The organism is Streptomyces sp. 2P-4 (assembly GCF_030167965.1).
GTDB lineage: Bacteria > Actinomycetota > Actinomycetes > Streptomycetales > Streptomycetaceae > Streptomyces > Streptomyces globosus_A.
In genome coordinates this window covers 3,823,023-4,277,199 of the sequence record NZ_CP095011.1, presented here as the reverse complement: position 1 = coordinate 4,277,199, position 454,177 = coordinate 3,823,023, and the positions used below count along the sequence as shown (strand labels likewise).

Sequence of the window (454,177 nt, the reverse complement as noted above, 5' to 3'; positions counted from 1 at the left end):
AACCGGTACTTCTCGTCCTGCTTCTCCGTCCCCGCCTCCCCGGAGGGCAGGTACAGGCTCGCGACGGTCACCCCCGGCAGGTCGGCCTCCAGGTAGCGCCCCGACGCGTCGAACTCGGTGCTGCCGAAGCCGACCTGCACCCGCTCCGGCTCCCGCCGCGTGTACAGCGCGACCCCGGCCCGCCCCTTCGCGGCGGCCGGCGCGAAGACGGTGTGCCAGCCCTCGGGCCTGCGGACCTCCAGCGGGATCTGCTCCTCCTCCGCGCGGACCTCCTGGAGGCACACGACGTCGGCGTCGGACCCGGCCAGCCACGGGGAGAACCCCTTCTTGGCGGCGGCGCGGATCCCATTCACGTTCACGGAGGTCACGGTGAGCATCCCAGCACCATAGCCCGACCGTTCCGTACGATGTCCGGATGTCTCACGGGATAGAGATCCGCACCGTGCCGTACGACCACCCGGACGCGGTGAAACTCAACGACGAGGTCCAGCTCGAGTACCAGGAGCGCTACCAGGGCGAGGGCGACGCCACGCACCTGGACCCGGCGATGTTCGCCCCGCCGAACGGCCTGTACCTCCTGGCGTACGACGCCTCGGGCACCCCGGTCGCCAGCGGCGGCTGGCGCCGCCAGGACGAGAACGCGGAGGGCTACTCGGACGGCGACGCCGAGCTGAAGCGCATGTACGTCGTCCCGAGCGCCCGCGGCCTCGGCCTGGCCCGCCGCCTCCTGGCGGAGCTGGAGGCCGACGCCCGCGCCGCCGGCCGCGTCCGCATGGTGCTGGAGACCGGCGACAAGCAGCCCGAGGCCATCGCCCTCTACCTCTCGGAGGGCTACACGATGACGGCCAAGTTCGGCTACTACCGGGAGTACGACTCCAGCCGCTGCATGGCCAAGCCCCTCTCCTGACGCCCGCCTCCCCCGGTCCCGCCCGGCCGTCGCCGGGCGGCCGGGGTCACCCCGTCCGGAGCCGCAGGCGGAAGTCCGGGCAGACGTCCGGGTCCGGGTCGTCGTAGACGAAGGTGCGCTTCGCGTCGATGCCGATGGAGAGCCTGTCGAGGGTGTCGCCCCGCATGATGCCCTCCGGCTCGCTGAAGTCCATGAGGAGCGTGGTCCGGTCCCGGCCGTGGCCCGCCGGGTCCACCACCCAGGTACCGGACCCGCTGAAGGTCTTGCCGAGGTGGGCGTGGAAGGAGCTGCCGCCCGTCGGCCAGTTCTCCACGGTGAAGCTGCCCCCGTGGGCCGTCCCCGGGGTGAGGGCAAGTGTCAGACGGACGCCCTTCGCCTCCAGCTCACCGTCGAACGTCCCCGCCAGCTGCGCCGCGCCCGCGGTGTCCGCGGCCTCCGGGACGCACCGCTCGAACGCGTCGGAGCCGCAGCCGGTGAGCAGCCCGGCCAGGGCGGCGAGCACCGCCACGCCCCCCGCCGCCCGCACCCTGCGCCGGTACATCGGTCACTTCCCTTCCGCGGGGACGCGCTCGGTCCACGTGATCTTCTGGTCGATCGTGGAGAACACGCCGTCCTCCCGGTTGAAGTTCTCCAGCCAGTCGTAGTAGCCGACGTAGTGCAGGAACGATTCGTTGCTGGTCGAGTTGTTCAGCGTGTACTCGACGACGAGCGAGCCGTCGGGGTCCTGGCCCTTGACGCTGTAGTCGAGGGAGTACGAGCCCATGAACGCCTCGCCGAGGTGGTCCTCGTCGGCGGTGGCGATCGCCGGGATGTCCGTGCCGACCAGCTTGCGGAGCGCCCCGAGCTTGCCGTCCTTGGAGATCGAGTAGCTGACGGTGCCCTCCTGCTGCCCGTTCTCCTGCCACTTGGAGAGGGTGTCGGCGCGCAGCCGCTCCATGCTCACGCTGTCCTTAATGAGCTCGGTCATCGTGTCGCCGTCGTGGTACTCGCGGTTGCGCGGCCCGCTGCCGGAGACCCAGTCCCAGCCCAGCGAGTACGCGCCCTCGCCCTTGCGCACCGGGTACGGGTCCTTGCCCTGCATCGCCAGGTTGAGGGCGTTGTAGTCGGCCTCGGAGATCCGGTTCGTGGTGTCGATGCTGCTGTGCCCGGGGTTCGGGTTGAACCACTGGCCCAGGCCGATGTCCGACATCAGCGCGAACGCCATGTTCCGGTCGGCGGCGATGCCCCGCCGGACGATGTCGTTGATCTCCCGCTGGGCGGCCTCGATGGCCTTCGCCTCCGGCGAGTCCTTCGCGATCTCCTTGCACCGGCCGTTGAACACGGTGGTCGCGGCGACCCCGCTCGCCTGGATGAACACGCCCTTCTCCTGCGCCCGCCGCACGGCGTCCTGCAGGTCCTTCTTGACCGCCTTGAACTCGCCGAGCGCGTCCTCGATGACACCGATCGCCGCCTTGGCGACCTTCGTCGCGGAGTCGACCTGCCGCTCGATGTCGTCGATCATCCGCCAGGCGTACGGGGCCGCAGCGCCCTCCCAGTAACCCTTGTCGCGCAGCGGCTTCAGCATCTCGTCCCGGACGCGCCGCGGCAGCTTGGCCAGCGCCTCGTGCGTGGTGCGCCACTGGGTGAGGAGGGTCTCCAGCGGCGCCAGGTCGGTCTCCAGGATCTCCTGGTAGAAGGTGGTGGACATCAGAGCCCCTGGAGCTTGGACGGGCGCCGGACACCGGTGAACGACTGGTCGATCCCCGCGTCGGTCGTCTTGTAGCCGCGGGCGCCGATGCGCAGGCTCTCGGAGATGTGCGCGAGCCACCCGGCGACCGTGCCGGCCTGCTTCTCCCACTGCAGGTGCGCGGCGCGCAGGCTCTTCCCGGACTCCCACCCGTTCATGGCCCTCGCGGCCTTCCGCGCGGGCTCCTCCAGCGCGGCCGCCGGCTTGGTGAAGGCGGTGTGGATCTCGTCGGCACTCCCGGCGGCCTTGGTGAGCACGGCGGGCTCGATGACGAGCTCCTGCCCGGACGCCCCGGGCCCCTGGGGCGGCAGCAGCCCCGGCGGCTGGAGCAGCCCCGGCGGCTGGAGCAGCCCCGGCGGCTGCCCACCGTTGGGCGGCACCAGCAACGGCGGAGCCGGCGTCAGCGTCCGCGGGGTCAGCGGATCCCGGAAGCTCCCGGGCTCCGGAGCCACGAAAACGGAAGCCCCCCACTGGGACTTGTGCCGTTCCAGCTCGTCCGGCGACAGCGGAAGCCGCTCGGGCTCCGGCAACGTGTCATCGGCCATGTACGCAACTCCCCCTATGCGAACGCAAGCACGCGAACATCAAAGCAAGCCCACCCTAGCCCAGCCCGCAAACCCGCCACCCCCACCCCTCAACCCATTAGCAAACACTGGCCCGTTGAGGACGCACTGCACGGAACCCCTCGCAACGAGTGAGCATTCGGGGGCCGCAGGCGCCCGAATGAACCTCGGCGATCCGGAAGACGTGCGACAGTCCGCCGCCACAAGACCCAAGGCCGCCGCAGCACGCGCAGGGGAGCGCCGCCGGCTGCAGCAACGTGGCCGGGAAGGGGCGGTTGTCTGAGTGCAGGTGAGTGAGCCTGCCCCGGCCGCGTACGGATGAGAGGGCACTGTCGCCGGCGCCCTGAAAGGCTGGGCCGAAAGCCCCCGGACCTGAAGCGGCGACCGGGTTGCGGCCGGCCGACGAACGGTCGGCGCCGGCCGACGTACGGGAGGTGCTGCTGTGTCGGCTGCGGAGAGGCGATCCACCATCGCGCTCCTCCCGATCGTCTCTGGGCTCTCCCTCGCCTTTACGGTCACGGCCGTGGACCCGCTGATCCTCAGCCTGAACATGCCGCAGATCAGCCGGGCCCTCGACGTGCCGCCCGACGCCGTCGGGTTCCTGGGCGGCGCGGCGACGCTGGTCGTGGCAGCCGCCGTGCTCGCCGTGGGCAGCCTCGGGGACGCCTTCGGGCTCAAGCGGCTGCTGATGCTGGGGCTGGTCGGCGACATCGCCGTCAACCTGCTCTCCGCGCTCTCCCCCGGCTACGTGTTCCTGCTGGTGATGCGCCTCCTCGACGGCTTGGCTCTGGCCGCGATGCTGGGAGTGTCGCTGGCCCTGCTCAAGGCGTCGGTCCCGGCGGAGAGACGGCCGGCGGCCATCGGCATCTTCATGGCCATCGAGATGGTGCTGTGCGGAGTGACCCCCGCGGCCGGGGGCTGGCTGGTGGAGGCACTCGGCTGGCGGTGGCTGTTCCTGGTCGCCCCGCTCCTGTCGCTGGTGGCTCTCGGGCTGACGGCCCGCTACGTCACCGAGCCCCCCGTCCTGCAGCGCCGGGGAGTCGACGTCGTCGGCGTCAGCCTGGTCGGCCTCGCCCTGCTGACCCTCGTCCACGGCATCGCCGAGGCCGAGAACGGGATCATCCGGATCGAGGCCTGGCTGCCGTTGGTGATCAGTGCGATCGCCGGCGTGCTGTTCGTGTTCCACGAGCGCCGGACACCCGAACCGGTCCTGGAGCTGTCGCTGTTCCGGAGCGGCGCGTTCACCGTTGCTGCGCTGTCCAGTCTGACGCTGAACTTCGCCGTCGCGGGGTTCAGTTTCGTCCTGGGGCAGTTCGGCAGTGTGATCCTGTCGCTGCCCCCGCGCACGATCGGCCTGCTGTTTCTGCCCGGTACCCTGCTGATCGCAGGCGCTGTCATCCTCGCCGGGCGCCTGATCGAGAAGTACGCCCCCCGGCCGGTCCTCATCACCGGCCTGCTGTTGCTGGTCGCGAGCGGGCTGCTGATGGCGGCCACCGCCGAGACCACGATGGCGTTGTGGATCCTCGTACTGGCCACCTGGCTCGCCAACCTCGGCTCGCTGGTGGCCTCCGCCTCGGTGGCCGAGACCATCCTCTCGCACGCCCCGTCCGGAAAGTCCGGCGCCGTGGCCTCCGTTCAGCCGGCGTTCGGCATGACCGGCTACGCGCTCGGCCCCGCCGTCTACCTCCTGCTGCTCAACGTCTTCTTCCAACGGCAGTGGCTCAACGACGCCGATGCGCGCGGTATGTCGGCGACCCAGGCCGAGCAGGCCGTGGACGCGACCCGAAGCGCCATGGCGCGCAGTCCGGGCACCGCCGGATACGACCCGAACCTGCTCCGGCAGTCCGGACTGGACCTCGGGCTGGACCTCACCAACGGCCTGAGGCTGACCATGCTGGTCACGAGCCTCCTGCCGCTCGCCCTGGCCGTGGCGGCGTACGTGCTCATGCCCCGCCGGAGCCGGACTGCACCGCAGGACCCACCGGAGTGACGGATCGAACGGCTTCCTGCCCCGGCAGGGTTCCGAACGGGAACCGGCAGGCGCCCGGCAGGTCCCGCTGGGACTCCGACGCCATCGCCGGGGTGGTCGCTCCGGACTGCACTCTCGTCGACAAGGGCAGCGGGAGGAAGCTGGAGGGCCGGGAGGGGTTCACCTGGCTCGCCAGAGCCCTGTTCGACGCGATGCCCGACGCCACGTTCACCCTCGACCGCCTCACGTCCCAGGGGGACACGGTGGTAGTCGAGTACACGGGCAGCGGGACACAGACCGGCGACCTGGTCCTGCACGCGGGCACCGTGCCCGCCACCGGCCGTCACGTCACGCTGCACGCGTGCGACATCTACGAGCTCAAGGACGGCAAGATCCAGGAGGGCCGGGCCTACCTGGACACCGGCGCAATCATGAACCAGCTCGGCCTGACGGAGCAGTTGCGGGCCTGACCGCGAGAAGCGCCCCGGTGGCCGCGGTGAAAGCACCGCCCGAGGCCCCGCCCGCGTTCGGACACCGCCTCGCGCAAGCTCTGCAAACGCAGAGATCCCGCCCAGCTTCTCGGCTGAACGGGATCTCGTGACGTTTCTTGAGAGCTACTCAAGAACTGCCGTTTGTGGACCTGTGGGGATTTGAACCCCAGACCCCCTCGATGCGAACGAGGTGCGCTACCAGACTGCGCCACAGGCCCTTGCGACGTGTGAAACATTAGCATCCCCGCGTCGCAGCACCAAAATCCGTTCCCGGGGGCGGTGCTGCGGGTGTCATTCGTTGGCGGCGCGGGGGCGGTCGTCGCTTTCGTACTGGTCGAACAGGGGGGTGCGGCCGCGGGGGCGCGGGGGCTGCGGGGCAGCTGCCTCGGGCTTGGCCGCGGCCGGCTGGGCGCGCAGGCGCGGGTCTGTCGGCTCGGCGGTGCTGGAGCGGGTGGCGCTCCAGCCGTCGGGGGCGGCGGGGCCGGTGGCCCGGGGGGCGACGGGGGCCGTCACGTACGTGGGCAGGGGCACGGGGACGGGCTCCCAGCTCTCGCCGCGGGCCGGCCCGCGCTCCCGCTCGCGCTGCTGGTCCACCCACTCGGCGTGGTCGGTCTGCTCGACGAGCGCGCGGCGGCCCGCCTCCTGCGGGGAGACGGGCGGTGCGGGTTCGGGGTCGGCGCCGGGGGGCTCCTCGGGCTCGCGGCGGCGCTGGCGGCTCTCGCGCAGGTGGCGGGCCGCGGCTTCGGCGCGCCGCCGGTCCATCGTGAACTCGTAGCGCCGGCGCTCCTGGGTGCGCAGGTACGCGATGTACGCGCTGAGCAGGATCGCAGGCCCGGCCGGCGCCCAGAGGTAGGCGACGCCGCCGACGGCGGCGACGATCGCGCCGAGGGTGAAGACGAGGAAGAGCAGCGCGGTGGTGCGGCGGCGGCGGGCGAGCACCTGGAGGCGCTGTTCGCGCCGGTGCCGCTCGGCCACGGCCGACCGCGGCTCGGACCTGGTCGGGGGCACGCCGACGGACCGGGCGTCGGCGTCCACGGAATTCACCGTTTCCGTCGCGGCGTCCGGATCCGCGTGGTACTGGGGCTCCGCCTCCTGGGTACCGCGTTCACGCAGCCCCTTGGCGTAACGGCGCTCCATTCCCGCCCGGCCGGAAAGCAGCCGAATGGCAGTGGAGAAGCGTTCCGTCGGACGGGCCTCGTTCAGCTCGTCCTGCCTCCGGAGCCACATGGGCACCAAGTAGGCGGCCCAGGCCCCCACGATGACTGCGTAGATGAGGCCGCTGCTGCTCACACCCCACACGGTAGAGGGACGCGGGCGGGCGGATCCGCCAATTGGACCGGTGTGTCGCACGAACTGGCTGATATCACCGACTTTTTTTGTGACTCTTCGGATCAGGATATGGGCGAATCGGTTCCGCGCGGCGATTAATTCGAACGGATATTCGGATTATGGCGTCGGCTCGCGACCTGCTTTATGGCGCCGCCGGACCCGCTCCCGTCGCTCCCGTCCCCGTTCCCGTTCCCGTCCCGTTCCGCTGCCCCCGCGTGCGGTGCCAGCGGGCGAGGAGGCCCTCCGGGATCTCCTCCGCCGTGAGCGCGTACACCAGGTGGTCGCGCCATGCGCCGTCGATGTGCAGGTAGCGGGGCCGCAGCCCCTCCTCCCGGAAGCCGAGCTTCTCTACCACGCGCCGGCTCGGCCCGTTCTCGGGGCGGATGCACACCTCGATGCGGTGCAGGCCGACCTTGCGGAAGCAGTGGTCCACCGCCAGCGCGACCGCCGTGGGCATGACGCCCCGCCCGGCGACTTCGCGGTCCACCCAGTAGCCGACGTGGCCGGCGCACATGGAGCCCCAGGTGATCCCGGCGACCGTCAGCTGCCCGACGAGCCGGCCCTCGTACTCGACGACGAACGGCAGCATCCGCCCCGCGTTCGCCTCGGCCCGCAGGTGGCGGACCATCTGCCGGTACGTGGGCCGCTCGACGACCGGCCCCCACGGCGCGGGCGGCGGGATCGTCGCCTCCCAGGGCCGCAGCCATTCGCGGTTGCGCCGGTTGACCTCGCGCCAGGCGCTGTGGTCGCGCTGCCGTATCGGCCGCAGCGTGACGGCACCGTCGGCCAGCACCACCGGCCAGGTGGGGCCGTTCAGCTCGGGCTCCCCGTCGGCCCCTCCGGCCCCGCCGGCCGGGGATGGTCGCCGCCGCGGAGCTGGTCCACTGCGTGCGGCAGGATCCGGGCGAGGACGGCGAGGCCGTCGCGCACGCCGCCCGTCGAGCCCGGCAGGTTCACGATCAGGGTGCGGCCGGCGACGCCCGCCAGTCCGCGCGAGAGGGCCGCGGCCGGCACCTTGGCCAGGCCCTCGGCGCGGATCGCCTGCGGGATGCCCGGCACCTCGTAGTCCAGCACGCGGGCGGTGGCGTCCGGCGTGCGGTCGGTGGGCGAGATGCCGGTGCCGCCGGTGGTGAGGATGACGTCGTACCCGGCGGCGACCCCCTCGCGCAGCGCCTGCTCGACGGGGTCCCCGTCGGGGACGACGCGCGGGCCGTCGACGGCGAAGCCGAGCGCCTGCAGCCCCTCGGCCAGCAGCGGCCCGCCCTTGTCCGCGTACACGCCCGCGGAGGCGCGGTTGGAGGCCGTCACGACGAGCCCCCGCGGGGCCGCGGCCGGCGGGGCCGGCACGGAGCCTCCGCCAGCGCCCCCGCCGCGGGTGTCGCTGTCGCTGTGGCTGTGGCTGTAGGCGTCGCCGCCGCGCGGGGCGTTCACGCGCGCCTCCAGTCGCCCGACTTTCCGCCCGTCTTCTCCTCGACCCGGACGTCGGTGATGACGGCGCCCTTGTCGACCGCCTTGACCATGTCGACGACGGTCAGCCCGGCGACCGCGACGGCCGTCAGCGCTTCCATCTCGACACCCGTCCGGTCCGCCGTCTTCACCGTCGCGAGGATCTCCACGGCGTCGTCGGCGACGGACAGCTCGACCTTCACACCCGAGACGGCCAGCGGGTGGCAGAGCGGGATGAGGTCGGGCGTCTTCTTCGCCCCCATGATCCCGGCGATCCGCGCGGTGGCGAGGGCGTCGCCCTTCGGTACGCCCTCGCCCCGCAGCAGCCCGACCACCTGCGGGGAGACGAGGACGCGCCCGCTGGCGCGCGCCGTCCGCGTGGTGACGTCCTTCTCCGAGACGTCCACCATCCGGGCTGCTCCGGCCTCGTCGATGTGCGTCAGCCTGTCCTGCGTGTTCATGGGTCCGTGCCGCTCCCGCTCCCGGGCCCCGAGGGGGCCTGTGTGGTGCAACACGCTACCCGCACCCGCCGCCGCCCGGCGGCCCCGGGGCGCGGGTGCAGGGCCCGCGGGCGTCAGCCGAGCAGGACCACGTCGAGCTCGGCGCCCGGCTCCACGGAGGTGACGTCCTCCGGTACGACGATCAGCGCGTCGGCGTGTGCCAGCGCGGCGATCAGGTGCGACCCGGAGCCGCCGACCGGGCTGACGGTGCCGGCCTCGGGGCGGTGGGCGCCGCGCAGGAACTGGCGCCTTCCGGCCGGGGAGGTGAGGGCCTTGTCGGCCTCCAGCCGGGCCCGCACCACGGGCCGGCCGACGTCGGGGAGGCCCATCAGGGTGCGGATCGCGGGCCGGACGAACAGCTCGAAGGAGACGTACGAGGACACGGGGTTGCCGGGGAGGGCGAGCAGCGGGGTGTGGTCGGGGCCGATGGTGCCGAAGCCCTGCGGCTTGCCCGGCTGCATGGCGATCTTCCGGAAGTCCATGCGCCCGGCGTCGGGCCCGCCGTCGGCCGCGCCGGCCGAGGACAGCGCCTCCTTGACGACGTCGTACGCGCCGACGCTGACGCCTCCGGTGGTGACCAGCAGGTCGGCGCGGACCAGCTGGTCCTCGATGGCCGCCTTCAGGGTCTCGGCGTCGTCGGCGACGGCGCCGACGCGGTAGGCGATGGCGCCGGCGTCCCGGGCGGCGGCGGCCAGCGCGAAGCTGTTGGAGTCGTAGATCGATCCGGAGGTCAGCGCCTCGCCCGGCTGGACGAGTTCGCTGCCGGTGGACATGACGACCACGCGGGGCCGCGGCCGCACCCGTACGGTGCCCCGCCCGATGGCGGCCAGGAGGGCGATCTGCGGCGGCCCGAGGACGGTGCCCGCGGCCAGGGCGAGGTCGCCGGCGCGGACGTCGCTGCCGCGCGCGCGGACGTGCGCCCGCGCCTGCGCCGGCCGGTGCACCCGCACCTCGCCGCCGGCGCCCTCGGGGGCGGCGCTCGCCGGGGCCATCCCGGCGGCGGCCCCGGCGCCCGTACCGCCGTCGGTCCACTCGACGGGGACGACGGCCTCCGCGCCGGGCGGCAGCGGGGCGCCGGTCATGATCCGGGCGGCCTGGCCGGGGCCGACGGCGGGCAGCTCGCCGCTGCCGGCCGCGACGTCCCCGATGACGGTGAGCACCGCGGGGAACTCCTCGCTGGCGCCCTGCACGTCGGCGGTGCGGACCGCGTACCCGTCCATCGAGCTGTTGTCGAAGGGCGGGAGCGCGACGGGCACGGTGACGTCCTCGACGAGGACGCAGCCCTGTGCGTCGAGCAGTTGGAGCTCGATCGGCTCCAGCGGCCGGACGGCCGCGAGGATGTCAGCGAGGTGCTCGTCCACCGACCACAGCCGGCTGCTGCCGGTGTCCTGCTGCGACGCGTCAGGGCTGCTCAAGGTGCTACATCTCCTCCGTGACGTAACGGTGAAGCCAGGTGCGGAACTCGGGGCCCAGGTCCTCGCGCTCGCACGCGAGGCGGACGATGGCCCGCAGGTAGTCGCCGCGGTCCCCGGTGTCGTAGCGGCGGCCCCGGAAGACCACGCCGTGCACCGGGCCGCCGACGGTCTCGTCGGCGGCCAGCTTCTGCAGGCCGTCGGTGAGCTGGATCTCCCCGCCGCGGCCCGGCTCGGTCTCCCGCAGTATGTCGAAGATCGCGGGGTTGAGGACATAGCGCCCGATGACGGCGTAGTTGCTGGGCGCCTCGGCCGGGTCCGGCTTCTCGACGAGGCCGGTGACGCGGACGACGTCCGCCTCGTCGGTCGGCTCGACGGCCGCGCAGCCGTACAGGTGGACGCTGGCCGGGTCGACCTCCATGAGGGCGACGACGGTGCCGCCGGTGCGCGCGTGGACCTCGGCCATCCGGCGCAGCAGCGGGTCGCGGGGGTCGATCAGGTCGTCGCCGAGGAGGACGGCGAAGGGCTCGTTCCCTACGTGCGGCTCGGCGCACAGGACGGCGTGGCCGAGGCCGCGGGGGTCGCCCTGGCGGACGTAGTGCATCGTCGCCAGGTCGCTGGACTCCTGCACCTTCTTGAGGCGGTCGTCGTCGCCCTTGGCGGTGAGGGCGGACTCCAGCTCGTAGTTGCGGTCGAAGTGGTCTTCGAGTGCGCGCTTGTTACGTCCCGTGATCATGAGTACGTCGTCCAGGCCGGCCGAGACGGCTTCCTCGACGACGTACTGGATGGCCGGCTTGTCCACGACCGGGAGCATTTCCTTGGGCGTCGCCTTCGTCGCCGGAAGGAAGCGGGTGCCGAGGCCCGCGGCAGGGATGACTGCCTTTTTGATCACGGGGTGCAACTGAGTCATGGGCAGAACCATAGTGGGTGATGCCGTGGCCCCAGCTTGGATTCCAGCAAAAACGTCACGGTCTGAGCCGATTTGAAAGGATAACTGAGACCGCTGTGGTAGAGAACCCGCCGAACGCGTCGAACCCGTCCGAAAAGGCGCTGCTGCGCCGCGGCCTCCTGGCCGCCCGCCGCGCCCTGCCCGCCGAGGCCCTGGCCGGCGCGGCGCGCGCGCTGTCCCGCTCCGCCCTCGCCCTGCCCGAACTGGCCGGCGCCCGCACCGTCGCGGCCTACGTCTCGGTCGGCAGCGAGCCGGGCACCCGGGACCTCCTGGACGCGCTGCGCGCGGCGGGGAAGCGGGTGCTGCTGCCCGTCCTGCTGCCGGACAACGACCTGGACTGGGCCCCGTACGAGGGCCCCGGCTCCCTCGCCGAGAGCGTCCGGCCGGGGTTCATGGCGCTGCTGGAGCCGGTCGGCCCGCGGCTCGGCCCGGAGGCGGTCACCGGCGCCGACGCGGTGCTGCTGCCGGGCCTTGCGGTGGACCGCCGCGGCATGCGCCTCGGGCGCGGCGGGGGCTCGTACGACCGGGTGCTGGCGCGGCTGGAGCGGGCGGGGGCGCATCCGGCGCTGGTGGTGCTCCTCTACGACGACGAGGTGGTCGCGCGGCTCCCGGAGGAACCGCACGACCACCCCGTCCAGGCGGTGGCCACCCCCTCGGGGGTGGTCAGGTTCACGGCTTCAGCGTGAGGGTCTCCACGGTCGCCCGGTCCACGGCCTCCTTGCCGAAGGGCCAGTCGAGAAGCTCGCCCTTGGCCCAGAGGGTCGTCTGGTCCGTGTAGTTGCCGTGGTAGGCGTGGCCCGAGGCGCCGGTGAGGTTGATCCAGCGGGACTTGTCCAGGTCGTGGAGGTTCACGACCATGCGCATCGACGGGACCCAGGTGACCCCGTACCCGCCGGAGGCGTTCCAGCCGGTCGCGTTGACGGTGGCCTCGCCGCCGCCGAGGTTCCAGGGGCCGCGGTTGAGGAGCCACTGCATGAAGCCCGGGCCCTCGGTGCCGATCGTCTGGTTCTTCAGGGTCAGCTGGTGCAGGCGGCCCCAGCTCCAGGTGGACTGGTCCTTGCCGAGCTTGGCGGTCAGCTCCCAGCGGGCGTCGACCATGGCGCGGGCGAAGAGCTGGTCGCGGGTGGTCGCCGCAGGCTTGTTGCGGACGGCCGGGGAGTGCCACCAGGTCGACTTCTCGTCCTTGACGAGGCGGCGGACCACCTCGAACCAGCGGTCGCCGCCGTCGGGCTGCGCCGAGTCGGCGTCTCGGGTTCCGCATTCGCGGACCACCTCGGCGAGGTCGTCGGCGGGGCCGCTGCTGGTGTCGTGGACGTTCAGGCAGCTGCCCTCGATGCGGAGCTCCTTCGGCATCTTGTCGGCGAAGGCCAGCCTGAGGATGTTGCGCCAGACGGCGTTGAAGTAGGCCGCGGCCGCCGAGTCGGGCTCCTGCGTGTAGTTCCAGCCGTCCAGGAGCTTCTGCGCGGAGCGGACGTCCGGGTCGTTGATCTCGATCTTCGACAGCATCGGGGTCAGCAGCGCGGCGATCTCGCTGCCGTTGTCCATCTGCATGGCCCGCATGTCGTCGGTGGAGATCTTGCCGCTGTCCTTGGTCTTCGCCTCGATGAGGTCGTTGATCCGCTGGCTGCGGGCGCCGTAGCCCCAGTCGGACGTCAGGGTGTACGGGTACTTGCCGGCGCCGGTGCCGCTCTCGACGACGGCCTGGTTGGCGGTGACGATGTAGCCGCGGGCCGGGTTGAAGTCGTAGGGCATCTCGTCCTGCGGGATGTAGCCCCCGCTGCCGTCCTTGCCGTCCTTGCCGTCCTTGCCGTCCTTCCAGGCGTACTTGGAGTCCCAGCCGGGGGCGGGGGTGCGGCCGTCGTGGGCGCCGCGGATCGGGATGCGGCCCGGGGCCTGGTAGCCGATGTTGCCCTCGCGGCCCTTGCTGTCGGCGTAGATGAGGTTCTGGGAGGGCACCTCGAAGTCGCGGGCGGCCTCGCGGAAGGACGCGAAGTCCGTGGCGCGGTTGAGCTTGAAGACGGCGTCCATCGACTTGCCCGGGTCCAGCGCGGTCCAGCGCAGGGCGACGGCGTAGCCGTTGCCGCGGTCGGGGGCGGCGCCGGCGACGGGGGCGCGGGCGCCGACGGTGTCGAGCTCGTCGCTGCGGTCGGAGATCAGCGGTCCGTTGTTGGTGGTGCGGACGGTGATCTTCTTGCTCTTCGCGCCCGCGATCCTGATCTCCTCCTCGCGGGTCTCGAAGGGGATGACCTTGTTGTCGTAGACGTAGCCCTCGGGCTTGACCTGCTCCAGGTAGAGGTCGGTGACGTCGGCGCCCAGGTTCGTCATGCCCCAGGCGATGTCCTTGTTGTGGCCGATCACCACGCCCGGCATACCGGAGAAGGTGTAGCCGGAGACGTCGTACTGGCACTTCGCCGAGACGGCGCGGCAGTGCAGGCCCATCTGGTACCAGACGGACGGCAGCTGCGGGGAGAGGTGCGGGTCGTTGGCGAGGAGCGGCTTGCCGGTGGTCGTGTACTTGCCGGAGACGACCCAGGAGTTCGAGCCGATGCCGCTGCCGTTCGGGCCGAGGATCGCCGGGATCTCGTCCAGGGTCTTCGACAGCGCGGTCAGGCGGGTGCGCAGGCCGGCGCTCGCGCCCGGGGCGCCGGCGGTCTCGGCGAAGCCGTCCGCGGCCGGGGCCGGGCGGGTGGAGACGGGGGAGGCGGGCAGCGTCTGCGAGCGGGAGCCGCCGCCGGTGCCGGTGCCGCCGGAGCCCGAGCCGCTGCCGGAGCCGCCCGCGGAACCGGAGCCCGAGCCCGAGCCGCCCTGCGGGTTGTACTTGCCGCCCTCGATGCGGCCGCCCTCGACGATCGCCTTGTTCCGGTCGAAGGGGTAGGGCGGGTAGAGCTCCTCGATCTGCTGCGGGGTGAGCTTGTTCGCCAGCAGCGCGCGGTCGATCTCGTCCTGCATGTTGGCGCGCAGGTCCCAGGCCATGGCCTTCAGCCAGGCCACCGAGTCGACGGGCGTCCACTGCTCGGGCTGGTAGTCGTCGCTGAGCTTGAGGGCGGCGTGCTCGACGGAGAGGTCCTTGCCGGACTTGCCCTTGAGGTAGGCGTTGACGCCGTCGGCGTAGGCCTGGAGGTACTTCTTCGTGTCGTTCGAGAGCTTGGTGTTGTACTCGGCCTCCGCGACGCGGCGCCAGCCGAGGGTGCGCAGGAACGCGTCCGTCTCGACCTGGCCGGGGCCGAACATCTCGGAGAGGCGGCCGGAGGTCATGTGGCGGCGGACGTCCATCTCCCAGAAGCGGTCCTGGGCGTGGACGAAGCCCTGCGCGCGGAAGAGGTCGTCGTCGTTGTCGGCGTAGAGCTGCGGGATCCCGTGGGCGTCGCGCTTGACCTCGACGGTCCCGGTGAGGCCGGGCACGGAGAGGGTGCCGCTCGTCTGCGGGAAGGAGGCGCGGATGGTGTCCGCGCTCCAGTACGTCCCGTACCCGAAGCCCGCGAGGAGCCCCAGGACCAGAACGAGCACGATCAGACGGGCGCGTCGTCCCTTCTTCTTGGCGGAAGGGGCGGTTTCGTTGGCGGGCATCGCTGTCCTTCGAGGGGCAGGGTGGTCCTGGGAATGCTGAGAGCAACCATAGGCGCAGGACCGGGTTCGTTGATCCGGCAGGGGTCGACGTCCTCAGGACAGGCCCGAACAGGCGTTTCACAATGTGGGTATCGCGTAAAGGATGTGTCAAAGATTAGATAAGGTAACGAACTACATCACCGCCGGTCGCCCGGAGGAGCGATCCGCCAGGCGCGTTGAGGGAGGGCCGCCCGCTGACCGTCCACACGCTCAATGCACTCCTGCTCGCCTGCTCGCTCGTCCTGCTCGTCGCCGTGGCGGCGGTGCGCCTCTCCTCGCGCAGCGGCCTTCCCAGCCTGCTCGTCTACCTCGGCATCGGCATCGCGATGGGGCAGGACGGCATAGGCAACATCGCCTTCGACAACGCCGAGCTGACCCAGGTCATCGGGTACGCGGCCCTCGTCGTGATCCTCGCCGAGGGCGGTCTCGGCACGAAGTGGACGCAGATCAGACCGGCCCTGCCCGCGGCGGCCGTGCTGTCGACGCTGGGCGTCGCGGTGAGCGTCGGCGTGACGGCCGCGGGCGCGCACTACCTGGTGGGGCTGGAGTGGCGGCAGGCCCTGCTGATCGGCGCGGTGGTCTCCTCGACCGACGCGGCGGCCGTCTTCTCGGTGCTGCGGAAGGTGCCGCTCCCCTCCCGGATCACGGGCGTGCTGGAAGCGGAGTCCGGTTTCAACGACGCGCCCGTCGTCATCCTGGTCGTCGCCCTGTCGGCGGCGGAGCCCGTCCACTCCTGGTACGTCCTGGTCGGCGAGATCGCGCTGGAGCTGGCCATCGGCGCGGCGATCGGCCTCGCCGTCGGCTTCCTGGGGGCCTACGGGCTGCGGCACGTGGCGCTGCCCGCCTCGGGCCTGTACCCGATCGCCGTGATGGCGATCGCGGTGTCCGCGTACGCGGCCGGGGCGATGGCGCACGGCTCCGGCTTCCTCGCCGTGTACCTGGCCTCCGTGGTGCTGGGGAACGCGAAGCTGCCGCACTGGCCGGCCACGCGCGGGTTCGCGGACGGGCTCGGCTGGATCGCCCAGATCGGCATGTTCGTCCTGCTGGGTCTGCTGGTCACGCCGCACGAGCTGGCCGGGGACTTCTGGCCGGCGGTGGTCATCGGCCTGGTGCTGACGATGGTGGCGCGGCCGCTGTCGGTGTTCGCCGGCCTGCTGCCGTTCGGGCTGCCCTGGCAGGAGAAGGCGCTGATGTCGTGGGCGGGCCTGCGCGGCGCCGTCCCCATCATCCTGGCGACGATCCCCATGGTGACGGGCATCGAGGGCAGCGACCGCGTCTTCAACATCGTCTTCGTGCTGGTCGTCGTCTACACGCTGGTCCAGGGGCCGACGCTGCCCTGGGCGGCGCGCAAGCTGAACCTCGGGGCCGGTGACGAGACGGCCACCGACCTGGGCATCGAGTCCGCCCCGCTGGAGAAGCTCCGCGGGCACCTGCTGTCCTTCTCCATCCCGGCGGCCTCGCGGATGCACGGCGTCGAGGTGAGCGAGCTGCGGCTGCCGCCGGGTGCCTCGGTGACGCTGGTGGTCCGGAACTCCGAGAGCTTCGTGCCGCTGCCGTCGACGGTGCTGCGGAGGGGGGACGAGCTGCTGGTGGTGGCCACGGACCCGGTACGGGACGCGGCGGAGGCGCGGCTGCGGGCGGTCACCCGGGGCGGCAAGCTGGCCGGGTGGCTGGGGACGGGGAACGGAACCGGCCACGGTCCCGGGCGCCGCGCGGACCACGGGCTCCGGCACAGGCGCCGCCCCGGCGGGTGACCGTCCGCGGGCTCGGGGCGCCTCGTTTCGCGGGGGTCCGGAGGCCCGTACGGCTTTGAACGGCGCTCAAATTCGGCCATTTTCGATGGATTATGCAGGGCTTTGCCCTTGTTCCATGGTCCACGGAGGATGGAGTTCCACTTAATCGCAGGCAAAGGCACGGCTTGTCAGCGGAATCACAGGGCGTGATAGCGGAGCTGCCTGTACCCTAAAGGCACACCACATCGAACCAACTCTGCCTGATGCAGAGCTGGCGCGACCGCAAAGCGGCCGTGGCTGCCCCCGCAGTGGGCGCCCAGGTATCACTCGGTTCTGCGCAAGAGGACAGCTCTCGGGGCTCCTACGTACGGGTGCGGCCGCTCACCAGCGAAACACCTCCGCAGACCGGGAGCTCTACCAGGCAGCGGAAAGGCCAGGCCGTGACATCCGCGGTCACGACCGACACGTCCGCCCGACCCGGTTACGGACAGCTGCTGCGCACTCCCGGGGCCCTCGGCTTCGTACTCCCGGGGTTCGCCGCCCGCCTCCCCTTCGGCATGCTGACGATCAGCATCCTGCTCCTGGTGCAGCACACCACAGGCTCGTACGCGAGCGCCGGCATCGTCTCCGCCGTCACCGGCATCTCGATGGCGCTGTTCGCCCCGGTCATGGGCTCCCTCACCGACCGCCACGGCCAGAGCGCCGTGCTCGTCCCCGGCGTCCTCGCGCACGCCGCCGCCGTCGGCGGGCTCGTCGCCCTCGCGCTGGCGGACGCCCCGCTGTGGGCGCTGGCGGCGGCCGCCGTCCCGACCGGCGCCTCCGTGCCGCAGGTCGGCCCCATGGTGCGGGCCCGCTGGGCCGCCCGCCTGGAGGGCTCGCCGCTGCTGCCGACCGCCGCCGCGTTCGAGTCCGTCACCGACGAGTTCACCTTCGTGGTCGGCCCCGTCCTCGCCACCGCCCTGTGCACCGGCGTCCACCCGGCCGCCGGCCTGGCCACCGAGGCCGTGCTCACCCTCGTCGGCGGCCTCGTCTTCGCCGCCCGCCGCGCCTCCCAGCCCCGCGCGCACGCCCACCACGAGGGTGCCGCCGTCCGCCGCGGCTCCGCGCTGGCCCACCCCGGCCTGCGCGTCCTGATCGCCGCCTTCCTCGGCATCGGCGCCGTCTTCGGCGGCATGCAGGTGTCGCTCGCCGCCTTCTCCAACGAGATCGGCAACCCGGGCGCGAACGGCGTGCTCTACGGCGTCTTCGCCGCCGGCAACATGATCGCGGGCATCGCCTGCGGCGCCATCGCCTGGAAGATCGGCCCGCGCCGCCGCCTGCTGCTCGGATACGCCGGCCTGACCGCGGCCGCGTCGGTGCTGTGGACCGCGGACTCCGCGCTCCTGCTCGGCGGGCTCGGCCTCCTCGTCGGCCTGTGCATCGCCCCGGCCCTGATCACCGGCTACACCATGGTCGAGGCGCTGGTCCCGGCGAACGCCCGGACCGAGGCCTTCACCTGGCTCACCGGCGCCGTCGCGTTCGGCCAGGCCGTGGCCGTGATCGTGGCCGGCAACCTGACGGACTCGCACGGCTCCGCGTACGGCTTCCTCGTCCCGATGGCCGGCACCGTCCTGGCCTTCGCCACCCTGGTCGCCCTGCGCGCCCGGCTGGCGCCCAAGGCCCCGAGCCGCGTCGTCGGCGCCTCCGCGGCCCGCACGGACACCTCCGAAGGGCGTGGCGTCGGTCACCGCACGCCGGTGACGGTGGACTGATCGGACGGAATGCGTCACCATGGAGCATCGTTAGCACTCATCGAGTCAGAGTGCCAGGAGGAAATTCGTGCCGACCTACCAGTACCAGTGCACCGACTGCGGTGAGGGCCTTGAGGCCGTGCAGAAGTTCACCGACGACGCACTGACCGAGTGCCCGAGCTGCCAGGGACGCCTGAAGAAGGTGTTCTCCGCGGTCGGCATCGTCTTCAAGGGATCCGGTTTCTACCGCAACGACAGCCGCGGCGCCTCGTCGAGCAGCACCCCGGCCTCCACGCCGAAGCCGGCCGCCGCCGCTCCGGCCGCGTCGTCGAGCAGCAGCTCCACCTCGGCCGCCTGATCCCGCTCCATGCCTTGCGAGGCCCCGCCGCCCTTCCGGCCGGCGGGGCCTTCCGCATGCCCCGTTAGGGTGATCGCATGACTGACGCAGAGATCGGTGTCATCGGCGGATCCGGCTTCTACTCCTTCCTGGAGGACGTGACCGAGGTCCAGGTGGACACCCCGTACGGGGCCCCGAGCGACTCCCTCTTCCTCGGCGAGCTGGCCGGGCGGAAGATCGCCTTCCTGCCCCGCCACGGCCGGGGCCACAAGGTTCCGCCGCACCGCATCAACTACCGCGCCAACCTGTGGGCGCTGCGCGCGGCCGGCGTGCGCCAGGTGCTCGGCCCCTGCGCGGTCGGCGGGCTGCGCGCCGAGTACGGCCCGGGGACGCTGCTGGTCCCCGACCAGCTGGTCGACCGTACGAAGTCGCGCGCGCAGACCTTCTTCGATGGCGAGCCCCTCCCCGACGGCTCCGTCCCCAACGTCGTGCACACCACCTTCGCCGACCCCTACTGCCCGGCCGGCCGCGCGGCGGCCCTGGCCTCGGCGCGCGGCCGCGGGTGGGAGCCGGTCGACGGCGGCACGATGGTCGTGGTCGAGGGGCCGCGGTTCTCGACGCGCGCCGAATCGCAGTGGCACGCGGCGATGGGCTGGTCGGTGGTGGGCATGACGGGCCACCCGGAGGCGGTCCTCGCCCGCGAGCTGGGGCTCTGCTACACGTCGATGGCGCTGGTCACGGACCTGGACGCGGGCGCGGAGACCGGCGAGGGCGTCTCGCACACCGAGGTGCTCCGGGTCTTCGGCGAGAACGTCGGCCGGCTGCGCGAGGTCCTCTTCGACGCGGTGGCGGCGCTGCCGGCGACGGAGAGCCGGGACTGCCTGTGCACGCACGCGCACGACGGCTGGGACCTGGGGATCGAGCTGCCGTAGCCGGCGCGCGCACGGCGGCTGCCCGCGTACGGGGCTGCGTGCCTACGGGGCCGCGTGCGTACGGGGGCCGCGTACGCGGCGGGAGGGCCACCCGGGAGGGCGAGGCGGTTGTCCACAACCCCGGGGCCGTCCACAGGTCCGAGCGGGGCCGGCCGGGGAGGCGGATCGTGGGGGTGTCCGGACGCCGGGTCCGGACCGCGAACCCGACCTCCTGGTGGTGGCAGCCATGTCCTCCGACACCCTCGACAGCCTCGACACCCGCCTCTCCCCCTGCCCGCCTGCTCTCTCCTCCTGCCCGCCCGCGCGGCGCGTGCCCGCCTTCGCGCCGCTGCGGGTCGGCCCCGGCCGCTGGCGGCTGCGCCTGGTCCCGCGCATGCGGCGGCGCACCGCCTCCGGGGCGCTGGCCGCGGCCGCGGCCGTGCTCGCGGTGGCGGGCGGCGGCCAGGCCGCCCAGGCCTCGCGCGGCGCACCACCGCCGGCGGCGGGGCCCCCTCCCGCGGCCGTGCGGACGGTGTCGGCGCCGGTGCGCATCGCGGACGCGGCGACCGTACGGCTGCTGCGCCCGGGCGACCGGGTGGACGTCGTCGCGGCCGAGCGCTCGGGGCCGCCGCGGGTGGTCGCGGCGGGAGCCCGGGTGGACCGGGTTCCCGCCCCCGCCGAGGAGACCGGGGCGGGCGGGGACGGCGGGGCGCTGGTGGTGCTGTCGGTGCCCCGGGAGACCGCGCGGGAGCTGGTGGGGGCGGCGGCCACGGCCCGGCTGGCGGTGGCGCTGTGCTGAGGCGGCGGGGCGCCGCGAATCGGACTGGAGTGCCGTCGGTCCACCGCGGACGGGCGCCCGATTGGACACGGCCGTGCCCGACTGCCGTAGCTTTCGGAACCGTTGGCTCCATGTACGGCGGATTCGAGGAAGGGCTCAGTCGTGAGCAAGAACAAGGAAAGCATCCTGGCGGGCTTCAAGGCCTTCCTGATGCGGGGCAACGTGGTCGACCTGGCCGTCGCGGTGGTCATCGGCGCGGCGTTCACCAACATCGTGAACTCGGTGGTGAAGGGCATCATCAGCCCGCTGGTCGGCGCGATCGGCACCAAGAGCCTGGACGTGTACTCCTCCTGCCTGAAGGGCCCCTGCGGGGTCGACGAGAAGGGCGAGGCGATCGGCGTCAACATCCTGTGGGGCTCGGTGCTGAACGCCACCCTGACCTTCCTGATCACGGCGGCCGTCGTCTACTTCCTGATGGTGCTGCCGATGGCCAAGTACCTGGCCAGGGTGGAGGAGCGCCGCAAGGCCCGCGAGGGCGTGCAGGAGACCATCGAGGTCACCGAGCTGGAGGTGCTGAAGGAGATCCGCAACGAGCTGGTCGCCCAGCGCGCCCTCAACGGCGGCGGCTCCGGCACCCCCGGTTCGCGCCTCTAGGCGGTCCGGCCTGTCACAGGTGGTGGGGCGGCTTCTCGTCGAGGAAGCGGGCCAGGTCGGCCGCGCTCCCCGCGGCGGGCGGCCGCTCCCCCCAGCCGCGGTCGGTGTCGTCCGAGGACTGCTGGTCCAGCGGGTCGTCGAAGACCAGCCGCGGCTTCGGCTTCTTCGGCGCCGGCTCGGCCGCGGGCTCGGGGCGGCGGTCTCCGGAGGCGGGGGCGGTGCTCATGCCTCCAGGGTACGGCCGGTCCCGGGCGCCCTCCGCGCCCCCGGCGCACGCCCGCCCGGGGCACGCGGGCGCGCACGGCCGCGCGCCTCGCCTGCCGCCGCTGCCTCGGCTGGTGTCCTGGCGGCATGGCGTACGCAACCATGACCGCCCGCGACCGGGAGGAAGGGCACCGGTCCGCGACGGCGCTGGAGCTGTTCTTCGACCTGTGCTTCGTCGTGGCGGTGGCCCAGGCCGGCCGGCAACTGGTCCATGCCCTCGCCGAAGACCACGTGGCCCAGGGCGTGACCGGCTACCTGTTCGTCTTCTTCGGCATCTGGTGGGCCTGGATGAACTTCACCTGGTTCGCCTCCGCCTACGACGTCGACGACGTGCCGTACCGGGTCGCGACCCTCGTGCAGATCTCCGGCGTGCTCATCTACTCGGCGGGCATCCCGCGCGCGTTCAACGACAACGACTGGACCGTCGCCGTCCTCGGCTACGTGGTGATGCGCCTGGCACTGACCGTGCAGTGGCTGCGGGCCGCGGCCGGGGAGAGCGGGCCGGCCCGCCGCTGCGCGCTCACCTACGCCGCCGGGCTCGTCGTCTGCCAGATCGGCTGGGTGGGACTGCTCGCGGCTCCCGAGTCGGCCCGCCGGTGGCTGTTCCTGGTGCTGGTGGCGGCCGAGCTGCTCGTCCCGGTGATCGCCGAGCGGAAGCACCAGACGCCCTGGCACCCGCACCACATCGCCGAGCGGTACGGCCTGTTCACCATCATCGTCCTGGGCGAGACCATCGCGGCGAGCACGGTCGCCGTCCAGTCCGCGCTCGACGAGCACGAGGCGCTGGACCTGCTGCTGCCCATCGCGGCCGGCGGCCTGCTGCTGGTGTTCTCGGCCTGGTGGATCTACTTCGCCGTCCCGGCGCACGACCGGCTGCGCACCAACCGCGAGGCGATCCCGTGGGGCTACGGGCACTATGTGGTCTTCGCTTCGGCGGCGGCGATCGGTGCGGGCATCGAGGTGGCCGTCGAGCACGCCGTCGGCAAGGCGCACCTGTCGCAGACGGCGGCCAACCTCGCGGTGACCGTTCCGGCGGCGCTGTTCCTCGCGTTCGTGTGGCTGCTGCACGCACGGCACTTCAAGCACGGCGCGGCCCGGCAGCTCACCCTGCCCGTGGCGGCGCTGGCCGTCCTCGCCTGCGCGTGGACCGGCGCATACGCGGTGCTGTGGGCCGGGCTGGTCGCGGCGGCGACGGTCGCGGTCGGCGTGACCTCGGCCCGGTCGGAGCGTTCTGGTGCGTGAGGAGCGCGCGCGGCGACGGCCGCCGGGGGTGCGCCTGCGACAGGAAGAAGGCGCGATGGAAGTCCCGGTTCAGCGGCACGCGGAGGCCGGCCCGGCGGTGGCGGAGTGCGGGGAGCTCGCCGACCCCGCGTTCTGGCGGCAGCCGCCCCGGGCGCGGCTCGACGCCTTCGCCCGGCTGCGGGCCCTCGGCTCTCCCGTGTACGTGCCCGAGGGCCGGGGCCGCGGGCACTGGGCGCTGCTGCGGCACGCGGACGTGCAGGAGGCGAGCCGGCTGCCGAAGGTCTTCGCGAGCGCCCCCGGGGTCACCACGCCCGAGCCGGCGCGGTGGGTGCGGGCCCTGTTCGGCGACTCGATGGTGAACCTCGACGGCGCGGACCACGCCCGGCTGCGCAAGGTGGTCCAGCGGGCGTTCACGCCGCGGCTGCTGGCGGCGGCCGAGGCGGACATCCACGCGGTAGCCGCCCGGATCGTGGACGACGTCCTGGCGGAGCGGCCCGACGAGTTCGTCTCGGCGGTGTCCTCCCGGCTGCCGCTGGAGGTCATCTGCAACATGATGGGCATTCCGGAGCGGTACCGGCCGGAGATCGCCGACCGCGTCAACCACGCCTCGGAGAACATCGGCGTGGAGCGGGGCCTGGCCTCCCGGCTGCGGATGCCGGGGCGGGGGCTGCGGGCGCTGGCCCGCATGCAGCGGATGGTCGCGGCGATCGGGCGGGAGCGCCGCCGCAACCCCGGGGACGACCTGATCTCCGCGCTGGTCTGCGCGAACGTCGACGGGCAGGCGCTCGGCGCCCGCCAACTGGGCGCCTTCTTCTCGCTGCTGATGGTCGCCGGGGTGGAGACGACGCGCAATGCGATCACGCACGGGCTGAGCCTGCTGACCGACCACCCCGGCCAGCGGGACCTCCTGCTGGGGGACTTCGAGGCGTACGCGGACGGCGCCGTCGACGAGATGATCCGGCACTCGACGCCGATCATCCAGTTCCGCCGGACGGTCGTCGCCGAGCACGAGCTGGGCGGGCGCCTGTTCCGGCCGGGCGAGAAGGCGGTGCTGTACTACGCCTCCGCCAACCGGGACGAGGCGGTCTTCCCCGACCCGGACGCCTTCGACATCACCCGCTCGCCCAACCCGCACCTCGGTTTCGGCGGCGGCGGACCGCACTTCTGCCTGGGCGCGCACCTGGCCCGGGTGGAGATGAAGGCCCTGTTCCGGGAGTTGCTGACCCGACCGGTCGGGCTGCGCGCCGTGGGCCTGCCGGACCTCGCGGGGTCGAACTTCGACAACCGGGTCCGCTCGCTGCGCTTCGCCTTCGACGCCCCCGGCGGCGCCTGACACGGCGGCCGCGGCCGCGGGCGGCCGCCGGGCCGTGCGCCGCCGCCGGGCCGCACGTGCGGGCGGGCGGCTACTGGAGGCGGCGTACCGACAGGACGCAGTGGGCGCTGCTGGTGAGGACCGCCTCGTCGCCCGCGAACGCCTTGAGGGCGTCGGGGTCGACGGGGCGGCCGGGCACGGCCTCGGGCCAGGCACGGGTGGCGAACAGGAAGTAGACCTGGCCGTTCTCGTTGGCGGCGGCGACCCACTCGTCGGGGGCGGTGCAGGTGGCGTTCAGGCCCGGCATGGTCAGGGCCACCTGGTTGTCGGCGAGCACCACCTGCACCGGGAAGGCAGCCGGGTTGTGGGTGCCGTCCTCGACGACGTCGCCGATGCGCAGGCCCATCTCCCCGAGGAGCGCGCGGGCGGCCTCCTCGCCCGCCTCGCGGCCCTGCGGCCCGTCGCCGAGCGCGTAGGCGAGGAGGTAGGGGACGTCGTGTCCTTCGGAGGGGTCGCCGATCCATGCGAGGACCGAAAGGGTGCCGAGCAGGGTCCGGTCGGTTGCCGCTTGTGTGGAAGTCATGCGCCGCACCCTAGTGGCCCTTCCGAAGGGCTCCGACGGCCTTTCACCCGGGCGGGCTATACGGCCCAGAATCCCTCTCCGGAATTCGCCTGGACGTTCGCGTCGTGGTATTCGATCCGTACGATGCGGGCGTTCTTCGGAATTTCGAACACGACCCATCCCTCGACCCGTTCGCCGACCGCGAGGGAATCGAACACGAGGGGTTTGCCGGTGGTGAGTTCACCGGTCCGCACGACCGGGTGGCGCTGCCCGGCGCTGTCGTGCGCCCACATCCCGCCGAGCGCCCCGTACGAGGCCCCGCCGATGTTGGCGAACGACATCGAGGCGGCCACCCAGCGCTTGCCGGCGGGCGGGGAGTAGTTCTTGTCGACGCTGACGGCCGGGTCGACGTACGCGTTCAGCACGGCCTGCAGGTGCCGGCCCACCTGCCGGCCGTGGACCTGTACGGCGTCCCCGACGTGCACTTCCTTCACGGCGCCGCGGACGGGGCCGGACCCGGCGCCGTCGTCGCCCGGCGCGCCGTCGTCGACCGGGGCGGCGGGCACCGCGGCGGGCGCGGACGCGGCGCGGTCGGGCGCCGGTGAGCAGGCCGTGCCGCCGAGCAGCAGGAGCGGCAGGAGGGCTGCGGCGGCGAGGGCGGGGGCGGAGGCGGACTGGCGCATGCGCGATCCCTTCGGGGACCTTCGGGGACGTATTCCGGCCAGTCTCACGCCCCCGAGCGGGGAATTGCACACACCGACACGGATGTACGGGACGAGTTGTCCCGCCGTCTGCCACCACAATGCGTTGCGGCGGAATACCGCCAGGAAAGAACGACCCGGAGGAACCATGTCCATTCGCTCGACCCGCATCCCCCTGACCGTCCTGGCGGCGCTGGCAGCGGCAACCGCTTTCGCGGCGCCCGCCGGCGCGACCGTGTACGAGCAGGAGATTTCCGTCCACCCCTACGCGCAGCTCGCCGCGGACGGCACGATCACCCTTTCCGGGTCCTACAGGTGCAACGCGGCATCACCCTCGGGGGCGATGCAGATCTCCGCGACGGTCGTGCAGGAGGGCACCCGCCTGACCACCACCGCCGAGGAGTCCCCGGTCTGCGACGGCACCGAGCGCGCGTGGCGCGGCACGGCCGGCACCCCGGAGGGCCTGGGCCTCCCCGGCGGGATCCACGAGGGCGAGGCCCTCTTCGAGGCGCGGCTCCAGGAGATCGGCTTCTCCGGCGCGGGCCTGCTGCCCTCGTCGGTCGACGCGGTCGCCGTGGACAGCCGCTCCGGCCACGTCGGCGGCTGATGCCGCGGGCAAAGGTTTCGCCGGAGCGCCCGCCGGTAGCCGCCGCTACCGGCAGGCGGGCGCCATGCCGGTCATCGACATGAATGCCACGGACCGGCAGCCGGCGTCCCCCGCCGGGCTCCCGGCGGCCCCGGCGCGCTCCGCGACCTCCGGTACGACGGCCCCGAGCAGGAGCAGCGCCAGCAGCCCGCCGGCCGCGCGCCGCGCGCTCAGGCGGCGCCGCACGGCGGCCTCCGGTTCACGCATGCCGCGTCGTACGTCCTCGGTCTCATGAACCGCATCATCACCCCGCGCACCACATGCCACAACTCCGTGTGACGGCACGACCACCGTCCGCCGTGTCCTCATCCGGCGCCGTGCAGGCTGACGGGCGCGTCGAACTCGCACCACACCGCCTTGCCGTCGCCCCTCGACTCCACGCCCCAGTGCGTGGCCAGCGCGTCCACCAGCAGCAGGCCCCGCCCGGTCGTCGCGGCCTCCCCCGGGGTCCGCCGCCGCGGCCACACGCTGGAACGGTCCTTCACCCACAGCCGGATCCGCCGCACCGGCTCGGGCAGCACCTCCATCGTCAGCACCGCTCCGCCGTCCGTGTGCAGCAGGGCGTTGACCAGCAGCTCGCCGGCCGCCAGCTCCACGTCGTCCGCGAGGTCGGGCATGCCCCAGTCGCGCAGCGCCTGCCGCAGCGCGTACCGGGCCTCCGACAGGCCCTCCGGATCCGCCTGGTGGACGTACTGGTGGATCCGCGGCGCCCGGTGCGTGCCCGGGTCCGGGGCCCGGCGCAGCACCAGCAGTGCCACGTCGTCGCCGGAGCCCCAGCGCTCCCACAGCCGGTCCGAGAGGTGGTCGGCGAGCGCCCCCGCCTCCTGCGGGCCGCTGCGGACGGCGTGCGCGAGCGCCTCCATCCCCTGGGTGATGGTCGTGCCCGGTTCCTCCACCAGCCCGTCCGTGCACAGCACGAGCGTCTCCCCCGGCACCAGGTCCAGCCGCGTCTCGGGGAACTCCTCCTGCTCGAACGCCGAGGCCAGGCCGAGCGGCAGCCCGCCGCGCACCTTCGGCCAGCCGGTGCGCCCGTCCGTGTGCCGGATGAGCGGCCCCAGGTGCCCGGCGCGCACGGCCCGCACGCCGCCGGTCTCCAGGTCGACCTGCGCGTACATGCACGTCGCGAACCGCTCGGTGTCCAGTTCGGCGAGGAAGCGGGAGGCCCGCGCCAGCACCGTCGAGGGCGGGTGCCCCTCGCCCGCGTACGCCCGCAGCGCGATCCGCAGCTGGCCCATGATGGCCGCGGCGTGCGTGTCGTGGCCCTGCACGTCCCCGACGACGAGGCCGACGCGGTCCCGGGGCAGCGCGATCACGTCGTACCAGTCCCCGCCCACCTCGCGCCCGCTCCACGCCGAGTGGTAGCGCACCGCGATCTCCCCGCCGTGGATCTCCGGGATGCGGCGCGGCAGCATCGAGGCCTGCAGCCCCGTCGCGAACTCGCGCTCCTGGTCGAACAGCAGCGCCCGCTGGAGGGACTGCGCGACGATGCCGGCGAGGCCCAGGCACAGGTTCTGCTCCTCCGGGCTGAAGTCGGTGCGCCGCCGGTAGAACAGCACGAGCCCGCCGATCGCCTTGGCCTGCGCGATCAGCGGCAGGTAGGCGGCGCCCTCGTAGCGGATCCGGCCCAGGTAGTCGGCCAGCAGCGGGAACTCCCCGGCCAGCTCCGCCAGCGAGGTGACGAACCTGGCCTGGCCGGTCAGGACGGTCCGGGAGAGCGGCAGTGAGCCGTCCAGCCGGGTGAACCTGCGCTCGGCGAGGATCTCCAGGGACTCCCCGCTCAGCGCGATGACCTTCATCGCGTCGTTCTCGACGAGGCTCAGGGCCAGCCCGTCCGCGCCGAGCCGCTCCAGCGCGCCCGCGCCGGTCAGCGCCGCCGTGACGTCGTCGACGGTCACCGCCCGGGACAGCGCCTCCGTGGTCCGCTGCACGATCGTGGCCTGCCGGGCCCGCGCCGACTCCAGCTTCCGCAGCACGGTGGCGTGCGCGAGCTCCGCGGTCGCGTCGCGGACGATGCCCGCGATCCGGCGGGGCGTCCCGCCGTCGTCCCGCAGGATGCGGCCCTGGGTGTGGGTCCACTGGTCGACGCCGTCGCGGCGGCGCACCGTGAAGTACGAGCCGTACGTCTCGGCGCCCCCGTCCAGCGCGGCGCGCACCGCCTCCGCCAGCCGGTTCCCGTCGTCCGGGGGGATGCGCAGGCCGAGGCCCTCCGGGGTCCCGTCGAACTCGTCGGGATCCAGGTCGAAGACCACGAGCCCGGCCCCGTCCAGGGCCAGCGCCCCGGCGTCCAGGTCCCACTCGAAGCTGCCCATGCGGTTCAGCGCGAGGCGCTCCCCGGGGCCCGTCACCGCGCCGCCGCGGTTCCGTCCGGATCCGTCGTGCTCCGCCGCTGCCAATGGACACACACCACCTAACGGCCTGGCCAGCACGGCTGGGAGATCAGCCGCTCCCACTCCTCGTCAGGATGCCCCGGAAGGGTGCGCCCGGCCTCCCGCCAGCGCTCCAGGAGCGAAAGGTAGATCGTCGGTCGGTCGGGGGCGGCGGGCGCCGGAGGCCCGTACGGGCCGGGGTGGTACGGGCCGGGGCCGGCCGCGGCGGGCCGCTCCGCCCGGCTTGCGGGGATCCGTACCCAGCCCCGGCCCTGTGCTCGCTGCTCCGCAGTCATCGCGGACCCCTCTCACCTCACCGCAGAGACGTCTTCGGACGACCCCCGGCCCGCCCGGGCGGGGCGGGGGGCCCGGAGGGGGCCCGCCGGCCGGCTGCGGGCGCCGAGCCGCTTTCGGACTCCCCCGACCAGTCTCCCCGCAGTGAACCCCGCACCGTGCACGAATCGCATGGAAGGGCCGAATGAGGGAGCCGTCAGCAGCCCCGCGAAGAAGAGCCCCGGCCACGAGGACTCGAAACCGGATGTCAGCTCCGGTGTGCGGCCCGCCCCGACGGTGTCCAGCGCGTCCCGCAGCCGGGCGTCCAACAGGTCCAGCCGCGCCAGGTCGGGCGCGAAGCCGGTGGCCGCGATCACGTGCGCGACGTCCAGGACGACGGACTCGCCGGCCGCGGTCGTCAGCCCGAGCCGGGTCCGGTCCCCCACGGCCACCGCACGGTGCAGCCGGTGCCCCAGCAGCACCGGCACGCTCCGCTCGAAGCGGTCCCGCAGCCACCACGCCCCGGCGGGCCCGAGCGCGGTGGCGGCGATCCGCTCGCGGTGCGCGGCGGGCAGCCGGCGCACCGCCCACGGAAGCTCGGCCCACGCCCAGGTGCGCCAGCCGCTGCCGAGGCCGCTGTGCGGGCGGCGCAGGGCCTGCAGGGCGGGCCGCTCCAGCGGCGGCGGGACGGTGTTCCAGCCGATCCCGGAGCGCCGGGCGACGAGGCAGGGGCGGGCCCCGCTCTCGGCGAGCAGGGCCGCCGTCTCCAGCGCGGCCTGCCCGGCGCCGATCACCGCGACCTCCCGGCCGGCGAACCGCGCCAGGTCGCGGTGGCCGGTGCTGTGCGAGCAGTGGCCTGGCGGCAGGGCGCGCAGCGCCTGCGGTTGGCGTACGAAGGGCATGACACCGACGGCCAGCGCGACCGTCCGGGCGAGCAGCTGCGTGCCCTCGGCGGTCCGGATGCGGAAGCCGTCGCCCTGCGGCGTGACCTCGGTGACGGTGACCTCCTCCACCTCCGGCACCGCCTGCCCCGCGAACCACAGGCCGTACTCGCTGAACGCGCCGATCGGCAGTGGGCGGCCGTGCTCCGCCGCGACGCCGCGGCCCGCGCAGAACTCGGCGAGGGTGTGCCGGCCTCCGGGTGCGGACAGGTTGGAGGCCCACGGCTCGGACTTCAGGAACATGCCCTCGGGCATGTGGTCCCGCCAGGAGGCCATGGGGCGCCCCAGCACCCGCACGCCGATCCCGGCCGCCACCGCGTGCGCGGCGATCGACAGGCCGTACGGACCGGCGCCGACCACGACGAGATCGTCCATCCGCGTCACCGTTCTCCCTCCAGTCTCATGGGTCTCCCGCTGTCCGCTGCGGCGGTACGGGGCCCGGAGCCATGTGCGCCGTCACTTCCCGGCGCCCCTCCGGTCAAACACCGACACGCCGCGTGTCGCCCGCAGGGGGCACGGCGCGCCGGCTCCCGCCCTCACCGCGCCACCAGTTCGTCCGGCTCGGCGTCGGCCGCGCCCGGCGGGGCCGCGGCCGGGCCGGCCGGCGGGGGGACGGCGGGCGGCGGGGGCGATCCGGCCGGCGGGGTCAGGCCGCGGTCGCGCTGGCGGGGGGCGCGGACCACGGCCCGCGCCGTGCGCCGCCCGTGCGCCGGTACGCGCCGCAGGGCGCGCGCGCCCTTGTCCGCGCCCCGGCCGAGGAACGCGGCGAGCATCGCGAGGAACGGCGTCGGGTCGTCGGCGGCGAACCACGCCGCCTCCACCCGCCGCGGCCCCCGGCCCCGCGCCGGCGCACCGCCGCGGCCGCCCGGGGCTCCCCCGCCGCCCGGGGCTCCCGGGCCTCCCTGTCGTCCCTGGGCTGCTGCCGGGACTCCCGCGCCGACGCCGGTGGCGCCCCCGGTGCCGTCCCTGCCGCCGCGCCGCGGCCCGCGCGGCGGCAGCCTCCGGCCGCGTACCGCCGACAGCAGCGCGTAGTTCTCCGCGAGGAAAAGCCGCCCCGGCCCCCCGGACTGCGCCGGCACCCGCTGCCCCGTCAGGTCGAGGTACATCGCCTGGACGACGTCCAGCCCGGCCCCGTCCGTGAAGAGCCGGAACTGCGCGCCCGGCCGGGGGTTGAAGTCCACGAGCCGGAAGCAGCCCTCCTCGTCCCGCCGGAAGTCCAGGTCCAGGATTCCCTGGTAGCCGAGCCGCTCGGCGAGCCGCAGCCCCGCCTCCTCCACCGCCGGGTCCGGCAGCCAGCGCCCCACCGCCGTCAGGCCGGTCCGCACCGGCCACGACAGCTCCTTGCGGCCCGACCCGGCGAGCAGCGGACGCCCGCCGCTGCCGAACGCCCCGTGGAAGAACCAGTCCGTGTCCGTCCCGGCCGGCAGGAACCGCTGGAGCAGCAGCCGGCTCCCCGCCTCGCCGGTCCGCTCGTACAGCCGGCGCGCCTCCGCGGCGGTGTGGACGAGGGTGGTGCTGCGCAGCCCGCTGCCCGCCGGGAGCAGCCAGGGGCGGCTCCATTTGGCGACCGCGGGCAGGCCCAGCCGCCAGGCGGCCTCCGCGGCCTCGGCCCCGCTCTCCGGGAGCACGGTCTCCGGGTGCGGGACGTCCCAGCGGGCGCACAGCGCGGCCAGTTCGGCCTTGTCCGCGACCCGGGCGGGCAGCCCGTCGGGCTGGTTCGGGACGCGGAACCGGCCGTCGAGGCCGGCGCCGATCCGGGCGACGGCGATCGCGCTCAGGTCGTCCATGGCGACGAGGACCGCGGGCCGGCCGATCCGCTCCGACACCCGGGCGAGGCACTCCTCCAGCCCGTCCGGGGCCTCCGGGTCCAACCCACCGGAAGGCCCCGGATGCACGGCACGCAGGTACCGCGAGCGCCCCACGGGTCCTCCCCCGGCCTCGACGACGGCATGGACCTCCACGCCCTTGCGCCCGAGGGATCTGACGGCGCCGAGGGTTCCGTGGTGGAACGGGTTCCGGTCGAGTCTGAGCACAACAGCGGGCACGTGGGCGGCGAACTCGTACATGGAAAGGGTGTCTTTCACCTAGTCGGACCAAGCAGGATCGATGCGCAACTGCGAATGGCCTACGCGGCGGTCACCGGACAGGCCGTTCGTCGGATGTGATGCCTAACGTCTTGGACAAGCACACCGATTCGGGAATGCCCGGGAGATGCCATGCCCAGACCTCGTCGCCGCCTGGCGAACACCTGCGTCGGGACGGTCACGGCCGGTCTCCTCGCCACCGGGGCCACCCTCGCGATCCCGGAGGACGAGGAGCTCCCCGGGTCGTCCCCCGACATCGCCGTGGGCGCCTACCTGGACTTCGGGCCCCCCGGCGTCGAGCGGATCCCGTACCTGTCGCGCTGGCTCGGCGGCAGGGAGATCCGGGTCGGGCACACGTATCTGCCGGGGGACCGCTGGGCCGGCATCGAGGGGAACGTCAGCTTCCTCGACGACTGGGCGCGCTGGCGCCTGGCCCGGCCCGACCGGCTGTTCGTCCTCAACGTGCCCATGCAGGAGCGCAACGAGGGCCGGGTGCCCGACCACGAGGTGGCCCGGCTCATCCGCGCCGGCGCCGCCGGCGACTTCGACGGGCACTTCCGCAGGCTGGCGCAGCGCCTCGTCGACCTCGGCGTCCCGGACACCGTCATCGTGCTGGGCTGGGAGATGAACGGCGTCACCTACACCCACCGCTGCTCTCCCGACCCGCAGAACTGGAAGGCGTACTGGCGGCGCATCGTCAGCACCATGCGGTCCGTGCCCGGCCAGCGCTTCAAGTTCGACTTCGCCCCCAACCGCGGCTCCGACGCGATCGGCTGGACGACCTGCTACCCGGGTGACGACGTCGTCGACATCATCGGCATGGACTCCTACGACCAGGGCCCGGGCCGCACCTTCGACGACCAGATCACCCAGCCGTACGGGCTCCAGCACCACGTCGACTTCGCGAAGGCGCACGGCAAGCCGATCTCGTACCCGGAGTGGGGCCTGTTCCGCCGCGGCGACAACCCGGAGTACGTACGGCGCATGCTGCGCTGGATCGAGCAGCACAAGCCGATGTACCACACCATCACCGACTACTGCCCGCACGGCGTGTGGCAGTGCAAGCAGAACCCGCGGTCGGCGAAGGAGTTCCGCAGGGCGCTCACCCCGCAGGTGCCGCCCCCGGTCGTGCCGACGCCCGTGGTGCCCACCCCCGTGGTCCCGACTCCGGTCGTGCCCACGCCGGTGGTACCGACGCCGGTCGTGCCGACGCCGGTGGTGCCGACGCCCTCCATCCCGGTCCCGTCCGTGCCGACGCCCTCCGTGTCCGTGCCGGCCGTCCCCGTCCCCACCGTGTCCCCGCCCGTCGTGCCGGAGCCGTCGCCGCAGGTGCCGACGCCCCAGCCCGTGCCCTCCCCCGAGGCCACGCGGCCGACGCCGGCACCCTCCGACCCCGCACCGGCCGAGCCGAGCCCCGACGCCCCGGTGACGCCCACGCCCGTACGGCCGAGCCCGGTCGCGCCGAGCCCGGCGGCACCCACCACGGTCGCCCCGAGCCCCGTCGCCCCGAGCCCCGTCGCGCCGAGCCCGACCGCACCGGCACCGCAGCCGCAGCCGCAGCCCCCGGCGCCCGTCAACACCACGCAGTGGTGCGTGCCGCTGGGCTTCGGCGACTGGCTCTCGAAGCTGGTCGGCAAGCAGTCGGTCTGCGTCTCGATCGACTGGGGCTCGGACTCCGGCTTCTGGCCCTGGTAGAGCCGTCATCGCACCCGCAGTTCGCCCAGCCGCGCCCGCCAGTCCCTGGCGGCCGGCAGCGCCTCCCGCAGTGCGCCGACCGCCCGCTCGCGCCCCGTCACCTGCGACTCGTGCAGCCGCAGCAGGGGCGCGAGTGCCGTACGCGCCATCAGGAACCGCTGGTTGACGACCGTCTCGGGCCTCCAGTGGTTCTTGTACGGCTCGCTGCCGCGCAGGAAGGACACCACCTGCCGGCCCTCCGCCAGCGCGCGGCCGGCCTCGTAGCGCAGCAGCAGCGTCGCCACGTCCACCTTCCGGGCCCGCAGGTCCGGGTCGGCCCCGTACAGGTAGCCGCCGCTGAACGACCCGGACAGCAGGGTCACGTTCGCCGCGACGACCCTCCCCTCCAGCCGGAACTCCGTCAGCCGGCCCTCGCCCGTCCGCACCATCCGCCGCGTCGCCCGCGTCAGGTGCTCGGCGAAACGGGGCCGCAGGTGCTCGGGGGTGACGCCGCGGCCGCGCCACTGCTTCTCGTGGAGCCGCAGCAGGGTGCGCACCGCGCGCGGCACCTCGTACTCGGTGACCTCGCGCTCCTCGATCCCGGCAGCGTCGGTCTTGCGCAGCTTGGCCCGCACCCGCTGGCCCCCGGAGGCCGGCATCCGCTTGACCAGCTCGTCGAACGGCAGGGCGGGCAGCTCCATGCAGGTGGAGTCGGCGAGCCGGCTGCGGGCGCCCGGCCACTGCGCGAACACCGCCTCGGCGGCCGCCCCGGGGCGCACCTCCCGCAGGTCGACCACGGCGCCGCGCGCCGCCTCGTGCAGGCCGCGGGCCAGCGCCGGGACGACCCGGTCGGCATGCTCGTCGGCGACCAGCACGTCGGAGTGGTCGGTGATGCCGCCGCCGAGGGGCACCAGCAGCGGCAGCGGCCGGTGCACCAGCATCAGCGCGGCCGCGCCGACCAGCTCCCCGCCGCGGCGCACCAGCACCACGCGCAGCCGGCCTTCCCGCCCGTACGACAGCCACCAGGAGTGCAGCCAGGCGTGGCTCTGGAACGGCGTCGCGGTCCGGCAGGAGCGGAAGAGCTCGTTCCATGGCTCTTCCAGGGCGGCGAACTGGCGGGGGTCGCGGCACAGGGCCACCGACAGGGCACCGGAGCCCGTCGTCATCGCACGGACTCCTTCTCCTTGGGTTCCGCCGCGTGCTCACCCTGGGCGGGCACCTGCACCAGCTCCTCCGCGACGGCCGCCGACTCCGGCTCCCCCGCGGAAACGGGCAGCTGCTCCTCCTCGGGGCGGCGGCGGGCCGGCCGGGCGAGCAGCCACAGCCCGCCGAGCAGGCCGCCCGCGCACAGGCCGACGGCGCCGCTGACCGGCGCGGACGGCGAGGCCGGGTCGGTGGGCGCGACGGCCTGGTTGAACAGCAGCAGCTGCACGCCGGTGTTCTTCGCCGCCTGGTTGCTGCTCAGCGTCAGGGCGTCGGCGACCGCGTTGGCGATGTCGGCGGACTCGGCGGCGCTGGCCGAGGTGCCCGTGATCGCGATCATCGGGGATTCGGGGGAGGTCTCCGCCCGCACGTGGGTGCGCAGTTCGCGGGCGCTGATGCCGGCGCGGGGCTGCGCGTACGCGAGCGTCGAGCTGCTGGTGGCGATACGGGCATACGCCTGCGCGAAGCCCAGCGCCGTGGCCGGCTCGGTGGTGTCGTCGGGGACGGCGACGACGTAGCTGGTGGCGGCGTACTCGGGCGCCTTGAGCACTCCGTACGCGCCGCCCGCGGCCAGCCCGAGCAGGGCGGCGGCAGGCAGCGGCCACCAGGCGGGCGGCGACAGGAGCCTGGCCCGGCGGCGTCGGGCGGCGGGCTTCTTCTGGTCGGCGGTGTCGGCCATGTGCGTGCTCACTTCCTGGAGGAGGGGGTGAAAGGAGGTACTGCGGGCCCCGGGGGTGCGGGCCCGTGCAGAGGGTGCGGGTCAGCCGTTGCCGGGGCGGGCGGGCCCGCCGCCCGGCCGCGGCGGGCCCGTGTCGGGGCCGGGCCGGGGTCCCGGGGCAGAGCCGGAGCCGGGCCGCGGGCCGTTGCCGGGGCGGCCCGCCGCCCGCGCCGCGAGGGCGTGCGGCGGCTGCCCGGCCACGGCGGGCCGCGCCGGGGCCGGCACCGCGTCCGCTGCCGCACCCGGGCCGGGCTCCGGACCGGCGGCAGCCCGGGGCGGCGTACGGAGCGGTGCGGCGCCGGCGCCGTGCAGGGCGAGGCGGTAGACGTCCAGCAGGCGTTCGGCGCTGCGCGCCACGTCGTAGTGCCGGACCACCGGCGGCACGGGCAGCCGGTTCGCCCCCGCCTCCATGTGCCCGCGCAGCGCGGCGAGGAGCTCCTCGCCGCCGGTGCCGATCCGCCGCGCGCCCGGCGCCTGCACGGCCGGCAGGTCGTCGACGGCCGGGCAGGTGACGTGCAGGACGGGCAGCCCGGCCGCGAGGGCCTCGACGACCGCCAGCCCGAACGCCTCCTCGCGGGAGGCGGAGACGAACACGTCCATCGCGGCCAGCAGTTGCGGGACGCCGGGCGCCCGCCCGCCGCCGTCCTCGCCCAGCGGGTCCCGCTCGCCGACCAGGTGGATCCGGTGCTGTGCGCCCAGTTCCGCGGCCAGCGCGCGCAGCGCCCCGCGCTCGGGGCCGTCGCCGGCGAGGAGCAGGTGGGCGCCGGGCAGCGCGGCGACGGCCCGGACGAGGGCGTCGAACCGCTTGCCCGGCACCAGCCGGCCCACCCCGCCGACGACGAAGGCCCGTTCGGGCAGCCCGGTCCGGGCCCGGGTGGCGCGGCGCACCCCCGCGTCGAAGCGGAACCGGGCGGCCTCGATGCCGTTGGGGACGACGTGCACCCGCCCGGCCGGCACCCCCCAGGCGGCCAGCCGCGCCGCCACCGTGTCGGAAACGGCGACGGTCGCCGAGCCGAGCCGCTCGCCCGCCAGGTACAGCCGGCGGACCCCGGCCGACAGCGGCCGGCCCTCGATCTCGCCGTCGCCGAGGGAGTGCTCGGTCGCGACGACGGCGCCGACCCCGGCGAGCCGGGCGGCGATCCGCCCGTAGAGGCAGGCCCGGTACAGGTGGGTGTGGACGAGGTCGTACCCGCCGCGCCGGAGGAACCGGACGAGGCGGGGCAGCGCCCCGAGGTCCCGGTTGCCCCGCATGCCGAGGTGCACGACGCGGACGCCGTCGGCGCGCAGCCCGTCGGCGACCGGACCCGGGTTGGTCAGCGTCAGCACGTCGCAGCGCATCGGCAGGTGCCGCAGCAGCAGCCGCAGCTGCTGCTCGGCGCCGCCGACCCCGAGCCCGGTGATGACGTGCAGGACGCGCAGCCCGGACGGGTCCCAGGGCTCCGGGGCGGCGCCGGCCGGGCCCGCCGGGCCCTGCGGGTGCTGCGGGTCCTTCGGGTCGGTCATCGGCGCACCGCCCGTGCCAGCTCGCGCACACCGTGCCGCAGCTGCTTGATGCGCAGCCGCCCGCTGCCGTCGGCCTGGCTGACGTGCGTGCGCGGCAGGGCGTACGGGCCGGCGAGCCGGCCGGGCTCGATGGCGCAGGCGTACGCGTACCCGGCGTCCCGCACGGCGTCCGCGACCCGGGTGTCGACGTGCCCGTACGGGTAGCAGAACCCCTCGGGCAGCGTGCCGGTGATCTCGCGCAGCAGGTCGCGGCTGCCCCGCAGCTCCTGCTGGAGGACGTCGTCGGGGGCGGCGGTGAGGTCCTGGTGGAGCAGCCCGTGCGAGCCGATCTCCTGGCCCTCGGCGGCCGCCTCGCGGATCCCCTCGGCGGTCAGGAGCGCTCTGCGCGGCCCCAGCGGGTCCCAGTGGTTGTCCACGCCGAGCCGGCCGGGCAGCACGAACAGGGTGGAGGTGCAGTCGTACCGGCGCAGCAGCGGCAGCGCCCGGGTGACGTAGTCGCCGTAGCCGTCGTCGAAGGTGAGGCCGACGAGCCCGGCGCCCCGGCCCTCGGCGCGGGCGCGCAGCAGCTCCCGGACGGACACCCCGCGCAGGCCGCGCGAGTGCAGCCACTGCAGCTGGGCCTCCAGGGTCCGCGGGGTGACGGTGATGCCGTACGGGTCCTCGGCCGGGTCGGTGAACTCGGTGACGGAGTGGTACATCAGGACCCACGGCGAGGCGGCGCTCCGGCGGGCGGATGCCATCGCGGCGGCCGGTGCCGTGTCGGTGTCAGCGGGCATTGCGGAACCTCTGGGTCATCTGGGCGAGCTGGGCGGACAGGGCGGTGACCTCAAGCGCGCGTATGGCCGTGCCGGTGGCCCCGAACATGAGGGGGACGAGCAGGCAGCCGAGGGCGGCGCTGAGCAGCGGGTCGGGGATCATCGGCCCGGCGATCCAGCCGGTGGCGCAGGCGGCGGCGCAGGCCACGCCGAGCCGGGCGATGCTGAGGGCGACCCTGCGGACGTGGATGGCGATGATCCGCGGGCCGATGCCGGCGAGGAGCAGCACGGCGGTGGCGGTGATGCCTGCGGCGTTCGCCGCGGCCAGCCCGCCGGTCCCCCACCAGCGGACGGCGGCCGCGCCGGCGCCGATGTTGACGGCGAGCCCGGCGGCCATGGCGAGCGCCGGGAACCAGGTGGGGCGGGAGGTGGAGAAGAAGGGGCGGCTCAGCGCGCCGACGAGGCAGTGGCCGAGCAGCCCGAGGGCGTAGACCCGCATGACGGAGGCCGTGGCCAGGGTGTCCTCGTGGGTGAACGCGCCGCGCTCGAAGAGGACCTGGATGATCTGCGGGGCGTATCCGATGACGAGGGCGGTGCCGGTGAGGACGGCGAGGGAGGCCAGCGCCAGGTCCTGCTCGACGCGGCGGCGGGCCTTCTCGCGCTCGCCGCCGGCCATGGCCTGGGCGACGACGGGGAAGGTGACCGTGCAGATCATCAGGGAGAGCACCATCGGCATCTGCGCGACCTTCTGCGCGTAGTTCAGGTGTGAGATGGCGCCGGGCGGGAGGGAGGCGGCGAGGAAGCGCTCGACGAGCACCTGGGACTGCCGGAAGACGGCGAAGCAGATGACGGGGGCGATCAGGCCGAGGGCGAGCAGGGTGGGCCGGTCCCGGTCCCGCCGGATGCGGGCGGCGCCCCGGACGCGGGGCGGGCCGAAGCCGACGCGCCGGACGAAGGCGGGCAGCTGCACCAGGACCATCAGCAGCCCGCCGGCCGCGACGCCGGCGGCCGCCGCCCGCACGCCCCACAGGTGGTGCAGGGCGATCATCGTGCCGATGATGCCGACGTTGTACGAGACGTAGATCGCGGCCGGCGGCACGAAGGTGCGGTGGGCGCGCAGGGCGGCGCTGAAGTAGCCGGCGATGCCGAAGGTGAGCACGGTCAGCGAGGTCAGCCGGGTGCACTCGACGGCCAGTTGCGGGTCGGGCAGGCCGGGGGCGAGGACGGAGACGACGAGCGGCGCGGCGAACACCAGCAGGGCGGCGGCCGCGGCGAGGAGCACCAGCAGCCGCGGCAGGGTCGCCCCGACCAGCAGGCGTACGGGGTCCTGGGCCCGGGCCTCCTTGCGGGTGAGGCCGGCCCGGTCGGCGGACCGGCGGGCCAGGGCGTGGCTGAAGGCGGGCACCATCAGCAGCGCCATGGCGTCCTCGATCAGCAGCGTCGAGGACATCTCCGGCACGGTCCAGGCGATGAGGAAGGCGTCGCTGTCGGGTCCGGCGCCGAAGAGGTGCGCGATGGTCTGGTCGCGGACGAGCCCGAACACCGCCCCGGCGGCGGTGAGTCCGGCGGTGACGGCGGCGGCCTTGGCGAGGAACCGGCCGAGCGGGGCCGGCCCGCCGCCCGCGGGGGCGCCGCCTCCGGTGCCGCCCTTGCGGGCGGCCGGGCCGGGCTCCGCGGGGCGCGGCGGACGGCCCGCAGCCGCGGCGACGCCGGTCGTCGCCGCGGCCGCGGGCCGCCGCCAGGGAGTCGTGTCCGTCACCGGCCGGCCGCACCCGCCACGCGGCAGGGCCCGGCCGGCCGGCCGGCGGCGGCCCGGGGAGGCAGCGCCCACCACGCCGCCAGACCGATGACCACGCCGGTCAGGACGGTGGACGGGCCGCCGATGTCCGCGTACAGGAAGTCGGTGAGCTGCCAGAAGAGCAGCCCGATCGCGATGAGCCCGCAGTCGCGGACCCCGCCCCCGGCGGCGTACCGGCGGGCGCCGGCGACGAGCAGCGCCAGCCAGCCGCCGGCGAGCGCGACAAGCCCGACGAGGCCCTGCTCGCTCAGCACCAGCAGGTACATGTTGTGCGGGGACAGCAGCGGCTGGCGGACGTAGCCCTGGCCGGCGCCGGCGGTGTCGCTGCCGGAGGACAGGCCGAGGGAGGCGTGCCCGTCCCGGTGCGCGGGGAAGCCCTTGAGCCCGACGCCCAGCGCGGGCCGCTCCTGCCACATCGACCCGGCCGCGGCCCACATGGTGTAGCGGTCGGTCACCGACTGGTCGGGGGCACTGGAGACCTGCGTGATGGAGGTCAGCCGCTCGGCGACCATCTCCGACCCGACGCCGAGGCCGCCCACCAGCACCACGCCGGCCGCGGCCAGCGCCGCCAGCACCTTGGCGGCCCGCCGGATCCCCGCCATCGCCATGACGAGGACCGCCGCGCCTGCCGTGGCGATCCACGCGCCGCGGCTGAAGGACAGCACCAGCGGCAGGACGAGCACGAGCGCCGCCGCGGCCGACAGCCGCCGCACCCGCCGCGGCAGGGCCGGCGACAGCGCCGCGGCCGTCGCCACGACCAGCCCGTACGCCACCACGGTGGCCATGCCCATCACGTCGCCCGGCCCGAAGGTCCCCACGGCGCGGATGTCCTCGCCCTGATACGAGGCCCCGGTGCGGGTGGCGTACTGGACGACCCCGACGGCGCCCTGCACCAGCGCCAGCACCACGAAGCACCCGGCGGCCAGCCGGAACTCGAAGGCGTCCCGCACGAGCAGCACCACCGCCGCCGGGACCAGCACGAACACCTGGAGGTAGCGCACGAAGCCCGGCAGCGCGGCGTACGGATCCCCGGCGGTGGCGGTCGCGACGGCCAGGGCGAGCGCCGGTACCCCCAGCACCAGCACCGCGAGCGGGCTCAGCGGGCGGACCCGCCCGCGCAGCGCCTGCACCGCGCACACGGCGACCAGCAGCAGCGAGGCCGCGTCCGCCGGCCCGACCTTCCCGGAGGTGCTCGCGTCGCCCGCCGGGACCGGCGCGAGGAGCATCAGGACGGTCGCGGCGAGCGGCAGCAGCGGCCAGTGCCGCCGCAGCAGCCCCGGCAGCCGCGGGGCCTCGGGCAGGGCGCCGGCGGCGCCCGTCGTCACGGCGAGACTCATGGTCAGCTGCCCCCCAGCCGGAAGCGGAAGAAGGAGGCCGCGGTCCGGGCGAGGATCCACAGGTCCTGCCACAGCGACCAGGTGTCGATGTAGTGGTTGTCGAAGCGGGCCCGGTCCTCGATGGACGTGTCCCCGCGCAGCCCGTTGATCTGCGCGAGCCCCGTGATGCCGACGGGCATCCGGTGCCGCGCCTCGTAGCCCGGGTGGACCGCGGCGAACTTCGCGACGAAGAACGGCCGCTCCGGGCGCGGCCCGACCAGGCTCATGTCGCCGCGCACGACGTTCCACAGCTGCGGCAGCTCGTCCAGCGAGGACTTCCGCAGCAGCGAGCCGACCAGGCTCATCCGGTGGTCGCCGGCGACGGTCCACCGGGTGGCCGACTCGTGCTCGTCGGCCCGCAGGGTGCGGAACTTCAGCAGGGTGAACGGGCGCCCGTACAGGCCGACGCGCTCCTGCCGGAAGATCACCCCGGGCCCGTCGGAGATCCGTACGGCCAGCGCGCACAGCCCCATCACCGGGGCGGCGGCGACGAGCGCGACGGCGGCGAGGACCGCGTCGATGAACCGCTTCACCCGCCGCTCCGCCTGCCGTGCGGGGCGCGGCAGCAGCGGCTGGACGGCGTACCCCCACAGCTGGTCGGCGGGCTGGGCGACCCGCATGCCGGTGACCTTGGCGGTGCCGGCCGGGTCGGCGAGCCACAGCCGGCAGCCGTGGTCGTGGAAGAGCCGGACGAGGGCGGCGGTGCGCTCGTCGGACTCCGGCGGGCGGGTGAACACCGCGTGCCGGACGGAGTTCTGGATGACCGCGCGCCGGATGTCCTCGTGCGTGGCGAGGACCGGCGTCACCCCGTCGCCGTCGGCGCCCGCCCCGGTGTCCGCGAGCCCGACCGGCCGCAGCCCGTACTCGGGGCGCCCGTGCAGGGCGGCCGCGACCGCGCTCGCCCCGGCACCCGGGCCGACGATGAGCGCGGACGCGGGCCGGCGGCGGGCGGTGCGGCGGCGCAGCCCGTTGGCGATCCCCCGCCCCGCGCACGTCAGCACCAGGTGCAGGCACACCGCGCCCAGCAGCGCCGACCAGCCCAGCGCCCGCCGCGGGTCGGCGGCCGCGACAGCCGCGGCGGCCCCGCACCACAGGACGGCGGCCCGCCCGGCCAGCGCGGGCAGTTCGAGCAGCGCGGACGGCGCGAGCCGCGGCCGGTACAGCCCGCCCTGCGCGTGCAGCAGCGCGGCCAGCACGGCGACCGGACCGGCCGCGGCGGCCGGCAGCCCCAGCCCGGGGGCGGCGGCCGCGGCCCCGGCCGCCGCCAGCACGTCGGCGGCGACGAGCGCGGCCGCCCCGTCGCGCGGGTGGGCGCGCCGCGGCCGGACCAGCGGGCGGGCCTGCTCCGTCCCGGGCCGGCGCGGGGGGTGGATGGCGGCCGCTGCCGCCCGTCGGACGGCGGCGGTGCCGGCTCCGCCGCCGGCGCGCCCCGTGCCGCCCTGTCCGGTGTGCCGGGCTGGTGCGCTGTCCATGGTCATCGGCTGATGCGCTCCTGGTTCGAGGGCCGGGGCCTGCCCAGCAGTTCGTGGTACAGACCCGTGACCGCGTCCGTGGTCCGCCGCACGTCGAATTCGGTCCGGGCGTGCTGCTGGGCCTGCTCGCCGAGTTCGGCGAGCAGCCGCGGCTCGGAAAGGAGCCGGCCCAGGGCCTTGGCCAGGGCCGTCGGATCCTCCGGCGGCACCAGGCAGAGCCGTCCCTGGCCGGGCGGCAGGCTCTCCCGGGCACCGCTGACGTCGGAGACAAGGACCGGACGGCCGCATGCCATGGCTTCCAGCGGGGCGAGCGCCATGCCTTCCCACCGCGACGGCAGTACAACGAGATCGGCGGCCCGAAGCCACGGTCGGATGTCGGCGGTGCCGCCCGCGAAGAGCACGCCGGGCGGGGCCGACCGGCGCAGCCGTTCGGTGTCGGGGCCGTCCCCGACGAGTGCCAGGCGCGCCTCGGGGACGTTGCCGAGCACCTCCCGCCAGGCGCGGAGCAGGACGTCCTGGCCCTTCTGGCGGCAGAGCCGGCCGACGCATACGGCGAGCGGCCCGTCGCCCACGAACGCGGAGGGCAGCGGGAGTTCGGTGCGGGCGGCGGCCCTGTCGCGGGCCCGGTCGGGGTCGCGGGGGCGGAAGTGGCCGACGTCGACGCCGTTGCGGACGACCGACCAGCGGGCCGCGATGCCCTCGGCCTCGCCGACCCGGCGCTCGGCCTCGCTGACGCAGAGCACCCGGTCGGCCCAACGGGCCCCGAACCGCTCCCAGCGCAGGGCGAGCGCGGCGGTGGTCCCGGCGACGGCGTCGAAGGACCAGGCGTGCGGCTGGAAGACGGTGGGGATCCGGCCGCGGACGGCGAGGCGTCCGGCGAGTCCGGCCTTGGCGCTGTGGGCGTGCAGGACGTCGGGGCGGGCACGGCGGACGGCCCTGCGGGCGCCGAGGACCTCGGCGGCCAGGCCGGGCCCGGGGTTGCGGCCCGCCCGCCAGGCGAGGACGTCGGCCCCGGCGTCGCGGGCCTCGTCGGCGAGGCGGCCGCCGCGCGGGCAGCCGACGACGGGCCGCAGGCCCGCGGCGGCCTGGGCGCGCACGAGGTCGACGACCACCCGGGCGACACCGCCGTCGACGGGCTGCACGAGGTGCAGGACGGTCAGCGGGGAGGGGGAGGACTGTGGATGCTGCTGTGTGGCCACGCGGAGCGGTTCCTTGCGCTCAGCGGCGCGCGTCTGTCTGGACGAAGAGCACGCCGAGGAATTGACCCTGGTTCTCGCCCGTGAAAGTGAAGTTCAGACTGCGGGCGCCACCGGACAGGGCGGGACTCAGGTCGAACACGTCCGCGTCATATCCGAGAGTGTTCTGGTGTTCGGGCTGTCGCACGAACGCAGTGCGCCCGAATTCCGTGATCGTGGAATTCGAGACGTCGTTGAATGGGTTTTCGCCGTCACTGACACTGACCCGGCGCCCGCTGTCGGCGGTCACGGTGAGTGAGTCCCCGAGGGTGCCGCGGTCCCCGTCGTACGCGACCACCCCGGCCTTGCCGCGGGAGCCCGCCGGCGCGCCCAGGCCCTCGATCCGCACCGTCTGCCCGCCGGCCTCGCCGGCTCCGGCGGCGACCTGCTCGAAGCCGTCCCACAGCGAGATCCTGCGCAGCGGCTCCTGCGGGTGCTCGTAGGCGACGACGAGCGTCCAGCCGCCCCAGGCGCCCACCGGTGAGTGGCCCATGGCGATGTTGAGCTGGGCGACCGTCCACATGCCGGCGCCGCCCTTGCGCACCAGCGGCGTGACGTCGGCGGAGGCCTGGTAGGCGTCGCTGCCGGCGTCCGTGCGGTGCCCGACCACCGTGTCGGCGAGCACCTCCTTGTACGCGCCGCCCGGCTCGGCGACCAGCACGCGGCCGTTGTCCTCCGGCGGCTTCTGCTCGCCGACGCGCAGGTTCCCGCCCCAGTACAGGCGGGCGTAGGAGACCCGGGCGCCCCGGGGGACCTTCAGTTCGGCCCGGGTGGAGTTGTAGGTGTCGGGGTCCTTGTCGACCTCGCTGTAGAACATCTCGAAGTCGCCGTTCACCCCCGCCGCGCCCTTGGACACCTCGGTGCACGGCTCGGCCCCGGGCGCCTCCTGGCGGCGGCAGGCGATGGAGGAGTTCGAGGCCCGGACCAGCCCGCCGTGCTGCACGGCCTGGTAACGCTGCGTGAACGGAATCCGGGGGGCCTCCCCGGGACCCGGGGGCGCTTCGGCGGCCAGGGCGGGGACGTTGGCCGAAAGTGCGAGGCAGGACAGCAGGCCGAGCGCGCCGAGGATTCTGCGGGAGGAACCCATGACCCTGTCTCCATTTTCGATCAGGACGACAAAACAGGAGTGCACTTTGTCAGAAATCCGGCCCGGAATCACGTCCAACTCGCGCGTACGGCCTTTTGGGCGATAACACGCACCCTCGCAGGCGGCGAGTCGTTATCCGGGGGACCGGCGTTCGGCCGAAAGGAAATGGCGGAGTCCGGCCGGAGCACCCGTGGCGCCGCCTCAGACGCCGCCACGCGCCGGGCGGAGCCCCTCCGCCCCCTCGGAGCCCGCACCGGCCCGTCCGCACACCCGAGCGTCAACCGCGCCGCCCGAAACGGCGGCATCCGGGTGAAGCCACGCAACCCTCGCCGACGCCGGGCCGTTGATCCGGATGCTCCAGTACCGGGCAATCCTGCAAAAAAGGGACGACAATGATCAAGAAGATGATGGCCACGGCGGCGGCAGCAGCCTCGGTCGTGGGCATCGGCGCCGCCATGGCGCCGCAGGCGATGGCCATCGGGAACGACAACGGGGTCAACACCGTCAACGGCAACGGCGCCTCGCAGATCTACGGCAACCAGGCCACCTACGGCAACATGAGCCCGCAGATGGCGCTGATCCAGGGCTCGTTCAACAAGCCCTGCATCGCCCTGCCCGCGAAGGTCAACGCCCAGTCGATCGCCGCCCTGCTCAACATCGGCGTCCAGGACATCCCGATCCTGTCCAACCCGATGAACCAGCAGTGCGTCGAGAACTCCACCCAGGCCAAGGGCGACGAGCCGCTCTCCCACATCCTGGACAACATCCCGATCCTCTCCGGGAACGTCTCCGCCGGCAGCTGACCGCTCCCGGCGCAGCGAGGCCGCCGCACCTTCCCGGTCGCGGCGGCCTCGCCGCGTCCGGACCCGGCCGGGGAAAGGCCGGCGCGGCCCGAATCCGCCCGCAATTCACCCCCGGCCGCTTCCGGGGAAATCCTCGGAAACCGGACGGAAAAACAAGGGTTTCCTTACCCCCGCCCGCTCGTTGTTGTTTCTGCAGGGGACGAGCCCCTGCGGGAAAGGATCGAATTCAGATGACGTACAAGAAGGCAGTGGTGCTGGCCGCCGGCGCTCTCATGGCCGCCGGTGCCGCCTCGCCCGCCATGGCCGACTCGGCTGCCGAGGGGCAGGCCATCGGCTCCCCCGGTGTCGCCTCGGGCAACCTCGCCCAGGTCCCGGTCCACGTCCCGATCAACCTGTGCGGCAACACCGTGAACATCATCGCGGCGCTGAACCCGGTGTTCGGCAACACCTGCGTCAACGACTGACGTAGCGTCAGCGCCCCGCAGGGGCGGACTCCTCGGGGTGGCCTCGGAGTGCACGGCGGTGCACTCCGGGGCCACCTTCGATTCAGCACCGGCCCCGCGCCGGTAGAACAGGGAAGGACCCATGCGACAGGTACTGAGCCGACAGGTACTGGGCAAGGGAATGCTCACGGCCGCGGCCGCATCGAGCCTGCTGTCGATCGCGACGGGCGCGGCCTCCGCGCACCCGGGGGCGGTGGCGGAAGCCGCGCACTCCCCGGGCGTGCTGTCCGGCAACAGCGTCTCGGTACCGATCACCCTCTCGCCGAACGTGTGCGGCAACAGCGTGGACGGCGGCGCGGCACTGAACCCGGCCTTCGGCAACACCTGCGTCAACTCGACCGGTTCGGACGCCCACCACGCGCACCGGGACTACGACCGCTACCTGAGCCCGGAGCACGCCGAGGCCTTCGAGCGCTACCTCCAGGAGCGCGAGGGACGCCACGCCCGGCCCGGCGGGCCGCGCGACGGGCAGGCGCCGGCCGGTGAGGGCCGCCACCGGGCGCCGAAGCACGCGGCACCGGAACAGGCCGCGCCCGCGCCCGCCCCGCCGAAGCACACGGCGCCGAAGCACGCGGCTCCCCGGGCCGAGGAGGTCCGGCACGGCGGCGGGCCCGAGGAGGAGTGCGACGACCACCCGCAGGGCCGGCCCGCGCCGGCCCCCCTCCCGCACCCGGCGCCCCCGGCACCGCCCATGCCGCAGCCGGAGCCGGAGCCCGAGCCGAAGCCGCTGCCGCAGCCCGAGCCGGGGCCGGTCGGGGAGCAGCCGGCGCCGCTCCCGATGCCCGAGCCCGAGCCCGAGCCGAAGCCGCTGCCGGAGCCCGTCCCCGAGGTGCCGCCCGTCGCGGAGGCCCCCGAGCCGCTGCCCGCCCCGCTGCCTGCGCCCGCCCCCGCACCGCAGCCGCTGCCCGCACCCGAGCCGCCCGCCGAGCCGCCCGCCGGTGAGACCCCGCACCCGCTCCCGGCTCCGGTCGCCGAGGAGGTCCCCGAGGCGGCGCCGCCGCGCGGCAGCATGCCGGTGACCCTGCCGGCGCCCGCTCCCGCCCCGGAGTCCGGCACCCCGGCCGGGCCCCCGCCGGCCGCCCCCGCGCCCGTCCCCGCGCCCGTCCCCGGCGCGTGGGCACCCGGCTCCCCGGCCCCGGCGGCGCCCGTCCCGGCGCCCGCCGCCGCCACCGCGGTACTCGCCGAGACCGGCGCCGGCCAGGCGGGTGCCGCGGCGATCCTCGCCTCGGCGCTCGTCCTCGGCGGCGCCATCCTGTACCGCAGGTCCCGTATCGCCTGATCCGCCGCCCACCGGTTTTCTGCGGCAAACCGCGGCCGGAGAATCCCCTGCCGGATTCTCCGGCCGTCGCCGTGCGCTCGTACGCGTTTCCGCGGCGGCGGGGAATCGTTGTGCAGGGCAAAGCGGTGCGACGGTCACCGCTGGAAAAGGATTTCGAAAATGAAGCTCACGAAGGTCGCCGCGGTCCTCGCCGGCTCCGTTGCCGCCCTCGGCGCGTCCACGGGTGCGTTCGCCGCCGAGAACCCGGCCGCGATGCCCCCCATGAGCCTGACGGGCGGCGCCACCGAGGCCTTCGACGCGCTCGCCCCCGTCACCGAACAGCTCCCGACGACCGTGGGCAACGGCATCGCCGAGCAGGGAGAGAACGTGGACAAGGTGGTGGGGACGGCCCAGCAGCTCAACAAGATCCGCAACAACGCCCCGGGCGAGCTCCTCGGCCTGGCCAACCAGGCCACCCAGGCCTCCCCGCTGCTCGGCGGCGTCCAGCTCAACGGCGGCGCGTCCTGACCTCCCGCCCCCGCAACGCACCGTGGGCGCCACCGGCGAGGCCGGTGGCGCCCACGGGCGCATGTCCTGCTGGCGTCGGCGTCAGGCGTTGACGCAGGTGTTGCCGAACGCCGGGTTCAGCAGGGCGATGATGTTCACGGTGTTGCCGCAGACGTTCACCGGAACGTGGACCGGGACCTGAACGAGGTTGCCCGAGAGCACGCCCGGCGAGCCCACGGCCGCACCCTCGGCCGTCGAGTCGGCGAGGGCGGTACCGGTGGCACCCGCCGCGGCGAGACCGGCGGAGGCCAGGACCAGGGCGGCCTTCTTGGCAGAGTTCATGGGAGCTGCACCTTCTGTTTCGACGTTCTGCCCCGACCGGGGCTCACACCGAGAGAAACGGTCCAGCCTCCCAGACGGACACGGCCCCGCGCACGGTCTGACCTGTTCAGCCCAATCGCTCGCAACCGCGCACGGTTTCCGGCCGCCCGTCCGGCCCCCGGGGCCCCGCCCGAGGGCCGCTCAGGCCCGCTTGGGGACGGCGGGCAGCACCTCCGGCACCTCGGGCACCTCGGGCACCTCGGTCTCGGGTACCTCAGGAACCTCCGGGACCTCCGGGACCTCAGGGACCTCCGGCAGCTCGGGGATCTCCGGGATCTCCGGGATCTCCGGCACCGAGCCCACCGGTGGGAGCTCCGGCAGGCCGGGGATGGCCGGCAGGCCCGGCAGGCTCGGCAGGCTCGGCAGCGACGGAAGCTGGATGGGCGGCAGCTGCACCCCCGGCAGCAGGCCCTGGAGGGACGCCAGGAGCCCGTCGAGGGTCTGCGTGAGCCCGGCCAGGAGGTCGTCGACCGGGCCGGCGGCCGCTGCCCGGCGCTCCTCGGCCTGCTGCCTGGCCGTCGCGACCCGCTCGCGGAGGTCCGCGGCCGTGCCGCCGTCGGCGGCGCCCGCGGGTGCGGCCGCGCCGGTGAGTATGACGGCCGCGAGGGCCGACGGGACGAGGACGCGTGCACGGAGGCGGGACGGCTTCGAGCGCATGGGGGTTCCTTCGGTGGGGACACAAAACGGACGGAAGCGATCCGCTTCGCTACCCACCGTGAGAAGTCCTTGCACGGAACGCAACCGGAACCCTCACTTGGACGCAATTCCTGCTGGCTGCGTACGGCCTTCGCGCAGGCGTCCGGAACCGACTCACCCGGGCCGGGGAAAAGTCCCGCGGCAGCAGGCCGTTTGAGTGAAGGCGCGGAACCAAGCCGGGCCGGGGCCAGTTGACCAGGGCGCTCCACTAGCGGGCACTCGTGCGACAAAAGGACCAATGATGCTCAAGAAGATCATGACTGCCGCCGCGGTCACCGCCGCCGCCGTCGGTGCGGGCGCTGCCGTTGCCGCTCCGGCCATGGCCATCGGCAACGACAACGGGGTCAACACCGTCAACGGCAACGGCTCCCAGCAGATCTACGGCAACCAGAAGACCGCCGGCGACATGAGCCCGCAGCTCAGCCTGGTCCAGGGCACCCTCAACAAGCCCTGCGTCGGCCTGCCGGTCAAGGTCAACGCCCAGTCGATCCTCGCGCTCGTCAACGTCGGCGTCCAGGACATCAACGTCCTGTCCAACCCGATGAACCAGCAGTGCGTCGAGAACTCGACCCAGGCCAAGGGCGACGAGCCGCTCTCCCACATCCTGAGCAACATCCCGGTCCTGTCCGGCAACGCCTCCGTCGGCAGCTGACCTGGCTCACCCGCCACCCGGGCCCTGCCCGTGGAGACGTGACGAGGCCACGTGACGAGGCCCCGGCGGCATCCGGCCGCCGGGGCCTCCGCATGCCCCGGGCCGCCCGTCAGCCCGTCCAGAAGTCCCACCACCGGGTCAGGACGAGCATGCCGATGATCCCGATGTGCAGGGCCGGGGGCGCCCAGGCGAACTCGGCGAAGAAGCCGCGGACGGGGCCGGGGGCGGGCAGCGCGCCGGTGCGGACGGTGTGCGCGGTCACCGCCCAGAACATCAGCAGCGTCGCGACCCAGGTCAGGCAGCACCACAGGCACAGCGCGTTGATCTCGTACAGGGACTGGACCATCAGCCAGGTGCAGAAGCCGACGCCGAACGCGCAGCCGGCGTTCAATCCCAGCCAGAACCAGGTGCGGTAGCGCGCGCCGGCCAGCAGGCCCGCCCCCGCGCACACCACGGCCCCGAACGCGACCAGTCCCAGCATCGGGTTGGGGAAGCCGAAGACCGCCGCCTGGTCGCTCTGCATGACGCTGCCGCAGGAGACCACCGGGTTGAGGCTGCACGCCGGCTTGAAGTCCGGGTCCTCCAGCAGCAGGAACTTGTCGAGGGTGATCACCCAGGAGGCCAGCACCCCGGCGGCGCCGGTGAGGACGAGCAGCCAGGCCAACGCCCGGGGGGCCGGGGACGGTTCGCCTTGCCGACGGGTGGCGGGCCGCGCCTGCTGGCGGGGGACGCCCACTGTTTTCGTTGCCATACGGCCCATGGTCCCCCGCTTCATGACAGACCGGGGCGAACCCTGTACATTTCGAGGCAAGTTGACCTGAAAAGGTGGCGGGAACCCCCGGCGCTTCCCGGACGTTTTACCGAACCCCGGACGTGATGCCAGAACCAGGGGCTACGTTGTGCTCCCGCGAAGTCACTAACTGCGACGGCCTGGAGAACCCACCTTGAGCGATCCGTACGAGACAACCGAGGCGCACCTCGAGCGACTCCTGGGCCGCGCCCTCAACTCCTATGACCTGCCCGACCGGTTGGTCGAGCGCCTCGGGTCGGCGCTCGCCCACAGTTCTTCGCTCCACACCACCGCCCACAGTCCTGCGGCGGGGCGGTGGCGGGAGATCCACCGGCACACCTACCTGCTGCCCGACGGTACGTCGGCCTCGCTGTGGGAACTGGTCCACCGGCATGAGCACGACCGGGAGCTGCGGCACGAGGTGTTCGCCAGCCGGGAGGAGACCAGGCTCGCCGCGGCGCGGCTGTTCGGCGAGGCCGCCGCGCAGCCGGTGTTCGACCCGGCGCTGGAGGGCGTGTTCGCCGCGGTGGAGGAGGAGGGCGACGCGGAGGCGGCGGCCCTCGGCGCTCTGTTCGGCCCGCCGACGGCGGATCAGCGGCACCGGGAGTACGCGGTGGACCAGTCCGCCGACCATGCACGGCGGGTGCTGCGGCGGGCCGAGAACCCGGACCGGCCCGGGCCCGAGGCGGCGGAGCTGCTGCGCTCGGCGTACGCCCACCGGATCACGCAGGCGTTCGGCACCCGGCAGTGCCTCGCGGACGGCCGGGACGCCGGCTTCCGGCTGTACGAGCACGCGTTCCTGCTGCTCGACGGGAGCGAGGTCAGCCTGTGGGAGGTCGAGCACACGGCGACGCCGGACGGGCGCCACATGTGCGAGGTGTACGCGACGGAGGCGGCCGCCCGCGGGGCGATGGAGGTCCGCGCCCACGGCTGACGGCGGCCGCTCCCCCGGGGCTGCGGGTCCCTGCGGGAAGCGGGAACGGGCATGTCCGCTCGGGAACGGACATGCCCGTCACAGGGGGGCCGGCAGCCGGGTCAGGCCGCCGGGACCTTCTCCGCAGTGCCCGCAGCCCCGACCGCGGCCTGTTCGCCGCCTTCGCCCTCCTGTGCGGGGAGCGACCTGCGGGGCAGCGTGAACATCACCGCGAAGATCAGGGCGAGGACGGCCGCGATCCACCACAGGGCGCCGCGGAAGGCCTCGACGTACGGGGCGCCGAAGGCGTTGTCGTCGTCGATCAGCCCGAAGAAGACGACCGAGGTGAGGCCGAGGCCGAGGGCGTTGCCCATCTGGCCGGTGGTGTTGACCAGGCCCGAGGCGGAGCCGGCGTGCTCGCGCGGGACCTCGGAGAGCACGGTGTCGGTGAGCGGGGCGACGATCAGGCCCATGCCGGCGCCCATGACGACCAGCGGCGCCGCCATCTGCCAGGAGGTGATGGCCATGCCGTAGTGCTCGGACTCCCAGATGTAGAGCAGGATGCCCGCGGCCATGGTGAGCGCGCCCGCCTGGAGGACCTTGCGGCCGAAGCGGGGCACGAGCTTCTGCACGGAGAGGCCCGCGGCCACGGAGACGGCGATGGAGAACGGGATGCCGGTGGTGCCGGCGCGCAGGGCGCTCCAGCCGAGGCCGACCTGCATGTACAGCGTCCAGACCAGGAAGAAGATGCCGGTCGCCAGGCCGAAGGTGAGCTGGACGGCGATACCGCCCGCGAAGCTGCGGATCTTGAACAGGGAGAGCTCGACCAGCGGTGAGCCGTCCTTGCGGATCTTGTGCTTCTCGTAGGCGACGAAGGCGAGGAAGACGAACGGCGCCGCGATCATGGACACGAAGCCCCACAGCGGCCAGTCGTTCTCCCGGCCGTGGGTGAGCGGGAAGATCAGCATGACCAGGCCGAGGGTGGCCAGGACGACGCCGACGAGGTCGAGGCGCAGGGCCCGCGGGGCCTTGGACTCGGTGATGAACGCCCGGCCGAGGAGCACTCCGGCGATGCCGACGGGCAGGTTGATCAGGAAGATCGGGCGCCATTCGAGGCCGAAGAGGTTCCACTGGGTCAGCAGGGCGCCGAGCATCGGGCCGGAGACGGCGCCGAGGCCGACGATGGCGCCGAACATGCCGAAGACCTTGCCGCGCTCGTGCGGCGGGAAGGTGACGTGGATGATCGCCAGCACCTGCGGGACCATCAGCGAGGCCATGGCGCCCTGGAGGATGCGGGCGGCGACCAGCACGTCGGGGGTGGGGGCGATGCCGCAGAGCAGCGAGGCGGCGGTGAAGCCGGCGATGCCGACGAGGAAGAGCCGCTTGCGGCCGTAGATGTCGCCGAGACGGCCGCCGGTGATCAGGCCCGCGGCGAAGGCGAGGGCGTAGCCGGCGGTGATCCACTGGATGGCGCTCGTGGAGGCGCCGAAGTCGCCGCGCATGGAAGGTATCGCGATGTTGACGATCGTGACGTCGACCAGGTCCATGAAGGCGGCGATCATCACGATGGCGAGCGCCAGCCAGCGGCGGCGGTCGGCGGCGGGGGCGGCGGAGTCGGCGCCGGTGTCGGAAAGGTCGGGAAGGTCGGTGTTCCGCTTCTCTCGTGCGGGCCCGTCGTCGGTTCCGGGCGATGTCGTGGTCGTCTCGGTCATGGGAAGAACCTAGACGGGATGTAGGTCCGTTCGTGTCCTATTTCGCTGGCAGGCTGGTTGCCATGACCGACACTCCGGCACGACTGCTGACCCTGCTGTCCCTGCTGCAGACCCCGCGCGAGTGGCCCGGCAGCGAACTGGCCGGCCGACTTCGGGTGAGTACGCGCACCATCCGCCGCGACATCGACCGGCTGCGGGAGCTCGGCTACCCCGTGGAGGCGACGCTCGGCGCCGAGGGCGGCTACCGGCTGGTGGCGGGCGCGGCGATGCCGCCGCTGCTGCTGGACGACGAGGAGGCCGTCGCCATCGCCGTGGGGCTTCGGGCGGGGGCCGGGCACGCGATCGAGGGGGTGGAGGAGGCGTCCGTACGGGCGCTCGCCAAGCTGGAGCAGGTCCTGCCGGGGCGGCTGCGGCACCGGGTGGGGGCGCTGCAGTCCGCGACGATCGCCGTGACCCGCGGGGACGGCGCCACCGTGGACCCGCGGACGCTGACGGCGATGGCGGCCGCGGTGGCCGGGCCGGAGCGGCTGCGGTTCGCCTACCGGGACCGGGACGGCGCGCACACGAAGCGGCTGGTGGAGCCGTACCGGCTGGTGAGCACGGGCAGCCGCTGGTATCTGGTGGCGTACGACCTGGAGCGGGACGACTGGCGGACCTTCCGGGTGGACCGGGTCGCCGACCCGTTCCCGACGGGGGCCCGCTTCACGCCGCGCGAGCTGCCGATGGACGCCGTGGACTTCGTACGGCGGGGGCTGCGGGGGCGGGAGACGTACGAGGTGGAGGTCTCCTTCGGGGTGCCGGCGCAGGAGCTGCCGCAGTGGCTTCAGACGCACGCCGAGGTCTCCCCTGAGCCCGGGGACGCCGGGCGCTGCCGGGCGCGGTTCGAGAGCGGGGACGCCGCGGAGTGGGTCGCGGCGCGGCTGGCCCTGACGGGACTGCCCTTCACGGTGCACGGGCCGGCCTCCCTCGCGGCGGCCGCCCGCGGCCTCGCCGACCGGCTGGCGGCGGGGGCGGGGACTGGGGCGGGGACTGGGGCGGGGACGGGTCAGGAGCGGCGCGGGACCACCAGGCCGGACGCGTAGGCGAAGACGACGAGCAGCCGGGGTACGGCCCGGACAGCCCCGATCCCGGCTGCACGTCGGCCGGCCGGCCCTGGCCCGCGCGGCTTCCCGGTCGGGCGCAGGGTGCGGCGCCGCCCCCGGCGGGCCGGGGGCGGGGGTGCGGCGCGGCGGGGGCGTCAGGCCACGGCGTCGAAGCCGGTGTCGTGGGCCATGCGCTTCAGCTCCAGGAGGGCGTGCTTCTCGATCTGGCGGATTCGCTCGCGGGTCAGGCCGTGCTGCTTGCCGACCTCCGTCAGGGTCCGCTCGCGGCCGTCGTCTATGCCGTACCGCATCTTGATGATCGACGCCGTGCGCTGGTCGAGCTTGCCCAGCAGGTCCTCCAGCTCCTCGCTGCGCAGCAGGGAGAGGACGGACTGCTCGGGGGAGATGGCGGAGGTGTCCTCCAGGAGGTCGCCGAACTGGGTCTCGCCCTCGTCGTCCACGGACATGTTCAGGCTGACCGGGTCCCGGGCCCAGTCCAGGACGTCGCCGACGCGCTTCTCGGTCGTGTCCAGCTCGGCGGCGATCTCCGCGTGCTCCGGGTCGCGCCCGTTCTCCCGGTTGAACTCCCGCTGGACGCGGCGGATCCGGCCGAGCTCCTCGACGAGGTGGACGGGCAGGCGGATGGTGCGGGACTGGTCGGCGATGGAGCGGGTGATGGCCTGGCGGATCCACCACGTCGCGTACGTGGAGAACTTGAAGCCCTTGGTGTAGTCGAACTTCTCCACGGCGCGCACCAAGCCGGCGTTGCCCTCCTGGATCAGGTCGAGGAGGGGCAGGCCGCTGCGCGGGTAGCGGCGTGCGACGGCGACGACGAGGCGCAGGTTGGAGCGGATGAAGACCTCCTTGGCGCGCTCGCCCTCGGCGACGAGGGCCTCCAGCTCCTCGCGGGAGGGGCCGGCGCCCTTGCGCTCCACGCCGCCTTCGAGGATCTCCCGCGCGTACACGCCGGCCTCGATGATCTGCGAGAGCTCCACTTCCTTGGCCGCGTCGAGCAGCGGGGTGCGCGCGATCTCGTCCAGGTACATGCCGACCAGGTCGCGGTCGGCGATCTCCCCGCCCGCTGCGCGGGCACTGCCCGTGGACTCGTTGCGGGCGACGGCGCGGGTTGCCATGCGTGCTCCCTTGCAAAGTGTTAGGTCGCGGTGCGGCTGCTGGAACGCGGCTGCGCGTCCCCGGACACTCTCCCGAGTGCCCGCTTCCGATGGAAACAACGACTGGAATCGGGACAGAATTCCCACGCCGGTCGATGTTTTTCGCGATCTTGCAGTATCCTGCCCCGCCGCCCTGCCCAGAGCAGGCTCGGCGGCGTTTCCGGACCGCGAAGAGATGCAGGTCAGAGCGGGGGCGGGGACCGTCGGGGCGGCGCTGCACCGGGTCGTTGCCCCCGCTCCTGGAGACGCCGTCCGGGCCCGTCCGGTTGCCCCGCGCCCGCCGAACGCCCGGGGCGGCAGCCGACCGGGCTCAGCCGAACTGGACGGAGCGCTTCGACAGGCCCATCCAGAAGCCGTCCACCGTGTCCGAGCGGCGGCCGAGGTCGCCGGCGGCGTCCGCGGCACCGAGGGTGACGAAGAGGGGCGCGAAGTGCTCCGTGCGCGGGTGGGCCAGGCGGCCGGCCGGAGCCTTGGCCTCGAAGTCGAGCAGGGCGTCGACGTCGCCTGCGTCGAGGGCCTCCCGGCCCCATGCGTCGAACTCCGCCGACCAGGCGGGGACGCCGGGCCCGGTGTGCCGGAGCGCGGCCAGGTTGTGGGTGAAGAAGCCGCTGCCGACGATCAGGACGCCCTCGTCGCGCAGCGGGGCGAGCCGGCGGCCGATCTCCATCAGCCGCCCGGGGTCCAGGGTCGGCATGGAGGCCTGGAGGACCGGTATGTCGGCGTCGGGGTACATCTCGACGAGGGGGACGTACGCGCCGTGGTCGAGGCCGCGGTCCGGGGCGTCCTGGACCGGCATGCCGGGGGCGTGCAGCAGCGCCCGTACGGACGCGGCGAGATCCGGGGCGCCGGGGGCCCCGTAGCGGACCCGGTAGTAGTGCTCGGGGAAGCCCCAGAAGTCGTACACGAGCGGGACGGTCTCGGTGGCGCCGAGCGCCAGCGGGGCCTCCTCCCAGTGGGCGGAGACCACGAGGACGGCGCGCGGGCGCGGCAGGGCGGCGGACCAGGCGGCCAGCTCGGCCGGCCAGAGCGGGTCGTCGGCCAGGGGCGGGGCGCCGTGGCTGAGGTACAGGGCCGGCATGCGGGCGGGGGCCGGGTCCTGGGCCGGGGCGGCGGCGGGGTGCGGGGTGGCGGTCACGGCGGTGCTCCTCGTTCGCGGGCGCGGGGCCGGGGACAAGGACAAGGCTGGACAGGACGAACCCCGCGTCGTTCAAATTTGAACAACGCGGGGCCGTCGGTCATTCCCGGGGCACCCAGGCGCCCGTCAGTGGGCGATCACCGGAACCTTGACCTCCGCCGTGTCGGCGCCGCGGCCGGAACCGGAGGCGACCGGGCCGCCGGCGCCGGGACGACCGGTGTTGATCAGCGCCAGTGCCACGGCCGCGCTCGCGGCGAGGATGCCCACCGCCCACCAGATGGCGGCCGCGTAGCCCTCCACCATGGCCTGCGCCTGGACCAGCCCGGCCGCGGCCCCGGCCGCGGCGGCCTCGCCCGCATGGTCCACGAGGTACGCGGTCGTCGCCGACGCGGCGATGGTGTTCAGCAGGGCGGTGCCGATCGCGCCGCCCACCTGCTGCGAGGTGTTGACCATGGCGGAGGCGACACCCGCGTCGGCCGCGGCCACACCGTGCGTGGACAGCGACATCGCCGGCATGAACGCGGTGCCCATGCCCAGGCCCAGCAGCAGCTGCGCCGGCAGGATCAGCCCGGTGTACGAGGAGTCGACCTCCAGCTGTGTCAGCAGCAGCATGCCGGTCGCGGCGACGAGGAAGCCGGGGCCCATCAGCAGCCGCGGCGGGACGCGGTTCATCAGGCGGGCGCCGATCTGCGTGGAGCCCGTGATCATGCCGGCGATCATCGGCAGGAACGCGAAGCCGGTCTTCACCGGCGAGTACCCCTTCACGACCTGCAGGTAGTAGGTGAGGAAGAGGAACAGCCCGAACATCGCGATGACGGCCAGGCCCAGCGAGAGGTAGACGCCGCCGCGGTTGCGCTCCAGCAGGACGCGCAGCGGCAGCAGCGGGGACTTCACCCGCGACTCGACCAGGACGAACGCGCCGAGCAGCACCACCGACGCCGCGAACATGCGGATCGTCCACGCGTCCGACCAGCCGGCCGACTCGGCGCGCGTGAACCCGTACACGAGCACGACCAGGCCGAGCGTGGACAGCAGGACACCCGGCAGGTCCAGCGGGGCCCGGTTGCGGCCGCCGACGGGTTCCCGCACGACGAGCCAGGCGCCCACGGCCGCGACGACGGCGAACGGGATGTTCACGAAGAACGTCCAGCGCCAGTCCAGGTACTCGGTGAGGAACCCGCCGAGGATCAGGCCGACCGCGCCGCCGCCGCCCGCGATCGCGCCGTAGATGCCGAACGCCTTGGCCCGCTCGGCGCCGTCGGTGAACATCACGGCGAGCAGCGAGAGCGCGGCCGGGGCGAGCAGCGCGCCGAAGGCGCCCTGGAGGGCGCGGGCGCCGAGCATCATCGCCTCGCCGGTGGCGGCGCCGCCGAGCGCGGAGGCCAGGGCGAAGCCGATCAGTCCGACGACGAAGGCGTTGCGGCGGCCCCACTTGTCGGCGATGCGGCCGCCGAAGAGCAGCAGTCCGCCGAAGGCGAGCGCGTAGGCGGTGATGACCCACTGGCGGTTGCCGTCGGAGATGCCGAGGTCGGCCTGGGCGGAGGGCAGCGCGATGTTCACGATCGTCGCGTCGAGGACGACCATCAGCTGCGCCAGCGCGATGAAGACGAGCGCCTTCCAGCGGTTGGGATCGGGGGCCGCCGCCCCGAGCGGATCGGCGGTGTCGGCTGTTTTCGGCATGGGGGTACCCACTTCGGTGTACGGAATGGCGGAAATGATGAAACAAGCGGCTTTTGTGACGCTAGCGGGCCGGGGCCTGCTGCGTCACTCGGTTTTCTGCCTGAGGTCCTCGAACGTCGCGGGTGCGCCGGGGAGTTCGGAGGCCCCCGGGGCGCGCAGCCCGTCGAGGAAGATCTGGAGGTGGCGGTGGACGAAGGCGTCCACGCTGACGCAGGAGGCGTCCGGCAGGGGGCGGCTGAGCTGGGACAGCGCGACCATCAGGTCGCCGGGGCCGACGTCGCCGCGGACGAGGCCCGCACGCCGCCCGGCATCCATCAGGGACGCGACGGCCTCGGTCAACATGCCGTTGGCGGCGAGGAGTTCGGGGTGCTCGCGGTCGAAGCCGCTGCCGAGCATGGCGCACAGGGCGCCGATCCGCTCGTCGGCGGCGGTGTGCGTGAAGCGGCACAGCGCGGCGAACGCGTCGGGCTCCTCGGCGAGCGCGTTGCGCACCTCGGCCGTGACCCGGCCCATCACGAACAGCACGACGTGGTGGACGAGTTCGGCCCGGTCGGGGAAGTGCCGGTAGAGGGTGGCGTTGCCGACGCCCGCCCGGCGGGCGACCTCGTCGAACGGGGCCCCCGAGCCCAGCTCCACGAACACCTCCCGCGCCGCGGTGAGGATCCGCTCCCGGTTGCGCACGGCATCCGCGCGCGGACGGGGAGCGCGCGCGGGCGCGTCGGCGGAGACGGCGGTGCGCTGCATCAGGGGCCTTCCTCGAACGGCTCCGCCCGCCCGCGGGGGGCGGCGTACGAACACCTGGGCACCGGCACCCGCGAACCGGGAGAACCGAAACGGGGACCGGATCCCCGTTTGGGGGACACGAGTGCAAACGGGGATCCACTCCCCGGTTATTTCACCCTCCCGTGTGAGCCGCACCACACGGCTGTTCCCGTTCGGCCGCACCCGGCGCGCGGGCCCGGCGCGCCCGGCGGAGGGTGAGCGCACGGAGTGCAGCACGGGCCCGGCCGGCTGCCGCGGAGCGGAAGGCGATCCCCATGGCGCAGACCCGCCACCGGATACGCAGACCCCACCGCGCCGGCGCCTACATCGGCCTGACCGCCCTCGCCCTCGGCATCACCGCGACCGCCAGCAGCGGGATCTCCGGCCGCCACCACTCGGCGTCCGGGCCGACGGCGGCGACCGCGGAGTCGGCTCTGGCCCCGTGCCGGATCAGCGGCGCGCCGGGCGTCCAGATGTCGGAGGGGCTGCCGACGCCGCCCGGGTACTCCCGCTCGACCGGCGAGGTCCGCGCCCTCAACCTGATGATCGACTTCCCGGACGCCAAGGGCGAGGGCACGGCGCTGGACCGGATGGCGGAGTTCTTCCCGCAGACCTCCGACTGGTTCCGCACCAGCTCCTACGGCCGGCTCACCTACCGCCCCGAGGCGCCGGTGAAGAGCTGGCTGAGGATGCCGATGCCGTTCGCCGCGTACGGGATCGGGCGCGGGTCCCCGTACGAGCCCGGGTACCGGCAGCTCGTCGAGCACATCGTGAGCGCGGCCGACCCGGAGGTGGACTTCAGCCGGTACGACCTGGTGAACATCCTGGTCACGCCGAACGCGGGCCCGTCGGCGCTCGACACGGTGCTGTCGGTGACGTTCTCCGGCAACGGGGACGCGCCGGTCGCGGACGGCGTGCCGCTGGCGAACACGTCGTTCGTCTACAGCCGGCAGGACGACGGCTCCGGCACCTACCGGGAGACCGGCTACCGGGTCCTGCCGCACGAGAACGGGCACGTCTTCGGCCTGCCCGACCTGTACACGGCCGACGGCGGCGGCGCGGTCGGGCACTGGGACATCATGAGCGAGGACTGGGGCTCCAACAACGACCTGCTGGGCTGGCACAAGTGGAAGCTCGGCTGGCTGGACGGCTCGCAGATCAGCTGCGCGTCGAAGCCCGGCACGAGCGACCACGTGCTGACGCCGCTGGCGGTCGGGGGAGGCGTGAAGCTGGCCTTCGTCCCGCTGTCGGCGACCACGGGGTACGCGGTGGAGGTCCGCACGCAGGCGGGCAACGACGAGACGGTGTGCAAGCCGGGCGTACTGGTCTACAAGGTCGACTCGGAGGTGGACACGGGGCGGGGCCCGGTCACGGTGGTCGACAGCGCGGTCGGCAGCGGCGGCTGCACACGCCGGCCGAACGTCCACGGGGAGCTGTCGGACGCCCCGTACCGGCCGGGCGAGACGTTCACGGACGAGGAGGAGGGCATCAGCATCTCGGTGGTCGGCGAACTGCGCGACGGCAGCTTCCAGGTCCGCATCGCGCGGCCGTGACCCCGGGCGGGGGCTGCCGCCGGGACCCGGTAGTCTGATCTTGACTGTTTGAACAAGTTCAAGAACTACTGGGGGGCCGGTGCACCGTCACCGCATCATGATCTCCGCCGCGGCCGCCGCGGCAGCCGTAGGCCTCGTACCGGCCACGGTGCAGGCGGCGGAGCCGACGCCGCCGGCTGCGGCCACGGGGAAGGCCGGGGCCGCAGAGAAGGCCGGGGCCGCAGGTAAGGCCGACGCGGCACGGGCCGAGCTGCGCAAGTCGCCGTTCTTCAGCCCGGCCGAGCGCTCCGTCGCCGCCAAGGGGCAGTCCGGCGGCAAGGCGTCGGCGCAGGGGGGCGCGAACGCGGCGGCGGGCGACCCGTACCTGTCCGTGGAGATGGGCGCGAGCCACACCACGGCGCGGGGGATCATGCTCACCGCGTACGTAATGATCATCAGCGACCTGCCGACCGGGGCCCTCGTGAACGTCGACTGGGGCGACGGCAACAAGGAGACGGAGGTCGTCCTCTCCGACGCCGCCTACCCCTTCCTCCACCTGAACCACACGTACGCGGAAGTCGGCGCCCACAAGGTCACCCTCACCGCGGAGGACATCCGCAGCGGCCTGAAGACGACGAACACCCTCGACGTCGTCGTGGCCGGCTCCGAGTTCACCCCGCACGCCCCGACCCGCCTGCTGGACACCCGCGACGGCACCGGCGCGGCGGGCGCCCGGCCCGTCCCCGCGTACGGGACGACCCGCGTGAAGGTCGCCGGCACCCGAGGCATCCCGGCCGGCGTGTCCGCCGTGGCGCTCAACCTCACGGCCACCAACACCAGGGCCGCCGGGCACGTCAGCGCGTACGCCGCGGGCACCGACCGCCCGGCCACGTCGAACCTCAACTTCGCGGCGGGGCAGACCGTCCCGAACCTGGCGGTCGTCCCGGTGAGCGAGGACGGCCACATCGAACTGTCCAACCACAGCGACGGCACCACGGACCTGCTCGCGGACGTCACCGGCTACTTCACCCGCTCCGCGGCAGCCGGCTACACCTCGCTCGCCCCGACGCGCCTCGTCGACACCCGCGAGGGGCTGGGCGCGGCACGGGGCCCGGCCGCCGGCCAGTCGACGTTCGCCGTGCAGATCGCGGGCGCGGGCGGCGTCCCGCCGAAGGGCGTCACGGCGGTGGCCCTGAACGTCACGGTGACCGACCCGCGGGAGGCGGGCCACCTGACGCTCTTCCCGAGCGGGCAGCAGGCGCCGGTCACGTCGAACCTCAACTTCACGGCCGGGCAGACCGTCGCCAACTCGGTGATCGTCCCGGTCGGCCCCGACGGCCGGATCGAGATCCGCAACGGCTCCTGGGGCGGGGCCGACGTGATCGTGGACGTCGTCGGCCACTACAGCGCCGAGGGCAAGGCCGCCTACCTGCCGGTCACGCCGACCCGCCTGCACGACTCCCGCGAGTGGTGGCAGGTCAAGTCCTTCGACTTCCTGCACCAGCGGATCCCGGCGGGCAAGTCGGCACCGGAGGCGGCCGTGGTGAACGCGACGGTGACCAACACCACCGGCAGCGGCCACCTTTCGATCGCCCCGGACCCGAACACCCAGCTGCAGTACGACCAGGGCACGGCGACCACCCCGCAGCCCCCGCAGTCCTCGAACCTGAACTGGACGAAGGGCGCGACGGTCTCGAACCTCGCCCAGACGGGCACGGGCCCCGACGGCATCGTCGACTTCTGGAACCGCAGCTGGGAGCCGGTCGACCTGGTCGTCGACCTCTTCGGCATCTACGACAGGCGATGACCCCCGGGGTCCGCGAACGCGCCGGCCAGGAGATATCCGGCACGTTCGCGGGCCCCGACCAAGATCTCCCGGTACGCACCGCACCCCACCCGCTACACTTGCGCCGGTGGCCAGGTCCTCACGGACCGCGTCCACGAGCACGCCTTCGTAGCTCAGGGGATAGAGCACCGCTCTCCTAAAGCGGGTGTCGCAGGTTCGAATCCTGCCGGGGGCACAACGCGTTACCGCTCTGACCTGGGATTACTCCCCCAGGGAGGGCTCCTGCTCGGCCTCGGACTCCTCGTCCGGGGCCGTTTGCGTGAGCGGAGGACGGCATCCCACGCGTATCCGGCATCTCAGGAGGACCACGCCGCGAGGAGTTCCGCCGGGCCGTACGCAGCGTCGAGCCCCGCGCAGTCGGTCCCGCTGCGCGAGACAGCGATGACAGGCACGGGAGCATCCGTGAGCGCGGCACGGTGTCGGTGCAGCGCCGCGAGATCGTGCCGGTCGAACGGGGAGTTCTCCAGCCACTTCACCGAGCCGACGAACAACAGCTCCTTGGCGATAGGCGCGCGGTCCGCTCCCACGATGTCGATCTCCACATCGTTGGTGCGGGTCCAGTAACCGCCGATGGCGGGGGCAGCCGGGAGGTTCGCATCGGGAAGCAGCCGTGCCAGCGCGTCGCGCACCAGAGGTTCAATGGCCCTGCCACGCCAGCTGGTCCAGTTTTCACGGATGCGCTGCAGCGTCAGGTCACCCCGGCCCCGCTCGATCTCCTCCATCGCCGGACCCAGGAGCTTCAGCCAGAAGCGGAGGTAGGGATCCGCGACCCGGTAGCGGCGATCCTTCGAAGGCCGCGTGGACACGGGAAGCTCTGCCGCGATCACCCGCTTGTCCGCGAGAATCCCCAGCGACCGCTGTAGCGGGGTCGCCCCGATCCCGCCGGCGGCGCGGGCAATGTTGGAGAACGTCCGCTCACCGCTGCCGATCGCCGAGAGGACGGTGCGTGCCTGGACCTGCTGGGGGAACTCCGCTGCAAGTGAGCGCTCCGCCGACACCAGCAAGGCCGAGACCGGATCACTGAGCGCCGCCTGCAGGAACTCCCACATCCCGGCGCCGTGCGTCCACTCCGCACAGATCAGAGGCAGTCCACCGGTGATCAAGGCCGCATCGAAGGCCGAGGCAGGATCGAGGCCGAGCATCTCGCCCACCTCCGCCGGGTTGAGCGGACCCAGAACCATCTCCCGTCCACGCTGATGGAACGGGCGTCCATAGCTGTTCAGCGCCTCCATCATCGACAGGTCGGAACCGATGAGAACCAGCAGAACCGGCTTCTTCTCCAGCACTCGGTCCCAGGCCCGCTGGAGCATGCCTTCGAAGGCGCCTTCCGCATCCATCAGATAGGGCACCTCGTCCATGACCACCACGCTCGCCCGGTCGTGCGGAAGGGCCGCCGCCAGCACGTCGAAGGCCGCATCCCAACTCGCCGGGCGGGCCGCGGACAGCAGATTCGCCAGCGGAAGGCTGGACACGTGCGCATCCTGGCTGAACCGCTCCAGGTCAGCCCCCGGCGACGCCCCCGTGGCGGCATAGAAGAGGAACGGCGCACCGGACCTCTCGGCGAACCGCTCCACCAACCGCGACTTGCCCACCCGGCGGCGCCCTCGAAGCATCACGCACCGCCCCGGCCGCTCCCCACCGACCCCGGCGGCCACCTTGCCCAGCTCGCGATCCAGCGTCTCGAGCTCGTGCCGCCTGCCCACGAAATCTGCCATGCCGCACCTCCCCAGCATCACCGATGCCAAAGTTACTAACACTGCAGTTAGCAACATTAGTGTTAGTTGCAGGCTCTTCGGGGAGATACCGCGCGGTGCCGATCACGCCGAACGGCGGCCGTCGTGCACGTGCGCCCCCCTGGGGGCGGGCACGAGGAAGCCCTTCCGGGCCCCGGGGGCGGGGCCGGAAGGGTCAGGGGTGGGCGGCGGCTAGCTCAGGCCCCTTGTGCGTTCGCCTATGCGGTCGCCTACCGGGGCGCCTGCGCGCTTCAGGTCCGCCTTCGTGTGTGCGCCGCCCTTGACCTTGCTGCGTACGGGGCCGGCAAAGCCGTGGCCCTTGGAGGGGGGCGGTCCGGGCGGCTCCTGGCCCTTCGCGGCGCGCCGGAGGTCCTGGTTCTGCTCTTTGCTCATCCCGTCGTCAACTCCTCGGGAAGCACCCAATCGGACTATTGGGATCGTATGCACATATGGCGCGGTGTGCACCTTCCGGGGGCGTCAGCGGGTGGTCGGCTCCGCCGGGCCCGCGGGGTCGGGGACGAGGTCCGCCGGGCAGGGCGTGCCCCGGGGCAGCTGGTACTTCGCCGCGATCCGGTACTCCCCCGGCGCCGGGGCCAGGAGCTCCGTCCACACGTCGCCCGCGGCGTCCGCCTCGGCCTTGAACAGGCAGCCGGCCGTGTTCGCGTACCCCTGCGGCGGCGGCACCGGGCGCCCCTCGGCGTCGACGAGCCCGAGCCACGGCGAGTGCGGGATCCGGACCAGGACCCGTCCGGGGGCCTTCACGTCGACCACCAGCCGGTCCGCGCCCGCCCGGACCACCGAGGCCGGCCCGGACACCAGTTCCGTCGGCCGGGCGACGCGGAAGAGCTGCCAGTTCGCGTCGCCCCACACCCGCTCCAGGTACGGCAGCCCACCGGCGACGAGCCGGGCCTCCGCCTCGCCGCCCGAGTCGGGTTTGTCCGCCGGCAGCACCACGTAGTGGACGGCCCACCGCTCCAGCCACTCCCGGTAGCTGTCCGCGGTCAGCGTGTCGTCGTAGAAGAGCGGGTTGCGCTCCAGGTCCGCCTGCCGGTTCCAGCCGCGCGCGAGGTTCACGTACGCCGGGAACGCCGACGACTCCCGGTGGCTGCTCGCCGGCACCACCTCGACGCGCCCCCGGTCCGCGCCCGCCTTCTGCAGCTGGTCGACCAGCGGGGCGAGCTCCCGGTTCCAGGCGGCCACGGGGGTGGTGCGCACGATGTCGGTGACGCTGTTCACGGTGATCCACACGGTCACCCCGGTGAACGCCGCCACCAGCGCCCGCCGGCGGCGCGTGCCCGCGGCCGCGTACGGGACGGCCGCCAGGAGGACGGCCCCGCCGAAGAGCATGGCGAGGCGGGTGACGTTCGAGCCGACCTGCGAGTCGATCGCCCAGGTCAGGAAGACGCCGAGGACGTACACCGCCGCGGCGGCCCGGACCGTCTTCCACCGCTTCGGTACGAGGAGGGCGACGGCCAGCCCCGTGGCGAACGGCAGCCACGCCGAGCCGATCTTCATGGGCTGCGTCCCGGAGAAGGGGAACAGCCAGGCCGACAGCCCGACGACCGCCACCGGGGCCAGGCCGAGGGCGTACGCGCCCGGCCGCCGGCGGCTCAGGAACAGCGCGGCCGCGACGACCCCGAGGAAGAGGCCCGCGACGGGGCTGGAGGCGGTCGCGAGCCCGGCCAGCGGCGCCGCGACCGCGGCCTTCGCCCAGCGGCGGCGGGCCCAGCGGCGGGGCCAGCAGAAGACGGCCGCGACGGCGCCCAGCGCGAACATCGCACCCAGCCCGAAGGTGACCCGCCCGGACAGGGCGTTGCAGAAGAGGCCGTACACCCCGGCGAGGGCCGGCCACAGCGGCTCGCGCACGGCGCCGCGGCAGCGGGTCAGGATCAGCGCGAGCAGTCCGGCGGAGACGGTGCCGGCGACCATCATCGTCGTCCGCACACCAATCATGTACATGACGTACGGCGACACGACGCTGTACGAGACGGGGTGCATGCCCCCGTACCACGCCAGGTTGTACGCCGAGTCCGGATGGCGGCCCACGAACTCGGCCCATGCGTCCTGCGCGGCGAGGTCGCCGCCGCTGTTGGCGAAGGCGTAGAACCAGACGACGTGGAGCAGGGCCGCCACCGCCGTGGACACCGCCACCGGGTGCCACCGGGCCGCGGCGAGCGCGCGGGCGGCAGGCCCCCCGCCGGCGGCACCGCCCCGGGCACCACCCGCCGTACGCGCCGGCCCGGCGGCGGCCGGCGCGGGCGCGCCCCGGCCCTCGGTCTGCTCCTGCTCAGCGGTGGTCACTGGTCGCTCACTGCCCTACTCCCCAGCCCTGGGGTCCACTCCGACGCGTCCCGGCCGCCCGTCCCGGCTACTGGACGCACACCGGCGCCCCGGGGTTGCCCCCGAGGCGCCGGTCCATGGTCTCCGGTGCGGCCGCGGTCAGCCGATCCGGGTCAGCTTGCTGCCGATTCCCGGCGCAGCCAGGTCGTTCTTCAGGATCACGGGAACCTTCACCTGGCTGGCCCCCTCGCCGACGGTCAGCACGCCGACCTCGGTGCCCGCCGTCGCGGTCTGCGGCAGCTTGGAGTCGCCGTGCGACAGCCTGATGTCGACGGTCAGCGACGGCCAGCCGACCGCCTCGACGTCGGCACCGGCCACGACCGGGGTGCGGCCGCCGAGCCCGTCGTCCACGTACCCGACGACGTCGCCCTTCTTCACCACGGCGGCGTTGGTCAGTGACTTCTGCGTGGCCAGCATGATGTTCTTGCTCGCCGCGATCGCCGTGCCGAGGATCGGCACGCCGTGCTGCCCGAGGACCGCGCCGACGATCAGCTGGCGGGTCTTGCCGACCTGCTTCTCCGCGGCGAAGAGCAGGTTGCCGCCCGCCTTGCTGGTGGAGCCGGTCTTGATGCCGAGCGAGCCGTTGTACGGCACGAGGTCGTTCCAGTTGCGCCAGACCTTGCCCGACGGGTCCTGCCAGTTCGGCAGCTTGGTGATGGCGACGAGTTCCGGCATCTCGACGACCTTCAGACCCAGCTTGACCTGGTCCTCGGCGGTGCTGACCGTCGTGGCGTCCAGACCCGAGGGGTCCGTGTACGTCGTGTTGGTCATGCCGAGTTCCCTGGCGGTGTCGTTCATCTTCTTGACGAACGCCTCCTGGTCGCCGCCGGTGTCCCAGCGGGCGAGCAGCCGCGCGACGTTGTTCGCCGACGGGATCATGATCGCGGCGAGGGCGTCGTACTGCGAGATCTTGTCGCCCTCCTTCAGCGTGTTGACCGTCGACTCGCCCTCGGCGTCCTTCTTGCCGTCCTCGACGGCCGTCCTGTCGACATCGATCATCGGACCCTGCTCCCCCTTCTTCAGGGGGTGGTTCTTCAGGATCACGTACGCCGTCATCGTCTTGGCGACGCTGCCGATGGCGATCGGCTTCTGCTCGCCGAAGGTGCCGACGGTGCCGAGGCCCGAGGCCGCCATGAACGCCTGGCCCTCCTTGGGCCAGGGCAGCGCGGGAGCGGCGCCCTCGAAGGTGTACGACTTCTTCGCCGTCATCGTGAGCTTCGGCTCGGGCAGCGGGCGGACCAACTGCACGACCGACAGGATGACGGCGAGGAGCACGACGAGCGGCGCGTAGATCTTGACCCGGCGCACGAAGGTGCGCATCGGGGTCGGCGGCGGGGGCGGGTTGTTCGTGAGGTCCGCGAGCATGTCGAGCGGCGGCTTCGGCGGCAGCGGCTGCTGCGTCGTCCGCTCGGTCCGGTCGGAGGCGGCCGACGCCGGCGCCGACGCCGACGCGGCGGCAGCGGCAGCCGGCACGGCGGCCTTCGGCGCGGCGGCCTTCGGCGGCGGTACGGGGCCCCGCGCGGGCGCGGCCGGCTTCGCCGGGCCGTCGTCGGTCCGCAGCGGCACGAACGTGCTCGCCTTCTCCCCGCCGACCGACTTCGGCGGTACGGGGCGCTCGGCGACGGGCTTGTCGGCCGCAGGGGCAGCCGGTGCGGCCGGGGGCTTGACGGCGCGGAAGACGGCGGTGCGCTCGCTGTCCTCCGGCTCCTCGTCGGCGGGCCTCGCCGCGGCCGGAGCAGAGGCAGAACCAGCAGCAGAAGCAGAAGCAGAAGCGGAAGCGGAAGCGGAACCGGACGTCTTGCCGGCCTCGGCGGCCGGCGGCTTCACCGCGCGGAAGACGGCGGTGCGCTCGCTGTCCTCGGACTCCCCGGCGGGCTTCGCCGCGGCCGCCCCACGCCCCGCGGCCCCGGCGGCGGCCGCGGCGGCACCACCCGCCCGACCGGAACCGGAATCGAGGCGCGGCGCGCGGAACACCGCGGTGCGCTCGCTGTCGTCGTCCCCGGAGGCGGCGGGAGCCTTGTCAGCGGGCTTCGCGCCAGCGGCGGAGGCGGAGGCGGAACCAGAACCGGAATCGAATGTGGGGGCCCGGAAGACAGCCGTGCGCTCACTGTCGTCGGCACCGCCCGCGGGCTCCGCGGCCTTCTCGGCGCCGCCCGCGGCGGCAGCGTCAGCGGCGGGCTTCCCGGCGGGACGCGCCCCGGACCCGGCGGCTTCTCGCTCCCGCGTCGAACCGGAATCAAACACCGGGGCCCGGAAGACGGCGGTGCGCCCACTGCCGCCGCTGTCGCCGGACTCCGGGGCGGACGTGCCAACGGCCTTCTCGGAAGCCTTCTCGGAAGCCTTCGCGGCGGCCTTGCCGGGGGCTTCCGACGGGTTCGTCGCAGCGGGAGCGGCCGCGGACGCGCCCGCACCGCCCGACCCATCCGACTCGCCAGCCTCCCCGGAATCGCCGCCGGCGGCACCCGCTTCCTCGGCCTCGGCGTCCCCCTCGGACGCTGCGGATTCCGCCCGTCCGGACGAACCGGCCCGAGACGCACCGGCGTCCCCCACGGCCTCGCCCTCGGGCTCGGGGTCCTCCGCCGACTCCGCCTCCGCGGCCTCCCGCTCCCGTACGGAACCGGACGCCGCCCCCGCCGCGTCCTCGGAGTCGCGGGGACGGAACACGGACAACCTGGGATCCCGTTCCGCAGCGGACTTCGCCGCCCCCGGCACTGCTTCATCAACCGACTTGTCGGGGGACTCGCCCGCCACCAGTTCCTCCTCGTTCGCCACCGCGTCGCGTCCGGCTGTCCGAATGTCTAACAGTGTCCCGTCTCGGGGGCATCGCCCTCGCCCTAGACGAGAACGACATAGCTGCCGGTTCCCCTACAAAGCGACCAGGCACTCTCGACAGATGAATGTGAGAGGGGTCACCCTGTCACTCATCCACGCGGGGAGGCATGGATGGGCAGGAGCCGCAGAACAATTCCGGAGGAGCTTCTGCTGCTCGCTTTGGACCCGGCCACGGGTACCACGGCGCAGCCGCAGTCGCTCGACCTCGGCCTGGCCGGGGCACAGCTAGTGGAGCTGGCTCTGGCAGGACGGATAGCCCCTGACGGGGATCGTATCGCCGTGGTGATGCCACGGCCGACAGGAGATCCGACGCTGGACTCCGCACTGGAACTGCTGCGCAGGCGCGGCAGTCCGGTACGGGCCGTCCACTGGATCGGCGGGCCCCGGCTGGGGCTGCGCCAGATCTACCTCGCGCATCTGGAGCGCTGCGGCATGGTGCATGCCGTCGCGGGCCAGATGTGCGGAGTGCTGCCGACGACGCGCTACCAGGCGACGGACACGGCGATCAGCCGGGAGATCCGCGCCCGGCTCGACAGTGCGATCCGCACCGGCGTACCACCGGACCCGCGGACCGCGGCGCTCGCCGCGCTGGCCCACGCGGTCGGCCTCGGCAAGCACCTGTACCCCGGCAACGAGGGGCGGTCGTCCAGGTCCCGGCTGCGGGACCTGATCCGGCACGACCCGATGGGCGGACTCGTGGCGCACGCCGTGATGGACGTCCAGAACGGAGCGGCGGCGCAGCCGCGCCGCGAGCGGGCGTCCGCAGCGCAGGCCGCGCGTCCCACGGCGAACGCTGTTCCGATGCAGCCGCGCCGTGCGGGTGCGATGGCCCGCGTCGCCGCCCACTGAGCGGCCACTGAGCGGCCGCTGAAGGCTGCTGAACGGCCGCGGGACGACCGTGGAACGGCCACTCGGCCACCACTGCTCCACCCCTGCACCAGGCACCACACCGGCACCACCACGCACCGCGGCATCACCTGAACCACCGCAAACACGCAGATCCACCGCACCACCACACCGCACCATCGCACCGCCATCGCACCGCCACCGCACCGCCAGCACCCCGACCGGCCCCTGACGGCCCGGTCCGGGAGCCGCCCAGTGCGTCGGGGCGGCGGGGCCGGGTCCGCCCGGCCTCCGCCGCCCCGCACGCCTGTCTTTCCGTGCAGTTCTCCGGCGCAGCCCTGCCCTTCGGTGGCAGTCTGCTCCCCATCAGGCACGCAGAGAGACAGATCCAGAAGAAGGCGGAGGTGCCGTTCACGTGGCGTCCAATGTCAATCCCACCGTCCGACGCCGCCGACTGGGCATGGAGTTGCGCAAGCTCCGCGAGGACAAGGGCATGACGGCCGAACAGGTCGCCGAGCGCCTCCTCGTCTCCCAGTCCAAAATCAGCAGGCTGGAGAACGGCCGCCGTTCCATCAGCCAGCGCGACGTCCGCGACCTGTGCGACGTGTACGAGGTCGAGGACCGCCGGCTCGTCGAGTCGCTCATGCAGATGGCCAAGGACTCGCGCCAGCAGGGCTGGTGGCACGCCTTCGGGGACATCCCGTACAGCGTCTACATCGGCCTGGAGACCGATGCGGCGAGCCTGCGCACGTACGAGCCGCAGATGGTGCCGGGCCTGCTGCAGACCCCGGAGTACGCGCACGCCCTGATCCGCGGGGCCGTGCCGGAGACCTCGCCGGCCGACGTCGAGAAGCGCGTGCAGGTGCGCATGCACCGGCAGAAGCGCCTGTCGGAGACGGACAACAACAACCCCGAGGTGGGGCCGCTGCGGCTGTGGGCCGTCATCGACGAGGCGGCGCTGCGCCGGCGCGTGGGCGACGCGCAGCTGATGGCGAGGCAGTTGGAGTTCCTGATAGAGCAGTCGGAACAGCCGCACATCACCGTGCAGGTGATGCCGTTCGGGATGGGCGCGCACCCGGGGATGACCGGGCAGTACGCGATCCTCGAGTTCCCGGACGCGACGGATTCGACGGTCGTCTACATCGAGGGCGTGACGAGCGACCTGTACCTGGAGAAGGCGAACGACGTCCAGATGTACAGCGTCATGTACGAGCACCTGCGCGCACAGGCGCTGAACGTCGAGCAGACCCGCGAGTTCATCGCCGACATCATCGATGACTTCGGAGGAAATAACAGGTAAAAGCGGGACAAGCAGGGCAGACGGCAGGTAGGGCCGGTCACCGTACACCGTCACCTCCCGGCCACAGAAGGCCTGAATGGAATATGCCACTCGGTCGGGTGAATGACCTCTTCGCCCTCCGGAAGGTGCCGGTAGCGTCGATCACGTCGGCCAGGGGAACCCACCCACCTGGCACTACTCGCTGAACCGGAGAGAATCATGGCTATTCGTCAGGGCGCCACGGACAACTGGACCAAGTCCTCCTACTCCGGCGGGAACGGCGCCTGCGTCGAGGTCAAGTCCCCCGTCATGGAGGCCATCGCGGTCCGCGACTCGAAGGTGCAGGACGGCCCCTCGCTCACCTTCGCGCCGGGCTCCTGGACCTCTTTCGTCACCGGCGTCACCGAGGGCGCGCTCGGCCGCCTCGCCTAAACGTTACGGCGGCCACGCCTGGCCGCCTCCACCCCCACCCCACCACCCCCACCCCTGACCACCACGACGAGACCGGAGCACCGGAACCCGGCGAACGCCGGATCCGACCGCCAGGCCCCGGAACAACCGCACAGCACAGCGACAGAAGCCCTCTCGACCGGTCCGCCGTCTTGGCCGAGGGGGCTCCGTCATGTTCCGGGTCAGGCGGGGCGGTTGCAGCCGGCGCGACGCCAGGCCCGGCGAAACCGGCGGCCGTTCACTCCTCGAACGCATGGGTGCTACCTACATGTACCGCTCCTAGGATGTGCGCACCCGAACCGACCCCCGCGAGGAGCCGCCGCCATGACCGCCACCGCCTCCGCCTCCGCCTCCACCTCCGCCGTCCAGCCGCCGCCGTTCGCCGCCCGCGCCACCGCCGTCGGCGGCTCACCGGTCCGGGAGATCCTCGCCCTCACCGAGCGCCCCGGCGTCGTCTCGTTCGCCGGCGGTCTGCCCGCGCCCGAACTCTTCGACACGGACGGGCTGCGCGCCGCGTACGACGCCGCGTTCGCGACCTCCGCCGCGCGGGCCCTCCAGTACTCCACCACCGAAGGCGCGCCGGAACTGCGCCGGGCCGTCGCCGCACGGGCGACCGCCCGCGGCCTCGCCACCACCGCCGACGACATCCTCGTCACCACCGGGTCGCAGCAGGCGCTGACCCTCATCACCGCCACCCTCGTCGAGCCGGGCGACACCGTCCTCGTCGAGAACCCCACCTACCTCGCCGCCCTCCAGGCCTTCGGCCTGGCCGGCGCCCGCGTCATACCTGTGCCCTGCGACGAGCAGGGCATCCTGCCGGACGCCCTGGAGGAGATCGTCCGCCGGGAGCGCCCGAAGCTCCTGTACTGCGTCCCCACCTTCCAGAACCCCACCGGCCGCACGCTGCCGGCCGCACGCCGGGCCGCGGTCGCCCAGGTCGCGGCCCGCCTGGGCCTGTGGCTGGTCGAGGACGACCCGTACGGCGACCTCCGCTTCGAGGGCGACGACGTGCCGTGGCTCGCCGCGCACCCGGGCGCGGAGGACCGCACGGCGCTGCTGGGGAGCTTCTCGAAGATCATGGCGCCGGGGCTCCGCCTCGGCTGGCTCCGCGCCCCGGCCGCCCTGCGGCGGGCGGCGGTCGTCGCGAAGCAGGCGGCCGACCTGCACACCTCGACGGTGGACCAGCTGGCGGCCGCCCACTACCTTTCCGCCGCCGACCTCGACGCCCACATAGCCGCCGTCCGCGACGCCTACCGCATCCGCCGCGACGCCCTCCTGGCCGGCCTGGGCGAAGCGCTCCCGGAGGGCTCGGAGTGGAACCGCCCGGAGGGCGGCATGTTCGTGTGGGCCCGCCTGCCGGAGGGCCACGACGCGACCGCGCTGTTGAAGCGCGCGGTGGCGAAGGACGTCGCCTTCGTCCCGGGGGAACCGTTCTACACGGGCACTCCGGATCCGCGGACGCTGCGGCTGTCGTTCACGACGCACACGGCGGAGGAGATCGCGGTGGGTCTGGAGCGGCTGAGGGCAGCGGTGGGCTGAGCGGAGGAGGTGGGCGGGAGCCGATGGGTCCGCGTCGGGTGTGTGACTGGGGGTGTCCCCGGCAGTTGATGGTGTCCGGGGCGGCCCGGTCCCTCAAGGGCGCGCCCGTTGGGCGCGTCGCTGCGCGATGGCCCTTCGGGCCACCCTTGACCGACCGACCCGCCCCGGAGGCATTTTTTCTGCCGGGACGCCCCCAGGGGAACGGCCAGGGGGAGGGCGAGGCGTCAGGGGTCATCAGAGAGCCTCCTCTCCCGCCCCGCAGGCCCCCCTTTCACCACCGGCATCAGCCGCCCCGTCGACCGGAGCCGGGTGGGCTGTGACGTAGCGAAACGACGCCCAGAGCATCATCTGGACACAGGAGCGCGGCAGATCGCTACGCGGGCGTCCTCGGCTCGGCGGCTGGCCGCCGTCAGAGGCCGGGGCGGCGCGGCAGATCGCTACGTGGGCGCCGTCGGCTCGGCGGCTGGCCGCCGGATCGCAGGGGGCGGAGAGGGTGGAAGGGGCCTCCTGCCGCCAGACGCCGGTATACGAGGAGGGGGAGCGAGCCGGTGCGCTTCGCCGCCCCGGACGGCGGCCGGACGCCCAGGGGAGAGAAGCGCCCAGCGAGGTGGGGCGCTTCGCAGCCCCAGGCGGCAGCCGGACGCCGTGCAGACGGAGGCGTGTAGCGATCTGTCGCGTCCGCCCGCCCCAGACGACGGACAGACGCCGAAGAGAGGGAAGCACGTAGCGATTTGGGGCGCTCCTGTCTGCGGATGATGCTCTGGGCGCCGTTTCCTGCGGTCAGAGCCCACCCGGCTCCCGCTGGCGGGTCTGCTGATGCCGGTGGGGTGAAAGGGGCCCCGGGGCGGGAGGGCAGCGGCTCTGATCCGGCCGGTAGGTGATGGTCCCTCCAGGCCGTTCCCCTGGGGGCTTCCCGGCAGCTTGTTGGCATTCCGGGGCGGGCCGTCCTGTCAAGGGTGGCCCGCCAGGGCCATCGCGCAGCGACGCGACCAACGGGAGCGCCCTTTACAGGGCGGCCCGCTCCGGAAGGACAATGGGCTGCCGGGACACCCCCAGCACCAACCGACCCCGAGTCGTCGGCTCCCGACCATCCGGCTCCCGCCGACGCCTTCCAGGCCCCGCCTCCCCCTCGTCACGTCGCGACGCCGTCCGCATAGCGGGGGAGGCCGTTGGTGGGGATGGTCCAATCAGCGATCGTGACGTCCTCGCCGTACACGTAGTCCTTGCGCGTCGCGTACCTGGGGCCGGCTGGGGTGGTGTGGATGTCACTCATCACCGCGCCTGTGCCGGTACGCGGGTCGAAGACCGCGTACACGGGGATGCCGAGCAGGGCGTAGTCGCGCATCTTGCCGATCCAGTCGTTGTCCGGATTGGAACGGGAAACGACCTCGATCGCGGCGATCACCGTGCGCGGGTCAAAGGAACCTTCGCCCTGCATGTCTTCGAATGCGATCACCATGACGTCCGGGTGTCGCATGATGCCCTCGGGCTCGTCCTCCACGTCAGGTGTTCCCACGTGCGCCCACAGGCCGTCCGGCATCGTCTTCTCCAGGCGACGGCTGACCAGCCCTGCCGTCACCTCGTGCGGCCGTCCAGGGGCCGTCATGTCGTGGACGATTCCTTCCTTGGTGATCTCGAGTTTGCCGGGAACCACGTCCTCGATCCGGTCGATACCGTCACGCATGGCGCGGTAGAGGGCGTTGCCGTTCCGGGAGGCGTCAGGCGCGATGGTCATGGTGGCTCCTCGTCCGTGGCCGTGGGCCCGAGTCATCACCTTCATGCTAGGCAGCTCCTTCTGCGCGCACCCCGCAGCCGCTTCGTGCACCGCCCGCGGCTCGTCCATCCGCGCGCCTGCAGTCGCCGCATCTGCCCGGGGTCGGGGAGCGGAAGACGCGGCCGCAGCCGTCGCAGTCCTGGAAGGGGTCCGGGCGGGGACCCCGGCCCCGCAGGCCGGGCCGGGGGCCGGCCTGGGGCGGGAGGAGTTCGCGGAGGCGGTGGGCGATCACCGAGGGTGGGTGACGCAGGTCCGGTGGCAGGCCGGTGGAGAGCGCCAGGGAGATCGCCTCGGGTGGGGCGCCGCGCTCCAGCCAGCGGACGGTGCCGGGGGTGAGGCGGTGCACGTCGCGTTCGGAGAGGAGCAGGCGGGGGTCGGCCCGGTGGAGGCCCGTGAGGATCTCGTGTGCTGTCGCCACATGCTCTGGGGGGAGGGCCGGCGTCGGCGTCGGCGTTGCCACTGTGGCCGTCTGGTGGGCTGGGCGCTGTGCCGCCCCTGGAGTGGGCCGGGGCTCGGCCGCCTCGGGGGCGGACCGGGCTGCGGTGGGGGGTTCGGGGGCCGGCTGTGGGGGTGGGGGAACCTCGGGTTCGTCCGGGCGCGGCGGTGGTGCGGGGGACTCGGCCGCGGGCGGCGGCGTATCCGCCGATTCCGCCGCGGGTGGTCGCCGTGTCGGGGGTTCCGCGGCTGGCGGTTGTGGGTCCAGGGCGTCGGCCGTGGGCGCCAACGGCGCCGGTGGTCGTGGCGGCCGGGGTGCCTCCCGGGGCTCGGGGGACGGCACGAGTCGCGGCCTGAGGCGGGACGACGCGGTGCGGGTGGGCGGGCCGGAGGGCGTCCCGTGGGGGCGGTTGTACGAGATGGTGCGGGTGACGACGCGGCCCGACGGGAGGCGTTCGCGTACGCGGGCCAGGTAGCCCTGGGCCTCCAGCTCGCGCAGTGCGCGGCCGATGCGGTGCTCGCTGTCGGGGAAGCGTTCCGCGAGGGTGCGGATGGCCACCCGTGTCCCGGCGGGGAGCGACTGGATGTGCACGGCGAGGCCGATCGCGAGGAGCGACAGGTGGCGGTGTTGGGCGAGGTGGTTGCCGACGACCGTGAAGTGGCTGTCGTGTCGCACGTTGACGTGCGTTACGCCTGATCGGGGGGTGTCGGCGGGAACGCCGGGTGCTGGGCGCGCGGGCGCGCTACGCTGCTGCCAGTCCATTTGGGAAGGTCTGTGCTTCCTGGTTGGGTCAGGCCCCCGGCGCGGATCGCTAGTCCTGCCGGGGGCCGACGCATGTCTGCGGTTGTTTCGGCGCGAGCATATGCCCGGCAACCGGCGCCAAATCCGCCCAGTTGGCACAGTTCACCCGCGCGAGCGACAGCGGGTCGGGACAGGTCAAAGAGGTGGGTGGGTAGGTGGGTTAGCTTTCCCCGGTTCCTTTACTGGCCTCGTGCGCCGCCGTCTCACGGAGGGCCGTCCCGCGGCCCACCGGGCCGTGGATTCCCGGTGCCGGTGGGCAGTAGGGCGACACCTCGGCGAAGACCGTCTTCCACGGGGGCGGACCGGTGATGACGCCCCAACGGTCGGCCAGCTCGCCGACGACCGCCAGCCCGCGTCCTCCGGCCGCCGGGTCCGGCAGGCGGTCGTACCGGGTGTCCGTCACCTCGATGCGGACGGTGCCGGTGGGATGGATGGCGAGGACGAGGCGGAAGTCCCGTCCGGGGACGCGGCCGGGAGTGACGGCGTTGGCGAGCAGCTCGGCGAGGATGCGCTCGGGCCGCTCCAGCGGCACGCCCCAAGCGCGTAGCTGCTCGACAGCGAGCAGCCGCCCGAGGCGGGCGCCGCGCGGGCTGGCGGAGAGCTGGAGGACGCACGCCGGGGGCACGGATGGTCCGGGGTGAGGGAGTTGTGGAATCACATCACTCAGCGTGGCGATGTGTGTCTACGCTGAGAAGCGGCGACGCCCCTGCGTACTGCGGCTGTCCGGACGCTGTCCGGACCTGTCCTGTCTGTCCGAGACGCACCTGCGGGTACCGGGCGTTGAGCATGTCGGGCACGGGCACGTCGGAAGTGGGTGCGCATGAGCGTGGACGGCGACGGAACGGAAGAGCCGGGCTGGGAGGTCGACCCGGAGGACGAACAGGGCGCGGCGGTCGTCGCGGCCGTCGGTCGGCAGCTGAAGGTGTGGAGAGAGACCGCCGGTCTGCGGGCCTCTGATCTCGCGGCCCGCATGGGGTACGGGGAGGACCTGGTCCGCAAGGTCGAGGCGGGGCGCCGCATCCCGCGCCCCGAGTACCTCGACCGTGCGGATGAGGTGCTGGGGGCTGAGGGCCGCATCGCGGCCATGAAGAAGGATGTCGAGCCTGCCCGCTACCCCAAGCGGATCCGCGATCTGGCCATGTTGGAATCACGTGCGGTTGAGCTGCTGTCGTACGGGAACCACAACATTCACGGCTTGCTACAGACCGAGGAATACGCGCGGGCACTATTCGAGATGGCCAGCCCGGCCGAATCGGAGGCGCAGATAGAGCGTGGCGTGGCAGCACGGATGGCGCGGCGTTCGATCTTCGATCGTGACCCCGCACCCGCACTGAGCTTCGTCGTAGAAGAGGTGGCACTCATGCGGCCATTGGGTGGACCAACGGTTCGACGGCGACAGCTCGAACACCTGCTGGAGGTTCTCCAGTTGCGCAACGTGACGTTTCAGGTGATGCCGACCGCGTGCGAGGAGCACGCGGGAATGGCAGGGCTCATCCAGGTGCTCAAGTTCGGTGACGGGACTGCCGTCGGTCGGGCGGAGGGCACCTTTCACGGGCGGCCAGTGGCCGATCCGAAGCAGCTCCGGATTCTGGAATCGAGGTATGGCATGATCCGGGCCCAGGCTCTCACGCCCCGGGAGTCGCGGTCCTTCATCGAGCAACTGCTGGGAGCAGCATGAACCGCAACTTCGAACTGGTTTGGTTTAAGAGCAGCTACAGCGACAGCAGCGACATCAACGACTGCGTGGAAGTCGCCTGGGTAAAGAGCAGCTACAGCAGCTCCAGCGATATCAACGACTGCGTCGAGGTCGGCTGGGCCAAGAGCAGCCACAGCAGCGGCTCCGAAGGCGACTCCTGCGTCGAGGTCGCCAGTACCCCCGCAGCCGTCCTCGTCCGCGATTCCAAGGACACCGCCGTCCCACACCTGAGCTTCTCCCCCGCCGCCTGGGCCGGATTCGTCGCAGGGGCGCGGCAGGCGTAGCCGGTCAGAGGGAAGCCGGGCCCGGTGTCGTGCGGGCCCGGCGCGGGCGGCCGGAAGGCGTCAGACCCGGTCCGCGGCGATCAGGACGTACTGGAAGGAGCCGTCCCTGTAGGAGTTGATGAACGCCTCTTCGATGCCCGTGACCAGCGACGACGTGGCGCGCAGCTCCCAGTACGGGAGGGTCGCCGGGGTGAGGTCGATGACGGCCTGGGGGACGAGGCGGTTGTCTGCCATGGCGCGCATGTACTCGCGGCGGGAGTGGATGTTGCACTCGAAGTGGGCGTTGATCTGCGAGACCCACTTCGACGGCTGCCCGTAGCGGGGGTTCCAGCAGCCGGTGATGGTGACGTAGCGGCCGCCCACGGCGAGGATGCGGGAGTGCTCGGCCATGAGGTCGTGGAGGTCGACGTACATGCTGGACTCGTTGTTCCAGGAGGCGGCGGCCTGCCCGGTCTCGAACGGCATGTCGAGCATGTTGCAGACGCGGGAGCGGACGAAGTCCGCGATGCCGAGTTCCGCGGCGCGGTTGTTGCCGAAGTCGGCCTGCTTGGCGGAGAGGGTGACGCCCTCGACCTTGCAGCCGAACCGCTGGTGGGCCATGACCATGGAGCCGCCGCGGCCGCAGCCGGCGTCGACGAGGAGGTCGTCGCGGCCGATGGTGCCGAGGTTGTCGAGGAGGACGTCGGTCTGGGCGGATTCCAGGCGGTGGAGTTCGGCGATGAGCTTCTTCTCGTACGCGCTGTCGGCGGGGTCGCCGAGGGCGTCGTGGTCGATGTCGCCGATGCCGTAGTGGTGGTGGTAGAGGCCGTCGACATCGCCGAGGCGCAGGTTCACCGGCCGGGCCTCTTCGTTCCAGTAGCGGGCGATGTCGCCCTGGTACGGGGTGGCCGGGGCGGGGATGAACGTGGCGGGGGTGGTGAGTTCGATGCTGGACACGGGTGAATCCATTCCTCTTACCAGAAGTCGGGCAGGCTGTAGCGGTACGTGTTGGTCATGTGCCAGTAGTGGTTGCCGTCGACCCACGTGGCGACTCCCTTGAGGAAGCGCAGGACGCGCGGGTCGGGGCAGGAGGCGGCGAGTTCGGCCGCGGCGGCCTCGAAGGCGTACATGAGGTCGTTGTGGACCTCGACGGCCTTGAGGTAGGCCTCCTTGGCGGAGAGGCCTTCGCGTTCGGCAATCACCACCGGCAGGTTCAGGTGCATGCCGGGGCTGTCGAGTTCCTTGGTGTACGAGTACAGGTCGTTGGCGATGGTGGTGGCGTTGCCCGCGAGGGCGATGACGCGCTGCATGGCGGGCAGGGCGTGCAGGTCCGCGGGGAGTTCGTAGCCGCCGACGGTGTCGGTGATGGTGGGGCAGGGGCGGAAGTTGTTGAACTGCCGCATCGCCAGGTACTCGGCCACCTGCGGGACGTAGTCGGTCTGCGCCCAGGCGGCCTCGGCGAGGTAGCCCATGTGCAGGCGGGCCATGTCGTGCCGGTAGCGGTCGGCCTGGGAGGGGGTGGCGACCTGGAGGAAGTACTCCATCGCGGACCGGTACGAGCGGCGCGGCGCGTCCGAGAGGAGCGTTTCCGCCCAGGCCGGGGCGTACTCGCCGGTGGTGTGGAGCGGGTCGAGGGCGGTGTGGGCGAGGAGGAGCCGGCCGCCGAGGCCGACAGGCGAGCCGCCGTGGTCCTCGCAGTAGCAGTCGTCGACGACGTTCTCGGCGACCATGAGGCGGGTGGCGACCATGAGGTGGTCGAGGGTGGGGGCGTCCGGGTGGCAGGCGACCATGTAGCGGCCGACGGAGAAGCCGTCGAACTGGTCCTCCCACTCGGGCGGGTACGCCTCGACCTCGTCGACCGCCCACCGCTTGATGCGGCGGCTGACCTCGGCCACGCGGACCGGGTCCGGTTCGGGGACGGGGTGGTGGTAGAGGCCGGGGATGGGCCGGCCCTCGGCGGCCGCAGCCGCCGGCGGCTGCGGCGGCTCCGGCAGGGCCGGCGGGGCGGGCAGGGCCGACAGGTCCGCCGACAGGTCCGCCGACAGCTCCGGGCGGCGGGCCCAGTGCAGGCTCGCCGTGCCGAGGCCGCTGGGGCCGGCCATGATCCGCTCCAGGGCCTCGCCGTGCCCGCGCTCCGGGATCGGCGGAGCCGCCGGGGCGGGCAGGTCGGCGGGCGCGGCCTGCGGGGTCTCCGGGGCCGGGGGGCGCGGCCGGAAGGGCAGTCCGGGGACAGCGGGCAGCCGGGGCCGGGCCGCGGCGGCGGGCAGGCTCGACTGCATGGGGGAGGGCCCAGGCTCGGGCATCCGTTCCTCCTCGGTGGGATGGGTGGGCCGGCCCGGATCCCGGGCGCGCCGGGACGGCCCGGGGCGGTTCGGGCGGTGGCCTGGCCCCCTAGTCGCGCCTGCGGGCGATCTGGACGTTCTCCAGCACGCCGAGCGCGTCCGGCACGAGGACCGCGGCGGAGTAGTACGCCGTCACCAGGTACGAGATGATCGACTTCTCGTCGATGCCCATGAAGCGGACCGACAGGCCCGGCTCGTACTCCTCCGGCAGCCCCGTCTGGCGCAGGCCGATGACGCCCTGGTTCTCCTCGCCGGTGCGCATGGCGATGATGGAGCTGGTGTTCTCCCTGCTGATCGGGATCTTGTTGCACGGCAGGATCGGGACGCCGCGCCAGGCCGGGACGCTCTGCCCGCCGACATCGACGTGGTCCGGGTAGAGCCCGCGGGCGTTGAACTCGCGGCCGATCGCCGCGATGGTCCGCGGGTGGGCGAGGAACAGGCGGGTGCCGCGGCGGCGGCACAGCAGCTCGTCCAGGTCGTCGGGGGTGGGCGGCCCGGAGTGGGTCTGGATGCGCTGCTTGAACGCCGCGTTGTGGAGGAGGCCGAACTCGCGGTTGTTGACCAGCTCGTGCTCCTGCCGCTCGCGCAGCGCCTCGATGGTCAGCCGGAGCTGCTCCTCCGTCTGGTTCATCGGCTCGTTGTAGAGGTCCGCGACGCGCGTGTGGACGCGCAGGACGGTCTGCGCGATGGAGAGCTCGTACTCGCGCGGCCGCAGCTCGTAGTCGACGAAGGTGCCGGGGAGTTCGGGCTCGCCGGTGTGGCCGGCGGACATCGCGATCTCGGCTTCGCCGTGCCGGTTCTGGCGCTGCTGCGGGAGCGAGCTGAAGCGCGTGATGTGGTCCTGGAGCGCCGGGGAGGCGGCGAGGACGGCGTCGAAGTCGGCGCGGGAGAGGGTGAGGAGGGTGCCGGCGGTCTCGGCGGTGGCGGTGTAGTCCCAGGTGCCCTGGCCGTCGAGGAGGGCGTGCTCGCCGAAGCGGTCGCCGTCGCCGAGGACCGCGAGGTCGACGGTGTCGCCGTACTTGCCGACGGACGTGTGGCCGACGCGGCCGTGGGCGATGAGGTGGATGTGCTGGGCGGGGGCGCCGCGCTCGACGATGACCTCGCCGGGCCGGAAGTCGCGCTGGACGCAGCGGGAGGCCAGCTCGCGCAGGGCGTCCTCGTCGTCGAATCCGCGCAGCATGGCGAGTTCGCCGAGCTCGCGGGGGATGACGCGGACACTCGCGCCGTCCTGCACGAACTCGATGACGCCGTCGCCGACGGCATACGTGAGCCGCCGGTTCACACGGTAGGTGCCGCCCTTGGTCTCCACCCAGGGGAGCATCCGCAGCAGCCAGCGGGAGGTGATCTCCTGCATCTGCGGGGCGGACTTGGTCGTGGTGGCGAGGTTGCGGGCAGCCGCCGTGGCAAGGCTGGACTGCCGGGGCGGCGCCGGCTGCGTCTCGGGGCTGCTGTCAACGGTCATCGGACAAGCTCTCCTTCGCGAGGGGCGGCAACCGGGCGTGCCCACACGTCACCGGTGAAAGAGGGAGGAAGGGGGTGAATATCCGGGAATCCGGCCAGATCCCGGGGAACAGTAACGGCCTGACTGCCGGTTGGAGCCCTCCGGAGGCATGCCTGTCCCCCGATGCGGTGATCTTGACCGTAAGGATGTTTGGCGAATGCACGACATCCGGACGGGACGCGGCCGGATCGCAGCGGTACGGCCTCCGGCCTCCGCGCCGCGGGCGAGAGCCGGCCCATCCCCGCTGGTCAAGCGCGGCGAGCCGATGCGGATGGGCGGCAGGGAGCCCGCCCGCCCCCCGGCTACCGGACCGTATGCTCACCGCATGACCCCTCCGAGTGACGCCCCGACCCAGAACGCGATGCGGCGCGCCCTGCGGCGCGCCCGCGACGGTGTCGCCCTGGACACGGCCGAGGCCGCCGTCCTCCTCCGGGCCCGCGGCGCCGACCTCGACGACCTCGCCGCGTCCGCCGCCCGCGTCCGCGACGCCGGCCTCGCCGCCGCCGGCCGGCCCGGTGTCATCACGTACTCGAAGAGCGTGTTCCTCCCCCTCACCCGCCTCTGCCGCGACAAGTGCCACTACTGCACCTTCGCGACCGTCCCCGGGAAGCTGCGCCGCGCCGGCCAGGGGATGTTCATGTCACCGGACGAGGTCCTCGACATCGCCCGCCGCGGCGCCTCACTCGGCTGCAAGGAAGCCCTCATCACCCTCGGCGACAAGCCCGAGGACCGCTGGCCCGAGGCCCGCGAGTGGTTGGAGGCCCACGGCTACGACGACACCGTCTCCTACGTCCGCGCCATCTCCATCCGCATCCTCGAAGAGACCGGCCTGCTCCCCCACCTCAACCCCGGCGTCCTCACCTGGGCGGACTTCCAGCGGCTCAAGCCCGTCGCCCCCTCCATGGGCATGATGCTGGAGACCACCGCGACGCGCCTGTGGTCCGAGCCCGGCGGCCCCCACCACGGCTCCCCCGACAAGGAGCCCGCCGTCCGCCTCCGCGTCCTCGAGGACGCCGGACGCTCCTCCGTCCCCTTCACCTCCGGCCTCCTCATCGGCATCGGGGAGACGTACGAGGAGCGCGCCGAGTCGCTGTTCGCGCTGCGCCGCACCGCCCGCGCGTACCACGGCATCCAGGAGCTGATCATCCAGAACTTCCGCGCCAAGCCGGACACGGCGATGCGCGGCATGCCCGACGCCGAACTCGACGACCTCGTCGCCACCATCGCCGTCGCCCGCCACATCATGGGCCCCTCGGCCTGCCTCCAGGCCCCGCCCAACCTCGTCGACGGCGAGTACGCCCGCCTGATCGGCGCCGGCATCGACGACTGGGGCGGCGTCTCCCCGCTGACCATCGACCACGTCAACCCCGAACGGCCCTGGCCGCAGATCGACCGGCTCGCCGAACAGTCCGCCGCCGCCGGCTTCGAGCTCCGCGAACGGCTCTGCGTTTACCCGGAGTTCGTCCAGCGCGGCGAACCCTGGCTGGACCCGCGGCTGCTGCCCCACGTCCGGGCCCTCGCCGACCCGGCGACCGGCCTCGCCCGGCCCGACGCCGAGGTCACCGGCCGGCCCTGGCAGGAACCCGAGGACGCCTTCACCGCCTCCGGCCGCACCGACCTGCACACCGCCGTCGACACCGAAGGCCGCACCGGCGACCGCCGCCAGGACTTCGACCACGTCTACGGCGACTGGGACGCCCTCCGCGAAGCCGCCGCCCCCGGCATGGCCCCCGAACACATCGACACCGACGTCCGCGCCGCCCTCTCCCAGGCCGCCGACGCCCCCGAACGCCTCACCGACGCCCAGGCCCTCGCCCTGCTCCACGCGGACGGGCCCGCGCTGGACGCCCTCTGCCGGATCGCCGACCAGCTGCGGCGTGACGTCGTCGGCGACGACGTCACCTACATCGTCACCAGGAACATCAACTTCACCAACGTCTGCTACACCGGCTGCCGCTTCTGCGCCTTCGCGCAGCGCCGCACCGACGCCGACGCCTACACCCTCTCCCTCGACCAGGTCGCCGACCGGGCCGCCCAGGCCTGGGACGTCGGCGCCGTCGAGGTGTGCATGCAGGGCGGCATCCACCCCGACCTGCCCGGCACCGCCTACTTCGACATCGCCCGCGCCGTCAAACAGCGCGTCCCCGGCATGCACGTCCACGCCTTCTCCCCCATGGAGATCGTCAACGGCGCCACCCGCACCGGCATGTCCGTACGCGACTGGCTCACCGCCGCCAAGGAAGCCGGCCTCGACTCCATCCCCGGCACCGCCGCCGAGATCCTCGACGACGAAGTCCGCTGGGTCCTCACCAAGGGCAAACTGCCGGCCGCCGACTGGATCGACGTCGTCACCACCGCCCACGAGCTGGGCATACGCTCCTCCTCCACCATGATGTACGGGCACGTCGACCAGCCCCGGCACTGGCTCGGCCACCTGCGCACCCTCGCCCGCATCCAGCAGCAGACCGGCGGCTTCACCGAGTTCGTCACCCTCCCCTTCATCCACACCAACGCCCCCGTCTACCTCGCGGGCATCGCCCGGCCCGGCCCGACCGTCCGCGACAACCGCGCCGTCACCGCCATGGCCCGCCTGCTGCTCCACCCGCACATCACCAACATCCAGACCAGCTGGGTCAAGCTCGGCGCCGACGGCGCGGCCGAAATGCTCCGCTCCGGCGCCAACGACCTCGGCGGCACCCTCATGGAGGAGACCATCTCCCGCATGGCCGGATCGAGCTACGGCTCCTACCGCTCCGTCCGCGACCTCACCGCCATCGCCGAAGCCGCCGGCCGCCCCGCCACACCCCGCACCACCCTGTACGGCAAGGTCCCGGAGGAGCGGCAGCGCACAGCCCAGGCCTCCGACGGCCACCTGCCGCGACTGCTCCCCGTCCTGGACTGAGCCCGGCCCCGGCCGGACCGACACGCGCACTTTCGGCCGTTCTCCGCGCACATACGGGCCGCCTGACCGCCGTGCCCCGAAACGGGCCGGTCCCGGCGGTTACAGTGCGCGCCAGAGCCCGCGGGGGGCGGGCTCGCAGGCTGGGGGACGCACCATGGACACCGCAACGACCACCGACACGGCACCGGCACCGGCACCGGCACCGGCACCGGCAGCAGCCCTGGCCGCGACCCCGGCCGCGGAGGCCGCTCCGACCGCGCAGACACACCCGGCCACTGCCGGACAGTCCGCCGCAGCCGCCCGGCCGACCGCGGACACCGCCCCCGACGCCATCCCCGAGGCCGCCCCGGACACTGACACCCCCGGCGCCCGCACCCCCCTCACCATCGGCGCGTGGGGCCGCACCGAGCAGCAGGACTTCCGCAGCCGCGTCCGCGGCACCCTCCTCGGCTCCGCGATCGGCGACGCCCTCGGCGCCCCCGTCGCCGGCCTCTCCCTCGACGGCATCGGCAACACCCACGGCGTCGAAGGCCTCACCGAACCCGCGCCCGCCCACGGCCGCCGCGGCACCGTCACCGCCTCCACGCAGCTCACCCTCTTCACCGTCGACGGCCTCATCCGCGCCCACGTCCGCCGCGACACCGGCGCCTGGCACCCGCCCACCGACATCCACCGCGCCTACCTCCGGTGGGCCGCCACCCAGAACGACTGGGGCCCCGACGAACGCCGCACCGACAACGGCTGGCTCGGCCAACAGGAGTGGCTGTACGCCCGCCGCGGCCCCGACCGCGCCTGCATGACCGGCTTCGCCGACACCATCCTCGGCACCCTCGACCAGCCGAAGAACCCCACCGCCCGCGACGCCGCCGCCACCACCCGGTCCGCCCCCTTCGGCCTCCTCGTCGGCTGGGAACCCGCCCTCGTCCTCCAACTCGCCATCGAATGCGCCGTCCAAAGCCACGGCCATCCGACCGCCTACCTGTCCGCCGGCGCGTTCGCCGTCATCGTGCACGCCCTCACCCGCGGCGACACCCTCGACAGCGCCGTCCACCGCGCCCTCGCCCTCCTCGCCGACCGCCCCGGCCACCAGCCCGTCACCGACGCCCTCCGGCGCGCCCTCACCGCCGCCACCGAACCGGCCGCGCCCAGCCCCCGCGCCGTCGAATCCCTCTCCCCCGGCGACGGCCGCGACGCCGAGGACACCCTCGCCGTCGCCGTCTACTGCGCCCTCACGGCAGAGGACGTACGCCACGGGCTGCGCCTCGCCGTCAACCACGGCGGCGACTCCTCCGCCACCGGCGCCCTCTGCGGAGCCCTCCTCGGAGCCCTCCACGGCGAGACCGCCCTGCCGGCCCCCTGGCTCACCGACCTCGAAGGGCGCGCCACGCTGCTGGAACTCGCCGACGACTTCGCGCTGGAGATGACCCAGGGGCCCGCCCTGCACGGCCCGGCCGCCTCCGCGCCCGGCTGGCTGGCGCGGTACCCGCGGGGCTGACCGCCACCGGGCTGACACCCTCTCAACAATCCGGCGGGCAGGCCGTAGCGTGATCCGCACCCGTCCCGGGAGCCGAGCCGCGGACAGCCACGGAGGTGCCCTCGCCCATGCGGATCGCCACGACCATCTTCCTCACCGACCGGACCGTCACGCCTGTCCGCCTCGCCCACAGCCTGGAGGAGCGCGGCTTCCACGCCCTCTACCTGCCCGAGCACACCCACATCCCGGTCTCCCGCGACACCGAGGCGCCGATGGGCGGCGAACTCCCCGACGAGTACGGGCGCACCCTCGACCCCTTCGTCGCCCTCGCGCAGGCCGCCGCCGTCACCCGCCGCCTCCGCGTCGGCACCGGCATCACCCTGGTCGCCCAGCACGACCCGATCGTCCTCGCCAAGCAGGTCGCCACCCTCGACCACCTCTCCGGCGGCCGCCTCACCTTCGGCGTCGGCTACGGCTGGAACGTCGAGGAGGCCGCCGACCACGGCGTCGACTGGCGCACCCGCCGCGAACGCGTCCACGACCACCTCGCCCTCATGCGCACCCTCTGGGCCCCCGAACCCGCCGCCCACACCGGCCCGTACGCTTCTGTCAGCGCCAGCGCCGCCCACCCCAAGCCGGCCCAGACACCCCGCGAACTCACCCCGGGCCGACCCCTCCACGGCCCCCGCACCCTGCTCGGCGGGGCGGCGGGCCCGAAGCTCTTCGCGGCGATCGCCGCCCACGCCGACGGCTGGCTCCCCATCGGCGGAGGCGGCCTCACCGAATCCCTGCCGACACTGCGCCGAGTGTGGGAAGCCGAGGGGCGCGACCCCAAGGCCCTGCAGGTGGTCCCGTACGCGGTCCGCCCGAACCCGGGCAAGCTGGCGCACTACGCGGAACTCGGCATCGAGGAGGTCGTCCTGCAACTCCCGCCGGGGAGGGAGTCGGAGGTGCTGCGGACGTTGGACGAGTACGCGCAGTATCTGTGACGGGGTGGGGATGGGGCGGGAGCCGATAGGCCGGGTCGGAGGCGCGGCGGCGGGACGCGGGTGGGCGGGAGCCGCCCCGCCGTCGCGGTCCGGCCCCGATTCGGCGGCTCCTGTCCTCACCCGCGCCCAGCCCCGCGCCCCGCCGCCCCGGGTCGGGGCGCGGCCCTGTACTCCCCCGCCGTCGCTACTTGACTGCCGGCCCCTGCGGCAGCGTCTGCAGTGCCCCGCCCGCGCCTGCCAGTGAGGCGCTCGTGGACTTGGTGGCCGAGTCCGCCGCCGCGCCTGTCACCGCAAGGGCCGTCTTCGTGTCCTGTACGGCCTGGCCCGGGTGGTCGACGATGTCGCCGACGCGCTTCGCGAGGGGGGCGGCCGCCTGGAGGCTCGTACCGTCGGCGTGGGCGGCGCCGGCCGCCAGGCCGAGGGCGCCCGTCGAGAGGGCGAGGGCCGTGAGGCCGCGCTTCACGGCGTTCTTGGCGTGCTTGGCGTTCTGCGTGTTCTTGGCGCTCATGCCGCGTACAACGACCTGCCGGGCCCGGGGGTCACCCCCCGGGCCCGGCAGGGCCGTTGCGCGTGGGCCCGGTCAGTCTTCGACGACCAGGGCCGGCGTCGACTTGGTGAGGACCTCGCCGCGGAAGAAGGCGGGGCTGCGGCGTTCGGTGACGAGCATGACGCCCAGGCCGAGGACGAGGAGGCCGACGCCGATGACGAAGACGCTGCCGACGCCGAGGACGGTGGATCCCGATCCGTACGCCGGGTCCCACATGTCGACGAGGGTCTTGAGGAAGACGGCGGCCAGCAGGATCCCGCCCAGGAGGGGGAAGACGCCCTTGAAGAAGAGGTCGCGGGCGCTGCGCCGCAGTTCGGCGCGGAAGTACCAGGCGCAGGCGAAGGCGGTCAGCGAGTAGTAGAAGCAGATCATCAGGCCGAGCGCGAAGATCGTGTCGGTGAGGACGTTCTCGCTGACGAGGGTCATGACGGTGTAGAAGGCGCCGGTCGCGACGCCCGCCATGACGGTGGCGCGGCCCGGGGTCTTGAACTTCGGGTGGACCTTCGCGTACGCGGGCGGCAGCGCCTCGTACGCGGACATCGCGAGGACGGTGCGCGCCACCGGGATGAACGTGGTCTGGAGCGAGGCGGCGGCGGAGGCCAGGACCGCGATGAAGAGGAGGATGCCGAGGGCGGGGCCCATGACGGGGCCGGCGAGGGCGGCGAAGACGTTGTCGGAGGTCTCCGGGTTGGCGAGGCCGAGGCCCTTGTCGCCGGAGCCGACGGCCATCTGGGCGGCGATGCCGGTGGCCAGGTAGGAGCCGACCAGGACGACCATCGCGATGAGTGAGGCGCGGCCCGGGGTCTTGGCGGAGCCGGTGGTCTCCTCGTTGGTGGCGAGGCAGGCGTCCCAGCCCCAGTACATGAAGATCGAGAGGGAGAGGCCGGCGGTGAAGGCCGCCATGGACTCGACCGCGAAGGGGTTCATCCACTCCCAGGAGAAGTCGAGCCCGGTGTCGAAGCTGCCGGCGGACGCCTTCTGGAGGGCCATGGCGACGAAGACGGCGAGGACGACGAGTTGCAGGCCGACCAGGGTGTACTGGACGCCCTTGGTGGCGGTCATGCCGCGGTAGCTGATGGCGGTGGCGACGGCTATGAGGGTGAGGCAGGTGGCGATGTGGACGAGCTTGTTGTCGTCGAGGGCCGCGATCGAGGGGCTGCCGGTGATCTCGCCGGCCAGCAGCCAGAAGTAGGAGGTCGCCACTCCGGCCAGGTTGGACAGCACGATGATCGTGGCGATGACGAGGCCCCAGCCGCACATCCAGCCGATGCGCGGGCCGAAGGCCTTGACGGTCCAGGTGAAGGAGGTGCCGCAGTCGGGTACGGCCTTGTTGAGCTCGCGGTAGGCGAAGGCCACGAGGAGCATCGGGAGGAAGCCGGCCAGGAAGACGGCCGGCATCTGGACGCCGACCTCGCCGGCCGTCGAGCCGAGGGTGGAGGTCAGGCAGTAGACGGGGGCGACGGTGGAGACGCCGATGACGGCGCTGCCCACCAGTCCCACGGACCCCTTGCCGAGGCCCTTGCCGCGTACGTCGGTGACGTCGCGTGCCGTGTCTTCGGCCGCGGGCCGAACGTCCAGCTGAGTCATGCCAATGGACGTTAGAGCCTGCGGTTTCCACATCCGGAAGCCGAAAGTCCGGAATCTCCGAGTCCAATTGACCTTGGAATCCAGAGAGAGGGAAGGGGGCTGGGAAGCTTTGAAAGGCCTTCGCCCGGGCGTTACCCCCGGTTCACAGGACCCAGTCCGGCGGTTTCGGTATGCGGAAACCGTAGCCATGTCCGTTTTGCCGGATTGGAAATTTTCCCGCACCAGTTTTCCGCCCGCCCTGCGCCCCTCACCCCGCCCAGACGATCGCCTGCACCTCGCTGTACGCGTGCAGCGCGTACGAGCCCACGTCCCGCCCCACCCCCGAGCGCTTGAACCCGCCGAACGGCGCCTCCATGTTCCGCCCGACCGTGTTCACCCCCACCCCGCCCGCCCGCAGCCGCCGCGCCACGCGGAACGCGCGCGCCGCGTCCCGCGACCACACGTAGCTCAGCAGCCCGTAGTCGCTGTCGTTCGCCAGCGCCACCGCCTCGTCCTCGCCCCCGTCGAACGGCACCACCGACACGACCGGCCCGAAGACCTCCTCCCGGACCACCCGCATGTCCGCCGTGCAGTCCGCGAGCAGCGTCGGCGCCACGTAGAAGCCCCGGCCCCGGCTGCCGCCCGTACCGCCCCCGCCCGGGCCGACCGCCGGCCGCTGCCCGCCGTGCACGAGCCGGGCGCCCTCCTTGCGACCCAGCTCCACGTACGCCTCCACCCGGTCCCGGTGCGCGGCCGAGATCACCGGGCCGACGACCGTGCCCCGCTCCGCCGGGTGCCCGATCCGCAGGTGCGCCGCATACCCGGCCAGCTTCCCGACCAGCTCCCCGTACACCGACCGGTGCACGATGACCCGGGTCGGCGCGGTGCAGATCTGGCCGCTGTAGAAGGAGAACGTGGTGCCGATGCCGGCGACGGCCGCGTCCAGGTCGGCGTCGTCGAAGACGACCGCCGCCCCCTTGCCGCCGAGCTCCATCAGCTGCCGCTTCATCGTGCGGCCGCAGACCTCCGCGATGCGCTGCCCGACCGCGGTGGAACCGGTGAACGACACCATGTCGACGTGCCCGGACGCCACCAGGGCCTCCCCGACGGCCGCCGACTGCCCGCCGACGACGTTGACGACGCCCGCCGGGACCCCGGCCTCGGCGAGCGCCTCCGCCATCCGGAACACCGACAGCGGGTCCTGCGGCGCCGGCTTGACGACCACCGTGTTCCCCATGGCCAGCGCGGGCGCGACCTTGCCCGCCGGGTTGGCCCACGGGTTGTTGTACGAGGTGATGCAGGCGACCACACCGACCGGCTGCCGCACCTCCAGCGCCCCCAGGACCGCGGACCGCCCCATCGGCCCGGCCGCCGTGACCTGCGGCGGCAGCCCGCGCTCCACCGGTTCCAGGGCGCCCCGCGCGTACCGCCGGAACCGGGCGGCCCCCACACCCACCTGCATCGCGCGGGCCACCGCCGTCGGCGCGCCGCTCTCCGCCCGGGCCAGCTCCGACCACGGCTCGGACTCCCGCCGGATCACGTCGGCGGCCCGGTCCAGGATCCGCGCCCGCTCCTGCGGATCCGTCCGCGACCAGCCCTCGAACGCCGCGGCCGCCGCCGCGGCCGCCTCCTCCACCTGCGCCGGGGATGCCTCCGGGGCCAGGCCGACCACCGACTCGTCCGCCGGGTCGACGACCTCGTAGTGGCCGCCCGCCGGCTCGACCCACTCCCCGCCGATGAACAGCCGCCGGGCGCCGTCGCCGCGCTGCGCGCCGCTCACCGGGTCGCCACCGTCTCCGTGTCGCGGCCCGAGCGCAGCACCCGGCCCGGGACGGCGCCCGTCACCTCGTCGTCGCGGACCGTCTCCACACCGTTGACCCGCACCGAGACGATCCCCACGGCGCGCGCGTCGAGCCGCGGGCTGCCGCCGGGCAGGTCGTGGACGAGCGTCGCCGGGCCGGCGTCGATCCGCTCCGCGTCGAACAGCACCAGGTCCGCGTACGCGCCCTCCTCGATCCGGCCGCGCCCGCGCAGCCCGAACAGCCGGGCAGGGTCGTCGGACAGCATCCGCACCGCCTGCTCCAGCGGCACCAGGCGGCGTCCGCGCAGGCAGTCCCCGAGGAAGCGCGTCGTGTACGGGGCCCCGCACATGCGGTCCAGGTGCGCGCCGGCGTCGGAGCCGCCGAGCATGACGTCCTCGTGCTGCCAGGTCTGCGCGCGCAGCGCCCAGCTCGCCGGGTCGTTGTCGGTGGGCATCGGCCACAGCACCGTGCGCAGGTCGTCGTGGGAGCAGATCTCCACGAGGCAGGCGAAGGGGTCCCGGCCGCGTTCGGCGGCGACGTCGCGGACGACGCGGCCGGTGAGGCCCTCGTTCTCCTTGCTGTAGGTGTCGCCGATGACGTACCGCCCGAAGTCGGCGAGGCGGCGGAACACGCCCGCCTCGGGGCTGTCGGCGCGGCGCAGCATCTCCGCCCGGACGGCGGGGTCGCGCAGTTCGGCGATCCGCTCGGGGACGGGCAGGCCGAGGACGGCGCCCCAGCCGGGGATCAGGTTCAGTGCGCAGAACGAGCCCAGCGACATGTTCATGGGCGTGAGGATCGGCATGGTGAGGGCGACGATCCGCCCGCCGGCCCTGCGGGCGCGCTCGGAGGCGGCCAGCTGGCGGGGCACCCGGTCGGGGACGGCGGCGTCGATGGTGAGGACGTTCCAGTTCAGGGGCCGGCCGGCGGCGGCGCTCATGGCGACGAGCAGGTCGATCTCGGCGTCCGTGAAGCGGTCGAGGCAGCCGGCGACGATCGCCTCCAGCTGGGTGCCCTCGTGGTCGCCGACGGCGCGGGCGAGGGCGATCAGCTCGTCGGGGCGGGCGTGCCGGGAGGCGACGGGGGCGCCGTCGCCGTCGGAGTGGGTGGCGGACTGGGTCGTGGACAGGCCCCACGCGCCGGCGTCCATGGCCTCGTGGAGGAGGGCGGTCATCCGGTCGAGCTGGGCGGCGGTGGGCTGCCCGCCGACGGCGTCGGCGCCCATGACGTGGCGGCGCAGCGCGCAGTGGCCGACCATGAAGCCGGCGTTGACGGCGATGCGGCCCTCCAGGGCGTCGAGGTACTCGCCGAAGGTGGACCAGGTCCAGTCGACGCCGTCCTCCAGGGCCTGCAGGGACATGCCCTCGACCTTGCTCATCATGCGGCGCGTGTAGTCGGCGTCCTCGGGGCGGCCGGGGTGCAGCGGGGCGAGGGTGAAGCCGCAGTTCCCCCCGGCGACGGTGGTCACGCCGTGGTTCATGGAGGGCGTGGCGTACGGGTCCCAGAACAGCTGGGCGTCGTAGTGGGTGTGCGGGTCGACGAAGCCGGGGCACAGGACGAGGCCGGAGGCGTCCTCGGCGGTGCGGGCCGGCTCGGTGACGGTGCCGGGGGCCGCGACGGCGGCGATCAGGCCGCCGCGTATGCCGACGTCGGCGGTGCGGGCGGGGGCGCCGGTTCCGTCGACGACGGTCGCGCCCCTGATGAGGTGGTCGAGCATGTCGGTGACGTCCCTTCTCGGGCCTTCTCGGGCCTTCAGGCGCCTTCTCGGGCGTTCTCGCGCCTTCTCGGGCGTTCTCGCGCCTTCTCGGGCGTTCTCGCGCCCTCTCGGGTCGGCCGGCCGGAGCGGGAGGCAGGCCGCTGCTCCGCCCGCTCCGGCCGGGCATCGGGGCCCGGGGCTGTTCTCGCCGGGCCCCTGCCGGGGCGGCGGTCCGGGAAACCGCCGGCCCGGATCCTCAGGCGGCCTGCCGGAAGCGGGTGGTGCGGTGCACCGGGTCGGTGTCGATCTGCGGGATGACGTGCTCGCCGATCAGCTTGATCGTCGTCATGGTGTCCTCGTACGACACGCCCGTCGGCAGGCCGAAGGACAGCTGGTCGGCGCCGGCCTGCTCCCACCGCCGGCACTGCGCGAGGACCTCGGAGGGGTCGCCGCAGATCAGCAGCTCCTCGGCGATGAGGAGCTCGATGATCTCGGCGTTGTACTCCGGGAGGATCTCGGGCCACTGCGGGATCGCCTCGGGGCGCGGGAAGGTGTCGTGGTAGCGGAAGACGAGGGACTGGAAGCGGTTCATGTGCGCGTTGACGGCGATCTCGACGGCCTTGTCGTGGGTCTCGGCGCAGATCGCGGTCGAGGTGACCATGACGTTGTCGTTGACGAACGCGCCGATGGCCTCCGCCTCGCGGATCGCCGTCTTGTACTGGTCCAGCACCCACTCCATGTCGGAGACCTTCTGCACGCTGAAGCCGAGGACGCCGAGGCCCTTGCGGGCGGCCATCGCGTAGGAGGAGGGGGAGCCGGCGGCGTACCACATGGCCGGGTGGGCCTTGCCGTACGGCTTGGGGAAGACCTTGCGCGGGGGCAGCGACCAGTGCTTGCCCTGGAACCCCTCGTACTCCTCCTGGAGGAACATCTTGGGGAACTCCGCGATGGTCTCCTCCCAGATCTCCTTCGTGTGGTTCATGTCCGTGATGCCGGGCAGGAAGCCGAGGATCTCGTGGCTTCCGGCGCCGCGGCCGGTGCCGAACTCGAAGCGGCCCCGGGAGAGGTGGTCGAGCATGGTGACCTTCTCGGCCACCTTGACCGGGTGGTTGACCTGGGCGAGCGGGTTGAAGATGCCGGATCCGAGGTGGATGCGCTCGGTGGCGTGGGCGAGGTAGGCGAGGAAGACCTCGTTCGCCGACAGGTGGGAGTACTCCTCCAGGAAGTGGTGCTCGGAGGCCCAGGCGTACTTGAAGCCGGACTTGTCGGCCTGGATGACGTACTCGGTCTCCTCGACCAGTGCCCTGTGCTCCGCCGCGGGGTCGACCTCGGAACGCGCCTGGGGCACGTATCCCTGCACGAAGAGCCCGAATTCCAAGGGGGTTCACCGTCCTCATGTTTCTGACGCCTCGTCAGATCGGATGGGGTCGACTGTTCCACCGGGCGCGGGGGAGCGTCAATACTGACGGAGTGTCAGAATGTCGGGGGCCCCGGGTCACCCGTTCAGGAGCGGCCCCACCTCCGCCCCGAACGCCTCGATCTGGTCCACCAGCTCCGCCCGCCCCCGACTGCGGAACCGCACCTGGACCTGGTCCACGCCGATCGCCCCGTACTCCCGCAGCGACTCCGCCAGCGCCTCCGGCTTCCCCGACAGCGTCCGCCGGCCCACCCCCCACGCCGGCTCCCCCACGTACAGCGCCTCCGTGATCGCCCCGACCGTGAACGGGCCCGCCGCCCCCGCCGCCTCCCGCAACCCCCTGATCCGCGCGATCTGCGCCGGAAGCCGGTCCCGCGGATCACCCTGCGGCAGCCAGCCGTCCCCCCGCAGCGCCGCCCGCCGCACCGCCGCCGGCGACGAACCCCCCACCCACACCGGCACCCGCTCCTGCACCGGCCGCGGCAACTGCGCCAGATCCCGGAACGCGAACCGCTCCCCCTCGAACACCGGGTACTCCTCCGGGCCCAGTGCGGCACGCAGCGCGTCCACGCACTCGTCGAGCAGCGCCCCGCGCCCGGCGAAGTCGGCACCGACCGCCTCGAACTCCTCCCGCACGTGACCGGCGCCGACCCCCAGCACCAGGCGGCCGCCCGACAGGCGGTCCACCGTCGCATACTGCTTCGCCGCGGCCAGCGGATGCCGCAGCCCCACCACTGCGACATGGCTCAGCAGCCGCACCCGCTCCGTGATCCCGGCGAGGAACGCCAGCACCGCCACCGGGTCGTACCAGACCGCGCCCATCGCACCGGCGAGGCGGCGCGGTATCGCCACGTGGTCGCAGGTCGCGACGTACGCGAACCCCGCCCGGTCCGCCGCCCGCGCCGCCTCGGCCAGGTCCTCGGCGCCGGCCGAGGCCTCCCACGGCTCGGCGTACAGGGGGCTCTGCGACTGGACGGGCAGCTGCAACCCGTACACCAGCCGGCCCTCCGGAAACACGCGCACCGAACCCGCCATGCCACACCTCGCCTTCGTCCACGGCCCGCCGCCGTGCGGGCGACGGGGGACATCGTGGTAGCTGACGGGGCGTCAGACAAGGGGTGGGGGCTCGCGGGCAGGGCAGGCAGGGCAGGGCGGGGCAGGGCGGGGCAGGGCTCCGGACAGGGCAGGGCGGCGAAGGGGTCAGAATCCCCGGGGGCCCATGGCGATCACCGGCTTCGCCGCCGGGTCCAGGACGGTCAGGAGCCGCGCCATGGCCTCCTTCGAGATGCCGACACAGCCCTGGGAGGGGCCGTCGTGGTCCACGTGCAGCCAGATGTTCCCGCCCTTGGCCGCGCCTTCCGGTTTCACCGGGTCGAGGGGCGACGTCCCCCGCCGACGGTTGAAGTCGATCGCGATGACGTAGTCGAAGGACCCCTCCAGCGACTCGCCCTCCACGCCGTGCCCCGACGCCACGAAGGCCCGGCTGCGGTCGTACGGCAACCGCGTGCCCGGCGGCTTCGGCAGCAGACCACCCGCATCGCTCAGCGAGAACACCCCTTCGGGGGACGTCAGATCACCGTACCGGCGGTCCGCGGACCACCCCTTCGCGCCGTTCCGCGCGGGCCAGCTCTCCGCGAGCACCCAGTCGGCACCGGCGGCGGGCCGGGTGTAGAGCGCCGCTGTGGCGTGCGAGGAGTCCCGGCCGTGGCCCGTCACCAGGACCAGCTGCCGCGACTCGGCCGGGATCCGCGCCACCGTCCGCTCGCTCACCCCGGACAGCCCTTGCAGGGGGTCCCGTTCCCGCGCCCGCACGACGCGGCCCTCCTGCGCGGCGGGGGGCCGGTCGTCGGATCTGTACGCCCGCGCCTCGGTGGCCCCGGAAACGCCGTCGACGGCATGAACCCAGGCCGCAGTGCAGGCCAGAAGACCGAGGGCAGCACCGGCACCGGCGCGCTTGACCGTACGGGACCGCAGGGAGCCGGCCCGGAGACGCTTGCTCATTCCCCCGACCGTACACAGAACGCACCCGGGAGGTGACACGGCGTGGACGGCGCGGCGGGGAGAGGAAGGGGGAGTAGGCGGACGGGAGTGGCGGATGGGGTGGGGGTGGGGGCGGGGGTTGATGGATCGGGGTCGGGAGATGGACGGCGGGAGTGGGGTTCGGCGGGAGCCGATCGGTCGGGGTCGGTAGTGGTACTGGGGGTGTCCCGGGCAGTTGATGGTGTCCGGGGCGGGCCGGTCCCTCAAGGGCGCGCCCGTTGGGCGCGTCGCTGCGCGATGGCCCTTCGGGCCACCCTTGACCGACCGACCCGCCCCGGAGGCATTTTTTCTGCCGGGACGCCCCCAGGGGAACGGCCAGGGGGTACCTGGACCATTCAGGGCCATCAGAGCCGCCGCCCTCCCGCCCCGCGGGCCGCGTCCCGTCCCACCGGCATCAGCAGACCTGTCGGCGGGAGCCCGGGTGGGCTGTGACGTGGGGAAACGATGTCCAGGGCGTCATCCGGAGACAGGAGCGCGTCGGATCGCTACGTGGGCGCCCTCGGCTCAGCGTCCGACGGCCGTCAGGGGCCGGGCAGCGCTGCAGATCGCTACAGGGGCGCCGTCGGCTCAGCGACTGATCGCAGGATTGCAGGGGGCGGGGGCGGAAGGGGCCTTCTGCCGCCAGACGCCGGTATACGAGGAGGGGGGAGCGGGCAGGTGGCGCTTCGCCGCCCCCGACGGCCTTCAGCCGCCACAGGATGAGCAGCACGGAGCGAGCCGGTGCGCTTCGCCGCCCCGGACGGCAGCCGGACGCCGACGTGAGAGGAGCGCGCAGCGAGGTGGGGCGCTTCGCGGCCCCAAGTGGCGGCCGGACGCCGTGCAGACGGAGGCGTATAGCGATCTGTCGCGCCGCCCCGGCCCCTGACGGCCGTCGGCCGCTGAGCCGAGAGCGCCCACGTAGCGATCCGGGGCGCTTCTGTCTGCGGATGATGCTCTGGACGTCGTTTCACGACGTCACGGCCTTCCCGAGCTCCCGTCGACGGGACGGCTGATGCCTGTGGGTGGGATGCGGCCGCCGGGGCGGGAGGGGAGGGTCTCTGATGGCCCCTTGCGGCTCGTGGTCCTCCAGGCCGTCCCTCCCCCTGGGGGCTTCCCGGCAGCTCTTTGTCTTTCCGGTGCGGGTCGGTTTGTCAAGGGTGGCCGCAAGGCCATCGCGCAGCGACGCGACCAACGGGAGCGCCCTTGACAAGCCGGTCCGCGCCGGAACGACAATGGGCAGCCGGGACGCCCCCAGAACGCCACCGTCCCCGAGTCGCCGGCTCCCGTCTTCCGCCGGCCCGCCGTCGCCTCTCCGACGCCGAGCCCCTCCCTCCCGGACTTCCCCCCTCCTCCGACGCTTCCGTCGCCCTCGGCCCCTCTTCCCCTCCTCCGCCCCCGTCGTACGCTGGGATGATGAGAACTCCCAGGCACGCAGCGCGCATTGTCGTTTTGGATCCCGAGGGGGCCGTGTTCCTGTTTCGGGAGAACAACGTCGAGGTCGGGATCCACTGGCTGCCGCCCGGTGGGGGCATCGATCCGGGGGAGACTCCCGAGCAGTGTGTGCGGCGGGAGTTGCGGGAGGAGACCGGGTGGACCGATCTCCGGCCTCAGCGGCTGCTGTGCACCTGGGAGCACGACTTCACCCACCAGGGCGTCCGCGTCCGCCAGTACGAGCACATCTACGTCACCTCCGGGCCGCGGCGGGAGCCCGTGCCGGAGGATCCGCGGGCCCACTGGCGGTGGTTGTCGCCCGATGCGCTGGCCGGGCTCGGGGAGCCGTCGTGGCCGCCGCGGCTGGCGGAGCTGCTGGCCCGCGGGGCGGTCGAGCCGGTGCACCTGGGGCTGGTGGGCTGAGCCCTCGCCCTGCGGGGCCGGGCGGGCGCGGGCGCGCCGCGGCCGGCGCGCCCCGGCTCCGTCAGCTGCCCGTCGCCGTTGCCCTGGCGTACAGGGTCGCCGCGTAGTCACCGAGGACGGTGCTCGTGGAGACGTCGTCCGTGTCGCCGCCCGTGAGGATGCCGATGATGCGGCCGTCGCGGGCGATCCAGGCGCTGCCGCTCGTGCCGCTCGGGAATCCCGCGCAGTCGAAGCGCTGGCGGGTCGGGGTTTCGCGTACGGCGGCGGCGGTGCAGGTGTGGGGGGCCTTGCGGTCGGCCGGGTAGCCGGTGACGGTGACCTGTTCGCCGGCGCGGCCCGTGGTGTCGAGGGGCGCGCCGCCGGTGACGTCCTCGATGTTGCGGCCGGAGGCGTCGGGGGCGAGGCGTACGAAGGCGAGGTCGTAGTCGTCGTCGGCGCCCCCGTCCCAGCGGGGGTCTTCGAAGACCTCCTCGATCTTCCAGGTGCCGTACGGGGTGGTGCCGCCCGCGTACGCGGGTGCGAAGACGGCGCCCTGGCCGGTGGGCTTGCCGGCGAGGAGGCAGTGGCCGGCGGTGACGATGAGGTTCCTGCCGGGGCTCTGCACGACGGTGGCGGTGCAGAAGTGGCGGCCCTGCACAGCGCCCTCGAACAGGGCTCCGGTGAAGGCGGCCGGGGTACCGGGGGCGGGGGTGCCGGGGGCCGCGAGCTGCGGTTGCTTCGCGGATTGCGGGAGCGAAGTCGGGCTGGGGGTGGGCTCGGCGGCGGGGGCGGCTGCGATGCGCGGTGCGGGGCTGCCGCCCGGGTCGGGGACGACCTTCGTCATGGCCGCTGACGCGCCGATTGCCGCTATGGCGCACAACACGCCGGTCACCAGGTTCCGCTTGTCCACCGCTGCCCACCCCTTCAGCTTTGCTCTGGCGAAGCATGCCTGGGGGTGGGGGCCTGTCGCAAGGGGCTGCCCGGCCATGCCGGGGCCGGGGCGGGCGGTGCGGGTTCAGGCGCCCGGCCAGAGGCCTTCGGGGGTGAGGCCGAGGAGGTCGATGGCGTTGCCGCGGACGATGCGTTCGACGGTGTCGGGGGCGAGGTGGCCCATCTGGGCCTCGCCGACTTCGCGGGACTTGGGCCAGGTGGAGTCGGAGTGCGGGTAGTCGGTCTCGTACAGGACGTTGCCGACGCCGATGGCGTCGAGGTTGCGCAGTCCGAAGGCGTCGTCGAAGAAGCAGCCGTGGACGTGCTCGGCGAAGAGTTCGGACGGCGGGCGCAGCACCTTGTCGGCGACGCCGCCCCAGCCGCGGTTCTCCTGCCAGACGGTGTCGGCGCGTTCCAGGATGTACGGGATCCAGCCGATCTGGCCTTCGGCGTACATGATCCGCAGGTTCGGGAAGCGTTCGAACTTGCCGCTCATCAGCCAGTCGACCATGGAGAAGCAGCAGTTGGCGTAGGTGATGGTGGAGCCGACGGCGGGCGGGGCGTCGGCGGAGGTGGAGGGCATGCGGGAGGAGGAGCCGATGTGCATGGCGATGACGGTGCCGGTCTCGTTGCACGCGTCGAGGAAGGGGTCCCAGGCGTCGGTGTGGATGGAGGGCAGGCCGAGGTGCGGGGGTATCTCGGAGAAGGCGACGGCGCGGACGCCGCGGGCGGCGTTGCGGCGGACCTCGGCGGCGGCGAGGGCGGCGTCCCACAGGGGGACGAGGGTGAGGGGGATGAGCCGGCCGCGGGCGTCGGGGCCGCACCACTCCTCCACCATCCAGTCGTTGTAGGCGCGGACGCAGAGGAGGCCGAGGTCGCGGTCGCGGGCCTCGGTGAAGGTCTGGCCGCAGAAGCGCGGGAAGGTGGGGAAGCACAGTGCGGACTGGACGTGGTTGGCGTCCATGTCGGCGAGGCGTTCGGGGACGGAGTGGGAGCCGGGGCGCATCTGCCCGTAGGTGATGACCTCCAGGCGGATCTCGTCGCGGTCGAAGCCGACGGCGGTGTCGAGGCGGGTGAGGGGGCGGTGGAGGTCCTCGTAGACCCACCAGTCGCCGAGGGGTCCGTCGTCGCCGGGTGCGCCCATGACCGGGGCGAACCTCCCGCCGAGGAAGGTCATTTCCTTCAGGGGGGCGCGGACGATGCGGGGGCCGGTGTCGCGGTACCGGGACGGGAGCCGGTCCTGCCAGACGCGAGGGGGTTCGACCGTGTGGTCGTCCACCGAAATGATCCTCGGGAAGGTCTCCATGGGGCCCACGGTAGCGCTGATCTGACGCACCGTCAGCTACTTGGGGGGTGATCGGCCCGACACGGGCTGACGGGTACGTCCGAGACAGGGCAGACTGACCCTTACACCGACGGAAGGCAGGGGAGGACGACCGATGGACGGCATACCGGCCATCCCGCAGCAGCGGAACCACCCCGAGGCAGCCCGGCGCACCCCCGGGGCCGCCCGGACCGCCCCCGGGCCGAAAGCCGCCGCGCCCGCCCCAAAGGCGTGCCCCGCCGCGCCCGAACCCGCGCCGCCCGCACCCGCGGCGCCGGACGCCGCGTCGCCCGCCGCACCGCCCGCGGGCGCGGGGGCCGGCGCCGGGTCGCGCTTCGCCGTCCTCGGTCCGATCCGCGCCTGGCGCGACGGCACGGCCCTCCCCTCCGGCACCCCGCAGCAGCGCGCCCTCCTCGCGGTCCTCCTGCTCCGCGACGGCCGCACCGCCACCGCCCGCGAGCTGATCGACGCGATCTGGGGCGACGACCCGCCCCAGCAGGCCCTCGCCACCATCCGCACCTACGCCTCCCGCCTGCGCAAGATCCTCGAACCGGGCACCCTCGTCACCGAGTCCGGCGGCTACGCCGTCCACACCCCGCCCGGCACCCTCGACCTCGCCCTCGCGCGCGGCCTCGCCGCCGACGCCGAGCGGGCCCGCACCGCCGGCGACCGCGACCACGCCCGCACCCTGCTCTCCCGCGCCCTCGACCTGTGGGACGGCGAACCCCTCGCCGGCGTCCCCGGCCCGCACGCCGAGACCGAGCGCACCCGCCTCGCGGAATGGCAGCTCCAACTGCTGGAGGCCCGCCTCGACCTCGACCTGGAGGTCGGCCACCACGCCGAGGCCGTCTCCGAGCTCACCGCCCTCACCGCCGCCCACCCCCTGCGGGAGCGCCTGCGCGAGCTGCTGATGCTCGCCCTCTACCGCAGCGGCCGCCAGGCCGAGGCCCTCGCCGTCTACGCCGACACCCGCCGGCTCCTCGCCGACGAACTCGGCGTCGACCCCCGCCCCGAGCTGTCCGCACTCCAGCAGCGCATCCTGCGCGCCGACGCCGAACTCGCCCGCGCCGAGGCGCCGCCGGCCGCCGCGGCCCCCGTCCACGTACGGCCCGCGCAGCTGCCCGCCACCGTCCCCGACTTCACCGGGCGCACCACCTTCGTCTCCGAGCTCCGCGAGATCCTCTCCGCCGCCGACGGGCAGGTCATGGCCGTCTCCGCGCTCGCCGGGATCGGCGGCGTCGGCAAGACCACCCTCGCCGTGCACGTCGCGCACGCCGCCCGCCCGCACTTCCCCGACGGGCAGCTGTACGTCGACCTCCAGGGCACCGAGCCCCGCCCGGCCGAGCCCGTCGCCGTCCTCGGCTCGTTCCTGCGGGCGCTGGGCACCCCCGACACCGCCATCCCGGACACCGCGGACGAGCGGGCCGCGCTCTACCGCTCCGCCCTCGACGGCCGCCGCGTGCTCGTCCTCCTCGACAACGCCCGCGACGCGGCCCAGGTCCGCCCGCTGCTGCCGGGCACCGCGGGCTGCGCCGCCCTCGTCACCAGCCGGGTCCGCATGGCGGGCCTCGCCGGCGCCCACCTCGTCGACCTGGACGTGATGAGCCCCGAGGAGGCCCTCCAGCTGTTCACCCGGATCGTCGGCGCGGAGCGGGTCGGCGCCGAGCGGCAGGCCGCCCTCGACGTCGTCGGCGCCTGCGGCTTCCTGCCGCTCGCGATCCGGATCGCCGCCTCCCGCCTCGCCGCGCGCCGCACCTGGACGGTGTCCGTGCTCGCCGCGAAGCTCGCCGACGAGCGCCGCCGCCTCGACGAGCTCCAGGCCGGCGACCTCGCCGTCAAGGCCACCTTCGAGCTCGGCTACGGGCAGCTGGAGCCCGCCCAGCAGCGCGCCTTCCGCCTCCTCGGCCTCGCCGACGGCCCCGACATCTCCCTCGCCGCGGCCGCCGCCGCCCTCGACCTGCCCGAACACGACACCGAGGACCTGCTGGAGGCTTTAGTCGACTGCTCCCTGCTGGAGTCGGCGGCGCCCGGCCGCTACCGCTTCCACGACCTCGTACGCCTCTACGCGCGTGCCTGCGCCGAGCGCGACGAGCCGGACCCCGCCGAGCGGGACGCCGCCCTGGACCGGCTGCTGGACTTCTATCTGGCGACCGCCTCCGCCGTGTACGCCGTCGAACGGCCCGGCGACCGGCTTCCCGCCCACCTCGCCGCCACCGCCCACCCCGGCCTCGCCTTCACCGAGCCGCGCGCAGCCCTGGACTGGCTGTACGCCGAAGCCGACCCGCTGCTGGCCTGCGTACGCCAGTCCGCCCTGCGCACCACCGGCCGCGCCGACGTCCTGCGCCGGGCCGTCGACCTGCTGTGGGCGGCCAAGGACCTCACCGAGTCCGGCGCCAACTCCAAGCAGTACGAGTCCGCCGCGGTCGCCCTGCGCGACGCGGCGCGCGCCGCGAAGGACCCGCACGCCGAGGGCCGCGCCCGCACCGCGCTGACCAACGTCCACCTGGTCGCCGGCCGGTTCGCGGAGGCCGACGACGAGGCCCGGCAGGCGATGGTCCTGGCCCGCGAGGCCGGCGACCCCCTGCCCAGCTGCTGGGCGCCGAACGACCGCGGCATCATCGCCCTCTACCAGGGCCGCCACGCCGACGGCGAGCGGTACCTGCTGGAGGCCATCGACAACTTCCGGGCCGACGCCAACCACATCGGCGAGGCCAGCGCCCTGTGCAACCTGTCCCGCATCCACGTCGAGCTGGGCCGCCTCGCCAGCGCCATCGACCTCGCCGAGCAGGGCATCGCCATATACGACCGGATGGGCCTGACCCTGCGCCTGGCCAACGGCCGGTACGCCCTCGGCATCGCCCTCACCCAGGCCGGCCGGCTCTCCGAGGCGCTGACGCAGCTCACCGAGGCGCTCGCCCTGTTCCACGACAACCGCCAGCCGCTGTGGGAGGGCGTCACGCACTTCCGGCTCGCGGAGGCGCACCTGGCGGCGCGCCGGCCGACGCTGGCCGCCGCCCACGCCGAGCAGGCCATCGCGCTGCGCGGGATCGGCGGCGAATGGCGCCGGGCGACGGTCCTGACGGTGCTGGGCAGGGCCCTGCACGGGCTGGGGCAGCGGGACCGGGCCCGGGCCTGCTGGCGGGACGCCGAGGCCGTGTTCGCGGGGCTCGGGTCGCCGGAACTCGCCGAGGTGCGGGCCCTTCTGTCGTCGGAGATCGCTGCCTGACCGCCCGGCTCGGGCCGCGGCCCGGGGCGCCGTACGGAGGCATTCATCGTTCGTTTATCGCCGTCCGACACGATGGATGCATCGACTCACCGCGTCGGGGGGCGCGGGAGTCCTGTTGGACCGCCCGTTCGGCGGTCCGCGGGGGAATCGCCGAACGGGCCCAGCAATCCATCAGGAGATCCGATGACGACGAACGAGAACGTCCTGCCGAACGAGAGTGACATCATCCCGCTCGACAACCACGCGTCGGGCATCGGGATCAAGCCCGTCGAGGGGACCGCCGCGACGGACACCGACATCACGCCGATGGACAACCACGCTTCCGGCATCGCCATCAAGCCGGTCGACAAGCCGGCTGCGGACGAGGACATCGTGACGCTGGACAACCACGCGTCCAGCCCTCGCCCGTAGGCCGCACGGCGTCCCACGGGGGATACGGGGGGCGCACACGGGCCGCGGGAGCCGACGGGGGACGTCGGGCTCCCCCGGCCCAGGGGGGGACGGGGGAGCAAGGCCTCGCGGGGACCACGGGGGACACGGGGTCCCCGCGGGGAGCACGACACGGGGGAGCACGACACGGGGGAGCACGACACGGGGGAGCACGACACGGGGGAGCACGACACGGGGGAGCACGACACGGGGGGAGCACCGCCGCACCACGTACGACCGCACCACCGCACGGCCGGCCCGTCCGGCCGGTGACGGCGGCCGCGGTGGCCCGGAGGAGCCACCGCGGCCGCCGCACGTGCGCGTACCACCGCCGGGCCTGTTTAGGGTGGGGGCGTGTTCACCTCACAGGGTCCGAGCCTGCGCGAGCTCGCCGTCCAGGCCTTCTCCTCGGTCGAGCGGGGCTACGACCTCCTCGCGCCCAAGTTCGACCACACCCCCTTCCGCACCCCGGACCGCCTCCTCGACACCGTCGAGGAGGCCCTCGCGGCGTCGGAGGGGTCCTTCGGGGACGGCCTCGACGTCTGCTGCGGCACCGGGGCGGCGCTCGGCATGCTGACGCGGCTCTGCCGGGGCCGGGTCACCGGCGTCGACCTCAGCGCGGGCATGCTCGCCGAGGCGGAGCGCGCCCACGGCGCCGCCGACCGCGTCGACCTCGTGCGCGCAGACGCCCGCGCCCTGCCGGCCGGGCTGGCCGGCGGCTACGACCTGGCCGTCAGTTTCGGCGCGTTCGGGCACTTCCTGCCCGCCGAACGGCCCGCCCTGTTCTCCGGCGTGTACGGGGCGCTGCGCCCCGGCGGTGTGTTCGCGTTCCCGATCGGGGCGCCGCTGCCGCCGTCCTCGCCGCTGTGGTGGGCGGTGGCCGGCTTCGACGCGGTGATGCGGGTGCGGAACGCGGTGTGGCGGCCCCCGTTCGTCATGTACTACCGGACGTTCCCGTGGGGCGGGGTGCGCCGGGACCTGGCGGCCGCCGGGTTCGCGGTGGAGACGCTGCCGCTGGAGCACTTCGGCCGGCGCCCGGACGGCAGCCCCCGCTGGCGCCTGGTCCTGGCCCGCAGGCCGGGCGGGGCGCAGAGCTAGTGCTTGCCGCCCCGCCGGCTCAGGCGCCGGGGCGGGCGGTGCGCAGGGCGCGTTTGAGGACCTTGCCGCTTGCGTTGCGCGGGAGTTCGGCGAGGAACTCCACGGTTCGCGGCACCTTGTAGTTGGCCATCTCGCGGCGCGACCAGGCGATCAGGTCGTCGGCGGTGAGCGTCGAGCCGGGCCTGCGGACCGCGTACGCCTTGCCGACCTCGCCGAGGCGCGCGTCGGGGACGCCGACGACGGCGACGTCCGCGATGTCGGGGTGGAGGGCGAGGAGCTGCTCGATCTCGGCGGGGTAGGCGTTGAAGCCGCCGACGATGAACATGTCCTTGATGCGGTCGGTGATGCGCAGGTTCCCGGCGTCGTCCAGGACGCCGACGTCTCCGGTGCGCAGCCAGCCGTCGGGGGTGAGGGCGCGGGCGGTCTCCTCCGGGTCCTCGAAGTAGCCCTGCATGACCTGGTGGCCGCGGACGAGGACCTCGCCGGGCCGGCCGGCGGGCAGGGGGCGGCCGTCGGGGCCGGCGATGCGGACCTCGGTGCCGGGGACGGCGCGCCCGGAGGTGTTGGCGACGACGTCGTCGGGGTCGCCGCGGCGGCACATGGTGACGATGCCGGCGGCCTCGGAGAGCCCGTAGGCGGTGAGGACGGTGGCGATGCGGAGTTCGCCGCGGAGCCGTTCGACGAGGCGGAGGGGGACGACGGCGGCGCCGGTGACGACGAGGCGCAGCGCGGACAGGTCGTGCCGGTCGCGGTGGGGGTGGTCGAGGAGGGACTGGTGGAGGGTGGGCGGGCCGGGGAGGACGGAGATGCGTTCGGCGGCGATGTTGGCGAGGACGGTCCCGGTGTCGGAGACGGGCTGGGGGACCATCGTGGCGCCGCGCATGAGGCAGGCGAGGATGCCGGCCTTGTAGCCGAAGGTGTGGAAGAACGGGTTGACGATCAGGTAGCGGTCGCCGGCGCGGAGTCCGGCGAGCTCGCTCCACAGCTCGTAGCAGCGCAGGGACTGGGCGTGGGTGGTGACGGCGCCCTTCGGGCTTCCGGTGGTGCCGGAGGTGAAGACGATGTCGGAGGGGGCGTCGGGGCGGATGGCGTCGGCGCGGCGGCGGACCTCGGCGGCGGGGACGGTGTCGCCGGAGGCGAGGAAGTCCTTCCAGGTGCGGAAGTCCTGCGGGGCGTCGTCGGCGAGGACGACGACCTGTTCGAGGTGCGGGAGCCCGGGCAGGGGGCCGCGGGCGGGGGCCGCCGCCGGCGGGCAGGCGGGGCCGGGGCGGTCGGCGGGGTCGGGGCGGTCGGCGGCGGCGCGGCGCAGGGAGGCCACGTAGGAGGTGCCGAGGAAGGTGCCGGTGACGAAGAGGAGCCTGGCCCGGCTGCGGTCGAGGACGTACGCGGCCTCGGCGCCCTTGAACCGGGTGTTCAGGGGGACGAGGACAGCGCCCGCGCAGACGGCGCCGAGGGCGCAGGTGATCCAGTCGGGGGTGTTGGGCGCCCAGACGGCGACGCGGTCGCCGGGGCGGATCCCGGCGGCGATGGCGGCGGCCGCGGCGCGCTCGACGCGCTCGCCGAGGGCCCGGTAGGTGAGGCGGGTACGGCCGTCGGCGACGGCCTCGCGGTCGGCGTGGCGGGCGGCGGCGTCGCGGACGAGCCCGGCGATGGTGCCCCAGCGGAGGTCGCCGCGGACGCCTTCGTCGGCGGGGGCGTCGGCGGGCCGGGGCCCGGGGGCGGGCGTACCGCCGCCCCGCGCCGCAGCCCCGTACGCCGTGCTGCCGTGCGTGTGCCCGCGGTCGGTGCTGCCTGCGCGCCGGTCCATCGTCCGCCTCCCCGCCACACCCATAGCTGACTGTTCGTCAGATTAGCTGTACCCTTCGCGGCTGTCAGCACTGGCGACGTCCCCCGGAGGCGGCGATGGCGGCAACCCTCAAGGACGCTACGGCGATCGTCGGCATCGGCCAGACGCCCTTCGCCAGACGCCTCCCCCAGTCCGAGAAGGAGCTGGCCTGCCGGGCGATCCTCGCCGCCCTCGACGACGCGGGCATCGCGCCCGGCGAGGTCGACGCGTTCGCCTCCTACACCATGGAGGAGACCGACGAGGTCGAGGTCGCCAAGGCCATCGGCGCCGGCGACGCCACCTTCTTCTCCAGGGTCGGCTACGGCGGCGGCGGCTCCTGCGCCACCATCGGCCACCTCGCCGCCGCCATCGCCACCGGCCAGGCGAGCGTCGGTGTGGCCTGGCGTTCCCGCAAGCGCGGCTCCGGCCCCCGCCCCTGGACCAACACGGCCGTGCAGCTCCCCACGCCCGGCCAGTGGACGCGCCCCTTCGGGCTGCTGCGCCCCGCCGACGAGATCGCCATGCTGGCCCGCCGCTACATGCACGAGTACGGCGCCACCCGCGACCACCTCTTCAACGTGGCCATGGCCTGCCGCAACCGGGCCAACGAGAACCCCGCCGCGATCATGTACGAGCGGCCGCTGACCCGCGAGATGTACATGACCTCCCGCATGGTCAGCGAGCCGCTGTGCCTCTTCGACAACTGCCTGGAGACCGACGGCGCCCTCGCCTGCGTCGTCGTCTCCGCCGCCCGCGCCCGCGACTGCCGCCACCGGCCCGTCCACGTCCACGCCGCCGCGCAGGGCCTGCCCTCCCAGCACCACGGCATGGTCAACTACTGGAACGACGACCCCCTGTCCGGCCCCGCCTGGACGGCCGCCCGCCACCTGTGGAAACGGGCCGACTTCGGCCCGCAGGACGTCGACACCGCCCAGATCTACGACGCCTTCACCCCGCTCGTCCCCCTCTCCCTGGAGGGCTACGGCTTCTGCGGGCGCGGCGAGGGCGGCGCCTTCACCGAGGGCGGCGCCCTGGAGACGGGCGGCCGGCTCCCGATCAACACGGGCGGCGGCGGCCTGTCGGAGGCGTACGTGCACGGCTTCAACCTGATCACCGAGGGCGTCAAGCAGCTCCGCGGCACCTCCACCGCCCAGGTGCCGGACGCCCGGACCTGCCTGGTGACCGCGGGCGAGGGCGTCCCCACGTCCGCGATCCTGCTGCGCGCCTGACGGCCGGGCGACCGGCCCACGAGAGGAGCGAGACCGCCATGACCGCCACCCCGACCGCCCCCACCCCCGCGGACGCCCTGCTCGCGCCCGTCCCCGACGAGGACGGCGCCCCGTTCTGGGAGTACGCCGCCCGCGGCGAGCTCCGCGTGCAGGCCTGCACCGCCTGCGGCCGGCTGCGCTTCCCGCCGCGCCCCTGCTGCCCGCACTGCCGCTCCTTCGACTCCCACTGGCAGCCCGTCGACGGCCGCGGGCGGATCTGGTCGTACGTGCGCCCGCACCCGCCGCTGCTGCCCGCGTACGCCGCCCACGCCCCCTACACCGTCGTCCTCGTCGAGCTCGCCGACGCACCCGGCATCCGGCTCGTGGGCAACCTCGTCGCCTCGGCGGACGCCCCGCTCGGCTCGGCCGACCCGGCCGCCGTGCGCATCGGCGCCCGGGTCCGGGCCGTCTTCGCCGACTGCGGCGGCGTCACCGTGCCGCGCTGGGTGCCGGAGAAGCCGTGACACTGCGGGTGGAGCGGGACGCGGCCGCCGGGGTCGCCGTCGTCACCCTGGACCGGCCGCACCGGCACAACGCGATCGACCTCGCGACCGCCGCCGCCCTGGGCGCGCTGTGGCGGGAGCTCCGCCGCGACGACGGGGTGCGGGCGGTGGTGCTGACGGGGGCGGGCAGCACCGCGTTCTGCACGGGCCTCGACCGCGGCGCCGACATCCCCCAGCCGGGATCGCCGTACTCGCTGGACGACCCGCTGCTCGCGGTCGGCCCGAAGGCGTGCGACCTGTGGAAGCCGGTCGTCGCCGCCGTCAACGGCATGGCCTGCGGCGGGGCGTTCTACCTGCTGGGCGAGTCGGAGTTCCTGATCGCGGCGGACACGGCGGAGTTCTTCGACCCGCACACCTCCTACGGGATGGTCAGCGCGTACGAGGCCGTGTACATGGCGCAGCGGATGCCGTTCGGGGAGGCCGCCCGGCTGGCGCTGATGGGGACGGCGGAGCGGCTGTCGGCGCGGCGGGCGTACGAGATCGGGCTGGTGTCGGAGCTGGCCGCGCCCGCGGAGCTGCGGGCGGCGGCGCTGCGAACGGCGCGGACGCTGGCGTCGTTCCCGCCGGAGGCCGTGCAGGGCACCGTACGGGCCCTGTGGTCGGCGAAACAGGCCGTGCTGCAGCAGGCGCTGGCACAGGCCCCCGCGCTGATCGCGCTGGGCAACCTGCCGCCGGAGCGGCAGGCCGCCCTGTTCGCGGGGCGGCGGACGGCGCCGGAGCCGCGGGTGCGGTGACGCATACCGGCCGGTCGGCGGCCGGCGAAAAGCCGCAGCCCGGACGGCATCTGGCAAGCCGTCCGCCCGCCCCGCACCCTCCCCGCGCAGGTGTGCCGGAGCTCGGGCGCCTGACCGTCCTCTTCCCGGAGCTGGACTGCTTGGCCGGTTCACACTTGCCATGCATATGATCAGCGCCAGCCAACGGGGAGAGCAGACATGGCAGATGAACTTCATCCCGAGCAGCAGGTGGGCATGCGGCTGAACGGCGAGGGGCCACTGGCCCCCGGCGTCACCGCACCACCGCCACCGCTGCTGCAGCAGCCGCAGCCCGGCACGGCCCGTCCGCCGCTGCTGGCAACGGGCACGAACCCGCCGCCGCCCCTGCTGCAGGCGCCCGGAGGGCAGGACTTCGCCTCGACCCCGGCCGAGAAGAAGGCCGCCGCGAACACGATCGAGACCGAGCTCCAGCCGAACACGAAGAAAGCCGCGAACGACGCCGACGAATCGACCGCCGCCGCCCAGAAGGGCTTCGACGGCTGGGAGACCGCCGCCGGCCTGAAGAAGGTCGCGGAGACCTGGGACCAGCAGGTGAAGAACCTGATCGCCCGGCTCGAAGCGGAGAAGGGCGCCCTTCGCGGCGCTTCGGGCCTTTTCACCCGCAACGACATCGGACTTCGCAACGACTTCCTGGCCGGCAAGTCGGGTCTGAACGGTCTTTAGGGGAGCTGAGCTGTGGCACTGAACTACCACGAGGTCATGAGCACCGACTTCGGGCTGCTCGGCACCGCCGCCGGCAAGTGGCAGTCGATGGCGGGCGAGCTGAAGAAGATCGAGAGTCGCTACGGCGAAACCGTCCAGAAGATCACCACGACGGACGGCTGGGCCGGGCGCAGCGCCGTGAGCGCCGAGAAGGGCTTCGCGGCGACCCGCTACGAGTACGCGGCGGCGCAGGTGCAGGCGAAGGCGATCGCGGGCCTGCTGCGGGACGCCCAGGAGAAGTTCACCGACCTGAAGAACAAGCTCGTGAGCGCCCGCGACGACGCGATAGCCGCCGGCATGACCGTCTCCGAGCAGGGGCACGTCGCCTTCGACTGGGCGAAGCTCACCCCGGGCGAGCGCAGCGCCTACCACCACGACCCCGACGGCCAGAAGGCCGTCGACGAGGCCGTCGGCAAGTGGCAGAAGCACATCGACGACCGGGTGAAGGCCGTCACCGAGCTCGACCACAACGTCAAGGCCGTCCTCGAAACCGCCGTCACCGACAGCAACAAGGACGCTCTCGGCAAGGGCGCCGACATGTCCCTCGCCGGCTTCAACGCCGGCGCCACCGGCGACCTCGACCAGGCCCTGAAGGACGAGAAGGCCGCGCGGGACCGGGCTGCCAAGGAGGCGGAGGCAGCCAAGGACGGGCCGAAGTCCGAAGGCGGTCTCAAGATCACCGGCCCGCACGCGGGCACCACGGTCACCGGTCAGAAGTACGGCAAGGAGGGGTCGGCGAAGGCGTACGCCGACCTCTTCAAGATGACCGCGGAGGGCAAGTACCAGAACGGGGACTTCGCGCTCTCCGGCATCGACGACATCACCGTGGGGGCCAGGGCCAGCGCGAACTACGGCTTCACCCACGAGGGCCTCGCGGGCAAGGCCGAGACGTCCGCGGGCGTCAGGACCCTGCTTGAGGGACGCGCCGACTACAGCCACTGGGGCGGCGCCTACGGGCGCACGGAGGGGTTCGCCGGCGGGGAGGCCGCGCTCAGCGGCTCGGTAGGCTGGGAAGGCGTCAACGCCGGTGCCAAGGCCTTCGCCGGCGCCAAGGAAAGCGTCGCCGGAGGCGGCGAGCTCGCCGGCATCGGCGCCGGCGCCACGGCCGAGGGCTGGGCCGGTGCGGGCGCGGAGGCCAAGGTGACCCTCGGCAAGGGCGACGACGGCAAGTGGCACGTCGGCGGCAAGGTGGGGGTCGCCCTCGGCATCGGCGGCTCGGTGGGCGCCGAGTTCACCGTCGACACGGACAAGTTCAAAAAGTCCGCCGGCGACGCCGCCGACTGGGTGGGCGACACGGCCGGCGACATCAAGGACGGCTTCGTCGGAATGTTCGACTGATGCCCTGTCCCGCAGACGGAAGGAGGGCGTGAGACCACATGCCCACGACACTGCCGATTCCCATCCAGTTCGTCCTGCCGGAGGGCTGGCGGCCCGCCCCTCCGGACGAGGTCGGCGCCCCGGACGCGGCGTTCGTCGCCCTGCACCCGGAACCCGACGGCGGATTCACCGCCAACATCACCATCGACGGCGACTTCTGGTCCGCCGAGGAGGAGACCCTCGCCGACATCGCCGACGGTTCGGTGGAACGGCTCCGCCGGTCCCTCGGGGCCGTCCAGGTCGCCGGCCGCCGCCCCCTCGGCTCCGACGACTCCCCCGGCCTCGCGCAGAGGCTGACGCTCACCGCCGTGGTGGGCGGCGTGCAGCGCGAGCTCGTCCAGTCCCAGGTCTACCTCGCCATGCAGGACGTGGCCGACCCGCGCAAGCGCGTGGTGATCCGGCTCATCCTGACCGTCACCGCGGCCCAGGAGGACGCCGTGGGCGCGGACTTCCAGGAGTTCCTGCGCTCGGTCGCACCGGACCCCGGGACTCCCGGCACGGACGCCGGGGGCGGGGCGTAGCCGTGGGCTTCAAGGACAGGCTGACCGGTACCCGGCACCCCGACGGCGGCGTCCCGCCCGAGCCGGCCGCGGAGGTCCGGGCAGCGCTGCTCGCGCTGGGCGGGCAGGGCGCGCCCTACACGGTGCGCACCGCCCTTCCCGGGGAGGCCGCCGACCTGGTGGCGGAGTGGCGGGTGCGGGAGCCCGCCTGGCACGGCTTCTTCCTGCGCCACCAGCTGGAGCGGCAGGTGCAGATCCGGATGCGGATCGACCCGGACGGGCACGAGGTGCGGAGCACCGACCGGCAGTGGGAGGTCTCGTGGGTCGGCGGCACGCCGCGGCTGACCGCGTCGGGCGAGTACTCCCGGGGCCAGGTGACGACGGTGTCGAAGCAGTGGACCATCGGCCGCGGCAAGGGGGGCCGTACGGAGGCCGCGGAGACGTTCCGCTTCGCCACGTCGGACCTGAAGGAGCCGCTGCAGAAGGTGGTCCTCGGCGCGGGCTGGACCTGGCGCGGAGTGCTGTTCGGCCGGCTGTGACGCGCCGGCGGCGACACGCCGGCGGTGACGGTCACGACACGGCGGAGGCCCCGCCCCGCGACGGGGTGGGGCCTCCGGCCGTACCGCACCGGGCACGGGCCCGGGAGGGAAACGGAAGGGATCAGGCCTCGACGGTGCCCGAGGCCGCGACCTCGACCTTGGCGCGGGTGGCGCCGGACGGGGTGCCCAGCTTCTCGATCTGGTCGACGATGTCCTTGCCCTCGACGACCTCGCCGAAGACGACGTGCTTGCCGTCGAGCCACGGGGTGACGACGGTGGTGATGAAGAACTGCGAGCCGTTGGTGTTGCGGCCGGCGTTCGCCATCGACAGCAGGTACGGGCGGTCGTGCTTCAGGTCGAAGTTCTCGTCCGCGAACTTCTCGCCGTAGATGCTCTTGCCGCCGGTGCCGTTCTGGCGGGTGAAGTCGCCGCCCTGCAGCATGAACTGCGGGATGACGCGGTGGAACGGCGAGCCCGCGTAGCCGAAGCCGTGCTCGCCCGTCGCGAGCTCGCGGAAGTTCTTCGCGGTCTTCGGGACGACCTCGTCGAACAGGTTGAAGACGATGCGGCCGGCGGGCTGGCCGTCGATGGTGATGTCGAAGTAGACGTTGCTCATGGGGTCCATCCTGTCACTCCCGGTACCGTGCGCGACTCGGCGGGGCCGGAACACGGCCCCGCCCGCCCTCACCCGGCCGTACGGGTGCCCGTCCCCTTCGCCGCGTCCAGGGCGTACACGCAGCGGTCCTTGCTGCACGCGTACACCACGCCGCCCTCGGCGACCGGGGGGCCGGCGATCTCCCCGCCGGTGGCCAGCTTCCAGCGGAGCTGGCCGCCCGCCGCGTCCAGGGTGTACAGGCAGTGGTCCGCCGACCCGAAGTGGACGCGGCCGTCCGCGACGGCCGGAGGGCCCGTGATCTCGCCGCCCGCCGCGAACCGCCACTTCGGGGTACCGGTGACCGCGTCGAGCGTGTACAGGGCGCTGCCCGCGCCGAGGTGGACGTTGCCGCCGGCCACGAGGACCGGGTCCGCGGAGGTCCGCGGCTCGGTGGCGATCCGCCAGCGGTCCTTGCCGGTGGCCGCGTCGAGGGCGTACACGGTGCCCAGGTAGTCGGCCAGGTACACGCCGCCGCCGGTGACGGCCGCGCCGGGCGCGAACGCGGGCGGCGCGAGGAACACGGCCGGCGCCTCGAAGTGCCAGCGGACCCGGCCGGAGGCCCGGTCCACGGACAGCACGCGGGTGCCGGCGCTGATGTACACGTTGCCGTCCGGGGCCGGGGTGACGCGTACGGGGACGTTCCCGCAGGCCGCGGCGTCGCCGACCGGGTACGACCAGGACTCCCGGCCGGAGCGGGCGTCCAGGGCGCGCAGCCGGGCGTCCTGCCACACGTAGACGGTGCCGTCGTGGAGGACGGGTGCCGCCTCGGGCGTCTCGAAGTCGCTCTGCGCGCCGGTCAGCTCCCACAGCTTCTGGCCGTTCGAGGCCTCCCAGCCCTGGACGCCGCCGCCCCGGGTGGCGGTGACGACGGTGCCCCGGTCGGCGCGCAGCGCGTACACCCAGGCGTCGGCGGACAGCCGCCACCGCTCGGAGCCGTCGGAGGCGTCGAGGGCGTACAGGGAGGGGCCGTCGGAGGCGTGGATGCGGCCGTCGGAGACGGCCATGGCCCAGGCGACGTCGCGGGTCTTGAACTGGCGGCGGCCGGTGGCCACGTCCAGCGCGTGGACCTCGAAGGAGGTCACGTACAGCAGGTCGCCGGCGACGGTGGGGGTGCCCCACACCTCGTTCGACATGCGGAACCGCCAGGGCCGCCAGCGGCCGCTGTCGGGCGCGGGGCCCGGGTTGGGGACGGCGGGGGCGGCGGTGGCGGGGGCGGCCGCGGAGGCGCCCGCGGGCGCTGCGGCGGAGCCGGCCGCGCCGGGCGGGCGGATCCAGCCGGTCGCCGCGTCGGCGGCACCTGCCTGCGCGGCGGGCGAGGCCGCCGACGCGAACGGGCCGGGCCCGATCGGCACGGGCGACCCGCCGAGGCGGACCGGTTCCCCGGACAGCGCGGGCGCGGCCGCGGGGCGCGGCGGGTGGTGGGGCCGCTGCGGGATCGGCTGGCCGGTCCGCGGGTCCACCCACGGGTCGGCGGCGCCGCGGGGCTCGCGGCGGTTCGCGGGGGCGTCGCCGCCGCGGGGGGCCGGCGTGACGGGGAGGGCGGAGGTGCGCTGGCCGGCCCGGCGGGACTCGATGAGGGCGACGGCCCGGGCGGGCAGCCACGCGGAGGCGGTGCCGCTGTCGTCGCCGCCGCCGAAGAGGTGCGGGGCGAGCTGGGCCTGCAGGTCGGCGGGGGTGGGGCGCTGGGAGGCCTCCATCTGCATGCAGGACTCGATCAGCGGCCGCAGCTCTTCGGGCAGCCCCTCCAGGTTGGGCTCGTCGCGCAGCAGCATGAACACCGTCTCCACCGGGTTCGCCCCGTGGTAGGGCGGGTGCCCCGTCGCGGCGAAGACGAGGGTGGAGCCGAGGGAGAACACGTCGCTGGCGCCCTTGACGCTGCGGGAGTCCTTCGCCTGCTCGGGCGACATGTAGGCGGGGGTGCCGACGGCGACGTTCGTCATGGTCAGGCGGGTGTTGGACACGCCGCTCGCGATACCGAAGTCGATCACGCGGGGGCCGTCCTCGACGACGAGCACGTTCGACGGCTTCAGGTCGCGGTGGACGAGGCCCGCCCCGTGGATCGACTGGAGGGCCTCGGCGATGCCGGCGGCCAGCCACCGCACGGCCTGCGCGGGCATCGGCCCGCACTCGTTGACGATCTCCTCCAGGGAGGGCGCCGGCACGTACGCGGTCGCCAGCCACGGCACGGCGGCCCGCGGATCGGCGTCGACCACGGCCGCGGTGTAGAAGCCGGAGACGGCGCGGGCCGCCTCCACCTCCCGGGTGAAGCGCACCCGGAAGAGCTGGTCCTCGGCCAGCTCGGTGCGCACCGTCTTGATCGCCACGCGGCGTCCGGACGCCGACCGGGCGAGATAGACCAGCCCCATGCCGCCGGCGCCGAGACGTCCCAGCACCTCGAAGGGGCCGATCCGTCTCGGGTCGTGCTGCGTCAGCTGCTCCACCACTCGCCTCCCACACCTCCCCGTACGGGCCTGGCCTGGCCCGTTCACACCTGCACGCACGCCGGCACGGCGGTCGGCCCCGTGCAGCGTCTCACTCCGGGCGCCGCCGGTGGTCGTGCAACCCCGATTCTGTCAGGCCCGCGCCCAGGCCGTGTCGCCACAGTCGGTGCGGGGTGGGTGCGGGTCGTGCGGGAGGGGGTTATGCGGGGGGTTGTGCGGGCGGCCGGCCGGGGTTCTCGGAGAGCAGGGCGAAGACGGCCCCCTGGTTGTCCGCGACGACGGCGATCCGCCCGTACGGGGTGTCGAAGGGCTCGGCGGTGACCCGGCCGCCGAGCCGTCTGACGGTCTCGACGGACCGGTCGCAGTCGGGGACGGCGAAGTAGGCGAGGAAGTGCGCCGGCATGATCTCCGGGAAGGCGTCGGTGATCAGGCTGCGGCCCAGGACGGCCGTCTCGGCGCCGGGCGGGCTGCCGGGCGGCGACCACAGGCGGTACTCGACGCCGGAGCCGTCGTCGTCCTGGTCCTCGGGGACGTAGCCGAAGACGTTCGCGTAGAAGACGTCGACGGCGTCGCGGGCGCGGGTGTACAGCTCGGCCCAGCAGTACGTGAAGGGCTCGCCGTGCGCCTCGAAGCCGTCGTGGGTGCCGGGCTGCCACAGGCCGAAGACGGCGCCGCCGGGGTCGGCGGCCAGGGCTGCGGTGCCGTACGGGCCGACGGGCTGGGGGTCCATGACCATCTGGCCGCCGTGGGCGCGGATGCGGGCGGCGCAGGCGTAGGCGTCGGCGGTGGCGAGGTAGATGCCCCAGACGGTGGGCATGCGGCCGTCGGGCTTGGGGGCGAGCGCGGCGACGTTGCGGCCCTGGCTGTAGGCCTGCGTGTAGCCGCCGTACTCGCGGGATCCGGAGCTGAAGGTCCAGCCGAAGAGCTCGCCGTAGAAGCGCTTGCCCGCCTCGACGTCCGGAAGCGAGGCATCCACCCAGCAGGGGGTGCCTTCCGCGAATGCGGCCATGGCCCGTTTCCTTCCGTTGTGCGGGGGTGTGTACCCTCCGTACGCTCCCACGCTCCCGCTCAGCTGCCGGCGGTGCGGTGTCCTCTCGGGCCATGGTCCGCCCGAAGTCTTGTCCACAGCCTGTTGACAAGACTAATCGGGTGGTAAAGGGAGGAAGCGGTCGGGTCGGCGGGCGGGCCGCGGGGCGGGCGGCGCGGGGGCCGCGGGCGGGCGGCGCGGGGGCCGCGGGCGGCCGAAATCCGTCGCCCGGAGTGCCCCGGAGGGGCTTTCCCCCAGGCCGGGCGGCCGGTAACCCCATTTGCAGGCGGCCGAATCGCGCTCGGACACCCCCTCGGTAAGCTGACGGCATGACAGGACAAGTACGCACCGTCGACGGCCGCGTTGCCGGCCGGCGCGGTCAGGCGACGCGGCAGAAGCTGCTCGACTGCCTCGGCGAGATGCTCAGCTCCTCGCCGTACCGCGATGTCAAGGTGATCGATGTCGCGCGCAAGGCCGGCACCTCCCCCGCGACCTTCTACCAGTACTTCCCGGACGTCGAGGGCGCCGTCCTGGAGATCGCCGACCACATGGCCGCCGAAGGCGCCCAGTTGACCTCGCTCGTCGAGGGCCGCACCTGGGTCGGCAAGGCCGGCTGGCAGGCCGCTGAGGAGCTCGTCGACGGGTTCCTGGACTTCTGGCGGCGCAACGACGCGATCCTGCGCGTCGTCGACCTCGGCGCGGCCGAGGGCGACAAGCGCTTCTACAAGATCCGCATGAAGATCCTGAACTCCGTCACCAACTCCCTCACGGAGTCGGTGAAGGAACTCCAGGCCAAGGGCCGGGTCGACAAGGACGTCAACCCGGCGGCGATGGCCGGCTCCCTGGTCGCCATGCTGGCGGCCGTCGCCTCGCACCAGAAGGGCTTCCAGACCTGGGGCGTCAAGCAGGCCGAGCTCAAGCCGAACCTCGCCCTCCTCGTCCACCTGGGCATCACCGGCAAGAAGCCGACGAAGTAGCGGCGGGCCGCCCAGCCGGCCCGCCGGACCAACCGGTCAGCGGCGCTCCAGGCGGAACAGCCGGATCTCCCGCTCGATGCGCGCCTGGTACGTCGCGTACGGCGGCCAGAACCGCAGCACGGCCCGCCACACCTCGGCGCGCTCCGCGCCCCGCAGCAGCCGCGCCCGTACCGCGATGTCCCGGCCCTTCCAACTCACGTACGCATCAGGGTTCTTCAGCAGGTTCGCGGTCCACGCCGGATGCCCGGGGCGGCCGAAGTTCGAGCCGATCAGGATCCAGCCGGCGCCGGACTCCAGCGGCATGCACGCGAGGGGCGTGGCGCGGGGCCGGCCCGTCCGCGCGCCCGTCGAGGTGAGGATCACCCCGGGCAGCATGCGGGCGCTGAGGATCACCCTGCCGCCCGTCAGCCGGTGGACCGCCTTGTCCAGGGCGGGGATGACGTGCGGGGCGATCCTGGCGAAGAGCCTCGTCGAGGAGGCCTTCTGCATGAGCGTGGTACCGAGCGCCATCAGACGGCCGCCCTTCCGGTGGGGGTGGGGGTGGGGTCGGGGGTGGCGGGAACGGGGTCGGAGCCGGGGCCGGGTGCGAAGAGGCCCGCCTGCCGGGCCGCGTGCGCCCGCAGCAGGTGCACCGGCCCGAACAGCAGCTCGTCCGCCGCGGCCCGCTTGAAGTACAGGTGCGCGTCGTGCTCCCAGGTGAAGCCGATCCCGCCGTGCAGCTGGATCGCCTCCCCCGCCGCGAGCCGCAGCGCCTCCAGCGCCTGCGCGAGGGCCAGGCCGCCCTGCGCCGGGTCCCACGCGGCGTAGCAGACCGCCGAGCGGGCCGCCTGGAGCTGCACGTACAGGTCCGCGAGCCGGTGCTTGACCGCCTGGAACGAGCCGATCGGCCGCCCGAACTGCTCGCGGGTCCGGACGTACTCCACCGTCCGCTCCAGCGCCCGCCCGGCCGCCCCGGCCGCCTCCGCGGCGAGCACGGCCGCCGCGGTACGCCCGACGGCGGCCAGCGCACCGCAGACCGCGGCGGGTGCGCCGAACGGGTCGCCGTCGCCGAGCCACTCCGCCTCGACGTCCCGCAGCTGCACCAGGGCCTGCGGGCGGGTCTCGTCCAGGGCCGTCTGCCGCACCCGTACGAGGCCCTCGGCGTTCGCCCGCACCACGAACAGCAGGACCCGGCTCCGCGCGAAGCCCCCCGCGTGCGCCGGCACCAGCAGCAGGTCCGCGCTGTGCCCGTCGAGGACCTGCGCGGCCTCCCCGTACAGCCGCCAGGCCCCGTCCGGCGCCCGGCGCGCCTGCACCCCGCCCGCCCGGCCGCCGCCCGCCCACTCCCCCGCCGCGGCGTCCCCGGTCAGCCCGAGCGCCGCCGACAGCGCCGGGCCCGGCACCGCCAGCGCGGCCGCCAGACCGCCGCCGGCCAGCGGCGGCAGCAGCGCCGCGCGCTGCCCCGCACTGCCGAGTGCCGCGACCAGCGGCGCGGCCAGCACGGCGGTGGCCAGCAGCGGCGACGGCAGCAGCGCCCGCCCCGTCTCCTCGCAGGCCAGCACCAGGTCCGCGGGGGCGCAGCCCACGCCCCCGTACTCCTCGGGCACGGCCAGGCCGGGCAGGCCGATCTCCCGCGACAGCTGCTCCCACAGCTCCCGGTCGTAGCCGGCGGCGGTGCGGACGGCGGCCTTGACCCGGTCGGGGCCGCAGCGCCTGCCGAGGACCTCCCGCAGGGTGCGGCGGATCCCCTCCTGCTCCGCGGTGAAGGCGGCATCCATCATCGGGCTCCTCCCCGTAACTGACGGGCCGTCATGTTAGGGGCGGGGGCGCGACATGCCCAGAGCGGGGAGCGCGCGGACCGCGTCGACCGTCCACCGGGACGGGGCTCTGGATCTGACGAGCCGTCAGCTGTACGTTCGTGCCATGCCTGGACCAGGACCTGGACGCCTCTCCGGACCCGCACCCGACGCCGCCCGCCGCCGCCGCGTCGCGATCGTCGGCGCGGCCCTCTCCGACTGCGGCCGCGTCGACGGCCCCACCCCGTACGCCCTCCACGCCCAGGCCGCCCGGCGCGCCCTCGCCGACTCCGGCCTGGACCGCTCCGTCATCGACGGCTTCGCCTCCGCCGGCCTCGGCACCCTCGCCCCGGTCGAGGTCGCCGAGTACCTGGGGCTGCGCCCCGCCTGGACCGACTCCACCTCGGTCGGCGGGGCCACCTGGGAGGTCATGGCCGCGCACGCCGCGGACGCCATAGCCGCCGGCCACGCCAACGCCGTCCTGCTCGCGTACGGCTCCACGGCCCGCGCCGACATCAAGGCCTGCCGCCGCACCGCGAACCTCTCCTTCGGCGCGCGCGGGCCCCTCCAGTTCGAGGCGCCGTACGGGCACACGCTGATCGCGAAGTACGCGATGGCGGCCCGCCGCCACATGCACGAGTACGGCACCACCCTCGAACAGCTCGCCTCGATCGCCGTGCAGGCCCGCGCGAACGCCGCCGACAACCCGGACGCCATGTTCCGCGACCCGATCAGCATCGACGACGTCCTGTCCGGCGAGATGATCGCCGACCCGTTCACGAAGCTGCACTGCTGCATCCGCTCCGACGGCGGCTGCGCGATCCTGCTCGCCGCCGAGGACTACGTCCCCGACACGGCCAAACGCCCCGTCTGGATCCTGGGAGCGGGCACCGCCGTCTCCCACACCACCATGTCGGAGTGGGAGGACTTCACGGTCTCCCCCGCCGCGGCCTCCGGCCGCCTGGCCTTCCGGCGCGCCGGCCTGACCCCGTCCGACGTCGACATCGCCGAGCTGTACGACGCCTTCACGTACATGACGCTGGTCACCCTCGAGGACCTCGGCTTCTGCCCGAAGGGCGAGGGCGGCGCCTTCGCCGCGAAGGGACGCCTCCTGCGCGACGGCGACCTCCCGGTCAACACCGACGGCGGCGGCCTCTCGGCCTGCCACCCGGGGATGCGGGGCCTGTTCCTCCTGGTCGAGGCGGTCCGCCAGCTCCGCGGCGAGGCCGGCCCGGCCCAGACGCTCCGTCGCGACGGCAGCCCGCCGGAGGTGGCGGTGGCCTCCGGCACGGGCGGGTGGTTCTGCAGCGCGGGGACGGTGGTGCTGGGGCGGGGGTAGGGGGCCGGGGCTGAGGGCGGGGCGGGGGAGGGCTGGGGGCGGGATGCCGTCGGCATCTCCTGCCCCCCACTGCCGCCCGCTTCTCACTCGGCTCGCCCCGCCCCGCCCCTACCCTGTCCCCCATGCCTCGCGAGACCGACGCCCCCAGCCCCGCCCCCGCCCCCTCCCCCTTCCACGCCGCCCTGCGCGCCCTCCGCGTCTGGGACACCGAGCTGCCCCGCTTCGATGCCGCCGCGGCACCCGCGGAGCCCGGCGTGCTGTTTCGGGAGTGGTTCGTGCATGCCGTGCAGGCGGGGCAGGTCGAGCCGCACACCATGAGCCTGGCCACCGCCGATGCCCAGGGGCGGCCCGATGCGCGGATCGTGATGCTGCACGACGCCGACTCCCGGGGCTGGCATTTCGGCTCGCACTCGACCAGCGCCAAGGGCCGTCAGCTCGCCGCGCGGCCCGATGCGGCGCTCGTCTTCTACTGGTCCGCCGTCGCCCGGCAGGTGCGCGTGCGCGGGCGGGTCGCCGCCCTCGGCCCGGAGGTGGGCCGGGCAGACCTCGCGGTCCGCTCGCGGGGCGCGCTCGCCGCTGCGCTGACGGGGCGGCAGTCCGAGGTGCTCGGGTCCGCGGACGAGCTGGAGGCCGCGTCGGCCGCGGCCTGGGAGCGGGCCGCCGCCGAGCCGGATGCGGTCGCGCCGACCTGGACGGCGTACGTCCTGGAGCCCGTCGAGGTGGAGTTCTTCCAGGGCGACGCCGCCCGCCGGCACGTACGCCTGCGCTACCGCCGCGACGCCCCCGGCCCGGACGCCTGGACCCGGGAGCTGCTCTGGCCGTGAGGCCGCAGGAACCCGGGCCCGTCAGCGCGGGCGGAAGACCGGCACCCACACGCCCGGGGCGGTCTCCCGGAAGGCGACGCTGAGCGGCATCCCGACACGGAGGGCGGCCGGGGCGCAGTCGACGACCCGCGTCATCATGCGCGGTCCTTCCGCGAGGTCGACGACGGCGGCCGTGTACGGCACCTGCCGCCCGAAGGGCGGCAGGTCGTTGCGGTGGACGACCGACCAGGTGTAGAGCGTGGCGCTGCCGTCGGCGGCCTCCCACGCCACCCGGTCCTCCCCCGCCCAGCAGAACGGGCAGAACTCCCGCGGGTAGTGGTGGGCGCGCCCGCACTCGGAGCAGCGGCGCAGCAGGAGCCGGCCCTCGGCGGCGGCGTCCCAGTAGGGGCGGGTGAAGTCGTCGGGTTCCGGCAGGTCGTGGCGCGGCCCGCCGCCTGCGCCCCCGGCGTGCGGCGTCACAGGAACCACCCCAGGGCGGCGTCCACCGACCACGTCTGCCAGGCCATCGCCGCGAGCGCGACGGCGGCGACGAGCGCCATCATCGAATTCTGCCCCTGCTCCGCCCAGTCGTGGATCATCAGGACCAGGTAGAGCAGGTTCAGCAGCAGGCTGCCCGCGAGGGCGATCGGGGTCAGGAAGCCGAGGACCAGTCCCAGGCCGAGGGCGAGTTCGGCGTGGACGACGACGTACGCCATGAGGCGCGCCCTGGGTTGGACGACCGCGGCGAAGCCGCGCTGCACGAACGGCCAGCGGTGCTTCGCGGCGATGTCGGCGGCCCAGGCGATGCCGGTGCCGCGCTCGAGCCAGCCCTTCCTGTCCTTGTGCCGCCAGCTTTCGAGCCACCACAGGCCGAGGCCGATCCGGAGCACGGCCAGCCACTCGACACCGCCGAGCCACATCGTCTGCATCGGCACCTCCGTGTGCCCAGCCACTGATCTGACGGTACGTCAGTTCAGCGGATCGGCGGCGATCCCGCAAGGCCGTGACCGATCCGCAACCGATTCCCTCCTCGTCCGAGACCCATCAACCCTGTGTGTCGATACGCTCACACTTCATGCCCGGAGTCCCCACAGCCCCAGACATGTCCACCGAGCCCCGCCCCGTCTACGTCATAGGCGCCGGCCCCGGCGGCCTGGCCGCGGCCACCGCACTGCGGGCCCGCGGGGTGCGCGCCGTGGTCGTGGAGAAGGCGGACGAGGTCGGAGCCTCCTGGCGCGGCCACTACGACCGCCTGCACCTGCACACCACGCGCCGCCTGTCCGCGCTGCCCGGGCTGGCCATGCCGCGCCGCTTCGGCCGGTGGGTGTCCCGGGACGACGTCGTGCGCTACCTGGAGAAGTACGCCGATTTCCACGAGTTGGAGATCGTCACGGGCGTCGAGGTCACCCGCATCGAACGCGCGGCCCCGGAAGCCGCCGGGCCGGATCCCGCCGCGGCCGGCGGCAAGCCGGCGCGACGGCGGCGGGTCCGCCGCAGCCGGGCCGCGGCCGCGGCGGACCCGGGCTGGCTGCTGCACGCGACCGGCGGGCGGGTGCTGGCCGCACGCGCCGTGGTGGTGGCGACCGGCTTCAACCACACGCCCGCGCTGCCCGACTGGCCGGGCCGGGAGGCGTACGGGGCCCGGCTGCTGCACGCCCGCGACTACCGCAACCCGGGCCCGTACGCCGGCCAGGACGTGCTGGTGGTCGGCGCGGGCAACACCGGCGCCGAGATAGCCGTCGACCTCGCCGAGGGCGGCGCGGCGCGGGTCCGGCTGGCCGTGCGGACCGCCCCGCACATCGTGCGCCGCTCCACCGCCGGGTGGCCGGCGCAGCGCACCGGGATCCTGGTGCGGCGGCTGCCCGTGGGGGTGGTGGACCGGCTGGGCCGGGCGGTGGCCCGGGTGTCCGTCCCGGACCTGTCGGCGTACGGGCTCCCCCGCCCGTCGACCGGCCTGTACAGCAGGGTCCGGGAGGGGGCGATCCCGGTGCAGGACGTCGGGCTGATCGACGCGGTGCGCGCGGGCCGGGTGGAGCCGGTGGCGGCGGTGGCCTCGTTCGACGGCGGGGAGGTCGTCCTCTCGGACGGCTCGCGCATCGCGCCCGACGCGGTGGTGGCGGCGACCGGCTACCGGCGCGGCCTGGAGGGCCTGGTCGGCCACCTGGGCGTGCTGGACGGCCGCGGCCGCCCCCTCGCGCACGGCCCGCGCACCCTGCGGCAGGCGCCCGGCCTGCACTTCACCGGCTACACCAACCCGATCAGCGGCATGTTCCGCGAAATGGCCCTGGACGCCGACCGCATAGCGGCGGCCCTCTCCCGCCACCTGGGCATCCGCCCGCCGGGCAAGGGCCGACGCGAGGACGCGGGACTGCCCGGCACCGGCCTCCCCCCGGTGGACCCGCTGGCCTGACCCCGGCGGGCGCCGGGCAGGCCCTGCACCTGCCCGGCGCCCGCCCGCGGCGGCAGCACACATCCCCTGCGGGCGCCGCCCGCCGCCGTGGAGCTCGGCCGAATCGCGGCCTGGACCGGTCGCTCGCCGTCTGGGAGCGTTCCACACACCACCTCCACCACCTTTCGCGCGCAGCAGTGTTCCTGACGGCCCGTCAGTTCAGTAGTCTGAAACTGATTACTCGTCAGTTACCGGGTCCCTTCGAGCAGGAGCGGGCGAAGCGATGCTTGGATCTACTCACGGCACCCTCACCACCGACCTCCGTGCGCGCGTCGAGGCCTGCGGGGAGACCCCCCGGGCGGCCGTCCACTGCACCGCCCCCGCGTCCGCCGGGGACGCCGTCCCCCTCGATGTCAGCGGGCGGCCGCTGCACTCCGACGCGCCGGATCTGGACCGCCTCTTCCGGCCCGAATCGGTCGCGGTGGTCGGCGCCTCCGACACCGACGGCCGCCCGGCCGCCGGGATCACCCGCCGGCTCATCGCCTGGGCCGAGCGCGTCGGCGCCCGCATCCACCCCGTCCACCCGGCCCGCTCCGCCGTCTACGGGCTCCCCTGCCATCCGGCCGTCGGCGCGCTGCCCGAGCAGGTGGACCTCGCCGTGCTGCTCGTCGCCGACCCGCTGCCCGTCATCGAGGAGCTGGCCGAGGCCAAGGTGAAGTTCGCCGTCGCCTTCGCCTCCGGCTTCGCCGAGACCGGCGCCGAGGGCGCCGCCGCGCAGGACGCGCTCGCCGCCGCGGTGCGCCGCTCCGGCCTGCGCCTGCTGGGGCCCAACACCAACCTCAACGCCTTCGAGGAGTTCCGCGACGACCTGGAAGGCCCCGCCATCGCGCTCATCACCCAGTCCGGGCACCAGGGCCGCCCCGTGTACGCCCTCCAGGAGCTCGGCATCCGGCTGTCGCACTGGGCGCCCACCGGCAACGAGGCCGACCTGGAAACCGCCGACTTCCTCTCCTACTTCGCCGAGCGCCCCGAGGTCGGCGCCATCGCCGCCTACGTGGAGGGCCTCAAGGACGGCCGCTCCTTCCTGCTGGCCGCCGACCGGGCCGCCCGCAACAAGGTCCCCGTCGTCGCCGTCAAGGTGGGGCGCACCGAGACCGGCGCCCGGACGGCCGCCTCGCACACCGGGAAGCTCACCGGCGCGGACGACGTCGTCGACGCCGTCATGCGCCAGTTCGGCGTCATCCGCGTCGACGGCCTCGACGAACTCCAGGACACCGCCGCCCTCCTCGCCCGGGCCAAGCCGCCCACCGCCGACGGCGTCGCCGTCTACTCCATATCCGGCGGCACCGGCGCCCACTTCGCCGACCTGGCCGCCGCGGCCGGACTGCACCTGCCGACCCTCCCGCAGGCCCGGCAGGACGAGCTGCACCAGTGGATACCGGCGTACCTGAGCACCGCCAACCCGATCGACAACGGCGGCCACCCCGTCGGCGACGAGCGCGGCCGGAAGATCATCGACGCGATCCTCGCCGACCCGTCCGTCGGCGTGCTCGTCTGCCCGATCACCGGGCCGTTCCCGCCGCTGAGCGACCGCCTCGTCCGCGACCTCGTCGACGCCGCCGAGCACACCGACAAGCCCGTCTGCGTCGTGTGGGGCTCGCCCGTCGGCACCGAGGACGCCTACCGCACCACCCTCCTCGGCTCCTCCCGCGTCGCCACCTTCCGCACCTTCGGCAACTGCATCACCGCCGTGCGCGCCTACCTCGGCCACCACCGCTTCACCGCCCGCTACCGCTCCCCGTTCGCCGACGCCCCCCGCACCCCCTCCCCCTCGTACCGAAAGGCGCAGGCGCTGATGCGGCCCGGCGAGCAGCTCAGCGAGCACGCCGCCAAGCAGCTGCTGCGGGCGTACGGCATCCGCGTGCCGCGCGAGCAGCTCGTGACGAGCGCGGCGGCCGCCGTGCGGGCGGCCGGGCTGGTCGGCTACCCGGTCGTCATGAAGGCGTCGGGCCCGCAGCTCGCGCACAAGACGGAGCTGGGCCTGGTGAAGATCGGGCTGACCTCGGCGAGCCAGGTCCGGGACGCCTACCGGGAGCTCACGGACATCGCCCGCTACGAGGACGCCCCGCTCGACGGTGTCCTCGTCTGCCAGATGGTGCAGCGCGGCGTCGAGATGGTCGTCGGCGTCACCCGGGACGCCCTGTTCGGGCCGACGGTCACGGTCGGGCTGGGCGGGGTCCTCGTCGAGGTGCTGCACGACGCGGCGGTACGGGTGCCGCCGTTCGGCGAGGACCAGGCGCGCGCCATGCTCGCCGAGCTGCGCGGACGGGCCCTGCTCGACGGGGTCCGCGGGGCGCCGCCCGCCGACACCGACGCGCTCGTCGAGGTCGTGCTGCGGGTGCAGCGGATGGCGATGGAGCTGGACGGGGCCTTGTCGGAGCTGGACATCAACCCGCTGATGGTGCTCCCGCGCGGGCAGGGCGCGGTGGCTCTGGACGCGCTGGCCGTGTGCCGGTGACCGCCGCCGGGCCCGCCGGGCGCCCCCTCGACGAGCAGGTGCTGCACCGCATCGAGAACGGTGTCTCCTGGATCACCCTCAACCGCCCCGAGGCGATGAACGCCGTCACGTGGGAGCAGCGCGAGCGCCTCATCGGGCTGCTCGACGCCGCCTCCGCCGACCCCGCCGTGCGGGCCGTCGTCCTCACCGCCGCCGGCCGCGGGTTCTGCGCGGGCGCCGATCTGCGGGCGGGACCGCGTACGGGCGGCGGGGGCGGGCAGCGGGTCGCCGGCGACGTGGCGCGGATGATCCGGCAGGGGGCGCAGCGGCTGGTCACCGCGGTGCTCGACTGCGAGAAGCCGGTGGTCGCCGCCGTGGGCGGGACGGCGGCGGGGATCGGGGCGCACCTGGCGTTCGCGTGCGACCTGGTGGTCGCGGCCGAGTCGGCCCGCTTCGTGGAGGTGTTCGTACGCCGCGGCCTGGTCCCCGACGGCGGGGGCGCGTACCTGCTGCCGCGGCTGGTGGGGCCGCAGCGGGCCAAGGAGCTGATGTTCTTCGGGGACGCCGTCCCGGCCGCCGACGCGGCGCGGCTCGGGCTGGTCAACCGGGTCGTGCCCGACGGCGAGTTGGAGCGGTGCGCGCGGGAGTGGGCCGAGCGCCTCGCGCAGGGGCCGACGCGGGCCATCGCCCTGGCGAAGCAGCTGGTGAACGCCTCCCTGGACGGGGACCGGGCGGCGGCCCTGGCCGCGGAGGCCGCCGCGCAGGAGATCAACATGGCGACGGCCGACGCGGCCGAGGGCGTGGCGGGCTTCGTGGAGCGCCGTACGCCTAAGTTCCTCGGCCGCTGAGCGGGCGGGGCCGCGGCTGGGGGGGCCGCCCGCTACATCCGCGGGTCGGGCCTGAGCAGGGCGAACACCGCTCCGAAGGGGTCCGCCAGCCAGGCGATCCGGCCGACGTCGGGGACGTCCACCGGCGGCATGAGGGTGCTCCCGCCGGCGCGGTCGGCCGCCGCGGTGGTGGCGTCGGCGTCCGCGACGTGGAAGTAGGGCACCCAGCGGGGCCGCTCGCCGCCCCGGTCGCCGCCGGCGGCGTCGCCCATGGGGGCGACACCGCCGAAGGACGCCTGCTCCTGGTCGCCCTCGCGGACGCTGAGCACCCGGTACGTCATCCCGGGCGTCTGCATCTCCTGGCTGCGCCAGCCGAAGACGCCGCCGTAGAAGTCGAGGGCGGCGAGCGGGTCGGGCACGTGCAGCTCGGCCCACAGCAGGCTGTTCTCGGCGGACGCCACCTCCAGGCCGCCGGACTTGCCGGGCTGCCAGAGGGCGAACTCGGCGCCCTGCGGGTCAGTGGCCTGCGCGAGCCAGCCCTCGCCCATCACGTCCGTCGGCTCCATGCGGATGCGGCCGCCGCCGTCGCGGATCGCGCGGACGGTGTCCTGGATGTCCTCGGCCATGAAGTGGACCATCCAGGCGGAGGACGCGCCCTCCTCGGTCAGCGGGCCGAGGGCCGCGACGTTCCTGCCGCCGATGCGGAAGAACCCGTAGCCGCCGCCCTCCGCGGGGCCCGGCTCGTGGTCCCAGCCGAAGACGCGGTTGTAGAACGCGCCGGCCGCGGCGGTGTCGGGGCTCCCGAGGTCGAGCCAGTTCGGTGAGCCATGGGTGAAGTCGGTTCCGAGCACGGTTCCTCCTGCGGGTGCGGCGCGGTTCGCGGACGGGTCGGGAAGGGGTCGGGAACGGGCCGTCGGGGCGGGTGGCCGGGACAGGTCCGGGGCCACCTTGCCGAGCGGCCGCGGCGCGCCCGGCCCGCCGGGCGGGCCTGCCGGCCCGGTTCACCCGTACGGCGGACCCAGCGCGGGCGGGCCGGGTCCGGGGCCCGGGCGGCGCAGGGCATCCCGGTGCGCGCCCCTTCCTATCTGATGGCCCGTCAGCTTCAATCGTCGTGTGATGGGACACGCAGGGATGGCGGCCGCCGCCGTCCGGTACCTCAGGTCCGCGGGCTCCGCCTCCGCCGCGCGCGAGCCGTCCGCGCTGCCCCGGGCCGACCTGCGGGCCGTCGGCGCGGACGAGCGCGCGCCCGTCGGAGCCGCCGGGTTCCGGGCCGTCCTCGGGCACTTCGCCAGCGGCGTGACCGTCGTGACCGCCCCGGCCGACGAGGACGGCACTCCCGCCGGGTTCGCCTGCCAGTCCTTCGCCTCGCTCTCCCTCGACCCGCCGCTGGTCGCCTTCATGGTGGCGCGGACGTCGGCGACCTGGCCGCGGATCGCCCGCGCCGGGGTGTTCTGCGTCAACGTCCTCGGCGAGCGGCAGGACGGGCTGTGCCGGCAGTTCGCGGTCAGCGGCGGCGACAAGTTCGCAGGCGTGGCGCACACGCCCGCGCCCGCGACCGGCTCGCCGCTCCTCGCCGGCGTCCCCGCCTGGATCGACTGCCGCGTCCACGCCGTGCACACCGGCGGCGACCACCTGATCGTCGTCGGCCGGGTCGAGGCGCTCGGCGCGCCCGGCGGGGACGGCCCGCTGCTGTTCCACCGGGGCCGCTTCGGCCGCTTCACCGCGTGACGCCGCGCACAGCGCTGCCCCGGCCCGCCGCTCCCGGGTCGGGGCGGCGGGCCGGGGCAGCGGTCGAGGCGGGCCGGGGCGCGGCGGGGCCCCGCGTCAGAACGTGAGGACGGCGCGTGCCACGCGCCCGTGCCGGGCGTCGTCCGCGGCCTTGGCGAAGTCCTCCACCGGGTAGGCCGCGCTCACCAGCTCGTCCAGGAGCAACCGGCCCTGCCGGTAGAGGTCGGCGTAGAGGGCGATGTCGCGCTGCGGGCGGGAGGACCCGTACCGGCAGCCCATGATCGTCTTGTCGAGGTACATCGACGACACGCGGAAGGACGCCTCCGCGCCGGCCGGCGGCACCCCGAGCAGGACGGCCTGCCCGTGCCGGTCCAGCAGGTCGACGGCCTGCCGGATCAGGCGGACGTCGCCGACGCACTCGAAGGCGTGGTCCGCGCCGGTCGGCAGGATCTCCCGTACGGCGGCTTCGGCGCCGCCGGCGGAGGCGTCGACGAAGTGGGTGGCGCCGAAGAGCCGGGCCGCCGCCTCCTTCGCCGGGTTCGCGTCGACGGCGACCGCGGTCCGCGCCCCGGCGAGCCGGGCGCCCTGGAGCACGTTGAGCCCGATCCCGCCGGCGCCGATGACGACGACCGTCTCGCCGTGCCCGACGCGCGCCCGGTTGAGGACGGCCCCGACCCCCGTCAGGACGCCGCACCCGATCAGCGCCGCCGACGTCAGGGGCACGTCCTGCGGGATCCGCACCGCCTGCACCGCCCGCACCACCGTGCGTTCGGCGAAGGCGGAGTTCGACGCGAACTGGTGGAGCGGCTCCCCGGCCCGGCTGAACGGCCGCCCCGGCATCCCGATCGCCTTGCGGCACATCGTCGGCCGGCCCCGGTCGCAGTCCGCGCAGGCCCCGCAGTTGGCGAGGGTGGACAGGGCGACGTGGTCCCCAGGCGCCACATGCGTCACACCGGCCCCTACGGCCTCGACGATGCCGGCGCCCTCGTGCCCCAGCACCACCGGCCGCGGGAAGGGAATCGTCCCGTCGACGACCGACAGGTCGCTGTGGCACAGTCCGGCCGCGGCCACCGCGACGAGCACCTCCCCCGGTCCGGGACCGCGGACCTCCAGGTCGTCGACGACCCGGACCTCCCTGCCGTCGAACACGACACCCCTCATGCGTTCACCGTGCCTCTCCGGGCAGGCCGAGCACCCGCTCGGCGATGATGTTCCGCTGGATCTCGTCCGAGCCTCCGTAGATCGTGTCGGCCCGGCTGAACAGGAACAGCCGCTGGTCCTCCCCGAGCCCCTGCTCGTACGGGAGCCCGGGCGCCCACGGCACCGTCCCGGCCGCGGCCGCGGCACCGCGGACCGCCACCGCCAGCTCCCCGAGCCGCCGGTGCCAGCCGCCCCACAGGAGCTTCGCGACACTGGGCGCGCCCGGATCGGCGGGGGCGCGTCCGGAGGCGGATGCGGATGCGGATGCGGCCAGGGTGCGCAGGGCGTGCCAGCGCATCGTGCGCAGCTCGGCCCACTGGCGTACGAGCCGGTCGTGCAGGACGGGATCGGCGCCCCCGCCGTCCGCGGGGCCGGCGGGGCCGGTGCGGGCGGCGTACGCGGCGAGGACGCGGTCGAGTTCGGCGGCGAAGCCGATCTGCTGGACCAGGGTGGACACGCCGCGTTCGAGGGCGAGGAGGCCGGTGGCGACGGCCCAGCCGTTGCCCTCGCCCCCGACGGCCGCCGCGGCGACGGCCCCGTCGAACCAGACCTCGTTGAACTCGGCGGTCCCCGACATCTGCCGGATCGGCCGCACCTCGACGCGGCCGGGCTGGTCCATCCGCACGAGGAGGAACGACAGGCCGCGGCGGCGCCGCGAGGCCGGGTCGGTGCGGGCGAGGACGAAGCACCAGTCGGCGTCCCGCGCAAGGGAGGTCCAGGTCTTCTGGCCGGTGACCCGCCACAGCCCGTCGGCGGGGTCGCGGACGGCCGAGGTCCGCACCCCGGCGAGGTCGGAGCCGGCGCCGGGCTCGCTGTAGCCCTGGCACCACAGCTCCTCGCCGCGGGCGATGCCGGGCAGGAAGCGGTCCTGCTGCTCGCGGGTGCCGTGCGCGACGAGGGTGGGGGCGAGGAGGTTCTCGCCGATGTGGCCGACCCGGGCGGGCGCCCGGTGGGCGGCGTACTCCTCGGCCCACACGACCTGCCCGGTGAGCGAGAGCCGCTGCTGCCCGTACCTCCCGGCGGGCAGGGCCCAGCCCTGGCCGATCCAGCCGCCGCGGCCCAGCTCGCGCTCCCAGGCGCGGCGCGCCGCCACCTCCTCGTGCTCGCTGCCGGGCCCGCCGAGGCCGGCGGCGCGGGCGTACGGGCCCACCAGGTGCCCGATGAGCCAGGCGCGGGCGCGGGCGCGCAGGGCGTCGTCGGCGGCGCCGAAGGCGAAGTCCACGTCCGGGCCTCCTCTACGGGCGGGCGTTGGGGCGTTCCTTGGCGGCCGCCGCCCTGGCCATGGCGTCGAGCCGGTCGAGCATCGGCATGGGGTCGGTGCCGACGGTCCCGGGGAGGAAGTCGGCGATGCGCTGCGGGGTCCAGGGGCCGTCGGCGTAGCCGGCGCGCAGTTCGCGGGGCTGCGCCCAGACGGCGATCTTGGGGCCGGCGACGGTGTACACCTGGCCGGTGATGCGCTCCCCGCCGGCGGCGACGGCCTTGTCGCTGAGGAGGTAGGTGACGAGCGCGGCGACGTCCTCGGGCTCGCCGATCTCCTTGAGCTCCATGGGGACGTTCGCGGACATGCGGGTGCGGGCGACGGGGGCGACGGCGTTGGCGGTGATGCCGTACTTGTGCAGGCCGAGTGCGGCGGACCGGACGAGGGAGATGATGCCGCCCTTGGCGGCGCTGTAGTTGGCCTGGGCGACGGAGCCCTGGTGGTTGCCGCTGGTGAAGCCGATGAGGGTGCCGCAGCCCTGCCGGCGCATGACGGCGGAGGCGGCGCGGAAGACGGTGAAGGTGCCCTTGAGGTGGGTGGCGATGACCGGGTCCCACTCCTCCTCGGACATGTTGAAGAGCATTCGCTCGCGGAGGATCCCGGCGACGCAGACGGCGCCGTCGATGCGGCCGTAGCGGGCGAGGGCGGTGTCGACGAGGCGGCGGCCGCCGTCCATGGTGGAGATGTCGTCGGTCACGGCGACGGCGTCGCCGCCCGCTGACTGGATCTCCTTGACGACCGCTTCGGCGACTTCGCCGGTCGGGTCGCCGCCGGCGATGCCGACGCCGTGGTCGCCGACGACGACCTTGGCGCCCTCGGCGGCCGCGGAGAGGGCGACGGCGCGGCCGATGCCGCGCCCGGCGCCGGTGACGGCCACGACCTTGCCTGCCAAGAAGTTCCCCACGCCGGACCCCTTCCCGCGGTTTCTGACGGACCGTTAGATTTTATGGGCAGCCGGACACGGGTGCACAAGCCCCCGTGCCCCTCCGCCGCGAGGAGCTGATGAGGACCATGGCCCTGCCCGCCGAGTTCCACGGGATCGCCAAGCGCGTCAACAACTGGGGCCGCTGGGGCGCCGACGACGAGAGGGGCACGCTGAACCTGATCACGGACGAGGTCGTACGCGCGGCTGCCGCCGAGATCCGCACCGGCCGGCGCATCCCGCTCGCCCTCCCGCTGAAGGAGGACGGCGTCCAGGCGGGCCTCATCCCCGGCCGGATCAACCCGCTGCACACGATGGTGCAGATCAACCAGGAGCTCTTCGGGCCCGGCGGCGTGGCGTGCAGCGACGACACCGTGACGATGGGCCTCCAGGCCGGCACCCACTGGGACGCCCTCACCCACGTCTCGCACTCCGGCCGCATCTACAACGGCCGCCCCGCCGACACCATCACCGCGCACGGGCGGGCGCAGTTCAGCGGCATCGACAAGGCCGGCCCGATCGTCTCCCGCGGCATCCTGCTGGACGTGGCGCGCGCCAAGGGCGTGGACCGCCTGCCGGGCGGGCACGCGGTGACCCCGGAGGACCTGGCGGAGGCGGAGGCGCTCACCGGCACGACGGTCCGCCCCGGCGACATCGTCCTCGTCCGCACCGGCCAGATCGCCCTCTGCCTGGCCGGCGACCGCCACGGCTACGCCTTCCCCTCCCCGGGCCTGTCGATCCGCACCCCGGAGTGGTTCCACGCCCGCGACGTGGCGGCCGTCGCCAACGACACCCTGACCTTCGAGGTCTTCCCCCCGGAGACCGAGGACCTCTGGCTCCCGGTCCACGCCCTGCACCTGGTGGAGATGGGCATGCACCAGGGCCAGAACTGGAACCTGGAGGAACTGTCCACAGCCTGTGCAGAAGCACGCCGGTACACCTTCCTCCTCACCGCGGCCCCCGAGCCGTTCGCGGGCGCGGTGGGCTCCCCGGTCGCCCCGGTCGCGATCCTGTGACCGGGGCCGCCCGCTGCGGCCCGGCCACGGCCGGTGAACCGCCGGCCGCGACAGCGGCGGACTCGGACCGGGTCACATCCCCTCTCAGGGCCGGCAATCCCGCGATTCCAGGTGGAGACCGTCGGCCCCGCCAGGGGAGCGTCAACCCGCCTTGGGAGCGAGCTTTGCGATCTGCTGGTAGGAGACGTGCAGCATGGCACCCGCATCCCTCACGGTGACCGTCTTGGTAAGTTCGACCGCCGCTGCAACCAAGGCCTTGCGCGCCCTCGCGGCGGCTCAGTGCGCCTCCTCCCTGGCCCTCTCCGCTTCAACGATCAAGGACGCCATGGTCGGGTCGGCCGGGCGCATCGCAAGCTCGAACGAGTCCTCGTCGATGTCGAGCAGGACGGCAACGGCTTCCCTGGCCATCCGCTCGGCCTCTGCCCACGTGCGGCCCTGGGTGGCGCCGCCGTACCCCTTCGGCAGGTTGTCAAACGAAACGGACCACCACTTTCCGTCATGACGCGCGGTCGCGCGGTACACGGTCATTCCTCTCCTTTCCTGACCGCCTCTGGAGTGGAACAAGGGGTCGGAACCGACGGGGTCGATACCAGTGACCCCACCGGTCATCGATCACACCCCTTCCGCCGCCCGAATATCGCTCGAGCTGTCCCTTCAGCGATCTCGTTGTGCCGCGGGACGATCAGGCGAGCGCCCTTGAGGTCGTAGACCTCGTGACTTCCACCTTGTCTCACCAACACAAGATCACTCCCCTTCTCCGCAGCGATTGCGCGGAGTGTTCGGAGGAGATCCCTCTTCTTCACACAGCGAGATAGACAAATTGTGTCTACTCATGGAGACATAGTTCAGGACGGGCTTCGCATCAGGCGCGTCCTGCCCGTGCGGCACCGCGCCCTGACCGGCGACGCCCCGTGTCTCCGCCCGCGGGATGCATCCCGTGGGCCGACGGCCGCGTCCCGCGCGGTCGTTAGGGTCGGGGCATGGAGACCTCAACAGCGGGTGGCGGCGGGGGGCGGGCCGCGCGGTCGGCGTGGCGGACCGCCGCCCTGTGGGGCGGCGCCGGGCTCGCCACGCTCGTCCTGGGCAACCTCGTGCTGCGCGTCCCCCTCGGGGTCGGCGACCGCATCGCCGAGCCCGCCGCGATGCTCGCCGCCGCCTCCGTGCTCACCGCCACGCTGCTCGTGCGGCGGGCGCCGCTCGCGACGCTGGTGCTCACGCTCGGCTTCGGCGTCGCCGTCGTCTTCCTCTACTACAGTCCCGGCGTCGCCACCGTCCCCGTGCTCGCCGCCGCCGGGGCGCTCGGGCGGGTCGCTGTGGTCCGGAGCCGACGGGCCGCGCTCGCCGCGGTCGGGGCCACCGTCCTCGTCCTGATCCTGGTGCAGCTCGCACGGCCCGTCGAAGGCGGGCCCGCCCTCGTGCTCGTCCAGGGGCAACTGCCGGTCGTCGTCCTCGCCTGGCTGGTCGGGGACTCCGTCCGCCGCAGCCGCGAGGCCGCCGCGCAGGCGCACGCGGCCGCCACCGAGCAGGCGCTCACCGACGAACGGCTGCGCATAGCCCGCGAGCTGCACGACATGGTCGCCCACAGCATCGGCATCATCGCCATCCAGGCCGGCGTCGGCAGCCGCGTCATCGACACCCGGCCCGACCAGGCCCGCGACGCCCTCCAGGCCATCGAGGCGACCAGCCGGGACACCCTTTCGAGCCTGCGCCGCACCCTCGTCGCGCTGCGCCGCGGCGGGCCCGCCCCACTCGCGCCCGCGCCCGGCCTCGACGGGCTGGAGCGGCTCGCCGCCGCCACCGCCGGCGACACCGGACTCCGTATCGACGTCGCCGTGTCGGGGCGGCGGCGGCCGCTGCCGCAGGACGTCGAGCTCGCCGCCTACCGGATCGTCCAGGAGGCGCTCACCAACACCGTCCGGCACGCCCGCGCCCGCCACTGCCGTGTCGGTGTCGCGTACGAGGACGGGGCGCTCGCCCTCGACATCACCGACGACGGCCGCAGCAGCCCCGCGCAGGAAGGCGGCAGCGGCTTCGGCATCACCGGCATGCGCGAGCGGGCCGCCCTCCTCGGCGGCAGCCTCGACGCCGGCCCGCTGCCCGCCGGCGGGTTCCGGGTCGCCGCCGTGCTCCCGCTGCCCGCCACCGCTGTCCCTGCCGCCACCGCCCCCGCCGCCGCCCCCGCTGCCGAGGAGGCCCGATGAGCTCCGGCACCGTACGCGTCCTCCTCGCCGACGACCAGCCGCTCGTCCGGTCCGGGCTGCGGGTCCTCATGGCCGGCACCGCCGACCTGGAGGTCGTCGGCGAGGCCGCCGACGGCGCGGAGGCCGTCCGGCTCGCCGCCGAGCTCGCCCCCGACGTCGTCGTCATGGACATCCGCATGCCGGAGATGGACGGCATCGAGGCCACCCGCCGCATCACCGCGGCCCCCGGCGGCACCCGCGTCCTCATCCTGACGACGTTCGACGAGGACGACCACGTCCACGGCGCGCTGCGCGCAGGCGCGAGCGGGTTCGCCGTGAAGGACATGGCGCTGGACGACCTGTTGGCCGCCGTGCGGGTCGTCGCGGCGGGGGACGCGCTGCTCGCACCCGGTGTGACGCGCCGCCTGATCGCGGACTTCGTCGCCGGACCGGCGCCGGCGGCCGCGCGCGTGGCCGCCGTCACCGAGCGGGAGCAGGAGGTCCTGACGCTGGTCGGCCGCGGACTGTCGAACGCGGAGATCGCGCAGGAGCTGTTCATCTCCGTGGCGACGGCGAAGTCGCACGTCGCCCGGCTGCTGACGAAGCTCGGTGCCCGCGACCGGGTCCAGCTGGTGATCGAGGCCTACGACCGGGGGCTGGTCGCACCGCCCCGGTGACGGCGGTCCCCGTGACAGCGGCGCGGCCCCGGGCAGCCGGCGGCGAGCAGCCGCGCACGCCCCGAACCCGGCGCGGCAGCCGCCACCCCGCGACCCGCACTCGTCAAGGCTGTCCTTGGCGTCCCCTCGCGACGAATCGCTCAGGACAAGGGTTTATCAACAGTTGACGTACCGTCAACACCTCGTTAGAGGTACACGCGCGGTTCCCGGATCGACCCGAAAGGTTCGCGGGACCGCTCCGGGCGGCCGTCCGGAGCGCTGTCGGCCGGTCCGGCGGCGGCCCGGTCGACCTCGCACCAGATCCGCTTCCCGGCGCCCTCCCGCTGCCAGCCCCAGCGGTCGGCCAGTCCGTCGACGAGCTCCAGCCCGCGGCCCCCGGTGTCCCCGGCGCCGGCCTGCCGCCGGGACGGGGCCCGGCCGCTGGCGTCGGCGACCTCGACGCGCACCGCCGGCTCGCCGAGGAGCATGCGCAGGACGGCCGGGCAGCCGGTGTGCACGACGGCGTTGGTGACCAGCTCGGAGATCAGCAGGATCAGCGTCTCCGCGAGCGGCTCGTCGTCCCCTATCCCGCATCCCGCGAGCCGGGAACGGGCCCATCGTCGGGCCCGGCCGACCTCGGCCGGGTCCGGTCCTACCTCCAGCTGCACCTGAAGCACCTGCACCGCTCACACCATCCGAACCGGCGGACACTTCGCCTCGCGACAGGACGGGATCACCGACTGTGACCCCCTTGTCGAGCAGCATGGTTGACATACAGTCACCACAACAAGCGCTTCGGGCATATTCCAGCGCGAAGGAGTAGGCATGGTGCATACTGTGCGACGCTCACGCCGCGCTACCGCTCGCATTCCCGGGAGCGTACCGGAGCAGTACCCGCGGGCCGGGCCGTCCAGGCCCCCGCGTAGGACACAAACCGATATCAACTCTCCGTAATCAGACATGCGTCCCGCGTCGTCGCGCCCGTGCCCGGCCCGCGGGCCTGGTTCGTCACAGGCTGCCATCTCGGGCGTACGAGGCCCCCTCCCGCCCCCGCTCCTGCGCGTCGGCGAGGAGTTCCGCGGCCAGGGCCTCCTCCGCGGCGGCCGCCGTACGCCACTGCTCGGCCCGCACCCAGGCCCGCTTCAGGTGCAGGTGGACGTCGGCCTCCCAGGTGAAGCCCATCCCGCCGTGCACCTGGAGGCAGTCCCGGGCGTTCGCGGCGGCGGCCCGGTCGGCCAGCAGCTTCGCGCCGGCGATCTCCGCCGCCACCGCGGCCCCGAAGCCCGCCGCGCCCGCCGCCCCGGCCGCGCCCGCCCGGTCCGCCGCGTCCGCGCAGACCGCCGCCGCGTACACGGCCGTACGGGCCACCTCGGCCCGCACCAGCATGCCCGAGCAGAGGTGCTGCACCGCCTGGAAGGCCCCGATGGGCCGCCCGAACTGCTCCCGCTGCGCCGCGTACCGCACGGCCAGCTCGACGGTGCGCAGGGCGCTGCCGAGCTGGAGGGCGGCCGTCAGCAGGGCGCCCTCGTCGCGCAGGCGGGCGTCGGGGCCGGGGCCCGGCGGGGGGACGCGGTGGAGGGGGGTCAGCGGGTCCGCGGACGGCACGGGGCGGGCGGCGGGCAGCAGCGCGGCGGGAGCCTCGGTGCAGCCGCCGGCGCCTAGGACCGCGTCCGCCTCGGCGAGGTGGGCGACGAGCCGGCCGGGCGGGCCCGCGGCTGCGGCGGGGCGGTCGCCGAGGTCGAAGGCCGTGACGACGGCCGTGCCGTCGGCGGCGCCCTCGACACGGCCGGCGGCCAGGTGCGTGGCGACGAGCGGGCCGGGCAGCAGGGCCCGCCCGGCCTCCTCGAAGACGAGGACGGCCTCGGCGAGCCCGAGCCCCACCCCGCCGTCCGCCTCGGGCAGCCGCAGCGCGAAGAAGCCCGCGCCGCCCAGCTCCCGCCACAGTCCGCGGTCCACGCCCCCGGCTCCCCCGGCCTCCGCCCGGTCCACCGCCGCCCGCAGGGCCTCGCGCCCGAAGCGCCGCGACAGCAGGGCCCGTACGCCCGCCCGGAGGTCCTCCTGCTCCTGCGTCGGCTGGAAGTCCACGCTCACCGGCCCTTCGGGAGGCCGAGGATCCGCTCGGCGACGATGGTGTGCTGGATCTGCGAGGTGCCCGCGGCGATCGTGTAGGACAGCGAGGACAGGCGCTCGCGCACCCACTCCTCCTCCAGCGCGAGGGCGTCGGCGCCGAGGACCTCCGCGGCGGCGTCGTACAGCTCCTGCCGGGCCTGCGAGTAGGCCAGCTTGAAGACGGAGCCGCCGGCGCCGGGTACTCCGCCGGTGCGCTCGGCGGCGGAGACGTTCCACTGGGTGAGCCGCCACAGCGCCGCGAACTCCGCGGCGAGCCGGCCGAGGCGCCGCCGCAGCACGGCGTCGTCCCAGCGGCCGTTCGCGCGCGCGGCCCGCGCGAGGGCGCCCAGGGTGCGGCGGCAGGCGACGACCTCGCCGGCGAAGGCGGTGCCCCGCTCGAAGGAGAGGGTGGTCATGGTGACGCGCCAGCCGTCGTCCTCGGCGCCGACGCGGTACGCGACGGGGACGCGCACCCCGTCGAGGAACACCTCGGCGAACTCCGCGGACCCGGCCAGGGTCCGCAGCGGCCGGACCGTCACGCCCGGCGCGTCCATCGGCATGGCGAGCCAGGTGAGGCCGCGGTGCCGGGGCGCGTCGGGGCCGGTGCGGACGAGCAGCTCGCACCAGTCGGCGATCTCCGCGTGCGAGGTCCAGACCTTCGAGCCGGTGACCACGTACGCGTCGCCGTCGCGGACGGCGCGGGTGCGCAGGGAGGCCAGGTCGGAGCCGGCGCCGGGCTCGCTGAAGCCCTGGCACCACACCTCCTCGCCGCGCAGGACGGGCGGCAGCCAGCGGGCCCGCTGCGCGGGCGTGCCCTCGGCGGCGATGGTGGGGCCGGCGTGCAGGAGGCCGACGAAGTTCGCGCCGACGTACGGGGCGCCGGCCCGCTCGGCCTCCTCCAGGAAGGCCAGGTGCCGGGCCGGGCCCGCGCCGCGGCCGCCCGCGTCCGCGGGCCAGTGCAGGCCGGCGTAGCCGGCGTCGTACAGCCGGCGCTGCCAGCCGAGGTCGTACGCGCGCCGGCCGGGCCAGTCGTCGGGCGACGGCCGGGGCGGCAGCTCGGGCAGGGTCTTGGCCAGCCACGCGCGCAGCCCGGCCCGGAACTCCCGCTCCTCCTCCGTTTCGGCGAGGTCCACGGCGCCGCCCGCCTCAGACCAGGTCCAGGCCGAGCATGCGGATGGCGTTGCCGCGCATCAGCTTGTGGACGGTCTCGTCGTCGAGGCCCGCGACGTGGTCGAGGGCGACCTCCTTCGTGTGCGGGAAGGTGGAGTCGACGTGCGGGTAGTCGGTCTCGAAGGTGGCGTTGTCGCGGCCGACGGTGTCGATCGAGGCGACGCCGTGCTTGTCGCGGAAGAAGCAGCAGAAGACCTGCCGGTAGTAGTAGGTGGAGGGCGGCTCGGGGATCAGGTCGCGGACGCCGCCCCAGGCGCGGTGCTCGCGCCACACGTCGTCGGCGCGCTCCAGGGCGTACGGGATCCAGCCCATCTGGCCCTCGCTGTAGGCGAGCTTGAGCTGCGGGAACCTCACGAGGACGCCGCTGAAGAGGAAGTCCGTCATCGAGGCCATCGCGTTGTTGAAGCTGAGGGCGGCCTGGACGGCGGGCGGCGAGTCGGGGGAGGCCGCGGGCATCTGGGAGGAGGACCCGATGTGCATGTTGACGACCGTGCCGGTCTCCTGGCAGACCGCGAAGAAGGGGTCCCAGTAACCGGAGTGGATGGAGGGCAGGCCGAGGTGGGTGGGGATCTCGGAGAACGTGACGGCGCGCACCCCGCGCGCGGCGTTGCGGCGGACCTCGGCGACGGCGAGGCCGATGTCCCACAGCGGGATCAGGCACAGGGGGATCAGCCGGCCGCCGCTGTCGCCGCACCACTCCTCGACCATCCAGTCGTTGTAGGCGCGCACGCAGGCGAGGGCGACCTCCTTGTCGCGGGCCTCGGCGAAGGTCTGGCCGCAGAAGCGGGGGAAGGTGGGGAAGCAGAGGGACGCCTCGACGTGGTTGAGGTCCATGTCCTCCAGGCGCGCCTTGGGGTCCCAGCAGCCGCGGCGCATCTCCTCGCGGGTGATGCCCTCCAGGGTCATGTCGTCGCGGTCGAAGCCGACGGCGGCGATGTTCCGCTTGTACGGGAACCGCAGGTCCTCGTAGATCCACCAGTCGGCCGGGGGGCCGTCGGGGTCCATCGAGACGACGTACCTGCCGCCGCGGTACTCCAGCTCGCCGATGCCGGCGGTGAGCGGCTTCGGGCCGCGGTCGCGGTACTTGGCCGGCAGCCAGACGTCGAAGAGGTGGGCGGGCTCGATGACGTGGTCGTCGACGCTGATGATGCGGGGCAGTTCCATGGTGTCCCCCTCGCCGCGGGCCGGGCGGGCCGGGCCCGGGCGGGCAGCCGGAACGACCGGATCTGATGGAGCGTCAGAAAAGAACCGGCTCCACGCTAGCCCCGCACCCCTGGACCGGCAAGCGCCCGCGCCCTACGCTCTGCGCGAGATCTGACGGAGCGTCAGCAATGGGAGGTGGCCCGCCATGCCGGAAACGCCGCACAGCAGGACCGGACCGGACCCGGCCCCGCCCGCCGCCCCGGACACCCCGCACGCCCTCGGCGCCTCCCCCACCCTGTGGGCCCTCGTCGCCCGGCGCGCCGCCCTCACCCCCGACCGGCCCGCCCTGATCCAGGCCGCACCCGACCCGGCCGGCGACCGGACGCTGACCTTCGGCGCCCTCCGCGACCGCGCCGAGCGGGTCGCCGCCGGCCTGTACGGCAGGGGGGTCCGGCCGGCCACGGTCGTCGCCTGGCAGCTGCCCACCCGCATCGAGACCGTCCTGCTCTCCCTCGCCCTCGCCCGCCTCGGCGCCGTCCAGTCCCCCGTGATCCCCCTCTACCGGGAGCGCGAGACCGGCTTCGCCCTGCGCGCGTCGCAGGCCGAGTTCTTCGCCGTGCCCGGTGTCTGGCGCGGCTTCGACCACACCGCGATGGCCGCCCGGCTCGGCGCCCGCGGCGTCTTCCGCGTCCACGCCCCCGCCGACCTGCCCGACGGGGACCCCGCCGTGCTGCCCCCGCCGCCCGCCGACGGCACCGGCGTGCGCTGGATCTACTGGACCTCCGGCACCACCTCCGACCCCAAGGGCGTCCTGCACACCGACCGCTCCCTGCTCGCCGGCGGGTCCTGCCTCGCCCACGCCCTGCGCCCGGCCCCCGGCGACACCGGCTCCATCGCCTTCCCGTACGCCCACATCGGCGGGCCCGACTACCTCGTGATGCTGCTCCTGTACGGGTTCCCCGCCGTCCTCTTCGAGACGTTCGCGCTGCCGGACGCCCTGGACGGCTACCGGCGGCACGGCGTCACCATCGCCGGCGGCTCCACCGCCTTCTACACGATGTTCCTCGCCGAGCAGCGCAAGCGGCCCGGCGGGAAGCTGGTCCCCACCCTCCGCCTGATGGCCGGCGGCGGCGCCCCGAAACCGCCCGAGGTCCACCACGCGGTCGTCCGCGAACTGGGCTGCCGGCTGGCCCACGGCTACGGCATGACCGAAGTCCCCATGATCACGATGGGCTGCCCCGACGACAGCGAGGACGACCTCGCCCACACCGAGGGCCGCCCGCCCGCCGGCATGGAGATCCGCATCACCGGCCCCGCCGGCGACCCGCTCCCGGCCGGCGCCGAGGGCGAGGTGCGGCTGCGCGGCGAAGCCGTCTGCCGCGGCTACCTGGACCCGGCCGCGACCGCCGAGGCCTTCGACGCCGAGGGGTTCCTGCGCACCGGCGACCTGGGCCGGCTGACCCCGTCCGGCCACCTCGTCCTCACCGGCCGCAGCAAGGACGTCATCATCCGCAAGGGCGAGAACATCTCCGCGAAGGAGGTCGAGGAGCTCCTGCACGGCCTCCCCGGCGTCGGTGACGCCGCCGTCATCGGCCTGCCCGACCCCGAGCGCGGCGAGCGGGTCTGCGCCGTCGTCGAGCAGGCCCCCGGCGCCGCCCCGCTCACCCTGGACCGGGTCACGGCCCACCTGCGCGCCGCGGGCCTCGCCCCGCACAAACTGCCCGAGCAGCTGGAGCTCCTCGACGCCCTGCCCCGCAGCGAAGCCCTGCGCAAGGTCCTGAAGTACAAGCTCCGCGAGCGGTTCACCCGGCCCTGAACCGCACGCTGCGGTCGCCGCCGAAGCAGCAGGTTCCTACGATGGGGTGAGTCAGCTCGGGGACCCGGCACACCTCCAGGACAGGGGTGATCCGCCATGGGCCGCCGCCACCGGGCCGTCCCCGCCGTCGCCGCCGCCTCCCTGCTGCTCGCCGCGCTCTGCACGGGCCAGGCACCCGCCGCGGCACTCCCCGGGCGCGTGGACATCGACCCCGCCACCGCCGAGCGCCTCGACGAGGCCATCACCGAGACGATGCGCAAGGCCGGCATCCCGGGCGTCTCCGTCGGCCTGTGGACCGACGGCGGCGGCTCGTACGAGCGGGCCTTCGGCACCGCCGACACCGCGACCGGCACCCCGATGAAGACCGACCTGCACACCCGTATCGGCAGCATCACCAAGACGTTCACCGTCACCGCCGTGCTCCGGCTCGCCGACGACGGCAAGGTCAGCCTGGACGAGCCGATCGGCCGGTACGTGGACGGCGTACCCGGCGGCGACCGCATCACCGTCCGGCAGCTCGCCGACATGCGCAGCGGCCTCTACAACTACACCGAGGACCAGGGCTTCCTGGACGCCATGAAGCAGAACCCGGACCGCGCCTGGAGCCCGCAGGAACTCCTCGACACCGCGTTCAAGCACCCCGCGCAGTTCGCGCCCGGCGCCCGCTGGGAGTACAGCAACACCAACACCGTGCTGCTGGGGCTGCTCGTCGAGAAGGTCGGCGGACTGCCGCTCAGGGACCACATCCGGGAGGAGGTCCTGGAGCCGGCCGGGCTGGACAACACCGCACTCCCGGTCGGTGCAGAGATCCCGGAGCCGTACGTGCACGGCTACACGGACTTCGCGCCGGGCGGGAAGACCACCGACGCGAGCGGCTGGAACCCGAGCTGGGCGTGGGCCGCCGGCGCCATGACGTCCACCCTGGACGACCTGCGCACCTGGGCCCCCGTCATGGCCTCCGGCCGCCTGCCCGACGGCGGCCGGCTCCTGGAGCCGGGCACCCAGGCCCAGCGGGTGCGGATGCTGCCGACGGGACACCAGGGCGTCCGGTACGGGCTGGGCATCGCCGAGTTCGACGGATGGATCGGGCACAACGGCGAACTGCCCGGCTACGAGACCATCGCCGTCCGGCTCCCGCAGGAGCGCACCACCTTCGTCGTCATCGTCAATTCCGACATCGACAAGAAGGAGGGCAGCCTGAGCACCCTCATCGGCAACGCCGTGACCGAGATCGTCACGCCGGAGAACGTCTGGGAGCTGCCGGCGGCGGCACAGCCCAAGGGGCCGGCCGGGCCTTCCGAGGCACCCGCGACGGGCAGGCCGGAGACCGGGAGCACCGCCCCCGGCACCGGCACCGCGCCGTCCCCGGCCGGGAGCTGACGGCGCGGCCGCCCGCACGGCCCGCCGCCCGCGCGGGCCGGCTCCGGTCCGGCTTCCGTCAGAGCGCGTCGGGCGCCTCGACGCCGCAGTACGCCGCGAACGCCGCCAGGACGTCGTCCTCCGCGATGAGGCCGTCCCCGTCCGTGTCGAGGCCCGCCGCCACCTGCCCGGCGAGCTCCGCCGGCGTGCCGAGCACGTGCAGCACGCGCGCCGCCGCCTCCGGGGGCGTCCCCGCGCCGTCCCCGCCGGCCGCGGCGAGCACCGCGTGGAGGAACGGGCGGGCGATCTCCGCGAAGCGGTGCGGGTTGTCCCGCAGCCGCTTCGCCGCGCCGGTGACGAACTCCTCGCGGGTCACCCGCTGGTCGCCGTCGACGTCGGCGATGCCGGCCATGCCCTGCCAGAAGGCCTCGGCGCCCGCGAAGACGGCCTGGCCCTTCTCCGACCGTGCCGTCGTGCCGAATTCGGCCAGGACCGCCCGGGCGGCCGCGCTGAAGTCCTCGCGGTCGATGTATCCGTTGCCGTCCTGGTCGAAGGCGGCGAATCGGGCGGCGATCTTGCGCTCGTACTCTGCGCTGTCCATAGCGGCGTTCCGCCTTCACATGTGCGGTGGGGTGCAGTTCAAGACAAGGCGAGAGCGTAAGCCCTCGATGGCCCGCACGTTAAGCCGAGGTGCCCCGCAGGTGGCCGCATCGAACCCGCGCACGAGGAGCGCGGCGGGGCGCGCACCCGCGGTCGCGTGTGCCGCCGCCCGGTGCGCCGTCGCCGCCGTCCCCCGAAGGCCCGTCAGCGTGCTAGCACGGCGCCGCACTTACGGGGCGGCTTCCGCCAAAAGATTCGCGCGCGGGCCCGTGGCCAGTACATTCGTGGGGTCGACACACGGCTGGGGGCAGCACAATGCCGAAGGACGTACCACCGCGCTGGGACCGCCGCATGCAGCAGCGCCTCGCCCGCGGCGAGGCCGCCGCACTCGGAGAGCTGTACGACCGGTTCGCGTCCCTCGTGCACGGCCTGGCGCACCGGGTCCTCGGCGACGAGGGCGGCGCCGACCGCGTCACCCGCGAGGTGTTCGGCTACATCTGGCAGCACCCGGAGGCCTACGACCCCCGGCAGGGCTCCATGCGCTCCTGGGTGGCCCGGATCGCCCAGGGGCGGGCAGTGGACCGGCTCCGCCAGGCCGAGCGGGGCCGCGGCTCCCGCGAGGAGCTGGAGGAGAAGGTCCGCAGCGCCAACGCCGCCGCCCGCGCCGACTACATCGTCACGTCCATGCCCGCGCCGCTGCGGGCCGCGCTGGAACTCGCGTACTTCCAGCGCCGCGACTACCGGCAGGCCGCCGCGGACCTCCGGATCAGCGAGGACGAGGCCCGGCGCCGGCTCCGCCTCGGCCTGCAGCTGCTGTCGACCGCCAACGCCCTCCCGCAGGAGGACACCGCACCGCCCGGATACGGCCCGCCCGGATATGGAACCCCCCGATGAACGGTCCCGACGACGGACGCGACGGCCCCGGCGGCCCGGGCGGCCCCGGCGGCCGCCGCCCCGGCCCCGAAGAACAGCAGGTGGGCGGGGCGCCCCGGATACCGGGCCCGCGCGGCGCGGCCGGCACCCTCGACCCCGCGCACGCGCCGCCCCCGCAGGACCCGCCCCCGGCGCCGGACGGCGCGCCCCCGACGGCGGCGGAGTCCCCGGCACCGGGCGGGCGGGCCCCCGAGCCCCGCTCGCACACCGTGCTGAAGTCCCTGCTCGGCGCGTGGGCGCTCGCCGCGTGCTCCGCCGAGGAGACGCAGGCCGTGGAGGAGCACCTCACCGAGTGCGCGCCCTGCGCGGAGGAGGCGCTGCGGCTGCGCGACGCGGTCGGCCTGCTGCACCGCGAGGAGAGTCTGGACCTCAAGCCGATGCTGCGGTCGCGCGTCCTGGAGGAGTGCCTGGGCAAGCGGCCCGCCCGCATCCCCGTCCCGGCGTGGGCGGGCCCGTACGACACCGAGACCGCGCGGCTCGACGCGCTGCTGCGGGACTTCGGCGACGGCGAGTGGGAGACCCCGGTCCGGCTGAAGTGGTTCGAAGAGGAGCGGCGGCGCACCCGCCGCACGACGGTCGCCGGGGTCATCGGCCACCTGATGACCGTGGACGGGCTCGTCGCGGCGGCCCTCGGGCTCGACGACCCGCTCGGCGGCGGGGCGCCGCAGCAGGGCGGAGCGACCGCCCGCACCGAGCACTACTGGAGCTCCGCCGGGCAGCCGCCGACCCGGCACGTCCGCAAGCCGTGGCGGGAGCAGGGGCACGCCCTCCTGCGGACCGTCTCGTTCGCGGGCCGGGGCGCGGCCGGGCTGACCGTGGACTACGGGCCGTTCGCCCTGCCGCTCGGCGACGCCTTCCTGGAGCGCGCCTTCGAGTGCTGGGTGCACGCCTGGGACATCGCGGAGGCGGTGGACTACCCGTACGACGCGCCGTCGGGACCGGACCTGAACCGGATGATCGACCTGGCGGCGCGGCTCCTGCCGAGCGCGCTGGCGCACCGGCGGCGGACAGGCCTCGCCGCCCCGGCGCGCCGGCTCGCCGAGGCGGGCGCGCCGGGCCGGACCCTGCGCCTGGAGATCGAGGGCTCGGGCGGCGGCAGCTGGGACATCGCGCTGGACTCCCCGGCGGCCGCACCGTCGCCGGAGCACACGGTGGCGCGGATCGCGCTGGACGGGGCCGAGTTCTGCCAGCTGGCCGCCGGGCACATCTCCCCGGAGGAGGCGGCCGTGGGGCAGGACGGCGACCGCGAGGCGATCCGCGACGTGCTGTTCGCCGCCGCCTCGCTGAGCCGCCTCTGACCGGGCGGCCCGGGCGGCCGGGCCCGGCAGTGGCCCGGCAGCGGCCCGGCGGCGGCTCCGGTGCCGGTGCCGGTCCTAGGCGAAGACGACCGTGCGGCTGCCGTTCAGCAGGACGCGGTGCTCGCTGTGCCACTTCACGGCCCGGGCCAGGGCCTGGCACTCCACGTCGCGGCCGACCGCCACGAGCTGGTCCGGGGTGACCTCGTGGCCGACGCGCTCGACCTCCTGCTCGATGATCGGGCCCTCGTCGAGGTCGGCCGTGACGTAGTGGGCGGTCGCGCCGATCAGCTTCACGCCCCGGGCGTGCGCCTGGTGGTACGGCTTCGCTCCCTTGAAGCTCGGCAGGAAGGAGTGGTGGATGTTGATGATCCGGCCGCTCAGCTCCCGGCACAGGGTGTCCGAGAGGACCTGCATGTAGCGGGCGAGGACGACGAGTTCGACGTTCTCGGCACGGACGATGTCCAGGAGCTTCTGCTCGGCCGCCGCCTTCGTCTCCTTCGTCACCGGGATGTGGTGGAAGGGGATGTCGTACGAGGCGACGAGCTCGGCGAAGTCGGTGTGGTTCGAGACCACGGCGGCGATCTCCACCGGCAGGGCGCCGATCCGGGTGCGGAACAGCAGGTCGTTCAGGCAGTGCCCGAACTTCGAGACCATCAGGACGATCCGCATCCGCTCGTCGGAGCGGTGGATCTGCCAGTCCATGCGGAAGGAGTCGCCGATCGCGGCGAAGCTGGCCCGCAGCTTCTCCACCGAGACGGGCGGCTCGGCCGAGAAGTGGACCCGCATGAAGAACAGGCCGGTGTCGTGGTCGCCGAACTGGCGGCTGTCCTCGATGTTGCACCCGGTCATGAACAGGTAGCTGGACACGGCGTGCACGATGCCCTGCTTGTCGGGGCAGGACAGGGTCAGTACGTACTGCTGGGGGGCCTCGGTGTGCGGGTCGTCGCTCATGACCCCACAGCTTTTCACACGCCGCGGGTCAGGATCCTCAGCAGTTCCAGCGACCGCGGCGCCGCATCCGGGTCGTCGCCGTCCGACCGCGCCATCCGTACGTGCGCCTCGCGGGCGGCGCGCACGGCCTCGGGCCAGTCCGGGTGGTCCAGGTAGGCGGAGACGGGGGCGTCGGGGCCGACCTGGTGCAGGATGCGGAGCACGCGCAGGACCGCCGCGTCGACGAGGGCCGCCTCGTGGGCGTCGCGGAAGATCGTGCCGACGTACCTGTCGGCGGACCAGCTGTCGAGCCAGGTGTCCTCGACGAGCCGGTACACGGCGTCGGTGACGTCCCCGTATCCCTCGACTCCGGCGAGCCAGGTCTCCTTCTGGAAGACCGGGTCGGAGATCATGTGCAGCGCCGAGCGCACGTTGCTGCGCCAGCGCCACCACGGCATGTCGTTCAGGGGCATGCCGCCCATGGTGGAGGAGCGGCCGCCGCGTTTGGAAGTGTTCTTCGAACCTTGGGCGAATGTCACGCTTTCGATCGTACGTTCCCCTCTGATGCGATCTTGAGGCACCTGCGGTGGGGGCGCGGGGCGCGTACACCCCCTGGCTTTCACCCGGCCGTCACCGTCCGTTGCACCACTCTCACTCCCGCGTTCCCCCCGGGCCGGAATGGTGCATGAACATGACCGATCGGCGACGCGCGACCCCCATCCACCGCACCGTGCTCGCATCGGCGCTGGCCGCATGCCTGGCCGCCGGATGCGGCGTGATCCCGTCGGGCTCCGGGCCCGCCGGGGACACCATCACCGTCATGACCTTCGCCCCGCAGGACACCGCCGCCACCAACATGCCCGGCATGGTCGGCATGGCCAAGGCGTACGAGCGCTGGACCAACGCCAGGGGCGGCATCAACGGCCGCCGGCTGCGCGTGATCACCTGCAACGAGAAGAACACCCCGAGCGGCGCCGCGGACTGCGCCCGCAAGGCCGTCGCGGAGAACGCGGTGGCCGTCGTCGGCTCCTACAGCCAGCACGGGCGCGCCTTCATGGCCCCCCTCGAATCCGAGGGCATCCCCTTCATCGGCGGCTACGGCGTCACCTCCGAGGAGTTCCAGAGCCCGCTGTCCTTCCCCGTCAACGGCGGCCAGCCCGTCCTCCTCGCGGGCGCCGGCCACCAGCTGGGCCGGGTCTGCGAGCAGGTGTCCCTGGTGCGGCCCGACACCCTCGCCGGCGACTCCATGCCGGTCCTCCTCGACGCCGGCCTGAAGGCCGACCCGGCCGGCAAGGCGGGCGGCGCCGAGGACATCCGGGCGGCCGAGGACACCGCCGACTTCGTCCCGCAGGCCCGCCAGGCCCTGGACGGCGCGGCGGGCAAGGACCCGTCCGGCAAGGAGCGCGGCTGCGTCACCGCCGTGCTCGGCCAGCGCACCGAGACCTTCTTCGACGCCTTCCGCCGCGCCGGCGACCCGCGCCGCAGCCCGCAGATCGCCTCCGTCCTCGGCAGCGTCAGCCAGGCGCTGATCGACCGCACCGGCGGCCGCGACAGCCCCTTCGAGGGGGCCCTCGTCACCGGCTGGTACCCCGTCTCGACGGACCCGCTGTGGGAGCCGATGCGCCGGGTGGCCTCCGAGCACGCCTTCGGTGACCACGCCGTCGACCCCGACGACAGCGGCACGCAGACCGCCTGGATCGCGTACACCGTGCTGAGCGAGGTCCTGAAGCGGCAGGAGCCCGGCGAGGAGGTCACCGCGCGGAAGATCGCCCGGACCCTGAAGCAGGCGGAACCCGTGCACACCGGGGGCCTGACGCCCGACCTGAGCTGGCGGCGCGAGGACATGCGCGCCATCGCCGCCTACCCCCGCATGGTGAACGGGCAGGTCACCTTCCAGGTCGTCCGCTCCGGGCGGCTCGTCGCCCAGCCGGGCGAGGAGGCGCGGGACATGACCGGGGCCCTGGAGCAGGCCCCGAGCCCGGCCTGACCTGGCCTGGCATGCGCGGGACGGCCGGGGGCGGGCCCCACCGCCCCCGGCCGGGCGTCACAGCTGCGACTTGTCGCGCTTCGGGAGGCTGTACTTGGCCGCGATCGGGTTCCACAGGGCCGCCGCCGACTCCTTCGCGCGGGTCGCCTCCCCGCTCGCCTTGTTGCCGTCGGCGGCGTCGTCCGTGTTCCGGGCGTGGCCGTCCTTGCAGCCCTTCTTCTTGTCGTCGGCGACGTCCTCCGCCCAGGCGGCGTAGCTGTTGTCGGCCTTTGCCGACGCCTTCCACGCCTTGGTGAGGGACGCCGACAGCCGCTGGTGGTTCGGCAGCTTGTCCAGCTGGAGCTCCTGGAGGCGCGTGACGAGCTCCTCGCGCTGGCGGGCGGCGCTGCGCAGGTCGTCGGCGGCCGTGCCGAGGTTGCGGCAGCCCTTGATGTCGTCGACCGCCTTGATGACCGAGTCCCGGCTGTCGGCGCTGTCCGCGAGCACCTTGTCCAACTGGACCGCCTGGGAGCGGGCCGGGTCCACGGGCGCCTCGACGGCCGCCGCGGCCGAACCCGTGGGGGACGGCGCCGCCGCGGCCGCGGCCGGGTCGTTGTTCTGCGCCTTCGGGTCGCTCAGCATCGCACCGACGCCGAGCCCCACCACGGCGAGGCCGATCACCACGGCCGCGATCACCGCGGGCGGCACCCGCCGCGCAGGCTGCGGCGGAGGCGGGGGCGGCGCGGCGAAGCCGGGCTGGGGGTGGGGCTGGGGCTGGGGCTGCCGGGCGTACTGCTGCGGATGCGGCAGCGGGCGCGGCGGGGGCCGGCGCAGCACCGGCTCCTGGATGGGCGGCATCTGCCGGGTGTGGCCGTCGGCTCCGTCCTGGCGGAAGAGGGCGTCGAAGTCGCCGGTGACGGGCGGGATGTACTGCGTCGCCGCCTCGTCCGGCCCCGCCCCCTGAGCGGCTCCCGGTCCGGCCGGGACCGGCGGGATGTACTGCGTCGCCGCCTCGTCGTGTGCGGCGGGACCGCCGGGACCGGCGGGCGGAACGGGGCCCGGGTCCGCCGGGACCGGCGGGATGTACTGGGTGACGGCCTCCGGCAGCGGCGGGTACCCGTACCCGTGCGGCTGCCCCGGCCCCTCGTACCCGGGCCCCAGCACATGCCCGGCCGGCGGCGCATCCGGGCCCGGGAGACCGGGACCCTGCACGCCCTGGTGGGGGTGGGCCTGGTCCGGGAAGCCCTGGTCCGGGAAGCCCTGGTCCGGGATGGCCTGGTTCGGGAAGCCTTGGTTCGGGAAGGCCTGGCCCTGCGCCGCCTGCCCGTGGAAGCCCTGGCCCGGAAAGGACTGGCCCGGAAAGGACTGGCCCTGGGGGGCGTGGTCCGGGGCGGGCAGGAAGCCGCCGCCCGGGTCCTGCGGGTGTCCCGCGGCCGGAGGGCCCGGGTAGGCCTGCGGGTGGCCGGGATGCGGGGCGGATGGCTCCGGGTACGGGGGGTCCGGGTACGCCGGGTCCGGGTACGGGGGGTCCGGGTTCCACTGCGCACCGGCCTGCGGGGCCCCCTGCTGGCCGCTGCCCTGTCCGCTCTCCGTCACCGGGACTCCTTCGCCGACTGCTCCGTCACTTGCGAAACCGGCGACTCACGCTACCCGGACCCCGCCCGCCCCGTCAGGTCCACCCCGAACATGCTTCCGGGCAGAGGCGGACATACCGCCCGCCCATCCCGGCCACAGCACTAGGCCACCGCCTCCAGCCTCGCGGCGAACTCCCGCGCCGCCGCCTCGTCCCGGTACGGGTCCAGCCGCGCCCGGAAGTCGTCCAGGTACTCGACGCCCCGGCTGGAGCGCAGCCCGGACAGCAGTTCCGCCGCCCGTCCCGCGGTCTGGCAGGCCTGCTCCACCTCCCGCTGCTGCACCTGCGCCGCCGCGAGCAGCAGCAGGCCGATCGCCCGCCGGCGCTCCTTGCCGGCCGGCAGCGCGGCCAGCGCCTCCCGGGCCTGCCGGGCCGCCTGCTCCGGCTGCCCGAGGTCGCGGTGGCAGTGGGCCAGCTCGTCCGCCAGGTAGGCCCCGTCGAAGTGCCGGATCCACACCGGGTCGTCCCCGGACTCCGGCTCGGCCCGCTCCAGGGCGCCGACGGCCCGCGAGGCCAGCACCGCCGTCGCCCGGGCGTCGCCCATCAGCGCGTGACCGCGCGCCTCGGCCGCGTAGAACATGGCCTCGGCCCGCGGCGTGACCTGGCCGCGCGTGCCCTCCTGGGCCGCCCGCGCCAGCTGGGCGATCTCCCGCGGGTTGCCGAGCTCGGCCGCCAGGTGGCTCATGGACGCCGCGAGCACGTACCCGCCGTACGCGCGGTCCCCCGCGGCCTGCGCCAGCCGCAGCGCCTGGATGTAGTACCGCTGCGCCAGCCCCGGCTGGCCCGTGTCCACCGCCATGTACCCGGCGAGCTCGGTGAGCCGGGCCACCGCCGCGAACAGGGCCCGCCCGACCGGCTCCCGGTACGAGCCGCCGATCAGCCCGGACACCACCGAGTTGAGGTAGTGCACCACGACCGGGCGGACATGCCCGCTCCCGAAGCGGTGGTCGAGCTCCTTCAGCGCGTCGGTCGTCGCGCGGACCGCCTCCACGTCCGACATGCCGACGCGCGAGCCGCCGTTGCGGGCGACCTGCACGTCGGCCCCGCTGATCAGCCAGTCCCGGCTCGGCTCGACGAGCGCCGACGCGGCGACGCTCGACCCGGACAGGAAGTCCCGCCGGCCGACGTCGCTCCGCCACAACTCGCTGGCCTGCTCGATCGCCCCGCCGACGGTCGGGGAGAACTGCAGGCCGATCCCGGAGGCGAGGTTCTTGCCGTTGGCCATGCCGATCTCGTCGATCGTCACGGTCCGGCCCAGTTTTCGGCCGAGCGCCTCCGCGATGATGCCGGGCGCCCGGCCCCGCGGCTGCTGGCCCCGCAGCCAGCGCGCCACCGACGTCTTGTCGTAGCGGAGGTCGAGGCCGTGCTCGGCCCCGCACATGTTGACGCGCCGGGCGAGCCCGGCGTTCGAGCACCCGGCTTCCTGGATGAGTGCCTGCAGCCGTTCGTTCGGCTGACGGGCGACGAGAGGCCTGGCTGCCATGAAAACCCCCAGAGGCCGCGGGTGATCGTTGGAAAGATCACTTCCCGCCTGATGTGTGGAGAATCATCCGCTTAGCGTCGTGTCGCTACCCAACCGCGGCGCCCCGGCCTCCCACGCGCCCCCGCCCGTGCTTCAGTGCGCCCCACATGCAGGATCGATGCAGCGTCCCCGGGCCGGCCCGGCCCCGTAACCCCGCGACGGGGCGCCAGTTGTGAAGGGCGTGGAAGAGACCATCGGAGTCACGGAGACCGCACCCATCCCCCAGCAGCGCGGAGAGCAGCTGCTGGACCATGCCGTGCGGTACACGGAAGAGCGGCACTGGGACGTCTTCGCCGGCACCTGGCTGGAGCACGCGGAGGGGCGCGAGCTGTGCTCCTGCGGGGCCGCGGACTGCGCGGCGCCGGGCGCGCACGCCGCGGTGAAGGACTGGGCGGCGGTCGCCACGGGCAGCGCGGTGCAGGTCCGGCGGGTGTGGGGCAAGCGCCCCGACGCGTCGATCCTGCTGCCGACGGGCCGCACGTTCGACGCGCTGGACGTCCCCGACACCGCCGGATTCCTCGCCCTGGCCCGCCTGGAGCGCATGCAGCGCACCCTCGGGCCGGTGACGCTCACCCCCGGCCACCGGATGCTGTTCTTCGTCCTGCCGGGCGCCGCCGCCAAGGTCCCCGACATGGTCCGCCGGTTCGGCTGGTCCCCCTCCGCGATCGACCTGAAGGTGCGCGGCGAGGGCGAGTACGTGGCCGCCCCGCCGACCCGCGTCGGCGGCCGGGGCGTCGTCCAGTGGGCGCGGCGCCCCACTCCCGCGAACCGGTGGCTGCCGGACACCGACGAGCTGATCGACGCGCTCGCCTACGCGTGCGGGCGCGAGGCCGCCGCGGAACGGGCCCGGCGCAGCGCCTGACGCCGTCCCGCCGGCCGCCCGCCGGCGCGCCCGGCGGGACACACGTGCAGGTCGGCGGGTGCGTTCCGCTCGGGAAAGACATGACATTCGTAACTGCTGCGCCTCTTCCGGCCGCCCTATCGTCGTGGATGTAGGACCACGGGGACATGGACGAGAGGCGGGCGCATGCCGAACCAGGGTGATGCGGCGGGCGGGGCGGTCGGAGCGGGCAGCGCGCCCGAGACGCCGTACGGGGGGCGGGCGGCGGTCCGCGTCGAGGGGCTGTGGAAGCGCTTCGGCGAGCAGGTGGCGGTCGCGGGCATCGACCTGGAGCTGCCCGCGGGCAGGTTCATCGGCCTGGTCGGCCCGAACGGCGCGGGGAAGACGACGACGCTGTCCATGGTGACGGGCCTGCTCCGGCCGGACATGGGGCGGGTCCTCGTCGCCGGCCACGACGTGTGGGCGGACCCGGTCGCGGTGAAGTCCCGGATCGGCGTCCTGCCGGAGGGCCTGCGCCTGTTCGAGCGCCTGTCGGGCCGTGAACTGCTCGGCTACATGGGCCGGCTGCGCGGCATGCCGGGCGACGAGACCGACAAGCGGGCCACGCAGCTGCTGGACGTCCTGGACCTGGCGGGCTCGCAGCACAAGCTGGTCGTCGACTACTCGACGGGCATGCGGAAGAAGATCGGGCTGGCGGCCGCTCTGCTGCACAACCCCGAAGTGCTGTTCCTGGACGAGCCGTTCGAGGGTGTCGACCCGGTGTCGGCGCAGACCATCCGCGGGGTGCTGGAACGTTACACCGCCTCCGGTGCCACGGTCGTCTTCTCCTCCCACGTGATGGAGCTGGTCGAGTCGCTGTGCGACTGGGTCGCCGTCATGGCGGGCGGCCGGATCCGGGCCGCGGGCCCGCTGGCCCTCGTACGGGGCGAAGCGCCCACGCTGCAGGCCGCGTTCCTGGAGCTCGTCGGCGCGGGCGGCCGCACCGCCGGCGAGTCGCTGGACTGGCTGGGCGGGCAGGCCGCCCGATGAACACCGCAGCCCCCGCCCCCGCCTCCCCGTCCGCGCCGGTTCCGCCGTCCGCGGCTGCGGCTGCGGCCGGCGCGCATGCGCCCGACCCCGCCGCGGTGTTCGTCCGCCTCAAGCTGTCGCTGCTGCGCAACGGCCTGAAGGGGTCGTCCAAGCGGAAGGCCGCCTACTTCGGGTCGCTGGCCCTCGCCCTGCTGGTGGGCCTCGGCCTCGCCCTCGGGCTGTCCGCCCTGCGCGGCCACGCCCACGGCGGCACGGTCGTGGTCCTGCTGGCCGCGGTCCTCGCGCTCGGCTGGGCGTTCATGCCGCTGCTCTTCCCCGCCGGCGACGAGACGCTCGACCCGAGCCGGCTGGTGATGCTGCCGCTGCGGCCGCGGCCGCTCGTGCGGGCCCTGCTGGCCTCCTCGCTGATCGGCATCGGCCCCCTGTTCACGGTGTGCGTGGCCGTCGGCTCGGTCGTCGCCGTCGCCCGCGGCGCGGCGGGCACCGCTGCCGCCGTGGTGGCCGTGCCGCTGCTGCTGCTCGGCTGCGTGACGCTGGCGCGGGCCGTCGCCACGGCGAACGTACGGCTGCTGACGAGCCGCAAGGGCCGCGACCTCGCCCTGCTCAGCGGCATCGTCATCGCGATCGGCGCCCAGCTCGCGAACTTCGCGGGCCAGCGGCTGATGGAGACGGGCGGCCTGGCGCAGCTCCAGCCCGCCGGCGCGGTGGTGCGCTGGCTGCCGCCCGCCACCGCCGTCGGCATGGTCGACTCGGCGAGCCGGGGCGCGTACGCGACCGCCGCCGCCCAGCTGGCGCTGACCCTCGCGGGGCTGGCGCTGCTGGTGTGGCTGTGGGAGCGCAGCCTGACCCGGGTGATGGTGACCCCGGACGGCTCGACGGTCGCCGCGCAGGCCTCCTCCGAACGCGGATCGGCGGGCGGCGGCCTGTGGGGCCTGCTGCCCGGCGGCCGGACCGGCGCGACCATGCAGCGCACGCTGCGGTACGTGGTGCGGGACCCGAAGACGAAGGCCGCGTGGGTGTCGTCCCTGGCGCTCGGCCTGATCATCCCGGTGTTCAACGCCCTCCAGGGGAACGGCTCCATCTACCTGGTGTGCTTCGGCACGGGCATGCTCGGCCTGCAGATGTACAACCAGTTCGGGCAGGACACGTCGGCGTTCTGGATGGTCGCGCAGACGATCTCGACGACCCGCGACGCGTACGAGGAGCTGCGGGCCCGCGCCTACGCGCTCGCGCTGATCACGGTGCCGTACACCGTCCTCGTCACGGCGGCCACCGCGGCCGTCGTCCCGGACTGGCGGGCCTTCCCGGCCGGCCTGGGCGTGGCGCTCGCGGTGATGGGCTCGATGATGTGCACGGGCGCGCTGGCCTCGGCCCGGTTCCCGTACTCGATCCCGACGGACGGGGCGTTCAAGAGCGTCGCCCCGGGGCAGGCGGGCCTGGCCTGGGCGGGCATGGCGGGCGGCCTGCTGGCGTCGCTGGTCCTGTCCGGGCCGGTCATCGGCCTGGCGATCTGGTTCGAGGTGGCGCGGATGGAGTCCGCGTTCTGGCTCCTGCTGCCCCTCGGCGCGGCCTGGGGCGCGGCCGCGGCCTGGGGAGGCGTACGGCTGGCGGCGCCGCGGGTGGCCCGGCAGCTGCCGGAGATCCTCCAGGCGGTCAGCAAGGGCTGAGCCCGGCCGCGAAGGTGCGAGGGGGGTGCGGGGCCTGCGGGCCCGGCACCCCCCTCGCGTGGGTGCCGTCCGGCGCGGTCGGCCGCGGGCCCGCGGTGATCCGCGCCGTGAAGAGGACGGCGCCGAGGGCGGCGGCGATCTCGATCGACCAGGCCCGCCCCGGCGCCCTCCGCATAGGCGCTCGCCAGGGCGGCGCAGTAGCTGCCCGCGTCCGGATGGCCGTCGATGACGAGAATGCGCCGCACCCTTGCTCCCGCTGTCGTGGCCGGCCTCCCCGGGAGGAGACCTACCACGCCCCGGGCCCTCCGCTTCGCGCGCGCCGCACGGAGTCGCCCGTGGGGAGCACCCGCTGCCGTCGAACGGGTTCGCCTGACGGGATGGCGGGCACCGCGCCCGATCGTGCGGTCAGCCGCGGACGGGTTGCAGGCGTTGCAGGAAGGGCTCCAGGGCTGTGCGGCAGGGTTCCGGGTGGGTGTGGTGGAGGTAGTGGCCGGCGTCCGGGACTTCCGCGTAGTGGCCCGACGGCAGGACGCGGACCATCTCCTGGGCTTCCGCGCGGCCCAGTTCGCCGTCGAGGGCGCGGACGACCAGGGTGGGGCAGGCGACCTGGGCCAGTTCGTCCCAGTGGGCGTCGTGGACCCAGGTCTCACGCGCCGTCAGCATCTGGCGGCGGGAGAAGACGGGGCGCCAGCCGTCGGGGGTCTCGTGCATGACGTCCGCGAAGAAGGCGCCGCGGCCCGGGTCCGGCCGCTCCACGCGCGGGTCGTCCTCGCCGAACCAGCGGCGGGCGGCGTCCTGGCTGGGGAAGGGGAGGGGCCAGCGGCGGAACCAGTCCTCCCAGTCGCGCTGGGAGGCCTCGCCGAGGGCCGAGGCGCGCATGTCGAGGATGACCAGGGCCGCGACCAGGTCGGGGCGGCGGGCGGCGAGCTGCCAGCCGGTGAGGGCGCCCATGGAGTGGCCGATCACGGTGACGGGGGCGAGGCCGAGCTGTTCGATCACGGCCTCGGCGTCCGCGACGAAGGCCTCGCGGCCGAGGGAGGCGCCAGGGTCCGCCCCGGCGGGCGGGCGGGCACTGTGGCCGTGGCCGCGCTGGTCGAGGGCGATGACGCGGCGGCCCTCGGCGAGCCAGCGGGCGGTGCCGGCCCAGTGGTGGGCGCGGCCCATCAGGCCGTGGAGTAACAGGACGCGGGGAGCCGCGGCGTCGGCGGCCGGGCCGAATTCCCAGGCGGCCAGGCGCACGCCGTCGGCCCCTGTCACATCGATGCGCTGTACCACCGCAGATGCACCCCCTTCGTCCACGGCAGACTATCGAACCTGCATTCGAAAACGGCTTTGCGCCGCCCAACACCGCTCTTTCGAGTGACCTTGCTCAAGGATTGGCCGCCGCTGCCGAAGGAGATCCTTTGAGCAGGGAGGCGGGCCGCTCGGGGAAGACGGTCCGAAGGGGATGACCTTGAGAGCTCGGGGCTCCGGGTCGACAAGGGGAGGAAGGGTCCCGGCGCCGCAAGGCGCCGGGACCCTGACACCACCGGCACCGCCGCCGCAGCCGCAGCGGCGGTGCGGTCAGCGCTTGGCGACGAAGACGTGCGAGGCGATCTCGTCCTCCAGCTCGGCGGCCTCGCCGCCGCTGCCGACGAGCACCCCGCCGGGCGACTCCGTCACACTCACCACCGAGCCGGGCTGCACGCCCGCCCGCCGCAGCGTGTACATCAGCTGGGCGTCCGTCTGGATCGGCTCGCCGATGCGGCGGACGACCACCGTCTTGCCCTCCGTGCCCGGCTCCAGCTCGGACAGGGCGACCATGCCGTCCTCCAGGAACGGGTCGGCCTCGGCCTTCTCGCCCAGCTCCTCCAGACCCGGGATCGGGTTCCCGTACGGCGATTCGGTCGGGTGCCGCAGCAGCTCCAGCACGCGCCGCTCCACCGCCTCGCTCATCACGTGCTCCCAGCGGCAGGCCTCGGCGTGCACCTGCTCCCACTCCAGGCCGATGACGTCCACGAGGAGGCACTCCGCGAGCCGGTGCTTGCGCATCACGCGCGTTGCGAGGCGGCGCCCCTCCTCCGTCAGCTCCAGGTGGCGGTCGCTCGCCACCGCCACGAGACCGTCGCGCTCCATCCGCGCCACGGTCTGGCTGACCGTCGGGCCGCTCTGGTCGAGCCGCTCCGCGATCCGGGCGCGCATGGGGACGACGCCTTCCTCTTCCAGCTCGAGGATGGTGCGGAGGTACATCTCCGTGGTGTCGATCAGTCCGGACATTCGTGCCCCTCGGATTATCGTGCGCTGGCCCTGACCCCAATTCTGACGCATCGCGCCGACAACCGTCCCGCGCCTGCCGCGGAGTCCCCAGGCCTCCGCGAGCCGCTCTCGACCTCCGCAAGCCCCCCGCCCCCGTATTGACAGCGCGTTGGTCCAGACCGCACGGTGAGCGGCGGACACGGACGCACCCCATCCCCGGAAGGGCTCCACCGCGATGAGCGAAAGCAAGCCGGCCGACCGCTTCCTCGACGCCGCGATCACCCTGCTCCAGCGGGTGCAGCGCGAGGAGGGCGGGCGCATCGCCGAAGCCGGTGCGGCCGTCGCCGACGCCGTCGCCGCAGGGAACCGGCTCTTCGCCTTCGGCGCCGGGCACTCCTCGCTGCCCGCCCAGGACGTCGTCTACCGGGCGGGCGGGCTCGCCCTGATGAACTTCCTCGCCGTCCCCGGCACCGCCGGCGTCGACGTCATGCCCGCCACGCTCGGCAGCGCCCTGGAGCGGGTCGGCGGGCTGGCCGGCGCCGTCCTCGACAGCAGCCCCGCCACCGCCGGGGACGTCCTCTTCGTCATCTCCCTGTCCGGGCGCAACGCCCTGCCCGTCGAGATGGCCGTCAACGCGCGCGCCCTCGGCCTGAAGGTCGTCGGGGTGACCTCGGTCGCCTACACGACCGGGACGAAGTCGCGGCACTCCTCCGGCACCTTCCTGCGGGACCACTGCGACATCGTCCTCGACAGCAAGATCGACGTCGGCGACGCCGAGCTGACCCTCGACGGCATCGACGCCCCCTTCGCCCCCGCCTCCACCGTCGTCACCAGCGCGATCATGCAGGCCGTGATGGCCGCCGCCGCGGGCGAGCTCGCCGCGCGCGGCATCGAGCCGCCGCTGCTGCGCTCCGGCAACGTCGACGGCGGCCACGAGTGGAACGGCCGCGTCATGCAGGAGTACGGCGACCGGATCTTCTACCGGCACTGACCGGCGCCCGCGCCGACCCCCGCCCCCGCCGCCGCCGCCCCGCACGCTACGGCCGTTCCGGCGCGGTGCGCGCCAGGTCCAGGTCGGCCGCCACCCGGCCCGCGACCTCCTCCGCGTACGCCGCGTCCGCGCGGTCGAACGCGGACCGCGACGCCGACCGCAGGTACGTCAGCGCCCCCAGCGTCCGGCCCCGGCTGCGCAGCACCGTGCACAGGGCGTGCGCCGTGCCCTCGGGCCACAGCCGCCCCCGCGCCCAGCCCTCGGCGGTCTCCCCCCGGGTGGCGCTCGCCCGGACCGAGCCGATCCGGTCCAGCGCCTGGAGCACCGGGTGCCCCGGCTCGTACGGCACCGGCCGCGCCCCCCGCCCGGCCGGCGCCGGCGGGGCCGTGATCGTCCGGACCAGCCGCGGCGGCTTCCCCGGACCGTCGGCGGACGGCTCCAGCACGTCCAGCAGGGCGTGGTCCGCGAACCCGGCGAGCGCGAAGTCCAGGCGCACCCCGGCCGCCTCCGCCGGGTCCTCGCACTCGGCGGCCGCCCGGCCCGCCCGGTGCAGCTGGGCGGTGCGGAACCGCAGCCGGGAGGTGTCCAGCGCGTCCTGCCGGTCCTCGGTGACGTCCTGGAACAGCCACCCCACGCCCAGCGGTACGGGCTCCTCCGCCAGCGGCGAGCCCAGCCGTACGAACCCGCACCGCCAGCAGCAGCGCCGCTCGCCCTCCGGGGTGCGCACCGACACCCACATCTCGGCGGGGCCCGGCGGGGCCCCCTCGGCCAGCACGTGCTGGAGGGCCGCTTCCAGCTCGTCGGCGCCCTGCGCCAGCAGGTCGCCGAGCGGGCGGCCGAGCAGGTCGGTGCGCCCGGATCCGAAGGCGCGGGCGGCGCGCGCGTTGACCACGGCGGGCCGCAGGTCCACGTCCACGAGGACCACGGCCCAGGAGGCGTCGTCCATCAGCGCGTCGCTGAGCGCGATGGACCGCTCCAGGTCGATCTGGGCGTGCACCTCGGTGAAGGCGCAGTACACGCCGGCGGGCCTGCCGTCCGCTCCGGGGACGCCGGCGGACTGCGTCCGCACCAGGACCCGCCCGCCGTCCTTGGTCAGCAGCGCGAACTCGTGGACCTGCCTGCCGGGCACGTCCTGGGCGGCCATGAGCCGGTCCTCGACGTCCTGGGCGTCGGCGGGCCGGGCCGCCCAGCCGGAGAAGCCCTTGCGGCCCACCGCCTCGGCCGCGGTCCAGCCCAGGATCCGCTCGGCCTCGCGGTTCCAGTGGGTGACCACGCCGTCGGCGTCGAACGCGCACAGGGCGGCGTCCATCCCGTCCAGCAGCGCGGCAAGCAGATCGTGGGTCGGTTGTCCGGAAGCACTCACCTGGCACCCCCGCAGGTGTTTCGCGTGTGCGGCACGTCAGATCATTGAACTGGAACGTGACGCAGCCCACACCGCATTCCCCGAATCGTCCCGAAAGAAATCGGTTGAGACCCCGGCGGGAGCGTCCTAGTGTCTGCGGTACACGAGAAGGGAGGTGGTTCCGGAAATGTACGACTACCGGACGCGTGAGGTGACTGCGGGCTAGGGCCCGTCGTCGCAACGCACCCAGTGCGGTGCCCGGCGGACAACGCCCGGCGCCAAACCACAGCAGTCACCCGACCCGCGGGCTCGCCGGCACGTCCGGCCGGCTCCTCTCACTGCAGGAGAGGACGGAGCCCGCGGGTCGCCTGCGTTTCCGCACGCCCGCGGCCCGGCGCGGCCCCGCGGCCGCGGCCCCTTACGGGCACAGGCGCTCGATGCGCCAGCCCGACCCCGCCCGGACGTAGTGCAGCCGGTCGTGCAGCCGGTTCTCGTGGCCCTGCCAGAACTCCACCTCGTCGGGCGCGACCCGGATCCCGCCCCACTCCGTCGGCACGGGGACCTGCTCGCCCTCCGGATACCGGGCCGCGAGCTCCGCGTACCGCCGGTCCAGCTCGGCCCGCGAGGGGATCACCCGGGACTGCTCGCTCGCCCAGGCGCCCAGCTGCGAGCCGTGCGGCCGCGACCGGAAGTAGGCCGCGGTCTCGTCGCGGCCCACCCGGGCCGCAGTGCCGGTGACGATGACCTGCCGGGCGATCGGGTGCCACGGGAAGAGCAGCGAGACCTGCGGGTTCGCGTCGATCTCGCGGCCCTTGCGGGAGCCGTAGTTCGTGTAGAAGACGAAGCCCCGCGCGTCGAACTGCTTCAGCAGCACCGTCCGCGAGCTGGGCCGGCCCGCGGCGTCCGCGGTGGAGACGACCATCGCGTTCGGCTCGAACAGGTGCGAGTCGGCTGCCTGCCGGAACCACAGGGCGAACTGCCGCATGGGGTCCTCGTCGAGGCCGTCCTCCAGGACGATCTCGGAACGGTACTGCTTGCGCATGGTGGAGGGATCAAGGTCCATGTCGGTCACGCGTGCCATCCTGCCGCAAGGGTGCTCCTGCGAGTGTGCCGTATGTCACGCTTCCGCCCGGGATCCGGAGCCGCCAAAATCTTGGGGCCGGTCGCCAGGCCCCCCGCGGGTGGGCGCCGGCCGTACCGGGCATCAACGGGGATGACCGCGCCGGACCGCGAGGCACGCCGGCAACCGCGTGTGTCCGCACTATCTGAGGAGCCGCCTGATGTCCGACTTCGTACCCGGGCTCGAGGGAGTCGTCGCGTTCGAAACGGAGATCGCCGAACCCGACAAGGAAGGCGGAGCCCTCCGCTACCGGGGTGTCGACATCGAGGACCTGGTGGGCCACGTCTCCTTCGGGAACGTGTGGGGCCTGCTGGTCGACGGGGCGTTCAACCCCGGCCTGCCGCCCGCCGAGCCCTTCCCGATCCCGGTCCACTCCGGCGACATCCGCGTCGACGTGCAGTCCGCGCTGGCCATGCTCGCCCCCGTCTGGGGGCTGAAACCGCTCCTCGACATCGACGAGCGGACCGCCCGCGACAACCTGGCCCGCGCCGCCGTCATGGCCCTGTCGTACGTGGCCCAGTCCGCGCGCGGGCAGGGCCTGCCGATGGTCCCGCAGCGGGAGATCGACAAGGCCGAGTCCGTCGTCGAGCGGTTCATGATCCGCTGGCGGGGCGAGCCGGACCCGCGGCACGTCAAGGCCGTCGACGCCTACTGGACCTCCGCCGCCGAGCACGGCATGAACGCCTCCACCTTCACCGCGCGCGTCATCGCCTCCACCGGCGCGGACGTCGCGGCCGCCCTGTCCGGTGCCGTCGGCGCCATGTCGGGGCCGCTGCACGGCGGGGCGCCGTCCCGCGTGCTCGGCATGATCGAGGAGATCGAGCGCACCGGCGACGCCGTCGCCTACGTGAAGAAGGCCCTCGACAAGGGCGAGCGGCTGATGGGCTTCGGCCACCGCGTCTACCGCGCCGAGGACCCGCGCGCCCGCGTCCTGCGGCGCACCGCCAAGGAGCTGGACGCCCCCCGCTACGAGGTGGCCGCCGCGCTGGAGAAGGCCGCCCTGGAGGAGCTGCACGCCCGCCGCCCCGACCGGGTTCTCGCCACGAACGTGGAGTTCTGGGCGGCGATCATGCTGGACTTCGCGGAGGTCCCGGCGCACATGTTCACCTCGATGTTCACCTGCGCCCGCACCGCGGGCTGGTCCGCGCACATCCTGGAGCAGAAGCGCACGGGCCGCCTGGTCCGCCCGTCCGCCCGCTACACCGGCCCGGGCAGGCGCAACCCGCAGGAGATCGAGGGCTACGCGGACATCGCCAGGACGGCCTGACCGCGACCCGCCCCGGGCGGCGGGCGGCGGGCGGCGGCCGGGGCCGGCCGCCCGTCAGCCCAGGGCGGCGTCCAGGATGCGGGTCCACTGGGCGACCACCCGGGCACGGCGGCCCGCGTCGTCGGTGAGGACGTTCGCCAGGCCCAGCCCGCGGGCCATGTCGAGGAAGCCCTGCACGGTCTCCCGTACGCCCGGCACCGACTCGTCCGCGCCCAGCAGCTGGACGGCCATCCGGTGCGTCTCCCGGCCAAGGCGCGCCTCCAGCCCGGCGACGCGGGGCCGCAGCTGCTCCTCGTGGGAGGCGGCGACCCACAGCTGGAGGGCGGCCCGGAACATCGGCCCGGTGTAGAGGTCGACCAGCGCCTCCACCACGGCGGCGCGGCCGCCGGGGCCGCCGCCCGCGGCCTCGGCGCGCCGCCGCTCGCGCAGCAGGGCGGCCGAGCGCTCCTCCGCCATGAACTCGACGGCCGCGGTGAAGAGGTCCTCACGGGTGCGGAAGTGGTGCTGGGCGGCGCCGCGGGAGACGCCGGCCCGCTCGGCGACGACGGCGACCGTGGAGCCGGCCCAGCCGTGTTCGGCGAGGCAGGTGATGGCGGCGTCCAGGAGGTGGCGGCGGGTGACGCGGCTGCGGGCCTGCTTCGGCGCGTTCCCGGGCCGGTCGTCGGGCGGGCCCTCCGCCGGCGCCGCTGCCGTGGCCGCGGCCGGCGTGCCGGTCACAGCGCCCACGCCGGGTCGCGGCGCTCCATGCGGGCGGTGATGCCCTCGCGGGCCTCCGCGGAGCCGAAATGCCGGGCCGACAGCTCCGCCAGGGCCGCCCCGTCGGCGGCCAGCGCCGCCCGTACGGGGGCGGTGACGAGCCGCTTGGTCGCGGCGAGGGCCTCGGGGCCGGCCTTGCGGAAGCCGTCCAGGACCGGGGCGAGTGCCTCGTCGACGTCCTCGCCGTGCACGGTGAGCAGGCCGATGCGGGCCGCCTCGGCGGCGTCGAAGGGCTCGCCGGCCAACAGGTAGCGGGCCGCGGCGCGCGGTTCCAGGCGGGGCAGCAGCGGCGCCGAGATCACCGCGGGGACGATGCCGAGGCGGGTCTCGGTGAAGGCGTACGTGGACTGCGGCCCGGCCGCGGCGACGTCGCAGACGCCGAGCAGGCCGAGGCCGCCCGCGCGGACGTGCCCGGTGACGCGGGCCGCGACGGGCCGGGGCAGTTCGGCGATCTCGCGGAGCAGGGCGAGGAAGTCGGCGGGGTCGCAGGGGTTCTTCAGGTCGGCTCCGGCGCAGAACGTGCCACCGGTGTGGGTGAGGACGACGGCGCGGACGGCCGGGTCGGCGGCGGCCGCGGCGAGCGCCGCGCGCAGCCCGGCCACGAGGGGGGCCGAGAGGGCGTTGCGGTTGGCCGGGGAGTCGAGGGCCAGGGTGGTGATGCCGTGTGCGTGCGCGGCGGTGACGAGGGCGTCGTCCTGCATGCCGCTCCTTTCGTGCGGGTCCGGTTCCGGCCGGGCCGGGCGGCGGCCGCGGGCCGCGGGCCGCCGCCCGGGTCGGTGCTGTCAGTACGACTTCGGCAGGCCGAGGGTCTGGTGCGAGACGAAGTTGAGGATCATCTCGCGGCTGACGGGGGCGATGCGGGCCACCCGGGAGGCGGTGACCAGGGAGGCCAGGCCGTACTCGCGGGTGAGGCCGTTGCCGCCCAGGGTGTGGACCGCCTGGTCCACGGCCTTCACACAGGCCTCGGCAGCAGCGTACTTCGCCATGTTGGCGGCCTCTCCGGCAGCCGCGTCGTCGCCGGCGTCGTAGAGGCGGGCGGCCTTCTGCATCATCAGGCGGGCCAGTTCGAGCTCGATGTGGGCGGCGGCGAGGGGGTGCGCGATGGCCTGGTGGGCGCCGATCGGCTCCGTCCACACCTGCCGGGTGCGGGCGTACTCGACGGCCCGGGCCAGGGCGTGGCGGCCGATGCCGACGGCGAACGCGGCGGTCATGATGCGCTCGGGGTTGAGGCCGGCGAAGAGCTGGAGGAGGCCCGTGTCGGGGGCTTCGGCCTGGCCGCCGCCGGTGTCGTCGGCGCCGACGAGTGCGGCGGCGGGCAGCCGCACCTCGTCCAGGACGAGTTCGAACTGCTTCTCCGCCGCCCGCAGTTCCATGTCGATGGGCGAGCGGGAGAAGCCGGGGGCGTCGCGGTCGACGATGAACAGGCAGGGCTTCAGCCGGCCGGTCCGGGCGTCCTCGGTGCGGCCCACGATCAGGGTGGCGTCGGCGAGGTCCACGCCGGAGACGAACACCTTGCGGCCGGTCAGCACCCAGTCGGAGCCGTCGCGGCGGGCGGTGGTGGTGATGCGGTGGGAGTTGGAGCCGGCGTCGGGCTCGGTGATGCCGAAGGCCATCATGCGGCTGCCGTCGGCGAGTCCGGGCAGCCAGGCCTGCTTCTGGGCCGGGGTGCCGAAGCGGGAGATGACGGTGCCGCAGATGGCCGGGGAGACGACCATCATCAGCAGCGGGCAGCCGGCGGCGCCGAGTTCCTCCAGGACGATGGACAGCTCGGCGATGCCGCCGCCCCCGCCGCCGTACTCCTCGGGCAGGTTGACGCCGAGGTAGCCGAGCTTGGCGGCGTCGGCCCACAGTTCGGCGGGCCGGCCGCCCTCCTCGGTGATGCGGGCGTGGTAGTCGCGGCCGTAGCGCTGCCCGAGGGCGGCGACGGCGGCGCGCAGCGCGCGGTGCTCTTCGGTTTCCGCGGCGGGCGCGGTGGCGGGGCTCATGGGCGGGTTTCCTCCTCCTGGACCACGGCGAGCAGGGCGCCGACCTCGACCTGGTGGCCGGGGCGGGCGTGGAGCGCGGTGAGCGTGCCGGAGGCGGGCGAGGTGACGCGGTGCTCCATCTTCATGGCCTCCAGCCAGAGCAGGGGCTGCCCGGCGGTGACGGTGTCGCCCGGCGCGAGGCCTTCGGCGACGCGGACGACGGTGCCGGGCATGGGGGCGAGCAGGGAGCCGGGCGGGGACGCGTCCTCGGGCTCGGCGAACCGGGGGACGGGGGTGAGGGTGTGGGAGGCGGGGGCGTCGCTGCCGGGGGCGGGGGCGGTGTCGACCCAGACCTCGCCCGCGCCGTCGTGCCGGTCCGGCCCGCCGTCCGCTGCCCGGTCCGGCCCGCGGTCCGGCCGGTGCGCGACGTGGAAGACGCGGCGGACGCCGTCCGCTTCGAGGACGACGCGGTCCGGTGCGGCGCCCAGGACGCGGACGTCCGGCAGGTCCGGGAGCTGCGGCGGCCCGCCGCGGACGGGCAGGTAGCGGACCTCGTGCTCGGTGTCCCCGATGCGGTAGCGGCGGGACTGCGGGCCGGAGCGGATGTTGCGCCAGCCGCCCAGGCGGGCGGCGAGCGGGGCGCCGGCGGCGGGTGCGGCGGCGGCGAGCGCGGCGGCCGCGGCGGCGAGGGCGGCGGCCCGGCCGGCGTCGGGGGCGGGCGCGGTGAGCGCGGCGAGGTGGCGGTCGTAGAAGCCGGTGTCGGGGGTGGAGGCGGTGAACTCCGGGTGCCGCAGGGTGCGTACGAGGAGGTCGCGGTTGGTGGCGACGCCGTGGATCCGGGCGCCGGCCAGGGCCCGGGCGAGGGTGCGGACGGCTTCGGCGCGGGTCGGGGCGTGGGCGACGACCTTGGCGAGCATCGGGTCGTAGTGGACGCCGACCCGGTCGCCCGCGGCGTACCCGGCGTCGACGCGGACCGCGGCGGTCCCGGCGGGGCCGCCGGCGGCGGCCGGTACGGGTACGGGTGCGGCGGCCGCCGGGATGTCGAAGGCGGCCAGGGTGCCGGCCTGCGGGCGCCAGTCCTGCGCCGGGTCCTCCGCGTACAGGCGGGCCTCGACGGCGTGTCCGGCGGGCTCGGGCGGCTCCGGCGGGAGGGCCGCGCCCTCGGCGATGCGGATCTGGAGGGCGACGAGGTCGACGCCGTGGACGGCCTCGGTGACGGGGTGCTCGACCTGGAGGCGGGTGTTCATCTCCAGGAAGTACGGGCGCCCGTCGGCGGCGAGCAGGAACTCGACCGTGCCCGCCCCCCGGTAGCCGACGGCCCGGGCGGCCGCGGCGGCCGCCTCGTGCAGGGTGCGGCGCAGGGCGTCGGGGAGGCCGGGCGCCGGGGCCTCCTCGACGACCTTCTGGTGGCGGCGCTGGAGCGAGCAGTCGCGGGTGCCGAGCGCCCACACGGTGCCGTGCCCGTCGGCGAGGACCTGCACCTCCACGTGGCGGCCGCGCTCGACGTACGGCTCGGCGAAGACCTCGCCGTCGCCGAACGCGGACCGGGCCTCGGCTGCTGCCGCGTCGAGCGCGGGCTTCAGCGCGTCGAGGTCGCGGACGACGCGCATGCCGCGCCCGCCGCCGCCCGCAGCGGCCTTCAGCAGCAGCGGCAGGTCGGCGGCGGTGGCCGCCGCCGGGTCGACGGGGTCGAGGAGCGGCACCCCGGCGGCCCGCATCAGCTCCTTGGCGCGGGTCTTCGAGGCCATCGCCTCGATCGCGTCGGGCGGCGGGCCGATCCAGGCCAGGCCGGCGGCCAGGACGTCGCGGGCGAAGGCGGCGTTCTCGGAGAGGAAGCCGTAGCCGGGGTGGACGGCGTCCGCGCCGGCGGCCCGCGCCGCCGCGACGAGGAGGTCGCCGCGCAGGTAGGTGTCGGCCGGGGCGGCGCCCGGCAGGCGTACGGCCGCGTCGGCCTCGCGGACGTGCAGGGCTCCGGCGTCGGGGTCGGAGTGGACGGCGACGGTCGCGAGGCCCATGGCGCGGGCCGTGCGGAAGACGCGGACGGCGATCTCGCCGCGGTTCGCGACGAGGACGGAGGTGATCGGCACGGTCGTGGTCGTGGTCATGGGTCGGTCACTCACATCCGGAAGACGCCGAAGCCGCCACGGGCGCCCTCGACGGGGGCGTTGTGGACGGCCGAGAGGCACAGGCCGAGGACGGTGCGGGTGTCGCGGGGGTCGATGACCCCGTCGTCGTACAGCCGCCCGGAGAGGAACACCGGCAGGGACTCGGCCTCGATCTGCGCCTCGACGAAGGCGCGCATCCCGGCGTCGGCCTCCTCGTCGTACGGATTGCCCTTCGCGGCGGCGGACTGCCGGGCCACGATGGACAGCACCCCGGCGAGCTGCTGCGGTCCCATGACGGCGGACTTGGCGCTGGGCCAGGCGAACAGGAAGCGGGGCTCGTAGGCGCGGCCGCACATGCCGTAGTGGCCGGCCCCGTAGCTGGCGCCGATGAGGACGGACAGGTGGGGGACGCGGGAGTTGGAGACCGCGTTGATCATCATCGCGCCGTGTTTGATGATGCCGCCCTGCTCGTACTCCCTGCCCACCATGTAGCCGGTGGTGTTGTGGAGGAACAGCAGCGGGATGTCGCGCTGGTTGGCGAGCTGGATGAACTGGGCGGCCTTCTGCGACTCGGCGCTGAACAACACGCCGCGGGCGTTGGCGAGGACGCCGACCGGCCAGCCGTGCAGGCGGGCCCAGCCGGTGACGAGGCTGCTGCCGTAGAGGGGCTTGAACTCGTCGAAGTCGGAGCCGTCGACGATGCGGGCGATGACCTCGCGCGGGTCGAAGGGGGTGCGCAGGTCCTCGGGGACGATCCCGAGGAGTTCCTCCGCGTCGTACAGCGGTTCCTCGGCGGCCGGCGGCGCCGGGTGGGCGCGGCGGTGCTCCAGGCGGGCGACGATGCGGCGGGCGCGTCGGATCGCGTCGGGCTCGTCGAGGGCGTGGTGGTCGGCGAGGCCGGAGGTGCGGGCGTGCATGTCGGCGCCGCCCAGGGACTCGTCGTCGCTCTCCTCGCCGGTGGCCATCCTCACGAGCGGCGGACCGCCGAGGAACACCTTCGACCGGCCCTTGATCATGACGGTGTGGTCGGACATGCCGGGGACGTACGCGCCTCCGGCGGTCGAGTTGCCGAAGACGACGGCGACGGTGGGCACGCCGGCGGCCGACAGGCGTGTGAGGTCGCGGAAGAGCGCCCCGCCCGGGATGAAGATCTCCTTCTGGGAGGGCAGGTCGGCGCCTCCGGACTCGACGAGGCTGATGAGCGGGAGCCGGTTGCGCAGGGCGATCTCGTTGGCCCGCAGGGCCTTCTTCAGCGTCCACGGGTTGGAGGCGCCGCCGCGGACGGTGGGGTCGTTGGCGGTGATGACGCATTCGGTGCCCTCGACGGTGCCGATGCCGGTGACGAGGGACGCGCCGACCGGGTGGTCGCTGCCCCAGGCGGCGAGCGGGGACAGCTCCAGGAACGGCGTGTCCGGATCGACGAGCAGCTCGATCCGCTCCCGGGCGGGGAGCTTGCCGCGGTCGCGGTGGCGGGCCGTGTACTTCTCGCCGCCGCCGGCCAGCGCCTTGGCGTGCTCGGCGTCGAGGGCGGCGAGGCGTTCGAGGGCGGCGCCGCGGGCGGCCGCGTACTCGGGGGCGCGGGGGTCCACGGCGGTGCTGAGGCGGGTCATGGTCCGGTCCCCTCCGGGGCGGGCAGCAGGTGGGCGGGGATGTCGAGCAGGCGGGAGCGCAGCCATTCGCCGAGCGCCTTGGCCTGCGGGTCGAAGCGGTGGGCGGAGGCGGCGCCGGCGCCGAGGACGCCCTCGACGGTGAAGTTCAGGGCGCGGAGGTTCGGCAGGACGTGCCGGGTGACGGTCAGGCCGCGGACCTCGGGGAGGAGGTCGCGCAGCCGGTCCTCGGTGAGGGTGGCGTGCAGCCACGGCCAGGCGGCGGGGTCCTCGGCCCAGACGCCGATGTTGGCGTCGCCGCCCTTGTCGCCGCTGCGGGCGCCGGCGACCAGGCCCAGGGGGGCGCGGCGGACGGGGGCCGGCGGGGCGGGCGGCTTCGGTGGGGCGGAGGGGCCGGGTGGCTCGGCTGTGGCGGGGGCTCCGGCCGGGGCGGCCTGCCGCGGCCGGCCGCCCGCCGGGACCGGGATGCGGGTGCCGTCCGCGAGGACCGCGGCCGCGGCGACGGCTTCGGCGGGGACGGCGCCGGCCTCGAACATCCCGTACGGCTGGGCCGGACCGGGCGGGGCCGTCACGTGGAAGCCGGGGTAGCTGCCGAGGGCCAGTTCGACGGCGGCGGAGGTCAGGGCCCGTCCCACCCGCTCGGCGGAGGGGTCGCGGACCGCCAGCCGCAGCAGGGCGCTCGCCTCCTCCTGCGTGTCGGCGTCCCCGTGGTCGGTGCGGGCGAGCGTCCACCGTACGGAGGCCACCGGGGCGAGCGCGTCGGCCAGTTGCTCCCGGACGAGGGCCGCCTTCGCCTCGATGTCCAGGCCCGTCAGGACGAAGACGACCTCGTTGCGCCAGCCGCCGATACGGGTCACCCCCGCCTTCAGGGTGTCCGGCGGCGGCTCCCCCGCCGTGCCGGCGACGGCGACCCGGTCGGGTCCGGCGTCCGCGAGGCGGACGGTGTCCAGCCGGGCGGTGACGTCCGGGCCCCGGTAGCGGGCGCCCTGCGTCTCGTACAGGAGTTGGGCCGTGACCGTGCCGACGGTGACCGCGCCGCCCGTCCCCGGGTGCTTGGTGATCACGCAGGAGCCGTCCTGCGCGATCTCGGCGAGGGGGAAGCCGGGGCGCCGTACGTCGTGCGCGGTGAAGAACGGGTAGTTCCCGCCGGTGGCCTGCGTGCCGCACTCCAGGATGTGGCCCGCGACGACGGCCCCGGCAAGCCGGTCGTGGTCGTCGGCCGCCCAGTCGAACCACCAGGCGGCCGGGCCGGAGACGAGGGCCGCGTCCGTGACCCGGCCCGTGACCACGATGTCGGCGCCCGCGCGCAGGCAGGCCGTGATCCCGGCGCCGCCGAGGTAGGCGTTGGCGGTCAGCGCGCCCTCGCCCCAGGGCATCAGGTCGTCGCCCTCGACGTGCGCGACGGAGACCGGGACGCCGGCCTTGGCGGCGAGGCCGCGGACCGCCTCGGCGAGGCCGGCCGGGTTGAGGCCCCCCGCGTTCGCGACGATCCGCACGCCCCGATCACGGGCCAGGCCCAGGCAGTCCTCCATCTGCCGCAGGAACGTCTTCGCGTAGCCCGCGGCCGGGTCCTTCAGGCGGTCCCGGCCGAGGATCAGCATGGTCAGCTCGGCCAGGTAGTCCCCGGTCAGGACGTCCAGCGGGCCGCCGGTGAGCATCTCGCGCAGGGCGTCGAAGCGGTCCCCGTAGAAGCCGGAGGCGTTCCCGATGCGCAGCGGGCGCCGGGGCTCCGGTCCGCCCGCAGCGCCCGGTCCGGCGCCCGGTCCGGCGCCCGTCACCGGGCGGTCCGGGGTGCGCGGCCCGGTCCCGCCGGGCCGGCGAACGCCTGGGCCACGTCCAGCCAGCGGTCGGCGTCGGCGCCCTCGGCCGCCAGGGCCAGGTCGGCGCGGTGGGCGCGCCGGGTGGCCAGCAGGCAGAAGTCCAGGGCGGGCCCGGTCACGCGCTGGGCGGCGTCCGGCGGCCCGTACGTCCACGGCTCCCCGCCGTCCGGCGGGACCAGCTCGACGCGGAACTCCTCGGCGGGCGGCGGGAGTTCCCACACGGAGAAGGCGTAGTCGCGGGCTCGTACGCCGATCCGGGCGACGTGCCGCAGCCGCGCGGTCGGGGTGCGGCGCACACCGAGGGCGTCCGCGATGTCCAGGCCGTGGGCCCAGGTCTCCATCAGGCGGGCGCTCGCCATCGACGCGGCCTTCATCGGCGGCCCGTACCAGGGGAACCGGGCGTCGGCCGGGGCGGCCGCCAGGGCCGCGCCGAGTGCGGCGCGGCCGGCGCGCCAGCGGGCCAGCAGGTCCGCCGGCGCCAGCGCGGCCCCCTCCTCGGCGCCCTCGTCCACGAAGGCCGCCGGGGAGCGCAGGGCGGCCTCGACGAGGCGGGCGAAGCCGGGCGCGTCCGTGAGGGAGACGAGGGCGGCCCGGTCGGTCCAGTGCAGGTGGGCGATCTGGTGCGCGACGGTCCAGCGGGCTGCGGGCGTGGGCTTCGCCCAGGCGGCGTCCGGAAGACCGGTGACCAGGGCTTCGACTTCCATGCCCTCCTCGCGCAGATCGGCGAGGACGGCGGCGGGCGGATCGAGTGGCACGACGGGGCTCCCCTCTCGGCGTGAGGGGAAGAGTGGCAGCGCGCGGCAAAACAATCAAGCGTGCTTGCATGATTCGGCGGAGGAGCACCGCGTTCCCGCCAGCCGCGGCAACTCCGCCGTATCCCGCGGGACTTGGAGCCGAGGCCCGGATCCGGCAGGCGTTGCGGGCTGCGGCCCCGAACGCACGGGGGCCGGATCCGGCCGTCCACCGCGAAGGCGCGAACACGCCGGGTAGCGGTGCGGATACTGAACGCTTCGGCCCCCCGCTCCCGGGCCCGGCCGGGCCCCGGCACCGCACCGCACCGCCGTCCACGTCACCCGACGCACGTCCACGTCACCGACGCAGAGGATGAACAAGCCGTGACCCCAGCCGACTTCTCGCTCCACCCCGACCTCGACGCGACCGCCCTCGCCGCGTTCACCGCCGCCCTGGAGAGCGGCGACACCGGCAGCCTGCCGCCCGCCCGCGCCGCCCAGGCCGCCGAATGCCGCGCCGCCGCCTCCTTCGGCCGCGTCAAGGTCGCCGGGGCCGAAGGCCACCTCCTGGACGGCGCGCTGTGGCGGCACCCCGGCGGCGCCTCGCGGCCCCTGGTCGTGATGCCCTCGCCGTGGAGCGACCTGGGCTGGCTCGCGTACGCCGTCCAGGCGAGCGTGTTCGCGGCCCGCGGGTACAACGTCCTCGCCTACAGCGCCCGCGGGTTCGGCGCCTCCGAGGGCGAGGCGGACGTGGCCGGGCCGCTCGACACCGCCGACGGCAGCCGCGCCCTGGACCACCTCGTGGAGCGCACCGCCGGGCCCGTCAGCCGCATCGGGTTCCTCGGCGAGGGGTACGGCGCGGCCATCGCCCTGCTCACCGCCGCCCACGACAGCCGGGTCGACGCGGTGGCCGCGCTCAGCGGCTGGTGCGACCTCGGCGAGGTCCTCGTCGAGAACCGGACCCGGCACACCGCCGCCGTCGAGGCACTGCTGCGGTCGGCCGGCCGGGCCCGGCTGAGCCCCCGCGCACAGAGCGTGTTCGAGGACGTCGCCGCGGGCCGCGACATCGGGGCCGTGCTCCGCTGGGCGGCGCAGCGCTCGCCGTCCGCGCACGCCAAGGAGCTCGTACGGCGGCAGGTGCCGGTCTACTTCGCGCACGCCTGGCACGAGACGCTCTTCCCCGCCAACCAGACGCTGCGGCTGTTCGAGGAGCTGGCCGGGCCGAAGCGGATCGACCTGTCCGTCGGCGACCACGCCCTCCCGGAGGCGGCAGGGCTGGCCGGGCTGCCCAACCGGATCTGGACCACCGCGCACCGCTGGTTCGACCACCACCTCCGGGGTGCCGCGAACGGCATCGACGAGGAGGGCGAGGTGCTCGGCGAGGTCATGTGGTCCCGGACCCTGGAGCCCCGGCCCACCTGGCCGTCCGTCACCGACCACGTCCACCGCCTCTACCTGGCGGACGGCGGCGAGCTCGCCGACGCGCCCGAGGCGGGCTGGAGCGCGGGCGCCGTGTGCGGGGTCGACACGCCGGCGGTCGTCGCCGACGCGGTCGCCCGGTCCGGACACGCGGAGCTGGCGGGCCTGCCGCGGGCGTACCCGACCGGGGAGATCGACCGGGCCGTCACCGCGGTGTGGGTGGGGGACCCGGAGCCGGAGACGGCCCGGCTGCGCGGCACGCCCCGGCTGCGCGTCACGTACCGGACGGCGAACCCCCGCTCCGGGTTCGTCGCCTACCTGCTGGACGTGGCGCCCGACGGGACGGGCCGCCTCGTCACGCACGCCCCGTACGCCGACCTGGACTCGGCCCCCGGCAGCCTGGTCGCCGCGGACGTCGAACTCCAGGCCACCGCGTACGACGTGCCGCGCGGGAACCGGCTGATGCTGGTGGCGGCCGCCCGCGACCCGTTCTACGGGGACGTCAACCCGCCGCGCGCCACCCTGGCCTTCACCTCGCCGGAGGCGACGCCGTCGTACCTGGAGCTGCCGCTGGGCTGACGGTGCGGCCGGGACCCGCGGCGGTCAGGCGGTCCGTTCCCGTGCGCCCGCGCCCGCGCCCGCGCGGGAGCGGACCGCGCCCATGCTCGCCGCGATGACCAGCGCGATGGCAAGGGCGTCGAGCGCGCCGAGCGCCTGCCCGAGGACGAGGAACCCGGCGGTCGCCGCGATGGCCGGCTCCAGGCTCATCAGGACCGCGAAGGTCGGGGCGGGCAGCCGGCGCAGCGCGAGCAGTTCGAGGGTGTACGGCAGCACCGAGGACAGCACGGCGACGCCCGCGCCCAGCGCCAGCGTGCTCGGCTCCAGCAGCGCGGAGCCGGCCTCGGCCACGCCCAGCGGCAGGACGAGGACCGCGGCGACCGCCATGGCGAGAGCCAGGCCGTCCGCCTGCGGGAAGCGCCGGCCGGTGCGGGCGCTGAAGACGATGTACGCCGCCCACATCGCGCCCGCGCCGACCGCGAAGGCCGCGCCGAGCGGGTCGAGGCCGCCGAAGCCGCCCCCGCCGTGCCCGGCGAGCAGGGCGACGCCCGCCAGGGCCAGCGCGGCCCACAGCAGGTTGGCCAGGCGGCGGGAGGCGACGACGGACAGCACCAGCGGGCCGAGCACCTCCAGGGTGACGGCCGGGCCGAGCGGGATCCGGTCGATGGCCTGGTAGAAAAGCCCGTTCATGCCGGCCATGGCCATGCCGAAGGCGACGACGGTGCCCCAGTCGGCGCGCGTGTACCCGCGGACCTTCGGGCGGCACAGGAGCAGCAGCACCAGCGCGGCCGCCGCGAGGCGCAGCGCGACCACGCCCGACGCGCCCGCCCGCGGCATGATCACGACGGCGAGGGCGGCGCCGAACTGCACGGACACGCCCGCGGCGACGACCAGGGCGACCGGGCCGAGGCGGGCGCCGCGGCCCGCGGCCCGGGCGGAGGCGGCGGCTGCCGCGGCTTCCGGTTCCGGGCCGGCGGGGACGGCGGGACCTGCGTGCGTGCCCGCGGGGCCGGCCTCGCGGCCGGCCGGGCGGGCAGGGGCGGAGTGGGGCGCTGAGCTGGCTGCCGGCGGGCCGGCGGGTGGTACGGGCATTCCTCCACCCTAGGCCCCCGTAAGGACCGTCGCAGCATGTGCTTCCTTACAGCGGCCGCTCCGGGCGCTCCTGTGCAGGATTCCGCTCCGGCAGGGCTCCGGCGAGGACCTCGGCCAGGTGCCGGGCCCGTACGCCGCCGCCCAGCCCGGCGATCTGCGTCCGGCAGGAGAACCCGTCTGCCAGGACGACCGCCCCCGGCGGGGCGGCGCGCAGCGACGGCAGCAGCTGCTCCTCCGCGCAGGCCCGCGACACCTCCAGGTGCCCGCGCTCGAAGCCGAAGTTCCCGGCGAGGCCGCAGCAGCCGCCACTGAGCCCGCCCTCCAGCCCGGCCAGCGCGCGCAGCCGCCGGTCGGCTGCGTCGCCGAGGACGGCGTGCTGGTGGCAGTGGGTCTGCCCGACCGCCGGCCGGTCCACGCGCGGGGGCCGCCAGTGGGGCGCGTACTCCTGGAGCGCCTCGGCGAACGTCCGCACGGCCGCCGCGAGGCGCGCCGCCCGCGGGTCGCCCGGCAGCAGCGCCGGCAGGTCGGCGCGCAGGGCGGCCGCGCAGCTCGGCTCCAGGACGACGACCGGGCCGCGGACCGGGCCGACCGCGTCCAGGGTGCGGCGCAGCACGGCGCGGGCCCGGTCCAGGCGGCCGGTGGACACGTACGTCAGCCCGCAGCACACCCGCCCCGGCGGCACCCCGACCCGCAGCCCGGCCGCCTCCAGCACCGCGACGGCAGCCCGCCCCGCCTGCGGCGCCAGGTACTCGGTGAAGGTGTCCGGCCACAGCAGGACGCCCTCCCCCGCCCCACCGGACGGGCCCCGCCCGCGCCACCAGCGGGTGAACGTCCGGGCGGCCGGCCCCGGCAGCCGCCGCCCCGGCTCCAACCCGGCCAGCCGGGCCGCCCCCGGCAGCCCGGCCAGCGCCCCCGCCGGCCGCGCCAGCCGCAGCGCGGCGAGCACCCGCAGCCATGCGGGCAGCCCGCCCAGCGTGTAGTGGGCGAGCGGCCGGATCCGGCCCGCCCAGTGCCGGTCGAGGAACTCCGCCTTGTACGCGGCCATGTCCACGCCCACCGGGCAGTCGCTGCGGCAGCCCTTGCAGCACAGGCACAGGTCGAGGGCCTCGGCGACCTCCGCGGAGCGCCAGCCGTCCGGCAGCAGCTCCCCGGCGAGCATCTCGTGCAGCAGCCGCGCCCGGCCCCGCGTGGAGTGCCGCTCCTCGCCCGTGACCCGGTACGAGGGGCACATCACCCCGGCCGCGCCCGGATCCGCGGACCGGCACCTGGCGACGCCGACGCAGCGGGCGACCTCCGCGGCGAGCCCGGTGCGCGGCAGGACCTCGAAGCGGAGGTTCTCGTCGAGCCGGGCGGGCCGGACGAGGATGCCGGGGTTCATGCCGCGGTGCGGATCCCACACGTCCTTGTACCGGCCGAACAGGTCGATCACCCGCGGCCCGTACATCCGCGGCAGGAGCTCCGCCCGCGCCTGCCCGTCCCCGTGCTCCCCCGACAGCGAGCCGCCGTGCGCGACGACCAGGTCGGCGAGCTCGCCCGAGAACGCCCGGAAGCGCGCCACCCCCTCGCGGGAGACCAGGTCGAAGCCGATCCGCACGTGCACGCAGCCCTCGCCGAAGTGCCCGTACGGCGTCCCGCGCAGCCCGTGCGCGGCGAGGAGCGCCCGGAAGTCCCGCAGGTACGCCCCGAGCCGGGCCGGCGGCACCGCGCAGTCCTCCCAGCCGGGCCAGGCCAGGCCGCCGCCCGGCAGCAGGGTGGCGGTTCCGGCGGCGTCCTCCCGGATCCGCCACAGCGCCCGCTGCCCGGCCGGGTCGGCGACGACGAGCGTGTCGAGCGCGTCCGCCGTCCGGGCCAGGCGCCGCGCGGCCGCCTCGTCGGGCATCTCCGCGAACAGCCAGGCCGCGCCCCGGGGCAGGAGTCCCGCGCCGGCGGCGCCGGGCACCAGGTCCTCGGCCATCCCCTCGACGGTGAGCGGCCCGTACGGGAGCAGGCCCGCCGCCGCGTCCGCGGCCGCGCCCTCGCCGGCGTACCCGAGGACCGCGAGGGCCGGGGCCCGGGGCGCCTCGACGAGGCGGACCACGGCCTCGGTGACCACGCCGAGGGTGCCCTCGCTGCCGCAGAACGCGCGGGCCACCTGCGCCCCGCGCTCGGGCAGCAGTGCGTCCAGGCCGCCGTAGCCGGAGATCCGCCGTGTGAACGGCGCGCCGGCGGGGGCCGCCATGCCCGTCCGGAGCACCTCCAGGCTGCCCGCGACCAGTTCCCGCAGCCCGGGCGGCGCCCCCGCCCAGCCGGTGCCGATGCGGTGCACGGCGCCCCCGTACGCGACGACCTCCAGCTCGGCGACGTTGTCGGCGGTGGTCCCCCAGGCCACCGAGTGCGCCCCGCACGCGTTGTTGCCGATCATCCCGCCGAGGGTGCAGCGCGAACGGGTGGACGGGTCCGGGCCGAAGGCCAGTCCGTGCGGCCGCACCGCCTCCCGCAGCCGGTCCAGGACGAGGCCCGGCCGCACGACGGCGGTCCGGGCCGCCGGGTCGAGCGACACCAGGGCGTCCATGTGCCGGGTCAGGTCCAGCACCACGCCCGTGCCCGTCGCCTGGCCGGCGATGGACGTGCCGCCGCCGCGCGGCACGACAGGGACTCCGGCGTCCGCGCAGATCCGCAGCGCCGCCGACACGTCCGCGGTGTCGCGCGGGGCGACCACTCCGAGGGGGACCCGCCGGTAGTTCGACGCGTCCATCGTCACCAGGGCGCGCGCCGCGGCCCCGAAGTCCACCTCACCGCGCAGTGCGTCCCGCAATGTCCGCTCAAGGTCACCGGAATCGCTCACCCCTTCACCCTTCCACCGTGCGGCGCTCGTCTCACCGGGTGGACGCGCCTCCGACGGACGGTCCGCGACCGGATACGCTCCGCCCGTGGCTGAGATCCAGATTCCCGCTGACATCAAGCCCGCCGACGGACGCTTCGGCGCGGGCCCCTCCAAGGTGCGGACCGAGGCGCTGGACGCCCTCGCCGCCACCGGTACCTCCCTGCTCGGCACCTCCCACCGCCAGGCCCCGGTCAAGAACCTGGTCGGCTCGGTACGCCAGGGCATCCGGGACCTCTTCTCCCTCCCCGAGGGCTACGAGGTGGTGCTCGGCAACGGCGGCTCCACCGCCTTCTGGGACATCGCGACCGCCGGCCTCATCGAGCGCAAGTCCCAGCACCTCACCTTCGGCGAGTTCTCCTCGAAGTTCGCCAAGGCCGCCAAGCTGGCGCCGTGGCTGGACGAGCCGTCCGTGATCTCCTCCGAGCCCGGCACGCACCCGGACCCGGTCGCCGAGGCCGGGGTGGACGTGTACGCGTACACCCACAACGAGACCTCGACGGGCGTCGCCGCCCCGATCCGGCGAGTCGACGGCGCCGACGCCGGTTCGCTCGTCCTGGTGGACGCCACCTCGGGCGCCGGCGGCCTCCCCGTCGACATCACCGAGACCGACGTCTACTACTTCGCCCCGCAGAAGTCCTTCGCCTCCGAGGGCGGCCTGTGGCTCGCGGCGTTCTCCCCGGCCGCCCTGGAGCGCGCCGCGCGCGTCCACGCCTCCGGCCGGCACATCCCCGAGTTCTTCTCCCTGCCGACCGCCATCGACAACTCGCTGAAGAACCAGACGTACAACACGCCGTCCCTGTCGACGCTGTTCCTGCTGGACCAGCAGCTGAAGTGGATCAACGGCCAGGGCGGCCTGGACTGGGCGACCGCCCGCACGGCGGCCAGCGCCCGCACGCTGTACGGCTGGGCGGAGGCCTCCAAGTACGCCGCCCCGTTCGTCGCGGACCCCGCCAAGCGGTCCTCCGTCATCGGCACGATCGACTTCTCCGACGACGTCGACGCCGCGGCCGTCGCCAAGGTGCTCCGCGCCAACGGCATCGTCGACACCGAGCCGTACCGCAAGCTCGGCCGCAACCAGCTGCGCGTCGCGATGTTCCCCGCGGTCGACCCGGCCGACGTCGAGGCGCTGACCGCCTGCATCGACCACGTGATCGAGAAGCTCTGACGGGCGACCGCCCCGCCGGTCCCCGGCCCGCCCCGCCCGGGGCGGCGCCGGGCCCGGCCGCCCCGCCGTGCGGGTTGCGCACGCGATACCTTCAAGACCTCGGCAATTCTTGGAGGAAGCGGCGTGAGCGTGCGAGTGACGGCGGCCCCCGGCGGAGTGGACCCCTTCGGCACGGCCCGGCTGCGGCGCGGGGTCCTCGATTCGTGGGGTGCGGGCCCGTCCCGCTTCCGCGAGGACGCCAACGCCGAGGAGGACCTGGCCCTCGGCGGCTACCGTGACCGGCTCGTCGTCGAGTTGGCGCAGAACGCGGCCGACGCGGCCGCCCGCGCCCGGGTCCCCGGCCGCCTGCGGCTCACCCTGCACGCCGCCGGACAGGGCCGCGCCGTCCTCGCCGCCGCCAACACCGGCGCCCCCCTCGACGCCGCCGGCGTCGAATCGCTGAGCACCCTGCGCGCCTCCGCCAAACGCGAGTCGGCCGCCTCCGGCGACACCGTCGGCCGCTTCGGCGTCGGCTTCGCCGCCGTCCTCGCCGTCTCCGACGAGCCCGCCGTCCTCGGCCGCCACGGCGGCGTCCGCTGGTCCCTCGCCGAAGCCCGCGAACTGGCCCGCGAGGCCGCCGCGCACAGCCCCGGCCTCGGCGACGAACTCCGCCGCCGCGACGGCCACGTCCCGCTGCTGCGCCTCCCCCTGCCCGCCGAGGGCACCGCCCCCGAGGGCTACGACACCGTCGTCGTCCTCCCGCTGCGCGACGCCGCCGCCGAGGACCTCGTACAGAGGCTGCTGTCCGGGATCGACGACGCCCTGCTGCTGACCCTGCCCGGGCTCCACGAGATCACCGTCGACACCCCGCAGGACGGCACCCGCACCCTGCGCCGCGGCGCCGACGGCGCCTACACGGTGATCGAGGACTCCCGCGGCGGAACCCGCCGCTGGCGCACCGTCCGCCACACCGGCCCCACCCCTCCCGCGCTGCTCGCGGACCGGCCCGTCGAGGAACGGCTCCGCCCGTCCTGGACCGTCTCCTGGGCCGTCCCCGTCGACCCCGACGGCGCACCGCTGCACCCCGGCACCGCCCCCGTCGTGCACGCCCCGACCCCCACCGACGAGCCGCTCGGCATCCCCGCCCTGCTCATCGCCACCCTGCCGCTCGACACCGCCCGCCGGCACCCCGCCCCCGGACCGCTGACCGACTTCCTCACCGAGCGCGCCGCCGACGCGTACGCCGAACTCCTCGCCACCTGGGAGCCCGTCTCCACCGGCCTCCTCGACCTCGTCCCCGGGCCGCTCGGCAAGGGCGCCCTCGACGGCGCCCTCCGCACCGCCGTCCTCGCCCGCCTCCCCCGCACCGCGTTCCTCGCCCCGGCCGCCCCCGCCGTCCCGGACGCGGACACCGCCGGGGACGAGCCGGTACGGGCCGCGCTGCGCCCCTTCGAAGCAGAGGTCGTCGAGGGCGCCGGAGCCGACACCGTCCGCGTCCTCGCCGAGGTGCTGCCGACGCTGCTGCCCGGCGGACTGGAGCGCCGCACCGAGCTGCGCACCCTCGGGGTCGGGCGGCTGCCGCTCGGCGACGCCATCGAGCGGATCGCCGGCATCGAGCGCACCCCCGAGTGGTGGCACCGGCTGTACGGCACCCTGGCCGGCGTCGACCCCGACCGGCTCTCCGGACTGCCCGTCCCCCTCGCCGACGGCCGCACCACCATCGGGCCGCGGCACGTCCTCCTCCCCGAGGCCGACACCCCGAAGGACCTGGCCCGCCTCGGCCTGAAGGTCGCCCACCCGGACGCCGCGCACCCGCTGCTGGAGAAGCTCGGCGCCCTGCCCGCCACGCCCCGCGCCATCCTGACGACCCCGCAGGTGCGGGCCGCGGTCGCCGCGTCCCTCGACGCCGGCGAGGTGTGGGACGAGGACGCCCTCGACCCCGACGAGCTCGCCGACATCGTCCTCGGCCTGGTCCGCGACGCCGACCTCGCCCCCGGCGACGAGCCCTGGCTCGGCGCCCTCGCCCTGCCCGACGAGGACGGCGAACCCGCCCCCGCCGGCGAGCTGCTGCTGCCCGGCTCCCCCCTCGCCTCCGTCCTCCGCGAGGACGAGATCCCGTACGTGGACGCCGAACTCGCCGAACGCTGGGGCGCCCAGCCCCTGACCGCCTGCGGCGTGCTCGCCGAGTTCCAGCTGGTCCGCGCCGCCGACGTCGTCCTCGACCCCGACGAGCTCGAACCCCGCGACACCGACTACGCCGAACCGGACGACGTCGGCCTCCTCGACGCCGTCGACGTCTGGTGCGAGGACGTCCTCGACCAGCTCCCCGACACCCCGCTGCCGCCCGTCGCCACCGAGATCACCGCCGTCCGCGACCTCGACCTCGTCGACGACGACTGCTGGCCGCAGGCCCTCGCCATGCTCGCGCAGCCGCCGCTGCGCGACGCCCTCACCCAGCCCGTGCGGATCCTGCTCCCGGACGGCACCACCCGCTCCGTACGCCCGTACACCGCCTGGTGGCTGCGCGGACACCCCGTACTGGACGGCCGCCGCCCCGCCGGACTGCGCGCCGCCGGCACCGACCCGCTGCTCGTCGGCCTCTACACCTCCGCGGACGCCACCGGCTTCGAGGACGAGCAGGTCCTGCGCGCCCTCGGCGTCCGCACCTCGGTGTCCGCCCTCCTGGACGAGCCCGGCGGCGCGGCCGAACTCCTGGGCCGCCTCGCCGACCCCGACCGCGAGGTCACCGACCGCCAACTCCACGCCCTGTACGGGGCCCTGGCCGACCTGGACCCCGAGCAGGTCACCCTCCCGGACGACCTGCGCGCCGTGGTCGACGGCGAGGTCCGCGTCGTGGACGCCGCCGACGCGGTCATCGCCGACGCCCCCGACCTCCTGCCGCTCACCTCGGGCATGCCCCTCCTGCCGGTCGCCCCCACCCGCGCCGCCGACCTTGCCGACCTCCTCCAGGTCCGCCGCCTGTCGGAGACCGTCCCGGCCGAGGTCAGCTCCCCGGGCGAGGAACACGAGGTCCCGGAGGCCGTCCGCATCCTCCTCGGCCCGGGCACCCCGCACACCTACCTGGAACACGCCGAACTGGTTGCGGGCGGCGTGGAACTGGACTGGCGCCGCACCCCGGACGGCGTCCTGCACGCCTCCACCCTGGAGGGCGTCGCAGCCGGCCTCGCCTGGTCGGCGGGCCAGTGGCCCCGCCGCTTCGAGGTCGCCGCCCTCCTGGAGGACCCGTCCCGCACGGCGGAACTGGCCCGCGACCGCTGGTTCGACTAGTGCTGCACCAAGCCGTGTTCGCCCTGGCGTGGACATGTTGGGGCCCATGAGTGGGGGTGCCCGGCCAGACCTGGACGAGATCGAGGCATGCTTCGCTGCCGTGGTCGAGGGACGTTTGAGCCGGGATGCAGCTGACCGGTGGGCCGGACGCTGGGTGGTCGACGACACGCTTGCATGGGACGAACTGTCCTGGTGGGCGTTAAGGCTCCTCTACGGGATCGACCTGCGGATGGGACCCGAGGAGCCGTACCTGCACGACAACGAACAGGTACAGGAATGGCTGGAGGAACTACGGCGGCGCCGCACCGGGTGACGATCGCGAGGGTTGCGCGCCGTTGCGCCGCGTGGCCACCGCGGCGGCGCGGACAGCGGTGGTGTCACTCACTCCGGCACACGGCCGCTTCGAGTGCCGGGGGCAGCGGGTACGGCCGCTCCGCTGGGAGCAGCCGCTGTGCCTTCGCGGCCTGCCCGCCCTGGACGAGTGCCGCGGCCTTGCGGACGCGGGGCGTGAGGTCGGTCAGGCCGACCACCCAGTCGTCGGCGAAGGTGCGGATCAGGTGGCGGCCGATGCCGACCTGGATGCTGTAGTGGTTCAGCGCCGCCCCGCGCGGCGAGCGCTCCGGGTCCCACTGGACGTGTACGGCCGCCCCGGCCACCGCCGCCGGGTCAGCGGTCGTCAACACGGCCCGCGCCAACGCCTCCTCCCAGCCCGCCCGCGTCATGCGGACTGCGAGCACCCGCTCCTGTCCGGGCTTGCGGGCCCAGTTGCTGCGGTGCATCAGCCACAGGAACGACGGCTTCACCCACGTCATCCGCCGGAACGAGAACGGCGCGGTGAACCGCCCCGCCCGCAGCGCCGCATCGGCGATGGCGGGCGGGTACGCCTGGTAGACCACGATGGTCTGCGCGTCGAACTCGGCCCGTATCCGGTACTGCATCCCCACACTCCGCACCCTGCCATCCGTTGCGCGGACAAGGCGAGGGACTTTCCCCTTGCCTGGGTGTACGAGGCCACGACGTGGGTGACGCGGTCACGTAGTCGTGCGGCCGGCGGTTGTGGCGGGGCGTGTACGGCGTGATCCGTTGGTGCCGTGGGCCGAGGAGGGACCGGGCGAAAGCGTCGGCGCGGTAGCAGGGGCCGTTGTCGGGGACGTTCCGCTCGATGCGCGTGATACCAGGTGAGTTGCGGTGAACCATCGGTGTCAGCGGGCGTCGGGGCGCATCGCGGCCGCGGTGTCGGTGGTGACAGTGAGCGGGTCGGTGAGCGGTCGGCCCAGCAGTTGGACGAGGTCCGGGGTGGTGTTGCTGAGGAATCCGTGGCGGACACTGGATGCGATCGAGGCGACCATCGGCGGTTGGAACGGCAACAGGGTGTCATCGGCGAGGAGCCGGTCCCGGTATTCGCCGAGCCCGATCGAACGGTGGGTGACTCCGAGGCTTTCGGCGATGTCGGGCGCGGTGATCGGTTCGCCGACCAGGTCGTAGATCTTGCCTGCGTGCGCGGTCGGATTGCCGGCCACGACGGCTGCGGCTGCGGCCAGGTCTGCCCGCGCGACCGCGGAGAGCGCGCCGTCGCCGAACGCTGATTCCAGGCCGTCAGGGGTCCAGATCAGCAGCGTCGCGAAGAGTTCGGCGTAGAGCCCGTTCCGCAGGATCGTCCAGTCGAGGCCGCTGGCCTTGATCAGGTGCTCGGTGGCCCGGTGGGCGAGCGCGAAGCCGAGGTGGTCACCGCCGCCGGTGAGGCTGGTGTAGACCACGTGGGTCACGCCGTCGCGCACCGCGGCGTCAAGGACGGCCTGGTGACGAGCGATGACCTGGTCGTCCTCGGCATACCCCGCCGAGACGAGGACCAGCGTCGAAACGCCCGTGAGGTCGAGAGTTGCAGGGTCGTCGAAGTCGAGGCGCCGCTGCCCTTCGGCGGGCGATCGACTGCCGCCCAAGGCGGGCACCCTGCGCTCGCCCAACTCCTGGAGCGTGAGGGACGCGAGCTGTCCGTTCGCACCGGTGACCATGATCATGGTGGTTCCGTCTCCTACCGTGGTTCTCTTCGGTAACTACGGTGAGGATCTTCAACCGACTGCGGTCGGCTCACAAGGAGGCAGTTTCGTGTCACTGACGCACACCGGTGTAACCCCTGGAACCGCTGGAGCCGCCGAACTTGAGCCGTGCGGACAGCCGGACCACCCCGACTGCGGGATCAGGGACGTCCTCGACCGGGTGGGTGACAAGTGGTCGGTCCTCGTCATCGTCGAACTCGCCCACGGCCCGCGACGCTTTCGGCAGCTCCAGCGCGCCATCGATGGAATCTCCCAGCGCATGCTGACCCTGACGGTGCGCAGGCTGGAGCGGGACGGACTGGTCCTTCGGACCGTCTACCCGACCGTGCCGGCCCAGGTCGACTACCGCCTCACGGAGACCGGCGCGAGCCTCACCCACCTCGTCAAGGCGCTCGCCGACTGGTCACTCGAACACCGCGCAGGCATCGCACGGGCACGCGAATCCTACGACAGCGACCACCCTGGGAACGAGATCCGATGACCAGCGAAACGTCATCAACTCCCTGACCCGCCCCCCCTGGGGGCCATGGGTGTACAGGTCAGTCCAGGGGGATGGCCTGGTGTGCGGACACGATCTCGTCGATCCGCCGGGCGAGGTCGAAGTCGGCGGGCGTGAGCCGGTGGCCCGCGTCGTGCGTCGTGATGGAGGCGCGCAGGTGGTCCATGCGGAGGTCGAGGTCCGCGTGGTGTTGGATCCGCCGGGAGCGGTCCGCGATGGTGACGATGGCGGCCACCGCCGCGTGGTAGCGGATCGGGTACGTGCGGACGATCGTCTCCCCCTGCCGCTCCCATCCGGGCAGGGCGGCGATTTCCTGCTCGATCTCCGCGTCCGACAGCACCTTGAACCCGGCCATGTCAGTTCCCCCTCGGTCACGGGCGCCGGGATCCCGGCAAGTTCCCGGCCCACGGGGCATCCTGCCACCGCCCCCGCACTCGCGACCGACGGCTGCGCGGGGTCTGAAACCAGCCAGGCACTTTGTCGGCAGGGCTGCATCCCGTTCGGGTCGGCCGCCGCTGAACGGTGCTTTTCCGTTGCGGAGTTCGGCACGATAGGGAGTGATTGCCGGTTCCCGTAACGCCGTTCAGCGGTACCGTCGGGTGTCGAGGTCAGAAGGAGTGTCCAGCATGCCCGAGCAGCACGACACCGTCCCCGAAATCCAGACGTTCGGCCGGCGTGCCAGAGCGGCACGTGACCGCGCCGGGCTGACCCGGGCCGTGGCCGGCGGCCTTGTCGGCCGCTCGGCGGAGTGGGTGAAGGCCATCGAGACCGGCGCCATCGGGATGCCCCGACTCCCCATGCTGATCCGCATGGCAACGGTCTACGAGTGCGACATCGCCGACCTGACCGGCGACGAGCGGATCACCGCGGCCACGTATACGAAGGCGATGCACGCCTCGCTCCCCGCCGTCAAGCGGGCGTTGACCACGTACCAGCTCACGGCGGGCGAGGACGAGCCGGAGGCCGCCGAGGTGCTGGCCGCCCGGGTGCGGCGGGCCTGGAAGCTGTGGCACGGAGACGGCGACCACCGGAGCCGCGTCGCCGCTCTCCTGCCGGACCTCCTCGCCGACACGCAGCGCTCGGTGCGCGCCTTGGAGGGGGCCGAGCGCCGGCGGGTCCTCGCCCTACAGGCGCAGGTCTACCACCTCGCACAGCTGTACCTCGCGTTCCAGCCCGAGCCGGAGCTGATCACGATGGCGGGGGACCGCTCGATGAGCGCGGCGCAGGACGCGGACAGCCCCCGTGCCATCGCGGGCGCGGCCTGGTACGTGAACCACATCTACCGCGACGCCAACACCGCCGCCGAGGCGCGGGTCGAGCTGGCCGAGCAGGCGGCCGCACTGCAGCGCCGCGACGACCCGGAGGGCCTGGCCCGGTGGGGCCTGCTCCAGCTGGCGGCCGCACTCTCGTACGCCAAAACGGGCCGGGCCGGGCTGGCGTGGCGGTACTGGGACCGCGCGAAGGACGCCGCCCGGCAGCTCGGCGAAGCGTACGTCCACCCGTGGCTGATCTTCGGGCACGGCATCGTGGACGCCTACGCCCTGGACATCCACCTGGGCCTCGTCCAGCCGGGGAAGGCCGTCGAGGCCGCTGCCGCGCTGGACCTGGGTGCGGTGCCGTCCGCGACCCGACGTGCCCGGCACCTCGTCGAGGCTGCACGGGCCTACGGCATGCAGCAGGAGGGCGTCGCCGCGGTGGCCCTGCTCGGCAAGGCCTACCGGACGTCCCCGGAGACCGTCCGGTTCAGCACGCATGCGCGGATGGTGCTGCCGGAGTTCGCGAAGGCCGGGCCTCCGACGGTCCGCGAGGACGCACGGGAGCTGACGCTGGCACTGGGCCTCACCGCTTGATCATCCAAGGGGTAGTGGCCCTACCTCCCGGCGAGGGGGTAGCGGCACTACCCTCCGTGGGTCCGACCGGTACCTACCGTCGTCCCACCACCCTTGACGACCGTAGGGAGCGCACCACCGTGGAGACCCGCGAGTCCACCACCGCCTGCCACAAGGCGCCGCTGCCCGACGACTTCTGGGACCTGTCCGCCGAGCAGGCGCTCGGGCGGGCGTGTGTCGCCTGTGGGAAGGCGCTCGGGGTGGGCGCCGTCTACCGGGGGCCGGTCCTGGGGCGGGACGGGGGCATGCTGCTCGACGCCGACGTGTACGCCTGCCCGCCCCCGGCGGACGGGCGGTGACGCCGGCGGGGCGGATCTGCGTCGTCTGCCGGCAGCCGGTCCGGGGGGAGGGGATCCGGATCGTGCGGCATTCGGCGTCGGGGGCGCTGCCGGACTGCTGGGTGCATGCCGGGTGCGAGCGGGTTCCGCTGCGGCCGCTGAGGCCGCGGCCCCGCCGCGGGGCGTAGCCCCGTCCTACGCCGGGAAGCGGTGGTCGACCCAGCGGAAGGTGACCTCGATCAGGGCCGCCGCGGCCGCGGCGATGCCCACCGCCGCCCACGGCATCGTCGTGCCGACCAGCTTCAGCTGGAAGAACTCCTGGAGCCACGGCACCACCAGCACCAGCAGGAACGCCCCGCCCATCGTCCCGACCAGGGCGACCCGCCACCACGTGTACGGGCGGGCGATGATCGCCAGGACCCACATCGAGGTGAGGAACAGCGTGAGCGTCGCGGCGCTCGTCTCGGCCTGGAGCGCCTCCGGGCCGGTGTAGTGGTGGCGGGCGACCAGGTAGGCGGTGAAGGTGGCTGTCGCGGCGACGATCCCGCCGGGGATCGCGTACCGCATCACCCGTTTCACGAAGTGCGGGCGCGCCCGCTCCTTGTTGGGGGCGAGGGCGAGGAAGAACGCCGGGACGCCGATCGTCAGCGTCGACAGGAGGGTGAGGTGGCGCGGCAGGAACGGGTACTCGACCTGCGAGCAGACGACCAGGATCGCCAGCAGTACCGAGTAGACGGTCTTCGTCAGGAAGAGGGTCGCGACGCGGGTGATGTTGCCGATGACGCGGCGGCCCTCGGCGACCACCGACGGGAGGGTCGAGAAGCTGTTGTTCAGCAGGACGATCTGGGCCACGGCCCGGGTCGCCTCGGAGCCGGAGCCCATGCTGACGCCGATGTCGGCGTCCTTGAGGGCGAGCACGTCGTTGACGCCGTCGCCGGTCATGGCGACGGTGTGGCCGCGGGACTGGAGGGCGCCGACCATGTCCCGCTTCTGCTGCGGGGTGACCCGTCCGAAGACGGCGTTCTGGTCGAGGACGCGGGCCATGCCGTCCCGCTCGGCCGGCATGCGGCGGGCGTCGACGGTGTTCTCGGCGCCGGGCAGGCCCAGCTTGCCGGCGACCGCGCCGACGGAGACCGCATTGTCCCCGGAGATGACCTTGGCGCGGACGTCCTGCTCCTCGAAGTAGCGCAGGGTGTCCGCGGCGTCGGGGCGCAGCCGCTGCTCCAGGACGACGAGGGCGGTGGGGCGGACTCCGGTGGCGACGCGGTCGTCGTCGAGTTCGCGGGCGGCGCGGGCGAGCAGCAGGACGCGCAGGCCCTGTTCGTTGAGGGTGTTGATCTCGTCGAGGGCGGGGTCGCCGGGCGGGAGGAGGACGTCGGGGGCGCCGAGGAGCCAGGTGGAGCTCTCGCCGTCGCCCTCGCTGAAGCAGGCGCCGCTGTACTTGCGGGCGGAGGAGAAGGGCAGGGACTCGGTGCAGCGCCAGTCCGCGCTGTCGGGGTAGGCGTCGATGATCGCCTGGAGGCTGGCGTTGGGCCGCGGGTCGGATTCGCCGAGCGCGCCGAGGACCTTCCTGACGTAGCCGGGGTCGGCGCCGCCGAGGGGGCGGAGCTCGGTGACGTCCATGCCGCCCTCGGTGAGGGTGCCGGTCTTGTCGAGGCATACGACGTCGACGCGGGCGAGGCCCTCGATGGCGGGCAGCTCCTGCACCAGGCACTGCTTGCGGCCCAGCCGGATGACGCCGATCGCGAAGGCGACGGAGGTGAGCAGGACCAGGCCCTCGGGGATCATCGGGACGATGCCGCCGACGGTGCGGGCGATGGAGTCCTTGAGGTTGGTGTCCTTGACGACGAGCTGGCTGACGATGAGCCCGACCGAGGTGGGGATCATCATCCACGTGACGTACTTGAGGATGGTGGAGATGCCGGAGCGCAGCTCGGAGTGGACGAGGGTGAAGCGGGTGGCCTCCTCGGCGAGCTGGGCGGCGTAGGCCTCGCGGCCGACCTTGGTGGCGGTGAAGGCGCCGCCGCCTGCGACGACGAAGGACCCGGACATGACAGGGTCGCCGGGCCGTTTGAGGACGGGGTCGGCCTCGCCGGTGAGGAGGGACTCGTCGATCTCCAGGCCGTCGGCCTCGCCGACGACGCCGTCGACGACGACCTTGTCTCCGGGTCCGAGTTCGATGACGTCGTCGAGGACGATCTCGGAGGTGGACACCTCGGCGGTGCGGCCGTCGCGGCGGACGCTGGGTTTGGCCTCGCCGATGACGGCGAGGCTGTCGAGGGTCTTCTTGGCGCGGAGCTCCTGGACGATGCCGATGCCGGTGTTGGCGAGGATCACGTACCCGAAGAGGCTGTCCTGGACCGGGGCGACGATCAGCATGACGACCCAGAGGACGCCGATGATGGCGTTGAAGCGGGTGAAGACGTTCGCGCGGACGATGTCGGCGGCGGAGCGGGACGAGCGGACGGGCACGTCGTTGACGGCGCCGCGGGCGACGCGCTCGGCGACCTCCGCGGTGGTCAGCCCGGCGGGCCGGAAGCGGGGGGCGGGCGGGCTGACGGGGTGGACGGGGTCGAGTTCGGCCCCGGCGTCGATGCCGCCGCTGTCGGTCCCGGCCCCGGTGCCGGTCCCGACCCCGGTTGCGGCTCCGCTGCCCCTTCCGGTCCCGGTTGCGGCCCCGCTCCCCGTTCCGGTGCCGCCGCCCGGTTCGGGACCGCCCGATTCGATCTTCGCCCGCTGCGTCATGCTTTCGACGTTAGAGCCGGAACTGCGGCTTCACCCGCCGAGCGGTAGGAAGATCCGACTTCGGGATGAGGGAAATCGTCCTCGGGTCGAAGGAGTACGGGGCTGCGGCCCGCGCGGTGCCCCAGGGGCGGCTCAGGGGCGGCTCAGGCGCCGTCCTGCTGCGCCGCCCGCTCGGCGGCGTGCCGCTTGAGGGCGGCGTCGCGGCCGCGCACGTACCGGATGCCGATGAGGCCGAGGACGCCGCCCGCGGCGCAGCACCACACCCACCACAGCAGGCCGCGGTCGGCGAACCAGCCGTAGAAGGGCAGCTGGAGGACGAAGAGGGCGAACCAGAGGACCGTGCCGCCGGTGACGGTCGCGACGACCGGGCCTTCGAGGGGCTCGGGGGCCTCGTGTTTCGCTGTCCATTTCGCCATGGCCACCAGTCTAGGCCGCGGAATTCGGGGTCTACGCGCGGAGATGGACGCCCTTTCGTTCATGTGTTCATACTGAAACGGTTTGGGCATGGCCCATTTCTCTCGTATGAACCCCCAATGCCCACGCAATGAGGACCGTATGACCACGTCGGCCCCTGCTCCGGCCCCCGCCTCCCCCGCCCGGCCCCCGGCCCCCGAGGCGTCCGGGGTGGACCGCTTCTTCAAGATCTCCGAGCGCGGCTCGACCGTGGCCCGCGAGGTCCGCGGCGGCTTCGCCACCTTCTTCGCGATGGCCTACATCATCGTGCTGAACCCGATCATCCTCGGCAGCGCGAAGGACATGTACGGCAACCAGCTCGACGGCGGCCAGCTCGTGACCGCCACCGTCCTGACGGCGGCCCTCACCACCCTCCTCATGGGCGTCATCGGCAACGTCCCGATCGCGCTCGCCGCCGGCCTCGGTGTCAACACGGTCGTCGCCCTCCAGCTCGCCCCCCGGATGAGCTGGCCCGACGCGATGGGCATGGTCGTCCTCGCCGGCTTCGTCGTCATGCTGCTCGTCGCGACGGGCCTGCGCGAGCGGGTCATGAACGCGGTCCCGCTCGGCCTGCGCAAGGGCATCGCGATCGGCATCGGCCTGTTCATCATGCTGATCGGCCTCGTCGACTCCGGCTTCGTCACCCGCATCCCCGACGCCGCGCACACCACCGTCCCCCTCCAGCTGGGCACGGGCGGCCACCTGCTCGGCTGGCCGGTGCTGGTCTTCGTCGCCGGCGTGCTGCTGACCCTCGCCCTGCTGATCCGCAAGACGCCCGGCGCGATCCTGATCTCCATCGTGGCCATGACCGCCGTCGCGGTCGCCGTCCAGGCCGTCGTGCAGCTTCCGGACTCCGGCTGGGGCCTGACCGTCCCCGAGTGGCCGGGCAGCCCGGTGGCCGCCCCCGACTTCGGGCTCCTCGGCGAGGTCAGCCTCTTCGGCGGCTTCTCCAAGGTGGGCCTGCTGACCGGCTGCCTCTTCGTCTTCACCGTGCTGCTGTCCTGCTTCTTCGACGCGATGGGCACGATCCTCGGCGTCGGCGACGAGGCCAAGCTCATCGAGAAGGACGGCACCTTCCCCGGCATCAACAAGGTCCTGCTGGTCGACGGCCTCGCCGTCGCCTCCGGCGGCGCGACGTCCTCCTCCGCGACCACCTGCTTCGTGGAGTCCACCGCGGGCGTCGGAGAGGGCGCGCGCACCGGCCTGGCCAACGTGGTGACCGGCGGTCTCTTCGCCGCCGCCCTGTTCCTCACCCCGCTCGCCACCATGGTCCCGTCGCAGGCGGCCACGCCGGCCCTCGTCGCCGTCGGCTTCCTGATCCTCGCGGGCTCGGTCAAGGACATCGACTGGAGCGACTTCACCATCGCCGTCCCGGCCTTCCTGGCCATGGTGATGATGCCGTTCACCTACTCGATCACCAACGGCATCGGCATCGGCTTCATCAGCTTCAGCGTGCTGCGGCTGGCGACCGGCCGGGGCCGCGAGGTGCCGGCGGCCATGTACGCCGTCTCGGCGGTGTTCGTCTTCTACTACGCGATGCCGGCCCTCGGCCTGACCTCGTAGCCCCCGGCCGCCTCAGGTGCGGCCGTAGAACTTCTCGGTCTCGTCGACGGCCGCCTTGAAGCGCTCGTCGAAGTCATCGCGGATGAGCGTCCGGACGACATAGTCCTGGACGCTCATTCCGCGTTTGGCGGCATGTCTGCGGAGGCGGTCGAGCAGCTCCCCGTCCATGCGCATGCTGAACACCTGTGTCCCCATGGCGAAAGGGTCACCGCACAGGACGCGCACGCGGGGGGCTTTTCGGCTCACGCTCACCCTTATGAGTGACACCGGGCCGGTCGTCGGCCGGGGCGGGAAACCGATTGGTCTTTAGCGAGAGTAATGAGTTACGCTAAGGACATGCTTGACCTGACCCATGGCGACGACGCCGCCGCCGTGAACGACCTGCGCTCCGCCGTCATGCGGCTGGGCCGCCGCCTGAAGCACCAGCGCGTCGACGAATCGCTGAGCCCGACCGAGATGTCGGTCCTCGGCACCCTCGCCCGGTGCGGCCGGGCCACGCCCGGCGAGCTGGCCCGGCGCGAACACGTACAGCCGCCGTCCATGACGCGCATCGTCGCGCTCCTGGAGGCGAAGGGCCTGGTCAAGCTCGAACCGCACCCCGACGACCGCCGCCAGAAGGTGGTCAGCCAGACGGAGGAGGCCGAGGCGATGCTCGAACAGAGCCGCCGCAAGCGCAACGCCTTCCTGGCCGGGCTCGCGGCGGAGCTCACCGAGGACGAATGGGCCCGACTGCGCGCAGCCGCGCCCGTCCTGGAGAAGCTCGCCCACCTGTAGGAACCACACCGGGAGGCGAACGCCTTTGAGTACGGGAAACGGAGCATCCTCCGCACCCGGCCATACACCCACCACTACCCCTCGCGCCGCGGGCCGGAACACGAAGTCCTCGATGTTCCGCTCGCTGAAGATCCGGAACTACCGGCTCTTCGCCACGGGACAGGTCGTGTCCAACACCGGCACCTGGATGCAGCGCATCGCCCAGGACTGGCTGGTGCTGTCCCTGACCGGCTCGGCCTCCGCGGTCGGCATCACCATCGCGCTGCAGTTCCTGCCCATGCTGGTGTTCGGCCTCTACGGCGGCGTCCTCGCCGACCGGCTGCCCAAGCGGCCGCTGATCCTCGCCACGCAGAGCCTGATGGGCCTGACCGGTGTCGCGCTCGCCGCGCTCACCCTCGCCGGGCACGTCCAGGTCTGGCACGTCTACGTCGCCGCACTGCTGATCGGCCTGATCACCGTCGTGGACAACCCCGCCCGGCAGACCTTCGTCTCCGAGATGGTCGGCCCCGACCAGATCGCCAACGCGATCAGCCTGAACTCGGCGAACTTCCAGTCCGCGCGGCTGGTCGGCCCGGCGGTCGCCGGTCTCCTGATCACCGCCGTCGGATCCGGCTGGGCCTTCCTGCTGAACGGACTGTCCTTCGCCGCGCCCGTCGCCGCCCTGCTGCTGATGCGCCCGGCCGAGCTGCACCGCACCGCACCGCAGCCGCGCGCCAAGGGCCAGCTCCGGGAGGGCGTCCGGTACGTCGCCGGGCGGCCCGAGCTGCTCTGGCCGATCGTGCTCGTCGGCTTCGTCGGCACGTTCGGGTTCAACTTCCCGATCTGGCTGACGGCATTCGTCTCCGACGTCTTCCACAAGGACGCCGGCACGTACGGCCTGCTGAACACGCTGCTCGCGGCCGGCTCCCTCGCCGGCGCGCTCCTCGCCGCCAGGCGCGGCACCTCGCGGCTGCGGGTGCTGGTCGCCGCGGCGGTGCTGTTCGCCGTCCTGGAGGTCGCGGCCGCCTTCGCGCCGTCGTTCTGGCTGTTCGCGGCGCTGCTCGTCCCGCTCGGCATGTTCGGGCTGACCGTGAACGTCACCGCGAACGCGGGCGTCCAGACGGCCTGCGACCCCGAGATGCGCGGCCGCGTCATGGCCCTGTTCATGATGGTGTTCACCGGCGGCACCCCGATCGGCGCCCCGCTCGTCGGCTGGGTCACCGACACGTACGGGGCCCGCACCGGCATGGCCGCGGGCGGCCTCGTGTCACTGGCCGCGGCCGCCGCGATCGGCGTCGTCCTCTCCCGGGTCGGCAACCTGCGGCTGAGCGTCGGCCGCCGCGGCGTCGTCTTCGTCCCCGCCGGGCCCCGCGGCCACCTCGTCAAGGCGGCCTGAGCCGGCGGCCGCCGGGGCGCGGCCTACGAGGAGGGGCCTACGAGGAGGGGCCTACGAGGAGCGGGGGCGCCGACGGAACAGCCGCCGGCCCGCCACGACGAGCAGCGCACCGACCGCCAGCACCGCCGCACCGCGGCCCACGCCGCCGCCACCGCCCTCCGGGGCGGCGGCCGGCGGCGCGCCCGGCGCGGCCGTCGCCCCCGGCCCGGCCGGCACCGCGGCCGCCGCGGGCTGCACCGGGACGGCCACCACCCGGCTGTTCGCGCCCTCCGCGCCGAACATCAGCGCCGACCCGTCCGCGGTGTACGTCACGGACTCCGCCTGGCCCTGCCACGGCGCGCCCACGGACACCCCGTCCCCCTGCGGCCGGCCGTCCTTCCACGCCCACGTCTTCGCGAAGAAGTAGCCGCGCAGGGTGAGGCTCGCACCGTCCGGGGAGAACGCGCCGTCCGTCACCCAGGGCAGGTCCGCCACCCGCCGGAAGACGTTGGCCCCCGACGCGGACAGCCTCTCGGGGCCCTCGTACAGGCCGCCCTTGTCCTCGCTCTTGCTCGCGATGTACACGCGGCCCGTCACCGGGTGCACCATGAGCGCCTCCGCGTTGCGCGGCCCGTCCGCGTAGCGCACCGTGAACTGCTCGGCCTTCACCGTGGCGTCGCCGAGCTTCGCGGGCTCGGGGAAGCGGTAGATCCAGACGTGGTCCCAGGTGCCGTCCCTGTTGTCGCCGATGTCGCCGACGTACAGCTGCCCGTCGGGGCCGAGCGAGATCGCCTCGACGTCGCGCGGCCGGCCGATGCCGGCCAGGGTCAGCCGGGCCACCGTCCTGCCCGTCGCCGAGTCGACCGCGTACACGTACGGGCCGTCGTCGCTGTCGTTGTGCGTCCAGTACACGCCCGGGTGGGCGCGGCTCGCGGCCAGCCCGCTCGACTCCTTTATCCGCGGGTCCGCGATGGTGAAGCCGGTGGCGGCAGCGGACGGGGCCGGGCTCGCCGCGGCAGCCCCTCCCGCCGCCGCGGCCGGACCGGCCGGCACCGGCACCAGGAAGGCGGCGGCGCAGGCGGCCGCGACGGCGGCCCGCCGGGCCCGCCGGGCGGGCGGGGGCGCGGACACGGGCGGGGGCGGGGACGGCAGCAGGCGCATGTGCCCAAGCCTGCCAGGGGCGCCCCGCGTGTCCGGCATCACAGGGGCGCGCGGCGTGTGATCCGCGATGATGACCGGATGCGTTTCATGTTCGTCGGCGACTCCATGACCATCGGACGCGCCGGCGACTACACCTGGCGCTACCGGATGTGGCAGCACCTGAACGCCTGCTTCGGCGGCCCGTACGCCGTCGTCGGCCCCCGCACGGGCCTCTACGACCCCCGCGACGACGCCCCCACCAGCCACGACTACGCCGACCCCGGCTTCCCCGAGCGGGCCCGCCGCCACCTCGCCGGCTGGGGCGAGGGCTGGCAGCACATGGCGCCCCTCATAGGCGGCGCCGTCGCCGCCGGCCGCGCCGACGTCCTGCTCGTCTCCCTCGGCCTGATCGACCTCGGCTTCTACACCGCCGCCGACGAGACCGCGGCCAACGCCCGCCGCTTCGTCGCCGCCGCACGCGCCGCCCGGCCCCGCATCCGCATGGTGCTGCTGCCGGTCATCCCGAACGTGCGGGCCGAGTCGGACGCGCCGTTCGCCGCCGAGGTCGACCGCTTCAACGAGCTCCTCGCCAAGGCCGTCGCCGACCTGTCGACACCCTCCTCGCCGATCCTGCTGGGGGCGCGCCCCGCCGGGTACGACATCCACCGCGACACCTACGACGGCACCCACCCCAACGCCTCGGGCGAGCACCGCCTGGCCGGCGAGTTCGCCTCGGTCCTCCACCAGGCCTGGGGCATCGGCGCCCCCTACGCCCCCGCCCCGGACCACGCCCGCCCGTAACGCGTCGCCCGGCGGGGCCGCCGCCCTGCCGGAACGGGCGACGGCCGTGCACACGAGGCCCTACCCGGTCACCAGGCGAAGGCCTCCGGGGACGGGCCCGGCCCCGGGAAGATCTCGTCGAGTCCGGCGAGGACCTCCTCGCTGAGCTCCACCTCCAAGGCGCGCAGCGCGCTCGTCAGCTGCCCGGGGGTGCGCGGGCCGACGATCGGACCCGTCACGCCCGGGCGCGTGAGCAGCCACGCGAGGGCCGTCTCGCCCGGCTCCAGGCCGTGCTTGTCGAGCAGGTCCTCATATGCCTGCACCTGCGCCCTCACCGAGCTGTTGGCCAGCGCGTCCGCCGACCGCCCCGACGACCGCCGGCCGCCCTCGGCCTCCTTCTTGATGACCCCGCCCAGCAGGCCGCCGTGCAGCGGGGACCAGGGGATGACCCCGAGGCCGTAGTCCTGGGCCGCCGGGATGACCTCCATCTCCGCGCGGCGCTCGGCGAGGTTGTAGAGGCACTGCTCACTGACCAGGCCGACCATCCCGCGCCGGGCGGCCGTCTCGTTGGCCTGGGCGATCTTGTAGCCGGGGAAGTTCGAGGAACCCGCGTAGAGGATCTTGCCCTGCTGGATCAGCACGTCGACGGCCTGCCAGATCTCCTCGAAGGGGGTCCGGCGGTCGATGTGGTGGAACTGGTACAGGTCGATGTGGTCGGTCTGGAGCCGCTTGAGGCTGGCCTCGACGGCCCGGCGGATGTTCAGCGCCGACAGCCGGTCCTCGTTGGGCCAGCTCTCGCCCTCGCGGGACATGGAGCCGTAGACCTTGGTGGCGAGGACCGTCTTCTCCCGCCGGCCGCCACCCTGGGCGAACCAGCTGCCGATGATCTCCTCGGTGCGGCCCTTGTTCTCACCCCACCCGTACACGTTGGCGGTGTCCACGAAGTTCAGACCTGCGTCGAGCGCGGCATCCAGGATGCCGTGGCTGGTCGGTTCGTCTGTCTGCGGGCCGAAGTTCATCGTGCCGAGGACGAGTCGGCTGACCTTGAGTCCGGTGCGTCCGAGCTGCGTGTACTTCATGAGGCACAAGCCAACTGCTTCGAGCCCACTCCAGGCAAGAGCGCCACTCGCCCGCCCGTTTATGCGACAACGCGCATAGTCGCGTCTGTGCATGGACGGCCGCGAGCGGCCCCCGTACGGTCGTCTCGGGCGGCCCGACCGGGCTGACAGGCCAAAGGAGTTCCGCATGGCACGCGAAGAACTGACTCGGCTCACCGGCAATGGCAACGGCACGTGTGGAGAGGACGACTGCCCGAACGTCTACCGCACCGCTTCCGGCTCCATCGTGGTTCAGGGCGACGTATCCGACGCCTTCGCTCCCCCGCAGGGGGAAGGGCTCGTGGAGATTCCCGAGAGCGTTCTTCGGGAGGCCGTTCGTGCTCTTGGATGGTGACGAGTGGCGGGCGATGTTCCGGGGCTTCCGGTCGGAGGCGTGGCGGCTGGAGACCCTGCCCCAGTACCTCGTACCGCAGGAGACGAAAGAACTCGAAGCTTTTCGGGCAGGCAAACGCGTCGACCCGCATGCCTACGCGTCCGCGTACACGGAAGACCTGAGGCGGTTGCGCGGCGAGGGGAGGTGCAAGGGGCGAGTACACGTCCTGACACGACCGCTCTCCGAGTACCTGCGCTTCGAGTTCTCGCGTTACTACGCCCCACACGTGCTCGCCGGGGAGGACATCCGTATCCTGGACGTGACCGAGCGGGAGAACCCGTTGCCGGACGTCGACGACTTCTGGATGTTCGACCGCTCGACGGTCGTCCTGATGCACTACGAGGGCGACGGCACGCAGATCAGCCGGGAGCTGTACGAAGGTGACCCTGCGCCGTTCGTCGAGTGGCAGCGCATCGCCGTTGCCGAGTCGGTTCCCTTCCTGGAGTACGCGGAGCGCGTGACGGAGTGACGTTCGAAGCCGAGCAGCTTGGTGAGTCCGGTGCCGAGCTCGCTTGCTTGCTTCGGGACTTGCGCAAGCGAGCCGGCCTCTCTGGGGACCGGCTCGCGGCGCGCTGCAACATGTCCCAGTCGAAGGTGTCTCGGATCGAGAACGGCCGGACACGGCCATCCCTGATCGATGTCGAACAGATCTTGCGAGCGCTGGACGCTCCACCGGCACTGGTCGCCGAGGTCTCCGCCCTCGCCAGGATGGCGAACACCGAGTGGCGGAACGTCCGAGAGCTTCGGCGCAAGGGGCTCGGCACGAGACAGGCCGAGCTGAAGTCGCTCGAAGCGTCCTCCACGCAGATGCGGTACTTCCTGCTCTCCATGGTCACCGGCCTGCTCGCGACACCGGAGTACGTACGGGCGAGCCTGGCTCACTCGACGGCCGACACGAGCAAGGCCGTAGCAGGGAAGCTGGGACGGCAAGCCGTCCTCTACGACGTCTCCAAGCGGTTCACTTTCGTTCTGACCGAGCAGGCGGTTCGCTGGCCGGTCGTCTCCCCACTGGCACTGGCCGAGCAGATGGACCGGCTGGCGTCCCTGTCCTACCTCCCGAACGTTCAGATCGGCGTGATTCCCCTAGGCGCACCGACGCCCCGAACCCCCCTGAGCACGTTCACCATCTACGACGCCGCGTTGGTCACCATCGAGACGACGGCGGGAAGCCTCGTACTCCGCGACGGCCGAGACGTTCAGGCCTACTTGAAGGAGTTCGCCGGGTACGAGGAACACGCCCTCTTCGGAGAAGACCTTCGGGCGCGCCTCGCCGCCTGGTCCGCCGCTTGCCGTGCATGACTTCAGTCGACTACGCGACTGACGCGTCACCCCGTGCGCACCCCGGGGGATCATCCTTCGGCAGGCGAACAGTCAGGAGGTCGTACGGATGAGCACACCCAAGACGACGATGGCGGGGCCGGTGTACCTGACCCTTCCGGCGGGAGACCCGGACCCCGTCGCGGGATGCAGGCAGTGCCTCGGCATCGCCGTGACCCGAGCCAACGCCCGGTCGGTCGGCGATCACTCCAAGGTGACGGACGCGAACGTCGTGCTCCGCACGCACCTGCGGGAAGACCATGGGGCCGAGTGATGGCGCGCGCGGTCCTGCGGTTCTTGACGCACCGGATCACGCGGCATCCGGACACGGACGTGACCTACGAGGCGGAGTGCCTGCACTGCAAGTGGAAGGCGGAGCCGTCGACGGACAGTGCGGCGGTCGACGTCGAGTGTATGAGCCACACCCGCATGAGCAGCCATCGCGGCTTCCGGCGGATCTGCACGTCGTTCGCCATGGTGGTGCGGGCCGGGTGAGGCAGTGTTCAGGAGCGGCAGGCGCAGGAGCCGCCGCCGGCGGCGGGCTCTACTGTCCGACGGCGGCCGCCACTGCCACGACGAAGAACATCAGCACGAGAACACCGGCCATCACGCGGTTTCGGGTCTTGGGATCCACCCGTCGAGCGTAACGCGGCCGCCGCCGGTCCCCGTACCGAGGGCCGGGCTGCGGCCCCCGCGGCCGGGTGTCAGCCGCCGAGGGGCCAGGCGCCGGCCACCTCGTAGCGGGGCCGCTCGCCGGGGACGCCGCTCACCGGGAGGCTGCTGCGGACCAGGCTGAGCTCGCCGACCTGCCACGGCGTGCCCTCGAAGCCGGCGAGGGCCTCCGCGTACGGGCGCAGGCCGGTGCCGCCGGCGCTGCGGGCGACGGTGAGGTGGGCGGTGTAGCGGCGGTGGCGGTCCATGGGGACGCCCGCCCGGCGGGCCGCCGCGTCCGCCCGCTCGGCGAGCATCCTCATCGCGTCGATGCCGCCGGCGGCGCCCGCCCACAGGGCGCGGTCCCCGAAGCGGCCGAAGCCGTGCAGGCGGAGGGTGAAGGGCTCGGTGCGGTGCGCGGCCCGCTCCAGGCGGGCGTGCAGGTCGGGCAGGAGCGCGTCGCCGACCTCGCCCATGAAGGCGAGCGTGAAGTGCCAGCCGTCCTCACCGGTCCAGCGCAGCCGGTCGTCGCGGACGGGCTCCAGGGCCCGGCGCAGCTCGGCGACGGCTTCCGGGGGCGGCAGCACCGCGGCGAACAGCCTCATGGCGCGAGCGTAGCCCGCGGGTGCGCGCGACGCCTCCCGCCGCGGCGCGCGGGTTCGCGTACGGGCGCACCGTACGGGCCGCCGGGATCCGCGGCCCAACGCCGGGCGCCCGTACGGCGTGTCGGGGCGCGTGCGGGCGAACCGCGCGGCGCAGCGGGCGCGTTGGCGTGCGGGCCGCCAAGGGGGCGGCGGGGCGGCGCCGTTCGAGGTGCTACGAGTGTCCGAGGTCCGCGGCCGGGAGGTCCGTCGACGGCACCGAGCCGGTGTCGGGGGCGGGCCGCAGCGGGAACTCGTCCGACGCCATCGAGTCGAGGACCGGCGGCGCGGGCCGCAGCGGCTTCGGCATGACGGCGGCCTCGGAGTGCCCGCCGCAGCCGTACGAGAGGGAGACCAGGTGGCCGTCGGCGGGCCCGAACTCGTTGGCGCAGACGCCGAAGGCCTGGCCGAGGGAGCCGCCGATGGCGACGAGGAAGCCGCAGGAGACGCAGGACGCGGGGGCGGCCTGCGCCATCGGGGTCTTCGCGCCGTAGGCCTCGTCCCAGCGGTCGGCGGCGGAGTGCAGCCCGTACCGGGACAGGACGCGGGCGCGCCGCATGCCGAGCTCCTCGGCGACCGCGGCGATGGAGCCGCGGACCGGGACGGCGGTGCGGTCGGTGACGTCGGCGTCCTCCGCCTCGACGAGCTCGGCCATCTCCGCGGAGACCGCCGAGTTCGGCGGCGGCGCGTCCTCGCCGGTGAAGCCGGGCTCCAGGCGCAGGTCGTCGGCGTCGGTGGGCAGCAGGTCGCCGGGGCCGAGGTCGCCGGGCCGCAGGCGCTCGCTCCACGGCACCCATTCGGGGGCCAGGAGGGCGTCGGAGCCGGGAAGGAGCACCGTTTCGTCGAGGGTGACGTACTTCGCACGGGAGGCGCGCGCCACGGTGACGGCCCACCGCCATCCGCGGTAGCCGGCGTCCTTGCACTCGAAGAAGTGCGTGACGACGCGGTCGCCCTCCGCGACCATCCCTACGTGCTCGCCCACGACGCCTGGCGCGGCAAGCTCCTCGGCCGCCCCGCGGGCGAGGTCCACCGCCTCGGCGCACAGGCGGTCGGGGGTCCGGCTTCGCGTCGTCGCAGCACTCACAGGTCTCGTTCTCTCCTACGCCGTCTCACGAGTGCGCCGTCCGTCCCGTCGTCCACAACGACCCGTCGGTCCTGTCCGTGCGAGGCGCGGGCGGAGCGGACCAGAGGGCCGCGTCGACGTCCGCACCCGATCGGTCCCGGGCGCACCTACCTGCCATCCATTCTGCGGGATCGCGAAGAGGCGCGCCGCCAAGAGCAACCGCCGGTGGCGCGCTACGCACGCTACCTCCTCCGGAGCCCCTCGCCCACATGCAAGGTCCGATTCGCGGACAAGGCGGCGGCACGGACGCGGCCGGCCCGCGGCCGCGGACGGCCCCCGCGGGGGTGCCGGGGCGCGCCCGGGAGCCCGGGGGCGGCGGGTCGGCGCCGGGCCGGTGGGGCAGTATGTCGGGTGTGGCACCCGTACGGTCGTCGCGCGGCGGCCCGGGACCGGCCAGGCGGGCCGGCCGGGCCGTCGGGCGTGCCCTGCACCTGCCGGTCACCGGTGCGGCGCGCGGGATCCGGCGCGCGACGCACGCGCACGGGGCCGGCGAGTCGGGCCTGGGCAAGCTGATCGAGCTGCACGCCGTGAACGGCGCCGGCGACGTGATGATCACGGTGGCGCTGGCGTCCACGGTGTTCTTCTCCGTTCCCACGGACGAGGCACGCGGCCGGGTCGCTTTGTACCTCGCCATCACGATGGCGCCGTTCACCGTGCTCGCCCCGGTGATCGGCCCGCTGCTGGACCGGCTGCCGCACGGGCGGCGCGCCGCGATGGCCGGGGCGATGCTGGCGCGGGCGCTGCTGGCGCTGACGATGTCCGGGGCGGTCGCCACGGGGGGTATCGAGCTGTACCCGGCGGCGCTGGGCGTGCTCGTCGCGTCGAAGGCGTACGGGGTGGTGCGCAGCGCGGTGGTGCCGCGGCTGCTTCCGGCCGGGTTCTCCCTGGTGAAGGCGAACTCGCGGGTGACGCTCGCGGGCCTGCTGGCCACGGGCGCGGCCGCGCCGGTCGCGGCGGGACTGCACACGATCGGGCCGCCGTGGCCGCTGTACGGGGCGTGCGTGATCTTCGTGGGGGGCACGGTCGCGGCGTTCCGCCTGCCGCACAAGGTGGACGAGGCCAAGGGCGAGCGGCGGGTGGTGCTGTCGACGCACGAGCCGCGCTCGCGGCGGCCGGGCCTGCGCACGGTCAGCAGCTCGGTGCTGTGCGGGCTGCTGGCGAACGCGGCGATGCGCGCCCTGTCGGGTTTCCTGATCTTCTTCCTGGCGTTCCTGCTGCGGGAGCACCCGCTGTCCGGGCAGAGCGCGGCGGTGTCGCTGGGCATCGTCGGCGTGGCGGCGGGCCTCGGCAACGCGTCGGGGACGGCGGTCGGGGCGTGGCTGCGGGCGCGGGCCCCGGAGGCGATCATCGCGGCGGTGCTGTCGCTGGCGCTGGGGGTGGCGGTGCTGGCCGCGGTGTTCTTCAGCGGGCTGTTCGTGGCCGTGCTGGGGGCGACGGCCGGGTTCTGCCAGGCGCTGGCGAAGCTGTCGCTGGACGCCACCATCCAGCGGGACGTCCCGGAGTCGGTGCGGACCTCCGCGTTCGCCCGGTCGGAGACGCTGCTGCAGGTGGCGTGGGTGCTGGGCGGCGCGATCGGGATCGCGCTGCCGCTGAACGGGGTGCTGGGCATGTCGGTGGCCGCGGCGATCGTCGCCGCGGGCACCGCGTCGGCCGTACGGGGCCTGCTGTCGGCGCCCCGCCCCGACCGTCCGGGCGCCGCCCGGACGCGCGCCGCGTGACGCCGTCCGGGCGGCCGTGTGCGGCGGCCCGGGCGGCGGGCGGGCCGCAGGCGGGCGGACGGTCGGCGCCGGACCGGTCGGGGCGGCGGGCGGCCGGCAGGGGGCGGCGGCTGCGGCGGGCGGGGGACGCGGCGCGGCGGCACGCCGCAGGTCGGCGGGACCCCGTGCGGCGGCGGGGGCGACCGGCCCGATAGCCTTCGGCTCATGACCGCACCGCTTATCTCGGGTAAGGGCCGCCGCAGCGTCGCGGCTCTCGGAGCCGTGTCCGCCGGCCTCCTCCTCCTTTCGGCCTGCGACAAGCCGACGCCGCTCGCGACCGTGACGGTCGGCACGTCGTCGGTGTCCTCCGAGGCCGCCTGCACGGACTCCAAGGAACTCTCCATGGAGAAGGTCCAGGAGTGCCTCACCGACATCCGTGACGCCAAGACCATCGACTACGGCCGCGGCGACACGCTGCGGCTGGGCGTCGAGCCCGAGGTCGTCGAGGACGGCAACCGGTGGCAGGCGGTCCTGGACGGCCAGCCGATCACCGAGCCGTCGTCGAACACCTACCGCAGCTTCCCCGGCGCCGACATCTTCGCCACCGGCGGCCAGGGCGAGGCCCCGTCCTCCAAGAAGCTGAACATCGTCCAGGTCAGCGCGGAGGGCAAGCCGCTCGCCGTCTGGGCCTTCAACGTCAAGCTGAAGTAACCGCGCAGGCGACGGTGCGCGCGCTCATCGTGACCGCGGTGGCGGCGGAGGCGGACTCCGTCGCCGCCGGGCTCACCCCTCATCCGGATCCGGCGGTGCCGGAGCCGCGCACCCTGCCGGGCGGCTACGCCGTCCTGCGCCGCGACCTGCCGGGGCTCGCCGCCGACGTGCTCGCCGGGGGCGTCGGCCCGGCCGCCGCGGCGGCCGCGACGGCGACGGCCCTCGCGCTCGGCGACTACGGGCTCGTCGTCTCCGCCGGGATCGGCGGGGGCTTCCAGCCTGCCGCCCCGCCCGGCAGCCTCGTCGTCGCCGACGCGATCGTCGCCGCCGACCTCGGGGCCGACACCGCGGACGGCTTCGTCCCCGTCCAGGAGCTCGGCTTCGGGCGGAGCGTGCACCTGCCGCCCGCCGAGCTCGCCGCGCACGCCGGGGAGGCCGCGGGGGCGCTGCTCGCACCCGTCCTGACCGTCTCCACCGTCACCGGCACCGCCGAGCGGGCCGCCGCCCTCGCCGCCCGGCACCCGTCGGCCGGCGCCGAGGCCATGGAGGGCTTCGGGGTCGCCGAGGCGGCCGCGGCGCACGGGCTGCCGGTCCTGGAAGTCCGCGGCATCTCGAACGCCGTCGGCCCGCGGGACCGCGACGCCTGGCGGATCGGGGACGCGCTCGCCGCCCTCACCGCGGGATTCCGCGCGCTGGGGCCCGTACTCGTCCACTGGGGAGAGCAGCATGAGCACCGCCGTGAGCACCGCAGCCGACCGTGACCCGGGCGCCGCGCTGAGGATCGCCTACTCGCCGTGCCCGAACGACACGTTCGTCTTCGACGCGTGGGCGCACGGCCGGGTGCCGGGCGCGCCCGCCCTCGACGTCACCTTCGCCGACATCGACCTCACCAACGGCATGGCCGAGCGCGGCGAGCTGGACGTGCTGAAGGTGTCGTACGCCGTCCTGCCGTGGGTGCTCGGCGAGTACGCGCTGCTGCCGTGCGGCGGCGCGCTCGGCCGGGGCTGCGGGCCGCTGGTGCTGGCCCGCGAGCCGGGCCTGGACCTCGCGGGGCGGACGGTCGCGGTGCCGAGCGAGCGCTCCACGGCCTACCTGCTGTTCCGGCTGTGGGCGGCGGACGTGCTGCCCGGCGGGGTCGGCGAGGTGGTCGTGCTGCCGTTCCACGAGATCATGCCGGCGGTGCGCGACGGCCGGGTCGACGCGGGGCTCGTCATCCACGAGGCCCGGTTCACGTACCGGGACTACGGGCTGCACTGCCTCGCCGACATGGGCGAGCACTGGGAGACCACCACCGGCCTGCCGATCCCGCTCGGCGCGATCATCGCCAGGCGCTCGCTGGGGCCCGAGACCCTGCGCGCGCTGGCGGAGTCCGCGCGGACCTCGGTGCGGATGGCGTGGGACGACCCGGAGGCCTCCCGGCCGTACGTGCGCGCGCACGCGCAGGAGCTGGACCCGGCCGTCGCCGACCAGCACATCGGGCTGTACGTGAACGAGTTCACCGCCGACCTCGGCGAGGACGGGTACGCGGCGGTCCGCGGACTGCTGACGCGGGCGGCGGCGGAGGGGCTGGTCCCGGCGGTGGCGCCGGACGCGCTGGCCTTCCCGTAGGGCCTGTATTGAGTTGCCCCGTGGAGCAAGGAGCGGCGTTCGGTGCGTGCCCTCGGCGCGCGGGACGAATGTCCTCGTAGCTCCGCTACGAGGACATTCGGCTCGTGCGCCGAGGGTGCGTGCCGGGCGTCGCGACGCCGCGGGGCAACTCGATACAGGCCCTAGTGCTGTGGCCGGCCCCGTGCCCGCCCGTACCGACGCCGGTGCCCCGCCGCTTGCGAGGAGCGGCGGGGCACCGGGGCGGGCGGGCGGCGGCCGGCGCGGGGCTGCCGGCGGCGGCTCAGACGTCCAGCTGGTCGGCGACCGCGCGGAGCAGGCCCGCGATCTTCGTGCCGTGGACCTTGTCGGGGTAGCGGCCGCGCTCCAGCATCGGCGTGATGTTCTCCAGCAGCGTCGTGAGGTCCTGCACGATCGACGCCAGCTCGTCCGGCTTGCGCCGCTGGGCGGCCGCCACCGACGGCGCCGGGTCCAGCACCGTCACGGACAGCGCCTGGTCGCCGCGCTGGCCCGCGACGACGCCGAACTCGACCCGCTGGCCCGGCTTGAGGGCGTCGACCCCGGCCGGGAGTACCGAGGAGTGCACGAAGACGTCGCCGCCGTCGTCTCGGGAGAGAAAGCCGAAGCCCTTCTCACTGTTGAACCACTTGACCTTGCCGGTGGGCACGTCCGTCCTCTGTCCTTGTGCTCGTCGGGTCCGGTGGGCCGCCGCGGCGGCTCCGGATAACAGCGCAGCGGGCCATGGGTGACCCGCCGACTCCAGGCTAGTGGGCGTTGAGCAGGTGACAAGACGTTCCCCGGACCTTCACCGGCTCCACGGCTGTCGGCCGCTCAGGCCAGGGAACTACCCTGGTGGGGTGACTGTTACTCCTCACCCTGACGAACCGCGGCCCGGCGACGGCCTCGTGAAGGCCGGCGGCGTCGTGTTCATCGCGGGCGCCCTGGCCACGCTGGCCACGATGGCCCCGCTGTTCCTGGACATCGACCCGTTCCCGCCGTACGCCTGGGCGGTCTGCATGCTGATGGGCGTCGGCTTCGCGATCTCCGCCGCCGGGGTCCTGCGGTCGGCGGGGGCCCAGCGCCGGGCCGCCCGCGCGGCCGTCGGGACGGACGGGCAGGCGTAGCCGGGGCGCCGGACCCGGACCGGGACCGAACGGTCCGGGGCGGGGCCGGACGGAGGGGCCGCCGAGGGGCCGTCAGGGGTTCCGGACGCGCGCGAATCCGGCCAGCCAGGCCGGCAGGGCCGTCAGGTCGGGCAGGACGACGTCCGCCCCCGCCTCCCGCAGCTCCCGCTCCGGGCACGGCCCCGTCGCCACCGCGACCGACACCGCACCGGCCGCCCGCGCCCCGCGGACGTCCCCGACGTGGTCGCCGACGTACACCTGCGCCCCGTGCTCGCGCAGCGCCACCGCCTTCGCCTCGGCCCACAGCCAGCCGACGACCGCGTCCGGGCGGATGCCCAGGTGGTCCAGGTGGAGGCGCGCGTTCGGCTCGTGCTTGGCCGTGACGACGACGGTGCGGCCCCCGAGCTCCCGCACCGCCTCCACCGCCTCCCGGGCCCCGGGCAGGGCGCGCGTCGGCTCGATCGCGTAGGCGGGGTAGATCTCCCGGTAGCGGTCCGCGACGGCCTCGACCTCGCCCGGCGGGAACCAGTGCGCCAGCTCCTCGGCGAGCGGCGGCCCCAGCCGGGAGACCGCGGCGTCGGCGTCTATGTACGTACCCGTCTCCGCCGACAGCGCCAGGTAGGCGGCCCTGATGCCGGGCCGCGAGTCGATGAGGGTCATGTCGAGGTCGAACCCGACCGTGAGGGGTGCGGGCGCGCCGGCGTCGGCGGGCCCGGCGGGGGCGGCGGTCGTCTCGGAGCTCATGCGGGCCATTGTGCCGAAGGGGGCGCGGGTGCCGACCGGGGCGCGGGCATCCTCAGGAGCAGGAGCGCTCGGGGGCATGCCGTCAGCGGCGGCGGGAGCGCCACAGGAGGTAGGCCGCCGAGGCGAGGGCGGCCGTCCTGGCCAGCCAGGGCCACATGTCCTGGAACACCGCGCCCAGGCTGCCGTCGGCCAGCGGTGCGCCCCACCGGCCCTCCAGGCGGCCCCACAGCCACACCACCGCCCCCGCGAACACCGCGCCCGGCACCCCGAAGACGACCGCCTTGCGCTCCGCCGGCCCGAGGACGCGCGAGGCGTACGCCAGCAGCCAGCCCCCGGCCAGCAGCAGCCAGGACCCCGCGGCCGCGCCGGCGGCGAGGACGGCCGCGGCGAGCAGCAGGAACGCGTGCGGCTTCGGGCGCGGCGCCGCCGCGGCGGGGGCGGCGGCGGGGGCGGCCGGAGCCGCGGGGGCGGCGGCGGCCTTGCGGGCGCGGCGGCGTTCGCGGAGGTGCCGCAGGAGGGTCTGCTTCTCCTTCTGCTCCTGCTCCCGCTGCGGCGCATCCTTCGCCGCGGCCGGGCCCGCGCCGTCCCGGTCCTCCGGCCGGGAGAACAGCTCCGGGATCTCGATCCCGCCGGCGAATCCCTCCACCTGCGGTCCCGTCCCGTACGGACCCGGCGCGACCCGCCACCAGTCGGGCTCCGCACCGTCGTCCGACCCGAGTTCGGCCAGCCCCGCCAGGTGCGGCGGCGCCGGTGCCTGCGGCGCGGGCGGCGCGGGCGGCGCGGGCGGCGCGGGCTTGGGCCGCAGTCGGCGGGCCGGGCGGGCCGGGCGGTCAGGGCCCCGCTGGGCGGGCACGGACGCCGCGGCCTCCTCCGGGTCCGCGGCCGGGCCGGCGCCGGGGCCGGCGCCGTCGACGACCTCCTCCGGGGAGCCGAGCCGCTCCAGGATGCGCCGCACCGCGGCCGGCGTCTCCGGCTCGTACCTGGCCCGCCGCCGGTCGATCTCGTCCCGCAGCCCGGCCACCAGCCGCATCCGGTCGCCCGACGGCAGCTGCCGCTGCTGCGCCAAGTCCCCGACCCTGCTCAGGTATTCGTAGACGAGGTGGTCGCTCTCGATCCCCATGCCCGCATCCTCCCCGGCGCCCTCACCGCAATGTAGCGCGTGCGCCCGTGGAGCCCGCGACGGCGCAGCGGATACCGTTGGCCGGATGGGGACCGGCCGATGCGACCAGGAGGCGACCGTGCCTGAACCGAGCAGCACCGCAGCGAACGGCGCCCCGCGCTCCCTCGCCGAGGCGCTGCGCGCCCGCGACGACGCGGCGCTGGCGGCCCTGCTGCACGCCCGCCCGGACCTCCTCAGCCCCGTCCCGGGCGACGTGACGCAGCTCGCCACCCGGGCCGGCACCCGCGCCTCGGTGGTGCGCGCCCTGGACCGGCTGGACCGGTTCGCGCTGCAGACCGCGGAGGCCCTCGCCGTCGCCCCGGACCCCTGCCCGTACGGGGTGCTGGAATCCCTCCTCGCCGGGACCGGCGAGGCCGCGGCCGCGGCCGACAACGGCACCCGCACCGCGCTCCCCCGCGCCCTCGCGACCCTGCGCGACCAGGCCCTCGTCTGGGGCGGCGACGACCGGCTGCGCCTGGTCCGCACCGCCCGCGAGCTCCTCGCCCCCTCCGCCTCCCGCCCCTCCCCCACCGGTCTCGGCCCGACCGTCGCCGAGGCCACCGCCGGGATGTCGCCGACCCGGATCCAGGAGATCGTCGCGGCGGCCGGGCTTCCCGCCACCCACGACCCGGTGTCGGCGGTCGCCGCACTGACCGGCCTGTTCACCGACCCGGAGCGGATGGCTGCGCTGCTGGACCAGGCGCCGCCGGAGGCCCGCCACGTGCTGGACCGGCTCGTGTGGGGGCCGCCGTACGGGGAGGTCACCGCGAACCCGGCGCCGCCCGTGCGCTGGCTGCGCGACCGCGGCCTGCTGCTGCCCGCGACGACGCGGACCGTGGTACTGCCCCGCGAGGTCGCCCTCCACCTGCGCGGCGGCCTCGCGCACCGCACCCCGGAGCCGGCCGCACCCCGGGTGGCGGTGCGGCACGAGCACCGTCCGCAGCTCGTGGACGCGGGCGCCGCCGGGCAGGCCCTGGCCGCACTCGCGACCGTCGAGGAGCTGGTGAAGTCCTGGGAGCACTCCGGCCCGCCCGTGCTGCGCGCCGGCGGGCTGTCCGTACGCGACCTGAAGCGCACGGCGGCCGCCCTCGACGCGGACGAGCCGACCGCCGCGTTCTGGATCGAACTCGCCTACGCCGCCGGGCTCCTGGCCGCCGACGGCGAGGTCGACGAGCGGTACGGGCCCACCCCCGCCTTCGACGGCTGGCGCGAACTGCCGCCCGCCGAACGGTGGTCGGCCCTCGCCGGGGCGTGGCTGCCCGCCACCCGCACCGCCGGCGCCGTCGGCGAGCAGGACCCCAAGGGCCGCACCCTCGCCGCCCTCGGCCCCGGCCTCGACCGGTCCGCCGCCCCCGAGGTCCGCCGGCGCGTCCTCGAACTCCTCGCCGCACTCCCCGAAGGCGCCTCCCCCGACCCGCAGTCCCTCCTCGACCGGCTCTCCTGGGAGCGGCCCGTCCGCGGGACCAGCGAGCTGCGGGCCCGCCTCGCCGGCCAGACCCTCACCGAGGCCGAACTCCTCGGCGTCACCGGCCGCGGGGCGCTCTCCGCGCCCGGCCGGGCCCTGCTGGAGCACCGCGACCCGGCGCAGCCGCTGGCGCCACTGCTGCCCGAGCCCGTCGACCGCATCCTGCTCCAGGCCGACCTGACGGCGGTCGCGCCCGGCCCGCTGGCCCGGCCGCTCGCGGACGTGCTGGCCGTCCTCGCCGACGTGGAGTCCAAGGGCGGGGCGACCGTCTACCGGTTCACGCCCGGCTCGGTACGCCGCGCCCTCGACGGCGGGCACACCGCCTCCGACCTGCACGCCTTCCTCGCCGAGCACAGCGCCACCCCGGTTCCGCAACCGCTGTCGTACCTGGTCGACGACGTGGCCCGGCGCCACGGCCGGCTGCGGGTCGGCGCCGCCTCCTCGTACGTCCGCTGCGACGACGACGCCCTGCTCGGCGAGATCCTCGCCGACAAGCGGTCCGCGCCGCTGGGCCTGCGCCGCCTCGCGCCGACCGTGCTCGCCGCGCAGGCCGATCCGGTGACGCTGCTCGACGGGCTGCGGGCCCTGGGCTACGCCCCGGCCGCCGAATCGCACACCGGCGACGTGCTGGTGGCGCGGGCCGACGCCCGCCGCACGCCGGCGCGCGCCAGGCCCGTCCCCGTACCGGAGGGGCCGCCGCTGCCGGACGAGACCCTGCTGGCCGCGGCCGTACGGGCCATCCGCGCCGGGGACCTCGCGGCGACGGCCGTGCGCAAGGAGCCGGCGGCGGCCGCGGCCGGCGGGGGCGGGGGCGCCGGGGCCGCCGCTTCCGGGGAGCTGCCGCGCACCAGCGCCGCGGAGACCCTCGCCACCGTGCAGGCGGCCGCCCTGACCGGGTCGGTCGTGTGGATCGGGTACGTGAACGCGGAAGGAGCGGCGAGCCAGCGCGTCATCGCGCCGGTGCGGGTGGAGGGCGGCTTCGTCACCGGCTACGACCACACCGCAGACGAGGTCCGCACCTTCGCCCTGCACCGCATCACCGGGGTCGCCGAACTCGCCGACGACCAGGTCTGAGGGCACGTCAGCCGGGCGGGACCGGGGACCCGGGGGCCCGCGGCGGGCGCGAAAACCGGTGGCCGACCCGGGCCGGCGCCGCGCAGGCTGTCCCCATGCACGACACCGCAGGCCCGGCAGGGACCCCTGCCGCCGGCCCCGTCCCGCACCGGCAGATCCGCGCCGCCCACACCGCCGGCACCGTCACCGTCTACCAGGCGTACGCGCCCTCCCTCGGGCTGCCCGCGGCCCGCGACGGCCGCTTCCCGCCGGCCTGGAAGCGCGAGCGGATGACCTGGATCAAGCCGTCGTTCCTGTGGATGATGTACCGCTGCGGCTGGGCGGCCAAGACCGACCAGGAGACCGTCCTCGCCGTCGAGATCACCCGCGAGGGCTTCGACGGCGCGCTGCGCCGGGCCTGCCTCTCGCACTACGAGCCCGGCACCCACCCCGACCGCGAAACATGGCGGGAAGCGCTGCGCGCCTCGCCCGTCCGCGTCCAGTGGGACCCCGAGCGCGACCTGCTCCTGAACCCGCTGCCCCACCGCTCGCTCCAGCTGGGGCTGTCCGGGCCCGCCTCGCGCGCGTACGCCGACGAGTGGACCGTCTCGATCCGCGACGTCACGCCGCTGGCCGCGGAGATCCGGGCGCTCGTACGGGCCGGCGACTTGCCCGCGGCGCGGGCGCTGCTGCCCGTCGAGACGCCGTATCCGGCGGGGCCGCTGGAGCACCTGGGCGCGTAGGGCGACACCCCGCCGAAAAGCGGACTGGCTCATACCGTTCTTGCAGGTCAGAGGCGGTGTGCGCTACCTCGGCCGCTGTTGCACAGCAGTGACAAACGGGCTATTGGAGAGATGATCCACACCGTGTGAAGATCGGTACGTCGCAACGGCGGCCGCCGCAGAGGCAGGCCCGGCCGGGAGCGGCTTCCCGCGCCCCGCCCCGCCCTTCGCACGTCCGCCGCACCTCGGCATGCCCGCCCCCGTCCGATTCCCCGGGAAGATCCGCCATGTCCGCTCGCACCGCCGTCCGCCGCCCCGCCCTCGCCGCGGCCGCCGCCGCACTCGTCGCCGCCGTCGCCGGCACCGCGCTGATGCAGCCGGCCGCGTACGCCGTCCCGGCCGAGAACGGCAAAGCCCTGAAGATCACGCTGGGCGCGCCCGTCCCGAACGCCCCGCTGACCCGCGGCGGCGCGGCGAGCACCTTCGAGCTGACGGTGACCAACCCCTCGGCCAAGGCCGCGTCCTTCCACCCGTGGATCCACGGCCTGCCCGCCGGCCCCAGCCGGCTCCGGGCGCAGGACGTGGCCTTCGAGGTCGAGGCGGTCGACGCGCCGGCAACGGACGCGGCCGTCGGACAGCAGGACGGCGGCTGGCAGGGCCTGTTCCACCCGCAGGGCAAGAAGGTCGGCGACGGCTTCGAGGTGCCAGCGAACGGCAAACTCAGCTGGAAGGTCACCGTCGGCCTCGGCAAGGACTACCCGACCAACAACGGCGACCTCACACTGGAGGCCTCCTCGTACGCCAACGAGCTGGCACCCGGCGGCGACGCCTCCCTCACCTTCACGACGGACCCGGCCGTCAAGGCCGGTAAGTTCACCACCGCGTTCGACCCGGCCACCGCCTGCGAGGGCAGCACGGGCACCGACTGCCGCGAGCTGAACCTGAAGTACCGCGCCACCGGCGAAGGCACCTTCGACACCGAACTGGCGACGCTGCTGAGGATCGGCGGCCCGAAGCCCGCCGACACCGACGGACTGGAGGTGCGGGCCCGGGTGGACGGCACGTGGCGGCAGTTGAAGGGCGAGAGCGGCAACTTCGAGCTGCCCCGCACCGCCAAGGGCTTCGGCGCGGCCTCCGGTGAGCGCTCCGTCCTCCTCCAGGTCAAGCTCGGCCCCAAGGCGAAGCCGGCGCAGCGCACCGAGTTCGACGTGGCCGCCGAGTTCGGGCACGCCGAGGGCAACCAGGTGCCGTTCGCCTCCGCCGTCACCAAGATCCAGCTGGCGTCGGCCGCCCCGGCCTCGCCGTCGCCCTCGCCCTCGCCGACCCCGAAGCCGAGCACGTCCGCGTCCGCCTCCCCGTCTCCGAGCCCGTCCACCACCGCGACCGCGACGGCCGTCACCACCACGACGACCACCACGGGCGGCACCTCCGGATCCCTCGCCGCCACCGGCGCCGACTCCCGCACCGGCCTGTTCGCCGCGCTCTCCGCGGCGCTGATCGCCGCCGGCGGGGCCGCGGCCTGGCTCGGCGCCCGCCGCCGCGAGGCCACCCAGTCCTGACCCGCCACCCCACCGACCGCCAACCCACCAACCCAACCCACCCGACCCGACCCGACCCGGCTCGACACCCCTGGCCGCACACCCCTGACACCCCGCGGCACCCCGCAGGGCCCGGCACCCGCGCGTGCCGGGCCCTGCGGCGTTCACCGGGCGGCGTACACGATCCGCTGCGGCTCGAACGGCCACACCTCCGCGAGCCACCGGGACACCGCCTCGTACAGCGGCCGGTCCAGCGCGGCCCGGTCGGCCCGCACCCAGGAGCTGACGTGCACCCGGTCCGGGTCCTTCCGGCCCGGATAGACGTAGACGCAGCCGACGACGTCATCGCCGTCCAGGACGCTGTACGTGAACCCGGTCCGGGCCGCGAAGTCCCTTGCGTGCCGCGCCAGATCGGCCAGATTCCGCTCGGCGGACACGGCCTCCGGCGGCGGCCAGGCGCCGTCCCCGAACCCGGGCGTGGCGCGCACGTGCGCGATGCTCCCGCTCCAGGCCGCGAGGTCCCGCTCGTTGTGCTGCTCGCCGAGCGGCTCCAGCCGGAACCCGTCGCCGACCAGCTCCACCGGCACCTCGAACCCGTCCGGCACGAAGAAATCACGATCACTCATGCGCCGACCCTAGGCACCACCCCGCCCGGACCCGCCACCGAATTCCTGCACCCCGGGCCGCGCCGCGATGCGGCAGACTGGAGGTTTGGCCGTCCGCAAACGGGGGGTCACTCTGCCGGAAGGACTCACGCCAGGTGAATGGGCCTCTTATCGTCCAAAGTGACAAGACACTCCTGCTTGAGGTCGACCACGAGCTCGCCGGGGCCGCGCGCCGCGCCATCGCCCCGTTCGCCGAACTCGAGCGGGCCCCCGAGCACATCCACACCTACCGGATCACGCCGCTGGGCCTGTGGAACGCGCGGGCCGCCGGGCATGACGCCGAGCAGGTCGTCGACGCGCTCGTCGAGTTCTCCCGCTACCCCGTCCCGCACGCCCTCCTCGTCGACGTCGCCGAGACCATGGCGCGCTACGGCCGCCTCACCCTGTCCAAGCACCCCGTGCACGGGCTGGTGCTCACCACCACCGACCGGCCCGTGCTGGAGGAGATCCTGCGGTCCAAGCGCGTGGCCCCGCTGGTCGGCGCCCGCATCGACCCCGACACCGTCGCCGTGCACCCCTCCGAGCGCGGGCAGATCAAGCAGACGCTGCTCAAGCTCGGCTGGCCCGCCGAGGACCTCGCCGGCTACGTCGACGGCGAGGCGCACCCGATCGAGCTGGAGGAGGACGGCTGGGCGCTGCGCCCCTACCAGCAGCAGGCCGTCGAGGGGTTCTGGCACGGCGGCTCCGGTGTCGTCGTCCTGCCGTGCGGCGCCGGCAAGACGCTGGTCGGTGCGGGGGCGATGGCCAAGGCCAAGGCGACGACGCTGATCCTGGTCACCAACACCGTCTCGGCCCGCCAGTGGAAGCACGAGCTGGTCCGGCGCACCTCGCTCGGCGAGGACGAGATCGGCGAGTACTCCGGCACCCGCAAGGAGATCCGGCCGGTCACCATCGCCACCTACCAGGTCCTGACGACCAAGCGGAAGGGCGTCTACCCGCACCTGGAGCTGTTCGACTCCCGGGACTGGGGCCTGATCCTCTACGACGAGGTGCACCTGCTGCCCGCGCCGGTGTTCAAGTTCACCGCCGACCTCCAGGCCCGCCGCCGGCTCGGCCTGACCGCCACGCTCGTCCGCGAGGACGGCCGCGAGTCGGACGTGTTCTCGCTGATCGGGCCCAAGCGGTTCGACGCCCCGTGGAAGGAGATCGAGGCGCAGGGCTACATCGCCCCCGCCGACTGCGTCGAGGTCCGGGTGAACCTGACCGAATCGGAGCGGCTCGCCTACGCGACCGCCGAGACGGAGGAGAAGTACCGCTTCTGCGCGACGACGGCGACGAAGCGGAAGGTCACCGAGGCGCTGGTGCGCAAGCACCGCGGCGAGCAGACCCTCGTCATCGGGCAGTACATCGACCAGCTCGACGAGCTCGGCGAACACCTCGACGCGCCCGTCATCAAGGGCGAGACCTCCAACGCGCAGCGGGAGAAGCTGTTCGACGCGTTCCGCGAGGGCGAGATCAGCGTCCTGGTGGTGTCGAAGGTCGCGAACTTCTCCATCGACCTGCCCGAGGCGACCGTCGCCATCCAGGTGTCGGGAACGTTCGGCTCCCGGCAGGAGGAGGCACAGCGCCTCGGCCGGGTGCTGCGGCCGAAGGCGGACGGGCACGAGGCCCGCTTCTACTCGGTCGTCGCACGCGACACGATCGACCAGGACTTCGCCGCGCACCGGCAGCGCTTCCTGGCCGAGCAGGGCTACGCCTACCGCATCATGGACGCCGACGACCTGCTGACGGAGGGCTGAGCCGCCCCTCGCCCGGGCACACCGGCCGCCGGCCGGGCGCGTGGTCCCGCCCTGCCCGCGCCGGCATCGGGCACGCGCCCGGACCGCCGAGCGACCGCCCCGCCGGGGCGGCCGCCGCTACCGGGCCGGCTGCCCCCACCGCTGGCCGCGGCAGGTGGGCCGGGACACCCCGGCGCTCCCGACCGGCCCGGTCAGGCCGACTCCCGCCGGCCCGGCCCCGCCGAGCGGCCGGGAGCCACCCTGCCGGGGCGCGCCCTGGCGGGGCATGCCGGCGCGGGGCATGCCGGCGACGGGCAGGCCGGCGCGGGCTGCGCAGGCCAGGGCCGGGACGGCCCACACCCACAGCTGCGGCCAGTACGGCAGCAGGTCCGGGCCGGCCGCGGCGAGACGGGCCCAGAACGCAGCGGACTCCGCGGGCAGGACGAGCAGCCCGAGCAGCGCCGTCCCGGCGAAGGCCGCGAGCGCGGTCAGCCCGGCCCTGACCCGCCCGGTCAGCAGCAGGTACGGGACGAACACCGCCGGCGCCAGGGTGATCCCGGCGGCGGTGCCGACGCCGAAGCCCTTGCCGAGCGCGCCGCCCGGCCGGCCGAGGTCCCACAGGACCAGGCAGGCCAGCGCCAGGTTGACCTGGCCGGGCAGCAGGCTCTGGAACAGGGGCTCCACCCACAGCCCGGCGGTCGTCGCGGCGAGCACGCCGGCCGGCCCGGGCCGCAGTCCTGCGAGGCGGCACGACAGCAGCACGAGCAGGGCGAGCAGGCCCGCGTTGCCGAGGACGAGGACGGCCTTGAGGATGCCGGTCGGCAGCCAGGCCGCCGGGGTGAACATGATCGCGGCGAACGGTGGATAGGCGGCGGGCGGGCGCCACTCGGCGGCGGACGGTCCGTCGGCGAGACCGGCGACGAGCACGTCCGCGGCGGGGACCCGCAGCAGGACGCACAGGACGCCGAGGGCGAGGAGCGAAGCCGTGACCAGCACGCCGGCCAGGGGTGCCGGCGCGGGGCGGGAAGGGGCGCGGGGGGTCACGCGCGTGACCCTAGTGGATCAACGCGGGAGGCCCGCCGGAATCCGGCCGTCGGCGACGCCCGGGCAGGCAAGCCGGGGAGGCGGGGCAGACCGCCGGAAGGCGGGGGCGGGGGGCCGCCGGGGTCAGCGGCGGGCCACGCCCGCGTCCTCGGCGAACTCACCCATGACGACGACGCTCACCGCAGCGGCGGCGAACACCTTCACGGCGCGCAGCGCGTTGCCTATGAGGTGGCGGTGGGGGCCGGAAGTGGCTGCGGTGGCGCCGCTCGGGCGGCCCCCGTGGACCGGGGAGAAGGTTGCGGTGCTCATGTCTCCATGGTGCGTTCCCCAGGGCCGGGCGCGCATCGCTCCCGGGTCTGAACCGCACGGGCTGCGGCCTCCTCCTGACGTCCCATGCCGGACCGCGGCCCCCACCCGCAGGTCTGACACTCCGAGGTAGGGGACCCGTACGGGGGAGCGCCCCGCCGGCCCGCCCGGACGGAGAATTCCGTTCGCGCGGGTGCGGGGCGCTGACTACAATCGCCGCTTCCGCCGCCTCCCGCAGCCCCGCCGGGGAGAGCGCCCGCCGCACGGAAACCGGCGGGCACCCTGCGTCGCACGCCGACGCATCCGAACCCCAGACGAGCAGCTGGAGGCCCTGCCGTGCCCGCGCACGCCCCCGAGTCCGCCGCCCCCGCCACCGACGCCGCCGACGCGCCCGACGCGCCCGAGGTGCCCGACGCGCCCGAGGTGCCCGACGCGCCCGATGCGCCCGACGCCGTGAACCCCCTGGCCCGCGAACAGGCGCACCTCGCCGCCTCCCGCGCCGCCCTGCGCGCCATGCGCGCCGACGTGGAGGCCCTCGACATCCGCGACGTCACCGCGAACTGGGTCAACGCACTCGTCCTCCAGGCGCAGATCGACGACCGCATCAAGGCGCTCGCCGACCTCGCGCACACCCCGCTCTTCTTCGGCCGCCTCGACTACCTGCACGCGCCCGGCGCGGACCTGGCCGAGGGCGGGGAGGGCGAGCAGTTCTACATCGGCCGCCGCCACGTCCACGACACCGAGGGCGACCCCATGGTGATCGACTGGCGCGCGCCGGTCTCCCAGCCGTTCTACCGGGCGTCCAAGGCCGACCCGCAGGACGTCGCCCTGCGCCGCCGCTTCGGCTACACGGGCGGCGAGCTGACCGCGTACGAGGACGAGCACCTGTCGGACCCGGCCGAGGCGGCGACCGTCAGCCGCCTGCTCCAGCAGGAGATCGAGCGGCCCCGCGTCGGGCCGATGCGCGACATCGTCGCCACGATCCAGCCGGAGCAGGACAGGCTGGTCCGCTCCGGGCTGGCGGGATCCGTGTGCGTCCAGGGCGGGCCGGGCACCGGCAAGACCGCCGTCGGCCTGCACCGCGTCGCCTACCTGCTGTACGCGCACCGGGAGCGGCTCGCCCGCACCGGCACCCTCGTCGTCGGCCCGAACCGCTCCTTCCTGCAGTACATCGAGCAGGTCCTGCCGGCGCTCGGCGAGCTGGAGGTCAGGCAGGCCACCGTCGACGACCTGGTGGCCCGCGACGGCCTGGAGGTGCGCGGCGCCGACGCGGCGGCGACGGCCGTCGTCAAGGGCGACGCCCGGATGGCCGAGGTGCTGCGGCGGGCGGTCCGCTCGCACGTGTCCGAGCCGGCCGAGCCGCTGGTCGTCGTCCGCGGCTCGCGCCGGTGGCGGGTGCCGGCGTACGAACTCCAGGAGATCGTCTCCGAGCTCCTCGCCCGGGACATGCGCTACGGGGCCGCCCGCGACGCGCTGCCGCAGCGGATCGCGCACACGGTGCTCGTGCGGATGGAGCAGGCGGGCGAGGCGCCCGACGACCGCGTCCAGGACGCGGTGGCCCGCAATCCGGCGGTGAAGGCGGCCGTCAAGGCGGTCTGGCCGGCGGTCGACCCGGCGAAGCTGGTGCTGCGGCTGCTGTCCGACGCCGGGTTCCTCGCCGCGCACGCGGACGGGCTCCTCACCGCGGACGAGCAGCGGCTGCTGCTGTGGGAGAAGCCGCCGCGCAGCGTCCGGTCGGCGAAATGGTCTCCGGCGGACCTGGTACTGATCGACGAGGCAGCCGACCTGGTGGAGCGGACCCCGTCGCTCGGCCACGTCGTCCTCGACGAGGCGCAGGACCTGTCGCCCATGCAGTACCGGGCGGTCGGCCGGCGCTGCACGACGGGCTCGGCGACCGTCCTGGGCGACCTGGCGCAGGGCACCACGCCGTGGGCGACCCGCGGCTGGGCGGAGGCGCTGGCCCACCTGGGCAAGCCGGACGCGCAGGTGGAGGAGCTGACGGCGGGCTTCCGCGTGCCGCGGGAGGTCATCGCGTACGCGTCGCGGCTGCTGCCGTCGATCTCGCCGGGGCTGGCGCCGGTCTCGTCGGTGCGCGAGACGCCCGGCTCGCTGGTGGTGGCGCAGGCCGGCGACCCGGAGCGGCAGACGGCCGAGGTGCTGGCCGCCTGCCGCGCGTCGCTGGAACGGGAGGGTTCGATCGGCCTGATCGCGGCCGACGCCCGGATCCCCGAGCTGGCGGAGGCGCTGGCGGCGGCCGGGATGGAGTGGCTGTCCCCGGGCCAGGAGACGACGGCGCAGTCACGGCTGACGCTCGTCCCGGCGTCGCTGGCGAAGGGCCTGGAGTACGACTACGTCGTACTGGACGAGCCGGCCGCGGTGGTCGCGGGCGAGCCCGACGAGCGGACGGGCCTGCGCCGCCTGTACGTCTGCCTCACCCGGGCCGTGTCGGGCCTGACCGCTGTCCACTCCCTGCCCCTGCCGGCCGCGCTGGACGGCTGATCCCCGCGGCGGCTCCCCAGCCGGCCGCCGCGGCGGACGCCTTACGCCAGGGCCGTGCGCCAGGCCTCGACGGCGGCCGGGGAGACGGGTCCGCCCCAGCCGTCCGGCCGGGCCGCGCCGCCGATGTGGAAGGCGTCGACCCCGGCCGCGCGCAGTCCCTCCAGATGCTCCAGGCGCAGGCCGCCGCCGACCATCAGCCGGGCCCCGTACCCCGGCTCGCCGCTGCGCCCGGCCTCTGCGGCGAGGACCGCCAGGCCGTCGTCGACGCCGTCCGCGGATCCCGCGGTCAGGTACGTGTCCAGCCCGGCCACGTCCGCGAGCGCCTTCCGCGCCTGCTCCCGGTCGGCGGCCCGGTCGATCGCCCGGTGGAACGTCCACGGGCAGCCGTCCAGCTCGGCGACGACCGCCTCGACGGCGGCGAGGTCGGGGCTGCCGTCCGGGCTCAGGAACCCGAGGACGAACTCCCCCGCCCCTTCGGCGCGCAGCGCCCGCGCCTGCGCGCCGAGACGCTCCAGGTCCTCCGCGGAGCCGGCGGAGAAGCCGTCGGCGGACCGGAGCATCACGCGCAGGGGGATGTCGACGGCGGCCCTGATCCGCGCGAACGTCTCGCGCGCGGGGGTGAGCCCGTCGGCGGCGATGTCGCTGACCAGTTCCAGCCGGTCCGCCCCACCGGCCTGGGCCGCGACCGCGTCCTCCGCGTCGAGGGCGATCACCTCCAGGACTGCACGGTTGCTCATTGGGCCCACTCCTCGGGAAAACTGTTGATGGGAAAAATAGGTCTAGTCCAATATCAAGGGTACGGGGCGCCCCCACCCATCACCAGCACCTTCACGCCACCGCCCACAATGTCCGCATGGACTCAGACACGGCACCGGATGCCGCACCGGACACCGCGCAGGGCACGGCACCGGGCACGGCACAGCACCCCGCGCCGGACGCGGCCGCCGCCCGACTCCGCTCCCGCTGGCTCGCCACCGCCGCAGCCGCCGGCGCCCCCGCGGACCGCGACCCCGGCCCCTACGCCGACCGCCTCCTCGCCGCCTGGGCGGAGCCCCAGCGGCGCTACCACACCACCGCCCACCTGGCCGACGTCCTCGCCCGGATCGACGTACTCGCCGCGCACGCCGCCGACCGGGCCGCCGTCGAGCTCGCCGCCTGGTTCCACGACGCCGTCTACCGGCCCGACCGATCCGAGAACGAGGAGCGCAGCGCCGCCCTCGCCGAACGCGCCCTCCGCGAACTCGGCATCCCCGAGGACCGCACCGCCGAGGCGGCCCGCCTGGTCCGGCTCACCACCACCCACGACCCCGCTCCCGGCGACACCAACGGCGAGGTCCTCTGCGACGCCGACCTGGCCGTCCTCGCCGGCGCCCCCGACGCCTACGCCGCGTACGCCGCCGCCGTGCGCGCCGAGTACGGCTTCGTCCCCGACGGCGCCTTCCGCACCGGCCGCGCCGCCGTCCTGCGGCAGCTGCTCGACCTGCCCCGCCTCTTCCGCACCCCGTACGGGGCCGCGCGCTGGGAGGCACCGGCCCGCCGCAACCTCGCCGCCGAGCTGGCGTCGCTGACCGGGCAGGCCTAACAGGCCGAACAGGCCGGGCCCACCGGCTGACCGCCCGCGGGCCCGGGAATGCGATCACGCCCGCTCCGGTTCGTGAAAGGCATGCCCGAAGCCCAGCGAGACACCCGCCCCACCGCTCCGACCCCCGCCCCGCCCGCCGCCGACGCGCCCGCCCCCACCCGGATGCCCGTCGCCGTCCACGTCCTCGGACTCGCCGTCTTCGCCCTCGGCACCAGCGAGTTCATGCTCTCCGGACTGCTGCCGCCCGTAGCCGAGGACATGGGCGTCAGCATCCCGCAGGCCGGCCTGCTGATCTCCGCCTTCGCCATCGGCATGGTCGTCGGCGCGCCGCTGCTCGCGGTGGCCACGCTCCGCCTGCCGCGCCGCACCACCCTCATCGCGCTCATCAGCGTCTTCGGGCTGGGCCAGGTCGCGGGCGCGCTCGCGCCCTCGTACGCGCTGCTGTTCGCCTCCCGCATCGTCTCCGCGCTCGCCTGCGCCGGGTTCTGGGCCGTCGGCGCGGCCGTGGCCATCGCGATGGTCCGGCAGGACCAGCGGGCCCGCGCCATGGCCGTCATGATCGGCGGCCTGTCCGTCGCCAACGTCCTCGGCGTGCCCGCAGGCGCCTTCCTCGGCGAGCACCTCGGCTGGCGCTCCGCCTTCTGGGCGGTCGGCGCCGCCTCCGCGGTCGCCCTCGCCGGCATCCTCGCCCTCGTCCCCCGCATCCCGCTCCCCGCCGAGCGGCCCGTCCTGCGGCGGGAGCTGGGGATCTACCGCGACCGCCAGGTGTGGCTGTCCGTCGGCGTCACCGCGCTCGCCGCAGGCGGCGTCTTCTGCGCCTTCAGCTACCTCTCGCCGCTGCTCACCGACGTGGCCGGACTGGACTCGGCATGGGTGCCGTGGGTGCTCGGCCTGTTCGGTCTGGGGGCGCTCGCCGGCACCGCCGTCGGCGGCCGCTTCGCCGACGCCCACCTCTTCGGGATCATGCTGTGGGGCATCACCGCCAGCACCGCGCTCCTGGTCGCGCTGGCCCTGCTCGCGTCCTCGGCCGCGGCAGCCGTGGCGCTGTCCTTCCTGATCGGCTTCTCGACGTTCCTGACCGCCCCCGCCCTCAACGCCCGCATGTTCAACGTGGCCGGCGCCGCCCCGACCCTGGCCGGCGCCACCACGACCGCCGCGTTCAACCTCGGCAACACGGGCGGCCCCTGGCTCGGCGGCACCGTCATCGACGCCGGGCTGGGCTTCACCGCCACCGCGTGGGCGGGCGCGGCGATGACCGTCACCGCGATCGCCCTCGGCCTGACCGCCCTCCGCCTGGACCGCCGCTCCCGCCGCGCCCGTACGACGCGCATCGTCGCCTCGTCCGCCGGCGCCGCCGCCGGGACCCGCTCCCCGGACCGGCCGACGGCGGACTGCACCTGACCCGCGGCCGCTACGGGTACCGGAACCCCTGGGAGCGGCCGACCACCGTCGGGTTGGTCGGGCTCGGCGCGGGTTCGCCCTTGGGGGTGACGTACATGTGGACTTCGTACCACCCCGGCGCCAGCGCGATCCCGACCTGCTCCTGCACTTCGGTCCCCGTCACCACCCGCAGCGTCCTCTGCGTCATGGCGCCGGCGGGGAACAGGTGCCGGGGGTCGTCCTTCCGGGTCAGCCACAGGTAGACGGTCGCCTCGGTCGGCTTCGCCGCCCCGAGAGAGGCCACCATGGTGACCCGGCCGCCGTCGAGGACGTAGCAGGGGCTCGCCACGACCCCCGGCACGGTGGCGATGGGCTGCGTCGACGCACACCCCCGCTTCGGCGCACCGGCCGCCTGCACCGACGGGGTCGGCGCGGCGGAGGGCGACGGCCCGGCCGGCTGAGCCGCCGGGCTGCCGGACGGCGACGGGCTCGGCGAGGCAGAGGGGGACGGCGAGGCCGACGGGGACGCCTCCCCCGGATGCGCGTCCCCACGGGTCGCCGCCGTCCGGTCCGGGCCGTCCTGCCCGCGCGACATCACGCCGTACACCGTCCCGCCCGCGGCAACCGCCACCACGGTCGCGACCGCGACCCCGACCAGCACGCGGCCCCCCTGCCGGCGGGGGGCGCGCGTCTCCGGCGCGCTCGCGGCCGCGGTCCGGCCGGCAGGGCGCTCCGCCTGCGGTGCGGTCCCGGTCGCCTCCTCCGCCGCCGGGCCGCCGCCGAACTCCTCGGTGTCGCCGGCGAAGGACCGCGCCACCCAGGTCACCGGCGTCTGCAGCCGCCGGCCACCCGGCCTCAGCCCGGCGAAGCTCTCCCGGACGTGCCGCACCAGGGCGTCCAGGTCCGGGTCGAGGCCCGGCGAGTGCTCCTCCAGCCAGTCCATGACGACCGCCGAGCACGCGCCCGACCGCTGGTCGTTGTTCTGCACCGCCGTCTGCCCGGCCGCCGCCGCGAGCAGCATGAAGTGGTCGACGGCCTCCCGCCGCCCGGCGGGGAACACCGCCACCGCCGCCCGGTCGTGCGCCCCGAGGAAGTCCGCGCAGGCGTCGACGAGGTACACGTGCCTGCGGCAGCGGTAGACGTCGTTGCGGGTGAGGTACTCCCGCAGGTCGGTGAGGTCGACGCAGCGCAGATCCGCGTTCGAGGCGTCCGGGCAGACCAGCAGCCGCCGCTCGCCCCGGTCCAGTACGCCGTGCCCGCCCCAGTACACGTACAGGACATCGCCCTCCGGTACGGGGCTCCCGGCGGCGAGGCCGTCGAGGATCTGGTCGCGGGAGGCGACGTACGTGGTGGAGGCGGTCAGGCCGAGGTCGCGCACCGCCCGGTTCAGCTCGGCCCACGAGTCGTCCGCCGGCGCCAGGAGCAGTCTGATGTTCCCGGCAGGGACGCCGCGCGTGCGCAGCCAGCGGGCGAGGCGCATCGCGTCCGCCGCCGCGCCCGGCAGGTCCATCCCCGGGATCCGCGGGAAGCTCTCGATGCCGACGAGGACGGCGTGCACGCGCGCCGGGTCGGTGCCGCTCACCCCAGCCATGTGTCCACGGCGTCCCAGAGCCCCGGGTTGGACCAGTAGGTGGTGTGCGCCCACGGGAACGGCTGCCGGTTGTCGACCCGGTGGTCGTGCGCCCGCCCGGGGAACACCTTGGCCGCCTGGTAGGAGAGCATGTCGCGGGCGTCGTGGACGTTCAGCCACTTCCCGGGGAAGTGCGGCGGCAGCGGCTCGGGGTGTTCGAGGGACACGAGGGCGCCGATCTCGTAGAAGAACGGCGCCTGGGAGCCGACGGTGATCAGCTGGTCGACCCGGTCCAGGCGCTCCTGCACCAGCAGGTCCACGCAGGCGACCCCGCCCAGGCTGTGGGCGACGACGGTGACCGCCTCGCCCGGGGTGTTGTCCAGCGTCCGCCGGATCTGGTCGCGTACGCCCTGGCCGCGGGCCTGGTAGCGCAGGATGTCCCCGAAGGCCGGGAGGGCGGCGTCGCCCCAGGCGCCGCGGCGGCGACGCGCACGCCGGCCGACCGGCGCGAGCAGCGCCTTCCCGATCATCCCGGCCAGGGAGCGGCCGTCGGCATACAGGTCGGCGCTCAGCGCGGCGAGCAGCGCATCGCGGACGATGCCGGAGACCTCGGCACCCCGGTCGGTCGCCAGGTCGATCGCCAGGGCCACGACGGCGCGGGCGACGGTCCGGCGGTGCTCGAACCCGTCGCCGTCGACCGTGGCGGCCGCGTCGCGCAGCTCCTGGGCCGCGGCCACGGTGTGCAGCGCTTCGGTGAGCTCCTTCTCCAGGCCTCGGGCCGCGAAGGCCTCGGACACGGGCGGCGAGGGGACGTACCCGGTGATCTCGTCGAGGAACAGCTCGGACGGGGGAAGTCCGCGGGACATGCCCCTCTCGGGTGCGGGCCGGAGGCCGAGCAGCCGCAGCTCGTAGCAGGGGTCGTCGTAGAGCACACGCCACAGGGCCATCTCGTCGTCGCCGGCGTCGTCACGCGTGCCGCCGCGCGACCGCCGGTAGCCGGGGACGGAGTCGCCGCCGAGCGCCATGGCCGCGCCCTGCTCGCGGCCCCAGAAGCAGCCGCGGACCTCCAGGCCGGGCCGGATCCGGTCGAGACCGTCCCGGACGGCGGCCAGGCTCGCGGTGTACGAGGCCTCCCGCACTCCCGTTCCGTGTACGAACAGCACTGACCGATCCACGATCCCCCTCAGGCGGCGCGACGGGACGAACAGGCGGTCATCCTAATGCAGCAACTACCGCACTTTTTAGGCCATGTGACGACGCGTCATGTCGCCACGGGAGGGTGCGGGGCGGGCCCCGGGCGGCCCGGTCACGCCGGCGGCCGGCGCTTCGGCCGGCGCAGGCCTGCCGCGGTCAGCCGGCGCACCAGCTCCTTGCTGCCGACCTCCACCGCGCCCGCCGCGACCGCGTCCGCGTACCGGAACTCCGGCAGGTCGTAGTGGTCGCCGTCGAACGCCTTCGGCGGACAGCCGATCGACGCGGCGAAGGCGTGCAGCTCCTCGTACGAGACGTCGCTGACCAGGTGCGACCACATGCGGCCGTGGCCCGGCCAGGTCGGCGGGTCGATGTAGAGCGTCACCGGCGGCTCACAGGCCGGCGCCGAAGACCGGGCCGAGCGCGCCCACGGAGGCGACCTTCACCCCCGCCTTCGCACACACCCAGTGCGGGTCCGGGCCCAACTCCGGTTCGACGTCGAGCGCGTGCGGGTCGCCGTGCGAGCAGACCGGGCACAGCGGCCAGCGCCCGTACTTCTCCAGCAGGGCGTCCTGGACGTCCTGCGCGACGAGCCCCGCGAGGTAGTCGACCCCCTCCGGCCACTGCTCCACCCACCACCGGCGGTGCGTGACGGAGTCCTCGACGAGGGAGACGACGTCCGCGTCGGCGACCTGCCCCGCGACGAGGTCGGCGATGACGAGCGCGCGGGCTGCGTGCAGCGCCTGCTCCAGGGGTGTGGCGTGGTCCATGGGGCCATTGTGGACCCGTACGGGCCCTGCGGCGAAGGCCTGCCGTCCTGCATTCCGCAGGTCACGCGCCCCGGGACCGCCGGGGAGCCTTATGGCGTATTGACCCGGTTCGGGTCCCGAACCTAGCTTTCCGGCATGCGCGAGGACGCGGAGGGAGCCCTCAGCCTTGCCCGCCCCGACGGCGACCGCGGCCCGGCGGCGCCGCCCCGCACGCCCTCCGCACCGGCCGCGCGCAGGCCCCCTCCGGACACCCCCCACGCCGCCCACCGCACACGGCCCCTGCCGCTGCCCGCCGTCGTCACCGCCCGCCGTCGTGGCCGCCCGCGCCGTGGCCGCCCGCCCGCCGCCCACCGTCAGGAGCCCCGCCCGTGACCGCCGACGCCGCGCTGCGCGCCCAGCTCGACACCCTCACCACCGAGGCCTTCCGGCCCGACCTCGCCGAGATCGACCGGCTCGACACCCTCGCCGTCGCCCGCCTCATGAACGCCGAGGACGCCGGCGTCCCCGCCGCCGTCGCCGCCGAGCTGCCCGCCATCGCCGCCGCCGTCGACGCGATCGCCGCCCGCATGGCCCGCGGCGGCCGCCTCGTCTACGCGGGCGCCGGCACCGCCGGCCGGATGGGCGTCCTCGACGCCAGCGAGTGCCCGCCCACGTTCAGCACCGGCCCCGGGCAGGTCGTCGGCCTGATCGCGGGCGGACCCTCCGCCATGGTGGAGGCCGTCGAGGGCGCCGAGGACTGCCCCGAGCTGGCCGCCGCCGACCTCGCCGCCCTGCAGCTCACCGCCGAGGACAGCGTCGTCGGGATCTCCGCCTCCGGCCGCACCCCGTACGCGCTCGGCGCCGTCGCGTACGCCCGCGCGCGCGGCGCGCTCACCGTCGGCCTGTCCTGCAACGCCGGCTCCGCGCTCGCCGCGGCCGCCGAGCACGGCATCGAGGTCGTCGTCGGCCCGGAACTGCTCACCGGGTCCACCCGCCTGAAGGCCGGCACCGCGCAGAAGCTCGTCCTCAACCTCATCTCGACGATCACGATGATCCGGCTGGGCAAGACGTACGGGAACCTGATGGTCGACCTGCGGGCCTCCAACGAGAAGCTGCGCGCACGCTCCCGCCGCATCGTCGCCCTGGCCACCGGCGCCGGCGACGAAGAGGTCGAGGGCGCGCTGGCCGCCGCGGGCGGCGAGGTGAAGGCCGCGATCCTCGTCCTCCTCGCCGGCGTCGACGGCCCGACCGCCTCCGCCCTGCTCGCCGCCTCGCACGGCCACCTCCGCGCGGCCCTCGCCCGTGCAGCGGCACCCGGCGCCCCCGACCCGGCGGCCGGCACCGCCGCGCCCGCCCCCTGACCGGCCACTCTCCCCCAACCCGCCCCCGACACAAGGCGATCACCCCATGCCCTCAGACAAGCACCGCGACACGGCCGCCGCGATCCTCCCCCTGGTCGGCGGCCCGGACAACGTCACCTCGATCGCGCACTGCATGACGCGGCTGCGCATCGGGCTGCGCGACCGCTCGCTCGTCGACGACGCCGCGCTGCGGGAGCTGCCGGGCGTGCTGGGCGTCGTCGAGGACGACACGTACCAGATCGTCCTCGGGCCCGGCGCCGTCGCACGCGTCACCCCCGCGTTCGAGGCCCTCGTCGCCGCCGCCCGCCAGGACTCCCCCGCCGCACCGGCCGCGGCCCCCGCCGCCCCCGTCACCGCCGACGGGCTCGCCGCCCGCGGCGCCGCCCTGCGCGCCGACCGCAAGGCCCGCAACGCCACCCCCGTCAAGCTGGCGCTGCGCCGCATCGCGAACATCTTCGTCCCGCTCATCCCCGCCCTCATCGGCTGCGGCATCATCGCCGGCCTGAACGGCCTCCTCGCCAACGCGGGCCTGCTGCCCACCCTCGTCCCCGCGCTCGCCGCCATCGCCTCCGGCTTCCTGTCCCTCATCGCCGTGTTCGTCGGCTACAACACCGCCAAGGAGTTCGGCGGCACCCCCGTCCTCGGCGGGGCGGTCGCCGCGATCATCGTCTTCCCGGGCGTGGCGAAGATCGACGCCTTCGGCCAGCACCTCACCCCCGGCCAGGGCGGCGTCCTCGGCGCGCTCGCCGCCGCGCTGCTCGCCGTCTGCGTGGAGAAGTGGTGCCGCACCTGGGTGCCCGAGGCCCTCGACAACCTCGTCACCCCGACCGTCACCGTCCTGACGGCCGGCCTCGCCACCCTCTTCGGCCTGATGTTCCTCGCCGGCGAGATCGCCGCCGCCATCGGAGCGTTCGCCGGCTGGCTCCTGCACGCCGGCGGCGCCTTCGCCGGGCTCGTCCTCGGCGGCCTCTTCCTGCCGCTCGTCATGCTCGGCCTGCACCAGGCCCTCATCCCCATCCACACCACCCTCATCGAGCAGAGCGGCTACACGGTCCTGCTGCCGATCCTCGCCATGGCCGGCGCCGGACAGGTGGGCGCCGCACTCGCCGTCTACTGCCGGCTGCCCCGCAACCGCTCCCTGCGCACCGTCATCAAGTCCGCGCTCCCCGCCGGCTTCCTCGGCGTCGGCGAGCCCCTCATCTACGGGGTGTCCCTGCCGCTCGGCCGGCCCTTCGTCACCGCCTGCGCGGGCGGCGCCGCGGGCGGCGCGTTCGTCGGCCTGTTCAACCAGCTGGGCAGCGTCTTCGGCTCGACCGCCATCGGCCCGTCCGGGTGGGCGCTGTTCCCGCTGCTGGACGGGCACTCCGGCATGGGCACGACCGCCGCGATCTACGCGGGCGGGCTCGCCGTCGGCTACCTCGTGGGCTTCGCCGCCACCTGGTTCTTCGGCTTCACCGACCGCATGCTGGCGGACCTGAACACCGACGGGGGAAAGGATCCGGCCACCGCCCCACCGGCCAACACGCCCGCTATGGCGTAAATGTGGATCCGGAGGCCAGACTTCCCGCATGCAGCTCCCCCCCGAAGCCGTTGCAGCCGCCGCCGTCGTCGAGGTCGTCCGTCTCCCCGCCCGCCCCGAACGCTACGGCCGGCCCATGTCCGGTCCCGTGGTCAGCCGGTGGACCGGCCGGCAGGCCGCCGACTCCCTCGACCTGATCTCGTCCATGCCGCCCGGGGAAGCCCGCCTGTGCTTCGCCCCCGGCTGGGGCCTGCGCGCCTTCGGCGCCGACGAGGGCCTCCTCTTCGAGCTGGTCTTCTGCTTCAGCTGCCACCACCGCTGGCTGTGGGGCCCGGCCGTGCCGGAGGAGCTCGCCTTCGACACCATCTCCGGCAACACCGCCGAGGCCGACGCGCTGCTCGCACACTTCCGCGACGCCGCCTGACGGACCGTACGGGCGCCCCGTACGGCCGCGGGCGACAGCGGCGGCCGCGAGGAGGGACCGGGAGGAGGGGCCGGGAGGAGGGACCGCGCCCGGCCGACCGGAGCGGGCGGTACGAACGCACCGCGCCGGCTGCCCGAACGGCCCGGCCCCGGCGACCGCCCGTACGGCCGGACCGGCCGACCGACCGGCAGAAACCGGCCAATCCCGCCACCGGGCACACCTCGCCACCGCGCCGAGCAGCCGCCCGCGGCGCGAAGCACCCGGCCCACCGGATCGCGGGCCGGCGTGAACCGGGAAAGCCGGACCGGAGTCGGCTCCCTCTGATCGCGTTCACCAGTTCGGGCGAATGAAGCGCTGTTCGCGTCGGCGTGCCGTCATGCGCCAACAGCGTATTCAGCATCCGCACCCGAACGGAGCCGCGCATGACGCTTCAGTCGATCCGCCGGTGGACTGACGGGGCACCATGGTGTCGAGGAGGCAACGCCATGACCCCCAGCTTTGCCGAGCACCCGCAGATGTCGGTCGAGGAGTTCGAGCAGATCGCTCGTGCGGCACCCGAGACGGTGACCCTTGAGTTCATTCAGGGAAAGCTTGAGGTCAAGCCCGTGCCCGACGGCGACCACGACGAGATCATCATGTGGGTGCTCCGGCAGTGCATGCAGCAACGGCCGGAACTCGCGCTCTACCCGGAGCGCGGACTGCAGGTCGAGAAGTACCGTGCCGGACGGGCTCGGGTGGACGGGGCGCTGGCACCCGTCGGAGCCTTTGCCGGGGCCGGGGAGTGGGCCGATACGGCGCACGTGCTCATGGTGCTGGAGGTGACCTCGCACGACAAGGACACCGAGGCGCTGAAGGACTTCGTGCGCTGAGCGGCGGCGGTCCGGCCCGTTGCCCCGCCGGTCCCGGCGGTCCCGGCGGGGCGGCGGGCCGGGCGGGTCAGAGGCCGGACGCGAAGAGCAGTTCGTTCGGGCTGCCCGTGCTGACGCGGGTCAGGACGCCCTTCGTCGCGTTCTGCTTCAGGTACGTGTAGATCTGCGCCGGCGTCTCCGTCGGGTGGGCCTGCCGGTGCAGCACGGCGATCCCCGCGACGTGCGGCGACGCCATCGACGTGCCGTTCAGGGCGACCGTGCCGCCGCCGAGGCGCGCCGACACCACGTCCTGCCCGGGCGCGTACAGGTTCACGCACGGCCCGTAGTTCGAGAAGTCCGTCTCCTGGTCGTACGCGTTGGACGCGCCGACCGTCAGGACGCGGGCCGCCGACGCCGGCGACACGTTGCACGCGTCGCGCGCCTCGTTCCCGGCCGCGACGACCGGCAGGACGCCCGCATCCGACAGCGCCGTCGCGGCCGCGTTGACGGTGGTCGAGCGGTCGCCCCCGAGGGAGGCGTTCGCGACGGCCGGCTGGCGGGCGTTCTTCGCGACCCAGTCGAAGCCCGCGATGATCCCCGACCAGGCGCCCCGCCCGTCGCAGCCCAGCACCCGCACCGACACCAGGTTCGCCTTCGTCGCCACCCCGTACGTCTTCCCGGCGACCGTGCCCGCGACGTGCGTGCCGTGCCCGTTGCAGTCCAGGCCCTGCCGGCCGTCGCCCATCGCGTCGAAGCCGAACACGGCGCGCCCGCCGAACTCGGTGTGCTGGTAGTCGATGCCCGAGTCGATGATGTACGCCGTCACCCCGGCGCCGCTGCCCGTCGGCGTGTACGTACCGTCGAGCGGCAGGCTCCGCTGGTCGATCCGGTCCAGGCCCCACGCCGCGGCCGGGGCCCGCAGCGCCGGACCCGCCGCCGGCTGAAGCGGCGCCGACACCTCCGCGTCCTCCTCCACCGACTTCACGCCCGGCGCCAGGCGGACCGCGGCCAGCTGGCTCGTCGTCATCGCCACCGCGAAGCCGTTCACGGCCTTGCTGTACACGAAGGACGGCTTCAGCTTGAGCTGCTCGGCCAGCTTCGCCCCGTCCACCCCCGCGTCGAGGGTGACGATGTACTTGCCGGGGATCGCGTTCTCCGCGGTCAGCAGCGGGACCGGCGTCGGCTCCGGGGTGCTCGCGGACGCCGGGCCGGCGAGGGCGGCGGGGGCCAGGGTGAGGGCGAGGGCGGTCGCCAGACCGGTGAGCAGGCGCTTGCGCATGGGGGACTCCATGAGGGGGCGGGGATCGGCATGACGGAGCCGCGCCCCGTCGGCGCCGGGAACGCCTCCGGGGTGCGGCACCCCCTTCATCGGGCCGCGGCGCGCGACGGCTTGAGCAGCACAGCCCGGATGGCCGAGAAGCGGCCGCACGGCCCCGTCCGGTACGGGGACGGCGCCGCGCACCGGCGCTCCGCGGGCGGAAGCCGTCACCCTCCCGGGGCGGCCGCGGCACGGAAGTCCACCCGTACGGGCCTACGGCCGGGCGGCGGGGCGCACCGGCGCAGACCGGCAGTGCTCCCGCCGGGGCCGCGCCACGCCCTGTATGTCGTTGACCGGCACCGGCCTGCGTGATGGCCTCACCGCATGCGCAACCAGCCGAGGTGGACCCTGCCCGCGGCCGTCGCCGCCGCCGCGCTCGCCGCCACCGCCGCAGCCGCCCTGCCCGCCCACGCCCAATCCGCCGGAACCCCTGCCGGCGACGGCCCCGCCACCGCACAGGCCGCCCCGGCGGCCCCGGCCGCGGCGCCGGCCGACTGGCCGACGTACCTGATCACCGTCCGCCGCGGCCTCGACCCCGGCACCGTCGCCCGCGCCTACGGCATCACCCCGGTGCACGTGTACCGGCACGCTCTGAACGGCTTCGCCGCACCGCTCTCCCCCGCGCAGGTCACGGCCCTCCAGGAGACGCCGCTGGTCGAATCCGTCGAGGAGGACGGGTCGGCCTCCGGCGCTGGCGCGACCGCCTGACCCTCACCGGGGGAAGGCCGCGGTCTCCCACGTCAGCGAGAACGGCGCGGGCAGCTTCACCGGCTCCCCGAACGCGAACCGGGCAGCGCTCCCGCAGGCGCCGCTGCGCGGTCCGGTGAACAGGGTGACCGTCGGCCCGTGCCCGTCGAACCGGTCGATGAGCAGGTACACCGGAACGTGGGCGTGCGCGTACGCCCGGAGTCTCCCGCCACGAGGGAAAAAGCCGTTGCCAGGGCACGGCGGTGCGTGCCTACCGTGGCGCCGTGGCCACACAGATGATCGTCCTCAACGGGGGCTCCAGCTCCGGCAAGTCCGGGATCGCCCGCTGCCTCCAGGCCGTGCTGCCCGAGCCGTGGCTCGCCATCGGCGTCGACACCCTGATCGAGACCATGCCGGCGGCGATGCAGTCCTCCGACGCGGGGCTCGGCATCGGCGCCGACGGCGCCGTCAGCACCGGGCCGGCGTTCGCCGCGCTGGAGGCGGCCTGGCGGGCCGGCGTCGCCGAGATGGCCCGGGCCGGCGCCCGGATCATCGTCGACGACGTCTTCCTCGGCGGCGCGGAGTCCCGCAGGCGGTGGGAGGCCGTCCTCGGCGGGCTGGACGTCCTGTGGGTCGGCGTGCGCTGCACCGCCGAGGTGGCCGCGGGCCGCGAGACCGCCCGCGGCGACCGCGCCGCGGGCATGGCAGCCCTCCAGGCCGAGGCCGTCCATCGGGGCATGGCCTACGACCTGGAGGTCGACACGACGCACACCGAGTCCCTGGACTGCGCCCGCGCCATCGCCGCCCGCGTCGCCCGCTGACCGGCCGGGGCCGCCGGGCCGCCGGGCCGGCCGGGGTTGCGTCCGCGGACCCGGTCTCAGCCGCGGGCCGCCGCGACGAACGCCCTGATCAGGTCCGGGGACTTCACGCCCCGCTCGCTCTCGACGCCGCTGGAGACGTCCACGCCCCACGCGCCGGTCGTCTCCACGGCCTCCCGTACGTTCGCCGGATCCAGGCCGCCGGCCAGCAGCCACTGCCCGCGCGGGGCCGTGAACTCCTGCGCGGCCCAGTTCCACGGCTTGCCGGAGCCCGGGTCGGGGGCGTCGATCAGCAGCAGGTCCTCCCCGTACTCCCCGCACCGCTCCACCCGCAGGGCGGTGGCCCGCAGCAGGGTGCGGCCCTGCGCACGCAGCGCGCCGTAGAACTCGGGGCCCTCGTCGCCGTGCAGCTGCACGCCCCGTACGCCGCTCTCCTCCGCGAGGCGGCGGACCTCCTCGACGGGCTGCCCGCGGAACACGCCCACGGTCAGGACCCCGGCGGGCACGCGCTCGGCGAGCTCCCGGGCCTCCGCGGCGCCGATGGTGCGGGGGCTGCCCGGGGCGAAGACGAACCCGACGGCGTCGGCGCCCGCGGCCACGGCCGCGTCGACGTCGCGGGCGGTCTTCAGACCGCAGATCTTCACGAAGAGGTCGCTCATGCCCCCAGTGAAACAAATCCGCGTGACGCGGTCCGGGCGGTCTTGAAGACTGGACGCATGACCGACGCGACGCACACCCTCACCACCGGCGGCCCCGACTCCGGCCTCGACGAACGGCTCGGAAAGGAGCTGGACGCCTTCAACAGGGAGGCCTCCGGAAGCACCCCCGAGGAGTTCAGCGTGCGCGTGGACGACGCCGAGGGGAACCTCGTCGCGGGCCTCAGCGGCTGGACCTGGGGCGACCGGGCGGGCATCGCGATGGTGTGGGTGCGCGAGGACAGCCGGCGCGACGGCTGGGGCGGCAGGCTCCTCGCCGCGGCGGAGGCACAGGCCGCGGCCCGCGGCTGCCGCTCGATCATGGTGTCCTCGTTCACTTTCCAGGCCCCGGAGTTCTACGCCCGCCACGGCTACGAGGAGAGCGCCCGCGTCCCCGGCTTCCCCGGCGGCCACGAGGACGTCTACTTCCTGAAGCCCCTCCCTGCCGCCTGAGCAGACCCCGCACCGCCCGGAGCGCCGCCCCCAGGGGTGGCGCTCCGCCCGTATCCGGGCATGGCGGCAGTTCCGCCCCTAGCCTGGAACGTGCCCGCCTCAGGGCACGGCTACCCCGATCCAGGGAGGACGACGGTGACGATCATGATCGAGCGTGACACCACGATAGAGACCGCATCGCCGCCGACGTTCGAGCGCCTTCTGCGAACCGTCGAGGAAATGCACACGCCAGACGGCTTCAAGGCCGAGCTCATCCGGGGGAAGATCATCGTGTCACCGTGGTCCAAGCTGCGCTACGTGCGGCCCATGCGCGCCTTGCGCCGACAGCTGGAGGCACACGCGCCGGACGGGCACCTCGTCGAGACCACACCGGTTCTCTTCCGGTTCCCGGAAGCCGCACGGGCGTACGGACCCGATCTCTTCGTGGCCGACGAGGCCGCCTTCGAGGAGGACGGCCGCCACGCCGACGCCGCCGCCCTCTCCCTGGTCGCGGAGTTCACCTCCGTCTCGACCAGGGATGCGGACTGGGTGGAAAAGCTGGAGGTGTACGGCCGCCTGGTGCCCGTCTACCTGGTCGTCGACATGCAGGAGTCGGAGATCACCTGCTTCTCCGACCCCTCGCCGCACGGCTACCGCTCCCGGCAGACGGTGCCCTTCGGGAAGCCCCTGGCCGTCGCGGAGCCCTTCGGCTTCGAGTTCGACACGGCCGCATTCCAGTCCACGTCCTGAAACGCGCCGAGGGCGGCACCCCCTCCGGATGGAGTGGGTGCCGCCCTCGGTCGGGAACAGCCGATCAGCGCGGGGCCGATCAGAAGTCCATGTCACCGCCCGGCATGCCGCCCGGAGCGGCGGCGGCCTTCTCCGGCTTGTCGGCGATGACGGCCTCGGTGGTCAGGAACAGCGCGGCGATCGACGCGGCGTTCTGCAGGGCGGAACGCGTGACCTTCGCCGGGTCGATGATGCCCTCGGCGATCATGTCGACGTACTCGCCGGTCGCGGCGTTCAGGCCGTGGCCCGGGGTCAGGTTGCGCACCTTCTCCACCACGACGCCGCCCTCGAGGCCGGCGTTGACGGAGATCTGCTTCAGCGGGGCCTCGAGCGCCAGCTTGACGGCGGCGGCACCGGTGGCCTCGTCGCCCTCCAGCTCCAGCTTCTCGAAGACCGAGGAGGCCTGCAGCAGGGCCACGCCACCACCGGCGACGATGCCCTCCTCGACGGCGGCCTTCGCGTTGCGGACGGCGTCCTCGATGCGGTGCTTGCGCTCCTTGAGCTCCACCTCGGTCGCGGCGCCGGCCTTGATGACGGCCACGCCGCCGGCCAGCTTCGCGAGGCGCTCCTGGAGCTTCTCGCGGTCGTAGTCCGAGTCGGAGTTCTCGATCTCGGCGCGGATCTGGTTCACGCGACCGGCAACCTGGTCGCTGTCACCGGCACCGTCGACGATGGTGGTCTCGTCCTTGGTGATGACGACCTTGCGGGCGCGGCCCAGCAGGTCCAGGCCGGCGTTCTCCAGCTTGAGGCCGACCTCCTCGGAGATGACCGTGCCGCCCGTGAGGATGGCGATGTCGCCGAGCATGGCCTTGCGGCGGTCGCCGAAGCCCGGGGCCTTGACGGCGACGGACTTGAAGGTGCCGCGGATCTTGTTGACGACCAGGGTCGACAGGGCCTCGCCCTCGACGTCCTCGGCGATGATCAGCAGCGGCTTGCCCGACTGCATGACCTTCTCCAGGAGCGGCAGCAGGTCCTTGACGTTGCTGATCTTGGAGTTGGCGATCAGGATGTACGGGTCGTCGAGGGACGCCTCCATACGCTCCATGTCGGTGGCGAAGTACGCCGAGATGTAGCCCTTGTCGAAGCGCATGCCCTCGGTGAGCTCAAGCTCCAGACCGAAGGTCTGGGACTCCTCGACGGTGATGACGCCTTCCTTGCCGACCTTGTCCATGGCCTCGGCGATGAGCTCGCCGATCTGGGTGTCGGCGGCGGAGATGGAGGCCGTGGAAGCGATCTGCTCCTTGGTCTCGACGTCCTTCGCCTGCTCCAGCAGGGCGCCGGAGACGGCCTCGACGGCCTTCTCGATGCCGCGCTTGAGGGCCATCGGGTTGGCGCCGGCCGCCACGTTGCGCAGGCCCTCGCGGACGAGCGCCTGGGCGAGGACGGTCGCGGTGGTCGTACCGTCGCCGGCGACGTCGTCCGTCTTCTTGGCGACTTCCTTGACCAGCTCGGCGCCGATCTTCTCGTACGGGTCCTCGAGCTCGATCTCCTTGGCGATGGAGACACCGTCGTTGGTGATCGTGGGGGCGCCCCACTTCTTCTCAAGGACGACGTTGCGACCCTTGGGGCCAAGGGTGACCTTGACGGCGTCGGCGAGCTGGTTCATGCCGCGCTCGAGGCCGCGCCGGGCCTCCTCGTCGAACGCAATGATCTTGGCCATCTGAAGTGGTCCTCCAGGACTGGGGTTTCCCCCTGCGCCGCCAGGCGCGCGGGGAGGGGTGGATTGCTCCGGACCGCGTCCGCGCCCGCGACGGACGGCCTGCGTGACCGGCGGTTCCTTCCCGCCGGACCTGCGGGCCTCACCGACCCGGTCCCGTGTAGTAGCACTCTCACTCGTAGAGTGCTAACGCCAATGATTAGCACTCGACCCCCGCGAGTGCAAGCGGCTTCCCGCCATCCCCGGCCACCGCAGGCGACACGCCCGCCGCGGCGCCGGCGGCAGGGCGGGCGGCAGGGCGGCCCCGTCCCGGAACACACGGAGGGCCCGCACCCCTCCTCAGGATGCGGACCCTCGTGTATGCGTCGGTGGTCGATCGCGCCGGGACTAGACGGCGAGCTTGACCATGTCCGCCTGCGGACCCTTCTGGCCCTGCGAGATCTCGAACTCGACCCGCTGACCCTCTTCAAGGGTGCGGTACCCGTCCATCTGGATGGCGCTGTAGTGGACGAACACATCCGCACCACCGTCGACCGCGATGAAGCCGTAGCCCTTCTCCGCGTTGAACCACTTGACGGTGCCCTGAGCCATGCCTAACTCCCCTATTACTGGCCCTTGCGCAGGACCGCACTTCGCGGTCCCGGGTCAGAACTTGCGCCGGAACGCCTCGACCGCGGCTGAATGTATCTGCACCGGTGCTGTCTGCAACAGGTCAATCCGACGAGAAATCCGGTCACACCGAAAGCGGAAAATAGGCCGAAAATTTGTCATATTCCCGGGCAACTCGGACCTGGCATAACGCGCCAAAGCCTCATAACGCACCCGCACATTGACTCAATGTCACCCATCACGCGACCCGTACATATGCGGCGGGCAAGAACAGCGGAGGGGACTTCCCCAACTCTACCGCGCCCAACCAAGCAGAATTACCCCCTCCGCTTTTACCGGAGGGGGTAATCGGGGCCGTGCGCGTGCGAACGGGTGCGGGGGGACGGGTCAGCAGCCGCCGGCGACGGCCGGGATGATGGACACGCCCGCGCCGTCCGGCGTCGCCGCCTCCAGACCGCCCTCGAAGCGGACGTCGTCGTCGTTGACGTACACGTTCACGAAGCGGCGCAGCTTGCCCTGGTCGTCCAGGACGCGCGCGGCGATCCCGGGGTGGTTCGCCTCCAGCGACGCGATGACCTCGGCGAGGGTGGCGCCCTCGGCGGGCACCTCGGCCTGGCCGCCGGTGTAGGTGCGCAGGATGGTGGGGATGCGGACGTTGACGCTCATGGCGCTTCTGCCTTTCCGGGCGCGGGGTGCAGCGGGGTGCAGGGGAGGGTCAGGCCAGGCCGGCGGCGCGGAACGCGTCCAGGCTCGGGCGGATCACGGCGGTCTGCCCGCTGTCCGCGGCCACCGCCTCCAGGGTCTTCAGGCCGTCGCCGGTGTTGAGGACGACGGTGGTCAGCGAGGGGTCGAGCTGCCCGTTCTCGATCAGCTTCTTCGTCACGCCGACGGTCACGCCGCCCGCGGTCTCCGCGAAGATGCCCTCGGTCCGGGCCAGGATCCTGATGGCCTCGACGACCTGCTCGTCCGTGACGTCCTCGACGTAGCCTCCGGTGCGGCGCGCGATGTCCAGCACGTACGGTCCGTCCGCCGGGTTGCCGATCGCGAGGGACTTCGCGATCGTGTTCGGCTTCTGCGGGCGGACCACGTCGTGGCCGGCCTTGAACGCGGTCGACACCGGGGAGCAGCCCTCGGCCTGCGCACCGAAGATCTTGTACGGCCGGTCCTCGACCAGGCCCAGCTTCACGAGCTCCTGCAGACCCTTGTCGATCTTGGTGAGCTGGGAGCCGGAGGCGATCGGCACCACGATCTGGTCGGGCAGCCGCCAGCCGAGCTGCTCGCAGATCTCGTACGCCAGCGTCTTCGAGCCCTCGCCGTAGTAGGGGCGCAGGTTGACGTTGACGAAGCCCCAGCCCTCGCCCAGCGGGTCTCCGATGAGCTCGGAGCAGAAGCGGTTCACGTCGTCGTAGTTGCCCTCGATGCCGACGAGGTCGCCGCCGTACACGCCGGCCATGACGACCTTGCCCTGCTCCAGGTCGTGCGGGATGAACACGCAGGAGCGGAAGCCGGCGCGCGCCGCGGCGGCGCCGACGGCGCCGGCCAGGTTGCCCGTGGAGGAGCAGGACAGGGTGGTGAAGCCGAAGGCGCGGGCGGCCTCGACCGCGATCGCGACGACGCGGTCCTTGAAGGAGTGCGTCGGGTTGCCGGAGTCGTCCTTGACGTACAGCTTGCCGGTGACGCCCAGCTCCTTGGCCAGGTTCTCGGCGTCGACGAGCTTGGTGAAGCCCGGGTTCAGGCTCGGCTTGGAGGCCACGTCCGTGGGGACGGGCAGCAGCGGGGCGTAGCGCCAGATGTTGTGCGGGCCGGCCTCGATCGCCGCGCGCAGCGCCTCCGGGTCGCCGGCCGGCAGCTCGTACGCGACTTCGAGGGGCCCGAAGCACTCGGCGCAGGCGAAGATGGGTCCGAGCTCGAAGCGGGTGCCGCACTCGCGACAGGAGAGCCCGGCCGCGGGGCCGAGGTCCACGGAGGACGCAGAAGCGGAGGTTCCGGCGGAAGGTACGGCAACGGTCTGTGCAGCCATGATCGGCGAGGCCCTTTCTCCTCATCTTCCCCATGGCGCACTTCGCCATGAGACGGAATTGGCACCTTCCCTAGCCGGGGACCTCGCTGCTGCTGCGCGCAGTGGCGGGAAACCGACTGGAGGGTTGCCGGGGCTTCAACGGGCCGTGTCCCTCTGCCCCTCTGGATGAGCGGTATGGCGCGGGGCGCGCGCTCGACGGCGCACCCCGGCATTTGTCGGAAGGACCCCCGGCATGCGGCGGCCCTTCGCGTTGTTCAAGACTGTAACCGAAGCTCCGAGCGGTTGAGACAGCCGTCCGAAGCGCGAGATGGATCACTTTTCGGCCGGACCGGCCGAGGGAAGCAGGGAGAGCCGAACGTGCTGGAAGAGGTGGAGCGCTGGCTCGCGGACCGCTCCTGGTCCGTGGCCGACCGGCCGCTCGACCAGCTGCTGGCCGCCAAACGCGCGGCCGGCACCACGGTCAGTGTCGTCCTGCCCGCCCTCGACGAGGAGGCGACCGTCGGCGACATCGTCGAGGTCATCCGGCGCGAACTCGTCGACGGACTGCCGTACCCGCTCGTCGACGAGCTGGTCGTCGTCGACTCCGGGTCCGCCGACCGCACTGCCGAGGTCGCCGCGAAGGCCGGCGCCACCGTCGTCCACCGCGACGACATCCTGCCCCGCATCCCGGCCGTCCCCGGCAAGGGCGAGGTGCTGTGGCGCTCACTGCTGGCCACCTCCGGGGACGTCGTCTGCTTCGTCGACGCCGACCTGCGCGACTTCTCCGCCGCGTTCGTCACCGGCATCGTCGGCCCGCTGCTGACCGAGCCGGACGTCCAGTTCGTCAAGGCCATGTACGACCGCCCCCTCGGCGACGCCCCCGGCCAGGGCGGCCGCGTCACCGAGCTCGTCGCCCGCCCCCTGCTCAACCTGCACTGGCCGCGGCTCGCCGGCTTCGTCCAGCCCCTCGGCGGCGAGTACGCCGTCCGCCGCAGCCTGCTGGAGCGGCTGCCGTTCCCCGTCGGCTACGGCGTCGAGCTGGGCCTCCTCGTCGACGCGCTGCACACCGTCGGGCTCGACGCGCTCGCCCAGGTCGACGTCGGCGTACGGCTCCACCGGCACCAGGACGGGCAGGCGCTGGGCCGGATGGCCGCCGCGATCTACCGCACCGCGGAGCTGCGGCTCTCCCGCGGGCACTCCCCCGACCACCGCTGGGGGCACCCCCGGCTGCGGCCGGCGCTGACCCAGTTCGAGCGCGGGCCGCACGGCTTCGAGCCGCGCACCCACCCCGTGGACACCGAGGAACGGCCGCCGATGGCCGACATCGAGGAGTACGCGGTCCGACGCGTGGCGTGACGGCAGGCGAACATGGGTGAAACCGGACGTTTGAGCGGGCGCGGGCCGGGCTAGGTTCGCCGCATGGCTTCCCAGGTACTCGTCGCCGCGAACCGCGGTCCGCTCTCCTATGACCTCGACTCCGACGGCACCCTCGGTGCCCGCCGCGGCGGAGGCGGCCTCGTCTCCGGACTGTCGGCCGCCCTGGCCGAACAGCCGGGCGCGCTCTGGATCTGCGCCGCCCTCTCACCGGGCGACCGCGAGGCCGTCCGCCGCGGCGTCGCCGAGCCCGGCGTCCGGATGCTGGACATCGATCCGGACACCTACGACGCCGCGTACAACGGCATCGCCAACTCCGTCCTCTGGTTCACCCACCACCACCTGTACGACATCCCGCGCACCCCCGTCTTCGACGCCGCCTTCCGCCGCCAGTGGGAGGCGTACACCGCCTACAACCGGGCCTTCGCCGAAGCCCTCGCGGAGGAGGCCGGCCGGGGCGCCTGCGTGCTCGTACAGGACTACCACCTCGCCCTCGTCCCCGGGATGCTCCGCGAACTCCGCCCCGACCTGCGCATCGCCCACTTCACGCACACCCCGTGGGCGTCACACGAGTTCCTGCAGATGCTCCCCGACGACATCCGCACCGACCTGCTGTGGGGCATGCTCGGCGCCGACCTGCTGGGCTTCCACACCTGGGCATGGGCGCACTCCTTCCTCGGCTCCGCCCGCCTCGACGACGCGCGGGGCACCGCCGAGCCGGGCATGCCGTCGGGCACGGACGGCGAACGGTACGTCGCGAAGAACCCCAACAGCCCCGTACGGCACCTCCGCACGGACGTGGCGGTCTTCCCCCTCGGCGTCGACGCCGACGAACTGCGGCGGCTCGCCGGCCGGCCCGAGGTCGACGAGCGGCTCGCCGAGCTGCGGGCCGCGATCGGCGACCGCAGGACGATCGTCCGCGTGGACCGCACGGAACTGTCCAAGAACATCGTCCGCGGCCTGCTGGCCTACCGGGAGCTCCTGGCGACCCGGCCCGAATGGCACGGCCGCGTCGTCCACCTCGCGTCCGCGTACCCGTCCCGGCAGGACCTCCCCGAGTACCGGGCGTACACGCAGGCGGTCCGCGACCTGGCGGCGGAGATCAACGCGGAGTACGGCACGCCCGCCTGGGAGCCGGTACTCCTGTCCGTCCAGGACGACTTCGCCCGCTCGCTCGCGCTCTACCGCATGGCGGACGTCGCCCTCGTCAACCCGGTCCGCGACGGCATGAACCTCGTCGCGAAGGAGATCCCCGTCATCTCGGAGGCCGGCTGCGCGCTGGTCCTGTCGACGGGGGCGGGCGCGTACGGCGAACTCCGCGCGGACGCGCTGACGGTGAACCCGTACGACGTCTCGGCGACGGCGGAGGCCCTGCACGCCGCCCTGACGATGCCGGCGGAGGATCGTGCGGCCCGCACGAAGCGCCTGGCCACGGCCGCGACGTCCCTGCCGCCCGCGGCCTGGTTCACCACGCAGCTGACGGCGCTCCGCGCCGTGCCGAACTGAGCCCCGGGTCCCCGAGCCGCGGCCCCGGCCCGGCCCCGGCCTCCGGCCCCCGGCCCGGACGGGGCACCGGGTGGCCCCGGGGCGGTGGTCGGGGGGCGCCGGCACGGGGGCGGTGGGCCGCTGCGCGGAGCGCTCCCCTCCCCGCCCCTTCCCGAAACCGGGCTGCGCCCGGACCCCTTGCGGGGGCTCCGCCCCCACACCCCCGCGCCTCAAACGCCGGCGAGGCTGATCACGCCCGCCACACCCAGCCCCGCCGGCGCTTGAGGCGCGGGGTTCGGGGCGGAGCCCCGGAAGGGGCCGCGGGCGGGCCCGCTAGAGGGCGGTGGCCAGGGCCGCCAGGAAGGCCGTGACCGCGGCGGGGCCGGGGAGGACCAGGTCGGCCCGCGCCGCGAGCTCCGGCACCTCCTCCGAGCCGCTGCACACCAGCAGCCCCGGCAGCCCCTCGGCCCGCCTCTTCTCGACGGCCGCGTACGCGGCGAGGTCGCCGAGGTCGTCCCCGGCGTACAGCACCGTCTCGGCGCCCGTCTCCGCGAGGTACTCCGTCAGGGCGACGCCCTTGTCCATCCCCGGAGGCCGCAGCTCCAGCACGGCCCGCCCCGGCTCGACGATGAGCCCGTGCCGGGCGGCCAGCTCGGCGAGCGGCCCGCGCAGGGCGGCGAACGCCGCGGCCGGGTCCTCGGCGCGCCGGGTGTGGACGGCGAGGGCGCGGCCCTTCTCCTCGATCCAGGTGCCGTGCCAGGCGCCGACGGAGTGCAGGAACCCGGGCAGTTCGGCCCGTACGGCGGCGACGCCGGGGTGTTCGGCCGGGGCGTGGACGCTGCCGCTGACGGCGTCCCACCGCTCGGCCCCGTAGTGCCCGAGCACCACCAGGTGCTCCAGCCCGGCGACCCCGGCGAAGCCCCCGAGGCGCACGGCGACGCCCGCCGGCCGGCCGGTGACGACGGCGACGGAGCCGACGCGCGGGGCGAGGGCGGCGAGCGCCGGGACGGCGTCGGGGTGGGCGCGGGCCTGGTCGGGGTCGGGGACGATGTCGGCGAGTGTGCCGTCGAAGTCGAGGGCGACCACGCTGCGGCGCGGGTCGCCGAGCAGGGCCGCGAGTCCCTCGCGGCCGGCGGCGGTGACGGGCATCGGCAGGTCGTGCGGATGGCTCCCCATACGGACGACCCTAACGGCCGACCGGGACGACGGCTACGGCGCCCCCGGGGGGCGCCGTCAGCGGCGGGCTCGGCGCGCGTCGCGGATGCGGCGGAGGCGGTTGACCGTGCCGGGGGCGTGCGCGAGGGCGCGCGGGTCGTCCATCAGCGCGTTGAGCAGCTGGTAGTAGCGGACCGGGGTCATCCCCAGCCCCTCCCGTATCGCGCGCTCCTTCGCGCCCGGCCCGGGCCAGGCCCGCCCCTCGAAGGCGAGCACAGCGGCTTCGGCGGCCGTGAGCTGCTCTTCGTCCGTCATACGGCCAGATTAACGCCGCCCTCCGACACCCACCGGGGCCGCCAAGCTCGGGGTGGGTGCCGGGGGCGGAGACGATGCGCGCCGCTCAGCGCTTGTCCTCCGCGCGGGCCCGGACCGCGATCTCCTCCAGCACCTTCGCCGGCTGCGCCCCCGGCTGGACCGCCCTGCCGATGTTCTGCTTGACGCTCTCGCTCACCGCGGCCCAGGAGTTCTTGCCGACCGGGTACAGGCGGGAGTTCGGCAGGGCCTGGAGGAAGGGCTTCAGCTGGGCGGTGGCGCCGCCGTTCGCCGCTTCCATCGCGCGGAAGCCGCTGGTGGTGGGGGGGAGGAGGTCGTACTTGCGGGTGAAGGCCGTCACGTTCTTCGAGTCGTACACCCAGTCGAGGAACTTCCCGGACTCCACGCGGTGGCCGTTCTTGAACGCCATGATCCAGTCGGCGACGCCCATGGCCGGCTGCGGGGTGCCGTCGGCGGTCGGCAGCGGCACCATGCCGAACTTCACACCCTTCTCGGCTGCCTGCTTGATCAGGGTGGGGTGGCCGTTGAGCATGCCGACCTCACCGCGCGTGAACGCGTCGAAGGCGGCCTGCCGGTCGGTCTTGCCGGGTTCGGCGGCGCCGGTCAGGCCCTGGCCGACCATCTTGTCGCGCAGGAACTCGAAGGTCCTGACGTTCTCCGCGGAGTCGATCGCGTAGGCCTCTTCGTTGTCGGTGTAGCCGCCGCCGCCCGACAGCATCCACATCATCGTCTCGGCCTGTGCCTCCTCGCGGCCGAGCGGCAGCGCGAACGGCGTCGGCACGCCGGCGGCCTTCAGCTTCTTGGCGGCGGCCTCCAGGTCGGCCCAGCTCTTGGGCTGCCACGGCGTCCTGCCGTCCTTGGGGATGACGCCGGCGTCGGCGAGGAGCTTCTCGTTGTAGAAGAGCAGGCGGGTGCTGGCGACGAAGGGCATGCCGTACTGGGTGCGGCGTACCTTGCCGGCCTCGGCGAGGGGCGCGAGGAAGTCGGCCTCGGTCTGGACGGACAGCAGCTCGTCGGTGGTGTGGAGCTTCCCGGCGGCGGCGTAGTCGGCGTAGGCGCCGATCTGTGCGATGTCGGGGGCCTTGCCCTCCTTGACCATGGCCGCGACCTTGGCGTCGACCTCGGACCAGGAGTAGACGCTGACCTCGACCTTGACGCCGGGGTGGGTCTTCTCGAAGCCGGCGGCGAGGTCCTTCCAGTAGGCGGCCGAGGAGTTCTGGGGATTGTCCCCGTAGTCGGCCGCCACGACCCGGAGGGTCACCTCGTTGTCCCCGACGAGGCTTCCGCAACCGGTCAGCGTCACCGCCAGGCTCAGTGCGGCTCCGGTTGCGGCCAGGCTCAGGTAACGGCCCTTCACAGTTCTCGACACACCCCAGGTTGTACGTACGATCCACGTAAGGTCTACACCACTTTGGCCTCTGGTCCACATTCGGGCACGACTGGTGGCCGGAATTTGTATGGCAGCTCAACAATCCCCTCCAATGGACTAGACCTTTCCCGTCGAAGCGAGCGAGACTGTCACCCGTGAAACCCGTGAAACACGTCATCGCCCTCGATGTGGGCGGCACCGGGATGAAGGCCGCCCTCATCGCCGAGGACGGCACCCTGCTGCACCAGGCGCGCCGTGCCACCGGCCGCGACCGCGGCCCGGAGGCCGTCGTCGCGACGATCCTGGACTTCGCCGCCGAGCTGCACGCGCTGGGCCGCGAGCGCTTCGGGGCGGCCGCCGTCGCGGCCGGCGTCGCCGTCCCCGGCATCGTGGACGCCGACACCGGGACCGCCGTGTACGCCGCCAACCTCGGCTGGCGCGACGTACCGCTGCGCACCCTCCTCGGTGCCCGGCTGGGCTCCCTCCCCGTGGCCCTCGGCCACGACGTGCGCACGGGCGGCCTCGCCGAGGGCCGCATCGGGGCCGGGCGCGGCGCCGACCGCTTCCTGTTCGTCCCCCTCGGAACCGGCATCGCCGGAGCCATCGGCATCGCCGGCCGCATCGAGGCCGGCGCCCACGGCTACGCGGGCGAGATCGGCCACATCGTGGTCCGCCCGGGCGGCCCCGCCTGCGGCTGCGGGCAGCGCGGCTGCCTGGAGACCCTGGCCTCCGCCTCCGCCGTCAGCCGCGCCTGGGCCGCCGCCTGCGGCGACCCCGGCGCCGACGCCGCCGACTGCGCGCGCGCCGTCGCGGCCGGCGAGGCCGCGGCCCGCCGCATCTGGCAGGAGGCGGTCGACGCCCTCGCCGACGGCCTCGTCACCGCGATCACCCTGCTGGACCCCCGCACCCTGATCATCGGCGGCGGGCTCGCCGAGGCGGGGGAAGTCCTGTTCACACCGCTCCGCGCGGCCGTCGAGGAGCGCGTGACGTTCCAGCGGCTGCCCCACATCGTGCCGGCTGCCCTCGGGGACACCGCCGGATGCCTGGGCGCAGGCCTGCTCGCCTGGGACCTACTCGCCACGGAGGTACCTGCCTGATGTCCGGAAGCGCACACAGCACCGTTCTCTCCGGCGCACGGGTGGTGCTGCCCACCGGGATCGTGGCGGGCGGCCGCGTCATCGTCGAGGGCGACCGCATCGCCGGCAGCGCACGCGAGGACGCCTCCGTCGCCGACCTCTCGGGGCACTGGCTCGTCCCCGGCTTCGTCGACATGCACAACCACGGCGGCGGCGGCGCCTCCTTCACCTCCGGCACCGCCGAGGAGGTCCTCCGCGGCGTACGCACCCACCGCGAGCACGGCACGACCACCCTGGTGGCGTCCACCGTCACCGGCGCCCTCGACGAACTGGCCCGCCGCGCCGGGCTCCTCGCCGAGCTCACCCAGCAGGGCGAGATCGCCGGCATCCACTTCGAGGGCCCGTTCATCAACTCCTGCCGCAGGGGCGCGCACAAGGCGGAGCTGCTGCGCGACCCCGACCCGGCCGAGGTCCGCAAGCTCGTCGACGCCGCCCACGGCGCGGCCCGCATGTTCACCCTCGCGACCGAGCTGCCGGGCGGCCTGGACTCCGTACGCCTCCTCGCCGAGCACGGGGTGATCGCCGCGATCGGGCACACCGACTCCACGTACGACCAGACCCGCCAGGCCATCGACGCGGGCGCGACCGTCGCCACCCACCTGTACAACGCCATGCCCGGCATGGAGCACCGCGCGCCCGGCCCGATCGCCGCCCTGCTGGAGGACGAGCGGGTCACCGTCGAGCTCATCAACGACGGCACCCACCTCCACCCGGCCATGCTGGAACTGGCCTTCCACCACGCGGGCGCCCACCGCGTCGCCCTGATCACCGACGCGATGGACGCGGCCGGCTTCGGCGACGGCACCTACCACCTGGGGCCGCTGGAGGTCGAGGTGAAGGACGGCGTGGCCCGTCTCGTCGAGGGCGGCTCCATCGCCGGCTCCACCCTCACCCTGGACACCGCCTTCAAGCGGTCGGTCACCCTGGACCGGCTGCCCGTCGAGTCCGTCGTCCAGGCGATCTCCGCCAACCCGGCCAAACTCCTCGGGCTGTACGACGAGGTGGGCTCCCTGGAGCCCGGAAAGTACGCCGACCTGGTCGTCCTGGACGCCGCGTTCGACCTGAAGGGCGTCATGCGGCGCGGCGAATGGGTCGTCAGGCCCCCGGCCCTGCAGGGCTGAGCCGCCGATCGGGGGGTTCGGCGGCATCGGCGGACGGCGGACGGCCCGCGGGACTGGGCCGTCCGCCCCGTGTTTGACATGATCCCGGCACACACCGAGACCGGGACCTGAAGAACCATGATCCTGACCGTGACGCTGAACACCGCACTCGACGTCACCCACCGCGTGCCCAGGCTGATCCCGCACGCCACCCACCGCGCCGCCGCCGTCACCGAGCGGCCCGGCGGCAAGGGCCTCAACGTCGCCCGCGTCCTGGCCGCGCTCGGCCGGCCGGTGACCGCAACCGGCTTCGCCGGGGGCCGCACCGGCGCCGCCGTCCGCGAACTGCTGGCCGGCTGCCCCGGCCTGACGGACGCCCTGGTCCCCTGCGCGGGCCCGACACGCCGCACCCTGGCCGTCGTCGACGAATCGTCCGGCGACACCACGCAGTTCAACGAACCGGGACCGGTGATCGGCTCCGGGGAGTGGGCGGAGTTCACGGAGCGGTACGGAGCCCTGCTCGCCGGCGCCGAGGCGGTGGCCCTGTGCGGCAGCCTGCCGCCCGGCGTGCCGGTCGGTGCGTACGCGGTCCTCGTACGGGCGGCCCGCGCGGCCGGCGTCCCCGTCCTGCTGGACACCAGCGGCGAAGCCCTGCGCCGCGGCATCGCGGCCCGCCCCGACATGGTCAAGCCGAACGCCGCCGAGGTCGCCGAACTCACCGGCTCCCGCGAACCGGTCCAGGCCGGCCGCGACGCCCGCCGCCGCGGCGCCCACGCAGTGGTCACCTCACTGGGCCCGCAGGGCCTCCTGGCCACCACCCCGGAGGGCACCTGGCAGGCGGCCCCGCCCCGCCCCCTGTCGGGAAACCCGACGGGCGCGGGCGACTCGGCGGTGGCGGGCCTCCTGTCGGGCCTGGTCGAGGGCCTGGACTGGCCGTCCCGCCTGAGCCGCGCGGTCGCCCTGTCCGCGGCGACGGTCCTCGCTCCGGCGGCGGGGGAGTTCGACCCCTGCACGTACGAGGAGCTGCGCAGAAAGGTTTGCGTCACCGGTGGTTGAGTGCTCGTCAACGCGGATGCAGTGCGGCTGACGGCTGCTACATGCGCGCCGGGGCCGGCCCCTCCGCCCAGGCGGAGGGGCCGGCCCCGGGTGGTGGGTCAGCGCTTGCCCCAGCCATGGCCCAGCGACAGCTGGTCGAAGATGGCCTCGCACTGGTTGCCGGCCTCGCACGAGATCTTCATCGTGTTGGTGCCCTTGTTGAGCTTGATGAACGCGTAGGTGCGCGTCCAGCCCTTGTCCCAGGCGCCGGCGTCGGCCTTGGCGAAGTTGGCCAGGTTCAGGGACTGCGTCGGGGTCTGGCCGTTGACCGTCAGAGTGACCTTCGCGTCCTTGCCGGGCACCGCGTAGTTCACGAACAGCGTGTAGTCCCCGCCGTTCGCGATGTCCGCGGTCCAGGTCAGCGCCGCACCGGTCTGGTTGAAGTTGCCGACGTACTGGCCGCCGGCCCCCTTCCCGCCGGGCACCGCGTTCTGCAGCAGGGCGCCGCCGGTCAGGGCCATGCCCGCGCCCGCGGCGTCGCCCTTCGGCAGTTGCACGTCGGGGGAGGCCGAGGGGCTCGGGGCCTCCGACCCGCCGGAGTTCTGCGGCTGCGGCGGCTGCGGCTGGTTCTGGGTGCCGCCCTTGTCGGCGGTGTTCTTGTCACCCGTGTCGCCGAAGGTCAGGGCGGCGCCGATGCCGATCGCGACCGCTGCGACCACGGCGACCGCCGCGATGAGCATGCCGCGCCGGCTCGAACTGCTGCCGCCGCGCCCGCCGCCGCGCGCGGAACGGCCGCCCGAACCGCCTCCCTGCGGCGGCATCGCCGTCGTCGGCTGCTGCGGCGGTGCGTAGCCGCCCGCCTGGAGGGTCTCCGGGGCCTGGTACTGGGCCTGGTAGCCCGGCGGCTGCTGCTGGGGGACGGCGCGCTGGCCGCCATAGGTCCGCTCGCCGACCGTGCGCACCTGGTTGTAGGAGGTGCGGGGGACGCCGGGCTGGCCGCCGACCGTCGGGCCGGGGTAGCTGTAGCCGCCGCCCGGCGGGGGCGGGGATGCTCCGGCAGCCTGGCCGTCCGCGTAGAGGTAGCCGAACGGGTCGTCGTCCTCGGGCTTGTTCGCCCCGCCGTTCGGGCCGTTGTTCGCGGGCGTCGTCATCGCAGGTCACTCCTTTCGACCCCCGGGAGCCTACCCCGAACACGTGCACCCACGGGCGGCCGACGGGGTCAGCCGGCCCGGCGGTGTGCCTTGGACCGGGACCGCTTCTCGATGTACATGCGCTGGTCGGCGGAGCGCAGGACCTCGTCGGCGGACATTCCGCAGCTGGCCCAGCCGATGCCGAAACTCGCTCCGACACGGACGGCGCGGCCGTCCACGCGGATCGGCGGGATGATCGCGTTCCGCAGCCGTACGGCGAGGTCGGCGGCGTCCGCGGCGCCCAGGCCGTCGGCGAGGACGACGAACTCGTCGCCGCCCAGCCGGGCGACGGTGTCGCCGTCCCGGACGCCTGTCGTGAGGCGGCGGGCCACCTCGATCAGGACGGCGTCGCCGGTGTGGTGCCCGAACCGGTCGTTGATCGACTTGAAACCGTCGAGGTCGCAGAACAGGACGGCGAGCCCCTTCGTGCCGTCGTCCACCTCGGAGGCAGGCGCCACCGCGTGCACATGGTGGTCGTACGGGCCGGTCCCCGCGCCGGGCGCGCCCAGCTCGAACGGCTCCGGGTACCCCTCGTGCCGGTACGCGGACCCCCCGCCGGGCCCGACCGCCGCGTCGGCGAAGGCCCCGCCGCCCTCGTACGCGGCGTCGAGGGCCTCCACCGCGCCCGCGCGGACCGCCTGCGGCATGCGGCACAGCCGTGAGGAGAGCCGCGCGCGCAGCTCCGCGCTGTTGGGCAGCCCGGTCAGCGAGTCGTGGCTGGCGCGGTGGGCGAGCTGCAGCTCGTGCCGCTTGCGCTCCTCGATGTCCTCGACGTGGGTCAGCAGGAAGCGCGGCCCGTCCGCGGCGTCCGCGACGACCGAGTTGCGCAGCGACACCCACACGTACGTGCCGTCGCGCCGCCCGAGCCGCAGCTCGGCGCGGCCGCCCTCGGCCGAGGTGCGCAGCAGGGTGCCGATGTCCTCGGGGTGGACGAGGTCGGAGAAGGAGTACCGGCGCAGGACGGAGGCGGGGCGGCCCAGCAGCCGGCACAGGGCGTCGTTGGTGCGCAGCAGCCGCCCGTGCTGGTCGCCGCCCATCTCGGCGATGGCCATGCCGCTGGGCGCGTACTCGAAGGCCTGCCGGAACGACTCCTCGCTGGCGCGCAGCGCCTGCTGCTCGCGCTCCAGGCGGACGAGGGCGCGCTGCATGTTCGCGCGGAGCCGGGCGTTGCTGATCGCGATGGCGGCCTGGAAGGCGTACATCTGCAGGGCCTCGCGGCCCCACGCGCCGGGGCGGCGGCCGTTGCGCGGCCGGTCGACGGAGATCACGCCGAGGAGCTCGCCGCCGGAGGCGTACATCGGCGCGTAGAGCCGGTCCTCGGGGTGCCACTCGTCCTCGAAGCGGGGGTCCGGGCCGTCGGTGTGCCACTGGGGGACGTCGTCCTCCAGCAGGATCCAGCCCTCGGTGTGCGGGATGAAGCGCAGGCCGTCCCAGTTCTCACCCATCGTCAGGCGGCGCTCCCAGGAGCTGCGGGAGCCGACGCGGCCGGTGATGAGCGCTTCCGCCGCGGGGTCGCCGGCGAACGCGGCGACGACGAGGTCACCGTCGGGGCGGACGAGGTTGACGCAGGCGAGCTGGTAGCCGAGGCCGGTGACGATGCCGTCGACGACGGTCTGCAGGGTGTCGGCCAGACTCCTGGCCGTGTTGAGCTCGGCCACCACCCGGTGCAGCTGCCGCAGGGTCGCAAGACGGACGTACGGCTCTGACTCGGTCTCCATCGCTCGCTCTCCCCGAGACCTCGACAGCAACTCCAGTTTTGTCATCGGCGTTTCGTTGCGGTGTCCCGACCACTGAATCACAGTGAGCTGTGCGGCAGGTACACAGGGTCAACAAATCTTGCCGTCTGTGACTCAAGTCACATGAGATGACCGCAGGCGTCCGGTTACGGCTGCCGCAGCGGCGCAGCACTCCCCCCTTCTCCTTCCGGCGGCGGCGCCCGGCGCGCCCGGGGCAGGGCCGGGCCTAGGCCAAGGGTCCGGGGCCGGTTCGGCCCGGGGCCCGATGTGCGCCGTGGGAGGGCGAGACTAGCGTTCCGGACGTGCTGAAGACGACTCCCCTGCCCGCGCCGCCCGCCGCCACCCCGCATCCTGAGGGGGTGAGCCACGACGAGTTCCGCGCCGCGATGAGCAGACTGGCCGCGGGCGTCTGCCTGATCACCTCCCACGAGCCGCCGCTCGCGCCGGGCGGGCCGCCCGGGGAGGACGTCGGCATGACCGCCACCGCCTTCGTGTCGGTCTCGCTGGACCCGCCGCTGGTGCTGGTCAGCGTGCGCGAGGGCTCGCGGATGGACGACCTGCTGGCCGAGCAGCCGCTGTGGGCGGTCTCCGTCCTCGCCGACCACCAGGTCCAGGTCGCGAGCCGCTTCTCGATGAAGGGCCGCATCAGCGACCGGCTGCTCTTCGCCGACCTGCCCTGGGAGCGCGGCGAGCTGTCGGGGTCGCCCCTGCTGACGGACGCCCTGGCCACGCTGGAGTGCCGCACCGAGAACCGGGTCGCGGCCGGCGACCACACGCTCGTCGTGGGGCGCGTCCTCGCGGCCCGGTGCCCCGCGCCGGACGGCGCGCCGCTGGCGTATTTCCGCGGGCGGTACCGGCACCTGGCGCCCTGAAGACGAGGCGGGCGGGCCGGTGGGCGCTCCGGCTGCTACCAGTCGCGGCCCGAGCGGCCCCGCTTGGTCTCGGCGCGGGCCTTCTTCTCCCGCAGCCGCCTCTCGTTGATCCCCTTCGGGATCTTCGTCGCACGGCGCGGCTTCGGCGGCGGTGCGGTCGCCTCCGCGAGCAGGGACGCCATCCGGACCAGCGCCATCTCCCGGTTGCGCAGCTGCGAGCGGTGCTCGGAGGCGCGTACGGACAGGACCCCGTCGACCAGGCGGGACGCGAGCCGCTCCAGGGCCCGCTCCTTCCACACCTCCGGCAGTGCCTTCGACGCGGCGAGGTCGAAGAGCAGCTCGACGCGCGAGTCCGAGGTGTTCACGTGCTGCCCGCCCGGCCCGGAGGAACGCGAGAACCGCCACGAGAGCTCCGCCTCGGGGAGCACGACGGAGCCGCGGATGACATGGGGACCAGGCATGACCCCATGATCCCGCCCCCGCCCGGCCCCCGTCACCCGTATTTCCGGGCCTCCTGCGCCCGCGCGCCGGACCCGCGGCCGGCGACGCGCCGGAACCCGGACGGCCGTACCGGAACCTGCGGGGCACCTCGCCGCGTTATGAAGGACAGCGGTACCTTGACCGCACATCCAGCGGTCAGCGACGAGGAAGGGACACCAGTCACAATGGCAGTAAGCCTGTCCAAGGGCGGCAACGTCTCGCTCACCAAGGAGGCCCCCGGCCTCAGCGCCGTCACGGTCGGCCTCGGCTGGGACGTCCGGACGACGACCGGTGTCGACTTCGACCTCGACGCCTCGGCCATCGCGGTCAACGCGATGGGCAAGGTCGTCTCGGACGGCCACTTCGTCTTCTTCAACAACAAGTCCACCCCGGACCAGAGCATCGTCCACACCGGTGACAACCGCACCGGTGAGGGCGCCGGCGACGACGAGGCGATCAACGTCAACCTGGCCGCCCTCCCGGCCGACGTCGACAAGATCGTCTTCCCGGTCTCGATCTACGACGCCGAGTCCCGCAGCCAGAACTTCGGCCAGGTCCGCAACGCGTACATCCGCGTCGTGAACCAGGCCGGCGGCGCCGAGATCGCCCGCTACGACCTCTCCGAGGACGCGGCCACCGAGACCGCCATGGTCTTCGGCGAGCTCTACCGCAACGGCGCCGAGTGGAAGTTCCGCGCGGTCGGCCAGGGATACGCCTCCGGCCTCGCCGGCATCGCCCAGGACTTCGGCGTCAACGTCTGAGTCCGCCGCGCACCGGACCACGGCGCGGGGCGGCTCCCCCGGATCTCCGGACTTCCGGGCCCCGCCCCGGCTGCCGCGGTCACCGCTCCGGCCCCCTCCCGGCCGTCCGGGGAGGGGTCCGGGGGCGGGGGCGCCGGGCGCCCGGGCGGGGCGCTGTGGTCAGCGGGGGCTGTCCTTGCCGTACAGCCACACGTCCCACACCTGCCGCAGGTCCAGCCCCGTCTGCTTCTCGGCGTACGCGGTGAAGTCCGCGGTGCTCGCGTTCCCGTGCCGCCGCTCGGCCGCCCAGCCGCGCAGCAGCGCCGAGAACGCCGCATCGCCCGCCTCCTGCCGGATCCGGTGCAGCACCATCGCGCCCCGGTGGTAGACCGGATTCCCGGAGATGTCCTCCGGCCCGGGCGGGGACGCCGGCGCGAACGCGTCCCAGTCGGAGTCCGCCGCAGGGTCCACCGCGGTGTCACCGGCCAGGAACGCGTCGAAGCGCTGCTCGGCGGTCGGCCCGCCGTGGTCCTCCGCCCACAGCCACTCCGCGTACGTGGCGAACCCCTCGTTCAGCCACATGTCCTTCCACGACGCCGGCGAGACCGAGTTCCCGAACCACTGGTGCGCCAGCTCGTGCAGCACCAGGTCCTCCGTCGGCGCGCCCGGGAACACCGGCCGCGTCTGCGTCTCCAGCGCGTACTCCAGGCTCCCCGCCGGCAGCACGATCGCACCGCCCGCCGAGAACGGGTACGGCCCGAACCGCGCCGCGCCCCACTCCGTCATCTCCGCCAGCCGCCCCAGCGCGGGCGCGCTCTGCGCCTCCTCGCCGGGAGCGACCGCGGAGTACAGCGGCACCCCGGAGGGCGTCCGCCCCTCCGTCACCCTGAACGTGCCGACCGCGGCCGTGACCAGGTAGCTCGCCACCGGCTCCGGGCTGTGCCACGCGAACGCCGTCCGCCCGTCGCCGGTGTCCGTACGCGAGCGCAGCCGGCCGTTCGAGACGGCCTCGTACCCCTTCGGAACGGTCAGCACCACGTCGTAGGCGGCCTTGTCGCTGGGGTGGTGGTTCCCCGGGAACCACGTCATCGACCCGACCGGCTCACCCACCGCGACCGCCCCGCCGTCCAGGCGGATCCAGCCCTCCGTGGAACCGTCCGGGTCCTTGTGCGGCTTCGGCCTGCCGCTGTAGACGACCTCCGTGCGGAACACCTCGCCCGCCGCCAGGTCGTCGGCCGGCCGCACCGTCAGCTCCGTGCCCGTCCGGTTGAACCGGGCCCCGGCGCCCTGCACCGCGACCCGCTCCACCTTCAGCCCGCTGAAGTCCAGGTTGAACGAGCTCAGCCCCTGCTCCGCCCGCGCCGTGATCACCGCGCGGCCGCGCAGCACCCCGTCCGCCGGGTCGTAGCCCAGGTCCAGCCCGTAGTGCTCCACCTGGTACCCGCCGTTGCCCGCCTTCGGGAAGTACGCGTCCCGCAGCCCCGACGCGCCCGGCCGGCCCTGCACCGTCTCCGCCGTACACCCCGTCCCCGCGACGAGGAGCGCGGCGGAGGCCAGGACGGCGAGACGGGAGAGCGTACGGGTATCCACAGCCACGATCTTATGGGGTTGTATGTGCGCAACGGTCCGATTCGGCCGCGGCCCTGGGCCTCCGCCCGGCGCCGCGGCCGCACCCGCCGGACGCCTACTTCGCCAGCGCGTCCACGCCCGCCTTCGCGTACTTCTCGTCCAGCTCGCCGCTCGGCGCACCGGCCACACCGATGCCCGCCACCGGCGCGCCCTCCGCCTGCACCGGCACACCGCCGCCGAGGAACAGCGTCCCCGGGATGTCCTTCAGGTTCGGGGCCTGCGCCAGCCGGCCCGCCAGCACCGACGTCGGCGCGTTCCAGGCCACCGCCGTGAACGCCTTGCGCTCCGCCGACTCGTACGACTGCGGGCCCGCGCCGTCACCGCGCAGCGTCACGATCGTGTTGCCGTTGCGGTCCACCACCGCGACCGTCACCCGCTGGTTCTCCTTGCGCGCCGCCTCCAGCGCCGCCTGCGCCGCACGCGCCGCCGCGTCGACCGTCAGGTGCGTCGTCGTCGTGAACGCCTTGCCGTCCACCGCACCGTCCTTCTTCGCCGGGGCCGCGGCGGCCGCCGCCGGCGCCGACTGCGCCGCGTTGGCGCTCACCGCGCCGAACGTGCCGGCGCCGAGCGCGACGACGAGGGCGGTACCGGTCAGAACACGGGTGCGGGTCTTCATCTCTGCTGCTCCTGGGATCGTCGACGGCCGCGCCGCTGCGCCGGCCGCCGCTGCCGGACGCCGTGCGCCGGCCCGTCGGGACACCTCCAGCCTCAGCCCGCACCCCCCTCCCCCACGTCCCCGTACCGGCTCGCCTCCCCGCCCGGACCGGACGACCCCCAGGTCGTCCGATCGGCTGATGCGCGCCCGCCCGCCCTCCCGTTGGCTGGAGGCGCCACCGCCCGCCACCGGGCACGATGGAGCCGAGCAGCCACGCCCCACCGGGAGCCCGCCGTGACCACCCACCCCCGCCCCGCCCCCGCACGCGAAGGCGGCACCCGGATGCTGGCGGCGGTCATGCACACCGCCTTCTTCCTCCTCCTCGCCGCCTCCGTCGCCCGCTACCTGCTGCGCCACCCCGGCTCCCCCGACACCCCGTGGATCATCGCCCTCGGCTTCGCGCTCGCCCTCCTGTACGTCCTCGGCCCCGCCCTCGGCGCCGCCCCCACCCTGCGCCGCCTCGTCTGGCTCGGCCTCGTCACCGCCACCTGGGCCGTCCTCGTCGATCTCGCCCCCAGCTTCGCCTGGTGCGCCGTCCCCCTCTTCTTCACCGCCCTGCGCACCCTCCCGCCGCGCGCCGCGATCGTCCTCGTCGCCACCCTCACCGCGTTCGTCGTCGCCGCGCAGCTCCGGCTCGCCGACGAGTTCGACCCCAACCTCCTCGTCGCCCCGCCCGCCGTCGCCGCGCTCGCCACCGCCGTCTTCGTCCACATGGAACGCCAGGCCGAAGCCCAGCGGACCCTCATCGACGACCTCCTGCGCACCCGCCGCGAACTCGCCGCCACCGAACGCCGCGAAGGCACCCTCGCCGAACGCCAGCGCCTCTCCATGGAGATCCACGACACCCTCGCCCAGCACCTCTCCAGCCAGCAGATGCTCCTCCAGGCCGCAGACCGCGTATGGGACGCCGACCCGGCCACCGCCCGCGCCCACGTCCGCACCGCCAACGGCATCGCCGCCCGCGGCCTCGCCGAGGCCCGCCGCCTCGTCCACGACCTCGCCCCCACCGAACTCGCCGGCGGCGCCGACCTCCCCGCAGCCCTCCGCACCCTCGACGCCGGACCCGGCGTCGCCGTCCGCTTCCACCTCGAAGGGACGCCCGTCCCGCTCCCCGACCGCGTCCAGTCGGCCCTGCTCCGCGTGGCCCAGGGCGCCCTCGCCAACATCCGCGAGCACTCCGGCGCCCGCACCGCCGCCCTCACCCTCACCTACCTCGGCGACCAGGTCGTCCTCGACATCGCCGACGACGGCCGCGGCTTCCCCGCCGCCGGCGCCCCCCGCACCGCCCGCCCCGCCCCCGGGCCCGACGCCGGGCGCGGCCACGGACTCCCCGCCATGCGCGCCCGCCTCGGCCGGCTCGGCGGCACCCTCACCGTCGAATCCACCCCGGGCGAGGGCACCGTCCTCTCCGCCGCCATCCCCCTGGAGCACCGCCCATGACGACCCTCCTCCTCTGCGACGACCACGCCGTCGTCCGGGCCGGCCTCCTCGCCCTCCTCGCCAGCGCCCCCGGCATCGACGTCCTCGGCGAAGCAGGCAGCGGGGAGGAGGCCGTCGCCCTCGCCGCCCGCCTCCGCCCCGACGTCGTCCTCATGGACCTCCAGCTCGGCGAGGGCATCGACGGCGTCGAAGCCACCCGCCGCATCACCGCCGCCCCGAACCCGCCCCACGTCCTCGTCCTCACCACCTACGACACCGACGCCGACATCACCCGCGCCATCGGCGCCGGAGCCACCGGTTACCTCCTCAAAGCCGAACGCCCCGAGGAGCTCTTCGCCGCCATCCACGCCGCCGCCCAGGGGCGCACCACCCTCTCCGCCCCCGTCGCCGGCCGCGTCATGGCCGCCATGCGCGGCACCCGCCCCACCCTCACCGACCGCGAACTCGACATCCTCGGCCAACTCGCCCGCGGCCTCGGCAACCGCGACATCGCCCGCGCCCTGTTCATCAGCGAGGCCACGGTGAAGACCCACCTGGGCCGCATCTACGACAAACTCGGCGTCGACACCCGCGCAGGCGCCGTCTCGGTGGCCAAGGAACAACGCCTCCTCCCCTGACCGGGAGACGCGCGGCCGGCCCGCATCCGGAACGGGACCGCGCGCCGCACCCGGGGGCGCCGCGGCGGGGCACCCGGGCCCCGTGACACCATCGGCTGCGTGCTCGACATCGGCTACTCCCTCTCCCGACGCTTCCCCGACCCCCCGCAGACCGACTACCGCACCGCGGACGTCCGCCTCCTGCGCCACGACCTCTTCTGCGGCGACGTCTACCTCGCCGACACCGAAACCGACCGGGAAGTGTCCACGGCCTGGGGATGGGTCCCCGTCCTCGACTTCGCCTGGGCCCTGTGCGACATCGTCGAGGAGCTCGACCGCGACCCCCGCGGCAGCCGCTCCGCCGACCGCCGCCACGCCGAACTCGACTTCACCGAGTCCACCGACCGCATCCTCTTCGAACGCCGCTTCGGCTGGGTCGACATCGAAGCCGACTGGATGGCCCCCGAGGAACCCCCGCTGACCTTCAGCCACCGCCTCCTGCGCCGCGAAGCCCGGGACTTCCTCCACGACCTCATCGCCGACCTCGTCGACATGCACGAGGGCCTCGCCGACAACCCGGCCATCTGGACCCTCCAGTCCCGCTTCCCCCGCGTCCCGGCCTGACCCGCCTGACCCGTCGCCAGAGGGGGCGTACGGGCGGCCACAACGGGCAAACGGCCTGCTCCGCGGCCCCGAAACGCGACATCCCGCCCCCTGGACACCCCCCTGCCCCGGGTGTACCAACTCCCCCATGACGATCAACGGCGGCATCTCCTTCTGGCACGCCGCGGACCCGGGCGCCACCCCGCCCGCCCGCGCACCCCTCACCGGCGACACCACGGCCGACGTCGTCATCGTCGGCGGCGGCTACACCGGCCTGTGGACCGCGTACCACCTCAAGACCGCCGCACCCGACCTCCGTGTCACCGTCCTGGAGCAGAAGACCTGCGGCTACGGCGCCTCCGGCCGCAACGGCGGCTGGCTCTACAACGGCATCGCCGGCCGCAACCGGTACGCCCGCCTCCACGGCCTCCCCGCGGCCCGCCGCCTCCAGCAGGCGATGAACGCCACCGTCACCGAGGTCATCGAGACCGCCGCCAAGGAGGGCATCGACGCCGACATCCACCACGGCGGCGTCCTCGAAGTCGCCCGCACCCCGGCCCAACTCGCCCGCCTCAAGGCCTTCCACGAAGCCGAAGCCGCCTTCGGCGAGACCGACCGCCTCCTCCTCGGCGCCGCCGAGACCCGCGCCCGCATCGACGTCGCGGACGCCGTCGGCGCCACCTGGACCCCGCACGGCGCCCGCATCCACCCCCTCAAACTCCTCCGCGGCCTCGCCACCGCCTGCGAACGCCTCGGCGTCACCCTCCACGAGTCCACCCCCGTCACCGGCCTCGCCCCCCGCCGCGCCACCACCCCCTACGGCACCGTCCGCGCCCCGTTCGTCCTGCGCTGCACCGAGGGCTTCACCGCCTCCCTCACGGGCCAGAAGCGCTCCTGGCTCCCCATGAACTCCTCGATGATCGTCACCGCCCCGCTGCCCGAATCCACCTGGCAGCGCATCGGCTGGGACGGCGCGGAGACCCTCGGCGACATGGCCCACGCCTACATGTACGCCCAGCGCACCGCCGACGGCCGCATCGCCCTCGGCGGCCGGGGCGTCCCGTACCGCTTCGGCTCCCGCACCGACAACGACGGCAGCACCAGCGCCTCGACGATCACATCCCTCACCCGCCTCCTGACGGCGTTCTTCCCCGCGCTCGCCGGGGTGGAGATCACCCACGCCTGGTCGGGCGTCCTCGGCGTACCCCGCGACTGGTGCGCCACCGTCAGCCTCGACCGCACGACGGGCCTGGGCTGGGCCGGCGGCTACGTCGGCTCCGGCGTCGCCACCTCGAACCTGGCCGGCCGCACCCTGCGCGACCTGGTCCTCGGCGACACCACCGAGCTGACAGCCCTCCCCTGGGTGAACCACCGCGTACGCCGCTGGGAGCCCGAGCCCTTCCGCTGGCTCGGCGTCCACGCCCTGTACGCCGCCTACCGCGAGGCCGACCGCCGCGAGACCGCCACCCACACCCCCACGACCACCCCCCTGGCCCGCCTGGCGAACCGCATCGCAGGCCGCCACTGACCCCGCGGGCACACGAGAAAGACCCCGGACCAGAGGTCCGGGGTCTTCCGCTTCCGTACGGATTCCCACAGCCGGAGCGACCCTGACTTGGGATGGAGCCCCCTGTCGGATTCGAACCGACGACCTACGCTTTACAAGAGCGGTGCTCTGGCCAGCTGAGCTAAGGAGGCATGTGACGCTGCGCAGCGCACAGAATCACCCTCACTTTACACAGCCGCCCACCCGCGCCGCGAAGCACTTTTCCGCCTCCGTGTAGCCGATCGGCCACCCGTTCCCCCTCCGGCCACGCGACCGCGCGGCCCCCGCCGAGGCGGACGTCACGCGGGGGCGGGTGCTGACAGGAGGCGGAATGCGGGGTAGCGTCGGGCGGAAGTCCGCTCTGCGGACCAGACCACCCACTTCCTTCCACTCGGATCGTCCGGCACGTTCCTGCCGGTAGAAGGGATGCACCCGCATGGCTTCCGTCACCTTCGACAAGGCGACCAGGCTCTACCCCGGCGGCGACAAGCCCGCCGTCGACGCCCTCGACCTCCAGATCGAGGACGGCGAGTTCCTCGTCCTCGTCGGCCCCTCCGGCTGCGGCAAGTCCACCTCGCTGCGCATGCTCGCCGGCCTGGAGGACGTCAACGGCGGCGCCATCCGCATCGGCGACCGCGACGTCACCCACCTGCCGCCCAAGGACCGGGACATCGCGATGGTGTTCCAGAACTACGCGCTGTACCCGCACATGACCGTCGCCGACAACATGGGCTTCGCCCTGAAGATCGCCGGCGAGGACAAGGCGACCATCCGCCGCAAGGTCGAGGACGCGGCGAAGATGCTCGACCTCACCCAGTACCTGGACCGCAAGCCGAAGGCGCTCTCCGGCGGCCAGCGCCAGCGCGTCGCCATGGGCCGCGCAATCGTCCGCAAGCCGCAGGTGTTCCTGATGGACGAGCCGCTGTCGAACCTCGACGCCAAGCTCCGCGTCTCGACGCGTACGCAGATCGCCGCGCTCCAGCGCGACCTCGGCATCACCACCGTGTACGTCACGCACGACCAGGTCGAGGCCATGACCATGGGCGACCGCGTCGCCGTGCTCAAGGACGGCCTGCTCCAGCAGGTGGACACGCCGCGGAACATGTACGACCGCCCGGCGAACCTCTTCGTGGCCGGGTTCATCGGCTCCCCGGCCATGAACCTGGTCGAGGTCCCGATCGCCGACGGCGGCGTGAAGTTCGGCGAGACCGTCGTCCCGGTGTCGCGCGAGGCGATCACCGCGGCCGCGGACGCCGGCGACCGCACCGTCACGGTCGGCGTGCGCCCCGAGCACTTCGACATCGGCACCGAGGGCGGCCTGACGATCACCGTCAACGTCGTCGAGGAGCTCGGCGCGGACGGCTACGTGTACGGCCGCACCGAGAAGGCGGATGGCGGCGGCCAGGACATCGTGGTGCGCGTCGACGGCCGCAACGTCCCCGAGAAGGGCTCCAGCCTGCACGTCGTGCCGCGCGCCGGCGAGATGCACGTGTTCTCCACCTCGACGGGCGCCCGCCTGTCCGACTGACGGCGCGCGCCGGCCGGACACCGGTGACGCGTGAAGGGGTGCCCCCGCCGAGGGGGCACCCCTTTCCCCTTTCCCCGGCCCTCCACACCCGCCTCGTCAACACGGGAATCGAAAAACCACGTCGAACCGTCCCTCGACCGGGTGACTAATTGTCGCCGGTTACGCACCGAGCGCTACTCTCCCCTCGTGACCCACACTGCCCGCCGAATCGGCCGATCCCTCGCCCTGGTCCTGCCCGTCGTCATGGTCCTGTCCGGGACCCTCGCGGTCACGATGGTCCCGTGGGCGGACAACAGCTCGTCCCGGATCCTGACCGCGTCCGCCGAGGACGTCTCCGTGCCCGCGAAGCCGCGCGCCCCCCAGGACGTGCTGCGCGACAAGCTCCTCGGGGAACTCCGGGCGGGCGAGCAGCCGGGTGACGTCCTGATGCACCTGCAGCAGGAGGTGGACCGGAGGCCGTCGCTGGCGGGCCACTGCGCGGGCATCGCGCGTGCACTGGGCCGGGCCGCCGTGGAGGCGTACGGCCCGACGAAGGCGCAGTCGTACGCGCGCCCCGTCTGCGACACGTCGTACGCGTCGGGCGTGGCGTCGATGGGCTGACGCCGGCCGCCGGATTCCCGGCGTCCCGGTCGGCGGCGCCCGGTCCGGCTTCCCCGGGCGGGCGCCTACGCTGGCGGCCATGACCGACGCGCCACCGCCAACCGCATCCCGCTCCACCCGTTCCGCGGCCGCGATCCCGGCCCCGCTCGCGCAGGCCCCCACCCAGGCGGTGGTCCTGGCGGGCGGTCAGGGGTCGCGGCTGCGGCCGTATACGGACGACCGGCCGAAGCCGATGGTGGAGATCCCCGGCACCGGAGTGCCGATCATCGGGCACCAGTTGGCGTGGCTGGCGGCGGAGGGGGTGACGGACGCGGTGGTGTCCTGCGGGCACCTCGCGGGCGTCCTCCAGGAGTGGCTGGCCGGGGCGGAGCTGCCGCTGCGGGTGACGACGGTGGTGGAGGAGGAGCCGCTCGGCCGGGGCGGCGGCCTCAAGTACGCGGCCCGGCACCTGCCGTCCCCGGACGCGCCCTGGTACGCGACGAACGGGGACGTCTGGACGCGCTTCTCGCTGCGCGAGATGGCCGCGTTCCACGCGGAGCGCGGCGCGGTGGCGACGCTGGCGCTGGCGCGGCCGCGGATCCCGTGGGGGGTGGTGGAGACGAACGAGTTCGGGCAGGTCCTGGACTTCATCGAGGCCCCGCCGTCGCCGTACCAGGTGAACGCGGGGGTGTACGTCTTCGCGCCGGACTTCGCGGCGCTCCTCCCGGACGTGGGCGACCACGAGCGGACGACGTTCCCCCGCCTGGCCCGCGAACGCCGCCTGGCCGGCTACCCCCTCCCCCAGGGCGCGTACTGGCGCGCGATCGACACGGCCAAGGACCTGTCGGAGGCCGCCCGCGAACTGGCCGCGGCCCAGGGCGGCTCGTGAGCGGGCGCCGGGAGTCGTCCTGTATCAACCGCTTCGGTTAGCGAGGTTGCCTTCTTCTGCTGTGCGGCTGCTCAGGTGGGTCCGCTCCCATGGATCGCCGACCGACCCTCCCCCAGACTCCCATGCCGCGGCGTGAGTCCCAGAGGCGGCGAGCCCTCAGCTCGGGTCTGAAGTCATGCGCCCTCACAGGAACACCCGGCTGGAATGACCCAGCCGGGTGTTCTATTCAACCCTGTTTACCTGATTGCGCCATCCAGGCCGGGACTTCAGTCCGTCCTTTTCAGAGGGCCGAAGTGTGATGGAGACAGCGCACTGCCCTCGTCCTCGTGCCACTGACAATGCGTGGCAAACACGTACCCTTCACCCGCATTGATGGTGAACCACTGCCCGCGCGTACCAGTCGGAATTTCTACATTCGGCGGATCATAGTCTTCACCCTCACAGACTTCGAGGCGCGCAAACTCCGTCGGCATTTGGATGAAGTGCACGTTCGAGAAGAGAACATCCACTCGGGCCGGAGAAATGTTGTCGCTGAGACTGCGCAGCAGAAGCTGCCTGTAACTTACCGAAAAATGCCACGCCCGGAACGGGCGATCCCACGCTGCAACCAAACCCACTACGAACCTCCCAGATACCTGGATCCCGACAGAACATCTCTGGTGATGTTCTTACCTCCCATGTAAAAATTCAGGCGGCCCAGGTCAAGGTTCCCCATCCGGAAGGCCCGTTCAAGGATCGCCATTTCTCTCTGCGTGGTGTACCAGTTGTCACCCTGCCCCTCTCTGACCGCATCGTCGAACAAATCGGCCGGAGTACCACGCTTCCCACTGGTCATCCTGAACCCGTCGAGACGGACGTGTATCTGCGCCTCAGGATGATAATTCAACGCGTCATGAACGTTCGCGAGAGCATCATCACGCGTATTATTCATGAAGTGGGTGTATCCGTTGCCGTTCGCGAATCCTTCCAGACCATGATCCGATGTACCGAGGGCCACATTGGAGATTTTCGTGCCACAGTTGTGGACGAGGACCGGGGTTGCGGCCGCCACGACGTAGTACGTGTGGATGTCCGCGACCGTGAGGTTGTGGACCTTGGCCTGCTCGGTCCAGCGCTTGACCGCCGTGACCTGGACGTGGGTGCCGGCGCTCGTGCGGAGCCAGGTGCCCGCCTTGAGGTCGGTGGCGTCGACCCATTCGGAGATTTCGGGGACCCAGAACGGGTGCCCATCCGTGGCGGTGACCGCGGCCGTGGCGGCGCCCTTGTCCCCGTCGGTGTCGATGGTGACCTCGACGAGGTTCTTGGAGCCCTCGCCGGTGATGGTGGCCGCGACGTCCTTGACGGCCGTTTCGCCCGTCTCGGGGTCAGTGGCGACCACCTTGTCGCCGAGTTCGAGGTCCTCGATGGCCTTGGTGGTGCCGTCGGCCATCAGGACCCTGGTGCCCGGCATGAAGCTGTTGCAGGTGGGGCCGCTTTCGCCGCCCGACCGGGAGCCTCCGCCTCCGCTGCTTCCGCCGCTTCCGCCCGAGTCAGTTTTCTCCGCGGCCGGCGTTTTCACCTCGTCGGCCTTCTTGGCGGCAGCGGCGTCGGCGTCCGCCTTTCTCTGCCACTGCGCCATGTCCTCGGAGTACTTGGCCATGGCCTTGGCGTCATCGTCCGCCCGCGTCAGCGTGCGGGCGGCCCAGGCGACCTCGTCGCTCCATTTCTTGAACATCTGGACGGCGCGGGCCATGGCCTTGGCGAAGCGTTTCGCCTTGCCGAAGATACCGAAGGCCTGTTCCACCGCGAGCATGCCGCAGGTCAACAGGTCGCCGCCGATGCACGCGACGATGTCGTCGTACCCGGTGACTCCCTTGAAGACCTCCTTCGCGATGCTGAGGGCGATGTCCGCCTTGCTCTGCGCCTTCAGCTTCTTCGCCCGCTCGACGTCCGCCTGCGAGACGGTGGCCTTCGGCTTGGCCGGGGCCGGGGTCCTGCCCGACCAGAGGTCGGTCACGTGGGATTCCGTGTACTCCCACTGGGCGCGCCGCGGGTCGTTCGCCCAGGACGGGTCGCTCGTGTCGATCCTGATCGCGGCCAGGCCCGACGGGTCCGCGAACGTGACCGGGCTGTTGAGCGCATAGGAGTACGGGTTCATCGTCTGCGACTCGGCCGTGTCCATCAGCGGGTCCACCGAGATGAACCGTCCGACGGCCGGGTCGTACTCGCGCGCTCCCAGATGGGTCAGTCCGGTCGACTCGTCACGCGTACCACCGAGGAAGCCCTGCTCGCTCGGCCACATCGACGGCTTCTGGCCGCGTGCCTCGCCGAACGGTGTGAACTTCCGGCGGGTGACCGCCTGCGTGGCGGCGTCGACCGAGGTGGTCGCCGTGCCGTTGCGGTCGGTGAGCTGGTACGAGGTGGTGATCTTGCCGGCTTCCGCGACGCGGATCATGAGCGCGCCGTTGGGGCCGGTGTAATAGCGCGTGCCCTTGACCGCCTGCGTGCCCTTCGCCACGTGCACCTCGGTGCCCGGAAGGTACAGCGTCGTCCCGGACGGGTCGCGGCGGATGAGGCGGTTGCCCTGGGCGTCGTAGAGGTAGGAGGTCTCCTTGGCGGTCTCGCCCTGGCCCTCGGTGACCTTCTCGAGGTGGCCCTCTATGTCCCAGGCCAGGTTCTGGGTGTTGCCCAGCACGGTGCGCTTCGTCGTGTTGCCCGCGACGTCGTACCCGTAGCTCTCGGTTCGGGTCCCCTCGGGACCCTTGGTGTCGACCTTGAGCAGCTGGTTCTTCGTGCCGACGGCCGTCCCGTAGGTGTGGGTGCGGGTCACGTCCTTGGCGGTGTTGCCGGCCGGGTCGTGCTTGGTCTCCGACGTGCGGTTGCCCACGGCGTCGTAGGTGTACGAGTGCCAGTACGCGTCGGGGCCGCCGACCTTGGGTGCCGAGCCCGGGCCGGTGCGACCCGGCTGGAGGGCGCAGTCGTCCGTGGCGGTCCACGCGTTGGACATGCGGCGCAGCGGGTCGTAGGCGAAGCACTGGGTGTCCGCCGCGGAGATCGAGCCGTCCTGCTTGTCGGTGATCTTCAGGACGTTGCCCGCGTCGTCGTACTTCGTGGTGACGTCGCTGATCTGGCTGAAGCCGGTGGTTCCGGTCTGCTGCGTGCGGTAGGTGCGGGTCGGGCGCCGGGTCTGCTCGTCGAACTCGAAGGTCGAGACGATCTGCTTGTTGGCGTCGCCCATGGAGGTGCGGACGAGATCGCCGAGCCTGGAGAACTCGGAGCTGGTGAGGAAGGCCCGGCCGTTGACCGAGGCGGAATGCGCCTGGTCGAGGCCGTTGTATCCGATCGCCAGACGGTCCGCGGGCAGGCCCGCGGTCGCCGGGAAGAGCACGGACTGCGGCATCCCGAGGGTCTTGGTGTACGTGTTGTTGTAGGTGTAGGTGCCGGCGAGCTTGCCTTCGTTCGCCGGGATGACGACCTGGCTGCCCTTCGGACGGTATTCGGCGTCGTAGCCGGTGACCGCCTGGGTGTAGGCGTTGCCGTTCTCGTCGTAGCGCGTCGACGCGGCCGGCAGCCCGAGGGCTCCCGGGATCGTGTCGTACGTCTGCTCCGTCAGCTTCCGGCCCTGCAGCGACCCCTCGTGCGTGGCGGTGACCCGCCCGAGCGCGTCGTAGGCCACTGCGATCGTCTTGTTGCGGGAGTCCGTGATCGTCTCTACACGGTCGCCGATGTCGTACGTGGTCTTCCGCACGCCCCTGTCGGGGTCGCTCGCCTCGTACTGGCGGCCTCGGATGTCGTACTTGTACGACCAGACGTTTCCGCCCTGGTCGGTCACCGACTCCAGCTGGCCCTTGGGCGTGTACGCATACTTGATGGAGTGCGCGACCGGTCCGGAAGGTCCGTCACCGGCGAACTGCTGGAGTTCGGTCTTGCGTCCCTGGGCGTCCAGGACCGCCTTGGTCGGGGTGTCTCCCTTCGGCGGGTCGACCGCGATCCAGTCGCCGCCGTACGAGGTGGTGGTACGCCAGGTCTCCTGGCCGTTCTTGCGGGCGATGGTCGCCACCGGGCGGCCCATGCCGTCGTACTGCGTCACCGTGGACGACGGAATCTTGCTCTCGACCGGGACCCACATCTGTGAGGACGGGTCCTGGTCGTTGTAGTAGCCGCCGTTCTCCATGCGGACGTGACCGCTGCTGTCGTAGAACGTGTCGGTGAGGACGCGGCCTCCGTCGAGGGCCTGCTGCTGCGTCTGCCGCAGGCGCAGCGATCCGTCGTAGAGGTCGTAGCGGACCCGGTACTTCCCGCTCTCCAGCAGGGTCTTGTTGGTGATGACGACCGGTGCGTCGGCCGATCCCGGGCGGATCTCGTACGAGAACTCCGCGTCCGGGATCATGGTCTTCGGGTCGCGGTCCGGGGACCATGCCTTGGTAAGACGGCCCAGCGCGTCGTACTCCATCGAGGTGCGGCGCTTGTTGGCGTCCTCCTCGGCGAGCGGCAGGCCCCGGCCCGCGTCCAACTCCTTGACCGTGGTGTGGCCCAGGTGGTTGGTGGCGGCCACCTTCGTGACGATCTCGCCGGCGGCGGGCGTGTAGGCGGTGCGGGTGACTGCGCCGTAGACGTCCGTGACGCTGGTGACACGACCGTAGGAGTCGTGGGTGCTCGTACCGGTCGTCTTGTACGTGGGCTTGCCGCCCTCGTAGGAGGCGAGGCTCTCGCCCTTCACCACGTTGCCGACTGCGTCGTACTCGACACGGGTGTCGGAGACGACGTCGCCCGGGCGGGCGATGCCCGTCGCGTCACAGGCCTTGCTGAGGACTTCGACCCGGCTCTGCTGGGCGAACATCCACTTCTCGGCGTCGTCCTTGTACTCGTACAGCGTGCAGCTGTCGTCCGTCGTCTTGGCGAGGTCGCCGCGGTCGGTCGTCTTCGTGACGCGTCCGCGCTCGTCGTAGGCGTGCTCCACGGCGGTGCGGCGCTGGCCGCGCTCGCCGGAAAGGACCGTGCGGGAGGACACCTTCTCAACGCCGCTGATCCAGGCTTCGAGCGGTGCGGCGCCGTCCGCGCGCTTGCGGCTGGCCGTCGGCCCCTTCAGCATCGGCGTGGTGACGGAAGCAGATTCGAGCGGCCCGTTCTCGCCCTGGAAGTAGAGCATTTCGCGGGTCTGGCCGGCGAACTGCTTGTGGTCGGCGATCTCACCGCCCTCGGAGTCCTTCACCTTGACCGACCGCTTGCCGCCGGGCTGGGAAGGTGACTTGTCGCCGTCCAGACCGCGGAAGTACACGGCCTCGACCTGGGAACGCGGATCGGGGGCGCTTCCGACGATGGTCCGTACACGCTCATAGCCGCGCCACTGGGACCAGGTCCGGGACTTCTCCGGCAGCTGCTCGGTCTCGTCGTCGTAGGCCCAGGCCGGCGTGCCGAGGTACTGGTAGTTCGTCTCCTTGGTCGGCGAGATGCCGTTGGGGTGCTCCTCGCGGACCTGGTCCACCCGGTGCTTGTGGAACCAGTCCGTGAAGTAGAGCTTCTTCTCGCCCTTGGGGTCGGCCGGGTCCGGCACCTCCTTGATCACCGGGTAGCAGCGCAGCGTGTTGGTCTCGGCGGAGGAAGGGAGGTTCTTGGGCTCCGTCGCGCTGCACTCGGTCGGCGCGTACTTCACGGCGACGACCGCACCGGTCTCGGTGCGGATCTTCTCGACGCGCCAGCGCAGGAACGGGGGACTGCCGTCCGTGTTGTTGTCCACCCGGTTGGGCAGCTGGATCCCGTCGAAGACCACCGGGGGCATGGGGATCGCGGTCTGGCCGTTCTTGCCGAAGTGCTGGATCTGCGCCAGCCACATCGGGTATTCCAGGGCCACGCCGCCGTCACCGGTGGCACGGAAGTCGTGCGTGAGGACCCAGTTGTCGACCGGCTCGTGCTTGCCGTTCTTCAGCACGCTCGTGGTGACGTCCTTCAGCCTCTTGCGACTGAAGAAGGTCGGTGTCCAGCGGTCCTTGCAGACCTTGCCGGCATCGCATATCTGGTCGGCCGGGACGTCGGGCCAGTTCTTGGCGACGTCCCACTTCGCCCCGTCGGCCAGCTTGCCCTCGGCGCAGTCGAAGTCCTTGCTCGCGATGCAGCGCTCCTCGACGCCGAAGTCGATCCTGGCGGGAGCAGGGGCGAAGAGGTTGTCAGAACGAAGTCCGTAATCGATGTGCTTGAGCCAGCCGCCCCGGTCGTACGCCCGGGCCGTCGACTTGCCGTCCGCCTGGACGTTGGATCCGTAGTGGTTGCGCTCACGCGCGTACCAGTACGTCATGGCGTTGCCGCGCGGGTCGACGACGTAGTCGAGGTTCCAGCGCCAGGCCTGGTCGCAGACGGAGGAGGCGTACGAGGACTGGTGGCACTCCTCTCCCGGGTGGTTGCCGTATACCGGCACCCGGAAGACGGAGTTGGTCTCCTCGTTGCCGGACTTCCAGCCCGGAACGCGGTTGAGGCCGAAGTAGTACTGGATCCCGTGGACGGTGGTGATGCGCCAGTGCTGGCCGCCGGTGTCGCCGTTCTGCGCGCCGTCCAGGAGTTCCACCCGGGAGCCGTCGTCCTGTGCCGGACGCCAGGTCTTCTTCGCCGGGTCGGAGTCCGCCAGGACCAGCGGTGTCGCCGCCCCGTTGAGTGACAGGGTCATCATCGGCGGCCCGTGGCACAGGTCTCCGGTGGCCTGCTTGGGGTTGTTGAATCCCGAGCCGGCCTTCTTGTCGTCGGCACACGGCACGAAGCTGCGCTCGATGAAGTTCGCGCTCGCCACGACGTCCCAGCCGTCGCCGGCCCAGGAGGACTGCCCGGACGAGGCTGACGTACGCCCGTCCACCGCCGCGGAGGAGTAGCCGAGGCCGAGGGTCGGTGCCGGGCCACCCAGAGAGGACGGGATCTCCATCGGGTATGACCAGGAGAACGTCCCGGAGTTTCCCCCGGACTCCCATGATCCGGTCGGGCTCAGCGAGGTGGCCGTGAAGGTTCCGGTACTGCTGCCGGCACCGGCAGCAGTGGCCAGCACCTTCGGCGCCGACGCCGCCGAGCGCGCCTCGGCTCCGGAGAAGGCCGCGAGGGTGGCGCGCACCGTGCCTGTCGCCGGATTGTTCTTGGAGGCGACCGGGGTGCGCTTCTGGCACTCCGGCTTCGTCGGCGAGGTCAGCGCGCAGGCGGGGAGCTCGACGAGCTGGAGGCGCGAGCCCCAGTTGCCGCCGTAGGCGTTGCGGAAGTTCGAATAGTCGAGCTCGACCGACAGGGGCACCCCGGCGGACGCGGCGTCACCGGCCTCGACGGCCATGACCACACCGTCGACGCCGAGTGCCGCGGCAGTGGCCTGGTTCTTGACCTCCACCTTGGCCGAAACGGAAGCGGGTACGGCATCGGTCGGTGCAGGCACCGCCTTCAGCTTCACCGGCAACTTGCCGGCGGGGACTTCGGCCGGCGGGGGTGCGACGAACGGCGAGACCCGCAGGCCGGGAGCTGCGGGCGGAGCCGCCCCGCCCTTGGCCGGTACTGAGACCTTCGCTTTCCCGGGCTTCGGCAGCTTGACGGACGGGGCGCCCTTCCAGGTGCGCTTGGCCGCGGAGTCCTTCGACTTGCGTGATTCCGCGAACTTCTTTCCGGGCACGTTCGTGAGCTTCTGCGTGCCCGGTAGGTCGGCTGCGGAGGCACTTCCCGCTATTGCGGGCAGCCCGGTCACGAGCAGTGCGGCCACGACCGCCGAGGCGGTCCAGCCCGGCCTGAGGGGCGACCATCTGCCCGATCGGCATCTGTGGCGCTTTCCCTGACGGAAAAGCGAACTGTGCGGTTTCAAACTCTACCTCCCTGACTTCAGTAAAAATGACGTCGGGTATTACTACCAGAGCGTTAACCAAGGAGAACAACGAGGGCGCAAGTCGACCTTTTGACTACAAGCAGAACATGAAGGCTTTATAGGGCTTTTCGGACACTTTGCAGGTCATCAGCCCAGTTCTCGCCAGACCGACAGATCCAAGCCACGCCTCCCCGGAGGCTGCGGCCCCAGTGAAGGAAGAAAGTGAAGCCAGCAGAAAACCGGCACCGCGTGCGTGACAGACGCCGGGCCAGAGTGATTTCCTTCGTGATATCCACCACTCTGGCAAGCGGCTTGGTGGCCGCCGCTCCGGCGACATCCGCGGCGACGGTCACACCGAAACCGAAATCCGGAACTACAGATTCCGCAATTGGCGTCAGACAGGCCAAAGAAACCGAGTCTGCGAAGAAATCGGCCAAGGAGACGGGCAAGCGCGTCGAGGTCGTCAGCCGCCGTACCGAAACCGACGAGGTGTACGCCAACCCCGACGGCACGATGACGCTGGACCGGGCTCTCTTCCCGGTCCGTGTACGGCAGGGCAACGCTCTCGTCCCGGTCGACACCAGCCTCCAGGTGAGGGCACACGGCAGGATCGCCCCCAAGGCGGCCCGCACCGACGTGTCCTTCTCCGCCGACGGCACAGGTCCTCTCGCAGTCATGCGTGAGAACGGACGCGAGATCCAGCTGAGCTGGCCGGGCAAGCTGCCCGCCCCCAAGCTCGCCGGGAACACCGCGGTGTACCCGGATGTGCTGCCGGGCGTGGACCTCTCGGTGACGGCGACTGCGGACTCCTTCAGCCACGCCCTTGTCGTCAAGACCGCGGAGGCGGCGCAGAACCCCGCTCTCTCCAAAATCGACTTCGGGATCAAGGGGAAGGGCCTGACGGTCAAGGCCGAGCCCGACGGTCGCCTGCGCGCCGTCGACCCGACGGGCCGCGCCGTCTTTTCGGCGCCGGAGCCCGCCATGTGGGACTCCGCCCCCTCCCGGCCGGCCGCCGCGTCCGGGACTGATCGGAAGGCGGCCGGGGCAAAGACGGCGGCTGCGGGCAAGCCCGCCGCCGACAGCGGTGCCCCCGCCGCCCGGAACATCGCGGCGACCCAGAGCTCGTCGGCAGCGTCGGCCGACGGCTCCACCCCGCGCCCAATCGACGAGGTCCTGTCAGGGGCGACCGAAGGCAGCAAGCAGGCCGACTTGGGCGTCGAGCTGCGCGGCGAGACGCTCTCCCTGAAGACGGACAGCGCGCTGCTGAAGGCGCCGGACACCGTGTTCCCCGTGGTCATCGACCCGACCTGGGCACCGGACGCAGCGCGGAACGCCTGGTCCCTCGCGTACAAGAACAGCGGAGTCGGCGGCAGCGCCGACACGGTGTACTGGAACGGCGGGTCGACCATGAAGGAGTTCGCCCGTGTCGGTGTGGCCCGGGACGAGAAGACCGGGTACACGGCATGGGGGAACTCGTACTTCCGTGTCGGTGTGGGAAACCTCCAGGGCAAGCAGATCCTGGAGTCCGTCATGCGCATCAAGCAGGTACACGCCGGATCCTGGTCCTGCGCATCCGGCGACGTCGAGCTGTTCGACATCGGCCGTGACCTGCCGAACAACATCACCTGGAACCGTCAGCCCCCCAGCAAGGGCAGCGTGGACCGCTCCGGGCAGTCCTTCGGCGGACGCAACTGCCCCAACGCCTCTGACGGCCTTGTGGAGTTCGACGTGCTGCCCGCGGTGAGCAAGGCAGCGGCCAACAACTGGGGCACGTGGTCCTTCGGCCTGCGCTCGGTGTCCAACGCCGTCGACACGTCGTGGCGCAAGTTCGACCCGAACTCCGCTCGTGTCTCGACGCGGTACAACACCGCACCGGCCAAGCCCTCCGATCTCTCGACCCTGCCCTCCGTGCCGTGCACCGGCGGCGTCTTCGGTCTGTCCAACGAAGTCGAGCTGCGTGCCCGTGTCCGCGATGACGAGGACACCAACCTCCGCGCGTACTTCCAGTGGGGCAAGGTCGGCGCAGGCGCCTCCGGCTCGCAGCACGTCGACGTCAGCAGCGGCGGCACCGCCGTCGTCCGGATCGACGCCTCGAAGCTGGACGGCTCGTACTGGTGGAAGGCGGCCGCGACGGACTGGACGGCCCCCAGCCCGGACTCGGACCAGTGCCTCTTCACCGTGGACCGCTCCCGGCCCTCCAAGCTGCCCTCCGTCACCTCGGCTGACTTCCCCGAGACCGGCAGCAAGAAGCCGAGCAAGCCCGCCCGTACCAGCGGCACCTTCGTCTTCGGTGCGAACGGCGTCGACGATGTGACCGGTTACGTGTGGTGGTCCGACCAGGACAGCACCGTGCGCGAGGTCAAGGCCGTCAACAAGGACCTTTCGTCCGCCCCCGTGACTTTCAAGCCGTACAGCGCGGGACCGCAGTACATCTACGTCCGCAGCGTCGACAAGGCCGGCAACCAGTCCGACCAGTACGCCTACCACTTCCAACCCGAGCGCACCCCCGGCCCGGACAAGCCCGGCGACCTCAACGGTGACGGCACAGTGGACCTGTGGTCGGTGGACCCGAACACGGGAACCCTGCGCACCTATGCCTGGCAGCGGGACGGCGCCACAGGTGGCACGCTCGGGGCCGGAGTCACTGCCTCGAAGACTTCCTTCGCCGGTTCGGTCATCGCCCATCGCGGCAACTGGAACATCGGGGACAGCTACGAGGACCTGATCGCGCTGACCCCTGGCGCCGAGGACCCCCAGAAGAAGGAGCTCTGGCTGCACACAAACGACGGATCCGGCCGCCTTCGCGAGGACTCGGGCCGCTTCGAGTTCACGATGTTCGGCAATGAAGAACCGCTGTGGACCGACGCCGACCAGGTACTGGTCATCGCCAGCACCAACGACGACACCCCCGACGGGGTTCTCGACGATGCCGACGACCCAGACCTCCTCATCCGCAGGGGGTCCGAGCTCTACCTCTACCTCGGCTCCCGGGCCGACCGCTTCCTCGGCACACCGATCGCCCTGGGCAACGCCGACTGGCAGAACATGAGCCTGTCCGTACCCGGAGACCTGAACGGGGACGGTCTCTCGGAGCTGTGGGCCCGCGACAAGACCACCGGCAAGGTGCACCAGTACACCAGCCGCAAGGGAACCGACGCGTTCGGCGCCATCGGTGCCGACCTCACCGTCTACGGCGAGCCCGGGGCCCGGGCGAGTTCCCTCGGCACCATCCCCGCCGGCACCTACCCGGTGCCCCTCAGCAACGGTGACTTCGAGGGCGACGGCTTCGCCGACCTCTACGCCATGAGCACCGACGGCCTGCTCTACGAGTTCCCCGGCCGGGCGATGCAGAACGGCTCGGCCTTCGGCGAGGCGCGACTGCTTGCCAAGATCGGCACCTCGTGGAACGAATGCGAGGCCGTCGAGGGCGGACACACCGGAGGCAAGCGCACGCTGTGCGGCCCGATCCTCGCCAAGTTCAAGGCACTCGGCGGGCTCGCCTTCGGACACCCCACCTCCGACCCCGTCACCGCACCAGACGGCAAGGGGCGCTACATCCACCTGAAGAACTCCACCGGTGAGGAGGACCGCTCGATCTACTGGAGCCCCGACACGGGCGCCTGGTCCATCCAGGGTGGCATCCGCCAGAAGTGGTCCCTGATGGGCCGCGAAGCCGGCGTCATGGGCTATCCCACGTCCGATGAGACACCCACCCCCAATACGACAGGCTGGGTGACCACCTTTTCCAAGAACGGCGCGAAGGGCGCCATCTACTTCAGCTGGGCCACCAGCGGCCAGTCAGTGCGGGGAGCGATCTACGAGTCGTTCCTCAAGCACGGCGGATTCGCCACCTTCGGCTTCCCCGTCGGCGACCAGGCGCCTCTCAGCCCCAGAGCCGGTGAGCACCAGAACTTCAAGTCCGTCGGTGTGAAGGAACCGAACACCACCTTCGTCTACAGCCCGGCCACGGGTGCCTGGCCCGTCAGCAACGCCAATCGCGACAAGTACGCGGCCGAGAACTGGGTGAACGGCTGGCTCGGATTCCCCACCTCGGCGGAGTACCCCACGCACAACGCGTCCATCCGCTCCGACTTCGAAGGGGGTTACATCTCCTGGAACCGGCACAGCCAGACCACGATCGCGCACAAGCCGAACGACCGCACCACCCACCTGCGCACCGAGCTGGGCGGCGACGTCAACGGCGACAAGCGCAGTGATCTGATCACGTTGTATGACTACGGCAACGAGACCACCGGGCTGTACGTCCTCGACGCCATGCCCGACGGCGGCATCGCCGAGCCCCGCGAGGCGTGGAACAGCGGCGCCCGCAACTTCAACGCCGCCCGGGCGAAGTGGGCCGCGGGCGACTTCAACGGGGACAAGCGCGCCGACATCGCAGCCCTGTACGACTACGGCGACGGACGCAACAGCGTCTTCACCTGGTTCGGCACGCCTGACGGACGCTTCACCGTTCCCGGTGCGCCCCTGCAGATCCCTGCAGGCAAGTGGGACTGGAACAAGGCGGCATTCCTCGCCGGCGACTTCAACGGCGACAAGCGCGCCGATGTGGCCGTCGTCCACGACCACGGCAGCGGTGTGACCGCTACGACCACGTACACGAGCAAGGCGGACGGTACCTTCAACGCCGGGCTCGACAGCTGGCGCTCGACGAGCGGCTGGCACAACGCCTCCGCGCAGTACCACGCCGTCGACTCCACCGGCGACGGCCGCTCCGACATCGCCGCCGTCTACTTCAACGGTACGGTCGAGACCGCGCTGTGGACCTTCAAGGCGAAGGCCGACGGCGGCTTCGAAGCCCCCTTCAAGTCCTGGTCCGCGACGGCGCAGGCCTTCCAGTCGGCCCGCATCGAATCCACCGCAGGGGACTACAACGGGGACGGCCGCGGCGACGTGGCCATCGTCTACGACTACAGCGGCGCCACCGGCACCCACACCTTCACGGCCAAGCCGGACGGTGGCTTCAACGCGCCCCTCGCCAGCTGGAAGTCAGGCGAGGGCAACTGGTGGGCAAGCAGCAGCGGCGCCCCGATCTCCGGGGACACCGACGGCGACGGCCGGGCCGACATCGTCATGATGTACAACTACGCTGCCGGCAGCACCAGGGCGTTCACCCTGACCAGCCGCCCGGACGGCGGCTTCGACGGCGTCCGGGCGTCCTGGTACGCCGCACCTGGCATGTGGTAGCCGACAGGCCGTAGCCGCTTCGTAAGGCTGCGGTCGACCAGGCAGACGAGGGCCCCGCCCTCCGGCTCCGGCCGGGGGACGGGGCCCTCGTCGCATGTGTGTCAGCCGAGGAGGCCGCCCACGAGGCCCGGCTTTGTGGAGGGGGTGTCGCCGCCGGTGGAGCCGCTGCGGGTGCCGGTGCCGCTCGACGGGGGCTTGGGGGTGGACTGCTTCGGGGCCGTGCCGGTGCTGGAGCTGCTGCCGGTGCGGGTCGACGCCGTGGGCTGGGAGCCGGTGCCGGAGGTCTGCCGCGAGGTGGTGCCCGAGGTGGTGCGGCCCGACTTCGCCGAGGGGGACGGGGTAGCGGTGGGCTCGGGGGACTTGGAGGGCTGCTGGGTCGGGGACTGCTGCTGCCGGGGCTGCCGGGACGCGGCGGGGGGCTTCGGGAGCGGGGAGCCCGGAAGGTAGTTGCTGGGTGCCGCGCCGGGGCCGGGGACGGTGACGACGGTGCTGGAGCGGACGGCTCCGCCGAGGAGGGAGCCGATGAGGAGGGTGAGTCCGCAGACGACGGTGGCCATGATGGTTCCGCGGCGCAGGACGCGGCGGCGCAGGGTCCACAGCTCGGAGCGGGGGCCGAGGGTCCGCCAGGCCTCGCCGGCGAGGCGTCCGTCGAGGGAGTAGACGGGAGCGCCGGCGATGATCAGGGGGCTCCAGGCGGCCAGGTAGATGATGTCGGGGGCGTCGTAGGCGGGGACGGTCTTCCAGCTGACGGTCATCAGGAGGGCGGCGGAGAGCAGCGCCCCGATGCAGGCGGCGAGGCGCTGCCACAGTCCGAGGACGGTGAGGACGCCGACGATGACCTGGAGGAAGGCGACGCTGAGCCCGGCGCCGACGGGGTGGGCGAGCGCGAAGTCGCGGAGCGGCTCGGCCAGGGCCCAGGGGTGGAGGGTGCGGAGCCAGGTGACCATGGAGCCGCGTTCGCCGCCGTCGAAGTAGACGGGGTCGCACAGCTTGCCCATGCCGGCGTAGATGGAGATGAAGCCGAGGAAGACGCGCAGCGGGAGGAGGACGACGCCGAGGTTCATGCGGCGTCCGGGGTAGTACGAGGCCTGCGCGCGGCTGTCGGCTGGGGTGCGGCGGAAGGTGTCGTCCGGGTGTGCGCCCGGGCCGCCCGGGCCGCCCGGGCCGCCGGCGTACGGGGCGCGGAGGTCCCGTACGGGGGGCAGGGAGCGGGTCTCGTCGGGGTCGCCGTAGGTGCGCTGGCCGATGACGGTGGGGGTGGGGACGGTGTCGTCGGTGAGGTCGCGGGCGAGGTCGATCCGGGGGATGACCTGGGTGGCGCCGCTGTCGTGTTCGTGGTGGCCGCGGCCGTGTTCGCGTACGGCCTGGAGGAGGCCGCCCATGGCGGCGGAGTCGCCCTGGGCGGATTTGCCGCTCCAGACGACGGGGGCCCGGCGGCGGCCGGCGGCGGCTCCGGCGGCCGCAGCGGCGGCGCCGAGGACGGGTGCCCGGCCGGGGATGTTCGCGGGCTTGGAACGCGCGCTCGGGCTCGGTGCGAGCCGCACGCGGAAGCTGGCGTGGTTCACGATGACCTGTGCGGGGTCGCACGGCACCTTGACCATGCTCAGCGCGGGCTGGTCGTCGAACCCTGACGTTCTTGTGTCCACACTCATCTAACCGAGTGATCAGTGTTTAGGACACTGCCTTGACGGGGTTCTTGTGTCCGAGACCCGTCAAGATCAAGCCACCCCGCCCAAAGGGGGCGGGGTGGCACGCTCACGGGTCACCGGCGGTGCGCCGATCGGCCGAAGCCGCCCGGGTTCAGGAGCGGCGGCGGGCGGCCTCGTAGAGGACGACGCCTGCGGCGACACCGGCGTTGAGGGACTCGGCCCCGCCCGGCATGGGAATGCGGACCAGGTAGTCGCAGTTCTCGCCGACGAGGCGGCCGAGGCCCTTGCCCTCGGAGCCGACGACGATGACGACGGGCCCGGCGAGGGCGTCGAGGTCGGCGACGGAGTGCTCGCCCTCGGCGGCGAGGCCGACGACGGTCAGCCCGGCCTTCTTGTAGTCCTGGAGGGCGCGGGTGAGGTTGGTGACCCGGGAGACGGGCGTGCGGGCCGCGGTGCCGGCGGAGGTCTTCCAGGCGCCGGCGGTCATGCCGGCGGCGCGCCGCTCGGGGATGACGACGCCGTGGCCGCCGAAGGCCGAAACCGAGCGGACGATCGCGCCGAGGTTGCGGGGGTCGGTGACGCCGTCGAGGGCGACGATGAGGGGTTCCTCGCCGTTGTCGTAGGCGGCCTCGGTGAGGTCCTCGGGGTGGGCGTACTCGTACGGCGGGACCTGGAGGACGAGGCCCTGGTGGTTGAGGCCGCCGGTCATCCGGTCGAGCTCGGGGCGCGGGGCCTCCATCAGGTTGATGTTGCCGCGCTCGCCGGCGAGCTGGAGGGCCTCGCGGACGCGCTCGTCGTTGTCGATGAACTGCTGCACGTACAGGGTGGTGGCGGGCACGCCGTCGCGCAGGGCCTCGAAGACGGGGTTGCGGCCGACGACCATCTCGCTCTGGCCCTTGGCGCCGCCGCGGCGGGGCGCGGGGCGGCGCTTGGCGGCCTGCTTGGCCGCGGCGTTGGCGATGCGGAACTTCTTGTGGCCCTTGCGGTCCTCGGCCTTGGGCGTGGGGCCCTTGCCCTCCAGGCCCCTGCGCCGCTGGCCGCCGCTTCCGACCGTGGGGCCCTTCTTGTTGGACGTGCGGCGTCCCCTGCGCTGGCTGTTCCCGGCCATGACCTCTACCTGTTTTCGTTGGTGCTGCGGTACGTACGTATGAAGAGTGTGCCGCCCGGGGGCCGGGCGGCACAACAGAGCTGGTCCGGGCGGGTCCGGTCAGCGGGGTCCGAGGGTCCAGCGCGGGCCGGACGGGCTGTCCTCGATGACGAGTCCGGACTGCTGGAGCTGGTCGCGGATGGCGTCGGCGGTGGCCCAGTCCTTGCGGGCGCGGGCGGACTCGCGCTGGTCGAGGACGAGGCGGACGAGGGTGTCGACGGCTCCGTGGAGGTCGTCGCCGCGGTCGGCCTCCTGCGACCAGTGCGGGTCGAGGGGGTCGAGGCCGAGGACGCCGAGCATGGCGCGGACCTCGGCGAGGCGGGCGATGGCGGCGTCCTTGTCGTCGGCGGCGAGCGCGCTGTTGCCCTGGCGGACGGTGGTGTGGACGATGGCCAGCGCCTGCGGGACGCCGAGGTCGTCGTCCATGGCCTCGGCGAAGGCGGGCGGGACCTCGGAGGCCGGCTCGACGGGGCCGCCGGCCTTCTCGACGACGCGCTGGACGAAGCCCTCGATGCGCGCGAAGGCGGACTCGGCCTCGCGCAGCGACTCCTCGCTGTACTCGATCATGGATCGGTAGTGCGGGGTGCCGAGGTAGTAGCGCAGCACGACGGGGCGCCAGTTCCTGGCCATCTCGGAGACGAGGACCGAGTTGCCGAGGGACTTCGACATCTTCTCGCCGGACATGGTGACCCAGGCGTTGTGCACCCAGTAGGAGGCGAAGTCGTCGCCGAACGCCTTGGCCTGGGCGATCTCGTTCTCGTGGTGCGGGAAGACCAGGTCGAGGCCGCCGCCGTGGATGTCGAAGGCGCTGCCGAGGTACTTGTGCGCCATCGCGGAGCACTCCAGGTGCCAGCCGGGGCGGCCGCGGCCCCACGGCGTCTCCCAGTCGGGCTCGCCGGGCTTGGTGGCCTTCCACATGGCGAAGTCGCGGGGATCGCGCTTGCCGGTGATGCCCTCCTCGCTCGGCTGCTGGAGGTTGTCGAGCTCCTGGTTGGAGAGCGCGAGGTAGCCCGGGTAGGAGCGGACGTCGAAGTAGACGCTGCCGTCGGCCTCGTAGGCGTGGCCCCGCTCGATGAGGCCGCGCATCATCTCGATCATCTCGGGGACGTGGCCGGTGGCGCGGGGCTCGTACGTGGGCGGGAGGCAGCCGAGGGCCTCGTAGCCGCTGTTGAAGGCGCGCTCGTTCTCGTAGCCGATGGACCACCAGGGGCGGTCCTGCTCGGCACCCTTCTTGATGATCTTGTCGTCGATGTCGGTGACGTTCCGGATGAAGGTGACGTCGTAGCCGCGGTACTCGAACCAGCGGCGCATGATGTCGAAGTTGAGGCCGGAGCGGATGTGCCCGATGTGCGGGGCCGCCTGCACGGTGGCACCGCAGAGGTAGATCGAGACACAGCCCTCGACGAGCGGGGTGAAGTCGCGGATCTGCCGGGCGCTGGTGTCGTACAGGCGAATAGTCACGGCACCAGGGTAGTGCGCCGCGGGCAGTGCCCCGCGACCCTTTCGGGGGCGCGGCGGCGCTTTGCGGCCGCGGCGGGGAGCCCCCGTCGAGCCGGGCGCCGCCGGGAGCGGCGCCCGGTACGGACGGACTGCGGCGGTCAGGCCGGGTTCGACCGGTACACCAGTGCGGTGGCGATGGCGGCGAGCCCCTCGGCGCGCCCGGTGAGGCCGAGTCCGTCGGTGGTGGTGCCGGAGACGGAGACGGGGGCGCCCGCGGCGGCCGAGAGCGCCTTCTGCGCCTCTTCGCGCCGCTTGCCGATCTTGGGGCGGACGCCGATCACCTGCACGGCGATGTTGCCGATCTCGAAGCCCTCGGCGCGGACGATGCGGGCGGCCTCGGCGAGGAGGGTGGTGCCGGAGGCGCCTGACCACTCCGGGCGGGAGGTGCCGAAGTGGGCGCCGAGGTCGCCGGCTCCGGCGGCGGAGAAGAGGGCGTCGCAGGCGGCGTGGGCCGCGACGTCGCCGTCGGAGTGGCCGGCGAGGCCGTCCTCTCCCTCCCACAGCAGGCCGGCGCACCACAGGTCGCGGCCCGCCTCGAAGGCGTGGACGTCGGTGCCGATCCCGACCAGCGGGAGGAGCGGGGCCGCAGACGGGACCGGGGCGGGGGCGGGGCTAGTAGGCATCGGTGGCCCTCCTGCGGGCGAGTACGGCCTCGGCGAGGACCAGGTCGAGCGGACGGGTGACCTTGAAGGCCTCTTCGTGGCCCGGGACCACGACGACGGTGGTGCCGAGGCGCTCCACCATGCCGGCGTCGTCGGTGGCGCCCTCGCCGGACACGGCGACGGCCTCGTGGGCGCGGCGCAGGGTGGCCAGGTCGAAGCCCTGGGGGGTCTGGACGGCGCGCAGCCGGGCGCGCTCGGGGGTGGCGACGACCGGCTCGGGCTCGCCCGGCCTGCCGGGTTCGACCTCCTTGACGGTGTCGGCGAGGGGCAGGGCGGGGACGACGGCGGGAGCGCCGTCGCGGACCGCCTCGACGACGGCGTCGACCGTGTCCACGGGGACGAGGGGGCGCGCGGCGTCGTGGACGAGCACGCAGGTGATGTCGTCGGGGAGGGCGGCGAGGCCGGCGGCGACGGACTCCTGGCGGGTGTCGCCGCCGGGGACGACCAGCAGCTCGGTGCGGTCCGGCAGCGGGTGCTCGTCCAGGAGGCGGCGCACCTCGGCAGTGCCGTCGGGCGGTGCGACGACGACGACCAGGCGGACGGCCCGCGAGCGGGCCATGGCGCGGACGGCGTGGATCAGCATCGGGGTGCCGCCGAGGGCCCGCAGGGCCTTGGGGGCGCCGGGGCCGAGGCGTACCCCGCGGCCGGCGGCGGGGATCACCGCGGCGGTGCGCTGGGGGCGCGTTTCGTCAGACATTGAAGTAGCTCCGAGCCAAGGTTTGTGACTTCGGCCGACATGGGTATGGCCCTGGGGAGTGCCGGGTGCGACGCCCTCGCCCCTTCCGTGACGACCGGTCGAGCCGGCTGCCCGGACCCGGCACAAGAGGTCGGTCAGTCGGATCGGGTCGGGTCGGGGTATCGCGTCGTGCGGGTGCCGTGGGCGCGGGTGCGCCGAGTGCGGCTCAGGACGGCGCGGGACCGGGCGGCGCGGCAGCGCGCCGTCGGGGGCTGCGCGGGATCACGTAAGTCTGCGTACGGCGTCGTGTGTGCGGGACGGCGTGCGCTCGCGTACGGGCGCGCTGCGAGGTGCGGCGTGCGGGTGCAGACATGCCGCAGCGCCCGGCAACGGCCTCCCATCGGGGAGGCCGGTCGTCGGGCACCGCGGCACGGCTGCTTGCGGGTCTGCGCGTCGTCAGGACGCGAGGACCTCGTCGAGGAGGGCCTCGGCCTTGTCCTCGTTGGTGTTCTCCGCGAGCGCAAGCTCGCTGACCAGGATCTGGCGCGCCTTGGCGAGCATCCGCTTCTCACCGGCGGACAGCCCGCGCTCGCGCTCGCGGCGCCACAGGTCGCGCACCACTTCGGCGACCTTGATGACGTCGCCGGAGGCGAGCTTCTCCAGATTTGCCTTGTAGCGACGGGACCAGTTCGTCGGCTCCTCGTTGAGCGGTGCCCGCAGCACCTCGAAGACCCGGTCCAGCCCGTCCTGGCCGACTACGTCGCGAACGCCGACGAACTCCGCATTGTCGGCAGGCACACGAACCGTCAGGTCGCCCTGGGCGACCTTGAGCACCAAGTAGGTCTTGTCCACGCCTTTGATCTGGCGAGTTTCGATGGCCTCGATCAGCGCGGCCCCGTGATGGGGATAGACCACGGTGTCGCCAACCTTGAACGTCATGTGACAGGTACCCCTTCCGTGGCTATCCAGGGTAACACGAGAACTGACTGTTATGAATGGCGTTTTCGCAGGTCAGGGCACATCTCGGGGCTTGACAACTCCGGCGGGAACGTGCTGCGGAGGGCTCCGGAAGGGGGGTATTCGCAGGTCGGAGGCGCTGTGCGGACCGGGCGAAACGGCCACGTTACACCTCCCGGGTGACCTCGCCGGTGTGATGTACGTCCCGTTTTGCCGGGTTCGAGGTCGGGAAACCGAACTACTCCGTTCGACTACCGGCCACCCGAACGGAGCGGTTCCGGCCCAATCCCGGAATTGATCACGGAGAAGCGTTCGAGGGAATCCCGGAATTGATCACCGGGGGCCGGAGCGCTATATGCGGACGGCACATGAACGGACCGGGAAGTGCCGGCGCCCGTCGCCGGCGGAACGGGCGCCCGGCGGTCCGCGGAATGCGCGATCGCGGGGCCTGGGCAGCGGAGCCCCTCCCCTGCGGAGGGTCGGGTGCGGGGGCGGGGCGGCGGCTCGGTAACCTAAGCGCGCTGACACACCCTTAGGGCGGCTTTACCTCGGCCGCCCCCGGGACCGACCACCTTCCGTTCCGTACGTCCAAGGAGTTGCCGCCGCCGTGAGCCGCAGCCTTCGACGCGGCGCCCTCGCCGCCACCGCCGTCGTGTTCTCGATCGCCTCGCTGGCCGCCTGCGGTGCGGGCAACGATGCGCAGACGCTGAAGATCAGGCCGGACAACGCCCGCGCCTCCAAGGGCGACATCATGGTCCAGAACGCGCTGGTGATCACCGGCAAGGACCGCAAGGGCTCGGCCGTCGTCTCCGCGACGCTCTTCAACGAGGGCGACAAGCCGCAGACGATCGACGCGATCACCCTCCCGGGCTCCAAGGGCAAGGTCGTCCTGAAGGGCGCCGAGGGCGCCGCCGGCAAGGTCACCGTCCCCGCCGGCGGCTCCGTCGTCCTCGGCGGCAAGGGCAACCCGTCCGCCGTGATCGAGGGCGGCAGCGAGGCCGTGGAGGACGGCGACGTCCAGAAGGTCGTCTTCAAGCTGAGCAGCACCGGCGACGTCGAGCTCGAGGCGTTCGTCTTCCCGAACACCGGCATGTACGCGCCCTTCGGCCCGACCGAGGCCCCCGCCGCCGGCCCGTCCGCCTCCGGCAGCCCGGCCGCCTCGCCGTCCGCCGGCCCGTCGGGCTCGCCGTCCGGCTCCCCGGCCGCCACCCCCTCGGGTGCGGCCTCGGGCTCCCCGGCCGCGTCGCCCTCGGGCTCCGCGTCGCACGCCGCCGGCCACTGAGGCCCCGGCAGCCACACGGAAGGGCCCCGTCCGCAGCACGCGGACGGGGCCCTTCCCACAGGTGCCGACAGCGGCCTACGGCTCGAACTTGTAGCCGAGGCCGCGGACCGTGACGAGGTAGCGCGGCGCCCCCGGGTCCGGCTCGATCTTGGCGCGCAGGCGCTTGACGTGCACGTCGAGGGTCTTGGTGTCGCCGACGTAGTCCGCGCCCCACACCCGGTCGATCAGCTGCATGCGCGTCAGCACGCGGCCGGCGTTGCGCAGCAGCATCTCCAGCAGGTCGAACTCCTTCAGCGGCAGGTCCACCTTGGCCCCGCCGACGGTCACCACGTGCCGGTCGACGTCCATGCGGACCGGGCCGGCCTCCAGCGCGGCCGGGGCGACCTCCTCCGGCTCGCCGCGGCGGCGCAGGACCGCGCGGATGCGGGCGACCAGCTCGCGCGAGGAGAACGGCTTGGTGACGTAGTCGTCGGCTCCTATCTCCAGCCCCACGACCTTGTCGATCTCGCTGTCCTTCGCGGTCACCATGATGACGGGGACGTTGGAGCGGCCGCGCAGCTGCCGGCAGACCTCCGTGCCGGGCAGGCCGGGCAGCATCAGGTCGAGGAGGACGAGGTCGGCGCCGTTGCGCTCGAACTCGTCGAGGCCGTCGGGCCCGGTCGCGGCGACCGCGACCTCGAATCCCTCCTTGCGGAGCATGTAGGAGAGGGCGTCGCTGAAGGATTCCTCGTCCTCGACGACGAGCACACGGGTCACGGAAGGACCTCCGGGGCAGGGTTGGGCGGTTCTGGTGTTCTGCTGGGTCAGGCGGGAGTCGGGTGGCCGGGGGTGGGCGACGGTTCCGCCTCCCCTGCCGGGGTGCGGGCGGGGCCCGGGGACGCGGCAGCCTCGGGCAGCCGCAGCGTGAACGTGGAGCCCTGGCCCTCCGAGCTCCACACGCTGACCTCCCCGCCGTGGGAGGCCGCCACGTGTTTGACGATCGCGAGGCCGAGGCCTGTTCCGCCGGTGGCGCGGGAGCGGGCCGGGTCGACGCGATAGAAGCGTTCGAAGATCCGCTCGCGGTCCTTCTCGGGGATGCCTATGCCCTGGTCGGTGACGGAGATCTCGATCAGGTCGCCGCCCGGGGCGGTGACGCGGCGGGCGGCGATCCCGACGCGGGTCCGGGCGGGACTGTAGTTGACGGCGTTCTCCACCAGGTTGCCCAGGGCGGCCGCAAGCTGGCCGCGGTGCCCCCAGACGCGCAGGTCGGCGGTGCCTCCGGAGGCCATCGTGATGTGCTTCGCGGACGCGGTGTGGCGGCAGCGGTCGATCGCCTCCTCCACCAGCGTGTCCACGCGGACCGGCTCGGCGTCGTCCAGCGGGTCGTCGTTCTGCACCCGGGACAGGTCGATGAGCTCCTGGACGAGGTTGATCAGGCGGGTCGCCTCGATCTGCATGCGGCCTGCGAAGCGGCTGACCGCCTCGGGGTCGTCGGCGGCGTCCATGACGGCCTCGGACAGCAGGGAGATCGCGCCCACCGGCGTCTTCAGCTCGTGCGAGACGTTCGCGACGAAGTCGCGGCGCACGGCCTCGATGCGGCGGGCCTCCGTGAGGTCCTCGACCAGCAGCAGCACCAGCCGGGACCCCAGCGGCGCCACGCGCGCCGAGACGGCGAGGGCCTCCCCGCGGCCGGTGCCGCGGCGCGGCAGGTCCAGCTCGACCTGGCGTATCTCCCCGTCGCGGCGGGTGTCGCGGGCCATGTGCAGCATCGGCTCCGAGGCGAGCCTGCCGCCGCGGACCAGCCCGAGCGCGTACGCCGCGGAGCTCGCCTTGACCACGGCGTCGCCCTCGTCGAGGACGACGGCGGAGGAGCGGAGCACCGACAGCACGGTGTCGACCCCGGGCGGGAGCACCGCGTTGAGGTCGGGGCGCATGGAGCTCCGGGTGGGGCGCGCCTGGTCGCGCTCGCTCCAGCGGAACGCCAGCGTGGCGACGACACCGGTGCAGGCACCGGCGATCGCTGCGGCTGCGGCGACCGCCGCGTTCACGTCCATGCATCCAGGTTAAGCAGGCGCGACGGCACTTCCCCAGCCGTTCGGGGGGTGCCTCGAACAGTCGTCGCCCAGAGTTCACCGCGGCGACGGAGCCGATTCACTTCCGGTGCCGGAGTCGGACGCGTACGCCGTCCAGCGTGTCACCGTGGGGTTCGAGCCCGCATCCGGGCCGGCCCCCGGGCACCGCGCAGTAGGCCAAGAGAGGGACACCATGCGTGACGCGTACCACGAGGAACTGGACTCGATCGGCGAGAGCCTCGTCGAGATGGCCCGGCTGGTGGGCTCCGCCATCGGGCGGGCCACGACGTCCATGCTCGACGCCGACCTGAAGCTCGCCGAGAGCGTCATCGCGGCCGACCAGAAGATCGACGACCTCCAGCACGACCTGGAGGCCCGCGCCATCGCACTGCTCGCCCGGCAGCAGCCGGTCGCCACCGACCTGCGGATCGTGGTGACGTCGCTGCGCATGAGCGCCGACCTGGAGCGCTCCGGCGACCTCGCGCAGCACGTGGCCAAGCTGGCGCGGCTGCGGTTCCCGGACGCGGCGGTCCCGCGGGACCTGCACGCGACGATCCTGGAGATGGGGCAGCTGGCGCAGCGGCTGATGGCGAAGGCCGCCGAGGTGATCATCACGAAGGACGTGGACCTCGCGCTCCAGCTGGAGACGGACGACGACGAGATGGACCAGCTGCACCGCACGCTGTTCCAGCACCTGATGGACGACCGCTGGAAGCACGGCATCGAGACGGCGGTGGACGTGACGCTGCTGGGCCGCTACTACGAGCGGTTCGCGGACCACGCGGTGTCGGTGGCCAAGCGCGTCGTGTACCTGGTGACGGGCGAGCACGCGGACGAGCTGCAGACGCCGGTGCAGCCCGAGGACGTCTGAGCAGCCAGGCGGGCGGGCGGCGCCCGGACACCGGGCGGGCGCCGCCGAGCCCCTGTGCGCCGTTGACGCGCCCGTGCGGCTGGGCATGAATGAGGCGGAAGGCAGTAGGCCCACGCGTACACCGCCTGCGAGGAGGAACCATGCCCGATTCCCCCGTCCCCGTCACGCCGGAGTCCGACCGGGAGCCGGCTCCGGAGCCGCTGCGGCTCCCGCTGCTCGCGGCCTGCGGCTGCGGCTCGGGCTGCGGCTGCGGCTGCCAGTCCGGAGCCCCCTGCCAGTGCGGCGGCTGACCCCGCCCATCACGCCCCCGCCCGACACCGAGGAGCCCCCGGCCTGCGTACGACGCGCGGACCGGGGGCTCCTTCGGGCTGGTTACTTCTTCTTGCCCTGGTTCTTGACGGCCTCGATGGCGGCTGCGGCGGCCTCCGGGTCGAGGTAGGTGCCGCCCGGGTTGAGGGGCTTGAAGTCGGCGTCGAGCTCGTACGAGAGCGGGATGCCGGTCGGGATGTTCAGGCCCGCGATGTCGGCGTCGGAGATGCCGTCCAGGTGCTTGACCAGGGCGCGCAGCGAGTTGCCGTGCGCGGCGACCAGGACGGTGCGGCCGGCCAGCAGGTCCGGGACGATGCCGTCGTACCAGTACGGCAGCATGCGGCCGACGACGTCCTTCAGGCACTCCGTGCGGGGGCGCAGCTCCGGCGGGATCGTCGCGTAGCGCGCGTCGTCCGACTGGGAGAACTCGGTGCCGTCCTCGAGCGGCGGCGGCGGGGTGTCGTAGGAGCGGCGCCACAGCATGAACTGCTCCTCGCCGAACTCGGCGAGGGTCTGCGCCTTGTCCTTGCCCTGGAGCGCGCCGTAGTGGCGCTCGTTCAGGCGCCAGGAGCGGTGGACCGGGATCCAGTGGCGGTCGGCGGACTCCAGGGCCAGCTGCGCGGTGCGGATGGCGCGCTTCTGGAGGGAGGTGTGCACGACGTCGGGGAGCAGGCCGGCGTCCTTCAGCAGCTCACCGCCGCGGACCGCCTCCTTCTCGCCCTTCTCGTTGAGGTTGACGTCCACCCAGCCGGTGAACAGGTTCTTCGCGTTCCACTCGCTCTCGCCGTGGCGGAGCAGGATCAGCTTGTACGGTGCGTCGGCCATGCACAGGAGCCTAATGGACGCCTCCGGCGGGCGGCACGCGGTGCCGGGGCCCTCGCGGATTGACGGTGCGCGTCAATCCGGTGGCTTCCGGAATGCCCCGAACCGTAGGGTGCGGACTGCCGGGGAGGCGCTTACATATTCGGGGGGATTCCGTCATGTCCGCGGGAAGTCTCATACGTGCCGCACGCGAGAGCGTGGAGGGGCTGCCACGGGCGTTCTGGTGGCTGTGGGCGAGCACGCTCGTCAACCGGCTGGGAGCGTTCGTCGCGACGTTCATGGCGCTGTACCTGACGCTGGAGCGCGGCTACTCGGCGTCGTTCGCCGGGCTTGTGGCGGCGCTGCACGGGCTGGGCGGTGTGGTGTCCTCGCTGGCGGCGGGGGTGATGACGGACCGGCTGGGGCGGCGGCCCACGATGCTGGCGGCGAACCTGGCCACGGCCGGGTCGGTGGCCCTGCTCGGGTTCATGGAGCACCCGGCGGCGATCGCCGCGGTGGCCATGCTGGTGGGCATGGCCTCGAACGCCTCCCGGCCGGCGGTAGCGGCGATGCTGGCGGACATCGTCCCGCCGGAGGACCGGGTACGGGCCTTCGCCCTGAACTACTGGGCCATCAACCTGGGCTTCGCGGTCAGCGCGGTCGCCGCGGGGTTCGTCGCCGAGTACAGCTACCTGGCGGGCTTCCTCGGGGAGGCGGCGCTGACGCTGGTGTGCGCGGTGCTCGTGTACGTGAAGCTGCCGGAGTCGCGGCCCGCGGCGGAGGCAGGCGCCGGGGACGGTGCGGCGGGCGCCGAGGCGGCCGGGCCGGGGGTGTCGCTGGGGACGGTGCTGCGGGACGGCCGGTTCATGGGCGTCGTCGGGCTGTCGTTCCTCGTCTCGATGGTCTTCATGCAGGGCTCGGTCGGGCTGCCGGTGGCGATGGGGGCCGCCGGCTTCACGCCGGGCGAGTACGGCCTGGTGATCTCCGTCAACGGGCTGATGATCGTGCTGCTGCAGATCCCGGTGACGCGGTTCATCGAGCACCGCGACCCCCGGCGGCTGCTGGTGCTGTCCGCGCTGCTGGCGGGCTGGGGGTTCGCGCTGACGGCGTTCGCGGGGCCGCTGTGGGCGTATGCGATGACGGTCGCCGTGTGGACGCTGGCGGAGATCGTGAACTCGCCGACGCAGATGGAGCTCGTCGTACGGCTCTCGCCCGTGCAGGGCCGGGGCCGCTACCAGGGCATGTACACGATGTCGTGGTCGGTGGCCGCGCTGGTCGCGCCCCTGATGGCGGGGTACGTCGTCGACGGGTTCGGCGCGGCGTGGCTGTGGGGGTCGGCCGGCGCGCTGGGCACGCTCGCGGCGGGCGGCTACTGGCTGCTGATGCGGCGCCTGCCGGCCCGCGGCACGGCGGCCGCGGAGTCCGCCGCCGCACCGGTGAAGGCCGCTCCCGTGCAGGCGGCCGCGGCCGCCGCGGACGCGTAGGCCCGGTCGGCGCGGGGGGGGGGGGCAGTCGGCGCGGGGGGTCAGTCGGCGCGGGGGGTCAGTCGGCCGGGCGGGTCAGTCGGCCGGGCGGGTCAGGTGGCGGAAGGCGTCGAGGTTCCGGGTCGACTCCCCCCGGGCGACCCGCCACTCGTACTCCTTCTTGATCGCCGTGGCGAAGCCCAGCTCCAGGAGGGTGTTGAACGCGCCGTCCGCCGCCTCCAGGACGGTCCCGAGCAGCCGGTCGAGCTCCTCGGCGGTGACCACGGCCAGCGGGAGCCGGGCCGTGAGGTAGACGTCGCCGAGGCGGTCCACCGCGTACGCCATCCCGTACAGCCTGAGGTTGCGCTCCAGCAGCCAGCGGTGGACGCCGGCCTCGTTCTCGTCGGGGTGGCGGATCACGAACGCGTTGACCGACAGCGAGTGCCGGCCGACCTTGAGCGAGCAGGTCGTGGAGAGCTTGCGGGTGCCGGGGAGCTGGACGACGTACGTGCCCGGAGTCGGGCTCTCCCAGGCCAGCTCGGCGCCGTTCAGCGCGCTCTCGATGATCGCGGTGTCAGCCATGGTGGGAGCGTACGCGACGGCGGTGCTCGTGCATGGCCGCGGTGTACACGTCCGCCGTGGCGCTCGCGGCGGTGTCCCAGCCGAAGAACTGCGCGTGCCGGGCCGCCTCGCCGCCCATGCGGTCGGCGAGCCCCGGGTCGTCGACGAAGCGGCGCAGCTCGCGGGCGTAGTCGGCCGGGTCGTGGCCGGGGACGAGGATGCCGGTGACGCCGTCGTTGACGGCGACGGGCAGCCCGCCGACCTCTGCGGCGAGGACGGGCGTCCCGGTGGCCTGCGCCTCGATCGCGACGAGCCCGAAGGACTCGCTGTACGAGGGCATGACCAGCACGGACGCAGCCCGGAACCAGTCGGCGAGCCGGTCCTGGGCGACCGGCGGGTGGAAGTGGACGAGGTCGGCGATGCCGAGCTGCGCGGCGAGCTTGTGCAGCCCTTCCGGCTTGGCGAGGCCGCTGCCGCTGGGCCCGCCGACGACGGGCACGAACAGCCTGCGGCGCAGCTCCGGGTCCTGCCCGACGAGGACGGCGACGGCGCGGAGCAGGACGTCGGGTGCCTTCAGCGGCTGGATCCGCCCGGCGAACAGCGGGATGACGGCGTCCTGCGGGAGCCCGAGGCGGGCGCGGGCGGCGGCCCGGCCGTCGGCGACGGTGAAGCGGTCGAGGTTCACGCCGGGGTGGACGACGGCGACCTTGCCGGGGTCGGCGTCGTAGTGCCGTACGAGCTCCTCCGCCTCGTCGGCGGTGTTGGCGACGAGCCGGTCGGCGGCGGCCACGATCTGGGTCTCGCCGATGACGCGGGCGGCCGGCTCGGGGGTGTCGCCCTCGGCGAGGGAGGCGTTCTTGACCTTGGCCATGGTGTGCATGGCGTGGACGAGGGGCACGCCCCAGCGTTCGGCGGCGAGCCAGCCCACGTGCCCGGACAGCCAGTAGTGGGAGTGGACGAGGTCGTAGTGGCCGGGGCGGTGGCCGGCCCAGGCCTGCATCACGCCGTGGGTGAAGGCGCACAGCTGGGCGGGCAGCTCCTCCTTGGCCAGGCCCTCGTACGGGCCTGCGTCGACGTGCCGGACGAGGACGCCGGGAGCGAGCTCGACGGCGGGCGGGAGGCCGCCCTCGGTGGCCCGGGTGAAGATCTCGACCTCGATGTTGATGGCGGCGAGCCGCCTGGCGAGCTCCACGATGTAGACGTTCATGCCGCCGGCGTCGCCGGTGCCCGGCTGGTGCAGGGGCGACGTGTGGACGCTGAGCATCGCGACGCGGCGCGGCTTGCGGTGGTGGCCGACGGACGGGATGCGCAGCCGGGGCGGGTCGTGGCGGGTGCCGCGGACGGCGGCGAGGCGGCCGCCGATGGTGCCGCCGATGCGGGACACGTACTGGCTCAAGGGAGCAGTTCCTCTCGCTCGGGCGACATGACGACATGCGGGCGGGGGGCGTCCGGGCCGTTCGCGCCGGCGGGCGGGCACGCCGGACGGAGCGCACCCGGCGCCCTTCTAGGAGTGCAACCCGGATGGCCGTGCCGCGCATTCCGGGGTGGCCGATTTTCTCGGCAGAGCGCCGGGCGCCGGGCTGCTTTTCCCGCCGAGGGGGCCCTCCGCTTACGCTCGGCGCATGTCCCGGCACGCCTCCGAGCCCCCTGTCCCCGCCTCCGCCGGCGGCCCCGGCCGCGCCGCCGGGGCCCGGGCCCGGGCGGGCGGCGGCGCGCGGGGTGCGCAGGCGGCGCGCCCGGTGGGGACGGTGACGCGGGGGACGACCAACCCGAACCGGCTGCGCCGCATGGACCGCTGGATCGCCGAGGTGCACGGGCCGGCGCTGCGGCGCGCGGAGGCGCCGGTGGCCGTCGACCTGGGGTACGGGGCCGCGCCGTGGACGGCGGTGGAGCTGCTGGACCGGCTGCGGCAGGCGGCGCCCGCGGTGCGGGTGGTCGGCATCGAGATCGAGCCGGCGCGGGTCGCGGCGGCGCGCCCGTACGAGCGGGAGGGGCTCCGCTTCCGGCACGGCGGCTTCGAGGTGCCCCTGGAGGGCGGCGCCCGGCCCGCGCTGATCCGCGCGGCGAACGTGCTGCGGCAGTACGGCGAGGAGCAGGTCGGGGAGGTCTGGGAGCGGCTGTGCGCCCGGCTGGCCCCGGACGGGCTGCTGGTGGAGGGCACCTGCGACGAGATCGGGCGCCGGCACGTGTGGGTGGCGCTGGGGCCGGAGGGGCCGCGGACGGTGACGTTCGCGACGCGGCTGGGGTCGCTGGAGCGGCCCTCGGATCTGGCGGAGCGGCTGCCGAAGGCGCTGATCCACCGCAACGTGCCGGGCGAGCCGGTGCACGCCTTCCTGCGGGACTTCGACCGGGCGTGGGCGGCGGCCGCGCCGTACGCCTCCTACGGGGCGCGGCAGCGGTGGATCCGGACGGCGCGGGCGCTGGCCGGGGACTGGCCGCTGACGGACGGTCCGAAGCGGTGGCGGCAGGGGGAGTTGACCGTGCGCTGGGAGGCGCTGCGCCCGGCGGGGTGAAAGCGGCGCGGCGGGGAACCGGGGGCCGGGGCGGCCCGTTGAGCGGGCACGGGGTGCGCCAGGACTGACCGGGGCGGGGCGGACAAGATCCGGAGGGGTTCGTGAGGGTGTTGGAATCCTCCGAGTCGTGGCACCATCCCGAAGAACAGCACAAGTTACTGATGAATAGTCAGATTCGGTGGGGTGCGGCGCTCGCCGTGCGCCGCGGGCGCGGCCGGCGCGCCGTGCGGCACCGGATCCGACCCGGGTGCCAGGGGGGACCATGGGAACCGAGGAGCCGAAGCGGCGGCGCAGGGGCGCCTCCGCCCTGACACTGCTGTGCGCGTCGGCCCTGCTGGCGGTGACGGCGCTCGCCGCGCCGGCCCTCGCGGCGCCGGCCCCGGAGCCGGGCGCCAAGTCCCTGGAGCAGGTGCGCAAGGAGATCGAGGGCCTGTACCGGCAGGCGGGCGCGGCGACCGACGCGTACAACCAGGCCGAGACCGAGGCCAAGGCGCAGTCGGACCGGATCGTGGAGATCGCCCGGCAGGTCGCCGCGGGACAGGAACGCATCAACGACCTGAAGAGGCGGGCCGGGGCCGCCGCGCGCGCCCAGTACCGCTCGGGCGGGCTGCCGGCCGGCGCCCGCCTCGCGCTGAGCGACAGCCCGGGCCAGTTCCTCGACGGGGCGAGCCGGATCCGGCAGGGCGAGAAGGCCACCACGGACCTGCTGTCCGAGGTGAACCGCACCCAGGCCGCCTTGCAGCGCGGTGCCCGCGAGGCGGACGCGGAGTGGCAGAAGCTGGAGGCGAACCGCGTCAGGAAGGAGGCCTCGAAGAAGGAGGTCGAGGCCAAGATCAAGGCTGCGGAGGACCTGGAGAGCAAGCTGGAGGCCGAGGAGCGGGCCCGGCTGATACAGCTGGAGCAGGAAGCCCAGTACAAGGCGCAGACGGCCTGGCTGTCGACGGGCGTCCTGAAGGAGATCAACGGCACGGCCACCGAGGCGGGGCGCAAGGCCGTGCAGTTCGCCACCGCGCAGATCGGCAAGCCGTACCAGTGGGGCGCCGTGGGGCCGGCCTCCTACGACTGCTCCGGGCTCACCTCCCAGGCGTGGCGGGCCGCGGGAAAGGGCATTCCGCGCACCTCGCAGGAGCAGCTGCGGCTGCTGCCGAAGATCGCCCTGAAGGACATGCGGCCCGGCGACCTGATCATCTACTTCGACGACGCCAGCCACGTCGGCATGTACGTGGGCGACGGCGCGATGGTCCACGCCCCGCGCCCCGGCCGCAACATCACCCTCGCCGGCGCCGGCTCCATGCCGATCAAGGCGGTGGTCCGGCCCGAGGCGTAGCAGGCGCGCGCCGGCGTACGGGGATCCGCAGCCGGTGCGGCCGGGCAGGCCTGGAGCCTGGAGTACGTGGCCGTTCGGTGGAGGCCGCGGGGAGGTTCCGCGCAGGTGCGGGAAGTGCGCCGGGAGGGCGCGGTCAGCCCGGCGGGGCAGCCCGGCGGTCCTGCCGCGGAAGCCGGTCCGGAAGGCAACCGCCCGCGCCCCGGGGACGTCTCGCTGGAGGGGCGAGCCCGTCCCCCGCCGTGACGTTGGTCATTCGGCGAGGCGGATTTTCCCCCGCGATAACGGCATATGACGCTGTCCCCGTACCGGAACGCCATTCCGTTCGGGCGCCGCGGACCGCTAGGGTCGGCCCACGAGCGCACCCTCGGGGGGAGGGAAGGAACCGGAGACGATGCCCGTACCCGTACCGCGGCAGAGGGAGATCCCTGCCACGGAGAACGGTCAGGCCGTACCGCCGCAGGCGTCCCTGACCCTGCTGGTGATCGAGGACGACCCCGCGGGGGGCCTCACCGTTCCGGAGATCCTCGACTCCGACGGCCAGCGCATCCGGCTCCGCACCGCCCGGAACCTCACCGAGGCGGCCCGCCTGCTCACGCCGGACGTCCACTGCATCCTGCTGGACCTGGCCCTGCCGAACCCGTCGGCCGCCGCCCGCGCGGCCCTGGCCGGCGCCCCGCCGGGCCCGGCCGACCGGCTCGACGTGCTGCGGGAGGTGCTGCGGATCGCCCCGCGCCACCCGGTCCTCGTCCTGACGGACGAGGCGGACGCCGAGCGCGCCGCCGAGGCCGTCCGGGTCGGGGCGCAGGACTTCCTCTTCCGCGACGAGCTGGACGGCAGGCTGCTCAGCCGGGCGATCCGGTACGCGGTCGAGCGCAAGCGCGCCGACACGGCCCAGTACAAGCTTGCAGAATCGAAACTGCGGGCCCAGGAGAACGCCCGCCTGGAGCGCGGCCTGCTGCCCACCCCGCTGCTGGACGGCTCCGACCTCCGCTTCGCCGCCCGCTACCGTCCCGGCCGCAGCCGGGCCCTCCTCGGCGGCGACTTCTACGACACCGTCCGCACCCCGGACGGCACCGTCCACGCCATGATCGGCGACGTGTGCGGGCACGGCCCGGACGAAGCCGCCCTCGGCGTCGAGCTCCGCATCGCCTGGCGCGCCCTCACGCTGGCCGGCCTGTGCGGCGACGACCTGCTGGCGACGCTGCAGGAGGTCCTCGACGTCGAGCGGCCCTGCGAGGAGATCTTCGCGACGCTGTGCACCGTCGACATATCCCCCGACGGCCGGCGCGCCGGCCTGTGCCTGGCCGGGCACCCGGCGCCGCTGGTCTCACGGCCGGGCCGGCCCGCGCAGCTGCTCCCGTACGAGAACAGCGGACCCGCGCTGGGCCTGCTGCCCAAGGCGCGCTGGCCGCGCCGCCAGGTGGAGCTCGGCGGCGCCTGGAGCCTGATGCTCTACACCGACGGCCTCATCGAGGGCCGCATCGGCGAGGGCAGGGAGCGGCTCGGGCAGGACGGCATGGTCGAGATGATCAACCGGCACCTGGCCCGCGGGCTGAGCGGCGAGGGCCTGCTGGAGGCCGCCGTCACCGAGGCCCGCCGGCTCAACGGCGGCGAGCTCACGGACGATGTCGCCGTGGTGCTCCTGTCCCGCAACGCCCCCTGACCCGTACGCGTACGGGCCCCCGCGCCGGAGCGGGCGACGACCGGTCAGCGACCGCCGTTGTAGGGGCCGTACGGGCCGTCGCTGCTGCTGCCGCCGCGGCGCGGGCCGCCGCCCGAGACCTGCTTGAGCGCGGGGCGGACGTCCACGAGGAACACGATCGTCGCGACGAGGCCCGCGATCTGGAGGAACAGCATCCCGAGGAAGAAGTCCACCAGCACGGTGACGCCGAGGATGACCATCCAGAAGGTCTTCGTCTGCTTGTCCGCGGCCCGGTAGGCGTCCTCCCTGGCCATCAGGGCGAAGACGAAGGCCACGACGGCCAGCGCCAGCATGGCGAACCCGAGCAGCGGGAGCACGCCGTTATCGAACCCGTTCATCAACATCGACTCGACCGCCTTCACACGTGCCCTGCCATGGCTGGTGCCTCTGCCTCCACGCTACCGGCACAGCACCCCTCATCCACCCCAACGGGCCGGACACCCCTCGGGTGCCCGGCTCCGTCGCGTTCAGCCCTCGACGCTCTCCTCGGCCTTCTTCGCCGGGGTCTTGCGCGTCGTGGTCCGGCGGGCGGCGGCCCTGTCGTCGGCCTGCGCCGCACCGGCCCCGCCGTCGACGGCGGCCGGCTGCGGGTCCGGCTCGACGGCGACCGCGATGTCGACGATCTCCTCCGAGACGTCGCCACGCCACTCGCGGACGGCCTGCTCGCCGCGCTCGGCCACCCGGTCGTAGGTCTCCTTGGCCTTCACCGCGTACTCGGCGGCCACTCCGACCCCGCGCATGGCGAGGTCCTGCGCGGTCTCGCCGATCTTCCTGGCGTCGATCGTGCCGAGGACCTCGGCGACCTTGGAGGTCACGACCTCCTGCGCCTCGCGGGCCTTCTGCTGCACGATCTTCGGGTCGGTGTTCTTCACCGCCTCGAAGCGGACGGGCGCCTCGACGCGCAGCTGCTCGATGAGGCCGGGCACCTTCTTGGCCTGCTCCAGCGCGATGTCGGCCGTGCCGGCGGCGAAGTAGAGGGGGGTCGGGTCGGCGAGGGTCTTCTTCAGGTCATCGGCGATGGCCATGTGGCTGGTCCTCCCGGATCACAGTTCGGTTCGTTGGGTGCTTCGTGCCGTCAGCGGACCCGCGGGGTCCGCGGGCGCTGCGCCGCCTTCCGGCTCCGCGCCGCCCGGCGCCTGCGCGGGGGCCGGTCCGGCCTCCTGCGCGTTCTCCTTGCGGAACGACTCGTAGACCTGGAGCAGCACCTGCTTCTGCCGCTCGCTGATGGACGGGTCGGCGAGTATGGCGGCCCGCGTCTCCACCTCGTCCCGGTCCCGCTCGTCCAGGATCCCGGCCTGCACGTACAGCGTCTCCGCGGAGATGCGCAGTGCCTTGGCCAGCTGCTGGAGGATGTCCGCGCTCGGCTTGCGCAGACCGCGCTCGATCTGGCTCAGGTACGGATTCGACACGCCGGCCGCGTCGGCCAGCTGCCGCAGCGAGAGCTGCGCCTGCCGCCGCTGCTCGCGGAGGTACTCGCCGAGATTGCCGACGTTGAGCGATGCCATGCGGTGATCCTGCCGCACCTTGCTAACTTTTGCAAGCAACCGCTTGCAGCATCTCCCACCCGCGGGGCTGCGCGTGTGTGTGGCTTCTCGCGATAGTTGTCACTTCACAGCGAGAGATGTCACCAAGATCGCCCAGAGAAGCCCTACCCGCGTGAGCCGTTGCACGCCAGTTGGAACCTGGTCACGAGAGTTGGAACCAGTGCGACCGGCGCCGACTAGGCTCACCTCCATGTCCGAGCCAGCCCCCGACCCTCGCATGCAGTCCTTGATCAACCAGCTCCGGCCGGGGGCCGTGAGAACGGTGAAGGTCACCGGGTTCGACGGAGCGGACGTCCTGGTGCAGCTCGTAGATGCCGACGGGGAAGAACCCGAGATCGCTCGAATTCCTCGACATGAGGCGTCGATGCGCCGGATGGAGCATCCATCCGAGCTGTTTGAGGTCGGCCAGGAGATCAATGCCGAAGAGATCGGGCGTTGGCGCGAAGGTCAGCTTCACCTCTCCGCCAGGGCATGCGAGATTCCGGCCTTGCGGTCCTTTCTTCTTGCGTTTGAACGAGGGCAGGTCGTGGCTGGGACGGTCTCCGCGGTTCACAACTTCGGGGTCTTCGTTCACGTCGATGGCGAACCGGACGGCCTCTGCACCGGCTTCATCCGGGTGCCGGACCTGACGTGGGGCTGGATCAACCACCCTTCCGAGGCAGTCGAAGCCGGCCAGCGGATCACCGCTGAGGTGATCATTGCCGAGACGCGCTCCGGACAGGTCACGCTCTCGTTGAAGGCTCTGCTGGAAGATCCGCTCATTCGGTTTGCGGATCAGGTCGGCCGACTCCTCACCGGACCGATCACCAAGATCGTTCCTTTTGGCGTGTTCGTGCAGCTTGCTCCAGACGTTGTGGGGTTCCTTCACCTCTCAGAGCTGACTGACGAGCCGGTCGAGACGCCGGATCGGCTTGTCGACGAAGGTGAGCTGATCACGGTGAAGGTCGCCGAGGTCGACCTTCAGCGGCACCGGGTGCGGTTGGGTGCCGCTGGCGGAGCCGACAGAACCTGAATGTGGGTGCCGAGCCCTGGGCCGGTCGGGCAGGATCCGGGCATGTCTACCGACATCAGCGGAATGATCGAGTGCCGGCCAGGGGCCCGCCTCTGGGGTCCCGACGACGAGGACTCCGTGTGGGAAGCCGCCATCGATCTCTTCCTGCTCAACCGGGGCAACGCCTACGACGGCCTCGCCTGTCTCTTCGGAGTCCGCAACTCCTTCGGCTTCCGGCCCGTGGCGGGAGGCCGTGGCTTCCCGGGCGATGCGTCGGTGGGGCTGAGAAGCGAGTACGCAGCCTATGGGGGAACCGGTGACGCATTCGGAACGACATGGGTCACCTGGGCTGAGGTTACCGCCGTCGATTGGCAAGAAACAGACAACTCCGGCACCCGAAGCCGGGCCGCTGCCGCAGGTGACGGGAGCGACTGGGGCCGAGTATGGAGCGTCATGGGCACGCTCAGCGAAGTCCACGGGGCGGAGAACGTGCGGCTCGTCGTGTGGTTCCACTGACCACACAGCAACCAGCATCTCTACCTCTCCGTCCGGGATCGGCCCAGAATGCTGCCCATGGCCGATGGAGACCGCAACGAGGCAGAAGCACCCACATTCCTGTCGTCCGCAGCCGAGGTGGCTCGGCTGCTGGACCTCGACACCGCGGCCAGCGTGCCGGAAGACCGGCGCGCGCGGCACCTGGCGCATGCAGCGCGCAAGCCACTACTCGAACGCGCGAGCCTGCCCGAGGAGTTCTTCGCCCCGCTGATGGCCGCGGCCGTCTACGACCCCGACCCGAGCTTCTGCCGCTGGTTCGTCGAGCCGACGGTCTACATATTCGGACGCCGCCGGGTCATGGCGACACTGCTCAACTATCTACTGACGGGCACCGACGCCGAACAGGCGGGCGCCAAACGGGCGTGGTACTGCGCCCACGTGCCGCTGCACGCGGACAGGTCTCCGGCATACGCGCCTGGTGGACGCCGCGATCCCGCCCTGGACGAAGTCCGTGACCTGGTGCACAAGTGGCTGGAGTGCGCAGCCGTACCCGGCCGCAGCGACGCCTGATCCCGCGCACGGAGTTACCTGACGGTCAGCCCTGGCCACTGGGATCCGCGAGCCGATCAGCTCCAGCAAGACCGGCAGGAGATCAGCATCGGACTGGGGTCGCAGCCCGCAGGTGTCTGCCTTCTTCAGCAGCTCGCGTACGCGTGCGTCGCCGAAGGCTGGAGCCTGCCCGCCTGGTGGCAGCCCGGTCCAGGGCAGCCTGAGCCAGTCGTGCGAGATCGGGTCATGGAAGAACACCTGTCGGCGGCCCCGCGGGTCCCGCCGCACGACCCCATGCCCCTTGTGCTTGCCACCACGTGTCGATCGCTGGCCCAGGTAGGGGCCCAGCAGGTCGGCATCGTGATACCAGAGCCCGCGGATCTTCGCCCAGCACCGGGGGTCGATCCGCTGTACGTAGTGAACGGGCAGCAGTTCGTAGAACAGCTCCGGTGAGGGAATGTTCATCGCGAATCCGGCCTGCGCGAACGACGCCGCGAACAACGAGTTCGACAGCACGTCGACAAGGCCGGCCGCGAAGTCGAGGACCAGGAGCAGGCGGGCCTCCTCCAGACTCTCGGCCCCGTGATGACGGCCGGTACTGACGAGGAATTGCAGGTTGGGGCGATGACGCTGGGCCCATCGCCAGGAGAACCAACGCATCGGCGTGCCGTCCGCGATACGCGTGTGCGCCAGGTCCCGCACGGTGCACGACACCTCGTCGCCCGCTGTCCGCCAGGTCGCCGTCCAACGGCGGGTCCACTCCGCCCCAAGGTTCAAGCCGTCACTGCCCGGTGCCACCGACACCGGAACGAGCAGGTCCTCCCACCGGCAGCTGTGCGACCACAGGCCACCGGCCGAGGCCGCAGCCGGGGAAAGCGGCTGTACGGGGGATGCGCTCCGTCCACCCCACCGCATGACCACCGTCAAGAGCGGCAAGCGGGTCAGTATCCGAACATGGTGACAACTCGGCCTGGAAACGCCCGGAAGTGACAACCACCGCGTGAATCTGGTGACAGAAAGAGCTGGAATCCCGCGAGAGCGTCCCAGGTGAGAGGTCATCGCTGGTGACAACTAACGCTGGAAGTCACAGTGCGGCCGCGTATGGCCGTGTATGCCCGGTGCCGTTGGCCGCGAATGATCTCGACCGGGGCGCGGCGCCCCGCCGACACTTGGTCCGGCGGCTTCCCCGGCAGACAGGCGGTCAATCGTGGGCGCTCGTATCCCCTCTCGTATCGCCGTCGCCTCGGCCGTCCTCGGGGCCGGGGTCGTGCTCGGCCTGGCCGGGGCGCTCGCGGCCAAGGGGGGCGGGGCGCCCTTCACGGCCGCCGGGGTCCTGTTCTCCGGGGGATGGCCCTGGGCCTGCTTCGGGGTCCTCGTCGGGTACGCCAGGCAGTCGAAGGCCGAGTCGGCCGTCCTCGCCCCGGCGGGGTTGGGCCTCGGGGTCGTCGTCTACTACCTGTGCAAGGCCTTCAGCCCCGTCGCGCCGATCGGAGTGGTCGTCTCCGGTGTGCCGCAGGCGCAGGTCAACTGGGCGGGGATGCTCGTGTGGGGTACCGCCGCCGTTCTCTTCGGCGCCCCGCTCGGCGTGTTGGGGAACCTGGCGCGGCACCCGGGCGTTGCGGGGCTCCCCTTCCGGCTGCTTGTGCCGCTGACCGCCTTCTACGAGACCTCCCTGCGGCTCGGCACCGAAGGGGCCGCCGGGTCGGTCGCCACGGCGGTCTGGAGCACCGTACGGGCGCTCGCCGTGCTCGCCGCCGTCGCCCTCGCCGGGCACACGGCGTGGCGGTGGCGGCGCCCGGCCGGCCCCCGCTGAGCAGCGGCGGCGCCCCGCCGACACCCACTTTTTTGTGGGTACTGGGCAACCGCCCCGCACCGCGCCACCCTTGATCCGGGGGCCGGCGGCCGGCGGATCGGAAGGGAGGCACCCGGCTACGGGGCCGACTGCTCCCCCATGAGCCGCTCCAGCCTGCGGTGCCCCCAGTCGGACACCGGGCCGAGCGCGTCGGAGAGCTCGCGGCCGAAGGCGGTCAGCGAGTACTCGGTCTTCGGCGGCAGCACGTCGTGCACCTCCCGGTGCACGAGCCCGTCCGCCTGCATCTCGCGCAGCGCCTGCGTCAGCACCTTCTCGCTGAGGCCCGGCAGCTGCCGGCGCAGTTCGCCGGGCCGGCACGGGCCCGACTCCAGCAGCCAGAGCAGGGCCGTCTTCCACTTGCCGTCGATCACAGCGATGGCGGCGGTCACTCCGCACACCTCCGTGTCCCGGGCACGACCACGCGTCATGCGCCCCCCCATTCCATCCGTCCACCCACGTACGGGAGCCGAACCATGTCCACGTCCACGTCCACGTCCACGCAGCACACCGTCCCGCAGCCCTCCGACCAGTCTGCCGTGACGGTGCTCGGCCTGGGCCCGATGGGCCGCGCCCTGGCCGGCGCGTTCCTCGACGCGGGCCTGCGCACCACCGTCTGGAACCGGACGCCGGGCCGGGACGCGGAGCTGACGGCCCGCGGGGCGGTCGGCGCCCGCTCGCCCGAGGAGGCCGCCGCCGCGAGCGGGCTGACCGTGGTCTGCGTGGTGAACCAGGACGCCGCCGACGGCATCCTGCGCCGCGAGGCCGTCGCCGACGCGCTGCGCGGCCGGACGGTCCTCAACCTGACCGCCGACACCCCGCAGCGGGCCCGCGCCGCCGCCGACTGGGCCGCCGCGCACGGCGTCCGCTACCTCGACGGCGCGATCATGACGCCGAACACGACGATCGGCACCCCCGACGCGGTGTTCCTCCACTCCGGCCCGCAGGAGCTGTACCGGGAGCACCGGCCCGTGCTGGCCGTGCTCGGCGGCACCCACACCCACCTCGGCGAGGACATCGGCCGGGCGGCGGCGTACGACATCGCGCTCCTCGACGTCTTCTGGACGGCGATGGCCGGCTACGCGCACGCCCTGGCGGTGGCGCGGGCCGAGGGCATCACCGGCCGGGAGCTGGCCCCCTTCGCGCAGGGCATCGCCGCGATCCTCCCGCCGATCTTCGCGCAGACGGCCGAGGAGGCCGACGCAGGCGGCTACTCCGGCAAGGACAACCCCATCACCTCGGCGGCCTCCTCCATGGCGCACATCGTCGAGGCGTCCGAGGCACACGGCATCGACGCCGGGGTGATGCGCGCGGCCGAGGGGTGGGCGCGCCGCGTCGTCGGCCTGGGCCACGGCACGGACGGGTTCATCCGGATCGCGGAACTCCTGGGCCGCCGCTGAGACCCGCCGGCCGCCCGTACGCGGACGTCCTGCGCCGGTACGAGAGGGCCAGCGCGCCCAGCAGCGGCCCCCAGGCGACCAGCGGCAGGTACAGGAGGCCGACCACGAGCGCGCCGTGCGGGGTCATGTCCGGGTGGGGCAGCGCCCACCACAGCGCGAACGGGGTCCAGGCGCAGGCCAGCAGGACGGCAGTCACGCCGGCCGCGGCGGCGACCGCGCGTGCCGGGAGGCGGCGGCCGCCCAGCCGCGGGATCCAGGCGGGCAGCACCACGCCCCAGGGCCGGACCAGGCCCAGCGCGAGCAGGGCGAGCAGCTCGCTGCCGAGGGTGACGCCGAGCGCGTACGCCCGCCCCCAGCCGGGCAGGCCCGCCGCCGCGTACCCGGCCTCGGTGTACCCGGCCGTGAAGCCGGCGGCGAGCAGCAGCCGCCAGATGCCGGTGGGCAGCGTCAGCAGGGCGACGGCGTGTGCGGCGCGCACCGCCCAGCGGGGCGCGGCGGGTACGGGTACGGGTACGGGTACGGGTACGGGTACGGGTACGGGTATGGGGGCGGAACCGCTGCGGCATGTCATGTACACCAGCGTGTCGGCGGGCCCCGCCCCGCGCGTCGGTCGCAGGTGCGGTCCCTCCCGCGCCTCCCGGCCGACCCGCGGCGGCCGGCCTCCCCCGCCCGGGGGAGGCCGGCCCACGCGCGCGGGGGTTACGGCCCCTCCGCGCGCCGTCACAGGGTGCGCGTGGCGACGACCACCGTCGCCCAGAACTCCTCCGACTCGACCGTCCGCACGGCGAGGCCCGCCGCCTGAAGGGCCGCGGCCGTGTGCGGCGCCTGCCGTCCGCTCGTCTCGATGAGCAGCCGCCCGCCCGGCGCCAGCCAGTGCGGGGCGCCCGCCGCGATGCGCCGGTGGACGTCCAGCCCGTCCGGTCCGCCGTCCAGCGACACCGGCGGCTCGTGGTCGCGCGCCTCGGACGGCAGCAGCGCGATCTCGTCCGTCGGCACGTAGGGCGCGTTGGCGAGCAGGACGTCCACCCGGCCGCGCAGCTCCCCCGGCAGCGCCCCGTACAGGTCGCCCTCGTACACCCGCCCGCCGTACGGGGCGGTGTTGGCGCGCGCGTAGGCGAGCGCGCCCGGGTCGATGTCGGCGGCGTGCAGCTCGGTGCCGGCGCCCAGCCGGGCCGCGACCGCGGCGCCGACGGCGCCCACGCCGCAGCACAGGTCGAGGACCACCGCCTGCGGGCGGCCGTCCGCCGCGGCCAGCGCGACGGCCTCCTGCACCAGGAACTCGGTGCGCCTGCGCGGGACGAACGCCCCTGCGCCGACCCGCATGCGCAGCCCGCAGAACCGGGCCCAGCCGACGACGTGCTCCAGCGGCTCCCCGCCGGCCCGGCGGGCGACCAGCGCGGCCAGGACCGCCTCGTCACCGCCGGCCGCGGCCGTGAGCAGCGCCGCCTCCTCCTCCGCGAAGACGCACCCGGCGGCGCGCAGCGCAGCGACCGTCGCCTCCGCGACCGCCGGCTCCTCTTCCGCCGCTTCCGCCGCTTCCCCTGCTTCCTGCACGTCCCGCTCTCCCCGCATGCCGCTGCCCGTACCTTCCGTGCTCCCGCTCCCGCCGCCCCGCGCTCAGAACACGTCCGGGCACCACGGCCGCCGGGCCGTCCGGAACACCGCGTCCGCGAGGGCCAGCGCCCCCGGCCGCTCCTCGGCCACCCTCCCCAGCGCGCCGAGCCGTACCGCTGACTCGTCGCCGAGGTAGAGCGCGCCGAGCGCCGAGACGTCCAGGCTCAGGTCCGCGGCCTGGCGGGTGCGCGCGCACTCCCCCGTGCCCGCGTCCAGCCGGTACCGGCCGGCGGCCGGCCCGCCCGGGTCGCGGACCTCCAGGACGAGTGTCCCCGGCACCGCGTACGTCCGCGCACCGAGGGCCCGTACGACGTCCAGGACCCGCACCCACAGGAAGTCGGCGGCGGTCACCGGGCGCGCCGCGCGCGGGTCGGGCAGCAGGTGCGGCAGCAGGTCGTCGGGGGCGCGGTAGCCGCTGCGGACCTTCTGCACCCAGTCGATGGAGCACACGAAGTGCCACAGCGCCCGCTCGGCGGCCGGGGTCGCCGCGAGGAGGTCCCGGACCCGGACCGTGTTCATGGGCACCTTGGCGTCGGCCCAGACGTCGTCCGCGGTGTAGCGGACGAGGCCGGCGACCTCGCCGTCCGCCGTGCGGTGGACGGCCTGGAAGCCCTCCCGGTACGGGCGGTGCGAGAACGCCTCCAGCCCCGTCGCGAGGGCCCACCAGCGCTCGTCGCGGCTGACCATGCCGTGCCGCTCCCCGCGCAGCCGGTCGTGCAGGGCGGGGCCGACGCGGCGCACCTCGGCGGTGTCGACGAGGTCGATGCGGCCACCGTCGCCGGTCCCGGACCGGCGGAGGTCGAGCCCGGCGCGCGGTACGTCGACCTCCCACTCGGTGATCGAGGCCGCGGGCCCGTACCCGTAGCGGCCGTAGATCGGGTACTCGGCGGCGATCAGCGTCGAGACGGTGTCGCCGCGCTCGGCGGACGCGGCGGCGTCGGCGGCGACCATGCGGGTCAGCAGGCCCTGCCGGCGGTGCGTGGGCAGCACGGTGACGTTGCTGAGGGCGCTGGAGACGACCGTCGCCCCGCCGGGGACGGTCAGCTCCTGCCGGAAGGAGCGCAGGGTGCCTACGCAGGCGCCGGTGTCGCGGTCGAAGGCGCCGATGATGCGGTCCGGGTCGCTGTGCCGGGCCCGCTGCGCGGCATCCGACTCCGTCACCGGGGAGGCCGTCAGGAAGCCGGTGCTGACCGCCTGCATCCACTGGGTCAGTTCGGAAGCGGCAATGGGCCGGACGTCAGCGCTCATGGGACGCCACGCTAGTGCGCCGTGCGCGCTGCCGTCGCCGGGATTTCCGCCGGGGGCTCCCGCGGCGGCAGCGGGAGCCTGCGGGCCGCCGGCTCAGGCCAGGAGGTCGTCCACCTGGGCCTCCCCCTCCCGGTAGCGCCGGGTGATCTCGGCGCTGCAGTCGTCCGCGGTGCGCTGCAGCTGCTGTCTGCGGCGCGAGACCTGCTGCTCGTACCCCGTCAACCGGCCCATCGCCTCATGGAGTTCGGCGTCCGTGCGGGCCCCCAGGTCCGACAGCTCGACGTCGGACAGCATCTCCGCCGCCAGCACCCGGTACTCCTCTCCGCGCGGGGTGCCGAGCGTGACGTGCCGGGCGGAGGCGCTGCGGCTGGACGGCGCGTCCGCGAGGATCTCCGAGAGCCGGTCCACCACCGGCGCCTCGGGCGGCACGGGGGCCTCCGGGTCGCTGCGCCGGGCGAGTTCGGCGCGCAGGATGTCGATCCGGCCCTGCAGGAGCCGGCGGACGTAGCTGAGGTCGGCCTCCTCGCGCTGGGCCTCGCGGCGCAGTGCACGCAGTTCCGGCAGGCCGAGCGCGGTGGCGGGCGTGGTCGGCGCCTGCCCCGGCTCCTCAGCGCTGCGCTGCGCGGGCGGCCGTACCGTTCCGGCCGCCGGAGCGGCGGCGCCGGCAGGTGGTGCGGGTGATGGTGGTGATGCAGGTACGGAGGTACCAGAAGTATTCATGTGAACGTGTCCGTCCCCTCGACCGGTGCATGGGCTCTCCCCCGTGCCCGCGTGACGCGTGGGGCCGGGGGGAAGCACCGCCTGCGTGCATCGTGCCACTCTCCGTGGTGCGGGCGCAGTCCTGCGCCACCCGTTCGGCCGCGGGGAAGTGCCCGCCTGGTACACAGGTGGTATGCGAGCAGTGGTGCAGAGGGTGGACGGCGCGAGCGTCGTCGTGGCCGGTGAGACCGTGGGCGAGATCGTCGGCGAGGGGCTGTGCGTCCTGGTGGGCGTCACCCACGACGACACCCCCGAGAAGGCGGCGCAGCTGGCCAGAAAGCTGTGGTCGGTGCGGATCCTGGAAGGCGAGAAGTCGTGCAGCGACGTCTCCGCGCCGCTCCTGGTGGTCTCGCAGTTCACGCTGTACGGCGACGCCCGCAAGGGCCGCCGCCCCACCTGGAACGCCGCCGCGCCCGGCGGCGTCGCGGAGCCGCTCGTCGACGAGGTCGTCGCGCAGCTGCGTGCGCTGGGGGCGACGGTGGCGACGGGCCGGTTCGGCGCGGACATGCGGGTCTCGCTGACGAACCACGGCCCGTTCACCATCGTCATCGACGTCTGACGGCGGTCCGCGCCTACGGGGCGACGACGACCTCCTGGGCGGCGGCCGTCGCCCCCGCCAGCAGCGGGGCGTCCACCGGCACGTTCCGCTTGACCAGGGCGAGCGCGATCGGGCCGAGCTCGTGGTGGCGGACCGCCGTCGTCACGAAGCCCAGCTGCCGGCCCTCCGCCCCGTCGGCGGCGAGCCTGACCGGCGCCCCGTGCGCCGGGAGGTGCACCTCCGAGCCGTCCAGGTGCAGGAAGACCAGGCGGCGCGGCGGCTTCCCCAGGTTGTGGACGCGGGCCACCGTCTCCTGCCCGCGGTAGCAGCCCTTCTGCAGGTGCACCGCGGTGCCGATCCAGCCCAGCTCGTGCGGGATGGTGCGGTGGTCGGTCTCCAGGCCGAGCCGTGGCCGGTGCGCCTCCACGCGCAGCGCCTCGTACGCGAGCAGGCCGGCTGCCGGCCCGTGTCCGGCCGCGAAGGCCTCCAGCTCGCCGCGGGGCAGGAACACGTCCCGGCCGTGCGGGGTCTCGCGTACGACGAGCTCCTTGTCGACCTCGGCGATGGACCCGGCGGGCAGGTGCACGACGGCGAAGTCACCGGTCCGGTCGGCGACTTCGACGCGGTAGAAGAACTTCATCGACTCCAGGTAGGCGATCAGCGCCTCCCCGGTGCCCGGTTCGACGTGCGCCCACACCGTCTCGCCGTCGTCGACGAGGTACAGCGCGTGCTCGATGTGCCCGTTCGCAGAGAGGATCAGCGCCTCGGTGGCCTGGCCGGGCGGGAGTTCCGTCACGTGCTGGGTGATCAGCAGGTGCAGCCAGCTCAGCCGGTCCGGTCCGGTGACGGCGACGACCCCGCGGTGCGAGAGGTCGACGAAGCCTCGGCCGTCGGCGAGTGCGCGCTGCTCGCCGTACAGCTCTCCGTAGTGGGCGGCGACGCCCTCGTCGCGGCCTTCGGCCTGTACGGCGCCGGGGAGGTTCAGCAGGGGGCTGGTCATGGGACCAAGCGTACGACCCCGTCAGGCGGGCTCGGCAGGGCGCTCGGCGGCGCACGCGCGACACAGGCCGAAGATCGCGAAGTGCTTCATGTCGGTGTCGAAGCCGAAGGCGCCGCGGAGCTTCTCGGTGAACTCGGCGGCGATGCCCACGTCCGCCTCGATCACCCCGGCGCACTCGCGGCACACCAGGTGGATGTGGTGGTGCCGGTCGGCAAGGTGGTAGGTCGGCGCCCCGTGCCCGAGGTGGGCGTGGGAGACGAGCTTCAGCTCCTCCAGCAGCTCCAGCGTCCGGTAGACGGTGGAGATGTTGACCCCGGAGGCGGTCTTGCGGACGTGCGCGAGGATGTCGTCCGGCGTCGCGTGGCCGAGGGCGTCCACGGCTTCCAGCACGAGCTGGCGCTGCGGCGTCAGCCGGTATCCGCGCTGCCGCAGGTCGCTCTTCCAGTCGGTGCCGGAGGCACGGTCGGGGCTTTCGGGGCTCACCACGGGCCCAGTGTAAGCGCGCGGCGGGGACCGCGGGCGGGCTGCCCGCGGTCCCCGCCGGGACGCGCTGCGGGGCCGGCCGGCGCACCGGCCGGCGGCGGATCAGCGGAAGAAGGCGATGCCGTCGTCGGGCATGTCCGGGAGGTTGCGCGCCATCTCGGCGACCTCCTCCGGGGTGACGACCTTCTTGAGCTGGGCCGACATGTAGGGGCGCAGCTCGACGTCCGGGGTGGCCTTCTCCCCGACCCACATCAGGTCGCTCTTGACGTAGCCGTAGAGGCGCTTGCCGCCGCTGTACGGGCCGGAGGCGGCGGTGCGGGCCACCGCGTCCGTGGCCAGGTCGATCTGCGGCTTCTGGTGGGCGAGCTCGCCGTACCAGACCTCGACGACGCCCTGGTCGCGCACCATGACGACCTCGATCCTGCGCTCGGCGTCGATGCGCCAGTAGCCGGACTCGGACTCCAGCGGCCGCACCTTGCGGCCCTCGGCGTCGAGGACCCAGGTGGACGAGGTGTACGCCAGGAAGTCCCGGCCGTCGTGGCTGAAGACGACCTCCTGGCCGAAGTTGCACTTCTCCTCACCCGGGAAGTCGAAGACGCCAGCGCCCTCCCAGGTGCCGAGGAGGAAGGCGAGGGGGACGAGGCCCGGGTTCAGGTCGGACGGGATCTGGATCATGAATGGCTGCTCAGGCGATCTGTGGGAGGGGGTTCCGGGTCCGGGGAGGCCGATCCGTGGATCAGCGCTGGCCCTGGTACAGCTTCTTCACGGCGAGGCCGGTGAAGGCCAGGACGCCGACGCAGACCAGGACGAGCAGGGAGGTGAAGAATGCCTCAAGCACGGGGGACTCCTCGGAGGTGTCGGTGTGGCGGGTACGGGCCGGTCCCCAAGCCTACTGTCCGCCCGCCCGCACCACTCCCCGAGGTGCCCCGCCCGCGCGGCCGGGGCGGCGCGGCGGCTCGGGCGTGGCGCGGTCAGCCGAGGAGCTGGCTCTGCAGGATGACCGTCTGGTGGAACGGGACGGACGCCACCCCGCCCCTGCGGGACTGGAACACGGCGGCCTGCACGTCACCCGACTGGATGCACCCGACCCGGACCTCCTCGTCCCCGACGGGCGCGGCCTCCGCGAACACGTCCACCTTGCCGTGCAGGGCCGGGTTGGGCTGGGCGAACTTCGCCTTCCTCCAGTCGGAGTCGTCCTCGATCCGGTTCACCCCGTTGACGTTCATGGTGCTGCCGCACCGGTCGGGGTCGTCGGCGAAGTCGGGGGCGGAGAAGCGCAGCAGGTAGACACGGGTGCGGCTGCCGTCGGGCATGGTCCAGGCGCGCCCGGCGATCTGGCGCAGGCCCTCGTCGGTGAACTCCTGCTTCATCCTCTGCCGGACGGTCGGCTCGAACTCCTCCAGGAAGGCGTCCTCCGAGACCTTCTGGTCCTGCCCGACCTTCAGGGCCGGGTCGGGCGCGGACCCGGCGGGGGCGGGCAGGAGCAGCTGGAACAGGGCCGCGTAGTGGATGCCGCCGTCGTTGTCGGAGGAGAAGGGCTGCGGCGCCCCGGGCGCCAGGGTGGGCTTGGCCAGCGCCGGGTAGTCCCAGCGGCCGTCTCCGCGGGTCTCCAGGCCGGGCAGGTCGGTGCGGTCGGCCTGGGCGATCCCGTACGCGGTCCCGGTCCCGAAGACGGCGAACGCGGCGGCCGCGGCGAGCCGGCGCAGCGCCGCGGCGCCCCGTCGGCGTGCGGGGGCAGCCGGGGCGGGGTCGGCCGGGGCGGGGTCGGGGGCGGTGCCGGTGGCGGCGTCGGCCCCGGCGGCGGTGGCGGCCGCCACGGCGGTCTCGGTGGTGCGGTGGTCGGTCACACGGACTCCCCGGGGGACTTCAGGTGGCTCAGCTGGTTCTTGAGGAAGGAGGCGGCGGCTGCCGGCGAGAAGGGCTTGGGGCCGAAGGCGCGGAAGGTGACCAGGACATCGCCCTGGACGGCGACGCACTCCATCGAGTCGATCTTCTCCTGCTTGGCCTCGCCGATCGCCAGGAGCGCGCACCCGGCCTCGGGGTGGCCGTCCACGGCGGGCGCGGCGCGACCGTCTCCGCCCAGCTCGTTGAGCTTCTTCGCCACCTCGGAGAGCCTGCCGACCGCCTGGGGGTCGGCCTGCATGAAGCGGACCTGGTAGACGACGCCGCCGCCGTCCATGGTGTAGCTGCGGCCGGCGAGGCCCTTGAGCTTCATCCCCTCCAGCGCCTCCTCGCGGCGCTTGCGCTGCGCCGAGGACTGCCCGCCGCGGGCGTCGCCGTACGCCTGGACGGCCTTGTCGCCGGGGACGGAGAAGTCGTTGCCGTCCTTCCCGATGTCCGGGCCCAGGGAGAAGCCGGACGGGACCGGCAGCAGCTTGCCGGAGAGTTCCCCGGCGGGGACGGGAGCCGGGTCCTCCGGCACCGCCGGCGTCGCGCCGTCGGGGACCCAGTAGCGGGTCCCGACGGTCCGGTCCGCCCGCTCCAGTGCGACCGACCCGGCGATCCCGCCGCCCGCGAGGACGGCGAGGGCGACCGCGCCGCCGGCGAGGGCGGCGGCCCTGCGCCCGCGGCGGGGTGCGGGCACGGGCTCCGGGGCGGCCTGGGCCGCGGCGGTTTCCGCGGCAGCCTCGGCGGTTTCCGTCTTCAGCGGCTCGGTCACATGCGCTCCAGCTGTCGCTTGGCCAGGTCGACGACGTCGCCCTCGGCGATCCGGCCGCGGTTGTCGAAGTAGTCGATCTCCATGACGATGTCGCCGCGGCGGGCGACGGCGCGGGCCCCGCGCACCGGGTGGTAGCCCGGCTCGGTCTCGGCCCTGGAGTTCACCCACACGTGCGCGAGGTCGGCGTGCGCGCCGGGGATGGGCACGCCCGGGTTTCCGGCGTACTCCCTGGTCGGCATGACCGAGGCCTGCGCCTGCTGGTAGGCGTCCGCCCCCACCCGGTCGCGGAACTGGATCAGGCGGATGTCGACGAAGACGCGGTCGTCCTGCACCCACCCGGTGGCGGCGATGCGCCGCACCCCGTCCTCGGCGAAGCCGCCCAGGGCCTTGTCCGGCTCCTCGAACTGGAGCGAGAAGACGTCGAGGGTCTCGTAGCCCCTGCCGAGGACTTTCGCCCCGGCGGGAGCCTCGACCAGCAGCGCGGTGAGGTCGCCGTCCGTCTTGTGGCGGCGGTTGGCGTTGATGCTGTCGCGCGTCGTGGCGGCGTCGGGCGCGAGCGCCTTCGGGGTGACCAGCTTCTGCTGGGCGAGCGGCGGCAGCGGCGTCGGCGGGCGGTGGTACTGCACGGCGTAGCCGGCGACGGTGCCGCCGAGGATCCCGAGCGCGGCGGCGCCGGCGATCAGCAGGGCGGTACGGCGGCCGCGTCGGGCCGGGCGGGCGGGCGGCGCCTGCGCCGTATTCCCCTCGTCCCGCGGATCGGGAGAGGTTTGTGCGTGTTCCAAGGACGTGTTCCCCACAGGTCTGTCGGCGGGCGGTCACCCGCGCACAGCCTTGACATGTACCCGAAGGGAACGGTTGTGCGGAAACGTATTACGTTGCGGTCACTTGGAAGGTCATTCGTCGGGCGGGCGGCGCTTGCCGTCAAGCTCGTCCCACCACTCGTCCGACTTCGGGTCGCCCGAGGGGGCGTCCCACCAGCGGTCCTCGGGGCCGCGGCGGTTGGCGACCACCGCCGCGACCGGCGGGATCACCATCGCCACCACGCACAGGGCCACCGCGGCCTCGACCGACAGCAGCCGGACGAAGGACCAGGCCGAGACGAAGAGGAAGAGGCACACGCCCATCAGGACGAAGTAGATGCGGCGCCGGCGCGCGTACATGCCCCCAGCCTAGGGCCGCGACCGCCCGGCCGTCCGTGTCCCGGACGGCGCGGAGGGCCGCACCCCGCTCCAGTGGCGTCCAACCCCCTGGGGTGCGGCCCTCCGGCCGGTTCATGGGCTCCCGGTCGCGGGATCAGACCGCGATGGCCACGTCCGTCACGCCGCCGGCCTCGGAGACGACGACGGCGCGGTCCGCCTGGCCGCCGGGCACGAGGGCCCGCAGCGTCCACGAGCCGGTCGCCGCGTAGAAGCGGAACTGGCCGGTCGCGGAGGTCGGGACCTCCGCGGTGAACTCGCCGGTCGAGTCGAGGAGGCGGACGTAGCCGCTGACGGGCTCGCCGTCCTTGGTCACCTGGCCCTGGATGGCCGTCTCACCGGGCTTGAGGGTGGCGAGGTCGGGCCCGCCGATCTGTGCTCCGCACATGTGTCTCTGTCCTGTCCTGAGAGAAGTCGTTCTACCGGGCGTCGCGTGCCCTGATTACTTGCCTGCGCCCAGCTCGATCGGCACGCCGACGAGGGAGCCGTACTCGGTCCACGAGCCGTCGTAGTTCTTGACGTTCTCCTGGCCCAGGAGCTCGTGCAGCACGAACCAGGTGAGCGCGGAGCGCTCGCCGATGCGGCAGTAGGCGATGGTGTCCTTCGCCAGGTCGACCTGCTCGGTCTCGTAGAGGGCCTTGAGCTCCTCGTCGGACTTGAAGGTGCCGTCGTCGTTGGCGTTCTTCGACCACGGGATGTTGCGGGCGCTCGGCACGTGGCCGGGGCGCTGCGACTGCTCCTGCGGCAGGTGGGCCGGGGCGAGCAGCTTGCCGGAGAACTCGTCGGGCGAGCGGACGTCGACCAGGTTCAGGGTGTTGATGGCGGCCACGACGTCGTCGCGGAAGGCGCGGATCGAGGTGTCCTGCGGCTTGGCCTTGTACTCGGTGGCCGGGCGGTTCGGGACCTCGGAGCCGTCGACCAGGTCGCGGGAGTCGAGCTCCCACTTCTTGCGGCCGCCGTCGAGGAGGCGGACGTCCTGGTGGCCGTACAGCTTGAAGTACCAGTAGGCGTACGACGCGAACCAGTTGTTGTTGCCGCCGTAGAGGACGACGGTGTCGTCGTTGGAGATGCCCTTCGCGGAGAGCAGCTTCTCGAAGCCCTCCTGGTCGACGAAGTCGCGGCGGACCGGGTCCTGGAGGTCCTTCTTCCAGTCGATCCGGACGGCGCCGGCGATGTGGTTCTTGTCGTAGGCGGACGTGTCCTCGTCCACCTCCACGATGACGACGTTGGCGTCGTTCAGGTGGGCCTCGACCCAGTCGGCGTCGACGAGGACGTCGCTGCGGCTCATGGTTTCTCCTCCGGGGCAGTGTGCGGCGGGGCGGTGCGGGTGCTGCGGGCTGGCAGAGGTGCTGCGCTGCCGCGTGGGCGGCGGGGCAGGCGCTCGGGCGGCCGCTGGGCGCGGGGAGGCGTCAGCGGGCAGGCCGGGGCGGCTGCACTGCGGTCACGCGGGAAGTACGGTCGTCCGACGGGCGGAGCGGATGGCGCTCTCGGGTCACATGGATCGACAGAGCATGGCGGCGACGCGACACAGGTCTACTGCCCGTCGCTTCGTGAGGTCCGCCTGCTGATGCTTCATAGCCATGGATCGTAGGGAGGAACCGGCCGCCCTGTCACCGGTGTGTCATATACCGAGACGGAATCATCCGCATAGCGGGATCAGATGGCGTCCGGGCAGCTCCGCGGGGGCCCTCCGGACGCCCTGTGCAGGCCGTCTTTCTGCGGATCGGACCGTCCTGTCTCACGATCCGGCCAGGGAGACGTCCGTACCGCCCAGCTCCAGGTGGACGCCGGCCTCGTCGGAGGTCAGCCCCGTCAGCCGCAGCCCGGACGGCAGGCCGCCGTCGAGGCGCCGGTCGAAGTCGGTCTTGCGGCGCACGGCGCCCTCGATGCCGGGGATGCCCTCGCCGGGCACCTCGTCGGCCCGGACCCGGACGAGCTTGCCGCCGCCGTCGCCGCCCGCGTCGACGAGGCTGACGCTGGAGACCACGCTCCGCGTGAAGGTCCGGCCCAGCAGCTCCACCGAGGCGGTCACCTTCACCTTGTCCCGCTCCCCGCCGTACGCCAGCTTCACCCCGCTCTGCGAGGCCTGTGTCAGGTCCGGGTACGTGATCAGCGCCGAGCCCTCGGCGCTCTTCGCGGTGCCGCCGCCGTAGTCCGCGTCCAGCTTCACGCCGCGGAAGGTCGCGGCCAGCTCCGACAGGCGCGTCTTGCGGCCGTCGGCGACGGCGTCGACGCCGGTGACGCGTACGTCCACCCGGTCGAGCTCGTGGCTGAGCGCCTGGGTGAGGAAGGGGAAGCCGTGGATCTCGGCCTCCGCGGTGCCCGCCAGTCCCTGGCGGGCCCGTATTCGGTCGGCCAGCCGGTCCTCGGCGTACCCGGCCGCGAACCGGTCGGCGGCCACGAACAGGCCGCCCAGCACCACTGCGACGAACACGACGACACGCAGGACGCGCACGTGCCTCTCCCCCCTCTAGACCCGGTACGTGCCCCCTAGTTGACCACGCGGGGGCGCCGCGGGGCCGCTGCCCGGGCCCGCGCGGCCCGGCGCGCCGTCAGCCGACCACCCGCCCCAGCAGGTAGACGGCCGGGGCGGCCGCCGCCAGCGGCAGCGCCACTCCGGCGGTCATGTGCACGAACTTCGACGGGTAGTCGTACGCCGCCACGCGCAGCCCGATCAGCGCGCACACCCCGGCGGCCAGGCCCAGCAGTGCCCCACCCGCGCCGATGGAGGTCAGTGCGCCGACGGCGATGCCGGAGCCGGCCGCCGCGGCCAGCGAGACGCCGGCCGAGGGCGCGGGCGGCAGGGGCAGCGCGCGGACGAACACGGCGACGGCCACGGCGACCGCGCCGACCGACACGGCGGCGGACCCGGCGGCCAGGAAGCCGGCGCACACGATGGCGAGGGCGGCGGAGGCCACCGAGGCCATCAGGCCGTACATCCGCTCGTCGGGGTCCGCGGCGCTGCGCAGCTGGAGGACCAGGGTCAGCAGCACCCACACGCCGAGGGTGCCGATGATCGCGCCGGGGCCGTGGACGGCGTCGACCGCGAGGACGGCGGCGTCCGCGACGAGCGCGCCGAGGAAGGCGAGGGCGATGCCCTGGCGGGCGGGCCACATGCCGTTCAGGCGGAACCACCCGGCGGCCGTGAGCCCCTGGAGGACGACGAGCGGGAGAAGCAGCGCGAGGTCGCCGAAGGGGGCGGCCGCGGCGAGCAGCAGGCCGAGCGCGGCGGTCAGCAGGGCCGACTGCGGGCCCGGGTCGATGATCGGCGAGAGGCCTTCCGCGCGGGCCTGTGCGGGGTCGACGGCGCGCATGGTGTTGCCGCCGAGGGTGGGCGGCGAGTACGCGGGATCCTCGCCCGGCGCCTGAGGCCCGCCGGGCTGCCCGGCGGGGCCGCCCGGCTGCGCGGCGCCGGGGGCGGCGGCCTGCGGTGCCGGGTCGGCGGCGGCCTGCGGGGGCAGGTAGGCGGTGGCCTCGGCCCAGCTCTCGGCACCCGGCGCGGCCCCGGCGGGGCCGGCGGCGGCCGGAGCCTCCTCACGGAACCAGCCGTCGGGGACGCCCGCACCCTCGCGCACTGGCGGCAGATAAGCAGTCTCGGCGGCTGCCGCGGCATCCTGCACCGGCGGCGGATACGGGGCCCCGGGAGCGGCAGCGTCCCGTACGGGCGGCAGATACGCCGTCTCGGCGGCTGCGGGCGCGTCCCGGACCGGCGGCAGGTACGCCGTCTCGGCGGCAGCGGCCGCATCCCGGACCGGCGGCAGGTACGCCGTCTCGGCAGCGGCGGCCTCCCTGACCGGCGGCAGGTACGCCGTCTCGGCGGCCCAGTCGTGGCCCGGCGCGGCCGCGGGGGCCGGAGCGGGGGCCGCGGGGGCCTCGTCGCGGAACCAGCCGTCCGGAACCGCGGGCTGCGCCGGGTACTGCGGCGCAGCCTGGGCCGGATAAGCCTGCGGGTAGGGGTTCTGGGCCCAGTCCGCGGCGGGGGCCGGCTGCTGCGGTGCGGCGGGGGCGGCGGGGGACTCGTCCCGGAACCACCCCTCGGGGGCGACGGGCCGCTCCGGAGCCGACTGCCCCGGCAGCCCGCCGAGCGGCGGCTGCGGGGACTGCGCCTGCGGCGCCTGCGGATGCAGGCCCGGCTCGGGCTGCTGCACGGGCTGGTACGCCGTGTCCCACGTCGGCGCCTGCCAGGTCTGGGTGCCGTACGGGTCGGCCTCGGGAACCGGCTGCTGCGCCCCGTACGCACCCGGCTGCTGCTGGTGCTGCGGCTGCTGCGGCTGCGGCTGCTGGTGCTGCGGGTACGACTGGTGGTGCTGCTGCTCGGGGTGCTGCTGCCCGTACTGCCGGCGCTGCTGTTCCTCGGGAGTGCTCATCGTCTTCCGCTCACCCGCCCGCGAACGGCGGGAGCACCTCGACGGTGCCCCCCTCGGTCAGCAGGACGGCGTCGTGCGGGCGCTTGCCCACAGGCTCGTCGTTCACGAGGAAGGAGCAGCGCAGCAGCACCCGGGTCAGCTCCCCGGGATGCCGTTCGCGCACTGCGTCGAGCGCCTCGGCCAGTGTCCGCGCCGAGTACGGCTCCTCCGCCGTCCCGGACGCGGCCTTGGCCGCCGCCCAGTAGCGGATGGTTCCGGTTGCCACTGCAGCTCCTATCGTCGGCTCTCTACCGTCGGCCTCCATGATGGCCCCTCCCGCCCGCTGCTCCGGCGCGCCCGCACACGCCCTGCATGCGCCCCGCGCGCGCACCGGCGGCCCCCGCCCGCTGCGCCAAACATCCCCCGAACCCCCGAAAGCGGGGCATAGGCTGGTTCCGGAGGGTGGCACGGACCACAGAAGCGGAGTCGGCGAAGCCTCGGCCCGCCGCCGGGCGGTGGGCTATTCTGCTGGCGAAGGATCCGGGCAGCGCAGCCCCCGGGTCCTTTTGTGCTTTCGGCACGTTGATCGGGCCGGGAACAGTGACATCCGTGCGGGCCCCCGGGGCGCGGAGCCCGCACGGCCGCTGCACGCGCACCGCGCACCACGTACGAAGCAGTACCGCGAAAGTCCTCGACGGGACCGAGGAGGAACCGACGTGACGGACCAGCGAACCGTGCACCACCGACCGACCCGGGCAGGGGGTCGGGCATGAGCTCCCTCCTGCTGCTGACGAACGCCCTCCAGCCGTCCACCGAGGTGCTGCCGGCCCTGGGCCTGCTGCTGCACAGCGTGCGCGTCGCCCCCGCCGAGGGGCCCGCCCTGGTCGACACCCCCGGGGCGGACGTCATCCTCGTCGACGGCCGCCGCGACCTGCCGCAGGTCCGCTCGCTGTGCCAGCTGCTGCGCTCCACCGGGCCCGGCTGCCCGCTGATCCTCGTCGTCACCGAGGGCGGCCTCGCGGCCGTCACCGCCGACTGGGGCATCGACGACGTCCTCCTCGACACCGCCGGCCCCGCCGAGGTCGAGGCGCGGCTGCGGCTGGCCACCGGCCGCCGGCAGCTCGGCTCCGACGACTCCCCCATGGAGATCCGCAACGGCGACCTCTCGGTCGACGAGGCCACCTACTCCGCGAAGCTGAAGGGCCGGGTCCTGGACCTCACCTTCAAGGAGTTCGAGCTGCTGAAGTACCTGGCGCAGCACCCGGGCCGGGTCTTCACGCGCGCCCAGCTCCTCCAGGAGGTATGGGGGTACGACTACTTCGGAGGCACCCGGACGGTGGACGTGCACGTCCGGCGGCTGCGTGCGAAACTCGGCCCCGAGCACGAGTCGCTGATCGGGACCGTCCGCAACGTCGGGTACCGGTTCGTCACCCCGGAGAAGGTCGAGCGGGCCGCCGCCGAGGCCGCGGCGCAGGCCGCCGCGGCCCTTCCGGCGGAGGCCCGGTGAGGGCCTCCCCCGTATGGAGGAACCTCCTGTGATCGTCCGGTCGGCAGGACGGCCTGCCCAGAGGTAGGTCCCCCCGCGTAGACTCCCGGCGTGGCCAAGGTGACGCGGGATGACGTGGCGCGACTTGCGGGTACTTCAACCGCCGTCGTGAGCTACGTCATCAACAACGGACCCAGGCCGGTCGCCCCGGCCACGCGCGAGCGTGTCCTCGCCGCGATCAAGGAGCTGGGCTACCGTCCGGACCGGGTCGCCCAGGCGATGGCGTCGCGGCGCACCGACCTCATAGGCATGATCGTGCCCGACGCGCGCCAGCCGTTCTTCGCGGAGATGGCGCACGCGGTCGAGCAGGCCGCCGCCGAGCGCGGGAAGATGGTGCTCGTCGGGAACTCGGACTACCGGGACGAGCGGGAGGTCCACTACCTGCGGGCCTTCCTCGGCATGCGGGTGTCCGGGCTGATCCTGGTCAGCCAGGGCATGAGCGAGCGGGCCGCCTCCGAGATCGAGGCCTGGGACGCGCGGGTCGTGCTGCTGCACGAGCGGCCCGAGGCCATCGACGACGTCGCGGTCGTCACCGACGACATCGGCGGCGCCCAGCTCGCCACCCGCCACCTCCTGGAGCACGGGCACGAGTACGTCGCCTGCATCGGCGGCATCGAGAACACCCCGTCGGTCGGCGACCCGGTCGCCGACCACGTCGAGGGCTGGCGCCGGGCCATGCTCGAATCCGGCCGGTCCGTCGAGGGCCGCCTCTTCGAGGCCCCCTACAACCGCTACGACGCCTACCGGGTCGCGCTGGAGGTCCTCTCCGGCCCGAACCGGCCGCCGGCGATCTTCTGCGCCACCGACGACCAGGCGATCGGCGTGCTGCGCGCCGCCCGCGAACTGCGCATCGACGTGCCCGGTGAGCTGGCCGTGGCCGGCTTCGACGACGTGAAGGAGGCGGCGCTCACCGATCCGCCGCTGACCACGATCGCCTCGGACCGCCCGGCGATGGCCCGGGCCGCCGTCGACCTCGTGCTCGACGACGGGCTGCGGGTCGCGGGCTCGCGGCGGGAGCGGCTCAAGCAGTTCCCGTCCGCGCTGGTCGTGCGCCGCTCCTGCGGCTGCTCCTGACCCGGCCGCCGGGCGCACCGCCGGAACCGCCGGATCCCCGTCCGGACGCTCCTTTATATCGGGCATACGCGGTTCTGTCGGGCTTCTCAGCGGGAACTCAGAAAGCTCTCATGAACCGCGGCGAGAGTCGGTCCCATGACCGACAGCTTCCGCCGCGAAGGCGAGTACCCGCAGGAGAACCGCCCGTATCCGAGCGCGCCCCTCGACGGGGCCTACCCGCCGCCCGGCGGGGCCGCCGAACCGGCGCCCGGCTGGTACGAGGCGCACCGGCCCGAGGCCGTCCGCGGCGATACCGTGCGGCCCGCCGCCCCCGCGTACGCACCGCCCGGGTACGCACCGCCCGCACCGCCGGCCCCTCCTGCCCCGCCGACTCCCCACGCCGCGGACGCGCTGCCCGATCCCGGAGCCGACGGCCCGCAGGGCCCGTACGGCCCGGCCCGCACGCGCCGCGGCAGGCGGTCGGCTCTGGTACTCGCGACCGTGGCGCTGGCCGCGGCCGTCGTCGGCGGGGCCACCACCGCCGGCGTGCAGCAGCTGCTCGCCGAGCGGGCCGGCCTCTCCGGCACCGGCTTCCCCGGCACGAACGTCTCGCAGTCCGCCGGCGGCACGGTCGCGGGCGTCGCCGAGCAGGTCAGCCCGTCCGTCGTGCGGATCGACACGCGCACCGGCTCGGGCCAGGGCACCGGCTCGGGCGTGATCATCAGCGCGGACGGCGAGGTCGTCACCAACAACCACGTCATCAACGGCGCCTCCGAGATCCAGGTCACCCTCAGCAACGGCAGGAAGCTGGCCGCGAAGACCGTCGGCACCGACCCGGACAAGGACCTCGCCCTGATCAGGATCGAGGGAGCGAGCGGCCTGAAGCCCGCCCGGCTCGGCAACTCCGACGGCCTCAAGGTCGGCGACGAGGTGGTCGCCATCGGCTCCCCCGACCGCCTGACCGGCACCGTCACCAGCGGCATCGTCTCCGCCCTGAACCGCGAGGTGAACGTCCCGAAGTCCGAGCAGCCCCCGCAGCGGCAGCAGCGCGGCGACGGCGGCTGGCCGTTCTCCTTCGACGGCCGCCAGTTCAACGGGAACACCGGCTCGAACACCACCTCCTACAAGGCCATCCAGACGGACGCCTCCCTCAACCCCGGCAACTCCGGCGGCGCCCTCGTCAACATGAACGGCGAGATCGTCGGGATGCCGTCGGCGATCTACTCGCCGGCGAGCGACAGCGCCGCCGCCGGAAGCGTCGGCCTCGGCTTCGCGATCCCCGTCAACACCATCAAGGCCGACCTGCCCTCCCTGCGCCAGGGCGGCGCCGGCGGCAGCGGCGGCGCGGGCTCCGCGGACGGCTTCGGCACCTCCTTCTAGCAGTGGCGGAGCCGCCCGCGGAACCCCCGTGCGAGGCTGGTAGCGCCGCGGCCGCGACGGCCGGGGCCACCGACCCGCCGAGCACCCCTGGGGGCCACGAGATGATTCCCGCCGAAGGCGAACCGCAGCGCATCCTCGTCGTCGACGACGAGCCGGCCGTGCGGGAGGCCCTGCGCCGCAGCCTCGCCTTCGAGGGCTACGCCGCGCAGACCGCCGTCGACGGCCTCGACGCCCTCGACAAGGCGGCCGCCTCGCCCCCCGACCTGATCGTCCTGGACATCCAGATGCCCCGCATGGACGGCCTGACCGCCGCCCGCCGGCTGCGCGCCGCCGGGAACACCACCCCGATCCTGATGCTGACCGCCCGCGACACCGTCGGCGACCGGGTCACCGGCCTCGACGCCGGCGCCGACGACTACCTCGTCAAGCCGTTCGAGCTGGACGAGCTGTTCGCCCGGGTCCGCGCCCTGCTGCGGCGCAGCGCGTACGCGGCCGCGAACGCCCCGGGCACCGCGGCCCCGTCCGAGGACGTCCTGTCCTTCGGGGACCTGCGGATGGACCCCGCCACCCGCGAGGTCACCCGGGCCGGCCGGCCGGTGGAGCTGACCCGCACCGAGTTCACGCTGCTGGAGATGTTCCTGACCCACCCGCGGCAGGTCCTCACCCGCGAGCAGATCCTCAAGACCGTGTGGGGCTTCGACTTCGAACCGAGCTCCAACTCCCTGGACGTGTACGTGATGTACCTGCGCCGCAAGACCGAGGCCGGCGGCGAGCCCCGCCTCGTCCACACCGTGCGCGGAGTCGGCTACGTACTGCGCGCCCCCGGGTCGGGGGACGGCGGGGGCACCGAATGAGCCCCGCCGCCCGGTTCCGCCGGCTGCCGCTGCGCTCCCGGCTCGCGCTGCTCGTCGCGGTCGCCGTGGCGGTGGCCGTCGCCGCCGTCGCCGCCGTGTCGTGGGTGATGGTCCGCACCCAGCTCCGCGAGCAGCTCGACCAGTCGCTGGTGGCGACCAACCCGTCGCGGGAGGTCGTACGGATCCTCGACGGCGGCATCTGCGCGACCGGCCCCGCCCGCCCCTCCCAGGACATCGCCGGGAACCTCAACGCGACCGTGCAGATCGTCCTGGCCGGCGGAGCGCACTGCTGGGTCGCCGGCCGCACCGACCTGCCCGTCACCCAGGCCGACCGCGAGGTCGCCGCCGCCCGCCGGCCGAACGTCCTGCACGACGTGGTGGCCGCCGACGGCAGCCGGATGCGCGTCTACACCCTCCAGGCGCAGGCCGGCCCCGACACCAAGGTCTTCGCCATCTCCATCGCGAAACCGCTCGCCGACATCGACAAGCCGCTGTCCACGCTGACGTGGGTCCTGGTGCTGGTGTCCGGGATCGGCGTCGTCGGCGCCGGAGCGGCCGGGCTGTGGGTCGCCCGGACGGGGCTGCGCCCGGTCGACGAGCTGACCGGGGCCGTCGAGCACATCGCCCGCACCGAGGACCTGACCGTGCGGATCCCCGACGAGGGCGAGGACGAGATCGCCCGCCTGTCGCGGTCGTTCAACTCCATGACGGCGGCGCTCGCCTCCTCCCGGGACCGCCAGTCCCGCCTCATCGCGGACGCCGGCCACGAACTGCGCACCCCGCTGACCTCGCTGCGGACCAACGTCGAACTGCTGGCGCGCAGCGAGGAGACCGGCCGCCCCCTTCCCGCCGAGGACCGCCGCGAGCTGCTCGCCTCGGTGAAGGCGCAGACCGCCGAGCTGGCCGCGCTGATCGGCGACCTCCAGGAGCTGTCCCGTACGGACGCGGCGCCCGCGGCCCGGCTGGAGGTGGTGGCCCTGCACGAGGTGGCGCGCAGCGCCCTGGCCCGGGCCCGGCTGCGGGGCCCCGAGCTGGAGTTCGCGGCTGCCCTGGAGTCCTGGTACGTGCGCGGGGAGGCGGCCGCCCTGGAGCGGGCGGTGGTGAACCTGCTCGACAACGCGGTGAAGTTCAGCCCGCCGGGCGGCCGTGTGGAGGTCTCGCTGCGGGCGGGCGCGCTGACCGTGCGGGACCAGGGGCCCGGCATCCCGCCGGAGGACCTCCCACACGTCTTCGAGCGGTTCTGGCGCTCGCCGTCCGCGCGGGCGCTGCCCGGCAGCGGGCTCGGCCTGTCGATCGTGGCGCGGACGGCGCAGCGCGCCGGCGGCACCGTACAGCTGCGGCCCCCCGCGGACGGCGGACCGGGCACGGAGGCGGTGCTGCGCATCCCCGGCGCGCCGACCCCGCCGCCGGCGGCCGCCCCGCAGCCGCCCGGCGGCCCGCGGGCCGTGCCCGACCAGTGACGCGAAACCCCTGTCCCGGCACGGCAGTCGGACGGGCCGGGAAACGCCGCGAGGGGGCGGCGGGCCGGGTGGCCCGCCGCCCCCTCGGGCGTGCGGTGCGGCCGTGGCCGCCGGCGCTCGCGCGCCCTACTTCACGACGGTGATGCGGTTGGCCGCCGGCGGGGCGATCGGGCTCGCCGGCGTCGACTTCCCCAGGTAGGCGTTGAAGGCGTCCAGGTCGGAGATGCCGACCAGCTTGTTCTTGTGCTCCTTCAGCACGCCGAAGCCGTCGCCGCCGCCCGCGAGGAACTCGTTCATCACGACGCGGTAGGTCTTCGCCGGGTCGATCGGCGCACCGTTCAGCCTCACCGAGTCCACGACGATCCGGTCGGCGCCCGACTTCGTCATGTCCAGGGTGTACGTGAAGCCCTTCGAGACCTGGAGGATCTTCGGGCTGGCACCGTTGAGCGGGCCGCTGACCTGCTGCTGCAGCGCGGTGATCAGCTGCGCGCCGGTCAGGTCCACGACGTTCAGCATGTTGTTGAACGGCTGCACCGTGTACGACTCGCCGTAGGTGACGACGCCGTCGCCCTCCTCGCCCGCGGCCTTGAAGGCCAGGTCCGAGCGGATGCCGCCCGGGTTCATCAGGGCAAGCTGCGCGCCGCCCTTGTCCGCGGCGGCCGTGGCCTCCAGCTGCGCATCCGCGATCAGGTCGCCCAGCGGCTTCTCCGGCGCGTCCAGGCCGCGGCCCGGGATGTCGCCCGCGATGTAGCCCATCGGGCGGTTCGCGATCGGCGCGGCGAGGGTCTGCCAGCGGTTGATCAGCTCGGTCATGTCCGGGGCCTTGGCCACGTCACGCGTGACGACCTTGTTGACCGGCGCCGGCGACGACACGGCCGTGCGGACGATGTCCTTGGTCTTCAGGTCGTACTTCAGCGTGGTCTCGGTGAACAGCCGGCCCAGGGAGGACGCCGAGGTGACCGTGCGCGGGTTGCCCGCCGGGTCCGGGATGTTGCAGGCGTACGCCTGGTGCGTGTGGCCCGTGACCAGCGCGTCGACCTTCGCGTCCACGTTCTTCGCGATGTCGACGATCGCGCCGGAGATGCCGGCGCCGGCGCCCGGCACGTTGCAGTCGTAGTTGTAGGCGCCGCTCGCGGGCAGGCCGCCCTCGTGGATCAGGGCGACGATCGACTTCACGCCCTGCTTGTTCAGCTCGGCCGCGTACTTGTTGATCGTCTCGACTTCGTCGTTGAACTTCAGGCCCTTGACGCCCTCGGCCGTCACGACGTCCGGCGTGCCCTCCAGGGTGACGCCGATGAAGCCGATCTTCACCGGCCCCTTCTTCCACACGAAGGTCGGGGACATCATCGGACGCTTGGTCTTCTCGTCCGTCACGTTCGCCGCGAGGTAGGGGAACTCGGAGCCGGTGAACTCCTTGCCCATCTCGTAGCAGCCCTCGTCCGGGTGGCAGCCGCCGTACACCATGCGGCGCAGCTCGGCCCGGCCCTCGTCGAACTCGTGGTTGCCGACGCTGGTGACGTCGAGGTCGAGCTTGTTGAGCGCCTCGATGGTCGGCTCGTCGTGGAAGAGGCCCGACAGCATCGGGCTGCCGCCGATCATGTCGCCCGCCGCGGCGGTGACGGAGTACTTCTTGCCCTTGCGGGCCTCGCGCAGGCTGGTCGCCAGGTACTCGACACCGCCGGCCGGGACGGCCTTCGTCGTGCCGTCCGCCTGACGCTCGGTCACGGTGCCGGAGGAGCCCTGCGGGGCCTCCAGGGTGCCGTGGAAGTCGTTGAACGACAGCAGCTGCACATCCACGGTGCGGTTCTTGCCCGCACCGGCGGCACCGGCCGGCAGGGCGGCGGCGACCATCGCGCCGGAAGCGGCCGTGACGGCCACGGCGATCAGGGTCAAACGGCGGGTGCGCCGGTGCCGTTGTGGCGTCGCTGACATTTCGTCCCCTTACGAACAGCGGCGAATCTTGGGAGGTCGGGGCGCAGCCTAAGGTCAACGCGCGTAGCACGAACAGGGGTGTGAGGTATCTCGCTCGTCACACCCGCCCGCACCGCCCCGGACGGCCGATACCGGCCACGGCCCCGCGCCGCCCCCGCCGGCGCGCCAGCGCCGGCGGGCCCGTCCGCCGTACGCTCGGACCATGACTGACGACGCAGCAGCGGCCCTGGAACCGGGACGCCGGATCGAGACCCTCGACGAACTGACGGCAGAGCAGGCCGACGCCGTGGTCGGCCTCATCGAGGACGCGGCCCTCACGGACGGCACCACGGCCGTCTCCGAGCAGGGCCGGCTCCAGCTGCGCGGCGGGCCCCGCGAGGGCGTCCGCCACTTCCTGCTCACCGAGAAAGGGCGGCTCGCCGGCTACGGCCAACTGGAGGACACCGACCCGGTGGAGGCGCCCGCCGCCGAGCTCGTCGTCCACCCCGCGCTCCGCGGGCGCGGCCACGGCCGGGCGCTGGGCCAGGCCCTCCTCGCCGCCTCGGGCAAGCGCATCCGGGTGTGGGCGCACGGGGGCAAGTCGGCCGCCCGGCACCTGGCCCAGGTCCTCGGCCTGACCCTCTTCCGCGAGCTGCGCCAGCTGCGCCGCCCGCTCGGCGCCGGCGCGCCGCCGCTGCCCGACCCGGTCCTGCCCCACGGGGTCGCCGTCCGCACCTTCGTCCCCGGCAAGGACGACGCCGCCTGGCTCGCGGCGAACGCCGCAGCGTTCGCCCACCACCCCGAGCAGGGCTCGCTCACCCAGCGCGACCTGGACGACCGCATCGCCCAGCCGTGGTTCGACCCCAAGGGCTTCTTCCTCGCCGAACGCGAGGGCGAGATCGTCGGCTTCCACTGGACGAAGGTCCACGCCGCCGAGGGGCTCGGCGAGGTCTACGTCGTCGGCGTGCTGCCCGGCGCGCAGGGCGGCGGCCTCGGCAAGGCGCTGACCGCGGTCGGCCTGCACCATCTCGCCGCCGCCGGCCTGCCGACCGCCATGCTCTACGTGGACGCCGACAACCCGGCCGCCCTCGCCGTGTACGAGGGCCTCGGCTTCAGCACGCACGAGGTCGACCTCATGTACCGCACCGAAAGCTGAACGCGCCCACCGCACCGGCAGCCGCCGCAGCAGCGCCTCCGTCCGGGGCCCCGGGACCGCCCGGTGCTCCGGACGGGTGCATTCCGGAGCGAATCCGGCGTACGCACACCCCCGCGGACCCCGGCCGCCATGCCCCGTTCACCGGTGCTTAAGACACGCTTGCGAACCTCCCCGCATGCAGTCCCGACTCCGGTCCACACCGCCCCCCTCCGACGCGCCTGACCTGGCGTGCGCGCGGAAGAATGGAGTCATGAGCCACCAGCCCGGCGCAGGCCCCACCGAGGTCCCCGCCCAGCACCCGTCGCACCCGTCCGCCGCGGCACCCGCAGGGCCGCCCGCCGCACCCGCGCGGCTCGGCTCCATCGCCGCGCACCGCCCGCGCGCCGGACTCGAATCCGATCTCGGCCCCGACATCGACGGCGACCTCGACTCCTACGAGGAGAAGGACGGCGGCGAGCTGCCCGCCGACCGGTTCCTCGACCGGGAGCGCAGCTGGCTGGCCTTCAACGAGCGGGTCCTGGAACTGGCCGAGGACCCGACGACCCCGCTGCTGGAGCGGGCGAACTTCCTCGCCATCTTCGCCGGCAACCTCGACGAGTTCTTCATGGTCCGCGTCGCCGGCCTCAAGCGCCGCATCGCCACCGGCGTCGCCACCCGGTCCGCCTCCGGCCTCCAGCCCCGCGAGGTCCTCGACCTGATCTGGACCCGCTCCCGCGAGCTCATGGCCCGGCACGCCGCCTGCTTCCAGCACGACGTCGCCCCCCAGCTCGCCGACGAGGGCATCCACCTCATCCGGTGGCCGGACCTCGCCGAGAAGGAGCAGGCCCGCCTCTTCACCCTGTTCCGCAACCAGATCTTCCCCGTGCTGACCCCGCTGGCCGTGGACCCCGCGCACCCGTTCCCGTACATCTCGGGCCTGTCGCTGAACCTGGCCGTCGTCGTCCGCAACCCCGTCAGCGGCCACCGGCACTTCGCCCGCGTCAAGGTGCCGCCGCTGCTGCCCCGCTTCCTGGAGGCCTCCCCGCAGCGGTACGTCCCGCTGGAGGACGTCATCGCCGCGCACCTGGAAGAGCTCTTCCCCGGCATGGAGGTGCTCGCGCACCACATGTTCCGCGTCACCCGCAACGAGGACCTGGAGGTCGAGGAGGACGACGCGGAGAACCTGCTCCAGGCCCTGGAGAAGGAGCTCATGCGGCGCCGCTTCGGCCCGCCCGTCCGCCTGGAGGTCGAGGAGTCCATCGACCCCGGCGTCCTGGACCTCCTCGTGCAGGAGCTGAACATCTCCGCCGCCGAGGTCTACCCGCTGCCCGGGCCGCTGGACCTGACCGGCCTCTTCGGGATCGCCTCGCTGGACCGGCCCGAGCTGAAGTACCGCAAGTTCGTCGCCGGCACCCACCGCGACCTGTCAGAGGTCGAGTCCGCGTCCGCGCCCGACATCTTCGCCGCGCTGCGCGAGCGGGACGTCCTGCTGCACCACCCGTACGACTCCTTCTCCACCTCCGTCCAGGCCTTCCTGGAGCAGGCGGCCGCCGACCCCGACGTCCTCGCCATCAAGCAGACGCTCTACCGCACCTCCGGCGACTCGCCCATCGTCGACGCCCTGATCGACGCGGCCGAGTCCGGCAAGCAGGTCCTCGTCCTCGTCGAGATCAAGGCCCGCTTCGACGAGCAGGCCAACATCAAGTGGGCCCGCAAGCTGGAGGAGGCCGGCTGCCACGTCGTCTACGGCCTCGTCGGCCTCAAGACCCACTGCAAGCTGTCGCTCGTCGTCCGCCAGGAGGGCGAGACCCTGCGCCGCTACTCGCACGTCGGCACCGGCAACTACCACCCCAAGACGGCCCGCCTGTACGAGGACCTCGGCCTGCTCACCGCCGACCCGCAGGTCGGCGCGGACCTCTCCGACCTCTTCAACCGGCTCTCCGGCTACTCCCGCCGCGAGACCTACCGCCGCCTCCTCGTCGCGCCCCGCTCCCTGCGCGACGGGCTGATCGCCCGCATCGACAAGGAGGCCGCCCACCAACGGGCCGGCCGCCCCGCATACGTGCGGATCAAGGTGAACTCCATCGTCGACGAGGCCCTCATCGACGCCCTCTACCGGGCCTCCCGGGCCGGGGTCCCCGTCGACATCTGGGTCCGCGGCATCTGCGCCGTCCGCCCCGGTGTGGCGGGGCTCTCGGAGAACATCCGGGTGCGCTCCGTCCTCGGCCGCTTCCTGGAGCACTCCCGCGTCTTCGCCTTCGGCAACGGCGGCGAACCGGAGGTGTGGCTCGGCAGCGCCGACATGATGCACCGCAACCTCGACCGCCGCATCGAGGCGCTGGTCCGGGTCGCCGACCCCGCGCACCGCTCCGCCCTGGACCGGCTGCTGGAGACCGGCATGTCCGACTCCACCTCCTCCTGGCACCTGGGCCCGGACGGCGAGTGGACGAGGCACAGCACCGACCACGAGGGCCAGCCGCTGCGGCACGTCCAGGAGATGCTCATAGACGCCCGGAGGCGCCGGCGTGGCTCTGCGAAACCCTGATACGACGGCGTACGGAAGCGGCGGGGCCCTCGCGGGGGACGTGCTCGGCGCGTACCTGCGGACCCAGGCCGTCGCCTTCCTGCGCGCCCTGCGGCTGCACACCGAAGCCGCGGGATCCGCTCCGGCGGGCGGAGCCGCCGCGGCCGACGCCGCCGAGGCGGCGCGCGGCCTGCGCGGCGCCGCGCGCCGGATCGCCGGGTCCCTCACCACCTTCCGCGCGGTCACCGACAGCGCCTGGGCCGACGGCCTGCGCGGCGAGCTGGCCTGGCTGTCCGCGGTACTGGCCGACGAGCACACGTCCGCCGCCCTGCCGGCCCGGCTCCTGGACGCCCTGCACCGGCTCTCCGGCTCCCCCGACCGGCCGGGCGGCGCCGCCGGCGGCGGCCTCGCCGCCGGCCCGTTGCGGGCGGCGGCACTGCTGGAGCGGCAGCTGGCGCCCGCCCGGGCCCGCGCCCATGCGGCCGCCCTCCAGGCGATGGGCTCGTCCCGGTTCCATGCCGTCGTGGACGCGGTCGCCGTCCTGGCCTCCGAGGTGCCGCTGGACCCCGTTGCCGCCCAGGGCCCGGTCGCGGACGTCCTCGTCCCGCTGGCCGCGGTGCCCCGGGCCCGGCTGGAGGCGGCCGTCGCCGCCCTGCCGCGGCCCGCCCAGGCACCCCCGTACGACGCCGGGCAGGACGGCTCCTGGCACGAGGTGCGCCACCTGCTGCGCATCCACCGCTACGCGCGCGAGGCACTGGGCGAGGACGTGGCCCGGCCGGCCGAGGCGGGCGGGGCCCTCGCCCGCCAGGGGGACGCCGCGGAGGCGGCCGCGGCCTCGGCGGCCGCCGCCCGCACCCCGCGCATCGCCCCCGCGACGGCATACGCCCTGGGCGTGCTGCACGCCGACCAGCGCCACGAGGCCGAGGCGGCCCGCCGTGCCTTCCACCGCATCTGGCACCCCGCCCCCACTCCTGCCTGACCCCCGGCGGCGGAGGAGGGTCGATTTCCGGCCGGATGTGCCGCGCCGCGGAAACACCGCAGCCGTCCGGCAGGCGCCACACCCGGCCGTTCGGCGAGGTTCACCTCCCGTTCATTCGCTCCCGTTGATGGCTTCACCTGATCTGCCTAATTTCGGTAGTGCGCCCAGCGCGCCACTGGCCGAATCCAACGGCACCCTGCCTGCAGACGTAGTCCTCTTCGCACGCCGCCCCGACACCGACAGCGGCCGGCGGCTTCTGGAAGGAACACCCGAAAGTGAAGCTTCAGCGCAAGAACATGCTTCGTGCCTCCGCTCTCGGCGCGCTGGTCGTGTCCGGCGCCCTGGTCCTCACGGCGTGCGGCTCGGACGACAACACGGGCGCCGGCACGAACGCCAGCGGCAAGCCGTCGGCCGCCGCGGGCGACATCAAGTGCGACGGTGCATCCGGCAAGCTGCTCGCCTCCGGCTCCTCCGCCCAGAAGAACGCGGTGGACCTGTGGGTCAAGAACTACATGGCCGCCTGCTCCGGCGTCGAGGTCAACTACAAGTCGTCCTCCTCCGGCGAGGGCATCGTCGCCTTCAACCAGGGCACCGTCGGCTTCGCCGGCTCGGACTCGGCGCTCAAGCCCGAGCAGGTCGAGGAGTCGAAGAAGATCTGCACCGGCGGCCAGGGCATCAACCTGCCGATGGTCGGCGGCCCGGTCGCCATCGGCTACAACCTCTCCGGCGTCGACAAGCTCGTCCTCGACGCCCCCACGATCGCCAACATCTTCAACGACAAGATCAAGAAGTGGGACGACGAGGCGATCAAGAAGCTGAACCCCGGCGTCGCCCTCCCGTCCACGGCGATCCAGCACTTCCACCGCTCCGAGGACTCCGGCACCACCGAGAACCTCGGCAAGTACCTGAAGGCCGCCGCCCCCGACGCCTGGACCTACGACGCCGCCAAGAAGTGGCCGGCCCCCGGCGGCCTCGGCGCCTCCGGCTCCTCCGGCGTCGCCACCCAGGTCAAGCAGGTCGACGGCGCCATCGGCTACTTCGAGCTGTCCTACGCCACCTCCCAGAACATCAAGACGGTCGACCTGAACACCGGCGCGGCCGCCCCGGTCAAGGCCTCCGCCGACAGCGCCTCCAAGGCCATCGCCGCCGCCAAGGTCGTCGGCACCGGCTCCGACCTCGCCCTCAAGCTCGACTACACCACCAAGGCCGAGGGCGCCTACCCGATCGTCCTGGTGACCTACGAGGTCGTCTGCGACAAGGGCAACAAGGCCGAGACCCTGCCGACCGTGAAGTCCTTCCTCGGCTACGCCGCCTCGGACGCCGGCCAGAAGATCCTCTCCGACCACGGCTACGCCCCGATCCCCGCCGAGATCAACAGCAAGGTCCGCGAGATCGTCAACTCGCTGTCCTGACCCCCCGAGCCGCGCAGCGCCGGGCCCGCCCGCACCAGCGGGCGGCCCGGCCCCGCGGCCCCTCCCCCGCCCGCGGGGGATCCGGTGCACCGCCGCCAGGGGGCGCGTCCCCCGTCCAGACCGGAAAGACCATGGCTACCACCACACCCACCCAGACAGACTCGCCACCGCCGCCTGTCTCCGCGAGCGTGAAGACCGCCGGCCGCGCCGGTGACGCGGTCTTCTCCGGGCTCTCCAAGGGCTCCGGGATCCTGCTCCTGGTGATCATGGCGTCGATCGCCGTGTTCCTCACCTACCGGGCCGCCATCGCCCTGTCGCAGAACGAGGGCAACTTCCTCACCACCTTCGACTGGGACGCCTCCGCGAACCCGCCCGTCTTCGGCATCGCCGTCCTGCTCTTCGGCACCGTCGTCAGCTCGATCATCGCGATGGCCATCGCCGTCCCGATCGCCGTCGGCATCGCCCTCTTCATCTCGCACTACGCGCCGCGGAAGCTGGCCGCCACCCTCGGCTACGTCGTCGACCTGCTGGCCGCGGTGCCCTCGATCATCTACGGCATCTGGGGTGCGCTCTTCCTCGTCCCGCAGCTCGCCGGCCTCAACCTCTGGCTCGACGAGTACCTCGGCTGGACCTACGTCTTCGACAAGTCCCAGCCCGGCGTCGCCCGCTCCCTCTTCACCGTCGGCATCCTCCTCGCGATCATGATCCTGCCGATCGTGACGAGCGTCAGCCGCGAGGTCTTCCTCCAGGTCCCGCGCATGAACGAGGAGGCCGCCCTGGCCCTCGGCGCGACCCGCTGGGAGGTCATCCGGATGGCCGTCCTGCCCTTCGGCCGCTCCGGCGTCATCTCCGCCTCCATGCTCGGCCTCGGCCGCGCCCTCGGCGAGACCATGGCCGTCGCCACGGTCCTCTCCCCGAGCTTCCTGATCTCCGGGCACCTCCTCGATCCGGGCGGCGGCACCTTCGCCCAGAACATCGCCGCGAAGTTCGACGAGGCCAACGAGTTCGGCCGCGACGCCCTCATCGCCTCCGGCCTGGTCCTCTTCCTCCTCACCCTGCTGGTCAACGGCGCCGCACGCATGATCATCGCGCGCCGCAAGGAGTACTCGGGGGCGAACGCCTGATGAGCCACGCAATCCAGGACCAGCGCCCCGTCCGGGCCCCCGGATCCCGCACCGGCGGCAGCCTCACCCGCGGCGGCCTGCCCCGCTGGGCGCCCGCCGCCACCGCGGTCCTCTCCACCCTGCTCGGCTGCGGGGCCGGCCTCGCCTTCGGCCTGCAGAGCAAGATCCAGTGGGGCCTGATCGCCGCGCTCCTCTTCGTCGCCGCCACCTACGGCTCCAGCGCGGTCGTCGAGAACACCCGCCAGGCCAAGGACCGCGTCGCGACGTCCGTGATCTGGGTCTGCTTCCTGCTCGCCGTCGTCCCGCTCGTCTCGCTGCTCTGGACGACCGTGAGCCGCGGCGTGAAGGCCCTGAGCGGCCACTTCCTGACGCACTCCATGAACGGCGTGACCGGCTTCGAACCGGGCGGCGGCGTCTACCACGCCCTGCTGGGCACCATCGAGCAGGTCGCCCTGGCGACCCTGATCGCCGCGCCCATCGGCCTGCTGACCGCCGTCTACCTGGTCGAGTACGGCAAGGGCCGGCTCGCCAAGGCCGTCACGTTCTTCGTCGACGTCATGACCGGCATCCCCTCCATCGTCGCCGGCCTGTTCATCCTGACGACCTGGAACCTGATGCTCGGCTTCGGCCCCTCCGGCTTCGCCGGCGCGATGGCCCTGTCGATCCTGATGATGCCCGTGGTGGTCCGCTCCACCGAGGAGATGCTCAAGCTCGTCCCGAACGAGCTGCGCGAGGCCGCCCTCGCCCTCGGCGTGCCGAAGTGGCGTGTGATCCTCAAGGTGGTCCTCCCGACCGCCGTCGGCGGCATCTCCACCGGCCTGATGCTGGCCGTCGCCCGCATCGCCGGCGAGACCGCCCCGATCATGCTGCTGGTCTTCGGCTCCCAGCTGATCAACGGCAACCCCTTCGAAGGCGCCCAGTCCTCGCTCCCGCTCTACATCTGGGAGCAGTACAAGGTCGGCAGCGACGCCTCCTACGACCGGGCATGGGCCGCAGCGCTCGTCCTGATCGCCTTCGTCATGATCCTCAACCTGGTGGCCCGCGGCATCGCCCGCTGGAAGGCCCCGAAGACCGGTCGCTGAGCGACCGCACGAAAGCGAAGTGACCCTCATGGCCAAGCGAATCGACGTCAGCGGCCTCTCCGCCTTCTACGGCACCCACAAGGCCATCGACGACATCTCGATGACCGTGGAGCCGCACTCCGTGACCGCCTTCATCGGCCCCTCCGGCTGCGGCAAGTCCACCTTCCTGCGCACCCTGAACCGGATGCACGAGGTCACCCCCGGCGGCCGCGTCGAGGGCAAGGTGCTCCTGGACGACGAGAACCTCTACGGCCCCGGCGTCGACCCGGTCGCCGTCCGCCGCACGGTCGGCATGGTCTTCCAGCGCCCCAACCCCTTCCCCACCATGTCGATCTTCGAGAACGTGGCGGCGGGCCTGCGCCTGAACGGCGGCCACCGCCGGCAGGACCTCGCCGACATCGTCGAGCGGTCCCTGCGCGGCGCCAACCTGTGGAACGAGGTCAAGGACCGGCTGAACAAGCCGGGCTCCGGCCTCTCCGGCGGCCAGCAGCAGCGCCTGTGCATCGCCCGCGCCATCGCGGTCGAGCCCGAGGTCCTGCTGATGGACGAGCCCTGCTCGGCCCTCGACCCGATCTCCACCCTCGCCATCGAGGACCTGATCGGCGAGCTGAAGGAGCGCTTCACGATCGTCATCGTGACGCACAACATGCAGCAGGCGGCCCGCGTGTCGGACCGCACCGCCTTCTTCAACCTCGCCGCGGTCGGCCAGCCCGGAAAGCTCATCGAGATCGACGAGACCGACCGGATCTTCTCCAACCCTTCCGTCCAGGCGACCGAGGACTACATCTCGGGCCGCTTCGGCTGAGCCGCCCTGCGGTGCTGCATGGCGGTGCCACCGCAAGGCGAAGGGCCGGCTCCCCTCGGGTGGGGGGAGCCGGCCCTTTCTCGTCTCCGGGCCCGGGGGCCCGTACGCACGCCGGCTAGCCGACGGCCAGGTTGACGAGCCAGAAGCACACCGCGGCCGCGAGCGCCGCGGCCGGCATGGTGATGAACCAGCCCAGGATGATGTTCTTGGCGACGCCCCAGCGGACCGCGTTGACCCGCTTGGTCGCCCCCACGCCCATGATCGCCGAGGTGATCACGTGGGTCGTGGAGATCGGCGCGTGGAAGAGGTACGACGCCGTGTACATGATCGAGGCGCCGGTGGTCTCCGCGGCGAAGCCCTGCGGCGGGTCCAGCTCGATGATCTTGCGGCCGAGGGTGCGCATGATGCGCCAGCCGCCCGCGTACGTACCCAGCGACAGCATGACCGCACACGCGATCTTGACCCACACGGGGATCGGCGCGCCCGCCTCCTCGACGTCCGCGATGACCAGGGCCATCACCACGATGCCCATCGTCTTCTGCGCGTCCTGGAGGCCGTGGCCGAGCGCCATCGCGGCCGCCGAGACGGTCTGCGCGATGCGGAAGCCCCGCTTGGCCTTGTGCGGGTTGGCCCGCCGGAAGATCCACATGATCGCGACCATCACCAGGTAGCCGGCGACCAGGCCGACCAGCGGCGAGAGGAACATCGGGATGACGACCTTCTCGACCACGCCGGACCAGATGACCCCGATGCCGCCGGCGAGCGCCGCGCCGACCATGCCGCCGAAGAGCGCGTGCGACGAAGAGGAGGGGAGGCCGAAGTACCAGGTGATCAGGTTCCAGGCGATCGCGCCGACGAGTGCGGCGAAGAGGATCCACATCCCCGTGGCGCCGTGCGGGGTCTCGATGAGCCCCTCGCTGACCGTCTTGGCGACGCCGCTGCCCAGGAAGGCGCCGGCGAGGTTCATCACCGCGGCCATCGCGAGGGCGGCGCGCGGGGTCAGCGCCCGGGTCGAGACCGAGGTCGCGATCGCGTTCGCCGAGTCGTGGAACCCGTTGGTGTACGTGAAACCGAGCGCGACACCGATGGTCACGATCAGAGCGAAGGTGTCCACGGGGTTCAGGACTCCTTGACCGCGATGGTCTCCACCGTGTTCGCGACGTGCTCGAACGCGTCGGCCGCCTCTTCGAGCACGTCGACGATCTGCTTGAGCTTCAGCACCTCGATGGCGTCGTACTTGCCGTTGAAGAGCTGGGCGAGCAGCTTCCGGTGGATCTGGTCGGCCTGGTTCTCAAGGCGGTTGACCTCGATCCAGTACTCGGTCAGGTGGTCCATGGTCCGCAGGTGCGGCATGGCCTCCGCGGTCAGCTCGGCCGCCCGCGCCAGGACCTCGATCTGCTGCTCGACGCCCTTGGGGAGCTCCTCGATGTTGTAGAGGACGACCAGGTCGACGGCCTCCTCCATGAAGTCCATGATGTCGTCGAGCGAGGAGGCCAGGGAGTAGATGTCCTCGCGGTCGAACGGCGTGATGAAGGAGGAGTTCAGCTGGTGGAAGATCGCGTGGGTGGCGTCGTCCCCCGCGTGCTCGGCCGCCCGCATGCGCTCCGCGATCTCGGCTCGGGCGGGTGGCTCCGCTCCGAGCAGTTCCATCAGGAGCTTGGAGCCCGTGACGATGTTGTCCGCGGATGCGGCAAACATGTCGTAGAAGCTCGTCTCCCTGGGGGTCAGACGAAATCGCACGTGTGGTCCTCGGGGTGCATCGGATTCGGTCACCTGATGCTAGGCGCTCGCTCCGGCCACGGCTAACCCGCCGTTCTCCGTGTCCTCCATCAGGCAGAGTGGGCCCGCGGGCCCCTGCCCCCGGCCGCGCGGCCCGGTATTCTATACCCGTCGGGGGTATCCCCGGCTCGTCGCGGACCACGGGAGGACCCATGACGGCCATCGAGGCGGAGAGCTCCGGATCCGGCGCCGGCACCGCGGCGCATGCGGTGCACGGGTACCACCACCGCAAGGACGAGCACCTCAAGCGGCTGCGCCGGATCGAGGGGCAGATCCGCGGCCTCCAGCGCCTCGTCGACGAGGACGTCTACTGCATCGACATACTCACCCAGGTCTCGGCGAGCACGAAGGCCCTGCAGTCCTTCGCCCTCCAGCTCCTGGAGGAGCACCTGCGGCACTGCGTGGCCGACGCGGCCGTCAAGGGCGGGGGCGAGATCGACGCCAAGGTCGAGGAGGCCACGAAGGCCATCGCCCGCCTGCTGCGCACCTGAGCTGCCGGCCCGGCCGGCCCGTGCAGGGGGCGCGCGCCCGTACCCCGCGGGAAGGGGGTACGGGCCCGCCTGGCCCGCGGCTACAGGCCGAGCCCCATGAGGACCTCGTCGATCCGGTCCTGGCTGAGCCGCTCCTCGTCGGCGGCGGACGCGGCGATGATCAGCTCGCCGCACAGTTCGATCTCGGCCAGCGCCACGTGGTCCTGCACCGTCGCACCGCACACGGGGGTCACGCGTCTCACCTCGATCTGCCGCCATCGGACATCGGTCTGCGATGCGCCCAGCGTAGGGACGCGCCCGCGGTGTGCGCATGACACGGATGGACCATTTCCGGATACCCCGCCATGGCCCGAAGGCATGGCACCCGGTGCCTCCCCCCGGCTATCCGGCGATCTTCCCGGCGTAAATATCCCTGCTTGCGGGCAATACGACGGTCACCGGAGTGCCGAACCCGTAGAGCAGCGTGGTCGAGGAGACATCGATCACGCCATTGTTGACCCAGCTGAAGCGGTGCCGGACCTTCCGCAGCCGCCCCTCCTCGTCGAGGTAGGCGTCGAAGGGCACCGTGTCCGTGGTGAACCCTTTCGCCGCTGCCTCCAATGCCCCCTTGATTCCCGGGGAGGCGGTTTTCGCCGCCCTCCCGATGTCCGTCGTCCCCTGGTAGTGCCGCACCTTCGTGCCCGCCAGCTCCGTCTCGCCGACGTAGCGGACGTCCCGGGCGCCGCGCAGCAGCTCGGCGGCGGCCAGCGGGTCGGTCGCACCGCCCGTGACCAGGTTCCCGTCCGCGAGGGTGGTGGTGTCGACGCGGACCCACTTGTCGGCGGGCACGCCCGCGCCCCGGTTCTTCATGTACAGCGCGCCGGGCACGAGCAGCTCGGTGATCGGCTGGTGCGCCTCCTTGCCCGCCGGGTCGGCGGGCAGCATGACCAGGAGCTGGCCCATCCGGTTCTTGAAGTCGACGCCGCCCTCGCCGCGGATGGTGACCCGGGTGCCCCCGGTAGCCATCTCCATCGCCGTACGGGCCTGCGCGCTCCCGGTGGCGGCCAGCCGGTCGGGGGCCGCCCTGACGGCGGCCGCCGGATCCGCCGGGGGCCGGTCGTCCCCCGCGGCGGCGGAACCGCCGCACCCGCTCGTCACGGCGACCACCGCGGCCACGCCGACGGCGAGGACCGCCCCGCCCGAGCGGCCGCGCCGCTGCCCCTGCTGGTGCACCACCATCGCCTGCCAACCCCCAACACGTCACCGCTGCTTGTCCGAGGCCCCCACCCGCTGCGGTTTAACGAGGTCCGCGGCCTCCCGTCACGGTGCGGGCCTCCCGGGCGCGCCGCGCCGCCGGTACCGTGGCAGCGTGGATCCGCACACCGGGGCGCCGCCCGCCCCCGAGCCCGAGACCTCCCGCCGCATCCGGATCGCGCCGCAGGATCCGCCTGCCGCGCACACCGCGTCCACCAGTGAGCGCGGCTCGTTCTGCCTGGCGGTGTGCGGCTGCGGCTGGCGCGGCCCGGCCCGCCGCTCGCGCGACCTGGCCCGCAGGGACGCCGCGGAGCACGGCGCCGCGTAGGCCCCGCCCGGCGGGCGCCCCGGCCGCGGCGCCCGCCGCGGGTGTCACCCGTTCGGCCGCGGCCGACTGGCGGGGCGGCCGGGCCGCGGGTGCCCTGGAGGCATGCCCGGACCCGCATCGCGCGCCGCCGCCCTCCTCGCGTGGGCGCTGCTCCTCGTCCTCGCGCCCGCGGGCGCGGCCGCGGCGAGGCCGACCGGCTCCGCCGAGGGCCCGGCGGACGTGGCCCTGGCAGTCGGGCTGACCTGCGCCGCCGCTGTGGCGACGGGGCTGTGGCTGCGGGCGCGCCGCCGCAGGGACGCGGAGGCGGGCGGCCGCGGCCCCGAGGGCGGCGAGCGGTGACACCCCGGCACCGGCCGGCCGCGGTGCGGCTGTGCTTCGGCATTGCCGCGCTGTGCCTGCTCGCGGCGGCGCTGATGTTCCTGTGGGACGCGTACGGGCACCCCTGACGCACGGCCGGGTCCGGCCGCTGCGGTGCCGCGGGTCAGGCCGCCAGGTCGTTGTCGCGGGTGAGGCCGCCGCCGCCGACCGCGGCGTGCTCGCCGCCGAGCTCCACCGGCCGGGGCCGGGCGAGGTGGCGGCCCCGTACGAGCCGGGCGGCCCGCGGGGAGCGGGCGGCCGCGCGCACGGCGGGCGTCAGCACGGCCATGGCGAGCGGGGCGAGGACGAGGACGACGGCGGTGCCGAGGGCGAACCCGCCGAGGACGTCGGTGGGGTAGTGGACGCCGATGTAGACGCGGCTGAGCCCCTCGGCGAGGGCCAGGCCGATGCCGAGGAGGCCGATGCGGCGTCGGGCGAGGAACAGGCCCATGCCGAGGGCCATCGTGAGGGTGGCGTGGTCGCTGACGAAGGAGTACAGGCTCTGGCTCGCGGCGGGTTCCAGGACGTGGAGCCCCTCGTGCACCCGGAACGGCCTGTCCCGGCCGACGAGCTGACGCAGCGGCACGTTGGCGGCGAGCGCGATGACCGCGGCGAGCGGCGCCCACAGCAGGGCGGCGAACGTCTCGGCGGCCGCGGCCGGTTCCTGCCGCCGGGCGCCGCGCCAGCACCACAGCACGAGGAGCAGCATCAGGAGGGGGATGCCGTAGGAGCTGGCCAGGACGACGGCCCTGTCGACCGCGGCCGGGGCGTACCGGGCCAGCGCGTTGACGTCGTGGAGCAGGCTGACGTCCACGTTCGGCCCACCGGTTGCCAGTGCAGCCATGGCGATGCGGCCCCTTGTTCTTGCTCGGTTCCCCTACGGGGGCACCCGTGTGTGCACCCCGCGAAACCCCCCCGTGTCGATCCACCCCGTGACCATGGAACGCCTGCTCGGGCAGGGCGGTTCCCCTCTCCACGGGATGATCACGGCAACGTTATCCAAGAGTGATGCGTCGGCGCAGCTCAGGGCCTGCGCTTCACGGAGTGTCGCCCGGGGCCTTCGCGTCGGCGGTGCGGTCGGGCAGGGCCTCGGCCCCGTCCTTGGTGACCCGCGTGGCCCCGAAGTAGTCCGGGGTGTCGATCTTGTCGAAGCGGATCACCGCACCCGTGTAAGGCGCGTTGATCATGTATCCGCCGCCCACGTACAGCCCGACGTGCCGGATCTCCCGCGAGTTCGTCAGATCGTCGGAGAAGAACACCAGGTCGCCCGGGAGCAGTTCCTCCCGCGAGGGGTGCGGACCCGCGTTGTACTGGTCGTTGGCGACGCGCGGCAGCGTGACGCCCACCGACTCGTACGCCGCCTTCGTCAGCCCCGAGCAGTCGAACCGCCCGTCCTGGTCGGGCGTTCCGTTGCCGCCCCACAGGTACGGCGTGCCCAGCTGCTTCTGCGCGAAGTAGATCGCCCCGGCCGCCTGCTGCGAGGGGGCGACCCGCCCGACGGGCCGCTCGAAGCTCTTCGCCAGGGTCGTGATCGCCTTCACGTACCCCTGCGTCTCCTTGTACGGGGGCACGCCCTGGTACTTGAACACGGCGCCGGGGCCGGCGTTGTAGGCGGCGAGCATGTTCGCGACGGGGTCGCCGGGGACCTTCCTGACGTCCTCGGCGAGCGCGCAGTCGTACGAAGCCGCCGAGGGGATCGCGTCGTTGGGGTCCCAGATGTCCCGGTCCCCGTCGCCGTCCCCGTCGATCCCGTGGGTGGCCCAGGTGCCGGGGATGAACTGGGCGATGCCCCGCGCGTCGGCGGGGCTGACGACCGTGGGGTTCCAGCCGCTCTCCGAGTACAGCTGCGCCGCCAGGACCGCCGGGGACAGGGTCGGGCAGAGCACGCCCCACTTCTGCACCAGCGCCTGGTACTTCGACGGCACGGCGCCCTTGGCGAGCCCGAGCGCGCGGCCGCCGGCGCCGCCCGCGATGCCCGCCGCCGCCGAGTACGTGCCGATCACCAGGAGGGCGACGAAGCACAGGAACACAGCGAGGGCGCTCCCGCCGACCTTCCAGAATCTGCGCACCCGTCAACCCTCCCCCATCGGACAGACATTCACAGGGATTCACCGACACGTGTCGGATTCATCCCTTTTGCGCCCCCACGTCGAAGCCGCGGCACCACACGCTCTTGTGTTCCGTATCCGAGACGGCGTGCCGGAACACCACCGTCCACCCCCCGGGATCCTGCGCCGGCGCCGGCGCCGGCACCCTCCGGCCGTCCCACTCCATCGAGAAGTCGTCCGGGTACACCACCGACTTCCACTGCGTCGCGTCCCCCTCGTGCACATCGCGCGCCAGGGCGACGAAACCGAGCTGCCGGTTGTCCGACACCCCCGTTGACCGCCCCTGCGCATCCACCTCGTGCGGCGGCTTCACCACCACCGCCACGTGGTACGCGGGCGCCCCCGGCACCGCCTCCTCCAACCGGAACGCGATCCGCACCCGCCCCGGCCGCAGCTCCCCCTCCGGATCCTGCTCGGCCGGCGTGACCGCACCCTGCAACCCCGTCAGCGGCCGCTCCTCCACCTCCGGCCCGCGGCACTCGCCCCGCACCGGATCCCAGGAGTCCGGATTCGGCGCCGTCTGCCGGATCAGCACCGGCGGACCCGCCGACGGCCGGGCCGCCGGCTGCGAACCGGCCGCCGCGTCAGCGGCCGCGGCCGCGCTGCCGCCGCCCGCCGGAATCCGCCACACCGCCACCGCGCCGAGCGCAGCCAGCGCGAGCCCCGCCGCCGCCCACGCCCCGGCCCGGCCGCGCCGCCGCCCGGAGGACGGGCCGGCCGCAGCCGGCGCCGGCGGCACCCACCCGGCCGGCGGCGGATACCCGTACGCCCCCGCCGGCGCCGGCCCCTGCGCCCGTACCGCAGCCCGCGGCACCGCATCGCCCAGCGCCCCCATCCCCGCGTACACCGGATCGCCCGCCAGGGCGCCCTCCGCGGCGCAGCGCTCCACGACCTCCGCCGGGTGCGGCCGCCGCGCCGGGTCCTCCTCCGTACAGGCCGCGACCAGCGCCGCCAGCCCCGGCTCCACCCCGGCCACGTCCAGCGGCCCGCCGACCGCCCCGAACGGCGGGCGCCCCGTCGCCGCGTACGCCAGCACCGCCCCCAGCGCGAACACGTCCGCCGCGGGACCGGCCTCCGCCCCCGCCCGCACCTCCGGCGCCGCGAAACCGGGCGCGCCCGCACCCCGCGCGAGGCCCGAACCGGTGATCTGTGGGCCCTGCGCAGCCAGCACCACGCACTTCGGCGTGAACTCCCGGTGCGCCACCCCGTGCGCGTGGAGCGCCGCCAGCCCCTCCGCCAGCGCGGCCAGCAGCCGCCGGCAGGTCGGCGCGGGCAGCGGCCCACGGCCCGCGACCGCACGGGCCAGCGTCGGCCCGGCCGCGTACTCCGTCGCCAGCCAGAACGGCGGCGCCGCCAGCGAGGCGTCCACCAGGTCCGCCGTGTGCGCCGACCGCACCGCGCGGACGGCCTCCGCCTCGCGCTTGAACCGGGCCAGCGCCTCCGGATCCCCGGTGGTCTGCGAACCGACCACCTGCACCGCCACCAGCCGCCCCCCGGGCGACCGCGCGAGGTACACCGGCCCCAGCGCTCCGGCACCCAGCCGGGCCAGCAGGGCATGCGCCCCCACCTGGGCGGGGTCGGTGTCTGTCAGCGCTTCCACCCGCCAGAGGGTGCCACACGGACCTCCGTGCCCGGCAGGGGGGTTGACCGGCCCGCCGGCCGGCCCGCCGTCAGGGGCGCGGCGCCACGAAAAGGCTCTGCGCCCCCCTGCCGAGGGGCCCCTTCTCGTCGTGCAGGACCGAGTCCGCGAGCCCGATCCCCGCCGGGTCGACGCTCGTCCGCGCCTGCACCCCGACCCACTCGCCCGCCGGGTGCCGGTGCAGATGCACCGTCAGGTCGCTGTTGACGAAGACAAACCGCCTGAAGTCGACGGCCGCGCTGATCCCGTTGCCGGAGTCCGCCGCGACCAGCACCCGGTCCAGCGCCCCGACCGGCTCACCCGCCACCAGCGGCACCCGCATCCGCATCCAGCAGGCCCCCGGCCCCGGCTCGGTGAAGCCCCCCTCGGCGAACCGCATCTCCATCGCCGTGTGGTAGCCCCGCTCCCACGGCACCGCATAGAACGGCGACGGCGCCAGCGACCCCGGCGGCGGCAGCCGCGGCCCCTCCGCCACCGCCGGCACCACACCGTCCCCGGCCACCCGCACCCGCAGCGCCCGCGCGACCACCGCCGGCTGCCCGGCGCCCGCCGGCTCCAGCTCCGCCTCCACCACCTCGGTGCTCCGGCCCAGCCGCAGCTCCCGCACCCGTACGGACACCACGCCCAGCGGCACCGGCCGCAGGATGTCGAAGGTGATCCGCGCGATCCGCATGTCCGGCCGCGCCCCCGCCCGCTCCTCGACCGCCCGGCCGAGCAGCGCGGCCGGCGGCCCCGCGTGCTGCGCCCCCGCATCCCACGGCCCCCGCGTGTCCTCGGTGGCCAGGAACCGCTCCCCGTCGATCCGCTCGTAGAACGCCATGCCCCCGGACGCTACCCCCCGGTAACGCCGGGCACCAGGCCCCGCAGCCCGCCCCAGCACCCGCCTCCCGGCCCGGGCTGTGACAATGGGGAGGTGCCAGCCACCCCCGCCACCCCCGCCGCAGACCCCCACGACAGGGACCGCCTCCGCGCCGACTGCGCGAACTGCTTCGCCCTGTGCTGCGTAGCCCTCCCCTTCGCCAGGTCGAACGACTTCGCCGTGGACAAGGCCGCCGGCACCCCCTGCACGAACCTCCGCCAGGACTTCCGCTGCGGCATCCACACCCGCCTGCGCGACTCCGGTTTCCAGGGCTGCACCACCTTCGACTGCTTCGGCGCCGGCCAGCAGGTCTCCCAGGTCACCTTCGGCGGCGAGGACTGGCGCAGCCACCCCGGCACCGCCCGCCGCATGTTCGAGGTCTTCCCCCTCATGCGGCAGCTCCACGAACTCCTCTTCTACGTCACCGAAGCCCTCGCCCGCCCGGCCGCCCGCCCCCTGCACCCCCGGCTGCGCGCCCTCCTCGACGAGACCACCCGCTGGACCGCCGCCGGCGCCGACGCCCTCACGGCGGACCTGGACCTCCCGGACCTCCGCAGCCGCATCAACACCCTCCTCCTGGAGACCAGCGAACTCGTCCGCGCCGGGGCCCCCGGCCGCCGCCGCAGCCACCGCGGCGCCGACCTCATGGGCGCCCGCCTCGCCGGAGCCGACCTGCGGGGCGCCAACCTCCGCGGCGCCTACCTCATCGCCGCGGACCTCTCCGGCGCCGACCTCCGCCTCGCCGACCTCATCGGCGCCGACTTCCGCGACACCGACCTGCGCGGAGCCGACCTGCGCGACGCCCTCTTCCTCACCCAGGCCCAGCTGGGCGCCGCCCGGGGCGACGCCGGCACCAGGATTCCGGCGGGCCTCACCCGTCCCGCGCACTGGGACTGACGGACCATCCGACCATCGGACCGTCAGACAAACACACCGTCACCACCGCAGGTCAGCGCCCCGGACGGGCCAAGCCCCGGGACACCGGGCAAAGAAGCCCGTCAAGTCGACGTATGACCGGGGTTTCATCAGCGAAGATAGTGGGTGACCCATGCCGTCGGCACGGGCTACCGGAACTACCCGTACAGGGGCGGTGAGTTACATGATCCTGGCAGCCGAAAAGGGCGACATCACCACCATCATCGGCGGAATCGCCCCCAACTGGGGGCCCTTCGGCAGTCTCGGCAACGAAGCGAAGATCATGATCGAAGTGATCATGGCGGTCGCCATTCTCATCTGCCTCGGCATCGCCATCTGGGGCGCCGCCAAGCAGCGCATCGGCGCCACCGCGCTGCGCGACACCTTCAGCGCCGAACAGGGCAAGGGCCTGATCGTCGCCGGGCTCACCGGCGTCTTCATCATCGGCTCCCTCGGCACGCTGTTCACCATCGTCTACGGAATGGCCGTCTAGCCGGACCGCCCGCCGGATCCGGACCAGGGCCCGATCACCACCACACCGCATCCACGCGGGAACCAGCACTACCGTCGTACGACGCGGAGGGGGCGGACAGGCAATGAGCAACGACGACCAGTACGGCGGCGGCCACGGCGACATCGGCGGCACGGGCCAGACCCGCACCCGCCTCCCCGACGCCGACACCGACCCGTACGGCGCCCCCCGCCGCACCCCCCGCGCCTCGCGCAGCCTCGTCACGGTGGTCGGCGTGGTGGTCCTGCTGATCGCGGCCATCGCCTTCGCCAACCAGTCCGGCGACACACCCGAGCCCGCGGGCACCGACGACACCCCGGCCGCCTCCGCCACCGCCCCGACCGGCACCCGCCCGGTCGACGGCAAGAACACCGGCATCCCGACGGGCTTCCCCGCCGACCAACAGGGCGCCCAGTCGGCCGCCGCGAACTACGCGGTCGCCCTGGTCTCGGCGGACATCCTCAAACCGCAGATGCGCCGCCAGATCGTCCGCCAGGTCTTCGCCCCCGACAAGGTCGCCGAGATCGAACCCAGACTCGACCAGGCCTACGGCAAACCCTTCCTCGACAGGGCGGGACTCGACGCCAACGGGAACGCCGCCCCGGGCCTGACCTACGTCTCCCGGACGGTCCCCGTCGGCACCAAAGCCGTCAAGTACACGGACGGCGCAGCCGTCATCGACGTCTGGTGCACCGGAGTCTTCGGCACCGCGGGCGTCGGCTCGACCAACCCCGTCAGCAGTGACTGGTTCACCATGACGCTGACGCTCCGCCGGGTGGACAACGACTGGAAGGTCGACAGCTTCGCGCAGAAGGACGGCCCCGCCCCCGTCCACACCGACCGCACGGCCTCGACTGCCGAAGAGATCGCCAAGGCAGCAACGGAGTACGGAGGCTTCACCTATGCCCGGTAGCCCCATCCGGCGCGCCGCAGGCGCGCTGGCCGCCGTACAGGCCGCCGCCATCCTCTTCGCCACCCGCGCCTACGCCGCCCCGCCGACGACACCGGCAGCAACACCCCCGGCATCCCCGTCCCCCTCGGCGTCGCCGAACGACAACCGGTGCGACCTGATCGTGGGCCCCGCCAGGGACTTCTGCGAGCGCGGCAACGGCGCAGCCACCGGCGGAGCCCCCCGCACCGGCCTCGCCCCCACCGACCCCGCCGACGCCCTCAACCCCCTCGGCTCCCTCGCCAAGGGCTGCGCCGACGCCGCCGCGTGGATCGTCACCGAGCTCGGCAAAGCCGTCAACGGCAGCGCGAACGTCGACTTCACCAACGACGCCTTCCTCAAGCAGTACGCCATCGTCTTCGCCGCCTCGACCGTCCTCACCCTGGTCCTGTGGCTCCTCGCCGTCGCCAAGCGCGCCATCCGCGGCGTCCCCCTGGCCACCGCCCTCTCCGAGGCCATCGGCTTCCTCTGGCTGACCGTCCTCGCCTCCGCCTTCACCCCCCTGATCCTCTACACCGTCGTCTCCGCGACCGACGGCGTCACCGAGGTCATCGCCTCCGCCGGCGGCAGCCAGACCGACATGTTCTTCGGCTCCTTCACCGAAGCCCTCAAGAAGGGCGACTCCATCGGCGGCGGCCCGATCATGCTGATCGTCGTCTCCCTCGTGACCGTCCTCGCCGCCGGAATCCTCTTCCTCGAACTCTTCATCCGGGCCGCCCTCCTCTACGTGGGCGCCCTCCTCGGCGTCGTCGTCTACTCCGGACTCGTCGACCGCAACCTCTGGGGCCACGTCCGCCGCTGGGCCGGCATCATGATCGCCGTCATCCTCGTCAAGCCGGTCATCGTCATCGTCCTCGGCCTCGCCGGCGCCCTCGCCGGCGACAAGGGCCCCAACGCCTTCTCCGCCGTCGTCTCCGGCCTCGCGATCATCCTGCTGGCCATCTTCGCCTCCGCGATGATCTACCGCTTCGTCCCCGGCTTCGGAGACGACATCGCCGCCGCCCGCGCCGGCCGCACCAAGGCCACCGACGGCGCCCAGGCCGCCGCCGTCATCAGCAGCCCGGCCTCCCTCGTCTCCCAGGGCATCAAGACCCACAGCAGCCGCGGCGCCCACCGCTCCGGCGGCGGCACCACCCCCGCCCCCGCCAACCCCCTCTCCGGAGGCGTGGCCGCCCACAGCAGCCGCCCCACCGGCGGCGGCAGCGGAACCCTCCCCGCCGCCGCACCCGCGCCCCGCACGAGCTCGACGAGCACGAGGAACACAGGAGGTGACGGGCGTTGACGGCCCAGTCCCACCAGATGCACCCGGTCGCGCCCCGCCGCACCTACCTCATCGGCCGCGCCCGGCCGAACGCCGTCATCGGCAAGAACCGCGAGACCGGCGAGATCGCCCTGATCATCGCGGGTGCCTTCCTCGGCATGATGAGCGGACTGCTCGTCCCCGACCTCACCCTGCGCATCGTCACCCTCGTCGGCTTCCCCCTGCTCGCCCTCGCCGCCGTCTACGTCCCCTACCGCGGCCGCACCTTCTACAAGTGGTACGAGATCAACCGCAGCTACAAGCGCATCCTGCGCCGCGGCACCGCGTACCGCTCCGGCGCCATGGAAGCCGGCACCCGCGCCGACGGCCGCGAGGTCGAGGTCGGCCCGCCCCCCGGCATCGGCCGTATCAGCTGGCTCTCCGCACCCTTCGGACCCGACGAGATCGCCGTCCTCCTGCACGCCGACCGCAGGACCGTCACTGCGGCCATCGAGATCGAGGGCCCCGGCGTGGGCCTGCGCGACAGCGAGGACCAGGAGGCCCTCGTCGACCGCTTCGGCACCCTCCTCAAGCACGTCGCCAACGGCGACGGCTTCGTCACCCGCCTCCAGATGCTCGCCCGCACCCTCCCCGCCGACCCCGACGCCCACGCCAAGGACGTCATCCAGCGCGGCGACCCCACCGCCCCCGTCTGGCTGCGCGACTCCTACGACCAGCTGCAGTCGATGGTCTCCACCTCCTCCGAGCAGCACCGCGCCTACCTCGTCGCCTGCATGCACTACACGCGCGAACTCGCCGCCGAGGCCCACACCATCGCCCGCGCCGGCGGCCGCAAAGGCCGCAAGCTCGACCGCGACTCCGGCCTCGCCATCGTCATGGCCCGCGAGCTCACCGACATCTGCGCCCGCCTCGCCGAGGCCGACATCCGGGTACGCCAGCCCCTCGGACAGGGCCGCCTCGCCTCCCTCGTCCACTCCATGTACGACCCGGACCACCCCATCGACCACATCCAGGCCATGACCAAGCGCAACGCCTGGCCCGCCGAACTCGACGCGGTCGAACCCACCTACCTCCAGGCCAAGACCCGCGAGTCCTCCACCCGCGCCCCCTGGTGCCACGCCACCGCCTGGATCAAGGAGTGGCCCATGACCCCCGTCGGCGTGAACTTCCTCGCCCCGCTCCTCGTCCACACCCCCGACGTCATCCGCACCGTCGCCGTCACCATGGACCTCGAACCCACCGAGATCGCCATCGAGCGGATGCTCACCGAGAAGACCAACGACGAGGCGGACGCCTCCCGCGCCGCGAAGATGAACCGCACCGTCGACCCCCGCGACATCGCCGCCCACGGCCGGCTCGACCAAAGAGGTGAAGATCTCGCCAGCGGTGCGGCAGGAGTCAACCTCGTCGGGTACATCACCGTGTCCTCGCGTTCACCGGAGGCCCTCGCCCGCGACAAGAGGACCATCCGCGCCTCGGCCGGCAAGTCCTACCTGAAGCTGGAGTGGTGCGACCGCGAACACCACCGCGCCTTCGTCAACACCCTGCCGTTCGCCACCGGCATCCGACGCTAGCTGGAGGGAAAGGCCGCCATGCGAGACCCGCTGTCCGCCCTCACGGACGCCTTCACCAGCTTCCTGTTCGGCAAGGTCGAGACGACCCGCCTGCCCGTCCGCACCTCCACCGGCCAGGCCCAGGCCGTCTACCTGCCCACCGCCGCCCCCGGCCTCGGCGACTCCGGCGTGATCATCGGCCGCGAGGTCTACAGCGGCAAGGGGTACATCTACGACCCCTTCCAGCTGTACGGCCAGCAGCTCCCCGCCCCGCACTGGCTGGTCCTCGGCGAGTCCGGCAACGGCAAGTCCGCGCTGGAGAAGACGTACGTCCTGCGCCAGCTCCGCTTCCGCGACCGCCAGGTCGTCGTCCTCGACGCCCAGGGCGAGGACGGCGTCGGCGAATGGAACCTCATCGCACAGCAGCTGGGGATAACCCCCATCCGCCTGGACCCCGTCGCCGCCAACGACGGCGGGATCCGCCTCAACCCCCTCGACCCGGCCATCACCACGACCGGCCAGCTCGCCCTGCTCCGCACCATCATCGAGGTGGCGCTCGGCCACGGCCTCGACGAACGCTCCGGCTTCGCCCTGAAGGTCGCCCACGCCTACGTCGTCGACACCATCCGCGACCGCCAGCCCGTCCTCACCGACATCGTCGAGCAGCTCCGCCACCCCGAACCCGGCTCCGCCGAGGCCATGAACGTCGACATAGACGACGTACGGGCCTGGGGCCTCGACGTCGCACTCGTCCTCGACCGCCTCGTCGACGGCGACCTGCGCGGCATGTTCGACGGGCCCACGACCGTCGGCATCGACCTCGACGCCCCACTGATCGTCTTCGACCTCTCCCACATCGACCGCAACTCCATCGCCATGCCCATCCTCATGGCGATCGTCGGCGTGTGGCTGGAGCACACCTGGATCCGCCCGGACCGCAAGAAGCGCATCTTCCTCGTCGAAGAGGCCTGGCACATCATCAACAGCCCCTTCGTCGCCCAGCTGTTCCAGCGCCTCCTCAAGTTCGGCCGACGCCTCGGCCTGTCCTTCGTCGCCGTCGTCCACCACCTGTCCGACGTCGTCGACGGCGCGGCCGCCCGCGAGGCCGCCGCCATCCTCAAGATGGCCTCGACCCGCACGATCTACGCCCAGAAAGCCGACGAGGCACGCGCCACCGGACGCGTCCTCGGCCTGCCCCGGTGGGCGGTGGAGATCATCCCCACCCTCACCCCGGGCATCGCCGTGTGGGACGTCAACGGCAACGTCCAGGTCGTCAAACACCTGATCACCGAAGCCGAACGCCCCCTCGTCTACACCGACCGCGCGATGACGGAGTCCGCCACCGCGCACCCCCTCCCCGACGACCTGCTGGCGGCCGAACTGGAGGCGGAGCAGCGCGCCCTGCTCATGGAACGCCACCAGGGCGGCGGACCGGGATCCGCGACGACGGTGGCGTGAGGGGCCGGCGAGCCCCGCGGAGTACGAGAGGCACCAGATGCACGAGAGCGGCACGAGACGCCCGGCCGGCCCCGGCCCTGCCCCTTCCCGCGGCGTCCCGGACGGCCTCCTGGTCGCCCTGCTCGCGTTCCTCCTGGGACTGGCCGTGCTCGTGTGGTCCTCGACGGGGCTGGCCGCGCTCCTCGCGAAGGGCGCCTGGCCGGCCACCGTCACGTTCGGCCGCACACCCGACGCGGTCCGCGCCCTGATAGCGGAGCCGCACGACCTGCCGGGCGCCTGGCCGGCGACGGACCCGGCGGCGCTGTCGGGCTGGGGGCTCTTCTGGGGCCTGTTCGTCGGGCAGCTGCTGGTCCTCTTCGTGCTCACCGTGTTCGTGATCGGCGCCGTGGCCCGCACGAAGGCGCGCCGGGCCCGCGCCCGCAGCGCCCCGCCGGAGCCGACTGCGCAGGCTGCGGAACCGGATCCGGTGCCGGTGCCGGTGCCGGTGCCGGATCCGCCGAAGCCGCCCCTGCCGAAGCCGGCGCCCGCCGTCCCCGCCCCGGCCGCTGGGGGGCCGACGGACGAGGCGTACCGGTACGGCTTCGGCCACCCGCCCCGCGCCGAGGCCCCGGCGGCCGCTCCGGCGGGCCGTCTGGCGTACGGGGCCCCGGGCGAGCGCCGCCGCCTGGCGGCGGCCCATCTCGCGTCCGCGGAGGGCGCGGCGCTCGTCGTGACGTCCTCACCGGCGCTGTGGGCGGACACGAAGGACGGCCGCGCGAAGCTGGGCCCGGTCCTCCTGTACGACCCGTCGCACCTGTGCGACACCCCGGCCCGTATGCACTGGAACCCGGCGGAGGGCTGCACGGACCGGGACACCGCGGCCGTCCGCGCCACGGCCCTGCTGGCCCCCGTACGACCGCGGGCGCGCATGGACGAGGCTGTCGCCGACACGGCGGAGACGCTGGTGCGGAGCTGGCTACAGGCGGCCGCGCTGGACGGCCGCCCGTTCAAGCAGCTGCACCGCTGGGCACAGGGAACCGGGGTGCAGGAGGCGGTCCGCATCCTGCGCACGCACCCGCAGGCGGCGGCAGGGGCTGCCGGGGAGCTGGAGAGTGCCCTCACCGCGTATCCCGAACGACGGGACCAGGCCCGGCATCTGACGGCACGGGCGCTGGCGTGCCTGACGTCGGTGCACATCCGCGAGGCCTGCAATCCGAACCGAACGGATGCGCTGGCGCTGGCATCGTTCCTGCAGGAGGGGGGCACCCTCTATGTGGTGGGTGAATCCGTGGAGGAACCCGCGGCCCACCCGGGTGCGATGCCGCTGCTGACCGCACTCGCGTCGAGCGTGGTCGAGCACGGCCGCCGCATGGCCGCACGGTCATCCCGCGGCCGGCTCGACCCACCACTGACCCTGGTCCTGGAGGACGTGGCGGCCGTCGCCCCGGTCCCGCAGCTGCCGGACCTCCTCGCGGAGGACGTGCTGCCGCTGCTGGCGTTGTGCCGCAGCCGCGAGCAGGCCCGGTCCCGCTGGCCTCAGTGGCCCGCGGAGCCCCCGGCCGACGCGACCGCGCCGCCCCGGCCGGGGGCCCGTACTCCGGCTCCGTGACCTCTACCTCCGGGCCGCGGGCCGGGGGTAGACGTACTCGAGCTCCTTCGCCGCCGGGTCGCCGGGCTTGGGGATGACGAGCCCGCTCGGCCGGAACCCGTAGCGCCGGTAGAAGCCGCCGGCCCGCGCGTTGTCCTCGTGTACGAACAGGCGGACGCGCTCCAGCCGCGGCTCCTCCAGCGACCAGGCCCACTGGAGCGCGGCGGTGAACAGGGCGTCGGTCAGTCCGCGCCCGCGCCACTCCGGCCGCACGTACACGCCGACGAAATGCGCCTGGTCGGTGTCGACGGTCCGCTCGAGGAAGTCGGCGCCGCCGACGGGCTCGACGAAGGCGGACACCGAGCCGGCCCACTGTCCGTCGGGGGTCTCGGCGATGAACTGCCGGACGTGGACGCCTTCGGCCGCCCCGCGCGCCCGCTCCTGCCAGTACGCGTCGGGTTTGGCAGCGGCGTCCTCGACGGATTCCAGGAACGCCATGGGCGCGAGCGGGTCGGCGAGGGCCTCCAGGCGGAGCGCCTTGACCTTCTGCCATTCGTCGGTCCGTACGGGCCGGATCACAAACTGTTCCATGCACCCGGATCCAATCACGGGCCGGCGCGCACCGCACCGCAATTCAATCTGCCCTGAAACGCAGGAAAGCCCCGCACCAGAGCTGGTGCGGGGCTTTCCCACAATGATTGTTCGGCGGCGTCCTACTCTCCCACAGGGTCCCCCCTGCAGTACCATCGGCGCTGAAAGGCTTAGCTTCCGGGTTCGGAATGTAACCGGGCGTTTCCCTAACGCTATGACCACCGAAACACTATGAAGTTGAACTCAAGCCGGCAAGGCGAGTTCGTTGCTTCAGAACTAACACAGTGGACGCGAGCAACTGAGGACAAGCCCTCGGCCTATTAGTACCAGTCAGCTCCACCCGTTACCGGGCTTCCACATCTGGCCTATCAACCCAGTCGTCTACTGGGAGCCTTACCCTCTCAAGGAGGTGGGAATACTCATCTTGAAGCAGGCTTCCCGCTTAGATGCTTTCAGCGGTTATCCCTCCCGAACGTAGCCAACCAGCCATGCCCTTGGCAGGACAACTGGCACACCAGAGGTTCGTCCGTCCCGGTCCTCTCGTACTAGGGACAGCCCTTCTCAATATTCCTACGCGCACAGCGGATAGGGACCGAACTGTCTCACGACGTTCTAAACCCAGCTCGCGTACCGCTTTAATGGGCGAACAGCCCAACCCTTGGGACCGACTCCAGCCCCAGGATGCGACGAGCCGACATCGAGGTGCCAAACCATCCCGTCGATATGGACTCTTGGGAAGATCAGCCTGTTATCCCCGGGGTACCTTTTATCCGTTGAGCGACGGCGCTTCCACAAGCCACCGCCGGATCACTAGTCCCGACTTTCGTCCCTGCTCGACCCGTCGGTCTCACAGTCAAGCTCCCTTGTGCACTTACACTCAACACCTGATTGCCAACCAGGCTGAGGGAACCTTTGGGCGCCTCCGTTACCCTTTGGGAGGCAACCGCCCCAGTTAAACTACCCATCAGACACTGTCCCTGATCCGGATCACGGACCGAGGTTAGACATCCAGCACGACCAGAGTGGTATTTCAACGACGACTCCACAACCACTGGCGTGGCCGCTTCACAGTCTCCCACCTATCCTACACAAGCCGAACCGAACACCAATATCAAACTGTAGTAAAGGTCCGGGGTCTTTCCGTCCTGCTGCGCGAAACGAGCATCTTTACTCGTAGTGCAATTTCACCGGGCCTATGGTTGAGACAGTCGAGAAGTCGTTACGCCATTCGTGCAGGTCGGAACTTACCCGACAAGGAATTTCGCTACCTTAGGATGGTTATAGTTACCACCGCCGTTTACTGGCGCTTAAGTTCTCAGCTTCGCCCCACCGAAATGGAGCTAACCGGTCCCCTTAACGTTCCAGCACCGGGCAGGCGTCAGTCCGTATACATCGCCTTACGGCTTCGCACGGACCTGTGTTTTTAGTAAACAGTCGCTTCTCGCTGGTCTCTGCGGCCACCCCAGCTCAAGGTGCAAGACCTATCACCAGGAATGGCCCCCTTCTCCCGAAGTTACGGGGCATTTTGCCGAGTTCCTTAACCATAGTTCACCCGAACGCCTCGGTATTCTCTACCTGACCACCTGAGTCGGTTTAGGTACGGGCCGCCATGAAACTCGCTAGAGGCTTTTCTCGACAGCATAGGATCATCCACTTCGCCACAATCGGCTCGGCATCAGGTCTCAACCTTGTATGAGGGACGGATTTGCCTACCCCTCGGCCTACACCCTTACCCCGGGACAACCACCGCCCGGGCTGGACTACCTTCCTGCGTCACCCCATCGCTTACCTACTACAAGTCCGGTTCGTCGGCTCCACCACTTCCCTTCACCCGAAGGATCCAGGACGGCTTCACGGACTTAGCATCGCTCGCCTCGATATTGGGCGTTTCAAAGCGGGTACCGGAATATCAACCGGTTGTCCATCGACTACGCCTGTCGGCCTCGCCTTAGGTCCCGACTTACCCTGGGCAGATCAGCTTGACCCAGGAACCCTTAGTCAATCGGCGCACACGTTTCTCACGTGTGTATCGCTACTCATGCCTGCATTCTCACTCGTGAACCGTCCACAACTCGCTTCCGCGGCTGCTTCACCCGGCACACGACGCTCCCTACCCATCACAGACTCCGTTGGGAGTATTACTGCAATGACACGACTTCGGCGGTACGCTTGAGCCCCGCTACATTGTCGGCGCGGAATCACTTGACCAGTGAGCTATTACGCACTCTTTCAAGGGTGGCTGCTTCTAAGCCAACCTCCTGGTTGTCTCTGCGACTCCACATCCTTTCCCACTTAGCGTACGCTTAGGGGCCTTAGTCGATGCTCTGGGCTGTTTCCCTCTCGACCATGGAGCTTATCCCCCACAGTCTCACTGCCGCGCTCTCACTTACCGGCATTCGGAGTTTGGCTAAGGTCAGTAACCCGGTAGGGCCCATCGCCTATCCAGTGCTCTACCTCCGGCAAGAAACACACGACGCTGCACCTAAATGCATTTCGGGGAGAACCAGCTATCACGGAGTTTGATTGGCCTTTCACCCCTAACCACAGGTCATCCCCCAGGTTTTCAACCCTGGTGGGTTCGGTCCTCCACGAAGTCTTACCTCCGCTTCAACCTGCCCATGGCTAGATCACTCCGCTTCGGGTCTAGAGCGTGCAACTCAAACGCCCTGTTCGGACTCGCTTTCGCTACGGCTTCCCCACACGGGTTAACCTCGCTACACACCGCTAACTCGCAGGCTCATTCTTCAAAAGGCACGCAGTCACGAGGATCCGAAGATCCCGACGCTCCCACGGCTTGTAGGCACACGGTTTCAGGTACTATTTCACTCCGCTCCCGCGGTACTTTTCACCATTCCCTCACGGTACTATCCGCTATCGGTCACCAGGGAATATTTAGGCTTAGCGGGTGGTCCCGCCAGATTCACACGGGATTTCTCGGGCCCCGTGCTACTTGGGAGATGAGCAAGCAAGCCGCACAGATTTCAGCTACGGGGGTCTTACCCTCTACGCCGGACCTTTCGCATGTCCTTCGCCTATCCATACGGTTTCTGACTCGCCCAGCCGCCGGCAGACGACTGAAGCTCATTCCCACAACCCCGCATGCGCAACCCCTGCCGGGTATCACACGCATACGGTTTGGCCTCATCCGGTTTCGCTCGCCACTACTCCCGGAATCACGGTTGTTTTCTCTTCCTGAGGGTACTGAGATGTTTCACTTCCCCTCGTTCCCTCCACACTGCCTATGTGTTCAGCAGCGGGTGACAGCCCATGACGACTGCCGGGTTTCCCCATTCGGACACCCCCGGATCAAAGCTCAGTTGGCAGCTCCCCGGGGCCTATCGCGGCCTCTCACGTCCTTCATCGGTTCCTGGTGCCAAGGCATCCACCGTGCGCCCTTAAAAACTTGGCCACAGATGCTCGCGTCCACTGTGTAGTTCTCAAACAACGACCAGCCACCCATCACCCCACCAGACAAGCTGGCGAGTTCACTGGGGCCGGCACTGAAGACTAGCCAGACGGCCGTGCCTTCAGGACCCAACAACGTGCCCGACACGATCCGCCCTCCGTGTCCTCTTTCCACGCCGAAGCAGTACTCGAAGACCATCAGGTCAAACCGTGCCGAATAATCAACGTTCCACCCATGAGCTGACCGTGCAGAACGTTTGCCTGCAATCGGTACTGTGCTCCTTAGAAAGGAGGTGATCCAGCCGCACCTTCCGGTACGGCTACCTTGTTACGACTTCGTCCCAATCGCCAGTCCCACCTTCGACGGCTCCCTCCACAAGGGTTGGGCCACCGGCTTCGGGTGTTACCGACTTTCGTGACGTGACGGGCGGTGTGTACAAGGCCCGGGAACGTATTCACCGCAGCAATGCTGATCTGCGATTACTAGCGACTCCGACTTCATGGGGTCGAGTTGCAGACCCCAATCCGAACTGAGACCGGCTTTTTGAGATTCGCTCCACCTCACGGTATCGCAGCTCATTGTACCGGCCATTGTAGCACGTGTGCAGCCCAAGACATAAGGGGCATGATGACTTGACGTCGTCCCCACCTTCCTCCGAGTTGACCCGGCGGTCTCCTGTGAGTCCCCATCACCCCGAAGGGCATGCTGGCAACACAGGACAAGGGTTGCGCTCGTTGCGGGACTTAACCCAACATCTCACGACACGAGCTGACGACAGCCATGCACCACCTGTATACCGACCACAAGGGGGCACCCATCTCTGGATGTTTCCGGTATATGTCAAGCCTTGGTAAGGTTCTTCGCGTTGCGTCGAATTAAGCCACATGCTCCGCCGCTTGTGCGGGCCCCCGTCAATTCCTTTGAGTTTTAGCCTTGCGGCCGTACTCCCCAGGCGGGGAACTTAATGCGTTAGCTGCGGCACCGACGACGTGGAATGTCGCCAACACCTAGTTCCCAACGTTTACGGCGTGGACTACCAGGGTATCTAATCCTGTTCGCTCCCCACGCTTTCGCTCCTCAGCGTCAGTAATGGCCCAGAGATCCGCCTTCGCCACCGGTGTTCCTCCTGATATCTGCGCATTTCACCGCTACACCAGGAATTCCGATCTCCCTACCACACTCTAGCCAGCCCGTATCGAATGCAGACCCGAGGTTAAGCCTCGGGCTTTCACATCCGACGTGACTGGCCGCCTACGAGCTCTTTACGCCCAATAATTCCGGACAACGCTTGCGCCCTACGTATTACCGCGGCTGCTGGCACGTAGTTAGCCGGCGCTTCTTCTGCAGGTACCGTCACTTTCGCTTCTTCCCTGCTGAAAGAGGTTTACAACCCGAAGGCCGTCATCCCTCACGCGGCGTCGCTGCATCAGGCTTTCGCCCATTGTGCAATATTCCCCACTGCTGCCTCCCGTAGGAGTCTGGGCCGTGTCTCAGTCCCAGTGTGGCCGGTCGCCCTCTCAGGCCGGCTACCCGTCGTCGCCTTGGTAGGCCATTACCCCACCAACAAGCTGATAGGCCGCGGGCTCATCCTTCACCGCCGGAGCTTTCCACCGCGGAAGATGCCTTCCGCAGTCGTATCCGGTATTAGACCCCGTTTCCAGGGCTTGTCCCAGAGTGAAGGGCAGATTGCCCACGTGTTACTCACCCGTTCGCCACTAATCCCCTCCCGAAGGAGGTTCATCGTTCGACTTGCATGTGTTAAGCACGCCGCCAGCGTTCGTCCTGAGCCAGGATCAAACTCTCCATGAATGTTTACCGGTAATCCGGTGCACACACACGTAGAGCGGGCCAGTCATGTCGGAATAAGACCGACTGACCACTGCGTCCTCGCTGTGTTGTTGCCTGCAAGCACTTCCAGAGGAAGCCTCACAGGTCTTTTTCAAAGGAACCTCATCCACCGGAGTGGACGGGGTATCAACTTCTGGCGTTGATTTTTGGCACGCTGTTGAGTTCTCAAGGAACGGACGCTTCCTTCGTACTCACCCGCAGTAACACTTACTGGGGCTTTCCTCCGGGCTTTCGTTCTTCGTTTCCGACTCTATCAGACTCTTTCGTGTCCGATTCCCGGTCGAAGCGGGATTCGCCTTCCGGGACTCGCTTTCGCGTTTCCCTTTCGGCGAGACCGACTCTATCAGAAGTTTTCCACCGGATTTCCCGGCTTCGAATTTCCGAACACGGAGTCGACTGTGCACCCGGGGCTTGGAGTCCCGGGTACGAGGTCTGCTTGGGGTTCGTTGCCGAACGATCCGTTCCAGGCAACCGTTCCACTCTACATCCGTGCCCCACGGGTGTCAAAGACCCCAGGCGTCCGCTCGCAACCGCGGAGAGACCGATGAGTTCCCCGTCCGGCTGCGGTCTCCATCCGGTAGACACAGCCAGAGCAGGACCTTCCCGAGGAGTGAGTCGCATGCGGATCGTGGTCACCGAGTTCATCAGCCTGGACGGTGTCGTACAGGCGCCCGGCGGGCCGGACGAGGACCGGGACGGGGGCTTCGCCCACGGTGGCTGGGTGGCGCCGTTCTTCGATCCGGAGGTGGTCGGCGGCGCCTTCGACGCCGCCCTCGCCGGCGCGGATGCCCTCCTCTTCGGGCGGCGCACCTGGCAGACGATGGCCGGCGCCTGGCCGGACCGGGCCGGCGACCCCTTCGCGGACCGCATGAACGCCCTCCCGAAGCACGTCGTCTCCTCGACGCTCACGGCCGCCGACCTGACGTGGAACAACACCTCCCTCATCGCCGGCGACAAGCCGGTGCCCGCGATCCGGGAGCTCCGCGAGCGCGAGGGCGGCGACCTGGTGGTGATGGGCAGCCCCTCGCTCGTCCGCACCCTGATCGAGGAGGGCCTCGTCGACGAGCTCCGCCTCAACGTGATGCCGGTCGTCCTCGGCGGCGGCAAGACCATCTTCCCGACGTCTGGCAGCAAGCGCTCCCTGCAGCTGGTCTCCGCGGTCACCAGCCCCACGGGCGTCCAGGTCTGCACCTACCGGGCGGCCCAGGACCCGTCTCACTGACCAGGGCGTGCCGCGTCTCCTCGTACGCCGCCTCCACCGCCCCGACCGGACAACATGGCTCCGGGCTGGGGGACCACGACCAAAGTCCCTGCACCCGTGGGACCGGCGACCCAGGCGCCGAACCCGGCCGCACCCCTACGGTGGCGCCGACGGGGCAGGCACATCCGATGGCGGGGGCGGGTATGGCAGTGGCGATCGTGACGGGGGCTTCCCGCGGCCTGGGCCGAGCCCTGGCCGCGGAGCTTGCGGGGCAGGGCTGGAGCGTGGTGGTGAGCGGGCGGAACGCCGGCGCGCTCTCCGGGGCGGCCGACAGGCCCGGCGTGGTCGCGCTCGCCGGCGACGTACGCCATGGCCCGCACCGCGCCGCGCTGGTGGCGGCGGCACGGCGGCTCGGCGGGCTGGACCTGCTGGTGAACAACGCGGCGGTGCTCGGGGCGGAGCCCCTGGTGCCGCTGGCGGAGCAGTCGCCGGCCGGGTTCCGCCGCGCCCTGGAGGTGAACCTCGTGGCACCGCTGGCACTGGTCCAGGAGGCGCTGCCGCTGCTGCGGGCATCCCCCCGGGGCGCCGTACTGAACCTCAGCTCGGCCGCGGCGGTCACGGCCTACCCGACCTGGGGGGCGTACGGGGCGACCAAGGCCGGGCTGGACCTGCTGTCGGGTGTCCTGGCCGTGGAGGAGCCGGGGCTGCGGGTGTGGTGGGCGGACCCGGGGTCGATGGCGACACCGATGATGGCGTCGGCCGAGCCGGACGCGGACCTCGGCGCACTGCCGACACCGGAGGAGGTGGCCCCGCTGCTGCTGCGCCTGGTCGCGGAGCGGCCGCAGAGCGGGCGGTACACGGCGCGGGGCCTGGCGCGTGAGGCGGCGGTCACGTAGCGGCGCCCGCCAGGGCAGCGGGCATGGCCAGGGTGGTGAGGTCGCCGCGGTCCGCCGAGCGGACCGTGACGGGCTGGTCGTGGCCGCGTAGGTCGAGCAGGACGTCGGGCCCGATCGCGGTGCTCACCGCGGGATAGAGGGTGGTCACCTCGAACCGCACCCGCAACGCCCGTCCCGCCACGGTGGCCGGCACCGCCACACGGGTCCCGGCGCCGTCCACCGCTCCGACGGTCAGTCCGTGGCCGCCCGCCCGCAGCACGACGTCCGCACCGGGCTGCTCCTCCAACGCCCGCAGGAGCAGCTCCTTCGAGACCGTCACACGAGTGGTGGCCCCGCCCAGTGACGCGAGCATCAGCCGGTGATCGGGAAAGTCCTCCGACACGAGCCGGCAGTGCCGGTCTCCCCGACCGCCGAGGCACAGCCGGATGCCGTGAGGGACGGCTTCGAGACGCACTCTCGGGCTGCGCCGGATCTCGCCGACCGCGGCCCGCAGCTCCCCGCCGTCGACCGTGCCGGCCCATGCCCGCACCGGCCCTTCGGCCGGCACGAGCGTCCTGGTGGCGAGTCGGTACCGGTCGGTCGCGGTCAGGGTGACCGCCTCGGCATCCACCTCGACGCGCACGCCTGCGAGTGCGGGTGTCCCGGGCTCGTACGCGGTCGCGGTCAGCACCTGCTCGACCGCATCCGCCAGTACGGGCCCCTTCAGGGCCCCGAGGGGAAGCCGCGTCTCCTCGCCGAGTGCGGCCCTGATGACGGCGGCCTTCTCACGCACGGCCGCGGCCTGGTCCATGATCTGCGCGACGTGTTCGTCGAGGAGCCGAGCCGCCTCACCGGCCTCCGCCCCGAGCACGGCCTCGACACCGGCCAGCGGCATGGCGACCTCACGCAGGCGCCGCAGCGCGACGGCCCGGGCCAGCTGGCCGGGACTGTAGTAGCGGTAGCCCGAGGCGGAATCGGTCTCGGCGGGCGGCAGCAGCCCGGAGTCGGCGTAGAACCGCAGCGCGCTGGCGGTCAGACCACTGCGTCGGGCAAAGGCCCCTATCGGCATCAGCTCGTCTTCTGGCACGGCGCCATCCTCAATCTTCAACCGACTCGAAGGTCAAGGCTGCTTCCGGGAAGCGGGCTTCCTGCGGGGCTAGAGGTTGACCCGCTTCAGATACACCCGCCGGCGGTGGGGGACGGTCTGGTACCAGAGCAGGAGGTGCTCGTCCTCGTACGTCCGAAGCCGCATCGGATTCTCGTCCTCGTGCAGGCTGCCGTCCTTGGGGTCGATGCCCAGGGAGGCCAGGTCGACGAGCCCGTCCATGACGGCGCTGACGAGCAGTTGCTGTTCCGTCGGCATGTCCCCGAGAACCCAGAGCCGGCTGGGGTCGCATTCCCATGCCCAGCCGTTGTCGCTCTCGACGGCTTCGCCGCGCGGAGTCACAGGCCGATTTCCCGCTGGGCCTCGGCGAGGATGCGGCTGCTCGTTGCCATGGCGTCCTGGAACTGCTGCTCGGTGGAGGCGGGGTCGCCCGCGATCCGTTCCGCTTCGCGGAGGGTGGCCGCGCGGGCCGGCCAGCGGTGGATCGCCACGTGGGTGGCCCACTTGATCAGGAAGAAGCGAAGCGGGTTGATCGCCCCGGTCTCCGCGGCCCGGTCGAAGGCCTCGTGGCATTCCTTGTCGAGCGCCGCCAGGCTCGGCATGTCGATCCGCCGCACCGCGTCCCGCAGGGCCTCGCGTGTCATGGCCGGCTGGGGGATCAGGGGGCGGTCGCCGTCTTCCACCTGCTGTGCTGTCATCGGACTCCTCCAGGGGAACGCCGCCAGGATACCGAGACGGGCCTCGACATTGCCCTGAAACGCAGGAAAGCCCCGCACCAGAGCTGGTGCGGGGCTTTCCCACAATGATTGTTCGGCGGCGTCCTACTCTCCCACAGGGTCCCCCCTGCAGTACCATCGGCGCTGAAAGGCTTAGCTTCCGGGTTCGGAATGTAACCGGGCGTTTCCCTAACGCTATGACCACCGAAACACTATGAAGTTGAACTCAAGCCTTGCCGGGCATGGCGAGTTCGTTGCTTCAGAACTAACACAGTGGACGCGAGCAACTGAGGACAAGCCCTCGGCCTATTAGTACCAGTCAGCTCCACCCGTTACCGGGCTTCCACATCTGGCCTATCAACCCAGTCGTCTACTGGGAGCCTTACCCTCTCAAGGAGGTGGGAATACTCATCTTGAAGCAGGCTTCCCGCTTAGATGCTTTCAGCGGTTATCCCTCCCGAACGTAGCCAACCAGCCATGCCCTTGGCAGGACAACTGGCACACCAGAGGTTCGTCCGTCCCGGTCCTCTCGTACTAGGGACAGCCCTTCTCAATATTCCTACGCGCACAGCGGATAGGGACCGAACTGTCTCACGACGTTCTAAACCCAGCTCGCGTACCGCTTTAATGGGCGAACAGCCCAACCCTTGGGACCGACTCCAGCCCCAGGATGCGACGAGCCGACATCGAGGTGCCAAACCATCCCGTCGATATGGACTCTTGGGAAGATCAGCCTGTTATCCCCGGGGTACCTTTTATCCGTTGAGCGACGGCGCTTCCACAAGCCACCGCCGGATCACTAGTCCCGACTTTCGTCCCTGCTCGACCCGTCGGTCTCACAGTCAAGCTCCCTTGTGCACTTACACTCAACACCTGATTGCCAACCAGGCTGAGGGAACCTTTGGGCGCCTCCGTTACCCTTTGGGAGGCAACCGCCCCAGTTAAACTACCCATCAGACACTGTCCCTGATCCGGATCACGGACCGAGGTTAGACATCCAGCACGACCAGAGTGGTATTTCAACGACGACTCCACAACCACTGGCGTGGCCGCTTCACAGTCTCCCACCTATCCTACACAAGCCGAACCGAACACCAATATCAAACTGTAGTAAAGGTCCCGGGGTCTTTCCGTCCTGCTGCGCGAAACGAGCATCTTTACTCGTAGTGCAATTTCACCGGGCCTATGGTTGAGACAGTCGAGAAGTCGTTACGCCATTCGTGCAGGTCGGAACTTACCCGACAAGGAATTTCGCTACCTTAGGATGGTTATAGTTACCACCGCCGTTTACTGGCGCTTAAGTTCTCAGCTTCGCCCCACCGAAATGGAGCTAACCGGTCCCCTTAACGTTCCAGCACCGGGCAGGCGTCAGTCCGTATACATCGCCTTACGGCTTCGCACGGACCTGTGTTTTTAGTAAACAGTCGCTTCTCGCTGGTCTCTGCGGCCACCCCCAGCTCAAGGTGCAAGACCTATCACCAGGAATGGCCCCCCTTCTCCCGAAGTTACGGGGGCATTTTGCCGAGTTCCTTAACCATAGTTCACCCGAACGCCTCGGTATTCTCTACCTGACCACCTGAGTCGGTTTAGGGTACGGGCCGCCATGAAACTCGCTAGAGGCTTTTCTCGACAGCATAGGATCATCCACTTCGCCACAATCGGCTCGGCATCAGGTCTCAACCTTGTATGAGGGACGGATTTGCCTACCCCTCGGCCTACACCCTTACCCCGGGACAACCACCGCCCGGGCTGGACTACCTTCCTGCGTCACCCCATCGCTTACCTACTACAAGTCCGGTTCGTCGGCTCCACCACTTCCCTTCACCCGAAGGATCCAGGACGGCTTCACGGACTTAGCATCGCTCGCCTCGATATTGGGCGTTTCAAAGCGGGTACCGGAATATCAACCGGTTGTCCATCGACTACGCCTGTCGGCCTCGCCTTAGGTCCCGACTTACCCTGGGCAGATCAGCTTGACCCAGGAACCCTTAGTCAATCGGCGCACACGTTTCTCACGTGTGTATCGCTACTCATGCCTGCATTCTCACTCGTGAACCGTCCACAACTCGCTTCCGCGGCTGCTTCACCCGGCACACGACGCTCCCCTACCCATCACAGCCTCCGTTGGGAGTATTACTGCAATGACACGACTTCGGCGGTACGCTTGAGCCCCGCTACATTGTCGGCGCGGAATCACTTGACCAGTGAGCTATTACGCACTCTTTCAAGGGTGGCTGCTTCTAAGCCAACCTCCTGGTTGTCTCTGCGACTCCACATCCTTTCCCACTTAGCGTACGCTTAGGGGCCTTAGTCGATGCTCTGGGCTGTTTCCCTCTCGACCATGGAGCTTATCCCCCACAGTCTCACTGCCGCGCTCTCACTTACCGGCATTCGGAGTTTGGCTAAGGTCAGTAACCCGGTAGGGCCCATCGCCTATCCAGTGCTCTACCTCCGGCAAGAAACACACGACGCTGCACCTAAATGCATTTCGGGGAGAACCAGCTATCACGGAGTTTGATTGGCCTTTCACCCTAACCACAGGTCATCCCCCAGGTTTTCAACCCTGGTGGGTTCGGTCCTCCACGAAGTCTTACCTCCGCTTCAACCTGCCCATGGCTAGATCACTCCGCTTCGGGTCTAGAGCGTGCAACTCAAACGCCCTGTTCGGACTCGCTTTCGCTACGGCTTCCCCACACGGGTTAACCTCGCTACACACCGCTAACTCGCAGGCTCATTCTTCAAAAGGCACGCAGTCACGAGGATCCGAAGATCCCGACGCTCCCACGGCTTGTAGGCACACGGTTTCAGGTACTATTTCACTCCGCTCCCGCGGTACTTTTCACCATTCCCTCACGGTACTATCCGCTATCGGTCACCAGGGAATATTTAGGCTTAGCGGGTGGTCCCGCCAGATTCACACGGGATTTCTCGGGCCCCGTGCTACTTGGGAGATGAGCAAGCAAGCCGCACAGATTTCAGCTACGGGGGTCTTACCCTCTACGCCGGACCTTTCGCATGTCCTTCGCCTATCCATACGGTTTCTGACTCGCCCAGCCGCCGGCAGACGACTGAAGCTCATTCCCACAACCCCGCATGCGCAACCCCTGCCGGGTATCACACGCATACGGTTTGGCCTCATCCGGTTTCGCTCGCCACTACTCCCGGAATCACGGTTGTTTTCTCTTCCTGAGGGTACTGAGATGTTTCACTTCCCCTCGTTCCCTCCACACTGCCTATGTGTTCAGCAGCGGGTGACAGCCCATGACGACTGCCGGGTTTCCCCATTCGGACACCCCCGGATCAAAGCTCAGTTGGCAGCTCCCCGGGGCCTATCGCGGCCTCTCACGTCCTTCATCGGTTCCTGGTGCCAAGGCATCCACCGTGCGCCCTTAAAAACTTGGCCACAGATGCTCGCGTCCACTGTGTAGTTCTCAAACAACGACCAGCCACCCATCACCCCACCAGACAAGCTGGCGAGTTCACTGGGGCCGGCACTGAAGACCAGCCAGACGGCCGTGCCTTCAGGACCCAACAACGTGCCAGGCACCCTCGTTCATCCGCATCCTCTTTCCACGCCGAAGCAGTACTCGAGAACCATCAGATCCGAAGATGCCAACTAATCAACGTTCCACCCATGAGCTGACCGTGCAGAACGTTTGCCTGCAATCGGTACTGTGCTCCTTAGAAAGGAGGTGATCCAGCCGCACCTTCCGGTACGGCTACCTTGTTACGACTTCGTCCCAATCGCCAGTCCCACCTTCGACGGCTCCCTCCACAAGGGTTGGGCCACCGGCTTCGGGTGTTACCGACTTTCGTGACGTGACGGGCGGTGTGTACAAGGCCCGGGAACGTATTCACCGCAGCAATGCTGATCTGCGATTACTAGCGACTCCGACTTCATGGGGTCGAGTTGCAGACCCCAATCCGAACTGAGACCGGCTTTTGAGATTCGCTCCACCTCACGGTATCGCAGCTCATTGTACCGGCCATTGTAGCACGTGTGCAGCCCAAGACATAAGGGGCATGATGACTTGACGTCGTCCCCACCTTCCTCCGAGTTGACCCCGGCGGTCTCCTGTGAGTCCCCATCACCCCGAAGGGCATGCTGGCAACACAGGACAAGGGTTGCGCTCGTTGCGGGACTTAACCCAACATCTCACGACACGAGCTGACGACAGCCATGCACCACCTGTATACCGACCACAAGGGGGCACCCATCTCTGGATGTTTCCGGTATATGTCAAGCCTTGGTAAGGTTCTTCGCGTTGCGTCGAATTAAGCCACATGCTCCGCCGCTTGTGCGGGCCCCCGTCAATTCCTTTGAGTTTTAGCCTTGCGGCCGTACTCCCCAGGCGGGGAACTTAATGCGTTAGCTGCGGCACCGACGACGTGGAATGTCGCCAACACCTAGTTCCCAACGTTTACGGCGTGGACTACCAGGGTATCTAATCCTGTTCGCTCCCCACGCTTTCGCTCCTCAGCGTCAGTAATGGCCCAGAGATCCGCCTTCGCCACCGGTGTTCCTCCTGATATCTGCGCATTTCACCGCTACACCAGGAATTCCGATCTCCCTACCACACTCTAGCCAGCCCGTATCGAATGCAGACCCGAGGTTAAGCCTCGGGCTTTCACATCCGACGTGACTGGCCGCCTACGAGCTCTTTACGCCCAATAATTCCGGACAACGCTTGCGCCCTACGTATTACCGCGGCTGCTGGCACGTAGTTAGCCGGCGCTTCTTCTGCAGGTACCGTCACTTTCGCTTCTTCCCTGCTGAAAGAGGTTTACAACCCGAAGGCCGTCATCCCTCACGCGGCGTCGCTGCATCAGGCTTTCGCCCATTGTGCAATATTCCCCACTGCTGCCTCCGTAGGAGTCTGGGCCGTGTCTCAGTCCCAGTGTGGCCGGTCGCCCTCTCAGGCCGGCTACCCGTCGTCGCCTTGGTAGGCCATTACCCCACCAACAAGCTGATAGGCCGCGGGCTCATCCTTCACCGCCGGAGCTTTCCACCGCGGAAGATGCCTTCCGCAGTCGTATCCGGTATTAGACCCCGTTTCCAGGGCTTGTCCCAGAGTGAAGGGCAGATTGCCCACGTGTTACTCACCCGTTCGCCACTAATCCCCTCCCGAAGGAGGTTCATCGTTCGACTTGCATGTGTTAAGCACGCCGCCAGCGTTCGTCCTGAGCCAGGATCAAACTCTCCATGAATGTTTACCGGTAATCCGGTGCACACACACGTAGAGCGGGCCAGTCATGTCGGAATAAGACCGACTGACCACTGCGTCCTCGCTGTGTTGTTGCCTGCAAGCACTTCCAGAGGAAGCCTCACAGGTCTTTTTCAAAGGAACCTCATCCACCGAAGTGGACGGGGTATCAACTTCTGGCGTTGATTTTTGGCACGCTGTTGAGTTCTCAAGGAACGGACGCTTCCTTCGTACTCGCCCGCAGTAACACTTACTGGGGCTTTCCTCCGGGCTTTCGTTCTTCGTTTCCGACTCTATCAGACTCTTTCGGGCCTGACCCCCAGTCAGCGGGGCTTGTCTTCCGGGCTGTTGGGCCCTTCCGACTCCCAGAACTCTAGTGGATTTCCCGGTCGATTCATAATCGGCCTCCGGTCGTGAATTCGGGCACGCCGAATTCACTCCCGATGGGAGATCGTGCTGAGTTGGGTGCCGCGACGAGGCGGCGGATTGTTGCGCCCAAAACCTTCCGGCTCTGGGGCAACCCGCAGAACTTTACGGATCCAGGGGGGACGTGTCAACCCCCCTGGTGTGGGCCTGTCAGTTGCGCGACTGGAGGTCTTCGACCCGGTCCAGCAGGCGCGTGAGCATGTCGCCCAGGACGCCCCGCTCCTTCGTGGAGAGGTCCTGGAGCAGGTCCTCCTCGAAGATCGTCGCCGCGCGCATCGCGTCGAGCCACTTGCTGCGGCCCTCGTCGGTGAGCTCCACGATCACGCGCACCCTGTTCGACTCGTCCCGCTCACGCGTGACGAGCCCCTCCGCCGTCATGCGGTCGATGCGGTGCGTCATCGCGGCCGGCGTCAGGCCCAGCTGCTTCGCGAGTTCGCTGGGGCCCATCCGGTAGGGGGCTCCGGAGATGACGAGGGCCTTGAGGACCTCCCACTCGGCGTTGCTGATGCCGAGGGCGGCGGTCTGGCGCCCGTACGCCACGTTCATGCGGCGGTTGAGCCGGCTGAGCGCCGACACGACCTTCTCCACCTGCGGATCGAGGTCCTGGAACTCGCGCTGGTAGACGGCGATCTGCTCGTCGAGGCTCGGCTCTGGGACGGGCTGGAGGCCGTCGGCGGTGTCACCCATGGTCCGAAGTATGGCACGAGCGCGTTGGCGTCTAACTCCTTCGATGTGTACTCTTAAGCATCGAATTTTAGCTGTGAAGTCTTCAGGCTTCAGTGATCTGGGCAGGTGAGAAGTGACCAAGGTGATGGGCGCCGCGATGCGGCGGATCCAGGCCGGCAACGCGCTGACGGCGTTCGGCATCGGCTTCACGGTTCCGTTCCTCTACATCTACGTGGCGCAGGTGCGGGGCCTCGGCTCCATGGCGGCGACCAGTGCTTTCGTCGCCTTCGCCGTCAGCGCCCTGGTCGCCTTGCCCCTCACAGGCCGCGTCATCGACCGCCGCGGTCCCGTTCCCGTCGTCGTCGGCGCGGCCGTCGCCGCCTCCGTCGGTGCGCTGGCCCTCGGCCTCTCCGACGGGCTCGTGCCGATCCTGGTCTCCGCCCTGGCGCTGGGCGCCGGGCAGGCCGTCATGCAGCCGGCGCTCGCCACGATGATCGTGTGGTGCTCCACTCCGGGGACGCGGACCAGGGCCTTCGCCCTCCAGTTCTTCATGCAGAACCTCGGCCTGGGCATCGGCGGCCTCATCGGCGGCCAGATCGTCGACGAGAGCCGGCCGGGCAGCTTCACCCTGCTCTTCGGCATCGAGGCCGTGATGTTCCTGGTCCTGGCCGGCGTCATCCTCACCGTGCGGATGCCGCACGCGCCGAGCATCAAGGACGCCGTGCCGCGGGATCCGGCGCAGGCCGGCGGCGGCTGGAAGCGGATGGTCCGGCACCGGGCCATGGCCAAGCTGCTCGTCCTCGGCTTCGTGATCTTCTTCGCCTGCTACGGGCAGTTCGAGTCCGGGCTCGCCGCCTTCGGCACCGAGGCGGCGCGGATCTCGCCGTCCACGCTGGGCTTCGCGCTGGCAGCCAACACCGGGGCGATCGTCGTCGCGCAGTTCGCCGTCCTGAGGCTGGTCGAGCGGCGCCGCCGGTCGCGGGTGATCGCGCTGGTCGGGCTGATCTGGACCGCGGCCTGGCTGATCGCCGGGTTCTCCGGGCTGGGCCACGGCGGTGCCGTGGCGGCCGCCGCCGCGTTCGTCACCACGTACGCGCTCTTCGGGATCGGCGAGGCGATGCTGTCCCCGACGCTGGCTCCGCTGGTCGCCGATCTGGCGCCGGAGGGTTCGGTCGGCCAGTACAACTCGGCCTTTGCCCTGGTCAAGCAGCTGGCGCTGGCGCTCGGGCCGCTGGGTGTGCCGCTGGGGGCGGGCGCTCCGATGCTGTACGTCGCCGTGTTCGTCGCGGTCTCGCTGGGCATCGCGGTACTGGCGCTGCGGCTCGGCCGGGAGCTGGCGCCGGCGCAGGACCAGCCGTCGCTGCTCAAGGGCGCCCCGCAGGCCGTGGCCGCGAAGGCCGCCGCTGCCGCGCCGGTCGCTGCGTAGGCCGTCGTCGAGCAGCCACAGGCGGGGCCCGGTCTGTTCGGACCGGGCCCCGCCTGCGTTTCCCGTCAGCCGGCGGGCGGCTTGTCCGGGAGGGCGAACTCGCACCAGACGGCCTTGCCGCCGCCCGGGGTGCGGCGGGAGCCCCAGGACGAGGCGATCGTCGCGATGATCGAGATGCCGCGGCCGGTCTCGTCGCCCGGTTCGGCGCGGCGGCGCCGCGGCAGGTGGTCGTCGCCGTCGGTGACCTCCACGATCAGACGGCGGTCGGTGCGGCGCAGGCGCAGGCTCATCGGCGGCGTGCCGTGTTGGAGGGAGTTCGCGACGAGCTCGCTCGCCGCGAGGACGCCCAGGTCGCACAGTTCGACGGGGAAGCGCCAGGAGCTGAGGACGCCCTGAGCGAAGGCGCGGGCACGCGGGGCCGCCTCGATGCCGCCGAGGAGGTCGAGGGCGGCGTTGTGGAAGAGCTCGGCCTCCGGACCGGTGCGGTCCGGCTGCTGGAGGACCATCACCGCGACGTCGTCGTCGTGGTCGGCGTCCACGCCGAGGGCGCGCATCAGGCGGTCGCAGATGACGGACGGGCTGCCCTGCGCGCCGGCGAGGGCCCTCTCCAGGGCGGCGACACCCTCGTCGATGTCCTCGCCGCGGCGCTCGATGAGTCCGTCGGTGTAGAGGACGGCGGTCGAGCCGGGGCCGAGGGCGATGGTTCCGGAGGCGTGGAGCCAGGCGCCGGTGCCGAGCGGCGGGCCGGGGGGCTCCGCGGCGCGGCGTACGACGCCGTCGGCGTCGCGGACGAGGATCGGCAGGTGGCCGGCGGAGGCGTATGCGAGGAGGCCCTCGCTGGGGTCGTGGACGGCGTACACGCAGGTGGCGATCTGGCTGGCGTCGATCTCGGCGGCGAGGCCGTCGAGGAGCTGGAGCACCTCGTGCGGCGGGAGGTCGAGGCGGGCGTACGCGCGGACGGCCGTGCGCAGCTGGCCCATGACGGCGGCGGCGCGAACGCCGCGGCCCATCACGTCGCCGATGACGAGGGCGGTGCGGCCGGCTCCGAGGGTGATGACGTCGTACCAGTCGCCGCCGACGGCCGCCTCGGTGCCGCCCGGGTGGTACACGGCGGAGACGCGCAGGTCGTCGGGCTGCTCCAGTTCCTGCGGCAGGAGGGAGCGCTGGAGGGTGACGGCGGCCTCGCGCTGGCGGCTCTCGCTGGCGCGCAGGCGTTCGAGGGCTTCGGCGTGGTCGGTGACGTCGGCCAGGTGGATCATGACGCCGGTGCCGGGGTGGGCGTGCTGGTCGGCGTCGGGGCCGTGGGGCTCCTTCGGGAACTCGACGGGGGTGCAGGTGACCGTGTACGAGCTGCCGCCGCCGGGTGCGGTGCGGTTCTTGGCGGTGCGGGGGCGGCCGCTGCGCTGCACCTGGTCGAGGAGGGGGAGGAGGCCGAGCTCGCCGAGCTCGGGGAGGGCCTCGTGGGCGGGGGTGCCGGTGGGCCGGGGGCCGAAGCCGGCGGTGTAGGCGTCGTTGACGTAGGCGACGCGGTGCTCGGGGCCGTGGACGAGGGCGACGAGGGCCGGGAGGCGGCCGAGGACCTCGCGTACGGAGAGTTCGTCGAGGGAGGGCAGGGCGGGGGCGGCGGCGCCGGGCGTGTCAGGGCGGGCCGCGGCAGGGCCCGCGCCGGGGCCGGTCCCGACGCCGGCGGTGGTGGGATCGGCGGGGCCGCCGTCCGCAGCGGCGGCGCGGCCGGCGGCGCCGCGGGCCGCCGGGACGGCTCCCTCGCCCCGCTTGGCCTGGGCGGCGGCGTGTTCGGACCGGGCGGCGGCGCGGCGCTGCGTTCCGGGAAACCGGGCGCTCCAGCGCGTGAAGTTCACTGCGTTCAAGCCTCGTGGTGTCGCGAGTGGTCGCTGTATCGCTGGGGGGTGAGTCGCTGGACGATGTCACTCTGTGCAGGTGTCAGCGCACCTATGGTCACACGCCCAGTGTGTCCGACGGCACTGACAGCGTCAGCTCTGGCTGTCCTTCGGGGGGTCCGGGTCGGGCGGTGGCGGGGGTGGGAGGTGGCCGCCGCCGGCGGCGAGTTCGAACTCTGCCCTGGGGTGTTCGAGTGATCCGAGGGAGACGATCTCGCGTGTGAAGAGGCCCGAGAGGGTCCATTCCGCGAGGACCCGCATCTTGCGGTTGAAGGTGGGGACCCGGCTGAGGTGGTACATGCGGTGCATCAGCCACGCCGGATACGCCTTCAGCTTGCGGCCGTAGATGTGGGCGACGCCGCGGTGGAGGCCCAGGGAGGCGACGGACCCCGCGTAGCGGTGGGCGTACTCGGTGAGGACGCCGCCGCGGAGGGAGGCGGCGAGGTTGTCGGCGAGGACCTTGGCCTGCCGGACGGCGTGCTGGGCGTTGGGGGCGCACTCGTGGCCCGGCTCGGCGGCGGTGATGTCGGGCACGGCGGCGGCGTCGCCGGCGGCCCAGGCGTGTTCGACGCCCTCGACGGTGAGGAAGGAGGTGCAGCGGATGCGGCCGCGGTTGTTGAGGGGCAGGCCGGAGGCGGCCACGATCGGGTGCGGTTTGACGCCGGCGGTCCAGACGACGGTGCGGGTGGGGAAGCGGGAGCCGTCGCTGAGGACGGCCACGCGGTTCTCGCAGGACTCCAGGCGGGTGCCGAGGCGGACGTCGATGCCGCGGCGGCGCAGTTCGCGGACGGTGTAGACGCCCATCTGGGGGCCGACCTCGGGGAGGATGCGGTCGGTGGCCTCGACCAGCACCCACTTCATGTCCTCGGGCTTGACGTTGTGGTAGTAGCGGGCGGCGTAGCGGGCCATGTCCTCGAGTTCGCCGAGCGCTTCGACGCCGGCGTAGCCGCCGCCGACGAAGACGAAGGTGAGGGCGGCGTCGCGGAGGGCCGGATCGCGCGTGGAGGAGGCGATGTCCATCTGCTCGATGACGTGGTTGCGCAGCCCGATGGCCTCTTCGACGGTCTTGAAGCCGATGCCGTAGTCGGCGAGGCCGGGGACGGGGAGGGTGCGGGAGACCGAGCCGGGGGCGAGGACGAGCTCGTCGTACTCGACCTCCACGGGGCCGCTGCCCTCTTCGGCGGTGGCCAGGGTGGTGATGGTGGCCGTGCGCTTGGCGTGGTCGATGTGGCGGGCCTCGCCGCTGATGATGCGGCACTTGTCGAGGACGCGGCGCAGCGGGACGACGACGTGGCGGGGGGAGATGGAGCCGGCGGCCGCTTCGGGGAGGAAGGGCTGGTACGTCATGTAGGGCTCGGGGGTGACCACCGTGACCTCGGCTTCGCCGGGCTTCAGCTTCTTCTGGAGCCGCAGGGCCGTGTACATGCCGACGTAGCCGCCGCCGATGACGAGGATGCGGGTCGGGGCGTCCTGCGGGCGGGAGGCGGGCACGGAGGCCTCGGCGGGGGTGGGCGCCGCGGGGGCGTCCGGGGGCGCGTCCGGGGGCGGTGCGGCCTCAGGGGGTGGTGCGGCGCCGGGGCGGTCGGGCGTGGCGGGGCCGGTGGACGCGGCGGGCGTGGCGGGTGTGCCGGGCGGGGTACCGGGGGCCGTGCCTCGGGAGTGAGCAGCCTTCACCATCCCATGACGCAACGTGGCTGGGAGTTTGTCCACAGGCCCGGCACATTGTGTGACCGGAGGGAGCAGTGGGGCGGGGGTCCCGGAGGGCACGGAAGGGGGAGGAGTTGTGCAGGTCAGGGGCTACGGAAAGGGTGGTTCCGGGGGCTTGGACCGGAAAAGTGGGGGGCGATGCTCCGATCGGGCGGTGCCCGGAGGGGGGCTGCCTCTTCTGAATTGACTCTGGCTCAACTATGTTCGTATCTCGTCGGGGAGTGAGACCGAGACCACTGACCGTGGTCTACCTCGACGTGAAGGCGGGGATGTCTCCGGGGGGAGACAAGTGATTACCGGGGGATACACATGAACATTTCCGATTTCCATGGTTCTGCGGCCGCGCTGCAGAGCGAGACCAGCAGCCGCGGCATCGCCGGCGGCACCGCCGCGTCGGGCGTGCGCTCCACGCCGCTGCGCGTCGATGCCCAGCGCAACCTGGAGCACGTCCTGCGCGCCGCCCGCGAGGTGTTCGGCGAGCTGGGCTACGGGGCCCCGATGGAGGACGTCGCGCGGCGCGCCCGCGTCGGCGTCGGCACGGTGTACCGGCGCTTCCCCAGCAAGGACGTGCTGGTCCGGCGCATAGCCGAGGAGGAGACCGCCCGGCTGACCGAACAGGCCAGGACCGCGCTCGGCCAGGAGGAGGAGCCGTGGCAGGCGCTGTCCCGCTTCCTGCGCACCTCCGTGGCCTCGGGTGCGGGGCGGCTGCTGCCGCCGCAGGTGCTGCGGGTCCGCTCCGCGGAGGACGAGGCCGAGGAGGCGCTGGAGGCGCGCGTCCCGCACCAGCGCCAGGCCGGCGCCGCGGGCTCTCCGGAGCTGCGCGTCGTGGGCGGCCGGGCCGCCGACGACGAGCCGTCGCCGGATGCGGGTGCGGGCGCCCTGCTGGAGGTCGTCGGCCAGCTGGTCGACCGCGCCCGGGAGGCGGGCGAGCTGCGTGCCGACGTGACCGTGGCCGACGTGCTGCTGGTCATAGCGACGGCCGCGCCGGCCCTGCCCGACGCGGCGCAGCAGGCGGCGGCGTCCGCCCGGCTGCTCGACATCCTGCTGGAGGGGCTCCGCTCCCGCACCGCCTGACCGTGTGACGGGCGCGCCTCCCCGGGGTCCGGAACGCAGCGGCGCTCTGGACCCCGGGACGGCACATCCGCGGACGCTCCCTCACTCGAACGGGTGAGAGGCGGTACGGACCGCCGTGCGGACGCTGCCCGGGACGGGTGGATGGTTGCGCGAGTGGTCCGGCGCGCGCCCCCCGTGTGACAGGCTGGAACGGTGTACCGGTTGAGTCTGTCGTGCGGGAGCTTCCGCGATGAGCGTTGACGGTCGGGAAGAGCCGATCGGTGGGGCCGCCGGGGAAGCCGAGGCGGCCGATGCGCCGCTGGGGCAGGTTCCGGCCCAGCGCGCGGCCCGGGGCAGGCATGCCGCACCGCGGGCGGGCAGTGCCGAACTTCCGCCGTCCGACGGTGACTTGATTGCGCGGATGCGCGCCGGCGACGACGGGGCGTACGAGGAGCTGTTCCGCCGTCACGCCGACTCCGTACGGCGCTACGCGCGGTCCTGCTGCCGGGATGCGCACACCGCCGACGACCTGACCGCCGAGGTGTTCACGCGGACCCTCCAGGCGGTGCGGAGAGGCGCGGGTCCGGACCAGGCGGTGCGGGCCTACCTGCTGACCACGGTGCGGCATGTCGCCGCGGCCTGGACGAAGACCGCACGGCGCGAACAGCTCGTCGACGATTTCGCGTTGTTCGCCGAGCAGGCGGCCGCGGGAGCGGAGCAGGGCGGCGGTGCGTCCGGGCTTTCCGGGGACGACACGCTCGAACTCGGCGCGGACGTAAGGGCGATGCACGAGGCCGAGCGGTCGCTGGCGGTGCAGGCCTTCCGGAGCCTGCCCGAACGGTGGCAGGCCGTGCTGTGGCACACCGCGGTCGAGGAGTCCTCGCCGAGCGCGGTCGCCCCGCTGTTCGGTCTGAGCGCCAACGCGACGGCCGTGCTGGCCGGCCGGGCGCGGGAAGGGCTCAAGCAGGCCTATCTCCAGGCGCATGTGAGCTCCGCGCTCAGCGCCGGCGGGGACTGCGCGCGGTACGCGGACCGGCTGGGCGCCTTCGCCCGCGGCGGGCTGCGGATGCGGGCCGAGCGGGGGCTGCGCAGGCACCTGGAGGAGTGCGCCCGGTGCCGGCTGGCCGCGGGCGAGCTGAAGGAGGTCAACGCGGGGATTCCGGCGCTGCTGCCGGTCGCGGTCATCGGCTGGCTGGCCGCCGGGTACTCCGCGAAGGCCGCCGGTGTCCTGGCCGGTGGGGCCGTCGCCGCGGGCGGAGCCGGCGCGGCCGCCGCAGCGTCGGCCGGGGCCGCGGGTGCGTCGGGCGCCGCGGGCACGGCCGGGAGCAGTGCCGCTGCGGGGAGCGGTGCCGCTGCCGGCGGGGGTGCCGGGGGCTCGGGGGCCGGTGTGGGGGGCGCTGTGGTGTCGGAGGGCATCGGGCTGCCGGCCAAGGCCGCCCTGGCCGCGGGGATCGCGGTCGCCGCCGCTGCCGGGGTGGTGTTCGCCCTGGTCGGCGAGGATGCCGAGCCGGCCCCTCAGGCGCATCCCGCGCCGCGGGCCGCCGCGCCTGCCGTGCCGGCGCCGGAGCGGCCGAGCCCGTCCGCATCGGAGCCGCCTGCGGAGGCCGCCGCGCCCGCCCGGCCCGCGAGCTCGCCGCCTGCGTCGCCGAAGCCGGCGTCCACCGCGCCGAAGCCGCCGGCGCGGCCCTCGCCCACGCCGTCGGCTTCGCAAAGCCCTGCCCCGGCGCCCCCTCCGTCCCCGACACCGCCCTCTTCGCCCCGGCCGACACCGCCACCAGCGCCGGCGCGGAGCTACCAGCTGGCCTCGCTGGGGTACTCCGCGCTCGGCGACCACCGCGGACCCGAGCTGCGGGCCTGGCCCAGCAGCTGGGTGTGGCAGCGCTGGACGATCGGCATCGCGGACCGGCAGTACGGGCAGGGGCTGACCGTGAGCGCCCGCTCCTCGGTGGAGATCGCGCTCAACCGCCAGTGCACGTCGTTCTCCGCCCGGGCCGGGGTGGACCGCCTGTCCCTGCTCTCCGACGGCAAGGTCCGCTTCTCGGTCTGGGCCGACGGCAAGCGCCTGTGGCAGTCGGCCCCGCTGGACCGCACCGACCGGGCCGCAACCGTCGAGGTACCGCTCACCGGGCACGAAACGATCCGCCTGGTGGTGGAGCCGCTCGGCCGGGGCCCCAGACCCACCCTGGCAAGCTGGGCCGACGCCGTCCTCACCTGCCGCTGACCGCACCCGCCTGCACTCCGGGCACCCGGGGCCCGACGCAGGGAAGGCCCGTACGAGGCCGGCCGACCGGTCACAGAGCAGACCTGACGTGCACTCCCCCACCCCTGACGGCAGCCGGCCGCCGAAGGAGCCGGGCCGCGTACCGGTCCGAGGCGTTCCTGCCGCCGGATGACGCTCTGGACGTCGTTTTCCGACGTCACGCCCCCGGGCTTCCGCCGACGGGTCGGCTGATGCCGGTGGGGCGAAAGGGGCCTGCGGTGCGGGAGAGCAGGGGCTCTGATGGCCCTGAATGGTCCACGTACCCCCTGGCCGTTCCCCTGGGGGCGTCCCGGCAGAAAAAAATGCCTCCGGGGCGGGTCGGTCGGTCAAGGGTCGCCCGAAGGGCCATCGCGCAGCGACGCGCCCAACGGGCGCGCCCTTGAGGGACCGGCCCGCCCCGGACACCATCAACTGCCCGGGACACCCCCAGTACCACTACCGACCCCGACCCATCGACTCCCGCCCCCGGCTCCCGCCTCCCTCACGACAGCGCCGCCCGCGGCTGCGGGACGCCGTTCGGGACGGCCCTGCGGCGCGGGGTCGTGGTGCCCGTCCAGCAGGTGCCGCGCCGGGACAGGAGGCGGCCCAGCCAGAGTTCCATGGAGACGAGTTCGGCGAGGCCGTCCAGGGGGACGGGGCGGCCCTCGGCCGCGTCCAGGAGGGCCTGGCGGACCACGCGGGCCTCGATCAGGCCGGCGTCTGCCAGGAGCGGGGCGGTGAAGAGGGACAGGAGGGTGGCAAGGGCCGCGCGGAGGCCCAGGCGGGTCGCCGTCTCGTTCGGGACGTGGGCGGGGGCGCCCCAGCCGGGCGGGAGTTCGCGGACCCCGGCCGAGGAGAGCACGCTGCGCAGGATGGCGGCGCGGGCCCCGGGCTGGACGCGCAGCGGGTCGGGCAGGGCGCGGGCGGCCCGGACGACCTGGTTGTCGAGGAACGGGGCGTGGAGGCGCTGGCTGCGGACCTCGACGGCCTGCTCGAAGACGCGGTGGTCGGCGGCGTGCCGGGTCAGGGCGGCGCGGGCACGGCATTCGCCGGGCCGCAGGGACAGCGGGGGCCGGCCCGCGGCGGTGGCGAGGCGGATCGATACTTCCGCGAGCGCCTCCCCGGTCAGCCAGCCCGCGGCCGGGCCGGGCCGGGACCAGGTCAGGGCGGCGAGGGAGGCGTCGACCGGGCCGCCGGTGCCGGCGGGGCGGATGTCGCCGGCGCGCAGCCGGGCGGCGGCGGCCTCCATGCCGGTGCGGTAGGGGGTGCGGGCCAGGCGGCGGGCGGCCCCGTACACGGAGAAGGGGACGGTCAGGGACTCTCCCGCGGCGGGTGCCGAGCGGGCCAGGGCGGCCACGGGGCGCAGGAGGTGGCGTCTGCGGCGGTCCATCAGGAGGTCGGCGAGGCGGGCGGGGTGGGCGTCGAGGACCTGGCGGGCGCCGTGCCCGGTGAAGTGGTCGGCGGAGCCTGCGGCGAGGCGGCGCCGCTCGCGGGAGGCGTGGACGAGGGAGGGGCCGGGCTCGTCGGTGAGGGGCCCGTCGAGGTCGGCGTAGGGGAGGGCTTCCTCCGCGGCGGCGACGACCACGTGCCGCAGCCGGGGGTCGGCGGCGATGGCGCGGGCGCGTTCGAGTTCGGCTTCGCGGCCGCTCGGTGTGGCGAGGTCGTTGAAGGTGACGGCGAGGAGCCGTTCGCCGGTGCGGCCGAGGAGGGCGCCGGGGGCGCCGGGCAGGCCTGCCGCGAGGAGGGCCAGCGTGGCGGAGGCGCTGCCTCCGGAGAGGTCGGCGCCGACGCCGGGCACGGGTGCGGGCAGGCCGCGGGCGGCCCGCCGCTCGGCGGGCCCCATTCCGGGCACGGGGCCGGGGTCGTACGGCTGGCTCTCGGGGGCGTGCCGCGGTGCCGTGAGCCGGGCGCGCACCGCGTCCACGAGTGCTTCGCGTACGCCCTCCACCGCGCGCTCGGCGTCGGCCTCGGGGGCGGCCACGGCGAGGGAGGCGACCGGCTCGTAGCCGGTGATCTCGCGGGAGCCCTCGCGCAGGATCAGGGCGTGGCCGGGCGGGATGCGGCGCACGCCCTCGTACGGGGTGCCGTCGCCGAGTGCCTCGGGGCTGTCGGGGCAGGCCAGGAGTGCGGCGAGGTGGCCGATGTCGAGCTGGGCCTCGATGAGGTCGGCGAGGGGGAGGGCGGCGGTGGCGTAGGCGGTGCCGCCGGCCCACGGGGTGTGGAAGACGGGGCGGGCGCCGGCGAGGTCCCCGACGACGGTGATGCGGCGGCCGGCCTGGACGACGGCGGTGTAGCTGCCGGACCACTGGGTGAGGTGGCGCAGGGCGCCGCCGCGGGCGGCGGTGAGAGCGCGCCGCAGTTCGGCGTCGGTGGCGCCGCAGCAGCCGAGGACGGCGATGCGGGTGAAGGGGTCGGCGGGGTCGGCGGTGAGGGTGCGGATCTCGTCGGGGCGCCAGTCGCCGACGGCCCACAGCGGGTCGGGGTCGCCCCACAGGAGCTGGGCGCCGACGGGGACGACGGTGCGTTCGGCGTCGCGGCCGGCGGGGTCGTCGGCGTGGGCGGCGTCGGCGATGCCGCCGGTGACCGGGCCGTCGGGGCCGTACCCGTACGCAGACCCGTGCCCGTGCCCGGACGCAGACCCGGACTCGTACCCGTACCCGGCCCCGTACGCGGACCCCGGCTCGGCTTCACGGGCGCTGCGGGGGCGGCCGCCGGGGCCGACGCGGCCGGCCGTGCCGAAGCTCGCGGCGATACTGCTCCACCCCACCAACCAGCGCACCGCCGCCTCCCCAGCCCGTGGGCAATCGACCGGGGCCGCTGCGGCGCGGGCAGCGCGAGGGCGCGGCCGGCCGGACCCCGGGTGGCTCGGGACCATGCTGCCACGAGACAGGCGTGCAGGAGTGGTGCGGGAGGGCGGACGTGCGAACGAACACACCGCGCCCACACGGTGTTTGGTGTTCCGTTCCCACCGGCCCACAGGCCGGTTTCGGCCATTCTCAGGCCGTACTCAGTGCACCGCGCACAAGGGGACGCGCGCGGCCGCGGCGGTGCGCGGGCGCGGTCCGGGAAGCGCGGCGCACCTCCCGGACCGTTCCGCCACCCGCGGGGATTGGAGCGGCGGCATCCCCCGGCCCGCCGGATCCACGCAGCGGGCCGACCCACGCACGGCACATCGAATCGCCGGGCCGGACGACCGGCCAGAGCGCACGGGCGGGCGCACGGCCACACGGCCGGAGCACGCGGTCGGGCGCGCGCCGTCGCCGCCGGGCCGGGGCGGACTGTGCGGGCGGACAACAATCCCGCCATAGGGAAGCCGGGGCCTTAACGCTTGGGAGGCGGGGAACTACGCTGGGTTTACGAAATGCCGGGCGCCTATGCCCCGGCGGCGTATGAGTTGAGTGCGTTCCGCGTGTGACGAGGGGTGGCGCATGTCCAGGGATCTCCGCGAACCCAACGAGAAGCTCGGCGCCGTCCTCGCCCTCGCGGGCATCAGCAACGCCGGACTGGCCAGGCGCGTCAACGACCTGGGCGCCCAGCGGGGTCTGACGCTCCGCTACGACAAGACCTCGGTGGCCCGGTGGGTGTCGAAGGGCATGGTGCCGCAGGGCGCGGCCCCGCATCTGATCGCGGCCGCCATCGGGGCGAAGCTGGGCCGGCCTGTGCCGCTGCACGAGATCGGCCTGGCGGACGCCGACCCGGCGCCCGAGGTGGGTCTGGCCTTCCCCCGCGACGTGGGCGCGGCGGTGCGCTCGGCCACGGAGCTGTACCGGCTCGACCTCGCCGGGCGCCGCGGCGGCGGCGGGATCTGGCAGTCGCTGGCCGGCTCCTTCTCCGTGTCGGCGTACGCGACGCCTGTCTCGCGCTGGCTGATATCGCCTGCCGACAGCTCGGTGGCGCGCGGACCTGCGCCGCAGGGCGCCGCGCCCGCGTCCGCGTCCGGCTCCGCCTCTGCCGCCCCGCCCACCCCGCCCGTGCCGCCTTCCCCGCCCGCGCCGTCCACGGTTGTGCCCCCGCAGCCTTCGGGCGAAACCCCGCGCACGCCGCACGCCCCCGCCGCCCCGGGCGGCGCCCCGGCGGCACCGCCCCCGGCGGTCGTCGGCCTGGCCGACGCCTCGCCGCAGCGCGTCGGCCACAGCGACGTCAGCAAGCTCCGCGAGGCCGCCGAGGACGCCCGCCGCTGGGACTCCAAGTACGGCGGCGGGGACTGGCGCTCGTCGATGGTGCCCGAGTGCCTGCGCGTGGACGCCGCCCCGCTGCTGCTCGGCTCGTACAGCGACGAGGTGGGCCGCGCCCTGTTCGGGGCGACCGCCGAGCTGACCCGGCTCGCCGGCTGGATGGCCTTCGACACGGGCCAGCAGGAGGCCGCCCAGCGCTACTACATCCAGGCGCTGCGCCTGGCGCGGGCCGCCGCGGACGTCCCGCTCGGCGGGTACGTGCTGGCGTCGATGTCGCTGCAGGCGACGTACCGGGACTTCCCCGACGAGGGCGTCGACCTCGCGCAGGCGGCCGTGGAGCGCAACCGCGGGCTGGCCACCGCGCGCACGATGAGCTTCTTCCGCCTGGTCGAGGCGCGGGCGCACGCGAAGGCCGGCGACTCGGCGGCCGCCGGGGCGGCGCTGCGGGCCGCGGAGGGGTGGCTGGAGCGGGCACGGCCGGGCGACCCGGACCCGACCTGGCTGGGCTTCTACTCGTACGACCGGTTCGCGGCGGACGCGGCGGAGTGCTACCGGGACCTCAGGCTGCCCCGGCAGGTGCGCCGCTTCACCGAGCAGGCGCTGTCGCGGCCCACGGAGGAGTACGTGCGCTCGCACGGCCTGCGGCTGGTGGTGAGCGCGGTCGCGGAGCTGGAGTCGGGCAACCTCGACGCGGCGTGCGCGGCGGGGACCCGCGCGGTGGAGGTCGCGGGCCGGATCTCGTCGGCGCGCACGACCGAGTACGTACGGGACCTGCTGCAGCGGCTGGAGCCGTACGGGGACGAGCCGCGCGTCGCCGAGCTGCGCGAGCGGGCCCGGCCGCTGCTGATGGCCCCCGCGTAGCCGTCCTGTCGGTGGCGGGGTGCAGTATGCAGGGGTGGGAGGTGGCGGCTTGGAGGACAGCGTGGGCGGCGCCGCGGTGCGCGCCGGGGGCAGGGCCGACTGCGACGTGGTGGTGGTCGGCGGCGGGATCGTCGGGATGTCGACGGCGTACGCCCTGTCGCGGCTGGCGCCGGGAACCCGGGTGGTGGTGCTGGAGAAGGAGCCGGGCCCGGCCCGGCACCAGACGGGCCGCAACAGCGGCGTCATCCACAGCGGGATCTACTACCGGCCCGGCTCGCTGAAGGCGCGCTACGCGGTGGGCGGCGCCGCGGAGATGGTGAAGTTCTGCGCGGAGCACGGCATCCCGCACGAGGTGACCGGCAAGCTGATCGTGGCGACGGACCGCGAGGAGCTGCCGCGGCTGCACGCGCTGGTGCAGCGCGGCCGGGAGAACGGCATTCCGGTGCGCGAGCTGGGGCCGGCGCAGATCGGCGAGTACGAGCCGGAGGTGCGCGGGGCGGCCGCGATCCACGTGGCGACGACCGGGATCGCGGACTACGGGCTGGTGGCTCGGCAGCTCGCCGAGTCCTCCGGGGCGGAGATCGTCTACGGGGGCGCCGTCGACCTGGTGTCGCGGCGGTCCGGCGGGGTCGCGGTGCGCACGACGGCCGGCGTCGTCGTACGGGCCAAGGCGCTGGTGAACTGTGCGGGGCTGCACTGCGACCGGGTCGCCCGGCTGGCCGGCGACGACCCCGGCATGCGGATCATCCCCTTCCGCGGCGAGTACTACGACCTGGTGCGGCCCGGGCTGGTGCGCGGGCTGGTCTACCCGGTGCCGGACCCGGCGTTCCCCTTCCTCGGGGTGCACCTGACGCGGGGGATCGGCGGCGGGGTGCACGTCGGGCCGAACGCGGTGCCGGCGCTGGCGCGCGAGGGGTACGGCTGGGGCGTGGTGCGGCCGCGGGACCTCGCGGACGAGCTGGCCTGGCCGGGTGCGTGGCGGATGGCGTGGCGGCACTGGCGGTACGGGGCGGGCGAGATCCGCCGCTCGCTGTCGAAGGCGGCGTTCACGGAGGCGGTGCGCCGGATGCTGCCCGCGGTGACCGCCGGGGACCTGCGGCCGGCCGGGGCGGGGGTGCGGGCGCAGGCCGTCCTGCGGGACGGGACGCTCGTCGACGACTTCCTGATCCGGGAGGCGCCGCGGACCGTGCACGTGCTGAACGCGCCGTCGCCCGCGGCGACCGCGTCGCTGCCGATCGGGCGCGAGATCGCCCGGCGCGCCCTGGGGAGCCTGGCCCGGGCCTGACCCGCGGCCCCCGCCCCCGCCCCTCCCGGCTGCCCGGCCACTCGTCCTCCCGGCCGCGCGGGGCCGTCGGCGGGCGGGGCGCGGGGGCGGGCCGTAGAATTCCGGGATTGTGTCTGAGTCCCGTACCCCCCAGCCCGACGCCCCGGAAGCCGAGCCCGCGGCGAACTCCTACGTGCCGCCCAAGTGGCGCACCGAGCCGCGGTTCCCCGACGGCCCCGCACCCGACCCGGCGGGCTCGCACCACGAGCGGCGGATCCGCAGCTTCCAGCCGCGGCGCAGCCGGGTCACGACCGGGCAGGGCGAGGCCCTGAAGCGGCTCTGGGGCACCTGGGGCCTGGACATCGACGGGCGCGAGGTCCTCGACCTCGGCCGGCTCTTCGGCGGCCTGCCCGTCGTCCTGGAGATCGGCTTCGGCATGGGGGAGGCGACGGCGCAGATGGCCGCGGCCGACCCGGACACCGGCATCCTCGCGGCCGACGTGCACACCCCCGGCCAGGGCAACCTCCTCGCCCTCGCGGAGCGCGGCGGCATGACGAACGTCCGCGTGGCGAACGGCGATGCGATCATCCTGCTGCGCGAAATGCTGCCGCCGGCCTCCCTCGCGGGGATCCGCGTCTACTTCCCGGACCCGTGGCCGAAGGCCCGTCACCACAAGCGGCGCCTGATCCAGCCCGAGTTCCTGGACCTCGCGGCGACGCGGATGGCGCCGGGCGCGGTGCTGCACTGCGCGACCGACTGGGAGCCGTACGCCGAGCAGATGCTCGAAGTCCTCACCGCGCACCCGCTGTTCGAGAACACGCAGGAGGACGGCGGCTTCGCGCCGCGGCCCGACTTCCGGCCGCTGACCCGCTTCGAGGGGCAGGGCCTGGACAAGGGGCACGTCGTACACGACTTGCTGTTCCGCCGGGTGGAGAACGCCTGAGGTCACTCCCCGTGTCGGGACGGCTCGCTAGAGTCATCGCGTGTTCCTGGCACTCCCCGGCTCCCGCCCGCGGGCGCAGGTCCGCCTGCGCTGCCGTGCGCGGGCGTGCGTGCTCGCCGTCCTCGCCGCCTCCGGCCTGGCGATCCTCGAACTCGTCCGGCAGGAGACCGGCACCGCCGGCTTCCTGGTGGGCCTCGGCCTGGCCGTGCTGCCGGTGGCTCCGCTCCTCGCCGCGTTCCGGTGGCTGGGCCGGGCGGCGCCCCGGCCGTGGGCGCTGCTGCTGTTCTGCTTCGGCTGGGGTGCCTGCGCCGCGGCGCTGATCGCCATACTGGCCAACGACTTCGCGACGGAGTGGATCGCGGGGGCGGCCGCGGACCCGTCGGACGCGGACCTGCTCGGCTCGGTGGCGATCGCGCCGGTGGTGGAGGAGAGCGCGAAGGCGGCCGCCCTGCTGGCGGTGTTCGCCTTCCGCAGGCGGCATTTCACGGGACCGGCGGACGGGTTCACGGCGGCCGGGTTCACGGCCACCGGGTTCGCGTTCACCGAGAACGTCCTCTACCTGGGGAACGCGTTCACCGAGGACATGGAGAGCCCGGCGGGCGTCCTGGACTCGGTGACGCTGGCGACGTTCTTCGTACGGATCGTGCTGTCGCCGTTCGCGCACCCGCTGTTCACGGTCCTGACGGGGCTCGGCTTCGGTGCCGCGGCCGCGGTCCGGGCGGGCCGGCGGCGTTCCCGGCCGGCGCGGTGCGGGCTGCCGCTGCTGGGGCTTGCCCTCGCGGTGGGCCTGCACGCCCTGTGGAACAGCTCGTCGCGGATGGGCGAGTACGGCTTCTACCGGGTGTACGGCTGCGTGATGGTGCCGCTGTTCGGGCTGCTGCTGTGGCTGGCGGTGCGGATGCGGCGGCGCAGGCTGCGGAGGGTCGCCGGGGAGCTGGCGGTGTACGCGGCCGCGGGCTGGATGGCTCCCGCGGAGGTGTCGGCGATGGCCTCGGTGCCGGCGCGGTCCCTGGCGAGGGCGCTGGCGCGGCGCAGCGGCGGCCGGGCCGCGGGCCGTGCGGTGGCCCGGTACGAGGCGGACGCGGCTGCGCTGGCGCTGTTGCGGCACCGGGCGCGGACGGGCCCGGCCTGGGATCCGGAGTTCGCGGGGCGGGAGGCGGAACTGCTGCGCAGCCTGTGGCAGCGCCGGGCCACGGCCGGGCCGGCGCTGGCCCGGGCGGCGGTCCTGGAGGACCTGCTGCCGCCGCGGCAGCCGTTCGTGCCGGCGGCGCGGAGGCCCGTACGGCCTACGGGGTCAGGCCCTTGGAGCGGAGCCACGCCAGCGGGTCCGTCGCCGATCCGCCCTTGCGGACCTCCAGGTGGAGGTGGGGGCCGGTGACGTTGCCGGTGGCGCCGACCCGGCCGATGGTGTCGCCCGCGCCGACCTGGCCGGAGGTGACGGACATCGAGGACAGGTGGCAGTACCAGATCTCGGTGCCGTCGGGCAGCTGGAGGACGATGCGGTAGCCGTAGGCGCCCGACCAGCCGGCCGAGATGATCTTTCCGCCGGCGACGGCCTTGACGGGGGTGCCGGTCGGGGCGGCGAAGTCGAGGCCGGTGTGGTGGCCGGAGGACCACATCGCGCCGGAGGCGCCGTAGTACGAGGTGATGGTGTAGGAGGAGGTCGGCAGGGAGTAGTTCCCCGCGGCCTTGGCGATCCGCTCCTCCTCGGCCTTCGCGGCGGCGGCTTCGGCGGCTGCCTTCTCCGCGGCGGCGCGGGCCTCGGCGGCGGCCTTCTCGGCGGCTTCGCGCCCGGCCTTGGCCTCGGCCGCGGCGGCCTCCTGCGCGGCCCGGGCGGCTTCGGCGCGGGTCTGCGAGTCGGCGGCCTCGGTCTGGTGCTCGGCCTGCTGGAGGATGCGCGTGCGCAGGATCTCGCCGGCGTCGGGGGCGTCGGCCTGCTGCGCGAGGATGCCGGTCCGCGCGCCGGTGCCGCTCTCGGCGCCCGTGTCCGGGCCGGTGTCGTCGTCGGAGGGCCCCGTGAAGGAGGGTATGGATATGGGGACTTGGGGCCGGTCCTGGGCGGTGGCGATGCCTCCGGCGCCGACGGCGGCGATGATGCCGACGCCGAGGACGGTGGAGCTGCGGGCGAGTCCCCCGCCCTGCCTGGCGACGCGGTGCTTGCCGCGGACGGGGCGGACGGAGTCCTCGGTGGGGTTCCACTCGCCCCAGGCGCCGGGGGACGGCGGTTCCTGGATCTCGATGCCGTCGGGCGCAGGCACGTTGGAGGCCACCGGGGCACACTCCTCAGGGGACAGTCGAACGCACACGGCGCCGCCTCTTGCGACGGCTGGGACGACCGCACTGCGTTATCGAACGGTAATAGACGCAGGGGAATGATTCCAAGCCGCCGCGCTTGATCATTCCGGCCAAGGGGGCGCGGAGTGGCCGCTTTTGAGGCAGGCGAAGCGGGCATCCAGCCATCAAGCAGGGCCAAGCGCCCGCGACTTGCGCATCCCTCCAGCCACACACGCCTCTTGATGCACCCTCAGCTGCCTTGCGGTGCGCGGCCGTTCAATCACGCAGCGTCACGGCTGCGTCCACGCGCAGGGCGGGAACGACGAAGGCCCGGCTTCCATCGGAAGCCGGGCCTCGTACTGAGTAGCGGGGACAGGATTTGAACCTGCGACCTCTGGGTTATGAGCCCAGCGAGCTACCGAGCTGCTCCACCCCGCGTCGGTAGGACCAACCCTACGCCATCGGAGCGGTGCCCTGTGCCCATTTATCGCCCGCGGCACCCCTCCGACCCCTGCCATGCGGGCATAAACGCAGGTCAGAGACGTGGTGAAGGAATCGAAGACGGTGGCGGAAGCCCCGCCTCAGCCTGCGAGGAAGCGGAGCAGCGCCAGGGATCCGATGCCGAACGCGATCGTGAGGTAGAAGTTCCGCGTCCGCCAGGCCAGCAGCAGCGTCGGCACCGCGAGCCACAGCCCGAAGTTCCCCGGACCGAGGTCCAGGCGGCCGTCCGGCACGAACAGCGGCGGGGCGAGCAGCGCGGCGATCACCGCCGGCGGCACCTGCCGCAGCCAGACCACGACCGGGCCGGGCAGGGACGCCGCCGCCAGGAACAGCGTCGGCAGCAGCCGGGGGCCGAAGGTGACGGCCGCCATCCCGGCGATGGTGAGGGCGAGGACGGGGCTGCTCATCGTCCCGCACCTCCTTCCGCGGGCGCCGCGTCCTCCCCGAGGGCGCAGGAGCGCTCCTCGCGGGGGGTCAGGGCGAGGCCGAAGGTGGCTGCGAGGGCCGCGGCCGCCAGGACGGCCCAGTACTCCAGGCCGAGCAGGGTCAGCCCCACCGCGAGGGCGCCGGCCAGCACGGCGACGGCCAGGCCCCGCCGGTCGGCGACGACGCCCGCCGCCAGCAGGGCCATGAACATGGCGGGCAGCGCGTAGTCCAGGCCGAGCGCCTCCACGTCGGTGACGAGGTCCCCCGCGAGGACGCCCGCCAGCGTGCCCGCCACCCACGAGCCGTGGACGGCGGTGTTGAAGGCGAACACCTCGGCCTTGGGGCGTTCGGCTCGCTCGGCCCACTGCGCGGAGTGCACGGCGAAGGCCTCGTCGGTCAGCTCGTACGCGAACAGCGCCTGCTCCCGGCGGCGCCAGCCGGCCAGCCGCGGCGCGATGGCCGCGGACAGCAGCAGGTGCCGCAGGTTGACGACGAAGGTCGTCAGGACGACCGCGTACGGGGCGGCGCCGACCGCCAGCAGCTGGAGGGCGGCGAACTGCGAGGAGCCGCCGTAGACGAACGCCGACATGGCCGCCGACGCCCACCAGGGCAGGCCCGCGGTGTGCCCGAGGACGCCGAACGCGAAGGCCACGGGCACGTAGCCGAGCATGACGGGCACGGCCTGCCCGAGCCCGGCCGCCCACGCCCGCGGCGCAGGCGCAGGCGCGGACGCGGACGCAGACGGGGCGGCCGGGGCGGCGGGGGCTGCTACAGGTCGCACTCGAAGGTCCTCTCCCCCAGCGCCGGCCGGAAGCCCGCCCCGGTCCACAGGGCGGTCGCCGCCTCGTTGCCGTCGAGGACGGCGAGGAAGATCCGGCGCACCCCGCGGCGCCGGAAGGCCTCCAGGGCGTCCGCCGCCATCACCCGCGCCAGCCCCAGCCGGCGGTGGCCCGGGTCGACGACCGCGTGGCTGATGCTGCCGCGCACGCCGAAGGAGCCCGCCAGCAGCGCCGCGACGACGCGGCCCGACGGGGTCCGCACCACGCGGCACAGGTCCGCCGAGTGGGCCAGGTGCCGCGCCAGGAGCGCCTCGTCCTCCCACTCGCAGTACGCGGCCTGCGGCGCGGCCCGCAGCAGCGCGATGACCTGCGGGATGTCGGCGGCGGCCATCTCGGCCGAGACCGCGGGCGCCGCCGGCTGGGGCGGCGCGACCAGTACGTCGAACGCCTCGGCGAGCGCCGGCGCTGCCGCCGGCATCAGACCAGCGTCTCGTACGGCGAGCCCGGCAGGGAGAAGGAGATCGCGAGCACGTCGCGGTAGCCGCCCTTGTCCTCGCCCGCGCTCAGGCCGGTCACGTGGTGCTTCATCGCCCGGTCCTCGAAGATCAGGGAGTCGAGCGGGGTGAGGAAGGTGCCCTTGGCGAGGGGCTCCTCGTCCCAGGTGAAGACGGTGCTGTGGCCGCCCTCGACGTCGACGCGGGAGATGAGGTGCAGGCCCGCCCACGGGTAGCCGTCGGAGTGGATGCCCTCGGGGACGAGCTCGTTGTACTTGCCCGGGTTGATCTCGATGCGGATCTGGTGGATCTGGCACACCCAGGTGCGGTCGCGGTACTCGGCCTCGATGGGCAGGTTGTCGAAGTCGTACCGGACCAGGGCCCGGAACAGCGGGTTGGTGTACGTCGACTCCTCGACGTCGCCGAAGTGCCGCTCGATGCCGCCGACGAAGGCGTTCATGGCCTCGCTCTGGAAGTACGCGACGTGGTCGAGCGGGACCAGCTCGCCCGTGGCGGGCGTGAACGCGAAGTCGCTGTAGCGGCGGGTGCGGACGGCGCGGTCGCCGCCGCCGAAGTGGACGTCCGGGGTGAGCCGGCCCCAGGACGCCTGGAGGTCGCCGAACGCGGCGGCGAGCTCCGGGGAGAGGGTCAGGTCGGCGGCCGACACCAGCGCGTAGCGCTTCTCGCGCAGGTCGTCGCGCAGGTCCGGGCCGACGGCGGCGATGGTGTCCGGGACGGGGGTCCGGCGGGCGGTGGGCACGGCGGTGGTCATGGCGGTGGGTCCCTTCTGGGGGTGCGGACGGGAAGACGGGCGGTCAGCGCAGGCCGAGGGAGGCGTACACGGCGTCGAGCTCGGCGACGTCGAGGCCGGCGGCCTGCCGGACCAGGCGGATGGCCCGGTAGATCTGGTTGATGTGCGCGATGTCGTGGCCGACGACCTTGCGGATCATGACCTCCATCGTTTCGCCGCCCTGCTCGCCGTGGCGGCCCGTCCGCTGCCAGTCGGCGGGCGGCAGGGCGGCGAGGAGCGCGACGTTCGAGGCGCGCAGCCCGGTCCAGGCGTCGAGCATCTGACGGAACGGCAGGCGGGGCAGCGGGGCCCACAGCTGCTCGTCGTAGCCCGGGTAGACCGGGTCGTCCTCGGTGGCGACGAGCCGCCAGCGGAAGCCGTAGACGATGTCGACGTCGAAGAGGTGGCCCACGATGAACGCGGCGGGCCACTCGCCCGGCTCGGGGACGGCCTCGGCGAGCTCGGTGGGCAGGTCCGCGAAGAGGCGGGCCGCCCAGACCGGCGTCTGCGCGAGGACGTCGAAGGGGTCGCGGTCTCCTGCGACGGCGAGGAGGGCGTCGACGTACGCGGCGGGGTCCTCGGTGGCGGAGGGGATGTCTATGCGGTGCACGTCCGTGTCGGCGAGCGGGCTCATCGGGGTTTCCTTCCTGAAGGCGGACGGGGGGTGGGGCAGGGGTGAACGGGGTCAGGCCGCGGGGGCCGGCTCGGCGGCCGGCTCGGCGGCCGGGGCTGCGGACTTCGGGGCGCGGGCCGGGGGGACCGCCGCCAGGGCCAGGCCGGCACCCAGGGCCGCCACCGCACCGCAGACCACCCAGTGCAGGGGTGCCGAGATGCCGTAGAGGAGGCCGCCGACGGCCGGGCCGAGGGCGCCGCCGAGGGTGTGGGCGATGCCCTCGGCGCCCTGGTAGCGGCCGCGCAGGTGCGCCGGGGAGAACTCGGCCGGGTAGGCGTTCGCGATCGGCGTGTAGATCGTCTCCGCGACCGTCCAGACGACGACGGTCAGCGCGAGCAGCCACACCGCCTGCACCGCGCCCGTCAGGGCCATGCCGAGGCCGAGCAGGAGCAGGCCGGCGGCGATCACCCGGCGGGGGGTGCGGCGCTCGGTGTGCCGGGTCAGCGGCAGCTCGATCAGCACGCAGATCAGGGCGTTCAGGCCGAGCAGCAGGCCGTAGACCTTGTTGTCGAAGCCCGCGTCGGTGACGTGCAGCGGCAGGGTCGCGGTGGACTGCCCGTAGACGAAGGTCGCGGCGACCATCGACCCCAGGAACAGCAGGTACGGCCGGTCGGCGAAGACCGCCCGGTAGCCGCCGCGCCCGCCCTCCGCCGCCGCCTCCGCGGGGTCCTGCACCGGCGGGCGGCCGCCCGGCAGGGTGCACAGGGCGAGCACGCCGAAGGCGAAGGAGAACAGGGCGTCGCCGAGGAAGACGTACGTGTACGAGGCCCCGCTGAGCAGGCCGCCGACCAGCGGTCCGACGGCCATGCCGACGTTGATGGCGAGGCGCAGGACGGCGAAGGCCGTCACCCGCTGCTCCTCCGGGACCACGTCGACGAGCAGGGCGCCCGCCGCGGGCCGGTACAGCTGGGCGAAGACGCCGACGACGCCGACCAGTGCGGTGGTGGCGAGCAGCCCGTCGGCGAGGGGCACGAGGGCGGTGGCGGCGCTGCTGCCGAACATCGACACCGCGATGGCGGTGCGGCGGCCGAACCGGTCGGCGACGCTGCCGCCGACCGCGTTGCCGACGAAGGCGCCGACCCCGACCACGCCGAGGGCCACGCCGGCCTGGAACGCGGAGAACCCGCGGGCCACCAGGAACAGCACCAGGAATACGTTGAGAAAATTCCCGAATTTGATGAGGAACATTCCGGAGAAGATGACCCAGGCACTGCCGGGCAGATTCCGCAATCGACGGCGCAAGGGTTCCTCGCCGGCCATGGGGGGCTCCTTCCCAAACGGGGGATGAGGTGGTGTCCACCATGGAACCCGCTGGTCAGGGCGGAGAGAAGAGGAAACGGCTGGCATGAAGCGGGTTGGCACATTCGTGCCTGCGACCTCCGGGCCCCTCCGCCCGGCCGCCCCGCCGCCCGCGTCGGTGCGTTATTCGTGCCGGGCATTCTTGTGCCACCCTGCGGGCATTCCCCGGGCGGAATTCATCCGGCAGTGTTCCGGCCATGACCGAACACAAGCTTCTCGTCGTCGGCGGACGGATACAGACGCTGCGCAAGGCGGCGGCACTCGGCATCCGCTTCGTGCTGATCCAGCACAGGGACCAGTTCGTGCCCGAGGCCGCCCGCCTCGCGGAGGCCGTGATCATCGCCGACTACACGGACTGGGAGACCACCCGCCCGCTGGTCGAGGCCGCGCACCGGGCGTACGGGTTCACCCGCGTCGTCTCCATCACCGAGCCCGGCCTGGTGCCCGCGGCCCGGATCAGCGACCACCTCGGCCTCGGCGGCACCACCGAGGAGGTCGCCGAACTGCTGCGGGACAAGCACGCGATGCGCCGCCGCCTGGCCGCCTCCGACTCCCCTGAGGTCCGCGCCCTGTCCGTGGCCGCGGCGGAGGTCGACGGCCCGGAGGACCTGGCCGCGTTCGGCGCCGAGCACGGCTACCCGTTCGTGCTGAAGCCCGCCGACGCCACCGCCAGCCTGGGCGTCGTACGGATCGACGGGCCCGCCGAGGCGGCCGGCGCCTGGGCCGGGGTGGAGGCGCTGCGCGCCCGTACCGACCTGCAGTGGGGGTCGTTCTTCACCATCGGCCGGTTCATCGCCGAGCAGTACATCCCGGGGCCGGAGTACAGCGTGGAGACGTTCTCCTTCGCCGGGCGGCACATCGTCCTCGCCGTGACGGAGAAGCTGACCGGCGACGGGTTCGTCGAGCTCGGCCACGCCCTGCCGGCCCGGCTGGCACCGGCCGACGAGCAGCGCATCGAGGAGGCCGTCGTCCGCTTCCTGGACGCGATCGGCCTCGCCGACGGGGCCGCCCACACCGAGCTGCGGCTGGCCCCGGCAGGCCCGCAGGTCATCGAGAGCCACAACCGGATGGGCGGCGACCGGATCTTCGACCTGCTGGACACCGCCTACGGCATCGACCTGGAGGAGTGGATCGTCGCCTGGCAGTTCCGCCTGGTCCCCGCGCTCACCGCCCGCCCGGCCGCCCGCTGCGCGGCCGCCACGCGCTTCCTGTCGGCGCAGCCCGGCACCGTCACCGCGGTGCACGGCGCCGACCGGGCCCGCGCCCTCGACACCGCCATCGACGTCGAGGTCGCCGTACGGCCCGGCGACACCGTCGGCGCGCTGCGCGGCAACTGGGACCGGGTCGGGCAGGTCCTGGCCTCGGGCCCGGACACCGCCGCGGCCGTCGCCGCTGCCGAGCGGCTCACAGCGGAGGTCGTGGTCGAGACCTCCGCGGCCGTGGCCGCCGCCGGCGCCGTGCGCGAGGGGGCGGCGGCGTGAGGATCCTGCTGATCATGCGGAACACGTACGCGTGGCACCGCGAGCACATCGAGACGCTGGAGCGGATGGGCCTGGAGGTCCACCTCGCCACCACGGTCGCGCAGGCGGCCGACGACGGCCGGTTCGCCGGCGTCGTCGCAATCCCGGAGGAGCTGGAGGGCGCCGCGCTCGCCGAGCACTGCGCGGCGGCCGCCCGCCGCCTCGGCATCACCTCCGCGATCACCTTCTACGACAGCGACATCGCCGTCACCTCCCGCGTCAACGAGCTGCTCGGCCACCGCTGGCCGCGCCCCGAGGCGGACGCGATCTCCCGCGACAAGCAGCTCCAGCGCACCTTCCTCGCCGCACACGGCCTGCCCGCGCCGCAGTTCGCGGCCGTCGACGGCGTGGAGGCGGGCCTGGCCGCCGCCGAGGCCTTCACGTACCCGTTCATCGTCAAGCCCAGCGCCCTCGCCGCCAGCATCGGCGTCAGCCTGGTCCGCGACCGCGGCGAACTGGAGCGGGCCCTGGCCGACGTGGCCCGGCTCGCCGAGGAGTGGGGCGGCTACTTCCCCAGCGACGGGCCGGAGATCGCGCTGCTGGAGGAGTTCCTGCCCGGCAAGGAGGTCACCCTCGACGGGGTGGTCCTGGACGGGCGCTTCCACCTCGTGGGCGTCACCAACAAGATGCAGATGCCCGGCCCCTACTTCGAGGAGGACTTCTACACCCTCCCCTTCCGCACCCCGCAGGAGGAGCCGGAGCTGGTCGCGGCAGCCGAGGGCATCACCGCCGCCCTCGGGGTGCGGCACTGCCTCTTCAACGCCGAGTTCCGGCAGGACTCCGCGGGCCGCTACCGCGTCGTCGAGTTCGCCACCCGTATGAGCGGCGGCCAGAACTACCGCAACCTGCGGGAGGTCCACGGCATCGACCCGGTCCGCCTGTACGCGAAGGCCGTGCTCGCCGGCGACGACGCGGACGCCCTGGCCGCCCTCCTGGACGGGGAGGTGCCGCGCGCCGCGACCCCGCGCGCCGCGGCCTGCATCAAGTTCGCCTACCGGACCGGGACCCTGGTCCGCAACAACGCGGGCGACGCCGCGCACTCCCCGCACTTCCGCTCCTACATCCCCGCCTCGCAGCCCGGCGACCGGCTGCGGCGCGCCCCCGAGGGCTGGTACGAGATCGCCGGCTCGCTGGCGGTCGCCGCGCCCTACCGCGGGCCCGCCGACATCGACCGGGTCGAGCGGATCGCCGCCGAGCTGGACGAACGGCTCGACGTGGTCGTCGTCCCCGCCCGGACCGCCGCCGCGGCGTCCTGACCAGCCGGCCCGCCGGCCCGAAGCCCCGCCCCGCCCATCCCCGACGCGGAGAGAGCCCCACCGTGCACGCCGACGACCCCGTGTTCCGCATGGGAATCACCGAGCCCACCGCCATCGACCCGTACAAGGCCCAGGAAGGGGAGGGCATCCTCGTCTGCAAACTCCTCTTCACCGGCCTCCTCGCCCTCGACGGGGACGGCGCGCCCGCCCCGGCCACCGCCGTGGCCTGGGAGAGCGACGCGGCCGCCACCACCTGGACGTTCACCCTGCGCCCCGACACGGTGTTCTCCAACGGCGAGCCCGTCACCGCCCACAGCTTCGTCCGCGGCTGGTCGCGGGCGCTGGACCCGGCAGCCGCCACGGAGACCGCCTACCACCTGGCGGGCGTGCGCTCCTTCACCGCCGCCGACGACACCACCCTCGTCGTCGAGCTGTCCGAGCCCGACACCGAGTTCGACCTGAAGACGCTCCAGCCGGTCTTCAGCCCCGTCCCGGAGTGCGCGGGCCCCGCGCTGGACCCCGCCTACAACGACATGCCGATCGGGAACGGCCCGTTCAAAATGGCCGGCCCCTGGGAGCACCACCGGGCGATCCGGCTCGTCCGCAACGACCGCTGGAACCTCGGCCCGGCCCCCGAGGTCCGCGAGGTGCACATCGACGTCCTGGACCCGGTCACCGGCCTCGACGACGAGTACGCCCGCTTCCTGGACGGCACCTACGACTACGCCCGCATCCCGCCGGCCCGCACCGCCGAGGCAGCCGCCCGCGACGGCTTCACCGAGCAGGAGGGCGCCGGCCTGTTCTACCTGATCCCCTTCTGCCATCAGGCGCCGATGGACTCCCTCGACGCCCGCCGGGCCCTGTCGGCCGCCATCGACCGGCAGGGGCTCGTCGACCGGCACTTCCACGGCCGGCGCACCCCCGCCCACTCGCTGCTCTCCCCCTGGTTCGGCAAGGCCCACACCCCGCGCGGCACAGACGGCGGCGACTGGACGGCCTACGACCCGGAGCGGGCGCGCGCCGCCGCACTGCGCGCCGGGCTCGGGCCTGGCAGCCGCGTGCAGTTCGCGTACAACACCGGCGCCGGGCACGACGCGTGGGTCGCCGACCTGGCGCGCGGCCTGGAGGAGGTACTGGGCTGGCGGGTCGAGCTGCTGCGCCTCGACGCCCGCGGGCTCGTCGACCACCGCACCTCGATCGGCGCGGCCGGCTTCTGCCGGGCCGGCTGGGCCTGCGACTACCCCACGCCCGACAACGTGCTCTACCCGCTGCTGCACTCCTCCTGCACGGCGCCCGACGCGGCCGGCACCGCCCACGGCGACAACGAAGGCCGCTACGCGAACCCGGAGTTCGACGCCCTCGTGGCCCGCGCCCGCGGCTGCGCCGACCCCGCCGGGCGCGCCGACGCCTGGCGGCGCGCGGAGGCCGTCGCCATGGCCGACCTGGCGCTGGTGCCGCTCTGGTACCGCACCGACCAGCGGGTGTACGCCGCCGAACGGATCACGGGCCTGCGCATCGACTTCGACGGCAATCCGACCCTCACCACTGTCAAGGCAAGGAAGACCACGCGATGAGCGCACCGACGCACCCGACCGCACCGGCAGACGCCGGCGCCTCCGCCGCGCAGGCCGCGCAGGCCGCGGCGGCGCAGCCCGCCCCCGTCCACGACATCCTCGGCATCGGCTTCGGCCCCGCGAACCTGGCGCTGGCCATCGCCCTGGAGGAACGCGGCTCCCCGCTGACCGCACGGTTCCTGGAGGCCAGGCCCAGCCCCGAGTGGCAGCCCGGCATGCTCCTGGACGGCTCCGACATCCAGAACCACCCCAGCCGCGACCTGGTGACCCTGCGCAACCCGCGCAGCCGCTACTCCTTCCTGAACTACCTGCACGAGCACGGCCGCCTGCTGCGCCACCTCAACCTGCCCGCGGAGTTCCCGCTCCGCAAGGAGTACGCCGGCTACATCCGCTGGGCGGCCGGGTTCTTCGCCCACCTCGTCGACTGCAACCAGCGCGCCGCGCACGTCGAGATCGTGCAGGAGCAGGGCGAGCGCGTCTACGCCGTCACCACCATGTCGGGCAACCGCTACCTGGGCCGCACCCTCGTCATGGCGCCCGGCCGCACCCCGTACGTCCCCGCCCCCTACGACACGCTGCGCACCCCGCGGATCTTCCACCTGACCCGGTACCTGCCGAAGCTCGCGGAGCTGACCGCCGGCGGGCGGGAGCCGGAGTCGGTCGCCGTCATCGGCGGCAGCCAGAGCGCCGTCGAGCTGGCCCTGGACCTCTCGCGCCGCTTCCCGCGGACCCGGGTGACGACGTACACCCGCTCGCACACCCTGAAGCTGAAGGACACCAGCCCCTTCAGCGAGGAGGGCTACTTCCCCGAGTTCACGGACTACTACTTCCGGGCGCCGCGCGAGGCCAAGAAGGCCCTCGACGCGTACATGCACGGCACCAACTACTCCTCCTCCGACGGCGACGTGCTGCGCGAGCTGTACATGGCCATCTACGAGCAGGAACTCGACGGGGAGCAGCGGACGTTCGTCCGCGGCAACCACGAGGCCACCGGCGTGTCCACCGCGCCGGACGGCCGGATCGCCCTGGAGTTCCTGGAGCGCACCACCGGCGCGCGGACCACCGAGACCGTCGACTTCGCCGTCCTCGCCACCGGCTTCCGCAACATGGGCCCCGGCCCGCACGAGGAGCTGTGCCCGCCGCTGATGGCCCCGCTCGCGCCGCTCTTCGCCACCGAGCCGGACGGCCGCCTCCAGGTCGCCGCCGACTACGCCCTGGAGCCGGTCGCCGACGGCGTCCCGCCGCTCTTCCTCAACGGGCTGTGCGAGTCCAGCCACGGCATCGGCGACGCCGGCTCCTTCAGCCTGCTGTCGCTGCGCGCCGCGACCCTCGCCGACGCCCTCACCGCCCGCCTGTCCGCCACGGCCGCCGCCGGCCGCGACGCCGTCCTCGCCGCCGCCTGACCGGAAGGGTCCTCATCCCCCATGACCGCCACCATCGACGCCCCGGCCGGCCGGGTCTACAGCGCGCCCCGTGTCACCGGCACCCTGCCCGGCCCCCGCAGTGCCGAACTCCTGGACCGGCAGGCCGGCCGGGAGTCCAACTCCCGCTCCTACCCGCGCAAGCTGCCCATGGCGATCCGCCGCGCCAGGGGCTCCTACGTCGAGGACCTCGACGGGAACGTCTTCCTCGACTTCCTCAGCGGCGCCGGCGTCCTCTCCCTGGGCCACAACCACCCCGAGCCGCTCGCCGCCGCCCACCGCCAGCTCGACGAGTTCGTCCACGGCCTGGACTTCCCGACCCCGGTCAAGGACGAGTTCACCGAGCTGACCATCGGGATGCTGCCCGAGCCGATGCGCGAGCGCACCCGCATCCACTTCTGCGGGCCGACCGGCGCCAACGCCGTCGAGGCCGCGCTGAAGCTGTGCAAGACCGCCACCGGCCGCGACGAGGTCGTCACCTTCCAGGGCGGCTTCCACGGCGCCACCCTCGCCGCGCTCAGCGTGACCGGCCTCGTCGAGCAGAAGGAGCCGGTCCGCGGCCGGATGCCGGGCGTGCACTTCTTCCCGTACTCCCACTGCCACGACTGCCCGCTGGGCCTCACCCGGGACACCTGCAAGGTCAACTGCGCGGCGTTCCTGGAGAAGGCGCTCACCGACTCCAACGGCGGCCTCACCCCGCCCGCGGCCGTCCTGATGGAGCTCGTGCAGGGCGAGGGCGGGGTGATCCCGGCCGAGGTCGAGTTCGTCCAGCGGGTCCGCGAGGTCACCCGGCGGCTCGGGATCCCGCTGATCGTGGACGAGGTGCAGAGCGGCTGCGGCCGCACCGGCACCTGGTTCGCGTTCGAGCAGTACGGCATCGAGCCGGACGTGGTGTGCGCCTCCAAGGCGCTGTCCGGGATCGGACTGCCCGCCTCCGTGATCCTGTACGACGAGAAGCTCGACGTGTGGAAGCCCGGCGCGCACTCGGGCACCTTCCGCGGCAACCAGCCCGCCTTCGCCGCGGGCGCCGCCACCCTGAAGGTGGTGCGGCGCGAGCGCGTCCTGGAGAACGTCCGGGCCCGCGCCGACCAGCTGATGGTCCACCTCCAGGGGCTGCGCGAGCTCGGCCCGTGGGTCGCCGACGTACGCGGCCTCGGCCTGATGGCCGGCGTCGAGCTGACCGACCCCGCCACCGGGCGGCCCGCGTCCGAACTGGCCCGCCGCGTCCAGTGGGAGGCCGTCAGCCGCGGGCTGATCCTCGAACTCGGCGGCCGGGACGACTGCGTCGTGCGCATGCTGCCCCCGCTGAACTGCACCGCCGAGGAGATCGACCACGCCGGCCGGATCGTCCGCGCGGCCCTGGCCGCCGCCCTGGACGGGCTGGGCGCGGCGGCGGAGGCCGCGTGATGGCCGCCGCCCGCGACACCGCCGTCCAGGACCTCGTCGTCGCCGGGTTCGGGCCCTCCGGGATCGCGCTCGCCGCCGCCGTCGAGGACCACGACGACGCGGCCGGCGGCCCGCCGCTCGCCGCCCGCTACCTGGAGAGGGCCGCCGACTCGGCCTGGCAGCCCAACCTCGTCCTGCCCGGCACCGACATCCAGCACCACTTCCTGCGCGACTTCGCCACCCCGCGCGACGCCCGCTCCCGCTTCACCTTCCCCCACTACCTGCAGCAGAGCGGCCGCTTCTACCCGTTCACGCTGATGGGCGGCTACGTCAGCCGCCTGGAGTGGTCGGACTACGTCCAGTGGGCCGCCCGGCAGGTCCGCGGCACCGTCGAGTACCACCGCGAGGTCCTCGGCGTCGAGCCCGTCACGGGGCCCGACGGCCGCGTCCGGACCGCCCGCGTCACCTCCCGCGACCCCCGCGACGGCTCCCTGCACACCGTCGAGGGCCGCAACGTCGCCCTCGCCACCGGCCACGAGCCGTACGTGCCCGAACTGCTCCGCCCGCACCTGGGCAAGCGGGTCTTCCACGCCTCGCGGCTGCTGCCGGCCCTCGCCGCGCTGTCCGGGACCCCGCTGCGCAGCATCGCCGTGGTCGGCGCCGGCCAGACCGCCGGCGAGATCGTCCTGCACCTGGCCGCGCAGCACCCCGACGCGGAGATCCACTCCCTCGTCCGGCACGCCGGCTTCCGGATGTACGAGCTCGGCCACTTCAGCAACGAGGTCTACTTCCCCGACGAGACCGACTACTTCTACGGCCTGGAGGGCGAGCAGCGCGAACGCGCCCTGGAGCAGGCCCGCGCCACCAACTACGCGGCCGTCGACCCGGACGTCTCCACCGCCCTCTACCAGGCCGCCTACCAGGACCGGTTCACCGGCCGGAACCGCCTGCACATGCACCGGCGCACCGAGATCGCCTCCGTCGGGCAGGAGGACGGCGGCCCGGTGCGGCTCGCCACCGAGGAGGTCTTCACCGGCGAGCGGGGCCTGGTCACCGCCGACGCCGTGATCGTCTGCACCGGCTACCGCGAGCCCGTCCTGCCCCGGCAGCTCGCCGCGTTCGTCCCGTACCTGCGGCTCGACGCGCAGGGCCGCCCTCAGGTCACCCGCGCCTACCGGGCCGAGACCACCGGCGACTGCGAGGTCGGGATCTACCTCGACGGCCTCACCGAGTGGCGGCACGGCATCGGCAGCGCCACCTCCTTCAGCCAGATGGCCGCCAAGGCCGACACCGTCCACCGCGACCTGCGGGCCCGCCTGAGCCGGCCCGCCGCGCCCGTCGCCGCCTGATTGGAACCCGTACGCGATGCACATCTTCACCGCCCACGAGGACGACATGGTCTTCGAGGAGCAGTACAACGTCAGCGGCCGGCGGATCTTCCCGTGGCCGGAGGCCGTGGAGGAGCCGGGCTGGGGCGGCGCCTGGGTCGACGTGGCGCCCGGCGCCACGTCGACCGCGCACCTGCACGACGAGAACGAGATGTTCTTCGTCACCGAGGGCAGCGGGCTGATGCGGATCGGCCCGGAGACCCGCCGCGTGCGGGCCGGGGAGACCGTCTTCATCACGCCCGGCCTGGACCACGACCTCACCAACGACGGAGCGGAGCGGCTCCGCTTCATCACCATCTGGTGGGGCGGCTCCGAGGCCGTCGCCCGCGAACGCGCCCGGTGGGCCGCCGAGTTCGGCATCGCGGACCCCGGCGCGGCCGGCCCCGCCGGCACCGCGGACGCCGCGGACGCCGCGGACGGCCCGCGGCCGGACGGGCAGGGCGAGGCATGAGCCCCGTCCTGCACGCCCACGCCGACGCCGTCGTCGTCGGCGGCGGGGTCATCGGCGCGGCCATCGCCCACCGGCTGGCCCTCGCCGGCCTCGGCCGGATCGTCCTGTGCGACCAGGGCCGGGTCAGCGCCCAGGGCGCCACCTCCCGCTCCGGCGGGCTCCTGCGGCTGCACCACACCTCCGCCGCCGACACCCGCCTCGCCGCCCGCAGCCTGCCCGTCTTCGAGCAGTGGGCGGACGTCATCGGCGGCGACTGCGGCTACCGGCGCACCGGCTTCGTGATGATCGTCGGCGAGGAGCACGCCGACGGCCTCCGGCAGAACGCGGCCGCCGCGAGCGACGCGGCCGGCTACCGGCGCACCGAGGTCGTCGACGCCGCCGAGCTGAAGGCCCTCTACCCGGGCCTGCGCACCGAGGGCGTCGGGCTCGCCGCCTACGAGCCGGACGGCGGCTACGCCGACCCCCTCGCCGCCACCGCCGCCCTGCTCGCCGCCGCCTACCGGCTCGGGGTGTCCCCCTCCGAGGGCATCCGCGCCGTGAAGGTCCTGGAGCGCGCGGGCACCGTCACCGGCGTCCTCACCTCCATCGGCCGGATCGACTCCCCGCTGGTGGTCCTGGCCGGCGGGGCGTGGGGCTCGGCGCCCGCCGAGTACCTCGGCATCCACATCCCCGTCACCGCCCGCCGCATCGGCCTCGCGCAGGCCGAACTGCCCGGCGCCGGGCGGCGCGGCTCGGCGGCCTCCGTGCCGACGTGCATCGACGACACCACCGGCAGCTACTTCCGGCCCGACGGCCTGGACCGCTTCTACTTCGGCGTGCCCAGCAAGCCCGACACCGAGCTCGGCCGGGACGTCGAACCGCTCACCGAGTCCGAGCTGGAGGCCGCGATCGCCGCCGTCGCCCACCGGGTTCCGGCCGCGGCCGCCGCCCCGCTCGCCGGCACCCGCTCCGGCCTGGACGGCTACACCCCGGACAAGCGGCCGGTCGTCGGCGCGGCCGGCCCCGACGGCCTCTACCTGGCGCTCGGCTTCAGCGGGGGCGGCTTCAAACTCGCGCCCGCCGTCGCCGAACTCGCCGCCCTGGAGATCACCGAGGGCGGGGCGGTGCCCGGCAAGGCCGTACAGCAGCTGCTGGAGCCGTACCGGCCGCAGCGGTTCCTCGCCGGCCACCCGATCCGCCCGGAGGCCCCGTATGACCACATGTGAGACCGGCCCGGACACCGGGGCGCCCGCGGCGCGGCGGCCGCTGCGGGAGGTGCTCCGCGAGGACGTCGCGACCGTCCTCGACAAGGACCCCGCCGCCCGCTCCCGCGCCGAGGTGCTCCTCTACCCGCACATCCACGCCCTGTGGACGTACCGGATCGCCCACCTGCTGTGGCGCCGCGGCCACCGCGTCAGCGCCCGCGCCCTGTCCCTGCTCGCCCGCGCCGTGTCCGGGATCGAGATCCACCCGGGGGCGCGGATCGGCCGCCGCTTCTTCATCGACCACGGCACCGCCGTCGTCATCGGCGAGACCGTCCGCATCGGCGACGACGTGATGCTGTACCACCAGGTCACGCTGGGCTCCGTCGGCTGGTGGAAGGACCTGCGCCGCCCCACCGGCTCGCGCCGCCACCCCGTCCTCGGCGACCGCGTCGTCATCGGCACCGGCGCCAGCGTGCTGGGCCCCGTCACCGTCGGCGCGGACTCCCGCATCGGCGCCCACTCGGTCGTCCTGGACGACCTGCCGCCGCGCAGCCGCGTCGTCGCCGCCGCCTCCGCGGCCCTCCCGCCCCTCGACACGGCGGCCCCCGCCTCCCCCGCCGTGACCGTCCCCGAAGGAACCCACACGCCATGACCGCGTACGTCGTCACCAGCGCCCCGCCGAACCCGAACGGCGACCTCCACCTCGGCCACCTCTCCGGCCCGTTCCTCGGCGCCGACGTCCTCACCCGCCACCTGCGCCAGCGCGGCCACGACGTCCGCCACGTGGGCTACTCCGACGAGCACTCCTGCTACGTGCCGCGCCGGGCCGCCGAGATCGGCTCCACCGCGTACCCGACGGCGCGGCTGTTCGGCGACCGCATGGAGGAGACGCTCTCGCTGGGCGCCATGCACCACGACTGGTTCACCCGCCCGCTCACCGACCCCGTCCACACCGAGTTCGTCCAGCGCTTCTTCCTCGACCTGTGGGAGTCCGGCGCGCTGGAGGTGCAGGAGCTGCCCGTCTTCCACTGCGGGCCCTGCGACCGCTACCTGTACGAGGCGGAGGTGCGCGGCTGCTGCCAGTTCTGCGCGGAGCCCTCCGACGGCGTCTACTGCGAGGCCTGCGGCCTCCCGCAGGACCCGGCCGGCCTCGCCGACCCGAAGTGCACCGCCTGCCGGACCGCCCCGGCGACGCGCACGCTGCGCCGCATCGTCTTCCCGCTGGAGCAGCGCCGCGGGGAGCTGGCCGCCTACTACGCCGAGGCGCAGGCCCGCGCCGAGTGGCGGCCCCGCCTGGTGGCCTACCTTCAGGGGCTGTTCGCGCGGGGCCCGCTGCCCGACACCCCGATCAGCCGGGAGGCCGGCTACGGCATCCCCGTGCCGCTGCCCGGCTGGGAGGGCCACGTCCTCGACACCTGGTTCAGCGGCATCTGGGGCTACGCGGCCGCCACGGCCCGGCTCTCCGAGGCGAACGGCGACCGCTCGGAGTGGGAGCGGCTGTGGACCGACCCGGAGACCCGGATCGTCAACTTCATCGGCTTCGACTGCTCGTTCTCGCACGCCGTGCTGTGGCCGGCGCTGCTGCTCGCGCGGGGCGGGCTGACGCTGCCGGCGCAGGTGGTGACGAACGAGTTCTACCGGCTGGAGGGCGACAAGTTCTCCACCAGCCGCGGACACGCCATCTGGGGCGGCGAGTTCCTGCGGCGGGTCAACGCGGACGCGCTCCGCTTCCACCTGTGCCTGACCGGGCCCGAGCGGGCGCAGAACAACTTCTCCATGAAGGAGTTCGCCGACACGGTCAGCACGGTGCTGGCGGGCTCCCTGGAGCGGTGGACCGACACCGTGCTCGACCTGCTGGCGCGGGACTTCGACTCGACCGTCCCGGACGGCGCGGACGGCGCGGACGACGGGGATGCCGGGGATACCGGGGATACCGGGGGGCCGGCCGCCGCCGAGCGGGCCGCGCTGCCCGGGCGGATCGCCGACGCCCTCGGCGCGGGGGCCTTCTCCCCGCAGCGTGCGGCCGACGTGCTGGCCACCGCGGTGGAGCGGGCCGACGCCGACCTGCGCGAGCTGGCCCTGCTGCGGGCCTCCGGCCCACGCGCCCGGTACGCGGCACGCCTCGCCGCACACGCCGAACTCCTCGCCGCGGTCGCGGCCACGGCGGCGCCGCTGATGCCGGGCTGGTCGGCGTTCCTCGCCGAGCGGCTGGGCCTGCCGGTCGACCTGGCGACCCGCATGCCGGCCTGGCCGCAGGGCCGCCTGCTGCCCGCGGGCAGTACCCTCCCTGCGTCGGTCCCGCTGTACTTCCACGAACTGTCGTGACCGCCTCCCCCGTGTCCGCGCCCGCCGCCGCCGGTCCGCGGGAGCCGCGGCCCGCCGCGGGCGGCCTCGCGGAAGGACTGCGGCGGACGCTGCTCGGGGTGCTGGGCGCCGGGCTGCTGGTGCTGCCGGGGGTCCTCGGGCCGGTGCCCGCCGCAACCGTGGCGGCGGTGGCCGCCGCCCTGGCCGGCTGGTGCCTGCTCGTCGCCGCCGCGGGCGGCACGGACCGCGGGGGCCCGACCGCGTTCGTCCGGGACCGGCTCGGCCCGCGGGCGGCCCGCGCGGCCACCGCGCTGTACTTCGGCGGCTTCGCCACCGGCCAGGCGGCCGTCGCCCTCGCCGCGGGCGGCTACGCCGCGGCCGGCTTCGCCCCGGCGGGCGACTCCGGCTGGCGGGCCCACCTGGCGGCCGCCGCCGTGCTGGCCGCGGCCGCCTGCCGCGCCTGGCTCAGCCCGCAGGGCCCCTCGCCCGCCGCCCGGCGGCTGCGGCTCGCCTCGGTGGCCGCGGTGGCCGCCGCCTGGTGGGGCCTCGGCGGTCCGCTCCCCGGCTCCGGCGCCACCGGCTGGTGGGCCGCCCTCGCGGCGGTGCCGCTGCTGTTCGGCTGGGTCGGGCTCGAAGGGGCCGTACCGTCCGCGGCCCGCCCCCGCGTGCTGGCCGGCACCCTGCTCGGGCTGGCCGCCGCCGCCGCCCTGTACGCCGTACTGGCCGCCCCGCCCGGCCCGTCCGCGCCGGAGCCGCATCCCGTCGCGGCAGCCGCCCTCGGTGCGGCCGCGGCCGTGCTGTGCTGGTCGTACTGCCGGACCAACCTCCAGGCCGCCGCGGCCCGTTGGACCGAACTCGGCGGCCGGTCCCGACGCGGCGGCGTCCTCGCCGGCGCCGCCCTCGCCCTCGCCTTCCTCGCCGCCGGCGCGGCCGCCGACTGGCCCGCCGCCGTCCTGCTCGCCGGCCCCGGTACCGCAACCGCGGCCCTGTACTGCCTCATCGCCGTGGCGGCCCTGCGCCGCCCCCGTCCCAAGGAGCACACCGCATGACCACCGCCCCTCAGACCGCACCCGCCACCGCCTCCAAGGTGCTGCGCGTACCTCCCGCCGACCCGGCAGCCGCCGCCGCCCACTTCCACCGCCGCTTCACCTTCGAGGCCGACGTCGCCGACGTCCACGCCGACATCGAGTCCGGCGCCCCCGGCTTCGTCCTCGTCGACAGCCGCAGCGCCGAAGCCTGGGCCCAGGGCCACATCCCCGGCGCCGTGCACCTGCCCACCGACGAGATCCCGGCGCGCGCCGCCGACGCCGTACCGCCCGGCAGCACCGTCGTCACCTACTGCTGGGGACCCGGCTGCAACGGCGCGACCCGCGCCGCCCACGCCTTCGCCACCGCCGGCTACCGGGTCAAGGAGATGCTCGGCGGCTACGAGTACTGGTCCCGCGAGGGCTTCCCCGTCGAGGACTCCGCCGGACTGCGCCGCTCCGCCCCCGACCCGCTGACCGCCCCCGCCGCCGAAGGCGCCGCCTGCGGCTGCTGACGCGGACGGCGCGCGCCGGGACGTCAGAGCAGACCCTGCTCGACGGCCCGCTGCCCCAGCTGGAACCGGCTGTGCGCGTCCAGCCTCTCCATCAACTCGGAGATCAGCCGCCGCTCGCTGCGCAGGGAGATCCCCAGCCGGCGGGCGGCGGCCTCGTCGGTGTAGCCCTGCGCCAGCAGCCGCAGCAGTTCGCGCGGCTGCGAACCCGGATCGTCCAGGCTCCGCCGCGGCGGCTCCCCGAACGGCAGCGCCGTCTCCCACACCGAGTCGAACAGGGCGCAGAACGCGGCGACCGCCCCCGGCTCCCGCAGCAGCACCGCGCCCAGCGCACTGTCGGCGGGGTCGATCGGCAGCAGCGCGAACTCCCGGTCGGCGATGACCATCCGCATCGGCAGCGAGGGCACCGTCCGCACCTCGCCGCCCCGTTCGGTCAGCCAGCGCGCGTGCTCCAGGCTGGCCGGGTCGTTGCGGATCGCGTCCTGGTAGACGGTGCGGATCTTCACCCCGCGCGCGATGAGCTCCTCGGTGATCGGCTCGCTGGCCCTGAACTGGGCAGCGGGCACGGGCCCTCCGGGATGGAAGCTGATCGACTCACGGCGGGTGCGGGACGACAGCTCGCTCAGCTTGGCCCGGACGGCCTCGACTCCCAGGAACCGCTCCGCCTCGTGCGCGGGCGGCGCCGGGTGCAGTTCGGCGTACTGCGACAGCAGCGCGCTCGCCGCGGCCTGGCTCTCGGCGAGCGCCCGGTGCCGCTGGGCGATCTCCGCCTGCTGGTGCGCGAGCAGCGAGTCCAGGGCCGCCTTCGGGTTGACGACGCGCAGCCGTCCGTCACTGCGCCAGGAGGGCGCCAGCAGCGACAGCCGGGTCAGCTCCTCCAGGTCGCCGCGTACGTCGTCCTCCGGGCGGCCCAGTTCGGCGGCGGCAGCGGCGACGGCGAGATCCGGCCGTTTGAGGATGAGCCGGTAGAGCGCGTCCGAGCGCTCGGTCAGCCCGAGAGAAACCAACAAAGGGAGCCCCCCAGCTCGCGGTTCGGAGCGGCAGCACGGCTGTTGCACCGACAACGCTGGCGGCAGGATGCGCGGCCCTCCGAGGGCCGATCTTGCACCCAGGATTGTCCATACCAGCCATGGCCCGCACAAACACCGTCCATCACGCGGACAGCACCTGCGGACATACCGTCACCCATCGGCGCGCCGCGGCGGAGAGGGCTGTTGGCAGAGATGTGTCAGAGCGCTTTGTGCCACCGCCGAACCGGCGACAGCGGCCCGCCCGCTCGGCACGATGGCGGCACGCCGGAGCGCAGGATCCGGCCAACCGCCATCATCCCCACGGTCCGATAAGAGGCATCGACACCATGCGCCGCACGCTCGCCACCCTCGCCACCGCCACCGCCGCTGCTCTGATCGCCGTCGCCGGCGTGAACGGCACCGGCCGGGCCTCCGCACCGGAATCCCCCGCGGACCCGGCCCACCGCGTGGTCGCCGAGCCCGGCTGGTCGGCCCCCGCCCCGCGCGACCCGGGCTGGTCCTGACCACACGAAAGCGCCCCGCACGGTCGAAACCGCGCGGGGCGCTCCCCGGCTGTAGGCCATGTCGGACTCGAACCGACAACCAACGGATTAAAAGTCCGCTGCTCTGCCAATTGAGCTAATGGCCCTCACTGCCCACCCCAGAGCATAGCCGGACCGCGCCCGTCAGCCGATCGGGTATCGACCGACCGGCCCCGTCGGATACGGCAAGAGCTGCTCGGCGGCGGGTTCTTGGCGGGTTCCGGGACGGCGACAGGCCCCCGCGGCGGTGCCGTGGGGGCCTGTCGGGCGTTCTCAGTGCCGGGGATCAGCCGTTGCGCTTCCAGCGCGGCTTGTCGTCGCGGCGGCCGCCGAAGGAGCCGGACGGGCGGTTGTCGTCGCGGCGGCCGTACGGGCGGTCGCCGCCACCGGAGCGGAAGCCGCCGGAGGGCCGGTCGTCGCGGCGGAAGCCGCCACGGTCGCCACCACGGTCACCCCGGTCGTCCCGGCGGAACCCACCGCGGTCGCCACCGCGGTCGTCGCGGTTGAAGGACGGGCGGTCGTCGCGGCGGAAGCCGCCACGGTCGCCACCACGGTCACCCCGGTCGTCCCGGCGGAACCCACCGCGGTCGCCACCGCGGTCGTCGCGGTTGAAGGACGGGCGGTCGTCGCGGCGGAAGCCGCCACGGTCGCCACCACGGTCACCCCGGTCGTCCCGGCGGAACCCACCGCGGTCGCCACCGCGGTCGTCGCGGTTGTACGACGGGCGGTCGTCGCGGCGGAAGCCGCCACGGTCGCCACCACGGTCACCCCGGTCGTCCCGGCGGAACCCACCGCGGTCGCCACCGCGGTCGTCGCGGTTGAAGGACGGGCGGTCGTCGCGGCGGAAGCCGCCACGGTCGCCACCACGGTCACCCCGGTCATCACGGCGGAAGCCGCCGCGGTCGCCGCGGTCGCCACCGCGGTCGCCGCGCTCACCGCGGTCGTCGCGGCGCTCGGTGCGCTCCCGGCGCTCCTCGGCCGCCGCGGCGGCGGCGACCTGGGCGGCCACCTCGGCCTGGGCGGCCTCGGCCGCCTCGGCGATCGCGGTGTCCGGGTCCTCGCCGCGCTCGCGGGCGGAGCGGGCGACGAGGCGGTCGGCCTCCTCGCGCAGCTCGGCGGCGCGGCGGGTCATGCGCTCCAGGCGGCGGGTCAGCTCGGCGACCTCGCGCTCGGCCTGCTTGGCGGCGTTGTTCGCGGAGTCGGCCTGGACCTCGGTCAGCGAGCGGGCGCCGGTGATCTCGGCGACCTCCGGGTCGAAGGCGCCGGCGCCCTGCACGATGTGGCGCGAGGCCTCGACGCCGGCGTCCTCCATCAGGCGGAAGATCTGGCGCCGCTGGTGCGGCAGCGCCAGGGAGACGACGACACCGGACTTGCCGGCGCGGGCGGTGCGGCCCGAGCGGTGCAGGTAGTCCTTGTGGTCGCCGGCCGGGTCCACGTTCAGGACCAGGTCGATGCCGTCGACGTGGATGCCGCGGGCGGCGACGTCGGTGGCGACGAGGGCGTTGACGTAGCCGTCCTTGAAGTCGGCGAGGACGCGGGTACGGGCGCCCTGCGTCATGCCGCCGTGCAGCGCGTCCGCCTTCACGCCGGCCTCGACGAGCTGCTCGGCGATGCGGTCGGCGCCCAGCTGGGTGCGGACGAAGATGATGGTGCGGCCCTTGCGGGCGGCGATCGCGGCCGTGACGGGGGCCTTGTCCTTCGGCTTCACGACGAGGACGTGGTGCGACATGGTCGTGACGTTGCCCTGGGCGCTGTCGACCTCGTGGCTGACGGGGTCGGTGAGGTAGCGCTTGACCAGGGTGGAGATCTCGTTCTCCATCGTGGCGGAGAACAGCATGCGCTGGCCGCCGGCCGGGACCTGGTCCAGGAGCTCGGTGACCTCGGGCAGGAAGCCCAGGTCGGACATCTGGTCGGCCTCGTCGAGGACCGCGACCTGGACGTCCTCCAGGGAGCAGGCGCCGCGGTTGATGATGTCGCGCAGGCGGCCCGGGGTGGCGACGAGGATGTCGACGCCGCGCTCCAGGGCGTAGATCTGGTTGCCCATGCTGGTGCCGCCGCAGACGACCTTCATCTTCAGGCCGAGCACGTCGCCGTAGGGCTGGAGGGCGTCCGCGACCTGCATCGCGAGCTCGCGGGTCGGGGTGAGGATGACCGCGCGGGGCTTCTTCTTGTCGGTCGTGCCGCCCGCCAGGCGCGCCAGGGTCGGCAGGCCGAAGGAGAGGGTCTTGCCGGAGCCGGTGCGGCCGCGGCCGAGGATGTCCTTGCCGGCCAGGGCGTCCGGGATGGTCGCGGCCTGGATCGGGAACGGGACGGTGACACCGTTCTGGGCGAGCTTGCGGACGACGCCCTCGGGCAGGCCCAGGTCGGCGAAGGTGGTCTCGGGCTCGTCGTCGGACTCGGCGTCGCGGTCGCCCGCCACGTCGGCCTCGAGGGCCTCGATGATCTCGTCGGCCTCGGCGGCCTCCATGGCCTCCGTCACCACGAGGGCCTCGACGGCGTCCACGATCTCGTGGGAGTCGTTCTCGGGCATGACGGCACGGTCAGAACTGGAAATGGACATGCGAAATGCGAAACCTTCCGGAGTCTCGGCACGCGCCCAAACTCCGTGAATCGCAATTCGACCGCCTCAATGCGGTCAGCCACGGCTAGGGAGAAACGCGCCACGCGGCGCGCTTCGGATCGGCGCCGGGCAATGGGATCAAACGATCTATAACCATACGCACCTCCTGGGGGGTCTGGCAAGTCGTTCTCGTCCGATCCGTCCTGACCTGGGGAGATCGGCCCGCGGGGCCGCCGCGGCGACGCCTCAGCCGCTGGGCGAGGGCGTCGGCTCGGGCTGCGGCGGAGTGGGCGTGGGGGCCGGGGGTGTGTGGGGCGGCTCCGGGGTCGGCGACTGCGCCGGCGGCGTGGGCTTCGCCCCGCCGGAACCGCCGGAGCCGCCGGAACCGCCGGAACCACCGCTTCCGCCGGGGCCCGGAGGCGGCTCCTGGGGTCCCTGCCCGCCCGCACCGCCCCCCGGCCCGGCCGACGGCGACGGCGCCCCGGGCCGCCCCGCCGGCGCATCCGGGCTGGCCGAAGCCCCCGTCGCGCCCGACGCCTTGCCGTCCTCGCCTGGCTTGCCCGCCTGGACCCCCGCGGAGGCCCTGCCGCCCTGCCCCGCCTCGTGGGACCCCGCCCCCCGCCGGGACGCGGCACCCCGGCCCGCCTCGGCGGCCTGCTTGCCGCCCGGCGAGGCGGACGGCCCCGGCTTCGCGGCGTCCCCGCCGACGCTCATGCAGCCCGCCGTGGCCGCGACCGCGAGCGCGGTGACGGCCAGGCGGAGGGAAGCGGACAACTGGCGCACGGTGCACCTCCGGGTGGGCGGTCAGAGTCCGCGGTGAGCGGGTCGATGTGCCCAACTCCCTTTGCCCCGCAAGGGACACGCCCCGGACGGACACCCGCCGGGAACCGGCCGCCCGCCTGCGACCCGGCCCGCCGAAGGCGCCCGGCCCCGCGCCCGCGTCTCCCTCAGCCCCACAGCCCGGCCGCCGCCTGCGACCCCAGCGCCACCGCCCCGAACCCGACCAGCACCGAGCCCGCCGCGTTCGCCGCGGCCGGCCCGCACCGCCTCCGCTCCGCCAGGCGCAGCGTCTCGTACGAGAACGTCGAGTACGTGCTCAGCGCCCCGCACAGCCCCGTCCCCAGCAGCAGCTGCCACCCCTCCGAAGCCGCCCCCGCCAGCACCGCCCCCGTCAGCAGCCCGAGCAGCAGGCAGGCGGCCGCGTTCACCGCGAACGTCCCCCACGGGAACACCGAGTCGTGCCGCGCCTGCACCGCCCGGTCCGCCAGGTACCGCAGCGGCGCCCCGACGGCCGCACCCGCCGCCACCAGCAGCCAGTTCACCCGCGGCCTCCGCCCACCGCGCGCCGCGTCACCGAGGCCGCCGCCCACACCGCGCCGAGCGCCGCCGCGAGCGTGGCCCCGGCGTACGCCGCCGCGCGCCCTGCCTCGCCCGCCGCCCACAGCCGGGTGAAGTCCCCCGCGTACGTGGAGAACGTGGTGAACCCGCCGAGCACACCGGTCCCCGCGAACGGCCGCAGCAGCGGGTGCGGCGGCGTCCGCCCGCCCTCGGCGATCAGGACCATCAGCACCCCGATCAGCGCACTGCCGGCCGCGTTCGTCCAGAACACCGCCCACGGGAAGCCCGCCTGGCCCGCAGGCCACAGCAGCGCCAGCCCGTACCGGGCCGACGCCCCCAGGGCGCCGCCCGCAGCGACCGCCGCGAGGACCGGCCCCAGCGGCTCGGCGCGCTGCGCCGGCACGTGCAGGTCGACGTCCGGGTCGACCGGGCCGACCACCGGGCGGACCCGGCCGGCGCCGTCCCCGGCCGGACCGCTCACCCGTAGCCCAGGGCGTGCAGCCGGGCATCGTCGATGCCGAAGTGGTGGGCGATCTCGTGGACCACGGTGATCTCCGTCTCCGCGATCACGTCCTCCCGGTCCTCGCACATCCGCAGGGTCGGGTTGCGGTAGACGGTGATCCGGTCCGGCAGCACGCCCGCGTACCACTCACCGCGCTCCGTCAGCGGAGTCCCCTCGTAGAGGCCGAGCAGCTCCGGGTCGTCCGCGGGCGGCTCGTCCTCGACGAACACCGCCACGTTGTCCATCAGCCGCGTCAGCTCCGGCGGGATGCGGTCCAGGGCCTCGGCGACGAGCTCCTCGAACTCCTCGCGTGTCATCTCCAGCACCCGGTCATTGTCCCTCCGCACCGGGCGCACGCAGCCTGCCGGGGGAAACCGTTTTGGCGTTACCTCCCCGCATCCCATATGCTTCTCACGTCCCCGACGCGCTGGAAAGCGCCCCGGCGGGCCTTTAGCCCTCATCGTCTAGTGGCCCAGGACGCCGCCCTTTCAAGGCGGTAGCACGGGTTCGAATCCCGTTGGGGGTACGCATTACCGTGTGCAAGACTTGTCTCGCACACTGCATGGTCCTGTGGAGCAGTTGGTTAGCTCGCCACCCTGTCAAGGTGGAGGTCGCGGGTTCAAGTCCCGTCAGGATCGCTGAGGCCGGAAACGGTCTCGTGGCTGGGTAGCTCAGTTGGTACGAGCGATCGCCTGAAAAGCGATAGGTCGCCGGTTCGACCCCGGCCCCAGCCACAAAAGGAAGGCCCCGTCCACCGGACGGGGCCTTCCGCGTCATTCCCGCGCCTCCGCCGGCTCCGGCGCGCCCTCCCCGGCAGCCGCGGCCGGGCCGCCGCGCAGCCGGCGCACCAGCACCACCGCGAGGGCCCCCGCCGCGGCCACGCCGAGCAGCACCGCGTCCGGCACCGCGCCCGCGATCTCCCGCACCCGCTGCTCCACCGCGAACGAATCGTCCACGTCCAGCAGCCCCGGCAGCGCGCTCGCCCCGTCGTACGCCAGGAACAGCGCCCCCAGCAGGACGAAGAACAGCCCCGAAAGCAGCGACGTGCTGTGCACCTCGAGCCGCCCCAGGCGGACGGGCCGGCCGCGCAGCAGGCGCCGCCGCCCCAGGTCGAAGCGCTCCCACAGCAGGGCCAGCACGAAGAGCGGCACGGCCATCCCCAGCGCGTACACCGCGAGCAGCAGCCCCCCGTAGACCGGGCTGCCGCCGAGGGCCGCCACCGTCAGCACGCTCCCCAGGATCGGCCCGGCGCAGAAGCCGGCCAGCCCGTACACGGCGCCCAGCGCGTACACCGACAGCGCGGTCGTCGGCCGGATCCGCCCCGACAGCTCCGAGAGCCGCCGCGGCGCGAAGCCCCTGCCGAGGACCTGCGCGATGCCCAGCGCGATGATCAGCCAGCCGCCCGCCAGGACGAGGGCGTCCCGGTGGCCGTGGAAGAACCGGCCGGCCGTCGAGGACGCCGCGCCGAGCGGGACGAGGGTCGTGGCCAGGCCCGCGTAGAAGATCCCGGTCCGCGCCAGCAGCCGGGACGGGGAGTCGATCGAGTACGCGAAGAACGCCGGCAGCAGCAGCGCGCTGCACGGGCTGAGCAGCGCCAGCAGCCCGCCGAGCAGGGCGGCCAGGTAGCCGATGCCCGTCACCGGGCCGCCTCCGCCTTCGCCCCGTCGATCACCGCGGCGAAGGCGCCGTACGGCTGGGCGCCGGCGATCGGGCGGCCGTTGACCAGGAAGGACGGGGTCGAGGCGACGCCGATGCGGCTCCCCTCCTCCCGGTCCCGGGCCAGCGCCGCCGCGGCTGCCTCGCCGGCCATGTCCCGGGAGAAGCGCTCCAGGTCGGGGACGCCGGCCTCGCGGGCCAGCTCCAGCAGGCGCTCCGCGCCGAAGCCCTTCTCCTTGGCGCCGGGCGCGTACGCGGCGGCATGGAACTGCTGGAAGCGGTCCTGCTGCCCGGCGGCCCAGGCAGCCTTCGCCGCGGCCTCGGACTCCTCGCCGAAGATCGGGAAGTTGCGCCACTCGATGCGCAGCGTGCCGTCCTCGACGTACTTGCGGATCAGCTCGGGCTCGGTGTCCCGGGCGAACTTGCCGCAGTAGCCGCACTTGAAGTCGGAGTACTCGATCAGCACGACCGGGGCGTCCTGCCGGCCGACGGCGAGCCGGTCGCCGGCCTCGCGGCGCGCGAGCTTCAGCAGCTCGGCGCGGGCGCCGGAGTCCTCGGACCGCGGCTGCGACACCGCGCCGCCGCCCCGCGCCGGGCGGTCGTCGGGGGCGGTGGCCTGCCAGGACGCCAGCCCCAGCGCGGCCGCGGCGAGGACGACGCCCGCGCAGGCCAGCACCGTCTTGCCGGTGGAGCGGGAGGAGGGTCGGGAAGGGCGGGTGGAGGAAGGCATACGGGTGCTCCGGACGAGGTGGTGGACAGGGAGGGCGGCAGTCCGGCCGCTCGGGCCGGGCGGGCGTCCTCCTACACCCGCATCACGGAGAGCTCCAGCGGCCCGGGAGCGGGCCGGTCGGGGGCGCGCGCCCCGCCCGGCGGCCCGGACACGGCGCAGGCGGCGGGCGGCGCGCAGCCGGGGAGGGGGCGGGCGCAGCCGGCGAGGACGTGGTCGGCCTGCGCGCCGGCGCGGGCCGGCACGGCCGGCACCCGCTCGGGCCCCGCGGGCCCCGGCCCGCACCACGGCCCCCGCCCGGAAGCGTCGGCATCGGCCCGCTGCCGGGCGGCTGAGGCCCGTACGGCCTCGGCCCCGTCGCCGGCGCCGGCGGACACCCGCCCGGCACCGTCCGCGGAGGCCCGGTCGAAGGCCCGGTCGAAGGCCCGGCCGGAGGGAGCCGGACCGGCCGCCTGCCCGGCGGGCGCCGCGCCTCCCGCGACCACGCAGAACAGCGCCAGCAGCGCCGCGAGCAGCACGCCGCCCGCGCACCGGTGCGCGCTGCTCGGCATACGTGGGGCCTCTCACGCGGGAAGGGACGGGGGATCGTCCCGAAATGGTACGGCTCCCCCCGACAAATGCGTTCGCCACCCGGCGCACCGGGGTGAGATCCTCGAGCAGGTATGTCTACTTCCTTCGCCGCCCTGCAGACGCTTCTCGGTGAGATCTCCCTCCGCGACGCGCACCGCCTCGGCCGCCGCCTCGAAGGCGCCCGCCGCATCCGCAAGCCCGAGGCCAGGCAGGCCGTGCTCGACGAGATCGCCGCGGAGGCCGAGAAGGCCGCCGCGCGGCTGGCCGGCCGCGCCTTGCGCAAGCCCGAGGTCACCTACCCCGAGAACCTGCCCGTCAGCCAGAAGAAGGACGAGATCGCCGAGGCGATACGCGACCACCAGGTCGTGATCGTCGCCGGTGAGACCGGTTCCGGCAAGACCACGCAGATCCCGAAGATCTGCATGGAGCTGGGCCGCGGCGTCCGCGGCATGATCGGGCACACCCAGCCCCGCCGCCTCGCGGCCCGCACGGTCGCCGAGCGGATCGCCGAGGAGCTGAAGTGCGAGATCGGCGGCACGGTCGGCTGGAAGGTCCGCTTCACCGACCAGGTCGACCCGGACGCGACGTTCGTGAAGCTGATGACGGACGGCATCCTCCTCGCGGAGATCCAGACCGACCGCGAGCTGCGCGCCTACGACACGATCATCATCGACGAGGCCCACGAGCGGTCCCTGAACATCGACTTCCTGCTGGGCTACCTCTCCCAGCTGCTGCCCCGGCGCCCCGACCTCAAGGTCGTGATCACCTCCGCGACCATCGACCCGGAGCGCTTCTCCCGCCACTTCGGCGACGCCCCGATCGTCGAGGTCAGCGGCCGCACGTTCCCCGTGGAGGTCCGCTACCGGCCGCTGCTGGAGGAGGACTCCGAGGAGAGCGACCGCGACCAGATCACCGCCATCTGCGACGCCGTGGACGAGCTCCAGGCGGAGGGGCCGGGCGACATCCTGGTCTTCCTCTCCGGCGAGCGCGAGATCCGCGACACCGCGGACGCGCTGATCAAGAAGAAGCTGCGCTTCACGGAAGTCCTGCCGCTGTACGCCCGCCTCTCGCACGCCGAGCAGCACCGGGTCTTCCAGCAGCACACCGGCCGCCGCATCGTCCTGGCCACGAACGTCGCCGAGACCTCGCTGACCGTCCCGGGCATCAAGTACGTCATCGACCCGGGCACCGCCCGCATCTCCCGCTACAGCCACCGCACCAAGGTCCAGCGCCTGCCGATCGAGCGGATCTCGCAGGCCAGCGCCAACCAGCGCAAGGGCCGCTGCGGCCGTACCAGCGACGGCATCTGCATCCGGCTGTACTCCGAGGACGACTTCGACGCCCGCCCGGAGTTCACCGACGCCGAGATCCTCCGCACCAACCTCGCCTCCGTCATCCTCCAGATGACCGCGGCCGGGCTCGGGGAGATCGAGAAGTTCCCCTTCATCGACCCGCCGGACCACCGCAACATCCGCGACGGCGTCCAGCTCCTCCAGGAGCTCGGCGCCCTCGACCCGGCCGAGAAGGACCCCCGCAAGCGGCTCACCCCGCTCGGCCGCAAGCTCTCCCAACTGCCCGTCGACCCGCGGCTGGCCCGCATGGTCCTGGAGGCCGACCGCAACGGCTGCGTCCGCGAGGTCATGGTCATCGCCGCCGCGCTGTCGATCCAGGACCCGCGCGAGCGCCCGTCCGACAAGCAGACCCAGGCCGACCAGCACCACGCCCGCTTCAAGGACGAGACCAGCGACTTCCTGTCGTTCCTGAACCTGTGGCGCTACATCCGGGAGCAGCAGAAGGAGCGCGGCTCCTCCTCCTTCCGCCGGATGTGCAAGCAGGAGTACCTGAACTTCCTGCGGATCCGCGAGTGGCAGGACGTCTACTCGCAGCTGCGCACGGTCGCGAAGGGCATGGGCATCCACGTGAACGAGGCGGACGCCTCCGAGCAGCACGTGCACGTGTCGCTGCTCGCCGGCCTGCTGTCGCACATCGGCCTGAAGGACACCGACAAGAACGAGTACCTGGGCGCCCGGAACGCCAAGTTCGCGATCTTCCCGGGCTCGGCGCTCTTCAAGAAGCAGCCGAAGTTCGTGATGTCCGCCGAGCTGGTGGAGACCTCCCGGCTGTGGGCGCGGGTCAACGCCAGGGTGGAGCCCGAGTGGGTCGAGCCGCTGGCCGGGCACCTGCTCAAGCGCACGTACAGCGAGCCGCACTGGGAGAAGGACCAGGCCGCCGTGATGGCGTACGAGAGGGTCACGCTGTACGGCGTGCCGATCGTCGCCCAGCGGAAGGTCAACTACGGGCGGATCGACCCGGAGGCCTCGCGCGAGCTGTTCATCCGCCACGCCCTCGTCGAGGGGGACTGGCGCACCCACCACAAGTTCTACGCCGACAACCGCAAGCTGCTGACCGAGGTCGAGGAGCTGGAGAACCGGGCGCGGCGCCGCGACATCGTCGTCGACGACGAGACCCTCTTCGACTTCTACGACCAGCGGATCCCCGAGCACGTGGTGTCGGGGGCGCACTTCGACTCCTGGTGGAAGCACAAGCGCCGCGAGGAGCCCGAACTCCTCGACTTCGAGCGCGAGATGCTGCTGACGGAGAAGGCCGCCGGCGTCACCAAGGCCGACTACCCCGACTCCTGGCGGCAGGGGCAGCTGAAGTTCCGGGTCACCTACCAGTTCGAGCCGGGCGCGGACGCGGACGGCGTGACCGTCCACATCCCGCTCCAGGTGCTCAACCAGGTCACCTCCGAGGGCTTCGACTGGCAGATCCCGGGCCTGCGGGAGGAGGTGGTGACCGAGCTGATCCGGTCGCTGCCCAAGCCGATCCGCCGCCACTACGTGCCCGCGCCGAACTACGCGGCCCGCTTCCTGGACACGGCGGCGCCCCTCCAGGAGCCCCTGGCGGCCACGCTGGCGCGCGAACTGCACCGGATGGTGGGCGTCCCGGTCACCGCGGACGACTTCGACCCCTCCCGGATCCCCGATCACCTGAAGATCACCTTCCGGATCGTTGACGAGCGGCGCCGGAAGGTCGCGGAGGACAAGGACCTGGAGGCGCTGCGCCTCAGGCTCAGGCCGAAGGCCCGCCAGGCCCTCTCCCAGGCCGCCGCGGCCACCGCCGAGCGGTCGGGCGGGGAGTCGGTGGAGCGCTCCGGGCTGGCGGACTGGACGATCGGCACCCTGGCCCGGGTCTTCGAGACCCGGCGGGCCGGCCAGCCCGTGAAGGCGTACCCGGCGCTGGTCGACGAGGGGGCGAGCGTCGCCGTACGCCTCTTCGACACCGAGGCCGAGCAGCAGCAGGCGATGTGGCTGGGCACGCGCCGGCTGATCCTGCTGAACCTCCCGGTGAACGCCGCCAAGTTCGCCTCGGACCGGCTCAGCAACCAGCAGAAGCTGTCCCTGTCGCGCACCCCGCACGGCTCCGTGCAGGCCCTGTTCGACGACTGCGCGACGGCCGCCGCGGACAAGCTGATCGCCGACCACGGCGGCCCCGCCTGGGACGAGGCGGGCTACCGCAGGCTGTACGAGGCCGTGCGCGCCGACCTGGTGGACACGACCGTCCGCACGGTCGGGCAGGTGCAGCAGGTCCTGGCGGCGTGGCAGGCCTGCGAACGGCGTCTGAAGGGCACGCAGAGCCCGGCCCTGCTGGCGAACCTCCAGGACGTCAGGGCGCAGCTGGCGGCCCTCATGCCGCCCGGCTTCGTGACCCTGACCGGGCTGCGGCGGCTGCCGGACCTGATGCGGTACCTGGTGGCGGCCGACCGCCGGCTCCAGCAGATGCCGACGGCCGTCCAGCGGGACACCACGCGCATGCAGAAGGTCCACGAGATGCAGGACGAGTACGCCTGGCTGCTGGAGCAGCTGCCCAAGGGCCGGCCGGTGCCGGAGGCGGTCACGGACATCCGCTGGATGATCGAGGAGCTCCGGGTCAGCTACTTCGCGCACTCGCTGGGGACGGCGTACCCGGTCTCCGACAAGCGCATCGTGAAGGCGGTGGACGCGGCGGCTCCGTGACGGGGCGCCCGCCGGTTCGACGCACCCCCCGGGCTCATGTACAGTCTGATGCGCAGCCAGGCACGAAAACGGCTGCACATCGAGGTCCTGTGGAGCAGTTGGTTAGCTCGCCACCCTGTCAAGGTGGAGGTCGCGGGTTCAAGTCCCGTCAGGATCGCAGCAGGAGAAGGGCCCGCATCCCCGCCGGATGCGGGCCCTTCCGCATGTCCGCGTCCGCTGCGCACCCGCGGGCGGGCTCGCGTGCCGCGCCGCCGGGGGTCACCGCCCGCCCGGGAGGCAACGGCCGGTACTTCACCCGTTCGGCCGACCGAATTCACCCGTCTGCCCTCCGCGAGTGCAATCCTCCGCCTAAATCACCCCTCGGGCGAGACCGCTCTGCGCGGGACATCCCTTTACGGGCGCATTGCCTCCCACACAAGGGTCACAGCCTGTGACAGGAGTCACCACACGAGTTTTCGGTACCCGCACTTTTATCGCACCCATACGTCGGCTCAATTTAATATGTGCAATGGCACCTCCCCGGGGAGGCCGGCGCGACCGCGGCTGCCGCCCTGCCCGCGGGCACAAAAAAGATCGCGCTGGACCCGGCGGAGTCCAGCGCGACCGAACGGCCGGGCACCTGTTGGGGCAGGTCCGGCCGAATGAAGCACAGTGGGTTTCACCGGATTGGGGGATCCGATGCCTACCCGTTCAAAGCGGGGTGATGAACGCGACCTCAGGCCTCGCTGCGCTGCTGCGGAATTCCCGCGAGCAGGGCGCGGACCTCGGCCTCGCGGTAGCGGCGGTGCCCACCCAGGGTGCGGATGGACGTCAGCTTGCCGGCCTTGGCCCAGCGGGTCACCGTCTTCGGGTCCACGCGGAACATCGTGGCGACCTCAGCCGGGGTCAGCAGCGGCTCGGCATCAGGGGTGCGAGCGGTCATGAGCGGCCTCCTCGGGAGAACCGAACCATCTCGGTTCTTTCCTCTAAATTCTGCACCTTGGCCCGCGTTGCCCGAAATGGACATACGCGGGCCGAGTCGGTTATAGGACGAACGGCTTGTCCTCGGCACTACAACTACACCATCCGTCCAGCCGCGACGGCCAAACCGACGGAATTGCCCTCCGAGGTGTTCATCAGCGGTCGGAAGCCGATGGACCGCCCCATAGCGGACAGTCACCCCACTGTAACGATCAGTCACAGAGCGATCAGGAGTCCTCCGGACCCCCCGTAGCGTGCAATGCCGAGCATTCCGCCCTCAGTTGGGCGGAAGGAACCCTCCCCGGACTCCTTGTCCTATTTTGGCACGAGGGTAGGGGAACGGCGCAAGGGTGTGTTTAGTGCAGTCCGTCACGCTTGAGACAATGGCCCGGATCGGGACGTAGGTCCCGCCCGTTCGCCCCGAATACGGGTTCGCAGCCTCCCCCTAGTTGGCGAACAGTCTCTCCCGTACCGCCCGCCAGCGCTCCCCCAATTCCGCGTACGCCTCCGCCGCCCCGGCCGCGTCCCCGGACCGCAGCGCCGCCATCCCCGCCGCGACGTCGCGGGCCGACCGGTCCGCCGCCAGCCGCTCCGCCGGCAGCGCGTGCACCAGCCCGCCGTAGTCGAGTTCGACCATCGAGCGCGGATGGAACTCCTCCAGCCAGCTGCCGACCCCGACCAGCCCGTCGGCGAGCATCTCGTACCCCTCCGCCTCGCGCAGCGTCCGCAGCGCCCGGGCCAGCCGCCGCCGCGCCTGGACCATCGGCGTCCGGTACCGCAGCCGCTCGCCCGGCAGGTACTCCCGCTCATCGTCCGCCACCAGCACGAACCAGCGCAGTGGCACCTGCCACACCGAGCTGCGGATCCACGGCCGCGCGTCCGGGTTCCGCTCACGCCAGCGCTCGTACTCCTCGGCCGCCCGCCGCCGCGACTCCGGGGGCAGCGCCGCGTCCAGCACCGGAGCCGGGAACTCCTCGACGAGCTCCTTCAGCGCCAGCCAGCCCCGCAGCCGCGTCCGCCACGGGCAGACCAGCAGCACCCCGTCCACCTCCGCCGTGAAGGCGTCCGAGCTCTCGCGCCGCGGCACCCCCGCCACCGGGACGCGCACCAACTCCGCCAGCGAACGGCGCAGTTCGTCCTGGGCCGTGGGCCCCGCCCCGCGCCGGGCGTACGCCGCCCAGTGCGTGCGCTCCGGCTCGGCGAAGGCCCCCAGCGGCTCGTAGACCCGCAGGTAGGAGGCGTACGGGACGGTCGGCGCCGGGCGCTCGGACGGCGGCCGGGGGTCGCGGGATGCACTCACGCTTCCGTACTCCCCCGCCCTGCCCGGGCCTACTCCGCCCGCCGCGCGGACCGGCCCCGGCGGCAGCGGAGCGCCGCCCCGTACTCCGGGAGTGTTCCGATCCCCGGACAGGGGGTCTGCCGGCGGCGCTTTGGACTTACTCTGCTCCCAGCACGCCCTCCCCCACCCGCAGGGCGGGCGTCATTCCGCCGCATCTCTTCCATGGGAGTCACCACCGTGACCGAAATGACCGACGGCGTCCTGCACACCCTGTTCCGCACGGAGCAGGGCGGCCACGAGCAAGTCGTGCTGTGCCAGGACCGGGCCACCGGACTCAAGGCCGTCATCGCCATCCACTCCACCGCCCTGGGCCCCGCCCTCGGCGGCACGCGCTTCCACGCGTACGCCTCCGACGAGGAGGCCGTCCTCGACGCGCTGAACCTCTCGCGCGGCATGTCCTACAAGAACGCCATGGCCGGCCTCGGCCTCGGCGGCGGCAAGGCCGTCATCATCGGCGACCCGGACGTCATCAAGACCGAGGAGCTCCTGCTGGCCTACGGCCGCTTCGTGGAGTCCCTCGGCGGCCGCTACGTCACCGCCTGCGACGTCGGCACCTACGTCGCCGACATGGACGTCGTCGCCCGCGAGACCCGCTGGGCCACCGGCCGCTCCCCCGAGAACGGCGGCGCCGGCGACTCCTCCGTCCTCACCGCCTTCGGCGTCTTCCAGGGCATGCGCGCCAGCGCCCAGCACCTGTGGGGCGACCCGACCCTGCGCGGCCGCAAGGTCGGCGTGGCCGGCGTCGGCAAGGTCGGCCACTACCTGGTCGAGCACCTCCTGGAGGACGGCGCCGAGGTCGTGATCACGGACGTCCGCGAGGAGTCCGTCCGCCGCATCCTCGACAAGCACCCGCAGGTCGTCGCCGTCGCCGACACGGACGCGCTGATCCGCACCGAGGGCCTGGACATCTACGCCCCCTGCGCGCTCGGCGGCGCCCTCAACGACGACACCGTCCCGGCGCTGACCGCCACGATCGTCTGCGGCGCGGCGAACAACCAGCTCGCCCACCCCGGCATCGAGAAGGACCTCGCGGACCGCGGGATCCTCTACGCCCCGGACTACGTGGTCAACGCGGGCGGCGTCATCCAGGTCGCCGACGAGCTCCACGGCTTCGACTTCGACCGCTGCAAGGCGCAGGCCACGAAGATCTTCGACACCACGCTCGAAATCTTCGCACGTGCGAAGTCGGACGGCATTCCGCCGGCCGCCGCCGCCGACCGCATCGCCGAGCAGCGCATGGCGGACGCCCGCGCCGCCAAGGCGGCGAAGGCCTCCTGACCCCTGACGGGCGCCACCCGCCGGGGCGCGGCGAGACGGAACTCACTGCGCTTCGGCGGGTCGCCCGCCGGGAAAGAGTTAAAATCGCAGCTGACCAGCGAGGACGGGGCGCCTCGGTGGTCCTGCACCGGGGCGCGTGATGCGGGCGGCGTACCGTATGGCCGCGGAAGCAGGTACCGTTAAACCCCTACGGACGGTCTCTCCGAGGAGAGCCCGCTCCGAACCATGAACGCGTGTCAGACTCTGGGGCCGTCGAGCCCCGTCACCGAGGGGGTCGAGCCATGGGGCGCGGCCGGGCCAAGGCCAAGCAGACGAAGGTCGCCCGCCAGCTGAAGTACAACAGCGGCGGCACTGACCTTGCGCGTCTGGCCAACGAGCTGGGCGCATCGCCGACGGCGCCGCTGCTGCCTGTCAGCGAGCCGGTCGACGTCGATGACGAGCTGGACGACGACGACCCGTACGCCAAGTACGCGGAGATGTACAACGACGACGACGAGGACGAGGACGACGAGTCCGGCCCGTCCGCGCAGCGTCGCGGCGCTTGACGCCTACGCCGTAGCCGGCCACCCACGCGGCCGAGCAGCTGCAACAGCACAGGAAACCCGGTCCGGGGCCCCGCCCCGGACCGGGTTTCCGTGCGTCTTTCAGCTCGCGTAGGAGCCGGTCAGCTCCGCACCCGAGGCGTGCTCGCCGCGCTCGGTGATCGCGCCTGCGACCCAGGCGTCGACGCCCCGGTCGGCCAGCGCCGTCAGCGCCACGTCCACCGACTCCTGCGGGACGACGGCCATCATGCCGACGCCCATGTTCAGGGTCTTCTCCAGCTCCGGCTGCTCCACCCGGCCGGCCCTGCCGACGAGGTCGAAGACCGCGCCGGGCGCCCACGTGGACCGGTCGACGGTGGCGTGCAGGTGGTCCGGGATCACCCGGGCCAGGTTGGCCGCGAGGCCGCCGCCGGTGATGTGCGAGAAGGCGTGGACCTCGGCCGTACGGGTGAGGGCCAGGCAGTCCAGCGAGTAGATCTTGGTGGGCTCCAGCAGCTCCTCGCCGAGGGTCCGGCCGAGCTCCTCGACGTGGGCGTCGAGCGACATCCCGGCCCGGTCGAAGAGGACGTGCCGGACGAGCGAGTACCCGTTCGAGTGAAGGCCGGACGACGCCATCGCGATGACCGCGTCACCCGTACGGATGCGATCCGCGCCGAGCAGGGCGTCGTACTCGACGGCGCCGGTGCCCGCTCCCGCCACGTCGAAGTCGTCCGGGCCCAGCAGGCCCGGGTGCTCGGCGGTCTCGCCGCCGACCAGGGCGCAGCCGGCGAGGACGCAGCCCTCGGCGATGCCCTTGACGATGGCCGCGACGCGCTCCGGGTGGACCTTGCCCACGCAGATGTAGTCCGTCATGAAGAGCGGCTCGGCTCCGCACACCACGATGTCGTCCATGACCATCGCGACCAGGTCGTGGCCGATCGTGTCGTAGACGCCCATCTGGCGGGCGATGTCGACCTTCGTGCCCACCCCGTCGGTGGCAGAGGCCAGCAGGGGGCGCTCGTAGCGCTTGAGGGCGGAGGCGTCGAAGAGGCCGGCGAAGCCGCCCAGGCCGCCGAGGACCTCGGGGCGCTGCGTCTTCTTCACCCACTCCTTCATCAGCTCGACGGCGCGGTCCCCCGCTTCGATGTCGACGCCCGCCGCGGCGTAGCTGGCACCGGTGGTCTTCTCTGTCATGACAGGAGAGAGCTTTCGTGTCGTTACTGCGTGGGGTGCCGGGCCCTGGGAAAAGCCTGAAAGACAGGGCCCGGCGCAGGTTGAGCCGGAAATGCGGGCTACGGGCGGCGCAGCGCGTCGGCGGCGTCGGTGCCGCCGGCCAGCTCGGTCTCCAGGAGCTGCTTGCCCAGCAGCTGCGGATCGGGCAGCTCCATGGGGTACTCGCCGTCGAAGCAGGCGCGGCAGAGGTTCGGCTTCTGGATGGTCGTCGCCTCGACCATGGAGTCGAGGGAGATGTACGCGAGGGAGTCCGCGCCCAGCGAGGTGCCGATCTCCTCGACGCTCATGCCGTTGGCGATCAGCTCCGCCCGGGTGGCGAAGTCGATGCCGAAGAAGCACGGCCACTTCACCGGCGGCGAGGAGATCCGGATGTGGACCTCGGCCGCACCGGCCTCGCGGAGCATGCGGACCAGCGCGCGCTGCGTGTTGCCGCGGACGATCGAGTCGTCCACGACCACCAGGCGCTTGCCCCGGATGACTTCCTTGAGGGGGTTGAGCTTGAGGCGGATGCCCAGCTGGCGGATCGTCTGCGAGGGCTGGATGAAGGTCCGGCCGACGTAGGCGTTCTTGACCAGGCCGGAGCCGTACGGGATGCCGCTCGCCTCGGCGTAGCCGACCGCGGCGGGCGTGCCGGACTCCGGCGTCGCTATCACCAGGTCGGCGTCGACCGGGGCCTCCTTGGCGAGGCGCCGGCCCATCTCGACGCGCGAGAGGTAGACGTTCCGGCCGGCGATGTCGGTGTCCGGGCGCGCCAGGTAGACGTACTCGAACACACAGCCCTTGGGCTTCGCTTCTGCGAAGCGTGAGGTGCGCAGGCCGTTCTCGTCGATGGCGATCAGCTCGCCGGGTTCGACCTCGCGGACGAAGCTGGCGCCCACGATGTCGAGGGCGGCGGTCTCGCTCGCGACCACCCAGCCGCGCTCCAGGCGGCCGAGGACCAGCGGGCGGATGCCCTGCGGGTCACGGGCGGTGTAGAGGGTGGTCTCGTCCATGAAGACGAGCGAGAAGGCGCCCTTGACCTGCGGGAGGACCTTGGCGGCCGACTCCTCGACGGTCAGGGGGCGGCCCTCGTCGTCCGTCTGCCCGGCCAGCAGGGCCGTGACGAGGTCGGTGTCGTTGGTGGCCGCCACCTGGGTGGCGCGGCCGTCCTGTCGGGGGAGGTCGGCGACCATCTCGGCAAGCTCGGCGGTGTTCACCAGGTTGCCGTTGTGGCCCAGGGCGATGGAGCCGTGGGCGGTCGCGCGGAAGGTCGGCTGGGCGTTCTCCCAGACGGACGCGCCAGTGGTCGAGTAGCGGGCGTGACCGACCGCGATATGACCTTGGAGCGATCCGAGGGAGGTTTCGTCGAAGACCTGGGAGACGAGTCCCATGTCCTTGAAGACGAGGATCTGGGAACCGTTGCTCACAGCGATGCCCGCGGACTCCTGTCCGCGGTGCTGCAGTGCATACAGTCCGAAGTAGGTGAGCTTGGCGACCTCTTCACCCGGAGCCCAGACACCGAAGACGCCGCAAGCGTCCTGGGGGCCCTTTTCGCCGGGGAGCAGGTCGTGGTTGAGTCGTCCATCACCACGAGGCACGCCACCGAGTGTAGGCGAGATCGACCACTGGTCCGAATTGGGGACTGACGGTAAAAGTCACAGTGCGGACAGTCGGGTAACCCCTGCGGAGGGTGACGGGTCCGATATCCGCAAATGCGGTGGTTGACACGCACCTGCCGATGCAATGGGCGCTCTTCCTGCGGTGTCGCGGCGGGAGCGGTGAGAGAGCGGCCCGACAGCGCTCGGCGGCGCCTGCCGGGCAGTCGGCGGATCCCGCTCCGCTTTCCTGCGGGCGGGGCGGGGCGGGGCCGCCGGGAACGCCGTGTTTCTTTTCCTTTTCTTTCCCTTTTTCCCGTGCGTTCGTACGGGTCACTCGGCGGCGGAGGCCGCCTCGGCCGTCAGCCCGCGGCCGTCGGGCGCGGTCAGGGTGAGGGTGTGCGCCCGGATCCGCCAGGTGAGCGGGCCGCTCCCGAGGAGTTCGGTGAGGGCGCGCTCCAGGTCGCCCTCGGGGCCGGTGCAGGCGACCCGGGTCGACGTCAGCTCGCCGAAGGTGATCCGGTCGCCCTCGACGGTGGCCGGGGCGGTGAACCGGTTGCACCCGAGGTTGCCGGCGGCGGCGCCGTCGGGGCCGATCCGCAGGACGGCCCGGCCGGCCGCAGGGGCCGGGACGGAGGCCGCCGTACCGTCGCCGAGCAGGGCGGTGACGGTCCACTGGGTGGCGGTGAGCGGGGCGTCCGGCACCGGGGCGCGCAGCACCAGCTCGACGGTGCTGCCGTCGGCGGCCCTGAGGGTCAGCTGGTCCCCGGGGCCGCGGCGTGCCTCCAGGCGCCCGCGGAGCACCTTGGCGAACTCGGCCTCGAAGGCGCTGTGTTCGCAGGCCATGGTGGTCGACGCACCGGGTTCGACGGTGAGGGCGGTGGCCTGCCGGCCGGCGGCCTCGTGGGCGACGGCCGCGGTGAATCCGTTGCAGCCGTAGTTGCCCTTGGCCTCGGCCCGGCCGGGGGAGCCGGCCTCGAAGTCGACGTGCGCGGTGGGCGGTGCGGTCAGGGTGCGGCCGCCGGCCGTCAGGCTCCGTACGGACCAGGAGCCGGCGAAGTCAGGGCCCGCGGAGGCGCCGGGGGAGGCGCCGCCGTCGCCGCACGCGGAGGTCGCGGCGAAGGCCAGGAGGGCGACGAGGGCTGCGGGAAGGTTCCGGAGCTTTCGCATGCCGGTGGGACGGGCGGCGGGCCGGACCGGTTCCGCAGGCCCGGGCCGGCCCCGCCACCCTCCCCTGCCGCGGTGGCCGGATTCAGCTCATCACCGGCAGCAGTGCGGCGAGGTCGGCCCGCTCGCCGCTCGCGGTGACCCGGGCGTCGGCGAGGGCCGCCGCCCACTGCGTACGCCCGGTGGCCAGCCGGATCCACGTCAGCGGATCGGTCTCCACGACGCCCGGCGGGGTGCCGCGGGTGTGCCGGGGGCCCTCGATGCACTGGACGACCGCGAACGGCGGGATCCGCACCTCCACCGCACCGCCCGGCGCGGCGAGCGCGAGGGCGTCGGCGAGCAGCCGCGTGGTGGCGGCGAGCGCCTGCCGGTCGATCGGGATGTCCAGGCCCGCGGCCCGGTTGAGGTCGTCGGTGTGGACGGTGAGCTCCACGGCGCGGGTGACGAGGAAGTCGGCGAGGGTCATGTCCCCGACCCACAGGTGCAGGACCCGGCTGCCGACCGGGTTCGCCGCCAGCTGCTCCGCCATGCGGGCCCCCGCGCGGTCGTACAGCTCGGCGAGCGGGGCGCCCCCGAGGGTCTCCTTGGCGGCCTCGGCGATCTTCCCCGCGAGCGAGGCGGTCGCCGAGGGCCACTCGACGGCCGTGAGCTCGGGGACGGCGGCCGGCGGGCGGGCCAGTCCGGCGGCGAGCGAGTCGGCGATCCAGGCGGTGTGCGCCGCGAGGTCGGCGACGGTCCACTCGCCCAGGCCGGTGGGACGGGCGAGCTGCTCGGGCGTCAGTGCGCGGACCGCGTCGGCGAGATGGCCGAACTGCGCCGTGACGGCGGCTCGGATCTTCACGGCGTCGTAGGTGCGCGGGCGACGGGTCCTGGGTGCCATGCGGCGAGTCTGCCCGATCGGCCGCGGCAGCCGCAGCACGGCGGGCACCCGGGTCGGGCGCCCGCCGTGCTGCGGGACGGGGCGGATCAGGCCAGCAGGCCGGGGATCGTCGCCTCGTGGGCCTCGCGGAGCTCGGCCAGCGGGATCGTGAACTCGCCCTGGACCTCGATCTCCTCTCCGTCCACGACACCGATGCGGGTGGCGGGCAGGCCGCGCGCGCCGCACATGTCGGTGAAGCGGAGCTCCTCGCTGCGCGGGACGGCCACGACGGCCCGGCCCGCGGACTCGGAGAACAGGAAGGTGAACGCGTCCAGGCCCTCGGGGACCACGATCCGGGCGCCGTTCCCGCCGCGCAGGCAGGACTCGGTGAGCGCCTGGACGACGCCGCCGTCGGAGACGTCGTGCGCCGCGTCGACCATGCCGTCGCGCGAGGCGGCGATCAGGATCTCGGCGAGCAGCTTCTCGCGGCCGAGGTCCACCTTCGGCGGGAGGCCGCCGAGGTGGTCGTGGACGACCTGCGACCAGGCGGAGCCGCCGAACTCCTCGGCGGTGTCGCCGAGCAGGTACAGCAGCTGGCCGGGCTCGGCGAACGCCATCGGCGTGCGCCGGTTGACGTCGTCGATGACGCCGAGGACCGCCACGACCGGGGTCGGGTGGATCGCGGTGTCGCCCGTCTGGTTGTACAGCGAGACGTTGCCGCCGGTCACCGGCGTGCCCAGCTCCAGGCAGGCGTCCGCGAGACCGCGGCAGGCCTCGGCGAACTGCCACATGACGCCGGGGTCCTCGGGCGAGCCGAAGTTCAGGCAGTCGGAGACGGCCAGCGGCTTGGCGCCGGTCGCGGCGACGTTCCGGTACGCCTCCGCCAGCGCCAGCTGCGCGCCCGTGTACGGGTCGAGCTTGGCGTAGCGGCCGTTGCCGTCCGTCGCCATGGCCACACCGAGGTTCGACTCCTCGTCGATGCGGACGATGCCCGCGTCCTCGGGCTGCGCGAGGACGGTGTTGCCCTGCACGAAGCGGTCGTACTGGTCGGTGACCCAGGACTTCGAGGCCTGGTTCGGGGAGGAGACCAGCGCCAGGACCTGCGCGCGGAGCTCCTCGGAGGTCTGCGGGCGGGCCAGCTTGCCCGCGTCGTCGGCCTGGAGGGCGTCCTGCCAGTCGGGGCGGGCGTACGGGCGCTGGTAGACCGGGCCCTCGTGGGCGACGGTGCCCGGGGGCACGTCCACGATCTGCTCGCCGTGCCAGAAGATCTCCAGGCGCTCGCCGTCGGTCACCTCGCCGATGACCGTGGCGATGACGTCCCACTTCTCGCAGATCTCCATGAAGCGGTCGACGTGCTGCGGCTCGACGATCGCGCACATGCGCTCCTGCGACTCGCTCATGAGGATCTCCTCGGGCGAGAGCGTCGCATCGCGCAGCGGGACGGTGTCGAGCTCGACGCGCATGCCGCCGGAGCCCGCGGAGGCCAGCTCGGAGGTGGCGCAGGACAGGCCGGCGCCGCCGAGGTCCTGGATGCCCGCGACCAGCTTCTCCTTGAAGATCTCCAGGGTGCACTCGATGAGGAGCTTCTCCTGGAACGGGTCGCCGACCTGGACCGCGGGGCGCTTGGTGGGCTTGGTGTCGTCGAAGGTCTCGGACGCGAGGACCGAGACGCCGCCGATGCCGTCGCCGCCGGTGCGGGCGCCGTAGAGGATCACCTTGTTGCCGGGGCCGGAGGCCTTGGCGAGGTGGATGTCCTCGTGCTTCATCACGCCGATGCAGCCGGCGTTGACCAGCGGGTTGCCCTGGTAGCAGGCGTCGAAGACGACCTCGCCGCCGATGTTGGGCAGGCCCAGGCAGTTGCCGTAGCCGCCGATGCCCGCGACGACGCCCGGCAGGACGCGCTTGGTGTCGGGGTGGTCGGCGGCGCCGAAGCGCAGCGGGTCGACGACGGCGACCGGGCGGGCGCCCATGGCGAGGATGTCGCGGACGATGCCGCCGACGCCGGTGGCCGCGCCCTGGTAGGGCTCGATGTACGACGGGTGGTTGTGCGACTCGACCTTGAAGGTGACCGCGTAGCCCTGGCCGACGTCGACGACGCCGGCGTTCTCGCCGATGCCGACGAGCATGGCGTCGTTCGCCGGGGCCTTCTCGCCGAACTGGCGCAGGTGGACCTTGCTGCTCTTGTACGAGCAGTGCTCGGACCACATCACGGAGTACATGGCCAGCTCGGCGCCCGTGGGACGGCGGCCGAGGATCTCGCGGATGCGCTGGTACTCGTCCTCCTTGAGGCCGAGTTCCTTCCAGGGCTGCGCCGCGTCCGGGGTCCCGGCGGCGTGCTTGACGGTGTCCAGAGTCATGCGGAGACCAGCTTCTTCAGGATCGAGGTGAAGAATCCGAGGCCGTCGGTGCGGCCGGTCCCGATCAGCGGCTCGACCGCGTGCTCGGGGTGCGGCATGAGGCCGACGACGTTGCCGGCGGCGTTGGTGATGCCGGCGATGTCGTTCAGCGAGCCGTTGGGGTTGAAGTCGAGGTACCGGAAGGCCACTCGGCCCTCGCCCTCCAGTTCGTCCAGCGTCCGCTGGTCGGCGACGTAGCGCCCGTCCATGTTCTTGAGCGGGACGGAGATCTCCTGGCCCTGCTCGTAGTCGCCGGTCCAGGAGGTGTCCGCGTTCTCGACGCGGAGCTTCTGGTCGCGGCAGATGAAGTGCAGGTGGTTGTTCCGGAGCATCGCCCCCGGCAGCAGGTGGGCCTCGGTGAGGATCTGGAAGCCGTTGCAGATGCCGAGGACCGGCATGCCGCCCCTGGCCTGCTCGATGATGGTCTCCATCACCGGCGAGAACCGGGAGATGGCTCCGGCGCGCAGGTAGTCGCCGTAGGAGAAGCCGCCCGCGAGGACGACCGCGTCGACCTGGTGGAGGTCCTTGTCGCGGTGCCACAGCGAGACCGGCTCGGCCCCTGCGAGGCGCACGGCGCGCAGCGAGTCACGGTCGTCGAGCGTTCCGGGGAACGTGACGACACCGATGCGAGTGGTCACCGGTCAGTCCTCTACCTTCACGGTGAAGTCTTCGATGACGGTGTTGGCGAGGAATGTTTCGGCCATCTTGTGGATCCGGTCGAGGGCGGTCTGGTCGACCGGACCCTCCACCTCCAGCTCGAAGCGCTTCCCCTGGCGGACGTCGGCGATGCCCTCGAAGCCCAGGCGCGGCAGTGCACGCTGCACCGCCTGGCCCTGGGGGTCGAGGATCTCCGGCTTGAGCATGACGTCGACTACGACGCGTGCCACTGGCACTCCCGATGGGTGGTTGGTGCAAGGCGGTTCCTTCAGCGTACCCGCCCGAAATTTCTACGCGGGTAGATTTGCGGAGGGGGTCGTACGGGCGCCGTTCGGCCTTCACCAACGCTTCGCAAAATCCGCCGGAAAACCCCCGACTCGGCATTGCGGCGGGACACGCGCAGACAATTAACTGGGCTTCGCAATGCAATGGCAATCGCGGTACAAAGGAATCCCCGGGCAGGCGGGATTTGCCACCCCGCTTCGGGGCCGGAAAACCGTATTGCTCCGAAACATCCACACAGGCGACATCACCGCACGTCAACGGACGGCGGCGAGTGGCCCACGAAGGGATCGAGATCCGTGGCGCAGCGCGTAGTGGTCACTCTCTCCGACGACATCGACGGCGGAGAAGCGGCGGAAACCGTCACGTTCGGCCTGGACGGGAAGTCCTACGAGATCGATCTCAATCCGGCCAACGCGAAGAAACTCCGGAAGAGCCTGGCGCCGTACGTGGCGGCCGGCCGCCGGCAGTCCCGCTCCGGGCGGGCCTTCAAGCACACCTCCCTCGCCCCCGACCCGGCGGTGGTCCGCGCCTGGGCCCGGTCGCACGACTTCGACGTGCCCCCGCGGGGCCGGATCCCCAAGCGCGTCTACGAGGCGTACGAGCAGGCGCACTGAGCCGCGGGCGCGCAGGCGGCCCCGGCCGCGGCGTGGGCCGGGGGCGGATTTGGCATCCACCCCCTGTCGTCCGCTAGTGTGTGGATCACGCCGAGGGGCGAGGCCGCAGGTCAGAGCCCCGAAGGTCGTGCGGGTGTAGTTCAGTAGCAGAACATCCCCCTTCCAGGGGGAAGGCGCAGTGTGCGATCCCTGTCACCCGCTCGCAGGCTTTACCCACCACTCCGGTGGATCGGGTAGAGTGATGCACGCATCGCGCGGCCGTCGCGCCGAGGCGGGCATGCGGACGTAGCTCAGTTGGTAGAGCACCACCTTGCCAAGGTGGATGTCGCGAGTTCGAGTCTCGTCGTCCGCTCAGCTGCGAAGGGCCCTGATCATCGATCAGGGCCCTTCGTCGTATGCCCTCGAACCCGCGCCACTGACAAATGTCATCCTCGGCGATGATCACGTGCACTGGTGCGGCGGCCGGCCCGCCGCCAGGCTTGGACCGTGAGGGGCGCCCGCCCGAGGGCGCCGGGGGGACGGACGGGGACCGTGTCGAGACTGACCGGATGGTGGAGGAACCGCAGCAGCGCGGCCAAGGTCGAGCTGTACACGCGCTGGTCGTTCCACTTCTTCATGGCCATCGAGGCGCTCGCGCTCGTCGGCGCGCTCGGCGCGATGCCGAAGCACGTCGCCCCGGCCCTCCTCCTGCCCGTACTGGCCCACCCCGTGCTGTTCGGGGTGCTGTCCGCCAGGGCACTGGACTGGGCCCTGGGCCGCCGCGAGCGCCCCGTACGGCACGCCGCCGCCTTCTCCGCCCTGACCGTGGTGCTCGTGGCCGCCCTGCTCCTGCTGCACTCCGCCGGGAAGGCCGGAGACGGCAACGCCACCCCGATCATCGTGGTCAACACCGTCGCCTTCGCTACGGGCGCCCTCGCCCTCGCCCTGGACAAGGTCCGCCACATGGCGTGCCTGCCCGCCGCGGCGGCCGTGCTCGCCGGGCTGCCGTCCGCGGCACTGCGACCCCCCATGGAAGCAGCCGGATACGCGACCGGGGTCTTCCTCACCAGCCTCCTCCTCACCTTCACCTGCGCCTTCTCCGCCTGGCTCCTCAAGACCGTCCACGAACTCGACCGCGCCCGCGAGCTCCAGGCCCAGCTCGCCGTCGCCGAGGAGCGCCTCCGCTTCGGCCGGGACCTGCACGACGTCATGGGCCGCAACCTCGCCGTCATCGCCCTGAAGAGCGAACTCGCCGTGCAGCTGGCCCGCCGCGAGCGCCCCGAGGCCGTGGACCAGATGATCGAGGTCCAGCGGATCGCCCGCGAATCCCAGCGCGAGGTGCGCGACGTCGTCCGCGGCTACCGGGAGGCCGACCTCGCGGTCGAGCTGGAGGGTGCCCGCGGCGTCCTCGCCGCGGCCGGCATGGACTGCAGGGTCGAGGTGGAGGCCGGGCGGGCCCTGCGCCCCGAGGTGCAGTCGGCGCTCGGGTGGGTGGTCCGCGAGGCCACCACGAACGTGCTGCGGCACGGCGACGCCCGGTCCTGTGTGATCCGCCTCACCGTTCCCGCCGAGAGCCCCGGCGGCGCGGCCGCCGGCGACGGCGCGCTCACCCTGGACGTGGAGAACGACGGAGCCCCGGGCGCCCCCGCCGGGCCCCCCGGCTCGGGACTGGCCGGGCTGCGGGAGCGGCTCGCCGCCCTGGACGGCACTCTGGAGGCCGGCCCGCTCGGCGACGGCCGGTTCCGGCTGCGCGCCCGGATCCCCGGTCGCCAACTGCGAGGACTGGAGGTGCGGGCATGAGCCCCGTGCGCGTACTGCTGGCCGACGACGAGCACCTGATCCGCGGCGCGCTCGCCGCCCTGCTCGCCCTGGAGGACGACCTGCTGGTCGTCGCCGAGGCGGCATCGGGGCCCGAGGCGCTGGCAATGGCCCGCGCGCACCGGCCCGACGTGGCGGTGCTCGACCTGCAGATGCCGGGGGCGGACGGCGTGAGCGTCGCCACGTCCCTGAAGGCCGAGCTCCCCGACTGCCGCACCATGATCGTCACCAGTCACGGGCGGCCCGGCCACCTCAAGCGGGCCCTCGCCGCGGGCGTGCGGGCGTTCGCCCCGAAGACCGTGTCGGCGCAGCGGCTCGCCGAGCTCATCCGCACCGTGCACGCGGGCGGCCGGTACGTGGACCCCGAGTTGGCGGCCGACGCGATCAGCGCCGGCGACTCGCCGCTGACCGCCCGCGAGGCCGAGGTGCTGGAGCTCGCCGGGGACGGCGCGCCGATCGCGGAGATCGCCGAACGGGCCGGTCTGTCGCAGGGCACCGTACGCAACTACCTGTCGTCGGCGGCCTCGAAGCTGGGAGCCGAGAACCGGCACACCGCGGTGCGTCTCGCCAGGGAGCGGGGTTGGGTATAGTGGTGCCCGCGCCACGGCGCCTGCGGACATAGCTCAGTTGGTAGAGCACCACCTTGCCAAGGTGGATGTCGCGAGTTCGAGTCTCGTTGTCCGCTCCACAGGGAAGCCCCCGGTCACCGACCGGGGGCTTCCGGCGTCTCCCCCCTCGGCGCGGCTCGGCCGAGGGGGGCGCGCGTTCAGGACCAGGACAGGCCGGTGAGCCGCTCGTACGCCTCGACGTACTTGGCGCGGGTCTGCTCGACGACGTCCTGCGGCAGGGCGGGCGGCGGCAGTTCGCCCTTGGGGTCCCAACCGGAGGCCGGGGAGGACAGCCAGTCGCGGACGAACTGCTTGTCGAAGGACGGCTGGGCGCGGCCCGGCTCCCACAGGTCGGCCGGCCAGAAGCGGGACGAGTCGGGGGTCAGCACCTCGTCGGCGGCGACCAGCGTGCCGTCGCGGTCGAAACCGAACTCGAACTTGGTGTCCGCGAGGATGATCCCGCGCTCGCGGGCGATGTCCCGGGCACGCCCGTAGACGTCCAGGGTCGTCCGGCGCAGCAGGGCGGCGGTCTCGGCGCCGGTGGTGCGGGCCACCTCCTCGTACGAGACGTTCTCGTCGTGCTCGCCGACCTCCGCCTTGGCGGCCGGCGTGAAGATCGGCGCGGGCAGCTCCGAGCCGTCCACGAGCCCCTCGGGCAGCGCGAGCCCGCACACCGTACGGGTCTGCCGGTACTCGGCGAGGCCGGAGCCGGTGAGGTAGCCGCGGGCGACGCACTCGACCGGGACCATCTCCAGGTCCTTGCAGACCAGGGTGCGGCCCTCCCAGTCGGCGGGGGCGCCGGCGGGCAGGCCGGTCCCGATGACGTGGTTCGGGACGAGGTCGGCGAGCTGGTCGAACCACCACAGCGACAGCTGTGTCAGGACGCGGCCCTTGTCCGGGATGCCGGTGGGCAGCACCCAGTCGAAGGCGGAGATGCGGTCGCTGGCGACCATGACGAGGTTGCCGTCCCCGTCGCGGTAGAGGTCCCGCACCTTGCCGGTGTGGAGGTGGACGAGGCCCGGCACCTGCACCGGCTCGGGCTTTTCGACGAATCCGGACACGGGGTCTCCCTGTGGTTCTGTACGAGCGCAGCCCCATTCTCCCGCACCGGCCGTGCAGCGGCCGACGAGGGTCGGGGCGGCGGGGGCGGCGCCCGGCTCAGTCCCTCTTGCAGATCCGGTCGAGGAGGTTCGCCGTGGCCCGCTGGATCCGCTCGTCGACGTGCCCGGGGCGGTCCAGCGCCGGGGACCACGCGAAGGTGCCGGAGGCGAAGACCAGCGCCCCGCTCGGCGCCCGGTACAGGGAGGTCTCCTGGTGCCGCCGCACCCCCTCGCCGTCGAGGTACGGGGAGTGCGCGAGGAGGATCCGGTCGTGGTGCTCGGGCAGCTGGGTGCGCGGGAAGTACCGGTCGGCCTCGCCCGCGACCAGGCCGGGCAGCTCGTCGTTCTCGCCGGCCCCGGTGGAGTCCCACAGCCAGTGCTCGGCGTTGCGGACGACGAGCGGGGCGGGCTCCGGGACCCGGCCCGCGTACTGGATGCCGAGGAGCTGCTGCTCCGGGCGGTCGACCTCGCGCCACAGGCAGGGGCGGCCCGGGCCGCGGCGTTTTCGGCAGGTCAGGAGCCGGTCGGGAACCCCCGAGGGGGAGGGGCCGAGTTCGACCTGCCAGTACATGGTGTTCGCGGAGAGGAAGACGAGGGAGGTGCCGTGGTCGCGGGCCCGCTCGGCGGTGCGGCGCATGGCCGCCGACCAGTACTCGTCGTGGCCGGGGAAGACGAGGCCGCGGTAGCGGGTGGGGTCGACGCGGCCGGCGTGCAGGTCCCGGGTGTCGGCGTAGGCGAGGTCGTAGCCGTAGCGCTCGGCCCAGCGGATGAAGTCGTAGGCGTGGCCGACGTGCAGCGGGAGCCCGGCGCCGGCGTAGGGGCGGTCGAAGGAGACGGTGACCGCCGCGTCGCGCTCGCCGAGCAGCCGGCCGTCCGCGTCCCAGGCGTGGTAGAGGCTGGCGCCCGTGCGGCCGTCCTCCGGGTACAGGTTGTACGCCTGCCAGGTGACGTCCGGCAGCAGCAGGAGCAGGTCGGCGGGGTGCTCGTCTCGGACGGTGAACGGGATGTGGGACCGGTAGCCGTCGGCGGTGGTCAGCACGGCGACGTAGGCGCCGAGGTTCCAGTACGAGGGGACCTGCAGCCGCCACGACAGCCACCAGTGGTGGCAGGACACGGTCCGGTCGGCGGTCAGCGGGGGCGGCTGCACGATCCCGGAGAGGCGGGGGCTGGTGGTGATCTTCGAGGCGCCGTCGCCGCCGTAGTGGCCGATGCGGTAGACGTCGACGGAGAACTGCTGGGGCGGGTCGACCGTGATGTGGAAGTCGATGGCCTCGCCCGGGGCCACCGCCCCGGTGGAGGCGAACCCCTTGATCTGCCGGTGCACGTCGTCCGCGGTGCGGGGGCCGCCGCTGCCCGTGGCGCGGGCCGGCCGGCCGGGGGCGATGGCCGGGTCGACGTACCATGGCACGACCTGCCCGGTGTCGCCGAAGTAGACCTCGCTGCCGCGGAACCACGGCAGCGGGCCCTGCCCGAAGGGGTCGTTCACCGCATGGGCGAGTGCCCCCGACTCCCACCGCCGGATCTGGTCCGAACCCATTCCGCGCCCCTCCCTCGCTCCCCCGTACGGTCCTCTGCTGCATGCTGCCGGCACGGCTCGGCTGCCCGGGCGACCGACCGCGGCCGGTCCCAGCACATCACATAACGCGCTGATTCCGTCACCGTTCGCCACAACCGGCCACCGCCCGGAAATCAGCCCTGCCCCGGCACGGCGAACGGGAGTTGCCTGTGGGATTCCAGTGGTGCAGGAGGCGGGCCCCGGCGCCGGTGAGCCAGGGGCAGCCGGGGCGGTCAGAGAAGGCGGATCGGCTTCTCCGGGCGGATGCCCAGGGCTGCGAGCCAGTCGCGGAGGGGTTCCGCGTCACCGTCCTCCACGAGGCTCAGGACGCGGGGGGCGAGGTCCTGGCGGCGCTCCCCGGCGAGCAGGAGGACGGGGCCGTCCAGCCAGTCCAGGCCCGGGCCGGCGCCCACGCCGTCGACGGCAGCGCAGCACACCGCGGCCGTCACGTGGTCGGCGAGCAGGTCGCGGCCGCTGCGCTGCGGCTGGAGCGGGAACAGCGGCACCGCGTCCGCCCCCCGCACCGGCTCGGCGCGGTGCTCCGCGGAACGTTCCTCCCTGGCCACATCGGCGCTGAGGCGCCCCGCCAGCGCCTCCCCGGGGCCGCCCTCGCCGCCCCCGCCCGCCAGGTAGCCGAGAACCCGGTCCAGGGTGGGCCCGGTGCCGGCCGGCACCGCAAGGGCGTCCAGCGCGGCATGCAGCCGGGCCGCCTCCCGGCGCCACTTGCGGTCCACGACCTCCTCCGGGTACGCGGCCCAGTCCACGGGCGACCACTGCGGCCCCGGCTCGGCCGGGCCGCCGTGGAACAGCCGCGCGGCGAGCAGCGAGGCGGCCTCGTCCACCGCGCCGGGGCGCTCCAGCAGGTCGCAGGCGGGCCGCTCGCCCAGCCGGGAGGTGAACCCGTCGGCCAGCCGGTCCCGCCGGGACAGCTCGGTCAGCGCGGAGACGACCCCCGCGTCGAGGTGGGAGGGCCAGCGGCCCATCCGCCAGGCGGGCAGCGCCACCCTGGTCAGCAGCCGGTCCCAGCCCGCGTACGCGAGGCCGACCTGCTCCTGGGCGGTGATCCGCAGACCGTAGTCGACCCGCTCGGCCCGCGCGGACGCGGCGGCGGCGACACCCCGCTCCATCTCGGCGGCGTCGTCCCGGCAGAGCCGCAGCAGCAGCCGGGCCGGGCGGCCGATCCAGCCGAGGCCGGGCCTGCTGCCCACGTCGGCGGCGGCGTCGAGCCCACGGACGAAGCTCCGGGCGTCGGCTATGTCCGGGTGCGCCGAGGGCCCCGTACCGGCGACGACGGGCGCGAGCACCGCCCGCAGCTCCGCCACCCGCATCCACCACAGGAACGGGGAGCCGATCACCAGCACCGGCGCGGCGCCGGGCGCGCTGCCCGGGCCGGCGGCCGCGCCCCGCCGCCGGTGGGCCGCATGCGTGCGGTCCTCCAGCCAGCTGTCGCAGTCCGGCGCGAGCGCTATGGCCGACGGGGCGGGCACCTCCATCCGGTCGGCCAGGTCCCGCACCAGCCGGTACAGGTCGGGCGCCTCCGACTCGGCCAACGGCACGGTCGGGGTCACGGGCGGGCCCGCGCGCAGCACCACGGCGGCGAAGACGCCCGCGGCGAGCAGCACGACAGCAGCCACCGCGCAGACGACGAGGGTGACCAGCGGCCACGGATCGCCGGCGAGCCGGCCCGTCATGCGGGCGGTCACCAGCACCACCGCCGCGGCGGCGGGCAGCAGGCAGAGGGCCAGCGCCCTGCTCCGCACGCGGAGCACAGCCAGGGCCCGGGAGCGCGCGGACGGCGCGCCGCCTTCCCGATACGAACCGGTTCCGGACACGGCCGGACCTCACCCCCTCTGCCCTGCGGCGGTTTCGCTCACTCCCCCACTGTGACACCCGCCACTGACATCGCAATGCCGGTGGGCCAAGTGCCGGAATGCTTGCGCCGCACCCTAGTTGGGGAGCGGCCGGCAGTCAGCCGGACAGTATGACGATCACTCGATGGAATGGCTTTGGGCAAAGCTGCTGCGTTCGAACGCGGCCGGATGCACTCGCACACGCACATGCGCGCGGGCCCGGTGCGCAGGTCTCTCGCGCACCGGGCCCGCGTCGCGGATCTGCCTGCTCAGCTGTCTGCGGCCGCCTTCGCGGCGATGTCCGTACGGTGCTGGGAGCCGTCCAGCCGGATCCGCGCGACAGCCCGGTACGCCTTCTCCCGGGCCTCCGCGAGGTCGGCGCCCGTGGCGGTCACCGACAGGACGCGGCCGCCCGCGCTGACGACCGCGTCGCCCTCGCGCCGGGTCCCCGCGTGCAGCACGTACGCGTCGGGGCCGTCCTCGGCGGCGACCTCGTCCAGGCCCTCGATCGGGTCCCCGGTGCGCGGCGTGCCCGGGTAGTTGTGCGAGGCGATGACCACCGTGACGGCGGCGTCGTCGCGCCAGGACAGCGGCGGCTCGGCGTCCAGGGTGCCGTTGGCCGCGTTCAGCAGCACGCCTGCGAGCGGGGTCTTCAGACGGGCCAGGACGACCTGCGTCTCGGGGTCGCCGAAGCGGGCGTTGAACTCGATGACGCGGACGCCGCGCGAGGTGATCGCGAGGCCGGCGTACAGCAGGCCGGAGAAGGGGGTGCCGCGGCGGCGCAGCTCGTCGACGGTCGGCTGGAGCACCGTCGCCATGACCTCGTCGACCAGCTCGGGGTCGGCCCACGGCAGCGGCGAGTAGGCGCCCATGCCGCCTGTGTTGGGGCCCTGGTCGCCGTCGAGCGCGCGCTTGAAGTCCTGGGCGGGGCGCAGCGGAACCACGGTGGCGCCGTCGGTGATGGCGAAGAGGGAGACCTCGGGGCCGTCGAGGTACTCCTCGATGACGACGCGGTCGCAGGCCAGCGCGTGGGCGCGGGCGGCCTCCAGGTCGTCGGTGACGACGACGCCCTTGCCGGCCGCGAGGCCGTCGTCCTTGACGACGTAGGGGGCGCCGAAGGCGTCGAGCGCCTCGTCGACCTCCTCGGGCGTGGTGCAGACGTAGCTGCGGGCCGTCGGGACGCCGGCGGCGGCCATGACGTCCTTCGCGAACGCCTTGGACCCCTCCAGCTGCGCCGCCTCGCGGGACGGCCCGAAGACGGGGATGCCGGCGGCGCGGACGGCGTCGGCGACGCCGGCGACGAGGGGCGCTTCGGGGCCGATGACGACCAGGCCGGCGCCGAGCTCGGCGGCGAGGCCGGCCACGGCGGCGCCGTCGAGGGCGTCGACCGGGCGCAGCTCCGCCACCTCGGCGATGCCGGCGTTGCCGGGGGCGCAGTACAGCGCGTCGACGGCGGGGTCGAGGGACAGGGAGCGGCACAGGGCGTGTTCGCGGGCGCCGCTGCCGATGACGAGGACCTTCACGCCATGCAGCCTAGCCCGCCCGCGCGCCGGCCCTTTGTGCGGCCACCCGAAAACGGGTCCCTACTCGTTCGTGTATTCCTCCACAACGGTCGCCCCGAGCTCGCGGACGATGAGGTCGTGCCCGGTCAGCGCGCTCTCGACGAGGTCGGGGTCGTCCTCCTCCGGTACGTCGTCCTCGGGCGCGACCGGCGGCGGTGCCTGCCGTACGGGCGCCTGCGGCGCGGCGGCGGCCTGCGGGGGCTGCTGCGGCGGCTGGTACTGCTGGGGCGGGGCGGACGGCTGCGGCGCGGGCGCCGGTGCCGCGGGAGCGGACGGGGCAGCCGGCGGCGGGCTGTGGGCCGGGGCGGGCGCGGCGGCCGGTGCCCCGTACGCCGGGGCGCCGTACGCGGACGGCTGCGGGGCGGGCTGGCCGCCGCCGACGACGGCGTCGATCTTCCAGTTGACCTGGAACTGCTCGGCCAGGACGGCCTTGAGCACGTCCTCGCTGCCGCTGCTCGCGAAGTTGTCGCGGGCTCCGGGGTTGGGGAAGCCGAGCTGGAGGGTGGTTCCGTCGAATCCGGTGACCTGGGCGTTCTGGCTGAGCAGGATCCAGGTGAAGCGGCGGCGGTTCTTGACGGCGTCGAGGATGCCGGGCCACATCGCCTGCACCTGCCCGGCGCCCGCCGCCATGCCCGGCGAGGGCTGCGCGGCCGGAGCCGCGGCGGCCGGGGCGGGAGCGGGGGCCGCGGCGGCCGCCGGGGCCGGTGCCGGTGCGGCGGGGGCGGGAGCGCCCTGCCCGGGCGCGGCCGCGGTGGGCCAGGCGCCGCGCACCCCGGAGCCGGGCTTGGCCGCCCGGGCCACGCCCCCGGCGCCGCGGGAGCCTCCGCGGCGGGCGCGGCAGGCTGGGCGGGCTGGGCGGCGGGCGCGGCAGGCTGCGGCGGCGGCGCAGCGGCCACCGGCGCCATGGCGTGCGCCTCGGGACCGGGCGAGTACCCCATGGCGGGCTGCGGCGCCGCGGGCTGCACGGCCGGCGGCGCGGCCACGGGCAGGGACACGGGCGCGGCGGGGGGCGCCCCGAGCGCCGCGGCCCCCGCCATGGCCGCGGCGGCCGCTCCGCCCCGCTCCAGCCGCTCCAGACGCGCCTGGAAGGACCGCTCGTCGTCGAACGCCGCGGGCAGCAGCACCCGCGCACAGATCAGCTCCAGCTGGAGCCGCGGCGAGGTGGCGCCCCGCATCTCGGTCAGACCGGTGTTCACCAGGTCGGCGGCCCGGCTGAGCTCGGCCGCACCGAAGACGGACGCCTGCGCCTGCATCCGCTCCAGCACATCGGCGGGGGCGTCGATCAGCCCCTTCTCCGCGGCGTCGGGCACGGCAGCGAGGATCACGAGGTCGCGCAGCCGCTCCAGCAGGTCGGCGACGAAGCGGCGCGGGTCGTTCCCGCCCTCGACGACGCGGTCGACGACCTCGAACGCGGCGGCCCCGTCCCCCGCGGCGAACGCGTCCACGACGGAGTCCAGCAGCGACCCGTCCGTGTAGCCGAGCAGGGACGTCGCCATGGCGTACGTCACGCCCTCGTCGCCGGCGCCCGCGAGCAGCTGGTCCATGACGGACATCGAGTCACGCACGGAGCCCGCGCCGGCCCGCACCACGAGCGGCAGCACACCGTCCTCGACCTTGGCGCCCTCACGGCCGCAGACCTCGCCCAGGTAGTCGCGCAGCGTCCCGGGCGGCACGAGCCGGAAGGGGTAGTGGTGCGTCCGCGACCGGATGGTCCCGATGACCTTCTCGGGCTCGGTGGTCGCGAAGATGAACTTCAGGTGCTCCGGCGGCTCCTCGACCACCTTCAGCAGGGCGTTGAAGCCCGCCGAGGTGACCATGTGCGCCTCGTCGATGATGTAGATCTTGTAGCGGCTCGACGCCGGCCCGAAGAACGCCTTCTCCCGCAGGTCACGGGCGTCGTCCACACCGCCGTGGGAGGCGGCGTCGATCTCGATCACGTCGATCGACCCCGGCCCGTTGCGCGCGAGGTCCCGGCAGGACTGGCACTCCCCGCACGGATCGGGAGTGGGACCCTGCTCACAGTTCAGGCACCGGGCCAGGATGCGCGCGCTGGTGGTCTTGCCACAGCCGCGGGGCCCGCTGAACAGGTACGCGTGGTTGACCCGGTTGTTCCGCAGGGCCTGCATCAGCGGAGCGGTGACATGCTCCTGGCCGATGACCTCGGCGAACGACTCGGGGCGGTAGCGGCGGTACAGCGCAAGGGACGACACGTCTACGAGGTTATCCGGGCCCGCCGACAAACCGCCCCGCCGCACACCAGGCAGCCACCGTCCACTGCCCGCCCGGGAACGCAAACGCCCCCCACGCACCCGCCAGAGCCCACTTACCCTTGCTGCCTTCCGGCCCTGGGGGAGTTGGGTGAGATAGCGCCACGTGAGGGGCTGCCCCCACCCTAGCGGATGGAGCGCCCGGGTATCGAGTTCGCTAGCACCCCTCATCGTCTTGTATTGTTCGTCGCGGAGGATTCGCCTAGAGGCCTAGGGCGCACGCTTGGAAAGCGTGTTGGGGGCAACCCCTCACGAGTTCGAATCTCGTATCCTCCGCAGCCGCCTGAACAGGCGAAACGAAGAGCCGGACCGCTGATCGCGGTCCGGCTCTTCGGCATGCCCTGGTCTCAGTTTTGGTCTCATTTACTTCAGACATTCAGGAACGAACCATCCACAACCGTACCGCCAAGGGTTCACGCACATGTGCGCGCACGTCCGGGTCGGCGGTCACTACGATCGCCGATCATGGACTGGCTGGAGCGGACCGCAACGTTGAGGCAGTGGACCAAGGGCGGGGCGCGCGCTCCCCACAAGCCGCTGCTCTTCCTGTACGCCCTCGGCCGGTTCCAGCAGGACGCCGACGGGGGGCTGTTCTACAGCGCGGTGGAGGAGGACCTGAAGCGGCTGCTGGCCGAGTACGGTCCGCCCAACAGGACGACGCCCGCCTACCCATTCCACCATCTGGTCAGCGACGGGGTGTGGGAAGTGCGCACCGACCGCGGCCCCGGCAGTCCCGGCAGCGCGGTGCGCGAGCTGCGGGCAACCAGGGCCGTCGGACAGCTGGCGCCGGAGCTGCGGGCGGCACTGCGGCGCGAGCCTTCACTGCTGGGCCGGCTCGCGCGCGTACTGCTCGACCAGCACTTCCCGCCCTCCCTGCACAGCGAACTGTGCGAAGCGATCGGGCTGGAGCTGGAGCCGACTGAGACCGGGCGGCTGTCGCCGGTGCGACGGGCGAGGGACCGGCGGTTGCGGGAGCTGGTGCTGACGGCTTACGAGTACCAGTGTGCCTTCTGCGGCTACGACGGGCGGATCGGAGCGGTTCCGGTCGGGCTGGAGGCCGCGCACGTGCGCTGGTGGGCGTTCGGCGGCCCCGATGACGTCGACAACGGGCTCTGCCTCTGCTCACTGCACCACAAGCTCTTCGACAAGGGCGTCCTCGGTGTCGGCGACGGCCACCGCGTCCTCGTCTCGCAGCACTTCGTCGGCCGCAGCCTTGCGGCCCGCGAACACGTCATAGCCCTCGCGGGCCGCCCTCTCATCGGCCCACAGCCAGGCGCACGCCCCGTGGCGGCGCACCACCGCTCCTGGCACACCAGCCAGGTCTTCCACGGCACCCCGCGCCCCGGAGCAGATCTTCCGCGAAGTCGATCTCGCGAGGACTCGCGCAGCCGCCCGCAGGTCAGCCCTCGCACTCCCACGGGTTGAGCAAGATCGCACCGGTCCGGGCCAGGTGCTTGATGTTCCGGCTCACCAGGGTCCACCCGTTCGCGAGGGCGGTGGCGGCGATCAGCGCATCCGGCGGATCGATGCTGGTTACGGCGCTCTTCAGCTTCCGATGAAGAGCGAGGTACGCGAGGGCCTCCTGTTCTCCGATGGCCGCGATCCGGTCGCTGTAGTCAACGCGAATGCTGTCGAGCGCCCGCTCGAAAGCGGCACGCCGCACAGGTCCGGAGTCTGCGCGATGCCCGCCTCGATCTCCGCGATCGTGATGACACTCAGATAGAGACCAGTGGACGGGACCGAACGGGCCCAGGCCACAACAGCCGGAGACGGCTTCGGCCGGGTGGTTATCTCGGAGACCACGTTGGTGTCGAGCAGATAGATCACTCGCCGCCCGCCGCATCGTCGTAGGAACGCCGCCCGAACTCCAGACCCTCGAACGGAGCCGACTCAAGCCGATCAAGAAATCCGTCACTGCCGAGAGTGGCCCACCGGTGAAGCATCTCCGGTAGCGCGTCGATGTCGGTGTCGGCGAGCTCGGCGTCGAAGTGCCCGAGCTGCCGCTCGGGCAAGGACTCCCGGATCTCCCGAATCGTCCGCAGCGGATGCGGCTCTTCAGGCCGACGGGGCGGGAGCGGGAGGTTCGGGGCAGTACTCATGATCGGTTCCTCCACGAAGCAGTCCGCGGGCCCATACCTGAGGACAAGCCTAGGCTGGCCGGCGGTCCCGCAAGCTGGTTCCCGTCGAACCCAGGCTGCCTGGTCTCAGGTCTGGTCTCATTCGCCCCCGTCCGGGCCCGTTCGGACGGGGTCAGCCCAAGCGCTACGCCGCAGGTCAGGACACATGCGACCTCACCTGGACCCGGGTACGAACATGTGGAAAGCGTGTTGGGGGCAACCCCTCCCGGTCTCGCGCCGAGTCTTGAGCGCTCCACGCCCGCAATGCCGATACGAGCCCGGAACAGGCGCTCGCGGCACGAGGGGCGTCGCATCCCGTGGAGCCGCGGACCACGAGGGAGCCGGCCAGCCGCGGCACACGCCCGACCGGCGAACACCCGAACGCTCACCCTTCCGCACCGAACGAACTCCGACCTGCCCACCCGGACAGAGTGCGGCCCGTTCGCGCACCTCCGAACCTCCACCCGAGCCCCACTGCGGACACCCAACAGCCGCGAGGAAGAGAACGCAGCACAGCGATGAACCAGCGGAGGTATAATCTTTTCCATACTTGATATCAAGGAGGTGTACCATGAGTCGTACGGTGATCGACCTCGATGACGAACTGGTCGCGGACGTGGCCAAGGCTCTGGGGACCAGCACCAAGAAGGAAACGGTCAACACCGCCTTGCGCGAGGTGCTGGAGAACAGGCGGCGCGCGCTGGCCCTGACCCGCCTGCGCGCCGCGGCCGACGAGGGCTCATTCGATCTGACGCTCTTCGAGGACAAGCGGAACTACCGGCGGTGAACGCGGCGCTCTACCTGATCGACACCAGCGCGCTCGCCCGCTTCATGCGGGGCGACGCGGAGCAGTACGGCTGGGACCAGGCGGCAGCCGCCGGCCTGATCGCCACGTGCCCCGTCACGGAGCTGGAGTTCTTCTACAGCGCCCGGTCGGCAGCCGACCGGGCACGCGGCATTGAGGACATGCGGTTGCTCTTCGGCTGGGTTCCCGTCGACGACCGCGCCTACGACCGCGCCTGGCAGGTCCAGGAGGCCCTCACCAAGCAAGGCAAGCACCGCAGCGCAGGTGCGGTCGACCTCGTCGTCGCAGCGACTGCCGAGCTGCAGGGGCTCACCCTCCTGCACTGTGACCACGACTTCGACTGCATCGCCGCAGTAACCGGCCAGCCCGTTCAGTGGTACGGCCCTGAGGGCCGTAAGTAGCCGGGCAGAAGTTGCCGTTCTGGCTGCATTCACCTCCGTCCGGGGCCGTCCGAACGAAGGCCACGAGAACGCTCCGTCGCAGGCCAGGACGGGTACAGCCCCAGCCGGACAGCCGTACGAACATGTGGAGAGCGTGCCGGGGGCACCCCCTCACTCGTTCGAATCCCCTATCCTCCGCAGCCGCCTGAACAGGCACAACGCGAGGCCCGGCCGCGATACGCGGCTCGGATTCTCGCCGTGCTCTGGCTGCGTTTCTGGTTGCGTTTACAAGCGCCCGTTTCGAACATTCAGCGGATCCGGGCTGCCCGGCTCCCGCCTGCCCGCGGATGCCGGCGCCCACCAACCGGGGAGTCCTGTCCCGTACGGCATCCTCGGATCACAGGGGTACGGCACCCTGGAAACCCCGCGGCGAGTCCCCGCTGCCATGATCCTGATCTCGCGAGGTGCCCGGCATGAAGTCCCCATCGACGCTGACGACTTGGCTGGGCAGCCTCGACGGCCGTCGTCTGGCGCGCGTGCTGGAGACGCGGAGGGACGCCGCGTCCCCTCCGGAGCCGCGCTCGCTGGGGGAGCTGGCCGACCGTCTTCAGCGCCCGGGATCGGTGGCACTTGCCCTACCGCAGCTCGCCCTGCCGCATCTCCAGGTCGCCGAAGCGCTGGCAGCGCTGCGTGCACCCGCGTCGCGCGATGCACTGGCCGAACTGCTGGGAGCGGCCGACGGCACCACCGGCGATCTGGAGGCCGTACTGGAGGCTCTGGCCGATCATGCTCTGGTCTGGCCGGACGCCGCGGGGAAGCTCCGCATGGCCGGACCGCTGCGGCAAGCGTGGGACGCGCCGCTGGGTCTGGATGCCCGGCTGGAGGAACTGCTCGCCGGCACGACCTCCGACGAGCTGCGCGGAATGCTGGCGGTACTGGGCATCAAACCGCCGGGCAGCAAGGCGCAGCGGCTGTCCGCGCTGGTGGAACACCACAGCGACCCGGAGCGGATCCTCTCCGTGATCGCCAAGGCCCCTGCGGCGACTCGGAAGCTGCTCGAAGGCAAAGCGGGGGCGGGGCCGGCGGGGCTAGCGGAGCACGCGCGGTTCGTCATGTTCGGGAGTCCGGGCCCCGATCCCGAACCGGGTGCTCGATGGGCTCTGGATCGGGGACTCCTGATCCAGGAACGTCACCGCTACGGCCCGGCCCGTTTGCCCGCCGAGGTGGCGCTCGCGCTGCGCGGGCCCGACTGGCACGCCCCGTTCCGGCCCGTCCCGCCCTCCGCGGGCTTGGCGCCGGTCACCCCGAGGGAGGTCGACCACGAGGCGTCGGCCGCGGCCTCGGCATTCGCCGCCGGCGCGGCCTCGGTCCTGTCGGCCTGCTCGACGGCCGCGCCGGCCCGGCTGAAGTCCGGCGGCATCGGTGCGCGTGAACTGGCCCGGATCGGCAAGGCGGCCCAGGCCGACGACGCCGTCGTACGCCTCACACTCGAGACCGCGCATGCCGCCGGGCTGCTGGCCCGGGACGGCGATCGGGTGGCCCCCACCGAGGCCTACGACGTCTGGGCGGAGCAGGAGCCCCCGGAGCAGTTCGCCGTACTGCTCCAGGCATGGCGCAACCTGCCGCTCACCCCGGCCCAGGCGCGCGACGAGGACAACAAGGCACTCCCGGCACTCGTCGGCGCACCGCCCTGCAACGGCTGTGTGCAGGCCCGCCACGGGCTGTTGGCCGCAGCCGCGCAGCTCCCGGCAGGGCACGGCGTGCGGGTCGCGTCGGATCTGGGGCCGCTGATCGCCTGGTACCGCCCGCTCGCCGACTCGTCGCCGGACGGACCGCCGTTCGCCACCGTGATCCGGGAGGCCGAACTCCTCGGCGTGCTCGCACGCGGTGCTCTGTCCGCCATCGGCATCCACCTGCGAGCCGGCGATGCGGAGCTCCTGGGCGCCGAGTGCCGGCGGCTGCTGCCCTCGGCCACCGCGACGGCCCGGATCGGCGCCGACCTCACCGCCGTCGTCACCGGCACCCCGTCCACGCGGCTGGCCGCACTCCTGGACTCCGTCGCCGACCGGGAAACCAGTGGCACCGCATCGGTGTGGCGGTTCAGTGCCGGCAGCGTCCGCCGGGCTCTGGACGCCGGCCGCACCCCCGAGGACATCACGGCCGACCTGGCCGCCGTCGCTGCCGGACCGCTGCCACAGCCCCTGACATACCTGATCACCGACACCGCACGCGGCCACGGGCGCGTGCGCATCTCCCCTGCCGCCTGCGTCCTCCACGGCGACGAGCCCGCCCTCCTGGCCGAACTCGCCGCCCACCGCAGGCTGGCCACGCTCGGACTCCGGCAGCTGGCACCGACGGTGCTGATCAGCCGCAGCCCGCTCGGGACGACCCTCGCAGCGCTCCGGGCCGAGGGGTACGCCCCCGTCGCCGAGACCGACGAGGGAACGGTACGCATCGAGAAGACCCGGCCTCGGCGGGCCGCCGCACCCGTTCCGCCTCCACGCGGCTCCAGGGCGAGCGGCGGCGGCCGGGCCGCTGCCCCGAGGACGGCGAAGGAACCCGCTGCCCTCGACCCGAGTGCGTTGGCGACCCGGCTGCTGGCCGCCCCGGCCACGGCTCCCGAACCAGCACCGTTCGAGGGCGGAGTGCCCTTCGCCACGGACACCGAGGAGATCGTCGCAGGGTGGGCGAAGCGCCTGCCGTACGCCGACATCCGCCAGCTAGCCCACGCCATCGACGCAGGTCAGGCCGTCACCGTCGAATACGTCGCCACCTCCGGCAACCGCACAGTGCGCACCCTCAGCCACCTCGAACTCGACCCGCCCTTCCTCGAGGCCTGGTGCCATCTGCGAGAAGACGAACGCGTCTTCACCCTCTCCCGCATCCACAGCGTCATGAGCGCCGCACTCGAACAGGAGTGGTAGCGGCGGGGCCGGGAAATGGTCGTGGGGCCGCTGAACCCGGCCGACATCGGCGAGATGCTCGGCCTTGACCCGGCCGCGGCCTTCGACGCCGCCCTGATCACGGACGGACTTCCCCTGATCTGCGCGGAGTGGCGCCCGGAGCCGACGTATGGGAGTTCCTCCGCGACTCACTGGACAACCCATCTCCGCGCTGCTGGTCTCCGCGGACTCCTTCCCGCCGCACCCGCGATCGGCGGCTACTGGACCCGCAGCAACGACGTCGCAATCGACCTGGTCGGCGCGGACCGGCAACCGGTGGCCAAAGAACTGCTCTTCCTCGGCTCGGACCACTGGGCCGACGTCTGATCTTCCCCGTGATGGCCGCACTCCGCAGAATGAGCGGGTGACAGCAGCCGTGTTGATCATTCTGGGCCCTCTGTCGGCGTCGCTCATGGGCACCGTCCTCGCTGCCGACTACCGGGGCTGGCGGGATGCAGCGGCCAAGGCGCACGCGGGAACCGGGAGGGCCGACTACTTCACGTCCTACGCGACCTTTCGGTCCGTGGGGCTGGCGGTGGCGTGGACGGGAGCCGTCTTCGCGGTGGGAGCCACGGTTCTCGTGTGCTTGATCTACTGGTGAAGTGGCGACCAAGCTGCCGGGCCACGGCGCTGGCGGCGGCGCCACCACTGCGATCGCCCGTCATGGACCGGCTGGAGCGGACCGCGACCTTGAGGCAGTGGACCAAGGGCGGGGCGCGTGCTCCCCACAAGCCGCTGCCTCTGCTCTACGCCCTCAGCCGGTTCCAGCGGGCAAGGCGTTCCAGGCCTCCGGCTGCAAACCGTGGCAGAAGATCGGATAGGGCGCCTCGGCGAGGGCGGGATCCGCCCCGGTCATGCCCGCCCGCCGGCGCAGCAGAGGGCCGTGTAGAGGTCCAGGCGGTCCGGGAGGCGGGTGAGGTCGCGGTCCGTCAGGGCTTCTATGCGTTCGATGCGGTAGTGCACCGTGTTCACGTGGATGCCCAGGGCCTCCGCCGTGCGGGACCAGGAGCAGTCGTGGGCGAGGAACGCCTCCAGCGTGGCACGCAGCGGGCCCTCGCCGAGGGGGCGCAGCAGGCGGGTCGCGTAGATGTCGCGGACCTCCGCGGGGATGCCGGGCAGGAGGCGGGACAGGGTGTCGAGTTCGTCGGCCGCGGCCACGCCTCCGGGTGCCCCGGCGGCGCATGCCAGGGCGAAGCGGGCCTGGGCCAGCGATGCCGGCAGGTCCTCCGGGGCGGGGACCGCCGCTCCGATGCCCACCAGGCCGGCTGCCTCCGCTGCCTGCCCCGCCGCCCGCAGGCGGGCCGCGAGGGTCGCCGGGTCCGTGTCCGGGGGCTCGCAGACGACCGCCGTCGTGCCGGCCGCCGTGTGCGGGAAGTCGGGCAGGGCGTGCAGGGCGGCGGCGAGGGATGCCGCGTCCGCCGCGGCGATGGCCCGGTACACGCCGCCTGGCGCCCCTGGCGCCGCCGGCGCCGCCGGCGCCGCCGGGTCTTCGGGCAGAGGCGGGGTGCGTACGGGCACTGCTGGTACTCCTTGCGGCGGACGGACCCCCGCCCTCACCAGGAGGAGGCGGGGTTCAACATCGTAAATGCAAGGAGGAACAGCCGGAGTTCGCGGCGTCTGCCGGTCAGGCCGTGGCCAGGGCCACCTCGGTGGCCTGGATCAGGGCCACCACGTGCGAGCCCGGCGCGAGGCCGAGCGCCTCGACGGCATCGCGGGTGACGGCCGCGGTCAGCTCGCCGTCGTTGACGACGACGCGCACCGATGCCATGGCCCCGCCCCCGGTGATGCCGGCGACCGTACCGGAGATCTGGTTCCGGATGCTGATGCCCTCGACGGCGCCCGCCGCCAGCGCCACGTCGGTGGCCTTGACCAGGGCGGTCACCGCCGCGCCGGGGCTCAGGTCGAGCTCCCGGGCGGCGTCGCTCGTGATGGCCGCGACGATGTCCGCGCCGCCTTCCAGCCTGACCCCCACGGTCGTCATGGCCTCGCCGCCGACCACGGCCGTCACCCGGCCGACCAGCCGGTTCCGAATGCTCAGGTGCACTGCTACACGTCCGTCATGGCGGGCATGTCGCCCTGGGTGGTCGAGGTGTCGATGACCGCGAACGCCGCGCCCTGCTGGTCCGCCAGGGCCGCGAACCGGCCGTAGGGGCTGTCCATGGGGCCGAAGTGCAGGGCGCCGCCCAGCTTCCTGGCCTTGGCCACGGCCTCGTCGCAGTCCGGGACGGCGAAGTAGACCTGCACCCACGGCGGGACCTCCGGCGGGAAGTCCCCGCCCATCGCCATCCGGCCGAGCACCGGGTGCTCGGGCCCGCCCGCACTGAAGACCCGGAAGTCCATCCCCTCCTCCTCGGGGCTGCCGTCGGGGTGCATCTGCTGGGCGCCGTACGGGAAGACCTGCGGGAAGAAGGCGTCGGCCCGCTCCGGGTCGCGGGTGAAGACCTCGGCCCACGTGTAGGAGCCCGGCTCGCCCATCTTCTCGAAGCCCCGGTGCTCGTCCGGCTGCCAGACGCCGAAGACCGCGCCGCTCGGCTCCTTCGCGATGAGCATCGTGCCGTACGTGCCGATCTGCATCGGGCCCATCATGACCTCGCCGCCCGCGGACCTGATCTTCTCGGCGGTGGCCGCCGCGTCGGGCGAGGCGAAGTAGAGGCACCACTGGGACGGGGCCTCGGTGCCCGGCATCGGGGGGACGACGGCGGCGACCGCCTTGCCGTCCGAGTACGCCTGCGTGTAGTTGCCGTACTCGCTCGCCGCCTCGCCGAAGGTCCAGCCCAGCACCTCCCCGTAGAAGGCCTTCGCCGCCTCGACGTCCCTGAACATCGCGTCCGCCCAGCAGGGCGCGCCCTCCGAGAACTCCGCCATGGTCGATCGACTCCTGTGTCGTGGGCTCCGTCCGGTGTTCCACGCTAGGCGCGCGGTGCGCCGCCCGCGCGCGGAGCGCGGCCGCGCGAGAGGCTGGAGCCATGGACATCACCATGCGGCTGGCCCAGCACCCGGAGGCGGACGAGCTGCTCGGGCGCAGCCCGCTCGCCGCGCTCGTCGGGATGCTGCTGGACCAGCAGGTGCCGATGGAGTGGGCGTTCGCCGGGCCGTACACGATCGCGCAGCGGCTCGGCGCGGACGACCTCGACGCCCATGCCATCGCCGCGTTCGACCCGGAGGAGTTCGCCGCACTGCTGTCGCGGAAGCCGGCCGTCCACCGCTATCCGGGGTCGATGGCGAAGCGGGTGCAGCAGCTGTGCGCGTATCTGGTCGAGCACTACGACGGGGACGCGGCGGCGCTGTGGGACGGGGTCGGGACGGGGGCGGAGCTGCTGGACCGGCTGAAGGCGCTGCCCGGCTTCGGCGAGCAGAAGGCGCAGATCTTCCTGGCGCTGCTGGGCAAGCAGCTCGGCGTACGGCCGCAGGGCTGGCGGGAGGCCGCCGGCGGCTACGGGGAGGTGGACGTGTACCGCTCGGCGGCGGACATCACCGGGCCGGAGTCGCTGGCCCGGGTGCGGGCGCACAAGCAGGAGCTGAAGGCGGCCGCCAGGGCCGCCAAGGCGCGCGGCGGGAGCTGAGCGCGGCCCGGCGGCCCCTGCGCTACGCCGGTGCCGGGACAGGAGCCCCGGCGGCGGACGGAGCCGGGCGGCGGCGCAGGGCGGCTGCGTACACCTCGTCCGCGTGCAGCCGCCGCAGCTCCTCCGACAGCAGCTCGGCCGTGCTGCGGATCTTCAGGGCGGCGGTGCGGTCCGGGCTGTCCGGCAGGCTCAGCGTGGCCAGCACCCCGTCGGGCCGGTCCACGCGGATGTCGCCCTCGGGGGTCCCCAGCCGCACCCCGGTGATGACGGGCCCGCCGGTGGCGACCCGCTCCACCGGCACGCCCAGCCGGTCCTCCAGCCACCGCGCGAGGAGTTCCGCGCTCGGGTTCCCGGCCTCGCTCTCCACGGCCGCGCCGGTCACCGGCAGCGGCTTCTGGTCCAGCGCGGCGGCGAGCAGCGCCCGCCAGGGGGTGAGCCGGGTCCAGGCCAGGTCGGTGTCCCCGGAGGCGTACGCGGCCCCCTGCGCGGCCAGCGCGGCCAGCGGGTCGGCGGCCGCCTCGGAGTCCGTGATCCGGCGCTGCGCCAGCGCGCCCAGCGGGTCCCGGGCCGGGTCGGCCGGGGCGTCGGCGGGCCACCAGGCCACGACGGGGGCGTCGGGGACGAGGAGCGGCAGGACCACGGAGCCGGCCTGCTCGGTGAGCGCCCCGTGCAGCCGCAGCACGACGACCTCGCCGGTTCCGGCGTCCGAGCCGACCCGCAGCTCGGCGTCGAGCCGGGTCTGGCGGAGCCGGTGCGGGCCGCGCGAGGAGCGCTTGACCACCGCGATGATGCGGCAGGGGTGCTCCCGGGAGGCCTCCGTGGCCGCGCGGATCGCGTCGTAGGCGTTCTCCTCGTCGGTGGCGATGACGAGGGTCAGGACCAGGCCCATGGCGGGGCTTCCGATGGCCCGCCGGGCTTCGAGCAGGGCCCGGTCGACCTTGCTGGACGTGGTGTCGGTGAGTTCGGTCCGCATGGGTCGAGTGTGGCAGCGGGGGCGGCCGGTGCGTCACCCGGCGGGGCGCCCATCCGTCACCTGCGGCGCCGGGCGGTCCCGAAGAGGGAGCGGGAGATCTCCCGGCCCAGCTGGGTGCCGACCGACCGGGCCAGCGAGCGGAAGATTCCGCTCCCCATCACCTGCTGCACCGGCGACGGCTTCTCCGCGGGCCGGCGGGGCTGCTGCGGACGGGAGGCCTCCGTCTCCGCTTCCGTCCGCGAGGCCTCCGCCCGCGCCGCCTCGGCCTCCGCCTCGGCCTCTGCCGCCGCCTCCGCGGCCGCCTGCTCCGCGCTGATCTTCTCGTACGCCGACTCGCGGTCGACGGGCTGCGCGTAGCGCGCGTACAGCGGCGAAGCCTGCACCGCCCGGTCCAGCTCCGCGGCCCCGACCGGAGCCATCAGCGACTGCGGGGCCCGCAGCCGGGTCGCCGCGACCGGCGTCGGGGCGCCCCTCTCGTCGAGCACGGTGACGACGGCCTCTCCGGTCCCGAGCACCGTCAGGAGCTCCTCCAGGTCGTACTCCGAACGGGGGTAGGTCCGCACCGCGGCCCTGAGCGCCTTGGCGTCGTCCGGGGTGAACGCGCGCAGCGCGTGCTGTACCCGGCTGCCGAGCTGGGCCAGCACGTCCGCCGGCACGTCCTGGGGGCTCTGCGTCACGAAGAAGACGCCGACGCCCTTCGAGCGGATGAGCCGGACCGTCCGGGTGACGGCCTCCAGGAAGGCCTTCGAGGCGCCGTCGAAGAGCAGGTGCGCCTCGTCGAAGAAGAAGACGAGCTTCGGCTTGTCGAGGTCGCCCGCCTCGGGCAGGGCCGCGAACAGGTCGGCGAGCAGCCACATCAGGAAGGTGGAGAACAGCTGCGGCCGGTCCTGCACGGCCGGGAGCTCCAGCAGGGAGACGACGCCGCGCCCGTCGGGCGCCGTCCGCAGCAGATCGGCGGTGTCGAACTCGGGCTCGCCGAAGAACACGCCGGCGCCCTGCTGCTCGAACGCGGTCAGGGCGCGCAGGATCACCCCGGCCGTCGCCGCGGAGATGCCGCCGATGTCCTTCAGCTCGGCCTTGCCGCGGTCCGACACGAGGAACGCGACGACGGCCCGCAGGTCCTTCAGGTCGTACAGCTCCAGGCCCTTGGCGTCGGCGTAGTGGAAGACCAGGCCGAGCGACTGCTCCTGGGTGCGGTTGAGCCCGAGCACCTTCGACAGCAGCACCGGCCCGAAGTCCGTCACCGTGGCGCGCACCGGGACGCCCGGCCCGATGCCGCCGAGCGAGAGGAACTCGGCGGGGCAGCCGCCCGGCTGCCAGTCCTGGCCGACCTCGCGGGCGCGCCCGGCCGTCTTCGGGTGCGGCTCGCCCGGGGCCGCGATGCCGGAGACGTCCCCCTTGACGTCGGCGAGGAACACGGGGACGCCGCTCGCGGACAGCTGCTCGGCGATGAGCTGGAGGGTCTTCGTCTTGCCGGTCCCGGTCGCGCCGGCGATCAGGCCGTGGCGGTTGAGGACCGCGAGCGGGACGCGGACGCGCCGGTCCGGAAGGCATGCGCCGTCCCACAGGAGCGCGCCCAGTTCCAGCGCCGGACCGGTGAAGGCGTACCCGGCGGCGATCCGGTCGGCCGGCGCTTCCGGGGCGGTGCTCTCGCTCATACGACCCTCCCGCATTGACCCTGTACGCCACTTTTGCACCGCCGGTGGGAGGCTGCGCCCGCAGGCGCGGGCCCGGTAGGCTTTCCGTGTGATCTTCAAGCGCATCGGAAACGGGCGGCCGTACCCCGACCACGGCAGGGAAACCACCCGGCAGTGGGCGGATGTCGCCCCGCGCCCGGTCCGGCTCGACCAGTTGGTGACGACCAAGGGGCAGCTGGACCTCGAGACGCTGCTCGCCGAGGACTCGACCTTCTACGGGGACCTCTTCGCCCACGTCGTGAAGTGGCAGGGCGACCTGTACCTGGAGGACGGCCTGCACCGCGCGGTCCGCGCGGCCCTCCAGCAGCGCCAGGTCCTGCACGCGCGCGTCCTCGAGATGGACTGACGGCGGACCCGGCCACCGCACCGGGCGGGACTCCGCGACAGCCGCGGCGACCCGTCGCGCCCCCGCCCGCCTCCCGCTTGGCGCGAATTGCGCCTTTCGGGTCGGTCTTGCCCTATCAACAGATCATTTGGTGGGCAACCTCTCCGCCCGGTATTACGCTGCGCCCATGAGCATGCTCACTCCCCCCGGCATGGGCGGAAAGTACCGCGTCACGGGAGCGGCCTATCCCCGCCTGAGCCGGCGCCCGCGCCGCCGCAGGATCGTGTTCGCCGTACTCGGCGCGGTCCTCGGGATCGCCCTGCTCGGTTACGGATCCCTGCAGCTCATCCAGGTGTTCCGCGGCGACGGCGACGAACCGCGCGCCACCGCCGGCGGGAAGTGCCCCGACAAGGGCAGCGGGGCGGCCTCGGCCGCGCCGGCCGCCGCCCCCGCGGTCGTCCTGCCGCAGCCCGCCGACATCACCGTCAACGTCTACAACGCCACCCAGCGCGCGGGCCTGGCCAAGGCCGTCGGGGACGAGCTGAAGGCGCGCGGGTTCACGGTCGGCCAGGTCGGCAACGCCCCCGCCGACTTCGACAAGAAGGTCCCCGGGACGGGGATACTGCTCGGCTCGCCGAAGACCGACAAGGCGGCCTACTCCGTCCTCGGTACGCAGCTCGCGGGCGACACCCTGCAGAGCGACGCCCGCGAGGGCGCCGACATCGACCTGATCCTCGGCGACGCGTTCACGGAGCTGAGTCCGAAGGCGACCGCGGACCAGGAGCTGGCGCTGCTGGCCAACCCCAAGCCGGCGGCCGCACCGGCCTGCTGACCCGGCGGCGGCCGGCCTGCGGCATGCGGCATGCGTCGGCGACAGGGCCGGAAGCCGGAGAAGGCCCCGGCGCCGCACGGCACCGGGGCCGGGAATCCCCTACTCGGCCGAGCCGTACATGCGGTCGCCCGCGTCGCCCAGCCCCGGCACGATGTAGCCGTGCTCGTTGAGCCGCTCGTCCACCGCGGCCGTCACGACCGTCACCGGCGTGCCCGCGAGCTCGCGCTCCATGACCTCGACGCCCTCCGGGGCCGCCAGCAGCACCACGGCCGTCACGTCGTCCGCGCCGCGCTTGATCAGCTCCTGGATGGCCGCGACCAGCGTGCCGCCCGTCGCCAGCATCGGGTCGACGACGTACACCTGGCGCCCGGAGAGGTCCTCCGGCATGCGCGTCGCGTACGTGGAGGCCTCCAGGGTCTCCTCGTTGCGGACCATGCCCAGGAAGCCCACCTCGGCCGTCGGCAGCAGCCGCACCATTCCGTCGAGCATGCCGAGGCCGGCGCGCAGGATCGGCACGACCAGCGGGCGCGGGTGCGACAGCTTCACGCCGGTGGTCGGCGCGACCGGGGTCTCGATGTCGGACTGCTCGGTGCGGACGTCCCGGGTGGCCTCGTAGGCGAGGAGCGTCACCAGCTCGTCGGCGAGTCGGCGGAAGGTGGGGGAGTCGGTGCGCTTGTCGCGCAGGGTGGTCAGTTTGTGCGCCACCAGGGGGTGATCGACGACCTGCAAACGCACAGCATCCTCCAAGGCTCAAGAGTCGGGTTTCGACCTGCGACCAGCAAAAACGGCCGCACGTTTTCGCGACCCACACCCAAGAGGCTACGCGGTGTGCGCGCCGCCGTGCGCCCCCGGCGCCCGCCCGGGCCCCGCCCGGCCCCTGAGGATGCGGCCCGGCCGTGTGCCCAGCACGCTGGTCACGTGACCAATGCACCGGTGATCGCGGCCGTCGACGGATCCGAGCACAGCCTGCGCGCCCTCGACTGGGCCTGCGCAGCGGCCGTGCGGCACGGCACCGGACTCGTCGTCGCCCACGTCCTGCCCGACAGCGCCCAGCTGTACGTCGCCCGCCGCTCCTCCCTCGCCGATCCGGGCGCACCCGCGGAATGGGAGGACCCGGTCGCGGAGCGGATCCGCACCCTGCTCTCGGAGGCCTCCGGAACCCCGGAGGACGTCCGCTACGAGTCCCTGACCGGCTCCGTCCCCGAGGCGCTGCGCGTGATCGGCTCGGGCGCGCGGATGCTGGTGATGGGCTCGCGCGGGCGAGGCGGCTTCGCCGCCCTGCTGCTCGGATCGAACAGCAGGGCCGTCTCCGGGACGGCCCCCTGCCCGGTCGTCGTCGTCCCGCACGAGGCGCGCGACGCCGCCGCCGGCGGCACGGCGGGCCCCTCCGCCGGCCGGGTGGTCCTCGGGTTGCACGTCGAAGAGACCCCGGACGACGTCATCGCCTTCGCCCTCGCCGAGGCGGCCTCGCGCGGCACGGACCTCCAGGTCCTCTCCGCGTACGCCGTCCCGCCGTCACCCGTGGTGGTGGCCGACACCCCCTTCACGGTGCTCACCCCGGAGGGGCT

General features: G+C 73.4%; 401 protein-coding genes, 13 tRNA genes, 6 rRNA genes, 1 other RNA gene, 4 pseudogenes and 1 riboswitch (2 of these 426 only partly in view). Of the genes and pseudogenes, 198 read left to right on the top strand and 227 right to left on the bottom strand.

The features are described 5' to 3' along the window. Window positions 1–377: the beginning of an exodeoxyribonuclease III gene (locus tag MUK52_RS18945; protein WP_174250473.1), read on the bottom strand. Its footprint begins 430 nt before the window's first position; only the first 377 of its 807 coding nucleotides appear in the window; the start codon lies at window positions 375–377; the stop codon falls past the left edge of the window. A gap of 38 nt (window positions 378–415) precedes the next feature. On the opposite strand from MUK52_RS18945, the gene MUK52_RS18940 reads away from it, so the two are divergent. Beyond that, on the top strand, window positions 416–907 hold the full coding sequence (locus MUK52_RS18940; protein ID WP_114057882.1) for a GNAT family N-acetyltransferase: 492 nt from the start codon (window positions 416–418) through the stop codon (window positions 905–907). Window positions 908–953: 46 nt separating this feature from the next. Here MUK52_RS18940 and MUK52_RS18935 read toward each other — a convergent pair whose 3' ends face one another. Genes MUK52_RS18935 through MUK52_RS18925 form a run of 3 tightly spaced genes read right to left on the bottom strand, consistent with a single transcriptional unit; the run spans window position 954 to window position 3,178 of the window. After that, a complete protein-coding gene (locus MUK52_RS18935; RefSeq protein WP_284578472.1) occupies window positions 954–1,448 on the bottom strand; it encodes a hypothetical protein in 495 nt (164 codons plus the stop codon). A gap of 3 nt (window positions 1,449–1,451) precedes the next feature. Further along, window positions 1,452–2,594, bottom strand: coding sequence for a hypothetical protein (locus MUK52_RS18930; protein ID WP_284578470.1), 1,143 nt, complete (start codon window positions 2,592–2,594; stop codon window positions 1,452–1,454). After that, window positions 2,594–3,178, bottom strand: a complete 585-nt coding sequence (locus MUK52_RS18925) for a WXG100 family type VII secretion target (protein ID WP_284578467.1) — start codon at window positions 3,176–3,178, stop codon at window positions 2,594–2,596. Before MUK52_RS18925 ends, MUK52_RS18930 begins: the two co-directional genes overlap by 1 nt. Window positions 3,179–3,638: 460 nt before the next feature. On the opposite strand from MUK52_RS18925, the gene MUK52_RS18920 reads away from it, so the two are divergent. Beyond that, entirely contained in the window at window positions 3,639–5,186 is a 1,548-nt protein-coding gene (locus tag MUK52_RS18920) for an MFS transporter (RefSeq protein ID WP_114057888.1), read from the top strand. Further along, on the top strand, window positions 5,183–5,635 hold the full coding sequence (locus tag MUK52_RS18915; RefSeq protein WP_284578463.1) for an ester cyclase: 453 nt from the start codon (window positions 5,183–5,185) through the stop codon (window positions 5,633–5,635). Before MUK52_RS18920 ends, MUK52_RS18915 begins: the two co-directional genes overlap by 4 nt. Before the next feature lie 165 nt (window positions 5,636–5,800). Here the strand turns inward: MUK52_RS18915 and MUK52_RS18910 are convergent. From MUK52_RS18910 to galU, 7 genes are all read right to left on the bottom strand, one after another. Next, a tRNA-Ala gene (locus MUK52_RS18910) sits at window positions 5,801–5,874 on the bottom strand. 73 nt (window positions 5,875–5,947) lie between these two features. After that, a complete protein-coding gene (gene sepX / locus MUK52_RS18905) occupies window positions 5,948–6,946 on the bottom strand; it encodes a divisome protein SepX/GlpR (protein WP_114057894.1) in 999 nt (332 codons plus the stop codon). Window positions 6,947–7,127: 181 nt separating this feature from the next. Then, entirely contained in the window at window positions 7,128–7,781 is a 654-nt protein-coding gene (locus tag MUK52_RS18900; protein WP_284578461.1) for a GNAT family N-acetyltransferase, read from the bottom strand. Between the two features lie 17 nt (window positions 7,782–7,798). Further along, the gene (locus MUK52_RS18895; protein ID WP_114058967.1) at window positions 7,799–8,332 is read right to left on the bottom strand and encodes a MogA/MoaB family molybdenum cofactor biosynthesis protein; all 534 of its coding nucleotides are present in this window, start codon (window positions 8,330–8,332) and stop codon (window positions 7,799–7,801) included. Window positions 8,333–8,412: 80 nt separating this feature from the next. Then, window positions 8,413–8,892, bottom strand: coding sequence for a cyclic pyranopterin monophosphate synthase MoaC (moaC, locus tag MUK52_RS18890; protein ID WP_114057896.1), 480 nt, complete (start codon window positions 8,890–8,892; stop codon window positions 8,413–8,415). 113 nt (window positions 8,893–9,005) lie between these two features. Further along, window positions 9,006–10,346 (bottom strand): molybdotransferase-like divisome protein Glp, encoded by a 1,341-nt coding sequence (gene glp / locus MUK52_RS18885; protein WP_114057897.1) that lies wholly within the window; start codon window positions 10,344–10,346, stop codon window positions 9,006–9,008. Between the two features lie 4 nt (window positions 10,347–10,350). Beyond that, a complete protein-coding gene (galU, locus tag MUK52_RS18880; protein WP_114058968.1) occupies window positions 10,351–11,253 on the bottom strand; it encodes a UTP--glucose-1-phosphate uridylyltransferase GalU in 903 nt (300 codons plus the stop codon). A gap of 95 nt (window positions 11,254–11,348) precedes the next feature. Between galU and MUK52_RS18875 the strand changes: the two genes are divergently transcribed. Continuing rightward, the gene (locus MUK52_RS18875) at window positions 11,349–11,978 is read left to right on the top strand and encodes a 5-formyltetrahydrofolate cyclo-ligase (RefSeq protein WP_284578457.1); all 630 of its coding nucleotides are present in this window, start codon (window positions 11,349–11,351) and stop codon (window positions 11,976–11,978) included. On the opposite strand, the gene MUK52_RS18870 is transcribed toward MUK52_RS18875, so the two are convergent. After that, on the bottom strand, window positions 11,962–14,859 hold the full coding sequence (locus MUK52_RS18870; RefSeq protein WP_284578455.1) for a penicillin acylase family protein: 2,898 nt from the start codon (window positions 14,857–14,859) through the stop codon (window positions 11,962–11,964). The two genes, MUK52_RS18875 and MUK52_RS18870, sit on opposite strands and share 17 nt — an antisense overlap. A gap of 215 nt (window positions 14,860–15,074) precedes the next feature. Between MUK52_RS18870 and MUK52_RS18865 the strand changes: the two genes are divergently transcribed. The 6 genes from MUK52_RS18865 (at window position 15,075) to mscL (ending at window position 21,041) form a co-directional block, all read left to right on the top strand. Further along, window positions 15,075–16,652, top strand: coding sequence for a potassium/proton antiporter (locus tag MUK52_RS18865; protein ID WP_114057899.1), 1,578 nt, complete (start codon window positions 15,075–15,077; stop codon window positions 16,650–16,652). Window positions 16,653–17,071: 419 nt separating this feature from the next. Beyond that, window positions 17,072–18,382: an MFS transporter gene (locus MUK52_RS18860; RefSeq protein ID WP_284578453.1), complete on the top strand. Its 1,311-nt coding sequence runs from the start codon at window positions 17,072–17,074 to the stop codon at window positions 18,380–18,382. Window positions 18,383–18,449: 67 nt separating this feature from the next. Beyond that, window positions 18,450–18,719 (top strand): FmdB family zinc ribbon protein, encoded by a 270-nt coding sequence (locus MUK52_RS18855; RefSeq protein ID WP_114057901.1) that lies wholly within the window; start codon window positions 18,450–18,452, stop codon window positions 18,717–18,719. 77 nt (window positions 18,720–18,796) lie between these two features. Then, window positions 18,797–19,630 (top strand): S-methyl-5'-thioadenosine phosphorylase, encoded by an 834-nt coding sequence (locus MUK52_RS18850; protein ID WP_114057902.1) that lies wholly within the window; start codon window positions 18,797–18,799, stop codon window positions 19,628–19,630. A 226-nt stretch (window positions 19,631–19,856) separates the two neighbouring features. Continuing rightward, complete coding sequence (locus MUK52_RS18845) at window positions 19,857–20,408, top strand: hypothetical protein (protein ID WP_284578450.1); 552 nt, start codon at window positions 19,857–19,859, stop codon at window positions 20,406–20,408. Between the two features lie 141 nt (window positions 20,409–20,549). Continuing rightward, on the top strand, window positions 20,550–21,041 hold the full coding sequence (gene mscL, locus MUK52_RS18840) for a large conductance mechanosensitive channel protein MscL (protein ID WP_114057904.1): 492 nt from the start codon (window positions 20,550–20,552) through the stop codon (window positions 21,039–21,041). A 13-nt stretch (window positions 21,042–21,054) separates the two neighbouring features. Here mscL and MUK52_RS18835 read toward each other — a convergent pair whose 3' ends face one another. After that, window positions 21,055–21,267, bottom strand: a complete 213-nt coding sequence (locus tag MUK52_RS18835) for a hypothetical protein (RefSeq protein WP_114057905.1) — start codon at window positions 21,265–21,267, stop codon at window positions 21,055–21,057. A 125-nt stretch (window positions 21,268–21,392) separates the two neighbouring features. On the opposite strand from MUK52_RS18835, the gene MUK52_RS18830 reads away from it, so the two are divergent. After that, window positions 21,393–22,547 (top strand): low temperature requirement protein A, encoded by a 1,155-nt coding sequence (locus MUK52_RS18830; RefSeq protein ID WP_284578447.1) that lies wholly within the window; start codon window positions 21,393–21,395, stop codon window positions 22,545–22,547. Between the two features lie 55 nt (window positions 22,548–22,602). Next, window positions 22,603–23,880, top strand: coding sequence for a cytochrome P450 (locus MUK52_RS18825; RefSeq protein ID WP_284578445.1), 1,278 nt, complete (start codon window positions 22,603–22,605; stop codon window positions 23,878–23,880). Window positions 23,881–23,950: 70 nt separating this feature from the next. Here the strand turns inward: MUK52_RS18825 and MUK52_RS18820 are convergent, their stop codons facing one another. Together MUK52_RS18820 and MUK52_RS18815 are read right to left on the bottom strand one after the other, a co-directional pair. Then, window positions 23,951–24,442 carry a DUF5949 family protein gene (locus MUK52_RS18820; protein WP_114058971.1) on the bottom strand — a complete coding sequence of 164 codons (492 nt, stop codon included), beginning with the start codon at window positions 24,440–24,442 and terminating at the stop codon, window positions 23,951–23,953. Between the two features lie 56 nt (window positions 24,443–24,498). Then, window positions 24,499–25,104 (bottom strand): DUF4352 domain-containing protein, encoded by a 606-nt coding sequence (locus tag MUK52_RS18815; protein WP_114057907.1) that lies wholly within the window; start codon window positions 25,102–25,104, stop codon window positions 24,499–24,501. Window positions 25,105–25,270: 166 nt separating this feature from the next. On the opposite strand from MUK52_RS18815, the gene MUK52_RS18810 reads away from it, so the two are divergent. After that, on the top strand, window positions 25,271–25,729 hold the full coding sequence (locus MUK52_RS18810) for a DUF6299 family protein (protein WP_114057908.1): 459 nt from the start codon (window positions 25,271–25,273) through the stop codon (window positions 25,727–25,729). Between the two features lie 45 nt (window positions 25,730–25,774). Here the strand turns inward: MUK52_RS18810 and MUK52_RS18805 are convergent, their stop codons facing one another. The 5 genes from MUK52_RS18805 to MUK52_RS18785 all read right to left on the bottom strand — a co-directional run bounded on the left by MUK52_RS18805 (window position 25,775) and on the right by MUK52_RS18785 (window position 31,414). Then, window positions 25,775–25,975 carry a hypothetical protein gene (locus MUK52_RS18805; RefSeq protein WP_284578440.1) on the bottom strand — a complete coding sequence of 67 codons (201 nt, stop codon included), beginning with the start codon at window positions 25,973–25,975 and terminating at the stop codon, window positions 25,775–25,777. Between the two features lie 98 nt (window positions 25,976–26,073). Continuing rightward, window positions 26,074–28,161, bottom strand: coding sequence for a SpoIIE family protein phosphatase (locus MUK52_RS18800; RefSeq protein ID WP_472914307.1), 2,088 nt, complete (start codon window positions 28,159–28,161; stop codon window positions 26,074–26,076). Between the two features lie 14 nt (window positions 28,162–28,175). Further along, window positions 28,176–28,430: a hypothetical protein gene (locus MUK52_RS18795; protein ID WP_114057911.1), complete on the bottom strand. Its 255-nt coding sequence runs from the start codon at window positions 28,428–28,430 to the stop codon at window positions 28,176–28,178. Between the two features lie 12 nt (window positions 28,431–28,442). Next, complete coding sequence (locus tag MUK52_RS18790) at window positions 28,443–29,723, bottom strand: NAD(P)-binding domain-containing protein (protein WP_284578435.1); 1,281 nt, start codon at window positions 29,721–29,723, stop codon at window positions 28,443–28,445. Between the two features lie 161 nt (window positions 29,724–29,884). Then, on the bottom strand, window positions 29,885–31,414 hold the full coding sequence (locus MUK52_RS18785) for a carboxylate--amine ligase (protein ID WP_284581729.1): 1,530 nt from the start codon (window positions 31,412–31,414) through the stop codon (window positions 29,885–29,887). A 150-nt stretch (window positions 31,415–31,564) separates the two neighbouring features. On the opposite strand from MUK52_RS18785, the gene MUK52_RS18780 reads away from it, so the two are divergent. Further along, on the top strand, window positions 31,565–33,127 hold the full coding sequence (locus MUK52_RS18780) for a glycoside hydrolase family 26 protein (RefSeq protein ID WP_350205661.1): 1,563 nt from the start codon (window positions 31,565–31,567) through the stop codon (window positions 33,125–33,127). A gap of 5 nt (window positions 33,128–33,132) precedes the next feature. On the opposite strand, the gene MUK52_RS18775 is transcribed toward MUK52_RS18780, so the two are convergent. The 9 genes from MUK52_RS18775 to MUK52_RS18735 form a co-directional block, all read right to left on the bottom strand. Further along, window positions 33,133–34,272, bottom strand: coding sequence for a GNAT family N-acetyltransferase (locus tag MUK52_RS18775; protein ID WP_114057915.1), 1,140 nt, complete (start codon window positions 34,270–34,272; stop codon window positions 33,133–33,135). Beyond that, window positions 34,269–34,988, bottom strand: a complete 720-nt coding sequence (locus tag MUK52_RS18770) for a YveK family protein (protein WP_284581728.1) — start codon at window positions 34,986–34,988, stop codon at window positions 34,269–34,271. Before MUK52_RS18770 ends, MUK52_RS18775 begins: the two co-directional genes overlap by 4 nt. Window positions 34,989–35,069: 81 nt before the next feature. Then, window positions 35,070–36,446: a glycosyltransferase gene (locus MUK52_RS18765; protein ID WP_114058972.1), complete on the bottom strand. Its 1,377-nt coding sequence runs from the start codon at window positions 36,444–36,446 to the stop codon at window positions 35,070–35,072. 80 nt (window positions 36,447–36,526) lie between these two features. Beyond that, window positions 36,527–37,306, bottom strand: coding sequence for a polysaccharide deacetylase family protein (locus MUK52_RS18760; protein ID WP_114057917.1), 780 nt, complete (start codon window positions 37,304–37,306; stop codon window positions 36,527–36,529). Continuing rightward, complete coding sequence (gene murJ, locus MUK52_RS18755; protein WP_114058973.1) at window positions 37,296–39,044, bottom strand: murein biosynthesis integral membrane protein MurJ; 1,749 nt, start codon at window positions 39,042–39,044, stop codon at window positions 37,296–37,298. Before murJ ends, MUK52_RS18760 begins: the two co-directional genes overlap by 11 nt. Then, the gene (locus MUK52_RS18750) at window positions 39,041–40,420 is read right to left on the bottom strand and encodes an O-antigen ligase family protein (protein ID WP_284578430.1); all 1,380 of its coding nucleotides are present in this window, start codon (window positions 40,418–40,420) and stop codon (window positions 39,041–39,043) included. The genes murJ and MUK52_RS18750 overlap by 4 nt, the downstream gene beginning before the upstream one ends. 2 nt (window positions 40,421–40,422) lie before the next feature. After that, on the bottom strand, window positions 40,423–41,937 hold the full coding sequence (locus MUK52_RS18745) for an exopolysaccharide biosynthesis polyprenyl glycosylphosphotransferase (RefSeq protein WP_246042715.1): 1,515 nt from the start codon (window positions 41,935–41,937) through the stop codon (window positions 40,423–40,425). Further along, a complete protein-coding gene (locus MUK52_RS18740; RefSeq protein WP_114057919.1) occupies window positions 41,934–43,130 on the bottom strand; it encodes a glycosyltransferase in 1,197 nt (398 codons plus the stop codon). Before MUK52_RS18740 ends, MUK52_RS18745 begins: the two co-directional genes overlap by 4 nt. 19 nt (window positions 43,131–43,149) lie before the next feature. Then, window positions 43,150–44,253 carry a DUF3344 domain-containing protein gene (locus tag MUK52_RS18735; protein ID WP_246042716.1) on the bottom strand — a complete coding sequence of 368 codons (1,104 nt, stop codon included), beginning with the start codon at window positions 44,251–44,253 and terminating at the stop codon, window positions 43,150–43,152. Window positions 44,254–44,645: 392 nt separating this feature from the next. Here MUK52_RS18735 and MUK52_RS18730 point away from each other — a divergent pair, with 392 nt between their 5' ends. The 4 genes from MUK52_RS18730 to MUK52_RS18715 all read left to right on the top strand — a co-directional run bounded on the left by MUK52_RS18730 (window position 44,646) and on the right by MUK52_RS18715 (window position 47,345). Next, complete coding sequence (locus tag MUK52_RS18730; protein ID WP_114057921.1) at window positions 44,646–45,056, top strand: rodlin; 411 nt, start codon at window positions 44,646–44,648, stop codon at window positions 45,054–45,056. Window positions 45,057–45,286: 230 nt separating this feature from the next. Beyond that, complete coding sequence (locus MUK52_RS18725) at window positions 45,287–45,520, top strand: chaplin (RefSeq protein ID WP_114057922.1); 234 nt, start codon at window positions 45,287–45,289, stop codon at window positions 45,518–45,520. A 121-nt stretch (window positions 45,521–45,641) separates the two neighbouring features. Further along, window positions 45,642–46,838 carry a chaplin gene (locus tag MUK52_RS18720; RefSeq protein ID WP_284578425.1) on the top strand — a complete coding sequence of 399 codons (1,197 nt, stop codon included), beginning with the start codon at window positions 45,642–45,644 and terminating at the stop codon, window positions 46,836–46,838. A gap of 159 nt (window positions 46,839–46,997) precedes the next feature. Beyond that, window positions 46,998–47,345 (top strand): hypothetical protein, encoded by a 348-nt coding sequence (locus tag MUK52_RS18715; protein ID WP_114057924.1) that lies wholly within the window; start codon window positions 46,998–47,000, stop codon window positions 47,343–47,345. A gap of 81 nt (window positions 47,346–47,426) precedes the next feature. On the opposite strand, the gene MUK52_RS18710 is transcribed toward MUK52_RS18715, so the two are convergent. Both MUK52_RS18710 and MUK52_RS18705 read right to left on the bottom strand, forming a co-directional pair. Next, on the bottom strand, window positions 47,427–47,666 hold the full coding sequence (locus MUK52_RS18710) for a chaplin (RefSeq protein WP_114057925.1): 240 nt from the start codon (window positions 47,664–47,666) through the stop codon (window positions 47,427–47,429). Between the two features lie 180 nt (window positions 47,667–47,846). Continuing rightward, window positions 47,847–48,362, bottom strand: coding sequence for a hypothetical protein (locus MUK52_RS18705; protein ID WP_284578421.1), 516 nt, complete (start codon window positions 48,360–48,362; stop codon window positions 47,847–47,849). Window positions 48,363–48,642: 280 nt separating this feature from the next. Here MUK52_RS18705 and MUK52_RS18700 point away from each other — a divergent pair, with 280 nt between their 5' ends. Next, window positions 48,643–49,053 carry a rodlin gene (locus MUK52_RS18700; RefSeq protein WP_114058975.1) on the top strand — a complete coding sequence of 137 codons (411 nt, stop codon included), beginning with the start codon at window positions 48,643–48,645 and terminating at the stop codon, window positions 49,051–49,053. A 109-nt stretch (window positions 49,054–49,162) separates the two neighbouring features. Here MUK52_RS18700 and MUK52_RS18695 read toward each other — a convergent pair whose 3' ends face one another. After that, on the bottom strand, window positions 49,163–49,804 hold the full coding sequence (locus MUK52_RS18695) for a vitamin K epoxide reductase family protein (protein WP_284578419.1): 642 nt from the start codon (window positions 49,802–49,804) through the stop codon (window positions 49,163–49,165). Between the two features lie 193 nt (window positions 49,805–49,997). Here MUK52_RS18695 and MUK52_RS18690 point away from each other — a divergent pair, with 193 nt between their 5' ends. Next, window positions 49,998–50,777: a DUF6227 family protein gene (locus MUK52_RS18690; protein ID WP_114057928.1), complete on the top strand. Its 780-nt coding sequence runs from the start codon at window positions 49,998–50,000 to the stop codon at window positions 50,775–50,777. Window positions 50,778–50,878: 101 nt separating this feature from the next. Here MUK52_RS18690 and MUK52_RS18685 read toward each other — a convergent pair whose 3' ends face one another. Beyond that, window positions 50,879–52,468 carry an MFS transporter gene (locus tag MUK52_RS18685; protein WP_284578416.1) on the bottom strand — a complete coding sequence of 530 codons (1,590 nt, stop codon included), beginning with the start codon at window positions 52,466–52,468 and terminating at the stop codon, window positions 50,879–50,881. A gap of 62 nt (window positions 52,469–52,530) precedes the next feature. Between MUK52_RS18685 and MUK52_RS18680 the strand changes: the two genes are divergently transcribed. Further along, on the top strand, window positions 52,531–53,550 hold the full coding sequence (locus MUK52_RS18680) for a helix-turn-helix transcriptional regulator (RefSeq protein ID WP_284578414.1): 1,020 nt from the start codon (window positions 52,531–52,533) through the stop codon (window positions 53,548–53,550). 155 nt (window positions 53,551–53,705) lie between these two features. Here the strand turns inward: MUK52_RS18680 and MUK52_RS18675 are convergent, their stop codons facing one another. The 4 genes from MUK52_RS18675 to MUK52_RS18660 all read right to left on the bottom strand — a co-directional run bounded on the left by MUK52_RS18675 (window position 53,706) and on the right by MUK52_RS18660 (window position 58,281). Beyond that, window positions 53,706–54,683, bottom strand: coding sequence for a sigma-70 family RNA polymerase sigma factor (locus MUK52_RS18675; protein WP_114057931.1), 978 nt, complete (start codon window positions 54,681–54,683; stop codon window positions 53,706–53,708). A gap of 349 nt (window positions 54,684–55,032) precedes the next feature. Beyond that, window positions 55,033–55,800 (bottom strand): dioxygenase family protein, encoded by a 768-nt coding sequence (locus tag MUK52_RS18670; RefSeq protein ID WP_114058976.1) that lies wholly within the window; start codon window positions 55,798–55,800, stop codon window positions 55,033–55,035. Window positions 55,801–55,983: 183 nt separating this feature from the next. After that, window positions 55,984–57,537, bottom strand: coding sequence for an MFS transporter (locus tag MUK52_RS18665; protein ID WP_284578412.1), 1,554 nt, complete (start codon window positions 57,535–57,537; stop codon window positions 55,984–55,986). Window positions 57,538–57,621: 84 nt separating this feature from the next. After that, a complete protein-coding gene (locus MUK52_RS18660) occupies window positions 57,622–58,281 on the bottom strand; it encodes a TetR/AcrR family transcriptional regulator (RefSeq protein ID WP_114057933.1) in 660 nt (219 codons plus the stop codon). Between the two features lie 293 nt (window positions 58,282–58,574). Here MUK52_RS18660 and MUK52_RS18655 point away from each other — a divergent pair, with 293 nt between their 5' ends. The 3 genes from MUK52_RS18655 (at window position 58,575) to MUK52_RS18645 (ending at window position 61,852) form a co-directional block, all read left to right on the top strand. Beyond that, window positions 58,575–59,852, top strand: coding sequence for a M6 family metalloprotease domain-containing protein (locus tag MUK52_RS18655; protein WP_114057934.1), 1,278 nt, complete (start codon window positions 58,575–58,577; stop codon window positions 59,850–59,852). Between the two features lie 79 nt (window positions 59,853–59,931). Next, complete coding sequence (locus MUK52_RS18650) at window positions 59,932–61,638, top strand: hypothetical protein (protein ID WP_284578408.1); 1,707 nt, start codon at window positions 59,932–59,934, stop codon at window positions 61,636–61,638. Window positions 61,639–61,779: 141 nt separating this feature from the next. After that, window positions 61,780–61,852: transfer RNA gene (locus MUK52_RS18645), tRNA-Arg, on the top strand. A gap of 121 nt (window positions 61,853–61,973) precedes the next feature. Here MUK52_RS18645 and MUK52_RS18640 read toward each other — a convergent pair. The 4 genes from MUK52_RS18640 to MUK52_RS18625 form a co-directional block, all read right to left on the bottom strand. Further along, window positions 61,974–63,392 (bottom strand): ATP-binding protein, encoded by a 1,419-nt coding sequence (locus MUK52_RS18640; RefSeq protein ID WP_114057936.1) that lies wholly within the window; start codon window positions 63,390–63,392, stop codon window positions 61,974–61,976. Between the two features lie 210 nt (window positions 63,393–63,602). Further along, a complete protein-coding gene (locus tag MUK52_RS18635; protein ID WP_114057937.1) occupies window positions 63,603–63,803 on the bottom strand; it encodes a hypothetical protein in 201 nt (66 codons plus the stop codon). An 84-nt stretch (window positions 63,804–63,887) separates the two neighbouring features. Beyond that, a complete protein-coding gene (locus tag MUK52_RS18630) occupies window positions 63,888–65,711 on the bottom strand; it encodes a DUF8823 domain-containing protein (RefSeq protein ID WP_502963583.1) in 1,824 nt (607 codons plus the stop codon). 138 nt (window positions 65,712–65,849) lie between these two features. Then, the gene (locus MUK52_RS18625; protein WP_284578405.1) at window positions 65,850–68,522 is read right to left on the bottom strand and encodes a D-alanyl-D-alanine carboxypeptidase family protein; all 2,673 of its coding nucleotides are present in this window, start codon (window positions 68,520–68,522) and stop codon (window positions 65,850–65,852) included. 171 nt (window positions 68,523–68,693) lie between these two features. On the opposite strand from MUK52_RS18625, the gene MUK52_RS18620 reads away from it, so the two are divergent. From MUK52_RS18620 to MUK52_RS18605, 4 genes are all read left to right on the top strand, one after another. Next, window positions 68,694–69,431, top strand: coding sequence for a GOLPH3/VPS74 family protein (locus MUK52_RS18620; RefSeq protein WP_114057938.1), 738 nt, complete (start codon window positions 68,694–68,696; stop codon window positions 69,429–69,431). A 412-nt stretch (window positions 69,432–69,843) separates the two neighbouring features. After that, window positions 69,844–70,728, top strand: coding sequence for a helix-turn-helix domain-containing protein (locus MUK52_RS18615; RefSeq protein ID WP_114057939.1), 885 nt, complete (start codon window positions 69,844–69,846; stop codon window positions 70,726–70,728). 198 nt (window positions 70,729–70,926) lie between these two features. After that, window positions 70,927–71,139 (top strand): DUF397 domain-containing protein, encoded by a 213-nt coding sequence (locus tag MUK52_RS18610; RefSeq protein ID WP_114057940.1) that lies wholly within the window; start codon window positions 70,927–70,929, stop codon window positions 71,137–71,139. 342 nt (window positions 71,140–71,481) lie between these two features. Continuing rightward, the gene (locus MUK52_RS18605) at window positions 71,482–72,696 is read left to right on the top strand and encodes an aminotransferase-like domain-containing protein (RefSeq protein ID WP_284578400.1); all 1,215 of its coding nucleotides are present in this window, start codon (window positions 71,482–71,484) and stop codon (window positions 72,694–72,696) included. A 1,132-nt stretch (window positions 72,697–73,828) separates the two neighbouring features. Here MUK52_RS18605 and MUK52_RS18600 read toward each other — a convergent pair. The 3 genes from MUK52_RS18600 to MUK52_RS18590 form a co-directional block, all read right to left on the bottom strand. After that, window positions 73,829–74,431: a Uma2 family endonuclease gene (locus tag MUK52_RS18600; RefSeq protein ID WP_114058979.1), complete on the bottom strand. Its 603-nt coding sequence runs from the start codon at window positions 74,429–74,431 to the stop codon at window positions 73,829–73,831. A 46-nt stretch (window positions 74,432–74,477) separates the two neighbouring features. Then, window positions 74,478–75,581: a helix-turn-helix domain-containing protein gene (locus tag MUK52_RS18595; protein ID WP_216827116.1), complete on the bottom strand. Its 1,104-nt coding sequence runs from the start codon at window positions 75,579–75,581 to the stop codon at window positions 74,478–74,480. A gap of 286 nt (window positions 75,582–75,867) precedes the next feature. Then, on the bottom strand, window positions 75,868–76,332 hold the full coding sequence (locus tag MUK52_RS18590; RefSeq protein ID WP_502963582.1) for an ATP-binding protein: 465 nt from the start codon (window positions 76,330–76,332) through the stop codon (window positions 75,868–75,870). A 195-nt stretch (window positions 76,333–76,527) separates the two neighbouring features. Here MUK52_RS18590 and MUK52_RS18585 point away from each other — a divergent pair, with 195 nt between their 5' ends. After that, window positions 76,528–77,385 carry a helix-turn-helix domain-containing protein gene (locus MUK52_RS18585; RefSeq protein ID WP_114057942.1) on the top strand — a complete coding sequence of 286 codons (858 nt, stop codon included), beginning with the start codon at window positions 76,528–76,530 and terminating at the stop codon, window positions 77,383–77,385. Then, window positions 77,382–77,687, top strand: coding sequence for a DUF397 domain-containing protein (locus MUK52_RS18580; RefSeq protein ID WP_114057943.1), 306 nt, complete (start codon window positions 77,382–77,384; stop codon window positions 77,685–77,687). The genes MUK52_RS18585 and MUK52_RS18580 overlap by 4 nt, the downstream gene beginning before the upstream one ends. A 60-nt stretch (window positions 77,688–77,747) precedes the next feature. Here MUK52_RS18580 and MUK52_RS18575 read toward each other — a convergent pair whose 3' ends face one another. The 3 genes from MUK52_RS18575 to MUK52_RS18565 all read right to left on the bottom strand — a co-directional run bounded on the left by MUK52_RS18575 (window position 77,748) and on the right by MUK52_RS18565 (window position 81,470). After that, window positions 77,748–78,623 (bottom strand): geranyl diphosphate 2-C-methyltransferase, encoded by an 876-nt coding sequence (locus tag MUK52_RS18575; RefSeq protein ID WP_114057944.1) that lies wholly within the window; start codon window positions 78,621–78,623, stop codon window positions 77,748–77,750. 17 nt (window positions 78,624–78,640) lie between these two features. Then, window positions 78,641–79,969: a family 2 encapsulin nanocompartment cargo protein terpene cyclase gene (locus MUK52_RS18570; protein ID WP_284578395.1), complete on the bottom strand. Its 1,329-nt coding sequence runs from the start codon at window positions 79,967–79,969 to the stop codon at window positions 78,641–78,643. Between the two features lie 88 nt (window positions 79,970–80,057). Further along, window positions 80,058–81,470 carry a family 2B encapsulin nanocompartment shell protein gene (locus tag MUK52_RS18565; RefSeq protein WP_114057946.1) on the bottom strand — a complete coding sequence of 471 codons (1,413 nt, stop codon included), beginning with the start codon at window positions 81,468–81,470 and terminating at the stop codon, window positions 80,058–80,060. Window positions 81,471–81,834: 364 nt separating this feature from the next. Here MUK52_RS18565 and MUK52_RS18560 point away from each other — a divergent pair, with 364 nt between their 5' ends. The 3 genes from MUK52_RS18560 (at window position 81,835) to MUK52_RS18550 (ending at window position 86,874) form a co-directional block, all read left to right on the top strand. Continuing rightward, the gene (locus MUK52_RS18560; RefSeq protein WP_114057947.1) at window positions 81,835–84,411 is read left to right on the top strand and encodes a bifunctional FO biosynthesis protein CofGH; all 2,577 of its coding nucleotides are present in this window, start codon (window positions 81,835–81,837) and stop codon (window positions 84,409–84,411) included. A 154-nt stretch (window positions 84,412–84,565) separates the two neighbouring features. Then, complete coding sequence (locus MUK52_RS18555) at window positions 84,566–85,906, top strand: ADP-ribosylglycohydrolase family protein (RefSeq protein WP_284578390.1); 1,341 nt, start codon at window positions 84,566–84,568, stop codon at window positions 85,904–85,906. A gap of 107 nt (window positions 85,907–86,013) precedes the next feature. Next, window positions 86,014–86,874 (top strand): TIGR03619 family F420-dependent LLM class oxidoreductase, encoded by an 861-nt coding sequence (locus tag MUK52_RS18550; RefSeq protein ID WP_284578388.1) that lies wholly within the window; start codon window positions 86,014–86,016, stop codon window positions 86,872–86,874. A 184-nt stretch (window positions 86,875–87,058) separates the two neighbouring features. Here MUK52_RS18550 and MUK52_RS18545 read toward each other — a convergent pair whose 3' ends face one another. The 7 genes from MUK52_RS18545 to MUK52_RS18515 all read right to left on the bottom strand — a co-directional run bounded on the left by MUK52_RS18545 (window position 87,059) and on the right by MUK52_RS18515 (window position 95,900). Next, window positions 87,059–87,382 carry a hypothetical protein gene (locus tag MUK52_RS18545; protein WP_246042718.1) on the bottom strand — a complete coding sequence of 108 codons (324 nt, stop codon included), beginning with the start codon at window positions 87,380–87,382 and terminating at the stop codon, window positions 87,059–87,061. Window positions 87,383–87,454: 72 nt separating this feature from the next. Next, entirely contained in the window at window positions 87,455–89,008 is a 1,554-nt protein-coding gene (locus tag MUK52_RS18540; protein ID WP_114057950.1) for an APC family permease, read from the bottom strand. 247 nt (window positions 89,009–89,255) lie between these two features. Then, window positions 89,256–90,767 (bottom strand): aldehyde dehydrogenase family protein, encoded by a 1,512-nt coding sequence (locus tag MUK52_RS18535; RefSeq protein WP_284578384.1) that lies wholly within the window; start codon window positions 90,765–90,767, stop codon window positions 89,256–89,258. Next, window positions 90,764–92,503 (bottom strand): N-acyl-D-amino-acid deacylase family protein, encoded by a 1,740-nt coding sequence (locus MUK52_RS18530; protein WP_284578382.1) that lies wholly within the window; start codon window positions 92,501–92,503, stop codon window positions 90,764–90,766. Before MUK52_RS18530 ends, MUK52_RS18535 begins: the two co-directional genes overlap by 4 nt. A 235-nt stretch (window positions 92,504–92,738) precedes the next feature. Continuing rightward, entirely contained in the window at window positions 92,739–93,860 is a 1,122-nt protein-coding gene (locus MUK52_RS18525) for an LLM class flavin-dependent oxidoreductase (RefSeq protein WP_114057953.1), read from the bottom strand. Between the two features lie 117 nt (window positions 93,861–93,977). Further along, window positions 93,978–94,934 carry a TIGR03619 family F420-dependent LLM class oxidoreductase gene (locus MUK52_RS18520; protein ID WP_284578378.1) on the bottom strand — a complete coding sequence of 319 codons (957 nt, stop codon included), beginning with the start codon at window positions 94,932–94,934 and terminating at the stop codon, window positions 93,978–93,980. 165 nt (window positions 94,935–95,099) lie between these two features. Then, the gene (locus MUK52_RS18515) at window positions 95,100–95,900 is read right to left on the bottom strand and encodes a hypothetical protein (protein ID WP_114057954.1); all 801 of its coding nucleotides are present in this window, start codon (window positions 95,898–95,900) and stop codon (window positions 95,100–95,102) included. 1,485 nt (window positions 95,901–97,385) lie between these two features. Here MUK52_RS18515 and MUK52_RS18510 point away from each other — a divergent pair. Continuing rightward, window positions 97,386–97,772: an NUDIX domain-containing protein gene (locus MUK52_RS18510; RefSeq protein ID WP_472914338.1), complete on the top strand. Its 387-nt coding sequence runs from the start codon at window positions 97,386–97,388 to the stop codon at window positions 97,770–97,772. 61 nt (window positions 97,773–97,833) lie between these two features. Here MUK52_RS18510 and MUK52_RS18505 read toward each other — a convergent pair whose 3' ends face one another. Then, on the bottom strand, window positions 97,834–98,661 hold the full coding sequence (locus tag MUK52_RS18505) for a trypsin-like serine peptidase (protein WP_284578374.1): 828 nt from the start codon (window positions 98,659–98,661) through the stop codon (window positions 97,834–97,836). 105 nt (window positions 98,662–98,766) lie between these two features. Continuing rightward, window positions 98,767–99,987 (bottom strand): amidohydrolase family protein, encoded by a 1,221-nt coding sequence (locus tag MUK52_RS18500; RefSeq protein WP_428985467.1) that lies wholly within the window; start codon window positions 99,985–99,987, stop codon window positions 98,767–98,769. A 133-nt stretch (window positions 99,988–100,120) separates the two neighbouring features. On the opposite strand from MUK52_RS18500, the gene afsR reads away from it, so the two are divergent. The 3 genes from afsR (at window position 100,121) to MUK52_RS18485 (ending at window position 104,758) form a co-directional block, all read left to right on the top strand. Beyond that, complete coding sequence (gene afsR / locus MUK52_RS18495) at window positions 100,121–103,231, top strand: SARP-family global regulator AfsR (protein WP_246042721.1); 3,111 nt, start codon at window positions 100,121–100,123, stop codon at window positions 103,229–103,231. Between the two features lie 183 nt (window positions 103,232–103,414). Beyond that, on the top strand, window positions 103,415–103,642 hold the full coding sequence (locus MUK52_RS18490; RefSeq protein WP_114057957.1) for a hypothetical protein: 228 nt from the start codon (window positions 103,415–103,417) through the stop codon (window positions 103,640–103,642). Window positions 103,643–104,014: 372 nt separating this feature from the next. Then, window positions 104,015–104,758: a class I SAM-dependent methyltransferase gene (locus MUK52_RS18485; RefSeq protein WP_114057958.1), complete on the top strand. Its 744-nt coding sequence runs from the start codon at window positions 104,015–104,017 to the stop codon at window positions 104,756–104,758. Between the two features lie 19 nt (window positions 104,759–104,777). On the opposite strand, the gene MUK52_RS18480 is transcribed toward MUK52_RS18485, so the two are convergent. After that, on the bottom strand, window positions 104,778–106,565 hold the full coding sequence (locus MUK52_RS18480) for a fatty acid--CoA ligase family protein (protein ID WP_284578369.1): 1,788 nt from the start codon (window positions 106,563–106,565) through the stop codon (window positions 104,778–104,780). Window positions 106,566–106,660: 95 nt separating this feature from the next. On the opposite strand from MUK52_RS18480, the gene MUK52_RS18475 reads away from it, so the two are divergent. From MUK52_RS18475 to MUK52_RS18445, 7 genes are all read left to right on the top strand, one after another. Continuing rightward, window positions 106,661–107,812, top strand: a complete 1,152-nt coding sequence (locus MUK52_RS18475; protein WP_114057960.1) for a lipid-transfer protein — start codon at window positions 106,661–106,663, stop codon at window positions 107,810–107,812. Between the two features lie 38 nt (window positions 107,813–107,850). Beyond that, the gene (locus MUK52_RS18470; RefSeq protein WP_114057961.1) at window positions 107,851–108,315 is read left to right on the top strand and encodes a Zn-ribbon domain-containing OB-fold protein; all 465 of its coding nucleotides are present in this window, start codon (window positions 107,851–107,853) and stop codon (window positions 108,313–108,315) included. Next, window positions 108,312–109,088: an enoyl-CoA hydratase/isomerase family protein gene (locus tag MUK52_RS18465; protein ID WP_284578365.1), complete on the top strand. Its 777-nt coding sequence runs from the start codon at window positions 108,312–108,314 to the stop codon at window positions 109,086–109,088. The genes MUK52_RS18470 and MUK52_RS18465 overlap by 4 nt, the downstream gene beginning before the upstream one ends. A 198-nt stretch (window positions 109,089–109,286) precedes the next feature. Further along, window positions 109,287–109,790 (top strand): hypothetical protein, encoded by a 504-nt coding sequence (locus tag MUK52_RS18460; RefSeq protein WP_284578363.1) that lies wholly within the window; start codon window positions 109,287–109,289, stop codon window positions 109,788–109,790. A 12-nt stretch (window positions 109,791–109,802) separates the two neighbouring features. Then, complete coding sequence (locus MUK52_RS18455; protein WP_284578361.1) at window positions 109,803–111,167, top strand: hypothetical protein; 1,365 nt, start codon at window positions 109,803–109,805, stop codon at window positions 111,165–111,167. Between the two features lie 38 nt (window positions 111,168–111,205). Continuing rightward, a complete protein-coding gene (locus MUK52_RS18450; protein ID WP_284578359.1) occupies window positions 111,206–111,727 on the top strand; it encodes a hypothetical protein in 522 nt (173 codons plus the stop codon). Window positions 111,728–111,729: 2 nt separating this feature from the next. Further along, on the top strand, window positions 111,730–112,245 hold the full coding sequence (locus MUK52_RS18445) for a hypothetical protein (protein ID WP_114057965.1): 516 nt from the start codon (window positions 111,730–111,732) through the stop codon (window positions 112,243–112,245). Between the two features lie 121 nt (window positions 112,246–112,366). On the opposite strand, the gene MUK52_RS18440 is transcribed toward MUK52_RS18445, so the two are convergent. The 3 genes from MUK52_RS18440 to MUK52_RS18430 form a co-directional block, all read right to left on the bottom strand. Beyond that, window positions 112,367–112,861: a peptidylprolyl isomerase gene (locus tag MUK52_RS18440; RefSeq protein WP_114057966.1), complete on the bottom strand. Its 495-nt coding sequence runs from the start codon at window positions 112,859–112,861 to the stop codon at window positions 112,367–112,369. A 68-nt stretch (window positions 112,862–112,929) separates the two neighbouring features. Next, the gene (gene afsK, locus MUK52_RS18435; RefSeq protein ID WP_284578355.1) at window positions 112,930–115,344 is read right to left on the bottom strand and encodes a protein serine/threonine kinase AfsK; all 2,415 of its coding nucleotides are present in this window, start codon (window positions 115,342–115,344) and stop codon (window positions 112,930–112,932) included. 196 nt (window positions 115,345–115,540) lie between these two features. Further along, window positions 115,541–116,350 (bottom strand): VOC family protein, encoded by an 810-nt coding sequence (locus tag MUK52_RS18430; protein ID WP_114057968.1) that lies wholly within the window; start codon window positions 116,348–116,350, stop codon window positions 115,541–115,543. A gap of 347 nt (window positions 116,351–116,697) precedes the next feature. On the opposite strand from MUK52_RS18430, the gene MUK52_RS18425 reads away from it, so the two are divergent. Further along, window positions 116,698–117,345, top strand: coding sequence for a TetR family transcriptional regulator (locus tag MUK52_RS18425; RefSeq protein WP_114057969.1), 648 nt, complete (start codon window positions 116,698–116,700; stop codon window positions 117,343–117,345). A 36-nt stretch (window positions 117,346–117,381) separates the two neighbouring features. Here the strand turns inward: MUK52_RS18425 and MUK52_RS18420 are convergent, their stop codons facing one another. Further along, window positions 117,382–117,855: a nitroreductase family deazaflavin-dependent oxidoreductase gene (locus MUK52_RS18420; protein WP_114057970.1), complete on the bottom strand. Its 474-nt coding sequence runs from the start codon at window positions 117,853–117,855 to the stop codon at window positions 117,382–117,384. Next, complete coding sequence (locus MUK52_RS18415) at window positions 117,855–119,102, bottom strand: acyl-CoA dehydrogenase family protein (protein ID WP_284581725.1); 1,248 nt, start codon at window positions 119,100–119,102, stop codon at window positions 117,855–117,857. Before MUK52_RS18415 ends, MUK52_RS18420 begins: the two co-directional genes overlap by 1 nt. A 145-nt stretch (window positions 119,103–119,247) precedes the next feature. Here MUK52_RS18415 and MUK52_RS18410 point away from each other — a divergent pair, with 145 nt between their 5' ends. Continuing rightward, window positions 119,248–120,459 carry a thiolase C-terminal domain-containing protein gene (locus MUK52_RS18410; RefSeq protein WP_284578349.1) on the top strand — a complete coding sequence of 404 codons (1,212 nt, stop codon included), beginning with the start codon at window positions 119,248–119,250 and terminating at the stop codon, window positions 120,457–120,459. Between the two features lie 122 nt (window positions 120,460–120,581). Next, a complete protein-coding gene (locus MUK52_RS18405; RefSeq protein WP_114057973.1) occupies window positions 120,582–121,283 on the top strand; it encodes a pyridoxine/pyridoxamine 5'-phosphate oxidase in 702 nt (233 codons plus the stop codon). A gap of 21 nt (window positions 121,284–121,304) precedes the next feature. Here MUK52_RS18405 and MUK52_RS18400 read toward each other — a convergent pair whose 3' ends face one another. Both MUK52_RS18400 and MUK52_RS18395 read right to left on the bottom strand, forming a co-directional pair. After that, window positions 121,305–121,742 carry a Zn-ribbon domain-containing OB-fold protein gene (locus MUK52_RS18400; RefSeq protein WP_284578346.1) on the bottom strand — a complete coding sequence of 146 codons (438 nt, stop codon included), beginning with the start codon at window positions 121,740–121,742 and terminating at the stop codon, window positions 121,305–121,307. Next, window positions 121,739–122,191: a DoxX family protein gene (locus tag MUK52_RS18395; RefSeq protein ID WP_114057974.1), complete on the bottom strand. Its 453-nt coding sequence runs from the start codon at window positions 122,189–122,191 to the stop codon at window positions 121,739–121,741. Before MUK52_RS18395 ends, MUK52_RS18400 begins: the two co-directional genes overlap by 4 nt. 173 nt (window positions 122,192–122,364) lie before the next feature. On the opposite strand from MUK52_RS18395, the gene MUK52_RS18390 reads away from it, so the two are divergent. The 3 genes from MUK52_RS18390 to MUK52_RS18380 all read left to right on the top strand — a co-directional run bounded on the left by MUK52_RS18390 (window position 122,365) and on the right by MUK52_RS18380 (window position 126,996). After that, complete coding sequence (locus MUK52_RS18390) at window positions 122,365–123,672, top strand: flavin-containing monooxygenase (RefSeq protein ID WP_284578344.1); 1,308 nt, start codon at window positions 122,365–122,367, stop codon at window positions 123,670–123,672. A gap of 262 nt (window positions 123,673–123,934) precedes the next feature. Next, window positions 123,935–126,169: an acetate--CoA ligase family protein gene (locus tag MUK52_RS18385; RefSeq protein WP_284578342.1), complete on the top strand. Its 2,235-nt coding sequence runs from the start codon at window positions 123,935–123,937 to the stop codon at window positions 126,167–126,169. Then, window positions 126,160–126,996 (top strand): enoyl-CoA hydratase/isomerase family protein, encoded by an 837-nt coding sequence (locus MUK52_RS18380; RefSeq protein ID WP_114057977.1) that lies wholly within the window; start codon window positions 126,160–126,162, stop codon window positions 126,994–126,996. Before MUK52_RS18385 ends, MUK52_RS18380 begins: the two co-directional genes overlap by 10 nt. Window positions 126,997–127,028: 32 nt before the next feature. On the opposite strand, the gene MUK52_RS18375 is transcribed toward MUK52_RS18380, so the two are convergent. Further along, window positions 127,029–127,826, bottom strand: coding sequence for a VOC family protein (locus MUK52_RS18375; RefSeq protein WP_114057978.1), 798 nt, complete (start codon window positions 127,824–127,826; stop codon window positions 127,029–127,031). Window positions 127,827–128,106: 280 nt separating this feature from the next. Between MUK52_RS18375 and MUK52_RS18370 the strand changes: the two genes are divergently transcribed. Then, window positions 128,107–128,703 (top strand): flavin reductase family protein, encoded by a 597-nt coding sequence (locus tag MUK52_RS18370; protein WP_284581724.1) that lies wholly within the window; start codon window positions 128,107–128,109, stop codon window positions 128,701–128,703. A gap of 96 nt (window positions 128,704–128,799) precedes the next feature. On the opposite strand, the gene MUK52_RS18365 is transcribed toward MUK52_RS18370, so the two are convergent. From MUK52_RS18365 to MUK52_RS18355, 3 genes are read right to left on the bottom strand one after another with little or no spacing between them, the layout of a single operon-like run. Then, a complete protein-coding gene (locus MUK52_RS18365) occupies window positions 128,800–129,864 on the bottom strand; it encodes a Zn-dependent alcohol dehydrogenase (protein ID WP_284578340.1) in 1,065 nt (354 codons plus the stop codon). 4 nt (window positions 129,865–129,868) lie between these two features. Further along, on the bottom strand, window positions 129,869–131,125 hold the full coding sequence (locus MUK52_RS18360; protein WP_284578338.1) for an acyl-CoA dehydrogenase family protein: 1,257 nt from the start codon (window positions 131,123–131,125) through the stop codon (window positions 129,869–129,871). A 13-nt stretch (window positions 131,126–131,138) separates the two neighbouring features. Then, window positions 131,139–132,065 carry an SDR family NAD(P)-dependent oxidoreductase gene (locus MUK52_RS18355; RefSeq protein WP_114057982.1) on the bottom strand — a complete coding sequence of 309 codons (927 nt, stop codon included), beginning with the start codon at window positions 132,063–132,065 and terminating at the stop codon, window positions 131,139–131,141. Window positions 132,066–132,172: 107 nt separating this feature from the next. Between MUK52_RS18355 and MUK52_RS18350 the strand changes: the two genes are divergently transcribed. After that, complete coding sequence (locus tag MUK52_RS18350) at window positions 132,173–133,099, top strand: cyclase family protein (protein WP_114057983.1); 927 nt, start codon at window positions 132,173–132,175, stop codon at window positions 133,097–133,099. Between the two features lie 276 nt (window positions 133,100–133,375). Here MUK52_RS18350 and MUK52_RS18345 read toward each other — a convergent pair whose 3' ends face one another. Together MUK52_RS18345 and MUK52_RS33185 are read right to left on the bottom strand one after the other, a co-directional pair. After that, window positions 133,376–133,627 (bottom strand): type II toxin-antitoxin system HicB family antitoxin, encoded by a 252-nt coding sequence (locus MUK52_RS18345; protein ID WP_284578335.1) that lies wholly within the window; start codon window positions 133,625–133,627, stop codon window positions 133,376–133,378. A 77-nt stretch (window positions 133,628–133,704) separates the two neighbouring features. Beyond that, on the bottom strand, window positions 133,705–133,833 hold the full coding sequence (locus tag MUK52_RS33185) for a type II toxin-antitoxin system HicA family toxin (RefSeq protein WP_350206379.1): 129 nt from the start codon (window positions 133,831–133,833) through the stop codon (window positions 133,705–133,707). Between the two features lie 246 nt (window positions 133,834–134,079). Here MUK52_RS33185 and MUK52_RS18340 point away from each other — a divergent pair, with 246 nt between their 5' ends. After that, a complete protein-coding gene (locus tag MUK52_RS18340; RefSeq protein WP_284578332.1) occupies window positions 134,080–135,300 on the top strand; it encodes a sensor histidine kinase in 1,221 nt (406 codons plus the stop codon). Continuing rightward, window positions 135,297–135,956, top strand: a complete 660-nt coding sequence (locus MUK52_RS18335; RefSeq protein WP_114057985.1) for a response regulator — start codon at window positions 135,297–135,299, stop codon at window positions 135,954–135,956. The genes MUK52_RS18340 and MUK52_RS18335 overlap by 4 nt, the downstream gene beginning before the upstream one ends. Before the next feature lie 185 nt (window positions 135,957–136,141). Here the strand turns inward: MUK52_RS18335 and MUK52_RS18330 are convergent, their stop codons facing one another. From MUK52_RS18330 to MUK52_RS18315, 4 genes are all read right to left on the bottom strand, one after another. Continuing rightward, the gene (locus MUK52_RS18330) at window positions 136,142–136,618 is read right to left on the bottom strand and encodes an ATP-binding protein (protein ID WP_114057986.1); all 477 of its coding nucleotides are present in this window, start codon (window positions 136,616–136,618) and stop codon (window positions 136,142–136,144) included. 325 nt (window positions 136,619–136,943) lie between these two features. Beyond that, window positions 136,944–138,020, bottom strand: a complete 1,077-nt coding sequence (locus MUK52_RS18325) for an acyl-CoA dehydrogenase family protein (protein WP_284581723.1) — start codon at window positions 138,018–138,020, stop codon at window positions 136,944–136,946. Between the two features lie 2 nt (window positions 138,021–138,022). Next, entirely contained in the window at window positions 138,023–139,177 is a 1,155-nt protein-coding gene (locus tag MUK52_RS18320; RefSeq protein ID WP_284578329.1) for an acyl-CoA dehydrogenase family protein, read from the bottom strand. 13 nt (window positions 139,178–139,190) lie between these two features. Then, on the bottom strand, window positions 139,191–140,378 hold the full coding sequence (locus MUK52_RS18315; RefSeq protein ID WP_284578327.1) for an amidohydrolase family protein: 1,188 nt from the start codon (window positions 140,376–140,378) through the stop codon (window positions 139,191–139,193). A gap of 184 nt (window positions 140,379–140,562) precedes the next feature. On the opposite strand from MUK52_RS18315, the gene MUK52_RS18310 reads away from it, so the two are divergent. After that, window positions 140,563–142,173: a class I adenylate-forming enzyme family protein gene (locus MUK52_RS18310; protein ID WP_284578324.1), complete on the top strand. Its 1,611-nt coding sequence runs from the start codon at window positions 140,563–140,565 to the stop codon at window positions 142,171–142,173. 96 nt (window positions 142,174–142,269) lie between these two features. Next, window positions 142,270–143,553: a serine hydrolase domain-containing protein gene (locus MUK52_RS18305; RefSeq protein ID WP_284578322.1), complete on the top strand. Its 1,284-nt coding sequence runs from the start codon at window positions 142,270–142,272 to the stop codon at window positions 143,551–143,553. A 58-nt stretch (window positions 143,554–143,611) separates the two neighbouring features. On the opposite strand, the gene MUK52_RS18300 is transcribed toward MUK52_RS18305, so the two are convergent. Then, complete coding sequence (locus tag MUK52_RS18300; protein ID WP_284578319.1) at window positions 143,612–144,133, bottom strand: EF-hand domain-containing protein; 522 nt, start codon at window positions 144,131–144,133, stop codon at window positions 143,612–143,614. 314 nt (window positions 144,134–144,447) lie between these two features. Here MUK52_RS18300 and MUK52_RS18295 point away from each other — a divergent pair, with 314 nt between their 5' ends. Together MUK52_RS18295 and MUK52_RS18290 are read left to right on the top strand one after the other, a co-directional pair. After that, the gene (locus MUK52_RS18295; protein WP_114057997.1) at window positions 144,448–145,026 is read left to right on the top strand and encodes a sigma-70 family RNA polymerase sigma factor; all 579 of its coding nucleotides are present in this window, start codon (window positions 144,448–144,450) and stop codon (window positions 145,024–145,026) included. Then, window positions 145,023–146,363, top strand: a complete 1,341-nt coding sequence (locus MUK52_RS18290) for a maleylpyruvate isomerase N-terminal domain-containing protein (protein WP_114057998.1) — start codon at window positions 145,023–145,025, stop codon at window positions 146,361–146,363. The genes MUK52_RS18295 and MUK52_RS18290 overlap by 4 nt, the downstream gene beginning before the upstream one ends. 75 nt (window positions 146,364–146,438) lie before the next feature. Here MUK52_RS18290 and purU read toward each other — a convergent pair whose 3' ends face one another. Together purU and MUK52_RS18280 are read right to left on the bottom strand one after the other, a co-directional pair. Continuing rightward, on the bottom strand, window positions 146,439–147,314 hold the full coding sequence (gene purU / locus MUK52_RS18285; RefSeq protein ID WP_114057999.1) for a formyltetrahydrofolate deformylase: 876 nt from the start codon (window positions 147,312–147,314) through the stop codon (window positions 146,439–146,441). A gap of 14 nt (window positions 147,315–147,328) precedes the next feature. After that, a complete protein-coding gene (locus tag MUK52_RS18280) occupies window positions 147,329–147,775 on the bottom strand; it encodes an SCO4402 family protein (RefSeq protein ID WP_114058000.1) in 447 nt (148 codons plus the stop codon). A gap of 209 nt (window positions 147,776–147,984) precedes the next feature. On the opposite strand from MUK52_RS18280, the gene MUK52_RS18275 reads away from it, so the two are divergent. Beyond that, a complete protein-coding gene (locus tag MUK52_RS18275; protein ID WP_114058988.1) occupies window positions 147,985–149,280 on the top strand; it encodes an ABC transporter substrate-binding protein in 1,296 nt (431 codons plus the stop codon). Window positions 149,281–149,337: 57 nt separating this feature from the next. Here the strand turns inward: MUK52_RS18275 and MUK52_RS18270 are convergent, their stop codons facing one another. Both MUK52_RS18270 and MUK52_RS18265 read right to left on the bottom strand, forming a co-directional pair. Then, on the bottom strand, window positions 149,338–150,855 hold the full coding sequence (locus MUK52_RS18270; RefSeq protein WP_284578314.1) for a hypothetical protein: 1,518 nt from the start codon (window positions 150,853–150,855) through the stop codon (window positions 149,338–149,340). A gap of 140 nt (window positions 150,856–150,995) precedes the next feature. Next, window positions 150,996–152,375, bottom strand: a complete 1,380-nt coding sequence (locus MUK52_RS18265) for an NsdA family TPR-like regulatory protein (protein WP_114058001.1) — start codon at window positions 152,373–152,375, stop codon at window positions 150,996–150,998. A gap of 220 nt (window positions 152,376–152,595) precedes the next feature. Here MUK52_RS18265 and MUK52_RS18260 point away from each other — a divergent pair, with 220 nt between their 5' ends. From MUK52_RS18260 to MUK52_RS18250, 3 genes are all read left to right on the top strand, one after another. After that, window positions 152,596–153,276 carry a bifunctional DNA primase/polymerase gene (locus MUK52_RS18260; RefSeq protein ID WP_114058989.1) on the top strand — a complete coding sequence of 227 codons (681 nt, stop codon included), beginning with the start codon at window positions 152,596–152,598 and terminating at the stop codon, window positions 153,274–153,276. 165 nt (window positions 153,277–153,441) lie between these two features. Continuing rightward, a complete protein-coding gene (locus MUK52_RS18255; RefSeq protein WP_114058002.1) occupies window positions 153,442–154,284 on the top strand; it encodes an ABC transporter ATP-binding protein in 843 nt (280 codons plus the stop codon). Next, a complete protein-coding gene (locus MUK52_RS18250) occupies window positions 154,281–155,951 on the top strand; it encodes a transporter (RefSeq protein WP_246042725.1) in 1,671 nt (556 codons plus the stop codon). Before MUK52_RS18255 ends, MUK52_RS18250 begins: the two co-directional genes overlap by 4 nt. 405 nt (window positions 155,952–156,356) lie before the next feature. Here the strand turns inward: MUK52_RS18250 and MUK52_RS18245 are convergent, their stop codons facing one another. Next, window positions 156,357–157,226, bottom strand: coding sequence for an alpha/beta fold hydrolase (locus MUK52_RS18245; RefSeq protein WP_114058004.1), 870 nt, complete (start codon window positions 157,224–157,226; stop codon window positions 156,357–156,359). Between the two features lie 288 nt (window positions 157,227–157,514). Continuing rightward, entirely contained in the window at window positions 157,515–158,207 is a 693-nt protein-coding gene (locus MUK52_RS18240) for an iron-dependent transcriptional repressor DtxR (protein ID WP_114058005.1), read from the bottom strand. 214 nt (window positions 158,208–158,421) lie between these two features. Here MUK52_RS18240 and MUK52_RS18235 point away from each other — a divergent pair, with 214 nt between their 5' ends. After that, entirely contained in the window at window positions 158,422–159,177 is a 756-nt protein-coding gene (locus MUK52_RS18235) for an SIS domain-containing protein (RefSeq protein WP_114058006.1), read from the top strand. A 46-nt stretch (window positions 159,178–159,223) separates the two neighbouring features. On the opposite strand, the gene MUK52_RS18230 is transcribed toward MUK52_RS18235, so the two are convergent. Next, window positions 159,224–160,540 (bottom strand): PAS domain-containing protein, encoded by a 1,317-nt coding sequence (locus tag MUK52_RS18230; protein WP_114058007.1) that lies wholly within the window; start codon window positions 160,538–160,540, stop codon window positions 159,224–159,226. Window positions 160,541–160,937: 397 nt separating this feature from the next. Continuing rightward, window positions 160,938–161,600 (bottom strand): pyridoxamine 5'-phosphate oxidase, encoded by a 663-nt coding sequence (gene pdxH, locus MUK52_RS18225; RefSeq protein WP_472913220.1) that lies wholly within the window; start codon window positions 161,598–161,600, stop codon window positions 160,938–160,940. Between the two features lie 199 nt (window positions 161,601–161,799). On the opposite strand from pdxH, the gene MUK52_RS18220 reads away from it, so the two are divergent. After that, entirely contained in the window at window positions 161,800–162,906 is a 1,107-nt protein-coding gene (locus MUK52_RS18220) for a citrate synthase 2 (RefSeq protein WP_114058009.1), read from the top strand. Window positions 162,907–162,960: 54 nt separating this feature from the next. Here the strand turns inward: MUK52_RS18220 and MUK52_RS18215 are convergent, their stop codons facing one another. From MUK52_RS18215 to MUK52_RS18185, 7 genes are all read right to left on the bottom strand, one after another. Beyond that, the gene (locus tag MUK52_RS18215; protein ID WP_502963627.1) at window positions 162,961–163,623 is read right to left on the bottom strand and encodes a TetR/AcrR family transcriptional regulator; all 663 of its coding nucleotides are present in this window, start codon (window positions 163,621–163,623) and stop codon (window positions 162,961–162,963) included. Further along, window positions 163,620–164,363: an enoyl-CoA hydratase family protein gene (locus MUK52_RS18210; protein WP_284578306.1), complete on the bottom strand. Its 744-nt coding sequence runs from the start codon at window positions 164,361–164,363 to the stop codon at window positions 163,620–163,622. The genes MUK52_RS18215 and MUK52_RS18210 overlap by 4 nt, the downstream gene beginning before the upstream one ends. An 81-nt stretch (window positions 164,364–164,444) precedes the next feature. Beyond that, window positions 164,445–165,647, bottom strand: a complete 1,203-nt coding sequence (locus MUK52_RS18205) for an acyl-CoA dehydrogenase family protein (RefSeq protein WP_114058012.1) — start codon at window positions 165,645–165,647, stop codon at window positions 164,445–164,447. Then, complete coding sequence (locus tag MUK52_RS18200) at window positions 165,644–167,731, bottom strand: ATP-binding protein (protein ID WP_284578303.1); 2,088 nt, start codon at window positions 167,729–167,731, stop codon at window positions 165,644–165,646. Before MUK52_RS18200 ends, MUK52_RS18205 begins: the two co-directional genes overlap by 4 nt. A gap of 11 nt (window positions 167,732–167,742) precedes the next feature. After that, the gene (locus MUK52_RS18195) at window positions 167,743–169,341 is read right to left on the bottom strand and encodes an acyl-CoA carboxylase subunit beta (protein WP_114058014.1); all 1,599 of its coding nucleotides are present in this window, start codon (window positions 169,339–169,341) and stop codon (window positions 167,743–167,745) included. Then, the gene (locus MUK52_RS18190) at window positions 169,338–171,116 is read right to left on the bottom strand and encodes an acyclic terpene utilization AtuA family protein (RefSeq protein WP_502963581.1); all 1,779 of its coding nucleotides are present in this window, start codon (window positions 171,114–171,116) and stop codon (window positions 169,338–169,340) included. The genes MUK52_RS18195 and MUK52_RS18190 overlap by 4 nt, the downstream gene beginning before the upstream one ends. Then, on the bottom strand, window positions 171,113–171,862 hold the full coding sequence (locus MUK52_RS18185; RefSeq protein WP_114058992.1) for a TIGR03084 family metal-binding protein: 750 nt from the start codon (window positions 171,860–171,862) through the stop codon (window positions 171,113–171,115). The genes MUK52_RS18190 and MUK52_RS18185 overlap by 4 nt, the downstream gene beginning before the upstream one ends. A gap of 411 nt (window positions 171,863–172,273) precedes the next feature. Here MUK52_RS18185 and MUK52_RS18180 point away from each other — a divergent pair, with 411 nt between their 5' ends. Beyond that, window positions 172,274–173,887, top strand: coding sequence for a CocE/NonD family hydrolase (locus MUK52_RS18180; RefSeq protein WP_284578300.1), 1,614 nt, complete (start codon window positions 172,274–172,276; stop codon window positions 173,885–173,887). Window positions 173,888–173,911: 24 nt separating this feature from the next. Here the strand turns inward: MUK52_RS18180 and MUK52_RS18175 are convergent, their stop codons facing one another. Together MUK52_RS18175 and MUK52_RS18170 are read right to left on the bottom strand one after the other, a co-directional pair. Further along, window positions 173,912–174,958, bottom strand: a complete 1,047-nt coding sequence (locus MUK52_RS18175) for an EamA family transporter (RefSeq protein ID WP_284578297.1) — start codon at window positions 174,956–174,958, stop codon at window positions 173,912–173,914. 46 nt (window positions 174,959–175,004) lie between these two features. After that, on the bottom strand, window positions 175,005–177,782 hold the full coding sequence (locus MUK52_RS18170; protein ID WP_284578294.1) for an FAD-binding and (Fe-S)-binding domain-containing protein: 2,778 nt from the start codon (window positions 177,780–177,782) through the stop codon (window positions 175,005–175,007). An 85-nt stretch (window positions 177,783–177,867) separates the two neighbouring features. Here MUK52_RS18170 and serC point away from each other — a divergent pair, with 85 nt between their 5' ends. The 3 genes from serC to MUK52_RS18155 all read left to right on the top strand — a co-directional run bounded on the left by serC (window position 177,868) and on the right by MUK52_RS18155 (window position 182,566). Beyond that, window positions 177,868–178,986, top strand: a complete 1,119-nt coding sequence (serC, locus tag MUK52_RS18165; protein WP_114058993.1) for a phosphoserine transaminase — start codon at window positions 177,868–177,870, stop codon at window positions 178,984–178,986. Between the two features lie 123 nt (window positions 178,987–179,109). Then, window positions 179,110–182,253: a sacsin N-terminal ATP-binding-like domain-containing protein gene (locus tag MUK52_RS18160; RefSeq protein ID WP_284578292.1), complete on the top strand. Its 3,144-nt coding sequence runs from the start codon at window positions 179,110–179,112 to the stop codon at window positions 182,251–182,253. Window positions 182,254–182,299: 46 nt separating this feature from the next. Then, complete coding sequence (locus MUK52_RS18155; protein ID WP_284578290.1) at window positions 182,300–182,566, top strand: YxzC family protein; 267 nt, start codon at window positions 182,300–182,302, stop codon at window positions 182,564–182,566. Between the two features lie 64 nt (window positions 182,567–182,630). Here the strand turns inward: MUK52_RS18155 and MUK52_RS18150 are convergent, their stop codons facing one another. The 3 genes and pseudogenes from MUK52_RS18150 to MUK52_RS18140 all read right to left on the bottom strand — a co-directional run bounded on the left by MUK52_RS18150 (window position 182,631) and on the right by MUK52_RS18140 (window position 184,271). Beyond that, window positions 182,631–183,191, bottom strand: a complete 561-nt coding sequence (locus tag MUK52_RS18150) for a DUF4291 domain-containing protein (RefSeq protein ID WP_502963580.1) — start codon at window positions 183,189–183,191, stop codon at window positions 182,631–182,633. A gap of 97 nt (window positions 183,192–183,288) precedes the next feature. Further along, a pseudogene (locus MUK52_RS18145) lies at window positions 183,289–183,429 on the bottom strand (IS481 family transposase); the annotation flags it as partial. A 26-nt stretch (window positions 183,430–183,455) separates the two neighbouring features. Next, window positions 183,456–184,271 (bottom strand): NAD(P)H-binding protein, encoded by an 816-nt coding sequence (locus MUK52_RS18140; RefSeq protein WP_284578286.1) that lies wholly within the window; start codon window positions 184,269–184,271, stop codon window positions 183,456–183,458. Window positions 184,272–184,359: 88 nt separating this feature from the next. On the opposite strand from MUK52_RS18140, the gene MUK52_RS18135 reads away from it, so the two are divergent. After that, entirely contained in the window at window positions 184,360–184,791 is a 432-nt protein-coding gene (locus MUK52_RS18135; protein WP_114058023.1) for a winged helix-turn-helix transcriptional regulator, read from the top strand. A 58-nt stretch (window positions 184,792–184,849) separates the two neighbouring features. Here MUK52_RS18135 and MUK52_RS18130 read toward each other — a convergent pair whose 3' ends face one another. Beyond that, a complete protein-coding gene (locus MUK52_RS18130; protein ID WP_114058024.1) occupies window positions 184,850–185,164 on the bottom strand; it encodes a 4a-hydroxytetrahydrobiopterin dehydratase in 315 nt (104 codons plus the stop codon). A 271-nt stretch (window positions 185,165–185,435) separates the two neighbouring features. Here MUK52_RS18130 and MUK52_RS18125 point away from each other — a divergent pair, with 271 nt between their 5' ends. Together MUK52_RS18125 and MUK52_RS18120 are read left to right on the top strand one after the other, a co-directional pair. Further along, entirely contained in the window at window positions 185,436–186,659 is a 1,224-nt protein-coding gene (locus tag MUK52_RS18125) for a helix-turn-helix domain-containing protein (protein ID WP_284578284.1), read from the top strand. 119 nt (window positions 186,660–186,778) lie between these two features. Then, window positions 186,779–186,997 carry a hypothetical protein gene (locus MUK52_RS18120; protein WP_284578282.1) on the top strand — a complete coding sequence of 73 codons (219 nt, stop codon included), beginning with the start codon at window positions 186,779–186,781 and terminating at the stop codon, window positions 186,995–186,997. Window positions 186,998–187,171: 174 nt separating this feature from the next. On the opposite strand, the gene MUK52_RS18115 is transcribed toward MUK52_RS18120, so the two are convergent. Both MUK52_RS18115 and MUK52_RS18110 read right to left on the bottom strand, forming a co-directional pair. Next, window positions 187,172–189,721, bottom strand: a complete 2,550-nt coding sequence (locus MUK52_RS18115) for an HAD-IC family P-type ATPase (RefSeq protein ID WP_284578279.1) — start codon at window positions 189,719–189,721, stop codon at window positions 187,172–187,174. Between the two features lie 143 nt (window positions 189,722–189,864). Next, a complete protein-coding gene (locus tag MUK52_RS18110; protein ID WP_114058027.1) occupies window positions 189,865–190,137 on the bottom strand; it encodes a DUF2530 domain-containing protein in 273 nt (90 codons plus the stop codon). Window positions 190,138–190,276: 139 nt separating this feature from the next. On the opposite strand from MUK52_RS18110, the gene MUK52_RS18105 reads away from it, so the two are divergent. Next, a complete protein-coding gene (locus MUK52_RS18105; protein ID WP_114058028.1) occupies window positions 190,277–191,737 on the top strand; it encodes an NCS2 family permease in 1,461 nt (486 codons plus the stop codon). A gap of 12 nt (window positions 191,738–191,749) precedes the next feature. Here the strand turns inward: MUK52_RS18105 and MUK52_RS18100 are convergent, their stop codons facing one another. Then, on the bottom strand, window positions 191,750–191,932 hold the full coding sequence (locus MUK52_RS18100; RefSeq protein ID WP_114058995.1) for a ribbon-helix-helix protein, CopG family: 183 nt from the start codon (window positions 191,930–191,932) through the stop codon (window positions 191,750–191,752). 141 nt (window positions 191,933–192,073) lie between these two features. Here MUK52_RS18100 and MUK52_RS18095 point away from each other — a divergent pair, with 141 nt between their 5' ends. Both MUK52_RS18095 and MUK52_RS18090 read left to right on the top strand, forming a co-directional pair. Continuing rightward, window positions 192,074–192,511 (top strand): MarR family winged helix-turn-helix transcriptional regulator, encoded by a 438-nt coding sequence (locus tag MUK52_RS18095; RefSeq protein ID WP_114058029.1) that lies wholly within the window; start codon window positions 192,074–192,076, stop codon window positions 192,509–192,511. Window positions 192,512–192,536: 25 nt separating this feature from the next. Then, the gene (locus MUK52_RS18090; protein ID WP_114058030.1) at window positions 192,537–193,886 is read left to right on the top strand and encodes an MFS transporter; all 1,350 of its coding nucleotides are present in this window, start codon (window positions 192,537–192,539) and stop codon (window positions 193,884–193,886) included. A 51-nt stretch (window positions 193,887–193,937) separates the two neighbouring features. On the opposite strand, the gene MUK52_RS18085 is transcribed toward MUK52_RS18090, so the two are convergent. After that, window positions 193,938–195,026, bottom strand: coding sequence for a WD40 repeat domain-containing protein (locus MUK52_RS18085; RefSeq protein ID WP_284578273.1), 1,089 nt, complete (start codon window positions 195,024–195,026; stop codon window positions 193,938–193,940). A gap of 78 nt (window positions 195,027–195,104) precedes the next feature. Here MUK52_RS18085 and MUK52_RS18080 point away from each other — a divergent pair, with 78 nt between their 5' ends. After that, on the top strand, window positions 195,105–195,806 hold the full coding sequence (locus MUK52_RS18080; protein ID WP_284578271.1) for a GDSL-type esterase/lipase family protein: 702 nt from the start codon (window positions 195,105–195,107) through the stop codon (window positions 195,804–195,806). A 68-nt stretch (window positions 195,807–195,874) separates the two neighbouring features. Here MUK52_RS18080 and MUK52_RS18075 read toward each other — a convergent pair whose 3' ends face one another. Next, window positions 195,875–196,864: an aldo/keto reductase gene (locus MUK52_RS18075; RefSeq protein ID WP_284578269.1), complete on the bottom strand. Its 990-nt coding sequence runs from the start codon at window positions 196,862–196,864 to the stop codon at window positions 195,875–195,877. A 166-nt stretch (window positions 196,865–197,030) separates the two neighbouring features. Here MUK52_RS18075 and MUK52_RS18070 point away from each other — a divergent pair, with 166 nt between their 5' ends. The 5 genes from MUK52_RS18070 to MUK52_RS18050 all read left to right on the top strand — a co-directional run bounded on the left by MUK52_RS18070 (window position 197,031) and on the right by MUK52_RS18050 (window position 199,088). After that, entirely contained in the window at window positions 197,031–197,237 is a 207-nt protein-coding gene (locus MUK52_RS18070) for a hypothetical protein (RefSeq protein ID WP_284578267.1), read from the top strand. Beyond that, entirely contained in the window at window positions 197,221–197,745 is a 525-nt protein-coding gene (locus MUK52_RS18065) for a DUF6879 family protein (protein ID WP_284578264.1), read from the top strand. Before MUK52_RS18070 ends, MUK52_RS18065 begins: the two co-directional genes overlap by 17 nt. Beyond that, entirely contained in the window at window positions 197,742–198,575 is an 834-nt protein-coding gene (locus tag MUK52_RS18060; RefSeq protein ID WP_284578262.1) for a helix-turn-helix domain-containing protein, read from the top strand. Before MUK52_RS18065 ends, MUK52_RS18060 begins: the two co-directional genes overlap by 4 nt. Window positions 198,576–198,663: 88 nt before the next feature. Further along, on the top strand, window positions 198,664–198,867 hold the full coding sequence (locus tag MUK52_RS18055) for a hypothetical protein (protein WP_284578259.1): 204 nt from the start codon (window positions 198,664–198,666) through the stop codon (window positions 198,865–198,867). Further along, window positions 198,867–199,088 (top strand): DUF7848 domain-containing protein, encoded by a 222-nt coding sequence (locus MUK52_RS18050; protein WP_284578257.1) that lies wholly within the window; start codon window positions 198,867–198,869, stop codon window positions 199,086–199,088. Before MUK52_RS18055 ends, MUK52_RS18050 begins: the two co-directional genes overlap by 1 nt. Before the next feature lie 209 nt (window positions 199,089–199,297). On the opposite strand, the gene thpR is transcribed toward MUK52_RS18050, so the two are convergent. Both thpR and MUK52_RS18040 read right to left on the bottom strand, forming a co-directional pair. Continuing rightward, a complete protein-coding gene (gene thpR, locus MUK52_RS18045; protein ID WP_114058036.1) occupies window positions 199,298–199,849 on the bottom strand; it encodes an RNA 2',3'-cyclic phosphodiesterase in 552 nt (183 codons plus the stop codon). 211 nt (window positions 199,850–200,060) lie between these two features. Next, window positions 200,061–200,969, bottom strand: a complete 909-nt coding sequence (locus MUK52_RS18040; RefSeq protein ID WP_114058037.1) for a DUF3027 domain-containing protein — start codon at window positions 200,967–200,969, stop codon at window positions 200,061–200,063. Window positions 200,970–201,352: 383 nt separating this feature from the next. Here MUK52_RS18040 and MUK52_RS18035 point away from each other — a divergent pair, with 383 nt between their 5' ends. From MUK52_RS18035 to MUK52_RS18020, 4 genes are all read left to right on the top strand, one after another. Then, the gene (locus MUK52_RS18035; protein WP_114058038.1) at window positions 201,353–202,726 is read left to right on the top strand and encodes an MFS transporter; all 1,374 of its coding nucleotides are present in this window, start codon (window positions 201,353–201,355) and stop codon (window positions 202,724–202,726) included. Window positions 202,727–202,930: 204 nt separating this feature from the next. After that, window positions 202,931–203,416 carry a DUF2771 domain-containing protein gene (locus tag MUK52_RS18030; RefSeq protein WP_114058039.1) on the top strand — a complete coding sequence of 162 codons (486 nt, stop codon included), beginning with the start codon at window positions 202,931–202,933 and terminating at the stop codon, window positions 203,414–203,416. A 14-nt stretch (window positions 203,417–203,430) separates the two neighbouring features. Then, window positions 203,431–204,177 (top strand): futalosine hydrolase, encoded by a 747-nt coding sequence (locus tag MUK52_RS18025; RefSeq protein ID WP_114058040.1) that lies wholly within the window; start codon window positions 203,431–203,433, stop codon window positions 204,175–204,177. After that, complete coding sequence (locus tag MUK52_RS18020; protein ID WP_114058041.1) at window positions 204,143–205,024, top strand: 1,4-dihydroxy-6-naphtoate synthase; 882 nt, start codon at window positions 204,143–204,145, stop codon at window positions 205,022–205,024. The genes MUK52_RS18025 and MUK52_RS18020 overlap by 35 nt, the downstream gene beginning before the upstream one ends. Before the next feature lie 280 nt (window positions 205,025–205,304). Here MUK52_RS18020 and MUK52_RS18015 read toward each other — a convergent pair whose 3' ends face one another. Continuing rightward, window positions 205,305–205,688, bottom strand: coding sequence for a cold-shock protein (locus tag MUK52_RS18015; protein WP_030012939.1), 384 nt, complete (start codon window positions 205,686–205,688; stop codon window positions 205,305–205,307). A gap of 190 nt (window positions 205,689–205,878) precedes the next feature. Between MUK52_RS18015 and MUK52_RS18010 the strand changes: the two genes are divergently transcribed. Continuing rightward, complete coding sequence (locus MUK52_RS18010) at window positions 205,879–206,145, top strand: hypothetical protein (protein WP_114058042.1); 267 nt, start codon at window positions 205,879–205,881, stop codon at window positions 206,143–206,145. A 72-nt stretch (window positions 206,146–206,217) separates the two neighbouring features. On the opposite strand, the gene MUK52_RS18005 is transcribed toward MUK52_RS18010, so the two are convergent. Further along, complete coding sequence (locus tag MUK52_RS18005) at window positions 206,218–206,889, bottom strand: HAD family hydrolase (RefSeq protein ID WP_114058999.1); 672 nt, start codon at window positions 206,887–206,889, stop codon at window positions 206,218–206,220. 82 nt (window positions 206,890–206,971) lie between these two features. Beyond that, window positions 206,972–208,009 (bottom strand): HAAS signaling domain-containing protein, encoded by a 1,038-nt coding sequence (locus tag MUK52_RS18000; protein WP_284578239.1) that lies wholly within the window; start codon window positions 208,007–208,009, stop codon window positions 206,972–206,974. Window positions 208,010–208,094: 85 nt separating this feature from the next. Here MUK52_RS18000 and MUK52_RS17995 point away from each other — a divergent pair, with 85 nt between their 5' ends. The 3 genes from MUK52_RS17995 to MUK52_RS17985 all read left to right on the top strand — a co-directional run bounded on the left by MUK52_RS17995 (window position 208,095) and on the right by MUK52_RS17985 (window position 212,847). Then, on the top strand, window positions 208,095–210,587 hold the full coding sequence (locus MUK52_RS17995) for a helicase-associated domain-containing protein (protein WP_284578237.1): 2,493 nt from the start codon (window positions 208,095–208,097) through the stop codon (window positions 210,585–210,587). Window positions 210,588–210,682: 95 nt separating this feature from the next. Continuing rightward, on the top strand, window positions 210,683–211,309 hold the full coding sequence (locus MUK52_RS17990; protein WP_284578234.1) for a DUF4291 domain-containing protein: 627 nt from the start codon (window positions 210,683–210,685) through the stop codon (window positions 211,307–211,309). A 266-nt stretch (window positions 211,310–211,575) separates the two neighbouring features. After that, window positions 211,576–212,847: a hypothetical protein gene (locus tag MUK52_RS17985; protein ID WP_284578232.1), complete on the top strand. Its 1,272-nt coding sequence runs from the start codon at window positions 211,576–211,578 to the stop codon at window positions 212,845–212,847. A 143-nt stretch (window positions 212,848–212,990) separates the two neighbouring features. Here the strand turns inward: MUK52_RS17985 and MUK52_RS17980 are convergent, their stop codons facing one another. Further along, a complete protein-coding gene (locus MUK52_RS17980) occupies window positions 212,991–213,452 on the bottom strand; it encodes a GNAT family N-acetyltransferase (RefSeq protein ID WP_284578231.1) in 462 nt (153 codons plus the stop codon). A 134-nt stretch (window positions 213,453–213,586) separates the two neighbouring features. Between MUK52_RS17980 and MUK52_RS17975 the strand changes: the two genes are divergently transcribed. Continuing rightward, complete coding sequence (locus MUK52_RS17975; protein WP_114058048.1) at window positions 213,587–215,230, top strand: DNA repair helicase XPB; 1,644 nt, start codon at window positions 213,587–213,589, stop codon at window positions 215,228–215,230. A gap of 117 nt (window positions 215,231–215,347) precedes the next feature. Here the strand turns inward: MUK52_RS17975 and MUK52_RS17970 are convergent, their stop codons facing one another. Together MUK52_RS17970 and MUK52_RS17965 are read right to left on the bottom strand one after the other, a co-directional pair. Further along, the gene (locus MUK52_RS17970) at window positions 215,348–216,253 is read right to left on the bottom strand and encodes a glycosyltransferase 87 family protein (RefSeq protein ID WP_114058049.1); all 906 of its coding nucleotides are present in this window, start codon (window positions 216,251–216,253) and stop codon (window positions 215,348–215,350) included. 123 nt (window positions 216,254–216,376) lie between these two features. Continuing rightward, window positions 216,377–216,562 carry a hypothetical protein gene (locus MUK52_RS17965; RefSeq protein ID WP_114058050.1) on the bottom strand — a complete coding sequence of 62 codons (186 nt, stop codon included), beginning with the start codon at window positions 216,560–216,562 and terminating at the stop codon, window positions 216,377–216,379. Between the two features lie 420 nt (window positions 216,563–216,982). Between MUK52_RS17965 and MUK52_RS17960 the strand changes: the two genes are divergently transcribed. Further along, on the top strand, window positions 216,983–219,058 hold the full coding sequence (locus MUK52_RS17960; protein ID WP_502963626.1) for a HelD family protein: 2,076 nt from the start codon (window positions 216,983–216,985) through the stop codon (window positions 219,056–219,058). Window positions 219,059–219,099: 41 nt separating this feature from the next. Here MUK52_RS17960 and MUK52_RS17955 read toward each other — a convergent pair whose 3' ends face one another. Then, window positions 219,100–219,795, bottom strand: coding sequence for a copper homeostasis protein CutC (locus tag MUK52_RS17955; protein ID WP_114058052.1), 696 nt, complete (start codon window positions 219,793–219,795; stop codon window positions 219,100–219,102). Window positions 219,796–219,911: 116 nt separating this feature from the next. Here MUK52_RS17955 and MUK52_RS17950 point away from each other — a divergent pair, with 116 nt between their 5' ends. Next, window positions 219,912–220,640, top strand: coding sequence for an HD domain-containing protein (locus MUK52_RS17950; protein ID WP_114058053.1), 729 nt, complete (start codon window positions 219,912–219,914; stop codon window positions 220,638–220,640). Between the two features lie 162 nt (window positions 220,641–220,802). Continuing rightward, a complete protein-coding gene (locus MUK52_RS17945; RefSeq protein ID WP_114059000.1) occupies window positions 220,803–222,041 on the top strand; it encodes a Cmx/CmrA family chloramphenicol efflux MFS transporter in 1,239 nt (412 codons plus the stop codon). Window positions 222,042–222,051: 10 nt separating this feature from the next. Here the strand turns inward: MUK52_RS17945 and MUK52_RS17940 are convergent, their stop codons facing one another. The 4 genes from MUK52_RS17940 to MUK52_RS17925 all read right to left on the bottom strand — a co-directional run bounded on the left by MUK52_RS17940 (window position 222,052) and on the right by MUK52_RS17925 (window position 225,551). Then, window positions 222,052–223,611: a caspase family protein gene (locus MUK52_RS17940; protein ID WP_284578226.1), complete on the bottom strand. Its 1,560-nt coding sequence runs from the start codon at window positions 223,609–223,611 to the stop codon at window positions 222,052–222,054. After that, entirely contained in the window at window positions 223,599–224,753 is a 1,155-nt protein-coding gene (locus tag MUK52_RS17935) for a lipase family protein (RefSeq protein ID WP_284578224.1), read from the bottom strand. The genes MUK52_RS17940 and MUK52_RS17935 overlap by 13 nt, the downstream gene beginning before the upstream one ends. Window positions 224,754–224,896: 143 nt before the next feature. Then, window positions 224,897–225,166, bottom strand: coding sequence for a DUF4031 domain-containing protein (locus MUK52_RS17930; protein WP_284578222.1), 270 nt, complete (start codon window positions 225,164–225,166; stop codon window positions 224,897–224,899). A gap of 7 nt (window positions 225,167–225,173) precedes the next feature. After that, window positions 225,174–225,551, bottom strand: coding sequence for a DUF8819 family protein (locus MUK52_RS17925; RefSeq protein ID WP_114058057.1), 378 nt, complete (start codon window positions 225,549–225,551; stop codon window positions 225,174–225,176). A gap of 135 nt (window positions 225,552–225,686) precedes the next feature. On the opposite strand from MUK52_RS17925, the gene MUK52_RS17920 reads away from it, so the two are divergent. The 5 genes and pseudogenes from MUK52_RS17920 to MUK52_RS17900 form a co-directional block, all read left to right on the top strand. Then, entirely contained in the window at window positions 225,687–225,923 is a 237-nt protein-coding gene (locus MUK52_RS17920; RefSeq protein ID WP_284578219.1) for a hypothetical protein, read from the top strand. Further along, window positions 225,920–226,891, top strand: a complete 972-nt coding sequence (gene murQ, locus MUK52_RS17915) for an N-acetylmuramic acid 6-phosphate etherase (RefSeq protein WP_284578217.1) — start codon at window positions 225,920–225,922, stop codon at window positions 226,889–226,891. The genes MUK52_RS17920 and murQ overlap by 4 nt, the downstream gene beginning before the upstream one ends. A gap of 46 nt (window positions 226,892–226,937) precedes the next feature. Further along, window positions 226,938–228,431, top strand: coding sequence for a PTS transporter subunit EIIC (locus tag MUK52_RS17910; RefSeq protein ID WP_284578215.1), 1,494 nt, complete (start codon window positions 226,938–226,940; stop codon window positions 228,429–228,431). A 28-nt stretch (window positions 228,432–228,459) separates the two neighbouring features. Further along, window positions 228,460–228,834: a hypothetical protein gene (locus tag MUK52_RS17905; protein WP_284578212.1), complete on the top strand. Its 375-nt coding sequence runs from the start codon at window positions 228,460–228,462 to the stop codon at window positions 228,832–228,834. Between the two features lie 485 nt (window positions 228,835–229,319). After that, a pseudogene (locus MUK52_RS17900) lies at window positions 229,320–229,679 on the top strand (Uma2 family endonuclease); the annotation flags it as partial. A gap of 91 nt (window positions 229,680–229,770) precedes the next feature. Here the strand turns inward: MUK52_RS17900 and MUK52_RS17895 are convergent. Beyond that, window positions 229,771–230,961, bottom strand: a complete 1,191-nt coding sequence (locus MUK52_RS17895; RefSeq protein ID WP_174250481.1) for a S8 family peptidase — start codon at window positions 230,959–230,961, stop codon at window positions 229,771–229,773. A gap of 363 nt (window positions 230,962–231,324) precedes the next feature. Between MUK52_RS17895 and MUK52_RS17890 the strand changes: the two genes are divergently transcribed. Continuing rightward, complete coding sequence (locus MUK52_RS17890; protein WP_114058062.1) at window positions 231,325–231,708, top strand: protease inhibitor I9 family protein; 384 nt, start codon at window positions 231,325–231,327, stop codon at window positions 231,706–231,708. Between the two features lie 3 nt (window positions 231,709–231,711). On the opposite strand, the gene MUK52_RS17885 is transcribed toward MUK52_RS17890, so the two are convergent. Next, window positions 231,712–231,879, bottom strand: a complete 168-nt coding sequence (locus MUK52_RS17885; RefSeq protein WP_284578208.1) for a hypothetical protein — start codon at window positions 231,877–231,879, stop codon at window positions 231,712–231,714. Window positions 231,880–231,971: 92 nt separating this feature from the next. Between MUK52_RS17885 and cpt the strand changes: the two genes are divergently transcribed. After that, a complete protein-coding gene (cpt, locus tag MUK52_RS17880; protein ID WP_284578206.1) occupies window positions 231,972–232,508 on the top strand; it encodes a chloramphenicol phosphotransferase CPT in 537 nt (178 codons plus the stop codon). Window positions 232,509–232,564: 56 nt separating this feature from the next. Here cpt and MUK52_RS17875 read toward each other — a convergent pair whose 3' ends face one another. Continuing rightward, window positions 232,565–233,164, bottom strand: a complete 600-nt coding sequence (locus MUK52_RS17875) for a phosphoribosylanthranilate isomerase (RefSeq protein ID WP_284578204.1) — start codon at window positions 233,162–233,164, stop codon at window positions 232,565–232,567. Between the two features lie 57 nt (window positions 233,165–233,221). Between MUK52_RS17875 and MUK52_RS17870 the strand changes: the two genes are divergently transcribed. Next, window positions 233,222–233,653, top strand: coding sequence for a GNAT family N-acetyltransferase (locus MUK52_RS17870; RefSeq protein ID WP_114058064.1), 432 nt, complete (start codon window positions 233,222–233,224; stop codon window positions 233,651–233,653). 219 nt (window positions 233,654–233,872) lie between these two features. Further along, window positions 233,873–234,382, top strand: a complete 510-nt coding sequence (locus tag MUK52_RS17865; RefSeq protein WP_246042729.1) for a Uma2 family endonuclease — start codon at window positions 233,873–233,875, stop codon at window positions 234,380–234,382. A gap of 79 nt (window positions 234,383–234,461) precedes the next feature. Here the strand turns inward: MUK52_RS17865 and groL are convergent, their stop codons facing one another. From groL to thrC, 4 genes are all read right to left on the bottom strand, one after another. Then, window positions 234,462–236,081 carry a chaperonin GroEL gene (gene groL, locus MUK52_RS17860; RefSeq protein WP_114058065.1) on the bottom strand — a complete coding sequence of 540 codons (1,620 nt, stop codon included), beginning with the start codon at window positions 236,079–236,081 and terminating at the stop codon, window positions 234,462–234,464. A 384-nt stretch (window positions 236,082–236,465) separates the two neighbouring features. After that, window positions 236,466–236,669 (bottom strand): cold-shock protein, encoded by a 204-nt coding sequence (locus tag MUK52_RS17855; RefSeq protein ID WP_005315736.1) that lies wholly within the window; start codon window positions 236,667–236,669, stop codon window positions 236,466–236,468. A 405-nt stretch (window positions 236,670–237,074) separates the two neighbouring features. Beyond that, window positions 237,075–237,353 (bottom strand): MoaD/ThiS family protein, encoded by a 279-nt coding sequence (locus MUK52_RS17850; RefSeq protein WP_114058066.1) that lies wholly within the window; start codon window positions 237,351–237,353, stop codon window positions 237,075–237,077. 49 nt (window positions 237,354–237,402) lie between these two features. Then, window positions 237,403–238,707, bottom strand: a complete 1,305-nt coding sequence (gene thrC / locus MUK52_RS17845) for a threonine synthase (protein ID WP_114058067.1) — start codon at window positions 238,705–238,707, stop codon at window positions 237,403–237,405. Window positions 238,708–238,725: 18 nt separating this feature from the next. Next, window positions 238,726–238,879, bottom strand: a riboswitch (SAM riboswitch). 185 nt (window positions 238,880–239,064) lie between these two features. On the opposite strand from thrC, the gene MUK52_RS17840 reads away from it, so the two are divergent. Together MUK52_RS17840 and MUK52_RS17835 are read left to right on the top strand one after the other, a co-directional pair. Further along, window positions 239,065–240,042, top strand: a complete 978-nt coding sequence (locus MUK52_RS17840) for a glucosyl-3-phosphoglycerate synthase (protein WP_284578177.1) — start codon at window positions 239,065–239,067, stop codon at window positions 240,040–240,042. A 63-nt stretch (window positions 240,043–240,105) separates the two neighbouring features. Continuing rightward, entirely contained in the window at window positions 240,106–241,566 is a 1,461-nt protein-coding gene (locus tag MUK52_RS17835) for an alpha,alpha-trehalose-phosphate synthase (UDP-forming) (protein WP_284578175.1), read from the top strand. A gap of 312 nt (window positions 241,567–241,878) precedes the next feature. Here MUK52_RS17835 and otsB read toward each other — a convergent pair whose 3' ends face one another. From otsB to MUK52_RS17820, 3 genes are all read right to left on the bottom strand, one after another. After that, the gene (gene otsB / locus MUK52_RS17830) at window positions 241,879–242,721 is read right to left on the bottom strand and encodes a trehalose-phosphatase (RefSeq protein WP_114058070.1); all 843 of its coding nucleotides are present in this window, start codon (window positions 242,719–242,721) and stop codon (window positions 241,879–241,881) included. A gap of 57 nt (window positions 242,722–242,778) precedes the next feature. Further along, a complete protein-coding gene (locus MUK52_RS17825) occupies window positions 242,779–243,015 on the bottom strand; it encodes a DUF3263 domain-containing protein (RefSeq protein WP_114058071.1) in 237 nt (78 codons plus the stop codon). Window positions 243,016–243,100: 85 nt separating this feature from the next. Continuing rightward, window positions 243,101–244,402 (bottom strand): extracellular solute-binding protein, encoded by a 1,302-nt coding sequence (locus tag MUK52_RS17820; protein ID WP_114058072.1) that lies wholly within the window; start codon window positions 244,400–244,402, stop codon window positions 243,101–243,103. Window positions 244,403–244,566: 164 nt separating this feature from the next. Between MUK52_RS17820 and MUK52_RS17815 the strand changes: the two genes are divergently transcribed. From MUK52_RS17815 to MUK52_RS17805, 3 genes are all read left to right on the top strand, one after another. After that, window positions 244,567–245,499: an ROK family protein gene (locus MUK52_RS17815; RefSeq protein ID WP_284581721.1), complete on the top strand. Its 933-nt coding sequence runs from the start codon at window positions 244,567–244,569 to the stop codon at window positions 245,497–245,499. Next, window positions 245,499–246,659, top strand: a complete 1,161-nt coding sequence (gene nagA, locus MUK52_RS17810) for an N-acetylglucosamine-6-phosphate deacetylase (RefSeq protein ID WP_114058074.1) — start codon at window positions 245,499–245,501, stop codon at window positions 246,657–246,659. Before MUK52_RS17815 ends, nagA begins: the two co-directional genes overlap by 1 nt. 117 nt (window positions 246,660–246,776) lie before the next feature. After that, window positions 246,777–247,694 (top strand): 1-phosphofructokinase family hexose kinase, encoded by a 918-nt coding sequence (locus MUK52_RS17805; RefSeq protein ID WP_284578167.1) that lies wholly within the window; start codon window positions 246,777–246,779, stop codon window positions 247,692–247,694. Between the two features lie 98 nt (window positions 247,695–247,792). Here MUK52_RS17805 and MUK52_RS17800 read toward each other — a convergent pair whose 3' ends face one another. Both MUK52_RS17800 and cdgB read right to left on the bottom strand, forming a co-directional pair. After that, a complete protein-coding gene (locus tag MUK52_RS17800) occupies window positions 247,793–248,824 on the bottom strand; it encodes a CBM35 domain-containing protein (protein ID WP_114058076.1) in 1,032 nt (343 codons plus the stop codon). A 68-nt stretch (window positions 248,825–248,892) separates the two neighbouring features. Next, entirely contained in the window at window positions 248,893–250,581 is a 1,689-nt protein-coding gene (cdgB, locus tag MUK52_RS17795) for a diguanylate cyclase CdgB (protein WP_114058077.1), read from the bottom strand. 320 nt (window positions 250,582–250,901) lie between these two features. On the opposite strand from cdgB, the gene MUK52_RS17790 reads away from it, so the two are divergent. After that, the gene (locus MUK52_RS17790) at window positions 250,902–251,471 is read left to right on the top strand and encodes a flavin reductase family protein (protein WP_114058078.1); all 570 of its coding nucleotides are present in this window, start codon (window positions 250,902–250,904) and stop codon (window positions 251,469–251,471) included. Between the two features lie 35 nt (window positions 251,472–251,506). Here MUK52_RS17790 and arfB read toward each other — a convergent pair whose 3' ends face one another. After that, on the bottom strand, window positions 251,507–251,932 hold the full coding sequence (arfB, locus tag MUK52_RS17785) for an alternative ribosome rescue aminoacyl-tRNA hydrolase ArfB (protein ID WP_114058079.1): 426 nt from the start codon (window positions 251,930–251,932) through the stop codon (window positions 251,507–251,509). A gap of 204 nt (window positions 251,933–252,136) precedes the next feature. Between arfB and MUK52_RS17780 the strand changes: the two genes are divergently transcribed. Further along, window positions 252,137–252,712, top strand: a complete 576-nt coding sequence (locus tag MUK52_RS17780) for a TerD family protein (protein ID WP_114058080.1) — start codon at window positions 252,137–252,139, stop codon at window positions 252,710–252,712. A gap of 159 nt (window positions 252,713–252,871) precedes the next feature. Here MUK52_RS17780 and MUK52_RS17775 read toward each other — a convergent pair whose 3' ends face one another. Then, complete coding sequence (locus MUK52_RS17775) at window positions 252,872–254,281, bottom strand: M1 family metallopeptidase (protein ID WP_284578163.1); 1,410 nt, start codon at window positions 254,279–254,281, stop codon at window positions 252,872–252,874. A 94-nt stretch (window positions 254,282–254,375) separates the two neighbouring features. Continuing rightward, entirely contained in the window at window positions 254,376–254,936 is a 561-nt protein-coding gene (locus MUK52_RS17770) for a GlcG/HbpS family heme-binding protein (RefSeq protein ID WP_284578161.1), read from the bottom strand. Window positions 254,937–255,257: 321 nt separating this feature from the next. On the opposite strand from MUK52_RS17770, the gene MUK52_RS17765 reads away from it, so the two are divergent. From MUK52_RS17765 to MUK52_RS17750, 4 genes are all read left to right on the top strand, one after another. After that, complete coding sequence (locus tag MUK52_RS17765; protein ID WP_284581720.1) at window positions 255,258–256,415, top strand: sensor histidine kinase; 1,158 nt, start codon at window positions 255,258–255,260, stop codon at window positions 256,413–256,415. After that, on the top strand, window positions 256,412–257,032 hold the full coding sequence (locus MUK52_RS17760) for a response regulator (protein ID WP_114058083.1): 621 nt from the start codon (window positions 256,412–256,414) through the stop codon (window positions 257,030–257,032). Before MUK52_RS17765 ends, MUK52_RS17760 begins: the two co-directional genes overlap by 4 nt. Window positions 257,033–257,131: 99 nt before the next feature. Then, window positions 257,132–257,635, top strand: a complete 504-nt coding sequence (locus tag MUK52_RS17755) for a hypothetical protein (protein WP_114058084.1) — start codon at window positions 257,132–257,134, stop codon at window positions 257,633–257,635. A 127-nt stretch (window positions 257,636–257,762) separates the two neighbouring features. After that, window positions 257,763–259,142, top strand: coding sequence for an NAD(P)/FAD-dependent oxidoreductase (locus MUK52_RS17750; protein ID WP_284578158.1), 1,380 nt, complete (start codon window positions 257,763–257,765; stop codon window positions 259,140–259,142). A 93-nt stretch (window positions 259,143–259,235) separates the two neighbouring features. Here MUK52_RS17750 and MUK52_RS17745 read toward each other — a convergent pair. Further along, a tRNA-Thr gene (locus MUK52_RS17745) sits at window positions 259,236–259,312 on the bottom strand. Window positions 259,313–259,596: 284 nt separating this feature from the next. Here MUK52_RS17745 and MUK52_RS17740 point away from each other — a divergent pair. The 3 genes from MUK52_RS17740 to MUK52_RS17730 all read left to right on the top strand — a co-directional run bounded on the left by MUK52_RS17740 (window position 259,597) and on the right by MUK52_RS17730 (window position 262,156). Then, window positions 259,597–260,688: an ABC transporter ATP-binding protein gene (locus tag MUK52_RS17740; protein ID WP_114058086.1), complete on the top strand. Its 1,092-nt coding sequence runs from the start codon at window positions 259,597–259,599 to the stop codon at window positions 260,686–260,688. Window positions 260,689–260,874: 186 nt separating this feature from the next. Further along, window positions 260,875–261,288: a hypothetical protein gene (locus MUK52_RS17735; RefSeq protein ID WP_114058087.1), complete on the top strand. Its 414-nt coding sequence runs from the start codon at window positions 260,875–260,877 to the stop codon at window positions 261,286–261,288. Between the two features lie 79 nt (window positions 261,289–261,367). Further along, a complete protein-coding gene (locus MUK52_RS17730) occupies window positions 261,368–262,156 on the top strand; it encodes a nucleotidyltransferase family protein (RefSeq protein ID WP_284578156.1) in 789 nt (262 codons plus the stop codon). Between the two features lie 266 nt (window positions 262,157–262,422). Here MUK52_RS17730 and MUK52_RS17725 read toward each other — a convergent pair whose 3' ends face one another. Both MUK52_RS17725 and MUK52_RS17720 read right to left on the bottom strand, forming a co-directional pair. After that, the gene (locus tag MUK52_RS17725; RefSeq protein WP_284578154.1) at window positions 262,423–262,773 is read right to left on the bottom strand and encodes a hypothetical protein; all 351 of its coding nucleotides are present in this window, start codon (window positions 262,771–262,773) and stop codon (window positions 262,423–262,425) included. Next, window positions 262,773–269,765 carry a polymorphic toxin-type HINT domain-containing protein gene (locus MUK52_RS17720; RefSeq protein WP_284578152.1) on the bottom strand — a complete coding sequence of 2,331 codons (6,993 nt, stop codon included), beginning with the start codon at window positions 269,763–269,765 and terminating at the stop codon, window positions 262,773–262,775. The genes MUK52_RS17725 and MUK52_RS17720 overlap by 1 nt, the downstream gene beginning before the upstream one ends. Before the next feature lie 675 nt (window positions 269,766–270,440). Here MUK52_RS17720 and MUK52_RS17715 point away from each other — a divergent pair. Further along, a complete protein-coding gene (locus MUK52_RS17715; protein WP_284578149.1) occupies window positions 270,441–275,156 on the top strand; it encodes an FG-GAP-like repeat-containing protein in 4,716 nt (1,571 codons plus the stop codon). Window positions 275,157–275,257: 101 nt separating this feature from the next. On the opposite strand, the gene MUK52_RS17710 is transcribed toward MUK52_RS17715, so the two are convergent. From MUK52_RS17710 to MUK52_RS17685, 6 genes are all read right to left on the bottom strand, one after another. Next, a complete protein-coding gene (locus MUK52_RS17710) occupies window positions 275,258–276,808 on the bottom strand; it encodes a DoxX family protein (protein WP_284578147.1) in 1,551 nt (516 codons plus the stop codon). Window positions 276,809–276,956: 148 nt separating this feature from the next. Next, on the bottom strand, window positions 276,957–277,913 hold the full coding sequence (gene rlmB / locus MUK52_RS17705) for a 23S rRNA (guanosine(2251)-2'-O)-methyltransferase RlmB (protein ID WP_114058090.1): 957 nt from the start codon (window positions 277,911–277,913) through the stop codon (window positions 276,957–276,959). Between the two features lie 99 nt (window positions 277,914–278,012). Continuing rightward, window positions 278,013–279,413, bottom strand: a complete 1,401-nt coding sequence (gene cysS, locus MUK52_RS17700) for a cysteine--tRNA ligase (protein ID WP_114058091.1) — start codon at window positions 279,411–279,413, stop codon at window positions 278,013–278,015. Window positions 279,414–279,550: 137 nt separating this feature from the next. Next, window positions 279,551–280,075: a 2-C-methyl-D-erythritol 2,4-cyclodiphosphate synthase gene (ispF, locus tag MUK52_RS17695; RefSeq protein WP_114058092.1), complete on the bottom strand. Its 525-nt coding sequence runs from the start codon at window positions 280,073–280,075 to the stop codon at window positions 279,551–279,553. Beyond that, window positions 280,065–280,811 (bottom strand): 2-C-methyl-D-erythritol 4-phosphate cytidylyltransferase, encoded by a 747-nt coding sequence (gene ispD, locus MUK52_RS17690; RefSeq protein ID WP_114058093.1) that lies wholly within the window; start codon window positions 280,809–280,811, stop codon window positions 280,065–280,067. The genes ispF and ispD overlap by 11 nt, the downstream gene beginning before the upstream one ends. Before the next feature lie 435 nt (window positions 280,812–281,246). Then, entirely contained in the window at window positions 281,247–281,729 is a 483-nt protein-coding gene (locus tag MUK52_RS17685) for a CarD family transcriptional regulator (protein WP_114058094.1), read from the bottom strand. 625 nt (window positions 281,730–282,354) lie between these two features. On the opposite strand from MUK52_RS17685, the gene MUK52_RS17680 reads away from it, so the two are divergent. Next, the gene (locus tag MUK52_RS17680; RefSeq protein WP_114058096.1) at window positions 282,355–283,029 is read left to right on the top strand and encodes a DUF461 domain-containing protein; all 675 of its coding nucleotides are present in this window, start codon (window positions 282,355–282,357) and stop codon (window positions 283,027–283,029) included. Between the two features lie 75 nt (window positions 283,030–283,104). Here the strand turns inward: MUK52_RS17680 and phoP are convergent, their stop codons facing one another. Continuing rightward, window positions 283,105–283,776, bottom strand: coding sequence for a two-component system response regulator PhoP (gene phoP, locus MUK52_RS17675; RefSeq protein ID WP_467807892.1), 672 nt, complete (start codon window positions 283,774–283,776; stop codon window positions 283,105–283,107). A gap of 56 nt (window positions 283,777–283,832) precedes the next feature. After that, on the bottom strand, window positions 283,833–285,062 hold the full coding sequence (locus MUK52_RS17670) for a sensor histidine kinase (protein ID WP_114058098.1): 1,230 nt from the start codon (window positions 285,060–285,062) through the stop codon (window positions 283,833–283,835). A gap of 211 nt (window positions 285,063–285,273) precedes the next feature. Here MUK52_RS17670 and phoU point away from each other — a divergent pair, with 211 nt between their 5' ends. Together phoU and MUK52_RS17660 are read left to right on the top strand one after the other, a co-directional pair. Then, a complete protein-coding gene (gene phoU, locus MUK52_RS17665; RefSeq protein ID WP_114059005.1) occupies window positions 285,274–285,951 on the top strand; it encodes a phosphate signaling complex protein PhoU in 678 nt (225 codons plus the stop codon). A gap of 140 nt (window positions 285,952–286,091) precedes the next feature. Further along, on the top strand, window positions 286,092–286,241 hold the full coding sequence (locus MUK52_RS17660) for a hypothetical protein (protein WP_174250483.1): 150 nt from the start codon (window positions 286,092–286,094) through the stop codon (window positions 286,239–286,241). 82 nt (window positions 286,242–286,323) lie between these two features. Here the strand turns inward: MUK52_RS17660 and MUK52_RS17655 are convergent, their stop codons facing one another. Next, window positions 286,324–287,085: a phosphoglyceromutase gene (locus MUK52_RS17655; protein WP_114058103.1), complete on the bottom strand. Its 762-nt coding sequence runs from the start codon at window positions 287,083–287,085 to the stop codon at window positions 286,324–286,326. A 155-nt stretch (window positions 287,086–287,240) separates the two neighbouring features. Between MUK52_RS17655 and MUK52_RS17650 the strand changes: the two genes are divergently transcribed. Continuing rightward, window positions 287,241–288,545 carry an MDR family MFS transporter gene (locus tag MUK52_RS17650; RefSeq protein WP_284578134.1) on the top strand — a complete coding sequence of 435 codons (1,305 nt, stop codon included), beginning with the start codon at window positions 287,241–287,243 and terminating at the stop codon, window positions 288,543–288,545. Between the two features lie 75 nt (window positions 288,546–288,620). On the opposite strand, the gene MUK52_RS17645 is transcribed toward MUK52_RS17650, so the two are convergent. Together MUK52_RS17645 and mshA are read right to left on the bottom strand one after the other, a co-directional pair. Further along, window positions 288,621–289,106 (bottom strand): type III secretion system chaperone family protein, encoded by a 486-nt coding sequence (locus tag MUK52_RS17645; RefSeq protein WP_114058105.1) that lies wholly within the window; start codon window positions 289,104–289,106, stop codon window positions 288,621–288,623. Beyond that, window positions 289,099–290,481 (bottom strand): D-inositol-3-phosphate glycosyltransferase, encoded by a 1,383-nt coding sequence (mshA, locus tag MUK52_RS17640; RefSeq protein ID WP_428985470.1) that lies wholly within the window; start codon window positions 290,479–290,481, stop codon window positions 289,099–289,101. The genes MUK52_RS17645 and mshA overlap by 8 nt, the downstream gene beginning before the upstream one ends. A gap of 391 nt (window positions 290,482–290,872) precedes the next feature. Between mshA and MUK52_RS17635 the strand changes: the two genes are divergently transcribed. The 3 genes from MUK52_RS17635 (at window position 290,873) to MUK52_RS17625 (ending at window position 294,588) form a co-directional block, all read left to right on the top strand. Further along, window positions 290,873–291,598 carry a class I SAM-dependent methyltransferase gene (locus tag MUK52_RS17635; protein ID WP_246042930.1) on the top strand — a complete coding sequence of 242 codons (726 nt, stop codon included), beginning with the start codon at window positions 290,873–290,875 and terminating at the stop codon, window positions 291,596–291,598. Window positions 291,599–291,860: 262 nt separating this feature from the next. Beyond that, entirely contained in the window at window positions 291,861–292,925 is a 1,065-nt protein-coding gene (locus MUK52_RS17630) for a C40 family peptidase (protein ID WP_284578130.1), read from the top strand. Window positions 292,926–293,316: 391 nt separating this feature from the next. Continuing rightward, window positions 293,317–294,588, top strand: coding sequence for a PP2C family protein-serine/threonine phosphatase (locus MUK52_RS17625; protein WP_114058109.1), 1,272 nt, complete (start codon window positions 293,317–293,319; stop codon window positions 294,586–294,588). A 44-nt stretch (window positions 294,589–294,632) separates the two neighbouring features. On the opposite strand, the gene MUK52_RS17620 is transcribed toward MUK52_RS17625, so the two are convergent. The 3 genes from MUK52_RS17620 to MUK52_RS17610 form a co-directional block, all read right to left on the bottom strand. Beyond that, entirely contained in the window at window positions 294,633–294,971 is a 339-nt protein-coding gene (locus MUK52_RS17620; RefSeq protein WP_114059008.1) for a DUF2516 family protein, read from the bottom strand. A 123-nt stretch (window positions 294,972–295,094) separates the two neighbouring features. Further along, on the bottom strand, window positions 295,095–295,652 hold the full coding sequence (locus MUK52_RS17615) for a hypothetical protein (protein ID WP_284578127.1): 558 nt from the start codon (window positions 295,650–295,652) through the stop codon (window positions 295,095–295,097). An 18-nt stretch (window positions 295,653–295,670) separates the two neighbouring features. After that, complete coding sequence (locus MUK52_RS17610; protein WP_284578125.1) at window positions 295,671–296,132, bottom strand: helix-turn-helix domain-containing protein; 462 nt, start codon at window positions 296,130–296,132, stop codon at window positions 295,671–295,673. A gap of 229 nt (window positions 296,133–296,361) precedes the next feature. Here MUK52_RS17610 and MUK52_RS17605 point away from each other — a divergent pair, with 229 nt between their 5' ends. From MUK52_RS17605 to MUK52_RS17590, 4 genes are all read left to right on the top strand, one after another. Beyond that, window positions 296,362–297,183, top strand: coding sequence for a S1 RNA-binding domain-containing protein (locus MUK52_RS17605; protein ID WP_284578123.1), 822 nt, complete (start codon window positions 296,362–296,364; stop codon window positions 297,181–297,183). Between the two features lie 42 nt (window positions 297,184–297,225). Further along, on the top strand, window positions 297,226–297,678 hold the full coding sequence (locus MUK52_RS17600; protein WP_284578121.1) for a hypothetical protein: 453 nt from the start codon (window positions 297,226–297,228) through the stop codon (window positions 297,676–297,678). Between the two features lie 57 nt (window positions 297,679–297,735). After that, on the top strand, window positions 297,736–298,227 hold the full coding sequence (locus MUK52_RS17595; protein ID WP_284578118.1) for a hypothetical protein: 492 nt from the start codon (window positions 297,736–297,738) through the stop codon (window positions 298,225–298,227). A 1,186-nt stretch (window positions 298,228–299,413) separates the two neighbouring features. Further along, entirely contained in the window at window positions 299,414–300,019 is a 606-nt protein-coding gene (locus MUK52_RS17590) for a hypothetical protein (RefSeq protein ID WP_284578116.1), read from the top strand. 116 nt (window positions 300,020–300,135) lie between these two features. Here MUK52_RS17590 and MUK52_RS17585 read toward each other — a convergent pair whose 3' ends face one another. Continuing rightward, window positions 300,136–300,486: a winged helix-turn-helix transcriptional regulator gene (locus MUK52_RS17585; protein WP_114058113.1), complete on the bottom strand. Its 351-nt coding sequence runs from the start codon at window positions 300,484–300,486 to the stop codon at window positions 300,136–300,138. A 45-nt stretch (window positions 300,487–300,531) separates the two neighbouring features. On the opposite strand from MUK52_RS17585, the gene MUK52_RS17580 reads away from it, so the two are divergent. Then, window positions 300,532–301,455, top strand: coding sequence for an NAD(P)-dependent oxidoreductase (locus MUK52_RS17580; protein WP_284578113.1), 924 nt, complete (start codon window positions 300,532–300,534; stop codon window positions 301,453–301,455). Here MUK52_RS17580 and MUK52_RS17575 read toward each other — a convergent pair. The 4 genes from MUK52_RS17575 to MUK52_RS17560 form a co-directional block, all read right to left on the bottom strand. Beyond that, a complete protein-coding gene (locus tag MUK52_RS17575; protein WP_284578111.1) occupies window positions 301,421–302,026 on the bottom strand; it encodes a hypothetical protein in 606 nt (201 codons plus the stop codon). The two genes, MUK52_RS17580 and MUK52_RS17575, sit on opposite strands and share 35 nt — an antisense overlap. A gap of 149 nt (window positions 302,027–302,175) precedes the next feature. After that, window positions 302,176–303,009 carry a putative protein N(5)-glutamine methyltransferase gene (locus MUK52_RS17570; protein ID WP_502963579.1) on the bottom strand — a complete coding sequence of 278 codons (834 nt, stop codon included), beginning with the start codon at window positions 303,007–303,009 and terminating at the stop codon, window positions 302,176–302,178. A 63-nt stretch (window positions 303,010–303,072) separates the two neighbouring features. Then, window positions 303,073–304,317, bottom strand: coding sequence for a GNAT family N-acetyltransferase (locus MUK52_RS17565; RefSeq protein WP_284578109.1), 1,245 nt, complete (start codon window positions 304,315–304,317; stop codon window positions 303,073–303,075). Window positions 304,318–304,410: 93 nt separating this feature from the next. Further along, window positions 304,411–305,037, bottom strand: a complete 627-nt coding sequence (locus MUK52_RS17560; RefSeq protein WP_284578107.1) for an RsiG family protein — start codon at window positions 305,035–305,037, stop codon at window positions 304,411–304,413. A 172-nt stretch (window positions 305,038–305,209) separates the two neighbouring features. Between MUK52_RS17560 and dtd the strand changes: the two genes are divergently transcribed. Then, window positions 305,210–305,635: a D-aminoacyl-tRNA deacylase gene (dtd, locus tag MUK52_RS17555; protein WP_114058119.1), complete on the top strand. Its 426-nt coding sequence runs from the start codon at window positions 305,210–305,212 to the stop codon at window positions 305,633–305,635. A gap of 13 nt (window positions 305,636–305,648) precedes the next feature. On the opposite strand, the gene ygfZ is transcribed toward dtd, so the two are convergent. From ygfZ to MUK52_RS17495, 13 genes are all read right to left on the bottom strand, one after another. Next, complete coding sequence (gene ygfZ, locus MUK52_RS17550) at window positions 305,649–306,614, bottom strand: CAF17-like 4Fe-4S cluster assembly/insertion protein YgfZ (protein ID WP_284578103.1); 966 nt, start codon at window positions 306,612–306,614, stop codon at window positions 305,649–305,651. 21 nt (window positions 306,615–306,635) lie between these two features. Beyond that, window positions 306,636–307,100 (bottom strand): Fur family transcriptional regulator, encoded by a 465-nt coding sequence (locus MUK52_RS17545; RefSeq protein ID WP_174250484.1) that lies wholly within the window; start codon window positions 307,098–307,100, stop codon window positions 306,636–306,638. Between the two features lie 99 nt (window positions 307,101–307,199). Then, window positions 307,200–307,772 carry a heme-binding beta-barrel domain-containing protein gene (locus tag MUK52_RS17540; protein WP_114058122.1) on the bottom strand — a complete coding sequence of 191 codons (573 nt, stop codon included), beginning with the start codon at window positions 307,770–307,772 and terminating at the stop codon, window positions 307,200–307,202. Window positions 307,773–308,068: 296 nt separating this feature from the next. Then, window positions 308,069–308,944, bottom strand: a complete 876-nt coding sequence (locus MUK52_RS17535; RefSeq protein ID WP_284578098.1) for a hypothetical protein — start codon at window positions 308,942–308,944, stop codon at window positions 308,069–308,071. After that, on the bottom strand, window positions 308,941–309,756 hold the full coding sequence (locus MUK52_RS17530; protein ID WP_284578096.1) for a hypothetical protein: 816 nt from the start codon (window positions 309,754–309,756) through the stop codon (window positions 308,941–308,943). Before MUK52_RS17530 ends, MUK52_RS17535 begins: the two co-directional genes overlap by 4 nt. Next, on the bottom strand, window positions 309,753–310,538 hold the full coding sequence (locus MUK52_RS17525) for a hypothetical protein (RefSeq protein ID WP_284578094.1): 786 nt from the start codon (window positions 310,536–310,538) through the stop codon (window positions 309,753–309,755). Before MUK52_RS17525 ends, MUK52_RS17530 begins: the two co-directional genes overlap by 4 nt. A gap of 111 nt (window positions 310,539–310,649) precedes the next feature. Continuing rightward, window positions 310,650–310,916, bottom strand: coding sequence for a DUF3099 domain-containing protein (locus MUK52_RS17520; RefSeq protein WP_114058124.1), 267 nt, complete (start codon window positions 310,914–310,916; stop codon window positions 310,650–310,652). A 133-nt stretch (window positions 310,917–311,049) separates the two neighbouring features. Beyond that, window positions 311,050–311,340, bottom strand: coding sequence for a DUF1416 domain-containing protein (locus MUK52_RS17515; RefSeq protein WP_114058125.1), 291 nt, complete (start codon window positions 311,338–311,340; stop codon window positions 311,050–311,052). 54 nt (window positions 311,341–311,394) lie between these two features. Further along, window positions 311,395–312,240 carry a sulfurtransferase gene (locus MUK52_RS17510; RefSeq protein ID WP_114058126.1) on the bottom strand — a complete coding sequence of 282 codons (846 nt, stop codon included), beginning with the start codon at window positions 312,238–312,240 and terminating at the stop codon, window positions 311,395–311,397. A gap of 204 nt (window positions 312,241–312,444) precedes the next feature. Further along, window positions 312,445–312,528 (bottom strand): putative leader peptide, encoded by an 84-nt coding sequence (locus MUK52_RS33180; protein WP_350206375.1) that lies wholly within the window; start codon window positions 312,526–312,528, stop codon window positions 312,445–312,447. 162 nt (window positions 312,529–312,690) lie between these two features. Then, complete coding sequence (locus MUK52_RS17505) at window positions 312,691–313,407, bottom strand: LmeA family phospholipid-binding protein (protein WP_284578091.1); 717 nt, start codon at window positions 313,405–313,407, stop codon at window positions 312,691–312,693. Between the two features lie 97 nt (window positions 313,408–313,504). Further along, window positions 313,505–315,319, bottom strand: a complete 1,815-nt coding sequence (locus MUK52_RS17500) for a hypothetical protein (RefSeq protein WP_284578089.1) — start codon at window positions 315,317–315,319, stop codon at window positions 313,505–313,507. 10 nt (window positions 315,320–315,329) lie between these two features. Next, window positions 315,330–315,584 (bottom strand): MoaD/ThiS family protein, encoded by a 255-nt coding sequence (locus MUK52_RS17495; protein WP_114058128.1) that lies wholly within the window; start codon window positions 315,582–315,584, stop codon window positions 315,330–315,332. A gap of 483 nt (window positions 315,585–316,067) precedes the next feature. Between MUK52_RS17495 and MUK52_RS17490 the strand changes: the two genes are divergently transcribed. From MUK52_RS17490 to MUK52_RS17470, 5 genes are all read left to right on the top strand, one after another. Continuing rightward, window positions 316,068–316,805 carry a response regulator transcription factor gene (locus tag MUK52_RS17490; RefSeq protein WP_114058129.1) on the top strand — a complete coding sequence of 246 codons (738 nt, stop codon included), beginning with the start codon at window positions 316,068–316,070 and terminating at the stop codon, window positions 316,803–316,805. Window positions 316,806–316,895: 90 nt separating this feature from the next. Continuing rightward, on the top strand, window positions 316,896–317,918 hold the full coding sequence (locus MUK52_RS17485) for a LacI family DNA-binding transcriptional regulator (protein ID WP_114058130.1): 1,023 nt from the start codon (window positions 316,896–316,898) through the stop codon (window positions 317,916–317,918). Window positions 317,919–318,053: 135 nt separating this feature from the next. Further along, entirely contained in the window at window positions 318,054–319,277 is a 1,224-nt protein-coding gene (locus MUK52_RS17480; RefSeq protein WP_284578080.1) for a S1C family serine protease, read from the top strand. A 101-nt stretch (window positions 319,278–319,378) separates the two neighbouring features. After that, entirely contained in the window at window positions 319,379–320,131 is a 753-nt protein-coding gene (locus MUK52_RS17475) for a response regulator transcription factor (RefSeq protein WP_114058132.1), read from the top strand. Beyond that, on the top strand, window positions 320,128–321,591 hold the full coding sequence (locus MUK52_RS17470; RefSeq protein ID WP_114058133.1) for a sensor histidine kinase: 1,464 nt from the start codon (window positions 320,128–320,130) through the stop codon (window positions 321,589–321,591). Before MUK52_RS17475 ends, MUK52_RS17470 begins: the two co-directional genes overlap by 4 nt. A gap of 126 nt (window positions 321,592–321,717) precedes the next feature. On the opposite strand, the gene MUK52_RS17465 is transcribed toward MUK52_RS17470, so the two are convergent. Beyond that, entirely contained in the window at window positions 321,718–323,523 is a 1,806-nt protein-coding gene (locus MUK52_RS17465; protein WP_114058134.1) for a bifunctional metallophosphatase/5'-nucleotidase, read from the bottom strand. 202 nt (window positions 323,524–323,725) lie between these two features. On the opposite strand from MUK52_RS17465, the gene mshD reads away from it, so the two are divergent. The 7 genes from mshD (at window position 323,726) to pstB (ending at window position 332,563) form a co-directional block, all read left to right on the top strand. Beyond that, window positions 323,726–324,658, top strand: a complete 933-nt coding sequence (gene mshD, locus MUK52_RS17460) for a mycothiol synthase (RefSeq protein ID WP_284578073.1) — start codon at window positions 323,726–323,728, stop codon at window positions 324,656–324,658. A gap of 250 nt (window positions 324,659–324,908) precedes the next feature. After that, on the top strand, window positions 324,909–327,182 hold the full coding sequence (locus tag MUK52_RS17455; protein WP_114058136.1) for an RNA degradosome polyphosphate kinase: 2,274 nt from the start codon (window positions 324,909–324,911) through the stop codon (window positions 327,180–327,182). Beyond that, window positions 327,163–328,140, top strand: a complete 978-nt coding sequence (locus tag MUK52_RS17450; protein ID WP_284578065.1) for a CHAD domain-containing protein — start codon at window positions 327,163–327,165, stop codon at window positions 328,138–328,140. The genes MUK52_RS17455 and MUK52_RS17450 overlap by 20 nt, the downstream gene beginning before the upstream one ends. A 275-nt stretch (window positions 328,141–328,415) precedes the next feature. Next, the gene (pstS, locus tag MUK52_RS17445; protein ID WP_114058137.1) at window positions 328,416–329,552 is read left to right on the top strand and encodes a phosphate ABC transporter substrate-binding protein PstS; all 1,137 of its coding nucleotides are present in this window, start codon (window positions 328,416–328,418) and stop codon (window positions 329,550–329,552) included. A gap of 131 nt (window positions 329,553–329,683) precedes the next feature. After that, entirely contained in the window at window positions 329,684–330,676 is a 993-nt protein-coding gene (gene pstC, locus MUK52_RS17440; RefSeq protein ID WP_114058138.1) for a phosphate ABC transporter permease subunit PstC, read from the top strand. Continuing rightward, window positions 330,676–331,758, top strand: a complete 1,083-nt coding sequence (gene pstA, locus MUK52_RS17435; RefSeq protein WP_114058139.1) for a phosphate ABC transporter permease PstA — start codon at window positions 330,676–330,678, stop codon at window positions 331,756–331,758. The genes pstC and pstA overlap by 1 nt, the downstream gene beginning before the upstream one ends. A gap of 28 nt (window positions 331,759–331,786) precedes the next feature. Then, on the top strand, window positions 331,787–332,563 hold the full coding sequence (pstB, locus tag MUK52_RS17430) for a phosphate ABC transporter ATP-binding protein PstB (RefSeq protein ID WP_114059012.1): 777 nt from the start codon (window positions 331,787–331,789) through the stop codon (window positions 332,561–332,563). Between the two features lie 115 nt (window positions 332,564–332,678). Here the strand turns inward: pstB and MUK52_RS17425 are convergent, their stop codons facing one another. Beyond that, entirely contained in the window at window positions 332,679–333,677 is a 999-nt protein-coding gene (locus MUK52_RS17425) for an inorganic phosphate transporter (RefSeq protein WP_114058140.1), read from the bottom strand. Window positions 333,678–333,682: 5 nt separating this feature from the next. Beyond that, window positions 333,683–334,303 (bottom strand): DUF47 domain-containing protein, encoded by a 621-nt coding sequence (locus MUK52_RS17420; protein WP_114058141.1) that lies wholly within the window; start codon window positions 334,301–334,303, stop codon window positions 333,683–333,685. Between the two features lie 191 nt (window positions 334,304–334,494). Between MUK52_RS17420 and MUK52_RS17415 the strand changes: the two genes are divergently transcribed. After that, a complete protein-coding gene (locus MUK52_RS17415; protein WP_114058142.1) occupies window positions 334,495–334,833 on the top strand; it encodes a metal-sensitive transcriptional regulator in 339 nt (112 codons plus the stop codon). Between the two features lie 80 nt (window positions 334,834–334,913). Here MUK52_RS17415 and MUK52_RS17410 read toward each other — a convergent pair whose 3' ends face one another. Then, on the bottom strand, window positions 334,914–335,066 hold the full coding sequence (locus MUK52_RS17410) for a hypothetical protein (protein WP_162793084.1): 153 nt from the start codon (window positions 335,064–335,066) through the stop codon (window positions 334,914–334,916). Between the two features lie 148 nt (window positions 335,067–335,214). Continuing rightward, window positions 335,215–336,051, bottom strand: coding sequence for an SCO4651 family lipoprotein (locus MUK52_RS17405; RefSeq protein WP_284578058.1), 837 nt, complete (start codon window positions 336,049–336,051; stop codon window positions 335,215–335,217). A gap of 130 nt (window positions 336,052–336,181) precedes the next feature. On the opposite strand from MUK52_RS17405, the gene MUK52_RS17400 reads away from it, so the two are divergent. Together MUK52_RS17400 and MUK52_RS17395 are read left to right on the top strand one after the other, a co-directional pair. Beyond that, complete coding sequence (locus tag MUK52_RS17400; RefSeq protein WP_114058144.1) at window positions 336,182–336,394, top strand: hypothetical protein; 213 nt, start codon at window positions 336,182–336,184, stop codon at window positions 336,392–336,394. A gap of 102 nt (window positions 336,395–336,496) precedes the next feature. After that, window positions 336,497–336,733: a hypothetical protein gene (locus MUK52_RS17395; RefSeq protein ID WP_114058145.1), complete on the top strand. Its 237-nt coding sequence runs from the start codon at window positions 336,497–336,499 to the stop codon at window positions 336,731–336,733. 142 nt (window positions 336,734–336,875) lie between these two features. Here the strand turns inward: MUK52_RS17395 and MUK52_RS17390 are convergent, their stop codons facing one another. The 4 genes from MUK52_RS17390 to MUK52_RS17375 all read right to left on the bottom strand — a co-directional run bounded on the left by MUK52_RS17390 (window position 336,876) and on the right by MUK52_RS17375 (window position 341,318). Then, window positions 336,876–337,595 carry a phosphatase PAP2 family protein gene (locus MUK52_RS17390; RefSeq protein WP_284578055.1) on the bottom strand — a complete coding sequence of 240 codons (720 nt, stop codon included), beginning with the start codon at window positions 337,593–337,595 and terminating at the stop codon, window positions 336,876–336,878. Window positions 337,596–337,788: 193 nt separating this feature from the next. Continuing rightward, window positions 337,789–338,820 carry a C40 family peptidase gene (locus MUK52_RS17385; protein ID WP_114058147.1) on the bottom strand — a complete coding sequence of 344 codons (1,032 nt, stop codon included), beginning with the start codon at window positions 338,818–338,820 and terminating at the stop codon, window positions 337,789–337,791. A 58-nt stretch (window positions 338,821–338,878) separates the two neighbouring features. Continuing rightward, complete coding sequence (locus MUK52_RS17380; RefSeq protein WP_284578052.1) at window positions 338,879–340,459, bottom strand: serine/threonine-protein kinase; 1,581 nt, start codon at window positions 340,457–340,459, stop codon at window positions 338,879–338,881. A 70-nt stretch (window positions 340,460–340,529) separates the two neighbouring features. Beyond that, window positions 340,530–341,318 (bottom strand): thioesterase family protein, encoded by a 789-nt coding sequence (locus tag MUK52_RS17375; RefSeq protein WP_114058149.1) that lies wholly within the window; start codon window positions 341,316–341,318, stop codon window positions 340,530–340,532. A 93-nt stretch (window positions 341,319–341,411) separates the two neighbouring features. On the opposite strand from MUK52_RS17375, the gene MUK52_RS17370 reads away from it, so the two are divergent. The 7 genes from MUK52_RS17370 (at window position 341,412) to MUK52_RS17340 (ending at window position 349,592) form a co-directional block, all read left to right on the top strand. Further along, entirely contained in the window at window positions 341,412–342,254 is an 843-nt protein-coding gene (locus MUK52_RS17370) for a pentapeptide repeat-containing protein (RefSeq protein ID WP_284578049.1), read from the top strand. 202 nt (window positions 342,255–342,456) lie between these two features. Continuing rightward, on the top strand, window positions 342,457–342,765 hold the full coding sequence (locus MUK52_RS17365; RefSeq protein WP_114058151.1) for a DUF8827 family protein: 309 nt from the start codon (window positions 342,457–342,459) through the stop codon (window positions 342,763–342,765). Between the two features lie 103 nt (window positions 342,766–342,868). Next, window positions 342,869–343,696 carry a hypothetical protein gene (locus MUK52_RS17360; protein WP_284578046.1) on the top strand — a complete coding sequence of 276 codons (828 nt, stop codon included), beginning with the start codon at window positions 342,869–342,871 and terminating at the stop codon, window positions 343,694–343,696. Beyond that, the gene (locus MUK52_RS17355; protein ID WP_284578044.1) at window positions 343,686–345,014 is read left to right on the top strand and encodes a hypothetical protein; all 1,329 of its coding nucleotides are present in this window, start codon (window positions 343,686–343,688) and stop codon (window positions 345,012–345,014) included. Before MUK52_RS17360 ends, MUK52_RS17355 begins: the two co-directional genes overlap by 11 nt. Window positions 345,015–345,031: 17 nt before the next feature. Continuing rightward, the gene (locus MUK52_RS17350; RefSeq protein ID WP_114058154.1) at window positions 345,032–346,567 is read left to right on the top strand and encodes an SCO6880 family protein; all 1,536 of its coding nucleotides are present in this window, start codon (window positions 345,032–345,034) and stop codon (window positions 346,565–346,567) included. An 18-nt stretch (window positions 346,568–346,585) separates the two neighbouring features. Continuing rightward, window positions 346,586–348,004, top strand: coding sequence for an ATP-binding protein (locus MUK52_RS17345; RefSeq protein ID WP_114058155.1), 1,419 nt, complete (start codon window positions 346,586–346,588; stop codon window positions 348,002–348,004). Between the two features lie 37 nt (window positions 348,005–348,041). Beyond that, complete coding sequence (locus tag MUK52_RS17340; RefSeq protein WP_246042737.1) at window positions 348,042–349,592, top strand: type VI secretion protein; 1,551 nt, start codon at window positions 348,042–348,044, stop codon at window positions 349,590–349,592. Window positions 349,593–349,595: 3 nt separating this feature from the next. On the opposite strand, the gene MUK52_RS17335 is transcribed toward MUK52_RS17340, so the two are convergent. The 4 genes from MUK52_RS17335 to MUK52_RS17320 form a co-directional block, all read right to left on the bottom strand. Further along, on the bottom strand, window positions 349,596–350,162 hold the full coding sequence (locus MUK52_RS17335; RefSeq protein WP_284578041.1) for a GNAT family N-acetyltransferase: 567 nt from the start codon (window positions 350,160–350,162) through the stop codon (window positions 349,596–349,598). A gap of 109 nt (window positions 350,163–350,271) precedes the next feature. Further along, window positions 350,272–350,388 (bottom strand): 5S ribosomal RNA (gene rrf, locus MUK52_RS17330). Between the two features lie 74 nt (window positions 350,389–350,462). Further along, window positions 350,463–353,571, bottom strand: a 23S ribosomal RNA gene (locus MUK52_RS17325). A 282-nt stretch (window positions 353,572–353,853) separates the two neighbouring features. Further along, window positions 353,854–355,377 (bottom strand): 16S ribosomal RNA (locus MUK52_RS17320). The 16S, 23S and 5S rRNA genes sit together here, the layout of an rRNA operon. 658 nt (window positions 355,378–356,035) lie before the next feature. Between MUK52_RS17320 and MUK52_RS17315 the strand changes: the two genes are divergently transcribed. Both MUK52_RS17315 and MUK52_RS17310 read left to right on the top strand, forming a co-directional pair. Next, window positions 356,036–356,638 carry a dihydrofolate reductase family protein gene (locus MUK52_RS17315; RefSeq protein ID WP_284578038.1) on the top strand — a complete coding sequence of 201 codons (603 nt, stop codon included), beginning with the start codon at window positions 356,036–356,038 and terminating at the stop codon, window positions 356,636–356,638. Window positions 356,639–356,820: 182 nt separating this feature from the next. Next, a complete protein-coding gene (locus tag MUK52_RS17310; protein ID WP_284578035.1) occupies window positions 356,821–357,513 on the top strand; it encodes an SDR family NAD(P)-dependent oxidoreductase in 693 nt (230 codons plus the stop codon). Here MUK52_RS17310 and MUK52_RS17305 read toward each other — a convergent pair. From MUK52_RS17305 to MUK52_RS17275, 7 genes are all read right to left on the bottom strand, one after another. After that, complete coding sequence (locus tag MUK52_RS17305; RefSeq protein ID WP_428985503.1) at window positions 357,506–358,561, bottom strand: DNA polymerase III subunit beta family protein; 1,056 nt, start codon at window positions 358,559–358,561, stop codon at window positions 357,506–357,508. The genes MUK52_RS17310 and MUK52_RS17305 overlap by 8 nt on opposite strands. Before the next feature lie 87 nt (window positions 358,562–358,648). After that, window positions 358,649–358,855 (bottom strand): hypothetical protein, encoded by a 207-nt coding sequence (locus MUK52_RS17300; RefSeq protein WP_162793312.1) that lies wholly within the window; start codon window positions 358,853–358,855, stop codon window positions 358,649–358,651. Window positions 358,856–358,935: 80 nt separating this feature from the next. Continuing rightward, window positions 358,936–359,295 carry a hypothetical protein gene (locus MUK52_RS17295; protein WP_114058161.1) on the bottom strand — a complete coding sequence of 120 codons (360 nt, stop codon included), beginning with the start codon at window positions 359,293–359,295 and terminating at the stop codon, window positions 358,936–358,938. Window positions 359,296–359,405: 110 nt separating this feature from the next. Beyond that, a 5S ribosomal RNA gene (rrf, locus tag MUK52_RS17290) occupies window positions 359,406–359,522 on the bottom strand. An 80-nt stretch (window positions 359,523–359,602) separates the two neighbouring features. Continuing rightward, window positions 359,603–362,716 (bottom strand): 23S ribosomal RNA (locus MUK52_RS17285). A gap of 282 nt (window positions 362,717–362,998) precedes the next feature. After that, window positions 362,999–364,521, bottom strand: a 16S ribosomal RNA gene (locus MUK52_RS17280). Window positions 364,522–365,093: 572 nt separating this feature from the next. Continuing rightward, window positions 365,094–365,630 (bottom strand): MarR family winged helix-turn-helix transcriptional regulator, encoded by a 537-nt coding sequence (locus MUK52_RS17275; protein ID WP_114058163.1) that lies wholly within the window; start codon window positions 365,628–365,630, stop codon window positions 365,094–365,096. A gap of 124 nt (window positions 365,631–365,754) precedes the next feature. On the opposite strand from MUK52_RS17275, the gene MUK52_RS17270 reads away from it, so the two are divergent. Next, window positions 365,755–367,035 (top strand): MFS transporter, encoded by a 1,281-nt coding sequence (locus MUK52_RS17270; RefSeq protein ID WP_174250563.1) that lies wholly within the window; start codon window positions 365,755–365,757, stop codon window positions 367,033–367,035. A 65-nt stretch (window positions 367,036–367,100) separates the two neighbouring features. Here MUK52_RS17270 and MUK52_RS17265 read toward each other — a convergent pair whose 3' ends face one another. Both MUK52_RS17265 and MUK52_RS17260 read right to left on the bottom strand, forming a co-directional pair. Next, window positions 367,101–368,894 carry an ATP-binding SpoIIE family protein phosphatase gene (locus MUK52_RS17265; RefSeq protein ID WP_114058165.1) on the bottom strand — a complete coding sequence of 598 codons (1,794 nt, stop codon included), beginning with the start codon at window positions 368,892–368,894 and terminating at the stop codon, window positions 367,101–367,103. Between the two features lie 132 nt (window positions 368,895–369,026). Next, window positions 369,027–370,610 (bottom strand): NAD(P)/FAD-dependent oxidoreductase, encoded by a 1,584-nt coding sequence (locus tag MUK52_RS17260; protein ID WP_284578032.1) that lies wholly within the window; start codon window positions 370,608–370,610, stop codon window positions 369,027–369,029. A gap of 339 nt (window positions 370,611–370,949) precedes the next feature. Here MUK52_RS17260 and MUK52_RS17255 point away from each other — a divergent pair, with 339 nt between their 5' ends. Beyond that, complete coding sequence (locus MUK52_RS17255; RefSeq protein WP_114058167.1) at window positions 370,950–371,714, top strand: TetR/AcrR family transcriptional regulator; 765 nt, start codon at window positions 370,950–370,952, stop codon at window positions 371,712–371,714. A 229-nt stretch (window positions 371,715–371,943) separates the two neighbouring features. Next, window positions 371,944–373,914 carry a sigma-70 family RNA polymerase sigma factor gene (locus tag MUK52_RS17250; RefSeq protein WP_502963578.1) on the top strand — a complete coding sequence of 657 codons (1,971 nt, stop codon included), beginning with the start codon at window positions 371,944–371,946 and terminating at the stop codon, window positions 373,912–373,914. 520 nt (window positions 373,915–374,434) lie between these two features. Here MUK52_RS17250 and MUK52_RS17245 read toward each other — a convergent pair. Then, the gene (locus tag MUK52_RS17245; RefSeq protein WP_502963577.1) at window positions 374,435–376,711 is read right to left on the bottom strand and encodes an asparagine synthase-related protein; all 2,277 of its coding nucleotides are present in this window, start codon (window positions 376,709–376,711) and stop codon (window positions 374,435–374,437) included. Window positions 376,712–377,360: 649 nt separating this feature from the next. Between MUK52_RS17245 and MUK52_RS17240 the strand changes: the two genes are divergently transcribed. The 4 genes from MUK52_RS17240 (at window position 377,361) to MUK52_RS17225 (ending at window position 382,553) form a co-directional block, all read left to right on the top strand. Then, window positions 377,361–378,968 (top strand): NsdA family TPR-like regulatory protein, encoded by a 1,608-nt coding sequence (locus MUK52_RS17240; RefSeq protein WP_284578026.1) that lies wholly within the window; start codon window positions 377,361–377,363, stop codon window positions 378,966–378,968. 49 nt (window positions 378,969–379,017) lie between these two features. Beyond that, window positions 379,018–380,253, top strand: a complete 1,236-nt coding sequence (gene lhgD / locus MUK52_RS17235) for an L-2-hydroxyglutarate dehydrogenase (protein ID WP_281277963.1) — start codon at window positions 379,018–379,020, stop codon at window positions 380,251–380,253. Window positions 380,254–380,362: 109 nt separating this feature from the next. Continuing rightward, window positions 380,363–381,175, top strand: coding sequence for a tRNA (guanosine(46)-N7)-methyltransferase TrmB (trmB, locus tag MUK52_RS17230; protein ID WP_114058172.1), 813 nt, complete (start codon window positions 380,363–380,365; stop codon window positions 381,173–381,175). Between the two features lie 85 nt (window positions 381,176–381,260). Further along, window positions 381,261–382,553, top strand: coding sequence for a PrsW family intramembrane metalloprotease (locus MUK52_RS17225; protein ID WP_246042938.1), 1,293 nt, complete (start codon window positions 381,261–381,263; stop codon window positions 382,551–382,553). On the opposite strand, the gene MUK52_RS17220 is transcribed toward MUK52_RS17225, so the two are convergent. The 8 genes from MUK52_RS17220 to MUK52_RS17185 form a co-directional block, all read right to left on the bottom strand. Next, window positions 382,462–383,445, bottom strand: a complete 984-nt coding sequence (locus MUK52_RS17220; protein WP_114058174.1) for a M23 family metallopeptidase — start codon at window positions 383,443–383,445, stop codon at window positions 382,462–382,464. The genes MUK52_RS17225 and MUK52_RS17220 overlap by 92 nt on opposite strands. A 368-nt stretch (window positions 383,446–383,813) precedes the next feature. Beyond that, window positions 383,814–383,887: transfer RNA gene (locus MUK52_RS17215), tRNA-Met, on the bottom strand. A 143-nt stretch (window positions 383,888–384,030) separates the two neighbouring features. Continuing rightward, on the bottom strand, window positions 384,031–384,357 hold the full coding sequence (locus tag MUK52_RS17210) for an AzlD domain-containing protein (protein ID WP_114058175.1): 327 nt from the start codon (window positions 384,355–384,357) through the stop codon (window positions 384,031–384,033). Beyond that, entirely contained in the window at window positions 384,354–385,157 is an 804-nt protein-coding gene (locus MUK52_RS17205; protein WP_284578022.1) for an AzlC family ABC transporter permease, read from the bottom strand. The genes MUK52_RS17210 and MUK52_RS17205 overlap by 4 nt, the downstream gene beginning before the upstream one ends. Continuing rightward, entirely contained in the window at window positions 385,145–385,633 is a 489-nt protein-coding gene (locus MUK52_RS17200) for a GNAT family N-acetyltransferase (RefSeq protein ID WP_284578020.1), read from the bottom strand. The genes MUK52_RS17205 and MUK52_RS17200 overlap by 13 nt, the downstream gene beginning before the upstream one ends. Then, window positions 385,633–386,421 (bottom strand): 2OG-Fe dioxygenase family protein, encoded by a 789-nt coding sequence (locus tag MUK52_RS17195; protein WP_284578018.1) that lies wholly within the window; start codon window positions 386,419–386,421, stop codon window positions 385,633–385,635. Before MUK52_RS17195 ends, MUK52_RS17200 begins: the two co-directional genes overlap by 1 nt. 43 nt (window positions 386,422–386,464) lie before the next feature. Continuing rightward, entirely contained in the window at window positions 386,465–387,073 is a 609-nt protein-coding gene (locus MUK52_RS17190; RefSeq protein ID WP_114058179.1) for a DinB family protein, read from the bottom strand. 51 nt (window positions 387,074–387,124) lie between these two features. Then, window positions 387,125–388,300, bottom strand: coding sequence for an MFS transporter (locus MUK52_RS17185; RefSeq protein ID WP_162793314.1), 1,176 nt, complete (start codon window positions 388,298–388,300; stop codon window positions 387,125–387,127). Between the two features lie 308 nt (window positions 388,301–388,608). Between MUK52_RS17185 and MUK52_RS17180 the strand changes: the two genes are divergently transcribed. The 12 genes from MUK52_RS17180 to MUK52_RS17125 all read left to right on the top strand — a co-directional run bounded on the left by MUK52_RS17180 (window position 388,609) and on the right by MUK52_RS17125 (window position 402,435). Continuing rightward, the gene (locus MUK52_RS17180) at window positions 388,609–389,892 is read left to right on the top strand and encodes an ATP-grasp domain-containing protein (RefSeq protein ID WP_114058181.1); all 1,284 of its coding nucleotides are present in this window, start codon (window positions 388,609–388,611) and stop codon (window positions 389,890–389,892) included. Next, window positions 389,889–391,187, top strand: a complete 1,299-nt coding sequence (locus MUK52_RS17175; protein ID WP_284578010.1) for an ATP-grasp domain-containing protein — start codon at window positions 389,889–389,891, stop codon at window positions 391,185–391,187. The genes MUK52_RS17180 and MUK52_RS17175 overlap by 4 nt, the downstream gene beginning before the upstream one ends. Before the next feature lie 62 nt (window positions 391,188–391,249). Next, entirely contained in the window at window positions 391,250–392,761 is a 1,512-nt protein-coding gene (locus MUK52_RS17170) for an ABC transporter substrate-binding protein (RefSeq protein WP_284578008.1), read from the top strand. Then, window positions 392,758–394,164: a SidA/IucD/PvdA family monooxygenase gene (locus tag MUK52_RS17165; RefSeq protein WP_284578005.1), complete on the top strand. Its 1,407-nt coding sequence runs from the start codon at window positions 392,758–392,760 to the stop codon at window positions 394,162–394,164. The genes MUK52_RS17170 and MUK52_RS17165 overlap by 4 nt, the downstream gene beginning before the upstream one ends. Before the next feature lie 21 nt (window positions 394,165–394,185). Further along, entirely contained in the window at window positions 394,186–395,589 is a 1,404-nt protein-coding gene (locus MUK52_RS17160; protein WP_114058185.1) for a diaminobutyrate--2-oxoglutarate transaminase family protein, read from the top strand. Beyond that, window positions 395,589–396,917 carry a SidA/IucD/PvdA family monooxygenase gene (locus MUK52_RS17155; RefSeq protein ID WP_284578004.1) on the top strand — a complete coding sequence of 443 codons (1,329 nt, stop codon included), beginning with the start codon at window positions 395,589–395,591 and terminating at the stop codon, window positions 396,915–396,917. The genes MUK52_RS17160 and MUK52_RS17155 overlap by 1 nt, the downstream gene beginning before the upstream one ends. Window positions 396,918–396,933: 16 nt before the next feature. Further along, window positions 396,934–397,407 carry a cupin domain-containing protein gene (locus MUK52_RS17150; RefSeq protein ID WP_284578003.1) on the top strand — a complete coding sequence of 158 codons (474 nt, stop codon included), beginning with the start codon at window positions 396,934–396,936 and terminating at the stop codon, window positions 397,405–397,407. Next, a complete protein-coding gene (locus MUK52_RS17145; protein WP_284578002.1) occupies window positions 397,404–398,612 on the top strand; it encodes an NAD(P)/FAD-dependent oxidoreductase in 1,209 nt (402 codons plus the stop codon). The genes MUK52_RS17150 and MUK52_RS17145 overlap by 4 nt, the downstream gene beginning before the upstream one ends. Further along, window positions 398,599–399,243 (top strand): serine O-acetyltransferase EpsC, encoded by a 645-nt coding sequence (epsC, locus tag MUK52_RS17140; RefSeq protein ID WP_284578001.1) that lies wholly within the window; start codon window positions 398,599–398,601, stop codon window positions 399,241–399,243. Before MUK52_RS17145 ends, epsC begins: the two co-directional genes overlap by 14 nt. After that, window positions 399,240–400,916, top strand: a complete 1,677-nt coding sequence (locus tag MUK52_RS17135; RefSeq protein WP_284578000.1) for a class I tRNA ligase family protein — start codon at window positions 399,240–399,242, stop codon at window positions 400,914–400,916. Before epsC ends, MUK52_RS17135 begins: the two co-directional genes overlap by 4 nt. After that, entirely contained in the window at window positions 400,913–401,944 is a 1,032-nt protein-coding gene (locus tag MUK52_RS17130) for a hypothetical protein (protein ID WP_284577999.1), read from the top strand. The genes MUK52_RS17135 and MUK52_RS17130 overlap by 4 nt, the downstream gene beginning before the upstream one ends. After that, window positions 401,941–402,435, top strand: coding sequence for a rhodanese-like domain-containing protein (locus MUK52_RS17125; protein ID WP_114058192.1), 495 nt, complete (start codon window positions 401,941–401,943; stop codon window positions 402,433–402,435). The genes MUK52_RS17130 and MUK52_RS17125 overlap by 4 nt, the downstream gene beginning before the upstream one ends. A 23-nt stretch (window positions 402,436–402,458) precedes the next feature. Here the strand turns inward: MUK52_RS17125 and MUK52_RS17120 are convergent, their stop codons facing one another. Next, window positions 402,459–403,442 (bottom strand): helix-turn-helix transcriptional regulator, encoded by a 984-nt coding sequence (locus MUK52_RS17120; RefSeq protein WP_162793315.1) that lies wholly within the window; start codon window positions 403,440–403,442, stop codon window positions 402,459–402,461. A 347-nt stretch (window positions 403,443–403,789) separates the two neighbouring features. On the opposite strand from MUK52_RS17120, the gene MUK52_RS17115 reads away from it, so the two are divergent. Then, on the top strand, window positions 403,790–403,966 hold the full coding sequence (locus tag MUK52_RS17115) for a hypothetical protein (protein WP_162793316.1): 177 nt from the start codon (window positions 403,790–403,792) through the stop codon (window positions 403,964–403,966). Between the two features lie 52 nt (window positions 403,967–404,018). Here MUK52_RS17115 and MUK52_RS17110 read toward each other — a convergent pair. The 5 genes from MUK52_RS17110 to MUK52_RS17090 form a co-directional block, all read right to left on the bottom strand. Next, window positions 404,019–404,091: transfer RNA gene (locus tag MUK52_RS17110), tRNA-Lys, on the bottom strand. Window positions 404,092–404,270: 179 nt separating this feature from the next. Then, window positions 404,271–406,544 carry a DEAD/DEAH box helicase gene (locus tag MUK52_RS17105; RefSeq protein ID WP_284577998.1) on the bottom strand — a complete coding sequence of 758 codons (2,274 nt, stop codon included), beginning with the start codon at window positions 406,542–406,544 and terminating at the stop codon, window positions 404,271–404,273. A 947-nt stretch (window positions 406,545–407,491) separates the two neighbouring features. Further along, window positions 407,492–407,866, bottom strand: a complete 375-nt coding sequence (gene crcB / locus MUK52_RS17100) for a fluoride efflux transporter CrcB (RefSeq protein ID WP_284577996.1) — start codon at window positions 407,864–407,866, stop codon at window positions 407,492–407,494. Beyond that, complete coding sequence (locus tag MUK52_RS17095; protein WP_246042739.1) at window positions 407,863–408,363, bottom strand: fluoride efflux transporter FluC; 501 nt, start codon at window positions 408,361–408,363, stop codon at window positions 407,863–407,865. The genes crcB and MUK52_RS17095 overlap by 4 nt, the downstream gene beginning before the upstream one ends. Further along, entirely contained in the window at window positions 408,360–408,710 is a 351-nt protein-coding gene (locus MUK52_RS17090; protein WP_216827118.1) for a metallopeptidase family protein, read from the bottom strand. The genes MUK52_RS17095 and MUK52_RS17090 overlap by 4 nt, the downstream gene beginning before the upstream one ends. Before the next feature lie 127 nt (window positions 408,711–408,837). Between MUK52_RS17090 and MUK52_RS17085 the strand changes: the two genes are divergently transcribed. The 3 genes from MUK52_RS17085 to MUK52_RS17075 all read left to right on the top strand — a co-directional run bounded on the left by MUK52_RS17085 (window position 408,838) and on the right by MUK52_RS17075 (window position 409,118). Continuing rightward, window positions 408,838–408,910: transfer RNA gene (locus MUK52_RS17085), tRNA-Glu, on the top strand. 38 nt (window positions 408,911–408,948) lie between these two features. Next, a tRNA-Asp gene (locus MUK52_RS17080) sits at window positions 408,949–409,022 on the top strand. A 22-nt stretch (window positions 409,023–409,044) separates the two neighbouring features. After that, window positions 409,045–409,118, top strand: a tRNA-Phe gene (locus tag MUK52_RS17075). Between the two features lie 39 nt (window positions 409,119–409,157). Here the strand turns inward: MUK52_RS17075 and MUK52_RS17070 are convergent. The 3 genes from MUK52_RS17070 to MUK52_RS17060 all read right to left on the bottom strand — a co-directional run bounded on the left by MUK52_RS17070 (window position 409,158) and on the right by MUK52_RS17060 (window position 411,318). After that, the gene (locus MUK52_RS17070) at window positions 409,158–410,024 is read right to left on the bottom strand and encodes a cytochrome c biogenesis CcdA family protein (protein ID WP_284577991.1); all 867 of its coding nucleotides are present in this window, start codon (window positions 410,022–410,024) and stop codon (window positions 409,158–409,160) included. Continuing rightward, the gene (locus tag MUK52_RS17065) at window positions 410,021–410,770 is read right to left on the bottom strand and encodes a DsbA family protein (protein ID WP_114058198.1); all 750 of its coding nucleotides are present in this window, start codon (window positions 410,768–410,770) and stop codon (window positions 410,021–410,023) included. Before MUK52_RS17065 ends, MUK52_RS17070 begins: the two co-directional genes overlap by 4 nt. Window positions 410,771–410,841: 71 nt before the next feature. After that, a complete protein-coding gene (locus MUK52_RS17060) occupies window positions 410,842–411,318 on the bottom strand; it encodes a hypothetical protein (RefSeq protein WP_284577988.1) in 477 nt (158 codons plus the stop codon). Between the two features lie 111 nt (window positions 411,319–411,429). Between MUK52_RS17060 and hrpA the strand changes: the two genes are divergently transcribed. Both hrpA and MUK52_RS17050 read left to right on the top strand, forming a co-directional pair. Then, window positions 411,430–415,353 carry an ATP-dependent RNA helicase HrpA gene (gene hrpA / locus MUK52_RS17055; protein ID WP_114058200.1) on the top strand — a complete coding sequence of 1,308 codons (3,924 nt, stop codon included), beginning with the start codon at window positions 411,430–411,432 and terminating at the stop codon, window positions 415,351–415,353. An 83-nt stretch (window positions 415,354–415,436) separates the two neighbouring features. Further along, window positions 415,437–415,510, top strand: a tRNA-Asp gene (locus MUK52_RS17050). Window positions 415,511–416,068: 558 nt separating this feature from the next. Here MUK52_RS17050 and bldC read toward each other — a convergent pair. Together bldC and MUK52_RS17040 are read right to left on the bottom strand one after the other, a co-directional pair. After that, window positions 416,069–416,275: a developmental transcriptional regulator BldC gene (bldC, locus tag MUK52_RS17045; RefSeq protein WP_003949541.1), complete on the bottom strand. Its 207-nt coding sequence runs from the start codon at window positions 416,273–416,275 to the stop codon at window positions 416,069–416,071. A 483-nt stretch (window positions 416,276–416,758) separates the two neighbouring features. Further along, window positions 416,759–417,613, bottom strand: a complete 855-nt coding sequence (locus MUK52_RS17040) for a DUF8083 family protein (protein WP_114058201.1) — start codon at window positions 417,611–417,613, stop codon at window positions 416,759–416,761. A 216-nt stretch (window positions 417,614–417,829) separates the two neighbouring features. Between MUK52_RS17040 and MUK52_RS17035 the strand changes: the two genes are divergently transcribed. Both MUK52_RS17035 and MUK52_RS17030 read left to right on the top strand, forming a co-directional pair. Next, entirely contained in the window at window positions 417,830–418,930 is a 1,101-nt protein-coding gene (locus tag MUK52_RS17035) for a Leu/Phe/Val dehydrogenase (protein WP_114058202.1), read from the top strand. Window positions 418,931–419,163: 233 nt separating this feature from the next. Next, window positions 419,164–419,475 carry a DUF3073 domain-containing protein gene (locus MUK52_RS17030; protein WP_229884581.1) on the top strand — a complete coding sequence of 104 codons (312 nt, stop codon included), beginning with the start codon at window positions 419,164–419,166 and terminating at the stop codon, window positions 419,473–419,475. A gap of 99 nt (window positions 419,476–419,574) precedes the next feature. On the opposite strand, the gene purM is transcribed toward MUK52_RS17030, so the two are convergent. The 7 genes from purM to purS form a co-directional block, all read right to left on the bottom strand. Next, window positions 419,575–420,645: a phosphoribosylformylglycinamidine cyclo-ligase gene (purM, locus tag MUK52_RS17025; protein WP_114058204.1), complete on the bottom strand. Its 1,071-nt coding sequence runs from the start codon at window positions 420,643–420,645 to the stop codon at window positions 419,575–419,577. A 98-nt stretch (window positions 420,646–420,743) separates the two neighbouring features. Beyond that, complete coding sequence (gene purF, locus MUK52_RS17020; protein ID WP_114058205.1) at window positions 420,744–422,261, bottom strand: amidophosphoribosyltransferase; 1,518 nt, start codon at window positions 422,259–422,261, stop codon at window positions 420,744–420,746. A 330-nt stretch (window positions 422,262–422,591) separates the two neighbouring features. Then, entirely contained in the window at window positions 422,592–423,428 is an 837-nt protein-coding gene (locus MUK52_RS17015; RefSeq protein ID WP_284577604.1) for an META domain-containing protein, read from the bottom strand. Between the two features lie 82 nt (window positions 423,429–423,510). Beyond that, window positions 423,511–424,305: a maleylpyruvate isomerase family mycothiol-dependent enzyme gene (locus tag MUK52_RS17010; protein WP_114059015.1), complete on the bottom strand. Its 795-nt coding sequence runs from the start codon at window positions 424,303–424,305 to the stop codon at window positions 423,511–423,513. A gap of 86 nt (window positions 424,306–424,391) precedes the next feature. Continuing rightward, window positions 424,392–426,641: a phosphoribosylformylglycinamidine synthase subunit PurL gene (gene purL / locus MUK52_RS17005; protein WP_114058207.1), complete on the bottom strand. Its 2,250-nt coding sequence runs from the start codon at window positions 426,639–426,641 to the stop codon at window positions 424,392–424,394. Continuing rightward, the gene (purQ, locus tag MUK52_RS17000; protein WP_114058208.1) at window positions 426,638–427,318 is read right to left on the bottom strand and encodes a phosphoribosylformylglycinamidine synthase subunit PurQ; all 681 of its coding nucleotides are present in this window, start codon (window positions 427,316–427,318) and stop codon (window positions 426,638–426,640) included. Before purQ ends, purL begins: the two co-directional genes overlap by 4 nt. Before the next feature lie 3 nt (window positions 427,319–427,321). Beyond that, window positions 427,322–427,573: a phosphoribosylformylglycinamidine synthase subunit PurS gene (gene purS, locus MUK52_RS16995; protein WP_114058209.1), complete on the bottom strand. Its 252-nt coding sequence runs from the start codon at window positions 427,571–427,573 to the stop codon at window positions 427,322–427,324. Window positions 427,574–427,918: 345 nt separating this feature from the next. Between purS and MUK52_RS16990 the strand changes: the two genes are divergently transcribed. The 6 genes from MUK52_RS16990 to MUK52_RS16965 all read left to right on the top strand — a co-directional run bounded on the left by MUK52_RS16990 (window position 427,919) and on the right by MUK52_RS16965 (window position 430,721). Continuing rightward, window positions 427,919–428,236, top strand: coding sequence for a histone-like nucleoid-structuring protein Lsr2 (locus tag MUK52_RS16990; RefSeq protein WP_114058210.1), 318 nt, complete (start codon window positions 427,919–427,921; stop codon window positions 428,234–428,236). Between the two features lie 129 nt (window positions 428,237–428,365). Continuing rightward, window positions 428,366–428,437 (top strand) — tRNA-Gly (locus tag MUK52_RS16985). Between the two features lie 78 nt (window positions 428,438–428,515). Next, window positions 428,516–428,588: transfer RNA gene (locus MUK52_RS16980), tRNA-Gly, on the top strand. A gap of 179 nt (window positions 428,589–428,767) precedes the next feature. Further along, window positions 428,768–430,015 carry a sensor histidine kinase gene (locus MUK52_RS16975; RefSeq protein ID WP_114058211.1) on the top strand — a complete coding sequence of 416 codons (1,248 nt, stop codon included), beginning with the start codon at window positions 428,768–428,770 and terminating at the stop codon, window positions 430,013–430,015. Next, entirely contained in the window at window positions 430,012–430,623 is a 612-nt protein-coding gene (locus MUK52_RS16970) for a response regulator transcription factor (protein WP_114058212.1), read from the top strand. Before MUK52_RS16975 ends, MUK52_RS16970 begins: the two co-directional genes overlap by 4 nt. A gap of 22 nt (window positions 430,624–430,645) precedes the next feature. After that, window positions 430,646–430,721 (top strand) — tRNA-Gly (locus tag MUK52_RS16965). A 78-nt stretch (window positions 430,722–430,799) separates the two neighbouring features. Here the strand turns inward: MUK52_RS16965 and MUK52_RS16960 are convergent. The 6 genes from MUK52_RS16960 to ffs form a co-directional block, all read right to left on the bottom strand. Further along, on the bottom strand, window positions 430,800–431,702 hold the full coding sequence (locus tag MUK52_RS16960; protein WP_114058213.1) for a phosphoribosylaminoimidazolesuccinocarboxamide synthase: 903 nt from the start codon (window positions 431,700–431,702) through the stop codon (window positions 430,800–430,802). A 97-nt stretch (window positions 431,703–431,799) separates the two neighbouring features. Further along, window positions 431,800–433,278 carry a N,N-dimethylformamidase beta subunit family domain-containing protein gene (locus MUK52_RS16955; RefSeq protein WP_114058214.1) on the bottom strand — a complete coding sequence of 493 codons (1,479 nt, stop codon included), beginning with the start codon at window positions 433,276–433,278 and terminating at the stop codon, window positions 431,800–431,802. 251 nt (window positions 433,279–433,529) lie between these two features. After that, window positions 433,530–435,128, bottom strand: coding sequence for a M48 family metalloprotease (locus tag MUK52_RS16950; RefSeq protein WP_114058215.1), 1,599 nt, complete (start codon window positions 435,126–435,128; stop codon window positions 433,530–433,532). A gap of 287 nt (window positions 435,129–435,415) precedes the next feature. Then, window positions 435,416–436,669 carry a phosphoribosylamine--glycine ligase gene (purD, locus tag MUK52_RS16945; RefSeq protein ID WP_114058216.1) on the bottom strand — a complete coding sequence of 418 codons (1,254 nt, stop codon included), beginning with the start codon at window positions 436,667–436,669 and terminating at the stop codon, window positions 435,416–435,418. A 125-nt stretch (window positions 436,670–436,794) separates the two neighbouring features. Continuing rightward, window positions 436,795–438,918: a DNA polymerase III subunit gamma and tau gene (locus MUK52_RS16940; RefSeq protein WP_284577589.1), complete on the bottom strand. Its 2,124-nt coding sequence runs from the start codon at window positions 438,916–438,918 to the stop codon at window positions 436,795–436,797. A gap of 77 nt (window positions 438,919–438,995) precedes the next feature. Next, window positions 438,996–439,094: signal recognition particle sRNA small type (gene ffs / locus MUK52_RS16935), an RNA gene on the bottom strand. A gap of 72 nt (window positions 439,095–439,166) precedes the next feature. On the opposite strand from ffs, the gene MUK52_RS16930 reads away from it, so the two are divergent. Together MUK52_RS16930 and MUK52_RS16925 are read left to right on the top strand one after the other, a co-directional pair. After that, window positions 439,167–439,251: transfer RNA gene (locus MUK52_RS16930), tRNA-Ser, on the top strand. 189 nt (window positions 439,252–439,440) lie between these two features. Then, window positions 439,441–440,400: a phosphorothioated DNA-binding restriction endonuclease gene (locus MUK52_RS16925; protein WP_114058218.1), complete on the top strand. Its 960-nt coding sequence runs from the start codon at window positions 439,441–439,443 to the stop codon at window positions 440,398–440,400. Here the strand turns inward: MUK52_RS16925 and MUK52_RS16920 are convergent. Together MUK52_RS16920 and MUK52_RS16915 are read right to left on the bottom strand one after the other, a co-directional pair. Beyond that, window positions 440,375–440,638 carry a PIN domain-containing protein gene (locus MUK52_RS16920; RefSeq protein ID WP_284577586.1) on the bottom strand — a complete coding sequence of 88 codons (264 nt, stop codon included), beginning with the start codon at window positions 440,636–440,638 and terminating at the stop codon, window positions 440,375–440,377. The two genes, MUK52_RS16925 and MUK52_RS16920, sit on opposite strands and share 26 nt — an antisense overlap. A gap of 160 nt (window positions 440,639–440,798) precedes the next feature. Continuing rightward, entirely contained in the window at window positions 440,799–441,074 is a 276-nt protein-coding gene (locus tag MUK52_RS16915; RefSeq protein WP_114058219.1) for a hypothetical protein, read from the bottom strand. A gap of 589 nt (window positions 441,075–441,663) precedes the next feature. Between MUK52_RS16915 and MUK52_RS16910 the strand changes: the two genes are divergently transcribed. The 6 genes and pseudogenes from MUK52_RS16910 to MUK52_RS16885 all read left to right on the top strand — a co-directional run. Continuing rightward, on the top strand, window positions 441,664–441,879 hold the full coding sequence (locus MUK52_RS16910; protein WP_114058220.1) for a type II toxin-antitoxin system VapB family antitoxin: 216 nt from the start codon (window positions 441,664–441,666) through the stop codon (window positions 441,877–441,879). Next, window positions 441,876–442,298, top strand: coding sequence for a PIN domain nuclease (locus MUK52_RS16905; protein WP_284577582.1), 423 nt, complete (start codon window positions 441,876–441,878; stop codon window positions 442,296–442,298). The genes MUK52_RS16910 and MUK52_RS16905 overlap by 4 nt, the downstream gene beginning before the upstream one ends. Before the next feature lie 452 nt (window positions 442,299–442,750). Continuing rightward, window positions 442,751–445,201 carry a helicase-associated domain-containing protein gene (locus MUK52_RS16900; protein WP_284577580.1) on the top strand — a complete coding sequence of 817 codons (2,451 nt, stop codon included), beginning with the start codon at window positions 442,751–442,753 and terminating at the stop codon, window positions 445,199–445,201. Beyond that, a pseudogene (locus MUK52_RS33305) lies at window positions 445,202–445,409 on the top strand (ATP-binding protein); the annotation flags it as partial. Window positions 445,410–445,595: 186 nt separating this feature from the next. Continuing rightward, the gene (locus tag MUK52_RS16890) at window positions 445,596–445,820 is read left to right on the top strand and encodes a hypothetical protein (RefSeq protein WP_162793317.1); all 225 of its coding nucleotides are present in this window, start codon (window positions 445,596–445,598) and stop codon (window positions 445,818–445,820) included. A 62-nt stretch (window positions 445,821–445,882) separates the two neighbouring features. After that, window positions 445,883–445,990, top strand: a pseudogene (locus MUK52_RS16885) (phosphorothioated DNA-binding restriction endonuclease family protein); the annotation flags it as partial. Window positions 445,991–446,071: 81 nt separating this feature from the next. Here MUK52_RS16885 and MUK52_RS16880 read toward each other — a convergent pair. The 3 genes from MUK52_RS16880 to MUK52_RS16870 form a co-directional block, all read right to left on the bottom strand. Then, window positions 446,072–446,737, bottom strand: a complete 666-nt coding sequence (locus tag MUK52_RS16880) for a PucR family transcriptional regulator (protein ID WP_284577574.1) — start codon at window positions 446,735–446,737, stop codon at window positions 446,072–446,074. Window positions 446,738–446,843: 106 nt separating this feature from the next. Continuing rightward, a complete protein-coding gene (locus tag MUK52_RS16875) occupies window positions 446,844–447,263 on the bottom strand; it encodes a TOBE domain-containing protein (protein WP_114058224.1) in 420 nt (139 codons plus the stop codon). A 2-nt stretch (window positions 447,264–447,265) separates the two neighbouring features. After that, window positions 447,266–448,084, bottom strand: a complete 819-nt coding sequence (locus MUK52_RS16870) for a VOC family protein (protein ID WP_114058225.1) — start codon at window positions 448,082–448,084, stop codon at window positions 447,266–447,268. Window positions 448,085–448,185: 101 nt separating this feature from the next. Between MUK52_RS16870 and MUK52_RS16865 the strand changes: the two genes are divergently transcribed. Then, a complete protein-coding gene (locus MUK52_RS16865) occupies window positions 448,186–448,782 on the top strand; it encodes an HhH-GPD-type base excision DNA repair protein (RefSeq protein WP_284577570.1) in 597 nt (198 codons plus the stop codon). Window positions 448,783–448,804: 22 nt separating this feature from the next. Here the strand turns inward: MUK52_RS16865 and opcA are convergent, their stop codons facing one another. Then, a complete protein-coding gene (gene opcA, locus MUK52_RS16860; protein WP_284577568.1) occupies window positions 448,805–449,755 on the bottom strand; it encodes a glucose-6-phosphate dehydrogenase assembly protein OpcA in 951 nt (316 codons plus the stop codon). A gap of 56 nt (window positions 449,756–449,811) precedes the next feature. After that, a complete protein-coding gene (locus MUK52_RS16855; RefSeq protein WP_246042742.1) occupies window positions 449,812–451,413 on the bottom strand; it encodes a helicase HerA-like domain-containing protein in 1,602 nt (533 codons plus the stop codon). Window positions 451,414–451,501: 88 nt separating this feature from the next. Here MUK52_RS16855 and MUK52_RS16850 point away from each other — a divergent pair, with 88 nt between their 5' ends. Both MUK52_RS16850 and MUK52_RS16845 read left to right on the top strand, forming a co-directional pair. Further along, a complete protein-coding gene (locus MUK52_RS16850) occupies window positions 451,502–451,798 on the top strand; it encodes a type II toxin-antitoxin system VapB family antitoxin (RefSeq protein WP_114058229.1) in 297 nt (98 codons plus the stop codon). A 166-nt stretch (window positions 451,799–451,964) separates the two neighbouring features. Then, window positions 451,965–452,609: a LytR C-terminal domain-containing protein gene (locus tag MUK52_RS16845; protein ID WP_114058230.1), complete on the top strand. Its 645-nt coding sequence runs from the start codon at window positions 451,965–451,967 to the stop codon at window positions 452,607–452,609. Between the two features lie 99 nt (window positions 452,610–452,708). On the opposite strand, the gene upp is transcribed toward MUK52_RS16845, so the two are convergent. Next, window positions 452,709–453,344 carry a uracil phosphoribosyltransferase gene (gene upp / locus MUK52_RS16840; RefSeq protein ID WP_114058231.1) on the bottom strand — a complete coding sequence of 212 codons (636 nt, stop codon included), beginning with the start codon at window positions 453,342–453,344 and terminating at the stop codon, window positions 452,709–452,711. Between the two features lie 183 nt (window positions 453,345–453,527). Between upp and MUK52_RS16835 the strand changes: the two genes are divergently transcribed. Next, window positions 453,528–454,177, top strand: the 5' portion of a protein-coding gene (locus MUK52_RS16835) for a universal stress protein (protein ID WP_284577560.1). The gene runs 295 nt beyond the window's last position; 650 of the gene's 945 nt are visible here — the first part of the coding sequence; it begins with the start codon at window positions 453,528–453,530; the stop codon falls past the right edge of the window.

Coding starts and splice junctions, on each gene's coding strand:
- MUK52_RS18700 (WP_114058975.1), top strand. CDS start 48,643: ATGCTCAAGAAGATCATGACTGCCGCCGCGGTCACCGCCGCCGCCGTC.
- MUK52_RS18425 (WP_114057969.1), top strand. CDS start 116,698: ATGACAGGACAAGTACGCACCGTCGACGGCCGCGTTGCCGGCCGGCGC.
- MUK52_RS18725 (WP_114057922.1), top strand. CDS start 45,287: ATGACGTACAAGAAGGCAGTGGTGCTGGCCGCCGGCGCTCTCATGGCC.
- MUK52_RS16845 (WP_114058230.1), top strand. CDS start 451,965: ATGAGCATGCTCACTCCCCCCGGCATGGGCGGAAAGTACCGCGTCACG.
- MUK52_RS17480 (WP_284578080.1), top strand. CDS start 318,054: ATGACCGACAGCTTCCGCCGCGAAGGCGAGTACCCGCAGGAGAACCGC.
- MUK52_RS17260 (WP_284578032.1), bottom strand. CDS start 370,610: ATGGTGAAGGCTGCTCACTCCCGAGGCACGGCCCCCGGTACCCCGCCC.
- MUK52_RS16910 (WP_114058220.1), top strand. CDS start 441,664: ATGAGTCGTACGGTGATCGACCTCGATGACGAACTGGTCGCGGACGTG.
- MUK52_RS17945 (WP_114059000.1), top strand. CDS start 220,803: ATGCCCGTCGCCGTCCACGTCCTCGGACTCGCCGTCTTCGCCCTCGGC.
- MUK52_RS17270 (WP_174250563.1), top strand. CDS start 365,755: ATGGGCGCCGCGATGCGGCGGATCCAGGCCGGCAACGCGCTGACGGCG.
- MUK52_RS17065 (WP_114058198.1), bottom strand. CDS start 410,770: ATGCCTTCCTCCACCCGCCCTTCCCGACCCTCCTCCCGCTCCACCGGC.
- MUK52_RS18000 (WP_284578239.1), bottom strand. CDS start 208,009: ATGGGGATCGAGAGCGACCACCTCGTCTACGAATACCTGAGCAGGGTC.
- MUK52_RS18540 (WP_114057950.1), bottom strand. CDS start 89,008: ATGACTCAGCTGGACGTTCGGCCCGCGGCCGAAGACACGGCACGCGAC.
- MUK52_RS17360 (WP_284578046.1), top strand. CDS start 342,869: ATGAGCAACGACGACCAGTACGGCGGCGGCCACGGCGACATCGGCGGC.
- MUK52_RS17870 (WP_114058064.1), top strand. CDS start 233,222: ATGACCGACGCGACGCACACCCTCACCACCGGCGGCCCCGACTCCGGC.
- MUK52_RS17350 (WP_114058154.1), top strand. CDS start 345,032: ATGCACCCGGTCGCGCCCCGCCGCACCTACCTCATCGGCCGCGCCCGG.
- MUK52_RS18020 (WP_114058041.1), top strand. CDS start 204,143: ATGAGCACCGCCGTGAGCACCGCAGCCGACCGTGACCCGGGCGCCGCG.
- MUK52_RS18450 (WP_284578359.1), top strand. CDS start 111,206: ATGCCCACGACACTGCCGATTCCCATCCAGTTCGTCCTGCCGGAGGGC.
- MUK52_RS18080 (WP_284578271.1), top strand. CDS start 195,105: ATGCGTTTCATGTTCGTCGGCGACTCCATGACCATCGGACGCGCCGGC.
- MUK52_RS17490 (WP_114058129.1), top strand. CDS start 316,068: ATGAGCTCCCTCCTGCTGCTGACGAACGCCCTCCAGCCGTCCACCGAG.
- MUK52_RS17850 (WP_114058066.1), bottom strand. CDS start 237,353: ATGAGCGTCAACGTCCGCATCCCCACCATCCTGCGCACCTACACCGGC.
- MUK52_RS18370 (WP_284581724.1), top strand. CDS start 128,107: ATGGCGGCCGCCGCCGTCCGGTACCTCAGGTCCGCGGGCTCCGCCTCC.
- MUK52_RS17855 (WP_005315736.1), bottom strand. CDS start 236,669: ATGGCTCAGGGCACCGTCAAGTGGTTCAACGCGGAGAAGGGCTACGGC.
- MUK52_RS18555 (WP_284578390.1), top strand. CDS start 84,566: ATGGACACCGCAACGACCACCGACACGGCACCGGCACCGGCACCGGCA.
- MUK52_RS17125 (WP_114058192.1), top strand. CDS start 401,941: ATGACCACCGCCCCTCAGACCGCACCCGCCACCGCCTCCAAGGTGCTG.
- MUK52_RS18265 (WP_114058001.1), bottom strand. CDS start 152,375: ATGGCAGCCAGGCCTCTCGTCGCCCGTCAGCCGAACGAACGGCTGCAG.
- MUK52_RS18480 (WP_284578369.1), bottom strand. CDS start 106,565: ATGGACCGGCGCGCAGGCAGCACCGACCGCGGGCACACGCACGGCAGC.
- ispF (WP_114058092.1), bottom strand. CDS start 280,075: ATGCCTACTAGCCCCGCCCCCGCCCCGGTCCCGTCTGCGGCCCCGCTC.
- MUK52_RS18420 (WP_114057970.1), bottom strand. CDS start 117,855: ATGGCGCTCGGTACCACGCTCATGCAGAAGGCCTCCTCGACGAGGCTC.
- MUK52_RS18140 (WP_284578286.1), bottom strand. CDS start 184,271: ATGATCATGGTCACCGGTGCGAACGGACAGCTCGCGTCCCTCACGCTC.
- moaC (WP_114057896.1), bottom strand. CDS start 8,892: ATGAACACGCAGGACAGGCTGACGCACATCGACGAGGCCGGAGCAGCC.
- mshD (WP_284578073.1), top strand. CDS start 323,726: ATGACTGACGACGCAGCAGCGGCCCTGGAACCGGGACGCCGGATCGAG.
- MUK52_RS18415 (WP_284581725.1), bottom strand. CDS start 119,102: ATGGATGCCGCCTTCACCGCGGAGCAGGAGGGGATCCGCCGCACCCTG.
- MUK52_RS17105 (WP_284577998.1), bottom strand. CDS start 406,544: ATGTCCATTTCCAGTTCTGACCGTGCCGTCATGCCCGAGAACGACTCC.
- MUK52_RS17610 (WP_284578125.1), bottom strand. CDS start 296,132: ATGGCATCGCTCAACGTCGGCAATCTCGGCGAGTACCTCCGCGAGCAG.
- MUK52_RS17630 (WP_284578130.1), top strand. CDS start 291,861: ATGGGAACCGAGGAGCCGAAGCGGCGGCGCAGGGGCGCCTCCGCCCTG.
- MUK52_RS18610 (WP_114057940.1), top strand. CDS start 70,927: ATGGCTATTCGTCAGGGCGCCACGGACAACTGGACCAAGTCCTCCTAC.
- MUK52_RS18100 (WP_114058995.1), bottom strand. CDS start 191,932: ATGGGGACACAGGTGTTCAGCATGCGCATGGACGGGGAGCTGCTCGAC.
- MUK52_RS18870 (WP_284578455.1), bottom strand. CDS start 14,859: ATGCCCGCCAACGAAACCGCCCCTTCCGCCAAGAAGAAGGGACGACGC.
- MUK52_RS17985 (WP_284578232.1), top strand. CDS start 211,576: ATGTCCGCTCGCACCGCCGTCCGCCGCCCCGCCCTCGCCGCGGCCGCC.
- MUK52_RS18940 (WP_114057882.1), top strand. CDS start 416: ATGTCTCACGGGATAGAGATCCGCACCGTGCCGTACGACCACCCGGAC.
- MUK52_RS18720 (WP_284578425.1), top strand. CDS start 45,642: ATGCGACAGGTACTGAGCCGACAGGTACTGGGCAAGGGAATGCTCACG.
- MUK52_RS17730 (WP_284578156.1), top strand. CDS start 261,368: ATGACCGACGCGCCACCGCCAACCGCATCCCGCTCCACCCGTTCCGCG.
- MUK52_RS17995 (WP_284578237.1), top strand. CDS start 208,095: ATGGGGACCGGCCGATGCGACCAGGAGGCGACCGTGCCTGAACCGAGC.
- purU (WP_114057999.1), bottom strand. CDS start 147,314: ATGAGCGACGACCCGCACACCGAGGCCCCCCAGCAGTACGTACTGACC.
- MUK52_RS16865 (WP_284577570.1), top strand. CDS start 448,186: ATGGACATCACCATGCGGCTGGCCCAGCACCCGGAGGCGGACGAGCTG.
- MUK52_RS18775 (WP_114057915.1), bottom strand. CDS start 34,272: ATGACGACGGGCTCCGGTGCCCTGTCGGTGGCCCTGTGCCGCGACCCC.
- MUK52_RS18665 (WP_284578412.1), bottom strand. CDS start 57,537: ATGCCGAAAACAGCCGACACCGCCGATCCGCTCGGGGCGGCGGCCCCC.
- MUK52_RS18130 (WP_114058024.1), bottom strand. CDS start 185,164: ATGGCCGGGTTCAAGGTGCTGTCGGACGCGGAGATCGAGCAGGAAATC.
- MUK52_RS17740 (WP_114058086.1), top strand. CDS start 259,597: ATGGCTTCCGTCACCTTCGACAAGGCGACCAGGCTCTACCCCGGCGGC.
- MUK52_RS18935 (WP_284578472.1), bottom strand. CDS start 1,448: ATGTACCGGCGCAGGGTGCGGGCGGCGGGGGGCGTGGCGGTGCTCGCC.
- MUK52_RS17805 (WP_284578167.1), top strand. CDS start 246,777: ATGATCCTGACCGTGACGCTGAACACCGCACTCGACGTCACCCACCGC.
- MUK52_RS18210 (WP_284578306.1), bottom strand. CDS start 164,363: ATGCAGGACGACGCCCTCGTCACCGCCGCGCACGCACACGGCATCACC.
- MUK52_RS18580 (WP_114057943.1), top strand. CDS start 77,382: ATGAACCGCAACTTCGAACTGGTTTGGTTTAAGAGCAGCTACAGCGAC.
- MUK52_RS18460 (WP_284578363.1), top strand. CDS start 109,287: ATGGCAGATGAACTTCATCCCGAGCAGCAGGTGGGCATGCGGCTGAAC.
- MUK52_RS17940 (WP_284578226.1), bottom strand. CDS start 223,611: ATGGCTGGGGTGAGCGGCACCGACCCGGCGCGCGTGCACGCCGTCCTC.
- MUK52_RS33180 (WP_350206375.1), bottom strand. CDS start 312,528: ATGAAGCATCAGCAGGCGGACCTCACGAAGCGACGGGCAGTAGACCTG.
- MUK52_RS17950 (WP_114058053.1), top strand. CDS start 219,912: ATGGACTCAGACACGGCACCGGATGCCGCACCGGACACCGCGCAGGGC.
- MUK52_RS17980 (WP_284578231.1), bottom strand. CDS start 213,452: ATGAGTGATCGTGATTTCTTCGTGCCGGACGGGTTCGAGGTGCCGGTG.
- MUK52_RS18835 (WP_114057905.1), bottom strand. CDS start 21,267: ATGAGCACCGCCCCCGCCTCCGGAGACCGCCGCCCCGAGCCCGCGGCC.
- MUK52_RS17455 (WP_114058136.1), top strand. CDS start 324,909: ATGAGCCACCAGCCCGGCGCAGGCCCCACCGAGGTCCCCGCCCAGCAC.
- rlmB (WP_114058090.1), bottom strand. CDS start 277,913: ATGGCCGGGAACAGCCAGCGCAGGGGACGCCGCACGTCCAACAAGAAG.
- MUK52_RS18390 (WP_284578344.1), top strand. CDS start 122,365: ATGTCCACCGAGCCCCGCCCCGTCTACGTCATAGGCGCCGGCCCCGGC.
- MUK52_RS17835 (WP_284578175.1), top strand. CDS start 240,106: ATGGCTTCCCAGGTACTCGTCGCCGCGAACCGCGGTCCGCTCTCCTAT.
- MUK52_RS18055 (WP_284578259.1), top strand. CDS start 198,664: ATGAGCACACCCAAGACGACGATGGCGGGGCCGGTGTACCTGACCCTT.
- nagA (WP_114058074.1), top strand. CDS start 245,499: ATGTCCGGAAGCGCACACAGCACCGTTCTCTCCGGCGCACGGGTGGTG.
- MUK52_RS18670 (WP_114058976.1), bottom strand. CDS start 55,800: ATGCCGGCCCTGTACCTCAGCCACGGCGCCCCGCCCCTGGCCGACGAC.
- MUK52_RS18200 (WP_284578303.1), bottom strand. CDS start 167,731: ATGACCACGACCACGACCGTGCCGATCACCTCCGTCCTCGTCGCGAAC.
- MUK52_RS18175 (WP_284578297.1), bottom strand. CDS start 174,958: ATGCCCGTACCACCCGCCGGCCCGCCGGCAGCCAGCTCAGCGCCCCAC.
- MUK52_RS18515 (WP_114057954.1), bottom strand. CDS start 95,900: ATGAGCAAGCGTCTCCGGGCCGGCTCCCTGCGGTCCCGTACGGTCAAG.
- MUK52_RS18530 (WP_284578382.1), bottom strand. CDS start 92,503: ATGCTCGACCACCTCATCAGGGGCGCGACCGTCGTCGACGGAACCGGC.
- MUK52_RS18410 (WP_284578349.1), top strand. CDS start 119,248: ATGCCTGGACCAGGACCTGGACGCCTCTCCGGACCCGCACCCGACGCC.
- MUK52_RS17115 (WP_162793316.1), top strand. CDS start 403,790: ATGCGCCGCACGCTCGCCACCCTCGCCACCGCCACCGCCGCTGCTCTG.
- MUK52_RS17825 (WP_114058071.1), bottom strand. CDS start 243,015: ATGACGGACGAAGAGCAGCTCACGGCCGCCGAAGCCGCTGTGCTCGCC.
- MUK52_RS18150 (WP_502963580.1), bottom strand. CDS start 183,191: ATGCAGTACCGGATACGGGCCGAGTTCGACGCGCAGACCATCGTGGTC.
- MUK52_RS17165 (WP_284578005.1), top strand. CDS start 392,758: ATGAGCGCACCGACGCACCCGACCGCACCGGCAGACGCCGGCGCCTCC.
- MUK52_RS17580 (WP_284578113.1), top strand. CDS start 300,532: ATGTCCACGTCCACGTCCACGTCCACGCAGCACACCGTCCCGCAGCCC.
- bldC (WP_003949541.1), bottom strand. CDS start 416,275: ATGACCGCTCGCACCCCTGATGCCGAGCCGCTGCTGACCCCGGCTGAG.
- opcA (WP_284577568.1), bottom strand. CDS start 449,755: ATGCGGACCGAACTCACCGACACCACGTCCAGCAAGGTCGACCGGGCC.
- MUK52_RS16925 (WP_114058218.1), top strand. CDS start 439,441: ATGGACTGGCTGGAGCGGACCGCAACGTTGAGGCAGTGGACCAAGGGC.
- MUK52_RS17575 (WP_284578111.1), bottom strand. CDS start 302,026: ATGACATGCCGCAGCGGTTCCGCCCCCATACCCGTACCCGTACCCGTA.
- MUK52_RS18070 (WP_284578267.1), top strand. CDS start 197,031: ATGGCACGCGAAGAACTGACTCGGCTCACCGGCAATGGCAACGGCACG.
- MUK52_RS18310 (WP_284578324.1), top strand. CDS start 140,563: ATGCCGGAAACGCCGCACAGCAGGACCGGACCGGACCCGGCCCCGCCC.
- MUK52_RS16955 (WP_114058214.1), bottom strand. CDS start 433,278: ATGGGTTCGGACCAGATCCGGCGGTGGGAGTCGGGGGCACTCGCCCAT.
- dtd (WP_114058119.1), top strand. CDS start 305,210: ATGCGAGCAGTGGTGCAGAGGGTGGACGGCGCGAGCGTCGTCGTGGCC.
- MUK52_RS17645 (WP_114058105.1), bottom strand. CDS start 289,106: ATGGCTGACACCGCGATCATCGAGAGCGCGCTGAACGGCGCCGAGCTG.
- MUK52_RS17345 (WP_114058155.1), top strand. CDS start 346,586: ATGCGAGACCCGCTGTCCGCCCTCACGGACGCCTTCACCAGCTTCCTG.
- MUK52_RS18395 (WP_114057974.1), bottom strand. CDS start 122,191: ATGCAGACGATGTGGCTCGGCGGTGTCGAGTGGCTGGCCGTGCTCCGG.
- MUK52_RS16900 (WP_284577580.1), top strand. CDS start 442,751: ATGAAGTCCCCATCGACGCTGACGACTTGGCTGGGCAGCCTCGACGGC.
- MUK52_RS18785 (WP_284581729.1), bottom strand. CDS start 31,414: ATGTACGAGTTCGCCGCCCACGTGCCCGCTGTTGTGCTCAGACTCGAC.
- MUK52_RS18115 (WP_284578279.1), bottom strand. CDS start 189,721: ATGACGCAGCGGGCGAAGATCGAATCGGGCGGTCCCGAACCGGGCGGC.
- MUK52_RS17565 (WP_284578109.1), bottom strand. CDS start 304,317: ATGAGCGCTGACGTCCGGCCCATTGCCGCTTCCGAACTGACCCAGTGG.
- MUK52_RS17635 (WP_246042930.1), top strand. CDS start 290,873: ATGGACCGCTGGATCGCCGAGGTGCACGGGCCGGCGCTGCGGCGCGCG.
- MUK52_RS18315 (WP_284578327.1), bottom strand. CDS start 140,378: ATGGAACTGCCCCGCATCATCAGCGTCGACGACCACGTCATCGAGCCC.
- MUK52_RS18250 (WP_246042725.1), top strand. CDS start 154,281: ATGAACACCGCAGCCCCCGCCCCCGCCTCCCCGTCCGCGCCGGTTCCG.
- MUK52_RS17180 (WP_114058181.1), top strand. CDS start 388,609: ATGACCGAACACAAGCTTCTCGTCGTCGGCGGACGGATACAGACGCTG.
- MUK52_RS18335 (WP_114057985.1), top strand. CDS start 135,297: ATGAGCTCCGGCACCGTACGCGTCCTCCTCGCCGACGACCAGCCGCTC.
- MUK52_RS18815 (WP_114057907.1), bottom strand. CDS start 25,104: ATGCGCCAGTCCGCCTCCGCCCCCGCCCTCGCCGCCGCAGCCCTCCTG.
- pdxH (WP_472913220.1), bottom strand. CDS start 161,600: ATGGCACGCGTGACCGACATGGACCTTGATCCCTCCACCATGCGCAAG.
- MUK52_RS17255 (WP_114058167.1), top strand. CDS start 370,950: ATGAACATTTCCGATTTCCATGGTTCTGCGGCCGCGCTGCAGAGCGAG.
- MUK52_RS18220 (WP_114058009.1), top strand. CDS start 161,800: ATGTCCGACTTCGTACCCGGGCTCGAGGGAGTCGTCGCGTTCGAAACG.
- MUK52_RS18695 (WP_284578419.1), bottom strand. CDS start 49,804: ATGGCAACGAAAACAGTGGGCGTCCCCCGCCAGCAGGCGCGGCCCGCC.
- otsB (WP_114058070.1), bottom strand. CDS start 242,721: ATGGGGAGCCATCCGCACGACCTGCCGATGCCCGTCACCGCCGCCGGC.
- groL (WP_114058065.1), bottom strand. CDS start 236,081: ATGGCCAAGATCATTGCGTTCGACGAGGAGGCCCGGCGCGGCCTCGAG.
- MUK52_RS17305 (WP_428985503.1), bottom strand. CDS start 358,561: ATGCCGATAGGGGCCTTTGCCCGACGCAGTGGTCTGACCGCCAGCGCG.
- MUK52_RS17600 (WP_284578121.1), top strand. CDS start 297,226: ATGTCTACCGACATCAGCGGAATGATCGAGTGCCGGCCAGGGGCCCGC.
- MUK52_RS18340 (WP_284578332.1), top strand. CDS start 134,080: ATGGAGACCTCAACAGCGGGTGGCGGCGGGGGGCGGGCCGCGCGGTCG.
- MUK52_RS17685 (WP_114058094.1), bottom strand. CDS start 281,729: ATGACGTTCAAGGTTGGCGACACCGTGGTCTATCCCCATCACGGGGCC.
- MUK52_RS17615 (WP_284578127.1), bottom strand. CDS start 295,652: ATGGCCATCGCCGATGACCTGAAGAAGACCCTCGCCGACCCGACCCCC.
- MUK52_RS18830 (WP_284578447.1), top strand. CDS start 21,393: ATGGCGTACGCAACCATGACCGCCCGCGACCGGGAGGAAGGGCACCGG.
- MUK52_RS18490 (WP_114057957.1), top strand. CDS start 103,415: ATGACGACGAACGAGAACGTCCTGCCGAACGAGAGTGACATCATCCCG.
- MUK52_RS17990 (WP_284578234.1), top strand. CDS start 210,683: ATGCACGACACCGCAGGCCCGGCAGGGACCCCTGCCGCCGGCCCCGTC.
- MUK52_RS17210 (WP_114058175.1), bottom strand. CDS start 384,357: ATGAGCAGCCCCGTCCTCGCCCTCACCATCGCCGGGATGGCGGCCGTC.
- MUK52_RS17655 (WP_114058103.1), bottom strand. CDS start 287,085: ATGGCCGACGCACCGTACAAGCTGATCCTGCTCCGCCACGGCGAGAGC.
- ispD (WP_114058093.1), bottom strand. CDS start 280,811: ATGTCTGACGAAACGCGCCCCCAGCGCACCGCCGCGGTGATCCCCGCC.
- MUK52_RS17365 (WP_114058151.1), top strand. CDS start 342,457: ATGATCCTGGCAGCCGAAAAGGGCGACATCACCACCATCATCGGCGGA.
- MUK52_RS17415 (WP_114058142.1), top strand. CDS start 334,495: ATGACGGCCATCGAGGCGGAGAGCTCCGGATCCGGCGCCGGCACCGCG.
- MUK52_RS16915 (WP_114058219.1), bottom strand. CDS start 441,074: ATGAGTACTGCCCCGAACCTCCCGCTCCCGCCCCGTCGGCCTGAAGAG.
- MUK52_RS18085 (WP_284578273.1), bottom strand. CDS start 195,026: ATGCGCCTGCTGCCGTCCCCGCCCCCGCCCGTGTCCGCGCCCCCGCCC.
- MUK52_RS17875 (WP_284578204.1), bottom strand. CDS start 233,164: ATGAGCGACCTCTTCGTGAAGATCTGCGGTCTGAAGACCGCCCGCGAC.
- MUK52_RS18290 (WP_114057998.1), top strand. CDS start 145,023: ATGAACGGTCCCGACGACGGACGCGACGGCCCCGGCGGCCCGGGCGGC.
- MUK52_RS17250 (WP_502963578.1), top strand. CDS start 371,944: ATGAGCGTTGACGGTCGGGAAGAGCCGATCGGTGGGGCCGCCGGGGAA.
- MUK52_RS17300 (WP_162793312.1), bottom strand. CDS start 358,855: ATGCCGACGGAACAGCAACTGCTCGTCAGCGCCGTCATGGACGGGCTC.
- MUK52_RS17470 (WP_114058133.1), top strand. CDS start 320,128: ATGAGCCCCGCCGCCCGGTTCCGCCGGCTGCCGCTGCGCTCCCGGCTC.
- MUK52_RS17200 (WP_284578020.1), bottom strand. CDS start 385,633: ATGCCGGCGGCAGCGCCGGCGCTCGCCGAGGCGTTCGACGTACTGGTC.
- MUK52_RS17560 (WP_284578107.1), bottom strand. CDS start 305,037: ATGAATACTTCTGGTACCTCCGTACCTGCATCACCACCATCACCCGCA.
- MUK52_RS18605 (WP_284578400.1), top strand. CDS start 71,482: ATGACCGCCACCGCCTCCGCCTCCGCCTCCACCTCCGCCGTCCAGCCG.
- MUK52_RS18685 (WP_284578416.1), bottom strand. CDS start 52,468: ATGACCGAGACGACCACGACATCGCCCGGAACCGACGACGGGCCCGCA.
- MUK52_RS17335 (WP_284578041.1), bottom strand. CDS start 350,162: ATGGAACAGTTTGTGATCCGGCCCGTACGGACCGACGAATGGCAGAAG.
- MUK52_RS17150 (WP_284578003.1), top strand. CDS start 396,934: ATGCACATCTTCACCGCCCACGAGGACGACATGGTCTTCGAGGAGCAG.
- MUK52_RS17800 (WP_114058076.1), bottom strand. CDS start 248,824: ATGACGACGCCCGCGAACAACGGCCCGAACGGCGGGGCGAACAAGCCC.
- MUK52_RS18075 (WP_284578269.1), bottom strand. CDS start 196,864: ATGAAGTACACGCAGCTCGGACGCACCGGACTCAAGGTCAGCCGACTC.
- MUK52_RS18275 (WP_114058988.1), top strand. CDS start 147,985: ATGACCGATCGGCGACGCGCGACCCCCATCCACCGCACCGTGCTCGCA.
- MUK52_RS18110 (WP_114058027.1), bottom strand. CDS start 190,137: ATGGCGAAATGGACAGCGAAACACGAGGCCCCCGAGCCCCTCGAAGGC.
- MUK52_RS17760 (WP_114058083.1), top strand. CDS start 256,412: ATGACGACCCTCCTCCTCTGCGACGACCACGCCGTCGTCCGGGCCGGC.
- MUK52_RS17920 (WP_284578219.1), top strand. CDS start 225,687: ATGCGCGAGGACGCGGAGGGAGCCCTCAGCCTTGCCCGCCCCGACGGC.
- MUK52_RS17135 (WP_284578000.1), top strand. CDS start 399,240: ATGACCGCGTACGTCGTCACCAGCGCCCCGCCGAACCCGAACGGCGAC.
- MUK52_RS18715 (WP_114057924.1), top strand. CDS start 46,998: ATGAAGCTCACGAAGGTCGCCGCGGTCCTCGCCGGCTCCGTTGCCGCC.
- MUK52_RS17240 (WP_284578026.1), top strand. CDS start 377,361: ATGTCCAGGGATCTCCGCGAACCCAACGAGAAGCTCGGCGCCGTCCTC.
- MUK52_RS18240 (WP_114058005.1), bottom strand. CDS start 158,207: ATGTCCGGACTGATCGACACCACGGAGATGTACCTCCGCACCATCCTC.
- MUK52_RS18350 (WP_114057983.1), top strand. CDS start 132,173: ATGGCCCTGCCCGCCGAGTTCCACGGGATCGCCAAGCGCGTCAACAAC.
- MUK52_RS18585 (WP_114057942.1), top strand. CDS start 76,528: ATGAGCGTGGACGGCGACGGAACGGAAGAGCCGGGCTGGGAGGTCGAC.
- MUK52_RS18050 (WP_284578257.1), top strand. CDS start 198,867: ATGGCGCGCGCGGTCCTGCGGTTCTTGACGCACCGGATCACGCGGCAT.
- MUK52_RS17670 (WP_114058098.1), bottom strand. CDS start 285,062: ATGGACGTGAACGCGGCGGTCGCCGCAGCCGCAGCGATCGCCGGTGCC.
- MUK52_RS18675 (WP_114057931.1), bottom strand. CDS start 54,683: ATGGCAACCCGCGCCGTCGCCCGCAACGAGTCCACGGGCAGTGCCCGC.
- MUK52_RS17605 (WP_284578123.1), top strand. CDS start 296,362: ATGTCCGAGCCAGCCCCCGACCCTCGCATGCAGTCCTTGATCAACCAG.
- MUK52_RS18660 (WP_114057933.1), bottom strand. CDS start 58,281: ATGCAGCGCACCGCCGTCTCCGCCGACGCGCCCGCGCGCGCTCCCCGT.
- MUK52_RS18430 (WP_114057968.1), bottom strand. CDS start 116,350: ATGGCCGCATTCGCGGAAGGCACCCCCTGCTGGGTGGATGCCTCGCTT.
- MUK52_RS17710 (WP_284578147.1), bottom strand. CDS start 276,808: ATGAGTGTGGACACAAGAACGTCAGGGTTCGACGACCAGCCCGCGCTG.
- MUK52_RS18255 (WP_114058002.1), top strand. CDS start 153,442: ATGCCGAACCAGGGTGATGCGGCGGGCGGGGCGGTCGGAGCGGGCAGC.
- pstC (WP_114058138.1), top strand. CDS start 329,684: ATGGCTACCACCACACCCACCCAGACAGACTCGCCACCGCCGCCTGTC.
- MUK52_RS17515 (WP_114058125.1), bottom strand. CDS start 311,340: ATGTGCGGAGCACAGATCGGCGGGCCCGACCTCGCCACCCTCAAGCCC.
- MUK52_RS17540 (WP_114058122.1), bottom strand. CDS start 307,772: ATGATCCAGATCCCGTCCGACCTGAACCCGGGCCTCGTCCCCCTCGCC.
- MUK52_RS17395 (WP_114058145.1), top strand. CDS start 336,497: ATGCCCGGACCCGCATCGCGCGCCGCCGCCCTCCTCGCGTGGGCGCTG.
- MUK52_RS17765 (WP_284581720.1), top strand. CDS start 255,258: ATGCTGGCGGCGGTCATGCACACCGCCTTCTTCCTCCTCCTCGCCGCC.
- MUK52_RS18730 (WP_114057921.1), top strand. CDS start 44,646: ATGATCAAGAAGATGATGGCCACGGCGGCGGCAGCAGCCTCGGTCGTG.
- MUK52_RS18750 (WP_284578430.1), bottom strand. CDS start 40,420: ATGAGTCTCGCCGTGACGACGGGCGCCGCCGGCGCCCTGCCCGAGGCC.
- MUK52_RS17500 (WP_284578089.1), bottom strand. CDS start 315,319: ATGAGCACTCCCGAGGAACAGCAGCGCCGGCAGTACGGGCAGCAGCAC.
- MUK52_RS17190 (WP_114058179.1), bottom strand. CDS start 387,073: ATGAGCCCGCTCGCCGACACGGACGTGCACCGCATAGACATCCCCTCC.
- MUK52_RS18760 (WP_114057917.1), bottom strand. CDS start 37,306: ATGCCCGCTGACACCGACACGGCACCGGCCGCCGCGATGGCATCCGCC.
- MUK52_RS18030 (WP_114058039.1), top strand. CDS start 202,931: ATGACCGCACCGCTTATCTCGGGTAAGGGCCGCCGCAGCGTCGCGGCT.
- MUK52_RS18545 (WP_246042718.1), bottom strand. CDS start 87,382: ATGAGCGCCAAGAACACGCAGAACGCCAAGCACGCCAAGAACGCCGTG.
- MUK52_RS17340 (WP_246042737.1), top strand. CDS start 348,042: ATGCACGAGAGCGGCACGAGACGCCCGGCCGGCCCCGGCCCTGCCCCT.
- MUK52_RS17770 (WP_284578161.1), bottom strand. CDS start 254,936: ATGAAGACCCGCACCCGTGTTCTGACCGGTACCGCCCTCGTCGTCGCG.
- MUK52_RS18735 (WP_246042716.1), bottom strand. CDS start 44,253: ATGGGTTCCTCCCGCAGAATCCTCGGCGCGCTCGGCCTGCTGTCCTGC.
- MUK52_RS17015 (WP_284577604.1), bottom strand. CDS start 423,428: ATGCGAAAGCTCCGGAACCTTCCCGCAGCCCTCGTCGCCCTCCTGGCC.
- MUK52_RS18385 (WP_284578342.1), top strand. CDS start 123,935: ATGCTTGGATCTACTCACGGCACCCTCACCACCGACCTCCGTGCGCGC.
- MUK52_RS18105 (WP_114058028.1), top strand. CDS start 190,277: ATGACCACGTCGGCCCCTGCTCCGGCCCCCGCCTCCCCCGCCCGGCCC.
- MUK52_RS18185 (WP_114058992.1), bottom strand. CDS start 171,862: ATGGAAGTCGAAGCCCTGGTCACCGGTCTTCCGGACGCCGCCTGGGCG.
- MUK52_RS18405 (WP_114057973.1), top strand. CDS start 120,582: ATGCCTCGCGAGACCGACGCCCCCAGCCCCGCCCCCGCCCCCTCCCCC.
- MUK52_RS18805 (WP_284578440.1), bottom strand. CDS start 25,975: ATGCGTGAACCGGAGGCCGCCGTGCGGCGCCGCCTGAGCGCGCGGCGC.
- MUK52_RS18705 (WP_284578421.1), bottom strand. CDS start 48,362: ATGCGCTCGAAGCCGTCCCGCCTCCGTGCACGCGTCCTCGTCCCGTCG.
- MUK52_RS18095 (WP_114058029.1), top strand. CDS start 192,074: ATGCTTGACCTGACCCATGGCGACGACGCCGCCGCCGTGAACGACCTG.
- cdgB (WP_114058077.1), bottom strand. CDS start 250,581: ATGGAGACCGAGTCAGAGCCGTACGTCCGTCTTGCGACCCTGCGGCAG.
- MUK52_RS18365 (WP_284578340.1), bottom strand. CDS start 129,864: ATGAGGGGTGTCGTGTTCGACGGCAGGGAGGTCCGGGTCGTCGACGAC.
- MUK52_RS17585 (WP_114058113.1), bottom strand. CDS start 300,486: ATGACGCGTGGTCGTGCCCGGGACACGGAGGTGTGCGGAGTGACCGCC.
- MUK52_RS18280 (WP_114058000.1), bottom strand. CDS start 147,775: ATGGGCGGCATGCCCCTGAACGACATGCCGTGGTGGCGCTGGCGCAGC.
- MUK52_RS17185 (WP_162793314.1), bottom strand. CDS start 388,300: ATGTTCCTCATCAAATTCGGGAATTTTCTCAACGTATTCCTGGTGCTG.
- pstB (WP_114059012.1), top strand. CDS start 331,787: ATGGCCAAGCGAATCGACGTCAGCGGCCTCTCCGCCTTCTACGGCACC.
- MUK52_RS17780 (WP_114058080.1), top strand. CDS start 252,137: ATGGCAGTAAGCCTGTCCAAGGGCGGCAACGTCTCGCTCACCAAGGAG.
- MUK52_RS18780 (WP_350205661.1), top strand. CDS start 31,565: ATGCCCAGACCTCGTCGCCGCCTGGCGAACACCTGCGTCGGGACGGTC.
- MUK52_RS17925 (WP_114058057.1), bottom strand. CDS start 225,551: ATGGACCACGCCACACCCCTGGAGCAGGCGCTGCACGCAGCCCGCGCG.
- MUK52_RS18560 (WP_114057947.1), top strand. CDS start 81,835: ATGACCCCTCCGAGTGACGCCCCGACCCAGAACGCGATGCGGCGCGCC.
- MUK52_RS17955 (WP_114058052.1), bottom strand. CDS start 219,795: ATGAGCAACCGTGCAGTCCTGGAGGTGATCGCCCTCGACGCGGAGGAC.
- MUK52_RS17965 (WP_114058050.1), bottom strand. CDS start 216,562: ATGAGCACCGCAACCTTCTCCCCGGTCCACGGGGGCCGCCCGAGCGGC.
- MUK52_RS18620 (WP_114057938.1), top strand. CDS start 68,694: ATGGGCAGGAGCCGCAGAACAATTCCGGAGGAGCTTCTGCTGCTCGCT.
- MUK52_RS17155 (WP_284578004.1), top strand. CDS start 395,589: ATGGCCGCCGCCCGCGACACCGCCGTCCAGGACCTCGTCGTCGCCGGG.
- MUK52_RS18570 (WP_284578395.1), bottom strand. CDS start 79,969: ATGCCCGAGCCTGGGCCCTCCCCCATGCAGTCGAGCCTGCCCGCCGCC.
- MUK52_RS17865 (WP_246042729.1), top strand. CDS start 233,873: ATGCACACGCCAGACGGCTTCAAGGCCGAGCTCATCCGGGGGAAGATC.
- MUK52_RS17310 (WP_284578035.1), top strand. CDS start 356,821: ATGGCAGTGGCGATCGTGACGGGGGCTTCCCGCGGCCTGGGCCGAGCC.
- MUK52_RS18820 (WP_114058971.1), bottom strand. CDS start 24,442: ATGACTTCCACACAAGCGGCAACCGACCGGACCCTGCTCGGCACCCTT.
- MUK52_RS18810 (WP_114057908.1), top strand. CDS start 25,271: ATGTCCATTCGCTCGACCCGCATCCCCCTGACCGTCCTGGCGGCGCTG.
- epsC (WP_284578001.1), top strand. CDS start 398,599: ATGACCACATGTGAGACCGGCCCGGACACCGGGGCGCCCGCGGCGCGG.
- MUK52_RS17905 (WP_284578212.1), top strand. CDS start 228,460: ATGCAGCTCCCCCCCGAAGCCGTTGCAGCCGCCGCCGTCGTCGAGGTC.
- MUK52_RS18565 (WP_114057946.1), bottom strand. CDS start 81,470: ATGACCGTTGACAGCAGCCCCGAGACGCAGCCGGCGCCGCCCCGGCAG.
- MUK52_RS17520 (WP_114058124.1), bottom strand. CDS start 310,916: ATGTACGCGCGCCGGCGCCGCATCTACTTCGTCCTGATGGGCGTGTGC.
- MUK52_RS18195 (WP_114058014.1), bottom strand. CDS start 169,341: ATGACCCGCCTCAGCACCGCCGTGGACCCCCGCGCCCCCGAGTACGCG.
- MUK52_RS18770 (WP_284581728.1), bottom strand. CDS start 34,988: ATGGCCGACACCGCCGACCAGAAGAAGCCCGCCGCCCGACGCCGCCGG.
- MUK52_RS18205 (WP_114058012.1), bottom strand. CDS start 165,647: ATGAGCCCCGCCACCGCGCCCGCCGCGGAAACCGAAGAGCACCGCGCG.
- MUK52_RS18470 (WP_114057961.1), top strand. CDS start 107,851: ATGACCGCCACCCCGACCGCCCCCACCCCCGCGGACGCCCTGCTCGCG.
- pstA (WP_114058139.1), top strand. CDS start 330,676: ATGAGCCACGCAATCCAGGACCAGCGCCCCGTCCGGGCCCCCGGATCC.
- MUK52_RS17475 (WP_114058132.1), top strand. CDS start 319,379: ATGATTCCCGCCGAAGGCGAACCGCAGCGCATCCTCGTCGTCGACGAC.
- MUK52_RS17625 (WP_114058109.1), top strand. CDS start 293,317: ATGCCCGTACCCGTACCGCGGCAGAGGGAGATCCCTGCCACGGAGAAC.
- MUK52_RS17390 (WP_284578055.1), bottom strand. CDS start 337,595: ATGGCTGCACTGGCAACCGGTGGGCCGAACGTGGACGTCAGCCTGCTC.
- MUK52_RS17750 (WP_284578158.1), top strand. CDS start 257,763: ATGACGATCAACGGCGGCATCTCCTTCTGGCACGCCGCGGACCCGGGC.
- MUK52_RS18640 (WP_114057936.1), bottom strand. CDS start 63,392: ATGGCAGATTTCGTGGGCAGGCGGCACGAGCTCGAGACGCTGGATCGC.
- MUK52_RS18295 (WP_114057997.1), top strand. CDS start 144,448: ATGCCGAAGGACGTACCACCGCGCTGGGACCGCCGCATGCAGCAGCGC.
- MUK52_RS18440 (WP_114057966.1), bottom strand. CDS start 112,861: ATGAGCAACGTCTACTTCGACATCACCATCGACGGCCAGCCCGCCGGC.
- MUK52_RS17650 (WP_284578134.1), top strand. CDS start 287,241: ATGTCCGCGGGAAGTCTCATACGTGCCGCACGCGAGAGCGTGGAGGGG.
- MUK52_RS17275 (WP_114058163.1), bottom strand. CDS start 365,630: ATGGGTGACACCGCCGACGGCCTCCAGCCCGTCCCAGAGCCGAGCCTC.
- MUK52_RS17405 (WP_284578058.1), bottom strand. CDS start 336,051: ATGGTGGTGCACCAGCAGGGGCAGCGGCGCGGCCGCTCGGGCGGGGCG.
- MUK52_RS18550 (WP_284578388.1), top strand. CDS start 86,014: ATGCGGATCGCCACGACCATCTTCCTCACCGACCGGACCGTCACGCCT.
- MUK52_RS17620 (WP_114059008.1), bottom strand. CDS start 294,971: ATGTTGATGAACGGGTTCGATAACGGCGTGCTCCCGCTGCTCGGGTTC.
- MUK52_RS17660 (WP_174250483.1), top strand. CDS start 286,092: ATGCCCGATTCCCCCGTCCCCGTCACGCCGGAGTCCGACCGGGAGCCG.
- MUK52_RS18710 (WP_114057925.1), bottom strand. CDS start 47,666: ATGAACTCTGCCAAGAAGGCCGCCCTGGTCCTGGCCTCCGCCGGTCTC.
- ygfZ (WP_284578103.1), bottom strand. CDS start 306,614: ATGACCAGCCCCCTGCTGAACCTCCCCGGCGCCGTACAGGCCGAAGGC.
- MUK52_RS18655 (WP_114057934.1), top strand. CDS start 58,575: ATGGCGCAGACCCGCCACCGGATACGCAGACCCCACCGCGCCGGCGCC.
- MUK52_RS17375 (WP_114058149.1), bottom strand. CDS start 341,318: ATGGCGTTCTACGAGCGGATCGACGGGGAGCGGTTCCTGGCCACCGAG.
- MUK52_RS18845 (WP_284578450.1), top strand. CDS start 19,857: ATGTCCTCCGACACCCTCGACAGCCTCGACACCCGCCTCTCCCCCTGC.
- MUK52_RS18850 (WP_114057902.1), top strand. CDS start 18,797: ATGACTGACGCAGAGATCGGTGTCATCGGCGGATCCGGCTTCTACTCC.
- MUK52_RS17465 (WP_114058134.1), bottom strand. CDS start 323,523: ATGTCAGCGACGCCACAACGGCACCGGCGCACCCGCCGTTTGACCCTG.
- MUK52_RS17195 (WP_284578018.1), bottom strand. CDS start 386,421: ATGACCACCGCCGTGCCCACCGCCCGCCGGACCCCCGTCCCGGACACC.
- thpR (WP_114058036.1), bottom strand. CDS start 199,849: ATGAGGCTGTTCGCCGCGGTGCTGCCGCCCCCGGAAGCCGTCGCCGAG.
- MUK52_RS18005 (WP_114058999.1), bottom strand. CDS start 206,889: ATGAGCTCCGAGACGACCGCCGCCCCCGCCGGGCCCGCCGACGCCGGC.
- MUK52_RS18155 (WP_284578290.1), top strand. CDS start 182,300: ATGAGTGGGGGTGCCCGGCCAGACCTGGACGAGATCGAGGCATGCTTC.
- MUK52_RS17295 (WP_114058161.1), bottom strand. CDS start 359,295: ATGACAGCACAGCAGGTGGAAGACGGCGACCGCCCCCTGATCCCCCAG.
- MUK52_RS18600 (WP_114058979.1), bottom strand. CDS start 74,431: ATGACCATCGCGCCTGACGCCTCCCGGAACGGCAACGCCCTCTACCGC.
- MUK52_RS18635 (WP_114057937.1), bottom strand. CDS start 63,803: ATGAGCAAAGAGCAGAACCAGGACCTCCGGCGCGCCGCGAAGGGCCAG.
- MUK52_RS18825 (WP_284578445.1), top strand. CDS start 22,603: ATGGAAGTCCCGGTTCAGCGGCACGCGGAGGCCGGCCCGGCGGTGGCG.
- MUK52_RS16855 (WP_246042742.1), bottom strand. CDS start 451,413: ATGAGCGAGAGCACCGCCCCGGAAGCGCCGGCCGACCGGATCGCCGCC.
- MUK52_RS18035 (WP_114058038.1), top strand. CDS start 201,353: ATGTCGGGTGTGGCACCCGTACGGTCGTCGCGCGGCGGCCCGGGACCG.
- MUK52_RS16870 (WP_114058225.1), bottom strand. CDS start 448,084: ATGGCGGAGTTCTCGGAGGGCGCGCCCTGCTGGGCGGACGCGATGTTC.
- MUK52_RS18500 (WP_428985467.1), bottom strand. CDS start 99,987: ATGGAGACCTTCCCGAGGATCATTTCGGTGGACGACCACACGGTCGAA.
- MUK52_RS17910 (WP_284578215.1), top strand. CDS start 226,938: ATGCCCTCAGACAAGCACCGCGACACGGCCGCCGCGATCCTCCCCCTG.
- MUK52_RS17595 (WP_284578118.1), top strand. CDS start 297,736: ATGGCCGATGGAGACCGCAACGAGGCAGAAGCACCCACATTCCTGTCG.
- MUK52_RS18930 (WP_284578470.1), bottom strand. CDS start 2,594: ATGTCCACCACCTTCTACCAGGAGATCCTGGAGACCGACCTGGCGCCG.
- MUK52_RS17355 (WP_284578044.1), top strand. CDS start 343,686: ATGCCCGGTAGCCCCATCCGGCGCGCCGCAGGCGCGCTGGCCGCCGTA.
- MUK52_RS17145 (WP_284578002.1), top strand. CDS start 397,404: ATGAGCCCCGTCCTGCACGCCCACGCCGACGCCGTCGTCGTCGGCGGC.
- arfB (WP_114058079.1), bottom strand. CDS start 251,932: ATGCCTGGTCCCCATGTCATCCGCGGCTCCGTCGTGCTCCCCGAGGCG.
- MUK52_RS17895 (WP_174250481.1), bottom strand. CDS start 230,961: ATGCGCAAGCGCCTGCTCACCGGTCTGGCGACCGCCCTCGCCCTCACC.
- MUK52_RS17315 (WP_284578038.1), top strand. CDS start 356,036: ATGCGGATCGTGGTCACCGAGTTCATCAGCCTGGACGGTGTCGTACAG.
- MUK52_RS17060 (WP_284577988.1), bottom strand. CDS start 411,318: ATGCCGAGCAGCGCGCACCGGTGCGCGGGCGGCGTGCTGCTCGCGGCG.
- MUK52_RS18475 (WP_114057960.1), top strand. CDS start 106,661: ATGGCGGCAACCCTCAAGGACGCTACGGCGATCGTCGGCATCGGCCAG.
- MUK52_RS17510 (WP_114058126.1), bottom strand. CDS start 312,240: ATGAGCCGCAGCGACGTCCTCGTCGACGCCGACTGGGTCGAGGCCCAC.
- purL (WP_114058207.1), bottom strand. CDS start 426,641: ATGACTCTGGACACCGTCAAGCACGCCGCCGGGACCCCGGACGCGGCG.
- MUK52_RS18305 (WP_284578322.1), top strand. CDS start 142,270: ATGGGCCGCCGCCACCGGGCCGTCCCCGCCGTCGCCGCCGCCTCCCTG.
- galU (WP_114058968.1), bottom strand. CDS start 11,253: ATGACTCAGTTGCACCCCGTGATCAAAAAGGCAGTCATCCCTGCCGCG.
- MUK52_RS18790 (WP_284578435.1), bottom strand. CDS start 29,723: ATGGACGATCTCGTCGTGGTCGGCGCCGGTCCGTACGGCCTGTCGATC.
- thrC (WP_114058067.1), bottom strand. CDS start 238,707: ATGGCTGCACAGACCGTTGCCGTACCTTCCGCCGGAACCTCCGCTTCT.
- purM (WP_114058204.1), bottom strand. CDS start 420,645: ATGACAGAGAAGACCACCGGTGCCAGCTACGCCGCGGCGGGCGTCGAC.
- MUK52_RS18795 (WP_114057911.1), bottom strand. CDS start 28,430: ATGACTGCGGAGCAGCGAGCACAGGGCCGGGGCTGGGTACGGATCCCC.
- MUK52_RS18125 (WP_284578284.1), top strand. CDS start 185,436: ATGCCCGAGCAGCACGACACCGTCCCCGAAATCCAGACGTTCGGCCGG.
- hrpA (WP_114058200.1), top strand. CDS start 411,430: ATGTCTACTTCCTTCGCCGCCCTGCAGACGCTTCTCGGTGAGATCTCC.
- MUK52_RS18745 (WP_246042715.1), bottom strand. CDS start 41,937: ATGACCATGGACAGCGCACCAGCCCGGCACACCGGACAGGGCGGCACG.
- afsR (WP_246042721.1), top strand. CDS start 100,121: ATGGACGGCATACCGGCCATCCCGCAGCAGCGGAACCACCCCGAGGCA.
- MUK52_RS18345 (WP_284578335.1), bottom strand. CDS start 133,627: ATGACCGTGTACCGCGCGACCGCGCGTCATGACGGAAAGTGGTGGTCC.
- MUK52_RS17890 (WP_114058062.1), top strand. CDS start 231,325: ATGCGCAACCAGCCGAGGTGGACCCTGCCCGCGGCCGTCGCCGCCGCC.
- MUK52_RS18520 (WP_284578378.1), bottom strand. CDS start 94,934: ATGGCGGGTTCGGTGCGCGTGTTTCCGGAGGGCCGGCTGGTGTACGGG.
- MUK52_RS17160 (WP_114058185.1), top strand. CDS start 394,186: ATGACCGCCACCATCGACGCCCCGGCCGGCCGGGTCTACAGCGCGCCC.
- MUK52_RS16970 (WP_114058212.1), top strand. CDS start 430,012: ATGAGCCCCGTGCGCGTACTGCTGGCCGACGACGAGCACCTGATCCGC.
- phoU (WP_114059005.1), top strand. CDS start 285,274: ATGCGTGACGCGTACCACGAGGAACTGGACTCGATCGGCGAGAGCCTC.
- MUK52_RS18925 (WP_284578467.1), bottom strand. CDS start 3,178: ATGGCCGATGACACGTTGCCGGAGCCCGAGCGGCTTCCGCTGTCGCCG.
- MUK52_RS17010 (WP_114059015.1), bottom strand. CDS start 424,305: ATGGCACCCAGGACCCGTCGCCCGCGCACCTACGACGCCGTGAAGATC.
- MUK52_RS18300 (WP_284578319.1), bottom strand. CDS start 144,133: ATGGACAGCGCAGAGTACGAGCGCAAGATCGCCGCCCGATTCGCCGCC.
- MUK52_RS18235 (WP_114058006.1), top strand. CDS start 158,422: ATGAGCGAAAGCAAGCCGGCCGACCGCTTCCTCGACGCCGCGATCACC.
- MUK52_RS18680 (WP_284578414.1), top strand. CDS start 52,531: ATGACCGACACTCCGGCACGACTGCTGACCCTGCTGTCCCTGCTGCAG.